This window comes from Sodalis sp. RH24, assembly GCF_047324145.1.
In the GTDB taxonomy this organism is placed as follows: Bacteria; Pseudomonadota; Gammaproteobacteria; order Enterobacterales; family Enterobacteriaceae; genus Acerihabitans.
This window is the reverse complement of the sequence record NZ_CP178729.1, coordinates 573,854-1,035,226: the sequence shown is the minus strand read 5'-3', so window position 1 is coordinate 1,035,226 and position 461,373 is coordinate 573,854. Positions and strand designations below refer to the sequence as shown.

The following is a 461,373-nucleotide window of genomic DNA, read 5'->3' as shown; positions in this document are numbered from 1 at the left end:
CCTTGCTGCTGCGCGCCTTGTTTAACGGGCTGCTGCAGGCGCATCTGGCCAATCGCGCCCATCGCCTGCCGGAGCTTACCACCCTGTTGAAACAGGTGAACCAACTGCTGCGCAAGGCCAACCTGGACGGACAGTTTCCCCTGCTGGTGGGGTACTACCACCGCGGCCTGAATAACCTGATTTTGGTATCGGCGGGGTTGAACGCCACGCTCAGCGCCAATGAGCAGCAAATCCAGCTCAATAGCGGCGTGCCGCTGGGCACGATGAGCGGCGCCTATTTAAACCAGGTGAGCCAGCATTGCGACGCCTGGCAGTGCCAGGTCTGGGGCGCGGGCGGCAGATTACGGTTAATGCTGTCCACGGAATAATCGCATCCTGCGGCATGCGTTGCAGGTTGCCGTTTATTTGACCAGCCAAGTTATTAATTTATAACCCGTTCTAAAATGGGTAATTGTCCTAATTTCTTCACAAACCCCTCCTTTCATCAGGCACCTTCTTCGTAAACTGATATACTTGATAGGTTTAAAATTAGATAAAAAAATTTATTATCTTGATGATAAGAGAGAGGTGGTTGATGTCTGCAATTAATACCAAAGTAAGAAAAGCGGTGATTCCTGTGGCCGGTTTGGGAACGCGTATGTTGCCGGCGACCAAGGCTATACCGAAAGAAATGCTACCTTTAGTCGATAAGCCCCTGATTCAATATGTTGTCAACGAATGTATCGCTGCCGGCATTAACGAAATTATCCTGGTCACCCATTCTTCTAAAAATTCCATCGAAAACCATTTTGATACCAGCTTTGAGCTGGAAGCCATGCTGGAAAAACGCGTTAAGCGCCAGCTGCTGGCTGAAATCCAGGCCATCTGCCCGCCCCACGTCACCATCATGCAAGTGCGCCAGGGCCTGGCGAAAGGGCTGGGACATGCGGTTATGTGCGCCCATCCGCTGGTGGGCGACGAACCGGTGGCGGTTATCCTGCCGGACGTCATTATCGACGAATACGAATCCAACCTGAAAACCGAAAATCTCAGCGAAATGCTGGCGCGCTTCGCCGAAACGGGCCGCAGCCAGATCATGGTTGAACCGGTGGAAGACGTAACCAACTACGGCGTGGTGGATATCCAGGGCAAAGAATTGAAACCCGGCGAAAGCGCGCCGATGGTCAACGTGGTGGAAAAACCCGCCGCCGAGGACGCGCCGTCCAACCTGTCGGTGGTGGGCCGTTATGTATTGTCCGCCGATATCTGGCCGCTGCTGGCTAAAACGCCTCCGGGAGCCGGCAATGAAATCCAGCTCACCGACGCCATCGCCATGCTGATGGAAAAAGAAACGGTGGAAGCCTATCACCTGAAGGGGCTGAGCCACGACTGCGGCAATAAACTGGGTTACATGGAAGCCTTCGTCGAATATGGCATTCGTCATGAAAGCCTGGGCAAAGAATTTACCCAATGGCTAAAAGAAACCATCGTGGATTGATTTTTTTTTGAGCGCATTTTTTTACCAGGAATTTCAACATGAAAGTGACTGTGTTTGGTATCGGTTATGTTGGTTTGGTGCAAGCGGCGGTACTGGCTGAAGTGGGTCACGACGTGCTTTGCGTCGATGTCGACGCGCGTAGAGTCGAGAATCTGAAAAACGGCAACATCCCCATCTATGAACCAGGGCTGACCCCGCTGGTGCAGCAGAACTACGAATCAGGCCGGCTGCAGTTCACCACCGACGCCAAGGCCGGCGTTAGCCACGGCATCATGCAGTTTATCGCGGTGGGCACCCCTCCCGACGAGGACGGCTCGGCGGATCTGCAATACGTCACCGCGGTGGCCCGGACCATTGCCCAGTATATGGACGATCATAAAGTGGTGCTGGACAAGTCCACCGTACCTGTCGGCACGGCGGATAAAGTTCGCGCCGTTATGCAGGAAACCCTACAGGCGCGCGGCAGCAAGCTGACTTTCGACGTGGTCTCCAATCCCGAGTTCCTTAAGGAAGGCGCCGCGGTGGCCGACTGTATGCGTCCCGAGCGTATCGTGGTCGGTACCGATAACGATGACGTGGTTGAACTGCTGCGTGAACTTTACGAACCGTTCAACCGCAATCATGACCGTATGATCCTGATGGATATCCGCAGTGCGGAATTAACCAAATATGCGGCTAACTGCATGCTGGCCACCAAGATCAGCTTTATGAACGAGATCTCCAACCTGGCGGAGCTGCTGGGCGCGGATATCGAGAAAGTGCGCCAGGGCATTGGCTCGGATCCGCGTATCGGCTATCACTTTATCTACCCTGGGTGCGGCTACGGCGGTTCGTGCTTCCCTAAAGACGTGCAGGCGCTGATCCGCACCGCCGAGCATATCGGCTACCAGCCCAAACTGCTGCAGGCGGTGGAAGACGTTAACTACCAGCAAAAGGATAAGCTGCCGCAGTTTATCAAGCGTCATTTCGGCGACAATCTCGCGGGCAAAACGTTTGCCTTGTGGGGCCTCTCCTTCAAGCCCAACACCGACGATATGCGCGAAGCCTCCAGCCGGGTATTAATGGAAGCGCTATGGCAGGCCGGGGCGCAGGTACAGGCTTTTGACCCGGAAGCGATGGACGAAACCCAGCGCATCTACGGCCACCGTGCCGACCTGAAGCTAATGGGCACCAAGGAAGCCGCGCTGCAGGGAGCTGATGCCCTGGTTATCTGTACCGAATGGCAAAATTTCCGCGCGCCTGACTTTGATATGCTGAAATCGGCGTTAAAGCAGCCGGTCATTTTCGATGGACGCAACCTGTACGATCCGGAACGCCTGGCCAGCCGTGGTTTCACGTATTACGCCATAGGTCGTGGGGCTTCGCTCGCGTCTTATAAGTAAGAGGGGCCCCATGAAATTTTTGGTCACCGGCGCCGCGGGTTTTATTGGTTATCACGTCAGCAGGCGCCTGCTTGCTGACGGCCATCAGGTCATCGGCATTGATAACCTGAACGACTATTACGACGTCCGCCTTAAGCAATCGCGGCTGCTGCAATTGCAGGGCGACACCGCCTTTACCTTTCATCGGCTGGATTTAGCCGACCGCCAGGGAATGGCGTCCCTATTCGCCGGGGAAGGGTTCGAACGCGTGATCCATTTGGGCGCGCAGGCGGGAGTGCGTTATTCGCTGGAAAACCCCCTGGCGTACGCGGACTCCAACCTTATCGGCCATCTGAATATACTGGAAGGGTGCCGTCACAATGGCGTCGGGCATTTGCTTTATGCCTCATCCAGCTCGGTATATGGCCTCAATCGTAAAATGCCGTTTTCCACCGACGATACGGTGGATCATCCGGTGTCATTGTACGCGGCGACGAAAAAAGCCAATGAGTTAATGTCTCATACTTATTCACATCTTTATCAACTGCCAACCACGGGTCTGCGTTTTTTTACCGTATACGGCCCCTGGGGCCGGCCGGATATGGCATTGTTTAAATTTACCGAAGCCATGCTTGCCGGCAGACCTATCGATGTGTATAACCGCGGCGAGATGCGGCGTGATTTCACTTATATAGACGATATCGCGGAAGCCATTATCCGTTTGCAGGATGTCATTCCCACGGCGGACAGCCAATGGACGGTGGAAACCGGGTCTCCCGCCACCAGTTCCGCGCCGTATCGCGTATATAATATCGGCAATAGTCAACCGGTCCAATTGATGGAATACATCAAGGCGCTGGAAAATGCGCTGGGCATTAAGGCCGAGATGAATTTATTGCCGATGCAGCCCGGCGATGTGCTTGAAACCAGCGCGGATACCGCGGCGTTGTACGCAGCCATTGGTTTTAAACCGCAGACGGAGGTAGCGGAAGGAATACAACATTTTGTCAATTGGTATCGTGATTATTATCACCAATGACTTTAGGGGGATGTTGCGATTAATGTCAAAAAGGCGACCTTCAGGTCGCCTTTTTGTGAGCGCTGCCCGCTAACGGTTAATCACTCCACCGGCGGCGGCAGTAAAGGACAAATTGCCTGGCACCCGGATCGAACGCCAAATGTTTCTTATGCTAATAATGCTGCTCATAATTTATGCACATTATGAGCTGAGGTTTGCTTACCGGTAAAAAAAACACCCGCTGAGTATTCAAACGGGTATTTATAATAGCGGTAATTTGGATTAAAGCAGGAAATCGTCCAGCGTCTTGCCTTCATCTTCAATAGACTTCTTGATGACGGCAGGCGTACGGCCTTGGCCGGTCCAGGTTTTGATTTCACCGTTTTCATCGGTGTACTGATATTTAGCCGGACGTGCCGCACGCTTGGTTTTACCCGTTGCTTTAGAAGCGCTCATGGTTTGCAGCAATTCATTCGGATCGATACCGTCGGCAATCAGCATTTCACGATATTGCTGTAATTTGCGGGTGCGTTCTTCGATTTCAGCCTGTGCTTGGCTGTCTTCCTCACGGCGTTCGTTGACAACGACCTCAAGTTTCTCCAGCATTTCTTCCAGAGTCTCCAGGGTACATTCTCTCGCTTGCGCACGCAGAGTTCGGATGTTGTTAAGAATTTTAAGTGCTTCGCTCATTGTCCTAATCTCGAATAATATAAATGGGGCGTCGGGGTAATAATAGAGCGGTAGTTTCTTTTCTGCAATAGCTAGTTTGTAAGTAAAGTAAAAAATAATCTTTTTTTTAAACCACCGCAGCCAAACGACAGTAAATATAAGGCTTGGGGCGAGTAACGACAAATTGATTCGCCATGTTGCGTTTTTCCCCTACTGCACTTTATGGAGCGCATATTGCACAAGACGTTTCATTATGAGCCATGTTTATATCAGGGGGAAATAGCAGGGTTATAAGCCCCCCATTAACCTCCGCCGGTTAATGAAGGTCCGACCTGGCGCCGGGGTAAGCGCGCCTGGCAAATGACCGGAGGGTGAATGGTAAAGTAGCCTGTAAATGATTCAATAAAATTACACTATTTTTATTCATTGCGGCGGGGGCGCCTTATTAGACCCGGCCCGGCCAACCGCCGCGCAGGGCGGGGGGAGTGAATCCGACGCGGGGCGGGGTGGGCCTTTGTGTTAAAGAATATGATACACTTATGGTCATATTAATTATGTCATGATTTTTCACCGGGGTATGGGGCTGATGGCTCAACTATATTTTTATTATTCTGCGATGAATGCGGGTAAATCGACGGCGCTGCTGCAATCTTCCTATAATTATCAGGAACGGGGCATGCGTACGCTGGTATTTACCGCGGAAATAGATAATCGCTTCGCGCGCGGGCAGGTCCGTTCCCGTATCGGCCTTTCCTCGCCGGCCGAGCTATACCGCCCCGATACCGATTTACTGGCCGTCATCACGCAGGCGCATCAGCTTGAGCCGTTGCACTGCGTGTTAGTCGACGAAAGCCAGTTTTTAACCCGGGAACAGGTTAACGGGTTGTCCGATGTCGTGGACCAGCTCGATATTCCGGTGCTCTGCTACGGCTTAAGAACGGATTTTCGCGCGGAATTGTTTCCCGGCAGTCAATATCTTCTTGCCTGGGCGGATAAATTGATTGAACTGAAAACTATCTGTTATTGCGGTCGCAAGGCGAACCGGGTATTGCGGCTAAATGACGAGGGCAAGCCCGTGCATGATGGGCAACAAGTGGTTATCGGCGGGGATGAGCGTTATGTCTCCGTTTGCCGCAAACATTACAAACAGGCGCTGGAACAGGATGTGTCCGTGCCAGGTTACACGCGCCTGACGCCGTCGGCTTAGGTTCGCGCCGGTCCCGACCGGCGGCGAATCCGCCAGGCAGGCAGCCCGCGCGCTTAAACCGCCCAGGCGGCGCGCAGCGGCTGCCAATGACCGGGCCTGGGCGTCGGCCGCGCCCAGGCCCGGGAATCCCGTGTCGGGGCCTTTAGGGGCCTTCAGCGGTCTTTGTCTACGAGTGGCGGCGTTGCCGGCGAAAGCCGGGAACGGTATTGAGGACTGGGCGGTGGGACGCGCCGGGGACGGCTAAAGGCAGGCAAGGGCACCCGGAGTTATGAATACCCCGTACGGCGCTGGCGTTGCGATAGCGCGTTAAACGGCCCAGGCGGGCCGTAGCGCGCATCCCCAGGCGGGGGCGTAGTGATAGCGCTGCGGACACAAAAAAGCCCCTTACGGGGCTTTTTGGCGTTTCCCCCGCCGGAACGGGGGACTAACAGGCATCAGCAGTATCAGCTGGTGACTTTCTTGCCTTTCTTCTCGGATTTCACGACGTCATTTATCGTCGCTTTGATATTACCGACAGGGGCGGGCGCATTGGCCGCCGCGACGGCGTTTTCAAAGGGTTCGACGAATTTACGGCCATAGTAGGTATCCATCAGGATTTGCTTAAGTTCGGCAATCAGCGGATAACGCGGGTTGGCGCCGGTACATTGGTCATCGAACGCATCTTCCGACAGCTTGTCGACTTTTGCCAGGAAGTCTGCTTCCAGCACGCCGGCTTCGCGAATAGAGGTCGGGATGCCCAGGTCTGCCTTGATTTCGTCAAGCCAGGCGAGCAGATTCTCGATCTTCTGCGCGGTACGGTCGCCCGGTTTGCTCAGGCCCAGATGGTCCGCCACTTCGGCGTAGCGACGGCGTGCCTGCGGACGGTCGTACTGACTGAACGCGGCCTGCTTGGTCGGGTTGTCGTTGGCGTTGTAGCGGATCACGTTGGAGATCAGCATAGCATTGGCCAGGCCATGGGGAATGTGGAATTCCGACCCCAGTTTATGGGCCATGGAGTGACATACGCCGAGGAAGGCGTTGGCAAACGCAATACCGGCGATGGTGGCGGCGTTATGCACGCGTTCACGGGCCACCGGGTTCTTGGCGCCTTCATGATAGCTGGCCGGCAGGTATTCTTTAAGCAGCTTAATGGCCTGCAGCGCCTGGCCATCGGAAAACTCGGTGGCCATAATGGACACATAGGCTTCCAGCGCATGGGTTACCGCATCCAGGCCGCCGAAGGCGCACAGGGATTTAGGCATGTTCATCACCAGGTTGGCGTCGACAATCGCCATATCCGGCACCAGGGCATAATCCGCCAGCGGGTATTTCTGGCCGGTGGCGTCATCGGTGACCACGGCGAACGGTGTAACTTCCGAACCGGTGCCCGAGGTGGTGGTAACCGCAATCATCCTGGCTTTTACGCCCATTTTCGGGAACTTGTAGATACGTTTACGGATATCCATAAAGCGCAGCGCCAGCTCTTCGAACGGGGTGCCCGGATGTTCGTACATCACCCACATGATCTTGGCGGCATCCATCGGCGAGCCGCCGCCGAGGGCAATGATGACATCGGGTTTAAACGACATCATCTGCTCGGCGCCCTTGCGCACGATGCTCAGGGTCGGATCGGCCTCAACCTCGAAGAACACTTCGGTTTCAATGCCGTGGTTTTTCAGCACCGAGGTAATCTGGTCGGCATAGCCGTTGTTGAACAGATAGCGGTCGGTGACGATAAAGGCGCGTTTTGCGCCGTCGCTGGCCACTTCGTCCAGGGCGATCGGCAATGAACCACGACGGAAATAGATGGATTTAGGAAGCTTATGCCACATCATATTTTCAGCTCGCTTGGCCACGGTTTTCTTGTTGATGAGATGCTTGACCCCGACGTTCTCGGAGATCGAGTTCCCGCCCCAGGAACCACAACCCAGCGTCAGGGACGGCGCCAGCTTGAAGTTATAGAGGTCGCCGATACCCCCTTGGGAGGCCGGGGTGTTGATCAGGATACGCGCGGTCTTCATCTTGTCGCCGAAAAAATTCACGCGTTCAGGCTGGTTATCCTGGTCGGTGTACAGACAAGAGGTATGGCCGATGCCGCCCATCTCCACCAATTTTTCCGCTTTGATCACGGCGTCTTCGAAATTCTTGGCGCGGTACATGGCCAGCATCGGCGACAGTTTTTCATGGGCGAAGGGTTCTGAGTCGTCCACGACGGTCACTTCACCGATCAGCACCTTGGTGTTGCCCGGCACTTTGATGCCGGCCATATCGGCAATCTTCGATGCCGCCTGGCCGACAATGGCCGCGTTAAGCGCGCCGTTTTTCAGGATGATGCCCTGAACGGCTTTCAGTTCCTCGCCGCGCAGCATATAGCCGCCATGGCTGGCGAAACGTTCGCGTACGGCGTCATAGATTTCGTCGACCACGATAACCGACTGTTCGGAGGCGCAGATGACGCCGTTATCGAAGGTCTTCGACATCAGGATGGAGGCTACCACGCGTTTGATGTCCGCGGTTTCATCCACCACGACCGGGGTGTTGCCGGCGCCGACGCCGATGGCAGGCTTGCCGGAGCTGTAGGCGGCCTTGACCATGCCCGGACCACCGGTGGCGAGGATCAGGTTGACCAGCGGATGATGCATAAGCTGGTTGGATAATTCCACGGTCGGCTCGTCTATCCAGCCGATGATGTCTTTCGGCGCACCGGCGGCGACAGCGGCCTTAAGCACGATTTCCGCCGCGCGGTTGGTGGCGTTCTTGGCGCGCGGATGCGGCGAGAAAATGATGCCGTTGCGGGTCTTCAGACAGATTAACGCCTTGAAGATAGCCGTCGATGTCGGGTTGGTGGTAGGCACGATACCGCAGATGATACCGATGGGTTCGGCGATGGTGATAGTGCCGAACGTATCGTCCTGGGCCAGGATGCCGCAGGTTTTTTCATCTTTATAGGCGTTGTAAATATATTCGGAGGCAAAATGGTTTTTAATCACTTTATCTTCGACGATGCCCATACCGGATTCGGCTACGGCCATCTTGGCGAGGGGGATGCGCGCATCGGCGGCGGCCAGGGCGGCGGCGCGGAAAATTTTATCCACCTGCTCCTGGGTAAAATTGGCATATTCGCGCTGGGCTTTTTTGACGCGTTCTACCAGCGTATTAAGTTCAGCGACATTAGTAACAGCCATAATGCTCTCCTAATAAATGTTAAAATTTTGGGTTAGATTGTTAAACTCTTTAAGTAAAAAGCCTGCCCGCCTCGCCCACAAAGATATATATGACTAATATTATATCAGTTAGTCTATCTGCCCAATCAGGGATATGCATTGGCACAATGAGCTTTTTACTTAATGAGTTTCTTCAATCACCTACTTTAACAAAAAATTCAGTTAAATTGCCGCTTTTTTATGCTTACCCGGCTTTGCGTTAAAGGGATCTTAAAGAGTATTACCGCAGTTATATGTGATACATATCACAAATTATGCATGCTGACTCCATTCAGCAGGGAGGGGTAGCCGCAAAAGTTACACAGGTGCCTTAATTACGTTAACCGATGAAATGTCGGGATAAATACGATTACAATTAATTAACAAACTGGCTGCAAAATTCGCCCCAAATAGCGATTTACCGCCGGGGGAGAAAGCAAAACGGCAGGCCGCCAGAAAAATCCACCTTAACATTGCCTGCCTAACCCCGCGCAGCGATGCTCATAACGGTCAGCATCAAAATAGGACAAAACATGCACGGAATTGGCCAAAATGCACCATAAAGCATCAGCGTATATTAACTGCGCAATGGGATTTTGTCGGCATAATGGGAAATTAATCGTGCTTTATTTCAAAACGATAGCGGGTTTTATCGGAATTTTCCGGATTTTTTTTCAGCCTAAGCGGCAAAGGGTCTTGTCACAATGCTACTCAGATGTTATTAGTGTTTATTCACGCATCATTAGGCGTTTATTCTCTTTACAGGCCATAAATTGACCTTATGTGTTTTTATGTAACAAATGATTAAATAATAATTATTTTTCCATGTAAGGCTGATATTTTTTGATGCCATGATAACTGTAAATAACTTCTTGCCAGGCCTGTGTCCCACCCGATTGCTGTTTTTGCCGGCGCCGCGCCGGCTTGTTTCCTTTATAGCCTTCACCAATAAGGAATACCGCTTCTTTGCCTTGTGGTTTCGTTCACCATAATTGGCGTGGGAGTTGTCATACCCGTTTAACGGGAACCTGCGTGCCGCAAAGCCGGGGCCACGCAATAATAAAAAACTGGAGTGCACTGATAATGACCAACATCACGAAAAAGACACTGCTGGCGGCGGGCATCATTGCCGCACTGGGCGTCGTGTCGGTAGGATCCTCTTTCGCCGCGGACGTTCCCGCCGGCGTGCAGCTTAGCGACAAACAGGAATTGGTGCGCGGCAACGGCGCCGAAATACAGTCCCTCGATCCCCATAAGATAGAAGGGGTGCCGGAATCCAATATCAACCGCGATGTGCTGGAAGGGCTGACCATTAACGACCTGTATGGCCATACGCAGCCGGGCGCCGCCGAAAGCTGGGAGACCAAGGACTCGAAAGTCTGGATCTTCCATCTGCGCAAAGACGCCAAATGGTCCAACGGCGATCCGGTGACGGCGCAGGATTTTGTCTATAGCTGGCGTCGCCTGGCCGACCCGCAGACCGCGTCGCCGTATGAAAGCTATCCGCAGTACGCCCATATCGTGAATATCGATGAAATCATTGCCGGCAAAATGAAACCCGATACCCTGGGCGTTAAGGCCGTGGACGATAAGACGCTGGAAGTGACCCTGAGCCAGCCGGTGCCTTATTTTCCTAAATTACTGAGCAACCCCGCCATGTCGCCGGTGCCGCAAAAGGTGGTGGAGCAGTTTGGTGAAAAATGGACCCAGCCCGCCAATTGGGTCGGCAACGGCGCGTATAAAGTAAAGGATTGGGTCGTCAACGAGCGTCTGGTGCTGGAGCGTAGCCCGTCCTATTGGAATAATGCCAAGACGGTGATCAACCAGGTGACCTACCTGCCGATTTCCTCGGAAGTAACCGACGTGAACCGCTATCGCGCCGGCGAATCCGATATGACCTATAACAATCTGCCGATCGAATTATTCCAGAAGCTGAAACGCGAAATCCCGAAAGAAGTGCATGTCGATCCGTATCTGTGTACCTATTATTATGAAATCAATAACCAAAAGGCGCCCTTTACCGATGTGCGCGTGCGCACTGCGCTGAAACTGGCGCTGGATCGCGATATTATCGTTAACAAGGTCAAGGCCCAGGGCGACTTGCCCGCCTTTGGTTTTACGCCTCCGTATACCGACGGCGCCAAGCTGACCCCGCCGGAGTGGTTTGGCTGGAGCCAGGACAAACGTAATGCCGAAGCGCGTAAGCTGCTGGAGCAGGCCGGCTACACCAAGGATAAGCCGCTGACCTTCGATTTATTGTACAATACCTCCGATCTGCATAAGAAACTGGCGATTGCCGTTGCGTCGATATGGAAAAAGAACCTGGGCGTGGAAGTCAAGTTGGTAAACCAGGAATGGAAAACCTTCCTCGATACCCGTCACCAGGGGACCTTTGATGTATCCCGCGCCGGCTGGTGTGCCGATTACAACGAACCCACCACCTTCCTGAACATTATGCTGACCAATGGTTCGAGCAATACCGCCCATTACTCCAGCCCGGCCTTTGATAAACTGATTGCCGACGCCGTCGACGCCAAGAGCGATGATGCGCGCACAACCTTGTATCAGCAGGCTGAACAGCAACTGGATAAGGATTCCGCCATCGTTCCGGTGTATTACTATGTGAACGCCCGGCTGGTGAAACCTTATGTTGGTGGATATACCGGTAAAGATCCGCTGGATAATGTGTATGTAAAAGACCTTTACATCATCAAACATTAACCAGGCGTAATGGATGACAACAGGGCAGGGTCTTCACGGGCCGTGCCCTGTTTTTCCTGTTCAAGTGAACGATTTGAATAAATGCACGTTATAGGTATTGGGCATGTTAAAGTTTATTATCCGCCGGTTGCTTGAAGCGATTCCGACGCTATTCATATTGATCACCATTTCATTTTTCATGATGCGGCTGGCGCCCGGGAGTCCGTTTACCGGCGAGCGCGGCCTGCCGCCGGAAGTGATGGCCAACATCGAAGCCAGGTACCATCTCAACGATCCGATGATAAAGCAGTACGGCGCGTATCTGGTCCAACTGGCGCACGGTGATTTCGGCCCGTCGTTCAAATATAAAGACTATTCGGTTAACGATTTGGTGGCCAATTCTTTTCCCGTCTCGGCCAAGCTAGGCCTGGCGGCGTTTATACTGGCGATGGTGGTGGGGGTATTCGCCGGCGTCATGGCGGCGCTGCGGCAAAATACCAAATGGGATTACCTGGCCATGGGTTTTGCCATGACCGGCGTCGTCATACCCAGCTTTGTGGTGGCGCCGCTGCTGGTGCTTATCTTCGCCATTACGCTTAAATGGCTGCCGGGCGGCGGCTGGAACGGCGGCGCGCCCAGGTTTGTGCTGCTGCCGATGATTGCCCTGTCGCTGGCCTATATCGCCAGCATCGCCCGTATCACCCGTGGCTCGATGATTGAGGTGCTGCACTCCAACTTTATCCGCACCGCCCGGGCCAAGGGACTGCCCATGCGGCGCATTATTTTCAGCCACGCCCTCAAACCCGCGCTGCTGCCGGTCATTTCTTATATGGGACCGGCGTTTGTCGGCATCATTACCGGCTCCATGGTAATAGAAACCATCTTCGGACTGCCGGGGATCGGCCAGCTGTTTGTCAACGGCGCGCTGAACCGTGATTATTCGCTGGTGTTAAGCCTGACCATCCTGGTCGGGGCGCTGACGATTTTATTTAATGCGATTGTCGATGTGCTGTACGCGGTTATCGACCCGAAAATACGTTATTAAGCTGGAGCACGCACATGATGATTGGTAACAAAAATAGCGAGGCTCTGGAGAAACTCAGCGAAACGCTGCAAGTGGAAGGCCGTAGCCTTTGGCAGGACGCCCGCCGGCGTTTTATCCATAACAAGGCCGCGCTAACCAGCCTTATCGTTCTGGCGCTGATCGTGGTGTTTGTCGCCCTGGCGCCTTCCCTGGCGCAATTCAGTTACGACGATACCGACTTTGCCATGATGTCGGCCGCGCCGAGTATGGAATCCGCGCATTATTTCGGCACCGATTCCTCCGGCCGCGATCTGCTGGTGCGCGTGGCCATCGGCGGACGGATTTCCTTGATGGTCGGCGTCGCCGCCGCGCTGGTGGCGGTGATCCTGGGCACGCTTTACGGTGCGCTGTCCGGCTATCTCGGCGGTAAAACCGACTCGGTGATGATGCGCCTGCTGGAAATCCTCAACTCTTTTCCGTTTATGTTTTTCGTTATCCTGCTGGTGACTTTTTTCGGTCGCAATATCTTTTTGATCTTTATCGCCATCGGCATGGTGTCCTGGCTGGATATGGCGCGTATCGTGCGCGGCCAGACCCTGGGGCTGAAACGCAAGGAGTTTATCGAGGCCGCGGTGGTCAGCGGGGTGCGTACCCGCAATATTATCCTGCGCCATATCGTCCCCAACGTGCTGGGCGTGGTGGTGGTTTATGCGTCCCTGCTGGTGCCGAGCATGATCCTGTTCGAGTCGTTCCTCAGTTTCCTGGGGCTGGGCACGCAGGAGCCGCTGAGCAGCTGGGGCGCCTTGTTAAGCGACGGCGCCAATTCCATGGAAGTGTCGCCCTGGCTGCTGATGTTTCCCGCCTTTTTCCTGGTGGTGACGCTGTTTTGTTTTAATTTTATCGGCGATGGCCTGCGTGATGCCCTCGACCCGAAAGATCGTTAAGGAGTGCCGTGATGAGCATAATCGACCCAAAAACGCCGACGCCCTCCCTGGCGTCGGCAGCGTCCGCGCCGGCATTGCTGACCGTTAAGGATTTGCGCGTGACCTTCGCCACCGCCGACGGCGATGTGACCGCGGTTAACGACCTGAACTTTACCCTGCGGGCCGGGGAAACGCTGGGTATTGTCGGCGAGTCCGGCTCGGGTAAGTCTCAGACCGCGTTTGCCCTGATGGGACTGCTGGCCGCCAACGGGCGTATTGAGGGCTCCGCCGCCTTTAATGGCCGTGAAATTCTCAACCTGCCGGAGAAGCAGCTGAACAAACTACGCGCCTCGGAAATCTCGATGATTTTCCAGGATCCGATGACGTCGCTTAATCCTTATATGCGGGTGGGCGAACAGCTGATTGAAGTACTGTTGATGCATAAAAAAATCAGCAAGCATGAGGCGTTTGAAGAGTCGGTGCGTATGCTCGACGCGGTAAAAATGCCCGAGGCGCGCAAGCGGATGCGGATGTATCCCCATGAGTTTTCCGGCGGCATGCGTCAGCGGGTGATGATCGCCATGGCGCTGCTGTGCCGGCCGAAACTGCTGATAGCCGATGAGCCCACCACCGCGCTGGATGTCACCGTCCAGGCGCAGATCATGACCTTGCTAAACGATCTGAAACGCGAGTTTAACACCGCCATCATTATGATTACCCACGATTTGGGTGTGGTGGCCGGCATCTGCGATCGCGTGCTGGTGATGTACGCGGGCCGTACCATGGAATACGGTACGGCGCGCGATATTTTTTACCAGCCCAGCCATCCTTATTCCATCGGCCTGCTGTCGGCGGTGCCACGGCTGGATGCCGACGGTTCCACCATGATGGTGACCATTCCCGGCAATCCGCCCAATCTGCTGCGTTTGCCGGAGGGCTGTCCGTTCCAGCCGCGCTGTCCTTACGCCATGGATATCTGCGTCAACATGCCGCCCCTCGAGCGGTTCGCCACGGAGCGTCTGCGCGCCTGCTATAAGCCCCTGGAGGAATTGGTATGAATGCCATGGACGAACATAAAAAGGTGCTGCTGGATGTCGAAAACCTGAAAGTGTATTTCGAGGTGAAAGGCGATAAACAGTGGTTCTGGCAACCGGCCAAGAGCCTAAAGGCGGTCGACGGCGTGTCCCTGCGGCTGTACGAGGGAGAAACGCTGGGGGTGGTGGGCGAGTCGGGCTGTGGCAAATCGACCTTTGCCCGGGCGCTGATTGGCCTGGTGAAATCCACCAGCGGGCGTATCGCCTGGCTGGGCAAGGAATTGCAGGGGATGAGCAGCGATGAGTGGCGCGAGACGCGTAACGATATCCAGATGATTTTCCAGGACCCGCTGGCCTCGCTTAATCCGCGCATGACCATCGGCGATATCATCGCCGAGCCGTTGCATACCTATCATCCGAAGATGCCGCGCCAGTTGGTGAAAGACAAGGTGCGCAACATGATGCTGAAGGTGGGGCTGTTGCCGAATCTTATCAATCGGTATCCGCATGAGTTTTCCGGCGGGCAGTGTCAGCGTATCGGCATCGCCCGCGCGCTGATACTTGAACCCAAGCTGGTGATTTGCGACGAGCCGGTGTCGGCGCTGGACGTGTCGATCCAGGCGCAGGTGGTGAATTTATTGCAGCAGCTGCAGCGTGAGATGGGGCTGTCGCTGATCTTTATCGCCCACGATCTGGCGGTGGTGAAGCATATTTCCGATCGGGTGCTGGTGATGTACCTGGGCCACGCGGTGGAGTTGGGTACGTATGATCAGGTGTATCATAATCCTCAGCATCCCTACACCAAGGCGTTGATGTCGGCGGTGCCGATACCGGATCCGGATAAGGAACGTAATAAGGCCATTCAACTGCTGGAAGGGGATTTGCCGTCGCCGATCAATCCGCCGTCGGGGTGTGTGTTCCGTACCCGGTGCCCGATTGCCGGCGAGGCGTGCGCGGTGACGCGGCCGATACTGCAGGGCAGTTTTCGGCATGCGTGCTCCTGCATTAAGGTGGATGTGAGCCAACTGGCGCAATAATCGGGAATAAAACCCACTTTTCGCCAGCAGGGTGCCAGCGGGCGTACCAATGATATGGTCTGGTGATTTTGGAGCGCCGGATGGATGTCGCCACGTTTATGTCGCCGCGGAGAGGATTTCGCTGGTGGTTTGCGTCGCCTTGGCGGAGGTTTTGCTGGCGTTTGTGGGAGAGACTTATGCCGCTGCGGCGAGGGTTTCGCTTGCCGTGCGTTAGGTTGTTTTATGTCTTGCCCGGTGCCGGCAAGCGACAAGAAGGGTGGTTCGCGCCACCCTTCTTGACTTCCGCGCGTCCGGCAGACCGTGCGCCGCTGCGCGGTTCCCGGCATCACCCATCCCGTCTTTTGGACCGCACGGGACGCGCTCCCGGCGCGCCCTTTGCTTTCGCCGCTCCCGGCGGCTCATCCAGCCGCGATGCGCGCCGCCGGCGCACTCTATGCCGGCACCACGTCAACACCATCGTCTGTGAGTAAATTAATGTTTTAGGGTTCTCAGCGGTATGCGTTTACCGGGAAAAATATCAGCATCCAATTTGGGCTAAAGTCTACAATCTAATGGCTAATGGCTAATGGCTAATGGCTAATGGCTAATGGCTAATGGCTAATGCTTACTATTAAAACTTAAAACTTAAAACTTAAAACTGAATGATGAATGCCTTACTGCCTTATTACATGACGGCTCTAACGCCTTACTGCATGACTCCATGTCTGTATGACCTGCTTTTCGCTGTGCCAGCTGCTTTTTTCCATACGCGTTGCATCCCATAACCGTCAATCCTATCCCGACGCCAAACTCTATCCAAGCAAAAGCGCCGCTATCGCTTCAGAAAATACATTGCCAACAGCGACATATGTCCCGGCATAAAGCGTGCTGACGGCGCCAGTGCCCCCGGCATGAGCCGCCGGGAGCGGCGAAAGGCCCGGTGGCGCCGGGAGCGCTAACCGGGCCGGTGCATCACGGGGGCATGGGCGGCGGAAGGCATCGCGCAGCGACGCGCGACCTGCCGGGCGCGCGGAGGTCAAGGAGGCCGTCGCGGTACGGCCTCTTTGTCGCTTGCCGGCACCCGGCACTGCATATAACCACCGAACGCACGGCAAGCGAAACCTCCGCCACGGCAACATAAACCTTATCGCAGCGGCATAACCTCCGCCACGGCAACATAAACCTTATCGCAGCGGCATAACCTCCGCCACGGCAACATAAACCCTATCGCGGCGGCATAACCTCCGCCACGGCAACATAAACCCTATCGCAGCGGCATAACCTCCGCCACGGCAACATAAACCCTATCGCGGCGGCATAACCTCCGCCACGGCAACATAAACCCTATCGCAGCGGCATAACCCCCGCCACGGCAACAGAAATCCCCCAGCCTAGAACGGGCCTGGCATGTCATGCGGCACTTGTGAAGTTATTCTTTCCAGAGGATATGGCAGATTTTTTCCGCTTTATCGCGGCAGATCAGCATGCGCGCAAAAACGTCGTTGACCTCCTGTCCGTCTTCATCCGCCAGGCCGATAACCACTTCAGCGAAAAAATCCGGATTGAGGTCAAAATCCACCTGCTCGTGCCATTCTTCCGACGGGTCAAACAGCTCAGCCGCGCCGCGTTGTTCAAACTGCAGATTAAAAAGAATCAGATCGGCCTGATCAAGGTTATCCGGCGCCAGTTCAAGAAAAATATCATAAGCCTGCTCCAGCGTTTCATCATCTGTCAGGCGATTGTCCAAATCCATAACCGGGGTCCTGTGTGGGTATCACGGAGGCATCAAGGGCGTTGCATGGCGCTATTACATCATGGCCTTCGCTAAATTTACAGCAATGGACTGAAAAAGTAGAACAGGCGCTCGACAATGCGTTGCCAGTAGGGGCGTTTGGCCCAGACCTGCGGGTCGATAAGCCGGGAGCGGGCGATATAATCCTCCTGGACCCGCGCCAGGTCGCTGCCGAAGTCATCATCGTCAATCACCAGGGTAATTTCAAAATTGAGCCACAGGCTGCGCATGTCGAGATTGACGGTGCCGACCAGGCTGAGCTGGCCGTCCACCAGTACGCTTTTGGTATGCAGCAGGCCACCCTCGAACTGATGGATATTGACGCCCGCTTCCAGCAGTTCGGCGAAAAAGGCCCGGCTGGCCCAGCCGACCAGCAGGGAGTCGTTATCGCGCGGCACCACGATATGCACGTCCACGCCGCGCTGGGCCGCGGTGCAAATGGCGTGCAGCAGATCGTCGCTCGGCACCAGATAGGGCGTGGTCATGATTAACTGCTGCCGCGAGGAATAAATTGAGGTCAGCAGGGCCTGGTGGATCATGCCTTCCGGGAAACCGGGGCCGGAGGCAATGACCTGGATAGTATGTCCCGTCGCCTGTTCAAACGGCATGATATTGACATCGGGCGGCGGTGGGAGCACCCGCTCACCGGTCTCGATTTCCCAGTCGCAGGAATAGATAATGCCCATGGCGGTCGTCACCGGGCCTTCCATCCTGGCCATCAGGTCGATCCATTGCCCGACGCCGGCATCCTGCTTGAAATAGCGCGGATCGACCATGTTCATGCTGCCGGTGTACGAAATATAATTATCAATCAGCACCATCTTGCGGTGTTGACGCAAATCCATGCGCCGCAGAAAGACACGCAGCAGGCTGACGTGCAGCGTTTCCACCACCTCGACGCCGGCGTTACGCATCATGGCCGGGTAGGGGGTGCGGAAAAACGCGACGCTGCCGGCGGAATCGAGCATCACACGGCAGCGCACGCCGCGCCTGGCGGCCGCCATCAGCGCCTCCGCCACCTGGTCCACCTGGCCGCCGGCCTGCCAGATATAAAACACCATCTCGATATTAGTCTGCGCCAGTCCGATATCCCTGATCAAGGCTTTAAGGGTGGCGTCGGTACCGGTAAGCAGCTGCAGCTGGTTGCCTTTCAGTCCGCCCATACCCTGGCGTAACTCGCACAGCTTGAACAGGGAGCGGGCGACTTCGCTGTTTTCGGTGGCGAAAATCCGCGTGCACTGCTTGAGGTCATGCATCCACTTGGCCGTGGACGGCCACATGGCCTTGGCCCGTTCCGCGCGGCGCTTGCCCAGGTTGAGTTCACCGAACAGCAGGTAGGTGATGATGCCCACCAAGGGAAGGATATAGATAACCAATAACCAGGCCATTGCGGAGGGGACCGCGCGCCGCTTCATTAACACCCGCAGGGTGACACCTGCGATCAGCAACCAATAGCCGAATACTATTAGCCAGTTGATTACAGTATAAAAAGTTGTCATAGAGGCGAAAAATCCTGTTCGCAAGGCGTTAAGCATGAGTGTACGCATACGGGGCGAAAAGAGGAAATTTTTTCGCCCCGCGCGCGCCCTTTACCAGTCCGCCGCGCCGGCGTTACAGCCTTGGCAGTCCGGGAAAATGGTTTATAATGGCGCCCTTATTATCCGGTAAGAGTCCGTTCGTGCCATGAAAAGAAGCAGAAATGAAGTCAGCCGCTGGCGCATGTTAAGGCAGGCGCAGCGCCGGCGTAGCCAGTGGGTGGAAGCACAGTCCCGCACCTATCGGCATCTGACGCGTTTGCGGCATCTTCAGTTGAAACAGCAGCGCCGTTCGTTGCTCTTTTCCGTAACGTCTTATGGTCTGTGATCCGCGCTAAATAACAGCGATAAAAAAACCGGCTTTTGGCCGGTTTACCGTATTTGAGTTCCTTATTACGGTTTTAATCAGGATTATCCCTTTCCTTATGATGTCTCTGTCACTGTGTGGCGGTGGTCGTTGATGTCGACGTCGACGTAGACGTCCCAGTGCCTTCCGGGTCGCTGGCGGATGCCATGGCGGCCACCGAGCCGGAAACCAATCCCGGATCGGTGACCGTCGCGGCACCGGAAGCGCTTTGCGTAGCCGCTTCCGTGGTTCCCGCGGCGCCGGCTGCAAAAGCAGTACCGGTGCCGGCGGCGGACATAACAAGTAGTGCCATAAAGATTTTCTTCAACATACTTACCTCCGGTTGTTAACTTCTTAACGGGGAGTACAGCAATTCCAAAGTATTAGAAATTGCCGGCGCCTACAAACCGGATATTGGCGCCCTGGCGCGTATTAACTGAATATTTATGCTGTCTTGGCCGGTAAGAGTCTGATTAAATGTTGGTTATTTTTTATACTAAGATAATTCCTAAATGATAATGATATGCCGGGACGATCACGGTAATTTCTATCAATTTTAAGGGGTTAATAGCCGTTACGCTCATTAATTGCCGTTAAGTATTAGTTGGCGTTAAGTAACAAGCGAAATAATAAAGAGGCGACCAAAATAGGCGGCAGAAAAAAAATAGCATTAAGGGAAAAGCAAATTCACCGACGGCAGGGGTTGGCACGCATTATATATAGCCCCGGCGATATCCAGGTCTGGCCAACAGAGAAAATAATGGCGTTGTTTGCCGGTAAATCCGTTGGCGCAGCCTCCTTAATAGAGAGGATAAATGATAAGCATGGATAATGATTGATGGGTTTTGCCGCCGGGTAAATTAACCTAGCGGGCAATCAGCGTTATTTCACGCCCGGGCCGCGTGGCGGCGCCGGGATGCAATAGGGTAATAATCAGAAGGTTTTACGGTAGGGTTTAACCTGCACCTGCTTATAAACACCCGCGGCGACATACGGGTCGGCATCCGCCCATGCCTGCGCCGCTTCGAGGGAATCGAATTCAGCAATAATGGTGGAGCCGCTGAATCCCGCCGCCCCGGGTTCGTTACTGTCTATCGCCGGCAGCGCGCCCGCCGTCAGTAAACGACCCTCATCGCGTAGCAGTTGCAGCCGGGCGACATGAGTGGCGCGTACGGATTGGCGTTTTTCCAGGGATCCGGGCACGTCTTCAGCATAGATAACATAGAGCAAGGGCATTACTCCCAAAGGAATGGATTCATTTCAAGTAATTTACGTTAAGACATTGAACCCCGCGGCGCAATGAAAAAATTTTCCTGGCCGCTGACGGTTGTTCAGACAGGGATAATTGCCGGTTTATCCTGTTAACCTGGCAAGAGTTTGTTTTGAGTTATTGAATATGATTGCTATTTGCATTTAAACTTCACCTTTACTGAAACTTTTGTTGATATGGCGTTGATAATTTTGAAACCGACCCGTCGATTTTCGTGGCCGTTTGTCTTGTCCGCAGGGCTGCATACCTCGCTGGTGGCGGGATTGCTGTATACGTCGGTAAACCAGATAACCGCGCCGACCGCGGTTGAGCAGCCGATGAGCGTTACGCTGGTGGCGCCGGAGCCTGAGCCGGTGGCCGCGCCGCCGCAGCCGCCGGTGGAACCGCCCGAGGTTGAGCCGACGGCTGCGCCCGAACCCGCCCCGGAGCCTGTGCGCGAACCGGATCCCATCCCCGCGCCTGAGCCTCCCGCGCCGGTACAGCAGCCGAAACCCCTGCCCAAGCCCAAGCCGGTGCATAAAGAAGCGGCTAAACCCAGGCCCAAGGTGACCGAGCCGCGCGCCGAACCGACACCGCTCGCCGCTCCACCCCGTGAGGCGCCCGTACGTGCCGCTCCGGCGCCCGCGCCGGCGCCGTCCGCACCGGTGGCCGATACCGGCCCGAAAGCCATCAGCCGCCCGGAACCGGGCTACCCTGAGCGCGCCAGGGCATTGGGCATCGAGGGAACGGTGAAGATCCAGTTTGATGTCGATGATAGCGGCCAGGTGGAAAACCTGCGTATCATTTCCGCCACGCCGCGCAATATGTTCGAGCGCGAAATTCGCCAGGTGATCCGGCGCTGGCGCTACCAGAGCGGCAAACCGGGCAAAAACCAGACCACGACCATCGAGTTTAAGCTGTCGGGCGTCAGCAGCAGCTAGGCCGGGCCGCGGTGTACGCGCAAGGCCCAGCACGGGCCGCCGCCTGGGGCAAAACGGGCGGCTAAGCGCCGCCGGGGGCGAAGTGGCGCTTGCCGTCGGGCAGGGGACGCGCCTTGCCTTCGTCGTCCACCGCGACATAGGTGAAAGCCGCTTCGGTGGCGCGGTAGCGCTGGCCGATGGGGGCGGAAGAGACTTTTTTGATCCAGACTTCCACGTTAATGCTCAGCGAACTGTTGCCCGTGCCGGTACAGCGGGCGTAACAACAGACCACGTCCCCCACCGCCACCGGTTTCAAAAACGTCATGCCGTCGACGCGCACCGTGACCACTCGGCCCTCGGCTATTTCCTTGGCGAGGATAGCGCCGCCCATATCCATTTGCGACATCAGCCAGCCGCCAAAAATATCACCGTTGGCATTGGTGTCGGCGGGCATGGCCAGCGTGCGCAGCACCAGCTCGCCGGAAGGTAAAAAAGGATTGTCGCTCATCAGGGGTTCCGCTTGGTTTGACATCGGTCCGCCCCGCGGCGGACCGGGGGATCAACGGGAGTTTTTCTGGTCTTCCGTCATATGACGATAGACATACACTCCGCTTAACAGGGTGAATACCAGCGTCAGGCCGGTCAGGCCGAACACCTTGAAATTCACCCAAACGTTTTGCGGCAGCCAGAAGGCGATATAGATATTCGCCGCGCCGCAGCCCAGGAAAAACAGCGCCCAGGCAATATTAAGATTGTTCCAGACGCGCTCGGGCAGGGTCAGTTCCTTGCCAAGCATGCGCTGAATCAGCGGCTTGCCGAGCATAAACTGGCTGACCAGCAGCGCAATGGCGAACAGGCCGTAAATGACCGTGACCTTCCATTTGATGAATTCGGCGTTATGGTAATACATCGTCAGTGAGCCGAAGATGGCAACCATGATAAACGTCAGCAAGGTGACTTTTTCCACTTTCCGGTAGCGGATCCAGGTATAAATCAGCACCAGCGCCGACGCGGCAATCAGCGCGCCGGAGGCAATATAAATGTCGTACAGCTTATAAAAGACAAAGAACACCACTAACGGCAGAAAATCCAGAAACTGCTTCATAAAAAAATCCGTGGTTGGTTAAGTGACGCCGGCTTGGTTTCAGGCCTGGCGCAGCAACATATACAGGCGATACAGGTAAATCAGCAACAGTGCGGAAATAATATTACTTAAGCCGTTAAGCAGCACCGCGGCCACCAGCGACGACACCTGGGTAAACTGTGCCGCCAGCAATAATACCGCCGCCTTGGCCAGCAGCCATACCAGCACCGCCGGGGCAACCAGCCGTACATTGGCGAAAGCCAGTTTACTACTCAGGCGCATCGACTTGAATACGCCCAGATTGTCGCTGGCGGCAATCACCGGCGCCATGCTGAACGCTATGGCAATCAGGATCCCCGGTATCACAATCAATAATAGCCCGAGTTGCACCAGCAGCGTGGTAATAAATACCAATAACAGCAGGCGGGGCAGGATGGGCGCGGACAGCCCGATGGCGCGCAGCACGCTGACCGGCTGCCGGTCGGATACCAGGCGAATCATGGTCAACAGCGCCCCGGCCAGGATGACGTTGCCCACCAGACCGGCGAAAGTGCCCGCCGCAGAGGCTTTCAGCAGCACTTTTTGCTGTTCAGGCGTCATTTGCTGCACCAGTTCCTGCAGGCTGAGGCTGGATGAGTCGGCCATGTCGGGACCGTCGGCGCTCAGGATGACCAGCTGATCGCTACTGGGCGATAAGGCATGGCCGAGCACCACGCTAATCAGCGCCGCCAGCAGGGCCAGCAGGATGATGCTGGTAAACTGGTTACGGGTAAAATTCAACATGTCGCGATACAGGGTACTTGCCATAATTGGCATGTAGAGCTCCTTGGCAGAACGTTCTAAATTATCAGCCCGGTATTCTACCCTGTTAATGCCCCGGAGGGCACCCCGCGACATGATGATGCTGATTTTCCACCCTAATAAGCGTCTGCGCGGGCGCTGCGAGCGGCGGCAGGCCGTAATGCGCCCTGGCGCGATCGCAGGCGTCGTTGGGCCGCCCGCCGTCGCCGGCCATGGCAAACTCCCGGCAGGGCGAGGGACGACCGGCATAAATGGTGCAACGGACCGCTTTACCCACCTCGCCCGCCAGGGCATGGCAACGCGGCGTCCGCTCGTTGGTGCCGCGCATGCAACGTAAGAAAGGGGTAAGGGGTTCAGTTAAGGCATGGGGCACCGGGCCGCCGCCGTCATCGCCCTCGGCCCAATAAAAGGATACGCGGAACCACGCGCAACACGCGCCGCAGCTCATGCAGGGATTACTGTTATCGCTCATCGTGTCACCCGCCGACTCCACGGCGCCGAATCAGATTTGCCTGTCTGTTAACTTACGCCCGGTGCGCGGGAAAGCAACTGCCCGGGCCAAAGTATTTTTTTTGTCCTGTTTCGGTCCTGGTTGATTTGGATCAATCTCAATCAAGTCAATCCCTTGGTATAAAACATGATAAACAAGGTTCAGCTCAAATTTACCCTACGATGTGCCAAAGTAACATTTGTGAACTGAATCAACTTTGCGTGGCAAAGGCATTATCTCAACAAGGAGCGGGACATGAACAAGTGTGTTATGGGCTTGGCGGCGGCCGCGCTGCTGTCGGCAACGGCGCAGGCGCATCAGGCGGGTGATATTATTGTTCGCGCGGGCAGCGCCACGGTACGGCCGAGTGAAAGTTCGGATAACGTGCTGGGGATGGGCGAGTTTAACGTGGATAACAACACCCAGCTCGGCCTGACGTTCAGTTATCTGGTCACCGACAATATCGGCGTGGAGCTGCTGGCGGCAACGCCCTTCAAGCACCATGTCGGGCTGAAAAGCACCGGCGACATCGCCTCGGTTAAACAACTGCCGCCAAGCCTGATGGCGCAGTATTATTTTGGCGACGCCCCGGATAAACTGCGGCCATACCTCGGGGTGGGCATCAACTATACTACCTTCTACGACGCGCACTTTAACCAAACCGGGCAGGACGCCGGACTGAGCGATTTAAGCGTCAAGCACTCCTGGGGCATCGCCGGCCAGGCGGGGCTGGATTATAACGTCAATGAAAACTGGCTGGTGAATATGTCGGTATGGTATATGGATATCGACACCGACGTGCGTTTCAAGGCCGGCGGCCAGCAGCAATCAGTGCATACGCAAATCGATCCCTGGGTATTTATGTTCGGCGTCGGCTATCGCTTCTAAAACGAGGGTGCGGATCTGAAACCGTGCCGGCGACGCGTGCGCGCCGCCGGCAACGGGATTATTTGATACTGATGTCGTTTTCCACCGAACGCACGCCCTTGACGCCGCGGGTAATGGTCACGGCGCGGTTGGCGTCGGCCATCGAGCTGGCGAAACCGCTTAACTGCACCCGGCCCTTAAAGGTTTCGACGTTGATTTCGGTGCCCTTTAAATGGTCATCGGCAAGCAACTGCGTTTTCACTTTGGTCGTGATCACGGTGTCGTCAATATACCCGCCGGTGCCTTCGGTCTTGGCGGTCGGCGCGCAGCCGGCCAGCACGGCCGCGACGATTGCGGTTGCTGCAAGTGTCGTAAGGGATTTCCAGTTTTTCATTTTTTCTCCTTGGATTTGAATTATTTATTATAATATATCACCCGCATCTTACAGGATGGCGGCGTAATTGATACGCCGCCATTAGAGTGTTGTGGATAAAATGATTTTTTTCAAATCAACCGCGCGTGGCGGCCTTCATTTTACTGACGAAGGTGCTTAACTGCGTCAGCATGGCCGCCGGGTCTTCCAGGTTGCGCTCGATAATCTTGACGATGGCCGAGCCGGAAATGGCCCCGGCCGCGCCCGCCGCCAGCGCGTCGCGCACCTGCGACGGCTCGGAAATACCGAAACCCTGCAGCGCGGGCGCGGCATGGAACTCGGTAAGCGTCGTCACCAGATGGGCCAGCGGCACATGGCCCTGGTTTTCACTGCCGGTTACGCCTGCGCGGGATAATAAATAGGTGTAAGCACGGCCGTGGGAGGCGATTTCACGCAGCAGGTCTTTATCGGCGTTGGGCGGGCAGATAAAGATAGGCGCCACGCCGTGGCGCATGGCGGCGGTACGAAACGGCAGGCTCTCTTCCAGCGGCACGTCGGCCACCAGCACCGAATCCACGCCAACCTCGGCGCAGCGGGCATAAAACGCATCGATACCTTTGTTAAACACCAGGTTGGCGTACATCAGCAGGCCGATGGGTATGGCGGGGTATTTCTGCCGGACAGTGGCCAGCAGTTCGAAACACTGATCCGGCGTCACCCCGGCGGCAAATGCCCGCAGGGTGGCGTTCTGGATGGTCGGGCCGTCCGCCAGCGGGTCGGAAAACGGGATGCCCAGTTCCAGGGCGTCGGCCCCGGCCTCGATTAAGGTATCGATAATTTTCAGCGACAGGCCGGGATTAGGATCGCCCAGCGTGACGAAGGGCACGAAGGCGCCTTCTTTACGGCTGTGCAGCGTGGTAAACAGTTGCTGATAGCGTTCCATTACATTTCTCCTCGCGCTTTTAATATATCGTACACGGTAAAAATATCCTTATCGCCGCGGCCCGAGAGATTGACCACCAGGATCTGCTCCTTGTCCGGCTCCGCCTTGATCATTTTCAGCGCGTGCGCCAGCGCGTGCGAGGATTCCAGCGCCGGGATGATGCCTTCATGGCGCGACAGGGCCTTGAACGCATCCAGGGCCTCCTCATCGGTCGCCGAGACGTATTCCGCGCGGCCGATACTGTCCAGATAGGCATGCTGCGGACCCACGGAAGGGAAATCCAGGCCGGCGGAAATGGAATAGGATTCCTCTATCTGCCCGTCGGAGGATTGCATCATCGGCGACTTCATGCCGAAATAGATGCCGATGCGGCCGTGTTTGAGCGACGCGCCGTGCTGGCCGGTCTCGATGCCCAGGCCGCCCGGCTCGACGCCGATCAGACGTACCGACGGCTCATCGATAAAATCGGCGAACATGCCGATGGCGTTGGACCCGCCGCCGACGCAGGCCAGCACCGCGTCAGGCAGGCAATGCTCCCGTTCCTGCATCTGCGCCTTGGTTTCCTCGCCAATCATGCGCTGGAATTCGCGCACGATGGTGGGGAACGGATGCGGACCGGCGGCGGTGCCCAGCATATAGTGGGCGCGCTCATAGCTGCCGGACCAGTCGCGCAGCGCTTCGTTGCAGGCGTCCTTTAGCGTCGAGGAGCCGCTGTGCACCGGGATCACTTCCGCGCCCATCAGACGCATGCGGAACACGTTGGGCTCCTGGCGCTGAATATCCTTGGCGCCCATATAAATGCGGCATTTCAGCCCCAGCAGCGCGGAGGCCAGCGCCGAAGCCACGCCATGCTGACCGGCGCCGGTTTCGGCGATGATTTCGGTTTTTCCCATGCGCTTGGCAAGCAGGGCCTGGCCGAGCACCTGGTTGGTTTTGTGCGCGCCGCCGTGCAGCAGATCCTCGCGCTTAAGATACAGTTTGGTCTTGGTGCCCGCGGTCAGGTTACGGCACAGGGTCAACGGCGTGGGGCGGCCGGCATAATTGGTTAACAAATCGCTGAATTCCGCCTGGAATGCCGGGTCGCTTTGCGCGCTGACAAAGGCGTCCTCCAGTTGCAGCAGCGCCGGTACCAGGATCTGCGGCACATACATGCCGCCGAATTCGCCGAAATAGGGATTTAATAGTGTCATGCGTTCCTGTCTCTTGTTGATCTGGGCAATCGATTAATAGGCGCGCAGCGTCTGAAATACCGTAGCCAGTTTATGGTGATCTTTAATACCCGGGGCGCTTTCAACGCCGGAGTTGAAGTCCAGCCCAACGCAGCCTAATTGCGCGGCGGCCACGCAGTTATCCGCCGCCAGCCCGCCGGCGAGCATGACGTTATCCAGACGCAGTCCGTCCAGCAGCGACCAGTCAAAGGGTTTACCGCTGCCGCCGCCATTATCGAACAGATAACGATCCACCGCGCTAAAATCCCGCGCCGGCGCATGGGTCCGCATATCCAGGGCTTTCCAGATACGGCAGGCGGAAGGCAGCGCCAGACGCAGGGCGCTTATATAGGCCTGGTCCTCGTCGCCGTGCAGCTGTACGGCATGCAGCGCCAGCGCGGCGGCGCTGCCTGCCACCTCCTCGATGGCGGCGTCGCGGAATACGCCGACGTAGCGCAGCGGCGCGCCGGCCATCACCGCGCGGGCGCGCGGGATATCCACACGCCTTGGCGACGAGGCGGCAAAAATCAGGCCGCCATAGAGCGCGCCGGCGTCATATGCCGCCCTGGCATCCTCGGGACGCGTCAGTCCGCAGACCTTATTCTCGCCGAGCAATACCCGGCGCACCGCGCCGTCCAGATCCGGTTCCGCCATCAACGCGCTGCCGATCAGGAAGCCGTTGGCGAAATGGCTCAGTTCCCTGACGTGGCGATAGGCGGTAATGCCGGATTCGCTTATCACCGTCACTCCCGGCAGCAGGGGCGCCAGGCGGCGGGTACGGTTTAAATCGATGGATAAATCGCGCAGATCGCGATTGTTAATGCCCACCACCCGGGCGCCGAGCGCCTGGGCGCGCCGGCACTCCTCTTCGGTTATCGCCTCGGTGAGCACGCCCATTTCCAGGCTGTGCGCCAGGGCGGCCAACTGACGGTAGGTGTCGTCGTCCAGCACCGACAGCATCAGCAGAATAGCGTCCGCCTGATGATGACGCGCCAGGTAAACCTGGTAGGGATCGATGATGAAATCCTTGCACAGCACCGGCTGGGGTACTACTTGGCTAATCTGGCGCAGGAAATCAAAGCTGCCCTGGAAGTATTTTTCGTCGGTCAGGCACGAGATGGCGGCGGCGTAGTGTTTGTACACGCCGGCGATGGCGGCCGGGTCAAAATCCTCGCGGATCAGGCCCTTGGACGGCGATGCTTTTTTGCACTCGAGGATAAACACGGTGCGCGAACCCTGGAGGGCATGATAGAAGCTGCGCGTGCTGGGGCGCACGTCGTCGATGAACCCGTCCAGCGGCTGGCGTTGCTTACGCTCGGCCAGCCATACTTTTTTATCAGCGACAATGTTTGTCAGTACCGTATCCTGCATGTCTTATCCTCTGGCCGCCAACGCGACAACACGTTCATAGGCGCCGCCGCCGCGGATGGCCGCCAGCGCCTGTTGGGTATTTTCGCGCAGATTCTCCTGGCCGAATAGTTTTAATAACAAGGCGACATTGGCGGCAACGGCGAATTCATGGGCATGTTCGCCTTTACCTTGTAACAACCGCGCCAAAATGTCACGATTTTCTTCCGGCGAGCCGCCCAGCAGGGCGTCCATTGACTGTTCCCGCAGGCCGAAATCCTCCGGCGTCAATTGATAGCTGTCGATCTCGCCCTCATTGAGTTCGGCCACCTGCGTCGGCGCGTGCAGCGCCACTTCATCCATGCCGCCGCCATGGACTACCGCTGCGCGCTGATAGCCCAGCACCCGCAGCGTTTGGGCGATGGGCAGCACCAGCTCCGGGCTGTAGACCCCGATCAGCGCCAGCGGGGGACGGGCGGGGTTAATCAACGGCCCGAGCACGTTAAACAGCGTGCGGGTTTTCAACTGCTGGCGCACCGGCATGGCATGGCGAAAACCGGTGTGGTACTGGGGCGCGTACAAAAAGCATACTCCCAGCTCGTCAAGCGCCTGGCGCGACGCTTGCGCCGGCATATCCAGCCGGATGCCGAAGGCCGCCAGCAGGTCCGAGGAACCCGAACGGCTGGACACGCTGCGGTTGCCGTGCTTGGCCACCCGTGCGCCGCAAGCGGCGGCGACAAAGGCGCTGGCGGTGGAAATATTGATGCTGTTGCTGCCGTCGCCGCCGGTGCCGACGATATCGGCAAAAGGATAATCAGGGCGCGGGAACGGCAGGGCGTCCGCCAGCAGGGCGGTGGCCGCGCCGGCAATTTCATCCGGATGCTCGCCGCGGATTTTCATGCTGATCAGCGCCGCCGCCAGCTGCGACGGTTCCAGCCCGCCCTGGATAATCTGGCTAAAAAGCTGTTCACTTTCCTGGCGGCTGATGCGCTCGGCGCGGTAAAGTTTTTCCAATATCTGTTGCATGATCAGGTTCCTATCGTTCAGGCCAGCGCCCAGTCCAGGGTTTGGTTAAGCAACCGCGCGCCCTGGGTGGTCAGGATGGATTCGGGATGAAATTGAAAACCGCAGACGCGATCGGCGTCATGACGCACCGCCATCACCATCTCGTTAAAGTGCGCATTGACCGTCAGTCCCGCCGGGATTTCGCTGCCCACCAGCGAGTGGTAGCGCGCCACCGGCAGCGGGTTCGGCATGCCGGCGAACATGCCGGCGCCATCATGGGTGATAAGGGACGCCTTGCCGTGCAGGATTTCCCCGGCCTGGCCGACGTAGCCGCCGTAGGCTTCCACAATCGCTTGGTGGCCGAGGCAGATGCCGATAATCGGCATCTGCCCGCGCAGCCGCGTAAGCAACTGCGGCATGCAGCCGGCGGCGGCGGGGGTGCCGGGACCGGGGGAAAGCATCAGTATGGGATTATCCATGGCCATCAGATGGCCGATGATGGTCTGCGCCGGCAGTTGGTTGCGGTACACCATCACCCGGTGGCCGGTGGCGCGCAGCTGATCCACCAGGTTGTAGGTAAAGGAGTCGATATTATCGAGTAACAGGATATCAGCCATCAGAACACCTCCCTGGCATGATGTGCGGTGGCGATGGCGCGCAGCACCGCGCGCGCTTTATTGCGGCTTTCGTCGGCTTCCGCCTGCGGCACCGAGTCCAGCACCACGCCGGCGCCGGCCTGTACGGTGGCGATGCCGTCCTCGACATAGGCCGAACGGATAACGATACAGGTATCCAGCAGGCCGCTGCCGGTAAAATAGCCGATGGCGCCGCCGTAGCTGCCGCGCCGCGTGCCTTCGGCCTTGGCAATCAACTGCATGGCGCGCACTTTGGGCGCGCCGCTCAGCGTGCCCATGTTCATACAGGCGCGGTAGGCGTGCAGCGCGTCAAGATCGGCGCGCAGGGTGCCGACCACCCGCGAAACCAGGTGCATGATAAAGGAGTAGCGATCGACCTTGGTCAAATCGGCGACATAGCGGCTGCCGGGTTCGCAGATGCGCGCCAGATCATTGCGCGCCAGGTCGACCAGCATCAGGTGTTCGGCCAGTTCTTTATGATCGGTGCGCATTTCAAGCTCGATACGGCTGTCCAGATCGCGATCCAGCGTGCCGTCCGGCCTGCGCCCGCGCGGACGGGAACCTGCAATGGGATAAATTTCTATCTGCCGGTTGGCGGCATCGTATTTCAGCGAACTTTCCGGCGAGGCGCCGAACAGGGTAAAATCGTTATCCTGCATAAAGAACATATAGGGACTGGGATTGCTCTCTTTCAGAGTATGGTAGGCGGCCAGCGGCGACGGGCAGGGCAGCGAAAAACGCCGTGAAGGCACCACCTGGAAGATTTCCCCCGCGCGGATCGCCTGCTGCATGCTGGTCACGATGCGGCCGAACTCCTCGTCGCTGCGATCGGTTTCCAGGGTCATGCTGTCGATCACCTGGTGGGGGATCGGCCCCGGCGTCTGCTGCAACTGATGCTGCAACTGCTCGATGCGCGCCTGTAGACGGCGTTTTTCGCCGGCCAGAGGAGTGAACAGGCTGCCCTGCAGCCGGCAGGTGCGCTGCTGATGATCAAGTACCAGCAGGGTTTCCGCCAGGTAGAAGCAAAAATCCGGACAGCGCTGCCCCTGGCTGAGCGCGGGCAGCGTTTCAAAACCCGCCACCAGGTCATAGGCGAACAGGCCGCCGAGGAACAGGGCATCCGGCTGATCCGCCGGCGCCGGCACCAGGGTCAGCAGCAGGCGCAGGCAATCGAATACCGACAGGCCGCGCAGCCGCGCATCCTCATCCATGTCGTTGCCGACGGACGGAAACACCAGCTCGCGGCCGCTGGGATGGGCGTTCACCTCAACCCCGGCCGGCAGCGCGGCGTCCAGCAGCGGCAGCAGCGCCGCGCCGTTGGCGGTCAGCGCCTGCAGCGTAACCCGCTGGCCGAGGGCGGTAATGCGCATGGCGCTGTCAAGCACCATCAGGCTTTGCAGGTTTTGCTTATTATCGATTTCGGCCGATTCCAGCAGCAAGGTGGCCGGTCGGGCGCCGCAAAGCTGGTTGAACATCGCGGTAGGATCGTCGCGATAAGTGGCGGTGGCCTGCAGCAGTTCTAATTGAGGTTGTGTGGCTTGCATAGTGTGTTCCCTGATTATCGCCCATAAAAAAACCCGCTTGAAAGGCGGGTTAGTAGGGATCTTGCTCTGTCCGACGACAGCGACGCATGATAACACCACCCGCTAAAGGGAAGTGCGCCACCAGCGAAGCGTTACCACGGTTAAGGTTATCATCGTCAGATTCTCATTGGTTGTCTTAATGTGTACTAGTAAACTAGTTCAGCAATGAAATGTCAACAGTCACCGCTTAAAAACAGTTAAATATTTAACAGGTTCGATTCACGGGCATTTGACGTTATGATAGGAACATTCATTTTGGAAGGTAGCCTATCGTTGACTGAGATCTACGTTAAATCATCGTTGCTGACCCTATACGATCTGCACAGCCATACCACCGCCTCCGACGGCCAGCTTTCGCCGGCGGATCTGGTGGCGCGCGCCGTGGCCATGGGCGTCGACGTGCTGGCCGTGACCGATCACGATACCGTGGCCGGCCTCGCCGGGGCGCGGCAGGCGATCGACGACGGCGCGCTGCCCCTCACGCTGGTGGCCGGAGTGGAAGTCTCCACCCAGTGGCAAAACCATGAGATCCATATTGTCGGCCTCGGTATCGATGACGCGCATCCGGCCATGGACGGGCTGCTGCGCGCCCAGCGGGAAAGGCGCCTGGCCCGGGCCCATGCCATCGCCGAGCGGCTGGAACGCGCCGGTATTCACGACGCCTGGCTGGGCGCCAGCCGTTTGGCCCAGGATGAACTGGTCACGCGCGGCCATTTCGCCCGTTACCTGGTCAGCATCGGCGCCGCCGATAACGTGACCAAGGTATTCAAAAAATACCTGTCCAAGGGTAAAACCGGCTATGTGCCGCCGCAGTGGTGTACAATCGAGGAAGCGGTCGGCGCCATCCACCAGGCGGGCGGACAGGCGGTGCTGGCCCATCCCGGCCGCTACCAGCTGTCGACCAAATGGCTTAAACGCCTGCTGGACCATGTTACCGACGCGGGCGGCGACGGTATCGAAGTGGCCATGTGCCAGCAGTCGCCGCAGGAAAAAACCGCGCTGGCGGGGTATGCGCGCGAGCGCGGGCTGCTGGCCTCCCAGGGATCCGATTTTCACCAGCCCTGCGCCTGGATCGAGCTTGGCCGTAAACTTTGGCTGCCGGGCGGCGTGGAGCCGATATGGCGCGATTGGCCGGTCGGCCGGTCGGCCGGTCGGCGGTAGCAGAAGGCTTGTCAGAAGGATAATCGCGGTATGCCGGGGGTGTTCTCCCGCCAGACTATATAAGGAGTCACAATGAGTCAGTTTTTTACCATTCATCCGGAAAACCCGCAGCCGCGGTTAATTAACCAAACCGTCGATCTGCTGCGCAAGGGCGCGGTTATTGTCTACCCCACCGATTCCGGCTACGCCCTCGGCTGCCGTCTGGAGGATAAAACCGCCATGGAGCGCATCTGCCGCATCCGGCAGCTGGACGGCAACCATAATTTTACCCTGGTCTGCCGCGACCTGTCCGAACTGTCCACCTATGCCCATGTGGATAACCAGGCGTTCCGTCTGATGAAAAACAATACGCCGGGCAAATATACCTTTATTCTCAAAGCCACCAAGGAAGTCCCCCGGCGGCTGATGAACGACAAGCGCAAGACCATCGGTCTGCGCGTGCCGAGCAACCCCATTGCCCTGGCGTTGCTCGAAACCATGGACGAGCCGATGATGTCCACCACCCTGATGCTGCCCGGCAACGATTTTGCGGAATCGGACCCGGAAATGATCAAGGATCATCTGGGCAAACAGGTGGATCTGGTGATTCACGGCGGTTTTCTCGGCCAGCAGCCGACGACGGTAATCGATTTGACCGACGACACGCCGGTGGTGGTGCGCGAAGGCGTCGGGGATGTTTCCCCCTTCCTTTAACGGCCGGCCGGCGGCGTTTTTACACCGCCGCCCCCGTCACCGTAAACTATGGATTGTGATCCGCGGGACCATAGTGTAAAATAGCCCCCTATCTTTCAGTTAAGTTACTGATAAGCTTACTAAATTATGGCGAAAGCCACCATTCGACGCCTGTGAAGGCGACAGCCGAGGTTGCTCAATGAGCGAAAAGCTGCAAAAAGTCCTGGCCCGCGCCGGGCATGGTTCCCGCCGTGAAGTTGAATCCCTGATTGAACAAGGCCGCGTCAGCGTTGACGGCAAAATCGCCACGCTGGGCGATCGGGTCGACGCCGTGAGTTCCATGAAAATCCGCGTCGATGGCCGGGTGGTTTCCATCACCGCGTCAGAAGAGGCGGTGTGCCGGATTCTGGCCTATTACAAACCCGAAGGCGAACTTTGCACCCGGCGGGATCCCGACGGCCGGCCGACGGTATTCGACCGTTTGCCTAAACTCAACGGCTCGCGCTGGATAGCGGTTGGGCGTCTGGATATCAATACTTCCGGCCTGCTGTTATTCACCACCGACGGGGAGCTGGCCAATCGCCTGATGCACCCGAGCCGGGAAGTGGAGCGCGAATACGCGGTACGGGTCTTCGGCCAGGTGGACGACGAAAAACTGCGGCTGCTGACCAAAGGCGTCACCCTGGAAGACGGCACGGGCGCGTTCCGTACCCTGAGCTTCCAGGGCGGGGAAGGGCTGAACCAGTGGTACAACGTGACCCTGATCGAAGGGCGCAACCGCGAAGTGCGGCGTTTATGGGAAGCGGTGGGCGTGCAGGTCAGCCGGCTGATTCGCACCCGCTACGGCGCCATTCCCCTGCCCAAAGGCTTGCCGCGCGGCGGCTGGACTGAACTGCCGCTGGGTGAAATCAACTATCTGCGCGAACTGGTGGAACTGGCGCCGGAAACCGTCACCAAAGTGCCGGTGGAGAAAGAGCGACGCCGTATGAAGGCCAACCAAATCCGCCGGGCGGTGAAACGCCACAGCACGGTCACGCCTACCCGGCGCGGCGGCCAAAGCAGCAAGCGCAACTCCGGCACCAAATAAGCCCGTCCAGGCGCCCGCGCCAAACGCCGGCTTGGCCGGCCGCGGCGCGCAATGCGTCTTCCCGGTCGCCATCCCGCCGCGGCCTGGCCCCGTCTGATTGACCGGGCCAGTCCCGCAGCCGCCTCACCAGTCCACGCCCTGTTGCGCCTTGATGCCCGCGTCGAACGCATGTTTCACCGGGCGCAGCTCGCTGACTGTATCCGCCAGCTCCAGCAGTTCGCGGTGGCAGGCGCGGCCGGTGATGATCACCGTCTGCCGCGGCGGGCGATGGTTCAGCGCCGCTATCACTTCGGGTAAATCCACATAATCGTACGTGATCATATAGGTCAGCTCGTCGAGCAGCACCAGATCCAGGCTGTCGTCCGCCAGCATGCGCAGGCCGTGGCGCCAGACGTCTTGGGCCGCGGCCCGATCGGTGACCCGGTTCTGGGTATTCCAGGTAAAACCGGTGGCCATTACCTGGAATTCAACCCCATGCTGCTCCAGCAGGTTTCTTTCGCCGTTCGGCCATTGCCCCTTGATAAACTGGATCACGCCGGCGCGCATGCCGTGGCCTATCGCCCGGGTCACGGTGCCGAAGCCGGCGGTGGTCTTGCCTTTGCCGTTGCCGGTAAACACAATGACGATGCCGCGCTGCTCCGTGGCCGCGGCAATACGGGCATCCACCTGTTCTTTTAAACGCTGCTGGCGCTGCTGGTGCCTATCTTCACTCATTCGCTGGTCCTGTATGATTACGCCGGGCCCGGTGTACGGTCCGGCTGGGCATCGAAACTGATCCCGGTTTTGCGGCGGCTGTCATCCCCCATTAAATAAAGGTAGATGGGCATAATCTCGGCGGGGGTCTTGAGGCGATCGGCATTTTCATCCGGAAAGGCGCTGGCGCGCATACCGGTACGGGTGCCGCCGGGGTTGATGCAGTTAACCCGCAGGGTAGCCGCGGGATATTCGTCCGCCAGCACCTGCATCATGCCTTCGGTGGCGAATTTGGAGACAGCGTACGCTCCCCAGTTGGCCCGTCCCTGGCGCCCGACGCTGGAACTGCTGAATATCAGGGAAGGCCGGGACGCCTGCAATAACAGCGGCAGCATCGCCTGGGTCAGCATAAAGGCGGCGTTCACGTTGACCGCCATCACCTGCTGCCAGCTGGCGGGGGACTGCTGCGCCATCGGCACGATTTCGCCTAACAGGCCGGCATTGTTCAGCAGGCCGTCCAGGCGCGGAAAGTCGGCCGCGAGCCGCTGGCCCAGCAAGGCGTAATCCTCCGCTCCGGCCACCGCCAGGTCAAAGGGGATAACCCGCGCCGGCTGGCCGCCTTCACCGGCAATCAATCCCGCCACCGCCGCCAGCTTGGCTTCGGTGCGCCCCAGCAGCAATAGCCTGGCGCCGTGGCGGGCGTAAGTCAGCGCCGCCTCGCGGCCGATGCCGTCGCCGGCCCCGGTCACCATAATGATGCGGCCGGCCAATAAGTCATGTTTGGGCTGGTAGTACAAGGGACGCTCCTTTGCTAACCCGTCACCCTGGAGGTGATATTAGCGCTCTTTTTACCCGACGGTCTCTCATTTTATGCCTGAAACCTGACCTCATTTCAATCGTTAACGGTTTACCGACTTAATATACGTAAACCTACGTAATATTCTGATTTTCCCGGCGACGTATACCCGCGCCTTAGCTAGAATAGACCGCAACGGAAAACACATTCAGCAAGGCGACAGCGTGGAATTTATTACTCTTTATGGACTCTTCCTGGCAAAAACCATCACCGTGGTGCTGGCCTTCGGCGCGATTTTGCTGCTGGTCATGGGATTGCGTCAGCGGCAGCGCCGGCGCAAGGGCGAAATCCAGATAACGGATCTGGGTAAACAGTATCGTGAGATGCAGCGCGAAATGCAGCTGGCGCGCATGGGCGAGGCCGAACAGCGTATCTGGCACAAGCGGCATAAGAAGCAGGAAAAAGGCGAGGCGAAACTGGCGCGCGCGCGCGCAAAGCATGGCGAAAAAACGCCGCAGAAATCCTGTTTGTACGTACTGGATTTCAAAGGCAGCATGGATGCCGGCGAGGTCGCTTCGCTGCGCGAGGAAGTGTCCGCGGTGCTGGCGGTGGCGAAACCGGAAGATGAGGTGCTGCTGCGCCTCGAAAGCCCCGGCGGGGTGGTGCATGGCTACGGCCTGGCCGCCTCGCAGCTGCAGCGCCTGCGCGATCGCGGCATCCGCCTGACGGTAGCGGTGGATAAGGTGGCCGCCAGCGGCGGTTATATGATGGCCTGCGTCGCCGATCGCATTATCGCCGCGCCTTTCGCCATTGTCGGTTCCATCGGCGTCGTGGCCCAGATTCCTAACTTCAACCGGCTGCTCAAGCGCAATGATATCGACATGGAACTGCACACCGCCGGAGCCTATAAGCGGACCCTGACCCTGTTTGGTGAAAACTCGCCGGAAGGACGGGAAAAGTTCCAGCAGGATCTGAACGAAACGCATCAGCTCTTCAAGCAGTTTGTCCATGACATGCGCCCCACGCTTGATATTGAAGCGGTGGCGACCGGCGAGCACTGGTACGGCACCCAGGCGCGGGAAAATGGTCTGGTTGACGGCATCGGCACCAGCGATGATCTGCTGATTGCCGAAATGGCCAACCATGAGGTCATTAGCGTGCGTTTCACGCGGCGTAAACGTTTGCTTGCGCGTTTTACCGACAGTGCGGCGTTAAGTATCGAGCAGCGCCTGTTGCATTTATGGCAACGGGGCCAAAAACCCCTGCTGTGACGGCTCCCCGCCCCGAGGGCGGGCATGTCCGGCGGTTTGCGCCCGCCCGGGAACGGGAAACCGGCCCGGGCGAGGGTCATTTATTCCTCCAGGTGATACTTTTCTGACAACACCACGGCGAGATGTTTAAACATATTGAACACTGCCGTGGTTTTACGGGTGGGTAATCCATCCTGATCGAAAAAGAATTCACCGCGGAAAATCAGCACGCCGCCTTTCTGTTCTACCTCGGTGGCCTCCATGCCGTGCATATATTCATCATGCGCGCGAATAATCCGGTTAGCCTCAATAAGCAGGCTGTTGCGATCAATGGGGGTGGTGTTAGCGTACATACCTATTACTCCTTAGATGTCTTCCGGCCTATTGTAATCCCCGGTTGTGTTTGGCTGCAAACAGACTAAGGTTTATTCGTCGAACGGGCTTTTTAAACGCTTTTGCCGCCCGGGAAATTTTTTGCGCCGCTAATAAGTTGCACCAACTTTTTTATCATGTAGAGTGTGGGCCTTCATCAACTGGCGGGGATAACCGCATCCCAATCAATAGTTGATTTATCAATATTCAATGAAAGTATTGATAAATTAATTTTATTTTTCAATAGGTTAATCTCATGGCAAAGGCGAAAAAGCAGACTGGCTGAACAGAGGTTGATTTTTGACGGCGCTGCCGCAATATAAAATTAGTAAATGCCCAGCCAGGGTCTGGCGCACAAAATGCTTCTTAATTACAGAAGAAATCATTCAGGTAAAGGTAAACATGGGTAAAGCTCTCGTTATCGTTGAATCACCGGCTAAAGCCAAAACGATTAATAAATATTTAGGCAATGACTACGTCGTTAAATCGAGCGTCGGTCACATCCGTGATTTGCCCACCAGCGGTTCCGCCACTAAAAAAAGCGCCGACGCCACCAAAACGAAAAAAGTGAAAAGCGACGCGCAAACCGCACTGGTCAATCGCATGGGCATTGATCCTTACCACGGCTGGAAAGCGCATTACGAGATCCTCCCCGGCAAAGAAAAAGTGGTCAACGAGCTCAAAGCGCTGGCGCAAAACGCCGACCATATCTATCTCGCAACCGACCTTGACCGCGAAGGGGAAGCCATCGCCTGGCACCTGCGGGAAGTGATCGGCGGCGATGACAAGCGTTTTAGCCGGGTGGTATTTAATGAAATCACCCGCAATGCCATTACGGCGGCGTTTAAAAAACCAGGCGAGCTGAATATCGACCGGGTCAACGCCCAGCAGGCCAGGCGTTTTATGGACCGCGTGGTGGGCTACATGGTCTCGCCGCTGCTGTGGAAAAAACTGGCCCGCGGCCTGTCCGCCGGACGCGTGCAGTCGGTCGCGGTACGCCTGGTGGTCGAACGCGAACGCGAGATAAAAGCCTTCGTGCCGGAAGAGTATTGGGAACTGCACGCCGACCTCAAGGTGTCGGACAAGGCGCAACTGCAGATGCAGGTCACCCATCATGGCGACAAGCCCTTTAAGCCGGTCAACCAGGCGCAGACCCAAGCCGCCGTCAAGCAGTTGGAAAACGCGCAGTATGTTATCGCCGACCGTGAGGACAAGCCCACCAGCAGCAAGGCCGGCGCGCCCTTTACCACCTCGACATTGCAACAAGCCGCCAGCACCCGCCTGGGTTACGGCGTCAAAAAAACCATGATGCTGGCCCAGCGCCTGTACGAAGCGGGGCATATTACCTATATGCGTACCGACTCCACCAACCTGAGCCAGGACGCGCTGGCCATGGCGCGCGATTACATCGGCGCACAGTTCGGCGCCAAATATCTGCCTAAGCAGGCCAATGAATACGCCAGCAAGGAAAATTCCCAGGAAGCGCATGAAGCGATCCGTCCTTCCGATGTCAATAATCTGGCCGAACAGCTAAAAGATATGGAAGTGGACGCGCAAAAGCTGTATCAGCTGATCTGGCGCCAATTTGTCGCCTGCCAGATGATGCCGGCGCAGTACGATTCCACCACCCTGACGGTCAAAGCGGCGGATTACCAACTGCGCGCCAAGGGCCGCATCCTGCGCTTCGACGGCTGGACCAAGGTCATGCCCGCGCTGCGCAAAGGGGATGAAGATCGCACCCTGCCGCCGGTTAGCGTGGGCCAGACGCTCGGGCTGGAAAAATTACTGCCCAGCCAGCACTTCACCAAGCCGCCCGCGCGCTACAGCGAAGCGTCCCTGGTCAAGGAACTGGAAAAACGCGGCATCGGCCGGCCGTCGACCTATGTGTCCATCATCTCCACCATCCAGGATCGCGGGTATGTACAGGTAGAAAACCGCCGTTTCTACGCCGAAAAAATGGGCGAAATCGTCACCGACCGCCTGGAAGAAAATTTCCGGGAACTGATGAACTACGACTTTACCGCCCGCATGGAAGACAAGCTCGACCAGGTGGCCAATAACGAAGCCGAGTGGAAAGCCGTGCTGGACTCATTCTTCAGGGAGTTCAGCGAACAGCTCGAAAAGGCGGAAAAAGATCCGGAAGAGGGCGGCATGCGCCTCAACCAAATGGTGATGACCAGCATCGATTGTCCCACCTGCGGGCGCAAAATGGGCATCCGCACCGCCAGTACCGGCGTGTTCTTGGGATGTTCGGGGTATTCACTGCCGCCGAAAGAACGCTGCAAGACTACCATTAATCTGATCCCGGAATCGGAAACCCTCAATCTGCTGGAAGGCGAGGATGCCGAAACCAATGCTCTGCGCGCCCGTCGCCGCTGCCCTAAATGCGGCATGGCCATGGACAGCTACCTGATTGACAACGGCCGCAAGCTGCACGTCTGCGGCAACAATCCGCTTTGCGACGGCTATGAAATCGAGCAAGGCGAATTCAGGATCAAGGGCTACGACGGCCCGGTGGTCGAGTGTGAAAAATGCGGCTCCGATATGCATTTAAAACTGGGACGCTTCGGCAAATACATGGCCTGTACCAACGAGGAATGCAAAAACACCCGCAAAATCCTGCGCAACGGCGATGTTGCGCCGCCAAAAGAAGATCCGGTGCCGCTGCCTGAGCTGCAGTGTGAAAAATCGGACGCTTATTTTGTCCTGCGTGACGGCGCGGCTGGCGTATTCCTTGCGGCCAACACGTTCCCGAAATCACGTGAAACCCGGGCACCGCTGGTGGAGGAACTGGCGCGCTTCAAAGATCGCCTGCCGGAAAAACTGCGCTACCTGGCCGACGCGCCGGCAAAAGACCCCGAGGGCAACAAAGCCATGGTGCGCTTTAGCCGCAAGACCAAACAACAGTACGTTTCTTCCGAAAAAGACGGCAAGGCCACCGGCTGGACGGCGTTCTACATCGACGGCAAATGGCAGGTCACCAAAAAGTAGCCATGCGCCAGGCCCGCCAACACCGGGCTTAAAGCAGATGTGTTCAAGGCAGACCTAGCCAATGGGGTCGAATCGGGCGTGGTGTCCCCGCCAAACCGAGCCCCATGGCGCGGTAGGCCCGCCAACACTGCGCTTAATGCAGACGTGTTCAAGGGAGACCGTGCCAGTGGGGCCGAATCGGGCGTGGTGTTCCCGCCAAACCGAGCCCCATGGCGCGGTAGGCCCGCCAACACTGCGCTTAATGCAGGCGTGTTCAAGGGAGAGCGTGCCAATGGGGTCGAATCGGGCGTGGTGTTCCCGCCCGACCGAGCGCCCCATGGCGCGGTAGGCCCGCCAACACTGCGCTTAATACAGACGTGTTCAAGGGAGAGCGTGCCGATTGGGTCGAATCGGGCGTGGTGTTCCCGCCCGACCGAGCGCCCCGCGGCGCGCCAGGCCCGCCAACACAGAGCTTAATGCAGACGTGTTCAAGGGAGACCGTGCCAGTGGGGCCGAATCGGGCGTGGTGTTCCCGCCCGACCGAGCGCCCCATGGCGCGGTAGGCCCGCCAACACTGCGCTTAAAGCAGACGTGTTCAAGGGAGACCGTGCCAATGGGGTCGAATCGGGCGTGGTGTTCCCGCCCGACCGAGCGCCCCATGGCGCGGTAGGCCCGCCAACACTGCGCTTAAAGCAGACGTGTTCAAGGGAGACCGTGCCAATGGGGCCGAATCGGGCGTGGTGTTCCCGCCCGACCGAGCGCCCCATGGCGCGGTAGGCCCGCCAACACTGCGCTTAATGCAGGCGTGTTCAAGGGAGAGCGTGCCAGTGGGGCCGAATCGGGCCGGCAATCATCAACCAACCTACGGGTTGGTTTTTTTATGTCTTATAAATAAGTTATATATAGCGATTTTTTATGATTAAATAGTATTAATTGCAAGATTAGCTTTCCCGCTGACGCCGGGGAAAAAAAACGCCCCCAGGCCGCGCCGCTGACAAGTAACTCTTGCGCCAAATTTATGCCAGGATGACAAAAATGAAATTGCAGCAACTTCGCTATATTGTTGAAGTCGTGAACCACAACCTTAATGTCTCCTCCACCGCCGAGGGGCTGTACACCTCCCAGCCCGGCATCAGCAAACAGGTACGGATGCTGGAAGACGAACTCGGGGTACAGATCTTCGCCCGCAGCGGCAAACACCTCACCCAGGTTACGCCGGCCGGACAGGAAATCATCCGCATTGCCCGCGAAGTCCTCTCCAAGGTCGACGCCATCAAGGCGGTGGCGGGCGAACATACGTATCCGGATAAAGGCTCGCTCTATGTCGCCACCACCCACACGCAGGCGCGCTACGCGCTTCCGGATGTGATCAAAGGGTTCATCGAACGCTACCCCCGCGTTTCCCTGCACATGCATCAAGGCTCGCCGACGCAAATCGCCGAAGCGGTCTCCAAAGGCATCGCGGATTTCGCCATCGCCACCGAAGCGCTCCACCTCTACGACGACCTGGTCATGCTGCCTTGCTACCACTGGAACCGCGCCATCGTGGTACTGCCCACCCATCCGCTGGCGGGCAAAGACCAGATCACCATTGAAGAACTGGCCGCGTTCCCCCTGGTCACCTACACCTTTGGGTTTACCGGCCGCTCGGAACTGGATACCGCCTTCAACCGCGCCGGGCTCACGCCGCGCATCGTCTTTACCGCCACCGATGCCGACGTGATTAAAACCTACGTCCGCATGGGCCTGGGCGTCGGCGTCATCGCCAACATGGCGGTCAGCAGCGAGGCCGACCCCGATCTGGTAAAAATCAACGCCGACGCCATGTTTGCCCTCAGCACCACCAAAATCGGCTTTCGCCGCAGCACCTTCCTGCGCAGCTACATGTATGATTTTATCCAGCGCTTCGCGCCGCATCTCACCCGAGACGTCGTGGATACGGCGGTGGCCCTGCGCTCCAATGAAGAAATCGAAGCGATGTTCAAGGATATTAAATTACCGGTAAAGTGACGCGCCGGTGCCGGCACCGGCATGACCGCATCGGTGAACACACTTTATGTTATGAAAAAGTTGCGTAATTCTTGTAAATTGTTTACTGCAATGCCTCAACCTGGATAGGGTTATGACTATAATGAAGTAAAAGTCTGGAGGAGAGCTATGTCGACAACGATTCGAGAAGCCAGTAAGGATCAACTGGTCATACGTGATAAAACCTACCGCTATTACAGCCTGCCGCGCGCCGCCCAACAGCTGGGCAACCTCGACCGGCTGCCCAAATCCATGAAGGTCCTGCTGGAAAACCTGCTGCGCAACCAGGATGACGACATCGTCACCGAAGCGGATCTGCGCGCCCTGGCGGGCTGGCTTGAGCACGCGCACGCGGACGGTGAAATCGCCTACCGTCCGGCGCGGGTGCTGATGCAGGATTTTACCGGCGTTCCGGCGGTGGTAGACCTCGCGGCGATGCGCGAAGCGGTAAAGCGCCTTGGCGGCGACGTCGATAAGGTCAATCCGCTCTCGCCGGTGGATCTGGTTATCGACCACTCGGTCACCGTCGACAGCTATGGCGACGATCGCGCTTTTGCCGAAAATAACCAATTGGAAATGGAACGCAACCTCGAGCGCTATAAATTCCTGCGCTGGGGACAACAGGCGTTCAGCCGTTTTCGCGTGGTGCCGCCTGAAAACGGCATCTGCCACCAGGTCAACCTGGAATATTTGGCGCTCACCGTCTGGCATGAAGAGCAGGATGGCGAGGCGGTGGCGTTTCCCGACACCCTGGTCGGCACCGACTCGCACACCACCATGGTCAACGGCCTGGGCGTGCTGGGCTGGGGCGTAGGCGGCATTGAGGCGGAGGCGGCCATGCTGGGCCAGCCGGTCTCGATGCTGATCCCCGATGTGGTCGGGTTTAAACTTATCGGCAAACTCAATGAAGGCATTACCGCCACCGACCTGGTGCTTACCGTCACCCAAATGCTGCGCAAACACGGCGTGGTGGGCAAATTCGTTGAATTCTACGGCGACGGGCTGGACGTACTGCCGCTGGCGGACCGGGCCACCATCGCCAATATGGCGCCGGAATACGGCGCCACCTGCGGTTTCTTCCCGGTGGATGCCATTACCCTGGATTACCTGCGCCTGACCGGCCGCTCCGAGGAGCAAATCGCCCTGGTGGAAGCCTACAGCAAGCAGCAGGGATTATGGCGCCACCACGGCGACGAACCCCGCTTTACCAGCACCCTGACGCTTGATATGGGAAGCGTAGTGGCAAGCCTTGCCGGACCGAAGCGTCCGCAGGACCGGGTGGCGCTGCCGGGCGTGCCCGCCGCGTTTCGCGCCAGCGACGAACTGGATTTCACCCGGCGCACCCACCATCCTGATTTCCAGACCTTTGAACTGGATGGACAACAGCATGAACTGCACCAGGGCGCGGTGGTGATTGCCGCCATTACCTCCTGTACCAATACGTCCAACGCTAATATCCTGATGGCCGCCGGCCTGCTGGCCCGCAACGCGGTCAACAAGGGATTGCGGACCAAGCCCTGGGTCAAGACGTCCCTGGCCCCCGGTTCCAAAGTGGTGACCGATTACCTCGCCGCCGCCGGCCTGACGCCTTATCTGGATCGCCTGGGCTTCAACCTGGTGGGCTACGGGTGCACCACCTGTATCGGCAATTCCGGCCCGTTAAAGGAATCCATCGAGGCGGCGATTAAATCCGGCGACCTGACGGTGGGAGCGGTGCTTTCCGGCAACCGCAACTTCGAGGGGCGCATCCATCCGCTGGTGAAAACCAACTGGCTGGCTTCACCGCCGCTGGTGGTGGCCTATGCCCTGGCCGGCAACATGCAGGTGAACCTGAGCGAAGATCCGCTCGGCACCGACCCGCAGGGACAACCGGTATATCTCAAGGATATCTGGCCCAGCTCGGCGGAAATCGCCGATGCGGTGGCGCTGGTCAACAGCGCCATGTTCCACAAGGAATACAGCGCGGTCTTTAACGGCAACGCGCAATGGCAAAATATCGAGGTCAACCGCACGCCGACCTACGACTGGCAACCGGATTCCACCTATATCCGCCTGACGCCGTTTTTTGACGATATGCAGCATCAGCCGAAGCCCGTGGAAAATATCACCCATGCCAGAATCTTGGCCATGCTGGGCGATTCCGTGACCACCGATCATATATCGCCCGCGGGCAATATCAAGGTGGACAGCCCGGCCGGCCTGTACCTGCGCGAGAACGGCGTCGAAGCCGGTAACTTTAATTCCTACGGCTCCCGGCGTGGTAATTACGAAGTGATGGCGCGCGGCACCTTCGCCAATATCCGCATCCGCAATGAGATGGTGCCGGGCGTAGAAGGGGGGATTACCCGCCATATCCCGTCAGGCGAGGAGCTGGCGATTTACGATGCCGCCATGCGTTACCAGCAGGAACAGGTGCCGCTGGCGATTATCGCCGGGAAAGAGTACGGCTCCGGCTCCAGCCGCGACTGGGCCGCCAAGGGGCCCCGGCTGCTGGGTATACGGGTGGTGCTTGCCGAGTCGTTCGAGCGAATCCACCGCTCCAACCTGATCGGCATGGGCATTTTGCCGCTTGAATTCCCGGCGGGGGTCACCCGGAAAACGCTGGGCCTGACCGGCGACGAAAGCATCAGCATCAGCGGACTGGACGAACTCGCGCCGGGCCAAACGGTACCGGTGCGCATTACCTATGCCGACGGGCGTATTGACGTGGTGCCGGCACGTTGCCGCATCGATACCGGCAATGAGCTGACCTACTTCCGCCATGACGGCATTTTAAACTACGTGATCCGCAAAATGTTGTAATCTCCGGCGCGTCCCGCCGCCCGCCAGGGCGGCGGAACAGGACGGGATGCGAATAAACGACAGAATCTGCGTGACATTGGCGATGCCGGGTATATTATTTCCCCGGCATATTTATTTTTATCGCCAGACTTAATTATTTTATTTATTGGCCTGACAAGGTTATTCTGTTATTATGTTGGCATATAAAGTATCAAATTAGCACCCTTACAGCGCACCGGTGATAAAGTATTAATATTGACATTTTAATTTAAATACCGTTTTTTTATCCTCTCAATTAATACCTGCAATTTTGTGATCCCTACAGGGTTATTATTAATTCCATTTGATATAGAATGCCGCCACTGAAAGATAGCGCCTGCGGATGAAAATAAAAATCTATTTTCATGAGTGGTTATTTTTAACCTTAGCGCAATATCTTTAACATATTCGCGGCATTTTTATTTCATCGTTCCCTGAGGAGAACACTATAATGAATAGCATCACGGAAAGCGCATCGGTGCTGGAGGCGTCCTCCGCCTCCAGCTGGCGCAGAAGCGACACCATGTGGATGTTGGGCCTGTACGGCACGGCCATCGGCGCGGGCGTGCTGTTTTTACCTATTAATGCGGGCATCGGCGGGCTGTTGCCGCTCATTATTATGGCGATTCTCGCCTTTCCCATGACCTTTTATGCCCATCGCGGATTATGCCGCTTTGTATTATCAGGTAAAAATGGCGGCGAGGATATAACTGAAGTTGTTGAAGAACATTTTGGCGTGGGTGCGGGTAAATTAATCACCTTGCTGTATTTTTTTGCAATATATCCTATTTGTCTGGTGTATGGCGTCGCCATCACCAATACCGTTAACAGCTTTATTACCCACCAGCTCCATTTGGTGGCGCCGCCGCGGGCGATATTATCGCTGATATTAATTGTCGGGCTGATGACCATTGTGCGCTTCGGCAAAGACATGATTGTCAAAGCGATGAGTATCCTGGTTTTCCCTTTTGTCGCGGCATTGATGTTGCTGGCGCTTTATCTTATTCCCAACTGGAGCGCCGCCATATTCGATAACGCGTTCGTTGCCGGCGCCGCCACCGGCCATGGTCTGATGACCACGCTATGGCTGGCGATCCCGGTCATGGTCTTCTCGTTTAACCATTCGCCGATTATCTCCTCGTTTGCGGTAGCCAAGCGTCAGGAATATGGCGTGGGCGCGGAGAAAAAATGTTCCCGCATCCTGGCCTGCAGCCATGTGATGATGGTAGTAACGGTGATGTTTTTTGTGTTTAGCTGCGCGCTCAGCCTGTCCACCGCCGATCTGATGGAAGCCAAGGCGCAGAATATTTCCATCCTGTCCTACCTGGCCAATCATTTTAACAACCCGCTGATTGCATGGATGGCGCCGATTATCGCCACGGTCGCTATCAGCAAATCCTTTCTTGGCCACTACCTCGGCGCCCGCGAAGGCTTCAACGGCATGATGATCAAAGCATTACGCAGCCGTGGCAAAACCGCCTCCGAAGAAAAGCTTAACCGCATCACCGGCATCTTTATGCTGCTGACCACCTGGCTGGTGGCGACGCTTAACCCCAGCATCCTCGGCATGATTGAAACCCTTGGCGGTCCGGTTATCGCCATGCTGTTGTTCTTGATGCCGATGTACGCCATCCAGAAAGTACCGGCGATGAAAAAATACAGCGGCCACTTCAGCAACGTATTTGTGGTGTTTATGGGCCTGATCGCCATGTCGGCGATTATCTACAGCCTGATGGGCTGATGGCCAAGCCGGGTCCTTCGGGCCCGGTCCGCTTTTCGCGCCGAGGATGTCGATGGAAAACCTTCGGCGCCGCATAATAAGGACAGGGTTATGGTTAGCATTTTTGATATTTTCAAGATAGGCATCGGTCCTTCCAGTTCGCACACCGTCGGCCCGATGAAAGCCGGGAAAATGTTTACCGATGATTTGCAGGCGCAGGGGCTGCTTTCCTCGATCGACCGCCTCGGCGCGGACGTCTATGGTTCCCTGTCATTAACCGGCCGGGGACATCATACTGATATCGCCATCATCATGGGCCTGGCCGGCAAGGCGCCCGATACGGTTGACGTGGATGCCATCCCGCAGTTTATCCAGCAAGTGCGGCAGCGTGGGCGGCTGCCCCTGGCGGACGGCCACGAAGTGGATTTTGCCGTGGCCTCGGCCATTGTGTTTCGCGATGAGAACCTGCCGTTGCATGAAAACGGCATGATGTTCAATGCCTACCGGCAAAATGCGCTGGTTTACAGCAAAACCTATTATTCCATCGGCGGCGGGTTTGTGGTCGATCGGGAAAACTTCGGCAAAAAGATCCCATCCGAGCAGGCGGTGCCGTTTCCTTTCTTTTCGGCGCAGAACCTGTTGCGCCACTGTCGCGATAATTGCCTGTCGCTCTCGGCGGTGGTGATGAAGAACGAACTGGCCCTGCATACCCGGGAGGAGATCGAACACTATTTCGGCGCGGTATGGCTCACCATGCAAAACGCCATGCAGCGCGGCATGAATACCGAGGGCGTGCTGCCGGGGCCGATCCGGGTGCCGCGCCGCGCCTCCAGCCTGCACCGGCTGCTGTTTACCAATGATCGTTTCTCCAGCGATCCGATGAACGCCATGGACTGGGTCAATATGTTCGCCATGGCGGTGGCCGAGGAAAACGCCGCCGGCGGGCGGGTGGTTACCGCGCCGACCAATGGCGCCTGCGGCATTATCCCGGCGGTGCTGGCCTATTATGATCATTTTATCCAGCCGGTGACCCCGGAGGCGTACCTGCGCTATTTCCTGGCCTCCGGCGTGGTCGGCGCGCTGTATAAAATGAACGCGTCCATTTCCGGCGCCGAAGTAGGGTGCCAGGGTGAAATCGGGGTGGCCTGCTCGATGGCGGCGGCGGGGCTGGCGGAGCTGCTGGGCGGCAGTCCGGAACAGGTGTGCATCGCGGCGGAAATCGGCATGGAGCATAACCTCGGCCTGACGTGCGATCCGGTGGCGGGCCAGGTGCAGGTACCCTGTATCGAGCGTAACGCCATTGTGGCGATGAAGGCGATTAACGCCGCGCGCATGGCGGTGCGGCGCACCACGGAACCGCGCGTGTCGCTGGATAAGGTTATCGAGACCATGTATGAAACCGGCAAGGACATGAACGCCAAATACCGCGAAACATCGCGCGGCGGACTGGCGATCAAGGTTGTGTTATGTGAATAGCGCGGGGCATGAAATCAGCTGAACCCGGCGGCAAGGATGGCCGCGTCCGGGTCCGCCACGGGCATTGCGGCCTCAGGGCCGGGGAAGGCGGCGATGACCGCCGCGATAGGTGCTCCCGCCGCCGGGAGGGCCGGGGTTCACCACAGGATATTGTTTTCGGCGGCGGAGATATACCAGTCGACGGCAGAGGCATCCGCGCTTTTTTCCACCAGGGGTTTGTCCGCTTCATCCACGGTTGCGGCTTTTTTGCGGATCCGCAGCGGCGTGTTCGCTTTTTCGCCGCTGACCTGGGCGTTAAAGGCGCGCACTTCGGTGTCGAACAGCACCCCTTCCAGCTGATGCAGGCGATTGAGGCCGCGCAGAATGCAGATAAGCGTGCTGAGCGTGACCGAACCGCCCATTTCGGCGCGTTTGATGGTGGCGATGCCCAACCCGGAACGCTCCGCCAGATCAATTTGCGACAGGCGCTGCTCAATGCGCGCATCCTTAATCCGGCAGCAGAGATCGGCAATGATTTCGCTGTCGTTCATGGTACTGAACTTCATGGTTTATAACCCTGTATTTAAAGAGAGTAATATACCTTAATCATGGGCCCGGATTCGGGTGGCCGATCTCATAATCAGGCTCCAGGGGCGCGCCGGATGGCGCGGCCCCATCATCCGCGGGGCGTTATTTAATATCCAGCAAATGGCCCATTTTGGTCGCTTTGGTGTTCAGGTAGCGTTCATTTTCCGGGTTGCGCCCGACGATAAGCGGCACGCGCTCGGTAATGTTAATGCCCGCCTCCGTAAGGATTTCCACCTTTTGCGGATTGTTGGTCAGCAAACGTACCGATTCCACGCCCAGCAGTTTGAACATATCGGCGCACAGGGTGAAATCCCGCTCGTCGGCGGCAAAGCCCAACTGGTGATTGGCCTCAACGGTATCGGCGCCTTTATCCTGGAGCGCATAGGCGCGTATTTTATTCAGTAAGCCGATGTTACGGCCTTCCTGGCGGTGATAGAGCAAAATGCCGCGGCCTTCCTCGGCAATGTGGGTTAACGCGGCCTCGAGCTGAAAGCCGCAGTCGCAGCGCAGGCTAAACAAGGCGTCGCCGGTGAGGCACTCGGAGTGCACCCGCGCCAGCACCGGTTCCACGCCGGTAATATCACCGAAAACCAATGCCAGGTGATCGTGTCCGGTCGCTAATTCCTCGAATCCCACCATCAGGAAATCGCCCCAGGGTGTCGGCAGTTTGGCTTCTGCCACACGTTTAAGCTGCATGTTGCTCTCCAAAACTTCTTTATCGTCGCTCATCTCACTCTCGATGATGCCGTCTGACCAAGCATGGTGCGGTCGAGTGCGCGAAGATTCATTAATAGTGCATTTTGCCATAAATTTACCGAAAACTGACGGTTGAAAATCCTGTTTGCTGGCAAAATAGTCATTAGATTGTCACAATTGCTTACCGACCGATCGTTCTTATTAGGAAAATTGCCGCCGCCCTGACGTTAAACTGTTCAGCGGTAAGACATTTAACGGAAAATTATCTTTATGTTTGAAACAGCGAAACGCACCGGCCTGGGCGCGGTAATACTTATGATAATACCACTTTTGGTCTGGGTCAGTGGCTGGCAGTGGCATCCCGGCAATGAGGCCGGCTGGTGGCGGGGTATGTTCTGGATAACCCAAACCGTCAGCGCGCCGTGGGGCATGGTTACCAGCGCGCTGCTGCTGGGCTGGTTTCTCTGGTGCCTGCGCTTTCGCTTAAAGCCCGCCCTCGCACTGGCCTGTATCCTGGGCGTGACGATTTTAGCGGGCCAGGGCCTGAAAACGGTTATCAAGGAGCGGGTGCAGGAGCCGCGGCCCTATGTGCTGTGGCTGGAGAACGCCTTCGCCATCGACGATCGGGCGTTTTATTCGCTCCCGCCTAAAGCGCGCGCGCAATGGGTGAAAAAGGAGCTGCAGAACGAGGAGCAGATCCCGCCGTGGCTGCGTAAGCACTGGCAGCATGATACCGGTTTTGCCTTCCCTTCCGGGCATACGATTTTCGCCGCCAGCTGGGCGCTGCTGGCGCTGGGGCTGCTGTGGCCGCGCCGGCATTTCGCCTCGGTGGCGATTATCATGATCTGGGCGGTGGCGGTCATGTGCAGCCGGCTGATCCTGGGGATGCATTGGCCGCGGGATTTGGTCATGGGAACCGTGCTGAGCTGGCTGATGATAACGCTAGCCTGCTGGCTGGTGCAGCGCTGGATTGGCCCGCTGACGCCGAAAATCGACGAGGCGCGGGATATTAAATCCCGCGCCTAGCCGGCTGCCGCCCCAGCGGCGCGTTCTCGCAAACGCACCCTTGCCGGGAAAAACATAAGCCTCATCGCATGCCGTCCCGTGCCGGCCAGCCTGGCGCGCCACGAGGTCGCGGGCGGGCGGGGGAACCACGCCCGATTCGACCCCAGCGGCATGTTTTCATTTCCCCGCATCCGATGTAATCATCTTGTTGCTTTTTGTGACAGCACTCGCTATTCCCAACAATCGTAATGGACATTATCGCGGGGACTTGCCACACTCCAGTTGAATATAAAATCAAAAGTGAATATATATTCACGTGTATTCATCCAGGAGAACAACAATGAACACCTTCCTACTGAAACCCTGCGTTGCCGCCGTCCTCTTGTCATTATCCATGGCGTCCTTCGCCGCGGATAAAGGCCTGATTGCCATCATTACCCCGTCCCATGATAACCCGTTCTTCAAGGCGGAAGCCGATGCCGCCTCGGCCAAGGCCACCGAGCTGGGATATACCACGCTGGTGGCGTCCCATGACGATGACGTCAGCAAGCAGAACCAGCTGATTGAAACCGCCATCGCCCGTAAGGCCAAGGCAATCGTGCTGGATAACGCCGGGTCAGACGCCACTATCGGGCCGTTGAAAAAGGCCAAGGCGGCCGGTATTCCCGCCTTCCTGATCGATCGTGAAATCAATGCCACCGGCGTGGCGGTGGCGCAGATCGTGTCCAATAACTACCAGGGCGCGCAGCTGGGCGCGGAGAAGTTCGTCAAGCTGATGAACGGCAAAGGCAAGTATGTGGAACTGCTGGGCAAGGAATCCGATACCAATGCCCACGTGCGTTCGCAGGGCTACCACGATGTGATTGACGAATATACCGGGCTGAAGATGGTGGCGCAGCAAACCGCCAACTGGAGCCAGACCGAGGCTTTCAGCCGGATGGAATCCATTTTGCAGGCCAATCCGGATATTACCGGCGTGATCTCCGGCAACGATACCATGGCATTGGGCGCCGAAGCCGCGCTGAAGGCCGCCGGGCGCAAGGACGTGATCCTGGTGGGTTTTGACGGCAGCGATTATGTACGCGACTCGATAATCGCCAAGGGCAATATCAAGGCCACGGTGCTGCAGCCGGCCGCGGCGCAGGCCGAAATGGCGGTGGAACAGGCGGATGTGTACCTGAAGACCGGCAAAGCCGGTAAAGAAGAGAAGCAACTGATGGATTGCGTGCTGATCGACGAGACCAACGCCAAAAACCTGAAGACCTTTAGCCTGAAAAACTAATCACCTGTGGCAAGGGGCCGGACGGCCCCTTGATTGGGAGACGACATGCAGCTCAACGCATTACGCAAGACGGGAATAGGATGTGTGATCCTGCTGCTGCTGACGGCCTGTGACGTGGTCGGTCTGGACAGTAACGGCAAACCTGTTATCCCCGCCGATCCGTCGGCCGGGCCGGATTATTCCAACCAGACGCCGGCGCAAATCGCGCAGGCCTTCTGGGCGCCGAAGGTGCTGCCGGCCGCGCACGCCCAGGCGCTTGACTGGACGGCGCTCAAGCAGGCCCAGGGGCAGGTGAAGGGCGTCGACGGCAAGAGCGTCTATACCCGGTTCAGCGGCAAGGTGACCGCGGTGGATGCCGACGGCCTGGAACGCAAGCTGACGCTTAGCGTTAACAACGAGCCGGTTACCCTGCAGTTGGGACCGATTATCAGGGGCAACGCCGTACGCGATGCCGCCGGTTTTCTTCGTTTTGAGGATTTTAAAAACCAGGTGCAGTTTGCCCAGGTGGCCAAGGCGCTCAATAAGCAGGCGTTAAGCGGCCTGCCGGCGGTGGATGGCGGCTGGGTCGGGCAGCAGGTGGACGTGCTGGCGGCGGTGACACTGCGCGCGGACAGTATTGATGACGCCGTGGCGCTGGAGCTTAAACGGGGGACGGCACAATGAGCGAGACACCGGACATTATCCTGCGCGCCAAGGGCATCACCATGCTTTATCCCGGCACGCTGGCGCTGGATAACGTGGACTACAACGTCTATCGCGGCAAGGTGAATGTGATTATCGGCGAAAACGGCGCCGGTAAATCAACCCTGATGAACGTACTGGCCGGCGTGCAGCAGCCTACCTCCGGCCAGATGCTGCTTAACGGCGAGCCGGTAAGCTTCGGTAATACCCGGGACGCGGCGGCCAAGGGGATCGGCATGGTGCATCAGGAGCTGAACCTCTCGGAAAACCTGAACGTGGCGGAGAATATTTTTCTCGGACGCGAGCATCAGAAGGGATTATGGCCGATCGATCAGGCCGGGCAGGAACGCATTGCCGCTGAGCTGATGAATCGGCTGGATCAACCTATCTCGCCGCGCGAACTGGTGGCCAACCTGAAGGTCGGCCAGCAGCAAATGGTGGAGATCGCCAAGGCGCTGGCGGAACAGGCGGATATTCTGATCCTTGACGAACCCACTTCGGCGTTAAGCAAAACCGAAGTCAACGTGCTGTTCCGGGTGATCCGCGAGCTGACGCGCCAGGGAGTGACGATTATCTATATCTCCCACCGCCTGGAAGAGCTGATGACCATCGGCGATTACATCACCATTCTGCGCGACGGGCGTTTCCAGGCCGAGGCGCGGGTCAGCGAAATCGACGTGCCCTGGATCGTGCGGGAAATGCTGGGAGGTGACCCTGTCACAACATTTCTCAAGCCGGGCCGCACTTTTGGCCTGCCGGTGTTGCAGGTCGATCATATTACCAGCGTTAACGATGCCGGGCATCCCGTGGTCAACGACGTGTCCTTTAGCGTGCGCGCCGGCGAAATCGTCGGCATTTACGGTCTGATGGGCGCCGGCCGCACCGAGCTGTTTGAATGCCTGCTCGGCACGGAAAAAAACTATCTGGGCAAAATCTGGCTGGGGGATTTGCCGGTGTCGACGCGTATGCCCACCGCCAACCGTATCAAGCTCGGCATGAGCCTGGTGCCGGAAGATCGCAAAAAAACCGGTATTTTCCCGGCCTCGAGCGTCGCGGTCAACCTGACCATTGCCAGCCTGTGGCGCCGCTTGCAGCACGGTTTCAGCATCATGCGCCAGCAGGAGCAGCAGGCGGTGGCCACCACCATCGGCAATCTGTCGATCAAGGTCTCGTCGCCGGATGTGGAGATCCAGGCGCTGAGCGGCGGCAATCAGCAAAAGGTGGTGATCGGACGCTCGCTTTTGACCAACCCGAAACTGCTGCTGCTGGACGAACCCACCCGCGGCATCGACGTGGGCGCCAAGGCGGATGTGTTCGAGATGATGGTGGCGTTGTCGGAGAAGGGCATCGGCATTTTGTTCTCCACCTCGGATTTGAAAGAAATCATGGCGGTCTCCGACCGTATTCTGGTGATGTCGAACGGTAAATTGACGGCCAATGTCGAGCGTCAATCGGCCCAGGAATCGGCATTGGTCTCGGCGAGTGCAAAAGGGTTTTGATATGAAAGCAACCAACACCGCGACATTAGCGCCCCTGACGGGCACCCGGCGTTTTCGCTCGCGCGAAAATATGCTGCTGCTGCTGCTTAAATTGCGCACTTTTATCGCGTTATTCCTGATCCTGGGGTTTTTTACCACCACGGTGCCCGGATTTCTCGAGACCGGCAGCATCATCATCATGATGAAACACATCTCGATTAACGCCTTTTTGGCGCTCGGCATCACGTTTGTCATCATCACCGCCGGCATTGATCTGTCCATCGGCGCTACCCTCGGCCTGTGCGGCATGTTCGCCGGCTGGATGCTGACCCAGGGCATCGTATTGCCGATGTTCGGCATCGCCATATTTCCCAGCGTCTGGGTGATCGTCCCGGCGGTACTGCTCCTGGGGGGCCTTATCGGCGCCATTAACGGCTGGATTATCACCCGCTATAACGTCGCGCCCTTTATCTGCACCCTGGGCACCATGTACATCGTGCGCGGCGCGGCGATGCTGCTCTCCAACGGCGAAACCTTTCCGGGACTTGACGGCAACCCGCGCCTGGGCAACACCGGATTTGATCTTATCGGCGCGGGAACGCTGTTCGGCGTGCCCTACAGCATCTGGATGATGTTTGTGCTGGCGCTGGCGATTGCCTATATCGCCCGCCGCCTGCCGTTCGGCCGCCATGTGTACGCCATCGGCGATAACGAGCGCGCCGCCGAGCTGTCCGGCATCAAGGTCAAGCAGGTCAAGGTCTGGGTGTACACCATCTCGGGGCTGTGCGCCGCCGTGGCGGGGATCGTGGTGTCCTCGCAGCTGGTGGCCAGCCATCCCGCCACCGGCACCGCGTTTGAAATGAACGCCATCGCGGCGGTGGTCCTGGGCGGCACATCCCTGGCCGGCGGGCGCGGCACCATCGTGGGCACCCTGATCGGCGCCTTTGTCATCGGCATCCTGGCGGACGGCCTGGTGATGATGGGCGTCAGTGAATTCTGGCAAATGGTCATCAAGGGCATGGTCATTATCGTGGCGGTGATTATCGATCAGATGCAAAACCGCATGCAGCGCAAGGCGGCCATTGTCTCGCAAAAAATCATTAAAGAGGGCGCGCCTGAATAACGCTACGCCCGCATCGCGGCGGGTAGCGTTTTTTTTGGCTTATTCGAATAAATATTCTTTTATGCGTAAAAATTCGCTTCAAGCGAAAGAGAGGTAACGTGATGAACCCCTATTCATTATCAGTCGATGAACTGGTCAAGAAGGCGCGTCAGATTCGCCGCCGCATCGTAGCGTTGAACGCCGGAAGCCCGGCCGGCGGCCATACCGGCGCCGACCTCTCCGAGGTGGAAATCCTGACGGCGCTTTATTTCCGCGTGCTGAACTGCGCGCCCGACAGGCTAGACGATCCCGCGCGGGATATCTATATCCAGTCAAAGGGCCACGGCGTCGGCGGTTATTACTGCACGTTGGCCGAAGCCGGCTATTTCCCCATCGATTGGCTGCCGACCTACCAGCATGCCAATTCCCATTTGCCCGGCCACCCGGTGCGCCATAAGACGCCCGGCATCGAACTCAATACCGGCGCGCTCGGCCACGGCCTGCCGGTGGCCGTGGGCATCGCCCTGGCGGCCAAACGCGACCATAGCGCCAGGAAAGTGTTCGCGCTGACCGGCGACGGCGAACTGGCCGAGGGCAGCAACTGGGAAGCGGCGCTGGTGGCCGCCCATTACGGCCTGGATAACCTGGTCATTATCAACGATAAAAACAAACTGCAGCTGGCGGGCCTGACGTGCTCGATCATGAATACCGATCCCCTGGCCGACAAGTGGCTGGCCTTCGGCCTGAACGTGACCGAATGCGCCGGCAACGATATGCAATCAGTCGTGGATACGCTGGAAAACCTGCCGGCCAACGGCAAGCCTAACGTGGTGATCGCCAATACCGAAAAGGGCGCGGGTATCTCTTTTACGCAGGGACGGGCCGAATGGCATCACCGCGTATTCAAAGGGGATGAAATCACTCAGGCGTTGGAGGAATTAAAAGATGAGTAATGCAGAACATTTGGCAAGCGTGATGGTGGAGCAGCTAATCAAGGCGGTAGACAATGGCATGGACGTGGTGCCGGTGCTGGCGGATTCCACCTCCACGGCCAAGATCGGCCCGTTTATCGCGCGGTTCCCGGATCGCATCGTCAACGTCGGCATCGCCGAGCAAACCATGGTGGGCACCGCAGTGGGGCTGTCCATCGGCGGCAAGATTGCCGTGACCTGCAACGCCGCGCCGTTCCTGATTTCCCGCGCCAACGAGCAGGTCAAAATCGATGTCTGTTATAACAACTGCAACGTCAAGCTGTTCGGGCTTAACGCCGGCGCCAGCTATGGGCCGCTGGCCAGCACCCATCATAGTATCGATGATATCGCGGTGCTGCGCGGTTTCGGCAATATCCAGATCTTTGCGCCGTCGTCCCCTGAGGAATGCCGCCAGATTATCGATTATGCCCTGTCTTACGTCGGGCCGGTCTATATCCGTCTTGACGGCAAAGCGCTGCCCGCGCTGCACGATGCCGGTTACCGTTTTAAACCGGGACAAATCGACATGCTGCAACACGGCGGCGACGTGGCGCTGGTGGCCATGGGCTCGACGGTGCACGAGGCGGTGGAGGCCGCCGGTCTGCTGGCGGAGCAGGGCATTTCTGCCGCGGTCGTCAACGTATCCTCTATTCGCCCGTGCGATACTCGCCAACTCCTGGCGCTGTTAAAAGAGAGTCAACGGGTGATTACGCTTGAAGAGCACAATATCAACGGCGGCCTCGGCAGCCTGGTGGCAGAGGTGCTGGCCGAGGCGGGCTGCGCCATTCCGCTGGTGCGCCTGGGCATTGGCGACGGCGAGTACGCCATCGCGGCGGACCGGGCGGCGATGCGCGCCCATCACGGTTTTGACGCCGCGGGCGTGGTGCGCACCGCCCTGCGCGTGTGCCGGGGGGCCTGACGATGACGACGCCCATCATCCTCGCCATTGACGAGGGCACCACCAACGCCAAGGCGATTGCCGTCGATCGCGCGGGGGCGATCCTCGCTAAGGCGGCGGTTCCCCTGGTTCTTTACCATCCCCGGCCGGGCTGGGCCGAACAGGATCCCATTGCCATCTGGCAGGCGGTCTGCCAGGCGGTGGCCGCTTGCCTGGCGCAGGTCCCCGACGCGCTGGTAAGCGCGGTGGCCGTCAGCAATCAGCGCGAGTCGGTGATGATTTGGGAACGGGCTTCCGGCACGCCCCTGACGCCGGTCGTCAGCTGGCAGTGCCGGCGCTCGCAGGATTTTTGCCGCGAGCTGGCCGCAAGCGAACACGCATCGCTGATTTACCAGCTCACCGGGTTGCCCATCGACCCGCTGTTCCCCGCCGCGAAAATCCGCGGCATGCTGGCCGCGCTGCCGCAAGGCGTGGAACGCGCCGCCCGCGGAGAACTGTGCGTCGGCACGGTGGATGCCTGGCTGAACTGGCAACTGACCGGCGGCCTGGCGTTCAGCACTGATTACGCCAACGCTTCCCGCACCCAATTATTCAATATCCACGAGCGCCGCTGGGATGAAAGGCTGCTGGCGATTTTTTCGATACCCGCCGCCTGCCTGCCGGCGGTTAAACCTTCGGCGGCGGTGCACGGCCATACCCGCGCCGGACAGGTACCCGGACTGGCGCAAGGCATTCCCGTCGCTGCCCTGATCGGCGATTCCCACGCCGCGCTCTATGGCCAGGGCGGCAACCAGGCCGGCGACGTCAAGGCCACCTATGGCACCGGCTCATCCCTGATGCTGGCGGTGGACGCCGTCGGCGCCGGTGGGGAAGGGTTAAGCGCCACCGTGGCCTGGCATGACGGCGAAATCCGGTATGCGCTCGAAGGCAATATTACCCACACCGGCGCCGGGCTTTCCTGGGTGGCGCAACTGCTCGGCGTGACGTCGCTGACGCGGCTGTCCGAGATGGCCTTAAGCCCGGCGGGCAACCAGGGCGTGTTTTTTGTCCCGGCGCTGTCCGGCCTGGGCGCGCCCTACTGGGACAGCCGGGCGCGCGGCCTGATCTGCGGGCTGACCGATGCCGCCACGCCGGACGTCCTGGCGCGGGCCGGGCTGGAATCCATCGCCTATCAGGTCGCCGATGTGTTTTTTGCCATGGAACGGGCCGCCGGAAGACGGCTGCCGGCCTTGCGGGTGGACGGCGGCGCCACGCAAAACCGCTGGCTGATGCAGTTCCAGGCCGATTTATTGCAGCGCCGGCTGATCCGCAATCTGAACGCCGAGGTATCGGCGCTGGGCGCCGCCTACCTGGCGGGCAGGACGCTGGGCTGGTGGCCTGATAACCAACATATCGCGGCGTTGCCCCGAGAAGTGGAATACATCGAACCGCGCGCCGAGACCGCGGAGATGCGCGAGAACTATATCCTCTGGCAAACGGCCGTCGCGCGCGCCCGTTATCAGCCGGACTAACCCTATCTGGAGTAAAGCAATGTCGACAAAAATAATTGAAAATCTGACCCTGGCCGTGATCGTCGGCAATCGGGGATTTTTTCCCAGCTATCTGGTGACGGAGGCGCGTCGCGACGCGGCGGCGGTATTCGAGCGCTTGGGCATCAATATCGTCTGGCTGGACGAAACCCAAAGCAAACTGGGCGGGGTGGAAACCTGGCAGGACGCCAAGGCCTGCGCGCAGCTGTTTCGCCAGCGACGCGACGACATTCACGGCGTGGTGGTGCTGTTGCCCAACTTTGGCGACGAAAAAGCGGTGGCGGACGCGATTCGCCTGTCGGGGCTGACCGTGCCGGTGCTGATCCAGGCCGAGCAGGACAGTCTGGATAAAATGGGGCTGGCAACCCGGCGCGACAGTTTCTGCGGCAAGATTTCGCTGTGCAACAATCTGCGCCAGTGCGGCATTCCGTTTACCCTGACCCAACGCCATGTCTGTACCGTGGCGGGCGACGCGTTTGCCCAGGACCTGCGTCAGTTTACCCAGCTTTGCCGGCTGGTACACGCCATGAAAGGCGTGCGTATCGGCGCCATCGGCGCGCGTCCCGCCGCCTTCAACACCGTGCGCTACAGTGAAAAATTGCTGGAGCGCATGAACGTCTCGGTGGAAACGCTGGATTTATCCGAAATTTTTACCCGCGTCGGCAACCTGGCCGATAACGACCTGCGGGTGGGAGAAAAGCTGGCGCTGTTAAAAGACAACGCGGATACCGGCGCCATTCCCCCGGAAAAACTGCATACCATGGCGAAGCTGTTCGTGGTGATAAGCGAATGGGTGCAGGCGAATGATATCGACACCACCGCCATCCAGTGCTGGACGTCGTTGCAGGAAAATCTCGGCATCAACGTGTGCTCCATCATGAGCGTCATGTCGGGGCAGTTGATGCCCAGCGCCTGCGAAGTGGACGTGATGGGGGCGCTGTCGATGTACGCGCTGGCCAGCTGTTCGCTGTCGCCCGCCTCCATCGCCGACTGGAATAATAACTTCGGCGATGAGCAGGACAAATGCGTGCTGTTCCACTGCGGCAACTTCCCCAGTGAAAGCCTGGAAAACCCGGCCATGGGCACGGCGGACATTATCGGCACCACCGTCGGCTGCGAAAATACCTGCGGCGCGGTGCATGGGCGCATGAAGGCCGGCCCCTTGACCTACTTCCGTCTGTCGTCGGATGATTTTACCGGTAAGGTCCGGGCTTACGTCGGTGAAGGCTCGGTGGTGAACGATCCGCTTGATACCGTCGGCTGTCGCGCGGTGGTACAAATTCCGGCCATGGAACCGTTGCTGCGCCATATTTGCGAGCAGGGCTTCGAGCACCATGTGGCCATGAACCATTCGGCCACCGCGGCGGTGCTGCATGAAGCCTTTACCAAGTATTTGGGCATAGAGTGTTACTGGCATGCCAGACCCTAACTCACCACCGGCTGGGCAGGGAGGCCCGGCGATGGCCGGACGTTAGGAAAGGGTAATAAAATAATCAGAATTCACGACCTCGATCGTGTTCCGGGGCGCCCTGATACCGAACTTCATAATATAACTGCGGCACAATTCATCACCGCAGGGTCATTAATGATGTTCATCAGAGGGTTTCTTTTATTGTCTGCTTTGCTGTTGTGTATACAGGTGCAAGCAGCCCCGGGCTTTCGTCAGCTACCGTTGTCGGACCAGAAGGGGGACGCGCTGAATGTGGCGGTGTGGTATCCGGTTTCTTCCGCGGGAATAACGGAATCGGCCGGGGATAATCCCGCTTTCATCGGCGTTGCCGTCATCCGCAATGCGCCGCCCGCGCCAGGCGCACACCCTCTCCTGGTTATTTCACACGGTTACAATGGCAACTGGCGGAATTTGTCCTGGATTGCCGCGGCCATGGCGGCGCAGGGATATATTGTCGCCGCCCCGGATCATCCGGGGACCACCACCTTTAATCAAAATCCTGCAGACGCTAAACAGCTGTGGCGGCGTCCGCGCGATCTTAGTGCGGTTATCGACCTAGTCATTCACTCTCCCGGACTGTTCGGGGCAACGGACAAAGACCGGATTGCCGCGTTGGGGCATTCCCTGGGAGGATGGACCGTCATGTCGCTGGCGGGGGCACGCTTTGACCCTGCCCGGTTTTTGCACGACTGCCGGCAACACCCACAACGGGGCGACTGCCGGTTAACGGACAAGCTGGGCATCGATGAAGCGTTGTCGCAGGAAAAATTATCTGCAGATCACCGGGATGCAAGAATCAGAGCCGTCGTGTCTCTCGATCTCGGGCTGGCCCCCGGGTTTACCCCCCGCAGTCTGCATGATATTAGCCTGCCTGTCCTGATCCTCGCGGCCCGGATGGACCAGCTGGCGGCGTTGCCAGCCGAAGAGGAATCAGGGTACCTTGCCGCCGCAATGCGTCCGCAATGGAGACAATTCGACATCATTGATGGGGCTACCCATTTCAGTTTTATGTCGTTGTGCAAGCCCGGCGCTGAAACGCTTATCAATGAAGAATCCCCTGGCGATGGCATCGTCTGCCGGGACGGTAGCGGAGCAAGCAGGTCTGGTATTCATCAGGCGCTGGTGGGTAAGATCAGTGCATTTCTCAATGCGTCGCTTGATTATCATGCGCCCGCTGGCGAAACACCGTAGGAGACACGCCGGAAACCCGCTGAAATTCGCGGTTAAAATTAGATTTAGTCATAAATCCTGACTCCAGCATGATATCCGTAACGGGCATCGGGGTGCTTAGCAGCAGTTCCTTTGCCCGTTCAACCCTGAAACCGTTGATCCACTGCGATACGTTGCACTGACTTATCGCATTTACCGCACCTGAAAGTTGCCGCGCGGGCACACCTGTTTTCCTGGCCAGAAGACTGAGTGTGAGATCGGGATTGAGGTAGATTTGCGATTCACGCACCTGTTTCTCCAGCAGGCGATATAGTCCCGCCAGTTCTCCCGCGGGTAACACGGCGCGTGCAGGTGGCGTTGCTTCCCGGGCAGCCGATCCGGATAGCGCCGCCGTACTTCTTGCACTGACAATGGCAGCCCCGATAAGCGGCAGCAGCATGACCTGAAAAATAACAACCATAACAGGAGCCTGTTTGCCGCCGGTGATGCTGAAGTCAAATGACACCGCAAGATCTGTCAGCGCGGATAAGCACAGGAAGCAGCCGGCGAAAAAAGCCATCCTTGTGGTATGCGATGACTCGCCCAGTCGGCTCAGCGTGAAGTTATGCTCTCCCTGCCATGCCATACGCAACAAGCTGCATCCGTAGCCGGCAAATAGCATAAACAAGATAAAATCTGTCGCAGCCGGCCAGAATATCCTGATAAAAAAGGCGAGGGTTGCAGGGACGAACAGCAGTAGCCAATGACGTTGCCTGTTGATTTCAGTCATTGAGATGAAGCTGTGCCAGGCGACAGGCGGCAAAAGCAGCGCCAGCCCCGACTGGATATTCCTCAGCATGGCGGAATGATATTCCCAGCGCAGCGTACTTACAGACAGGAGGACTATGCAGGCAACCAGGAAACGTAGCGTACCGCCGTGGCGTTGTTTTTTAGGAAACAGCGCCAGTGCCAGTAAGAAAAGCAGCGCGGATACAGTAATAACGGGAAAGGGAACAGAAAGCATGGCAGCGGCACCACAACAGAAAGTTACCGGGAATATTTACACACATCGGGCCACGGGGCAATGACGCGCCCGCGGGCTATACCAGCTGTTCCGCCACCAGGCGATCCGTTATCAGCACATCAATATACCGTCCTTCCAGCGCGCCCTTAATCGCGGCGACCTTTTCCTGTCCGCCGGCCAGCGCCACCACCCGCGAGCATTGCCGCACCTGCGGCAGCGGCATGCCGATGACAGGATCCTCGTCGTCCTCGAGCACCGCCTCGCCCCGGGCGTTGAAATAATGCAGGCAGATATCGCCCACCGCGCCGCGCTCCGCCAGCAGGCGCAGCATCTTTTCGTGATAGTAGTTGCCGGAATTCATCAACAGCTGCGACGGCTCCAGGGCGCCGATGCCGACCAGCGCCACGTCCACCTCGCCGAACTTGGCCACCACATCCGCCACCTCGCTACTGTTGACCAGCCGCATACGGTCCTCCACCGAACGCTCGATACTTTGCGCCGGCAAAAGATAGGCCTTGCAGTTGAGCTGATCGGCCAACAGCTGGGTGAGCAGGGTGGCCTGAACGTTGCCGTTGGGGCCGACACCGCCCAACAGTTGGATAACGCCGCTCGCCTTGACCGCCAGAGGATGAAGGTTGTCCACCATTTCCCGCAGCGTGCTGCTCCACGACGAAATGCCCACCAGGTCGTCCGGCCGGATGCTGGTCTGCATATAATGCGCCGCGGCGGAACCGATGGCCTGCTTGATTTGCTGCGCCCCGGCGTTATCGGGCACATCCACCACGATGGCCTGGTCGATGCCGTAGCGCTGCTGGATGGCCGACTCCAGGCCCATAAACATATTCGGCGGTTGCACCACGCTGATTTTCACCACGCCGTCCTTGATGCAGCGGGTGATGGCGCGGGAAACGAAGGATTGCGACAAATGCAGGGCGGCGGCGATATCCGCCTGTTTTTTATTTTCCGTGTAATATAACGTCGCAATTTTAACCAATAAACGCTGTTCGTCTTGTCTGGACATGCGGCGTTCTCCAACGGGTCCCTTTCATGCTTACATTTTTATGCATAACTGAATAAATAACAAGCTGTGCATGATCTTGCGGTTGGGTTTTCTGCTGGCGGCACCTATAGTTTTAAGACCGGCTTCATGAATCGGGCAGGCGCAGACGGTTTCCAGGAAGGTCGGCAACAGATAATGCCGTTATGTTGTCTACAGCATTTCCTTCGTAACGCGGGAAATGCTAATTTATACCATCTTGGCGCCGGTTTATGGACGCGGCCCATCCGAATAACGTGGTTTGCGGGAAAAAATGTGAAATATGCTCTGATATTTTTGCTGGTTCTGGTGATTTTTATTATTTCTTTCACCTTTGGAGCCCATAACGATCAGGTCGTTACCTTTAATTATTTACTGGCCCAGGGGCAATACCGGGTATCTACGTTGCTGACGGTCCTGTTTGCGATGGGATTTATCCTCGGCTGGGTGATCTGCGGCCTGTTTTACCTGCGCGTGCGTCTGGCCTTGTTGCGCGCCGATCGCAAAATCAAGCGTCTGGAGCAGCGGCCGGCGGCCGGCGCCGACATCGCCACGACCGTACCCACAGCCGCGAAGGAATAACCGGTTATGCTAGAGCTGCTGTTTCTGTTGTTGCCCGTGGCGGCCGCATACGGCTGGTACATGGGGCGCAGGAGCGCGCAGCAGGATAAACAACAGGATGCCAACCGCCTGTCGCGCGAATATGTCGCCGGGGTCAATTTCCTGCTGTCCAACCAGCAGGATAAGGCGGTGGACCTGTTCCTGGATATGCTCAAGGAAGACAGTAACGCCGTGGAGGCCCATCTGACGCTGGGCAATCTCTTCCGCTCGCGCGGCGAAGTGGATCGCGCCATCCGTATTCACCAGGCGTTGATGGAAAGCACCGCCCTGAGTTTTGAACAGCGCCTGCTGGCCATCCAGCAACTGGGCCGGGATTACATGGCGGCGGGTTTTTACGATCGCGCCGAGGAAATGTTCAACCAGCTTATCGAGGAAGAAGATTTCCGCACCGGCGCCTTGCAGCAACTACTGCAAATCTACCAGGCCACCAGCGAATGGACCAAAGCCATAGAAACGGCCGAAAAGCTGGTCAAGCTGGGTAAGGATCACCGGCGCATCGAAGTTGCCCATTTTTATTGCGAACTGGCCCTGCAGGCCATGGGCAGCGACGATCTGGATAAAGCCATGGCGTTGCTGAAAAAAGGCGCGGCGGCCGATAAAAACTGCGCGCGGGTGTCCATCATGATGGCGCGTATTTTTATGGCGCGGGAGGATTACCCGGCGGCGGTGGCCGTATTGCAACGGGTGCTGGATCAGGATAAAGAGATGGTCAGCGAAACCCTGCCGATCCTCCAGACCTGCTACCAGCATCTGGATCAGCCGCAGGCCTGGGCCGATTACCTGCGGCGCTGCGTCGAGCTCAATACCGGCGCGGCGGCTGAGCTGCTGCTGGCCGACGTCATTGAGCAAAACGATGGCACCGAGGTCACCCAGATCTATATCAACCAACAGCTGCGCCAGCATCCCACCATGCGCATGTTCCACCGCTTGATGGATTTCCATCTTAACGAGGCGGAAGACGGCCGGGCCAAGGAGAGCCTGCAGGTGCTGCGCGATATGGTCGGCGAGCAAATCCGCACCAAACCCCGCTATCGCTGCATAAAATGCGGTTTTACCTCCCACAGCCTTTACTGGCATTGCCCTTCCTGTAAATCCTGGGCCTCCATCAAGCCGATTCGCGGCCTCGACGAGCAATAAGCCGGCCTTGACGGCTAGGCATTTGCCCCGGCGGCAGGTAACATATCGCCATAAATCAAGGCTGCCCCGCTAAGGCATTACATTATTAAAGGTTCTCGTCATGACAAGCGATCTTATATCAACCCCCTCGCCGGTGATCGTCGCCCTGGATTATGCCGACCGCGGGCAGGCGCTCTCCTTTGCCGACCAGGTTTCCCCCCGCGAGTGCCGCCTGAAAATCGGCAAGGAAATGTTTACCCGGTTTGGCCCCGAGCTGGTGCGCGAACTGCGGCGCCGGGGATTTGATGTTTTTCTCGACCTGAAATTCCATGACATCCCCAATACCGTGGCCAAGGCAGTGGCGGCGGCGGCGGAGCTCGGCGTGTGGATGGTAAATGTCCATGCCTGCGGCGGCGAGCGTATGATGAGCGCGGCCAAAGAGGCGCTTGCGCCCTATGGCGACCAGGCGCCGCTGCTTATCGCCGTCACCGTGCTGACCAGCATGGCCGATGCGGATCTGGCCGGCCTGGGCATTCCTTATACCGCCGCCGACTATGCCGGGCGCCTGGCCGAGCTGACGCAACGCTGCCATCTGGACGGCGTGGTCTGTTCGGCCATGGAGGCGGCGGCGTTTAAAGCCCGTTTCGGCCGCGATTTTCGCCTGGTGACGCCGGGCATACGCCCGCAGGGCAGCGACGCCTCCGATCAGCGGCGCATCATGACGCCACTGCAGGCCCGGCGCGCCGGGGTGGATTATATGGTCATCGGCCGCCCCATAACCCAAGCCGCCGATCCGGCCGCCGCGCTGCAGGCCATTTTACGCCAATTGCAAACGGGAGAAGCCTGATGGACGACAACAGCCGGTTGGTTTATTCCACCGACCGCGGGCGCATCGACGACCCGCCACAGACCGCTCCGCGCCCCGCCGGGGACGGTATCGTACGTATCCAGCGCCAGACCAGCGGCAGGAAAGGCAAGGGGGTATGCCTGATCACCGGGCTTGCGGGGGACGATAACGCCCTGGCCCTGCTTGCCGCCGAGCTGAAGAAAAAATGCGGCTGCGGCGGCGCGGTTAAACAAGGGGTTATCGAAATCCAGGGCGATAAACGGGAGTTATTAAAACAATTGCTGGAAGCGAAGGGACTGAAGGTAAAACTGGCCGGAGGCTAGCATCGGCGGATGACGGTGATGCGCGGCGGCAGGCTATGCCGGCGGCTGGCGAGGATTACGCCAAAAACGCGCGCCTGACTACGGCGGTCATACCGGCGCCGACGGCGCCGGGAACGCGTCCCTCAATGGGGGATGAAGCTTTACTCGTCCGTGAGGGTATTAATGAACCTGATGGCCGATAATACCGCCGACCGCGGCGCCGCCTACCGTGCCCAGTCCGCTGCCATTGGTGAGCACCGCGCCGCCCAGGGCGCCGGCGCCCGCGCCGATGGCGGTGTTACGGTCACGTTTTGACCAGTTTGAGCAGGAACTTAGCGACAAGGCGAGGGTGACCGCTAACACTGCGGCGGCAATACGTTTTGTTGAATTATTCGTCATCGTCAACTTCTCCATAGGTGTCAATAATAAGTATTTATTATAGTACCGACTCGGTTGTTTAGCTTGTATTGCTATAAATAAAGTCATTCGCTATGACGGGGCCGAAAGCGGACCGGTCAGGGCACGCTAAAACAGGGCAATAGCAGAAGACAACCGGATCTTCAGCCGTTTTGACCATACCGGTGGCGTCCGGCTGCCGGGACAATGTCCTCATGGCGTTTCTGAGGACAACACAATGCTTAACGAATTAAAAGAACAGGTTCTGGCGGCCAATCTGGCTTTGCCGCGCCATCATCTGGTGACCTTCACCTGGGGCAATGTCAGCGCGGTCGATCGCGGGCAGGGGCTAATGGTGATCAAACCCTCCGGCGTCGGTTATGAAGCCATGACCCGCGACGATATGGTGGTGGTGGAGCTGGAGACCGGGCGCGTGGTCGAAGGCGGCAAAAAGCCGTCATCGGACACCGATACCCACCGGGTGCTTTATCTTGAGTTCGCCGGCATCGGCGGCATTGTCCATACCCACTCCCGCCATGCCACCATCTGGGCCCAGTCCGGCCTGGATATCCCCGCCTGGGGCACCACCCATGCGGATTATTTTTATGGCGCCATCCCCTGCACCCGTTTGATGACGGAGGCGGAAATCCAGGGACGTTATGAATGGGAAACCGGCCGCGTGATTGTCGAAACGTTTAAAACGCGCGCCATCGAACCCACCGCCATCCCGGCCGTGCTGGTCAACTCCCACGGTCCGTTCGCCTGGGGCAAAGATGCTGATACGGCGGTGCATAACGCCGTGGTGTTGGAGGAGGTGGCCTATATGGGTATTTTCTCGCGTCAGTTGACGCCGCAACTGCCGGCCATGCAGCCGGAATTACTGGATAAGCATTATCTGCGTAAACATGGCAAGAATGCCTATTACGGTCAATAGCCCTGCTTTACGACACCCGCTTGGTCCCTGGTGATTAATTAACCATTGGCGGAGTGGGTGTTATCATTATTGTATTTAAATTAATTAATATAATAATTATTGTTTTATATACGTATATAATCCGCATTATTTTTCACTTCGGCTAAATACTCTCCTCAGGCTTTTTGTCAAGCGCCATGCTTTCCCCTCCCTGGTGTTATTGATGCGCAGCGCCGCGCCGCGCCGTTGTCTACACTTAGCCCGGAAAACCCGCGCCAGCCGGCGCGACGCCTTGCCGCGCCGGCTGGCAGATAGTTATCTTTACCAGAACGATGGCGGAAACGTGATCTTCATCTCATTTTGAAACCTTATATCCATTCAATTAAAATGATCTTCTTTTAAAAAAGAAACATTGTTTCATTTTATGCTCCAGATCACTGTATTACAGGATGTAACCGGTTACTTTAACGCTCAACTGACCCCGTCAATGAATGGGGCATGGCCACGGAACGGCGCCCTACGACTCATGGGAATACTTCGAACTTAGGTGGAATCACGATGCAAATCAAACGTGCAATTGACAAAATCCCTGGTGGTATGATGCTCGTGCCGTTATTTATCGGCGCGTTATGTCATACTTTTGCCCCGGACGCGGGTAAATATTTCGGATCATTTACCAACGGCCTGATCTCCGGCACCGTGCCTATTCTGGCGGTGTGGTTTTTCTGCATGGGAGCGTCAATTAAACTCAGCGCCACCGGCACCGTTTTGCGTAAATCCGGTACGCTGGTGGTAACCAAAATCGCCGTTGCCTGGGTGGTCGCCGCGGTAGCGTCACGTTTACTGCCGGCCAACGGCGTGGAAATCGGCTTCTTTGCCGGCTTATCCACCCTGGCGCTGGTCGCCTCCATGGATATGACCAATGGCGGGCTGTACGCCTCCATAATGCAGCAATACGGCACTAAGGAAGAGTCGGGGGCATTTGTCCTGATGTCGCTGGAATCCGGCCCGTTGATGACCATGATTATTTTGGGCACCGCCGGTATCGCTTCTTTCGAGCCGCATGTGTTCGTCGGCGCGGTGCTGCCGTTCCTGATTGGGTTTGCCCTGGGCAACCTGGACCCGGAGCTGCGGGATTTCTTCAGCAAAGCGGTGCAGACGCTGATCCCGTTCTTCGCCTTCGCACTCGGCAATACCATTAACCTGAACGTCATCGCGCAAACCGGCCTGCTGGGCGTGCTGCTGGGCGTTTCGGTGATTATCATCACCGGTATTCCGCTGATCCTGGCCGATAAGTTTATCGGCGGCGGCGACGGTACCGCGGGTATTGCCGCCTCCAGTTCCGCCGGGGCCGCGGTGGCCACGCCGGTGCTGATTGCCGAAATGGTGCCGGCCTTTAAGCCGATGGCGCCGGCGGCAACCGCGCTGGTGGCCACCTCGGTGATTGTTACCTCAATACTCGTGCCGATTATCACCGCGCTGTATTCCAAACGCGTGAGAAAAGGCCATGTCAGCCTGATGGATGAAGAACTGGCCGCGCAGGCCGCGCTGAAATCCAATGCCGCCGAAAGATAACGCTGACGATGAGCAGTAGCAAATAAAAATCCCCGCAGGTGAAGTGAACCCCGAAAGTTGGACACCCAACGAGTAGGGGTTTTTGCTTATGGGGCAAAATAAAATGCCGGAGATACGACAACGTTTTTTTTCGGTGTTAGCCGTATACAGGCGCAGGCGAGTCGCCCACATTCCGTTTAGCCGGGTGGTGCGAGTGTCGGTTTGAGAATAAAACCCAGGTACTTAAATCCACCTTGTTTATATTATATTGAAATATTCGTGATGGATTTTGTTATTATCTGCCGGATTTTAAATCTACTGCGCAAGTATAGTAAGAGTAACATTATTTATTACCTGCATTCTTTTATCATAAACAGAAAGCCGATTTTTAATGGACTTTTTTCTTTTTATTTTTTTATGGATAAAAAAGTTGATTACCTTATCATATATCTCCAATGAATTATTTCCATTACGGCATGAAAGCACTGATTTTGGCGAGAAGGGCGATTATTATCAGGCACTGAACCTGTGGAAAAGTGAAGCCCGGAACGGCTTTGGGGAACGTCGCGATATAGCGGCTGACATAATAAAAAACTGCATCGAGACGGGCAGCGTGACGTTGAATTTAAGCGGTCTTAATTTAACCAGTCTGCCGGTTTTACCACCGCATATCGAAGAGCTCAATGTTGGTAATAATGTACTGAAAACATTGCCTTCTTTTCCAGATACATTGAAGATACTTAAAGCCAGCCAAAACAGGCTTATGACGTTTCCCGCAATTGCGTCGGGATCATCATTGGAAGAGTTATATTTAGCGGATAACTTCATTAAAATAAAACCACAATCCGCAGGTTCGCTGCAACATCTTGACCTTAGTAACAATCCACTCTGTTTTGTTATCCCAAAAATTATCCATCATATTTGGTTGGGTGACGCACCTTTTCCTTATGAAGCGATGATAAATCTTGTACGAAATGTAGACTTAAATCCTGATTATGTCATTAAGCTATGGGTTGATAATCCTAAGCGCACGCACTCGGAACTGATGACCGTCGGATTAACATCAGCGATCTTTGCTCGTGTTGAGATTTTGAGGTACTCGGCACCCTATGAACTTGAAGCTATAATTTTAAGAGAATGCGCGGATACCCCCTATAAGAATTACGCAGCGGCGTCTGATGTTTTGCGCTTGTCCGTACTCAGGGATTTTGGCGGTATCTATATGGATGTTGACATTGCTTTGAGCGAATCTTTGGGCGACATATTAATTGATAATCAGTTTGGGCAACCTGCGGTAGATTCACTCTTCAAATATGATAGTGTGACTACGTCTGATGACGATTTTAAGGTGGGTGTAATCAACGGTGTTATTGCTGCCCTTAAAGACGCCAAGGATATCAATTTTCTCTTGGAAGCAATAAAAGCTGTTTACACAGGCAAAGAGTTTACATTGGGACCTAATAAAACAAAATTCATGGATTTTTTTAAGCATTTTTGGAGTGGTTATTCTGGCGACAACAGTCTAACCGCACAAATAAAAGTTAGGGAAATTTTACGTACGCAAGAAAAATTGAATGGATCAGCCAAGTTAGAAGCATTAAATCTGTTAGATGAAACAGAGAAAAATAAACGACTGGAAGCATTGAGTAATTATAATAGAAATTTATTCAGCGATGATGCCGATTTTGCGAATATCACATGGGGCCTTAAGCGGGAACGAGCGCTGGTGAGATATACAGGTACTTTAATTTTTACGGGACCCCTATTACTTTTCTTATATCTGAACAATGAAAAACCGGGTGATCTTATACCTGCTAATTTACAGCAAGACCCCAAAAATGGTTTTCACAGTGTTAGGAAATTCATTAAGACTGATATTTTTGGGAAAATAGAGGACCCGTTTGGTAAATGGATTGCAGATGAAAATGGTAAGGGTGGCCGCGTGGAACATCCTATGGGTAGATGGACGCAAAAAAATAATGACACGGGTGACTGGATCGCTCCCGCCATGCATGGCTGGATCACTGACATCTAACGGCAAATACTGCCCGTCCCATCTGTTTATCAAACCAACCGGGGAGGCGTAAGCCTCCCTGAATTATTACGCCATCAAACTGGGCGGGCTATCACCGAACGGGTTTCCTGGCGCACTTCCGCCACGGTCACCTCAATGGTGTCTCCCTGGCGGTAGCGCTCCTCGCCCTTCACCTGCACGGTGCCGGTTTCCTGGCTGCACACCAGTTCATCGCGCACGCTGTGGATAAAGGGCGCCGGGATAAACGCCACCGCGCCGTTCTCAATAAGCCGCACGCGCATGCCGCCGCGCGAGACATCGATGATTTCAGCGCTATAGCGGGTATCGCTGCCGGCTTTACCTGCCAGGTAACGGGCATAGAGCCAGTCGCCCACATCACGTTCCGCCATGCGGTTTAGGCGGCGGCGTTCGGACATCTGCACGGTAATCTCTTCCGACGGCCGCACGGCGCTGCCCTGGCTTATCAACGCCTTTAGCAGGCGGTGGTTGATCATATCGCCGTATTTACGGATAGGCGATGTCCAGGTGGCATAGGCGTCCAGCCCCAGGCCGAAATGCGGGCCGGGTTCGGTGCTGATTTCCGCGTAGGTCTGGAAACGACGCACGCGGCTGTCAAGGTAGGAGGTCGGCATGGCGTCCAGCCGGCGGCGCAGGGCGCAAAAGCCCGGCAGCGTCAGCAGGGTGGCGGCGTCGGCCTCGACATCATTGGCGGCGAGGATCGCCACCGCCTGATCCACCAGGGTCTCGTCAAAGCCGTTATGCACGTTGTACACGCCATACCCCAGGCCGTCGCGCAGCACGCGCGCGGCGCAGACGTTGGCCGCGATCATCGCTTCCTCGACCATGCGGTTGGCGATGCGCCGCGGTTCAATCTGTATGGACAAGACGTCGCCTTTATCATCGAGGACAAAACGATAGTCGGGACGATCCTTGAAGACCAGTGCATGAGCCTGACGCCAGGCGGCGCGGGCCAGACAGGCGCGCTGCAGCAACCGAATCTGTCCGGCGATGGCCGGATTGCCGGGCTGCCATGCGCTGTTGCCTTCCGCTTCCAGCCAGTCGGAGACATCGTCATAGGCCAGCTTGGCCTTGGATTCGATCCAGGCGGCAAAAAAGTGCGGTTCGTCGCCAAGCGAGCCATCGCCGTTAATGACCACGCGGCAGGCCAGCGCGGGACGGCGTTCGTTGGGACGCAGCGAACAGACATTATCGGACAGATCGCGCGGCAGCATCGGGATATTGAATCCCGGCAGATAATTGGTGAACGCGCGTTCCCGGGCAATCAGGTCAAGCTTGCTATCGGCCTTGACATAGGCCGTCGGATCGGCGATGGCGATAGTCATCACCAGCGCGTCGCCTTCGCCCGCCTCGACGTACAGCGCGTCATCCATATCTTCGGTGCTGGCGCTGTCGATGGTGATAAAATCCAGCGCGGTTAAATCTTCGCGCGGCAGGTTGTCGTCGTCCAGCACCAGCCCTGCGGGCATCGGCGGCGCCTCGCGCTCCAGGTTATGCCGGGCGAGGGTGACCCACCAGGGGGCGAAATGGTCGTCGCCGACGGTCACCAGTTGGGTGATCTCGGCATAAAATTGCCGGTCGCCCTTAAGCGGGTGGCGGCGCATTTCCGCCACCGCCCAATCGCCGGTCTGGAACGCATGCTCCACGCCGCGCACCGGTCGGCAGGGGATGACTTCACGGATCAGCGGATGGTTCGGCACGATGGACAGGCGGTCGTCCTTGAGCTGGACGCGGCCGACAAAGCGCGACAGGAACGGCTCCACCAGTTCTTCCGGCTCGACAATTTCCCGGTCTTTTTCAGAGCGCACAGTGGCGGTGATCCGATCGCCGTGCATGACTTTTTTCATGAACGGCGGCGGAATGAAATAGCTTTTTTGAGCATCGACTTCAAGGAAGCCAAACCCTTTCTCAGTGCCTTTGACCACGCCTTCGACACGCGGCGTCTGAGAGTGAAGTTGCTGTTTTAGCTGTGCGAGCAGCGGGTTATCTTGAAACATAATGTCCAGAAATAAGAAGGTAAAAAGGCTTCAATAACGGCAGACAGTTTTACGCGAATCGGCCGGCGGCGGCAAGTATAACCACCCGCTTGCCGATGAAAAAAGCCGCCCGCGCGGACGGCGGGCGGGTTGAGCGGCGAAAACGGGATTAAATAATGCGCGCGTCGGCGGCCACCGGGCTGCGTACCAAACGCACCGGCACCGATTTGGAGGTCGGGGTATGGGTGTCGTCGCCAAAGCTTGACAGCGGCACCAGCGGATTGGTTTCGGGATAATAGGCGGCGAGGTTGCCGCGCGGGATATCGTAGCTTATCGCCTTGAATCCGCAGACTTTACGGTCGACGCCGTCGTGCCATAGCGTTTCGATATCCACCCGGTCGCCGTCGGCCAGTCCCAGCGTCGCCAGATCCTCCGGATTGACAAACACCACGTCCCGCTGGCCGTAAACGCCGCGATAACGATCATCCATACCGTAAATGGTGGTGTTGTACTGGTCGTGCGAACGCAGGGTCTGTAAGGTAAAAGGCGCCGTCCGTGCGCCGATTTGCGGGAACAGCGTGTCCGGCAGTGCGGCGGCGCTGAAATGCGCCTTGCCGTCGGGAGTGTTGAAACGCAGTTCGGCGGCGGCGTTGCCCAGGTAAAAGCCCCCCGGTTGTTCGCAGCGGCGGTTAAAATCGGCAAACCCGGGCAGGGTGGCCTCGATATGATCGCGGATCAGATTATAATCGCCCGCCAGCCGCGGCCAGTCGACTTTTTCGCCGCCGAGTACCGCGTGGGCGATGCCGGCGACAATGGCGGTTTCCGAGCGCTGCAGCCCGGAGATCGGCGGGTTTACCCCTTCCGAGGCATGCACCATGCTAAAGGAATCTTCCACCGTGACGTACTGGCTGCCGGTGGCCTGCATATCCCGTTCGGTACGGCCCAGGGTCGGCAGGATCAGCGCGTCGGCGCCGGTAATCAAATGGCTGCGGTTGAGTTTGGTGGCGATATGCACCGTCAGGGTGCAGCGCCGGATCGCCTGCTCGGTGCGCGCGCTATCGGGCGCCGCCGCCGCCAGGTTGCCGCCGAGCGCAATCAGCACCCTAATTTCGCCGCGCAGCATGGCTTCCAGCGCCTCGACGGTGCTGTGGCCGGGCGCGCGCGGCGGCGTGAAGTCAAAATGCGCCGCCAGGCTGTCGAGCATGGCGGCGGAGGGCTTTTCATCAATGCCCATGGTGCGGTTGCCCTGCACATTGCTGTGGCCGCGTACCGGGCACAGGCCGGCACCCGGCTTGCCCAACTGGCCGAACAACAGCTGCAGGTTGACGATTTCCCGTACCGTGGCCACCGAATGTTTATGCTGGGTCACGCCCATCGCCCAGGTGCAGATCACCCGTTCGGCCCGGCGGTAGATGTCCGCCGCTTCCCGCAACTGCTGTTCACTCAGGCCGGACTGGCGGGTAATGTGCTCCCACGTGGTGGCGTCCACCGCCGCCAGGTAGGCTTCTACACCCTGGGTATGCGCCTGGATAAAGTCAGCGGCAAACAGCCCCGGCTGGTTGTCCGCCAGGCGCCGGCGATGGGTTTCCAGCAATGCCTTGACCATGCCGCGCACCGCCGCCATATCACCGCCCAGGTTGGGCTGGAAATAGCGCGAGCTGATGCGTCCTGATTTGGGCGTCAGCAGTTCCAACGGGTTTTGCGGGTCGGCAAAGCGTTCCAGGCCGCGTTCGCGCAGGGTATTGAACGTGACGATACTGGCGCCGCGGTCGGCGGCGTGGCGCAGGCTGTGCAGCATGCGCGGATGGTTGGTGCCCGGATTCTGGCCAAAGACAAAAATGGCGTCCGCCTGCTCGAAGTCATTGAGGTGGATGGTGCCCTTGCCGACGCCGATACTGTGTTTCAGGCCGGTGCCGCTGGCCTCGTGGCACATATTGGAGCAGTCGGGAAAATTGTTGGTGCCGAACATGCGGCCGAACAGCTGGTAAAGATAGGAGGCTTCATTACTGGCGCGCCCGGAGGTGTAAAGCTCCAGCTGATTGGGATGGTCCAGTGCGCGCAGATGCTGCGCTATCAGGGCAAACGCGTCTTCCCAGCTTACCGGCGCGTAACGATCGGTCTGGGCATCGTAACGCAGCGGCTGGGTCAGCCGGCCCTGGTATTCGAGGAAATAATCGCTTTGCCGATACAGGGCGCTGACACTGTGTTGGGCAAAAAAAGCCGCGTCCAGCCCTTTGCGCGTGGCTTCCCAACTGACCGCCTTGGCGCCGTTTTCACAAAAACTGAAGGTACTGGTATTGTCGTCGCCCCAGGCGCAGCCGGGACAGTCGAACCCTTTGGATTTATTGACCCGCAACAGGTTACGGATATTTTTAAAGGCTTGTTTACTGTCGAAGACATAACGGGTGGTGGCTTCCAGGGAGCCCCAGCCGCCCGCGGCGCCGGTATAGGGTTTTATCGCAGGTTTAAATTTCATTATGGGTATTCGCAGGTGAATGATACGGGCTGAATGTTAAATAATCTTTAACGCCTTGCTCTTATGAAGTTAAGTTTAAGCGGTTCGGTATGTTGCGTCTAATCGAATGCGGTTATCGCAGCATAGAGCGGAACTATGGCGATCGCGGGGGCGGTCAGGGGGTGGTTATTTGTGATCCCGCTCTAAATTCCGCTCATCGGGCCGCGTTGCGGGCTGACGGCGGCGCAGGTTGACGCATAATTAACCTCTTGATGACACAACGAGATTACCCCGTATGAAAGACCTAGCCAGCCAAATCCACGGATTTGGCAAAGCGTTAATGATGCCGATTTCGGTTATCGCCGCCGCCGGTATTTTCCTCGGGCTGGCGGCGGCATTGCAGAATCCGGCGGTTACCGGCGAGGCGTTCGCCAATCTGCATTATCCGCAACTGGTTATCGGGTTTATCCGCCAGGTGGCGGGCGCCGTGTTCGCCAATCTGCCGCTGTTTTTCGCCGTGGCCAGCGCCATTGGCCTTGCCAAGGCGGAAAAACCCACCGCGGCTTTCGCCGCCGTGATCGGGTTTATCGCCATGCATGTCGGCGTCAGCGCCAGCCTGGCGGCGCAGGGCCTGACCGCCGCCACCACAACGGTGCCGGCCTTGACCGCGCACGGCATGGCCCAGAATGCGGCGTTGGTCTATTCCGCCGAATTTATTCCGATGCTGGGTATTTTTACCTATAACATGAGCGTGTTGGGCGGGGTGATCGCCGGGCTTATCACCGTGGCGCTGCATAATCGTTTTTATACCCAGGTATTGCCGACGGCGATCGGTTTTTTCGGCGGCCGACGGTTTGTACCTATCGTGACGGTGGTGGTGTTGCCGCTGGTGGGGCTCGGCCTGTCGTTTATCTGGCCCACCGTAGGCGCGGGCATTGCCTGGGTCGGCCAGCTGATTGGCAAAAGCGGCCAGTACGGTATGTTTTTATATGGCTTCGGCGAACGCCTGCTGATCCCGACCGGCCTGCATCATATTCTTAACGAGACCGTGCGTTTTACCCCCATCGGCGGCATGACGACGGTGGATAACCAGACCATCGTCGGCGCGCTGAATATCTTTAATACCGCGCTGACCCATCCCGGGCTGCTGAGCGATCAGGTGGTGCGCGACGCCACCCGTTTCCTGGCGCAGGGCAAGATCCCGGTAATGATGTTCGGCCTGCCCGGCGCGGCCCTGGCGATGTATCACTGCGCACGTCCCGAACATAAAAAACGCGTCAAGGCGCTGATGATGGCGGGCATGCTGGCGTCGTTCACCACCGGCATTACCGAACCGCTGGAGTTTTGCTTTATCTTCGTGTCGCCGGTGCTGTACTTGCTGCACGCCGCACTGAGCGGCCTGTCGTTTATGCTGATGGATATACTGCAGGTGATGATCGGCAACGTGCAGGGCGGCGCCATCGATCTGGTGGTTTTCGGCATTCTGGGCGGGGCGAAAACCCACTGGTGGTATCCGGTGATGCTGGGGGTAATCTACTTTCCTCTTTATTATTATATTTTCCGGCTGGTCATCATCCGCATGCGGGTGGAAACGCCGGGACGCGAGGCCGAGGAAGTGGAGGAACCGGCGCGTAAGGCGGTGAGCGCCGATGAGCGCGCCGGGAATATTATCACCGGTTTGGGCGGCCAGCCGAATATCGCTGACGTCGATTGTTGTTTTACCCGTCTGCGGGTGCGGGTGAAGGATATGCGCCTGGTGATCGACCGCACGCTGATGCTGACCGGCGCCAGCGGCGTGAAGCGCGTCAGCGCTAACGATGTCCAGGTTATTTATGGGCCGCAGGTGGAAAAAATCGCCCAGGACGTCAAGAGCTCGCTGGGCGTGAATACCTGAGGGCCCTCCGGTGCTATTGCCGGAGGCGGGCCGCCGGCGTGGCCTGTTCCGGCATGGCATCGGGCGCGATGATGTTATACTGTTTTCCTGCGCCCCCGCCAGTCAGAATCTATGGATATTAAACAGCTTATCTATTTATGTAACCTTGAGCGTGAACGCCATTTCGGCCGCGCCGCCGAGGCCAGTTTTGTCAGCCAGCCCACGCTGTCCGCCCGTCTGAAAAATCTGGAGCGTGAATTGGGCGTGGCCCTGATCCACCGCGGCAACAGTTTTCAGGGCTTTACCGCCGAGGGGGAGCGGGTGCTGACATGGGCGCGGGAAATCGTGTCGGTGTACCAGGGGCTGAAGCTGGACGTGGAGTCTCTTAAGCAGGGGCTGGAGGGGACGTTGCGTATCGGTATCGTGCCGCAGTGCGGTATTCCGCTGGCGCAGCTGCTGTATGATGCGCGTCTGAAGTATCCCGCGCTGGAGTTCCAGGTGACGGTGCTGAGCGCCGATCCGTTGCTGGAGGCGCTGACCAATCATAGCGTGGATATTGGGATTGGATTTTTTGAACTGGGGCTGCTGGCCGAGCTGCATTATCAGGTGGCCGCCATTGCCGATCGCGGCGTTGAGCTGGTATTCCATCCACGGCATTTTCCGCAGTTGGCCGAGGGGCGTACCCTGACCCTTGCGGAGGTGGCGGCGTTGCCATTGTGTTTGGCCGAGCCGAGTCGTTATTTCCGGCGTTATCTTGACGAGCATTTTCGCGCCGGCGGGCTGCGTCCGCATATCCGGCTGGAGAGCGCGTCGATTTTCCAGTTGTTGCAGGGGGTGTTCGCCGGCTTGGGCTGCGGGATGATGCCGCGCGGGCATTTGTTGCCGGGGATGACGCCTGAGTTGCGTTCGGCCCTGATAAGCCTGCCGGCGATGAAGCGCCAGAGCGCGATTGTGATTACGGAGGCCGGGCGGGCGACGCCGCTGGCGAGGACGTTGTTTGAATTTGCGCGGGAGTGGCTGGCGCAACGCAATTAGGGCACGGTGGTGGGGGTGTCGCTGGCGGCTTGCGGCCGGGCTTTATGGTAGTCAGGTGAGGATTTCGCTTGCCATGCGTTCGGTTGATCTATATATCGCCGGGTGCCGGCAAGCGACAAAAAGGGTGGTGCGCGCCACCCTTTTTGATTTCCCCGCGTCCGGCAGATCGTGCGCCGCTGCGCGGTCCCCGGCAGCGCCGTATCCCGGCTATTGGACCGCCTGGTAGCGCTCCCGGCGCAACCGGGCTTTCGCCGCTCCCGGCGGCTTATCCAGCCGAGATGTGCGCTGCCGGCGCACTCTATGCCGGCACAACGTCAACACCATCGCCTGTTGGCAAAATAGCGCTTTGAGGTTATATGGGGTATGCACCTACCGGGAAAAAACAGTTCTGATTTTACCCAATCGCCAGGGGCAGGATATTAATTCCCAACGGCTAAATGCCAATATCCAATAGCTAAGAACTAAGAACTAAGAACTAAGAACTAAGAACTAAGAACTAAGGACTAAGAACTAAGAGGTGGGTGCTGAGTGCTAAGAGGTGAATATTTATGTCTCACTTGTGGGCCTGATATTTCGCTATGCTAATGGCCTTTCATAATAGTTAACCGTATCTTGACGCCCGATCCGATCCTAAGCAACAGCGCTGCTATCGCTTCTTAATGTGCATTGCCAACAGCGACGCAGGTCCCGGCATAAAGCGCGCTGACGTTGCCTGTGACCCCGGCATGAGCCGCCGGGAGCGGCGAAAGGCCCGGTTGCGCTGGGAGCGCAAACCGGGCCGGTGCATAACGGGGGCATGGGTGACGGAAGGCATCGCGCAGCGACGCGCGACCTGCCGGGCGCGCGGAGGTCAAGGAGGCCGTCGCGAAACGGCCGCCTTGTCGCTTGCCGGCACCCGGCGTTACATATACAGCTCAACGCATGGCAAGCGAAACCCTCGCCGGGGCGACATAAACCTTACAAGCACGCCGCCAGCGACCCCTCGCACGAGGCGACACAAACCTTACGGCATGCCATGCCATAGAATGGGCCTGGTTTTATTCGGCGTCGAGTTCGCCCATGGCGGCGATGCTGAAACCGCCGTCCACGTGGATCACTTCACCGGTGATGCCTGAGGAGAGATCGGAGCACAGGAACGCGGCGGTATTGCCCACGTCCTCAATGGTGACCACGCGGCGGATCGGCGTGACCGATTCGCAGTGGGCCAGCATTTTCTTGAAGTTTTTAATGCCGGATGCCGCGAGGGTGCGGATGGGGCCGGCGGATATGGCGTTGACGCGGATGCCCTGCGGGCCCATGGCATTGGCCATATAACGGGTGTTGGCTTCCAGGGATGCCTTGGCCAGTCCCATGACGTTGTAGTTGGGAATGGCGCGTTCGGCACCCAGGTAGGTGAGGGTCACCAGCGCGGAATTCGGGTTCAGCATAGGGCGGCAGGCTTTCGCCATGGCGACAAAGCTGTAGGAACTGATATCGTGGGCGATGGCGAAGCCTTCGCGGGTGACGGCGTTGACATAGTCGCCGTCCAGCTGGTCGCCGGGGGCAAAGGCGATGGCGTGCACAAAACCGTCAAAATTTGGCCATACGTTGGCCAGCTCGGCAAACAGCGCCTCGATGCTGGCGTCTTCGGCCACGTCGCAGGGCAGTACGATGCTGGAGCCGAGTTCGGCGGCAAAACCTTCCACCCGCGACTTCAGCTTGTCGTTCTGGTAAGTGAACGCCAGTTCGGCGCCTTCACGGTGCATCGCCTGAGCGATACCGAATGCGATAGAACGGGTGCTGGCCACGCCAGTGACCAGAATGCGCTTACCGGTAAGAAAACCCATAGCATTAATCCTTGTGATCATTATTACATGCGCGCGCCGCGTCTTTATGGCATGACGCCGGCGACGCTGCGTTTCGACGTTGATAAACCGGCGAAGTGTAACATATATCGCCGGGGGAGGTGTAGACCCCGCCGGTGCCAGCGTGACGTGACGCGCCCCGGCGTGCGCAGGCCAGGTGCGCGATCAGGCGATAACCCCGTCGCGCCGCCAGGCGTCGGCGGTCAGCGCTTCGCCGAAATGGCTGGTTATCAGGCGTTTGGTCAGGTCATGGAGCGGCGCGGCCAAAACATCGGCGGTATTGCCGCGTTCCACCACCTCGCCGTTTTGCATCACCATAATCTGGTCGCTGATATGCTTCATCATACCCAGATGCTGGGTAACATAAATATAGGCGATGCCGTGTTTGGCCTGCAGTTCCAGCATCAGGTTGATGATTTGCGAGCGCATCGACATATCAAGCGAAGCCAGGGCCTCGTCCGCCACGATAACCTTAGGCTGCAGGATCAGCGCCCGCGCCAGGCCAACGCGCTGTTTTTGCCCCGGCGCCAGCATATGCGGGTAATAAAACGCGTGATCGGGACGCAGACCAACCTGGCGCAGGGTTTTGTCTATGGCGCGCTCGCGCTCGGACGCGGGAAGATCGGTATTCAGCCGCAGCGGCACGTCAAGCAGTTGCCCGATACGCTGCCGGGGATTGAGGGCGTTGCTGGCGTCCTGGAAAATCATACGGATGCGTTGGCTGCGGTAGCGGTAATCGCCGAAGGTCAGGGGGTGATCGTCGATAAACAGCTCGCCAGCGGTGGGCGCCAGCGTGCCGGCCAGCATTTTGGCAAGCGTCGATTTTCCGGAGCCGTTTTCGCCGATAATCGCCAGCGTCTGGCCCTCGCGCAGGATAAAGCTGATGGGTTTAACCGCCTCGACCTGATGGCGGGTAAAGAGTCCGGTGCGATAGCGGAAGGTTTTAGTCAGGTTGCGCGCTTCCAGCAGGGTTTCCATGCTTATTGCCCCTCCATGTTGAGCGGAAAATGGCAGGCGAACCAATGGTTTTTCACCGGCACCAGGGGCGGCATTTGGATACAGGTTTTCTGGGCGTAGGGACAGCGCGGCCCCAGGCGGCAGCCGATGGGCAGGTTTTCCAGGGACGGTATGCCGCCGGGCAGGGTGTTCAGCCGGCTTTTAGGCGGCATGGAGCGGCCGAAATCGGGGATGGCGCGCATCAGCGCCTGGGTATAGGGATGATGCGGCGCGGCGATCAGCTCCTCGCAGGTGGCGCTTTCCACCGTCTGGCCGCAGTACAGCACGTTGATCCGGTTGGCCCATTTGCTCATCATCTGAATATCATGGCTTATCAGCAGGATGGTGGTGTTGTTATTCTGGTTCAGCCCCGCCAGCAGGCGGAATATCTGCGCCTGGGTGGTGGGCTCCATGGCGTTGGTCGGCTCGTCGGCAATCAGCAGCCTGGGCTGGTTGGCCAGGGCGATGGCGATCATGACCTTCTGGCATTCCCCCTCCGTCAGCTCGTAGGGGTAGCTGCCCATGATATCCTTGTGATCCTTGATGCCGACCCGGTGCAGCAGCTCGATGGCGCGGCGTTTGCGCCAGCCGGGCCGTCGCCACCAGGTGCCTTTATAGGTCCAGCCCGGTACGGCCTGGCTCAGCTGGCGGCCAATGGTTTCCGAGGGGTCGAGGCAGGACTGCGGCTCCTGGAAAATCATCGAGACGTTATGTCCGACCAGCCGCCGGCGCTGGCGCGGCGTCAACTGCAACAGGTCGATATCGTCAAAACGGAACCGGTCCGCCGTGACGCGCCAGTTATCCTTGGTGACGCCGCAGATGGCTTTGGCAATCAGGCTCTTGCCGGAGCCGGACTCGCCCACCAGGCCGCGCACCTCGCCCTCCGTCAGGGTAAAACTCACCCGGTCGACGGCTTTGACAGGCCCTTCGGCGGTCATGAATTCAATGGTTAAATTACGGATATCCAGTAACGGCATTATTCCACCCCCGAGATCATGGCGCGGCGCAGACCGTCGCCCACGATATTGACGATCAGCACGCTGGCCATGATGGCGCCGCCCGGCAGCATCACCGTCCAGGGGGCGACATAGACCAGTTCCAGGGTATCGCCCATCATCGCGCCCCATTCCGGGGAGGGCAGTTGGGCGCCGAGGTCGAGAAATCCCAGCGCGGCGATATCGAGTATCGCCATCGACAGGCAGCGGGTAAATTCAGATACCAGGACGCTGGCGATATTCGGCAGCACCGCGTAGCGCAGGATATGCATCATCGACGCGCCGTCGATGCGCACCGCCAGCACGTACTCCTTGTCCAGTTCGTCATGCACCGCGTCATAGACCGTGCGCACGACGCGCGGCAACAGGGCCAGCCATACCGCCAGCATCGCATGCTCCAGCCTGGGGCCGAGAAACGCCACCACCACGATGGCCAGCAGCAGCGAAGGAATCGACAGCAAGGTGTCCAGCACATGATTGAGCACCGCCGAGCGCAGGCCGCGGGTGATGCCCGCCAGCACGCCGAGCGTGACGCCAAATACCGAGGCGGCGATGGTCACCACCAGCGCCGAGCCGAAGGTGGGCGCGGTGCCGGTCAGCAGACGGCTTAACACGTCGCGCCCCAGGTCATCGGTGCCGAGGAAAAACGACACATCGCCATAACGCGACCAGGACGGCGGCAGCAGTTGGTAGCCGAGAAACTGCTGATCGAGCGCGTAGGGCGCCGCCACCGTACCAAACAGGCATAATAACAGCAGGGCGAGAAACCCATAGAAGCCGATCATCGACAGGGCGTCATGATAAAATATGCGCCAGATATGGCGCAGCGGGCTGGGCATGCGTTTTTCGCGGTAAATATTATCTGAGAGCATACCATTCCTTATGGCGCAGCGGGTTCGCCAGCGCGCCTACCACGTCGGCCAGCACATTGACGCAGATAACCAGCGTCCCCACCACCATCACCCCGGCCGAGATGGCGGCGTAATCCTGCTGGCGGATGGCGTTGACCAGCCAGCGCCCAAGACCCGGCCAGCTGAATACCACCTCGGTTATCATCGCCAGGGTCAGCATGGTGGAAAACTGCAGGCCCAGCTTGGGAATAATCGGCGGCAGCGCGTTATGCAGGACGTGGCGGCGAATAATGGTGAACAGGGTCAGCCCGCGGGTCGCCGCCGCTTTGACATAATTGCTGCCGAACACGTCGGCGGTGCTGACCCGCATCAGCCGGATGACCTCGGTGGTGGGCGCCACCGCCAGGGCGGTGATAGGCAAGACCATGTGCCGCAGGGCGCTGGTCAGCATTTCATGGCGGTAGGGGGAATCGGACAGCCACGCGTCGAGCAGGGCGAAACCGGTGACCGGCCTGACCTGGTAAAGCAGGTCGTAACGCCCGGAAACCGGCAGCCAGCCAAGGTGCAGGGCAAAAAACAGCGTCAGCAGCAGGGCCAGCCAGAACACCGGCATCGACAGACCCAGGAGCGCGAAAACGCTGATGCCCGCATCCTGCCATTTATTACGCGTTACGCCGGCGATAATGCCGAGCGGAATACCCACCATCAGCGCCAGGATAAACGCCAGGATGCACAGCTCAAGCGTCGCCGGGAACACGTCGCGCAGCTGTTCGCCGATGGGCTGGCCGTTAATGCTCGACACGCCGAAATTCCCGTGCAGCAGGCTGTTGAAATAATAGAGATAGGCGTCGGTCAGCGCCGCGCCGCCAAGCGGCGCGTGCGGGGTAAAATAGCTCAGGCTGAAGGCGACCAGCGTCAGCAGGATCAGGGTGATCAGCAGCAGCACCAGCCGGCGCAGGGTAAAGATAATCATGGTTTCTTTTCCTCGTTATCTTCCCGGTATACCCCGGCAAAGGAAGCGTTGCCGAAGGGGCTGAGCACCAGTCCCTTGATATCATAGCGATAAGCCTGCAGGCGCAGTGAAGACGCCAGCGGCAGCACCGGCAGCTCCTGCTCCAGCATTTTCTGCACGTTGCGATAGGTGTCCATCCGTCCCGACAGTTGCTGCGACAGCAGCGCCGCGCGCAGCAAATTATCAAACTGCGGCTGGCACCAGTGCGCGTAGTTGGTTTGGGAGCGAATGGCGGCGCAACTGAGCAGCGGCCGGAAGAAACTGTCCGGATCGTTACTGTCGGTAGACCAGCCGGCCAGGGTCAGGTCATGATTGTTGGCCATCAGCCGCGCTTCCTGGAACCGGCCCTCCACCGGCACGATGGTAAGCGTAATGCCTACCTGCGCCAAATCGGCCTGGATCAGCTCGGCGGTTTTCAGCGGACTGGGGTTATAGGACTGCGAGGCGGTCGGCACCCATAAACTCATCTCCAGGCGCTCTTTGCCCAGGGAGTGCAGGATCGCGCGCGCCTTATCCGGGTCATATTCAGTCACCTTGGCATCGTTGTCGTAAGCCCAGGAGGCGCGGGGCAAAATCGAGGCCGCGGTCTCCGCGGTGCCGTAATAAATCGATTGCATCAGGCGCTGGTTGTTGATGGACAGCGCGATGGCATGGCGCACCCGCGCATCGTCCAGCGGCGGTTTGGCGGTGTTGAACGCCAGGTAGGCGATATTCATCCCCGGGCGCAGCGTCAGGCGCAGGCGCGGATCGTCGCGCAGGATGGTCAGCTGGCTGGCGGCCGGATACGCCAGCACGTCGCATTCGCCGGTTAACAGTTTAGACAACCGGCCGATGCCGCCGGCCCCCAGGTCGATGACCACCTGCGCCATGCGCGGCAGGCCTTTCCAGTAATGGTCGTTGCGTACCAGGCGGATATACTGGCCCGCCCGGTATTCGTTCAGCATAAAAGGACCGGTGCCCACCGGCTGGCGGTCGATTTGCTCCTGGCGGCCGGCTTTGCTCAGCTGTTCGGCGTACTCCTGTGACAGCACCGGGGCGTAGTGGGTGGCGATATGCCACAGGAACGAGGCGTCCGGCGCGTTCAGGCGGAACTCCACCGTATCGTTATCCAGCTTCACCACGCTGTGCACCGAGTCGGGGAACTGCAGGCTGTCGAAGTAGGGATAAGCGCCGCCGTTGATGTCATGATAAGGATGGCGCTGGTCGAACATGCGCGCAAAGCTGAATACCACGTCGTCGGCGTTCAGCACGCGGGTCGGGGTAAACCAGGCGGTATGCTGGAAGGGCACGTTTTTGCGCAGGTGGAAGCGATAGGTGGCGCCGTTATCCAGCACTTCCCAGCTTTGCGCCAGCTCCGGTATCAGCCGGTAGGTGTAGGGGTCCACGGCCAGCAGGCGATCGTAGAGCTGGGCGGAAAGGGTATCCACCGTTAATCCGCTGCTGGCCATCTGGGGATTAAAGGTGTTCAGCAGTCCGTTGACGCAATAAACAAAACCGCTCTGACGTATATCCGGCGGCGCCGCCGCGGCGAACTGGCCGCCCAGCGTCAATAAGAGCGCCCACGGCAGTAACCGCAGGGACACCCTATGCCGGCGCCACGCGCGCCGCCATGCCGGCACAAAACACGCCTGCCAGGAAAACCATTTAATTCGCATATACGACTTACATCTCATGGGGCAATGATCCCAGTTTACCTTACTCTGCCTTGACACCCAATTCATGGCGCGAATATAGCTGACGCAACGGGTTAAAAAGCGCCAAGGCGGCGAAAAGAACCCCAATAATAGTATGGTAATGAGAATAATTATCAACAAAATGCTTTACAGACGATAGTGATAACTATTATCATCGTTTTGCTGTCAACCGACAGGCCTCGTTTGCCGGTTGTCAGCACGACATTGCTCACATTGCTTCCAGTATTATTTTAGCCAGCTTGGGTGCTGGCTTTTTTTTTGCCTGATCGTTACTCCCCGCCGCCCACCCTGATGCCGTGTTTTTTCATCATGCCGCGCAGCTGGTGATAGGTCAGCGCCAGCAGGTCCGCTGCCTGGCGCTGGTTATAACGGGCTTGCGCCAGGGCGCGCTCCACCCATAGTCGCTCCTGCTGATCCAGGGTGCGCTTCAAATCCAGCGGCAGGGACGCCGGTTCGTCCGCCGCCGGGACGGCCGTCTCCGCCGGCGGCGTTACCGACGCAAACGGATCCAGCAGGATGGCGTCCAGCGGCCGTTCGGTGGTGTCATGGCGGTAAATAGATCGCTCGACGACGTTTTTCAGTTCGCGCACATTGCCCGGCCAGCCATAATCCAGCAGGGTGCGGCGCGCACGGGCGGTAAAGCCGGGGAACAGGGGCAGCCCTATTTCCCGGCACATCTGGATGGCGAAATGCTCGGCCATCACCATGATATCCTGCGGCCGTTCGCGCAGCGGGGGCAGCGCCACCACGTCGAACGCCAGCCTGTCCAGCAGATCGGCGCGAAAGCCGCCCGTTTTCGCCAGGCGGGGCAGGTCGGCGTTGGTGGCGCAGACCAGCCGCACATCCACCTGCAGCGGCCGGCTGCCGCCGACGCGTTCCAGCTCGCCGTATTCAATCACCCGCAGCAATTTTTCCTGCACCATCATGGGCGCGGTGGCCAGTTCATCAAGAAACAGGGTACCGCCGTCGGCGCGTTCAAAACGCCCCTGGTGACGTTTTTGCGCGCCGGTAAACGCCCCGGCTTCATGGCCGAATAATTCCGAATCCAGCAGGTTTTCATTGAGCGCGGCGCAGTTCAGGGAGATAAACGGGCCTTGCCAGCGCGGCGACAGGTAGTGCAGCCGCCGGGCAATCAGCTCTTTGCCGGTGCCCCGTTCGCCTATCACCAGCACCGGCTTGGTCAGGCGCGCCAAGCGGGACACCTGCTCCAGCACCTCGAGGAAATTATTGGATTGCCCCAGCAGATTATCATGGGTCTCGGTCATGGTTAATTTCGCCAATAATTGGTAATAATATTCACTATAACTGACGCATCGGCGCCGTCAATTTTAAAAGTTATTTTAAATCAATAAATTAAATTATCAGCGCTCTTGGCACGGTAATTGTAATGATAGGGTGGTGAAGGATGACGACATCTTTCGGCCATGACTGTTTATAGAGGATCAAGCTATGGGTATTTTTTCTCGTTTTACCGATATTGTGAATGCCAACATCAACGCACTGTTGGATAAAGCGGAAGATCCGGAAAAACTGGTGCGCCTGATGATCCAGGAAATGGAAGACACCCTGGTCGAGGTACGCACCACTTCCGCTCAGGCGCTGGCGGAAAAGAAACAATTGCTGCGGCGCATCGACCAGGCTGAAACCCAGCAGGCCGACTGGCAGGGCAAAGCCGAGCTTGCGCTGGCCAAAGACAAAGAAGATCTGGCGCGCGCCGCGCTGATGGAAAAACAGCGCCTGACGACCATTATCGCCACCCTGCGCCAGGATGTTGCGGTTATCGAGGAAACCCTCGATCGCATGAAACGCGAAATCGGCGAGCTGGAAAATAAGCTCGCGGAAACCCGCGCCCGCCAGAAAACCCTGACACTGCGCCACCAGGCCGCGGCCTCGTCGCGCGATATCCGCCGCCAGCTGGACAGCGGCAAGATTGATGAGGCCATGGCCCGCTTCGAGCAGTTTGAGCGGCGCATCGATCATATGGAAGCGGAAGCGGAAAGCGTCGGTTTCGGCAAGCAGAAATCGCTGGACCAGCAGTTCGCCGAATTACGGGCGGATGATGAAATCAGCGCCCAGCTGGCGGCGCTGAAGGCCAAAATGAACCAAAGCGAATAATAAAAGCCACTTAAAGGAGCCATCATGGAAGCCGTGTCGATTGTGCTTGCCATTCCGCTGACCATTTTCATCCTGTTCGTGGCGCCGATATGGCTGTGGCTGCATTACAACAGCCGCCGCAGGCAGGGTTCGGCATTGCAGGCGCAGGACAGCCGCCGCCTGGCCGAACTCAACGCACAGGCGGCGCGCATGCAGGCGCGCATCCGGGCGCTGGAAGATATACTGGATGCCGAACACCCCAACTGGAGGCAATGATATGGCTCAACCTTTTAAACAGCCGCTTTACCTCAGGCCGGAAGAAGGCATGTTCAAAGGCGTCTGCGCCGGGGTGGCGCATTATCTGGACGTACCGGTGAAACTGGTGCGCATTATCGTGGTGCTGTCGATGTTCTTCGGCCTGTTTTTGCTGACCCTCGCCGCCTATGCCATCCTGGCCTACTGGCTCGAGCCGGCGCCGGCTGACGAAGCGCCGGCCGGCCGCTCGCGCATGCCGCCGGCCCAGCAGATCGAACTGCTGGAATTGCAGTTGCAGGACAGCGAGCAGCAACTGCGCGAGGTAGAGCGTTACGTCACCTCCGACACCTTCGGCGTGCGCAATCGCTTTCGCCAGCTGTAACGCCTTGCCGGCACTGCATGTCATGCCAAGGCGCGAAAGGGATGGCGTGCCGGGGGATACCGCGATCCTGTTACTCTTTATACTAGGATAAAGCCACTACTTTTATCGCCCGGACTTTAGGAGAATACTTGCTGCACGACCACACAGGAGGTATTTCATGCGCGTATTTCTCACTGGCGCGACCGGCTTTATCGGCGCGCGCATTGTACCCGAACTGCTGGCGGCCGGACATCATGTCCTCGGCTTGACAAGATCCGACGCCGGCGCCCAAGCCCTGGAGGCGGCCGGCGCGCAAGCCCATCGCGGCGCCCTGGAAGATCTCGACAGCCTGCGCGCCGGGGCAGCCGCGGCCGACGCCGTTATCCATACCGCATTCGATCATGATTTCGCCCACTTCGCGGCGAACTGCGAAAAGGACCGGCGTGCCATCGCCGCCTTGGGCTGCGCGCTTAAAGGCACCGATCGCCCCCTTATCATTACCTCCGGTACCGGCATGGGCGATGCCGGCCACGGCCAGCCCGCGACGGAGGATGTCTTTAACGCCAACCATCCCAATCCGCGCGTGGCGTCCGAGCTGGCGGGCCATGCGCTGCTCGAGGATGGGATAGACGTGCGCGTGGTGCGGCTTCCTCAGGTCCACGACACCGTTAAACAGGGGCTGATTACGCCCTTTATCGCCATCTCGCGTGAAAAGGGCGTGGCGGCCTATGTCGGCGACGGCGCCAACTGCTGGCCGGCGGCCCATGTGCTTGATGTGGCGAAGCTCTATGTGCTCGCCCTGGACAAGGGCAGCAGGGGCGCGCGCTATCATGCCGTGGCCGAAGAAGGGATACCGGCGCGCGACATCGCGCAATGGGTCGGCGCGGGACTTGGCGTGCCCGTGGTTTCGCTGTCGGGCGGGGACGCGGCACCGCATTTCGGCTGGTTCGCCATGTTCGCCGGCATGGATCTGCGGGCTTCAGGCGTTTGGACGCGCCGGCAGCTCGGGTGGGAGCCGACCGGCCCGTCGCTTATGGCGGATTTGCAGCACATGGACTACTCGGTTGGCGCGGCGCCGGCCCGGAGGTGAGCTCGCCCGTCCGGCATCGGCGGCGGAAATTTGTTTGTTAGGCCATTGGGCGACATAATAGACTTCTTTCAACCAGGAGGAATATATGTTCGCTCAGGCCACGGTGCGGTTTTTTTGCTTTTTTTATGCCCCTTACCCATTGAAAGCGTTATGAGCCGGCTGCAAAATGATCTCGGCGCGTTGCTGAACCGCGGCCTGGACCGCCATTTGCGCCTGGCGGTTACCGGACTGAGCCGCAGCGGCAAAACCGCGTTTATCACCTCCTTTGTCAATCAATTGCTGATGGTCAATAACGGCGCGCGCCTGCCGATGTTTTCGGCCGTGCGCGACGGCCGTTTGCTCGGGGCCAAGCGGGTGCCCCAGCGCCATCTGGGCATTTCGCGCTTTGTCTATGACGAGGGCATCGCCGCGTTGTACGGCACGCCGCCCGCCTGGCCGGTGCCGACGCGCGGCGTAAGCGAAATGCGCCTGGCGCTGCGCTATCGTTCACGCGACTCCCTCTGGCGCCATATCAAGGATACCGGCACGCTGTATCTGGAAATTGTCGATTACCCCGGCGAATGGCTGCTGGATTTGCCGATGCTGGAGCAGGACTTCCTGTCCTGGTCGCGGCAGATGCACGGCCTGCTGCAGGGCGATAGGGCGCAATGGGCGGCGCCGTGGCTGGCGAAGTGCGCCGCGCTTGACCCACTGGCGCCGGCCGATGAGCGCGCGCTGGCGGATATCGCCGGCGCCTATACCGATTACCTGCTGCACTGCAAGCGCCAGGGCCTGCACTTTATCCAGCCCGGGCGTTTTGTCCTGCCGGGCGATATGGCCGGCGCGCCGGCGCTGCAGTTTTTCCCCTGGCCCGATGTGACGGACGACGGCGAGGCACGGCTGGCACAGGCGGCAAAAACGTCCAATCTCGGCATGCTGCGCGCGCGATATCACTATTACTGCCAGGAAGTGGTCAAGGGCTTTTATAAGCAGCACTTTACCGGGTTCGATCGGCAAATCGTGCTGGTCGACTGCCTGCAGCCGCTAAACAGCGGCCCCCATGCCTTTAACGATATGCGCCTGGCCCTGACCCAATTGATGAGAAGCTTTCATTACGGCAAGCGCAGCCTGTACCGCCGTCTGTTTTCGCCTTGTATCGACAGGCTGATGTTTGCCGCCAGCAAGGCCGATCACGTCACCACCGATCAGCAGGCCAACCTGGTGTCGCTATTGCAGCAACTGGTACAGGACGCCTGGCAAAATGCCGCGTTCGAAGGCATCACCATGGACTGTGCGGGACTGGCCTCGGTGCAGGCCACGCAAAACGGCCTGGTCGATCATCAGGGCGGCGCCATTCCCGCCCTGAACGGACATCGTCTGGAAGACAACCAGCCGCTGACCTTTTATCCGGGCGACGTGCCGGCCCGTTTGCCGGGCGCCGCCTTCTGGCGCGAACAGGGATTCGCCTTCGAAAATTTCCGTCCGCGCGCCATGGACCCCGACCGGCCGCTGCCGCACATCCGCCTGGATGCGGTGATGGAGTTTTTATTGGGAGATAAACTACGATGAACGATCCCGTAAAGCCCCGTATCGATTTTCCACCACAGCCGGACAAGCCGCTGGCGCCGCCGGCGGAGCCCGCGCTGCGCGCCAAGCTCACCTTTGAGCAGTTACAGGATGCGCAGTTTCATCCGCTGACGCCGCCGGAGCAGGAGCAGGATGAGGAAGGGCGGGCGGAGCAACTGCTGGTCAACGCCCTGCGGCCGAAACGCAGTATCTGGCGCCGCATGGTCATTGCCGGCACCGGGCTGCTGGTCGTCAGCGCGGGGGCGCAGGGGGCGCTGTGGGCCGCGCGCGCCTGGCAGCAGCACGACTGGCTGGCGCTGGGCGGGCTGGGCGCCGGCGCCCTGTTTGTCCTGGCGGGCGCCGGGTCGCTGGCCACCGAATGGCGGCGGTTATATCGCCTGCGCCAACGGGCCGGGGAACGCGACCGGGCCGGGGAGCTGCTGCGCAGCCACGCGCTGGGCCAGGGTCGCGCGTTCTGCCTGCGCCTGGCCAGCCAGGCCGGAATTGACGATGCCCATCCTGCATTGCGGCGCTGGCAGGCGATGCTGCACGATACCCACAGCAATCGTGAAGTGGTTATGCTGTACGCCAAAATAGTGCAGCCGGTCATCGATGGCCGGGTGCGGGCGGAAATCAGCCGTTCCGCGGCCGAGTCCGCGCTGATGATCGCGGTCAGTCCGCTGGCCATCGTAGACATGGGGTTTATCGCCTGGCGCAATCTGCGGCTTATCAACCGGGTGGCGGCGCTGTATGGCATTGAAGTGGGGTATTTCAGCCGCATCCGGTTATTCCGGCTGGTATTGCTGAACATCGCCTTTGCCGGCGTCAGCGAATGGGTGCGCGAAGTGGGACTGGACTGGATGTCGCAGGACCTGACCGCGCGCCTCTCCGCCCGTGTTGCCCAGGGCATGGGCGCGGGCCTGCTGACCGCGCGCCTGGGCATCAAGGCCATGGAACTGTGTCGTCCGCTGCCCTGGATAGAGGGCGACAAACCGCGCCTGGGGGACTATAGGCGGGAAATTATCGGCCAGTTGAAAAGCCTGATGGAGCGTAAACCCGCCCCCTGATGCTCACGTCCGCTGCGCCGTGGCCCGCGCCGGGCGGAAAATTTTCCATCCTGGCAACTTTTTGTGACAGATGACTTCATCCCGGACGCGTCGCCACGTATTATGTAGCCAATATTGTCATCACGGGTAAGAGGCGTACATGCGTTTGGAAGTTATTTGTCAGGACCGCCTCGGTCTGGCCAGGGAATTGCTGGATTTACTGGTAGCGCGCGGTATCGATTTGCGCGGTATTGAAATCGACCCCAGCGGGCGGATCCATCTTAATCTGACTACGCTTGAAATCGACACCTTTCGGGCGCTGATGGCGGAAATCCGCCGCATCCCCGGCGTCTGCGACGTGCATACCGTCGCGTTTATGCCCTCCGAGCGCGAGCACCGCGCGCTGGAAGCCATCCTGGCCGCCATGCCGGAGCCGGTGCTGTCCATCGATCTTAAGGGCCGGGTGGAACTGGCTAACCCGGCCACGCTGGCCCTGTTCGGCCAACGCGCCGATCAACTGCACCAACAGCCGGTAAACCAGCTGATCGGCGGTTTTAACGTCGTGCGCTGGCTTGAGAGCGGCCGGCAGGCCGCCGAAAGCCTGCGGGTGGTGATCCAGGGCCAGGACTATCTGCTGGAAATCACCCCCGTTCAGCTGACCGGCGAAGACGGACAGCCCGCCACGGTGGGCGGGGTGATATTGCTGAAATCCGCCGTGCGCATGGGACGTCAGCTGCAGGAACACGCGCCGAACGATGATAGCGAATTCAGCCATATCATCGCCGTCAGCCAGGCCATGCGCCAAACCCTCGATCGCGCCAGACGGCTGGCGATGCTGGATGCGCCGCTGTTGATTACCGGCGAGACCGGCACCGGCAAGGATTTGCTGGCCCATGCCTGCCACCTGCGCAGCCGGCGCGGCAAACACCCGTTCCTGGCGCTGAACTGCGCCGCGTTGCCGGATGATGTGGCGGAGAGCGAATTGTTCGGCCACGCCGCCGGCGCCTATCCCAACGCCCTTGAGGGCAAAAAAGGCTTTTTTGAACAGGCCGGCGGCGGCTCGGTCTTGCTCGACGAAATTGGCGAGATGTCGCCGAGCATGCAAAACAAACTGCTGCGCTTTCTTAATGACGGCACGTTCCGCCGCGTGGGCGAGGATCGTGAAATGCACGTGGATGTGCGCGTCTACTGCGCCACCCAGAAAAACCTGCTGGAACTGGTCCATAAAGGACAGTTTCGCGAAGATCTTTATTATCGCCTGAACGTGCTGACGCTCAGCCTGCCGCCGCTGCGCGACCGGCCGGACGATATCATGCCGCTGGCCGCGCTGTTTATCGCCCAGTTCTGCGATGAGCAGGGCATCCCCCGCCCGCGGGTCGCGCCCGACCTGGCCGCTATGCTTAACCGCTACGCCTGGCCGGGCAATGTACGCCAGCTGAAAAATGTTTTAACCCGCGCCATGGCCCAGCTGGACGGGGACGAACTGCGCGTCGCCGATATTGATCTGCCGGATTTCGACCTGACGCAGCCCATGGCGGAGGAAATCCTCGACGGGTCCCTGGATGAGATCAGCAAACGCTTCGAACGTTCCGTGCTGACCCGCCTTTACCGAACCTATCCCAGCACGCGCAAACTGGCCAAACGCCTGGGCGTTTCCCATACCGCCATTGCCAATAAGCTGCGCGAATACGGCCTTAGCGCCAAAAAATCCGGCGAAGAGGGCGAAAGCTGACGCCCGCGCCGCGCCGCGTAAATATCTTCATGACCTTGTGTTTGCCGGCAGGGTTGTTTAGTTTTGATTTATTATTGCTTATCTAAGGGGTCACAATGAGAGTAATGCGTTTCTATCCGGAGGCATGGCCGCTGCATACGCCGTTTGTTATTGCGCGCGGCAGCCGTACCGAAGCCCGGGTAGTGGTGGTGGAGATAGAACAGGACGGCGTCCGGGGCATTGGCGAATGCACGCCTTATCCCCGCTATGGCGAAACTGAGCAGTCGGTCATGGAACAGCTCGCCGCCGTGGTTCATCCGGTGGAACAGGATATCACCCGCGACGTATTACAGCAGCTGTTACCGGCCGGCGCGGCGCGCAACGCCGTCGATTGCGCGCTCTGGGACCTGGAACGCCAGCTGGCCGGCCAAACCCTGGCGCAAAGGGCGGGCGTGGCGCTGCCGGCAACCATCGCCATGGCGCAAACGCTGAGCATCAACGATCCGGAGCGCATGGCCGAGGCGGCGCTGGGTTACTGGCAGGCGGGGGCGCGGCTGCTGAAAATCAAACTTGATGACCGGCTTATCACCGAGCGCATGGTGGCCATCCGCGCCGCTGTGCCGGACGCCACGCTGATTGTCGACGCCAACGAAGCCTGGCAACCGGAAGGGCTGGCGTCCCGCTGCCAGCTGCTGGCGGATTTGGGCGTGGCCATGCTTGAACAGCCGCTGCCCGCAGAGCAGGATGCCGCGCTGCAGCATTTTATCCATCCGCTGCCCATCTGCGCCGACGAAAGCTGCCACACCCGCCAGCAGTTGCCCGCATTACGGGATAATTATGAGATGATCAATATCAAGCTGGATAAAACCGGCGGCCTTACCGAAGCCCTGCTGCTGGCGCAACAGGCGCGGGAACAGGGTTTCGGCATTATGCTCGGCTGCATGCTGTGCACCTCGCGCGCTATCGCCGCCGCGTTGCCGCTGACGCCCGGGGCGCGGTTTATCGATCTCGACGGTCCGACCTGGCTGGCGCTGGATGCCGAACCGCACCTCAATTTCGGCTGCGGCTCCATCACCCTGGGCTAAAATGGCTTCGTCTGCCGTCCGCCGCTCTTTTCGCCAAAATTTGTAAGTGACCTCGCCAATCGTGGCGGGGGCGCTGGCGGCTGGCGGGGAGGCTTATTTAGTCGCGGCGGGGGCGCATTTGCGGATGGCAAAATGGCTTATGTGGCCGCGGCGGGGGTTTCATTTGCGGATGGCAAAATGGCCTATGTTGCCGCGGTGGGGGTTTCATATGCGGATGGCAAAACGGCTTATGTGGCCGCGGCAGGGGTTTCATTTGCGGATGGCAAAATGGCTTATGTTGCCGCGGCGGGGGGTCATTTGCGGAAGGCAAAATGGCCTATGTGGCCGCGGTGGGGGTTTCATTTGCGGAAGGCAAAATGGCTTATGTTGCACCAGTGGGGGTTTCGCTTGCCGTGCGTGAGGTGTTCATATGTATTGCCGGGCGCCGGCAAGCGACAAAGAGGCCGTACCGCGACGGCCTCCTTGACCTCCGCGCGTCCGGCAGATCGTGCGCCGCTGCGCGGTGCCCGGCATCACCCATCCCGGCTTGTGGACCGCCCGGTATGCGCTCCCGGCGCAAACCGGACTTTCGCCGCTCCCGGCGGCTCATCCAGCCGTGATGCGCGCTGCCGGCGCACTCTATGCCGGCACCACGTCAACACCATCGCCTGTGAGTAAAACCGCGTTTTGGGGTTCTTAGCGGTATGTGCTTACCGGGAAAGGTCTCAGTATTCATTTTGCGCTAAAGTGTACAGCCTGATGGTTAATGGCTAATGGCTAATGGTTGAAAGCGTAATGCTTACTGTTAAAACTTAAGCTTAAAGTTGAATGATGACTGCAAGACTGCAAGACTGCAAGACTGCAAGACTGCAAGACTGCAAGACTGCAAGACTGCAAGACTGCAAGACTGCAAGACTGCAAGACTGCATGTCCAACATTTCGTTGTGTCAGCTGCATTCCACAGCAATTGCATCCCATGATGGTCAATCCTATCCCGACGCCAGTCCCTATCCTAAGCAACAGCGCCGCAGTCACTTCATAAAACGCATGGCCAACAGCGACATGTGGACCGGCATAAAGCGCGCTGACGGCGCCTGTGACCCCGGCATGAGCCGCCGGGAGCGGCGAAAGGCCCGGTTGCGCCGGGAGCGCTAACCGGGCCGGTGCATAACGGGGGAACTGGCGGCGGAAGGCATCGCGTAGCGACGCGCGATCTGCCGGGCGCGCGGAGGTCAAGGAGGCCGTCGCGGTACGGCCTCTTTGTCGCTTGCCGGCGCCCGGCACTACATATGAACACCTCACGCACGGCAAGCGAAACTTTCGCCAAGGCGACATATGCCCTGGCGCACCCTGACGCTGGCACCCTCACGCACGGCAAGCGAAACCTTCGCCAAGGCGACATATGCCCTGGCGCACCCTGACGCTGGCACCCTCACGCACGGCAAGCGAAACCTTCGCCAAGGCGACATATGCCCTGGCGCGCCCTAACGCTGGCACCCTCACGCACGGCAAGCGAAACCTTCGCCAAGGCGACATATGCCCTGGCGCGCCCTAACGCTGGCACCCTCACGCACGGCAAGCGAAACCTTCGCCAAAGCGACATATGCCCTGGCGCACCCTAACGCATGGCACCCTCACGCACGGCAAGCGAAACCTTCGCCAAGGCGACATATGCCCTGGCGCGCCCTAACGCATGGCACCCTCACGCACGGCAAGCGAAACCTTCGCCAAAGCGACATATGCCCTGGCGCGCCCTAACGCTGGCACCCTCACGCACGGCAAGCGAAACCTTCGCCAAAGCGACATATGCCCTGGCGCGCCCTAACGCTGGCACCCTCACGCACGGCAAGCGAAACCTTCGCCAAAGCGACATATGCCCTGGCGCGCCCTAACGCTGGCACCCTCACGCACGGCAAGCGAAACCCCCGCCGCAGCGACATCACCATGGCGACATTCATCTTCATGTAAGCCCAATATTACCAGGACGGCGATCGCCAAACCTACACAAGACGTGTTAAAGGGACACCGTGCCGATGGGGTCGAATCGGGCGTGGTTTTCCCATCCGCCCGAACGCCCATGGCAGGGTATGGCCGCCGATACCACCGGACTTAAAACCGGCTGGTTAAAGTATGAGCGTCTCTCACCCGGCATTCCCATCGTAGATCAGCAGCTCAACCAGCGCCGCCAGGTAACGATCGGTGGCGGCGTCGGCCGACACGGCGGGAAGCTCGGCGGTAATACAGGACAGACCACGATCTGAGCACCAACTCCCGAACGAACCCGGCGTCTCGTAGCCCACGCTTGTCACCAAGGGCAGCGCCAGCCGCGCCGCCAGCCAGGCGCCCAAAGGCGATGGCACGGCCTCTTCCACGCAGGCCAGCGGCTCATGAAAAGACGCCACCCAGGCGGGGGCGAGTCGCGCCACCAATCGGCATAACGCCGCCGTTTCCGGCTCCGAGCCCGGTCCGGCGCCGGTGGACAGCAAGACATCCCGCTCCGCCGCGCTGCTGGTCCAACGGTACACCGTCTCCTCCGGTCGCCAGTTGGCGGCGGGAAAATTGCGGTTCAGGTCCACGCCGTTAGCATTAGCCCGCAATCCCAATTGGCAGCCGTCCGGATTTACCGCCAGGATCACATGATGACGCGCAGGATGGCCAAGCGTGCGCAGCGCGCACGACAGCGCCACCACGCTTGCGGTTTCGTCGCCATGGGTACCGGCGATAATCAACCCGGTATCCGGGGCCGGGGCGGCGGCCGGGAAAAAAAGCAACGGCGCGCCCAGCACCGACCGGCCGTAGGGCTCGCCCAGGGAAGGCAGCTTTCCCCGCCGCGCGCGTGGTTGAAATAACTCCATACTGTTTCCTGACCGAAAATAATACGTTACATTGATTCATCTACTTTAGCGCAAAACGTCCGGCGTTATTATCCCTGGCAGGAAAAACACCGGGAAAGCGCCGGGCCGCTCTGCACCGGTTACGATAACAAGGATAATGCCATGCCGCGTTTCAACCCTACCTTATGTGCGTCGTTTATTATCGCCCTGAGCGGCAATCTCTGGGCCGCCACGGTACCCGAAGGCACGCAGCTGGCCGAACAGCAGCACATCGTGCGCCATATCAAAGATGAACCGGCTTCCCTCGATCCGATCAAAGTGGTCGGCCTGCCCGAAGCCCAAGTGGTGCGCGATCTGTTTGAAGGACTGGTCAATGAGGACGCCAAGGGCAATCTTATCCCGGGGGTGGCGACCCGCTGGCAAACCAACGATAACCGCACCTTTATTTTCCAGCTGCGCCACGACGCGCGCTGGTCAAACGGTGACCCTGTCACGGCAAATGATTTTGTCTACAGCTGGCGGCGTCTCGCCGACCCGAAAAACCTGTCCTCCTTCGCCTGGTTCGCCGAACTGGCCGGCCTGGAAAACGCAGCAGACATCACCGCCGGGAAACTTCCCGCAGAACGGCTTGGGGTCAGCGCGCCGGATGATTACACCCTGAAGGTGCAACTCAGCAAACCGGTGCCGTATTTTGCCAGCCTGACTGCCAATTTCAGCCTGTTCCCGGTGCATCGCGCCACGGTGGAAAAATACGGCAACGACTGGACCAAGGTCGGCAACCTGGTGGGCAACGGCGCCTTCGCCCTGCACGAGAGGGTCGTAAATGAAAAAATCGTCCTCACGCCCAATGAACATTACTGGGATCATCAGCATACGGTATTAACCCAGGTAACCTTTATTCCGCTCAATCAGGAATCGTCCGCCCTGAATCGCTACCTGGCCAACGATATTGATATCACCGAATCCTTCCCCAAAAACCGCTACCAGCAGTTGCTAAAGGATATTCCCGGCCAGGTTTATACCCCGGACCAGTTGGGCACCTACTATTACGCGTTCAACACCCGGCGCGCGCCCACCGACGATGTGCGGGTGCGCAAGGCGCTGTCCTATGCCATTGATCGTAAAATTATCGCCGAAAAAGTGGTCGGCACCGGCGAAAAACCCGCCTGGCATTTTACCCCGGATGTCACCGCGGGCTTCACGCCGCAGCAGAATTTCCTGCAGCGGCATTCCCAGGAAGAGCTGGACGCCGAGGCAAAAGTGCTGATGAAAGCGGCGGGCTACGGCCCGGAGAAACCGCTGACCCTGAGCCTGCTGTATAACACGTCGGAAAGTCACGAAAAAATCGCTATCGCCGTGGCCTCGATGTGGAAGAAAAAGCTGGGGGTAAACGTCAAGCTGGAGAACCAGGAATGGAAAACCTATATCGACAGCCGCAATACCGGTAACTTTGACGTGGTGCGCGCTTCCTGGGTAGGGGATTACAACGAGCCTTCCACCTTCCTGTCATTATTGACCGCCACCCATAGCGGCAATATCGCCAAGTTTAATGATCCCGCCTATGATCGCCTGCTCGCCGAGGCCAGCCGGCAAACCAATCCGCAGCGCCTCAGCGCGGATTACAATAAAGCGGAAGATATGATAGCCGAGCAAGCGCCGATTGCGCCTATTTACCAATATACCAACGGCCGTTTGATCAAACCCTGGGTGCAGGGATATCCGATAACCAATCCGGAAGATGTGGCTTATAGCCAGACGATGTATATCCTCAAGCACTAAGTCCGCGCCGTTGCTTTATCACTGTCCGCCGCTTGGCGCATAGCCCTGTTAACCCGCTGAAGTTCTGCGGGTTATTGCTCTTCGTCGCGCTATATTATTTTGCTGGACGGCATCTGCCGTCGCCGTCAACGCCTTTTTGGGGCAAAGACGCGGATGGTATTTCTGACGGATTTTGCGGACTCCGCTTGTCGCGCATGGCCTGGAAATTCCGCGGTCTATTCCTCCGGCTTGTCCGGGTGGGGTTATTAATTGCAAATTACATTAATTAGTTTAATACTTAACTGAAATTCCCTGCCTCCTGCGCATAACAGTACGCCGTCGCAGCTGATGTAAAACCTGTAAAATCAAGGAATAGATGGATTATTCGCCGAATGGTGCCTTACGCTTGCTGCATAAGGTCGTCAATCATGCTTCGCTGCTGATCCATGCCGCTATTTTTATTGTGGTGGTGGCCTGCGCCATTATTTTCCTTGATACCTGGCAAATCTGGAATGCGCATGGGCGCGATCTGGTGAATGCCGAACAAGATTCCGCCAATCTGTCGCGCGCCCTTTCCCAGCATGCGGAAGACACCTTTTTGCAGGTGGATATTACGCTGCAGGATTTGATGGAACGCCTGGACACGGACGGCCTGTCGCAGGCGCGGCTGCCGCGCCTGCAAAAAGTCATGAGTGAGCAGCTTAAACTCCTGCCGCAGCTGCACGGCGGGTTTATTTATGACGCCCAGGGGCACTGGCTGGTGACGGCTTCGGGTATTATTCCGCCTCATGCCAATAATGCGGATCGCGAATATTTCAAATATCACCAAGCTCATAATGACAATAGCTTATATATAGGCAAGGTGATCCGCAGCCGGTCCACCGGGGATCTGGTCATTCCGGTGTCGCACCGGATAAATAACCAGGATGGCAGCTTCGGCGGCGTGGCGCTGGCGACGGTCTATGTCAGCTATTTCCAAGAGTATTACAATCATTTCGCCATCGACAATGACACCGCCCTGGTATTAATGCTGGCCGATGGCACCATTTTATATCGCCGGCCCTATGAGGAAAGCGCCATCGGCCGGAGCATGGCCAAAAGCCCGTTGTTTACCGATGTGCTGCCGCGGGCCAAATCCGGCAATGCGACGCTTATTTCTTATTACGATAAGGTGGAACGCATCTTCGGCTATTCCAAGCTGGATCAGTATCCGCTGGTCATCGCGGCGGGTTTGTCTAAAAATGAAGTTTTGCGCGGCTGGCGTACCGACAGTATTATTTTTGCGGCGGGCGGGGCGGGGATCCTGATCATTTTAACCCTGCTGGCATGGGCGCTGCTGCGGCAAATTAACTTCAGCCTGCGCTCGGAAAAAGACCTGCTTATCGCCCGGGACTTATTGACGGAATTAAATCAAAAGCTGGCTGTTCAGGCCCTGCATGACGGTCTTACCGGCCTCGCCAATAGGCGCCAGTTTGATATCGTGCTGCAAAATGAGATGCAGCGCGCCTGTCGCGACCTGACGCCGTTGGGGCTGATCCTGCTCGATATCGACTTATTTAAAAAATATAACGATATCTACGGCCATGTCTCGGGGGATGAATGTTTGCAGCGGGTAGGACAAACGCTGCTGGCGCTGCCGCGCCGGGTGAACGATCTGGTGGCGCGTTACGGCGGGGAAGAGTTCGCCGTTATTCTGCCCGGCACGGATCTCGCCGGCGCGCGTACGTTTGCCGAGACGGTGGTCAGGGCGGTGCATGAATTGCAAATCCCCCATGACGCCAGCCCCTTTGGCGTGGTGACAATCAGCGCCGGCGCCCACGCCGCCATGCCGGTGAGACCGGAAGATACGCCCGCCGCATTTATCCGCAGCGCCGATGCCGCGCTGTACGCGGCCAAAAGCCGGGGCAAAAACCGCGTTTGCGACGTCAATCCGCGCGCATAGCGGGTGTGCCGGCATCACGTGCCGTAACCTCGATGTTTTATAATTCTTTATATCTTCTCGTTTGGCGCTAGACTTGACATCAAGCCGTGCCGAATCGTGCCGAATAAGGAAAAAAAGTTGGAAGTACTCGATCGTGAAGCCTTGCATATCAACGGCGTAGTCTACGCCGGACAATTAGACGGCCAGGGCGGCATTACGCCTATCGAGGCCTCGGACATTGCGCATTGCCTCCATCCCTGCTGGCTGCACCTGGATACGGAACACCAGGCCAGCATGGAATGGCTGGCCACGTCGCCGCTGATACCCGATCCGGTGCGCGAATCGCTGGCCGGCAACAGCACGCGGCCGCGGGTTAACCGCATACCCGAAGGCGCGCTGATAATTTTGCGCAGCATTAACTTCAATACCGAGGAATACCCGGAAGAGCTGATTGTCCTGCGTATCTATATCACGGAAAAACTGATCGTCACCACCCGTAACCAGCCGATCCAGGCGGTGGAGGAGATGCTTGACGAATTGCAGAAAAAACAGGGGCCGGTGGACAGCGGCAACTGGCTGGTGGATATGTGCGATACCCTGACCGATCACACCAGCGAGTTTATTGAAGATATGCATGACCGCATCATCGTATTGGAAAACGATCTGCTGGACCAGCAGATCCCGCCGCGCGGCCAGCTGTCGAAACTGCGCAAGCAGCTGATTGTCCTGCGGCGCTATATGGCGCCGCAGCGCGATGTCTTCGCCCGCCTGGCCAGCGAGCATTTGCCCTGGATGGGGGATGACGACCGCAGGCGCATGCAGGATATCGCCGATCGCCTGGGGCGCGGCATCGACGATATCGACGGCGGCATTGCCCGCACGGCGGTGATTGCCGATGAAATTAACTGGATTACCGCCGAGTCGATAAACCGCCGCGGTTATACCATGTCGCTGATGGCCATGGTTTTCCTGCCGACCACCTTTCTTACCGGTTTGTTTGGCGTCAACCTGGGCGGCATCCCCGGCGGCAATATGCGTTATGGTTTCAGTATCTTCTGCCTGGCGTTAATTATCTTGGTGCTCTGTGTGGCGCTATGGTTAAAACGGCGTAAATGGTTATAGCCATATGCATAGCGTGGCGGCGATGCGCGGCAAAATTTACGCAAAAAACGCAAAAAAGCCGGCTAATATTGAGCAATATCAAAAAGCAGGGGCGCGGGATGGGGCACTATCGATCCCGCAGGTGAATGCAACGTCAAGCGATGGGCGTTGCGCTCCATATTGTCTTACTTCCTTTTTTGAATTATTGCATAGCATATTTAATTCATACGATGCCGGGTTTATTAACCTGGCATTTTTTTTGGTTTTTCCCCGGCGGGCATATTAACCGGGCGGCAGGGCGGGGATTTGTCCTTACCCCAATTGCCCACTATCCTTAAAGTGAGTCGGCAGCAAACGCGCTGCTTTGATAAGACCCTTTAAAGAGGTGGACAGTATGCCTATGACTATGACACCCCGGGTGCGCCAGGCACCGGTTCCGTATCGAATGAGCATTCCAGGCGATCCGATACCGGAAGAACCCATCCCGACCGATCCGCCGCCGATCCCGAACCCACTGCCGGATCCGCCCCTGGAGCCGCCCTATAATCCCGACCCCAAGCCGATACAGGACCCGCCGCCGCATATGTGGTAGCCGCGCTATTTTATTTCCACGACGTCGAGGCGCGCGCCGACAGGCGGCAGGGCATCAACGTCATCATCCGCCAGCCAGCCCGCGGGCTGCGCCGGCAGTTCCAGCGGGTCAAACGCCATATCGCCGCCGTCGATGATGTCGCCGCCGGCATGCAATTGCCTGAAATCAAACAACCTGCCGTCGGCGAGATGGGACGGCACCACGTTTTGCATCGCGCGGAACATGGTCTCCAGGCGCCCCGGGTAGTGTTTATCCCAGTCCCTGAGCATATTGCCTATCACCTGCCGCTGCAGGTTGGGCTGCGAACCGCACAGGTTGCAGGGGATAATAGGAAAGGCGCGCGCCTCGGCAAAGCGCTCGATATCCTTTTCGCGGCAATAGGCCAGCGGGCGGATGACGATATGTTTACCGTCGTCGCTCATCAATTTCGGCGGCATGCCTTTTAACTTGCCGCCGTAGAACATATTCAGGAAGAGTGTCTGCAGGATATCGTCGCGATGATGCCCCAGGGCAATTTTATTGGCGCCAAGCTCGGTGGCGGTACGGTATAAAATGCCGCGCCGCAGGCGCGAGCACAGGGAGCAGGTGGTTTTACCCTCGGGGATCTTATCTTTGACGATACCGTAGGTATTTTCCTCGACGATTTTATACTCGGCGCCCAAGGCATCGAGATAGGCGGGCAGGATATCGGCGGGAAAGCCCGGCTGCTTTTGATCCAGGTTGACCGCCACCAGCGAGAAGCTGATCGGCGCGCTTTGCTGTAGATTGCGCAGGATTTCCAGCATGGTGTAGCTGTCCTTGCCGCCGGAGAGGCATACCATGATGCGATCGCCGTCTTCGATCATATTAAAATCGGCAATGGCCTGCCCGACGTTGCGGCGCAGGCGTTTTTGTAACTTGTTCAGGTTGTACTGCTCTTTTTGGTCGACCACGGTGGTTATGCCTTTGACTGTTACCGGCGCGCCGCCAAGCCCGCGGCGCCGCGATGTTAGGACTCTTGTCGGGGATTGTACGCGATTATGGCGGCGACGTTGAACACTTTCAGTTGGGGAAATCCTGCATCAGCTTTTGGTTGATGACCGCCGCCGCCTGGTTGCCGCGCTTGATGTGGGTTACCAGGATTTCGTTCGATTGGGTAAAGCGGTGGCCGACGCGGACCCGGTACGACTTGGTCAGCCAGCTGAAAAACCCGGTGTCAAACGTGGCCTCGTCAATATCGCGCCATTTGACGCCGCCGACGCCTTTTTTCCACGGCAATAGGCCGCGGAACACCCAGACGCCGTCATCATCATAATAAAATACGAAACGCCTGCGCCAGGCAAAATCGTAGATTACCTTGATAATAGCCACAAACAGGATGCCGTAGCCCACCAGGATGTAATTGGCGTCGCGCGCAGACTGCGACACGATAAGGCCGATGGCGCCCATTACCAGAAACAGCACCACGGGGCGAATATAGGCCACCCATGAGAGATAAAAAACGTCCTGCGCCGGCTGCTGCACCGCGAAGGTCACGTCGCCCTGATCCATTGCGTACCTGAATAATCGCTAAATTATGCTTAATAATAACCCCTGTGGCGGCGACTGGAAAGTCCATGCCGCTCATGGCGTCGATATTCGCCGCCTGCCGGCCCGCAGCGTTGATAACGTAACGCCGGCGGTCGGCTATTCCGCCGCGTCGGTTTTACCCGCCATGCGGGCCAGGAAGTCATATTTCGCCTTCAGGTCTTTTTCCGCCGCCTGGTATAGGGCCGCGGCCACCTCCGGCTGCTGGGTATTCAGCCGCCGGAAGCGCTGCTCGTTAAGCAGTGTGGTGCTCAAATCGCTGCTGGGCGGGCGCGAGTCCAGCGCCAGCGGCAATTTGCCTTCGTCGCCGCGGCGGGGGTCGAACCGGTACAGCGGCCAAAAGCCCGTGGCGGTGAGCTGGCGCATCTGATCGTGGCTTAGCGCCAGATCATACCCATGCTCCTCGCACGGGCTATAGGCGATGATCAGCGACGGGCCCGGATAGGCTTCCGCTTCCTGGATGGCTTTCACCGTCTGGTTAAGCTGGGCGCCGAGTGAAATCTGCGCCACGTAGACATGGCCGTACATCATCATGCTGACGCCCAGATCCTTGCGGGTTTTGCGTTTGCCCTGTTCACCGAATTTGGTCACCGCGCCCAGCGGCGTGGCCTTCGACTGCTGGCCGCCGGTATTGGAATAACATTGGGTATCCAGCACCAGTATATTGACGTTTTCCGTCAGGCTCATAACGTGATCCAGCCCGCCAAAACCAATATCATAGGCCCAGCCGTCGCCGCCGATAAGCCAGATGGATTTATCCACCAGGTAATCGGCGTCTTGCGCCAGCTGGAGCAAGCCGGCGTCGACGCTCTGCGTTTGCAGCAGCGGGCGCAGTTCGGCGCGAAGCCGCGTTATCTGCCCGCGCCGCGTTTCCACCGCCACGCCGTCCGCCCGCAGTTCGCCGACCAGATCCGCCGGCAACAGCGACGCGTGCTCTTCAAGCAAACGCAGCACGCGCCGGCGATGGTGATCCACCGTCAGGCGAAAGCCCAGGCCGAACTCGGCGTTATCCTCGAATAACGAATTGGCCCACGCCGGACCGCGGCCTTCCGCATTGGTGGTGTAGGGGGTGGACGGCAGGTTGCCGCCGTAAATGGAGGAACAGCCGGTGGCGTTGGCGATTAACAGCCGGTCGCCGTACAGTTGGGTCAGCAGCTTGATATAGGGGGTTTCGCCGCATCCGGAACAGGCGCCGGAGTATTCGAACAGCGGTGTAATCAGCTGCGAGGTGCGGATATCGATGCGTTCCAGCTGGGACACGGCCATCTCGGGCAGATCCAGGAAAAAGTCATAATGGATTTTTTCCTCCTCCACATGCTCCAGCCGCGAGGCCATGTTAATGGCCTTGATGGCGGGATCCTGCCGATCCTTGGCCGGGCACACCTCGACGCACAGGTTACAGCCGGTACAGTCCTCGGGCGCCACCTGCAGCACATATTTCTGGCCGCGCATATCACGGGATTTCACGTCCAGCGAAGCCAGGCCGGCGGGGGCGGCGGCCATGGCCTGCGGCGCCACGACCTTGGCGCGGATGGCGGCATGGGGACAGGCGGCGACGCAATGGTTGCACTGGGTACACAAATCCGGCTTCCAGAGCGGGATTTGTTCGGCGATATTGCGTTTCTCCCAGCGGGTGGTGCCGACCGGCCAGGTGCCGTCGGGCGGCAGCGCGGAGACCGGCAAGGCGTCCCCCAGGCCCGCCAGCATGGCGGCGGTCACGGTTTTGACAAAGTCCGGCGCGGCGTCGGAGACCACCGGCGGACGCATGGGGCTGCGATCGTTAACGTCTTCCAGCGGCACGGCGAACAGGGCTTCGCGCGTGGCGGCCAGCGCCTGCCAGTTACGCTCCACCAGTTCCTGGCCTTTGCTGCGGTAGCTGCGGGCAATGGCCGACTGCAGCTCCGCCAGCGCGCTGTCCGCAGGTAGAATCGCGGCCAGCTGGAAGAACGCCATTTGCATTACGGTATTGATGCGCGCGCCCAGTTGGCATTCGCGGGCAATCTGCGCCGCGTTGATGATATAAAACCGCGCCTGGCGCGCCTTCAGCAGCGCCTGCACTTCTTGCGGCAGGCGCGCCCAGATCTCATCGGCGCCATAGGGGGTATTCAGCAGGAAGATACCGCCGGGGCGCAGCCGCTCCACCATCTGGTATTTATCGATAAACTGCGACTGGTGGCAGCCGATAAAGTCGGCGTGGCTGATAAGGTAGGCGGAGTTAATCGGTTTTTCGCTGACCCGCAGGTGGGAAACCGTCAGGCCGCCCGCTTTTTTCGAGTCATACACAAAATAGCCCTGGGCGAACAGCGGGGTGCTGTTGCCGATAATTTTAATATTATTTTTGGTGGCGGACACCGTGCCGTCGCTGCCGAGTCCGTAGAACAGCGCTTCCAGCTTTGCCAGGCGCGGCAAATCCGCTTGCGGCAGGGGGAGGGACAGGTTGGTGACGTCGTCATAGATGCCCACGGTAAAGCGCGGCTTGGGCCGCGGCAGGGACAGCTCGTTGAAAATCGCCAGCACGCAGGCCGGATCGAACTCTTTCGACGACAGGCCGTAGCGACCGCCTATGGTACGCGGCAGGCTATCCCGCTGTCCCTGGCTGTAGGCTTCCGCCAGCGCGGTCATCACGTCCAGGTAAAGCGGTTCGGCCAGCGCCCCCGGTTCCTTGGTGCGGTCGAGTACCGCGACGGCCTTGACGCCTGGCGGGATCTCGGCCAGCAACGCATCGGCGCGAAACGGGCGATAGAGCCGCACCTTGACGATGCCGACCTTTTCACCCCGGGCGAGCAGGGTATCAATAACTTCTTCACAGGTGCCGATGGCCGACCCCATCAGGATAATCACGCGCTCGGCCTCGGGATGGCCGTAATATTCAAAAGGACGATACTGGCGGCCGGTGGCGCCGGCGAAGGCGTCCATGGCCTGGCGCACATGGTCGTAAGCCTGGTGGTACCAGGGGTTGGTGGCTTCGCGCGACTGGAAATAGGTATCCGGATTGGCCGAAGTACCGCGAATCACCGGGCGATCCGGCGTCAGCGCGCGGGCGCGATGGGCGTCGATGGCCTCCTGCGGCAGCAGGCTTTTCAGCGTGGCGTCCGCCAGCGGCGCGATTTTATTGATTTCATGCGAGGTGCGGAAACCGTCGAAGAAATGGATAAACGGCAGCCGGCTATTGAGACTGGCGATCTGTGATATCAGGGCGAAATCCTGCGCTTCCTGTACGCTGGCGGCGCACAGCATCGCGCAGCCGGTCTGGCGTACCGCCATCACGTCCGAATGGTCGCCGAAAATCGACAGCGCGTGGGTGGCCACGGTACGGGCCGCCACATGCAGGACAAACGGCGTCAGCTGCCCCGCCAGTTTATACAGCGTCGGGATCATCAGCAGCAAACCCTGCGACGAGGTAAAGGACGTGGATAATGCGCCGGTCTGCAGCGCGCCGTGCACCGTGGCGATGGCGCCACCTTCGGACTGCATCTCCACGACGCGGGGAACATCGCCCCAGATATTGGCGGTGCCCGCCTCGGACCAGGCGTCGGCCTGCTCCGCCATGGTGGAACTGGGCGTAATCGGATAAATGGCGATAACTTCATTAATGCGATAGGCCACCGAAGCGACTGCGTTATTCCCGTCTGTGGTGATCATGCTGTACCTTTTCTGTTCACGGTTGATAACCCATAAATCATTGGGTTACCCCTTATGGGCGCCAGTATATCAGTAGCAACCCTAGGGGATTTTTGCTTTTGTGCGATGAAGCGCGCGGATAATTGTAAAACCGGCCCCGCAAGACTCGACGTCAAGACGCTGTGCGACTAGAATGCAAGCTTCAGACTATTCCTAGTACAATTATTACGGAGCTGATTAATGACGTTTTCACGGTGGTTGATGGCAACATCCGCGCTATTATTAGTCGCCTGCAGCAGTTCCAATAATGACGAGCCCGAGCAGATGGGCCAGCAGGCTACCACCGCCAGCCTGCCGCAGCGCGTGGACGTGCCCAATACCCCCCGCTGCATGAACGCGGGCGGCACCATGACCCTGGCGCGCCAGCTTGACGGCACCACGGTGGGCATGTGCCAACTGGCCAACGGCAAGCGTTTTTAAGCATCCCGCTCCCATCCCCAGCCAGGCAATACGTTCTTGCCTGAACCCTCGGGCAACGCCGGTCCGATAGCGTTACGGGGAGCCCCCTGATGGCATAACATCGTGGTCCTGCTGGCAACTGCCGTTGACAGGGGCCAGGATCGCTACCCGTCCATCAAGGATAAAACGCTATTATGAACCCATTTCTGAATAAACTCTCCCCTCCCGCCATGCCTGATGCCGCCGGTTTATCCCCGGCGGGAGATGATGCTGCCCGGCGGCGGGCGCCTTGGCCGCGGGCCGTCAGCCACGCGCCCGCCGACATCAGCCTCGCGCCTGCCGGCATCGGCCGGCAGCGCAAGCGCGACACCGCTGTCGCCGGGCAAGACGCCGGCGCTGTCGTGCCGGTAAAGATCAGGTGCTGCGAACCGGGCGCCGCCTTGGCTGCCGGGAGCTCATGGTCTGCCAGCCATTTTCTTGCCGCATGCGGCGCGTTTGGCGAAAGTATCGAGGCGCTATGCCGGGATGTGCAGGCCCTGCTACAGGATATCAATGCCGGCGCGAGGGAGGATGGGGGCGCGACACAGATCAACTGCCCGAGGCAGTTCGACCGTCTGATGGACGTAATGGACCGATATGTGCAATGGCTGCGGGAACTGAATAATGACGCTTATCCGCTGGAGGCAATAAGAGCCGAGGTACAGGAGAATTTGACCCGGCTGGGTCCTTATATCGATAAAATGAGCCTGCTAATCGAGAGAATGGGCTTAATCACTGACGCCAGGTAACCCCCAGCCGCGTTTAGGCCGGCCCCGCGTATCATCAGGCGGGGCCGGCCGGGTATCAGGCGGTAACCAGGTTCGGGCAGTGCTCGCCCTGGCTTAGCTGGCGCAGGTTTTCCAGCGTAACCTCGCCGATGCTGGTCAGCGCTTCTTCGGTCAGGAACGCCTGGTGGCCGGTGAACAGCACGTTGTGACAGGCGGAGAGGCGGCGGAACACATCATCCTGGATTACGTCGTTGGAGTTATCTTCAAAAAACAGATCGCGCTCATTTTCATAGACATCCATGCCCAGCGCGCCGATTTTCTGCAGCTTCAGCGCTTCTATGGCCGCCTGCGAATCGATCAGGCCGCCGCGGCTGGTGTTGATAATCATCACGCCGTCCTTCATTTGCGCGAAAGCCGCCCGATCAAGCAGATGGTGATTTTCCGGCGTCAGCGGGCAGTGCAGGGTAATCACATCCGATTGCGCGAACAGGGTCTTTAAATCCACATATTCGGCGCCCAGCGCCAGGGCCTGGGCGCTGGGGTAGGGATCAAACGCCAGCAGGCGCATGCCGAAGCCTTTCAGGATGCGCATGGTGGCGACACCGATTTTACCGGTGCCGATCACCCCGGCGGTGCGGTTGTGCATATTAAAGCCGATTAAGCCCTCAAGGGAAAAATTGGCGTCGCGGGTGCGCTGGTAGGCGCGGTGAATGCGCCGGTTCAGGCACATCATCAGGCCGATGGCATGTTCCGCCACCGCTTCGGGCGAATAGGCGGGTACCCGCGCCACCTGAATGCCAAGCTCTTTGGCCGCCGCCAGATCGACATTGTCGAAGCCGGCGCAGCGCAGCGCCAGCAGCTTTACGCCCATTTCGGCCAAGGCCTCCAGTACGTCGCGCCCGCCGTCGTCATTGACAAAAATACACACCGCATCGCAGCCTTCAGCGGTCTTGGCCGTACGCGGCGTCAATTGAAATTCGAAAAATTCTATTTCAAAGCCAACATGTTCATTTACCTGTGACAAAAATTTATGATCATAATTTTTAGTGCTGTAGACGGCTAGTTTCATCAGTCCTACTCCATAAGATCGGCCGGCAGGTGGCGCGGTATCATTCAATGTATCCTTCTCAGACGGATAAAAGTACGCGTTTGTGCCGTATCACCTAAAATGTTGCGTGGAATATAATTATGGTATCTTGCAGGCTTAGGGACAATAAGGAATGTCATGACCGACGCATCAGGCGCATACAGGCGCGCAGGCCTTTTTCTACGCCGTTCCGGAGCGGTTGCCCTGTTGCTGCTGGCGCTTCTTGGGCTGACGGTGGCAGTGGGGTGGTTTTTTTTACCGCTCTGGCTGCCGGTGGCGGCGCGGTTGGTGCTGCCCGCCGATGTCGATATTACCCTGACCGGCCGGCCGCGCTGGCATCAGGGGACGGTGATCCTGCCCGGCTTTGCGTTAAACCGTCCGTCCTGCGTCTGGATAACCGGCCAGAATATCAGCGCCCGGCGCCAGGACGGCGCATGGCGCATCCTCGCCGGGCAGGTAACGGTGGACAGCACCTGTAATGCGCCCCGCGCGCGTGAAGAAAGCGGCGAGCCGCTGACCTGGGCGGCCGTCGAGCAGGTTCTGCCGCGCTTTACGCTCGGCATCGGCCGCCTGACGGTGGCGCCCTGGCAGGCCTATGCCGGCGGACTGGAACTGGAGCATCTTGCCGCCGGCACCCGGGCATATTACCACAATGAACATCTGCGCCTGGCCTTGTCGTTGCGCGATCGTCAACTGTCGATAAGCGACTTGACGTTTACCGGCGCGCAGCCGCAGCCCCCGCGGGCCTTACCGGCGCTGCCGGTCTTCAATGCGCCCTTCGGCTTACAGAACCCCGCGCCGGCGTCGTTAGCCGCGCCGCCCCAGCCGGCGCCGCTATTTCCCGCGCGACCGGCGGTATTATCCGGGGCGCTGCGCATCGGGTTAACCGGGGATATGACGTTGTCGCCCCAGGTGATGATGCCGCCGGAACAGGGCGAACTGACCGCCGGCCTGGTTTTGCCCGACGGCAGGCCGGTGAACGCCGATATCATCTGGCGGCAGCGGCAGGGGGCGTTATTGGTGACCGACGGTCAAACCGATATCAGGCTGGCGCGCTTGCCCTGGCGCATCGCCGGCGATGACCTGCAGATTACCGACGGCGAGTGGCGCTGGCCCTATGCCACCCAGCCCCTGTCGGGCAATATCGCCCTGACCCTGGCGCATTGGCTGGACGGTCCCGACGCGCTGGGATTAACGGCGCGCATGAATATGCTGACCCAGGGCCTGCGCGGCAAGGCCAATGCCGTATTGACCGTCGGCCCCGGCCCGCTGCGCCTGAGTGACAATGCGCTGGATTTCCGTTTTACCGGCACGGCTAACCAGGGGGGACTCTCGTTAAGCGCGTCGATTCCCGGCCAGTTGCGCGGATTGCTGACCGATCCGACCCTGGCGCTGCTGCCCGGGGCGTTATTGCGCGTCACCGGACTGATTTCCGAGGCGCTGAGCATTAACAGCGCGCGCCTGCCCCTGGCCGGCGTGCAGGTGTCATCCCGGGGCCTCAGCGGGCGATTGCAGGCCATCTTACAGGCTAACGTGCCGGATTACGGGCACTTCACCCTGCATATGGACGGCCGCGCGCTGGATTTCCTGCCCGATAAGGGCGAGTGGCGCTGGCGTTATTGGGGCGGGGGCAACCTGACGCCGTTCGAGGCGCGGTGGGATATCGCGGGACGCGGATCCTGGCTGGCGGACCAGATTGAACTGACGGAGTTGTCCAGCGGCCTCGATCAAATCCACTACGGTCTGGTCAGCGTTGCCGTCCCGCGCCTGGCGCTTACGGCGCCGCTGCGCTGGCGCCGTGGGGAGCATAATCCGGCCTTCAGCGGCGCGCTGCGGGTCAATGCCCGCCGGATCGATATTGCCCGCGGCGGCTATTTGCCCCGGCCGGTGATGACGCTGCGTTTCACCGGCACCACGCCGCAGGATTTTCTGTGGCAAGGCCAGCTTCAGGCCGGCGTTACCGGGCCGGTGCGCCTGAACGGCCGCTGGGACGGCAACCGACTGCGCGGGCAGGCCTGGTGGCCGAAACAGCCGCTGAAGGTCTTTCAGACCTTACTGGCGCCGGATTTGCGCATTACCCTGCGCGACGGGCAATTCAACGCGCAAAGCGCGTTTTCCGCCGCTATCGGCCAAGGCTTCCTGGCCGGCGGACATGCCACCGTCGGCCAGGGAGAGGTGTGGGTGGGCGAAAATCATCTGTCGGGCGTTGCGCTCGGGCTTTCTTATCGTTTGCAGGACCAGCGCTGGCAACTGGGCGTAAAACAGCCGGTCAGCCTGCGTGTCGCGACGATTATCACCCCGGTGACGCTGAATAACCTGGCGATAGGACTACAGGGGTATTACCCTTATGATGAACGTCGTCCGCTGACGCTCACCGGCGTGGATGTGGACGCGCTGGGCGGCAAGATCCACCTTACGCCGCTAAGCCTGCCTCAGCGCGACGCCGCGGTGCTCAGCGTCAAATCCATTGAGATGAGCGAGCTGATCACCGCGCTTAAACCTAAACAGTTTGCCCTCTCCGGCCGTGTCAGCGGCGAGCTGCCGCTGCATTTTAGCGATCGGGCGGGGTATATCCGCCGCGGCTGGGTCGCCGGCGACAACCGGATGGCTTTGCGACTGGATAAACAATTCGCCGACGCCATCGGCAGCCGCAACCTGGCCACAGGCGCGGCCATCAACTGGCTGCGTTATATGGAAATCAGCCGTCTGCGGGCGGATGTCAACGTGAACCGCGACGGCGAGCTGGATTTACTGGCGCATTTTATCGGCACCAATCCGCAAATCAATGCCCAGCGCGAGGTCAGGTTGAATTACCATCATCAGGAAAATATTTTCATGCTGTGGCGCAGCCTGCGCTTTGGCACCAACGTGGAGCAGGCCCTGGAAAAACAGGCCGGCACCGTCCCCGCCGGGGCAGCAAGGAGAGAGAGATGAACACAGGATATAAGCTGGCCGGCCTGCTGTTGACGCTGGGCGCCGCCGCCTGCGTGCCGCGCATTGAGCTGGCGATGCCAAGCGAACCAATTACCATTAACATGAACGTGAAAATCGAACACGACATTACCATCAAGGCGGACAAACAGAGCGTGGCGCTGCTGCAGCCGACGCTGTGTCAGGACTCGCAGACGCAGCCTTGCGTGCCGGCCAAATAAAAAAGCGCATCCGGGATGCGCTTTTACAATCTATCTATCAGCGTGCAGCGGCACTGATGGCCAACGAGCCGCGCGCGCGGAAATATTTCAGGTACGGCGGGATGCAGGGTGTCTTGAAGACCTTACCCATCATGGCCGCCGTCACGGCATCAGGCGGCGATAAACTGGCTGATGGCGGCTTTAGCGTCTTCCTGGGCTTTGCCCGCCACTTCCGGACCGTAGGCCACGCCTTCGGCAAACACGAATTCCACGTCGGTGATGCCGAGGAAGCCCAGCATCAGGCGCAGATAGGACGTCACCAGATCGCTGGGGGTGTCTTTATGGATGCCGCCGCGGGTGGTCAGCACCACCGCTTTTTTGTTTTTTACCAGGCCTTCAGGGCCTTGTTCGCTATAGCGAAAGGTCACGCCGGCGCGCGCAATCAGGTCAATATAATTTTTTAACTGGGTAGGAATGTTAAAGTTGTACATCGGCGCGGCAATGACAATCACGTCGTTGGCCTGCAGCTCATTGATCAATTCATCGGATAAGTCCAACGCTTCCTGCTGGCGGGGCGTCAGGGTCGCGTCGGCCGGGCGCAGGGCGCCGACCAGCTCGCCGTCCAGCACCGGTACCGGCTGCGCGGCCAGGTCGCGTACCGTAATCTCGTCGCCGCTGTGGTTTTTTTGCCATTGTTCGATAAAGAAGTCGGCCAGCTGGTTGGACTGGGAAAACGTGGCAAGAATACTCGATTTAAGAATTAATACTTTGCTCATCAGATGTTCCTTATAATTCAATAGGTCATTAACCCTTAGGCGTTGAGAAACACTCTATTGATTATCCTCCCGCAGTGATAGCGCAATATTTCGAGCTGTTTGTTCGAATTTCCTGAACGATGGGAAAGGCGGCTAAAGCCGGCGCCGGGGATATGGTAAACTAACGGCATAAGCACATTCTATTCGGGCCGGAACAGCGCCTGTATCCGGTCGCAGTATAAGGAAAGGTATCGTGAAGTCATCGCTGGCGGCACTGTCCGCTTCGCTGGAGTCGGTTATGCTCCGCGATAAAACAGTTTTACGTCGCCGTCTGCAGGGGGCGCAAAAAGTCACCCGGCCCGAGGCGCAGACCGCTATCGCCGAGCAAATCGCCGCCGATATCCAGGCGTCCGCGCAACGCGCGGCAAACCGCCTGGCCGCCCGCCCGGCCATAACCTATCCGGAAAATCTGCCGGTCAGCCAGAAACGCCAGGATATTCTCCAGGCCATCCGCGATAACCAGGTGGTGATTGTCGCCGGTGAAACCGGCTCCGGCAAGACCACCCAGATCCCCAAGATCTGCCTGGAGCTGGGGCGCGGCATCACCGGTCTCATCGGCCATACCCAGCCCCGGCGCCTGGCGGCGCGCAGCGTGGCCGATCGCATCGCCCAGGAGCTGGCGGTGCCGTTGGGCGGGGCGGTGGGGTATAAGGTGCGTTTTAACGATCAGATAAGCGACAACACGCTGGTCAAGCTGATGACCGACGGTATCCTGCTGGCGGAAATACAGCAGGATCGGCAACTGCTGCAGTACGACACCCTGATTATCGACGAAGCGCATGAACGCAGCCTGAATATCGATTTTATCCTCGGGTATCTGCATCAGCTATTGCCGAAACGTCCGGACTTAAAGGTGATTATCACATCCGCGACCATCGACCCGCAGCGCTTTTCGCGCCATTTTAACAACGCGCCGATTATCGAGGTTTCCGGACGCACTTATCCGGTGGAGGTGCGCTACCGTCCGGTGGTGGAGAGCGAGGAGGACGGCGACCGTGATGTGTCCCAGGCCATTTTCGACGCGGTGGATGAACTCAGCCACGAGGCGCCGGGGGATATTCTGATCTTTATGAGCGGCGAGCGTGAAATCCGCGATACCGCCGATGGCCTGAACAAGCTCAACCTGCCCCATACCGAGGTGCTGCCGCTGTACGCCCGCCTGTCCAATAGCGAACAGAACCGGGTATTCCAGTCCCACAGCGGCCGGCGTATCGTGCTGGCGACCAATGTGGCGGAAACCTCGTTGACCGTGCCCGGCATTAAATATGTTATCGACCCCGGCACCGCGCGCATCAGCCGCTACAGTTTCCGCACCAAGGTGCAACGGCTGCCCATCGAGGCGGTGTCGCAGGCCTCCGCCAACCAGCGCAAAGGGCGCTGCGGCCGCATATCCGACGGTATCTGCATCCGGTTGTATTCAGAACAGGATTTTCTCTCCCGGCCGGAATTTACCGATCCTGAAATCCTGCGCACCCATCTGGCCTCGGTCATCCTGCAGATGACCGCGCTCGGCCTTGGCGATATCGCCGCCTTCCCGTTTGTGGAAGCGCCGGACAAGCGGCAAATCCAGGACGGCGTGCGGTTATTGGAGGAGCTGGGGGCGCTGGAGGCAGAATCCGCGCGCGGCTACCGGCTTAGCCCGCTGGGCCGCCAGCTGGCGCAGCTGCCGCTCGACCCCAGACTGGCCAGGATGGTGCTTGAAGCGCGTAATAATGCCTGCGTGCGCGAGGTGATGGTGATCGCCGCCGCGTTGTCCATCCAGGATCCGCGCGAGCGGCCGATGGATAAAAAACAGGCCGCCGACGAAAAACACCGCCGTTTCGCCGATAAAGAATCGGATTTTATCGCCTTCGTCAAATTGTGGGATTATGTGCAGGAACAGCAGAAGACGCTGTCCTCCAGCCAGTTCCGCCGTCAGTGCCGGGTCGATTTCCTCAGCTACCTGCGGGTACGCGAATGGCAGGATGTCTATACCCAGCTGCGACAGACGGTAAAAACCCTCGGGCTGCCGGTCAATACCCAGCCCGCGGATTATCGCGGCCTGCACTGCGCCCTGTTGTCGGGCCTGCTGTCCCATATCGGGCAAAAGGACGCTGAAAAACAAGAATACACCGGCGCGCGCAACGCCCGTTTTGCCATTTACCCCGGTTCGGGGCTGTTTAAAAAACCGCCTAAATGGACCATGGTGGCCGAACTGGTGGAGACCACCCGGCTGTGGGGGCGCATTGCCGCGCGCATCGATCCGGAATGGATAGAGCCGCTGGCCCCGCATCTGGTTAAAAGCAGCTACAGCGAGCCGCATTGGGAAAAGGCGGCCGGATCGGTGATGGCGGTGGAGAAAGTCACCTTGCTGGGGCTGCCCATCGTGGCCGGCCGCAAGGTCAATTACAGCGCTATCGATCCGGCGCTGTGCCGTGAACTGTTTATTCGTTTCGCGCTGGTGGCCGGCGAGTGGCAGACCCGGCACGCGTTTTTCCATGCCAACCGCAAGCTGTTGACGGAGGTGGAGGAGCTGGAGCATAAATCACGCCGCCGCGATATCCTGGTGGATGACGAGACGCTGTTTGCCTTTTACGATCGGCGCATCGGCGCGGAGGTGGTCTCGGCGCGGCATTTTGACAGCTGGTGGCGAGACGCGGCCAAACAGGACCCTGATCTGCTTAACTTTGAAAAAAGCATGCTGATCAATCCGGGCGCGGATGCGATAAGCGCCCTGGATTACCCCAACGTTTGGCACCAGGGCAATCTGAAATTAAAACTCAGCTATCAGTTCGAACCCGGCGCGGACGCGGACGGCGTCACGGTGCATATCCCGCTGCCGGTACTTAACCAGGTCACCGCCGCCGGTTTTGACTGGCAGATCCCGGGCGTGCGGCGGGAGCTTATCATTGCGCTGATTAAATCGCTGCCTAAGCCGTTACGGCGTAACTTTGTGCCGGCGCCCAATTACGCCGAAGCCTTTCTCGGCAGGGCCACGCCCGCCGACGGGCCGCTGCTCGATACGCTGGAGCGCGAGCTCAAGCGCATGACCGGGGTGGGCATCGACCGCGACGCCTGGCAGTGGGATCAGGTGCCGGATCATCTGAAAATCTCGTTCCGGGTGGTGGATGATAAACATAAGACGCTGGCAGAAAGCCGGGATCTCGACGCGCTGAAGCTGCAGCTAAAAGACAATGTGCAGCAAACCCTTTCCGCCGTGGCCGACGACGGCCTGGAGCAGCGTGATTTACATCTGTGGAGCTTTGGCGATTTACCCGAGCGCTATGAGCAAAAAAGAGGCGGCTATTCGCTCAAGGCTTATCCGGCGCTGGTGGATGAAAAAGACAGCGTGGCTATCCGCCTGTTTGAAACCGAGCACGATCAGCGCCGGGCGATGTGGCAGGGCATCCGGCGCCTGTTGCTGATCAATATCCCCTCGCCGATAAAATACCTGCATGAAAAATTGCCTAACAAAGCCAAGCTGGGGCTGTATTTCAATCCATTCGGCAAGGTGATGGAGCTGATTGACGACTGCATTACCTGCGGCGTCGACAAGCTTATCGAGCAGCGCGGCGGCCTGGTCTGGCGCGAGGAGCAGTTTGCCGAACTGCAGGAATACGTGCGCGCCAACCTGAACCCGACGGTGGTGGAGATTGCCGGGCAGGTGGAGCAAATCCTGACGGCGGTGTTCGCCATCAATAAACGCCTGAAAGGACGGGTGGATATCAGCCTGGCCCTGGCGCTGTCGGACATCAAGGCGCAGCTGGGCGGCCTGGTTTATCGCGGTTTCGTGGCCGGCAACGGCTGGCGACGGCTGCCCGATACGCTGCGTTATCTGCAGGCCCTGGAACGCCGCCTGGAAAAAATGCCCAACGATGTGCATCGCGATCGCGCCCAGATGTTGAAAGTCGAGCAGGTGCAGCAAGCCTGGCGCCAGTGGCTGGACAAGCTGCCGCCGCTGCGGCGCGAAGATGAGGATGTCAGGGAAATCCGCTGGATGATTGAGGAACTGCGGGTCAGCTATTTTGCCCAGCAGCTCGGCACGCCTTATCCCGTCTCGGAAAAACGCATCTTGCAGGCGATGGAACAGATAGCGGGTTAATCGGGAAATGTAACGGGCTACGCTGAAAATCCTTCACTTCGCCAAGGCTTTCCCCGGTTTGTCGGCCAATGCCGACAGGCCATCCTGAATGGCGGTCACCGCCAGCGCGCGGTTATCCGCCCGATAACGGTCCTTGCCCAGCGGGGCGGAACTCTGGATTGCGATTAAACGCCAGCCGGTAAGGGTATACAGCATTAACGGCGAACCGCTGTCGCCCGGCAGGGTGTTGCAGCGATGGGATAACACCTCCGACTGCGCCCAGCCGGTCACCAGGCAATCCTGATGACGATAGAGCGTATCCAGGTGATCCTCGGGATATCCGGCCTGGGTGACCTGGTGATTGGCCTGCTTTAGCTGCAGGGTCAGTTCCTGATGGTCGCCCTGCCACAGCGGCAGTGGTTTGATTTTTTTAAATGTTTTGGTCAGGCGGATAAGGGCGAAATCCAATGCGGCCGCATCGGGCGGCACGATCCAGCCGTCGCCGGAGGGTTTCAGGCGTTGACCCAGCTGTTTGTCGACCAATGTATCAATGGCGCTGGTCTGATAACGCCAGAGCTGGTTTTCCGCCACGAAACGCAACATCACCGCTTTATCAATAACGCCGCCCGCGGTCAGCACGCAATGACCGGCTGTCAGCGCCAGGTGCGGAGAAATCAGAGTGGCGGTGCAGAGATTGCCGCTGGCGGTCTCCACCTGCCCGATGGCCTGCCACGGCCATTCATCCGGCTGGGTGATGGCCTGGCGGTGGTCATGGCCGAAAAACAGCGCCTTCTGTTCTTTACTCAGTCCGGCCGATGCGGCGTTAAAGGTAGCGAGAGGCAACAAACACCACAGCAACAGCGGAACAATACGCATATACAAGCTTGCCTTATGATAAGTGCTGATATCATCCATGAAAAAACATTATCTCAATATAGCTTATAAATAGGGGAATACAGAGAAAAATCGTTGTGTTTCAGCACGCTAAAACAGATCGCCGTTAAGGCGGAAAATACGCAGGCGCTGGGCAAGGGAAGGGACTTAAATAAAAAAGAAGGTGCTGACAACGGCGCAAATAATCAGGCAACCCAGGATGATTTCATACCTATATCGGCGCAGCATAGACGAAGCCTTAAGAAACCGACACCCGGCGAACCGGGTGTCGGTGAGTCAATAATAATGCGCTAAAATGACTATTTCATCAGCTCTGACAGCCATGATATTCCGACTCCGGCCTGAACGGCGTTAAACCAGGTTCAGGCGCGGCGCATCTTATGATGCAGGGGTCGTGGTGGCAGCGGCAGCGGCCGGAGCGGCTTTCTTATGCTGCACTTTTTTCACGTGTTTTTTAGCGGCCTGGGCAGTCTGCGCCGGAGCGGCTTTCTTCACTTTCTTCACGTGTTTTTTAGCGGCCTGGGCAGTTTGCGCAGGGGCTGCTTTTTTCACTTTCTTCACGTGTTTCTTGTGAGTAGTCGTGGTGGTTTTAGCCGGTGCAGCGGTAGTCGTGGTGGTGGTCGTCGCGGCAGGAGCGGTAGTCGTAGTGGTATCGGCGGCAAACGCAGCGGTGGACAATCCCATGGCGGCAGCAATAACCAGTGCAAGTACTTTCTTCATTGTCAAATCCTCAGAATTGCGGTTTCTATTTACAACCCCGATTCGGGGCCGGTGAAGACACAATAAGGATTTAACGCCGCGTTGTCCGTGAGTGTTTGGTTTCGGCGTGTAACCGAATGTACAGGCGGAGAAACAAAGAGGTACCACCCTCGCTGTTGTATTTTAGTTACAACATACAATTACGTGTATCCATCCACCACCTCGACCACGGATATCTTCTGACATCCCGCGGCCACGCAGGTTACAGCGGGCTTTTCAGCGCCAGCGGGTCGCGCGCGCCCTGGTTTACCGGCCAGCGGTATAAAAAGCTGGCCCCGCCGAGCGGGCTCTCGTTCACCGCCACCTGGCCTTCATGCGCCAGGGCGATGGAGCGTACGATCGCCAGACCCAGCCCGCAGCCGCCGGTGCTGCGGTCGCGGCTGGGGTCGAGACGGACGAAAGGCTCGAACACGCGCAGGCGCTCATCCTGGGGAATGCCCGGCCCGTCGTCGTCAACCTGCAGGAAGCCGTAACCTCGCTCGATGCCGAGCCGGACCATAACGGCTTCCCGACTGTAGCGCAGCGCATTATTCACCAGATTATCCAGCACCCGTTCCATTAGCCGCGCATCGACCTGGCCGAAATCGCCGGAGGCAGTGATTTCCTGGCCGATAATACGTTCCGGATGCAATAACCTGATGTCCTTGAGTTTTTCCGTAAGCCAGGTGGGCAGGTCCATGGGCGCCAGGTTAAGCGTGACCTGGGGCCGGTCGAGCCGGGCGAAGGTTAACAGCTCATCAATCAAGCCTTCCAGCTGGCTGACATCATGATTCAGCCGTTCCTGCTCCGCGGTGGACAGCCCTTCGCTCATGGCCAATCGATAGCGTAGCCGCACCAGCGGAGTGCGCAACTCGTGGGCGATATTATCGATAAGCTGTTTTTTACTGGCGATCAGGGTATTAACATTATCCGCCATCTGGTTGAAGGCTACGCCGAGACGCAGCAGGCTTGATGCGCTGTCGAAATGGATGCGTTCTTCCAGGAACCCTGCGCCCAGGCGCTGCGCCGCCGTTTCCAACCGCAGCATGTCCTGCCAGTGCGGCCGCATCCAGATAAATACCGGAAACGCCAGGGAGAGTCCGATAAAGACCAGCAGCGCCAAATCCAGTAACCGCATTTCATGAATAAAAAACAGATAGGGTATGGGGCCGACCGCCAGCACATAATTACTGCGCGGTATGCGCTGGATAAAAGTGTATTCATCGTCTAGGGCGACGATTTCGCCACGTCTAAGGCGCAGATCGTCATGGGGATTCAACTGGTACTTTTTCAGCGGTTCAATATGCAATTGAAACGACAGGTTAAGATCCAGCTTATTGATGGTTTTATTCCAATCGCGCGGCGGCGTGGCGCGCAGCTCGTTGCGCAGCAGATAAATCGAGCTTTTCATCAGGTCGTCCATTGATTTCCTGCCGGCGCGTTCGGCCGTCACCTTATACACCAGCCCGACCAGTAAGGTCATGACCAGAAAACAGACGAACAGCAGCAGATAAAATTGAATGAACAGTTTCCTCATGACCCGGCGTTCTCCCACGCATTCGGTGCGAACAGGTAGCCTTTATTACGCACGGTTTTAATCCGGAACGGCTCCAGCGCGTTGTCATGAAGTTTTTTCCGCAATCGGGAAATAGCCACGTCGATGCTGCGGTCCAAACCGTCATAGCTGACGCCGCGCAGGTTTTTGAGCAAAGCCTCGCGGTCCATAATATGGCCGGCGTGGGTGGCCAACTCCCATAGCAACTCGAAATCCGAGGTCGAGAGCAGGATGGTTTCGGTCCCTAAAATCACCTCGCGATTAATCAGATCGATGCTCAACTGGCCGAAGTGCAGCACGCTGCCGGTCGTGGCCGGCGTCTGCGCGGCGGGGCGCGGGATAAGCGTATTCTGCCGCAGGTGCAGGCGCAGGCGCGCCAGCAGTACCGCCGGCGGCGTCGTTTTAAGGATATAGTCGTTGGCGCCCATCTCCAGCGCCAGAATATGATTCATATCGCTGTCCAGGGAGGTCAGCAGCACGATCGGACCTTCGTATACCGGGCGTAGATCGCGGCAGATGGTCATGCCGTCCTTGCCCGGCAACAGGATATCCAGTAGCACCAGGTCGGGGTTAAGCCGGGTTATCACCTCCTGCGCCCGGTCGCCGCGGGGTTCTATGGTTACCTCGAAGTCATGTTTGCCTAGCCACGCGGCAATCAGGTTGCCGACCTCGGTATCATCTTCAACAAAAACGATCGTGTTCATAACGCCAGTAATCTGCTTAAAATAGGTGAAGGTTATCGGTAGCCGCCATGAGCATACCGCCTGTATTGATGTTGCGCCATCGGATAAGCGTTAATGGTTTTTACCGGTGCGATTTACCGGCGGCCGAACCGCGGCGGCGATAAGGGAGGACCGGCGGCACAAAATTTTACCATTAAGTGATGGGCGCATCTGGCGCTGATTCGCCTATTATTGATCGCGATATGCTATAATAATCGCCACTTTTTCGAACACGGGCATTCAACTTCGGTTGGTCACGAGAGGAACGGGCTAGATGGCTAATCATCTGCGTGCGACGGCCGGTCAAGGCGAAAAACTCTGCTTTGATTATACGAATTATCTTTCGGCTAGTTGCAAAAAACGCTGGAGTTTCATCGACGCGATTTATGGCGTAATGCCCATCTTCGGCATTGTCACTAAAACCCCGCAGAAACATGTCCAAACCCGGCAGGAGCAGTTGAAGGCCCTGGCGCTGCAAGTCCTGTCCACCCAGGTCAATGATGAAACCAATGTCATCAGGCTGATTGCCCTGGCGCAGCAGCAGGGTATCGGACGCTTTGATATCAAGCTGCCGTATTCCTTGGATCGCGCGCAGCTCGGCGCAATCCAGCAGGAATTTGGCGAGCAGCTGTTGCTTAACCAGCATGACGAGCGATTGTCCGTGGTGCTGCCGCTGGTAAGCGAAAATCCCGCCGCCTGACGGCAGCCAATAAAAATGGGCAAGTTCCCTTGCCCATCGCGCTGCGCGTCATTCTCATTGTCCTGCATTACGGCCTGCCAACGACATGCCGCAAGCAGATTCGCTATTTAAACAAATCGGCGCTGACGGTCAGGTTGCCGCCGCTCTGGTTTTGTTCCCATTGCCGGGTAATATGATAATATTTGGCGCCTTTTTTCGCGCCGAGCCGGGCGACTTCATGCGCCACGTCGGTTGAACTGTTGTAATGGCCGGTGAAGGTCACGGAATCGAAAGGCACCATCTGCGCCGCGGTGATTTTATTGACTTCCTGCACTTTGGTGCCGTCGGGTAGCGTTACAGTGTAACGACCGCCGGTGGTGGATTGCGTTTCATAGAACCGGCCGACGGTACGGCTCGGTGACTCGGAGGAAGCCACCCCGGGAATTTCGACCTTGGCGGCGGCGGCGCCGCCGGCGGCCAGCGCGGCTTTACCCGCCTGCGAATCGGCGGGGATGGCGTCCGGGCTTTGCACTACGCGCTTGGCGGCGTCGGCTTTGTACACGTAGGCGGTAACAAACTGATTGCCGCCTTCGTTGGCGTCAATTTGGCGCACGATAAAGAATGAGGCCGCGCCCTTGGCCTGGGCGGCTTTGGAAATGGCGTCGTTGATATCAGGCTGGCTATGGAAAAAGCCTTTTACGCTGACGGTGTCATACGGTTCCAGCAGGTTGGCTTCCTGGCGCGGCAGTTCTTTTACGCCGTTAAAATAGCGGTATTGGGTTTCCTGCGAGGCGGCGGGGGCGTCCTTATGATATAGGTCCGCGGTGACGCGCCAGTTGCCGCTGTTGTTGGCGTCGTTAATGCCCTGGATATAATAGGCGTAGGCGCCTTTGGCATCGGCGCGGCGCGAAATCTCATCGTTGGCGTCGCCAATGGCGTTAAACCGCCCGGTAATCGTAATCCGGTCAAACGGCTGCAGACTGGCGGCTTTTTCCGGCGTCAGCTCTTGGGCTGCCTGCGCGGATAACGCCGTCAAAGTGAGTAACGCAGAGACCAAAAATGTGTTCTTCAGCTTCATAAAAAATCCTTTCGACAAACGCTTTCAGGCTAAACATGCTGAACTGTTGATGTATAACAGATTAGCTGGCGATTATGGCATGTAATAATGGTGAGTGTCTCAGCAATTTATGTCACTGTGAATAACAATTGCTTGAGCAGGGGCAAACAGTACGCCAATTTTAGGGGAAAATGCTGTTTGTCCGCACAAAATATAGACCGCTGAAACTATTTTCAGTAGGTTATTGTGTGGCTCTTGTAGGGTGATCCCAGGGTCTACCGTATGACACATTTGACTTTTGGGTCAGGATGACGGTTATCTTCAAAAAAAACGGTTAAAAAAGGGAAAGCTATGCGTATTGGTGTACCAAAAGAACGCCTGGCCAATGAGGCCCGCGTTGCCGCAACGCCCAAAACGGTAGAGCAGTTGCTCAAACTCGGCTTTACCGTGGCGATTGAAAGCGGCGCAGGCAAACTGGCCAGTTTTGAAGACGCGGCCTTTCTGGCGGCCGGCGCCTCTGTTACAGATACCGCCGATGTCTGGCAATCCGATATCATCCTCAAGGTCAATGCGCCGCTGGATGATGAAATCCCGCTCATCAAACCGGGCAGCACACTGGTCAGTTTTATCTGGCCGGCGCAGAATCCTGCGCTGCTGGAAAAACTCAGCGCCAGCAAGATCACCGCAATGGCGATGGATTCGGTGCCGCGCATTTCCCGCGCGCAGTCCCTGGACGCCCTGAGCTCCATGGCCAATATCGCCGGTTACCGCGCCATAGTGGAAGCCGCCCATGAATTCGGCCGTTTTTTCACCGGCCAGATTACGGCGGCGGGTAAAGTACCGCCGGCCAAAGTGATGATTATCGGCGCGGGCGTCGCCGGGCTTGCCGCCATCGGCGCGGCGGGCAGCATGGGCGCCATAGTGCGCGCCTTCGATACCCGTCCCGAAGTCAAGGAGCAGGTCCAGAGCATGGGCGCGGAATTCCTTGAGCTGGATTTTGAAGAAGAGGCGGGCAGCGGCGACGGTTATGCCAAAGTGATGTCTGAGGCGTTTATCAAGGCCGAAATGGCGTTGTTCGCCGCCCAGGCGCAGGATGTGGATATCATTGTCACCACCGCGCTGATCCCCGGCCGGCCGGCGCCGAAGCTTATCACCAAAGAGATGGTCGCCTCGATGAAACCGGGCAGCGTGATTGTCGACCTGGCCGCGCAAACCGGCGGCAACTGCGAGCTGACCGTGGCCGATACCATCACCGTTACCGATAACGGCGTGCGGATTATCGGTTATACCGATCTGCCGAGCCGTTTGCCTACCCAGTCCTCCCAGCTCTACGGCACCAACCTGGTCAACCTGCTGAAACTGCTGTGCAAAGAAAAAAACGGCGAGATCCTGGTGGACTTCGACGATACGGTCATTCGCGGCGTCACGGTAGTCAAAGACGGCGAACTGACCTGGCCGGCTCCACCGATCCAGGTTTCCGCCCAGCCGCAGAAGCCGACCGCCGCTCCGCTGCCGAAACCGGTTGCCAAACCCAGTTCGCCGGCCCTGAAATATGGCCTGATTGCGCTGGCGATTATTTTATTCGGCTGGCTGGCCAACGTGGCGCCGCGTGATTTCCTGTCGCATTTCACCGTGTTTGCCCTGGCCTGTATCGTGGGTTATTACGTTGTTTGGAACGTGAGTCACGCGTTGCACACGCCGCTGATGTCGGTAACCAACGCTATTTCCGGGATAATTGTTGTTGGTGCGCTGCTGCAAATCGGCCATGGCGGATGGGTGTCTTTCCTTTCATTTATCGCCGTGCTGATTGCCAGTATCAATATTTTCGGTGGCTTCACCGTGACTCAGCGCATGCTGAAAATGTTCCGTAAAAATTAAGGGGTAAACCCATGTCTGAAGGATTAGTGACGGCGGCGTATATAGTTGCCGCTATTTTATTTATTTTCAGCCTGGCGGGGTTGTCCAAACACGAAAGCTCACGGCAGGGCAATCTGTTTGGTGTCAGCGGGATGGCGATTGCGCTTATCGCCACCATTTTTGGCCCCCATGCCGGCAATGTCGGCTGGATCATCGTCGCCATGGTGATAGGCGGCAGCATCGGGGTTTACCTGGCGCGTAAGGTCGAAATGACCGAAATGCCCGAACTGGTGGCCATCCTCCACAGCTTTGTCGGCCTGGCCGCCGTCCTGGTGGGCTTTAACAGCTATCTCGATCATGGCGATATCATCAATGCGGTGATGGAAAATATCCATCTGACCGAAGTGTTTTTAGGCATCTTTATCGGTGCGGTCACCTTTACCGGTTCGATTGTGGCGTTTGGCAAACTGCGCGGTAAAATTTCCTCGCGCCCGCTGATGTTGCCGTACCGCCATCATATGAACCTGGCGGCATTGGTCGTGTCGTTCCTGCTGCTGGTGCTGTTTGTCAGGACCGAAAGCGTCGCCCTGCAATCCATCGCGCTGCTGCTGATGACCATTATCGCGCTGGTGTTCGGCTGGCACCTGGTGGCTTCCATCGGCGGGGCCGATATGCCGGTGGTCGTGTCGATGCTGAACTCCTATTCGGGGTGGGCGGCGGCGGCGGCGGGTTTTATGCTCAGCAACGACTTGCTGATCGTGACCGGCGCCCTGGTAGGGTCATCGGGGGCGATCCTGTCCTATATCATGTGTAAAGCCATGAACCGCTCGTTCCTGAGCGTGATTGCCGGCGGGTTCGGCACCGACGGCTCCGGCGGCGGCGAAGAAACCGAGATGGGCGAATATCGCGAAACCACGGCGGAAGAAGTGGCCGAGTTGTTAAAAGGCTCGAGTACCGTCATTATCACCCCCGGCTACGGCATGGCGGTAGCGCAGGCCCAGTATCCGGTGCATGATATCACCGCCAAGCTGATTGCCCGCGGCATCAAGGTCCGCTTCGGCATCCATCCGGTGGCGGGGCGTTTGCCCGGGCATATGAATGTGCTGCTGGCGGAAGCCAAGGTGCCTTACGATGTGGTGCTGGAAATGGATGAGATCAACGAGGATTTCAGCAGCACCGACACCGTGCTGGTGATCGGCGCCAACGATACCGTTAACCCGGCGGCGCAGGAAGATCCGCGCAGTCCGATTGCGGGGATGCCGGTACTGGAAGTGTGGAAAGCGCAGAATGTGATCGTGTTTAAGCGCTCCATGAACACCGGCTACGCCGGGGTGCAGAATCCGCTGTTCTTCAAAGAAAACACCCAGATGCTGTTTGGCGATGCCAAGGCCAGCGTCGAGGCGATCTTGCGCGCGTTATGATGTGATGGGATAGTGCCGCGAAGGTTTCGCTTGCTCGGTGTTTTATGGTGCGCCAGTGAAGGTTTCGCTTGCCATCCGTTGGGTGACTATATGCTTAGCCGGGCGCAGGCAAGCGATAAGGAGGGCCATACGCCTGGCCCTCCTTAACCTCCGTGCGTCCGGCAGATCGCGCGCCGCTGCGCGGTCCCTGGCTTCACTGCATCACAGCTTTGGACCGTACGGGATGCGCTCCAGGCGCAGCCCGTCCTTTCGCCGCTCCCGGCGGCTCATCCAGCCGTGATTTGCAAAGCCAGCGCACTCTATGCCGGATCAACGTCAACACCATAGTCTGCATGACATGGTGTTTTTTATTTATGGAAGCAGGCATGTTTCGGGGAAACTATCGACTGTCGGTATCTTGATGCAACGTCCCGTCCACCAAGGCAACAGCAACGCAATTTCTGCATAAATGCAATGCGTAAAGCGACATTTAACCCGGCATAAAGCGCGCTGACGGCGCCAATGACCCCGGCACGAGCCGCCGGGAGCGGATCGAGGCCCGGTTGCGCCTGGAGCGCATAACCGGGCCGGTGCATAACGGGAGCATTGGCGGCATAAGCCAATAACCCACGCCGATCTTTATTCGTACTTATCGCCGCCTTCCAGCGTCACCGGCGAGACATAGTCGTCCGGCTTGATAGCCAGCAAATCGCATTTCAGATGATCGATCACCAATTCGGTGGTATTGCCGATGAACGCGGCGGAAAACCCGGTGCGGCCGATGCTGCCCAGCACCACCACACCGGCATCCAGATGCTCGGCCAGATCGGGAATGACTTCCTCCGGCAGGCCTTTTTCCACATGGGTGAATTTTTCATCCAGCTGGAATTTCTGGCGCAGGCTTTTCATCGCGATCAAATGCTGGCCGCGAATGGCGTCGTTATAGACGCTGGGATCAAAATCCGGCAGTTCAATGGCGATATTAATGGGCGTGACCGGGTAGGCGCCCACCAAATGAACCTCGGTCTGGTTCACCTGTTTCGCCAGGGCCAGGGTTTCGGTGACCAGCTTGATGTTCAGGGGATCGTGATACGGCTCCTCGCCGGAGAGATTGACCGCCACCAGCGCCTTGCCGCCTTCCGGCCACGGCTGATCCTTCACCATCCAGACCGGGCAGGGGCATTTGCGCAGCAAATGCCAGTCTGTCGGGGTAAATATCACTGATTCAAACCTGTCGTGCTGATGGGCCATTTTCAGCACCAGGTCGTGTTTATGGGCGATGACTTCCTGGATAATGGCTTCGAACGGACGGTTATGCCACACCACCTTGATTTCGATGGGCACGCCGCTGCTCAAGTAGTGCTGGCACTGCTCCTCTATCCAGGCGGTACGCTGGCTGATGACGCCCTGGCGCATCGCGGTGCGTTCGTCGGGGGAGAGCAGCGTGGTCATTTCGTAGGAAAAATCATAGATGGGCAGGAAGGCTTTGATGGAACCGCCCAATTGATGCACCAGATACACGGCCCGGCGCAGGGCGGGCTGATCATCCTGGTTAGGATCGATTGCGACTAATAAATTGCGATACTTGGCCATTAAGAGACTCCTTCATTTCTGTAATGCCACAGAATGTTAAAATAAGAGTAACTCATTGGAACAATCACGGACAGAAGAGAAGTGAAGCCGGATCAATAAAATAGAAAATTATGTCCCCGGCCGGAGGCTAAATGCTTGTTATCAACTTACCTTTTGCGGCGTGCCGGCCAGCTCCGACAACGCTTCGCCGTCTTCAATGGTGATGTATTTACCTTTCACCGCCAGCATGCCGCTTTTCTGGAACCGGCCCAGCAGGCGGCTGATGGTCTCGACGGTCAGGCCGAGATAGTTGCCGATATCGCCCCGGGTCATGGTCAGGCGAAATTCACGGGGTGAGAAGCCGCGCTGGGCAAAACGCCGCGACAGATTATAGACAAAAGCCGCCAGCCGTTCCTCGGCGTTCTTTTTAGACAGCAGCAGGATCATATCCTGATCGCCCTTAATTTCGCCGCTCATGAGCCGCATCATCTGCTGGCGCAGGTTGGGCATCTTGCCGGACAGGTCGTCGAGGGTTTCAAAGGGGATCTCGCATACCATCGAGGTTTCCAGCGCCTGGGCGAAGCTGGGATGCTGGCCGGCGCCGATGGCGTCGAAGCCCACCAGATCGCCCGCCAGATGAAAGCCGGTAATCTGCTCGTCGCCCTGCTCGGTGATGGTGTAGCTTTTGATGGTGCCGGAACGGATGGCGTAGAGCGATTTAAGCTCGTCGCCGGCCTTGAACAGCGCCTGGCCCTTCTGAATGGGTTTTTTGCGCTCGATGATATTGTCGAGCTGGTCCAGCTCGTGCTCATTGAGGGTAAAAGGAATACATAATTGGCTGATACTACAATCCTGACAGTGGATCGCACAACCGCCAGACTGGATTCGTCTGATAATACGCTTTTCCTGGATGATCATATCTCGCCGCTCATGCATTACTTGATTTGGGTCAATTTTACCATCAATTGGTGTCGATGATAAAGTGTCCAGCGACCCTGGTGCACATTTAGCTAAAATATCCCGGGCGCGGGGGACATTTTGCCGGTGGGTTTTGCGTTTTAAAAGGTGTAAGGTAAAAAAAACACGGGGATGAAACACCTTTAACATCAGGGGATAACAGCTATGGGGCGGACAGTAGGCATTATCGGCGCGGGCCATGTGGGGGCCGATACGGCATTTTCCCTGGTGACCCAGGGACTGTGCGACGAAATCGTCTTAATCGACACTAATGAGGCCAAGGCGCGCAGCCAGGGGCTGGAACTGCGCGATATGGCGTCCCTGGTCGCGTCCAGGGTGCATATCGTCGTTAATGATTATGCCGCGCTGCAGCGGGCGCGGGTGGTGGTCATGGCGATCGGGCCGACGACCCTTTTGCGTGAAGACCGGATGGAAGAGCTGGTGGAAACCAGCGCCACGGTCTCGCAGGTGGTGCCGCGCATCATGGCGAGCGGTTTTAGCGGCGTCATTATCAGTATCACCAATCCCTGCGACGTGATTGCCGCCGTCATCCAGCGGGAAAGCGGCCTGCCGGCATCACGGGTGTTCGGCACCGGCACGTCGCTGGATACCGCGCGTATGAAAAGGGTGGTCGGCGAGTTTTTCGCGGTGGATCCCAAAAGCGTCAGCGGCTACGTGATGGGCGAACACGGCGAATCCCAATTTGTCGCCTGGAGCACCGTGCGCATCGGCGGGCTGCCGGTCAGCGAATGGGCCGGCGATAAACAGCCCGATCTGGCGGCAATGAAAGATCAGGTGCGCGCAGGGGGCTGGGAAATTCTGCAGGGCAAGGGCTGGACCAGTTTCGGCATCGGCACCGCCACGGCGCGGCTGGTGGACGCGGTGCTGTCCGACGGGCAGACCGTATTCCCGGTGTCGGCGTGGGATGAGCGGGAAGGTGTGTATATCGGCCAACCGGCCATCGTCGGGGCCGGGGGCATTGAGCGCACGCTGCCGGTGACGCTGGCGCCTGAGGAACAGCGGGCCTACGCCGCGTCGGCCAGGATGATCGGCCGCGCCTTCGCGTCTCTCTGAGCGGCCGCCGCCGTCGGGGAGGAAAATAGACCGGCCGTGAAATTACGCCGCCGCCGGTCTATAGTAAACCGGTACTGCAAGTGATGTGTGACTGATTAACACCAGGGCGAAACCGGTCGCCCCGGTAAGCGCGAGTGACAACAATGACCTGTAATGATGAAGATCTGTTTAAAGAGGCCATGGACGATGTCAAACCGCTAAAGGATCCGGCCAACGTGGTTTTCCTGCGGCATAAACCCCCGGTGGCGAGGCGCCGGCCAGACGACGCTGTCGATAATTTCCTTGTCACCGCCCTGCATGACGTCATCCCGCTCGATCTTCCCCTGAGTTATAAGCGGGACGGCATTCAGCAAGGTGTGCTTGATAAGCTGCGCGGCGGCCGCTATCCCATCGAGGCCACCCTGAACCTGACCCGCGCGCCCGTGGAGACCTGCCGGCTGAATCTGTTTGCCTTTATGCTGCGCCTGCAACGCGCGGGCGTGCGCACGGTATTGATTATTCACGGGAAAGGGCGTAATCACGACAGTCATGCCAATATTGTGCGCAGCTTCGTGGCGCGCTGGCTGGCGCAGTTTGACCAAGTACAGGCGTTTTGCAGCGCGCAGGCCTGCCACGGCGGCGCCGGCGCCTGCTACGTAGCGCTGAAAAAATCCGACATTGCCCGTAGCGAGAACCGTGAGCGTTTTGCCCGCCGGGGGCGTTAATTGATGAGGACCGCGCCATGACAGATTGGAATCCCACCCTTTACCGACAATTCGAGGCGGAGAGAACCCGCCCGGCGCTTGAACTGCTGTCGCGCATTCCGCTGACGTCGCCTGCGCGGATAACGGATCTCGGCTGCGGCCCCGGCAACTCCACCCAGGGGCTGCATGAGCGCTTTCCGCAGGCGGTGATAACCGGTATCGACAGTTCGGCCGCCATGCTGGGCAACGCGCGCGCACGCCTGCCGCAGTGCCGGTTCAGCCAGGAGGATATCACCGCCTGGCGGCCGGACGCCGCTCAGGACATTATTTACGCCAACGCTTCGCTGCAATGGGTGCCGGACCATGAGACCCTGTTTCCCCGGCTGTTTTCCCTGACGGCACCGGGCGGCTGCCTGGCGGTGCAAATGCCGGATAACCGTGAGGAGCCCAGTCACAGCGAAATGCGGCGTATCGCTCAGGAAGCGCCCTGGCGGCAGCATATCGGCGATGCGGCGGGTATCCGGGTAAAGATAGTAAGCGCGCGGGATTATTATGATCTGCTGGCGCCCGATGCGCTATCGGTGGATATCTGGCGCACCACCTATTTCCATGTCATGCCGTCGGCGGGGGCGATCGTGGAATGGCTGCGCGCCACCGGCCTGCGCCCGTTCTTGGAGCGGCTGGACGATGCGCTGCAGGCGTCGTTTATCGCACGCTATCAACAGGCGCTGGTTAACGCTTATCCGGCGCGCGCCGACGGCAAGGTATTGCTGGCGTTCCCGCGCCTGTTTATCGTCGCCATGAAGCGGGTTTAAGCCCCTGCAAACCGGACGTGCGGCGGCCCTTCCCGCGCCGCAACATGGCCGTTGCCGTTGCCGGCGGCATTCCCGCTCCTGGTATCCGTCTCTTCCTCCTATTCCGCAGCGCCTATTTATTGTCTGTTATATGCGCATCGAGACCAATAAATACAGAAATTAGCAAAAAATTGAGATATTGATCAAATTATTTCATTAGCACTTGCCAGTGCTAACGCTGATAATTACCGGCGCGAATTCTGGCGCAGTCAATATGCAGTTTCCTTGCGCTAATAATAGAGTCGGTTAATAATAATCTCTAACATAGGGAGGGTTATGAAATATGTAGATAATACATATCCTTGTTATAAGGATAATGTGGATGATATATCTGAATCATTTGCCATAAAATTCTGCCTGTCTAAAAATTCTACGTTGCGGCGTAATTTTCAAACCGCGAGAAATGACGGTGAAAAATTATCATTGCAATATGCATCGATTCCTGATGCTTTAAATGCCGTAAGCGGAACAAAGGAGAACGATCCCCCCTTAGCGACATTTATGCTACGTCGTACGGAAGCGTTACCTGATATAAACAGTGAGTCTGATCTTGTGCTTATAAAAAGCACGTTGCGTTATGATCTCGCCGGCGCGGATTATGCGCTTGATGCCGCCCAGTATGTTTATAGCGGTTCCCTGCGCGATGGTTTCTTTTTGCAGCAAGGCATAACCCTTGACCAGGAAGGGAGGATAGTACTGGTAAAAGGCAAGCAAAAGGATTTTTTCAAAGGCGCCTGGCAGAAGGTCAAGGGGACGAAAAAATTTTATATTGCCACGGTTGATTTTAAAGACCATGACGACCTGCGCTTTGATCGATTAATCGTCAATGATAAGGGCAGCCTGATAGGGAAAAAAAAAGGCGCGGCCGATTATTATAAATTAACGCTGAGTACTGACAGCACCACGACTACCCTCGACGTCAATGCCGGATTCGATGCCTGTTTCAATATCAGCATTTTACTGAAAAAATTGCCGCAAGCGGGACGGATGCCGGATGATCTATGCTTACACAGCCATGATCGGAAGACGGTTGAATTGGTCTTTAAAGAGGGCAGCCTTTTTCTGGCGATCCCGGCACAGGGTTACGATCACACCCGGGGCCGCCGGGAGATAAAACTCCGGTTACCCCTATCCGGGGCAGTTAACATTTTATCCGCTTGCCAAATACTCAATAGGGTTAAGCTAACGGTGAATCACAACGGGAAATTAAACGTTTTTTACCTGGATGCCGACCATGTGGATGCCGTGAAGGCCACTATCAGGCATTTAAGCCAAAAACCGCCGCAGAATTTTTCGTCAGGCTCCGGAAACAACCCCTATGATAAGGTATTTTCAGGCCAGCCTTTTACCAACTACCGCTGGGGAAAATTCAGCAGCCGGCGGATCCCGTTATTGGCTAAAACCATTGATAATTTCAGGGTGAGACTAAAGCGCGCCAGAGCATTGAACTACCGTGGCGATCGCAGACGTGCCGGTATCGCACTGGCGCAAGCGGTGGACCCCGGGGTACGATGCCTGGCGCAAACCCTGACCAGAAAAATCGCCCAGCCCCCACGCGTCGCCGCGCCACAAACCGGGACTCATGCCTTCACCCGTGAGTTCGGCGAAATAAATAAGTTCGTAAATAATAAAGGAATGAACAAATTATTTGCTTCTGCTTCCTCTTATCTCAGCGCTAAGGAGGATATCACCGACAAAATAAGATACACCTTATCCTTGCTGGGAAAAAATGAATCGATTTCCCTGAACAAATTGTTCGATGCTTCTTTTTTTCTCGGTATCGCCGCGGCCGGACTGCCTTTTATGCCCGGCTGGTTTACCGGCGCCATGGTCCGGTATAGCCGGGGGCAATCGTTAACGTTGACCAAAAATGACAACGGAAGTATCAAATTAAATTATAACAAAATTAATTATAAGACATTAATTGCTATTCTAGGAACCGGCCAAGGTTTAGAAGAGAATGGTAAATTATTAAATTATAATAATATTGATTTCTCTACGGTATTGCCCTTAGAAGCTAATGCCATACTGGTGGCTAACAAAAACGCGCAATTCAATTTTAGTATCGATGTCTGCGAACAGGAAATCGGCCTGCTGCTTGACGCTATTTTTATTCCGCAAAGCGCAGCCCTGCATCGCGAAGAGCATCTCGCACCTTATTTCGCGAAATTGATCCGGCAAGCGATAACCAAAACCTGCCGCGGCCAGGGGGCAACCCTGCTGCTGGAAGCCAAAAGCGAGCTGCGGGCACAGGTGGGTTTTATGGCCGATCCAAACACCTTTATGGTGCTGCCGCGCACCGCCTTAGGGGCAGGCGGCGCGGTAAATATTTTTGATATCAATAAGCAAACGAATGAGGTCACCACGTATTTTTCCGGGCAACCCGTCAACGACAGGCAGGTTAACCTGCAGCAAAAATACCTCGGCTTCTCCTTATTTTCTTATCAGGAGAGCAAAATTATGCCCATTGCCATGACACCGGCACCGGGTAATACCCTGCTGTGTTTTCCCTTGCCGTTAACCGAGGAGCTCAAGCAGACGCTGCCCGTCACCCGCAATGCCGCGGCCAGACATTATCGCCTGGACGGGGCGACGTTGAAAATTGAGTCGTCCCCCCTGATTACATTGCCCGCAGGCAACGCTGAAACAGGGCGGGAGCAGGAAGCGGAGCCGGCGTTTAACCTGATAGCCAACGAGCTTAACTACGTGATTGCCGGCTTTTTGAAACGATTGCCGAAACACGTCGGCGACCAAGTGGAATCGCTAAGCAAAATCCTCAAGAATGCCGTCGATCGCTTCCACGGTTATCAAAGGATAAAAGCGGGGGAGGAGATCAGTACGTTTATTGTATCCCCGGGGGACTATAAACAGAATCTGCGGTTATTTAATCAGCAAAAAACCGCGGAAGTTATTATCTATCCCCCTGCGCAAAAGCCCTTTTACCTGCGGCTGAAAAAGTCCTTGCGACCCTGGACCATGAATACCACGCTTGGCGAATATTTGCTCGTTAAAAAGAAAGACCCGGGCTGCAATGCGGGCCAAGGGCAGGGACAACAACTCCATCTATACGATATTATTCACGCCGTCGAGGACTATGCCGCCCGAAGCAACATCGACAGTTTAGATAAACGTTCCGCGGTGAGGGCAATCGCGACTTATACAATCCAAAAGAAGGTGCTCCGGCAGATTTATGATGAATTTATCATTGCGCTCAATCAGATGATGTCGGCGCTGGCGGCCGATAAAAGCTACGATCCGGCCCTCAAGCGGCTGGAGCATCTTGCCGATAGCTGCAGCCTGCAGAACGCGGGGACCAATCCGCTCTTCCAGCTTAATGATATCCAATTGGTCAGGCAGAATACGCTGGCATCGCGTGTCGGCACCGTGCCTTGTACCTTACTGAATGTGGCCGCCAGAAATGAATTAACCTATACCGCCTCGCTTGGCACCATCAGGTTTATGTACCGCGATAAAGAGGTATTTCCTCATAGCTTAACCCTATCGCTGGATATCCTGCCCGATCTGTGGTTTCAGTGCCCGTCATAGTCTTTAGGTAGACTAATATTGATAATTGGTCCATAATAATACCAAGACGACAGCGGAGGGCTCAGTAATGGTATTGCCGCACAAATTACCGTTTAACGACGAGAAACGGCATGTCGCCGCCGTTGGGCTTAAAACGGTGATGGCTATCCTTGATAAATGGGGGTGCACCCCTGAGCAGGCGCAGGCCATTTTGCAGATCTCAAAAGCGTCCTTTTATAAATTCAGGAAAGATCCGGCCGCAGCCCAGCTGACCAACGATCAATTGGAGCGTTTGAGCTACCTGCTCAATATCCACGCCTCGCTGCGCACGTTATTCGAAAACCCCGAAAACGTGTATGGTTTTATGGCGCTGAACAACCATAATCCTTATTTTAGCGGGCGCAGGCCGCTGGATATGCTCAGCACCGGCCATTTCGGCACGTTATACGAAGTCCATAAACAGCTGGACGCGCTGCGGGGGGGGCAATGGTAGTCACGGCCCCACCCAGACTGCCCGCCCTGGAGATCGCGCAACAGCGCGGCTACCGGCTGATTACTTCTAAATATCCGCCGATCGCGTTATTTGAGGATGTGGCCGACGAGGCAGAGTTCGACATCCTTTATGCGCTACAGGCATTGACCAACCCCAGGCTGCAAAATGAAACCGGCGACCTGGCGTTTTTGGCCGCCGGGGAAATTCCGTTCGGCATTGCGGGCTGTTCCTACGCGGTAGCGCCGTTTACCCATGTTAATCCGCTGGGCAGCCGTTTTTCCGACGGCACGTTCGGCATGTTGTATCTTGCCGATGAGATGGCCACCGCCCTGGCGGAGGTGGCCTATCACCAGGAGCGCTACTGGCAGTTTATCGATGGACTGAAATATGATCGCCTGGTGATGCGCGGCCTGGTGTTTATTTTCGATCCGGCGCCGGCTTACGACGCGCTGGTGCTGCCGCTTGCCAACGTGGTCTATGATCCGCTTAGCTATACCGCCGCCAGGGAGCTGGGGCGCTCTTTGAAAGCCAATGGATGTGCTGCGCTGCGCTATCGTTCGGTCCGCCGGCCGGGCGCGGTCTGCTGGGGACTGTTTACCCCGAAAGGAGTGAAAAGCGTCCAGCAAAGCGCGCATTATGAGTTTATCTGGGACGGTAAACGGATCGCTAAAATAGATCGCATTGTGTCCACCCAGGCGCTGAGGTAACGGCGTGGGTGTAAAGGCATCGTTGGCGGGTAACATTAATCCGCGCCGCAGGCGTCAGATGGCCACGAATAAACCTGTTCCGGCGTAAAACAGTTAAGCGGTTCCGATGCTACGCTTAATATATTGTCAAAACCTACGGCAAAAATATAAAAATCATGGCGTGTGTTCGGGGAAAGATAACAAATTGACACGGATGTCTCATCGCCGCGGGTTTGTGCTATCCAACCCCCGGGAAACCCCGCGTGCAATGCGCGGTAATAGGCGGTGGGCGCGCCGCCCTGGCCAGCGTCCCAGGTTAAAATAGCGGTGGTCGCGGTAAGTATGGCGAGATTCAGGTTTACGGGAACCGCCGGGCGCAAAAATACAGGGGCATTGCGGTCCAGGGAAAATTGATTTTGCATTATAATACCCTCAATGTTCACTATTTAAATGTTGGCTTATCATTATGATTATAGCTAAAATGCTGGATTGAGTTTTTCCCCCTGTCATCAATTTCAATTAATGATCTTTATTTATTGATAAAGTATAAAATTAATAAAACAAACCCATTATTGGTTTGCCTGTTTTTGCTGCCCGTTAAACGGGCAGCTGGAAGGGTGTTATTGAGTAGTAAATTAATATCGTTGATGTTCACCAGACGGACGCGGCGGATAATAAGGCGGGCGCGGCGGCTCGCAAGGCTGATGCGGCGGATAATAAGGCGGGCGCGGCGGCTCGCAGGGCTGATGCGGCGGATAATAGGGCGGGCGCGGCGGCTCGCAAGGCTGATGCGGCGGATAATAAGGCGGGCGCGGCGGCTTGCAATGCTGATGCGGCGGATAATAAGGCGGACGCGGCGGCTCGCAATGCTGATGCGGCGGATAATAAGGCGGACGCGGCGGCTCGCAGTGCTGATGCGGCGGATAATAAGGCGGGCGCGGCGGCTCGCAATGCTGATGCGGCGGATAATAAGGCGGGCGCGGCGGCTGGCAATGCTGATGCGGCGGATAATAGGGCGGGCGCGGCGGCTGGCAATGCTGATGCGGCGGATAATAGGGCGGGCGCGGCGGCTTGCAAGGCTGATACTGTGGATAATAGGGCGGGCGCGGCGGCTCGCAATGCTGATGCGGCGGATAATAGGGCGGGCGCGGCGGCTCGCAATGCTGATGCGGCGGATAATAAGGCGGACGCGGCGGCTCGCAGTGCTGATGCGGCGGATTATAGGGCGGGCGCGGCGGCTGGCAATGTCGGTGCGGGTCGCATCCCGGGCGCGACGAACCCGGTAACGCATTCGTGAAAAAGTGAAAAGGCCGGTTGAGCCTGCTCGGTGTGCCGTCGTAGCCTATGCCAACAATAAATATAGTATAGAAGGTATAGGGGTATAAATCGGTAAGAAAAAGTCTATGGGGAAATCCCGGAATGTATTTTATGACCACATTTCTCTCACTGTCGAAAATCTGCCAATATTGAACTGGCGCGCCTTCGCTAATATCCCAGAGTATCGTGACGGTGGTTGACGTAACGTTTTCTAAATGTATATTTACCGCTGTTGATGGGGGGGCTAGAGTGGGTTGATTGCAATTACTTACAAATGAATTTTTCATGTATAATTCCTCGTTATAATATGTGCGATTTCATAAAATATGAGTATTTTTCAATTAATATCTCGTCGTTGTTGAAATGGATGGGATAATCAATTTATCAATATAAAAATTGCGATAGTAAAAAAACCTGAAAAAAAATTTATTTCACTGGCGTCGCCTCCAGGGATGCTGCCCGGTGTCCCTGTCATATTCTGGCTTATTAACTGCAACGGGAATAATCACTTCCTTATATTGCTATCTCAAAATTATATTTGAATCTTATAAATGAGGGCGATGACCTTATATCTTTCAAAAAATATCGGCAGGTCAGCCCTTCGTTATAGGTTGAAAAATAAAATTAATAAACATTTTATCAAAGCCAGTAAAATATAATCACATAGGAAGTAATACTAAGTATATTGCCTGGTATGAAGTAGTCAATTGCCTAATAGGGCATGTTGTTTTTTGATAGGGCTAACGCACGCCGCCCGCTACCAGGCGCGTAATATGCTGGCGGGTGTAGTGGCGCAGGAGGCCGGTTTCCGCCAGGGCGGCCATAAGCCTGTCGGTGTCATGTGTCCTCGCATTGAGCAGCAGGCCCACCACGGTGCCGCTGTGGGCGACGTTCAGGCCGTAGAGATCCTGCTGTTCCACAAAGCGCAGCAGCGTCTCGAACCCGGGTTTCGGCAACAGCGCATTACGCGCCCGGGCGCTGAGGGTGGCGGCGGCGCCCAGCTGGCCGGGAGACTGCGCGACGCAGCTTTGCTGGAACAATAGCCAGGCATTTTGCAGCGGCTGCGCCTGCGCGCGAAGCTGATCATCGTGAATTTGCTGATGTGACGCGGCGGTGGTAAGCGTATGCGGGCTTTCCAGGATAAGGATATCGAGCTGGGGCAACCAGTGATGGGAAATATGGCAGGTGCCCCGGCGGTGGTCAAACAGCGTCAGCGCTTTAAATACCGTGCTGTCTGTGGGCTCTAGCCGCAGGCAAAGCCGCGCCAGGGTCATTTCATCAAGCTCCCGCCCAAGCCAGCGCGCGGTGGCCACTGCCGTGGCGGCAATATCGGCGGTGCTGCTCGCCAGCCCCTTGGCGATGGGAATGGTGGACCGGCGCTCGATGCGCAGCGGCGGCACGTCACCGGGATTGACACCAAAATGCTTGATAACCTGATCGAGCATGCGCCGGCTGAGCGGGCGTTCATCCGCCATAGGCGGCCCCGCGCGCACTTCCACCTCGCTAAACCAGTCGATAGGGCAGGACACCAGCTTTTCGCCGCCGTTAATCCAGCCCTGCAGCAGCTCGCCGCAGGAAGCGGGGCAGCGTGCCTCAGCCATGGGTATACCACGGGCCGCTGGAATGACAGCATTGTTTAATCATGGGCAAACACCTTGCGCAAGGCGTCGAGCAGGCGGCGGTTATCCGCCTTATCCTTGATCGCCACACGATAATACTCGCCGGACAGGCCGGCATAGTTGGCGCAACTGCGGATAAGCAAGCCCTGTCGCAGCAGCAGACCCTGTAAATCGAGGCCGGGGCGCAGGCAGCGAAAAAAGATAAAATTGGCCGCCGGCCGCCAGACCTTGAGCGCTGGCAGGGCGTTAAGTCCTGTAAACAGGTATGCCTGTTGCTCTTGCAGCCATTGCCTTGAATCACGCTGATAATCCGCATCGTCCAGTACCACTTCACCGGCCAGCGCGGCGTAGGCGTTTATGGTCCAGGGAGGGCGGCGTTCGCGCAACCGCGCCACCGCCTGCCCGTCGCTGCTGACCATATAGCCCAGCCGCAGGCCGGGGATGGCGTAAAATTTAGTCAGCGAACGCAGAACAAATACCGCAGGCAAACCGGACAGGCTATCAATCATACTGACGCCGCCGGGGATGAAATCCATAAAAGCCTCATCCACCACCAGCGTAATCGCCAGTTCGCGGCAGCGCAGGGTGATGGCCTGCATAAGATCAGGTTCAATCAGCTGGCCGGTGGGATTATTGGGCGTGCAGAGAAACAGGCAGTCGATGCCGGGGCCGAGCGCCGCCAACAGGCGAGGGTCGGGGCGAAAATGATCTTGCTCCGCCAGCCGATATTCCCTGATGCGGCAGTCCATGCCCTCCAGGGCGAGCCGATATTCGGCGAAACCCGGGCTTAACAGCAGCACGGTTTTGCCGCGCAGCAGGAACGCGAGATCATAAATCAGCTCGGTGGCGCCGTTGCCCGCCAGGATCCAGGATGCCGGGCAGCCATGGTGCGCGGCAAGCCTGGCGTGCAGCCGGCGATAGAGCGGATCGGGATAGCGCTCCGCCAGCGCCCACGTTTCGGCCAGCGCCCGCCTGAGGCTAGGCGGCATGCCGAGCGGATTGATATTGGCGCTGAAATCCACGATCGAGGCTTCATCCACCCCCGAGGCTAACGCCATGTCCAGTACGTTGCCGCCGTGCTGATTGGCTTGCGCCATAAATAACTCCCTGCAGATCTATCGGGTTGCCGGCAAGGCCATGGACGCCGCGCAGCCAATGATATCGCCAATATTATATAACAGGCGGCCGCGCCGCCGTCATCATAACGATTGCAGCAAGGTCAGCGCGGCCACGTCGCCGATGACAATCAGCGACGGCGCCGCCATTCCCGCCCGCGCGCTTTCTTGCGCAAGCGTGCCGAGGGTGGCCAGCACGGTGCGCTGTTCCGGATGGCTGGCGTTCATTACCACCGCCGCAGGCGTATCCGCGTCCCGGCCATGGAGGATAAGCTGCCGGCAGATATCCGCCAGCCGCGACATGCCCATCAGGATAATCAGCGTGCCGTCCAGCTGCGCCAGCACCCGCCAGTTATGCGGATCCTTGCCGTCGCGCAGGTGCCCGGTAATAACATGAAACGAGGAGGCGAAGTCACGATGGGTTACCGGGATGCCGGCGCGCGCCAGGCCGCCGATGGCCGAGGTAATACCCGGCACCACCTCGCAGGTAACGCCGGCGCGCACCAGCGCCTCGGCCTCTTCGCCGCCGCGGCCAAAGACAAAAGGATCGCCGCCTTTCAGCCGCACCACCTCGCGGCCCATATTCGCCTGTTCGATCAGAATGGCGTTAATCCGATCCTGCGGGATCGGGTGGTGATCGGCGCGTTTGCCCACGTCGATCAGCACGCAGTGCGCGGCGGCTTCTTTCAGCAGCAGTGGATTGACCAGGCGATCGTAGACCACCGCGTCGGCGCGCTTCAGGCAGTCCAGCCCCATCACGGTTATCAGCCCGGGATCGCCCGGACCGGCGCCCACCAGCCATACCTTACCCGACATGTTGCACCTCTTTTGGTTGCGCCAGACCGACACGCATGACATCGCGGGCGATCATCAGTTCTTCATTGGTGGGGATCACCGCGACGATAACCGGCGCGCCGTCCTGCTGGATAAACGTGGCGTGACGCTCGTTTTTGTTTTCGTCCACGCGGATGCCCAGAAATGCGAGATTGCGGCAGATTTGCCAGCGGATGCCGGCGGCGTTCTCGCCGATGCCGGCGGTAAAAATCACCACATCCACGCCGTCCATTTCGGTTGCGTACGCGCCGATAGCGCTGCGGATGCGATCGGTGAACATGGCCAGCGCCAGCGCCGCGCGGTGATTGCCCGACTCGGCGGCGCTTACGATATCACGACAGTCATTGGAGATCCCAGAGACGCCCAGCAGCCCGGACGCGTTATTCATGATCTCAAGCAATTGTTGTGCAGATTTATTTTCGCGCAAGGCGATAAACGGCACTATCGACGGATCGATATCGCCGCAGCGCGTGCCCATCATCAGTCCGGCCAGCGGCGTAAATCCCATGGAGGTGGCGACCGACCGGCCGCCGTTAATGGCGCAGATGCTGGCCCCGTTGCCCAGATGGCAGGAGATGATGCGCAGGTCCCTCCGCCCCAGCAGACCGGCGCAGGTTTCGGCGATGTATTTATGGCTGGTGCCGTGAAAACCGTAGCGGCGGATGCCGTAATCACGGTAATAACGGTAGGGCAGCGGATAAAGATAGCCGGCCTCGCTGATGGTCTGGTGAAAAGAGGTATCGAACACCCCCACGCAGACCGCGTGCGGCAGACGCCGCTGGAACGCGCGGATACCCTTGGCGTTAACCGGGTTATGGATCGGCGCCAGGGCGCCGAGTGCGTCGATTTCCTCCAGCGCGGCGGCGTCGATAGGTGCGGAATCCTTGAAATATTCGCCGCCGTGGGCCACCCGGTGGCCGACGCCGTCGATATGCGCCAGGGAGTCGACGATGCCGCGTTGCAGCAGGGTATCCAGTAAATACTCCGCCGCCTGCTGGTGATCGTTAAGCGCTACGTCGGCCTGATGTGTGCCCCCGTCCGCGCGCAGGGTAAAGCGCGCGCTGCCGCTGCCCAGCCTTTCAAACAGCCCCTTGGCCAGGGTGATTTCCTCCGGCATGGCAAATAATTCGAACTTAAGGGACGAGCTGCCGGCATTCACCGCCATAATTAGGTGTGTCATCTGTTACTCCGAAACTGTTATTCCAGATACGTCAGCAGTGGCGCAATACCTTCCCGCCGGGTGGCCGATACCAGAAACAGCGGATCCGCGCCGGCCTGCTTTAATTGATGAATAACGAAGGCTTTTTGTCTTTCATCGACCGCAATGTCGCCCTTGGTGATAATGCCGATAACCGGTTTATTAAACAGGGTGGCGAACATGGGTGAAAAATAGCTGTTTTCACTGTCGAGGCTTTGTACCAAAGCAACGATATCCGCTTCATAGGAACTTGAGAGCAGCGCGCTGTAAAAATGGCGGTTCTCGATATATTCCCCCGGGCTGTCAATGGCGTCGGCCAGGTAAACCATGGACTGCGTTTTGCGGTAGACCAGCGGATCGCCCCGCAGGCATTGCAACAGCGTGGTTTTCCCCGACTGACTGGGTCCGAGCAGCATCAACCGTTTCATGGCTCAGGTCCGGGTCAGCGCGCAGGGGGTGAATTTCATCATCTCACCCAGGGTATACAGCACCTGTTTCAGGGCATATTCCACCGAGGACACATCGCCGCAAATAATTACCGCGCCGGTAAAACGGTCGATAAAGCCAATCTTTATCGCGCCGGATTTCGTGGCGATATCGCTGGCGATAATCGAGGCTTCGCTGGGCGTGATGGTGAGAATGCCGATAGCATTGTCATCCTCATTCAGCCCCAGTTTTTTATAAATATCCTTATTGGGATTGGCAATTAAATGCGCCAGCGTAATTTGTTTGCCGGGAACATATTCCTGAATGACCCGCTCGGTTTTTATCTCGCTATTCATAATGTCCTGTTTTTCGCTATATCACGGCGCCGATAATCGCCCCGATATCGTTATCCGACGCCGGGCGCGGATTGGTGGTTAACGTGGCGTCGCTTAACGCCGCCCGGATCATAGGGGGCGTGGCGAGGCGTATTTTTTCCGCGCCAAGGCCAAGCGCGCCCAGGCCGGCGGGGATGCCGATGGCGCGTTTTAACTGGCTGATATGGTTGAGCAACTGATTTAGCCCGGCCCGATCGTCGTTTTGCCGGGCGGCCAGGCCACAGAGCCTTGCCAGGCGGGCATATTTTTTCGTCGCCCGCGCGTCCGCGCTGTTAAAGCGGATCACTTCGGTGAGCAGCAGCGCGTTGGCCAGACCGTGCGCCACATGCAGTTGCCCGCCGAACTGATGGGCGATGGCGTGGTTTAAACCCAGCCCTGCCTGGCTGAAGGCCATGCCGGCCAGGGTCGCGGCGTTGTGCATTTTTTCCCGCGTGCGCAGGCAGTCTCCCGTGGCATACGCGGCCGGCAGGTAGCGGAACACCAGCTGCGCGGCCTTCTCCGCCAGCGCGTCGCTGAAATCGCTGGCGCCGGTGGACACATACGCCTCAATGGCATGGGTCAATACGTCCATCCCGGTATTGGCCGTGACCGCCGGCGGCACCGATACCACCAGTTGCGGATCGAGCAGGGCGATATCGGGATAAATGGCATCGTCGAACAGGGGATATTTGATGCCCTGCGCCGGATCGCTTATCACGCTGGCGCTGGTCACTTCCGAGCCGGTGCCGCTGGTGGTGGGAATGGCGATAAAGGTGTCGATGGCGATGCCCACCCGGCGGCCGAAAAACACCATGGCCTTGGCGGCGTCGATGGCGGACCCGCCGCCGAACCCTATTACCACGTCCGGCCTGACCGATTGCAGCTGCGCGATACCGGCCACCACGGTGGCGATGGGCGGATCCGGCATGATCTCGCTGAACAGGCTGACCCGGTCGGCGTCCAGATGCGCCAGCAGGCGCGCGATGGCGCCGCCCTTGGCCAGGAAGCCGTCGCAGACCACCCAGATTTTCTTGCCGCGGTAGCGCTCCAGGCGCTCCAGGCTGTCGATGCCGCTGTAGACGCGGGTCGGGATGACAAAACGTTTCATCGTCTTTCCTTTACCTCAACGCAATTTGTTCAACGGATGGAGAACGCATTCGTCAACACACAGCGACGATGGCGGGCGAAGGTGCGCGCCGACGTGGTGCCTTCGCCGGTGGGGGTGGCGATGGTGAAGGTGGCAAACCCTTCGGCGCCCACGCCGATCCCGGCATAGGACGGGCCGTTTTTGACAAAAATGGAGGTTTGCAGCAGCCTGGCCGCCTTATTGAGCCGCGAGACATTTTGCGAATGCATGGTGGCGGTGTGGTGCAGGCCGCCTTCGACCTTGAGCGCCAGCTGCAGGCCGCTGTCGAAATCACGTACGCGCACCACCGGGAGGATTGGCATCAGCTGTTCCACCGAGACAAACAGGTCGCCGGCGCCGACCTCGACCAGCAGCAGGCGCGGCGCCTTGTCGGGCCGCTGCAGGCCGGCGGCCTGCAGCAGCGCCAGCGGGCTTTTGCCCACCAGCGCCTTATTGGCGTGGCCGTCGATAATGGCGACGTTGCGCAGCTTGTCGATATCGCCGCCGGCGACCATCAGCGCGCCGCATTTTTGCATTTCGGACAGCAGGGCGTCGGCCACGCTTTCCACCACGATCAGGCTTTTTTCGGCGGTGCAGGGCAGGTTGTAGTCAAAGGAGGCGCCGCTGACGATATCCTGCGCCGCTTTATCCAGCACGGCGGTTTCATCCACCAGGCTCGGCGGGTTGCCGGCGCCAGCGCCGATGGTTTTTTTGCCGCTTTTCAGCGCCATGTTGACAATGCCGGGACCGCCGGTGATGGCCAACAGGGCAATGAGGGGGTGTTTCATCATCTGTTGGGTGGACTCGAAGCTTGGCTCGCGCAGGCAGGTCACCAGGTTATGGATGCCGCAGGCGGTGAAAATAATGGCTTCGATCTGCTCGATAAGCCACAGCGACACATTTTTGGCCCCGGGATGCGGGCTAAAGAAGATGGCGTTGCCGGCGGCCAGCATGCTGATACAGTTATTGATAATGGTCTCGGTGGGATTGGTGCTGGGCGCCACCGATCCGATCACGCCGAACGGCGAGTACTCGAACAAGACCATGCCTTCGTCGCCGGTGATGGCCTCGGTGACCAGGTCTTCCACGCCGGGCGTTTTTTCCAGCGCCACGCGGTTTTTCAGCAGCTTATCCTCTACCCGCCCCATGCCGGTTTCCTCGGCGCCGCGTTCGGCCAGCACCTGCAGATGCGGCACCAGGTCATGGCGAATGGCGGCGATCACGGCGTTGCGCGTTTTCAGCGGGCACTGTTGATAGGCCAGGAACGCCGCGTGCGCCGCCTCGATCGCCTCATCGACGTGGTCGAACAGGGCCGAGGTGGTTTTTTCCCGCCGCGCCGGCTCGAGTTTTTCGCGCACTATGGTGCGGATCAGCGTTTCCAGTTCATTTGTATTCATGACTCTTTCCCCACATGACATTGAGTGATAGCCCATTGGGCGATGTGCCGGTCCTGGTCGACGGTGCCGCCGCTGATGCCCAGCCCGCCGATAAGAAGGCCCGCGCGGTAAAGCGGATATCCGCCGCCAAAGGTGACAATCCTGCCGCCTGATGAGGCTTCCAATTGATACAGTGCGGCGCCGGGCTGGATGTCCGGGCCAAGTTCATGGGTGGCGGTTTTCAGCGCCACGGCGGACCAGGCCTTTTTCGGCGCCAGATCGATGGCGGCCAGCAGCGCGCCGCTCATGCGATAGGTGATGACCGGATTGCCGTGCCGATCCACAACGGCCATCACCACCGCCACCGCCAGTTCGCCGGCCGCCGCCATCGCCGCGCGCAACAGGCCATGGACCAGCATAAAGTCCAGTTCCTCCGGCTCGCCGGACGTTTCGCCGTCAGGCGGGGCGGGGTCCGTACCGGCCTGGCCGGCGGTGGACGCCGCGCTTGCCTGATAGCGCCGTAGCACCTCGCCGACCACGGCGTCGGTTTCGGCACAGCGATCCTCAAAGCGGGCCAGCGCATACAGGCAGTCCGATAACCGATTGATAAAACCGAGCACCTCGCCGCGCACCGGCGTCTCGTCCGCCAACTGCACCAGCAGCCGCTCGGCGCGCCTGGCCACGGTGCGCGCCAAATGCAGTTGACTGCCGGCCGGGCTGTCGCCGGGCAGTACAAAGCCCGTGACCGGCGGCAGCGCCGCCATGCAGCGATCGATGGCCTGCTCCAGCTGCGTTATCTGTTCGGCGCCCAGGCGCTGGACGCTATCGGATCGCAGGCCGGGCCGTTCGTCGGCCAATTCCGCGCCCAGCCAGAACAACTGCTGTTGGATGGCGCGCAGCAGACGTCGGTTTTGCGCGTCGCGCACCTGATGGGCGGCCACCGCCAGGCAGGCGTTCAGTTCATCCACCGTGCCGTAGGCGTCGACGCGCGGGTGGTATTTTTTAATGCGTTGGCCGCCGATAAGCGAGGTGGTGCCTTTATCGCCGGTTTTGGTATAGATGCTCATAACCCGCTCCCGATCCGGCCTCTGTTAAGGAACAATGGTGTCGACGATGCCGACAATCGCCAGGTCGATGGCCTGGTTGGGCTCGGCGAATACCCAGCGCGCCGACGCCCCCCGCGCCAGCAGCACGATTTCGCCTTCGCCCGCGCCGACGGAATCCACCGCCACCTCCTGCTGCGTGAAGCCGCTGGGGGCCGAACCGTCGACATTGACCGGTTCCACCACCATCAATTTTTTACCCAGCAGCGAAGGCGCTTTCTGCGTCGACACCACCGAACCGATTACGCGAGCCAGTTGCATGTTCTAGTCCTGCCTGTAAAGTTGAAGACGACGTTTAACAATTTCATCCCTGGCCAATGCGGTCAGCAGGACATGGCGCGCCACGACGAGATATCCCGGCGGCAGCGGTCGGACATCGGCGTAGCCCGCCACCCGGCGCGCCAGCAGGTGAACCGGCCTGCCGTCCGGCGCGCAAAAACGCAGCGGCAGCCGTAGCAGCCCGGCGACCGGCAGCAGGCCGAAGCAGGCGTTATCGATTTCAAGCCATACCTGCATGCCGTCGCGCCAGGCCCGCCTCAGCGCGTCAAACGCCGCATCTTCGTCCCCGCCGCCGGCCAGCCGTTGCCAAAAAGCCGGCGTGGTGTGCGTCACCCGCAGACGCGCATGGTTCAGCGCGGCGTTCGCGGGCCAGTCGCGGGTTAAGCGCGGCAGCGGCAGCACCAGCTCAGCCCGCTGGCGCTGTTGTAGCCGCTGCAGTACCCGGACGACGCATTCCGCCAGCCATTGTTCGCGCCCGCCTTCCCAAACCATCCTCAGCGCCCCAGCAAAACCGCGGTGGCGCCTTTGTCACCGGCGTCGGCCGCGTTGGCCTCGTCGGTATCAATATGCATTTCCAGGCGCATATGCTCGCCCACCCGGATCACCACATCGTCAAAGATCAGCCGGCGGCCGGTGCCGTTCAGGGCTACGCGCACCACATCGCCCGGCTTAACGCCGAACAGCAACGCATCAAGGGGCGACATATGGATATGCCGTTGCGCCACGATCACGCCATGGGGTAATTCCAGCTCGCCGCTGGCGCTGACCAGCCGGATGCCCGGCGTGGCGTCCAGGTTGCCCGACAGGCGCAGCGGCGCGGCAATGCCCAGCAGCCGGGCGTCGGTCCGGGAAATTTCCACCTGGGACCGGCCGCGCAGCGGGCCGAGGATGCGCACGTTTTTCAGCGTGCCTTTCGGACCGACGAGGTTGACCACCTGCTCGGAGGCGAACTGTCCGGGCTGATACAAATCCTTTTTGAAGATCAGCGGCCGGCCGGGAAACAGATGTTCATAATCCTCAAGGGACAGATGCAAATGCCGGTTCGATACGCCAAGCGGCACGGGGCGCCGCCGCATATCGAGCAGTACGTTTTCCACCAGGGACTGCAACTCCAATGTTTCCATCTGACTTAGCCTCTTTCTCCGTCATGAATACATGTCGCGCGGGGGTCGCCTTTGCGGCGCGGACATGCCGGGTCGTGACATAAATTACATTCGCCCGGCACCCGCCCAGGCAGGTCCGGCAACATTGCCGGTTCGCCGCGTACTTCCGCCGCCGGTTTTACCGGCGGGGCGGTGAGGATCGCCGCCGGCGGTGCGGCGAGTTCCTCTCCCGCCGCGATCGCGCCGGCCGGGGCGATATCCGCCGCTGCCGGGATACTGGCCGCGGGTGGCGCCGCGCGGCTTGCGAGCGCAACCGCGCCTGATTCCGCCGGCGCGCCGGACGCGATATCGTCATGCCGGTCCAGGGCATTGTTGCCGCCGTCGGCGGGCCGGGTTTTTATCGCGCCGTCCAGCCAGCCGTCCAGACCGTCCGCGGGACGGGCGATAACCCGTTGCGCCACCCAGCCGTTTTCCCGGCGCGCCAGCGCCGCGCCGTTGGCAATGGCCGAATTGACCGCCGCCACGTCACCGGTAATGGTGATCAGCATCCAGCCCGAGCCGTTGGTCCTTTCGATGCCGGTCAGGGCAACGTTCGCCGCCTTGGCCATGGTGTCGGCCGCCTTGACGGCCAGCGCCAGACCGGCGACTTCAAGCAAACCCAGTGAGGTTTTCACGCGGTCACCTTCAGGTTATTCACCCAGTACCGGGGTGGCGGTGGGCAAAAAGCCCTCGACATCCGAATGCGGACGGGGAATAACGTGCGTGGAGACCACGTTGCCGATGCCCTGGGCCGCCGCCGCGCCGGCATCCACCGCCGCCTTGACCGCCCCGACGTCGCCGCGCACCATGACCGTTACCAGACCCGAGCCTATTTTTTCATAGCCCACCAGTTGGACGTTGGCCGATTTGACCATGGCGTCCGCGGCGATAATGGCGCCGACCAGCCCTTTAGTTTCAATTAATCCCAATGCGTTGTTCATGCTTTCTCTCCTGTTGTGGGCGACGTGATGTGGTTGATTGCCCGGCATTATTTAAACGGTAACCCTTTCACCAGCCGTGCCGCGTTGCAGCCCAGCCGGCGGATTTCTTGCGCCGGCAGCCGCGTATAGTCCCTGAGGACAAACAGCGGGCGGTCGGCGGGTAAATGCGGATCGTGCACCGCGATATCCTGCGCGCCGACCGCCACGCCCACCGCCAGCGGCGATGCGTTCGAGGCCTGGTGCGCCAGGAGGGCCAGCGGGGTGGCGTCATCGCCGGCGTCATGCAGCGCATACGGGATGCCTTCCTCTTCCATGCCCAGCAGCAGCTGTTGCCAGCCGGGACGCCCGCCGCCGCACAGGCTGACGATGATGGCCGGATGGCTGATATCAGGCAGGCTCATGCGCCGCCTCCCCGGTCCATGACAGCACCAGTCCCGTGGCAACGGCGTTGCGCGGGCCTTCGCAGCCGCGCACGTTGCCCTGGCCGGCCACCAGGTGGAAATGGGCTAGCGCGTCCGTCACCAGCTGCGGTATTTCAAAGTCCAGCGCGGAGCCGCCCACCAGCACGACGAAGGGAATATCGCGAATGCTGCCGGTCGGGCTGACCTGGGCCAGCGCGCGCAGGGCATTGGCGACAAACACCCGTTGCTTGGCGCTGCGCCGCACCACGCGCACTTTTTCCAGCGCCAGATCGGCCGGCAGGGGCACCATGCCGTCCTCCTTGACCACCACCACCCGGGCAAACACGTCGGCCGGCAGGGGGTGGTCGAAAAACTGCACGCTGCCGTCCTCATGGCGGATATGGAACAGGCTCTCCACCTTGGCCAGGGGATACTTTTTGATGTCCTCCGCCAGTTGGCGCTGTTCAAGCCCCAGTTCGGAATTGATCAGCAGCGTCACCATATCGCCGGCGCCCGCCAGGTGCGTGGCGACGATGCGGCCGTTGCCGTCGATGATCGAGGCGTCGGTGGAGCCGGCGCCCAGATCGAGGATCGCCAGCGGCCGCTGCGTGCCCGGCGTGGTCAGCGCGCCGAGGATGGCGGCCTCCGCCTCGGCGCCGCCGATGGCGACCCTGACCCCGGTCTGCTGTTGCAGCGCGTCGGCGATGTCCATCATCTGCAGCCGATCGGATTTCACCATCGCGGCGATGCCCACCGCCTGTTCCATAAAGAATTCCCCGGCCAGGCCGCCTTTAACGTTTACCGGCACGAAGGTATCCACCGCCAGCAGATCCTGGATGGCGATGGCGGACGGATCCTTATTGGTCAGTTCCGCCATGGTCTGGCGCACCTGCTCCAGCATGCCGCCGATATGGGTGCCGGATTCGCCGCCGGCGTTGTCGAGCCGGCCGAGGGCGGACACCGCCGCCATGATTTTTTCCGCTCCCTGGTGCACATCGATGCGCGTTACCCGGTTACCGGCATACAGCTCCAGATGTCCGGCCGGGATGGTGCGCGCCTTGACGTCGCCTTTGGGCGTTTTCACCACCACCGCGGAGCGGGTGCCGATAAGCGAACGGGCCACCGGCACGATGGCGCGGGTTTCGTCGGCGTTCAGCTTGAACACGGTGGCGATGCCGTAAGGATTGGCCAACTGGGTAATCACCTTGCCGGGGGCGGCCACTTCCACCGCCGCGGGCATGCCGAGCGGGATGCGCTCGATATGACGCACCTCGTCGACGATGGGGATGGGCTGGTCCAGCCGGTTGCTGACCAGCACGCCGTCGTCGCGCTGCAAAATAGCCGCCGTAATACGAAAACCGGCCTTGACCGCCGCGTTGATCATCGCGGCGATATCGGCAAAATCGAGCGCGGCGGGGGCTATGACGATATAGGGCTCCTCCACGGAGCGCGTCAGCAGTTCGTCGAAGCCGATGGTAATACCGGCTCCCAGCCCCAGACCGCCCGGCGTTTTGGGGTTATGGCCGATCATGGTGGACTCGGTAATCACGGTTTCGGTGATGGTTTCCATCGCCACGTCGCCGATGACCGGCGTTGCTTCGTTGAGCCGTATCAGCGTCAGGTCGGCAATGCTGATGCCGGCCCGCGCCACCACCGCGTTCAGGGCCTGCATAATCCCGAACACGTTGCGTTTGGTGCCTTTGATACCGGTGGTTTCCGCCAGCGAACTGGCGATAAATGTCAATGCCCCGCTGGCGGAGGCCTGCGCCAGCGCCGCCTCGGTGGAGGCATTACCGATATCCACCCCTACGATATAACCCATCTGTTGCTCCCGCCCGCCGGTTCCCCGGTGTTAATCATCGCCCTTGAGCTTTTTACGCTGCAGGTAATACCCCGCGGCCTCGCGGACAAAACCGGCGCAAATCGTCGCGTTGTAGCGCGACTCAAGCTCACCGGCTATCGCCAGTAATTCTTCCTGGCTTGAGCGGAACGGACGCAGGGCGTTATAGATTTCCAGGACCCGCTCATCCGGCACCGCCGTCAGCTCGGCGGCGCGCTCGAAGTTCATCGCCAGCAGGGAACGTCCGGCGGAGCGGGCGATATCCGCCTGGATGCGCAGGATTTCCGGAGTGATCCGCACGTCCTGGGCGGTGACGCGGCCGTTAAGCACGTTGGCCAGCGTCAGGTCGTCCAGGGTTTTGCCGGTGGCGGTCTTGACCCAGTCCGGGTGCTTATTGGTCAGCGGATAATCCGCCACGCCGGCCGTGAAGGCCTTGGGCGCGCTGGACGCCGGGGCCGGCGTTTGCACCGCGTCCGGATTGTTCATGCGTGCCAGCACGTCACGCACCATGGTTTCAATTGCTTCAGCATTCATCGTCGTTACCTTAATTCGCGCATCGCCCGCGGCGGGCGCGTAGAGGTTAAAGTCGTGGCGTTCAGAGGGCGACGCTCAGTTCCTGCGGCTGCTTGCCGGTCACCACATACTTGGTTTCCTTGATATGCAGCACCGCGGATTTGGCCTGGTATTTTGGCCGGGCCATCTGATCGTTGAGCGTCGGCACCGGATCCGGCGATTCGCCCTTGGCGTAGCGCGCGGCGTTTTTACCGATATGCCGGTAGGTCTCCAGCGTCAGCAGCGGCGCCTGGGGGAACAGCTCCAGGTTGGACAGCGGCGGCAGGCCGCGCTGGTGGATAACCGTCGTCCCTTTGGACTGGATGCCGATGGAAATGCCCGACCCGCTCAGCCGGTTGCCTTCCACCGCCACAAACGCCACGTCGGAGGATTTAAAGCAGCGGATCACCCGGGCGCGCACGCCTTCCTCCTCGATGCCGGCAATCAGTTCGCGCAGGATCTGCTTATGGGGCAGGCCGATGATATTGACGGTCTGCGACAGGCCGAACGCGGGGCCGACCGCGATAATCACCTCGTCTTTATGGGTGCCGGGCCGGGCGTCGCCCACCACCTTGAGAAAATCGCAGGTCTTGCCGTCGCCGGTGGGCGCCGCCGCCGCCGCGGGTTTGGCCGCCGGCGCGGGGGCGAAGGAGACCTGGTTATCCAGCGGCTGCATCTGGCTGAGCACGTCGCCGATGATTTGCCGTAATAGTGTTTCGTTAATTTCCATCATGGCCGCCTTGGTTAACCCAACTCACTGGGATCGAGCGCGTTGGGAATGTTTTTGATTTCTTCCCAGCGTGCGCCCTGCAAACGGTATCCGGTGGCCGGACCCGCGTAATCATTCACGTCGTTCACCGCCGACAGGACCTGGCCGTTGCCAACGATAATGGCCGAGGTATGCAGGTAATCGCCGGCAATCTTGGCTTTCTGGATATCCAGCACGCTTTGCGCCACGTCCGTGAAACCGCCTTCGGCCAATGCCTTGACCACTTCCAGGCCGGTACGGTTCTTCTCGATAATCTCCTGGGCGAACTTCATGTCCTCCACCTTATTGCGCGCCGGCATATCCTTCGAACCGTGGGCATAGGTGGCGGCGATGACCTCCTCGTCGCTAATGGGCGGCAGGCCCATGCCGGCGAACGTGGCCTGCAGCGCGCGCGCCGCTTTATTGCGAATGGCCACCACCTGTTCCTCGCGCACCGGACGCAGCCCGCCGTCCACTTTCAGATCCCGCTGCAGGATGTTGTAGTCGTCGAAGTCCTCGGCGTCTTCATTGGAGCCGGCGAACATATTGTCGTAGTTCGGCACCGCCGAATAACCGGAGGAGATAAAGTCGGTGCCGGGCAGGAATTGCATCAGCAAACGCGCGGTACGGCGCATATCGGAATGGGTGAAGGTCTGGTCGTTGCTGGAGGCGCACTCCAGATCCAGTGACGAGCAGATCAGGTTTTCCGCCAGCACCGCGCGGATGCCCGAGGGAACCGCCGACGGAATGCCGATACAGCTTACCGACCCGTTTTGCAGCCCCTGCACCCCGGCGGCGCGGGTAATAAAAATACAGCGGGCTTCCAGGTACAGCATGGATTTGCCTTCGGCGTAGCCCATCTGCACTTCCGAGCCGGAACCGGAGGTAAAGCGCATCTTCAGGCCGCGCGAGGCGTAGGAGGAGGCGAGAAATCCTTTCGACCAGGGCGTATCGTCGCCGTCGGTAAACACCGGTTCCGTGCCGTAAACCGAAATGGTTTCGGCATAGCAGGTATGGCCCAGCATGCCGAGCTTCAGTTCGGTGGCTTCCTCCAGCGAGCATTGCGTCAGCACGCCCGGCCGGCCGACCTGCGAGCCGATAAGCAACGCGATGGCGTTAAACGGCGCGTAGCGCGCCACCGCCACGGTGGTTTCCTGTTCGTCAAAGCCGCGGAAGGCGCCTTCGGCGGCGTCGGCGGCAATCTGCACCGGATTGTCCTGGATATTGGTGACGTGCGCCTGCTGCGAGGGAGTGCGCCGGGCGCGCATCTTCTGCATCGACATCATCATTTCCACCACGTTCATCTGCGACATCACTTCGACGATTTTCGCCGGCGTCATGGCGGTGGTCAGCGGGATGATATCGGCGCGCGACACGTTGGGGTCGCACAGCATTTTTGCCAGTTGTACCGAATCCATCGCCATGACTTCTTCCGACCGCGCCAGGTTAATGCCGTAGTTGGCGATAAAGTGATCGATCAGATCGAAGTCGGCGCGGGCCTTGCCGTCGAGTTCGGTAACCTTGCCGTCGACAATTTTGATCGACGGCTTGGGGTCGTTGGGACTTTCCATGGCTATAAAGCCTTCCTCGACCCACTCTTTGACGAAACCGTCCTGGTTAACCGGCCGTTTCGCCAGCGCTTCAAATCGCTTGGATTTCATGCCATCCCCCACAAGGAGTTAAATATAAGACGGACGATCGTTATGCGGCACCGCGCCGAGCGTGCCGAGCAGGGTCTTGCCGATTTCACGGGCGGAGGTCACCGCCTGGCGCACCGCGCCGGAATCGCCGGAGACCACCAGGATCACTTCGTTGCTAAAGCTGGTGCCGTTGGACGGGGAGCTGTAGGAAACCACATCGACGTTGGCGGATTTCACCGCCGTATCGGCCATCACCACGCCGATGGCGGCGGGGGCGCCGACTATCACGCCGCAGGCTTTGCCGATCGGCGCGCCGAAGGCTTTTTCCAGCGCATAGCTGGCGCGAGCGCTATACTGCAGTTCGATATGGCCCGCCTCATTGCTGTAGACGTCGCCGAACGTCCGGTCCAGTTCCTTGAGCGCCACTTCCACCGCCCGTTTCACATCGGACACGTCCTCGCCGCCGAAAATGATCAGCGAGCCGTGTCCCGCGCCGCCTTTAGTGTCGCGGGGTAATTCGATGCTGACCACTTCGGTATTGGTCGCCTTGACCGCCTCGTCCGCCGCCATAATGTGCGGACCCGCGCCGATGCGCGTGCCGAGAATACCGATCGAGCGGTAGCGTTTTTCCAGTTTCATCGCCGTCAGCACTGCGCTGTCGACATTGGCGATCACCAAACCGATGGTGTCGCCCATGGCCGTGCCGACGAATTCCGTCAGGTTACAGGTGTTTTCCGACATATCCGGACCTCGTTCCAATGGGGAGAGAGAAGGGGGCGCCGCGGGGGCGTCGTCACCGATTTTCGCCATCACCTGGGCCAGGATCGCCTCGATGACCTTATCGGTGTTCATTCGCGGGTACCTTTAGGCAAAAATTTCTCCACATCCGCGTGGGGACGTGGGATGACATGGGTGGCGATCACTTCACCGACGTTGGCCGCCGCCATGGCGCCGGCATCGGTGGCGGCTTTCACCGCGCCGACGTCGCCGCGCACGATAACCGTCACCAGACCGGAACCGATTTTTTCATAACCGACCAATAACACATTGGCCGATTTCACCATGGTATCGGCCGCCTCAATCGCGGCGGTCAGACCTTTGGTTTCCACCATGCCCAGGGCTTCTTGTTGCATTTTTATTACCTCGACCAATCATTAAAATTCTGAGGATGTCCGAGGTAAAATATACGCATAAGCGATAAAAAATAGTGGCTTGATTAGGGTGAAAATATAAGAAATGATTGGCGGTGGCATAGCAAAAAATTGTCATTTCAACTTGCAAATGCGGCACCCTGGCTGGATTTTATCGACTTGTGCAATAACACCAATTAATTTTTTACCTTCCATAATTCAATAATAGATCTTGAAATTCAGGGTTGGCTGTGATTTTGCCGGCGACCCGTTAACGGTAAAAAATAATCTCATAGCAATAATGTAGTATGGCGAAAAAACGGCAATGCCTTGCGCGGCAAGGCTTGCAGCGCCTATGACCCATAAAAATTATCGACTGTGGCGATTATTTTATATTTTAAAAAACGAAATTTTATGTCTTGTTTTTGTTACGTAAAAAGATAATTGCAGGCGAGATCTCATTTGATTGATAAATAACTTTGCTAAACGCCATGGGGGCATATAGCGTAGTGCCTTGAAGGTCTTATGTTCATTAAAAACATTTTTTAAAAATAGACAAAATGTCAGTCGGAAGCAATGCGATTTCACGCTAATAATTATTTCATTTCGACCTCATACAGGAAAATTACGATGAGCGACACTCTACGAACGGTAAAAGGGCAATGTGTTGCCGAATTGCTGGGTACCGGGCTGTTTATGTTTTTCGGCACCAGCGTGCTGTGCGCGGCCAAGCTTGCCGGCGCCAGCTTCGGCCTGTGGGAGATTTGCGTGGTGTGGGGGCTGGGCATTGCGCTGGCGGTGTATCTGACCGCGGGTATTTCCGGCGCCCATCTGAATCCGGCGATAACCATTGCCCTGTGGCTGCTGGCTAATTTCGAGGGCAGGAAAGTGCTGCCTTATATCCTGGCCCAGGTGGCGGGGGCCTTCTTTGGCGCGGCGCTGACCTATCTGCTGTACCATAATATGTTCGGCCTCTACGAGCAGGCCCACCAAATGGTGCGCGGCAGCCAGGAGAGCCTGTTCCTGGCCAGCATCTTTTCCACTTATCCGGCAAGCGCCATCAGCGTCGGGCTGGCCGCGCTGGTGGAAACCGTCATCACCTCCATCCTGATGGGGCTTATCATGGCGCTGACCGATGATGGCAACGGCGTGCCCAAAGGTCCGCTGGCGCCGTTGCTGATCGGTATCCTGGTGGCGGTGATCGGTGCGTCCACCGCGCCATTGACCGGTTTCGCCATGAATCCGGCGCGTGACTTCGGCCCCAAGCTGTTCACCTTTTTTGCCGGCTGGGGCGAGGTGGCGATGACCGGAGGCCGCGAGATTCCCTACTTTATCGTGCCCATCGCCGCCCCCATCGTCGGAGCGATCCTGGGCGCCGCAGTATACCGCTTCCTGATAGCGCCCCATTTGCCCGGCAATATTAAACAGGACGCGGCGGGACAACCGCCGCTGCAATCTTAAACCCCGGGCAACCCGGCCGGCACCCGGCTTCAGGACCGGGTGCCGGCGCAATCCTATAATTGTGTGATAGAGCACGGTTTTGAATAAGGAAAAAATGATTAAATCCCAAACGGCTTTAAGATATTGCGTCGTAATCGCTGCATCTTTCATTAAAACGTAACAATCAGGCGAAATATATCTTTTTTGTTACTGGTTTATTAAAAATAAGTAAAGCGCGAGAGGGCATAATATGAATTCCGGTAGTTTTATGGATTCAGAACTGATAAATAAAATCGCGCATGATTTCGCTAATGCCACCAATTTGGCTGTAGTGGTAGTCAATATCCACGGCGAGGAAGTTTCGGATTTATATCATTTCACCCCGTTTTGCCAATCATTGCGCCAGGATCCGGAAATGGGCCGCCGCTGCCGCATGAGCGACCGCTGCGGCGGACTTGAAGCCTCTAAATCCAATCAGCCCTGTATCTACCGCTGTCACGCCGGGTTGACCGATTTTTCCATTCCCCTGGTCATCGGCGGCCATTTGGTGGGATTTGTGCTGTGCGGCCAGGTGCGCATCAATGATACCGTCAAGCTGCCCGAAGTGCAGGAGAGCAGTTCCTTCACCTGGCGCCAGAACGGCGTGCTGGCCGAGCATTTCGAGAACATTCCGGTTATCGATTACGACCGGCTGCTGTCTTCCGCCGATTTGCTGAAAATCATCGTTGATAATTACCTTAAGCAACAGCTTGATTTCGTGGTGATTAAGGAACACGCGCCGGCGAGCGCCGGGCACCGGGCGGCGATCCCAAGCGCGCATGACGGCAAAATGAAAAAGGTGCTGCGTTATATCGACAGTCATTACTCCGAGGACCTGCGTCTTGAGGACGTGGCGGCGATGGTCTATCTCAGCCCTTATTATTTCAGCAAATTATTCAAAAAATACCAAGGCGTGGGTTTTAACGCCTACGTGAACCAGCAGCGTATGGAAAGCGCGCGCCAGATGCTGGAGCAAAGCGACTGGTCCATCGCCGTCATTGCGCGCAACCTCGGTTTTTCCCAGGCCAGCTATTTTTGCAAAGTATTTCGCCAGGCCTATCGCATTACCCCCCAGGCGTATCGTGAGCAGCGTTTATCCGCGCTGAATAACAGCCCGGCGAAAAATATCGCCATGCCGCGTAATTAATCCTTTTTCCCTTTTGTCGCTTTAATTATTGTGACGTTATTATTTCCAGCCGATCGTGATCTCATTTTTTAAATTTAACCAACGCTATTTAATGCTATGGCTTTCGCCGCTGAAAATGGCCGCTCATCGCGCCATGCCGTGGCATGGCTAATTGCCGATAGCTAAAAAGTGTTATCCCCAGACAATAAATTTTAATCAAATCACCGCCGGCGAACATTTTTTTTGATCCAATCCGGGGTATATTTTCCCCAGATACTTTAGATTAACGATGACAGGGGCGCCGCCGGCAACGATTTGCCATTTCCGCGCGGCGCCAATGCCAATGTTACCAGGTTGCACGCGCCGCAAGGCCGTCAGGGAAGGAGGTGTGAATCCTCCGCAGCCCCCGCTGCTGTAATGCCGACGAATCCGGCGTCACCACTGATCGAAAATGATTGGGAAGGGCCGGAGGAGGATGACGCAAAGCCAGAAGACCTGCCTGATAACAAGAGCCGTACCGGCTCGGTAACAACTCCTTCGGTGGGAAGCGGGTTGTCCTAACGACTGCGTCGGGATAGCGCCTTTCCGCCGCCGTTGCTTACGACAATCCCGTTCGGCCCGCCCTGGCATTACGGGATACGGATGAAAGCGATACTGATTGGCGGCGCGCAAAGCGGGACCGGGAAAACATTGCTGACGCTCGGCCTGCTGCGGGTGCTGGCCAGGCGCGGCCTCAGGGCGCAGCCGTTCAAGTGCGGGCCGGATTATATCGATACCGGCTGGCATGAGGCGGTCAGCGGCATCGCCTCGCATAACCTGGACGCCTATATGCTGGGGGCTGACACGCTTAACGGCCTGTTTAACCGGCATATGCAAACTGCCGACGTGGGCGTTATCGAAGGCGTCATGGGACTCTACGACGGCCTGGGCAGCGACGGCGGCGACTGCAGCAGCGCCGCGCTGGCCAAGCAGCTGGGCGTGCCGGTGGTGCTTATTATCGACGGCAAGGCGGTATCCACCTCGGCCGCCGCCACCGTACTGGGCTTTCAACTGTTTGATCCCGCCGTCAACATCGCCGGCATTATCGTAAACCGGGTATCCTCCGCCAATCATTTCAACCTGATTAAAACCGCCATTACCCGCTACTGCGATCTGCCGGTGCTGGGGTATCTGCCGCCGCTCAGCGACTGGGCATTGCCCTCCCGGCATCTGGGCCTGGTGCCGGCGCAGGAAAACCGGCGCCTGGAGGCGCAATGGGACCAACTGGCGGATGCGGTGGAACAGCATATCGATATCGATTGTCTTCTGCGTCTTGCCGACTGCCAGCCCGCGGCGGGCCGCCTGCCCGCGCCGCCCGCCGCGCCGCGTTATGCGCAGCTGACGCTGGCGCTGGCCGAGGACGAGGCGTTTCATTTCTATTATCCGGATAATCTGCAGCTCCTGCGCGATATCGGCGTGCGTATCGTGCCGTTCAGCCCGCTAAACGATCGGGAACTGCCGGCGTGCCAGATGATTTACCTCGGCGGCGGTTTTCCGGAACTCTTCGCCGACCGGCTGACGGCCAACGGCGCGATGCGGGCAGCGCTGCTGCGGGCCGGTCTGCAGGGCACGGCCATCTACGCCGAATGCGGGGGGCTGATGTACCTGGGGACTTCCCTGGAGGATCAGCAGGGCCGCGTCTTCCCCATGGTCGGCCTGTTGCGCGGCGTCAGCCGCATGAGCGAGGGACTCAAGCGTTTCGGCTATTGCGAGGGGCGGGCGCTGGCCGATAATCTGCTGACCGCCAGGGGAGAAACGTTACGCGGTCACGAATTTCACCATTCCGAATTTATCACCGATGAGCCGCCGCTGTTTACCCTTACCAAACGCGCCGCCGGCGGCGAGGTAAAACAGTGGCCGGGCGGTTATGGCGACGCCACGCTTCTCGCCAGCTACCTGCATGTGCATTTTTACCAGCGCCCGGCCTTGCTGCGGCGCTGGCTGGATAAAGGATGCGAGCTGCTATGACCTTGAGCGCCTACCTCGCCGGCTACCTGCTGGATCTGTGGCTTGGGGATCCGCCGCACTGGCCGCATCCGGTGCGCTGGATAGGCCATGCCGTCACGGGCCTGCAACGCGTTATCCGCCGTTGCTGCCGTAGCCGCCGGGCGCTGTATATCGGCGGCGGCGCGCTGTGGCTGCTGGTGGTGGGCGGCAGTGGGGGATTGACCTGGGCCTTGCTGCGCCTGCTGTCCTTTTCGCCCGCGCTGGAGTGGCTGGCCACCGCCTGGCTCACCTACACCCTGCTGGCGACCCGCTGCCTGCGCGATGCCGCCATGGCGGTTTATTACGTGCTGCGCGCGGACGACCTGGCGGCGTCGCGCCGGCAGCTGTCCTACATTGTCGGCCGCGATACCCAGCACCTGACGCGGCCGCAAATGATGCGCGCGGTGGTGGAAACGGTGGCGGAAAACAGCGTTGACGGCGTAATAGCGCCGCTGTTCTGGCTGTTTATCGGCGGCGTGCCGCTGGCGATGGCCTATAAGGCGGTCAATACCCTGGATTCCATGGTGGGGTACCGCACGCCGCAGTACGAAGCCATCGGCTGCGTATCGGCGCGAATGGACGACGCGGCCAACTGGCTGCCGGCGCGATTGGGCTGGCTGCTGCTGGCGCTGGCCGCCGGCCTGTTGCGTCTGGACGGGCGCGGCGCCTGGCGCATTGGCTGGCGCGATCGCTATCAGCATAAAAGCCCGAACTGCGCCTGGTCGGAGGCGACGGTGGCGGGCGCGCTGGGGGTGCGGCTGGGCGGACCCAATGATTATTTCAGCATCCGGGTGGAAAAACCCTGGATTGGCGAGGCGCGGCGCGAGATTGCCCTTGGCGACATCATCCACAGTATCCGCTTGATGTATGTCGCCTCCGCGCTGATGCTGGCGACGATGTGCCTGCTCCGCGCCGGCGGCGCGGGATTAGGGTGGTGGTGAGACTTAACAGGGCTGTATAACAGGGCGCAGGCCCGGAGCTGTAACGCGAATGAGTTATATCAAACAACCGCAACAAATCGAGCGCACCAGTTTTGCCATTATCCGGGAGATCATTGCCCGCGAGCGTCCCGATTTCCGTTTCCAGGATATCTGGCAGGAAAAAATCATCCTGCGCGCCATCCACACCAGCGCCGATTTCGACTGGCTGGATATTCTGCATTTCTCGGCCGGCGCGGCTGAACGCATGGCCGACGCCCTGAGCCGGGGCTGCACGATATATACCGATACCACCATGGCGCTGTCCGGCATCAATAAGACCGCGCTGGCGCAGCTGGGCGGTAAAGCGGCTTGTTATATCGGCGATGCCGGTATTGCCGAGCAGGCGCGGGCGCAGGGCATGACGCGCTCAATGGCGGCGGTGGACTATGTGGTGGCGCGCGCCGGCCGGGAGCCGGACAACAGCCTGTTTGTGTTCGGCAACGCGCCCACCGCGCTGTTTCGCCTGCTGGAGCATGTCGGTCGGTCGGATTACCGGCCGCAGGGGGTGATAGGCGTGCCGGTGGGGTTTGTCGGCGCCAGCGAATCCAAGCAGGCGCTGGCCGACAGCCCGTTGACCTGCATCGCCGCGCTGGGCCGCAAAGGCGGCAGCAATATCGCCGCGGCCATCGTCAACGCCCTCCTTTATCAGCTGCGGGAGGCATGATGGACGACGTGGTCTGGCACAATGGCCGGGCGCTGCGCAAGGGGTATACCACCGGATCCTGCGCCACCGCGGCGGCTAAAGTCGCCGCCGAGATGCTTTTGCGCCAGCAGGTGATAGATACCGTTTCCATCGTGACGCCGTCCGGCGTCACGCTGTGCCTGAACGTCGAGCTGCCGTTGATAAGCCCCGGCGAGGCCACCGCCGCCATTCGCAAGGACGGCGGCGATGACGTGGACGCCACCGACGGCATGCTGATTTTTGCCCGCTTAAGACTGCGCGCCGATGCCGCCATTATCATTGAGGGCGGCGCCGGCGTGGGCCGGGTAACCCGCAACGGCATCGGCCTGGCTATCGGCCAGGCGGCGATTAACAACACTCCCCGTCATACCATCGAGACGGCGGTGCGCGAGGTCATCGGGCCGGATCGCGGCGCGGATGTGGAGATTTTCGCCCCGGAAGGGGAAGCGCGGGCGCGGAAAACCTATAACGCGCGCCTGGGCATCCTGGGCGGTATTTCCATTATCGGCACCAGCGGCATCGTGACGCCGATGTCGGAGGAAAGCTGGAAGAAATCCCTGTCGCTTGAGCTGGGCATGAAGCGCGCCGACGGCATGGACCGGGTGATCCTGGTGCCGGGCAACCACGGCGAGCGTTTCGTCGGCGAACGGCTGGGCATCGATAAACGTTACGTTGTCACTATGAGCAATTTTGTCGGCTATATGCTTAAGGAGGCGGAGCGCCTGGGGTTTCGCCAGATCCTGATGGTCGGCCATTTCGGCAAACTGGTGAAGGTGGCGGCGGGGATCTTCCATACCCATAGCCATATCGCCGACGGACGCATGGAAACGCTGATTGCCTGGCTGGCCTTGTGCGACGCCCCCCACGCGCTAATGCATCAGGTGGCGGCGTGCGTGACCACCGAGGAGGCGATGGCGTTAATCGACGCCGCCGGCTGGCAGCGGGTATACCCGGCCATTGCCGCGCGCGTCGCCGCCCGCATGGCCGAGCTGTTGCGTTTTTCCTCTACGCCGCCCCGCTGCGATGCGCTGCTGTTCTCCTTCGATCAGCAGATCCTCGGCAGCAGCCGGCCGGCGGCGCAACTGAGAGAGGCCTTCCGATGAACAGGAGGGTTGACGATAACGGCCACCGGCACGCGCCCCGGTTAAGCGTGGTCGGGCTGGGGCCGGGGGATGGCCGCTACCTGACGCCCGGCGCCCGGCGGCTGATCGAGCAGTGTTCGGTGCTGATCGGCAGCCCGCGCCAGCTGGCGTGTTTTCCTGGGTTCCAGGGCGAAAAGCGGCCGTTCGGCCCGTCCCTGGCGGCGCTTGCGGCCTGGCTGGACGCCCATCCCGACGTGGACACGGTGGTGCTGGCTTCCGGCGACCCGCTATTGTACGGCATCGGCGATTACCTGAGCCGGCGCATGGGGGCGGAAAACCTGCATATCGAGCCGGGGATCAGCGCGGTGCAATACCTGTTTTCACGCCTGCGCATGGCGATGAACGATGTCTATCTCACCAGCAGCCATGGCCGCGCGCCTGATTTTGATTTTTTGCTGCTGCACCCCAGGGTGGCGATGGTCACCGACGAACGCATCGGTCCTTATGAAATCGCCCGCGAGATCCTGGCGCGCGAGCGGCCGCGGGTCATGATTATCGGCGAAAACCTGTCCTACCCCGATGAACGTATCCACCGGCTGCCGCCCGCGCAGGTGGCGCGGCATTATGCAATGAACGTGGTGGTGATCCTCGATGAGAGATGAAGAATTTATCCGCGGCCCGGTGCCGATGACCAAACGCGAAATCCGGCTGGCGTCGGTGGACCGGCTGGAGCTGGCGCAGGCTCGGCTGCTGATTGACGTCGGCGCCGGTACCGGCAGCGTCGGCATCGAGGCGGCCAGCCGCTACCCCCAGCTGCGGGTGATGGCGGTGGAGCGCAATCCCGACGCGCTGGCGCTGATTCGCGCCAACAGCGCCAAATTCGCCCTGGACGAGCGTATGGACATCGTGGCCGGCGACGCGCCGCTGCCGCTGGCGGTAAGCGCCGATGCTGTTTTTATCGGCGGCAGCGGCGGCAACCTGGCGGCGATTATCGGCTGGGCCGGTGAACTGCTGGTGCCGGGCGGACGCCTGGTGATTAACCTGATTTTGCAGGAGAACCTCGGCGAGGCGCTGGGCGCGCTGCGCCAGGCGCCCTTCGTTCGCGCGGACTGCGTCCAGATGCAGGTTGCCAGCCTGGCCCCGCTGGGCAGCGGACACTTTTTTAAACCGAACAATCCCGCTTTTATTATTTCCTGTCTCAAGGAGAACACTCATGACAGAGCCCTTTGACCGCCGGCTGATCTGGTTTGTCGGCGCAGGACCGGGCGACCGGGAACTGATCACCCTGAAAGGCTACCGGCTGTTATGCGCGGCGGACGTGGTGATCTACGCCGGATCGCTGATTAATCCCGCGCTGCTGGACTATTGCAAGCCGGGCGCGGCCTGCTATGACAGCGCCGGTCTCAACCTGCGGCAGATTATCGGCCATATGAGCGAGGGTATCGCCGCCGGCAAGCTGGTGGTGCGCCTGCAAACCGGCGATTTATCCCTGTACGGCTCGATCCGCGAACAGATTGAAGAACTGGCGTTGCTGAATATCGGTTTTAGCACCGTGCCCGGCGTCAGCGCGTTTCTCGGCGCCGCGGCGCAGCTTGGCGTGGAGTATACCGTGCCGGAAGTGGCGCAAAGCCTGATTATCACCCGTATGGAGGGGCGCACGCCGACGCCGGCGCTGGAAGCGCTGGAAGCGTTTGCCGCGCACCGCACGTCGATGGCCATTTTCCTGTCGGTACAGGCTATAGAGCGCGTGGCGCAGCGGCTGGTGGACGGCGGTTATCCCAGCGACACGCCGGCGGCGGTGATTTTCAAGGCCACCTGGCCGGAGGAAAAAACCGTACGCGGCACGCTGGCGGATATCGCCGGCAAGGTCCGCGCGGCAGGCATCGGCAAGACGGCGCTTATCCTGGTGGGCGCCTTCCTGGGCGACGAATACCACTACTCCAAACTGTATCACGCGGAATTCACCCATGAATATCGTCAAGCCTGAGTCGGTCGCCCTGTTTTGCCTGACCCCCGGCGGCGTTCAGTTGGCCAAACGGCTGTCGGCGCTGATCCCGATGACCTGTTTTACCAGCCAGAGTTTGCTGGAGCCGGGATTTGATGCGTTTCACGGCACGCTGTCCCATACGGTGGCGGAAGTGTTCAATACGTATTCGGCGCTGATATTTATCTGCGCCACCGGTCTGACGGTGCGGGTTATCGCGCCGCTGATTAAAGATAAGTTCAGCGATCCGGCGGTGGTGGTGATCGACGATCGCGGCCACCATGCCATCAGCCTGCTGTCCGGTCATATGGGGGGCGCCAACGCGCTGACCGGCTATATCGCCGGGCTGATCGGCGCCACGCCCGTGGTCACCACCGCAACCGATGTCAACCAGCTGGCCGCGGTGGATATCCTGGCGCAGCAGTTGAACGCCACCATGACGGATTTTCGCCAGACGGTGAAAAAGCTTAACCAGTTGCTGGTGTGCGGCGGGCGCGTCGGGCTGTATTGGGACCAGACGTCGCTGGCGACGATAAAAATGCGCTGGCCGGAAGAGTATTGCGATACCCGCGGCCTGGTGCTGGTCACCGATCTGGACGATTTGCCCGAACTGGACGCGCTGCTGTACGTCAGTTTGCACGACAGCGTGCCGGAGGTGCCGGTGCCGGTGTACAAACTGGTGCCGCGCTGTGTGGTGGCGGGTATCGGCTGCCGGCGCGACACGCCGCCGTCCACCGTGGCGAACCTGCTGGCGCGGCAACTGGCGGGACTGCATATCGACCCGCTGGCGCTGCGCGCCATCGGCAGCGTGGCGATTAAACGCGACGAACCCGCGCTGCGCCATCTGGCCAATCAATGCTGCGTGCCGTTCGAGATTTTTTCCGTCGATGCCCTGAAACCGGCCGCCGCCCGATTTCCCGGCTCGGACTTCGTGAAGCGCGTGGTGGGCATCGGCAGCGTCTCCCAACCCGTCGCCTGGCTGATGAGCAACGGCCGCCTGGTGGGCGATACGCTGCGTACCCAGGGCGTGACCATAACCTTAGGAGTTTCCTGCTGATGCTGTATGTGATTGGTATCGGCCCGGGCAGCCAGGCCGCGATGACCCTGGAGGCGCTTGACGCCATCCGCGACGCCGACATTATCGTCGGCTACAAAACCTATACCCACCTGGTCAAGCACCTGACCGGCGACAAACAGGTGATCAAGACCGGCATGTGCAAGGAAATCGAACGCTGCCAGGCCGCGCTCGATCTGGCGGTCACCGGCCAAAAGGTGGCGCTGATCAGTAGCGGGGACGCCGGCATCTACGGCATGGCGGGCCTGATCCTGGAACTGGTGACGGCGCAGGGGCTGGACGTGCAACTGAAGCTTATCCCCGGCGTCACGTCCAGCACCGCCGCCGCCTCACTGCTGGGCGCGCCGCTGATGCATGATTTTTGCCATATCAGCCTGAGCGATCTGATGACCCCCTGGCCGGTGATTGAACGGCGCATCCTGTGCGCGGCGCAGGCGGATTTCGTGATCTGCTTTTACAATCCGCGCAGCCACGGCCGGCCGGATCACCTGGCCAACGCCTTTGCCCTGATGGGCCGTTATAAATCGGCGCACACGCCGGTGGGCGTGGTACGTGCCGCCGGGCGTAAAAAACAGGAAAAATGGCTGACGACGCTCGGGGATATGGACTTCGCGCCGGTGGACATGACCTGCCTGGTGATTGTCGGCAACCAGGCGACCTACTGCCGTGATGGCCTGATGATCACGCCGCGCGGCTATCAAATCCAGGCGGACGCGCAGTGACGGCGGGCCGGATATGCCCACCTGCTGCGGCCCGGGAGCCGGTTGACGGCGGCGGGGGGAGGGGCTGCGCGCAGGATGCCGTCCGCGCGCCGGCGCCCCAGGTGCATATCCTCGGCGGCACGTCCGACGCGCTGGCGTTATGCCGGGTGATGGCCCGGCGCGGGGTGTCCTATAGCCTGTCGGTGGCCACCGCCACCGGCGAGGCGCTGGCGGCGGGCGTGGGCGGCGCCAGGCAGGTGGGCCGTATGGACGCCGCCGGCATGGCCGGGTGGCTTTCGGGGGCGCGCTGGGTTATCGACGCGTCCCATCCCTATGCCGAGCTGGCGTCGCAACATCTGGCGGCGGCGTGTCGGGCGCTGGCGCTGCCGTTGACGCGTTATGAACGTCCCAGCGATATCGACGCCATCACGCATCCCCGTTTATTACCGGTGGATTCGATAGAGCAGGCGTGCCGGACGGCGGCGGCGCTGGGACAGCGCATCCTGCTGACCACCGGCAGCAAACAGCTGGCTGATTACGTCAGGCTGCTGCCGGGCAAAACCCTCATAGCCCGCGTGCTGCCCACCGCCGCGATCCTGGCCCAGTGCGCGGAGCTGGGCCTGGGCGTCAGCCAGGTGATCGCCATGACCGGTCCCTTCAGCCGCGAGCTGAACCTGGCCCTGTACCGCCAGTACCGGCCAGAGGTCATGATCACCAAGGAATCCGGCCGGGAAGGAGGCTACGCCGAAAAGGTATTGCCTTGCCTGGCGCTGAATATCCCCTGCGTGGTCATCCGCCGGCCGCTGATGCGGTGGGATGACGTGATAAGCACGCCGGACGCGTTTGAACACCGGCTGGACCAGTGGCTGAACGCCGCCGGCACGGCGAATAAGGAATCATCATGAAAAAAGCGCTGTTGACCATCAGTTTCGGCACCACCTACACCGAGGCGCGCGAGCGCAATATCGACGCCTGCGAACGGCGGCTGGCCGCCGCATTCGCCGATCGCGTCCCGTTTCGCGCCTTCACCTCCGGCATGGTCATGCGCAAGCTGGCGCAGCGGGACGGCCTGTTTATCGATTCGCCGCAGCAGGCGCTGGAAAAACTCTGGCAACAGGGCTATCGGGATGTGGCGATCCAGTCGCTGCATATCATCAACGGCGATGAGTACGAAAAAATCCTGCATCACGCCGCGGCCTGGCGCGGACGTTTCGACCGGCTGCATATCGGCGCGCCATTGCTTAACGACGAGCGCGATTACGGGCGGCTGATGGCGGCGCTACAGGCGCAAATGCCCGCGCTGGCCGACGACGAGCGGGTGGTGTTTATGGGGCACGGCACCCGCCATCATGCGTTCGCCGCCTACGCATGCCTGGATCATATGCTGGCCGCGCGCGGTATCCCCGCGCTTATCGGCGCGGTGGAAAGTTATCCCGATCTGCAACTGGTCATCGCGCGGCTGAACGCCCAGAAGGTACGCAAGGTGCATTTAATGCCGCTGATGCTGGTGGCGGGCGATCACGCCATCAACGATATGGCGTCCGGGGAGCCCGATTCCTGGAAAAGCCAACTACAGCGTGCCGGCTACGCATGCCGGTGCTGGGTACAGGGGTTGGGGGAAAACCCGCTGGTCCAGCAGCTGTTTGTCGATCATCTCCTGGATCGCGTCACCGAAGAGGTGATGCCATGACCGGCCGGCTGTATGCCATCGGCACCGGGCCGGGCGCCGCCGATTTGATTACGGTGCGCGGCGCCCGCGTGCTCGGCCAACTGGATGTGCTGTACGCGCCGGCGGGACGCAAGGGCGGCGACAGCCTGTCGCTGAGTATTGTGCGCGAATATCTCGCCGCGCGGGTCGATATCAGGACGCGCCATTTTCCCATGAGCCTGGACGCCGGGGAAAAGGATGCCGTGTGGGACGCGGTGGCCCGCGAAATGGCCGCTGATGTGGAGCAGGGGCTGCAGGTGGGTTTTATTACCCTGGGAGACGCCATGCTGTACAGCACCTGGGTATTTTTACTGGCGCGGCTGCAGGGGCGCATACCCATCGACATTATTCCCGGCGTCACCTCGTTCGCCTGCATCGCCGCCCGGGCGCAAATGCCGCTGGCGATGGAAAGCCAGTCGCTGGCGGTGATGGCCTGCACCGATGATGAAAGCGCGCTGGAACAGGCGCTGCTGTCCCATGACTGCGTGGTGCTGATGAAGGTGTATGGACGTTTTGCCCGCATCCAGGCGCTGCTGGGCCGCCTTGGCCTGCTGGAACACGCCCTGCTGATGGCGGACGCATCGTTGCCGCAGGAGAGGTGCTTCCGCGCGCTGGGCGACCTGCCGCCAGATCAGGCGTTACCTTATTTTTCCACGGTGGTGGTCAATAAAGGCTGGCCCGCCGCCGCAACAGCGCATTTTAATGGATAACCGAGGAGTTAACCGATGAACCTACAGATTGGCAAGGGGATGTCCGCGTTCGGCGCCGGCATGACGCTGTTATTGCTGGTGGTGCCGCAGGATGCGTACGCCATGCATATCATGGAGGGTTTCCTGCCGCCGATGTGGGCGCTGGCCTGGTGGCTGCTGTTTTTACCCTGTCTGGCGATCGGACTGACGCGCATGCGGCGGATTGTGGCCGAGGACAGCAACCGCAAGGTGCTGCTGGCGCTGTGCGGCGCGTTTATCTTTGTGCTGTCGGCGCTGAAAATCCCGTCGGTGACCGGCAGCTGTTCCCATCCCACCGGGGTGGGCCTGGCGGTGATTATGTTCGGGCCGTGGGTGCTGTCGGTGCTGGGGGCGGTGGTGCTGCTGTTCCAGGCGCTGCTGCTGGCCCACGGCGGCCTGACCACCCTGGGCGCCAATGCCATTTCCATGGCGGTGGTCGGCCCGATGGTGGGGTATGTGGTCTGGCGGCTGTCGCTGCGCTTAGGCCTGCGGCGCGATGTGGCGGTGTTCCTGTGCGCCATGCTCGCCGATCTGTCCACCTATATGGTGACGTCGCTGCAACTGGGACTGGCGTTCCCCGATCCGGTGTTTGGCTTTACCGGCTCGGCGCTGAAATTTATGGGCGTGTTCTGCCTGACGCAAATCCCCATCGCCATCGCGGAAGGACTGTTAACCGTTATGATTTACGACCAACTGACCAAACGGCAGTTGTTAACCGTCGGGAGTCATTAAAATGAAAAAAATGCTGATATTGCTTTCCCTGGTGGTGGCGCTGATGGTGATGCCGTTTTTTATCAACCATGGCGGCAGCTACGGCGGATCGGACAACGAGGCGGAAGGTCTGATAGGCACCCTGGCGCCCAATTATAAACCCTGGTTTTCGTCGCTCTATGAACCCGCCAGCAGTGAAATCGAAAGCCTGCTGTTTACCCTGCAAGGCTCGATCGGCACCGGGGTGGTATTTTATATTCTCGGTTTTTATCGCGGCAGGGAAAGCCGCGGCAAAAACAAGCGCGGTGGGGAAGGCTACGGCGACGGCCGTCAGTCCGAAGATGAAGATGACGCCGGCCGGGACGGACGTCATGCTTGAAATCGATCGCCTGTCCTGGCAAAACCGCTGGCAGGCGCGGGATCCGATGCGCAAGTTCGTTCTCTATGCGGCCTTGCTGGGCATTGCGCTGCTGACATCGCCGCTGTATCAATGCGCCACCCTGCTGCTGCTGATCCCCTTGACCTGCTATGTGGCGCGTGTGAACCTGGCGCGCTATCTGCGCTGGCTCAGCGTGCCGCTGGGATTTCTGGCGGTCAGCCTGCTGAGCATCGCGGTATCTTTTGCCTGGTCCGGCGGTAGTATGATCTACAGCGTGCGGTTGGGAAGCCTGTACCTGGGGCTGGATAAACAGGGCCTGGCGTTGGCCAATCTGGCCATGTGGCGCAGCATGACCGCCCTGGCGGCCACCTATTTATTCGTGCTGACCACGCCTTTTACCCAGATTATCCAGATCCTCAAACGCTGCCGCCTGCCGCGGCTCTTGATCGAGCATACCCTGCTAAGCTATCGCTTTATTTTTATCTTTCTTGACGAGGCCAACGCCATCCGCCAGGCGCAGTCGCTGCGCTTCGGTTACTGTTCGCTGCGTACCGGCTATCATTCGCTGGCGATGCTGGTGGGCATGCTGATGCTGCGGGTCATCACCCGCTACCGGGAAATGTCCGTCGCGCTGGAGGTGAAATTGTACCAGGGCGAATTCCATTTATAAGGATCGACGATGTTAGCGACCGAAGCACTCTGTTTTTCCTGGCAACAGGATCAGCCGGCGCTGTGCGATTTAACGCTGGATTTCAGCCGCGGCCGGGTCACCGGCTTGATTGGCGCCAACGGCTGCGGCAAGTCCACGCTGTTCATGAACCTGCTGGGTTTGCAAAAGCCGCAAAGCGGCAGGGTGCTGTGGCGGGGCAAGCCGCTGGACTATGATAAACGCAGCCTGCTGGCGCTGCGCCAGCAGGTGGTCATGGTGTTCCAGGAACCGGATCACCAACTGTTCTATACCGATATCGACAGCGATATCGCGTTTGCCCTGCGCAACCTCGGCGTGGATGAAGCGGTCATCCAGGCGCGCCTGGCGCAGGCGTTGACGCTGGTGGGGGCCAACGGCTTTCGCCACCGGCCGATCCAGTACCTCAGCCATGGCCAGAAAAAACGCGTGGCCATCGCCGGGGCGCTGGTGATGCAATCGGATTACCTGTTGCTGGACGAACCCACCGCCGGGCTGGATCCGCAGGGCCGTGAGGCGATGATCGGCATTATCCAGCGCATCGCGGCCCAGGGCCGGCACGTCATCATCGCCAGCCATGATATCGACCTGATTTATCATATCTGCGATTACATCTATGTCATGGCGCAGGGACGCCTGCTGGCCGAGGGCAGCGAGCGGGAGGTGTTCCAGCAAGCGGCGATGCTGGCGCGCGCGGGGCTGAGCCAGCCTTGGCTCATCAAGGCGCATACCCGGCTCGGCATGCCGCTGGTGAAGACGGAAGATGAACTGTTCGCTTTTTACGAACAATCCCGGGAGGCAAAAGTATGACGATGTCAATCATGGTGCAGGGCACCGCGTCCGACGTGGGTAAAAGCGTCCTGGTAGCCGGTCTGTGCCGTATTTTTGCCCAGGACGGCCACCGCGCGGCGCCGTTTAAGGCGCAGAATATGGCGCTGAATTCCTGGATCACCCGCGATGGCGCTGAAATGGGCCGGGCGCAGGTGTTCCAGGCCGAGGCGGCGGGCATTGAGCCGGACGTGCGCATGAACCCGGTCTTGCTCAAGCCGACCAGCGATCGGAAATCGCAGGTGATCGTCATGGGCGAGGCGCTATGCCACATGGACGCCATGGATTACCATCGCTACAAGCCGCAGCTGCGCGCGCGGGTCGGCGAAGTATTCCGCAGCCTGGCGGCGGATTTCGACATTATCGTGCTCGAGGGCGCCGGCAGTCCGGCGGAGATCAACCTGCGCGATCGCGATATCGTCAATATGGGCATGGCGCAACAGGCGAACGCGCCGGTGCTGCTGGTGGCCGATATCGACAAGGGCGGGGTGTTCGCCGCCATTTACGGCACCCTGGCGCTGCTGCGCCCGGATGAAAAAGCGCGGGTCAAGGGGGTGATTATCAATAAATTCCGCGGCGACCTGGCGCTGCTCAAGCCCGGGATCGCGCAAATCGAGGCGCTGACCGGCGTGCCGGTGGTGGGCGTGATGCCATGGTTCGACGAGCCGCTGGAAGATGAGGACGGCGTCGCCCTGCAAGGGGATAAATACCGCCTGGGCGGCGCCCGTGAACTGGATATCGCCGTGGTGCAGTTGCCGCATATCGCCAACTTTTCCGATTTTAACGCGCTGGCGGTGCAGCCGGATGTACGGCTGCGTTATGTAAAGCGCGGCGAAGCGCTGGGCGTGCCGGATCTGCTGATTATTCCCGGCAGTAAAAACACCTTGGGCGATCTTGCCTACCTGCGGGAAAACGGCATCGATGCCGCTATCCATCGCGCCCATGGACAGAGCGTGCCGGTTCTGGGCATCTGCGGCGGTTTCCAGATGCTGGGCAGGCGGGTCACCGACGGCATCGAGTCGGGCATCGCCGAAACCGACGGCCTGGGGCTGCTTGATTGCGACACCCGCTTCGAGCCGCGTAAAATCACCACCCAGGTGGAGGCCGGCGTACAGGCCTTGCCGGCGGGCATCTTCGCCGCCGCGGGCGGCCTGGCGCTGAGCGGCTATGAAATCCATATGGGCCAGACCACGCTTGGCGCCGGCGCGCGTCCCTTCGCCACGTTATTACGGCAAAACGGCCGCCCCTGCCGGCAGGACGACGGCGCGGTTAACGCCGCGGGCGACGTGGCCGGCAGCTATATTCACGGGCTGTTCGACAGCCCGTTGTTTACCCGGGCGCTGCTTGACGCGCTGCGCGAGCGGCGCGGCCTTGATGCGCTGGATACGCCGGTGACCGGCTGGCGCGAGCGCAAGGAGCTGTCGTTTGATGCGCTGGCAGGCCAGATGCGCGCCCATATCGATATCCCGCTGCTGTACCGTATTATGCGTGAGCAGGCGGCGACGGGAGAACCGGCATGATACTGGTGACCGGCGGCGCGCGCAGCGGCAAAAGCCGCCTGGCCGAAAGCCTTGCCGCCCGCGACGGCGGCGCGGTGCTGTATATCGCCACCTCGGTGGTGACCGACGAAGAAATGGCGCAGCGGGTGGAAAAACATCGCCGCGATCGTCCCGCGCACTGGCTGACCTGGGAAGGCCATCGCGATCTTGACCGGGTGATCCGCGCCCATGCCGGCCGGGTCGAGGCGGTACTGCTGGAGTGCGTCACCACGCTTATCACCAACCTGCTGTTTGACCAGGCGGGCGCCACGCCGCCCGATGCGATGGATTTCGACGCCATCGAGCGCCATATCGCCGGGCACATCGACGCGCTGATCGCCGCCTGCGCCGACGCGCGCTGCCGGGTGGTGCTGGTCACCAACGAACTTGGCATGGGCATCGTACCGGAAAATCTGCTGGCCCGGCGGTTTCGCGATATCGCGGGCAGGGTCAACCAGCGGCTGGCCGCCGCCGCTACCGACGTCTGGCTGGTGATATCCGGCATTCCGGTGCCGATCAAAGGCGGCGACCAGAGGGACCAGCCTGCCGGCAATCCCTGCGTAAATACTCACCATCGCCGCGGCGGGGCAACACAATGACGTCTTTTCTGGCCACCCTGCAATTTATGACCCGCCTGCCTGTGCCCGCGCGCTGGACGCGGGATTTGCCGCTGGACGCCTATGCGCGCGGCGTGATCTGGATGCCGGTGGTGGGATTGGTGGTGGGCGGGTGCTGCGCGCTGGTCTTCGCCCTGGCGCAGCCGGCGTTCGGCACGCCGCTGGCCGCCTTGCTGGCGGTGCTGGCCAATGCCATGGTCACCGGGGCCTTTCATCTCGACGGGTTGGCGGATACCTGCGACGGTATTTTCTCGGCGCGCAAGCGCGAGCAGATGCTGGAGATCATGCGCGACAGCCGCATCGGCACCAACGGCGCGCTGGCCATGGTATTCGCCATCGGCCTGCGGCTGGCGGCCATGGCGGCGCTAAGCCTGCATCCCGGCGGCGCGCTGCCCTATATCATCGCCGCTCCGGTGGTCAGCCGCGCCCTGATAAGCATTCTGATGTATCACCAGCGCTATGCCCGCGAAACGGGGCTCGGCAACGTCTATATCGGCAAAATCAGCGGTCATCATTTTGCCGTGACGCTGCTCGCCGGCATGCTGCTGACCCTGGCGATTGCCGGCCTGCGCGGCCTTGCTGCGGCGCTTATCGTCCTGGCGCTGGCCTACGGCTACCGCGCCAGGATTAACGCGGTGCTGGGCGGCCAGACCGGCGATACCCTGGGCTGCGGCGTGGAGGTATTCGAATGGCTGTTTTTGCTCGCGGCCCTGGCCGTTCCGCTATGAGACTCTATTTAGTGCGTCACGGCGAAACCCAGGCCAACCGCGACGGCGTTTACTGCGGCGTCAGCGATGTGGTCCTGACGCCGAAGGGACGCTTCCAGGCGCACCGGGTGGCCTGGCAACTGGCGGAGATTCCCTTCGGGCGGGTCCTGACCTCCAGGCTCAGGCGCAGCCGGGAGACGGCCGATATCATCCGTCCCGGCATGCCGCCTGAGGCCTGGCAGGAATGGGACGAAATGAATTTCGGCGCCTGGGAACTACGCCATCATCGCGATCTCGCTACGCAGGATCCGCAGCGTTATGCGGCCTGGTGCGACGATTGGCAGCATGTGGCCCCGCCCGGCGGCGAAGGGTTCCAGGCGTTTGCGCAGCGGGTGGGGCTTGCGGCCGCGCGCCTGCGCGAACAGGACGGCGCGGACGCTATCCTGCTGGTGGCCCATCAGGGCGTGCTCGGCGTACTGCTGGCCACGCTGCTGGGAATGCCGCCCGCCGCCATGTGGCATTTTCCCTTCCGCCAGGACGCCTTTACCCAGGTCACGCTTAACGACGGATTTTGTGTACTCAACCAGTTAAACGACAGCGGCCGGGCCATGATGCCCGCACGCTGAAACCGTAACCCATTTTCCAGGAGAAGGTAATGAAAACACTGCAACAGGTCATCGACGCCATCCGGCCTTTGGACGAGAAGGCCATGGCGCGGGCGGAACAACGTCTCGACGGCTTGCTTAAGCCGCCGGGAAGTCTTGGCCGCCTGGAGACGCTTGCCGTCCAGCTGTCGGGCATTATGGGCGACCGGCCGCTGGCGTTTGCGGGTAAAGAGATGATGGTGATGGTGGCCGATCACGGGGTATACGAAGAAGGGGTGGCGGTATCGCCGCGCATCGTTACCGCCATCCAGGCGGCGAATATGGTCAAGGGCACCACCGGGATCTGCGTGCTGGCGGCCAACGCCGGCGCGGCCGTCACCGTGGTGGATCTGGGCATTGACTGCGAGCAGCCTTTGCCCGGACTGCTGGACCGGCGCATGGGCCGCGGCTGCGGCAATATCGCCACCGGTCCGGCGATGACCGCCGGCCAGGCGCGCACCGTACTTGAAACCGGCGCGGCGCTGGTCGCCGACGCGGTTGGCCGGGGCATCACCTTATTCGGCGTCGGCGAGCTGGGCATGGCGAACACCACGCCCGCCGCCGCGCTGGTGAGCGTGTTAACCGGCGCGCCGGCGCAGGACGTCGTCGGCCGCGGCGCCAACCTGCCGCAGTCCATGCTGGCGCATAAAATCGAGGTGGTGGAGCGCGCCATCGCCGTAAACCGCCCGGATGCGCGGGATGGCCTCGACGTGCTGGCGAAAGTGGGCGGTTATGATCTCGGCGGCATGGCCGGCGTCATGCTGGGCGCCGCCGCCGAGGGGGTCCCGGTGATACTGGACGGTTTCCTGTCCTACGCCGCCGCGCTGGTCGCCTGCCGCATCGCCCCGCAGGCGCGGCCTTATTTCATCCCCTCGCACCTTTCCGCGGAAAAAGGGGCGAAGATCGCCCTGGACCATCTGGATCTGCGGCCTTATTTTGATCTGGAAATGCGCCTGGGCGAGGGCAGCGGCGCCGCGCTTGCCATGAATCTGGTGGACGCCGCCTGCGCCGTTTATAACGACATGGGCACGCTGGCGGACAGCGCTATCGTCCTGCCCGCCCATTAAACGCCACCGCGTGCGGCAACGTGCCTATCCGGCGGTTGCCGCCCGCCCCGGCGGCCATTAACCCGCGCTGACCCGCGCCAGCGGCAATATCGTGCCTTTTGCCGCCGCCCTCTATTGACCCTCCCGCGCTTACCCTGCATGCTCTGCAATACGACCGGTCGTATTATTTTTTTCTCTTTTATCGTCTTTTATCTTTTCAGGCAGAGGATGTTCCATGAGCACACCCAAGTACGGCGCGCGCCTTGCGCCGCTATTATTGCTGCCGGCGCTGGCTGCCCTGATGGCCGCCGGCTGTAAGCCCGCCGCCCCGGCGCAGCAAACACAGCAGGCGATCCCGGTGGCGGTGACCACCGTGATGTTCCAGCCGGTACGCCAATGGGACGATTTTACCGGCCGGCTGGAAGCCATCCAAAGCGTGGACGTCAGGCCGCGGGTCGGGGGTTTTATCGATGCTATCGCGTTTGACGACGGCGCGCGTGTCCATAAGGGCCAGGTGCTGTACCAAATTGATCCCAGGCCCTATCAGGCGGAGGTGGACCGGCTGGAGGCCGGGCTCCAGCAGGCGGTGGCTAACGCGGCGCTCGCCAGGACCAACCGCGAGCGCAGCCGGCGGCTGATCGTGGTGAACGCGATTTCCAGCAGCGAGCTGGATGCCCAGGAGGCCAACGCCAAAGTCACGGTGGCCAATGTGGCCGCCGCGCAGGCGGCGCTGGCCACGGCGCGGCTTAACCTGTCGTTTACCCAGGTGAGCGCGCCCATCGACGGGCGCATTTCCAAGGCGCTGATCACCCGGGGCAATCTGGTGACCACCGACAGCCTGCTGACCACCATTGTCTCCGATAGCCCGATATACGCGGCGTTCAATGTGGACGAGCAGGCCTACCTGAAATATGCCGCCGCCCAGCGCGGCAAGGATAACGCGGTCTTTATCGGCCTGATGGGCGAAAACGGTTTTCCCCACCGCGCGCGCCTGCGTTTCCTGGATAACGTGGTGGATCCCCGCAGCGGCACCCTGGCGGCCAGGGCGGTCTTGGATAATGCCGACGGCAGCCTGACGCCGGGCCTGTTCAGCCGGGTGCGCCTGGTGTCCTCCGAGGTGCAGCGGGTCGCCCTGCTGCCGGAACAGGCGCTGGGCACCGATCTGGGCAAACGTTATGTGCTGGTGCTGGATAAGGACCGGCGGGTGCAATATCGGGCCATTACCCTGGGACAGGCGGTGGGCGAGTGGCGCATCGTGAAAAGCGGGCTGAACGAGGGCGAACAGGTGGTGGTGGACGGGCTGCAAAAAGTGCGGCCGGGAGACGTGGTGGCGCCGCACGCCGCCACTGCGGATACGTCGCCGGCCGCGCTGGCCGCCTTGCTTCCCCATGATTAGCGGTGACCTGATGAAAGGCATCCGCGGCAGCGGCGCCATGGCCTGTTACCTATCTATGAGATTATTATGAATATTTCACGGTTTTTTGTCAGCCGGCCCCGGTTCGCGGTGGTGCTGTCGCTGGTGATTTTCGCCGCCGGCTTAGTGGCGCTGCCGCTGTTGCCCATTGCCGAATATCCGGAAGTGGTGCCGACCACCATTGTGGTCAATACCACCTTTGCCGGGGCGGATCCGTCCGTTATCGCCGAAACGGTGGCCTCGCCTATCGAACAGGCGATTAACGGCGTCGAGGGCATGCTGTATCAATCCTCGCAGGCCACCAGCGACGGCGCCCTGACCGTGACGGTCACCTTTGCGCTGGGCACCGACGGCGACAAGGCCCAGGTGCTGGTGCAAAACCGCGTGGCGCAGGTGCTGTCGAGGTTGCCGCCCGAAGTGCAGCGGGTCGGCGTGACCACCAATAAATCCTCGCCCACGCTGATTGAAGTGGTGCACCTGACCTCGGACGATAACCGTTATGACATGCTTTACCTGGCAAGCTATGCGCAACTGCATGTCAAGGATGCGCTGGTGCGCGCGTATGGCGTGGGTGATGTCAGCGTCTTCGGCCTCGGGCCCTATTCCATGCGCGTCTGGCTCGATCCGGAACAACTGGCGGCGCGCTCCCTTACCGCCGGCGACGTGGTGGCGGCGCTGCGCGAGCAAAATATCCAGGTGGCGGCGGGGCAGGTAGGCGGGTCGCCCGCCGCCAGCCAGGCGCAGTTCCAGATTTCCGTGGTGACCCAGGGACGGCTGGAAACCGAAGAGCAGTTCGGCGATATCATCCTGCGCGCCGACGGGCAGGGCAAGATTATCCACTTGCGCGATGTGGCGCGCCTGGAACTGGGCTCGGACAACTATTCGTTGCGTACCCTGCTCGACAACCAGCCCGCGGTGGCGCTGGGCGTTTTCCAGCGTCCCGGCACCAACGCCCTGCAGATGGCGGATAACGTCCAGTCCACCATGGACCGGCTGGCGAAGGATTTCCCCCAGGGCGTTAAATACCATATCGTCTACAACACCACCGGCTTTGTGCATCAGTCCATCAATGAAGTCGTGCATACCCTGTTCGAGGCCGTCATCCTGGTGGTGCTGGTGGTGATTTTATTCCTGCAAAGCTGGCGCGCCTCGATTATTCCGCTGGTCGCCGTGCCGGTAAGCCTGGTGGGCACATTTGCGGTCATGCTGCTGATGGGCTTTGGCCTGAATGCCCTGACCATGTTCGGCCTGGTGCTGGCCATCGGCATCGTGGTCGACGACGCCATCGTGGTGGTGGAGAACGTCGAGCGCAATATCGCCCTGGGATTAGCGCCGGTGCAGGCCACCCATAAGGCGATGAGCGAGGTCAGCGGCCCCATTATCTCCACCGCGCTGGTGCTGTGTTCGGTCTTTATCCCCACCGCCTTCCTCAGCGGTCTGACCGGCGAATTTTATCGCCAGTTTGCCCTGACCATTGCCATTTCCACGGTGATCTCCGCCTTCAATTCCCTGACGCTGTCGCCGGCGCTGGCGGCGCTGCTGCTGCGCCCGCATCACGCCGCCCGGGATAACTTCCAGCGCTTTATCGACCGGGTGTTCGGCTGGCTGTTCCGGCCGTTCAACCTGGGGTTTGTGCGCTTGTCCCATGGCTATGTCGGGGTGGTGTCGCGCGTACTGCACCGGTCATCGGTGGCGCTGCTGATCTACGGCGGGCTGCTGGCGCTGACCGTCCTGCTGTTTATGCGCACGCCTGGCGGATTTGTGCCCCAGCAGGACAAGCTTTACCTGGTGTCGGTGATCCAATTGCCGGACGCCGCCACGCTCGATCGTACCGAGGCGGTGGTGCGCCAGGTCAGCGATATTGCGCTGCATACGCCGGGCGTCAGCCACGCGGTCGCGTTTCCCGGTCTGTCGATTAACGGATTTGTGCGCAGCACCAATTCGGCGGTGGTCTTTTTGCCGCTGGATGATTTTAGCGCCCGCCGCGACCCGTCGCTTTCGGCCGGGGCCATCGCCATGACGCTTAACCAAAAGCTTTCCGGCATAACCGAAGCCAATGTGGCGGTGTTCCCGCCGCCGCCGATCCTGGGGTTGGGCTCGCTCGGCGGTTTTCGCCTGCAAATCGAGGATCAGGCCGATCGGGGGCCGGACGCCTTGTTCCAGGCAACGCAACGGCTCATCGCCGCCGCCGCCAAAGATCCCGCGCTGACCGGATTGTTCACGTCCTATCAGATTGGCGTGCCGAAAATCCATGCCGACGTCGATCGGGAAAAGGCCAAGGCGCAAGGGGTCTCGCTTACCGATCTGTTTGAGACCATGCAGGTGTATCTCGGCTCGGTCTATGTCAATGATTTCAACCGCTTCGGCCGCACTTACCAGGTGAATGTGCAGGCGGACCAGCGTTTTCGCATGCATGCCGAGGATATTGGCCATTTGCAGACCCGTAACGCCGCCGGGCAGATGATTCCCATCGGCGCGTTTGTCACCACCTACGACACCACGGGTCCGGATCGCATCAGCCACTATAACGGCAGCCTGACGGCGGAAATCAACGGCGCGCCGGCGCCGGGCTTCAGTTCGGACCAGGCCCAGGCCAGGCTTGAGGCCCTGGCGCAACAGGAATTACCTCATGGGATGAGTTTTGAATGGACGGAACTGACCTATCAGCAAATCCTGGCCGGCAATACCGCCATTTATGTCTTTCCCATCTGCGTGCTGCTGGCGTTTCTGGTGCTGGTGGCCCAATACGAAAGCTGGACGCTGCCGCTGGTGGTGATCCTGACCGTGCCCATGTGCCTGCTGTGCGCGCTGATCGGCGTACAGTTGACCCATGGCGACAACAACGTCTTTACCCAGATTGGCCTGGTGGTGCTGGTGGGGCTGGCATGCAAGAACGCCATCTTAATCGTCGAATTCGCCCGCGACCGCGAGCTGGAAAACGACAGCCTGCTGCAGGCGGTGCTGAGCGCCTGCCGGCTGCGGCTGCGGCCGATCCTGATGACGTCGCTGGCGTTTATCATGGGGGTGGCCCCGCTGGCGGTGTCGGTGGGCGCGGGGGCGGAGATGCGCAATGCCATCGGCATCGCGGTATTCGCCGGCATGCTGGGCGTGACGTTGTTCGGTTTTATCCTTACCCCGGTCTTCTACTGGACGGTTCGCCGCATCACCGGCGGCACGCTCAAGGGCGGACGGGACGCGCCTGGGACTGACGCGACCGCCGCCCGGGCCATCGCACCAACGGGCAAAGATGGCTGACAGAATAGGCTATGATGACAGGAGCGCTTTTCACCGGGTGAAAAGCGCGCCGCGCCGTGGGCCGTCCTGGCGGTAACGGGCGGTGCGCCCGGGACGCTTCGCTTGCAAAATACGACCGGTCGTCTATATAATCATGCGGTATTCGTTATCTGGAGGCTCTGTTTTTTATGGCAAAACCAAGCGTACGCGATAAAATTGTCGACGCCGCGCTGGAACGTTTTCATACGCTCGGTTTCAGCGCGTGCAGCGTGCAGGATATTGTGGATACCGCCGGCGTGCCGAAAGGGTCTTTTTATAACTATTTCAAAGCTAAAGAATTACTGGCGCTGGAAGTGCTCTCCATTTACGGCCAGGACTCGAACCGTGAAATCCTTGAAGACGCCAGCCTGCCGCCCATTGAGCGTCTGCGCGCGCATTTCGAGTACATGGCCGCCTATTACGCCGACTTCGGTTATGAAAAAGGGTGCCTGATCGGCAACCTGGCCGCCGAGATGACGGATAACACGCCGCTGCTGCGTCAGGCCATTTGCCAGTCGCTGGAAAAATGGACCGCCGCCGTGACCGCGACCCTGCGCGAAGGGCAAAAGGACGGCACCATTATCGCCAGCCTGGATGCGGAAAAAGTGGCCCGTTTTGTTATCAATAGCTGGGAAGGCGCGGTTGTGCGCATGAAAATAGCCCGTTGTCGGCAGCCGCTGGATGATTTTTTCGCCGTGGCCTTTCCGTTATTAAACCGTCCGACGCCGGAATAATCGCCACCGCTGTTTGCCTGACGCCCGTTTCTTTTCCTGACTGCGAGCCTATCATGACCGGAAGGACCTTGACCCTCGGACGCCGGGCCAGTTTTTGGGTGGCCGCCGCCGTTGTCGGCCATACTATCTGGACCAGCGCCGCGCCCGCCATGACCTATCCGCTGTATGCCTCGGAATGGGGCCTGACCACCACCCAAACGTCGACTATCTTTGCCATCTATCCTATCGTGGTGGTGGCCATCCTGGTGTGTTTCGGCGATATTTCCGATTATATCGGGCGGCGCACCACCATGTTGTTGGGATTGGCGGCGTCGCTTATCGGGGTATTGCTGTTCGCCGTCGCGCCTGGTTTGTGGTGGATTTATCTCGGGCGGGTCTTCATGGGCATCGGGGTGGGGTTGTCGGCGGGGCCGTCCACCGCCGCCATGATTGAGTTTAGCGCCGAGGGCCAGGCCAAAAAAGCCAGCGCCATTACCACGGTGTCGCAGGCGGTGGGCCTGGCGCTGGCGACGTTGGTGGGCGGCGCGCTGATAGAGTACGCGCCTTTTCCCACGCGGCTGAACTTCTGGCTGCTGCTGGTTATCATCCTGGCTATTTTTGCCGCCGCCTGGTTTTTGCCGCGCCATAGCGCGGTGCCGGGGCAGGGACGCTGGCGTCCGCGAACGCCGTCGGTTCCCTCGGGCCTGGGCGGCGTGGTGCTGACGGCGGTGGCGGCGGTGGCATGCGCCTATTCTATCGGCACCGTGGGGTTATCGCTGGGCGCCAAGATAGCGCGGGATCTGATCGGTTCCGCCAACGTGCTGCTTAACGGCGCCACCATGTCGGTGTTCGCCATCGTGCTTGGCGTGGTGGGACTGGCCTGCAAAAGTATGCCGTCGCGTACCGCGATTGCCCTGGGCGGTCTGTGCACGGTGGCGGGCATGGCATGCCTGGTGATGTCGGTATCCTGGCATTCGCTGCTGCTGTTCCTGGCCTTTTTAATCGCCGCCGGGTGCGGTTATAGCCTGTTGTTTATGGGCGGGCTGGGGCTTATCAATATGTATGCGCCCGCCCGTCTTCGCGGCGGCACGCTGTCCGCGCTGTATTTGGTGGCCTACCTGATCCAGGGGGCGTTTGCGCTGCTGCTGGGCGCCAGCGCCAGTCGTTGGGGGCTGGGCTTCGCCATCGACCAGGGCGCGGTGGTGATTGCCTCGCTGTGTCTTATCACCGGCGCGATTGCCGTCTTTATGACCGTACCGAAAGCCGCCCACCTCGCGGTACGGTGCGTGGAAAAAAATCAGTGACAACGTCACAATAATCCATCCCCGGCTGTTAACACGCCTGCCGCGCTGGCAGGCGGCAAACCCCGTCCTATCGGCACTTTCTCCCGCGCCCGCCTGTCATTGACGTGCCGCCGGCAAACGGCTTATGATAAAATTATCGTTCGTTAATAAAAAGAGGTTGACTAAAAATACGACCGGTCATATTGTAAGTGCAAGGTTATCAATTACGGGGAATGTCTATATGAATCAGAAGGTCATTATTCAGGATTTGATGGAATGGTTGGAAAACAATCTGGATAAGTCATTGTCTCTGGATCACGTAGCCGCCAAATCCGGGTATTCAAAATGGCATTTACAGCGGATGTTCCGCAATGTGACCGGCGATGCGCTGGGCACCTATATTCGCACCCGCCGGCTGTCACGCGCCGCGTCGGAACTGTGTCTTAAGGACCAAAGCATCCTTGATATCGCCCTGCAAAGCGGCTTCGATTCGCAACAGTCCTTCAGCCGGGCGTTCAAGCGCCAGTTCAGCCAGACGCCCGGGGCCTATCGTTCGCGGATGGCTTATCCTTACCATCCGGAAGAGTCCATGGAGGATAAGTATATCCCGGCTAAGCGCGCGGCTCATGCGTCGCAGCCGGTATTTTAAGTAAGCAGATTTGACAGTCCGGCGACGACGCGGCTAGCCGCCCGGAAATACCAACCCGGCCGCCGGCGGCCGACATTGCCTCCGGCAAGCCGGTAGCGGCTCTAGGCTTCGGCCGCTGTGATCAGGTTGATGATGGCGCCCAGGCGCTGGCGCTGTTCAAGGCTGATTTCCGCTCCACCCGCATATCCCGCATTTTGCCGTATCAGTATATTCAGGCCCACCAGCCAGTCGTAGACATAGAAGGCGGTATTGTTCACCGGGGCGGCATTAAGCCGGGTCAAACGGTGGGACGCGTCGATGTCGTGCCCGGGCGCCGCCGGGCGCGTAAAAATTTTATGGCCGGGATTGATGCGGCTGTCGGGCCGTTGCGCGTCGCTTAGCCGCGTAAACCCCAGCCAGGCGACGAAATCACCCAATACGGCCAAGGCCCGCGCCACCTGCCGATCGGCCTTGCTCTCAGGCGGCAGGCCCGCCGGCGCCATATCCATCAGCATGTGCTCAAGCGACCCCAGGATATCGAGCCGGATGGCGGCGGTAATCAATTCCGCCATCAACATGGCCATGGTCGGCCTGGCGATACCGAGCAAGGCCAGCAGCGGCGCGTTTTCCGGCAGGTTGCGCAAATGATTTATCCAATAGCGTTGCACATTGCGGGCAAACATTTTGTCGTCCGTCGCGCCGGTGAAGTCTGCGGTGTTGATGACCTGGCCGGTCGGCGCCTCGGGCGCGCTGAGCAGATCGAAGGCGATGCCGACGCCAAAGGGGCCGGCGCCGTCCGCGGCCGGTTCGGTATGGCCGGCGGCGTCCGGTGGTAGCTGCAGGTAGAGGCGGCGCATTTCGTCACGCGTGGGCAGCAGGTGCTCGAGCAGTTCTCCGTGCATGCCGGCGCGCGCCTGCAGCGCTTTAAGCAGTGTGTGCGCGACGTGTTGTTTGGGTAATGTCTCCGCGTCCTGCGCCGCGGCCTGCTGCCATTCGCCGAGCAGGTTTTCGGCCAGTTCCGCCTGCAGCGCCTTCGTCTGTTCGCCCAGGCGCTCCAGGCCCGCCTCGCGCTGCGCCGCAGGGGCGAGGTAGGCCGCCAGGGCGTTGACGCCCCGCGAATCCATCGCCAGCAACGTGCCCCAGGTATCGCCCGGATTGCCAACATAGCGCTGCACGGCGGCATCGTAATTAGTGCCGTGGACCACACGTTGATCGAAGCGGGTCAGCGCCCAGATCAGGGCGGGTTTGCGCCGGCCGCGCACCCCGGCGTTTTCTCCCTGGCTGCGCCTGACCCAATAATCCAGCAGCCTGCCGACTTCGGCGACCGCCGCGCGGTCCTGCGCCGCGGTACAGACCATCAGCACATTCACCGTCTGGGCATCGGTATAACGTTCGGGCAGATAAGCACAGCGGGCGCGCAGCAGGGCCGGCGCCAGCGGGTAGGCGGGCTCGCCGCCCGCGCCGGTGGCCGCCGTGGTTTCAAGGCTGCCGTCGATACCGGCGAAATCGATAAAATCCACCTGCGCGCCGCCGCTTCCGCTCACGCCGGCATCCAGCGGCATCAACAGTTCAACGGCCAGCATCGCCAGCTCGGCCATCGTCAGTTCAACCGGCTTTCCCGCGCGGCCGTTCAGCATGGGGATCACCTGCAGCAGCGGGTCGGCGGCGCTATGCAGGCGCGACAGCGACGCGATATCCAGGATGCCGTCCGCCTGGCGCATCGTATCGTCCACCAGCGCGCCAAGCGGCGCCAGCACGTGCTGCGCGCCGCCCAGATGCTGCGCGATAGCGGCAAAATGGCGGTAGGCGTCGCTCAAATCCGCGCGCCCTCGCCACAGCACCGAGAACAGCTCGGCGCGATCCTCGACGCTCAGGCAGGGCGCCAGCTCGACCGCCGCCGGCCAGAACCGCGTCTCCAGCTGTTTCTGCCGCCGCCGATCGTGGCGGGAAACATAATCCCAAATCGCCACCACGGCATCCCCGCTCATGCCGGCGACCGGTTCCACCTGCCGCCGCGCGAGCAGCCGGTCCAGGCGGTCATCCAGCGCGCGATCGTCCAGGTCCCGGGCGGTGTTTTCGCCCCCGGCTTCACGCAGGGAGAGGGTAAACAGCAGCATGGCGATATCCGCTTCACTGAGCAGCGACAGCTGGACCGGATAGGCGGCGTTTTCCGCCTGTACGCGCTGGGCGAAACGCAGCACCAGGCCTGACGCCCGGCTCTGCGGCTCGATAAGGGACAGGACATCCAGCCGTTTGCCGCCAAGCGTGGTGGACAGCCGGTCGTCCTGCCCCACGGTCAGCGCCGTGATCAGATGCAGTTTTCCCCGCGCCGATTGCCCAAAAAAACCAATGGCGCCGGCGGTGTGCGACGCGTTATACAAATGGCTGGCCTGCAGGCGGCAGCGGCGCAGTTTTATGCCCAGCCGGCCGGCTTCCATATCCAGGCGCGGCGCATGCCGGCGCGTGGCCGCAATCCAGTCGATCGCCTGGTCGATGCCTTGCAGTACCTGGCGCAGCTGGTTATGCAACTGGTTTTGCAATTGGGGAGCCAGCGGGTTGGCAACCGGGTTTAATTTACGCCGCGCCGGTATCGGGGAAGAGATTAATTGACTCATTTTTTCACTATGCTCCCGCTATCGATCCAATATTCGGTCGCGCCTGAACCACTGTCGGCCAGGGTATTTAACGTCAGGCGCACATGGTGCCGCGGCACGGGCGTACCGTCTTCCAGCACCGCCTCCGCTATCTCGAAACGCTCAGGTCCCGCCCGGGAAGTGTCCTGCGCCACCGCCAGCCTGATGCGCAGTTCGCTTTCCCCGGCCACGCGCCGGGCGAGCGCAGGATCGGCTATCGACAGCGTATACAGCGCGGAGGCCGGCCAGCGTTCATTATCCAGTTGGCGAAAGCCCAGGCATAACGCGCCGCGCATGCGAAAGCTGGCGGTGGCGTCCAGCGCGCAATCCGGCGCGTCAAGATCGATATCGCGGTAAAAAACATTCTCATCGGCCAGGATGTGGTTGCCGTCCAGCATGCCCAGATAGCGCAGGGTGGAGTAGGGCTGGAAGTCACCGGCTTTGAAATAGAACCCCGGCAAACGCAGGCTAAGCGCCAGCAGGCACAGCATCGCGCCAACCGCCGCGGTGGATTTGGGATTATCGATGCGTCCCCGCTGGTTAAAGGGATACCACGCGCTGGTATGGTAGCCGTCCAGCGACAAAATCCGGTTATTGGGCAGCGGCTGCAGGTGGCGGAACAAGGCCTGGATGCCAGGGAAACGCGCCGGCCGCCCGGTAAGCAGCAGCACGTCGCAATCGTGGAGCGAGACGACTTCAGACAACGAGCGCAGGTGTTGGGTAATCGTCATGCGGTTGGCCAGGAACTCATCATGCAGTTTGCCCAGCCTTATCTGGAGCGGGACGCGTAGAATATCGAACGGCGAGGCATCCGCCGGCAGGCCGCGCTGCACCTCGCCATGGATATACGCCAACACGCCAGGCGTGGGCTGCTGGGTCAGCAACTCGCCGAAGACGGCATCGATTTCCGTGCGGTTTTCCAGGGGATCGAATCGTTCATAGGCCGCCAGGATCGCGCGGCCGACGGGCATAAACAGCTGCAGCGTCGTCTGCTGACGCAGCGTGCTGTGCCCGTCCATGCGCCCGTCGCCGCCAAACAGCCGGGCGAGCAGCATGCCGGGGTTGTCCAGGCCGGCGCTGAGCAGCGCCGCCTCCAGGGCGGGCAAGACAAACAGCTGGATCACCTCCAGCAGGATATCGTCGCCCGCGACTTTAAAACCTTCGCGGAACAGCAGCCGCGGGGTGATTTTGACATCTTTGCCGCTGCCGTCGTCCAGGCTGTACTGGGTGATGGCTAAATCGGTGGTGCCTCCGCCGATATCAATGGAGGCGATGCGTAGGGTCTTGCCGGCGCTGCCGGCGGCGGATGCCTTATCCGGCCGCGCCATGGCGCCAAAAAATGCGTTGGTATGACCGGCGAAGTTAACCTGGGTTTCGTTATACAGATAGACCATCTGGCCGCAGGTGGCCTCGTCCCAGTCCATCCGCACTTCGGGCGCCGGTACCCGGCTGCCGGCCCGGTCGCTGGGGGAGGAGAAGGGTTCGTCCGCGCGATGCCAGCCCATCGTTTTCCATACCAGGCCAATCGCTTCGTTCATCCGCCTGAGGAAGATTTCCCGCTCCGGTTTCGGCATCGCCGAGGGCAGGGTCAGGACGATGGTGCGCAGTTGACGCGGCGCCACGTCGTGGCCCATCTTCAGCCGCTGCGCCACGCTGTTGATTTGCATTATCGCCTGCGCCAGCAGTTCCGACAGCATCAGCGTCATCAGCGAGCTGCGGCTGTAATGCGGCGAAAAGACCGGCAGGCGGTCGTCCAGCGCCAGCAGGTACAGCGGCTGGCCCTCGTCATTGATCAGGTGGGTAAACGGCGCTTGCACCGCCGGCGGTTCAAGCGCCGGTCCGCCAGCACCCTGGCTGAACCGCCAGCCGGGAGCATAACTTTCCTCATCCCACAAATAGCGCCGCGGACTGGAAAGACCGGTGGATCCGTCGACGCCCCGGCGCTGCAGCGCCAGGCGCGCCGCCTCCCGGCCGACGCGGGTAATAGCGGGCCAGAGAAAGGCGTCGTCGCGCCCGCTTTCGAGCGAGAAACCGGGTTTGCCGAAAGGCGCCTGGGCAAACTCGACACGGCTTTCAAACAGTTCGTTATATAAAAACTGCGGCTCGCCCAGATCGCGGATCAGCAATTCATAGGCAAGCTTGAGGCCGTTGGGCTCATCGGCATGTTCTTCCACCAGGACGCCGCAGGTATGCGAATTGCCGACATCCAGGATCAAATCCACTTTTACCACCGGCTCCTGAAGCGTGCCGGCGCTGATTTTTATTTCCGGCATAGGCAGCTGTTCACCCAGCAGCGCCAGCAAATTGAGATAATGGGCCTGATATTCAAAGGAACGGAACGCCACCTCCATCTCCCGGGCGCTGCGATCGTCCTGGCGCGATGCCTGCTGGGTAAACACCTCGCGCAGCCAGCCGTCGACCCAGGTAAGATCGAGAAATTCGCCCAGCTCGTCGCTGCGGTGCGCCAGAGTAAAGCCGATGCCGTTATGGATATCGTTTTCGTTGGGGGCTACCGGGGCGTCGGCATGGCCGGCCGGATACACCCGGGTGTCAAAGGCGACGCTGACCCGGTGGGTAAAGCCGTGCCGGTCCGGCGCATCCAGGGCGCAAATGCGCACCCGCGCCCAATTATCCGGTCCTCCCAGCAGGGTGCGCGGGGGCATAAAGCGGAACACGGGCAGCGGCAGCCAGAGCTTGTCCAGCAATGCCAGGGATTGCTCAAGGCTGAAACTGAACTCGGGCTTTACCACCTCCGGCGGCGCGCCCGCCGGTACCGGAACGGAATATTTGCCGGTCTGCGCGTGGTAATCCAGGCGCAGCAAGGGTCCGTTGGCGGTCTGGCGGACAAACTTGCCGGGCAGTTCGGCGTTATAGCCGGGCGTCAGGGCGAAATCCAGAAACTGGATACCGCTGTCGCGAATCAGCGTGATGTTTTTTGGGTAATCCGTAATCGTCGCCAGCATTTATTATTCACTCTCGCGCTTCATCGTTATCGGAAAAGCCGTATTGGCGTCATAACGGCCTTTGCACTCGGCGACGCCCTTCGCGCCTTGTCTGCAGACGATTTCCGGCATTTGATAGCGGGTGCCGTCGCTGCAGCGGGCCTTGGCCCGGCTGTTGATGATCAGATTGCCCGATTTCATCAGCCCGGCGTCAACCGCCGTGCGGCAGGTCACCCCGTCGCCATGGGTGATTTTCACCGTGCCTTTGCCATGGTTAAGCTGGTATTTAAGGCTCGGTGGCTTACCGGTCAGTGGTTCCTTGATATCCACCGTGGCGCGCCAGCCGCCGTTAAGAAAATCCGTCGAGCCTATTTTTACCGTCTCGGGCGGCAGAACCAGCGCGTTCTTGCTGATGGCGGCCGGCGCGACGGCCGGGACCAGCGCCTCCGGCGCCGCGGCGGCGGGGAGCGGCGCGGCTTGCACATCCGGCAATGGCGCTATGGCGGGGGCGGACGCCCTGATCCGGCCATCGCCCGCGGCGGCGGGGCCGTTTGCCAGCGCCGCCGCGCCGTCGGCGGGCTTTGGCTGCGCCGCGGCGGCATCTAAGGATAGCGCCTTATCGGCGGGATTGGCCGCGTCTGACGCCCTCAGCCCGCCGTTCGTGGCGCTGGAAAGCTGTTTTTCCAGCGGCGGCCGGGGGGCGTCGGTCAGGGGACTGGCGGCGGGCAGGGCGCGTTTTTCCGCCTCAAGGGCGGTCAGCGCCGAGGCGGACAGGACAGGCGGCGGGCGGGAGACGCAGCCGCGGATTTGCAGCGCCAATATGGCCAGCAGGGCAAGCGCCGGCGGGATCCACCACATGCGCCGCCACGATAGCGCCGGTGCCGCCGCAGCCGCAGCCGGCGCGTTTTCCACGGGGGCGGTGGCCGCGATGCGTGGTGAAGCGCGGTCAACATCCCGCGCCAGGTCGGTAACCAATGCCGGGTCCAGGACGGTGTTATCGACGGGTGGGCGCAGGCTGGCAAAAGCATCGGCGTCGGTTTTTTTATCCGTGCCGACAAAACCCCAGAACGTCAATACCGGTTTGCCGCCCACCAGATAGACATAATGCTGATCGGGAAAACGCATGGCTTTCGACAGCAGCGCGCCAAACAGCCTGAGTGAGGGTTTTTCCGCCGCGGCGGCGCGCTGGCAAAGGCCCGCTGCGGCGGCCTGGCAGCCTTCCAATTCCGCAAGGGCGGACGCGCGTTCGGCATCGCTGGCGCCGGCCCAGGAGGACACCTTGCCCGCGCGCGGCGAATACCAGTCGATCCGATCGCCATCCTCGTTGGGCTGGGGGATCGCCAGACAGTCGGCGATCCGCGGCCGTTGCCGCAGACGCAACGTTTCCCTTATTTCCAACGCCGATGCATACACCGGCCGGCCCTGTTCGCCCAACGCATAAATATCAAGCAAACCGCCGCTACGTAAAAATGTTTTTGCCACGCAAAAGGGACCTATGAAAAGTAACACCCGACGGGGAATAAAAATTTTTTTCTATCAGCTGATACTGTAAATCGAACGCAGGCAAATCAAACGCCCGAATAGGCGGCAAAAAAGACAAATATTCGGGGTATCGAAAGAAGAGAGTCCCGGCCCGGCGGCCGGGAAAGGGCTTTATTGCGGGGTAGTATCCATACCGAACCATTTCATGGTCAGCGTTTTCAGCGTGCCGTCCTGCTTGGCGCTGGCAATGGCCTCGTCAAACATCTTTTTCAGTTCCGGATCGGTTTTGCGGATGCCCACCGCCGATCCGCTGCCCAGGATACCGCCGATAAACTGCGGGCCGGCCAGGACGATATCCTGGTTGCCGGGCTTGGTCTTGGCGCCGTTCAGATAGGTGACCGAGGCGAAGACCATATCCACCCGGCCGGATTTAAGATCAAGATCGTGCTCTTCGGTGGTTTTATATTCGCGCACCGTCACCACGCCTTTTAAATATTTTTCCAGGAACTGCTGGCCGATGGAGGAGCCTTGCACGCCGATGATTTTGCCTTTAAGCAGCGGGGTCAGTTTGTCCAGTTCGGCTTTTGCGCCCGCTTCATCGCTGGTAAGCGAAAACCGGGTTCCCAGGTCCGGCAAGGCGGCCAGCGGACTGTTTTTCAGCACCGCGAAGGTTTGTCCCGCATTACTGTAGGAGGCAGAGAAATCAATGATTTTTTTACGCGCCTCGGTGGCGGACAGACCGTCCATGATGGCATCGAATTTTCCGGCGTTCAGCGCCGGGATGACGCCGGCAAAGGGCTGTACGATAATCTGGCATTCCACTTTCATTTTTGCGCACAGCACTTTGTAGAGATCGATTTCAAATCCATCCAGGGTACCGTCGGGTTTGGTAAAGTTATATGGCCGGAACGCCCCTTCGGTGGCGATTTTCACCACCGTCCATTTTTTCCCCTCTTCGGCATGACCGCCGAAGCTGGTCGCCAGAGTGGTGGTAATGCACAACGCGCGTACCAGGTTTACCAATTTCATTGTTTAACTCCTGTATCAATGGGGAAAAATTCGCCTTGCGGCGCAAAAAAGGTTCGGGATGACTCAATGCGCATTCTCCAGCGGCTTTTTATCGACCGTGGCGACGCGCGCGCGCAGATGCGGGGTCAGTCGGTATTCCAGCCACATCACCAGCCGGGTAATGATCAGATTGATCAGCAGGTAAATCAGCCCCGCCACCAGGAAGACCTCCAGCGCCCGGTAGGTATTGGAAATGATTTGCGCGGCGATGCCGGTAATGTCCATCAGGGTGATGATCGAGGCGAGGGAGGTGGATTGCACCATCGAAATCAGTTCGTTGCCGTAGGCCGGCAGCGCCTGGCGGATCGCCATTGGAAACAGAATGCGCCGTACCACCAGCAGGCGGCTCATGCCGCAGGCGCGCGCGGCCTCCAACGCGCCATGGGGCACCGAAAGCAGGCCGCCGCGCAGGATCTCGCTGCCGTAGGCGGCGGTACACAGCGACAGCGACAGCAGCGCGCAGCCATAAGGTTCGCGCAGGACGGGCCACAGCACGCTATTGCGCACCGCCTCAAACTGGCTCATGCCGTAATAAATTAAAAACAGCTGCACCAGCAGCGGCGTTCCCCGCAGGCAAAAAACATAAAACCGCGCCGGCGCGCTGAGCCAGATAAAGGGCGAGAGCCGGGCCAGCGCCAGCGGGAAAGCCAGGCAAAAGCCCATGGCCACCGAGTAAAAAGCCAATTTCAGCGTCAGCGGGATGCCGGGGATCAGCTGCAAAAAGGTCTCCCAAAGAAATGCCACGTCCATCAGCGTCTTACCCCGCGCGAGTAGTAGGTTTCAGCTTTACCTAGTGACCAGCCCGAACAGGCGGAAATCACCAGATACAGCAGCGCCGCGGCACAGTAGAAATCAAAGGGCTTGCCGGTGGAGCCGGCGCCGGTTTGCGCTTTGTTCATCAGTTCGGCCAGGCCGGTCACCGACACCAGCGCCGCGGCCTTGAGCACCAGTTGCCAGACGTTGCCCATGCCCGGCAGGGCGTGGCGCAGCAGCAGCGGGATAATAATGCGGCGCATGCGCACGGACGCGGTCATGCCCAATGACGTGGCCGCCTCCAGCTCGCCAGGCGCAATGGTCAGGAACGCGCCGCGAAAGACCTCGGTCTGCTGTGCGCCGGCGGCGATGCCTACCGCCAGCATGCCCGCCAGAAAGCCGGGGAAACTGATAAACTGCCCATCGCCGAACAGCCTGCCCAGCGATGTCAGCGCCTGGCTGCCGCCAAAATACAGCAGATAGATTATCAGCAGGTCCGGGATGCCGCGGATAACGGTGGTATAGATATCGGCGACACAGCGCACCGGCCGGTTGCCGCTAATCTTTGCCCAGGCGAACAGCGCGCCGATAACGCCCGCCAGCAAAAAACCCGACACCGCCAGGGCTACCGTCATCAGCGCGCCGGACAACAGCATCGGCCCCCATCCCTCAGGGCCAAAACTCAGGGTCTGGAAAAAACCTAGCTCCGCCATGCTATCTCCTTAGCGTTTAATCGGCAGCCGGCCACAATGGCGCTCATCAGTGGCTGCCGGGAAAGGGAGGCATGACATCGTCGGGGATCGGATTGATAAACGGCGTACCGTTCAACTGGCGCAGATGCTCTTGTTTCGCCGCCGCGATAAGCGCCGGCTGCTTTATGAGGCTGATGGCCGTGCTGGCCATGATTTTGGCCGCATGGGTCAGGCCTTTGTGGGCCAGCGTGGATTTGCCCTGCGCCACCAACTGCCACGAGTGCCCGGGGGTGCCGATGGTATAGGTGGCGCTTTGCGCCTGCACGGTCGGGACCACCCAACTGACCGAACCCACGTCGGTGGAGCCGATCATGGTGCTGGCCGGCCGATCCAGGGGCAGCACATAATCGCACAGCGTTTCCCCAGGCGCCATGGCCTTGCCCGCGCGGTGAAACGCGCTGTGGATTTCCTCGGCGGACATGGTTTGCTGAAACCGGGCCGCATAGGCGTAATCGGCCTCATCAAAGCCCGGTCCGCCGAGCAGTTCAAGGTGCGACTGCATCAGTTCTTCCAGCACCGGGTTCGCCACCAGATTGGCATCGCCGCTGAGGATATTGCGTTTCATGGTGGTTTCGGTCATCAGCGCCGCGCCCGCGGCCACTTTGTCGACCCGCGCCAGGAGTTCCAGCAGTTCGGGCAGGGTACGGGTACGCACCAGATAACGCACGGTCGCCTTCGCCTGCACCACGTTCGGCGAAAAGCCGCCTGAATCGGTAATGGCATAATGGATGCGCGCGCTGTTCGGCATATGTTCGCGCAGGTAGTTGACGCCCACGTTCATCAGCTCAACCGCGTCCAGGGCGCTGCGGCCCAGGTGGGGCGTGGCCGAGGCGTGGGAGGCGCGGCCGTGAAAATGGTAGTTGATTTCATTGCAGGCCAGGGAATTGGGCTCCTTGACGCAGTTAAACGCGCCGGGATGCCAGCAGATGGCGATATCCACGTCATCAAACAGGCCGGCGCGCACCATAAAACCCTTGCCCGCGCCGCCTTCCTCCGCCGGACATCCGTAAAAGCGCACCCGGCCGGCGATGCCCTCGGCGGCCAGGTAATCCTTGACCGCCGTCGCCGCCAGCAGCGCGGCGGAACCCAGCATATTATGACCGCAGCCGTGGCCGTTGCCGCCTTCTTCCAGCGGCAGCGGCTGGGTGGCATCCGCCTGCTGGCTCAGGCCGGGCAGGGCATCGTATTCGCCGAGAATGGCAATGACCGGGCCGCCCGCGCCCGCTTCGCCCATCATGGCGGTCGGCAGGCCGGCGACCCCCTCGGTCACGCGAAATCCCTGCGCTTTCAGGATCTCCAGATGCGCCCGCGAGGATTTTATTTCGGTGTAGTTCACCTCGGGCGTGGCCCATATCCGATCGCTGAGATCGCAAAATATCGTCTTTTTCTCATCAATTAACGACCAGATCTGATGCAACAACGCGTTGTCGACGGTCCCTTTCTCTTCATTGATAGTGCGCAACGGCATGACAGCGATCCTTAAACGGCAGTGAATGAAGTTATCTATACATGTACAACTGCAAAGCAAGATCGAGGCCAGTTATGTTCGCCGCGCGCAGGGCGCCGCCGCTGCGCAAGCGGCCCGGGGTGGCATTAAGGGAAAGGGGTGTGTACTAAAATGAGGCAGGCGGGCGGGCGGTGCGCGATAAGGGTGCAACGGCGCGCGACAATGCGGGATAAGCGTGCAACGCCGCGGATCCCGCATTAACCGACATCCGCCGCATTCTGCGCCGGCGCTGATAAATGCTCGCGCTGCTCCGCCCAGGTCAGCAGCGCGTCAAGGGCGGGACACAGCGCCTGTCCCCATGCCGACAGGCGGTATTCCACCTTCGGGGGTACCTGGGGATAGACGTGGCGCAGCACGATGCCGTCGCCTTCCAGCTGACGCAACTGCTGGGCCAGCATTTTCTGCGATATGGTCGGGATCAGTTTCTCCAGATCGGAATAGCGTCGTACCTGTCCGCCGAACAAATGAAACAGGATCACCAGCTTCCAGCGGCCTTCCAGCAGCCGCAGTACGTTTTCCACGCCGACGGCGGCGGTCAGGGGCGTATAGGTGTGCTTTACCATTTGGTTAGTCACTTACTTTTTCGTGCGTTCTTGCGGTAAGGAAAGTATATGGCGATACTCGCGCTACGGCAACGTGATGTGCGGTCACGATGAAAACAGCTCGTTTCGTCGCGCAGGCACGCTTAATACACCGGAGAGCAACTTATGGATTTAGCACTGAAAGACCAGCGCGTGCTGGTTACCGGCGGCACCAAGGGTATCGGCGCCGCCGTGGTCGCGCTGTTCCGCCAAAGCGGCGCTAACGTGATAACCACGGCGCGTACCCGCCCGCCGTCGCTGCCCGACGGGATGTTCGTCGCCGCCGACGTGACGACGCCCGCGGGCTGCGGCGCCGTCGCCGCCGCCGTTAACGACAGGCTGGGCGGGGTGGATATTATCGTTCATGTCCTGGGGGGGTCGACGGCCCCGGGCGGCGGCTTTGCCGCGCTGGGAGATGATGAATGGCATCAGGCGCTTGATCTCAATCTTTTCCCGGCGGTACGGCTCGATCGCGCCCTGCTGCCCGGTATGCTGGCCCAGGGCCGCGGGGTGATTATCCACGTCACGTCTATCCAGCGCCAGCTGCCGCTGCCCGAGTCCACCACCGCCTACGCGGCGGCGAAGGCGGCGCTGTCCACCTACAGCAAGAGTCTCTCGAAGGAAGTCAGCCCCCATGGCGTACGCGTGCTGCGGGTTTCCCCCGGCTGGGTCGAAACCGAGGCCGCGGTGGCGATGGCGCAAAGGCTCGCCGCACAGGCGGGAACCGATTATGACGGCGGTAAGCAGATTATCATGAAGTCGCTCGGCGGCATCCCGTTGGGCCGCCCGGCGCAGCCCGGGGAAGTGGCCGATCTGATCGCGTTCCTGGCTTCCGCGCGGGCGGCGTCGATTACCGGCGCGGAGTATGTTATCGACGGCGGGACGGTGCCCACCGCCTGATGACCATCGGGTACGCGGCGCCGGGCCATTTTGCTTATTTCGCGCTACAGTTATCACCATCAACCACGTTATAGCAGGCATGAGGTGATCATGTTCACACTGTATGGCGCGCCGGGCGCGGGATCGGCAATTGTTGAAATCATGTTCGCCCTGGCGGGCGAGCCTTATCAATGGGTAAATGTCGACGGCTATGATCGGCCGGGCGCGGCCCGGGATAGCCTGGCCGCGCTCAATCCTTTATGCCAGGTGCCGACGCTGGTGCTGGACGACGGCGGCATCATGACCGAAAGCGCCGCCATCGCGCTGCTGCTGCTCGATAGCCACCCCCATCTGGCGCCGGCGGCCGGCACCGCGGATCGCCGGCAATTCTACCGGTTGCTTGTTTGGCTGGTGGCGAATGTCTATCCCACCTTTACCTATGGCGATTATCCGGAACGCTGGGCGCCAGGGCAGCCCGGCGAACTGGTCGCCAGCACCGACCGCTACCGCGAACGTCTTTACCTGTGGCTGGAAACGCAGCTGGGGGCGGGGCCGTATTTATTCGGTGACGTTGTAACATTAATTGACGCTTACTGGCCGGTGCTTGTCCATTGGGGGCCGAGGAAACCCTGGTTTAAACAGCATGCGCCGCGGCTGTTCGCCATGGCCGAACACGTAGGCCGGTTACCCGAATTACAACCCATCCTGAAAGCCAATACCCTGGTGTAGGCGGGGCCGGCGCCGGCTGTTCAGCCTGTTGCGCCGGCGGCGCGGCGCTTAATGGCCGCCCGGTAAATCGGCCGTCATCAAAAATTCATCTTAACCCTGAATAATGACCCGACACGCTCAACATGTCGTTGACAGGCATCCAGCACGAGAATGTGAGACAGGGGATTATTATGAGTGATAATAGCGCTGCCCGATCCAGCCTTTCCTTTGACAGCGGCAAACCCAAAATTTACCAGAAAAACAGCCGATCGTCCGTGGTGTTATTCGTCTTGCTGCTGGTGCTGGGCATCGCCTTTGCCGGCGTCAATCTGTTTAACGATGTTTCCGATGCCGGCGCCACTTATACCAGCTATGTGCCGTTCTTATTGCTGGGGCTGGCGCTGTTAATCGCCCTGGGCTTCGAGTTCGTCAATGGCTTCCATGACACGGCCAACGCCGTGGCAACCGTGATTTATACCCATTCGCTCTCGCCCATGGTCGCCGTGATCTGGTCCGGGTGTTTCAACTTCCTCGGAGTGTTGCTGTCCAGCGGCGTGGTCGCCTTCGGCATCATTTCCTTGCTGCCGGTGGAATTAATCCTGCAGGCGGGAACCGGCAGCGGCTTCGCCATGGTCTATGCCCTGTTGTTCTCGGCCATTATCTGGAATCTCGGCACCTGGTGGCTGGGCCTGCCGGCGTCCTCGTCCCATACGCTGATTGGCTCCATTATCGGGGTGGGGGTCGCCAATGCGCTGATCCACGGCCGTACCGGGACCAGCGGCGTGGATTGGTCGCAGGCCATAAATATCGGCTATTCCCTGCTCTTATCGCCGGTCATCGGTTTTGTCTTTGCCGCGCTGCTGCTGCTGGTAATGAAAGTGCTGGTTAAAAATCGCGCGCTGTATACCGCGCCGCAGGGGAATTCGCCGCCGCCGTTATGGATACGCGGCCTGCTGATTTTAACCTGCACCGGGGTGTCGTTTGCCCACGGCTCCAACGACGGCCAGAAAGGGATGGGGCTGATTATGCTGATCCTGGTCGGCACCGTGCCGATTGCCTACGCGTTAAACCGCTCGATGCCGCCGGAACAAATACCGCGCGTAGCCGCGCTGGCGACGGCCACGCAGCACGAACTGCTGCGCCAATTCCCCGCCGGCGGCCCCCAACCGGCGGCCCGCGCCGTCCTGACCGGCTATGCCCGCACCAACACCCTGACGCCGGCCGTCATTCCCGCGCTCGCCGGGCTGGCCGGGGCCATTGGCGCCGAACTGAAACAATATGGTTCGGTAAACGAGATACCGGCCCGGTCGGTATCCAATACCCGTAAGGATATGTACCTGGCTTCGGAAACCATTAAGCGCCTGAAATCGGAAAAACAGCTCAATCTCTCCCCTGGCTCCAGACAAAACCTGGACGCCTTAAAACACGAGCTGGACGGCGCAACGCGTTATATCCCGTTCTGGGTCAAGGTGGTGGTGGCCATTGCCCTGGGTCTGGGCACCCTGGTGGGATGGCGGCGTATCGTCGTCACGGTGGGAGAAAAAATCGGCAAGACGCACCTTACTTACGCCCAGGGCGCCAGCGCCGAACTGGTGGCCATGACCACCATCGGCGCGGCGGATGCCTTCGGGCTGCCGGTGTCCACCACGCATGTTCTGTCATCCGGGGTCGCCGGGACCATGGCGGCCAACAAATCCGGCCTGCAGATGGGCACCCTGCGCAACCTGCTGATGGCCTGGGTATTGACCCTGCCGGCGTCAATCCTGCTTTCGGCCGGGCTGTACTGGATTTTTAATCACTTCTGAGGCGCCTTGCCGCCGGGAAAACACCCACCGTAATTATCCTCTCGCCCCGGTTGCCGAAAACATCTCGCTGCCGGGGCCATCCTGTCCGCCCCGCTGATGCGTATATTTTGTACACGCGCGCATAAGCGCTTATATTATTCCTGACATGCCCCTTATTACCCCTAACCGGGGGTCGGCCGGCTGACAAAGGATATATGGGCTCTCTAAAACTACTCAGTATTGGGTTTCTCTGTGTGTTATTACTGTCTTTCGGGCAGAGTCTGGCCAAGGCAGCGCTGGCGGGCGACGTTTTTTCCGGCAGCGATTGGCGGACGGCCCGGCGCGATTCCACCGGGATGGCGCCGGATCCGGTACAGCTGCGCGACACCGCCATCGTGCAAATCTATGCCGCGCCCACTTTTGGCTGGCGTGGACTCGTGGCCGTCCATCCCTGGATTATTTTCAAGCCGGCGGGGGCCAGCCAATACAGCCGCTACGAGGTCATCGGCTGGGGCGGGATTGACGCGGTGCGCCGTAATTACACCCTTCCCGACGGATACTGGTTCGGCGCGCGTCCGACGCTGCTGGTGGATCATCGCGGCGCCCATGCCGAGGCCATGATCCCGCGTATTGAAGCGGCTATCAAACGCTATCCCTATGGCCGCACCTACCGCAGCTGGCCCGGCCCAAACAGCAACACCTTCCTGGCCCATATCGGCCGGGAAGTGCCGGAGCTCAAGCTGGACCTGCCGGCCAATGCCATCGGCAAGGATTTCCGTTCCTTGACCCATCCTGTCGGGTTGCCTCCTTCCGGCAAAGGCCTGCAGGTATCGTTGCTGGGCGTGCTGGGCTTTACCCTGGGCGTGGAAGAGGGCGTCGAAGTCAATATCCTGGGATTAAACCTGGGGGTGGATATTCTGACGCCGGCGCTGCGGCTGCCGTTTATCGGCCGGCTTGGCCTGGGCAAACAGGAAAAGGATGACAGCTGACAACGGCAAGGGATGATGCGGGCGTGCCGGATGGCACCGAGGGGGCGGGCAGGGTGACCATGATATGAATGGCGATCCGATCGCTGACCATGGGAATAAAGCGCGTCATGGCAAAGGCCGACCGCGCAATGGCGGTGTCGGCATAAAAGGTCAAATGGCGTTCGCCGGACCGGGGGTCGTTAAGGGAGACCAATTTTGCCGCCAGGATAACCGGGTGGCTAATGGTCTTGATTTGCAAGGTGCCGAACACCTTATACTGGTCTTTGCCATCCGCCACCACCCGGCTGCTGGTAAACGTCGCGTTGGGGTAGCGGGCCTGATCGAAAAATAGCGGACTTTTAAGCTCAGCGGACAGTATCCCGTTATGGGCATCAATATTGCCCACGGGGATAGTCACTTCCACCCGGGCATTGCCGTCCTGCCGGGGATTAAGGTCCAGCCGTCCGGTTATGCCGGTAATATCCGCATGGGAATTGCCCGCGCCCAGGACTTTCCACGATAAGACCACGGCGGTGGGTACGGTATTGATGTCGTAGTGCAGCGGGGCCGCCGCGGCGGCGGCGCAGACTAACAATAACGGTAATAGCGATAGAAAGCGCGGCATGGGTAAATCCTCAACGAGGGCAACTGGGGAGTTAACACCTCAGGCGGCGCTTTTATTCATTTTACCCACTCAATGCCGTCCCGCCCTGGCGTTCAGGCCGCCGCGGCCAGGGGAACGGCGCCCTGGCGTGGTTAATTTTTCGCCAAATACAGCGTTTTTTTACCTTTAATCAAGCTTGCGCCCGCTTTTTATCTGCATAGTGTCGTCTGTAAAAATCATTTAAGGATACGGAATAAAGCATGAAAGTATTAACGTTGGGAGAAATGATGTTGCGATTGAAGCCGGTCGGCAACAATCGCATTATGCAATCAGATGTTCTGGAAGCAACCTATGGCGGCGCCGAGGCCAACGTGGCCGTGTCCTTAGCCCTGTTAGGCGACGAGGTGGCCTACTTAACCAAATTACCGGCTAATTTGCTGGGGGAAACCGCGCTGTCGACATTGCGCAAATACGGTGTCGATACCACGAAAGTCCTGCGCGGCGGCAATCGTTTAGGCATTTATTTCCTGGAAAAAGGCGCCAGCGTGCGGTCCACCAATGTGGTCTATGACCGGGCGGGCAGTGCTTTCGCCGAGGTCACACAGGCGGAATTCGACTGGGACGCGATTTTCAGCGATATCGATTATTTTTATTTTTCCGGCATCACCCCGGCCATTTCAGCCGAATTAGAGCGGATTGTCACCGCCGCCTGTGAGTATTGCCAGGCCCATGATATCCCGGTTATTTGCGATATGAATTACCGCGGTAAAATGTGGTCGCCTGAAAAAGCCCAGCGCGTCATGTCGACGCTGATGCCCTATGTCGCGATTTGCATCGCCAATGATGAAGATTTCGCCGCAACGCTCGGGATTGATGCTTTTGACGGCGATATGTCGCGTGGCATCGATCAAAAAGAGTCCTTCAAAGAGGGCATGCTGGCGGTAACGCAAAAATACCCGGACTGTAAAATCGTGGCCAGCGTCTTGCGCAACATTCATTCCGTGGAAGACAGTCAATGGATGGGCCTGTTGCTGAAAGACGGCGCGTTTTACGAGTCCACCGCCTATAAGATGCATGTCATGGAAGGCGTCGCGGCGGGCGATGCGTTTGGCGCCGGCTTAATGCATAGCCTGCTGCATAACTTCGCCGCCCAGGAATGGATTGATTTTGCGATTGCCGCCAGCGTCTTAAAACTGACCGTCAGCGGCGATTTAAATCTGGTGCACGAATCTGAAATCCGCGCGGTAATGAAAAAAGGCGGCGGGGCGAGCCTCAATCGCTAACCGACGGTCTGGCTTGATTCACCCTCTCCTTGACCTTCTCCTGCGGGGGACGGCGGGGAGAGGGCGAAAATCAGTACGCCGCCACTTTATCCAGCACCCGCACCAACTGGGTGACGAAGCCGTACTCATTATCGTACCAGGCGACGGTTTTCACCAACTGCACATCGCCCGCCTCGCTGATTTCCGTTTGGGTCGCGTCGAATACCGAGCCGAAGTGGGTGCCGACGATATCGGAAGACACAATCTCCTCGTCGGTATAACCGAAAGATTCATTCCCCTCGGCCGCTTTTTTCATGGCGTCATTGACTTGCTCGACGGTGACTTTTTTCTCCAGCACCGAAACCAGTTCCGTAACCGAGCCGGTAATGGTCGGCACCCGCTGGGCATGGCCTTTGAGTTTGCCCTTTAATTCCGGGATCACCAGGCCAATCGCCTTCGCCGCCCCGGTGGTATGCGGGATAATATTTTGCGCCGCCGCGCGCGAGGCGCGCAGGTCTTTACCGCGCGGGCCGTCGACCAACGACTGGGTGCCGGTATACGCGTGGATGGTGGTCATGGTGCCCACTTTGATGCCGAAACTGTCGCTCAGGACTTTAGCCATCGGCGCCAGGCAGTTGGTGGTGCAGGACGCGACGGAAAGAATCCGGTCTTCCGCCGTGATGGTGTCGCAGTTGACATTAAAAACAATGGTTTTCATATCTCCGGCCGGCGCGGAAATCAGTACTTTTTTCGCTCCCGCGTCCAGGTGGGCCTGCGACTTTTCGGCGGAGGCATAAAACCCGGTGGATTCCACCACGATTTCCACGCCAAGGGTGCCCCAAGGGATATTCTTGGCGTCTTTTTCGGCATACACGATGATTTTTTTATCGTTAACGATAATCGCGTCGTCGGTATAATCCACCGTACCGTCAAAATGGCGATAGCTGGAATCATGCTTTAACAGATAGGCCAGGACCTTAGGCGAGGTAAGATCGTTGATGGCGACGATCTCTACTTCGCTGCGGGTTTCCAGGATGCGCCGCAACACCAAACGTCCTATACGGCCAAAACCATTAATACCAATCTTTTTCATCTCATAATCCTCATATAAATATGTCGGCTATCTAGCAAAAGATCAAAACTGGCACCTGCCTCCTGTGGAGTCAAGATGGATAAATTCTGAAAGCCAGGCCGTTATCCGGCGGCGCTGCGGATCCTGCGCACGGCCCGCCGCCGGTCGCCGGACGGCGGGTTTATGCTGTGGCGGCTGCTTGAGACGGCATCCCCGTTGCCTTCAGGCCAGGGCGGGGTAATCGGTATATCCGGTGCCGCCTTCGGCATAGATCGTCTGCGGGTTAAGCGGGTTAAGGGCGGCGTTTTGCTTAAAGCGCCGCACCAAGTCGGGATTGGCGATATACAGGCCGCCAAACGCCGCCGCGTCGGCCTCGCCCTGGCTTATCAACGCTTCGGCGGACGCTTTGGTTAAGCCTTCATTGGCAATCCAGGCACCGGAAAAAGTTTTCCTTAAGTCCGGTCCGAAACGGTCCGGAAAAGTCAATGACTCACGGGCGAAGATAAACGCCAGCCGCCGTTTATTCAGTTCCTCGACCACATAGCTGAACATGGCTTTGGGATTGGAATCATGCATTGAGTAAGAGCTGGACATTAAATTAAGATGCACGCCAAACCGTTCCGCCGGCCAGACCGACAATAAGGCATCGACGGTTTCCAACAGAAAACGCGCCCGGTTGGCGATGGTGCCGCCGTATTGATCGGTGCGTTTATTCGAACCGTCATGCAGGAACTGATCAAACAGATAACCGTTTGCCGCATGGATTTCAATGCCGTCAAAGCCGGCGCGCCGGGCATTTTCGGCCCCACGGCGGAAATCCGCCACGATGCCGGCTATTTCTGCGGTTTCCAGTGCGCGGGGGACCTCGTAGGGTTTTTGCGGCCGCAGCACGGAAACATAGCCTTCCGGCGCGATGGCGCTTGGCGCCACCGGCAATTCTCCGTTCAGATACACCGGATCGGATATCCGTCCCACATGCCATAACTGAATGACAATTTTGCCCCCGGCCTGGTGCACCGCGTCGGTCACCTCGCGCCAGGCGGCCACCTGTTTTTCCGACCAGATTCCCGGCGTATTGGGATAACCCACGCCCTGGGGCGATACCGACGTGGCTTCAGTCAGGATAAGACCGGCACTGGCGCGCTGGACATAGTACTCTTTGGTGATGGCGCCGGGGCTGCGCTCGTCGACGGCGCGCATGCGGGTAAGCGGGGCCATGACGATACGATTGCTCAGTTCAATGGCGCCGATATTAATGGGGTCATACAAGGTTGGCATAGGTTTTCCTGTCGCTATATCAGTCATTTATTGGTTTCATTCTAAACCCTAAATGATGAGCAGGGTGTTACTGCATGTGCGGTACGCCATCCCCATTCGGCCGGGCAATTACCCGTCATCGCGGGCATAAAACCATAAGCAGATTTCTCCTAGTTCACAGGCCGGCGCATTCATCTCAATATCGATTTCTGTTATATTGGCGATCTAGATCACAAAAAGCACTAAAGGATGATACCGCGCTATGATCAACCGTTTCACCCTCGCCGCCATTGCGGCTGCTTTTGCGCTGACCGGCTGCGTAAAACACTCATTTGACGAACCCGCGGCTGACAAACCTGCGGCAGACTTTACCACTGGCCCGACGCTTGTCACCGTGACGCATGTGCCCGCCCGCACCGCGGATGGCGCGACCATCTATGTTACCGTCGACGGTAGCGACGCCGGCGCTCTGGCCACTGGCGAAAGCGTAGCCCTGCATGTACCCGCGGGCAAGCATCAGATCGGCGGTTACGCCCGGTCGCTGGTTGGCCATGTCACCATTCCGCCGGTGCAGATCACCACCACGACCACCAGTGCGAAACACATCGCTTATACCGTAGTAAAGAGCAAACCGGTGTTTACCGAACTGAAAGACGATCCGGTCCCGCAGACGGCGGCGGCGCAGGCTAGCGCAACGCCACAGACGGCAGCGACGCCGCAGACAGCAGCGACGCCGCAGACAGCGGAAACATCGCAGGCTACCACAACGCCGCAGACGACAGCGACGCCGCAGGCAACGGAAACATCGCAGGCAACCGCGACGCCGCAGACGACAGCGACGCCGCAAACAACGGAAACATCGCAGGCTAGCGCGACGCCACAGACGGCAGCGACGCCGCAGGCAGCGGAAACATCGCAGGCTACCGCGACGCCGCAGACGACAGCAACGCCGCAGACAACGGAAACATCGCAGGCTACCGCGACGCCGCAGACGACAGCAACGCCGCAAACAACGGAAACACCGCAGGCTACCGCGACGTCGCAGGCAACGGAAACATCGCAGGCTGCCGCGACGCCGCAGACGTCCGAGACATCACAGCAATAACGCAATGCCGGCGGCACCGGCCCCGGGTTATCACCTCAATTCAGGCTACGATAAACGAGGGCCGGCGCTGGAGAAGACGGCGTGATAGCGATGGCGTTGACTCACCAGGGGACGGTTCTTCCCAGATAGTCCAGATAATGTAATCCCGTGCGCCCGGCATAGGCCTCAATGGTGTTAAGCAGGGCCGGGATGCTTTCTTCGATAGTCAGCCGCGCTTCCGGCCCCCCCATATCCGTGCGCACCCATCCCGGCGCCATCAGCAAAAACGTTCTGGGATCGCCCTCGTGCCGCGCAGCAAAGCTGCGCATAAACATATTCAGCGCCGCTTTGCTGCCCCGGTACACATCGTAATGACCATTGGTGTTATTGGCGAGGCTACCCTGGCCGGAAGACATGACGCCGAGGGTACCCGTCGGCGGAACAAGGTCCTCAAACGCCTCGATAACCCGCATCGGGCTCAGCGCGTTCGTTACCATCACGCGAATAAACTCATCGGTCGACACGTCCGCTATCGTTTCCCGATCGCTATTTTTGACGCCGGCATTGACAAAAAGCAGGTCAATGCGCCGATCGCTGAGCCGCTCATGTAACGCATCAATCTGCTGGGGCAGCGTAATATCCACGGTCTCTACTTCAAGTGAATCAGGAAAGCGTTCAGCCAGATGAAAAAGACGGTCAGCAGACGAGGCTCGCCCGGTGGCTATTACTCTACAGCCGCGTTTCAGCGACTCTTCCGCCATCGCAAAGCCCAGGCCGCGGGAGGCGCCGATAAGAAGGACCGTCTTTTGGGAAGGTGGTGTTGGCATGCTTTATTTCCTCTGCGTGTGCGCTGCCTGGCGATAAGCTATCCATCAATGCAGCTATTGACGTTGGATGCAGTCACTATATCCCTGCGCAATACAGGGCGGAAGACGCAGCATTTGCACTGATAACATGCATCCAACGCCTTCCCTCATTTTTCCGGCCGGGATACAATGCTTCATGACTGAACCCGACCTCAATTTACTTATTGCGCTGGATGCGCTGCTGGCCGAGACCAGTGTGGCCGGCGCCGCGCGCCGGCTTGGATTAAGCGCCTCGGCCATGAGCCGCACGCTTGGCCGCCTGCGCGCGGCCACCGGCGATCCTTTACTGGTCAGGGCAGGGCGCGGCATGGTATTGACGCCCTATGCCGGGGAAATACGGGCGCGTACGCAACGGACGGTAGCGGAGGCGCGCGCCGTACTGCGGCCTGCGGCGTCGGAACTGAATTTAGCCTCGCTTGACCGCACCTTTACCCTGCGCGCCAACGATGGTTTTGTCGAGGCGTTTGGCGCATTGCTTATCGCCGCGGCGGCGACGGCGCCCCACGTGCGGCTGCGTTTTGCGCCCAAGCCGGAAAAGAGTCCACGCTATTTGCGGGAAGGACTGGCCGATCTTGAGATAGGCGTAGCCGAGGCCATGGGCCCGGAAATACGGTTGCAGACGTTATTCAGGGACCGGTTCGTAGGTGTGGTGAGAAAAAACCACCCGCTGGCGCTGGAGCCTGAGGTCACCGCCAGCCTGTATGCGTCTTTCGGGCACGTGGTCGCCTCCCGCCGGGGGCGGATTGCCGGACCGGTAGACGAAGCGCTGGCCGAATTAGGCCTAACGCGCAAGATCGCGGCCGTGGTGCCGAGCTTTCCCGCCGCGCTGGCCGTGGCCCAGGCGTCCGACCTGGTGGCGCTGCTGCCCGCGTCATTTCTCATCAATCAACCGGTTATCACTATCACGGACGAGCAGGGCTCGCTCTGTCTTTTTGAACTTCCTGTAAAAACCCCGGGCATTACGGTATCGCAGATGTGGCATCCGCGTTCAGAGGTCGATCCGGCCCATCGCTGGCTAAGGCAAATGGTGCTGAGGGTCTGTCGCCAGCAGTTGCCGGAGTGAAACCGCGCGGCACGGCAATCAATCCCTTTACGGTGGGTAACCCTACTTGGCATGGCCGCCGTAACCCCAAACCCTTGGCGCCCGCGTTTTCCTAACCGACTGTACTGTTTTATTTCAATACCATCTGTATGTATAAATGAAGTTGTTTTGCAGGTACTTTAATTTAATGGGTAAATGATGCAAATTGCATAATCAGCTTAAATATCATTAATATTGAAGGAACCGGGGATGTCTGTAAAAGATACGCTGTTGGCACTGTTGGTGGTCATAATCTGGGGCGTTAATTTTGTCATTATCAAAGTCGGCCTGCACGGAATGCCGCCTTTCCTGTTGGGCGGCCTGCGGTTTCTGCTGGTGGCCATTCCGGCTATTTTTTTTATCCCCGTGCCTAAAATCCCCCTGAAATGGCTGGCGCTTTATGCGTTGACCATCAGTTTCCTGCAGTTCGCCTTCCTGTTTTGCGCCATTAATATCGGCATGCCCACCGGCATTGCTTCGCTTATCCTTCAGTCACAGGTATTTTTCACCATCATCCTGGGGACGATTTTCCTGGGGGAAAAAATCAAGGCCATGCAAATCCTGGGTACGCTCATTGCCGCGGCGGGCATGGCGGTGCTGGTGGAAGGCGGCATGAGCAACGCGTTGTCCGCCATTCCTCCGCTCGGTATGTTATTGACGCTGACCGCCGGCCTGTGCTGGGCGCTGGGCAATATCACCAATAAAAACATCATGACCGCCGCGCCCAACACGCCGATTCTGTCGCTGGTTGTCTGGAGCGCCTTGATTCCCGTTATTCCTTTTTTAGTATGCTCGTGGATCTTCGAAGGCCGGCAGACCATCGTCGACAGTCTCGTGGATATTAAGGCGCCCACGGTATTTTCACTGATTTATCTGGCCTTTATTTCCACTATTATCGGCTATGGATTGTGGGGCGCGCTGCTCTCCCGCTATGAAACCTGGCGCGTCACCCCTTTCGCGCTGCTGGTGCCGGTGGTGGGATTAACCAGCGCCGCCCTGATATTGGGGGAGTTGCTCAATATCCTGCAAATCATCGGCGTTGCCGTTATTATGCTGGGCCTGTTGATCAATGTTTTCGGTTCCCGCCTGATAAACCGATGGCTGGCGCCCCAGGTCTAAGGGCGCCTTACCCTTAACGCGCCCACAGCCGGCGTCGCGCCATAACCGCTGCCTGTCGCAGCGGCACATCACTTCCTGCATAATCGTCTATGATTGTTCTACGTGAAACTCGCATCACCGGCATAAGACGGGGCGGTATCGTCCATTGCTTACTTCCGGGTTAAACGAGGCAATTGAATGAAATCCAAATCATTTACCAAAAGCTGGGGCGCCGAATACGTCGCCGCCGGCGTCGTTCGCTTTCGTCTCTGGGCGACCGGACAGGACAAGGTGACGCTCAGGCTTTCCGGCGAAGACAGGGCGATGAACCCGAGCGGCGACGGCTGGTTTGAGCTGGTGGTCACCGGGGTTTCTCCCGGCGCGGAGTATCATTATATCCTTGCCGACGGCACGGCCGTGCCGGACCCCGCCTCCCGCGCCCAGAAGGCGGATGTCGACGGTCCTTCCCTCGTCATCGACCCGGCGCGTTACCGCTGGCGGAATACGCAATGGCGCGGCCGCCCGTGGGAAGAATCGGTCGTCTACGAGATGCATATCGGCACGTTCACGCCGGAAGGGACGTTCCAGGCCGCGATCGATAAGCTGCCTTACCTGGTCGAAACCGGCATCACCATGATCGAGGTCATGCCCGTCGCGCAATTCGGCGGCAGCCGCGGCTGGGGCTATGACGGCGTGCTGCTCTACGCGCCGCATTCCGTCTATGGCGCGCCGGAGGATTTCAAGGCCTTTATCGATGCCGCCCATGGCCATGGTCTCTCGGTGGTGCTGGATATCGTCCTTAATCATTTCGGGCCACAGGGCAATTATCTGCCGCTGTTGGCGCCGGATTTTTTCCACAAGGAGCGCAAGACGCCCTGGGGCGCCGGCATCGCCTATGACGTTGCCGCGGCCCGCCGTTATATCGTGGAAGCGCCGCTCTACTGGCTGGACGAATTTAACCTTGACGGCCTTCGCTTCGACGCCATAGACCAGATCGAGGACAGTTCCGCCAAGCACGTACTGATCGAGATAGCCGAGCGTATCCGCGCCGGCATTACCGACCGGCCGATCCATTTGACGACCGAGGACAGCCGCAACGTCATTTTCCTGCATCCGCGCGGGGAGGACGGCTCCGTACCGCTCTTCACCGGCGAGTGGAACGACGACTTCCACAATGCCGTCCACGTCTTCGCCACCGGCGAGACGCATGCGTACTACCAGGACTTTGCCAGGGAGCCGGAAAAGCTGGTCGCCCGCGTTTTGGCGGAAGGTTTCGCTTATCAGGGCGAGGTCTCTGCGCAGACCGGCAAGCCGCGCGGCGTGAAAAGCACGGGACAGCCGCCGGCGGCCTTCGTCGATTTCATCCAGAACCACGACCAGGTGGGCAACCGCGCCCAGGGCGAAAGACTGATTGCGCTGGCCGGCGCCGACCGTACCCGGGTTCTGCTCGCCGCGCTGCTTTTCTCGCCGCATATCCCGCTGCTTTTTATGGGCGAGGAATATGGCGAGACGAATCCCTTTTTGTTCTTCACCGATTTTCATGGCTCCCTCGCCAGGGCCGTGCGCGAGGGCCGCGCGCGTGAGTTCGCGGGCCATGCCGGCCACGAGGGCGAAAGCGTGCCCGATCCGAACGCGCAGACCACCTTCGACATGTCGAAACTTGACTGGAAAAAGCGCGATAGCGGGGCGGGCAAAAGCTGGCTGGCGCTGACCAAAGAATTATTGGCGCTGCGCCAGAAACAGGTGGTGCCGTTGCTCAGCACCGCCCGCGGCGATGCCGGCCACGTGGTGCAGACCGCGCCGGGTTTCCTTGCCGTCACCTGGACCTACCCGAAAGGCACGCTGTCCATCGCGCTCAATATCGGCAAAACACCCCAGCCGCTTCCCGACCAGCCGGGCGAGACGATATTCGCCTGGCCGAAAGCGGCAAATGACCTGCCGCAAAACGCCATTATTGTCCGTGTTGCCCCGGGAGACGCAAAGTGAAGATTCCAACCGCTACCTACCGTATTCAGTTCCGCAACGGCATGACCTTCGACCGCGCCGCCGGCCTGGTGCCTTATCTTAAGCGGCTCGGCATCAGTCATCTCTATGCCTCGCCGGTCTTTACCGCCACGTCCGGCTCGACCCACGGCTATGACGTCACCGACGCCAACGAGATCGATCCTTCGATCGGCGGCCGGGCAGGTTTCGATCGCATGGTAAAGACATTGCAGGGCGCGGGGCTTGGCCTGATCCTTGATATCGTGCCGAACCACATGGCCGCTTCGCTGGAAAATCCGTGGTGGCGCGATGTGGTAGAGAAGGGCAAAAACAGCCGCTACGCCCGGCATTTCGACATCGACTGGTCCGAGCGCCTGACCTTGCCTTTCCTCGGCGATACGTTCGAACGCGCCCTGGAAAACGACGAGATTGCCGTAAAGCCCGACCCGAAAACCGGCAGGCCCGCTTTCGCCTATTACGACACCTTCTACCCGCTTGCCGCCGAAACCTGGCAGGGCCGCGAGGCCGAGGTGCTGAATCTCACCGACAAAGGGGCGATTGCCCGGCTCCACGGGCGCCAGCCCTATCGGCTGATGTCCTGGCGCGATGCGCCGCGCGATCTGTCCTACCGGCGTTTTTTCGAGATAACCGGCCTCGTGGGCGTGCGGGTTGAGGACAAGGCCGTGTTTGACGATACGCACCGGCTCATCCTCGAGCTGGTCCAAACCGGCGCGGTCGACGGGCTGCGGGTGGATCATGTGGACGGGCTTGCCGATCCGAAAGCCTATCTTGAGCGCCTGCGGCAGGAAGCCGGGCCGGACTGCTATATAACGGTGGAAAAAATTCTCGGCAAGGGCGAGCAGATCCCGCCGGACTGGCCGATTTCCGGCACCACTGGTTACGAATTCATCGCCGCGCTCTCCGATGTGTTGGTGGACGATGAGAAGATAGACCTGCTGCGGCAGGCCTATGACGATGTCGTGGGCAGGCCTGTGGATATGAAAGCCGAACTGCGGGCGGCCAAGCTGCTGATGGTGGACAGGAATTTCGCGGGTGAATTTACCACGCTCCTCAAGCTGGTTATGGCGATCGCCGGGATGGAAAGGGTGGCGCTGGATGAAAACGCCGCCCGATCGGCTCTGCGCGAGCTGTTGGTCGCCTTCCCGGTCTACCGCACCTATGGCACGGCGCAAGGGCTGCCACCGGCGGGCGATGAGATGCTGCGCAAGGTGACTGGAAAGGTGAAAGCCAGCGTGAACGCTCCCGACCCCGGGGCGCTCGATTTCCTGACCCGCCTGCTCGCGGGCGAGGTCTCGGATATCGCTTCCGGCGAAGCCGCCACTTTCCGCACCCGCTTCCAACAGTTGACGGGCCCGCTGATGGCGAAATCGGTGGAGGACACGCTATTCTTCCGGCAGAACATGGAGCTGGCCCTGAACGAAGTGGGCGCCGAACCGATGCCGCGCGCCTTCTCGCTCGACCGCTTCCACGCGGAAATGCAAACGCGGCTCGAACGGCAGCCGGATGCGCTGTCAGGCACCTCGACCCATGATACCAAACGCGGCGAGGATGCCCGCGCACGGCTATATACGCTCACCGAAGCGCCGGAGCGCTGGGCGGAATGCGTTGCCCGCTGGCGCCGGATGAACCAGGCCAGCGTCGCCGTGCTTGACGACGGCGCGGCGCCAAAACCGGCGGTCGAATGGATGATCTTCCAGGCGCTGGCCGGTGTCTGGCCGGTGACGCTCGACCCGCAAGACGGGAAGGGCCTGCAGGCGCTCGAAGAGCGGTTTCTGGCCTTTGTGGAGAAGGCGCTGCGGGAAGCAAAACTGCGCACTGACTGGAATGACAGCAACGACGCCTATGAAAAAGCCGTGCTCGACTATGTCCGCCATCTGCTCTCGCCGGCCAACCAAACATTTTTACAGGATTTCACCGGCGCGCTGCAGCCCTTTATCCGCGCCGGCCTGGTCAATAGCCTTACCCAGACGGTCATCAAGCTGACGGCGCCGGGCGTGCCGGATATCTACCAGGGTAGCGAAGCGCTGAATTTCAGCCTCGTCGATCCCGACAACCGGCGAGAACCGGATTTTACCGCCCTTGAACGTCTGCTTGCCGGGAGCGAAAAACCTGTCGTCGCCACGGAGGAGGGCTGGCTTAGCGGCCAATTGAAGCAGCATATCATCGCCAGGATCCTGCCTTTGCGCCGGCAGAAGACGGCGCTGTTTCGCCGCGGCGACTATTTGCCGCTCACCGCCACCGGCAAACAGGCAGAAAACGTCATTGCCTTCGCCCGGGCGGAAAGCGACGATGCGCTGATCGTTATCGCGCCTCGCCTTGTCTTCGGTATGCTGTACGACAATCCAGCTCAACTGCATCAGCAACGCTTGACCCAGGCGGAAATCGCTTTGCCCGGGCGGCTCGCCAATAGCCGCTACCGCGATATTCTCAGCGGAAAAGAGATCTTCCTGACCGATAGGATAGACTTGGAATCCGTTGACTGCCGTTCGGCGGTGATATTGTTAAAAATTTGATTTTATAGATATAACATCGTGGCACGCCAAGCCTTCGGCTATCACTGCGGGGGGCTCGGGTATAAGGTGGCGCCCTATGCCGGGCAACCGGTGAATGGCGCACCTGCCGTGATTCAGCTATGATCCAGGCGCTCACGCAGGCACTGCGCCAGTTGGTCAACCGTTTTCACGCCGGTCGCCGCGTCGACCGTTAGGTTCTCCAGCGTATCAACGGTCAGTCAGCGCCTGGACAGTATGTGCGTGACGTTGCATGAGGGCGTCGAATTCGGCATCCAGTTTGGCATTTTGATAAGCGTCGAATTCTGCTTTGCTGATCAGTATGGCGGCACTGCCGTCCCGGCGGGTGATTTCAACGGGTTCGCCCTTTAACGCAGTATCCAGTACGGTGGAAATTTTGGCCCTGGCCTGGGTCGAGGTATAGGTTTGCATGGATTGTTCTCTTAAAATGTACATGTCTGGCGTACATTCAAACTGTACATGTTTTCATGGGTAAACGCGTAGGGGTATTATAGGCGTAGTGATGTGAAAGGGCTGGTTACGAACGTAGCGCGCGTATATCGTTGAGACTCATCCCTCTTATTTAACATAATATACATTATGCGCACCAAGATGACTTCATGTGGATGCTGGATTTCGCCTTGCCTCATCAGGCTAAGGCGTGTTTGCCGGCATCCAGTCTTACTATGGATGTCCGCTCTCAATATCCACTCCAATCGATTTCACCATCTCAGCAATATTCTGCGGGTAAACGGCTTCGTTCATTGCGCTCAATTCTTCGGCATGCCACCAGTAGCGCCCGCTGATAACACTCTTTTCATTACTGCTCCAATTCACAATGCTTATGTCATGGTCAGTCACTCGCACCAGGTAAAACTTTTCCTGGGCTGCAACCATTTCACCGCTCGGTAACTTCATTACAAAATTTCTTTCTGCCACACACCGGCCAACGTCGCTGCGTATGATACCGGTTTCTTCCCATAATTCCCTGACGGCTGCTTGCTCATATGTCTCACCTTGTTCAACGCCACCGCCTGGCGTTGCCCAGTATGAGGTTCCTGCCAGCGCATCCGTGCGGTGCATAAACCTAAACAGTAAAATGCGTCCGCAAGGATCGATAATCAGCAATCTGGATGCTGGCCGTGATGTCATCTTTTCTCCTGCATGCCGTGCTCATAAAAGCCGTAATTTTGATCGCGCTACGTGAAATCTGAGAAACCCTGGCTACGGTTATACAGCAAATATAGCGCAGCGACAGGGTTCGACAAATGACCCAGGACGCCGCAACAGCAGTTCACGCACGCTTTTATTCCCTGTATCTCAGGCCGGACAAATCGACGGCCCCGCAGCCCGCAGCCCGGAGCTTGGGCGGCCATGGCCATATCATTGGCCATCATTTAACATAATGTTGAGGTCTGATCGCGTTTGTCGCTTTACCGCCAGGCAGTTTGCACATTAAATGAGGTTTTTACTGAGACGGAGCCAACTTTCCTTTACAATGGTAGTCCTTTCCCTTTTCAGGCCGACATTTATGCTCATTCCCAAGCTGACGCAGCAAGACATGACGGAAAGCGAACAACGCCAACTTAAAACCCTGCTCGACCAGGCTAAAAAAGCCAAAGGACTACCTCTCTCCAATTCAGAAACCAACCATGTCAAGGACGATTACATCGCCCAGCTGATGGCTGAACGTGAGATCATTGCCAAACAGGTTCGGGTAGTGAAACGTCAGAAGAAGCTAAAGCCTGACATTTCAGCCACTTATGAATGGACTGCCAATATGCATTCGCGTGGTAAACGTTAACGTCGTGTTTAAGGTCTAAATCAATCACTCAGGGCGAGGACCTTCCCCGCCCCTGGCACTGCTTTACTCCTGTAAACCACGATTAACCAGCATGGGCGTTATATCGGGTTCCTTGCCACGCCAATCCTTATACACCTTGGCCAGGTCCTGGCTATTGCCTTTTGACAGCACCTCATCACGAAAACGCTGCCCGTTGCGCGCCGTTAAACCCCCCTGCTCCGTAAAGCCCGCAAAAGCGTCATCCGCCAACATTTGCGTCCACAAATAAGCATAATAGCCGGCCGCATAACCGCCGCCCCAGATATGCTGGAAATAACTGGAGCGATAACGCGGCGGGACATAAGGCAGGTTGACGTGGAACTCAGCCAGGGCGGCGGCTTCAAACTCGGCTACCTGTTGCTCCGGCAAGCCGGCGCTCAACGTATGCCAGCGCATGTCCAGGAGCGCGGCCGCCAGCAGTTCGGTCATTTCATACCCTTTATTGAAACGCGACGCCTTTTCAATTTTTGCCAGCAACTCGTCGGGCATTGGCGCGCCGGTCTGATAATGCCTGGCATAATTAGCGAAGACCCGGGGTTCGTCGGCCCAGTGTTCATTGAATTGGGAGGGGAACTCGACAAAGTCCCGCGGTGTCGACGTACCGGAAAGACCCGGATATTCCTGGCTGGCAAACAGGCCGTGCAGGGTATGGCCAAATTCGTGAAACAAGGTGACGACGTCATCCCAGGATAACAGGGCGGGTTGCCCCTCGGCGGGCTTGGCGAAATTGGCCACATTATAGATAACCGGCCGGGTACCCAGAAGCAGGGATTGGTCGACAAAATTGCCCATCCACGCCCCGCCGCCCTTATTGTCGCGCTGAAAATAATCCGTATAAAACAGCGCCATGGACGCCCCGTCCTGGTCGAAGACTTCATAGACCCGGACATCGGGATGGTAAACCGGGAGATCGGCGCGCGCCTTGAGGTCAATACCGTACAGCAGACGGGCGGCGTAAAATACGCCCTGTTCCAGCACCCGGTCCAGCTCAAAATAAGGTCTGATCTGCGCGTCGTTAAGGTCATATTTCATTTTGCGCACGCGATCGGCGTAAAACTGCCAATCCCACGCCGCCAGGGTAAATTTATCCTGGCCGCTGTCGATCAGCGCCTGGATATCGGCGGCTTCCCGCCCGGCCCGCGCCGTGGCGGCGGGCACTATGCGGGTCATAAACTCCAGCGCCGCGGCCGGCGTCTTCGCCATCTGATCCTGCAGCGTCCAGGTGGCATAGTCGGGAAAACCCAACAGGCCGGCCTGCTCGGCGCGCACCTGCGCCAGCCGGAGAAGAATGGCCCGCGTGTCGTTGCCGTCGCTCTTTTCCGCCCGTGAAATGGAGGCGCTGAACAGCGCCTGGCGAGTGGCGCGCCGTTCCAGGGTTTGCAACTGCGGTTGCTGGGTGGTGTTTTGCAGCGCCAGGAGCCAGCGTTCGCCAAGATTGCGCTCATTCGCCGCCTGCCGCGCCGCCGCAATCTCCTGCGCCGACAGCCCGTCGAGTTGGCTGATATCGTCAACCAGCAATGCGCCCTGTTTGGTGGCATCCAGCAGCCGATGAGAAAACTGCGTGCTTAAGGTCGCCGCTTCCTGATTGAGTGTGGAAAGCTGTTGTTTTTGCGCCGCGGATAATTGCGCCCCGGCCAGGACAAAGCGCTGATAAGTGACGTCGATAAGCCGGCGCGATTCGGCGGAAATCGCCAGGGAATCCCGCTGGTCGTACACAGTTTTCAGGCGGCTGAACAGCCTGGCGTTAAATTTTATCGCATCGTTCATCGCGGCCAGTTTCGGCGATTGTTCCTCATCAATGCGCTGTAGCGAATCGCTGGTATTCGCGGAGGTCATGGCGCCGAATACGCTCATGACCCGCTTTAATAACGCGCCGGAGCGCTCCAGCGCGGCATAGGTATTATCGAAGGTCGGCTCGTCGCGCCGTGCGGCAATATCATCAATCTCCGCGAGATAGGCGCGCATGCCCTCCTCGATTGCCGGTGAATAGTCGCTTTCCCGGATCAGGTCGAAAGGGGGCGCCTGAAAAGGCAGTTGGCTGGGCTGGTAAAACGGATTTTGCTGCTGAAGGTGATTGTCGCGCATGATCTGCTCCTGCCGAATCGGTCGGTAAACTCTGATCCCATGCTAGCACGCCCCAGGTGAAAAGACAGTCTTGCCCCCACCCTGAAGAATATGGGCAAAAAAAATGCGCCGAAGCGCATTTATACATGTGGGCATCAACAGCCGTTACAGGGAGGCCATATCGATGACGAAACGATAACGCACATCGCTTTTTACCACCCGCTCATAAGCATCATTGATTTGCTGGATATTAATCTTTTCAATATCGGAAACGATATTGTGCTCGCCGCAAAAATCAAGCATCTCCTGGGTTTCCTTAATCGAACCGATGCCGGAACCCGCGAGACTGCGGCGCCCGCCGATCAGGGCCGCGGCGTGCAGCGGCACCTTCTTTTCCGGCAGGCCGACCAGGACCATGGTGCCGTCGATTTTTAACAGCGACAGATAGGCGCCCCAGTCGATTTCCGTTCCGACGGTGCAGATTATCAGATCAAAGGTGCTTTTTAACTTCTCGAAGGTGGCCGGATCCTGCGTGGCGTAATAATGTTGGGCGCCCAGACGCAGACCGTCCTCTTTCTTAGACAGGGTCTGGCTGAGCACGGTCATTTCCGCGCCCATGGCTTTGCCCAGCTTCACACCCATATGGCCTAAGCCGCCAAGACCGATAATAGCCACTTTTTTACCCGGCCCGGCCTGCCAGTGACGCAATGGCGAGTAGAGGGTAATGCCGGCGCAGAGCAAGGGAGCCGCCGCGTCCAAGGGTAAATTATCGGGAACCGACAGCACATAACCCTGCTTGACCACGATATGGTCGGAATAGCCGCCCATGGTTGGCGTTTTGCCGTCGCGCTCCACGCTGTTATAGGTTAATACCAACCCTTCCTTGTATTGCTCTAAATCCACATCGCGCTCGGCGCAATGGGTGCAGGAATCCACAAAGCAACCGACGCCGACCCGATCGCCTACGTTAAACTTTGTCACGCCGTCGCCTGCGGCGACCACCTCACCCACAATTTCATGGCCGGGCACCATGGGGAATATAGCCCCGCCCCACTCGTCCCTGGCCTGGTGAATATCCGAATGGCAAACGCCGCAGTAGGCGATTTTGATCACGACATCATCGGGGCCGGGGGCGCGTCGCTCAAAAGAGTAAGGCGTAAGAGGCGCCTTGGCGCTGAGCGCGGCATAACCTTTAGCTTTAGACATATGACAAACTCCGGGTTGCTTGATAAAGGAGATGGCGCAGGTTCGCCATGCATCCACTGTTGCCCTATTCTGCCAGCAATCATCCCGGATAAGGTAGACGATTATTCTTGCGTTATTGCCTGATCCTGCAATCAGGGCCATAAATCGCATTGAAAAGTAAACGCGCACAAAATAATTACTGTTTGGATTATTATTGCTTTGGTTAATATGTCAATTGTTAATCAAAAAGGTTAAAAAACAACGGCCGCCGTAATGAAGGTAAAACCTTCCCTAAACAATAGTTTATTTTAAGCTGTATTTGTTTTTTGTCTGGCTAGAATAGCTTCCCGTTATCTCACCTCGCTATGGGTAACAATCAATAAACTTATCGATAGTATTTTTGAGTAATTTTTAAATAAAATCTAAATAAATAGGCGATCATGAAAAAAACAAGAAAGACCTTTATCGGCATCCTGACGGTAGTCGGTGGCATAACGCAGGCTTATAGTGCCAGTGATAGTGAGAGCAAAGTCAATGAAAGTGATTTACACGGTTCTCCGCCCACTGCCAGTACTAATATAAAGCCATTTTCGAATATCATAAAAATAAAACCTTCTAAAAGTACATTTGAAAATCCAAATTCAGATTCATCGAAAATCCATAGTTTTGATATAAGATCATTAGGTTACAACTCGGGAAACGACAGTACGTACCATATTGTGGATTTGTATAGCAAAAAGGGGGAAACCAAGAAAGTCGATAAAAAAATGTTGACTAAAGGCAGACCCAATGATTTAAAAACCGTCGTGTTTTTTAGAGGCGGGGGGGAGTTTGTCATTAAAGAAGGCATACCGGAAAATCTCAACATTGAAGCGATTATGGTAGACAACTCAACGCTGCTGCTGCAAAATTCTCCGCAAATTTTCGCAAAAGAGATCTGTGCTTCCAAAAACGCCACAATCCAGGGCAATGGCATAATACAATCAAATGTCATCAACGAAGGTACCCTTTCAGTTGATCCTGAAACTAAAAAGCCGAGCAAGTTCAATAGTATTGGTGATTTCTTCAGCAAAAAACCTTTACATGCAGAGAAGGGAATTACCCCTGGTCAAAGCCTTCCGCACACCACGCTTACCATTGATGGCGATTATATCTCAAGAGATAACGGGATCATTGTTCTGAGGGTAAATAAAAAAAATGATAATCCTGATAATATTCAATTGGAGATTAGAGGCAACGCTCCAAATAAAAGCAATATTTTTGTAAAAGGTAATATTTTGAATAGTAATCCAGAAAATATAGCCTCTATTAAGTTAAATGGCAATGTTTCTGAAGATGCCTTCATGTTTCTAAATACACCCGCCTCAAGCGAAAATGAAGCCAAAGTAAGAAAAGAAAATAACCGGCTTGTGGCATTCATTGCCGAAAAAAAGGATGGGGTAAATAAACCATCTTCTGATCAAATCCATCTGCAAAAAAAGATACCTGCCGCAGATGCGCAGGATAACACGGCGAACCATTACAGAAGCGGGCCTGCTAAGCCGCCGCGTACTTTCCAGCATAAAAATAATAACATGACCATTCAGCCGAAACCAACGGATCGGACTGTTCTCCCAGACCGAATAGAAAAACCACCATACCCCAAGGTCCAGTTTAATATAATAAGCAGTACGAGTGACCTTGTTGGCAGTTATGATCACGACTGGACTCAAAGCAATGCCTCTATAAATGACGCGATTGATAAAATTTACGGTGACTTGGGACCCGTGCCTGAAAGGGATGGGAATAACGCTAATGCGCTCGTTTATACGCTCACACACATAAAAGCAGACCTGAGCGAGGGTAAAAATTTCAAAGGTCTGATTAACAATACTGCCAATACCGTGCCGCAAGATGCAAACATAGCCCCCTACAGCCAACTTGGCAGGTTCGATAAATATTTACATGGCGAGGGCTTTGAAGAGAATGACTACGAGCGGGATTATCCCGCCCATGGCTGCGGCGATGATGATGGGATGGATAACGGTTCCGCTGCTCGGTTTGATGAACAAAGAGCTGCGTCCCAGCCGCTTGATACAAATGCAGACTCTACCCGCGGCGATAAGGAGGAGGAGGATTTCGGCCTCGCTGCCTTGTTCAACGAACAAAGCGACGCTTCTCGGCCGCCTGTGCAAAATGCGCACGCCGTTGCCGGCGGCGGCGATGAGGAGGAGGATTTCGGCCTCGCTGCCTTGTTCAATGAACAAACGGACGCGTCCAAGCCGCTTGATAAAAATGCGGACTCCGCAGTCCGTGGTGATGATGAGGAGGAGGATTTCGGCCTCGCGGCCTTGTTCAATGAACAAACGGACGTGTCTAAGCCGCTTGATAAAAACGCGGACTCCGCTGCCGGCGGCGACGATGAGGAGGAGGATTTCGGCCTCGTGGCCTTGTTCAATGAACAAACGGACGCGTCCAAGCCGATTGATAAAAATGCGGACTCCGGTGTCCGTGACGATGATGAGGAGGAGGATTACGGCCTCGTTCTCTTATTCACTGAAGAAATGGACTCTCCAGAGTCGCTCGATGAAAACCTTGATGCTACCGCGCCGCCCGATGATGATTTGGTTGATGATGGACTCTTAGCCTTGTTCAATAGTAATCAGGACAATCAGGGGGTTGATGCGGGCAATGGCTTGCTGGCCCGCAGCAGTTTGCAGCCGGCGGCGGGTATCTATGCCGCCAATATGGCAACCGCCAATACCCTGTTTGCGACCCGCATGCACGATCGGGTCGGCGCCACGGAATTCCCGTCCGCCTTTAACGGCGCCGATGGCGCAGGTCAATCTTCTTTCTGGCTGCGTATCGCCGGCGGTCAAACCGGGGCGCGTATGCGCGACGGCGCGTTATCTGCCAGCACCAATACCCAAAAGGTGCAATTGGGCGGGGAAATCGTTAGCGGCAGCCGCGACGGTATCGACGGACTGCATTTCGGCGTGATGCTCGGCGCGGGTAAAAGCCGCAGCCATAGCCATGCCATTAACGGTAAAAGCGCCCAAGGCGGACTTGAGGGATATGGCGCCGGTATATACGGTACCTGGTATCGCAACGACGGCAATCACGAAGGCCCCTATCTTGATGGCTCGCTAAACTATAACTGGTTCGGCAATCATGTTAAAAACGGATCGTCGGCAAATAAATCCGCCGATACGGCAACCTACCGTTCCGCTGGATTTGTCGGCACAGTAGAAGCCGGTCATAGCTGGCGACTGTTCTCCGCTGCCGCCTTTGACACCTATTTACAACCGCAAATACAGGTCGCCTGGATGGGCGTCGGCGCACGGGATCAGAAAGACCCGAACGGCGAACGCATCACCATGCTGGGCCATGATAATATCCAGACCCGCCTGGGCGCACGGCTGTATATGCGCGGTTATGCCAGCATGGATGAAGGCAGGCAGCGCATGTTCCAGCCCTATGTCGAAACAAACTGGATCCATAATACCCACGACTTCGGCGTTTGCCTGGGTAAGGATGCCTACTCCCAGGAGGGCGCCAGGGATATCGGCGAGATTAAAATGGGTAATGAGGGACAAATTAATGAGCATCTGGCGCTATGGGGCAGCATCGGCCAGCAAGTCGGCGGCAAGGGATACCACGACACCACCGGTACGTTAGGCGTGAAAGTGAATTTCTAAGCGGCGCGGCGCGCCGTCAGCTCAGGGCCGGCTCGGCCGGCCCTGTTTTGGAGCCGTGCGTACGCTGGCGTGAGAGGACGGCGGGTGCCATCCCGCCGCCTTATATATCATGATATTTCGCCGCTGCTATTTGCCTGCCGGTTATAGCAACCAATCACCTCGCCCGCTATCGACACCGCGATTTCCGCCGGCATTTTTCCTTTCACCGTCTCCAAACCGATGGGACAGCGCAGTTGCGCCAATGCCTCGGCACCCATGCCGCGCTCGCCAAGGCGATAAAGAAAGCGCCGGCGTTTGGTGATAGACCCAATAAGCCCGCAATACCGATGGCCGCCGCGTTTAAGTACCTGCTCAACCAGCATAAAATCAAGCTGATGATCGTGGGTCATCACGATAAAATAGCTGTCGGCCGGCATGGCGTCCAGGGCATCGAGCGGATCGTCGATAATCACCTTGACGCGTTGATCGCATGCCGGTGGAAACTGGTCGGCACGGCTGTCCACCCAACTGATATCACAGGGCAGCTCCGCCAGGATCCTGACCAGCGCCTTGCCTACGTGCCCGGCGCCGAATACCGCGATATGAGGCCGCGCCATAATCACCGGTTCGAATAGCACTGATGTCATGCCGCCGCAGCATTGCCCCAGGCGCGCGCCAAGGGAAAAACGCTCCGTGCGGCAGGCCGGGCGAGGCTCGCCCAGCAGTTCCCTGGCTATCCGCGTGCATTGAAATTCCAAATGACCGCCGCCGACCGTGCAAAATTGCCGGCTGCTGGTCACCACCATTTTGGTGCCGCTGTCGCGTGGCGTCGAGCCCTGTTCATCAATAATCGTGACCAATACGGCCGGGGTGCCTTCCGCCTGCAGTTGCGCCAGCGCTGAGATCCAATTATCAGTCATAGGGAGATTCCTTTCCCTGGCGCGCAGGCGTTTGACCGCCGGCCAGCATCGTTTGGGCCGATGCTGCCGGGGCGGGGTTAATAGCACTTTTAGTGACATTGTCACCTAATGTCGGGGCCAGCAGCGCATCCACGGCCGCCAGGACCCGCTCCGGCGTGGCCGGGGCATCGATATCGGGCAGACGGCGATAATCGGCCAGACTGGCCACCGCGTCCCGGATGGCGCACCATACTGAAATGGCCAGCATAAACGGCGGCTCGCCCACCGCTTTGGAATGGAATACCGTCTGCTTGGGATTGGCGCGGTTTTGCAGCAAATGTACGTTCAGCTGCGCCGGGGTATCGCCGATAGTGGGAATTTTATAGGTGGCCGGGCCGTCGGTCAGCAGGCGGCCCCGCGCGTCCCAGATCAGTTCCTCGCTGGTCAGCCAGCCCATACCCTGGATAAATCCCCCCTCCACCTGGCCGATATCGATGGCCGGATTAAGCGAATCGCCTACGTCATGCAGGATATCGGCGCGCAATAACCGGTACTCGCCGGTTAAGGTATCCACCACCACTTCGGAACAGGCCACGCCGTAGGCAAAATAGTAAAATGGCCGGCCGGCGGCTTGCTGGCGATCATAATAAAGGGACGGCGTGGCGTAATAGCCCTGGCTTGCCAGCGATACCTGCTGGAGATGAGCCAGCTCGGCGACTTCGCCCAGGGTAAAGATCCGGCCCGCAACGTCGACCATGCCGTTGCGAAAATTAATTTGCTCCGGTTCGGCGTGATGGACCCGGCATAACATCGTCACCAGGCGCTGTTTCAGCGTTTCGGCGGCGGACTGGGCGGCTTTGCCGTTCAAATCGGCCCCCGAAGACGCGGCGGTGGGCGACGTGTTGGGAATTTTACCGGTATCGGTGGCGGTAATCCTGATCTTCGCGGGATTGACGCCCAGCACCTGCGCCACGACCTGTATGACTTTGGTATGCAGGCCCTGCCCCATTTCCGTACCGCCGTGATTGAGCTGCAGCGTACCGTCGGTATACATCAGCAGCATGGCCCCCGCCTGGTTAAGAAAACCGGCGGTAAACGAGATACCGAACTTGACCGGCGTCAGCGCCAGCCCGCGTTTTAATATCGGGCTGGCGGCGTTATAGGCGATAATCTCCCGGCGTCGTTGCCGGTAACCGGCGCTGGTTTCCAGGGCGTCGGTGAGTTCGTCGAGCAGATTATCTTCCACCGGCTGTTGGTAATGAGTGATATTGCGCGTTGTTTTGCCGTAATAATTCAGCCGTCGCACCGACAGCGGATCCAGACCGGTCTCGCGGGCGATATGTTCAATAATATGCTCGATGGCCAGCATGCCCTGTGGGCCGCCGAAGCCGCGGAACGCGGTATTGGAAGCGGTATTGGTCCGGCAGCGGTAGCCGGTTATCAGCACATCGGCGAGATAATAGGCGTTGTCGGCATGGAACATGGCGCGGTCGACGATGGAGGGAGATAAATCGGCCGAATAACCGCAGTTGGCCGCCAATTCCAGCTTCAGGCCGAGGAGATGCCCGCGCGCGTTAAAACCCACGTCGTAGCGTACCAGGAACGGGTGGCGTTTGCCTGTCATCAGCATATCGTCGCGGCGGCTCAGACGCATTTTAGCCGGTTTGCCCGTGAGCCGGGCCGCCAGGGCGCATAAGCAGGCGGGACCCGCCGCCTGAGTCTCCTTACCGCCAAAACCGCCGCCCATCCTGCGCATATCGACGGTAATATCCTTCATATCCACGCCCAGCACCGACGCCACCAGTTTCTGTACCTCGGTCGGGTGCTGGGTCGATGAAAAAACCTGCATGGCGCCATCCTCGCCCGGGATCACCGACGCCACCTGGGATTCCAGATAAAAATGCTCTTGCCCGCCCATCCGCAGGCTGCCCTGGAGACGACGCGGCGCGGCGGCCAGCGCCGCGTCCGGGTCGCCGCGCCGATGGCAATGCGGCGCGTCGACATAAAGCGCTTTTTCCAGCGCCTCCTCGATGTCCAGCACCGCCGGCAAAGGCTGGTATTCGATAACGGCCGCCGCCGCCGCGCGCCGGGCTATGACCGGGTCCCGCGCCGCCACCACCAGGATCACCTGGCCGGCATAGTCAACCCGATCTTTGGCCAGCAGCGGATCGCCCGCGACCACCGGGCCGATATCCAGCTCGCCGGGCACATCCCGCCAGGTCATAACCCGCTCGACGCCCGGCATCAGATAACAGGGGGACGTATCAACACGGGTAATCAGCGCGTGGGCATGTTCGCTTAACCGCGGCGCCAGATGCAGCTGGTGTGGCAATTCAGGCCGATCGTCAATATATATCGCATCGCCGCTGACGTGTTTGGCCGCGCTTTCATGGGGCTGCGGCTGGCCTACGCCGCCTGTGGCCGGCTGGCGGTAGCGCTGCTGGCGCTGCGCGGCGGAAAATCGTTTTGCCTGCTCAGACATAATGGTCGACCTCCAGGCGATGACGTGGCAACGAGGCGGACAGATAAAACCGCCGCAGTAAATTTTGCGCCACGCGCAGCCGGTAGGCGCCGCCGGCGCGCAGGTCGCTTAACGGGGTAAAGTCGTCCGCAAGTCGCAGACAGGCGAGCTCGACCGTTTTTCGCTCCCAGGGTTGGCCCAGCAATGCGCCCTCAGCGCCGGTGGCCCGGCGGGGTATCTCCGCCATGCCGCCGTAGGCCAGACGGGCCGAACGGATGACGCCTCCCTCGATTTCGCAGCAAAAGGCGGCAAACACTGCCGATATATCATCTTCACGCCGTTTGGCGACCTTATAAAATTGACATTTATGTGACGCCGTCACTCTTGGTACGATAATGCGTTCGATAAATTCGCCCGCCGCCAGCGCGGTATGGCGGTACGAGAGGAAAAACTGCGCCAGCGGCAACTCCCGGGCGTCGCCGCCGCGGCGTAGTACCAGACGCGCGTCCAGCGCCAGAAGCATCGGCGCCCCATCCCCCACGGGCGAAGCGTTGGCCAGGTTGCCGCCGAGCGTGGCCTGGTTGCGCACCTGCCGCGAGGCGAAGCGCGTCAGCGCGGCGCGAAATTCCGGCAAATGCCGCGCTAAAAACGGTTCGCAGGCGCTGAGCGAGGCGGCGGCGCCGATTTCCAACTGCTTTTCGGTCGCGGATAAAATTTTCAGCTCGGGAATATGGTTAATATCAATCAGTAACGGCAGCGTCTCACGGCGCAAGGTAATCGCCAGCGCCAGATCGGTGCCGCCGGCCAGCAGTCTGGCGTCGGGATGGCGTAGAAAGGTGGCGCCCAGCTGCGCCAGGGTGCGGGGACGCAAGCTGACAGGTCTGGCCGGGACACCGGCACCGTCGACAGGCCCCGATAGCGGCGCGGAGACAGACTGATCGTCCTGCTGTTGTAGTTGGGCCAACTGCGCCAGCGTCTGGTTTTCCTGATCGGAAAAGCGGTCGTCCACTGCCCGGCAGATCTGCCGGGCGGCGTCCATAATCGGACGGTAGCCGGTGCAGCGGCAGAGATTACCGCCCAGCGCCTGCGTGATGGCGTCATCGGTGTCCCCGGCGGCGGATTTTTGCAGGGCGAACAGCGACATAACAATACCCGGCGTGCAAAAACCGCACTGCGAGGCGTGGTTATCCACCATGGCCTGCTGCACCCCATGCAATTGTCCCTGATGGGATAAATCCTCCACCGTCAGCAATTGCTTACCGTGCAGCGCGCCGATAAGGGTAATGCAGGCGTTGATGCTGTCATAGCGCAATTTGCCCCCGGCGGCCTGTACCAGAACCACAGTGCAGGCGCCGCAGTCGCCGGACGCGCAGCCCTCCTTGGCGCCCATGCGCCCCTGGCGGCGGCGCAGATAGTCTAATACCGAGGTGTTGGCGTCCAGGCCGGTTTCGCTGACCAACGTTTGGTTAAGTAAAAAACGGATCATGCCGCCCCCTGTTTTATCGTATCCGCATCGCGCCGATAAACCGGTTCGCCCTGGATCCAGGTTTGAAAAATAGTGCGGTCGTCGCCGAGTATCATCATCAGGAACAAGCGTTCCCGCAGCGTCTTGCTGTTGGTTTGCCGCAATCGCTGCAACGGCGTCGCCCTCGGGTCGAGCACGACGAAGTCAGCCTCCTTGCCGGGCATGAAATTGCCCAATACCCCGTCCAGGGATAAGGCTTGGGCGGCGCCAAGGGTGGCATGGTACAGGGCTTCGTGGATCGACAGATGGTAGCCCTGCAGCTGGCCGATCTTATAGGCCTCCGCCAGGGTTTGCAGCAGGTTAAAGGTGGTGCCCGCCCCTACATCGGTGCCGATGCCCAGCGGTATGCCCAAATCCCATGTTTTTCGCAGGTTAAACAACCCGCTGCCGAGAAACAGGTTAGACGTGGGACAAAACGCAATGGCGGAATGTGAGTGCGCCAGATCGCGCCATTCCTGCTCTTCCAGATGCAGGCAATGGGCGAATATGCTTTTACGGCCCGCCAGGCCATAATGCCGGTAGACATCAAAATAGCTTGCGCGCTCGGGGAACAGTTCTTTGACCCAGGCGACCTCCCGCGTATTCTCGCTCAGGTGGGTTTGCAGATACAGGTCGGGAAACTCCCGCCGCAGCCGCCCCGCCAGTCTTAGCAGTTCGGGAGACGAGGTCGGCGCAAAACGCGGCGTCAGGGCATAACCCAGCCGTCCTTTATTGTGCCAGCGCCTAATCAGCCCGCGGGTGGCTTCTTCGCTTTGTGCCGGGGTTTCCAGCAGCGCGTCCGGCGCGTGGCGGTCCATCATCACTTTACCGGCGATAAGGCGCATCCGGCGTTCGAAGGCGGCGGCAAACAACGCGTCGACGGACTGGACGTGAACCGTGCCGTAGACCATGGCCGTGGTGGTGCCGTTACGCAACAGCTGGTCCAGAAAAAACGCCGCCATGCCGGCGGAGCGGTCCGGGCAATGGTATTGGCTTTCGGTGGGAAACGTATAATGGTTCAGCCAGTCCAGTAACTGAGCGCCGTCGGCGCCGATCATTTCCGTCTGCGGGTAATGGATATGGGTGTCGATAAAACCCGGCATGATAATATTATCCGCCAGATGTATGATCTCCTGCCGGGGGTGCAACTGGTCTCGTCCCTCGGGCCAGGACTGCAGGGAAATAATGGTTCCGTCCTCGATTAATAACAGGCCGTCCTCGATAAAACGGGCGGATTCTTCCAGTTCTTCCGGAGCCGATACGCCTGCCCTAAAATCAAAAAAACTGCTGCGAATAGCGGTAATATTACTCATGACAGCGGCCTCGGTAATGGCCCTCGGATATTATGCCAAGTATAAGGATGCTGTTCCGTATACCCATGCGCATCGAGGGACGATAAAATGCAATGCGTCGTTACCTAGATACTGGCAATATTTGTGCCAATATCTGCCCAGCGACTTTTTATTGAATATACCTATATATCAATTGGTTAATAATATTTTACCGTCGGGCCGCACGCATATCGACTGATTAAGCCTGCGAACGGTAAAGGCAAACGTTTGCTTCAAATGACAACCGTTTGCTTATACTCTGTACGGCTGGATAATCATCATTTCTTCAGCTTCGGACCGGGGTAATAAATAATAAATCGTCCATAAATGTTAACAGAAAGCACAATCGCAATACTTATGCACCAGAATGTGGCAACGCTGCCAGACAACAGACTGTTGATGGCAAGGACATTAGTCTATGCTCTAGGTCTGTAGGCTCGATTGCGGGCGCTTGATATATCCGACATGTACTACTGCGAGGAGAATTCTTATGGAATATCGTCTATTGGGCCGTTCCGGCTTGAAAGTATCGGTATTGAGTCTCGGCACAATGACCTTCGGCGGCAAAGGGAAATTTGCCAAAGTGGGCGATACCGGCGTGGCGGAAGCGCGCCGCCAGTTGGCCCTTTGTATCGACGCCGGCATCAACCTGTTTGATACCGCCGATGTGTATTCCCAGGGGGTTTCGGAAGAAATTTTGGGCGAAGTGCTGAAGGAAAAGCGCGACAGCGTCCTGATTGCTTCCAAAGCCCGTTTCCCCATGGGCAATGGACCCAACGATCGCGGGTCATCGCGTCACCACCTGATCCGCGCCTGTGAAGCCAGTTTAAAACGGTTAAATACTGACCATATCGATTTATATCAGCTGCATGAATGGGACGGCCAGACCCCGCTGGAAGAAACCTTATATGCCCTGGAACACCTGGTGAGCAGCGGTAAGGTGCGCTACGTGGGGATTTCCAATTTCTCGGGATGGCATATCATGAAAACACTGGGCGTTTGCGAACGACTCAACCTTATCCGCCCGGTAAGCCAGCAAATCCATTACTCCCTGCAAAGTCGCGAGGCTGAGTATGAATTGTTGCCGATCACCCAGGATCAAGGATTAGGCGTGTTGGTCTGGAGTCCGCTGGCCGGGGGACTGCTATCCGGAAAATATCGCCGGGACCGCCAGCCCGAAGGCAGCACCCGCCATCTTGAAGAGTGGAATGAACCGCCTATCTATAATCAAGATGCCTTATATAACATCATCGACGTCCTGGTTGAAATCGCCGAAGAGAGGAACGTCTCCGCCGCCCAGGTGGCCCTGGCCTGGCTTATCAGCCGCCCCGCCGTCACCTCCGTTATTATCGGCGCGCGTACCGAGGAACAGTTAAAGGATAACCTGCGCGCGGCGGATCTGGTCCTGAACGCCAATGAGATTTCCCGCCTGTCCGACGTCAGCCGCCCGCCGCTGATTTATCCCTACTGGCACCAGGCGCAGACCGCCTCCGACCGGCTGTCTCCGGCCGACCTTTCGCTTATTGCGCCTTACCTGCGCAAACCCTGAGGCGCAGGCTCAGGCTAATTGATAATGCTGTCATTATTCAGAAATAAAAGGACCCGCTGCATGATTATCTTTATTACCGGCGCCACCGCCGGATTCGGCGAAACCATCGCCCGTAAATTCCTCAAGCAGGGACATAAGGTGATTGCCACCGGTCGCCGCCAGGAACGACTTGATCAATTGCAAGCCGAACTGGGCGATAACCTTTATCCCCTGCGCCTGGACGTGCGCGATCGTGAAGGCATTACCCGCGCCGTTGCCTCCCTGCCCCCGGCCTGGCGCGAAGTGGATGTGCTGGTCAACAACGCCGGCCTGGCATTGGGCATGGAACCGGCGCATAAAGCCAATCTTGATGATTGGGAAACCATGATCGATACCAACAATAAGGGATTGGTTTATATGACCCGCGCCCTGTTGCCCGGCATGGTGGAGCGGCGGCGCGGCCATGTGGTTAATCTCGGCTCGACCGCCGGCCGCTGGCCTTATGCGGGCGGCAACGTCTACGGCGCCACCAAGGCTTTTACCCGGCAGTTCAGCCTTAACCTGCGTACCGATCTGGTGGGTACCAAGGTGCGCGTGACGGATATCGAGCCGGGCCTGGTGGGCGGCACCGAATTTTCGGCGGTGCGTTTTAAGGGCGACGACAGTAAGGTGGAAAATACCTATAAAAACGCCGATCCGCTGATGCCCGAAGATATAGCCGAAGCGATCTATTGGGTCACCACCCTGCCGGCCCATGTGAATATCAATGTGCTGGAAATGATGCCGGTAAACCAGTCGTTCGGCGGGCTTAGCGTCCATCGCGACGAGTAATCTCCCCCTGCCCGCGGGTGGTCAGCCTCTGCCCGCGGCGCAATTCCCCGGTAAAATCCTATTATTCCGCTAACCCTTTCTACGCCAAGCCAGGATATTTTTTTTGAAACGGAATAACAGAATTTGGCATTTGTATTTAACATAACAGTTCCTGGATTTTTGTTAAGAATTTATATTATTTTTATTTTTTTTATGATAAACCTCTAGCGAAACATACTAAATCTATTTTCTAGAGAAATCCACCATGAAATTTTATAATAACTATTTTTATTCTCTAAACGCTATAATTAAAGTTATGAGCTTAATAAAAAATAACATCTATTATTTATTGTTTTTTTTATTAGCGTTTCCATTTTTTTCATCGGCAATAACCTTATCGCCAAACCAAGTACCCAATGGACAACTGCCTTCGGGATTCAGGAATATAAATTTCCATACCGCAAATGGAAATTGGGCGGCAGAAATACATTTGCCACAACAGCCTTTAAACGATGATCGCGTATCAATTCTATCCCGCGCAACGCTGCAATCACGTATTATGCCGCAGAGACAGCTTTTCGCCAGCACAACGACATTACTGACAAATGATAATTATATTTTCATATTCCGGACCGATCTTAACCGCTGGGTTATCACCAGTTCCCCGCCGAGGGATATATCGGTACAAACGATAATCAATAATGGTCACACCATACCCCGACCTACTTCCCCTCTAACGAGGGTTAATTTCAATACTAATACAGTTTTGCCTTTGATTAGGTTGCCGCTAAGCGCCAACAATCGTGATTTGATCAGAGTTCATAATGGTTCCACCCCCAGGCTGGGCATCGACAATGTCAACTTGAATTTCAATGCCCCGGTGTATGCATCGACCGGGCAGCAATATGCTTTCCGTTATATAGCTGAAAACCCGTCCGGACGTCGCTGGCAAATTGTTACCGATCCCCTGCCGACGTTGCAGGCCTCAAGCCTGACGAACGGCGTGATACCAGCGTTACAGTCGCCTCGTGCAAGGATCCAGGTCAGCAATGACAATTATCAACAAAGGCTAACTTTACCCAACAATCAGGCACCGGGGTATCGTTTGATCGTTGAAACCCGCGCAGCGTTATCTTTCAATGTTATCGCTGGCAATCGGTCTTTTCCCATATACGATGGCGAGACGGTTTCTTTTGTTACTGACAATAATCGGCAATGGCAGCGAGAAACAGTAACCATTGACATGTTGATTATTTATAGCCAAACCGCGGTAGCGCGTATCGGTGCCGCCGCAGTGCGGACCCGGAATATTGAATCATTTAACCTTATCAATGAGGCATTGGAAAACTCTGGCGCTAACTTTCGAGTGCGCCTGGTCGGCATGCGGCAATTCAATGAACCAGCCAACTGGAATAATGCCGACGCCATATTAAGTTCTTTGAATGTCAACACGCAAATACAATCCTGGCGCCGGGAGTTAAGGGCGGATGCGGTATATTATACTAGCATATGGGGGCCGCAATGCGGCTTAGCCTTTTTAAATGGCCAAGCGCACAGGGACGCGATGTTTGGCTATGAGAATTTACTGTCATCTTGCAATCGCCTTACTATTATGAGACATGAGTTCGGGCACAATATGGGAGTATTTCATGGAGGAGTAACTAATGCTACCCCACCTTTCGCCGTGGGAAATTCTTTGGCAAGAACCATAATGGGTGGAAATGCCATCCCATTTTTTTCGACACCGCTACGATTTACCGATGATTTAGGACTGCCATTGGGAACGCCAAATCTGATAGATGCGGTCAGGACTATGAATAATTTATCTCAGCGTGTATCTAATTTTTATTGAATAAGGTTATATTATGAAAATTATATTATCATTCCTGGGCGCGTTATTTTTTTCGATTATATTAAGCATCGACATTTTACCTTCTGCTTCCGCCCTGGATAAAGCCGGGACGACAGTAGCGGCAAAAATAGCGCCTGGAGTTGCAGTGGACTCCGGCGTTACAACGCTTAACACTCCGCCTTCACTTTTAGTCAGGGAGTTTGCCGGCGACAGGCGGCGGCTCCAATCCCTCGATCTGGCGATGGATCCAGCGATGCTGGCTAAAGGGCGTTATGTTTATTTTGATCTTCCGGCAGCCCGCAGTTTAAAAGTGGGTGATACTTTCAACATTGTGTTGGCCACGCACGGCCATCCATACCTGGCTACAGTTCGCAATGCAGCGCGGCAGGAAGGTATTGTCATACTAAGCGGCGAGCTCGCGGGTAATGAACAAGAGTTGCCTGGTGAGTTTAGCTTAAGCGTAGACCCGGACGGCGGCTATGCTGCCGGGAATTTTTCCACGCCTGCGACCAACTTTTCACTTCAGGCCCGTCATGATATTGCCTGGATTATCGACAATAATGCGATTGATCATCGTGAGGGCATCTGTTTTACGCGGTCGAAAAGCGAGTTGTACTGCGAATGATCACGGATTTCTGGACCATCCGGACAGCATAATCATCACTCCGGCGCAGATCACCGCTGCGCCCAGCCAGTCCTGCGGCGATAATTTTACGCCGTCGATGAACCGAAGCCATAGCAGCGCGGTCAATATATATATCCCGCCGTAGGAGGCATACACGCGCCCGCTGGCGGCGGGATGCAGCATTAACAGCGCGACAAAAGCGATAAGGCTTGCCGCCGCCGGTATCAGCAGCACTATGCCGCCCTGTTGTTTAACCCACAGATAAGGCAGGTAGCACCCCAGAATTTCCGCCACGGCGGTGGCCATAAACAGCAACATTGTCTTGAACATACCGGAGGCTGTTCCTTCATTTTCGTTAACGATGACGAATGGTTTTTAACCATAAGGCAATGTTATTATGCCTGCGCGCGCAATGTTGATTTTACCTGCGTTATTATCCACGTAAAGATTAAAAGGAAGACGTTATGAAAACCACCTCTTATTCACGACTGCTCGGCGGGATGCTCGCGGTCGCTTTGATGGCCTTCTCCGCCGCCGGTGCCGCCGCCACCAACACGCAACGTCTGATCATCGATTCCGGTGATAACGCCCAATCCCGCGAAGAGGCGCGCCAAAGCCAGGAGCAGTGGAACGCCACCCATAATCTGCGCAACAAGCAGATTACGCGCGATGAAAAGGACTTTGATAAATATGACAAAACCATTGATTTAAAGGAAAAATGCAATAGCAGTGAGAACGTAAACGCCTACTGGGAGGACACTACGGCCCGCTGTCTTGATCGCCGTACCGGCCGTACGTTAATGGCTCCCTGATAGGCGGTTATTATCCGTTTCCGGCAGCGCTGCTATCATTGTAACGGGTACTTCATTCTCTGATAAGGACGGTAATATGAGCAATCAAGGCAAGATGAAGGGGCTAAGCCATCAACTGAGCGGAAAAACAGGGAAACGCTTTTTTATCCTGGGCGCGGCGGTTGCCATGATGCTGCCGCTGGCGGCGCAGGCGTCGTGTGAAAGTGTCAAAGCGGATATCACCCAAAAAATCATCGCCAACGGGGTGCCGGAATCCGGCTTCCGCCTGGATATCGTGCCGAACGATAGCGCCGACCAGGCGGGCGGCCAGGTGGTCGGCCACTGTGAAAACGATACGCAGAAGATTGTCTATATCCGATCGGCCGAAGGCGCCGACAGCGCCGCGGCCGCAAGCGACGCGCCAAGCCCGTAAAACAACCGGGGCGGGAGATTTACCCTTCCGCCCGGGAATCACATCTGCTGCGCGGTAATAACCTCCGGTAGCGTTATATTGCTCAAATCTATATATCCCGAAAGATCGCGCTGCTCCGGCCTGGGTAAATAAGGCAATTCACCCAGCTGCGGTGCCGGGATTTTATTACGCAAGATATCCATTATTTCCGCATAATGCGCCAGCCCGGGATTAATGCGATTAGCAACCCACCCTAATAAGGGCAAGCCATCGTTAATAATGGCTTGCGCGGTTAATAACGCATGGTTAATACAGCCAAGCTTGATGCCGATAACCAGGACTACCGGCAATTGTTCCTGCACCACCCAATCGGAATACGGCCGATAGTCGCTCATGATGGTACGCCAGCCGCCGCTGCCCTCCACCACCACCATGTCGGCCAGGCCGGACAGATGCTTCAGTCCCCGGGACATCAAGCCGTAATCGATGTCATCGCCGGAATAGGCGCTGATTTCCTCCTCGCGCAGGGTGATGGGATTGATCTGCTCATAAGGAAGCTGCAGCGTGGAGGAAGCGCATAACACCAGGGCATCTTTATTGCGCAGCCCTTCCGCCGTTTCCTGGCTGCCCCGGGCGATAGGCTTGTACCCGGTAACGCTGAGCCGGCGCGCCGCCAGATATTGCAAAATGGCGCGCGAGACAATGGTCTTGCCGACAGCGGTATCCGTACCGGCTACAAAAATACGTTTTAACATGACGACTCCAGCCTGGCGTTAATCCATTGGACATGTTTGGATAAGGTGGTTGATTAACGTAAAATGTAACCGATATAGCCTTGCCACGGCTTGCGTTAGCTCAATATTTATAGCCTTACCCCTGGACCAGCTTCAATAACAATGAGCCGTCGTACAGCGCATCCTTAACCAGCGCGGCGCCCGGCATGGTGCCTTGGTTTTTAAATCGCGTCGCCTGCACGGTGATGTCCTTACTGTAATCAGGCAGCGACTGTTGACGTATATTGGAGAGAATTACCGGGAATAAAATATCCGATGCCTCATTTAATGGCGAGCCGACCAGGATTTTTTCCGGATTGAATAAATTGACCATGATGGCCAGTATGCGTCCCACGCTGTTACCAATGCCGACGATGATGTCCCGCGCCAGGGTATCGCCCGCCATGGCCGCCTGGCACAGCGATTCAACGCTTATCGCGGCGTCATTCATGATGGAATGGCTGTTCAGCGCCAGGCGTTGGCGCGTCAGTTCCAGTATGCTTTCAATCCCCGCCACCGTTTCCAGGCAGCCGCGGTTACCGCAATAGCAACGTTTGCCATACGGCTCCACCTGGGTATGCCCAATCTCCACCAAGCTGCGGCTGCCGCCGTGCAATAGCGTGCCGCCGGTGATCACGCCGGCGCCCACATTATGATCGATAACGATCTGGATAACGTCATTGCATCCGCGCGCCGCGCCGTAAAGCGCTTCCGCCATGGTCCAGGCGCAGATATCGTGCTGCAGGTAGGCCGGCACGCCGATATGTTCGCTCAGCGCCGGTCCCAGCGCCATGTTGTTGACGTCATACCACGGCATACGGTGCACCATACCCGCCGCGGCGTCGATAATGCCCGGCAGCGTCACCGCCACCGCGGTAAGACGTTCCAACTGATGCTGATGACGGATAAAAAACTGATCGATGGTTTGGATCAGGCGAACCAACAGCGGTTCCGGCGCCGTGGCCGGCAGCGGCACGGTATCTTCGACAATCAGCTTGCTGCTGAGCTCGCGCAGCGCCAGGGTCATGGTGCCGTGCCCGATGCGTACCGAAAGAAAATGCCAGGCCTGGGTATCAACCACCAGTCCGATGGCCGGCCGGCCGCGCAGGCCATTTTCCTGATACTCGGTTTCGGTGACCAAATGAGCCTCGACCAGTTCGCGCACGATTTTAGTGATGCTGGCGGGTGCGAGTCTGGCGAGTTTTGACAAGGCGATACGCGAAATAGGGCCGAATGAATCAATCAGGCGATACACGACTCCCGCGTTAGTCTGCTTGATTTGATCGATATGTCCTGGTTGACCATGGCCAATCACTCACCTTGCTCCTGATATTTTCACGCTATAAAATAATATATTGGGGCTATGGTGGGACTTTTAAAATTAGCCGTCAAATATTTGATTAGTTATGTGATTTACCGCACACAACAACCATACTAGCATTATTGCTTTAACATTAAATTGATCAGCATCCGGGCGGCGGCAGAAAGCTCCTTTTGTCGAAGGGTCACCAGCCATACCTCGGTTTTTGCCTGTGGTTCCTCCAGTGACAGATAGCGCACGCTATCGACTTTGATACGCGCAAAGGACGCCGGCAGGATAGAGACGCCCAGCCCCGCGGAAACCAGGCCGATAATCGTCATTGCCTCGCCGACTTCCTGGGTAATGTAAGGCGTAATGCCGAACCCTTTTAATAACAGCAACGTTTCGTCATACAGCGCCGTACCCACCTTGCGATCAAAGAAAACAAAGGGTTCCCTGGCCAGCTGCAGCACGCTGATCCGGCCGCCGGCGGCGCCTGCTAATGGATGATCCTGATGCACTACCGCCACCAGGGATTCCCGCAGCAGCAATTGATAACCCAATGCCTCCGGCAATGGCGTATTGCGCATGACCCCCATATCGAACTTACCGTTCATCAGGGGCTCGATCTGTTGCTTCGTATTGGTTTCGACCATCTGGATATGCACGGCGGGATGCTGTTGGCGAAAAGCCAGCAGACTTGCCGAGATACGTTGATTAAACGGCGTTGACGACGTGAAGCCGATAGTGATTTCGCCGGATTCGCCGCGATGGATCCTGGCGGCCCGCTCCGCCGCCTGGTTAACCTGTTCAATAATCGACCAGGCCTGTTCCAGAAATTGTTTTCCCGCGGGCGTCAGCCTGACGTTGCGGTTATTGCGTTCCAGCAATCTGGCGCCGATCTGTTGCTCAAGGATTTGGATTTGCTGGCTAAGCGGAGGCTGAGAAATATGAAGTTTCTCCGCCGCTCTGCCAAAATGGAGCGTTTCCGCCACGGCGATAAAATAACGCAAATGACGCAATTCGATATTCATACTTTAAACATATTAAATGAGAGTATTAATATATTAGACAACAAATTGCTTTGTTCCTATCATTTTCAAATTATTACCGCAGACAGATCCCCGTCTGTGGATTTTTTCGCTTTCCCGAGGAGTTATTGTGAACACCCTATCGCGTACCGGCGCGCCCGCCCGTGAGACGCCCGCAGTTAAAGCACCCGACTACTTCGTCCCCGTCAAGCAACCTTTTATCAAACGTGGCACCCCGCAGTTTATCCGCGTCACCCTGGCCTTGTTTTCCGCCGGATTGGCGACCTTTGCCCTGCTCTACTGCGTCCAGCCGATACTGCCGGTATTATCGCATGATTTCGGCGTATCGCCGGCGACCAGCAGCCTATCCCTTTCGGCCGCCACCGGCCTGATGGCCGTAGGACTGCTGTTTACCGGTCCGCTGTCCGATGCCGTGGGGCGCAAGGCGGTGATGGTGGTGTCATTGCTGCTGGCGGCGTCATTTACCCTCGTCAGCGCATTTATGACCGACTGGCAGGGTATTTTGATCGTCCGCGCGCTGGTCGGCCTGTCGTTAAGCGGAGTAGCCGCCGTGGCGATGACCTATCTCAGCGAGGAAATCCACCCGAGCGTGGTGGCGTTTTCCATGGGGCTTTATATCAGCGGCAATTCGATTGGCGGTATGAGCGGCAGGCTGATAAGCGGGGTGCTGACGGATTTTTTTAACTGGCGTATCGCCGTCGGCGCCATCGGCGTGGTGGCGTTAGGCGCGGCGCTGATGTTCTGGCGCATCTTGCCCGCGTCGCGCCACTTCCGCGCCGGGTCGCTCAAACCGCGGACGCTGGCGATAAATTTCCGCCTGCATTTCCGCGATGCCGGTCTGCCGTTGCTGTTTATCGAAGGTTTTTTACTGATGGGGTCGTTTATTACCCTGTTTAACTATATTGGTTATCGTCTGCTCGCCGGACCCTGGTACTTAAGCCAGGCCACGGTCGGCTTGCTGTCTGTCGTGTACCTGACAGGCACCTTTAGCTCGCCCAAGGCCGGCAGCCTGGCCGGGCGCTATGGCCGCGGACCGGTGCTGATGGTCTCGATGACGATTATGCTGGCCGGGCTTTTGCTGACCTGGTTCTCGTCACTGATAGCCATCCTGGGTGGTATGATGCTGTTTACCGCCGGTTTTTTCGCCTCGCACTCCACCGCCAGCGCCTGGATTGGCCGCCGCGCCCGGCGCGCCAAAGGCCAGGCGTCTTCGCTTTATCTGTTCTGCTATTATGTCGGGTCAAGCGTTGCCGGCACCGTCGGCGGCTTTTTCTGGCATGGATTCGCCTGGAGCGGCGTAGTGGTATTTATCGCCGTTATGCTGCTGCTGGGAATATATGTGGCCCAGCGCTTGCGCATGTTGCCTGAACTGCGCGCCCTCTCATAGCCGATGAGCCAAAACAACGCCTGCGATAATAATACCCAGGGCGCGACGTTTCTGCTGTTAAGCGAAAACAACGGCATTGGTGAAGTGACGACTAGGAGGTATACTTTAATGTATGTTGTAACTAAATGGTCACCTTAATATGCCCGCGCTAGACTTGATCGACCGACTTAATCAACATTTTAACCAGCTACAGGCCCACTTAACCGAGTGGCAGGGGATGATGGGCGGATTTCGCTTGCTTGCCGGGCGGGTCTTTGAGTTGCCAGAGGTTCCAAAAGGCAAAGAGCATGAGGATACGGCGCAGATAAAGGTTACCCAGCACGTGGGCGCCCAGGCTGGCACCCTGGGGCTGGCGCACTTCCAGCGCATGTTTATCTATCATCAAAAACAGGACACCAGCGCCAAGTCGGCCATTCGCCTGCCGGGCGCGCTCTGCTTTTCCGTCGACGACGCGCAGTATCATGCGGCGCAGGCGCTCACCGCCGCGATAAACCAGCTAAAAGCCGAACTGGCGCATCTGATCACGGTAGAGTCGCAACTGCCGCCCGAACTGCGCTTTGAATTTGTCCATACCCACCTGCGTGGTTTAAAAACCCTCAGCGCCTACCGCGCGCTGCAAACAGTGACCGACCCGGCAAGCGTTCGCTTCGGCTGGGCCAATAAACAGATTATCAAGAACCTGACGCGCCAGGAGGTGCTGGCCATGCTGCAAAAAAGCCTGGAAGCCGGGCGGGCGGTACCGCCTTATGATAAAACGCAATGGGCCGAACGCATCCGGCAGGAAATCGACGCGGTCAGTAAATTGCCTCCCGACATTGCGCTCAAGATAAAAAGACCGGTCAAGGTTCAGCCTATTGCCAGGGTTTGGTATCAGGACAGCCAGCGGCAGGTGCAGTACGCCTGCCCTTCCCCGCTGATAGTGTTATGCCGGCAGTCGTCAGGCGCGCCGGTGCCGAAGCTGGGTGGCTTGCTGGATTACAACCGCGAGGGGGTACGCCATAAGCACAAGCCGCCGGGGCTGCCCGCGCGTCTGCTCATTAAACGATTGCACCTGTACGTGGCGTCCTGATGCCCATCGGGCAATAGGCAACGACATGAAGGGAAACAGGGCGCGCTGACGGCGTCGAGTCGATAAGCAAAGCGCCGCCCAAAAGCGGCGCTCGACAGGACGCGGGCGCAGTAATTATCGCCGCGCCGCGTTACGCGGTGGAGAAACCGCAGCGGCCCAGGCCCATCAGCTTTTCAGCGACCCCACCATATCTTCCGGTCGCACCCATTGATCAAACTCATCGGCGCTCAAATAGCCCAGCTTAAGCGCCGACGCTTTCAGCGTCAGTCCTTCTTTATGGGCTTTTTTAGCAATTTCCGCCGCTTTGTCATAACCGATATGGGTATTCAGCGCGGTCACCAGCATCAGCGATTCGTTTAGCAACTGGTCAATACGCTCCCGGTTGGGCTCGATGCCCACGGCGCAATGATGGTTGAAACTGTCCATGCCGTCGGCCAGCAGGCGTACCGATTGCAGAAAATTATGGATAATCATCGGCCGGTAAACATTCAGCTCAAAATTGCCGGACGCGCCGCCGATATTGATTGCCGCGTCATTGCCCAATACCTGGCAACACAGCATGGTCATGGCTTCGCATTGGGTCGGGTTGACCTTGCCCGGCATAATGGAACTGCCCGGCTCGTTTTCGGGGATGCTGATTTCGCCGATGCCGCAGCGCGGGCCGGACGCCAGCCAGCGGACATCGTTGGCGATTTTCATCAGCGACGCGGCCAGCCCTTTCAGCGCGCCGTGGCTATGGACCAGCGCGTCGCAGGTGGCCAGCGCTTCGAATTTATTCGGCGCGGTCACAAAAGGCTGCTGGGTCAACTCCGCCAGCGCCTTGGCGACACGCACCGCATATTCGGGATGGGTGTTCAGCCCGGTGCCCACCGCGGTGCCGCCCAGCGCCAGTTCGGCCAGATGGGGCACGCTGTGTTCGATATGGGTGAGATTATGATCGAGCATGGCGACCCAGCCGGAAATTTCCTGTCCCAGCGTCAGGGGGGTGGCATCCTGCAAATGGGTACGGCCGATTTTCACGATAGTGGCGAAGGCGGCTGATTTTTGCGCGAGCGTCGCGCGCAACGTCTTCAGCTGCGGGATTAAATGTTCGCGCAGCGCCACAACGGCGGCCACGTGCATGGCGGTGGGAAACACGTCATTGGAGCTTTGGCTCTTATTGACATCGTCATTGGGATGCACCAGGCGGCCTTCGCCGCGCTCTCCGCCCAGCAGCTCGCTGGCGCGGTTCGCCAGCACCTCGTTCATATTCATATTGCTTTGCGTGCCGGAACCGGTTTGCCAGATGGCCAGGGGAAACTCCAGCGGGTGGCTGCCGGCCAAGACCTCATCCGCCGCGCGGATAATGGCGTCGGCGCGCTCAGCGGGCAGTAAACCTAAATCTTTATTCACCGCTGCGGCGGCGCGCTTGGTTTGCGCCAGCGCAGCGATAAGCGCGGGCGGCATTTTTTCACTGGAAATGCGGAAATGTTCAAGGGAACGCTGCGTTTGCGCCCCCCATAAGCGCTCCGACGGCACCTCGATCGGGCCCATGGAATCTTTTTCTATGCGGGTTGCTGCCATTTTTCCTCCTGGTATTCTTCCTAAAGATCAATATCCTGCCCGTGCGCGATGCCACAAGGACGGGACATCGATAGTCTGTCTTTGCTAGACTGACATTGATAGTATAGCGCCGAAGAAAAGCTTACCATTATGCGACCGCCTCGCGTTATCACATTTAGGCTTCACCAAGGGCAGTAAATCCATGAAAAAAATGATCAACTCGGTACAGCATTATGCCTGGGGCAGTAAAGACGCCCTCACCCGCCTGTATGGCATCGCCAACCCGGGCCAGCAGCCGATGGCCGAGCTGTGGATGGGCGCGCACCCCAAAAGCAGTTCGCGTATCAGCGACGATCGGGGCAACGAGATTTCCTTACGGGACTACATAGCGCAACAGCCCGAGGCGACGCTCGGCGCGGCGGTTGCCCGGCGTTTTGGCGAGCTGCCGTTCCTGTTCAAGGTCCTGTGCGCGCGGGAACCGTTGTCCATTCAGGTTCATCCCAGCAAATCCGCGGCTGAACGCGGTTTTGCCCTGGAGAACGATCGTGGCGTCCCTCTTGACGCCGGCAATCGTAATTACAAGGATCCCAACCATAAACCGGAACTGGTCTTTGCACTGACGCCGTTCCAGGCGATGAACGGATTTCGCGAGATGACCGCCATCGTCTCCCTGCTGCAGCCGGTGGCGGGCGCTCATCCCGCCATTGCGCATTTTTTGCAACATCCCGATGAAACACATCTGGCGCAGCTGTTCGGCGATTTGCTCAGCATGGCCGGCGAGGAAAAATCCCTGGCCCTCGATGTGTTGAAAAGCACCCTTGGCCATCAGCACGGCGAACCCTGGGCGACCATCGGCAACATAGCGGCAGAGTATCCTGAGGACTGCGGCTTATTTTCGCCGCTGCTGTTAAATGTCATCACCCTGCAACCGGGCCAGGCTATGTTTCTTTATGCCGAAACGCCCCACGCCTATCTGCGCGGCGAAGCGCTGGAGGTGATGGCCAATTCCGACAATGTTCTGCGCGCCGGCCTTACCCCTAAGTATATCGACGTGCCTGAACTGCTGGCCAACGTACAGTTTATCGCCAAGCCCGAGAACCAACTGCTGGCCCGGCCGGTGGCGGAAAACGGCGCCCTGCGTTTCCCAATCCCGGTGGAAGATTTCGCCTTTGCGCTGCACAACCTGTCTTCCAAGGCCCAGGCACTGGCCCAGGACAGCGCCGCCATCGTCTTCTGCGTCGACGGGCAGGCGGTGCTGGAAAAAGACGGCCGGCAACTGACGCTGAAACCGGGTGAATCCGCGTTTCTGGCAGCCGGCGATTCACCGGTCAATGCCAGCGGCAATGGCCGTCTTGCCCGGGTTTACAACGAACTGTGACAACACAGCCCACGCATTGGCCGGCAGTTGCTATTATTAGAACCATATACACGTGGCGGCAACAGAGTATTTTGCCTGCGCCCCGGGGCGGTCAGTCAATCTGGAACAGGAAATTATAATAAGGATGAACCAAGCATGAAAAAAACACTTATAGCGGTTGGCGTGATTATTGTCCTCGGCGCGGCCTGGACCGCAAGCGCATGGTATACCGGCAAACAGTTCGAGCAGCGCCTGCCTACGGTGGTCGCCGACGCCAATGCCCGTATCAAGGCGGCGTTCCCCGAAGCCGGCGTCAACCTGGTTATCGAAGACTACCAGCGCCGTCTGTTCTCCAGCCACGTTAACCTGGTGCTGGTATCCGACGGCACCACCGGCGAAAACAAACCCCTGAAACCCGGCGATCGCCTGGTGGTCAACGAAGCCATCGACCATGGCCCGTTCCCGTTCGCCGAGTTAAAAAAAGGCGTGCTGATCCCCAGTATGGCCTCGGTACGCAGCCAGTTGGCCGCGACGCCGCTGGTTAAACCGCTGCTTGACGCCAGCAAGGGACAGTCACCGGTCACCGCCCTGACCCGGGTGGCGTATAACGGCGATACGGTATCGGTTATCGATGTGATGGCCCTGGATTTTAACAGCCCCGCCACCGTATTCCGCACCAGCGGCGGGACGTTTAACGCCGCGATAGACCATGACATGGACAAGATGTCGGTCGACGGCAGTATCGCCAGCCTGTTGATCGGCGGCCTGAACCAGTGGCAACAGCATGAGCAGGTTACCGTGCAGGAGTTCAGCCTCGACAGCAGCACCCATAAAGGCAAGCTGGATTACAGCGTCGGCGACAATACCATGAAGGCCAAGACGCTGGTGTACAATGTCGATGGCAAGGATATGCTCAGCGTCGATAACCTGTCGCAGGTGACCAGCGTTAACGAGGAGGCGGATAAGCTCAATGCGCAGGTGGCCTATAATCTGGATGCGCTGCATGTGCAGGGGCAGAATTTCGGCGCCGGCAAGCTGGTGATCAAGCTGTCGAATCTTGATCCGAAAGCGATCGCCGATTTCAGCGAAAAATATCATGCCCAGGCGCAGCAGATCATGCAACAAACCGGCCAGGCCGATCCGGCGACTCAGCAGCAGTTAATAAGCCAGGCGCTGTTCCAGAACCTGCCGCTGGCGCTGAAAGGCAGCCCGTACCTGACCATTGCGCCGTTCAGCTGGAAAAACAGCAAAGGAGAAAGCGCGTTTAACCTGACGCTCAATCTTAACGACCCGTCCCAGGCTCCCGCCACGCCGGCGACGCCGGATCAGCTGTGGGCGCGGTTTGTCAACAAGCTGGATGCCAAGCTGACCGTGCCGCTGGACATGGCCACCGAAACCACCACCCAGTTCGCCAGACTCCAGGGCTATAACGACGAGGATGCCCAAAAACTGGCTAAACAGCAGGTACAAGGACTGGCGGCCATGGGCCAGATGTTTAAACTGACCACCGTCAGCGATAATACCCTGACCAGCAGCTTTCAATATGCCGATAACCAGGTCAACCTGAACGGACAGAAGATGTCGCTGCAAAGCTTTATGGGCCTGTTCGGCCTGTTCGGTTTGCCGGAAGGCGAGACACCACCGGTCCAGCCGCAGGCGATACCGCAACCTTAAACCTTTCAGCCTGATGACCGCCCCGGCGCCGGGGCGGTCTGTTTAATCCAGACGTTACCCTCCCTATCCGCCGCGCCGCGGGCGCGATCCTATTTGGAGGCCTTCCTGGCCTGCCGCGACGGTATCACCGCGCTGGATCTGGCCGGCGATGAACTGGGGTTTCCCGGCAGCCTGTTCCTGAGCCATTTCACCCGCGCCCGCGACGCCGGGTTGCACATTACCGTGCACGCCGGAGAGGCCGCGGGTCCCGAGAGCATCTGGCAGGCCATTCATGAACTGGGGGCGGAGCGTATCGGCCACCGTGTAAAGGCCATTGAAGATCCGGCGCTGATGGATTTTCTGGCGCAACATCGCATCGGTATAGAAAGCTGCCTGACGTCCAATGTGCAGACCAGTACCGTGCGCTCGCTTGAAGAGCACCCGTTAAAGCAGTTTCTTGAACATGGCATTCTCGCCACCATCAATTCGGACGATCCGGCGGTACAGGGTATTGATATCGATTATGAGTATCGAGTGGCCGCGCCGCGGGCCGGCCTTAACCCACAGCAGATCCAGACCGCCCGGCGCAACGGTTTGGTTATTGCTTTTTTAAACACAGCCGAAAAACAAGCGATTTTAAACCGTAACGGGTAAACCATAGCTTGACCACCCGACCATAAGCAACTTGCCTGCAGGTGCTTATGGTAATATCTGAATGATTGATATCTATAATTGAATAATCGAGCATTATATCCATGACGGTGACACTTAATTACTTATAAGTTGTTATGTGTTATTTAGCGGTATTAATCAATAACATCTGAAATTCTCACTAAACAATGATATATATCGATTATGAGTATCGAGTGGCCGCGCCGCGGGCCGGCCTTAACCCACAGCAGATCCAGACCGCCCGGCGCAACGGTTTGGTTATTGCTTTTTTAAACACAGCCGAAAAACAAGCGATTTTAAACCGCAACGGGTAAACCATAGCTTGACCACCCGACCATAAGCAACCTGCCTGCAGGTGCTTATGGTAATATCTGAATGATTGATATCTATAATTGAATAATCGAGCATTATATCCATGACGGTGACACTTAATTACTTATAAGTTGTTATGTGTTATTTAGCGGTATTAATCAATAACATCTGAAATTCTCACTAAACAATGATATGTTTCACTAATGTTTTTTAGACGCTCGTGATTATGCTTTATTATGGGATTCTCGTCCATAACGTTACCGCCAGCTGCGGTTGCCAGCCGATATTGGAAACATGGCGTGACCTGCAGACATAGTTTAATCCCAAATGGCTGACCCTGTCGCCCACTTCATATTGTACCCCTACCCGCCACAAGGGATATTGCGGCGGCGGCGGGCCGGCGATTTCATCCACCCGCGCCAGCGCGGCGGCGACGTTCGGCCGTACGCCGATATCTTGTCCATTCGCCTCCCGACCGCCGGTCTGGGTAATAATCTCGAATATTTGCCGCGCATTAAACGTAAGGTGGTGCCTGGCGCGCGCATAGCCCAGCACCAACGCCAAAGCGCCCGTCACCAGGGGCGTCGCGCTGGAAGTGCCGTTAAATGCAGAGGTGTAAAGCCGGTTAGGCGGGTCAAAATTCTGCAGATCCCCCCATCCTAGTGTAGTGACATTCCACCCCCAGGAGTTAAGGGTGGAGTAAAGATTATAATTCGAAAAAGAAGTCCTCCGGCCGGTCTCTGGGTAGCTGGCGCCAATCATAAACCCGCCGCTATCGCCAAAATCATTAAACAAAGGATGGTTCCTGACGCTTACCCCTCCGTTACCGGCGGCAAAAGCCACCGTCGCGCCGGCGCGCACGCACCAGTTTATCCGGTCCCACCATTCGATGACTAATACCATAGGGAATGGAATTGAATCACCCACCGAAAGATTGATGCCGATCACATCACCCGGTGATAAATCCCCCATGATCCGGTCCAGGCTGTGAATATCGTTATAATGGAAAAAGAATCGGCAACCGAAGGCAATGCCCGTCACGCCAAAACCGTTATTGGCGGCGACGATACATCCGGCCCCCGCGGTACCATGCTCCCTATTACCCTCCGGACGATTGGAATTTACGGTGATATTACCGATTAAATCTTCATGCTGGGGATTGACGCCAGAACCCATATACCTGACGGTGGCGCCATTGCCGGTGGCTCCCCTGGCCCAGGCATTCCTGACATTCATGCCGTTCCCAGGATTCAGGTAGCCTTGCAGCGGCGTGAAATCGGGCGTCGGACCATTCAAGGGAGTATCAAATGACGGGTCCTTGTCGCCGTACCAAGGTGCCGGCAGATGGGGCGAGGCATGGCGCGCTTCGTCATAAGGGCGCGGACCGTCGTCGTCGGGCCGCGGCGCAAATTTATTTTTACTTGCAAGCGCGCAATATTCCACATAGTCCAGGCATTCAAGCTCCTGCGCCAACGCCAGTAGTTCGTCATTGCAGAGTTCGCTATCAATCCGGTAGAAATTTCGCAATTCATTATAGATTGGCGATAATTTTCTTTTTTTATTTATCATCTCCCGGTCAAAACAGGGCAGGAAATGAATACATTTCCGATATTTATAAAATAATACGGCATTATGTTTTTTTTCCTCGAAAAGCTGTTTTTTTCCTTTATCATAAAACTTAATTTCTATATAGTTATCCACACCCTCGATAATTTTCAGCTTGCCTTTCGGGTTGTTGATTTCCCGTTTTTGCGGCTGAGGTTGCCAGTGGCACTCCGGGACAATAATAGGGTCTGTCCATAATACACCGCACTTATCGTACCCCGATAAGACTTCAGCGGAAATCCTGTATTCCGACGGAAAAGGGATGCTGAAGCCGACCAGTTCATCGCCTTCGGCCTCCTTGTTATCTATCATGCCATCCAGCCCATATAGGGTAAATTTCACTTTACATTCGGGCGCCGCACCTTCACAGCGAATATAGAGAGGGCCTTCAGGGGAATAAGCCCTGTAGTATTCGATAGTCAAACCCATGATTGTCACCTACATAAATTTATTGGATCTTAATCGGTTTTGGGCGTAAACACGGCATTTCCTCCCGGCCAGCACCGACATTTGGATATAAACACATTTCATTTGTCATGATTCTGATCTATTTAAGTCCAAGATCAATTTCCTACATTCACTAATATTTTTTAGACGTTCGTGATTGTGTTTTATTATGGGATTCTCGTCCATAACGTTACCGCCAGCTGCGGTTGCCACCCGATATTGGAAACATGGCGTGACCTGCAGACATAGTTTAATCCCAAATGACTGACCCTGTCGCCCACTTCATATTGTACACCTACCCGCCACGGGGGATATTCAGGCTCTGGGGGCGGCGTTCCGCCACCGGCCATTTCATCTACCAACTCCAGGGCGGCGGTGACGTTAGGCCGGACACCAATACCTTGTCCTTCCCCCTCCCGTCCGCCGGTAAGGGTGACGATTCTGAACATTTCAGCGGCGTTTAATGGACGATAAAGCCGGCGTATGGCATAACCTTGAACTACCGTTAAAGCTCCGCACACTAAAGGCGTGGCGCTGGAAGTGGCGCTAAAGGTAGCGGTATAAGTGCGGTTCGGCGGATCGAAATTTTGTAAGTCACCCCATCCGATCGTAACAACACTATCACCCCAGGAATTTAGCATTGAATAAAGATTGAAATTACTGCTATGTCTAATCAGACCAGAGTGTGAGTCAGCACTGCAAATCATAATACCGCCACTGTCGCCAAAATTATTAAATTGAGGAAATTGACGGAGATTGAGCCCGCCGTTACCCGCGGCAAATACCACCACCGCCCCGGCCCGGGTACATAAATCTATCCGATCCCACCAAGATGCCAGATGTACCATGGGCAACAAGAAACCATTGATGTTAAATTGATTATTTATAATGATCAAATCACCCGCCGATAATTCCACTAAAATGCGGTCCAGATTTTCTATACCGGTATCATGAAAAATCAATTTGCAGCCATAGGCTATACCTGTTATGCCAAAACCATTGTTGATACCCCTAACGGCGCCTACTCCCGCAGACCCATGATTCCGGGCACCTGGACGATTGGAATTTACAGTGATATTACCTATTAAATCTTCGTGCTCTTGATAAACACCAAACCCCATATATCGTACTGTCGCGCCAACGCCGAATGCCCCCCGGCTCCAGGCATTTCTGACATTCATACCCAACCCAGGATCCAAATACCTTTGCAATGGCGTAAAATCAGGCGTCTGTCCAATAAAGGGCGCTTGCGGTTCATAGCATTGGTGTTCAATATTATCAGGCGGTGGCGGGTATTTGTTTTTACTTAACAAACAGCAATATTCAACATAATCCAGGCTCTCCAACTCCTGGGCTAATGCCAGTAGTTGGTAATTATCGAGATTAATCTTTAGTCGGTAAAAATTACGCAGCTCATTATAAATAGGTAACAAACAACATTTTTTATCGATTTGATTTTTATCAAAACAGGGTATGAAATCCAGATGCCGTCTATATCTATAAAAAAGCGGTATCTTATACGATCTTTCCTCAAATATCTGTATTATTCCGCCATCATAAAATTTAACCTCAATGTAATTATCCTCTCCTGGAAAAATATCAAGATTACCTTTCAGACTTTTAATATCCAGTGTTTTTTCACATTGCCGCTCGCGGAAATCGGGAATATCGATAGGGTTAGTCCACAATAAGCAGCACGCATCGTCTCCCTGGCTAATTTCAGCGGAAATTTTATACCATGAGGGAAACGGCACGGTAAAACGCGCCTGTTCATCTCCGTTGGCCTCTTTTTTACAAATAATATTGTCCTGCTCATACAGGCTAAATACCACCTTAGCCCCCGATTCAGCACCTTTACATCGAATAGAAATAGTTCTTTCAGGAAGATCTTCAGTTGAATAATTGAGCATTATATTCATGACGGTGCCCCTTAATCACTTATAAGTTGTTATGTATTATTTGGAAAGATTAATCAGTAATATCTGAAATTCTCACCAAATAATGATATGTTTTACTAATCTTTTTTAGACGTTCGTGATTATGTTTTATTATGGGATTCTCGTCCATAATGTTACCGCCAGCTGCGGTTGCCAGCCGACGTTGGAAACATGGCGTGACCTGCAGATATAGTTCAACCCCAAATGACTGACCCTGTCACCCACTTCATATTGTACACCTACCCGCCACAAGGGATATTCTGGCGGCGGTGGCGTCGGCTCGCCCGGTCCTAACAGGTAGTCCACATATTCCAGTGCGGCATGCACATTAGGTCTGGGACCAATTAAATCAGCTTCGCCTTCACGATGGCCCGTCACGCGGATAATCTGATACAGTTGGTCGCCACTAAAAATCACATGATAAGCCGATTTTGCATAGGATTGGATAAGGGCCAGAACGCCCGCGATTTGGGGGGCCGAGGCGGAGGTGCCGCCATAATTGGCGGTATAAGTCCGGTTGGGATGACCCAGGTTGAGCAAATCGCCCTCGCCGGTGGTAGCGACATCCATTCCCCAGGCGGCAATCATCCGGGTGAAATTGTAATTTGAGAACTCCAGCCGCCTCCTGTTGTCTGGATGACTGGCGGTGGCGAGGATAACGCCGCTATCGCCAAAATTATTAAATTCGACCGATTGGCTCAGATCTAATCCTCCATTGCCGGAGAGTAGCACCACCACTACACCGCTGCTTACCAGCAAACGATACATACTCCACCAGGCTTGATGGTGCACCAACGGTAAAGCTGAATAATCCCAGCCTAAAGAGGCAGTAACAATATCCCCCGGAAGGGCATCACGTACAATCTTTTCAAAATCGGTGAATGTATTTATGTAGGCAAACAAGCGACAGTCGTAAGCGATCCCCATCATGCCGATCCCGTTATTGCTGGCGGCGATAACGCCGGCCGACCATGTGCCGTGATCTCTATTCTCATATGAATTGTTAACGACGGTAATATTACCGATCAAATCTTCATGGTCCGGCCATACGCCGGTATCCTGCATATGTACCGACACGCCACGTCCGGTAACATTCCTGGCCCATGCCGCCCTGACGCTCATGCCTCTTGTCGTATTGTCAAGATACCCCTGGTGCTGGGTCAAATTCGGCGTCACATTAGCAATATCAACTTCCTGCGGGTATGTCTCCCATTCAGAGGGTAACGATTCCGACGTCGGATCGCCCGATAAGCTGCAGTATTCCACATAATCCAGCCGTTCAATTTCTTGCGCCAACTGCAGTAAATCATCATTTACCAGGTTTTGCCGCACCCGATAAAGTTCACGCAATTTTTTGCTCAACGGGAATTTTTTTATGATACCGCTTAGCGTTTTTTTATCAAAACAAGGCGCGAAATCAATATAACGCCTGGCTTTGAAAAACAAAGGAACGTTATGCCTGGCTTCACACTGAAGTTTTTTATATCCACCTGGATAAAATTGTATTATAAAATCCTGTCTACCCTCTGAGGTTATTTTCAGCTTGCCTTTTATGTCTGTCATATCTTCAATTTTGCAATTTGTCGGCGGTAGAAAATTCGAGGAGGGCAATGTGGAGATTATGTCAGAACATAGCTCAACATCCTGTCCATTAGACAATTTTAATTGAGCATGTAAATAATAGTCGCAACCTGATGTAAGCTTAAAAGTCACCAACTCATCGCCATAAGCTTTCTTTTTTATAGAAAAATGCTCTTTTTCTTTTCCTTCGAATAAGGTGTAGATTATATCAAAATCAGACTCTTCACCAATGCATCGCGCATAAATATTGCCATCTGAAGCATTGTTTCTAAAGTAATCTAATTTTATATTCATAACAACCCTCTACGGTTTCTCACAGGATTATGTTATTTAAAATAGACGATATAGCGAAATGCCAGTGTAAAATGACATACAAAATGTAATAGACATCACCGATTAATTTATAATAGCCACCATTTTCCATACAGGCAATTGCCTATTTTAACTGGTATCATCCTATGTCTTGATACGGTTTATCTCATTAATACACTGAGTTAATGGAATGACATCCAGTTTTGACAAAGCTTGCCCCCTCTACTTTGCTAAAAATTGGCAATCTTGACCACAGAGTAAAGGCAGCATCCAACCTATATCGGTGGTTATTATAAAAACTTAGAAAAAATAACGGCATTTAGATCCTGCGACTCAGCAGCAGTTGATAAGCCAGGCGCTGTTCCAGAACCTGCCGCTGGCGCTGAAAGGCAGCCCGTACCTGACCATTGCGCCGTTCAGCTGGAAAAACAGCAAAGGAGAAAGCGCGTTTAACCTGACGCTCAATCTTAACGACCCGTCCCAGGCTCCCGCCACGCCGGCGACGCCGGATCAGCTGTGGGCGCGGTTTGTCAACAAGCTGGATGCCAAGCTGACCGTGCCGCTGGACATGGCCACCGAAACCACCACCCAGTTCGCCAGACTCCAGGGCTATAACGACGAGGATGCCCAAAAACTGGCTAAACAGCAGGTACAAGAACTGGCGGCCATGGGCCAGATGTTTAAACTGACCACCGTCAGCGATAATACCCTGACCAGCAGCTTTCAATATGCCGATAACCAGGTCAACCTGAACGGCCAAAAAATGTCGCTGCAAAGCTTTATGGGCCTGTTCGGCCTGTTCGGTTTACCGGAAGGCGAAACCCCACCAGTCCAGCCGCAGGCGATACCGCAACCTTAAACCTTTCAGCCTGATGACCGCCCCGGCGCCGGGGCGGTCTGTTTAAGACGTTACCCTCCCTATCCGCCGCGCCGCGGGCGCGATCCTATTCTTTTGCGCACGCTGCATTCCTCAATGTCTCCGTTTGTTCCTGAAGCGTAATCCCACCCAGGCCGGCTAACCAATCTCTGCTAACTCTTCGCAAACACGTTATAATCAGGCTATATTTCACCAGAATAAGACTGTTGCCGATGATTGATAAACACCTTCCCCTGACCGATCTCCATCGCCACCTTGACGGCAATATCCGTGCGCAAACCATCCTCGATCTGGGCCGCCAATTCGGCATGGCGTTGCCGGCCGATAATCTAGAGGATCTGCGGGCGCATGTGCAGGTCACCCAAACCGAGCCGGATCTGGTCAGTTTCCTGCAAAAGCTGGACTGGGGCGTGGCGGTGCTGGGTTCGCTGGAGGCTTGCCGCCGCGTGGCCTATGAAAACGTCGAGGATGCCGTCCGGGTGGGGCTGGATTATACCGAATTGCGCTTCTCACCTTATTATATGGCGATGAAACACCAGTTGCCGTTGCAAGGGGTGGTTGAAGCGGTTATCGCGGGAGTCAGCGACGGCTGCCGTGATTTTGGCACCCAAGCCAGGCTGATTGGCATCATGAGCCGCACCTTTGGCGAAGACGCCTGTTTGCAAGAACTGGAGGCCCTTCTCGCCTGCCGCGACGGTATCACGGCGCTGGATCTGGCCGGCGATGAGCTGGGTTTCCCCGGCAGCCTGTTCCTGAGCCATTTCACCCGCGCCCGCGACGCCGGGCTGCGCATTACCGTGCACGCCGGCGAGGCCGCGGGTCCCGAGAGCATTTGGCAGGCCATTCATGAACTGGGCGCGGAGCGTATCGGCCACGGCGTAAAGGCCATTGAGGATCCGGCGCTGATGGATTTTCTTGCGCTGCATCGCATCGGTATAGAGAGCTGCCTGACGTCCAATGTGCAGACCAGCACCGTGCGCGCGCTGGGAGAACACCCGTTAAAGCAATTCCTTGAGCACGGGATCCTCGCCACCATTAACTCGGACGATCCGGCGGTCCAGGGTATCGATATTGATTATGAATACCGGGTGGCGGCGCCGCAGGCCGGGCTGACCCCAAGCCAAATACAGACCGCCCGGCGCAACGGTCTGGAGATTGCTTTTTTAAACGCGACGGAAAAAAAGTTGCTCCTTGACAAGGTACGTTGAAACTACAGCCCTAGCCCTAGCCTTGGCATTGGCATGGTTTCTCCCCCTTAGCGCCTGTTTCCAGGAGGTGCTAAGGGGGTTCTGCCATAATTCATATCCCTAAAGATTAAAGCCCCAATCCGCAATTTCGTTAGATTATCAATTGCCATAATGAAACGGCTACCCCAGGCTCCCAGCTGATAATCGAACGATGGGCTTGTCTACACCGATAAACGCTCCAAAAATAGGACACCCGATCGTTTACCGCGTATTGCGTATTGGGAGCCCAGGCGGGATAAGGCAGCACCGGAGGGGGCGGCGGTGACGGCAGTGGCGGCGGCACAATGCCGCCGCTGACCAATTCATCCACCCGCGCCAGGGCAGCGGCAAGATTCGGTCGGAAGCCTATTCCCTGCCCCGCGGCTTCGCGCCCGCCGGTTTGGCTAAGGATATCGAAGATAAAATCCCGGTTAAAAATAATATGATACTGATTACGGGCATAGGCTTGAACGACCGCCAGGCATCCACCCACCATTGGGGTAGCACTGGAGGTCCCGCTAAATGTCCGGGTATAAGTGCGATTAGGTGGATTTAAATTTTGCAAGCCTCCGTAGCCGGTAGTAGTGACGCTATCGCTCCAGGCGTTTAACGTTGGATGATTTAAATTAAAATTGGTTCTGGTCCCCCGGAGGCCGCTAAAAGAATCACAACCGCCAATCATAATGCCATTACTATCGCCAAAATCATTGAACCGGGGAAACTGGCTCAGGTTAACCGAGCCATTGCCGCCGGCGAATATCACCACCGCGCCGGCCTGCGCGCACCAGCGGATCCTGTCCCACCAAATAACGTTATGGACAATTGGCAATACTATTGAAAGATCATTTTCAAGCATGGTTTGTGTATTAAGCACGACGATATCACCAGGAATTAACTCCATCATAATTCGGTTCATATCTGAAATGAGCGATTCATAGACAAATAGCCGGCTTTGATAGGCAATTCCAGTAACGCCAAAACCGTTGTTAACTCCCCGGATAATGCCCGCCGCCGCGGTACCATGGTCGCCGCCTCCGGGTCGATTGGTCCGTACGGTGATATTACCCCATAAATCTTCATGATTAGGATGTACCCCATAGTCCAATAAGCGAACGCCCGCACCATTGCCTGCGGCACCCCGACTCCATGCGCTCCTGGCATTCACCCCTAAACCGGCGTTTAGATATCCTTGCAAGCCAGTGAAATCTGGCGTTTGATTATTCAATGACGCCCCGTCATCCTGATGAATGCCGTCGTGCTCAGTTAGCGACGGCGGCGGTGGTTCAACCAGTGTGTTCGATAACCCGCAGTATTCAACATAGTCAAGCGCTTCCAGTTCTTGCGCTAATGCTAGTATTTCTTGATTATCAACATCAATGTTGAGGGTATAAAAATTTTTAAGCTCCTGATAGACCGATGAAATTTCGCATTTTTTTTCCACCCCTTGAGGATCAAAGCAAGGCGTCAATAAAATGTGCCGTCGGTATTTTTGAAATAAAGGCACTGTACACACCTCTTCATTGTACAGTTTATCAATACCTCTAGGATAAAACTTTACCTCAATATAATTCCCAGGAGCATTAATATACGCTAATTTACCTTTTAACCATGGTCTTGATGATTTTCTATCCTCCGCCTTCAAACTGAATTCCGACATAACAATATAGTCCGTCCAAAGCACATGACATTGACCTTGTGCCGAAGAGATTTCTGCTGCTATTCTATATACTGAGGGATAAGGTACGGAAAAAATTACCAGCTCATTTTCCTCAGCATACTTATGTTGAATGATATTATCCTGCGCATACAGCGAAAAATTAACGTTGCATCCACGTAAATCGCCTTCACATTTTATAAAAATGAGGCCGTCAGAACAATATTTACTAAAATAATCGAGAGTTATATTCACAATCATTATCCTTATGTCGTTAGCTGCTAATAATCACTCTATCAACACATTCCGTTTCACTTATTGCAATAAAAATTTTGAGTGATGTAATTTTCTTGCAAAAATAATCACTATTATTGTATCTGTCGCCATAATGTCGGAGCCAAGTTTGGCTGCCAGCCGATATTGGCAACATGCCTCGTTGTAGATACGTAAAACAATTCTAAATGAGTGACCCGATCGCCTACTTCATATTGCCGTCCGACCCTCCAGAAAGGATATCTCGGTGGTATTTGTGGGGGAAGAGGAGAGAGAGGCGGTGGCAGCAATCCTTGACTCAACAGGTTGTCAACATAGTTTATCGCAGCCTCTGCATTTGGCCTGGGGCCGATTAAATCAATTTCACCTTCGCGATGGCCCGTATCCAGGATGATCCGATACAATTGATCGGCGTTAAATATAATGTGGTAAACAGATCTGGCATAGGATTGTATCAAGGCCAGCACGCTTGCCACTTGAGGCGCCGCGGCAGAAGTGCCGCTATAATTGTCACGATAGGTTCGATTTGGCGATCCCAAATTGAGTAAATTACCACCTCCGGTGGTGGCGACATTTTCTCCCCAGGCGGCAACCACCCGGTGAAAATTAAAATTTGAAAATGGTAATCTTCTGCCCGTGGCGCGATGACTGGAGGTCGCCAGAATAACGCCGCTATCACCGAAGTCATTTATTCCAGATCGGAACAAATTTAACCCTCCGTTTGAGGCGGATATCACTACCACACCGCCGCTTTGAATCAATAGTTGGAAAAGACTCCAGCGATGTGGGTCATCTATCAGCGGGAAGTTTCCAGTACTTAAGGAAATTGTGACTATCTCCCCCGGTAAGGCGTCACGGATCATTCTTTCAAATTCATTCAGTTGACCAGCATAGGCGAACAAACGGCAGTCATAAGCGATGCCCGTCATACCAAAGCCATTATTAAGCGCAGCAATAATCCCGGCGGTTGAGGTTCCGTGTGTTCTATTGCCCGTTGAATTGGATACTACAGTTATATTTGTAACGAGATCCTCATGAGTATTATAAACACCAGTATCCTGCATGCGGACCCCCACGCCCCTGCCGGTGATATTTCTTGCCCAAACCGCCCTGACGCTCATGCCCCAGGGCGAGTTATCCAAATAACCCTGGTGTTGGGTTAAATTTGGCGTCACGTTGGCCGGCTCAATTTCCTCTCGCCAACTATCCTCATCATAGGAGGAAGCGTCTTCCTTCGCCTCGCCAGATAAACTACAGTATTCCACATAGTCCAGTTGCTCAAGTTCTTGCGCCAACAGCAATAATTCATTATTGTTGAGGTTTTGCTCCACCCGATAAAGTCCACGCAGTTTCTCAAACTGCGGCAATATTTTTATCTTTGCACGTATATCTTCTTCATCAAAACAGGGGATAAAACGAACAATCTCACTGAGTCCGTAAAAGAAAGGAACATTATTATCTTCCTCGCGCTGTAACTGTTCGAAACCGCAGGGATAGAATTGTATTCTAAAATTTTGTTTTTCATTTGTGGTTATGTTTAGCCTGCCTTTTAAATTATTTATATTTGTTATCCCACATCTTTGCTGGCTTGTAAATTCCGGCGTGTAAACGGTTGAGAATATATCCGACAATAATTCTTCAGTCCCATGCCCCTCCCCTTTTACCAACGCACGCAGCTGATAAAGCGTACCTGAGCACAGCTTGAATATTACCAGCTCATCACCCCATGCGCTTTGCTCAGCAGCAAGCTTGCCAGGTTCGCCACAGTCATAGAGGCTATATTCAATGAAAAAATGTTGCTCCCCACCAAGGCACCGAGCATACAAATTCCCGTCGGGCTTATAATCTCTATAATATTCAAGCTCAATATTCATATTATATATCTCCAAAATTCCTATTTTATTGAGAGGTCCGACTATAAATCGCTTGCACGCGGACGCTTAAGGTAATGCCTGATACATTAAGAGAGATGGGGTCGACACACGAAGTCTATTTAAAATAATCGATTTCTAAATTCATGCACGACGCCCAAGGTAAAACCCATGGCAAAATAGTGAGTTACCCTTGATATAACCCTCCGCAGGATGGCATATAATCATTCAATCAGACGATAGAGCGAAATACCTGTCTAAAATGACATACAAAATGTAATAGGCATCGCGGATTAATTTATACTAGCCAACATGTCCCATACAGGCAATTGCCTATTCTGATTAACCTCACCCTATGCCTATATACGGTTTATCTCATTAATACATTGAGTTAATGGAATGACATCCAGTTTTGACAATACTTGCCTCGCTAATTTGCTTAAAATTGGCAATCTTTACCACCGTGTAAAGGCAGCCTCCAACCTATATCGGGGGCTTATTATATAAACCTAGGAAAAATAACGGCATTTAATTTGAAAATGCCTGTTTCTGTATGGTTACAGCTTATGCCCACCAGACGGCATCATCGGCCCGGACAATGTATTGTCAAAGCCAATGAATGCTCATTACTAGTGTTATTTATTAACGGCGGGATTGGAAGGAATGTTTTTCATCTGCTGTGCCTGCCGGCGGGCATATCGCGCCGCCAGCACCGCGCACACCATCAGCTGCACCTGGTGGAAGATCATCAGCGGCAGCACCATGGTGCCCACCATGGCGGCGGGAAACAGCACGTTGGCCATAGGGATTCCGTTGGCCAGGCTTTTCTTGGAGCCGCAAAAGACGATGGTCACCTCGTCGGCGGTGTTGAATCCCAGCAAACGCGCGGTCCAGGTATTGACCACCAGGACGATGGCCAGCAGCACCAGTGAGAACACCAGGATGGAGACCAGCGACCAGCCGGTGATCTGATGCCAGATCCCCCCCACTACCGCCTCGCTGAAGGCGGTATACACCACCAGCAATATTGATGACCGGTCTGTAATATTCACCAGCTTTTTATGCCGCGCCACCCATTTGCCAATCAGCGGCCGCGACAAATGGCCCAGGACAAAAGGCACCATCAGTTGCAGGATAATGGAACCTATGGCATGCAGCGTATTGGTCGCGCCGCCCTCCTGGGTATGCATCAGCAGGCCCACCAGCACCGGCGACAAAAATACGCCCAGGATGCTGGAGGCCGACGCGCTGCAGATGGCGGCGGCCACGTTGCCGCCGGCCACCGAGGTAAACGCGATGGCCGACTGCACGGTGGCCGGCAGCGCGCACAGATACAGAAATCCCATATACACCGGCGAGGATAACAATGAAGGCACAAACACCTTCATGGCGATGCCCAGCAGCGGAAATAACGCAAAGGTACTGAGGAACACCACCAGATGCAGCCGCCAGTGGCTCATACCGCCTACGATCGCTTCACGCGACAGCTTGGCGCCGTGCATAAAAAACAGCAGCGCAATCGCCGCGGTGGTGAGATATTCAAAAAAGACCTTGATCAAACCCCGGCACGGAAAGAGTGACGCCAGAATCACCACGGTGACTAAAACCAGCAAAAACTTATCAATCTTTAAACGCTGAAACCACGCCATGTCACTGCCCTTACCACTGTAAAAACCAAAGGCGCCGCCGGGCGCCCGTAAAAATCCACCTTGGCATTAACCGTTCTTCACCGCCAATGTTTTTTTCTGTGCCGACGACAGCACGCCCAGCTCGATCAGCTCCATTACCTGGATGGCCGAGGCCGCGGTAACCGGGTTTTCGCCCACGCCGAGGATGGCGTCGCGAATGCCGGCATAATACGCGGGATAATTGCCCGGCTGGGTGCGCACCTGATGTTCGGTCAACGCATCGCCGTCGGCCAGCGTCAGCATACCGTCCTGGGCATCGACGCCCCATTTCGGCTGCGGCGGATAAACGCCCGCTTTCAGTTGCGCTTCCTGGGGGTCCAGCCCGAACTTGACGAAGCTGCCCTTGGTGCCGTGCACGGTAAAACGCGGTGTCGCCGCCGCCGCCAGCATGCCGCCGTGCAACACCACGCGCCGCTGCGGGTAGATAAGCGTGGCATGGAAGTAATCATCGGTCAGCGCGCCGGGGCGCAACAGGGCCAGGTCAACGTTAACCGCCACCGGCATGCCGAACAGCTGGATGACCTGATCGACCAAATGCGGCGCCAAATCATACCAGATGCCGCTGCCGGCCCCCGGCTGTTCACGCCAGCGCGGCATCACCTGCGGCCGGAAACGGTCGTACTGCGAGGACAAATAGACCACGTCGCCGAGAACGCCGTCTTTAATCAGCTGCCGCACGGTGAGGAAATCGCTGTCCCAGCGCCGGTTGTGGAACACCGACAGCAGCACCCGCTGGTTTTCGGCCAGTTGTTTAAGCTCATAAGCCTGCGACAGCGTCACGGTAAAGGGTTTATCGACGACCACATGCTTGCCGGCCGCAAGCGCCTGTTTGGCGAGGGGAAAGTGGGTTTCGTTCGGCGTGGGGATAATCACGAGATCAACCGCGGGATCGTTAATCACAGCACCCGGATCGGCGGCGACCTTCATGCCCGGAAAGTCAGCCAGCACCTTGCCGGCGTCGCTCGATGAGACGGCTGCCAGGGTCAGTCCAGGCGTGGCGTTAACCAACGGCGCGTGCAATGTTTTGCCGGCAAAGCCGTAACCAATAAGTCCGATACCGATATTTTCAGCCATTGTCGTTCCTCTTTTTTGGCTAACACAGCAATGTCCCCACTGCCTTATATTAGCGCTGGGGACATTATTATCGGACTCACATTAACAATAAATTATCAGCCTCCGATAGCCTTTTCGCTTTGCAACTGCCAATTATGAGACGCCTGGATACTGCGGCCGGGATAATTAATCTCGCTGCTGCGGCGGCGGAAGTCGCTGGGGCTGACCCCGACGCGTTTACGGAATACCCGCGAAAAATAGAGCTGGTCGTCATACCCCACCACGCGGCCGATGGTGGCGATGGATTCCTGCGTGGTCTGCAGCAGCAGTTTGGCGCGGATTACCCGCTGGTCCTCGCGCCAGCGCAGGATATTGATGCCAACCTGCTCGCGAAAGAGATGCGCCAGCCTGGAGGGGGATAAACAGACATGCCGCGCCACCTCGTCGATGCGCAGTTCGCCGGAGAGATTGCCGGTGATAAACTGGCAGGCCTCGATAATACGCGGATCCATGATTTTGCTTGGGCTTTGCGGGTCCTCCTCCATGGCGCGCAGCAGCATGCGTTCAAGCAGGTTCATGCCCAGTTCTTCCGAGAAACGGCGTCCGGAACGTTGGGTTTGCTCGATATTGGCCAGCAACCGGTCGAATTCGGTCAGCAGATTATCATTGCCGAGCCGCAGGCGGCCGACGTCATGGATTTTGCTGTGCCATTCCAGCCAGTCGGCCCAGTACGCACGCGGGCGAAAATACACCCAACGATGATACCAGCAGTCGCTGTCCGGGGAGCGGCCGTAATAATGGGCGGATTTGGGTGGAAACAGCAGCAGGTCGCCCGGATTACAGACGAAGGAACGCTCGCCTTCAAAAATCTTACCCTGCCCCTTGATGGTCAGGTTAAGAATATATCCCTTCATGCCGTCGGGCCGGTCGATGAAGAAGTCCAGCGGCCCGCCCGCTATAATCGGCGTCAGGCCGGCAACCAGATAGGCATTGAACATATAGCCCGGTAATAAGGGATTGGATTGCGTCTCGTGAGTCATTCGATGATACATCTCACCTCCGGACAGGTTGTCGTCTGATTGAGAATATCCTAAAGCGCGGACAATAGCGTGCCAGGGTCGTAAAACTGTGAGCGGGCCGGCCGCGATGCGACCGGTCCGCGTCGGTTTATACCGTACGTTTGGCTTTTTGTTTGTAGCGGTCGAAAATCACCGCCGCCAGCAGGATGACCCCACGCACCACGTATTGCGAGAACGGCGAAATATTCAGCAGATTCATGGCGTTTTCCACGGTGCCGAGGATCAGCACCCCGGCCACCACATAGGAAATCTTGCCAATGCCGCCTTTCATCGATACCCCGCCCAGCACGCAGGCGGAGATGACGATCAGCTCATAACCCAATGAGGTCATGGGCTGGCCGCTGGTCATACGCGAGGCGAGGATAATACCGGCCACCGCCGACACCAGTCCGGACAGGATAAAAATAATGATCTTGGTGCGCACCACCGGCACCCCCGCCAGCCGGGCGGCTTCTTCATTACCGCCAATGGCCAGCGTGTTGCGCCCGAAGGTGGTTCTGTTGAGCAGGAAACCAAAGATGGCCATGCACAGCGCCATGATCCAGATGGGCGCGGGCAGGCCCAGCCAGTTGGCGTAGCCCAGCACGAAAAAGCGTTCATCTTCGATGCCCACCGCTTTACCATCAGAAATAATATACGCCAGACCGCGCACGATTTGCATGGTGGCCAGGGTGGTTATCAGGGCATTGATTTTCAGCTTGGCGATAACAAAACCGTTGACCAGGCCGCACAGTACGCCAAGCACCAGTCCCGCCGCCACGCCGAGCCACAGGCTTTCGGTTGAGTTGATGACCACGGCGGTGGTGACGCCGGCACAGGCGATAACCGAGGCGACCGACAAATCGAAATCGCCGGAAGCCAGGCAAAACAGCATGCCGCAGGCGACGATACCGGACATGGAAATAGCCAGGCCGAGGCCCTTCATATTGATAAAACTGGCAAAGTTCGGCACAAAAAACGAGCAGGCGATAAACAGCACCACGAACACCACCAGCATGCCAAAATTATCCCAGACGCGGCCAAAGCCCAGCGTTTTTTTCGCTTTCGGGGAGGGGGTAGTAACAGTCGACATCTTAGACTCCTTCACAATCAGGCAACCGCGTCAGCGGGGCTGGTATCGGTTGTGTGCAACATTGCCAGACTTAACGCTTTCTGTTCAGTGGCATCGGTGTGGGTGAGCTCGCCGGAAATGGCGCCTTCGCGCATCACCACGATCCTGTCGGCCAGCCCCAGGACTTCAGGCAGATCGCTTGAGGCGAACAGCACGGCGATACCGCGTTTGGCCAGCTCATATATCACGTGGTAAATTTCGTGCTTGGCGCCGACATCGATTCCTCGCGTCGGTTCGTCGAGCATGATGACTTTCATATCCTCCGACAGCCAGCGGCCGAGAATGGCTTTTTGCTGGTTGCCGCCGGACAGGTTCATGATCAGTTGCTCGGCGGAGGGCGTCTTGATATTCAGGGAGCGGATATGTTCCTCGGCGTTTTCCTTTTCCCAGCGGTCGTTAATCAGGAAACCGGCCTTGATGGTCTTGCGCCGGGCGCTGATATTGATATTTTCCCTTACCGAATGCACCGGTATCAGGCCGTCGGCTTTGCGATCTTCCGGACACAGCAGCAACCCTTCGCGGATGGCGTCGATGGGCGAGCGGATATTAAGCGGCTTGCCGTCCAGCAGCAACTGCCCGCCGGTAATCAGCGTACCGCCGAACAGCCCCTTCATCAGTTCGCTGCGTCCCGCGCCCACCAGGCCGAACAGGCCGACGATTTCACCGGCGTGCACCGACAGCGTAATCGGCGTTTTCACGCCAGCGGCCTTGATGCTGTCCAGCTGCAGCCGTACCGCGCCATGATCGCGCGGCTGGTAACCGTAGATATCACCGAGATTGCGTCCCACCATGGCCTGCACCAGCTTGGTGTGATCGACCTGGGTCATATCGTCGAACGTGCGGACGTACTTGCCGTCCTTGAATACCGTGATGGCATCGCCGAGGGTAAAAATCTCCTCCATGCGGTGCGACACGTAGAGTATTACCCTGCCCTCGGCCCGCAGTTCGCGGATCACCCGGAAAAGCTGTTCGATTTCACGCGCCGACAGCGAACTGGTCGGCTCGTCAAAGGCAATAATTTTAGCATTGCGGGTCAGCGCCTTGGCGATTTCCACCATCTGCCACTGGGCGATGGACAAATATTTGAGCGGTGTGTCCGGCGCGATATCCAGCCCCAGGTGTTCCAACTGCAGTTTGGTTTCATAATGCAGGATGGCGCGGTTAACCATGCCGTATTTATTGGGCAACTGGCCGAGGTAGATATTTTCCGCCACGGTCATTTCCGGCACCAGGTGCAACTCCTGGTAGATAATGGCGACGCCGGCATCCAGCGCATCGGCGGTGGAATTAAAATGGACCGGCTGGCCTTTGATAAGGATTTCACCCTGGGTCGGCGTATAGCTGCCGCTGAGAATTTTCAGCAACGTGGATTTGCCGGCGCCGTTCTCGCCCATCAGGGCGTGGATCTGGCCCGGATAGCAGTCAAAACTGATATCATCCAGCGCCTTTACGCCGGGAAACGTTTTTCCGATGCCGCGAAACGACAGATAGGGTGTCTGAATTGTCATGAACACATCCTCGCGTTAACTGATACGAACGGTGCGCCGGCAATCCCACGGCTGTAACCATCAGGGGTCTTGGCTGACACGTGCACATCCTCTTGATGAATGACATCGTCATGGACAGGGACGGCGCATAGCCGTCCCGGGAAACAGGCGCCGCGGTTATTTACCGCCCAGCCCTTTCTTCGCCAATTCTTCTTTAAAGTTGTCGCGGGTAATGACCACCACATCGGTCACTTCGGTGAATTTGGGCGGTTCAACGCCTTTGGTTACCCAATCGTTAAGCATCTGGATGCTCTTGTAGCCGTGAACGTCCGGACTTGGCAGCAGAGACCCGTAGAAGCCGGTCGCATTGGCTTTGGAGAGTTCGCTTACCGCATCCACGCCGTTGATGCCGATGCCGATAACGTTGGGCGCCTTGAAGCCCTGGCCTTCGGTGGCGCGCACGCCGCCGAGCACGGTATTGTCGTTCATGCCGATGATCAGCCAGTTTTTCACGCCGGAATGCTGTACCAGCAGTGAGTTGGCGGCGTCAAAGGCGCCAGGGATATCGTTGGATTTCGTCGGGACGGTATAGATTTGTTTTGCCGGGAAACCGGCGGCTTTTAATGCGTCCATCGAACCGGTAGTGCGGCGGCGGGCGGTATCGAGCTCATCGGCGGTAATAGCCATGACGCCGGTGTCAGCCACGTTCCAGCCGCGCTTGTTCATTTCTTTCCACAGTTCCTGGCCCTGGCGTTCGCCAATCTTGGTGGCCGCCATCATGACCAGGGGAACGGTGTCCATCGGTTTGCCTTTGGCGGTGACGAACTGATCGTCAACGGCAATGACCTTCATATCATAGCTGCGGGCCTTGGCGACAATGGCCGAGCCCAGTTTTGGATCCGGGGTACAGATAACAAAACCCTTGGCGCCGCTTGCCGCCAGGCTGTCGATAGCGTTAAGGGTTTTCTCGCCATCGGGCACGGCGATTTTAATCACATCAAATCCCAGGTCCTTGCCGGCTTTATCGGCAAAACGCCATTCGGTCTGGAACCAGGGTTCTTCCGGCTGTTTAACCAGAAAACCCAGTTTCAGATTTTCCGCCATAGCCGATTGAGACATAACGGCAGCCAATCCGATTGCCGCCAGTGCCTTAGTGAATTTATGCATGTAACTCTCCGGTATTTTTTATCGCCTCGCTTCAAAATGCTGAAGCGTGTAAGCGTTATCAGTCGGGAAGATGAATCCGCTTGGAACGTCTAAGCGGCGGATTTATCGCCGTTAGTCCGACCAGGCCCTTTAGACGGGAGTAGTTTTAGCCTTAATGTGTTACTAAAATGTAGAGCGTTATCACAGTTCTCAATAACAGCTGATTTGTGCATAGATACAGCAAATTCCACCTCCCCGCGCGTTTTTGAACACCATCACATTTCAGCCATCAGCGACAGGAATGTGCATACTTCCAGCCAACCGCTCCTCACGGCCGGCTCAAAACCCCCTTATGGTTGTGCACATCATCCGTTTTCGGGTAAACAGGAGAGAACAGCATGAATGAAGAGGCCATCAGCCTCGGGCTTGATTTCGGCAGCGACTCGGTACGCGCCCTGGCGGTAGGATGCCAAAGCGGTAAAGAGCTGGCGACCGAAGTGGTCTGGTACCCGCGATGGCGCGAGGGCCAGTATTGCAAACCCGCGCACAATCAATTCCGCCATCATCCCAATGATTATCTTGAATCCATGGAACAGGCGATCCGCGCTGTGGTAAACGCCCTCACCCCGGCCCAGCGCCTGCGCGTCGCCGGCATCGGCGTCGATACCACCGGCAGTACCCCCGCCCCTATTGATGAGGAGGGCCGGATACTGGCATTGCGCCCGGAATTCGCCGACAACCCGAACGCCATGTTTATCCTGTGGAAGGATCATACCGCCATAGAAGAAGCCGAGGCGATAAACCGGCTGTGCCACGACGGCGCGCATCCGGATTACACGCGCTACATCGGCGGCGTGTACTCCTCTGAATGGTTCTGGGCCAAAATCCTGCATATTACCCGCCAGGACGCCCAGGTACGCCGGCAGGCGGTATCTTGGATTGAGCTTTGCGACTGGATACCGGCCGTGCTGTCCGGGACCACGCGGCCGCAGGACATCAAGCGCGGCCGCTGCGCCGCCGGACATAAATCCCTTTGGCATCCCGACTGGGGCGGCGTGCCGCCGCGAGACTTCCTTGAGGCGCTCGATCCGGTTCTGACCGAACGGCTGCAATATCCGCTCTTCACCGATACCTATACCGCGGAAGCGCCGGTCGGGCGCATCACCGCCGCATGGGCGCAGAAGCTTGGCTTGCCGGAGACCGTTACCATTGCCGGCGGCGCCTTCGACTGCCATATCGGCGCGGTGGGCGCCGGCGCGCAGCCCTATACCCTGGTTAAAGTCATCGGCACATCGACCTGCGATATCCTTATCGCCGACGAACAGCGTGTGGGCGATCGCACTATCGCCGGCATCTGCGGCCAGGTCGACGGCAGCGTGGTACCGGGATTTATCGGTCTCGAAGCCGGTCAGTCGGCCTTTGGCGACATTTATGCCTGGTTCGGACGTTTGCTGGGCTGGCCGCTGAAACAGGCGGTGCAACACAACCCGGCCCTGAAACCCGCTCTCGACGGTATCCAGGAACAGATGCTGAACGCGCTGGCGCAGGCCTGGGCCAGCGAACCGTCCCTTGAGCATCTGCCGGTGGTGCTGGACTGGTTCAACGGCCGGCGCACGCCTTACGCCAACCAGCGCCTGCAGGGCGTGATCACCGGCCTCAATCTGGGCACTGATGCGCCGGCGCTGTTCGGCGGACTGATTGCCGCCACCGCCTTCGGCGCCCGCGCCATCATGGAATGCTTTGAAACCCAGGGCATCCCGGTGGAAAACGTGCTGGTGATGGGCGGCATTGCCCGCAAATCGCCGATTATCATGCAGGTATGCGCGGATGTGATGAATCGTCCGCTGCAACTGGTGGCCTCCGATCAATGCTGCGCCCTCGGCGCGGCTATCTTCGGCGCGGTGGCGGCCGGCGTTTATCCGGATATCGCGGTGGCGCAGCAGGCCATGGCCAGTCGGATTGAACGCACCCTGCAGCCGGACCCGGCCAGGGTCGCGCAATTCGAGCGGCTCTACCAGCGCTATTTGGAATGGAGCGAGCTTGCGGAACCGGCTTACGCGGCGGCGGCGCACAGCGATCGCTGATTAATAATTTACCGGGCGGCACGCTACGCGCCCGCCCGGCCCCTCCCTTAAACGGAGACGCACAGGAGTCATCATGGATAATTTTAAGCAGCACGAAGTCTGGTTCGTCATCGGCAGTCAACATCTTTATGGCCCGGAAACCCTGCGCCAGGTCGCCGACCATGCACAAACGGTGGTCCAGGGTCTTAATAACGAGGCCGGCCTGCCGGTCAAGCTGGTCTTGAAACCTTTGGTCAAATCGCCCGATGAGATTCTCGCGCTGTGTCGTGAAGCCAATTACGATACCCACTGTATCGGCCTGCTCACCTGGCTGCATACGTTTTCACCCGCCAAGATGTGGATCGGCGGCCTGAGCATCCTCAACAAGCCCCTGCTGCAGTTCCATACCCAATATAACGCGCAGATCCCCTGGGAAACCATGGATATGGACTTTATGAACCTTAACCAGACCGCCCATGGCGGCCGCGAGTTCGGGTTTATCGGCGCACGCATGCACCTTAATCACCAGGTGGTGGTCGGCCACTGGCAGGATAAGCAGGCGCATCTGACCATCGCCAAATGGATGCGCGCCGCCGCCGCCAAACAGGAAAGCCAGCAGCTGATCGTCGCCCGTTTTGGCGACAATATGCGTGAAGTGGCGGTCACCGAAGGCAACAAGGTCGGCGCGCAGATCCAGTTCGGCTACTCGGTGACCGCGTACGGCCTGGGCGACCTGGTCAGCGTGGTGAACGAAGTGTCCAAGGGGGATATCGATACCCTGGTGGCGGAGTACGAAGCGTCCTATATCCTTACCGATAAAATCAAGGTCAACGGCGAAAAACGTGAAAACCTGCTGGACGCCGCACGTATTGAACTGGGGCTGAAACGTTTCCTGGAACAGGTGGGCGCCAAAGCCTTTACCTCCAACTTTGAAAACCTGCACGGGCTGAAGCAGTTGCCTGGCCTGGCGGTACAGCGCCTGATGCAGCAGGGATATGGCTTCGGCGGCGAAGGCGACTGGAAAACCGCCGCGCTGCTGCGCATCCTGAAGGTGATGGCCAGCGGCCTGCCGGGCGGCACCTCCTTTATGGAGGATTACACTTATCACTTCCAGCCGGGTAATAACCTCGCCCTCGGATCGCACATGCTGGAAGTGTGCCCAAGCATCGCCAAGGAAGAAAAACCCACGCTGGACGTGCAGTTCCTCGGCATCGGCGGCAAAGCCGATCCGGCGCGGCTGCTGTTCTCCACCCCGGCCGGCCAGGCGGTCAACGCCTCGGTAATCGATATGGGCGATCGTTTTCGCATGCTGGTAAGCGTCGTGGATGCCATCGAACAGCCGCATCCGCTGCCTAAGCTGCCGGTCGCCCGGGCGGTATGGAAAGCGCAGCCGTCGCTGGAAGTGGCGGCCGAAGCCTGGATCCTGGCCGGCGGCGCGCACCACACGGTATTCAGCCAGGCGCTCGATCTCGACCATATGCGCTTATACGCGGAAATGAATAATATCGAGCTGCTGGTGATCGACAACGACACGCGCATCCCGGCGTTCAAGGACGCATTGCGCTGGAATGAGCTTTACTACAAGCTCTGCGCTAAATAGCGACGACGTCAGTCCTGCCGCGGCTCGCTCGCGGCAGGGTTTATATCGCCTCTGCGACGGTTTCGTCGGCGGGGTTGCGCCTGCCTGTTGTGTTATTATAGCGACTGCCTGGACGTGCCTTTTGACTTACAACTGCTGAGTGACTGAACTCCCCTTTTCAGTGAAAAGGACCGTGGCACTTGCGCCGTTGACCAGAGAAATTTGAGGCGGAATATGGCCTATATCCACGTCATACAGCACAGGAACGGCAAGGTCCCCAAGGGCGGCATGTAGGGCATCCAAATAATTTTGTTGTGTTGGGTCGTTCACGGCCGGCGCCGCACTTCTGCCTATAAGCACACCCTTTAAGTCACTGAACCAGCCATGCAAGCGTAAACTAAATAATGCCCGCGTTAACTCGCAGGGGCCCATTTCCACATTTTCAAAATACAGGATCACCCCTTCGTTACTATTTTGTGCCTGGAACAAGGGTAGATTACCGAAGGAGGTACCTGCTAACCTCGATATGATTTCCAGACATCCGCCAATCAGACGGCCTTGAAAACGGGCGGAAGAAGTGACGCCATCAAGGCGCTGCCACTGTGTTTTTTGTGTCAGATGAAAACCAGCATCTGATGCCGGGCCCCATTGATTTTCGTTCATTTGAAATGCTGCTGACGCGTGCTGTTCACATACAGCCCCCCGGTCACTCTCCAGAATGCTCCATATCGCTTGCGTGGTCGAATCTAACTCTTTCGCACCAAGATCCATCAGGTTTGGTCCATGCACTGTTGCCCAGCCAGAAAGCGTTGTCAGCGGGAAATGAAATGTACATAAATCTGAAAAACCGACAAACCATTTGGGTTCAGTCCGGGCTAACCGTTCGAAATCAAGTAACTCGAGTAATTCGATTGCCAGATCGCCTCCCCATGGGGGCATAACCGCCTTTACCTCAGGATGGGTTAGATAAAACATCAGTTCTTCCGCCCGCGAAATTTTGCAGGCGCTTTTATTTTTATACTGCGACCGTAAGCAATCGCCTTCAACTACCCTAAATCCTTTTTTTATAAGGTTATTTATGGCGAGGTCCAACCGAGGATGCAAATGCTGCGGCACCCCAGATGATGGGGCGGTTATAGCAATCAAATCCCCTGGAACCAGTTTGGGCGGAAAGCGAATCTTCATGTATTGATCCTTATTTGCAAAGTAAATCCATCGTCCACAGTTCGAGATTAAATGCCAAGCCTGGCTGGCTGGCAAAGTTCACATACTCATACAAGAAAGACGGGAGATTGCCAGCAGTCCCAGGCGTTGCCTATGCGCTTGCCGCCGCGTTTTTTCATATTTAACCCAGGAATATCTAGACACCCCGACAGCAGTGAATATACTACTTTGCTATTATTCCCTTCCCTGAACACCAAATCATGACTGCGTACGACTATTTATTAACATTCCGCCGTGTCAGCACGCCGGAAAGCCTGGAAAAACTATTCGATCATCTCAATTATTCGCTGGTTGACGATGCGGAAATCATCAATATGTACCGCGCGGCGGATCACCGCCGGGCCGAACTGGTCTCCGGCGGCCGTTTATTCGATTTGGGCCAGGTGCCGAAGTCGGTCTGGCGGTACGTCGTTTGAGCGCGATCAACACCGCGCCGCGTATCGGCGGCTGGTTATGGCTGCCGGCCGCCTACCTGCTGATGGCCCTGCTCAGCGCCAGCATAATGCTGGTGATTTTCCTGCTGGCCCTGCTGCAACGCCCGACGGCGGACAGCACCACCATCGCGGCGGTCTTTACCCTGCAGTGGTATGCGTCCATGGCCACCACGCTGGTCATGTGGGGGTTCACCTTTTGGACCCTGCGCCTGTTGTTTCGCCGTTCGACCCGCTTTCCCAAAATTTTTATCCTCTGGCTGCTGGCGGGCGTGCTGCTGGCGCTCAAGGCTTTCGCCTTTTCCCCGGTCACGGATGAACTGGCGCTGCGCATTTTATTCTGGCCGCTGCTGGCCGCGGCGACCATGGTGCCCTATATTAAACGTTCGCGCCGGGTTAAAAACACCTTTATCCACGCCTCATAGCACCGCCGTTGTCCTTATCGGTCTCCCGATAATAACCCTACAATTACTATGTTGTTGAAATGGACTTGATGCCGGATAATACGTCGCTTCTTTTTAATTAGGTACGGCAATGAATGGTTACCTGTTACTGTTTATCGGCACCATGCTGGTAAATAATTTCGTTCTGGTTAAATTTCTTGGGCTTTGCCCCTTCATGGGTGTGTCCAAAAAACTGGAAACGGCAATGGGTATGGGCATGGCCACCACCTTCGTCATGACGCTCGCCTCGATTTTTTCCTGGCTGATTAACAGTTTTATCCTGCTGCCCCTCGACATCACCTATTTGCGCACCCTCTCGTTTATTTTCATTATCGCGGTGGTGGTGCAGTTCACCGAACTGGTGGTGCGCAAAACCAGCCCGTCGCTGTATCGCCTGCTGGGCATTTTCCTGCCGCTTATCACCACCAACTGCGCGGTGCTTGGCGTGGCCCTGCTCAATGTTAACCTCAATCATAATTTTCTGCAGTCCGCCGTCTACGGATTCAGCGCGGCGGCGGGCTTTTCGCTGGTCATGGTGCTGTTCGCCGCCATTCGCGAACGCCTGGCGGTGGCCGATGTGCCGGCGCCGTTCAAGGGCTCATCCATCGCCCTGGTCACCGCCGGTCTGATGTCGCTGGCGTTTATGGGCTTTACCGGTCTGGTGAAATTCTGATGCTGTCGCTATGGTGGGCTATTGGATCGCTAAGCGTTCTGGCATTGGTGGCGGGCGCCCTGCTGGGCTACGCCGCCCGCCGCTTCAGGGTGGAGGGCGACCCGCTGGCCGGGCAGATTGATGCGCTGCTGCCGCAAAGCCAATGCGCCCAGTGCGGTTATCCCGGGTGCCGTCCCTATGCCGAGGCGGTGGCGGGCCAGGGTGAAAAAATCAATAAATGCGCGCCCGGCGGCGAACAGACGATGCTCAAGATTGCCGGACTGATGAACATCGAACCGCAATACCTGGACGACGAAACATCGGCAGGCCAGCCGGCGGCGACGGTGGCCTGGATCGATGAGGGCAATTGTATCGGTTGCACCAAATGTATCCAGGCCTGCCCGGTAGACGCCATTATCGGCGCTACCCGGGCGGTGCATACCGTGGTCAGCGACCTGTGCACCGGCTGCGATCTCTGTGTCGCCCCCTGCCCGACCAATTGTATCGAAATGCGGCCGGTGGCGGTTTCCACCGACAACTGGAAATGGGATCTGAACACCATACCGGTCCGCCTCATCCCCATGGAACAGCATGTTTAAGCTCTTTGCCGCGTTGCGTAAGGATCGCCTCTGGGATTTTCCCGGCGGCATCTATCCGCCGGAAATGAAAACCCAGTCAAGCGGCGTGCCGCTGCGCCGTCCGCCCCTGCCGGCCAAATGCATTATTCCCCTTAAGCAGCACCTGGGGCCGGAGGGTGAACTGTGCGTAACCGCGGGTGACCGCGTGCTGCGCGGACAGCCCCTGACCGAGGGGCGGGGTCGCACCCTGCCTATCCATGCGCCCACCTCGGGAACGATTGAGGCCATTACGCCCCATACCACCGCCCATCCGTCGGCGCTGGCGGAACTCAGCGTTATCCTCACCCCCGATGGCGAAGATCGCTGGTGCGAACGCCGGCCCGTGGCGGATTACCGTCAGCGGGACGCCGGCTATTTGCTTGAACGCATCCATCAGGCCGGCATCGCCGGCCTGGGCGGCGCGGGCTTTCCCACCGCGGCCAAGCTACAGGGCGGATTGGGCGCGGTAAATACCCTGATTATCAACGCCGCGGAATGCGAACCTTATATTACCGCCGACGATCGGCTGATGCAGGAGCACGCGCTTGAGATAGTCGGCGGCATCGATGTGCTGGTCCATATTCTGCGGCCGGCGCGGGTTATCATCGGCATTGAGGACAATAAACCGGCCGCCGCCGCCGCGATGGCCGCGGCCATTGCTGATGGCGCCGGCTACCTGCTGCGCGTCATCCCGACCAAATATCCGTCCGGCGGCGCCAAGCAGCTCACGAAGATCCTCACCGGCCGGGAAGTGCCGTTCGGCAGCCATTCAGCCGCCATCGGTGTTGTCATGCTGAATGTCGGCACCGTCTTCGCCATTAAACGGGCCATTATCGATGGCGAAGCCCTGACCGAACGGGTGGTGACGCTGACCGGCGACGCGCTTAAGCGTCCGGGCAACGTCTGGGGACGTCTGGGCACGCCGGTCGGTCATCTGCTGCGCGACGCCGGCTTTACACCGCAGCCGGGCCAGCTGGTGATCATGGGCGGACCGCTGATGGGTTTTACGCTGCCGGTGCTGGATGTGCCCATCGTCAAGATCAGCAACTGCATCATGGCCCCCGCGGCCAGCGAAATGGCCCCGCCGGAGCCGGAACAAGCCTGTATCCGCTGCGGCCTGTGCGCGCAGGCCTGTCCCGCCGGTTTGCTTCCCCAACAGCTCTATTGGTTCAGCCGTGGCCAGGAGCACGAAAAAGCCCGCGGCCATCATCTGGCGGACTGCATCGAATGCGGCGCCTGCGCCTATGTCTGCCCCAGCAATATTCCCCTGGTGCGCTATTACCGGCAGGAAAAGGCGGAAATACGCGCCTTGGATCTGGAAGCGCAGCGCGCGCGGGCGGCCAAGGCGCGCTTTGAAGCCAAGCTGGCGCGGCGCGAGCGGGAAAAACAGGCGCGTGAAGCGCGCCACCGGCAGGCCGCTGTCAAGCTTGACGCGCGGGACGAACCGATGATAGAAGCGGCGCTAAACGCCTTGCCCGACGCCGGCCATGACGCGGCGGCGGTAGCAGAGCCGTCGGGGCCGCCTGCGGCGACCGTCATGCCGGCTTGCGCCGAAGAGGCTACGCCGGATCTGCGCAAAGCGGCGGTAGCGGCGGCCATCGCGCGCGTGAAAACGCGCAAAGCCGTGTCCGGCGCGCAGCCAATAAGTGACAACGTAGCGAAAAATGCCGCAAGCGACAGTACCGGCGCAACCGCCCGTCCGGCGCAGGCCGGCGCAGACAACAGTACGGCGACGTCGCATCCCGCGACCGCCGATGCCGCCGATGCGCGCAAAGCCGCGGTGGCGGCGGCCATCGCCAGGGTCAAGGCCCGCAAGGCCGCAGCAGAGGCAACCATAGGGTCCCACGAGGAATAAATGGCTTTCAGGATCGCAAGTTCCCCCTTTACCCACAACCGGCAAAGCACCCGGCGCATCATGCTGCAGGTCATGGCGGCCTGCCTGCCGGGTCTGCTGGCCCTGAGCTATTTTTTCGGCTACGGCACCCTGGTGCAAATCCTGCTGGCCGCGTTGGCCGCCTGCCTGGCCGAAGCCGCAATGGTGGCGCTGCGCCGCCAGCCGGTCGGTCCGCGGCTTGCCGACGGCTCCGCGCTGCTGACCGCGGTGCTGCTGGGGCTGAGCCTGCCGCCGCTGGCGCCCTGGTGGATGATCGTGCTGGCTACGGCGTTTGCCATCATCATCGCCAAGCAGCTTTACGGCGGCCTGGGACAAAATCCGTTTAACCCGGCCATGGTCGGGTATGTGGTGCTGCTGATCTCGTTCCCGGTGCAAATGACCAGTTGGCTGCCGGAATCGGGGCTGCGGCTGCATACCGCTTCGCTTGCGGACACCTTATGGCTGATCTTCGCCGGCCACACGCCGGGCGGCCTGGATGTGCAGCAGCTGCGCGCCGGGTTCGACGGCATGACCCAGGCGACGCCGCTGGATAATTTTAAAACCGGTCTGCGCGGCGGGAAGGATGCGCTGGCGATGCTCGGGCAACCGCTTTACAGCGGCCTGATGGGCGGATTGGGGTGGCAATGGGTCAATATCGGCTTCCTGGCGGGGGGCCTTTATCTGCTCTGGCGCAAGGTGATCAACTGGCAGATTCCGGTCAGCTTCCTGGCGGTGCTGATGATTTGCGCCAGCCTGGGCTGGTGGTGCGATGCGCGCGCCAGCGCCCCGCCGCTGCTGCATCTGTTCTCCGGGGCCACCATGCTGGGCGCTTTTTTTATCGCCACCGATCCGATCACCGCCTCGACGACAGATAAAGGACGGTTGATTTTCGGCGCCCTGGCGGGTCTTCTGACCTGGCTCATCCGCACCTATGGCGGTTATCCTGAGGGCGTGGCCTTTGCGGTGCTGCTGGCCAATATCTGTGTGCCGCTGATTGATTATTTTACGCAACCCCGCGTATACGGCCATCGCTAAGGAGCGCCGATGTTCAGGATGATGCGCAAACACGGTATTACCCTGGCGCTGTTCGCCGCGCTCACCACCGGCCTGACGGCCCTGGTGCATGGGCTGACCGAACCCGGCATCGCCCGCCAGGCCGTATTGCAGCAACAGCAGCTATTGGATCAGGTTGTGCCGCCGGCGCTGCATGATAATGATATGCTGGCTGAATGCTATCTGGTGGTCGACGATGCCCTGGGCAACGCGCAACAGCACCGGGTCTATCTGGCGCGCAAAAACGGCAGGCCGGCGGCGGCGGCCATCGAATCCACCGCCCCGGACGGCTATTCCGGCGCCATCCAGCTCTTGGTCGGGGCCGACTTTGCCGGCAACGTGCTGGGCACTCGGGTTACCGAACACCATGAAACGCCGGGACTGGGCGATAAAATCGAGCTGCGCGTTTCCGATTGGATCACCCATTTCAGCGGGAAAAAGGTCGGCGCGGCGCAGGACAGGAACTGGGCGGTAAAGAAAGACGGCGGGCAGTTCGATCAGTTCACCGGCGCCACCATTACCCCGCGCGCCGTGGTAAACGCGGTTAAACGCACCGCTGACTATTTACAGAGTATGCCGGGCGACATCGACCAGTTGCCCCGCTGTGGAGAAAACGCCGATGAGTGAAGCCGGACGCCTGATGCGCCAGGGGCTGTGGACCAATAACTCCGCCCTGGTGCAATTATTGGGATTATGCCCCCTGCTGGCGGTGTCCAATACCGTCACCAACGCGCTGGGGCTGGGGCTGGCCACCACGCTGGTGCTGGCTTGTACCAACGGCTGGATTTCCGCTTTCCGCCGCTGGGTGCCCGCCGAGATCCGGATTCCTGTTTATGTGATGATCATTGCCGCCGTGGTGTCCATCGTGCAGATGCTGATGAATGCCTACGCCTTCGGCCTATATCAGTCTCTGGGGATATTTATTCCGTTGATCGTCACCAATTGCATCGTGGTGGGACGGGCGGAAGCCTACGCCTCCCACAATCCGGTGGCCCTGTCGCTGCTTGACGGGGCGGCCATGGGCCTGGGCGCGACCTGCGCCCTGCTGGTGCTGGGCGCCATGCGCGAGGTGCTTGGCAACGGCACGCTGTTCGACGGCGCCGACCTTCTGCTGGGCAGCTGGGCCAAAGGGCTGCGGGTGCAAGTGTTCCATTTGGACAGTCCCTTTTTGCTGGCCATGCTGCCGCCGGGCGCGTTTATCGGCCTGGGATTCATGCTGGCCGCCAAATACCTGATAGACCAGCGGATGAAGGCCCGCCAGCGGCGCGCGGCGGCGGAGCGCGTGCCAAACGCCGGACAGGCGCGGGCATAATCTGATGAATAAACTCAAACGACTGGCTATCCTGAGCCGCCTGCGCGCCAACGATCCCAACCCGACCACCGAGCTGAATTATACCTCGCCGTTCGAACTGCTGATCGCGGTGCTGTTATCGGCGCAGGCCACCGACGTCAGTGTTAATAAGGCCACCGCCAAACTGTTCCCGGTGGCCAATACTCCCGAGGCCATGCTGGCGTTGGGGGTGGACGGCATCAAGTCCTACATCAAATCCATCGGCCTGTTTAACAGTAAAGCGGAAAATATCATCAAGACCTGCCGGATGCTGATTGAGCTCCACCAGGGCCAGGTGCCGCAGGATCGGGCGGCGCTGGAAGCCTTGCCCGGCGTTGGCCGCAAAACCGCCAACGTCGTGCTCAACACCGCCTTCGGCTGGCCGACTATTGCGGTGGATACGCATATTTTCCGGGTGTGCAACCGGACGCGGTTCGCTCCCGGCAAGAACGTCGAGGAGGTAGAGCAGGCTTTACTGCGGGTGGTACCGGCGGAATTTGTCGTTAACTGCCACCATTGGCTGATCCTGCACGGCCGGTACACCTGCGTCGCCCGCAAGCCGCGCTGCGGCGCCTGCCTGATAGAAGACCTGTGCGAATACAAAGACAAGGTCTATGGCGACACCGCGTAAATATCCCGCCATCGGCCCAGGCCGGTGCCCTTAACCCGGTACACGCAGGCGCCTGTCTTCAGCACGATAAACCACTGCCTTCCCGTGGCGTTTCATGATGAAACGCCATTGCCAGGCCGCGTTCACCCGGCATCGTGCTTTTTTATTTAATTGTAACAGGATATTATTCAAGCCTTGCCTATTGAGCTGAAACCCGGAAGATCCCCCCTCAGACTAATCTTATAACAATGCAGACGGGGCGCGGGCAACGGCGTCACCCCTGCTTATTTTTGCCGCTAACGCGGTGAAAACGGCAACGAGGTATTTGTGTCTACGGCAAACCACACCGCACCACCGGAAAAAATCAGTGTCAACGCATTTAAACAGCCCAAATCGTTTTATCTTATTTTCTCCATTGAGTTATGGGAGCGCTTTGGCTATTACGGCTTACAGGTCATCCTGGCCGTCTACCTGGTCAAGATGCTCGGCATGTCCGAAGGACAGTCCATCACGCTGTTCGCCTCGTTCAGCGCGCTCGTGTACGGTTTTGTCGCCATCGGCGGCTGGCTGGGCGACAAGGTTCTGGGGACCAAGCGCGTGATCGTCATCGGCGCGCTGGTGCTGGCGGTGGGCTATACCATGGTCGCCTATTCCAGCCATGCCGTCGCCTGGGTGTACCTGGGCATGGCGACCATCGCGGTCGGCAGCGGGTTGTTCAAGGCGAATCCGTCTTCGCTGCTCTCGACCTGCTACCGTAAAGACGATCCGCGCCTGGACGGCGCCTTCACCATGTATTATATGGCGATCAATATCGGCTCGTTTGTCTCCACCCTGGCGACGCCGTGGCTGGCGGTCCGTTTTGGCTGGGGGGTCGCGTTTTCGCTCAGCGTGGTGGGGATGTTGATCACGCTGGTGAATTTCCTCGTCTGCCGCAGCTGGGTGCGTGATTACGGCTCCAAGCCGGATTTCGCCCCGCTGCAATGGGGACGGCTGGCGGCCGTTATCGCCGGCATCGCCGCCGCCATCGCCCTGTCGAGCTGGCTGCTGCATCACCAGACCATCGCCCGCTGGGTACTGGGCCTGATTTCCGTGGGGATCATCCTGGTGTTCGCCAGGGAGACCTTCGCCCTGCATGGCGCGGCGCGCCGGCGGATGCTGGTGGCCTTTTTAATGATGATGGAAGCAGTGGTGTTTTTTGTGCTTTACAGCCAGATGCCGACGTCGCTGAATTTTTTCGCCATCCACAATGTGGGGCACAGCCTGTTCGGCTGGTCGTTCCAGCCGGAACAGTTCCAGGCCCTGAATCCGTTCTGGATCATGCTGGCCAGTCCGCTGTTGGCGGCATTGTACAACGCCATGGGTGATCGTTTGCCGATGCCGTTTAAATTCGCCGCCGGCATGGTGCTGTGCTCGCTGGCCTTTTTTGTCCTGCCGCTGGGCGCTCGTTTTGCCAATGACGCCGGTATCGTCTCCATGAACTGGCTCATTCTCAGTTATGCCCTGCAAAGCATCGGCGAGCTGATGATTTCCGGCCTGGGCCTGGCCATGGTGGCGCAGTTGGTGCCGCAACGGCTGATGGGTTTCATCATGGGCGCCTGGTTCCTGACCACCGCCGCCGCCGCGCTTATCGCCGGCTACGTCGCCAACCTGATGGCCGTGCCCGCCGACGTGACCGACGCCCGGCTTTCGCTGGCGGTGTATGGCCACGTGTTTATGCAAATCGGTATCGTCACCGCCGTGATCGCGCTGCTGATGCTGGTATTCGCCCCACGGCTTAACCACATGTCGCGCCCGGACGACGTTCCCGCCGCCGCCCCGCCCCACGGCCCACTGACGGACGATACCCCCGCCATCGTTGGCTAATCCCTATCGTATTATCGTTATCATCATGTTCCGCCATAGGGCGAAACATGATGATATTTTTTTGTCCCATCCCTGCCAAGACGCTATCTTGCCGCCATGGTTAAACGTATCCTGTCATGATGAAATATCCTGCGATATCACACCGCGCCCATCCCGTTAAGGAGTGCCCCATGAAACTTTTTTATAAGCCCGGCGCCAGCTCGCTGACCGTGCATATCGCCCTGCGTGAGGCGGGAGTGGACTTTACGATAGAAAAAGTGGATTTGGCCAATCTCAAAACCGAACACGGCGAAGATTACCGGGCGATAAATCCCAAGGGACAAGTGCCGGCCCTGCTGCTCGATGACGGCACCGTGCTCACTGAAGTGGTGGCCATCGTCCAATATCTGGCGGATTTGGTGCCGGATCGCCATTTGATCCCGCGGGCGGGCACCCTGTCCCGCTATCAGGCGATGGAATGGCTCAATTACGTGGCCAGTGAAATGCATAAAAGCCTTGGCCCGTTGCTGCAGCCCGATATGCCAGAGGATTACAAAAGCCTGCTGCGCCAGCAGCTGGACGCCAAATTGCTTTATCTGGATCGGGAGTTGGCCGATGGCGATTACCTGCTCGGCACCCGCTTCACGGTGGCCGACGCCTATCTGTTCACCATGCTGACCTGGGCGCAGGCCCTGAAGTTTGATTTACCGGCGACGCCGGCGGTGGCGCGGTATTTTAAACGGGTGGCGGCGCGTCCCACGGTGGACGCGGCGCTGGCGGCGGAAGGGCTGAAATAGCGTTCACGGCGGCATGACGCCGCCGGTAAAGATGACTAACCCTATTTGATCTCTTTGGCGGGAAAGTGATGCTGCGGCAAGGCTATCTGATCCTGCGCCGCCACCACCTGCAGCTCATACTCATTCATCTCTTTGGTCAGTTTCATGACCTCGTACACCGCGGCGGTAACATGCTCCAGCGCCTTGACGGGCGACAGCCCCTTCAGCAGGTTGACCAGCAGCAGGCCGCTGGTTAAATCACCGACGCCCACCGGCTGGCGATCGCCAAAATCCACCAGCGGACGGCTGGTATGCCAGGCATGCTCCTTGCTCACCAGCAGCATTTCAAAATTGTTTTTATCATAGCCGGCATAGCTGAGGTATTTTACCAGCACCAGCTTCGGTCCTTGGGCGCACAGTTCGCGGGCGGTGGCGATGGCTTCATCGATATTATTGACCGCATGGCCGCTGAGCTGCTCCAGCTCAAGCAAATTGGGCGCGATGATATCGGCGTTCGGCAGGCCGCGCTTGCAATGAAATTCCGCCACCCCGGGAGCCACGATACACCCTTTTTCCGGATGGCCCATTACCGGGTCAAGGAAATACCAGGCGTCGGGATTGGCTGCTTTTACCTGGCGCACAATCTCCAGGATATGTTCGCCCTGCTCGGGCGCCCCGATATAACCGCTCAGCACCGCGTCGCAGTTTTTCAACTGGTCCACGGCGGCAATACCTTTCACGATTTCGGTTAAGTGCGCGGCGGGCATCACGCAACCGGTCCAGTGACCATACTGGGTATGATTGGAAAACTGGACGGTATTAAGCGGCCAAACATTGACCCCCATGCGGCGCATGGGAAACACCGACGCGCTATTACCCGCATGCCCGAACACCACATGGGACTGGATAGACAGAATATTCTTCATTACGTTGCCTTAAAGCCCTTGGCCTGGCGGCCGCATCGACACAAAGCAGGAGGCCGGCGGCCTCCTGTAGCAGTTATAAAAATCATTCCCAGCGGATCAGGCAGTAGTTTTTCTTGCCGCGGCGCAGCAAGGTATAACGCCCATACAAGCGATCGGCGGCGCTGAAGACATACTCCGCCGAAGATTGTTTTTCGCCATTCACCGCGATGGCATTAGAGCCGATCAGGGTTCTGGCCTGGCCCCGGGACGGCACCAGTCCCGCATCCACCAGCGCCTGCTGCAGATCCGCGCCGTCGCTCAGGGCGATGGTGGGCATGCCGTCCTGCGCCAGTTGCGCCAGATCGTTGGCCGTCAGGGCCTGCAGTGAGCCGGAAAACAGGCTGTCGGTAATCCGCACCGCCGCCGCCAGCCCGGCTTCGCCGTGCACCATCCGGGTCACCGCCTGCGCCAAGACATACTGCGCGCGCGGCGCGCCGTCGGTGTTACGGTCTTCCTCTTCCAGGGCGTTAATCTCTTCCATGGGCATAAAGGTGAAGAACTTCAGGAAGCGGTAGACATCCGCGTCGGCGGTGTTAATCCAGAACTGATAGAATTTATACGGGCTGGTCTTGGCGGGATCCAGCCATATCGCCCCGCCTTCGGTCTTGCCGAATTTGGTGCCGTCCGCTTTGGTGATAAGCGGCACGGTCAAGCCGTAAACCTGCTTCTGGTTCATGCGCCGGGTCAGGTCGATGCCGGAGGTAATATTACCCCACTGATCCGACCCGCCGATCTGCAGCTCGACGCCGTATTGCTTGTTCAGCGACGTGAAGTCATACCCCTGCAGCAGGTTGTAGGAGAATTCGGTAAAGGAGATGCCGCTGTCGTCGCGGTTAAGCCGCTGCTTGACCGCTTCCTTGTTGATCATCTGGTTAACCGAGAAATGCTTGCCGATGTCACGCAGGAAGGTCAACACATTCATGCTGCCGAACCAGTCGTAGTTGTTGGCGGCCACGGCGCTGTTTTCGCCGCAGTCAAAATCCAGAAACGGTGACACCTGGCGCTTGATTTTATCCACCCATTCCTGCACCGTTTCGGCGGTATTTAATTTACGTTCGACGGCCTTGAAACTCGGATCGCCGATAAGTCCCGTGGCGCCGCCCACCAGCGCCACGGGACGGTGGCCGGCCAGTTGAAAACGCTTCAGGCACAATAGTGGCACCAGATGTCCCAAGTGCAAGCTATCGGCGGTCGGATCGAAACCGCAATACAGCGACAGCGGCCCCTGAGCCAGGCGCTCGGACAGCGCGGCCTCATCCGTGACCTGGGCAATCAGGCCCCGCTCTTGCAATTGTTGTATCAGGTTGCTGCTTGCCATCAAAAAACTCCATTATTGCTGTAAGTATCGGTGCCCAGGCACCCTAAAGTCATGTGCCGGCGGCGTCAGGGCGCCAGACGGTCTATCGCCCATCCCTCGTCCCGGCGCTGGTAGATAAACCGGTCATGGAGCCGGTGCTCGCCACCCTGCCAGAATTCCATTGTATCAATATTCACCCGGTATCCCCCCCAAAAACTGGGCAACGGCACTTCACCCTGCTGAAATTTCTGCTTTAACTCGAGAAATTTGCTTTCCAACACCCCGCGCGCGGATATCCGGCTGGATTGACGGGAAACCCAGGCACCGATTTGGCTGTCTTTGGGCCGGCTGTGAAAATATTTCATCACTTCCACCAGCGACAATCGCTCGGCGCGTCCCAGCACCATGACCTGGCGTTCGAGCGCATGCCAGGGAAAATGCAGGCTGATGCGGGAGTTATGCGCCAGGTGCCCGGCCTTGCGGCTGCCGAGGTTGGTGTAAAACACCATGCCGCGGCTGTCGAAATGCTTGAGCAGCACCATGCGCTGATAGGGCTGGCCGTGTTCATCCACCGTCGCCGCGCACATCGCGGTGGGGTCGGGAAGCTGCGCCTCGCAGGCCTGTTGCAGCCAGCGCTCAAACAGAGTCAGCGGTTCAGACGTCAGATCCGCGCGCCGCAAGCCCCCGCGGGTATATTCGCGGCGCAAAGCGGCGATATCGATTTTTTGTTCAGTCATAGTGATATTCTGCGTCGGGCCAGGGCGTTATTGTGCGCCGCGTGGCTAAAAATCTCAATCATTTAGCACCGTTCAACCGGCGATAATACAGTCGTTTATGATGACTTTACCTTCGCGTTCGACAAACGCGTTCGGGCCTTTCGACCAGAACGTATAGTGCCCATCGCTATAGCGCGTCCCGGAGGCGGACATCACCTGCGGCAGGTTAAGCTGTTTGCCGTCGAGAATAAAACTGACCTGCGCCGGTTCCGTGCGTTGGCGTACCGTCAGCGGCGTGGTGCCGCATTGATAACGCAGCGTTTGCTCGCCCGGGCCGCGATTGAACTGGCTACAGGCGGTAACGGTAATCACACAGGCAAATATAATAAGCCGATTAATCATAGTTTCCCCTTGGTTTACGCCGCCGTCATGCGGCGGGATAGGTCGTCCGGGCCGCGCGTCGTGCCGCGGCTCCTGGCCACCTTAATCAACCCGGCCGCGCCGCTGAAGCGGACCTGTCTGAAAAGCGCGGCGGCGGGGACGCAAACCTTTATACCGGATAAATGGCCCCCAGCAGCGTTTCCCTGCTGGCGCCGGTAACCGACGGCAGATTGCCCGGCAAACCCGATAAAGTGCGAAAGGCCAGCCAGGCAAAGGCCAGGGCTTCCATATCATCGCCGCTCACGCCGTATTTATCGGTGGAACTGACCTCCATACCGGGCAACAGCGCGGACAGCCGGGCCATCAGCAGCGGATTGCGCGCCCCGCCGCCGCAGACCAGAAGACGTTCGCAGCCGCCCGATAGCAGCACTTGTTCCGCAATGCTCATGGCCGTTAATTCCAGCAGCGTCGCCTGCACATCCCGGGGCGGTATCGGCACGAAATGGGTGAGCTGATACGTCAGCCAGCCAAGGTTAAAATATTCCCTGCCGGTGCTTTTCGGCGCCGGCTGGGCAAAATAACCGTCCGCCAGCAACTGCTGCAGCAGCCCCTGGTGCACCTTGCCCCCCAGGGCCCAGACCGCATCCTTATCGTAAGGAACGGCCTGGTGGCGCCAGGCCCAGGCATCCATCAGGATATTGCCGGGACCGGTGTCGTAGCCGCGGATCGGTTGGCCGGGCAGCAATAACGACAGATTGGCAATGCCGCCGATATTGAGCACCATGCGCCGCTCGCCGGGATGCGCCAGCAACGCGTGGTGGAAACCGGGCACCAACGGCGCGCCCTGGCCGCCGAAGGCCATATCGCGGCGGCGGAAATCCCCCACGGTGGTAATGCCGGTCAGGGCGGCGATGCGATTATTGTCGCCGATTTGCATCGTGCAGGGCGCCTCGGCGTCCGGCTGATGCCAGACGGTTTGTCCATGGTTGCCGATGGCGGTGATCTCGTGCGCCGCCACGCCGGCGCTCTCTAGCATGGCCAGCACCGCCTCGCTGAAAAGTATGCCCAGGCGGGTATCCAATTGCCCCACCTGTGACAAGGTCACGGATTGTCCCTGGCATATGGCCAGAATTTGGTGTTTGAGCTCCTGTGGTATGGGATGCCCGTAACTGTATTGCTGCGCCACGGTATGCTCGTCGATGGCGGCAAGCACCACATCCACGCCGTCAAGGCTGGTTCCGGACATTACGCCTACATAGCGACCTGTTCTCATTGGCCTGCCCTTTTCCTTCGCAAAAATTTCATTTATCGATTCCGGATGTCTACGTTAAACAGGTTTGATGAATCAGGCTATGAAAAGCCGTCAAATTTTGGAAGTTGTTACAATAAAATAACCTGGCGGGCAAAAGCTTAGCGTTAAAATCATTGCTATAATTAAGAAAAGAGGTCTGTTGATTCATTGTTTATGAATTCTACAATATTATCGACTACAGTAGGCTATCGAAGTAGCGCCTGGAAACAGATACTATTGACGATTGCAACAACATTGGCATTTGTTCTGTCTCGGTTTGCCTTGACGAACGGCGTATAACAGGAGTTTTTCAATGATGAAACGTTTGCTCGTGGTCACCCTGGCTGGATTGACGCTGGCGGGCTGTGCCAGCAACAACAGTCTTTCCGGTGATGTCTATTCCGCCAATGAGGCTAAACAGGTACAAAGCGTGACGTACGGTACGCTGGTAGGCGTAAGGCCGGTACAAATCCAGGGCGGAGAGGATTCAAACGTTATCGGCGCCATCGGCGGCGCGGTCTTGGGCGGGTTCCTCGGCAATACCCTCGGCGGCGGCACCGGCCGCAACCTGGCTACGGCCGCCGGCGCGGTGGCGGGCGGCGTGGCGGGCCAGGGCGTCACCAGCGCCGCCAGCCGTTCGCAGGGCGTGGAACTTGAAGTGCGCAAAGACGACGGCAATACTATCATGGTGGTGCAAAAACAAGGAAATACGCGGTTCAGCGTAGGACAACGCGTGGCTATCGCCAGCAACGGGCGCAACGTGACGGTTTCTCCGCGTTAATTACCGCCCCGCCGCCGCATAACGCAGCGGCGCAGGCGAAAGACCTTGGCATAAAAAAACCGGCGCTATTTGCCGGTTTTTTATAGAGAACATGTCGTTGAACCACGCTATGTCAGGACTTATTATAAAGCTCGAGGATATTCTTCTCCAGCCGTGCAATCATATTACTCAGAAAATGAATCTCCTGCTCTGAAATACCCGTCAGGATTTCATCCCGGGTACTATTGATGACATGGTTCACTTCTTTGATGATGGGCTCTGCGGACTCCGTCAATTTAATACGTTTCGCCCGCCGATCGTTCGCACAGGTATGGCGAGTGATCAGCTTTTTCTCTTCAAGCTGATCAAGCGTTCGAACCAATGAGGGCTGCTCAATGCCGATAGCCTTTGCCAACTGAATTTGCGACTGCTCCGGCGGAAGCTGGCAGATATTATGCAACGTGATCCAATGCGTTTGTGTCAGTTCTAGCGGTTTTAAGCGATGGTCAATCAAAGCGCGCCAAACACGAACAAGTCGCGCCAAATCAGATCCTAATGGCGATTCCAATTCTCTCTCCTTATAATTAAGCTGATTAAGCTTGTTCCCTGGATTCCCATCCATTCTAATGGGTGGAATGGCAAATTACAAATATATATATATATGAATAAGGTTGAAGTTAAGTTGAGCTAGATGTAATACCCATGTTGTTCCTTTGAAATATGGGACAGCACCGCTGAGCGCATTACTCCTTGCCGGTCGTCAGCCTTGACGAGGGTTGCGGCCCTTCATTGCGTAAAACTTTCCGCTTAGTATAGGGTAAGCGTTGGAAACCTCATATAATCCGTCCCTGGCACTGGTTGCCCAGGCATTCTCACATCAACGCCTATAGTATGCCAAGCGGATTATTCATGACTGTATCACTATTATTGTCATTCATCGTGATTTATTGTTAATTTAAGTTAAATGAAGACATAACAAATATCATTATGTCATGTATTCGGTCTAATAATGTAATAACAATATATAAATAACAAGTTATTAGCGTGCATATTAATAATTAACTATGAGTGCCGGGGTTGTGATAATCGCCATCCCGACGTTCAAGATACTCAGTGGAATAAGGTTGCACGCCTGCGGGGTGTTAAAAAAGCGAGGGCTGTTCCGGACCTGCGGGTTCTGCGGGCGTGCTCTTGCCGGCCCGCAGCTGGCGCAGGTAGCGTTGATGACATAGCCGCAGCACTTCGCGCTTTTGGCCGTCGTTCATCGTGATCCAGTCGAAACGTTCCTGGCGGGAGCGCAGGCAGCCACGGCAAAAGCCACGGTCATCGGATTGGCAGACGCCGCGGCAAGGACTGGTTATGATGAAAAACTCAAGCTGTTCCGGCACGTGCCCTCCTGTTTAACTTTTATTGAAGACGTTATTTCACCGGCTGGCAAGCTTATGACGGCAAAAATCGCTTGCCCGGGGGAAATCGCGCGGTTCTCCGGCCGCCAGGGCAAGCAAGGCAGGAGTATTTCTCCTCCACCGCGCCGAAGGTCTGGGATATACTGTTAAACCACGATCTCACCAAAGGCGATGGATAAACCGTCGTCATTGTCTATAGAGGATATCATGCGCCTGCTTCATACCATGCTCCGCGTTACCGATTTACAGCAATCAATTGATTTTTATACAAAAATACTGGGAATGCGCCTACTGCGCACCAGCGAAAATACGGAGTACAAATACACCCTGGCCTTTGTCGGCTACACCGAGGAGACGGAAGGCGCGGTGATTGAATTGACCTATAACTGGGGCGTCGATAGCTACGAGCTGGGCACCGCCTATGGCCATATCGCGCTCGGGGTTGACGATGTGGCCGCTACCTGCGACCGCATTCGCCAGGCCGGCGGCAAGGTGACCCGCGAAGCGGGACCGGTCAAGGGCGGCACGACGGTTATCGCTTTTATCGAAGATCCCGATGGTTATAAAATCGAGCTGATTGAACAAAAACATGCCGGCAAGGGCCTGGGCAAATAAAGTACCAGCCCGGCCCCGCCAAATCCGCTATCCTGGGGAGAAGGGAGCGGATTCGCCATGCATCCGGCGCTAAAATTTGCCATAATGCGGGCTGTTTTCCTTAAAAATTAAGAACAGGCATGGCTGAACTTGATGATGTAAATACCCTTCGCGGCCGTTTTCGCGGCTTTTATCCAGTGGTAATCGATATTGAATCCGCGGGCTTTAACGCCGCAACCGACGCCTTGCTCGAAATCGCCGCCGTCACCCTCAACATGGACGATGAAGGCTGGCTGGTCACCGACCAATGCCTGCATTTCCATGTCGAGCCTTTTCCCGGCGCGCAACTGCAGCCGGAAGCCCTGGCCTTTAACGGTATCGACCCGACCAACCCGCTGCGCGGCGCGGTGAGCGAGTACGAGGCGCTGCATGAAATTTTCAAAATGGTGCGCAAAGGCATTAAGGATCGGGGCTGCAACCGCGCGATTATCGTCGCGCACAATGCCGGGTTCGACCACGGATTTCTTATGGCGGCGGCCGGACGGGCGGCATTAAAGCGTAATCCTTTCCATCCGTTTGCCACCTTCGACACCGCTGCTCTCAGCGGGCTGGTGCTGGGCCAGACGGTGTTGGCCAAAGCCTGCGCGGCCGGAGGCATCGAATTTGACGCCGGCCAGGCGCATTCCGCGCTCTATGACACCGAACGCACCGCTGAATTATTTTGTGAGCTGGTTAATCGCTGGAAACGTCTCGGCGGCTGGCCTGTTCCCCCCGTCGGCGAGCCTGCCGCCGGCGAGCACGCCTAGCCGATGCTTGCGTCCGGCGGTTAAAAACCCCCGCCGCAAGGGGCGGGGGTTATCCGCAGGCGTCCCGGAGAACTCAGGAAGGGGTCTGGTTTTCCTGGGAGTTGTATTTTACCGCGGTCTCTTTGATCAACGGTTGCAACTCGCCGTGCTGATACATTTCGATAATGATATCGCAGCCGCCGACCAGTTCGCCGTCCACCCACAGCTGTGGGAAGGTCGGCCAGTTGGCGAATTTCGGCAACTCGGCGCGAATATCGGGATTTTGCAGGACATCCACATACGCGAAACGCTCACCACAGGCGGAAAGCGCCTGTACTGCCTGTGCGGAAAAACCGCAGCCGGGCAATTTTGGCGAGCCTTTCATATAAAGAAGAATCGGGTTCTCAGCTATCTGCTGCTGAATTTTTTCAATCGTCGTCATTGTCTCGCTTCCTCAAGCCAGCATCTGGCCTTATCTGCACTGTGCGGGATTACACGCAGTCTCTTCATTTTAGCCACTACCGGCTAAACAAATAAACGTTTTTTTGCCGGCCCGCGCGGTAAAGGCGCGTCAATTCACTCCCGGCCCGCCCACGTAGGACAGGCAATACTATCACTGTAGCGGCTTTTACCCCCTGCCGCCGAACAAAACGGGCTGAAACATTCGGTGCACACCCTCAAAATATGTTGAATAAAGCGCCGCTGAACGCTGTTAAATGCAGCAAAATCGAACTTATTCACGTTTATACACAATAAGTAGTGAATTGATGATGCAATGACGAGGTAAATAGCTTAAATTCCTGTGAGGTGTTGATAACCCCCTATTTTGGGCCACATAAGGATAGCGTTTATCATGCGTTTATGCTTTACGCTTTTTGTGTTGCTTTTTACCCAGTTGTTTTTGAACCTGGCACATGCCGCGCCGAGCGCCGGCGTCAATGCCGATCAGCGCAAATTCCAGGCAGCGGCGGCAAAAACCGGTGACCGGCGCAAACGCAAACCGGTAAAAATAGCCAAGAAAAGCAAACCTGTCGCCAGCGCGCCCGCCGTCAGTGAAAAAGCCAGCATTAAAAAATCGCCGGAACCGGCGCATGAAAAAGCCGGCGTGAAACGGCCTTTGGAACCCGCGGTGGTGAAAACCGGCGCGAAGAAAAGCAAAACCTCCCCTCTTGCCAAGGCATCAAAAACCACGGCGACGAAAAAAATAGCCTCCTTCACTCCGCCGAAAAAAGGCTATAAAAAAGGTTACGGCCGGCACCGGATGATAAAAGATCAGGCGGCGGTAGAACTGGTGGCCAACGATCAGCCGATAAAGATGAGCGAGAGCCATAAGAAACGCTACCAGACCGCCAAGCTTACCGCCATGAATAAACTCCTCTCCCAAATGGGCAAGCCTTACCGTTGGGGCGGCATGTCGCCTAATACCGGCTTTGACTGCAGCGGCCTGATTTATTATGCCTACAAGGATGTGGTACGCATCCATATGCCGCGCACCGCCAACGAAATGTACCACCTGCGCGACGCAGCGCCGGTTAAGAAAGACGAGTTGGAAAGCGGCGACCTGGTCTTTTTCCATATTTCCAATCGCGGCGCGGCGGATCACGTCGGCGTCTATCTTGGCAATGGTCGCTTTATCCAGTCGCCCCGCACCGGCAGCGATATCCGTATCAGCTATCTGAGTGAGGATTATTGGCAGGATCATTACGTGGGCGCCCGCCGGGTGGTCACGCCGAAAAATATCCGCTGAAGGCGCGCCGGAAAAAAAAGAGGAGCCAAGGCTCCTCTTTTTTATATCTGAACCGAGAGGGTGTCAGTTCATGACGGCGGTAAAGCTGAAGACAATAATCACCAGCAGCGAGAACACCGTGGTCAGTAACGACATTTTTAAATCGCTGTCCATTCTATCTCCTTAACGTAAACCAGGGCGCCGGCCTTATCCACCGGCCCGCAGAGCAGTTATCGTCAGTTTGCCATAACAGCGATGAAAAAGCTTGCTCCCAACCTGTAGCCGCCACATTTAACACTTTCACTTTGGCGCGGGATGAACGAAAATTAACGGTTAATTCCACAGCGTCGGAAAGTGCTTGCGCCTTCGACAGACATTATTCCAGCCAGGGCGTACGGGAGTATCAAAGGCATGGCAACCATTAAAGATGTGGCAAAACGCGCTAATGTATCGACAACCACCGTTTCGCATGTGATCAATAAAACCCGTTTTGTTGCGCAAGACACTCAAATTGCCGTGCTGGACGCCATTAAACAACTGCATTATTCACCCAGCGCCGTGGCGCGCAGCCTGAAGGTCAATCGCACCAAGTCCATCGGCCTGCTCGCCAGCACCAGCGAGGCGCCCTATTTCGCCGAAATTATCGAGGCGATTGAGCACCATTGCTTTGCTCGCGGTTATACCCTGATATTGTGCAATTCGCACAATGATCTCGAAAAACAGCGCGCCTATCTGGCGATGCTGGCGCAAAAGCGCGTCGACGGCCTGCTGGTGATGTGCGCCGAGTATCCCGAAACGCTGCTGGATATGCTTGAGGAATATCAGCATATCCCCATGGTGGTCATGGATTGGGGTGAGGCCCGCCGTGATTTTACCGACACCATTATCGATAACGCCTTTGCCGGCGGTTATATGGCGACGCAATATTTGCTTAAACGCGGCCATCGCGCCATCGGCGCCATTCCCGGACAGCTGGCGCGCAACACCGGCGGCGGCCGCCACCGCGGCTATCTGCATGCCATGGCGGAGGCCGGCATCCCGTTAAACGACCGCTGGATTGTGCAAGGCAATTTCGAGCCTGAATCCGGCTACCTGGCGATGAAACAAATCCTGGCGCAAACGCCGCGTCCCACCGCGGTCTTCTGCGGCGGCGACATTATGGCCATGGGCGCACTGTGCGCCATTAATGAAATGGGCCTGAGCGTACCCGAGGATATTTCTATCATCGGCTACGACAACGTGCGCAATTCGTGCTTTTTCAGCCCGGCGCTGACCACCATCCATCAGCCTAAAGAGGATTTGGGCGAGGCGGCGCTTACCATGCTGCTCGATAGGATTACCAGCAAACGCGAGAACGCCAAAACCATCGAAGTCCATCCGTCGCTGATTGAACGCCGTTCGGTCGCAGACGGTCCCTTCCCCGCTTAAGGCCACGCGCCAGGCCCGGGCAACGGGCTGGCGCCTCCAGGGTCTGTTGCTATGTAAAGCGCCGTCCGCCTCGGACACAAGATTTTTCATATAATGATCTCTGTGCAAAGAGTTATTGTTTCAGCGAGAAATCATTAAGTTATAATGGGAAATACATTAGCGCGTTAGCTATTGTCTAAATTAAAATGCAGGCTTATACTCAATATCGTTAACAATTATAACGAGTTGTCTAATAAATTTGTATAAAAGTATGTCGTGTTTTCCAACATGACATCACCCTTTTATAAAGCGCCCGGCTAAGTCGCAGTCTAAGGTTTACTTTATATTCCTCTGTTGATGGTGATACTTCAGACACCACGGATAACCGTGGATTCTTATAAAGCCCGCAGGCATGGTGAGTGCTTTTCCTGACGGGGCACTGCAGAAGAAAGGTGATGGAGAAGCTATGAGTTCCTCGTGCGTTGAAGACCTGAGCTTTCATGATAATGATTGGTACCGTATCGTCCATGAATTGCTCTCTGAAGCCGGTATTGAACTCAATGGTTCAAGACCATTTGATATCCGAATCAAGAATCCGGGATTTTTTAAGCGCGTATTGCAGGATGGATCTTTGGGATTGGGCGAGAGTTACATGGATGGCTGGTGGGAGTGTGAGCGGCTGGACATTTTTTTCCAGCGTGTTCTCAGGGCGGGTCTGGAGAATAAACTTCCGCATCATTTAAAAGATACCTTACGCATTGCCGCCGCCCGGCTGATGAACCTCCAGTCGCGAAAGCGGGCCTGGATCGTGGGCAAAGAACATTACGATTTGGGTAACGATCTGTTTGAAAAGATGCTCGATCCCTATATGCAATATTCCTGCGGCTACTGGAAACAGGCGACCACCCTCGAGGAAGCCCAGCAGGATAAGCTGAAGATGATTTGCGAAAAACTGCAGCTGCGACCCGGCCTGACGCTGCTGGACGTGGGCTGCGGCTGGGGCGGGCTTGCCGCCTACGCGGCCAGGAATTATGGCGTATCGGTACAGGGCGTCACTATCTCTGCCGAGCAGCAAAAGCTGGCGCAAACGCGCTGCGAGGGACTGGATGTCACCATTTTGCTGCAGGACTATCGCGATCTGGATATGCAATTTGACCGTATTGTTTCAGTCGGCATGTTCGAACACGTAGGCCCCAAGAATTACGCCACCTATTTCGACGTTATCGATCGCAACCTGAAACGCGACGGTCTGTTCCTGCTGCACACCATCGGCTCGAATATCACCGATATGAATGTCGACCCGTGGATAAATAAGTATATTTTTCCTAACGGCTGCCTGCCGTCGGTACAGCAGATTGCCCATGCCAGCGAAAAGCATTTTGTTATGGAAGACTGGCATAACTTCGGCTCTGATTACGACAAAACGCTCATGGCCTGGTATGAACGTTTTGTCGCCGCCTGGCCGGCGCTGTCCAACAAATACTCCGACCGTTTTTACCGTATGTTCAGTTATTACCTGAATGCCTGCGCGGGGGCATTCCGCGCGCGCAATATCCATTTATGGCAGGTATTATTCAGCCCGGAAGGCGTGGATGGCGGTATTCGCGTACCCCGTTAATACCATGGCACGCCAGGCCCTTTAACACCGCACTCAAGACAGGCGTGGTAAAGGGAGAGCGCGCCGATGGGGGCGATGCGGCCATCTCCTGGCCGCCAGAGTGGCCCATGGCACGCCAGGCCCTTTAACACCGCACTCAAGACAGGCGTGTTAAAGGGAGAGCGCGCCGATGGGGTCGAAGCGGCCATCTCCTGGCCGCCAGAGTGCCCCATGGCACGCTAGGCCCGCCAACACCGCACTCAAGACAAGCGTGTTAAAGGGTATTTAACGTCGCGGCAATCGCCGCTTCCCGCTGCGCCAGCACACGCTCCACCGTATCCACCACCGCCTGGGTCTGGGGATCGATTTCAATATTGATCCGCTGCCCCAGCCTTTTTTTACCCAACGTGGTGCGCATCAGGGTTTCCGGTATTAAATGCACGCAAAATTTATCGGCCGCCACCTCGCCGATAGTCAGGCTGATGCCGTCGATGCCGATATATCCTTTATACAGGACATATTTCATCAGCGCTTTGTCCGGCATTCTGAACCAAATCTGCCGATTATTTTCCGACGTCACGATTTTCACAATCTCGGCAGTGCACATGATATGCCCGGACATCACATGTCCGCCGATCTCGGCGTTAAAGGTGGCGGCGCGTTCTACGTTCACCTCATCCCCCACCTGCAGATCGCCCAGATTGGTCACCCGCAGCGTCTCTTTCATCAAATCAAACGCCACCACGTCGCCGTTAATGCCGCTCACCGTCAGGCAACAGCCGTTGTGCGCCACGGAGGCGCCCTCCTCCAGACCGGACAACATCGCCGCCGGCAGGGAAACGAAATGCGTGCGAAAATTCGCTTTTTCTTCAATTGCCACAATGGGCGCGGTGCCCTGAACAATACCCGTAAACATAACCTTGGCCTCTGTAAACCACCGCTGGAATCAGTCAGGCTAGTGTGCACGATTTCCCCAGGAAATCCAAATCCGCCGCCGCACGGATTTGTGTCGTCCCGCACTGGTATAACCGGACAAATGCTTTACACTATGCCGCAGATTTTTAACCTTTATGTTAACTTTCGCCTGCTTATTCCATACACATAAAACCATAGGTGCCTACGTGCAGAAGTACTTCCTGGAAGCGCGTACATTAATGTCCCTGGCCATACCGGTTATTTTCGCGCAAATAGCCCAAACGTCGATGGGCGTGGTCGATACCATCATGTCCGGCTCCGTCAGCGCGACGGATATGGCGGCGGTTGCCGTCGGCACGTCCATCTGGCTGCCCACCATCCTGTTCGGCCACGGTCTGATCCTGGCCCTCACGCCGGTTATCGCGCAGTTGAACGGGTCCGGGCGGCGCGAACGTATCGCCCATCAGGTACGCCAGGGATTCTGGCTGGCGGCGGCCGCGGCGATTTTGGTTATGGCGGTGCTGTATAACTGCCGCCTGGTCATCGAGAGAATGCGCCATGTCGATCCCGTGCTGGCGCAAAAAGCTGTCGCCTACCTGCATTACCTGCTGTGGGGCGCGCCCGGCTATTTGTTTTTCCAGGTGCTGCGTTGCCAATGCGACGGTCTGTCCAAAACCAAGCCCGGTATGGCGATCGGTTTTCTCGGCCTGCTTGCCAACGTGCCCATCAATTACATTTTCATCTACGGCAAATTCGGCATCCCGGCCATGGGCGGCGTGGGGTGCGGCATCGCCACCGCGTCCGTCTACTGGCTCATGTATGTGGTGATGTGGCTTTATATGCGCCGGGCCGGCAGCTTTCAGGATCTTCATCTGCCGGGCGGGTTTTCCCGGCCCGACTGGACGGCGTTGCGTCGGCTGGCAGGCCTGGGTCTACCCGTCGCCCTGTCGCTGTTCTTTGAAGTGACCCTGTTCGCCGTGGTTGCCCTGCTGGTGACGCCGCTTGGCATCGTCGCGGTGGCGGGACATCAAATAGCCTTGAACTTCAGCTCCCTGATGTTCGTGCTGCCGCTGTCGATGGGCGTCGCCGCCACGATCCGCGTCGGATTCCGCCTGGGGCAAAACGATGTGGAACAAGCGCGGGTCGCCGCCTGGACCAGCCTGGGCATGGGCGTTATGCTGGCCTGCGTGACCGCGGTATGCACTTTCCTGTACCGGGTGGAAATCGCCCGGCTGTATAACGATACGCCGGCGGTGGTGGCGATGGCCTCCCATCTGATGGCGCTGGCGGCCATCTACCAGATCTCCGATTCGATCCAGGTGATTGGCAACGGCGTGCTGCGCGGATACAAAGACACCCGTTCGATTTTTTTCATTACGTTTACCGCCTACTGGTTGCTGGGCCTGCCGTGCGGATATGTGCTGGCGCTGACGGATTATGTCGTGCCGGCCATGGGGCCGAGCGGTTTCTGGACAGGCTTTATCATCGGCCTGACGTCGGCGGCACTGCTGATGACGCTGCGTATGCTTTGGCTGCAGCGCCAGCCCTCACGGCTGATTCTCAATCGGGCGGCGCGCTGACGGCGCCCTGGCGGTTAAAAAACCGGCACGCTGTGTATTAGATGGGCAGTTGTCGGTCGCGGGCGGTAAAAAACGCTTTTTCCTCTTGCATGCGGTGATATTGCCCGTTAATATTCGTCCCGCTGTCAGGCAGATGGCGATGTGTAAAATGCGTTCTTAGCTCAGCTGGTTAGAGCACCACCTTGACATGGTGGGGGTCGATGGTTCGAGTCCATTAGAACGCACCACTTCTTGTGCGTCCGTAGCTCAGCTGGTTAGAGCACCACCTTGACATGGTGGGGGTCGGTGGTTCGAGTCCACTCGGACGCACCATATTATTTTTCTCCCTGGTCTGTACCCCGCTGGTGAACGCAGTTACCTGCATTTTCTTCTTTTTTTCTCTCCGTTACGTCAACCTAAAAGCGGCCGGCAAAACAAACATCCGAGATCCCGTGGTGTTAATCCCTCATGGCGTTATTGTTATCTGTTGCTGGTATTTACGTCCATTGTTGCGCACCGGTTACCGATTTTATTGTGCATCTGCGCAACACTTGATACTAAAAATTTGCATATTTACCACAAATGCACTCTTTTTCACGGCTTACGCATTATTTGTGCTGTTTTTATCTTGTTTCCGCCGGCCCAATAACTATAATACAAAACGTTATTTCAATTGAATGGCTTAAGCCCCGTTGATTTGCCAAATACTAATTAAAACAGACTTATCCACTACCGCTTGCCGGCACGTTCGGCCAGATAATTTAGCTATATTTTCATCATTTTCTCACTTTTGTCTCCTATCCTTGAACATGGGGAACAGGCTCGCAAGGCTGCACAATTTTTCGTCGTCGATATTCACCGGCGATATATCAGATTTATCATCCAACACAACTTGCAGATATCATTGTTATGAAAAAGACAAAAATCGTTTGTACCATCGGTCCAAAAACTGAATCGAAAGAAATGCTGTCAAAGCTGCTGAACGCGGGCATGAACGTCATGCGCCTTAATTTCTCCCACGGCGACTTTGAAGAACACGGCAACCGCATTACCAACCTGCGCGCCATCCTGCAGGAAACCGGCAAGAAAGCCGCCATCCTGCTCGATACCAAAGGGCCGGAAATCCGTACCATGAAACTGGAAAACGGCAACGATGTTTCCCTTACCGCCGGCCAGACCTTTACGTTCACCACCGACCAGACGGTAGTCGGCACCAAAGAACGCGTCGCGGTCACCTACCCGGGCTTTGCCAAGGACCTGTCGGTCGGCAATACCGTGCTGGTGGATGACGGCCTGCTGGGCATGGAAGTTATCGACGTTACCGATACCACCGTGGTCTGCAAGGTGTTAAACAACGGCGACCTGGGCGAAAACAAAGGCGTTAACCTGCCGGGCGTTTCCATCGCCCTGCCGGCGCTGGCGGAGAAAGACAAAGGCGATTTAATCTTCGGCTGCGAACAGGGCGTGGACTTCATCGCCGCCTCGTTCATCCGTAAACGCTCCGATGTCCTGGAAATTCGTGAACACCTGAAACAGCATGGCGGCGAACATATCCAGATCATCTCCAAGATTGAAAATCAGGAAGGCCTGAACAATTTTGACGAGATTCTGGAAGCCTCCGACGGCATCATGGTTGCCCGTGGCGACCTGGGTGTGGAAATACCGGTGGAAGAAGTGATCTTTGCCCAGAAGATGATGATCGAAAAATGTAACCGCGCACGTAAAGTGGTCATTACCGCCACCCAAATGCTCGATTCCATGATCAAGAATCCCCGCCCGACCCGCGCTGAAGCCGGCGACGTGGCCAACGCCATCATCGACGGCACCGATGCCGTAATGCTGTCCGGTGAAAGCGCCAAGGGGAAATATCCGTTGGAAGCCGTGACCATCATGGCCACCATCTGCGATCGTACCGACCGCGTCATGCCCAGCCGCATCGACAGCATTAACGACAGCCGCAAACTGCGTATCACCGAAGCCGTATGTCGCGGCGCGGTGGAAACAGCCGAAAAGCTGGAAGCCCCGCTGATTGTCGTGGCGACCGAAGGCGGCAAATCCGCCAAAGCGGTGCGTAAATACTTCCCTAAGGCGGAAATCCTGGCGCTGACCACCAATGCCATTACCGCGCGCCAGCTGCTGCTGTCCAAAGGCGTAACCTGCCAATTGGTGGATGAAATCGCCTCTACCGATGATTTCTACCGCATCGGCAAAGCCATGGCCATCGAAACCGGCTTGGCTAAAAAAGGCGAGATCATCGTCATGGTGTCCGGTGCCCTGGTACCGAGCGGCACGACCAATACTGCGTCCGTTCATCTGCTGTAAATCCGGGTTTACCCACCTGCGCCTCCGGCTTGCCGGAGGCTTTTTTTTGCCCGCAGAGAATGCCGCGCCCGGTAATTCTGTTGTACCGCTCCGACGGCGTGCAATAATTCTATCGCAATAGCACAAAAAGGGCCTGGTTTTTACCCCGACTTAATCGGAGTTTTCTTATGGAAGGTGATGGTTTATCCTTTTTTTTTAACCTCCCTGTAAAACAAGGTGTTTCTTTGAGCATTCAATCGAATTTAATCGCTTTATTGCTAAAAATTGTTCTCCTTAGAAAATACTTTGTGTAATACTTGTAATGCTACATGGAGATTAACTCAATCTAGAGGGTATTAATAATGAATCGTACTAAACTGGTACTGGGCGCGACACTTCTTGTTTTATCTATGGGTATGACTGCCTGTTCAAGCAACGCTAAAATCGATCAGCTGTCCTCTGACGTTCAAACCCTGAACGCGAAAGTTGACCAGCTCAGCAACGATGTTACCGCTATTCGTTCTGACGTTCAGGCCGCTAAAGACGACGCTGCCCGTGCTAACCAACGTTTAGATAACCAAGCTCACTCTTATCGTAAATAAGAGTCATAGACTTGTTTAGAAAATGGCGCACTCACGTGCGCCATTTTTTTTGCCTGAGAAACTGTACGCACAGCCCCCGTATCTTCCCCTCGCCGCCTTCCGCCAGCCATGCCACCCGTTTCTTGGCGCCCGGCGCTACCTTTCCGGTTCTGCGTCATCCTGGGGATTCACTTGGCGCGGCGCACAGGCCGGTTTTCACCGCACTCCAGGTGTACGGCGTCGGTCCCCCGCCCATACCCGCTGAAATCATCTCTGTGCCGCCGGCGACGGGCCGTTAATGCCGCCGGTGGACTCGGAGGCCTTATTGTGTCGACAGCGCGCTGTCGCCCGCACCAGGGCCATTTTGAGTGATGCTGGCGACAGGCGCGGCCTTAACCGGTGCTTTAGCGCTTTGCACCGCCGGCGCGTCGGATGGCAGGCTGGTTTGCGCCTCACCGCTGGAAATCAGCACCGGCATGCCGGAACGGCGCGCGATGGCCTCGTCGGCCACGGCGCGGTCGGTAGCGCCATCGGCGAGGAATTTCTTCACCTTGGCGCTGTAGGCGATGCGCATCGTCTGCGGATCGTCGCGATCGTTGCGCGACAGCGGCTGATGGACCTCAATATACCGTTTGCCATCCGGTTCCTGGGCCACCTTGATCGCATCGTTGACCACCTGTACCCGGGTTCCCACCGGCACTGTGTCGAATAAGGCCTGGATATCATCGGGCCGCAGCCGCATGCACCCCGAGCTGACGCGCATGCCGATACCAAAATTGGCATTGGTGCCATGGATGAGATAGACCCCTTTGCCGGCCGCCAGGCGCAGGGCGAACAGCCCCATGGGATTGTCCGGCCCCGCCGGCACGACGGCCGGCAGGGTGATGCCCTGCTCTTCCAGGTAATGCTTGCGGATATTGGGCGTCGGCGTCCAGGTAGGATTGGCGATTTTCTGGGTAATGGTGGTGGTCATCACCGGCGTGGTGCGTCCCAACTGGCCGATGCCAATCGGATAAACGATCACCTTGTTTTCGTCTTTTGGATAATAATAAAGCCGCAGCTCGGCCAGGTTGATGACAATGCCTTTGCGCGGGGTGTCCGGCAGCAGCATTTGCGTCGGTATGGTCAGGACCGACCCGGCCTGGGGCAGATAAGGGTCCGTGCCCGGATTGGCCTCCAGCATGGCAAGCAGGCCGATTTTGTGCGCCGCGGCGATGGCTTCCAGCGAACCGCCGTCATTGGCGACGGTGGCGGTAATATTTTCCCCGATTAAACGGCTGTTTTCCGCCGGCAGGGCATATTCGGTGGCGCCGGCGGAGGAGCTCCCCAGCAGAAGTCCCCCGGCGAGGCTGGTAACGAAAGCGAAGCATTTAAGGGTCCGCGCATAGTTCATATTGATTTCCCGCATTGTTTTTATCGTAAGCCGAAGACCCTGTTCCGTTGTCGCGGCGGCGACAGTCCGGGGTCCGGCTCCACGTTTAACAGCCAAACCTCGCGCTCGCTATCAGATAACGCTGATAATGTGAGTTTAGCAAAGGAACAAAATGATGGCGGGTTAAGCGCAGCGGCAAGCACACCTTGCGCCCGGGTGTTATCTGGGCGGCAGGCAATGCGGTGTTGCGGGCGGGGATGGGCGTGATCGCGAAGAAGGCGCCCCCTCAGGCGCGCGATTCTGGCTCACAAGAAGACGGCGGCAATGGGTATTACAGGTTAGCAGCCTTGGCCCTGATGCTGCGCACCATGGCTTCCAGGCCCTGCGAGCGGGACGGCGTCAAATGCTGGCCGAGCGCCAGTTCGTTAAAAAATGGCCGCACGTCCAGCGCCACGACCTGCTGCGGCGTCAATCCCTGGTAAAGAATAAACACCGTGGCGATCAGGCCTTTGACAATGGCCGCGTCGCTGTCGCCCAGCAGCCGGACATTGCCCCGGTCGTCGGTGGCGATAACAATCCATACCTGGCTCTGGCAGCCGGCGATAAGGTTTGCGGCGCTGCGCGCGCCCTCGGGGAGCGGCGGCAACTGAGCGCCCAGCTCGATGATATACATGTACTTCTCTTCCCAGTTGCCGCAGCGGGAAAAGTTACGCAGCAGTTTCTCTTTGTCCGGCAAATTTGCCATCAACGGTTCTCCCTGGCTATCAGTATTAACCCAGCAATTGACGCACGCGGATCAAACCGGCCACCAGCCTGTCGATATCTTCCCGGGTGGTATAGAGCGCCAGCGAGGCGCGGCACATGCTAGGCACCTGATAATACGCCATCAGCGGCATTGCGCAATGGTGCCCGGTACGGATGGCGATCCCATACTGATCGAGGAAACTGCCCACGTCGTAGGCATGATGCTTGCCCAGATTAAAGGCGATCACCCCGGCCCGGTCGGCGGGACCGTACAGGATCAGATCCGGCACCTGCGTCAGCGCCTCAAGCGCGTAGCGCATCAGTTCCCGCTCGTAGACGTGGATATTCTCGATGCCCAGGCTCTCCACATAGCTCAGCGCCGCGCCCAGCCCCATCATCCCGCCGGTATTGGGGGAGCCCGCCTCAAAGCGCCACGGCGCTTCCAGAAAGGTGGTGCCTTCGCTCAGGCTGACGGTGCGAATCATCGAACCGCCCCCTTCCCATGGCGGCATCAGGTCCAGCAGCTGTTTTTTGCCATACAGTATGCCGATGCCGGTGGGACCGTAGATCTTATGGCCGGAAAAGACGTAGAAATCGCAGCCCAGCGCCTGCACATCCACTTTCTGGTGCATAATGCCCTGGGCGCCGTCCACCAGCACCACCAGATCGGCGGCGGCGGCCCGCGCCCGGGCGATCAGGCGCTCAAGCGGGTTCACCGTGCCCAACACGTTGGAAACCTGGGTGATCGCCAGCAGCCGGGTACGGTCGTCCACCAGCGCATCCAGGCGCGATTCGTCCAGCGTGCCGTCGGGCAGCAGCGGCAATACCCGGATTTCCACCTGTTTTTCCCCGGCGATAATCTGCCAGGGAACGATATTGGAGTGATGCTCCATCTCGGTGATGACGAGGTTGTCGCCGGGCTTGAAAAAATGGCGTCCGTAGCTGTTGGCCACCAGGTTGATGCCTTCGGTGGTGCCTTTGACAAAAATGATTTCATCCGTCGAGGCCGCGTTGATAAAACGCGCGGCCTGGGCGCGGACATCTTCCATCCGGCCGGTGGCTTCGGCGCTCAGGGTGTGGATGCCGCGATGCACGGCGGCGTATCCCTGGCGGTAATAGTCACTTTCGGCATCGATGACGACACTGGGTTTCTGGGCGCTGGCGGCGCTGTCGAGATAGGTTAGCGGTTGTCCGTTAACCTGCCGCGCCAAAATCGGGAAATCCGACCGTACACGTTCAATGGGATACGACATTTATTCCCCCCTGCAATGAATCGGCAATACGCGTCAAGACCGTTTCCCGCACCGTCTGGTTATCAATCGCCTCGGTAATGGCGGCGGCGAAGGCATGGATAATCATTTTTTCAGCATCCTCCCGTTTAATGCCCCGGGATCGCAGGTAGAACATCTGCTCTTCGTCGATGCGCCCCACGGTGGCGCCGTGGCTGCATTTCACGTCGTCGGCATAAATTTCCAGCTGCGGTTTGGTATCCACCTCGGCGAGGCGATCCATCAGCAGATTGTTATTGGTCATCTGGCCGTCGGTCTTGATGGCGTGTTTGGCCACTTTGATCAGGCCGTTAAAGACCCCTTTGCCACGCTCGCGCGCGATGATCTTATGGAGCTGGCGGCTCAGGCAATAGCCTTTATTATGTTCAAGATAGGTACGGGTATCCGCCACGTCGTTGCCCGACGGCAACAGCAGGCTGTTGATAGCCAGATCGGCGCCTTCGCCGTCGAGGCGGGCGCTGGTCTGGTGGCGGGCCAACCCCGCCCCCAGCAGGAAGCTGCTGCTGCGCACCACCGCGTCGCGGCCGATATGGATATCGTTATGGGCGAAGTGGTAGCTCACACGGTTTTCAAACGCCAGCTTGATATGCGCCAACCGGGCATTATCGCCTACCGCCAGCGTCAACCGCGACCCGGTGAAATGGGCCAGGGTTTCGTCGACGCTTGCGAAATGCTCGATAATCTGTCCCTGCGCGCCGCCGCCCACATCGATATGGTGGCGATAGTGCAGCGTATTCAATTCTTCCGGGTTCGACCCGCCACTGCTCAGGTGCAGCAGATACAGCGGTTTTTCGGCCGTTTTACCCGCCGGAAGGCGAATGCGCGTGGTTTCGCAACTCAGGCTCTCGGTCAGGTGCAGGAAGATTTCCGGCTGGATGGGCGCCGGCAACGGCAGGCGTTCGGCGCCCTGCTCGACTGTCACCTGCCAGAAGCCGGTGTCGCTATCGCTCAGATGCGGCGCAAAACGGCCGTTGACGAACACCAGGCGCACGGCATCCAGATCCAGACTCAGCCGGTCGCGCTCATCCAGGCTAAGGCGTTTGCCCGCCGCAAAGGCGAATCGGTGCGCTAACAGGCCGTCCAGCGGCGTGTATTTCCAGTGTTCGTGTTTACGCGTCGGCAGGCCGAGGCGCTCGACGCTTTGCCAGTGTTCATAAGCCTGGGCGGAGCGGCTCAGGCTCTGCCCTTCGAACAGATGGTGCCATTGTTGCAACGCCTGGGCATTATTGTTGTTCGGTAAGCCAGCCATAGCCTTGCTCCTCAAGCTGTTTCACCAGGGAAAAATCGCCGGATTTTACGATGCGGCCCTGGTAAAGCACGTGCACGTGATCCGGTTTTATATAATCCAGAATACGTTGGTAATGGGTGACGATAATAAAAGAGCGCTGTTCATTGCGCAGCGTATTGACGCCGTGCGCCACCACTTTCAGCGCATCGATATCCAGCCCGGAATCGGTCTCGTCCAGGATGCACAGGTCCGGCTCCAGCGCCGCCATTTGCAGAATATCGTTACGTTTTTTTTCACCGCCGGAAAAGCCGACGTTTACCGATCGGGTCAGCAGATCGGGGGGCATTTTCAACAAGGCGATTTTTTCTTCGATAAAATCGGCAAAATCAAAGCGGTCCAGGGGTTCTTGCTGCCGGTATTTACGCACCGCGTTCACCGCGGTCTGCAAAAAGAACTGATTGCTGACGCCGGGAATCTCCACCGGATACTGGAAGGCCATGAAAATACCTTCGCCCGCCCGCTCTTCCGGCTCCAGCGCCAGCAGATCCTTGCCTTTGAACAGCACTTCGCCGTCGGTGACCTGATAGTCATCCCGCCCGGCAAGCGTGGCCGACAAGGTACTTTTGCCGGACCCGTTAGGTCCCATGATCGCATGCACCTCGCCGGGCCTGACTTCCAGGTTCACTCCCTTGAGGATGACGTTATCTTCCACACTGACGTTTAAATTGCGAACTGTTAACATATTTTTTCCTTTACCCGACTTTCGGTGCGCCCGTACGGGCAGCACATGCTGGTGCGCAGTCGGCAACTAAAAAGCGGGATTAGCCCACGCTGTGTTCCAGGCTGATAGCCAAAAGTTTTTGCGCCTCGACGGCGAATTCCAGCGGCAGTTCCGAGAACACATCCTTACAGAACCCGTTTACGATCATCGAGATGGCGTCATCCTCGCTGATCCCGCGCTGGCGGCAATAAAACAGCTGATCTTCACCGATGCGCGAGGTCGTCGCCTCATGTTCCAACTGGGCGGTATTGTTGCGCACTTCCACATAAGGGAAGGTGTGCGCACCGCAGTCCGCGCCGATCAGCATCGAGTCGCATTGCGTGAAATTACGCGCATTGGTGGCGCTGGGCATGATTTTCACCAGCCCGCGGTAAGTGTTCTCGCTTTTCCCCGCCGAGATACCCTTGGAAATAATGGTCGAACGGGTGTTCTTGCCGATATGGATCATCTTGGTGCCGGTATCGGCCTGCTGGCGTCCATTGGTCAGGGCCACCGAGAAGAACTCGCCCACCGAATTGTCGCCGCGCAGAATAACGCTGGGGTACTTCCAGGTAATGGCCGAACCGGTTTCCGACTGCGTCCATGACATCTTGGAGTTTTCGCCGGCGCACAGCGCCCGCTTGGTAACGAAGTTCAGGATGCCGCCTTCGGATTCGCTGCCGGCGAACCAGTTCTGCACCGTGGAATATTTCACCTCGGCGTTTTTGTGGGCGATAACTTCCACCACCGCGGCGTGCAGCTGATAGCTGTCGCGCACCGGCGCCGAGCAGCCTTCGATATAACTGACGTAACTGTCTTCGTCGGCAATCAGGATGGTGCGCTCGAACTGCCCGGTTTTCGCGGCGTTAATGCGAAAGTAGGTGGACAGCTCCATCGGGCAACGCACGCCTTTGGGGATGTAGACAAAGGTGCCGTCGGAAGCCACGGCGGAATTCAGGGCCGCGAAAAAGTTATCGTTGGGCGGCACCACGCTGCCCAGGTACTGCCGCACCAGATCCGGATGTTCATGGATGGCTTCGCCAAACGAACAGAAGATAATGCCTTCCTTCGCCAGCTTGTCGCGATACGTGGTCGATACCGACACCGAGTCGAAAATGGCGTCGACCGCTACCTCGGCGCCTTCACGCACCGGTACGCCCAGTTGGTTGAACGCTTTTTCCACTTCATCGGTCAGGTAATTCTTGGCCGCGTCCTGGCCTGGCTGCTGCATGGCGCCGGGCTGGGAACCGCAGTTGTCGTCGCAGCTGCCGCAGGAAGGGGCGGAATAATAGCTGTAATCGTTATAATCCAGTTTTTTATAATGCGCTTTCAACCAGTGCGGCTCTTCCATTTCCAGCCAGGCGCGGTAGGCATTAAGGCGAAACTCCAGCATCCATTCCGGTTCATTACGTTTAGCCGAGATTGCCCGCACCACGTCTTCACTGATGCCATGTGCCAGCTCGTCGGTGACCAGTTGGGTAAAAAAGCCTTCTTTATAACGTTCGCTTTTTATCCAGGGCTGCGCGGCGTCAATCGCCTCGGGAGTTTCAATAGTGCTTCGTGCCATAATGGTTCATCGCTCAAAGGCCAAAACTTTCGCCACACCCGCAGGCATGTTGAGCTTTGGGATTGTTGAATTTAAATACGTGATTCAGGCCTTCCTGCACGAAGTCCACTTCCGTGCCGTCGATAAAAGGCATGGCTTTCAGCGGGACAAAAAGCCGCGCGCCGTCACGCTCATAAACCAGTTCGCTTTCTTCGGCCGCAGCGGTCGCCACGTCCATCACATAACCGAAACCGGCGCAGCCGGATTGTTTCACGCCAAGCCGTAACCCTTGCATGGCGGAATTTTGTTCCATCAGATGACGGATTTGCCTGGCGGCGCTGGCGCTGAGGGTCAGGCCTTGCCAGATGTTTTCTTCCAGTGAAAACGTTTCAACCGTGTCCATTTGCATAAAACTTACCTCTCAATGTTTCAAGACGATAAACAGCAATCTCTCTATGTTAGTGATATGAATATTCACTGCAACCTTGCACTTTGCATGGGAATAGCTAAAAACGGCGGTTAAAACAGGCATTAAGTTAATTATAGTCGCTATATTACTGCCCGGCCCGCCGCACCCTCGGCAGGCTGTTTTTATAATCCACTGAAATAAAAGGCATTTTATCTCGAATACCCCTATTAAAAATACCAGAACTTTTCGGCGCGCGAATATAAAAATAATCATCGAAAAAAACTATTTTTACGAGAGGTTTAAACAAAAATATCATTACCGCGTCAGGTTAGCGCAATTGTTACCCATTTTTTAATACCCCGGCGCCGGTTGCCGCGCCTCTATTTGCTGAAAACAGCGCCGCCCCAATTGATAATGATAACCATCTCGATTTTAATTAGCATTAATTGCGCATAGGTATTCATAATAATGCAATTTTGACGCCTAAAAAGGCCGGCCCCGCGCAACGATAATCGGGTTTACCATACCCCTGCGCAAGGGTAGCGGCACAAGCAATACGTGCGGTACGTCACACGCGGCAGCATCGTTCCATTCACATTTATTATACAATTATATCACAGTTAGAACCAGATATCGCCGGCGCTGTCGATCCGACGCAGGCGGGTCAACCCGCGATATTTTTTTACATCATTTCGCGCGCCTCCCGGCATGGCGGGCGGTATGCTAAGGCTCACGTTTTTTTCCGGAATAGTCCTTTATGCCCTCCCCAGCCGTTTCTCCCCCGGTCCTGTCCTCGCCGCAGCTGAACCGGCGGATATTTCCCATTATCTTTTTCACCTTTATCTGCTACCTGACCATCGGCATACCGCTGGCGATCATTCCCGGATTTACCCATAACACCCTGGGCTACAATCAGGTGATCGCGGGTTTTGCCATCAGCATCCAATATGCGGCGACCCTGCTCAGCCGCCCTTACGCCGGGCGTTACGCCGACCTGCTGGGGCCAAAAAAAGGGGTGCTGCTCGGACTGGGATGTTGCAGCCTGAGCGGGGTGTTTTGCCTGCTGGCCAGTGGGTCCGAGAGCCTGCCGTGGGCCAGCCTCGGCCTGCTGTTCGCCGGGCGCCTGATATTGGGCGTGGGCGAAAGTTTCGCCAGTACCGGCGCCATCTTATGGGGTATTGCCAGCGTCGGGCAGCGCCATACCGCCCGGGTGATATCCTGGAACGGCGTCGCCACCTATGGCGCCATCGCCATTGGCGCGCCGCTGGGCGTATGGCTAAACGCCATCGGCGGCCTGGGCGTCATCGGCGCGTTTATTCTGGTCGCCGCCCTGCTCGCCTGGGTGCTGGCGCTGCGTAAAACCCCGGTGGCGATTGTTCCCGGTAAACGCATCGCCTTTGGCATCGTGGTCGGCAAGATCTGGCTTTATGGCGTGGGACTGGGATTGGGTACCCTGGGGTTTGGCGTCATCGTCAGTTTTATCACGCTTTATTACGCCGAATATGCCTGGGACGGCGCCGCCTTTGCGCTGACCCTGATGAGCGGCGCTTTTGTCGGCGTGCGCCTGGTGCTCGGCAACGCCATCTATAAGTACGGCGGGCTGAACGTCGCACTGGCGTCGTTTACCGCCGAGGCGCTGGGACTCTTGTTGATATGGGCGGCCCCCGGCCCGGTGCTGGCGGGTCTGGGCGCCCTGCTGACCGGCGCCGGCTTTTCGCTGGTCTTCCCGGCCCTGGGCGTAGAAGCGGTCAAACAGGTCGCGCCGCAAAACCAGGGCACCGCCCTCGGCACCTTCTCGGCCTTTCTGGACCTTGGGCTCAGCCTGGCCGGACCGGCGGCGGGACTGGTGATGTCGCACCTGGGCATGTCGAGCATTTATCTGTGCGCAGCGGCGATGGCCGCCCTGGCCGCGGTATTGATGCTCAGGCTGAAAGCGCGGGTTAGCCCCGGGCAACCGGGTTAGGCAACTCTTCCCCGGCCCTGAGCACCACCGTGGTCAGGCGGGAAATACAGTTAAGCCTGCCGCGGCCATCGGATATCAGGATCTCCCATACCTGATGCGTTTTCCCCAGATGAATGGCCCGGCACACGGCGCGCACCTGGCCGTCGGTAACCGGGCGCAGGTGGTTGGCGTTGATATCCAGGCCCACCACGATGTCCTCGCCCTGCGTGCACAGATAGCCGGCCACCGATCCCAGGGTTTCGGCTAACGCCACCGAGGCGCCGCCGTGCAGCAGGCCGTACGGCTGGCGGGTGCGCTCGTCCACCGGCATCACCGCCTCCAGTTCATCCGCGCCAATACGGGTGAAGACGATGCCCAGATGCGCGGCCAGGGTGCCCGCGCTTTTCTGGTTAAGCGCGTCCAGGGACGCGGGACGTTTCCAAATCATCAGATAATCTCCAGCAAGGCTTGCAGGGGGTGGCGGATGCCTTCCCCTTCGATACGTTTCACCTGGCTGCGACACGAATAGCCGGTCGCCAGGCAGCGGGCGCGCGGCAAGCGCTGCAAGGCCTGCTGCCAGGACAGGGCGTAGATGCCCAGTGAATTATCCAGGTTGGCGCTTTCATGGCCATAGGTGCCGGCCATGCCGCAGCATCCGACGCCGACGGTTTCAAGACTGGCGCCGTAACGGGCAAAAATAGCGGACCACTGCTGACCGCTGACCGGCAGCTCGGTGGATTCGGTGCAATGGCCGAATAAATACCACCCCTGCGGGGGCTGAGTAACCGGCTGCGCGCCGCCGGCATCAGGTAGGCCAGCGGGTACCGGTAACCCGGCGGTATCTTGTGACGTTGTCACTGATACCGGCGGCGGCAGCGTCATCAGCCATTCATGTACCAGCTGTACCTGGAAGTCTCCGCGCCGGTCGCCGAGGATCTCGCGATACTCATCCCGGTAACACAGCACCAGCGCGGGATCCACGCCCACCATGGGCAGCCCCAGGCGCGCGGTGCGGTTAAGGAAATCGGCGGTTCTGGCGGCGGTTTTGGCGAAGCGCTGTAAAAAACCCTTGATATGCTGGGCCTTGCCGTTGGGTGAGAACGGCAGCAATACCGGAATCCCGCCCAGTTTTTCCACCAGACGGACAAAATCCGCCACCACGGCGGCATCGTAATAGCTGGTAAAGGGATCCTGTACAATCAGGACATGGCCCCGGCGCTGCGCGGCCGTCATCGCCTCCAGCTGTTCCAGGGTGATGCCGGCGGCGCGATGCCCCATAAGACGTGTGCGCAGCGAGGGCGTCGACAGCAGGGGTAAATCCACCATGCCGATGCGCGTCCGGCTCAGTTCGCGCAGCCAGGGCTGCTGCAGGAAAAAGTTAAACAGCCTGGGCGCGCGTGCCATCAGCGGCGCGTAGCTTTCGACGCCGGCCACCAGGTGATCGCGCGCCGGACGGAGATAACGGCTGTGATACAGCTGGAGAAAACGGGAACGGAAACCCGGCACATCGATTTTAATCGGGCATTGCGTCGAGCAGGCTTTGCAGGCCAGGCAACCGGCCATCGCCGCCTTGACCTCATGGGAAAAATCATACTCGCCCTGTTTCGCCCGCCGGCTGTTGCGCACCCTGCCGGCCAAATCGCGCAGCGTGGCGATACCGCTGGGCAGGTTTTTTTCCAGCAGCAGCGGGTCGACCCCCTGCACGGCCAGCAGCCTGAGCCATTCCCTGACCAGCGTGGCGCGGCCTTTTGGCGAGTGGATACGGTCGCCGGTGATTTTCATGGACGGGCACATCGGGCTGCGCGCGTCGAAATTGAAACACAGGCCATTGCCGTTGCATTCCAGCGCGCCGCGAAATGACCCGCGCACCGCCACCGGGATCTGCCGGTCGTAGGTGCCGCGTTTGACGGCGTCGATGTGTTTCATCGGCGCGTCGCTGTCCACCGGCGCGCATATCTTGCCGGGATTGAGGCGGTTGCCGGGGTCGAAAGCCGATTTTATACACCGTAGCTCATGATAGAGCGTCGCGCCGAAAAACGCCGGGCTGTATTCTGCGCGAAACCCCTTGCCATGCTCCCCCCACAGCAGGCCGCCATATTTTGCCGTCAGTTGTACTATGCGATCCGACAACTGTTTCATTAATATTTCCTGGGCGGGATCGCACATATCCAGCGCCGGACGAACGTGCAACACGCCGGCATCCACATGGCCGAACATGCCGTAGCTGAGGTGATGTTCGTCCAGCAGTTGGCGGAACTCGGCGATATAATCGGCCAGATGCTCGGGCGGAACGCAGGTATCCTCGGCGAAAGGTATGGGTTTGGCCGCGCCCTTGCTATTGCCCAGCAGGCCCACCGCCTTTTTGCGCATGGCGTAGATGCGTTCGATGTCGGCCAGCCGATCGCAGATCTGGTAGCCGATGACACCGCCGCCGCCTTCAGCCATCAGCCGATCAAGGCCCTGGCATAACGCCGCCACCCTGGCGGCGACAAGGGACGCGTCGTCTCCGGCGAACTCAACGATATTCAGTCCCAGCATCTCCCGCGCTGGCACATCCCGGATCAGCTCGCGGACTGAATGCCAGACAATATCCTCGCGGGCCAGGTTCAGTACCGTCGAGTCCACCGTTTCCACCGACAACGCATGGGCCTGCAGCATAAACGGCGCGTTGCGCAAGGCGGAGTTGAATGAATCATATTTTACATTCACCAAGCGGCGCACCTTCGGCAAAGGCGTAATATCCAGCCGCGCTTCGGTGATGAAGGCGAGCGTTCCCTCCGAACCGGTCAGGATGCGCGTCAGGTCAAACGTTTGCAGGTCGTCGCTGTAGACATGGCGCAAATCGTAACCCGTCAGGAAGCGATTTAACTTGGGAAATGAGTCCAGGATCAGCTGGCGCCGCTCGCGGCAGCGATCCAGCACCGTGCGGTAAATCCGCCCTGCCGCGCCCGCTTCCCCGGCTATCTTTTCCGCCTGCGCGGTAGGCATGGCGCAGGTATCCAGCACTTCGCCCGCCATCAGCACCGCGCGCAGGCCCAGGACATGATCGGACGTTTTGCCGTACACCAGCGACCCCTGGCCCGACGCGTCGGTATTGATCATGCCGCCAAGCGTGGCGCGATTACTGGTGGACAGCTCGGGGGCAAAAAAATAGCCCAGCGGGCGCAGATATTCATTGAGCTGATCCTTGATGACGCCCGCCTCGACCCTGACCCATCCCTGTTCGGGATTAACTTCGAGGATATGGTTCATATGTCGCGACATATCCACCACTACGCCGCTATTAAGCGCCTGGCCATTGGTGCCGGTGCCGCCGCCGCGCGGGGTAAAGGCCAACGAGGCAAAACGCGGCTCCCGCGCCAGCCGGCTGATTAACAGCACATCATCGGTTGAACGCGGAAACAGCACGGCGTCGGGCAACAACTGGTAAATACTGTTATCGGTCGCCATGGTCAGGCGATCGGCGTAGGACGTGGCGCTGTCGCCGGTAAAGCCGCTGCGTTGCAATTGGGCAATAAACTCGAGAACCGGTTGGGCAATTCCCGGCGCCTGGGAGATCTGTGGGATCATTAACTCTGAGCCTGCTTTTCAAGTGTAAAGGGGGCCGGCATAAGGATTTTTATGAAGGTCCGACCCGATTGTTTTATCATATTTTTTTTGGACGCGCGCGTGGACGGAGAAATTTTTTGCCCCAGGCGATGATACCCCGGCGCTGCCGGCAACGCCGGTTGGCCCTGGCGGGCGTTAAAATTGTTGTTATGGCCTGTTAAAAAACGGGGAAATAACGCATCATTAAGACTATTGCTGAACAACGGATCCCCTTTCTCCGATCGTTGCCTTACCCTATTTACCCGCTGTTTATTGAGGTGAAAACTTTTTCATGGATTACCCGCGTCAACTGCTTGATCTGCCAAGGATGCTCTTTAGCGTAACTTTTATCGCGCTGATGACATTAGCCTGTTTCTGGGTGGTGCAGCCTTTTATCCTGGGTTTTGCCTGGGCCAGCATGGTGGTCATCGCCACCTGGCCGCTACTGATCAAAATCCAGGCGTTATTATGGGGACGCCGTTCGCTGGCGGTGCTCGTCATGACCCTGTTGCTGGTATTGTTGTTCGTCCTGCCGCTGTCCGTGCTTATCAGCAGCGTCATTGACAACAGCGCGCCGCTGGTGGCGTGGGCGACCGAGCCAAACCGGCTCACCCTGCCGGCGCTGCACTGGCTGCGCGATGTGCCGCTGGTCGGCCATAAGCTTTATTCCGGCTGGCAGGCGACGATTTCCGGTGGCGGCGGCCCGCTGGTGGCCAAGATACAGCCTTACATCGGCCAGTCGGCGACCTGGCTGTTGTCGCAGGTGGCGCAGGTGGGCAGTTTTCTTATCCATTGCGCCCTGATGCTGCTGTTCAGCGTACTGCTGTATATCCGTGGTGAACGGGTGGCTCTGGCGGTGCGCCATTTTGCCATCCGCCTGGGCGCCGAACGCGGCGACGCCTCGGTCCTGCTGGCTGCGCAAGCCATCCGGGCGGTGGCGCTGGGCGTGGTATTGACCGCCATCGTGCAAGCGGTATTGGGCGGCATCGGGCTGGCGGTATCCGGCATCCCCTTCGCCACCATTCTGACCATCATCATGTTTATCACCTGCATAGCCCAGTTGGGTCCGCTGCCCATCCTAATCCCAGCCATGATCTGGCTGTACTGGAGCGGCGATACCACCTGGGGCACGGTGCTGCTGGTATGGAGCTGCGTGGTCGCCACGCTCGACAATATTCTCCGGCCGATCTTTATCCGCATGGGCGCGGATTTACCGATCCTGCTGGTGCTGTGCGGCGTTATCGGCGGCCTGCTGGCGTTCGGGATGATTGGCCTATTTATCGGGCCGGTGGTGCTGGCGGTATCTTACCGGCTGATCTTTGCCTGGGTGCACGAGGCGCCTTCGCCGAGTGAAATGCACGACCCCGAGAAACACCTCAGTGATTTGTCGGAATTCTAAGCTTAAATTTAATTCGCCAATATAATTTTTCCAGATGAGATAAAACTCATCTGGAAATTAATATACCAACATCATTAATTGTTAGCTTCTTTAACTTTTAATTTACTTATTCGGAGAATTCTTAATGACTCCGCCTCATGTAATTAATATTATTAGCACATCAATTAACTCAACTCACTGATTTTACATCAAGGTTTCCCCTGAGTTAAACGAATTGCTGTGTGTAGTCTTTGCCCGTCTCATAGGATGGGCTTTTTTTTCGCCTTTTTCCCGCGCAGATAAATCATTGCCTTGGATATTGTTGCCATAAAAGGTGAGCTATAAATCTTTGGCTAAAACAAAAAAGCCGGGGGCGTCCCCGGCTTTTTTTTTCGGTGTTTTTCAGCAAACGGAATATCAGAGTTCGGCCAGGCTTAGCCAGGTCTTTACCACGGTATCCGGATTCAGGGACAAGCTGTCGATACCCTGCTCCATCAGCCAGGCGGCGAAATCTTCATGATCCGAGGGACCCTGCCCGCAGATACCGACGTATTTACCTTGCCCCTTGGCCGCTTTGATAGCCATCGACAGCAGGGCTTTTACCGCCTCGTCCCGCTCGTCGAACAATTCGGAGACTAATCCTGAGTCGCGGTCCAGGCCCAGCGCCAACTGCGTCATATCATTCGACCCGATGGAAAATCCGTCAAAGTGTTGCAGGAACTGATCCGCCAGCAGGGCGTTGGAGGGAATTTCGCACATCATGATGATTTTCAGCCCCTGCTCGCCGCGTTTCAATCCCTGGCGCGCCAGCTCATCCACCACCGCCTTGCCCTGGGCGACGGTACGCACGAACGGCACCATGATTTCCACGTTGGTCAGTCCCATGTCGTTGCGCACGCGTTTAATGGCGTCGCACTCCAGCGCAAAACAGGCTTTGAAATTCTCGGAAACGTAACGGCCCGCGCCGCGAAAGCCCAACATCGGGTTTTCCTCGTCGGGTTCGTAGCGCTCGCCCCCCACCAGGTTGGCGTATTCATTGGATTTGAAGTCGGACAGGCGCACGATCACCCGTTTCGGCCAGAATGCCGCGGCAAGCGTGGAAACGCCTTCGGTAAGGCGGGCAATGTAGTATTCCTTCGGGCTGTCATAGCCCTGGATCAAATCGTTGATTTCCTGTTTCAGCTTCGGCGTCTGATCATCGAACTCCAGCAGCGCGCGGGGATGGACCCCAATCATACGATTGATGATAAACTCCAGTCGCGCAAGGCCCACACCGTCGTTGGGCAGCCCGGCAAAATCAAATGCCCGGTCGGGATTGCCGACGTTCATCATGATCTTCAGCGGCAGCGCCGGCATCTTATCGATGGCGGAACTGTTAACGGCGAAATCCAGCCGTTCCTGGTAGACGTAACCGGTATCGCCCTCGGCGCAGGAGACGGTAACCTCCAGGCCCTCGGCAAGGCGCTCGGTGGCGTCGCCGCAGCCCACCACCGCCGGGATGCCCAGTTCACGGGCGATGATCGCCGCATGGCACGTGCGCCCGCCGCGATTGGTCACGATGGCGGAGGCTTTTTTCATGATCGGTTCCCAATCCGGGTCGGTCATGTCGGTGACCAGCACATCCCCGGCCGCGACCCGATCCATTTCGCTGATATCATGAATCACCTTAACCGGACCGGCGCCGATGCGATGACCGATGGCCCGCCCTTCAATCAGCACCTCGCCGCGGGATTTAAGCTGGTAGCGCTCCATCACCTGGCCGCGCGAGCGTACGGTTTCAGGCCGCGCCTGGACAATAAACAACTGGCCGGTATGGCCGTCCTTGGCCCATTCGATATCCATCGGCCGCTGGTAATGCTGTTCGATTTGCAGCGCCTGACGCGCCAGATCCTGCACTTCCTCATCGGTAAGGGCGAAACGGCGACGCTCGCGTTCGGGAACATCCTCGATGCGCACCTGTTTACTGTGTTCCTGGCTATCGGCATACACCATGCGGATTTTTTTCGAGCCGATATTGCGCCGGACAATCGCCGGTTTGCCCGCCGCCAGCGTGGGTTTATGCACATAGAATTCATCGGGATTGACCGCGCCCTGCACCACCATTTCACCCAGGCCGTAGGCGGCGGTAATAAACACCACCTGGTCAAAACCGGATTCGGTATCGATGGTAAACATCACGCCGGCCGCCGCCAGATCGGAGCGGACCATGCGCTGTACCCCGGCAGAAAGCGCCACGCCGCGGTGGTCGTAGCCCTGGTGTACCCGGTAGGAAATGGCGCGATCGTTGAACAGCGAGGCGTAGACGTGCTTGATGGCCGTCATGACGGCATCAATGCCCTGGACATTGAGAAAGGTTTCCTGCTGGCCGGCGAACGAGGCGTCGGGCATATCCTCGGCGGTGGCGGAGGAACGCACCGCAAACGACGCCTCGTCGTCATCCGCCGACAGCTGCCCGTACGCGGCGCTGATGGCGTTTGCGAGTTCCGGCTGGAAAGGGGTATCGATAATCCATTGCCGAATCTGCTTCCCGGCCTGGGACAATGCGCCGATATCGTCGATATCAGTATGATCCAACAGATCATAGATACGCTGGTTGATGCCGCTCTGATTGAGAAAATCATTAAACGCTTTGGCCGTGGTGGCGAAACCGTTCGGCACGGAAACCCCCAGGGCGGATAAATGGGTAATCATTTCCCCCAGAGAAGCATTCTTACCACCAACGCGGTCTACGTCATGCATTCCGAGCTGGTTGTACCATAATACGCTATCTGAATCATTGTCAGTCTGAGACATCTGATCATCCTTTTATAACTTATAATGAAATAGGGTATTGCTAGTGATAATGCCGGGTGTTAACGATTATTTGACAGAGCGTAGCATAAACTTTATTGCATCTGCCTAGGATGAATCGTGCCAGCGCCAAAAATCAGAGTTTGCCGCAATGGATTTATCGATAAAAACACCCTTAAAGCAACATGCGTACAACATCAGGAGAACATCATGGAACGCAGCGTATTCTTTATTTCCGACGGCACGGCCATTACCGCTGAAGTGGTCGGCCACGCGGTGCTGTCCCAATTTCCCGTCTCCACCACCAGCTATACCCTGCCGTTTGTGGAAACCGAGACCCGGGCCATGGCGGTGAGCGAGCAGATCAATGCGCTCTATAAACAGAGCGGCGTGCGTCCCCTGGTGTTTTATTCCATCGTATCGCCGGTTATCCGCACCATTGTGGAAAACAGCGCCGGATTTTGCCAGGACGTGGTCCAGGCGCTGGTGGCGCCGCTACAGCAGGAACTGGGATTGGCACCGGATCCGGTGGCGCATCGCACCCATGGGCTGACCGCCACCAACCTGACCAAATACGATGCCCGCATCGCCGCCATCGATTACACCTTGGCCCATGATGACGGCATCTCGCTGCGCAACCTGGATCAGGCGCAGATTATCCTGCTGGGCGTGTCGCGCTGCGGCAAAACCCCCACCAGCATTTACCTCGCCATGCAGTACGGTATCCGCGCCGCCAATTATCCCTTTATCGCCGACGACATGGATAACCTGCGCCTGCCGGCGGCGCTGAAACCCTACCATGATAAACTGTTCGGCCTGACCATCGATCCGGAGCGTCTGGCGGCCATTCGCGATGAACGCATGAACAACAGCCAGTACGCCTCGCTGCGCCAGTGCCGGCTGGAAGTTAACGAAGTCCAGTCGCTGTTTCGCAACCATCAGATCCCTTTTCTCAACTCCACCAATCATTCAGTAGAGGAAATGGCGACCAAAATAATGGATTTACTGGGCTTGAACCGGCGCATGTACTAATGCAAATTGCATTATTTTTTTTGAATTCATCTGCTTTTGGTTTATTGTGATCGGCATCACTTCCCGGTATTTCCACCGTTGCGAAGAAGCCATTTTAGAGATTGTCCATGTTTAACACAGATGAATTGCGCACCAGGCGCATTGGTCGTCTTATTGAGCCGGCGAAGCTTGCCGAACTTTTGCCTCTCACCCCGCAGATAACGGATCATGTCAACGGCGCACGCCGGCGCATTGAAAATATCCTTCACGGCAACGATCCGCGCCTGCTGGTGGTGGTGGGCCCCTGCTCCATCCATGATACCGACGCCGCCATCGATTATGCGCGCCAGTTGAATACCCTGCGCGTTCGCTACCAGGATCGCCTGGAGATCGTTATGCGCGCCTATTTTGAAAAACCGCGCACAGTGGTCGGATGGAAAGGCATGATTTCCGATCCTGGCCTGGACGGCAGCTATCGTGTCAATGACGGGCTGGCAGCCGCGCGCCGCCTGCTGCTGGCGCTGAATGAAATGGGGATGCCCACCGCCACGGAATTTCTTGATATGGTGATCGGCCAGTATATTGCCGATTTAATCAGCTGGGGCGCCATCGGCGCCCGCACCACTGAAAGCCAGATCCACCGGGAAATGGCGTCGGCGCTGTCATGCCCGGTCGGGTTTAAAAACGGTACCGACGGCAACACACAAATCGCCGTTGACGCCATTCGCGCCGCCCGCGCTTCCCATATGTTCCTGTCGCCGGATAAGCAGGGCCAAATGACCATTTACCAAACGTCCGGCAATCCCTACGGCCATATCATCATGCGCGGCGGGCGCACGCCTAATTACCACGCCGCGGATGTGCAGCAGGCCTGCGCCCATTTGCAGGAGTTCGGGCTACCGCCGCATTTGCTGGTGGATTTCAGCCATGGCAACAGCCAGAAGCAGTATCGCCGCCAGCTGGACGTGGCCGAATCGGTATGCGCGCAGATACGCGGCGGCTCACGGCGGGTGGCGGGCGTGATGGCCGAAAGTTTCCTGGTGGAAGGCAGCCAGGCCCTGCTACCCGGCCAGGCGTTGACCTATGGCCAATCCATTACCGACGGCTGCCTGGGCTGGGAAGATACCGAAAGACTGCTGGCCATGCTGGCCAACGCGGTGGATACCCGCTTTTGAGCGCATGGACCCCGTCAAAATAGCGCCGAGCTTAGTTAACGCGCCAAGGCCGCCTGAAGGCGGCTTTTTAGATAATAATCCCCACAAAAAACGACGGCAATAAAATCTCATTTTTTGTTAAACCGCCACAAAGTATTAAGTTTTGATTCACCCGCGCAGTGATATGATAAACCCATGCTGGCAAATATTAACATCATTGCACCCGCACGATATATCATTCACCGATCACGACCATAATCTTGCCCGCATAATAACCCCATTAATCATTGTCAATCATAATGAATAAGGAAGAATTCATGCCTAACATGACAAATGCAATAGATATTAACTCTCATGGCAATATGCGGTGCATCGATCAAAAATTGATGACACATAGTTCAAGACATCCTTATACCGAAGCGGTTATGAATGTCAAAAATATTTACTTAGAAGATAAAATCAATAAAACTGAAATAAATGGACACAGCACTGCCCGATATGGTGATGCACAAGTAGAAAAGAACCATGAGAAAAATATCGACTATTTATTTTGTTGTGTCAATGAACTCCGAAATAACCTGGATTGTTTATTGCGCCCCGGCAATACAAAATATATCGCAATTGAATTAATGGGGAACAAAAAATCCATACCCGCAAAAAACATCTCATTGCCCAGCGGCAGGTCAATTTATGCTGGGTATGTTGAGGAAAGATTAATTGTTTCGGACGGCCGCAATTATCATATCGAACACTCCTGGCACACACCATTAACCTGGAAAGCAACTTTTGCCAATTTGCTTGCTCACCTTACCTACGCAAGCGGTTGGTCGAACGCAAAGGACCGGCCCGGCTGGATGCATAAAGCGTTTAACTGGCTTGGCAGCATGGGCGACCCGTTAATTTTCCCACAGGCCGACGGCAAGCCGTTAGTCCCTACCAATTTCACTTCCGGTAATGTTATTTACGCCGCTCAGGCTGATTTTTCGGCGCAGTTAGGCCCGGCAGACACGATTTCACGCGAGGAAAAAGACATTGAGACCACCACCTTATCACCGCCGGTCAAGCAGGCCTTGTCTTCTTCATCTGGGACCGATAAGGCAGTGAAGACCGCCGTTATTCCCAGTCAGTTAATATTTATTATCGATAGCCATGAGTTCAAAATTGCACCCGCGAATCTGGAAGCCGAGGCTCAGCTGCAAAGCCTTATACATTATTTTTTTCAGCAAAACGCAGCGCAGGTGGCCAATCCCCTGACCATGCTACTTGAATTTGACGCGTATATCGGCCGCGAAATGGCGATTATGTTTCATCAGGGTTTATATCTTAAAGAAAAAAACAACTCGCTTAATATTATTATTTTCAAGATGATTTCCGAAAACATTATTTCCACCATGAACATATTGGCGTTAAAAGGCTCATCCACTGCCGATGACATCGCCAAATATTCTGAAGATCAAATAAGAATTGGCGATTACATTACTGATTTAGAACAAAGAGTGCTGGATGCCACTCGGCGTGTTGATACTAAAATCATCAAAGAGTTGGTGTCGCACATAAGAAATAAAGACTTCCCCACAGCCAAAAAGGAAATAATCGATAATATTAAGCAATCTACATTTGAGATGCGTGTTTATTACAAAAGATTGCTGCATTATTTCATATTATTCACTCAGGCCCTTGATGAATACCGACACCAAATGACCCTGGACGATTTCCCTTCATTGGAAAAAGCTTTGTACATTAATTCCCAAGATATTTACAGTGCGTTGATTAGCGGCAACTCTGAACATTTGACAAACAGTTTAATAAAGCTAAAATTCCTTTATATCTTCGAATATACACGTTCCAATGGCATCAGTATATTTACATCAAATTTTATCGTACCGGGAGAAATATCAAACCTGTGGCATATTTTTGTTGAAGATGAAATTGAATTCGACAAAGAGGGGATGAATAAATTATTTGCCGAGGAACTAATAAGTTTCATTTATCAACACAAAACGTCGCACCTGCATTTCGATCAAGCTTTGGATTTAATCGAAATTTCCCGCCTAGATGAAATAAACACAAACGATAAAGGCAATTGGATGGAAAATAACATAAGCTATTTTTATCGTGCACAGGAAATATTATCAAATATTATCGAAGCTAACCAATTTGAAAAAGAAAAATTCCTTGAGAATATTTTTTGGTATAATGACTTCGTCAGCAGGCTTCACAATGACAAAACGCTATTCATTATGATGACATATTTAATTAATTTGCAAAAGTTATTTATTAATGAAGTGGTTAATTTTCGAAGCAATAAAAGACATATAGTTGCAACAACTCAGGAACAACGTATCGCAGCTGCAAAAATTGAAGCGGCACGAAATATATCCCTAAAGGAAACGCAAGAAAAAGATGATTATAGCTTAATACTGGAATATAATAATCTCGAATCAAACGGTCACTTAGAAGTTCTAACCAAGGCCGCGGTTGCCTGGTATATGTCACAACAAAATAATATCGATGATGGTTTTTTAAGCGCTATCAATGTACTCTATATACTCAAACACTTTATCTCGGCTCAACAGAAAATCTCACATGAGCATCACATTCGGCAGCAACAACCTTTCACCAGTGTTTTCCAGCTCAAACCTTCATCACAGATAGATTCGGCTGATGGATATTATAATCAATTCAGATACTACAAAATTCATGATTCTTTTTCTGAAGCACAAAAACTCACCATGATTGCCTTAAATAACTCAACTTTGAATTATTTAGATGTTATTTATCCACCAAAAGACATTATCTGCTTCAAGATATTTTCCCGCAATTACGTTACTAACCATTTATCCCCCTTTACAACGGTATATCTCCCTGCGGAAAATCTTGGCTATCTATCCATTGCAACATTACATAGCAACCGGCAGGTATTATTATCCACATTGAATGGTTTCCCATTCATCGCCGATATCGACACACCGGAAAAAACCGACATTATCCTTCAAATGAAATCATATTGGGCTAATTGCGATAGTATTTTTTCGTTACGCAATCGGCCTCAGTTTCCTATTAATGAAACGACACTTGCGTCGCTATTCCCCAAAATCGACGCCAATAGTAATAGACTAACGTCCATGGTTGAAATACTGCTGCGTCCTCCCGAGGAGGAATCAATCGACATCGCCGCGCCGGCATATGGGTTGGTTGCCGTAAAAGATAATGATATAAATTTAATCATCACACCTTATACACCTCAGCAACAGAATACATTCCAACCCTTAAGCATCAACCACTCTTTACTAACAAATTTTGACTATATGAATCAGGCAACATTGATATCCATTGCTGATGAGTTGAAAGAAAAGTTATATGAAGCCACTTGGTTGGAATACATTGCCGCTTTTATCCCATTTTTCACCACGCTTTGCCGTCACTGGCATGATGAAGAGCATGAAATAAAATTTGAAGACGTTATTTTTGATATTTATGATCTAATGTTGACATTAGCTTCTTTTACCGGGCAGTTTAAAAAAATATCTGAAAACACATTAAAACATGCCTTACATAAGGCCATCGAGCAGAAAATACGGCATGATCTTTTTAAAAAATTTGTCATCAACGAGTTAATCAACGCATCCCCGGAAATAGGGATAAAGTTTACCAAAACCGCTCTAAATGAATTTTTTTCTTACTTTAACGTTATCCATCCTTCAGGTAAGGCTTTATCGGTCTTTGTAGATAATATACAAGTTAACATTCTAGATTCAATAGCGATCGCTAATCGCGCCTTAAAATCCGATAGTGCGTTTAAAAAAAAACTCCGCCAACCTTGGAGAGCAAATGTAAGTGATAAGATATTAGAAACATTAAACACAGGAGTTGCCACAACAAATTCAACATCGGCTGAATTATTTTACGTCATCAATAATAATGACTACTTCCCGGTATTTTGGGATAAATATAACGGTGAATGGAGAATCATCAATTCACATGGCCCCAATTATAAAAACTTTGCTATTCCCGTTGCCCGCACCCATTCTGGCAACTGGGTTGCGAGCGCGGGGCAATTAGTGGACTTGAAATTTTCATCCTTCAGCATAAGTCCAATGAATCACAAGAAATTTGATAATAAAATAATCTTCATGGAGCCTATAAAAACAAGTAGTTATCAAAACATTTCAGATAATTATCTAATTGATTTCCATAAAAAAATATTACATTTTTATCTACAAAGGCATTATTACTCACAAAGGATAATTGGCGCCGAGATAGACATTAATGTTTTTCTGGATCACTCTTTTCATTTTTTTTCCATCAAGCAAGAAATACTGGCTTTACAAGAATTCAATGGATTTACTTATGATATAAAATCAAGCGAACTTGTGATAAAAACGTTAAGTGGCATTGATGATAGCAAAGTGCAATTCCGAGCAGTATGCGGCTGGCGCAGCAAGAACGACATGATGGCAGAAACATATTTCGCCTTGGCCATTAAGATAGGAGAGATGAAATACATCCTTGATTTAAATGAAATCCGTTCTATTTTTGGCTTCAATGACACAAGAGATGTTTTCACAGAAAACGAATGGGTCATGATGATGAATAACTCACCGTCTCCCTTTGAACTGATAAAATTTAAAGATTTTGAATTTATTGGTGATGCCAAATATTTTAATTATCGTGAGGCGACAGCACCGCACACTTATATAAAAAATGGGTTTTTACTAAAAGAGCCCTCTTGGTATAGATCATTAACTATAAAAACAAATACCAGTTTAAAGAACCTCAATGTTTTTCAAGAAACCATTGTTAATCCTGAAATTCATTTAGTAGCAAGAGTATTGCGAAATCATTTCGAAAGTTATAATTTTAATGAAGAATTTATTTTATATGTGTTACTAAAATCTGCAATAATTGATAATGCGGGCGCCGCCAAGATTATTAAATTTAATCACCCAGGCCAAATCCAACAGGGTGATGAGTCTAGCCATTTTAAGTAATCAGCAAATAATACCCTCTACCTCCGCCTTATTAAAAATCAATAAAGGTAAACTGATTGCTGTTTTTAATTATCTCGATCAGCTTGAGCATTTATTGCTATGTTTGGGTAATGGACGTTTCATAGGTTTGGGCAATGATTTTTTTGGTTTTGCACCCCAGGCAAGAGCCACGTTAATTATCGCCGAGCAGATGGGTACCTTCATCCATGGTCTGTTAAAACCTCATCATGTGGAACAAACTTTTACAGTATTCGCCGGTGATGCGTTCGGCGCGAAAGACGATGCCCCGTTAATGCTGGACGATGTTCCCAGAGAGAAAATCCCTGAATATTTTATCGATGGTCGCATAAAAAAATATCGGGAACAACATATTCCCCGGGAACAGGTACTGTTGGGTAAAGATTGCCATATATCCCGCATTAACGGAGCCACGCCGCGTTTATCTATAAAATTGCGTGGCACACCTTTTATGGTTAATCATATGGACGTTGTCGAGTTTTCCGACATCCTTAAAGGACTGAAATATTTAGATGGTGAGAAATTTGATTTGCGTAGTATTAACAGCATCGAGTTGACATCCTGCTTCAGTGGCTATGGAAGCCGCTATTCTACCGCGCAGGCCCTGGCTAATGAACTGGGGATTAGGGTTTATACTGTACCACCTTATATCAGTGATACTGTAAGGTTAAGAAGGCCTGAATGGTTTCATGACTATTATCCCGAAGAAGTTAGTATGAGCACGAAGGGCACTCCCAGCGAACTGCCGCATTGGACTCACCACCAGGAATATATCAAAGTGCAAAATATGCAGCGCGCAATGCACGAAATTTTGTATGCCATGCGCGACGTTATTCGCCGATTGGAATTCATACAACGCGGGCAAAACATTACAGACAGTCCCTTTCATGGTGTGTCCCAACACGTTCCTTTTATTTACATCGACATATTGCGGTTATTCTACCCACCTAACCCTCACCACCCTCTTATTGTAGGGGATATAATATTGCGTCCCGATTCTCTTAAATTGCTTAAAGAAATTATCGCGGATTATACTATTGTCGCCGGCAACGAGGTTTTCATTATCGAACAAGCCTTTATGGATATTATCCTATCAATTGATGAGTATAAATATTTATCCAATCAATTTAATACTACCTCTCTTCAAGACTAAGCGCACGAGCACACTGTCTTAGCTCAAGCACAGAATCACTCAATGCCGGTCTCAGTCAGGCGGCGGCGCGGGAAAGTCGTTAAACGCCGGTCCGTCGTCAAACGGACGGCGCGGAGTCTGGTGTGGCCCGGCCAAATGTGGCGTTGTTTTGTTCGGCCCAGCTGATTATTTGCTGGGCCAGAGAGTGGCGCAGGATAAGGTGGCGATTTTAAGAGGTCACGCCCATGTCGTGCCGCTACCCAATAAATGCAGCGTCTCAAACGCCTGAAACCCGCGCCCTACGCAGCGGGGGGCTGCCATGGAGAAAGGAGAACCCTGTAATACCGGTGTCTGTGCCACGGCGCTAAGACGTTCAAGTGTCGAAAGACTGGCGGCATTTTTTTTCTGGCGACGACGTCAAATCAACAGGCTAAATACGCCGCGCCCGCCTATCGGCTTTATGCCAGTTGACATTGCATATGTCGTCATAGCTGTCCGATGCATGGATAAGCATAGGCGAAAGACTATTTACCAAACGACGGGTAACCGTAGCGGCCATATCATTATACGCGGTGGCTACCTGGGCTGACAGTGAATAGCCACCTGAGCGGCTGGCCGGTGCGGTTGATTTGCGCAGCCGACGGCAAAAAGCAAGTTAAGCCAGCCTTTATGGGCCGGCATCAAAGGTTGCCCTTCCCTGCGGCTTTTTTATGGCGGATTATCACCGCGTGTCCCCGACTTAACCTCTCAATCAATTAAACAAAATCTTATTAAAGCTTAATTAAGCTACTCGTTTATATTATGGTAGGTCACTAACTCCTTGCATAACCAATAATACCAGCCGGAAATAGGTCGTACACCCTTTATCATTGACGTTATCTGGCCCGTGCTCATTTCGCCCTCAACCTCGTGAGCATAAGCACAACTTAAGGAAATATATGGTTAATTTAATCAATTACGGCACATCCAATGCCCCATCGGCGTCATCTTTTTATTTGAAACCAATAAATAGTTTGCATTCATTTTCAAAAGTCATCATTAAAGCTAGAAATATTAATCACCCAAAAGAGCCAGATATTCGCCATCAAGGAAACCAGACGGGTATTGCCGGCGACAAACAGCGGTCCACGCCGGGCTCAGATGATAGAATTAATTATTTATATCAATGTGCAAATGAATTGATTCGCAACAAAGACTGCTTACTCACGGCCGGCGGCGTTCGTTATATTAATATCACGCTAATGGATACAACAATTAATCTCCCCGTCAGGCATATTACTTTGCCGAGCGGCCGGGCTATTCTAGCGGGATATTTGGACAGCCGGTTGGTTGTGGTCCACGAAAATAATTATTATATTGAAGATCTGCTGCAGGCGCCCCTCACTGTCACCTCGGCGCTGGGCCAATTGCTGGCGCACCTGGCTCAGGGATATAACACGGGGTATATCCTGGCGCGCCCGGCTTGGCTGGATACGGCTTTAAACTGGTTCGCCAACGCGCGGGATCCGCTGATATTCCCCCAGACGAGCGGCCTGCAGCTCCATGAGCCCGCAGGGCGCCAAACCCTTTATTCAGCCGCTGCCGAGATATCAGCGCATCCGGCCCCCGCGGGCGATAGCCCACGCCCATTAGAAGTCAAGCCGGCTCCGGCGCTTCCAACAGACGCCGTGATGCCCCATCCGCTCGGTGCGCGCGCTGATGGCTCGCCTGAGCTTGGCCGCTTTTTCATTGATGACCAGGAATTCAACCTTACACCCGCCAATCCCGCCGGCCGGGCGGTGTTACATGAGCTGGGGCGGGAATTGCAGGCGACGGGCGTTAACCTTGCCAACGGCAATCGCGAGACGTTAATAGAGTTAGACAAGCTTATCGCCGCCAAGGCTGAAGATATATTTTATTATGGGCTTTATTTTAAAGACAAAGCGTATGTACTGCACGTACTGATCCTTAAAACGTTAACCGAAAAACTCTTGACGTCGTTGCTGGGTTTAAGCGCAACAGACACCGACGGTCATCGCCTGATCAAACAGCATATGGCTGATTATAAAACTCTGCACGACTATATTCCGGATATAGAAGGAAAGCTTGTCGAGGCTTATGAAGATATCAATATCGATATCATTAGTCATACTGTAGCTTTGCTGAAAAACAGGGATTTCGCCTCAGTCGTAAATGAACAGATATTAAAAATAAAAAATACCTCATTTTATGATCATGCCTTTCATGTCGAAATATACAACACGCTCAAAGTCATGAAAATAGCTCATGATGAATATACCGCACAGCTTTTCCAAGCCGACCATACCACTTTGGAACGGGTCACTTACACGACCAATCAGGACATTTACACCGCTCTGATTGATAACAATAAAAAAGCCTTAACCGAGAGCCTGCTGAAATTAAGGTTTTATTATATATTTGAGTATACCCGTTTTAATGAAATAAGCGTTCATACTAATAACTTTTTATTGCCAGGAGAAATGACCAATCTTGGATACCCTTTCGTCGCTGATGAAACTATAATTGATATTGCGGATATGGAAAGACTCTTTATAAATGAGGCGGAAAATTACATCCATTTTAGACATAATAATCATACCCATCTAAATTTTATACTTAAAATGGTAGAGTTATCTCGGCTGAACGAAGTTCAACCTGAAGACGAGGCATCCTGGCAAGAAAAAAACATTGCACCCTGGGACCAGGCATATGCTATTTTATCGGAAATACTGATTGCAAATCACCAAGAGCAAGAAAAATTCCACACAGAGCAGAAATGGTATAACGACTTAAAAATAAACTCACATGCATATAAGTCAACGCTTATATTACTTGCTTATTTCAAGAATTTGCAAAGAATATTTATAAACATCATTGATTATTTTAGGGGCAAAAATATAACCCTTGTGGCGGATAATGCTGAACAATATATTGCTGCGGCAAAAATTGAGGCGATGAGAACCGAAACTAAAAAAACGCAAGGCCACCATACAGATTATCAGATGCTTTTGTCATATCAGCGACGGGTTTTGGAAGGTGATGTTGAACTTATGATGAAAGCCTCCGTATTTTGGTATCTAAGCACAAAAAACAATTTTGATGAAGACCTATTGTCTTCATTACAAGCATTGTATATTCTAAGAAGTTTTGTCAGCGAACAACAGCATTTTTTCATTGAGTATAAAACGCGCGAACAAGTGGGCCATTTAAGCATTTATCAATTGTCACCTTCAGATAAAAAAGATTCTTTAGAAGATTATTATAAACAATTTTATGATTATAAGCATTTTTACGCCGGTCATGAAGCCCGTAAAAGCAGCCTGGCGGCGATTAACTTGTCCGCAATTGATTATGTCGACGCCATATACCCGCCAAAAGAAATATTTTGCTTTGAAGTTCTCTCGCGAAACTATGTTTCTAACAGCCTATCCCCGTTTAATTATGTTTATTTCCCCCATAAAAATATTGGCTACCTCTCACTTTTGCGATTACAAAGCGGCAAGCTTTTTCTTTTATCAACCCTTAGCGGTTATGTCTTTATCCATGACATTGATAAATTTGATAACCAGCCTTTTGTGCAACAGATGATGGCTTACTGGCGCGGCTATAACGCGAATAAGCAATCGGGGCGCCCAGAGCCGCTGGGGTGCGGGGCTGATTTCCTGGCGGGACTGTTTCCTAATATCGACGCTAACAGCGGCGATCTTACCACCATGATCGACCTGGTGCTTTCTCCTCCGGAAGACGAGCCCATGGGTATGCATGCGGCGCCCTTTACGCTGGTTGCAGTCAATAGTAGCGATATCATATCATTGATCAAACCCTATATTTCACAACCGATTGACTCGTCACCGCCGGTAAGTCTTGATACGCCGCTGATTAACAATATTGATTATTTGTCTCATGCGACACTGCTTACCATTGCCGATCGATTGAAAGAAACGCTGCGTAACCATAGTTGGCCTGAATATATAGCCTCGTTTATTCCTTTTTTCGATACGCTTTGCAAACACTGGTATGATAAAGAGAAGATGAAATAAAATTCAATGAAATCATGTTCGATCTATTGATTTCATCACCACGATTGTATTTATGGGGGGGCAATTTAAAAAAATCCCTGAAAACACATTAAAACATGCATTATACAAAGCCATAAAAAACAATACACCGCGAGAGATGCTACAACGATTTATTCTTAATGAATTAGTGCTATCCGCACCTGAAGTGGGAAAAAAACTCGCCGCGGCGTCGGTTAAGGAATTTGCTTCTTTCCTTTTTCCGCTACAGCCTTACGGCAGCTTACTGTTTTTTCTTACCTTGAACATTAAAAATAAAATCATCGAAATTGTTTCAATCGTCAACGAAGCTATCAGAGCAGAATCACGGCGCAAGAAAAATTTGCGGCAGGCATGGAAAACAGATATTGATGCCCGTCTACTGGAAATAAAATCAACGGGTGTTTTGGTTGATAAAATCACGCAAAACAAATTATATTATGTTGTAAATGATAATGACTATTTCAAGGTTTTCTGGGATAAACATTATGGAGGATGGAGGATTATCAATAAAAAAATGACTAATGAAAAAGATTTTGCTGTGCCGGTAGTACGCAGCAGCACCGGCAATTGGATAGCCAGTGTCGGTAGTCGTTCCAGTCATTTCATTGCCTCCTACGATTTTTATGAAGTAGCAAAAAAAAACCGCAATCATATTGAGATAATACAATGTGAAGCTGCGCCCACCTTGTCAAAAAAACCGGATATCGATAACAGCACCATAGATTTCTATAAGCGCGTGATACGATTTTATCTTTATAAAAATGATTATGTGCGTGATATCATTAATCAAAACATACAGCATGAAAATTTTATTGGCAGATTTCATCGCAGCTTTTTCTTTCGCCAGGAGATTATTGATTCTTTAAAGTTTAACGGTTATAGCCAGGATGAAGAATTTCTGGTTTCCGCTATACGGGCCTTGACTGAAAAACAAGAAGGGATTATGCGTTTCCGTGCTATTTGCGGCTGGAAAAACAAGCATTCAACAGTACCTGAAACCTATTTTGCATTAACACTTGATATTGAAAATTATAAATTTATTATTGATCTTAAAGAAATGCGTGGTTCATTCATTTTACTGGATACCATGGATGTTTTCACCGAAAATGAATGGTTGAGCATGTATAATAAATCGCCATTAGAATTCGAACTCATTAAATATAAAGATATCGACTCATTAGAGGATGTTAATTATCTGACATACCGGGAGGCTACGTCGCCGTCCAGTATTCTTAAAAACGGTTTCTTGCTTAAAGAACCAACATGGTATTTTCCTTTGATTATCAGAAGCAATAATGCTCCTGGCAAACTAAAATATTCAACCGGTTATATGCAATCATCCGATTTTCGTCTGGCCGCACGGGCATTACGCCATTCAACTTATACCTATACGTTTAAAGAAGAATTCCCCCTGCATGTTTTATACAAAACCAAAAAATTGGATAATGAAAGCGCAATAAAACTGACCCGAATGATAAACCAGGCAAAAATAGATAATTTTAATAGCCACGCCATTCTTTCCGACAAATTCAGGATAACATCCATAGAGAACATGCTCAAAATTAACGAAGGCAACCTTTTGGCGCTCTACAGCACGGCCAATTTACTTGAGCATCTATTGCTTTGTCAGGGCCACGGTCGATTTATCGGCATAGAAAATCACTTTTTTGATCCCGACCTGCCGGCAAGGGTTTCCATCGTTATCGCCGAACAAATGGGCACGTTCGGGCAAGGGCTGCTGACGCTGCGCCACAACGGCAAAAACCTCTTCGTCATGGCGGGCAAGGCCTTTGGCTCGAAGATTGAGATCCCCACATTAATGGATGAACTTCCTCGTGAAAAAGTGCCTATTTATCTGAGTGACGGCCAGCAAAGAGGCTACAGGGAGCAGCAGGTTTCGCGCGAAAAAATCCTGTTGGGAAAAGATTGTCATATCGACCTGATCAGTGATGCCAAGACGCGCTTAAGGATAAAACTGCATGGCGCGCCCTTTAATGTGAATAACATGGATGCCATTGAGTTTTCAGACATTGTCCGCGGGCTTTCGTATCTGGATAATGCCAAATTCAGGTTTCAGGATTTGGAAAGCATTGAACTTTTTTCCTGCTACAGCGGCTATGGCCACCGCTTTTCGACGGGGCAAATCCTTGCCAATGAGCTAGGTCTGCCTATTAAGGCTTACCCGTATAAAATCAGCGACGATATCCGCCAGCGCAGGCCTGAATGGTTTACCTGGTTTCGACCGGGTAAGCAGCATATGAGCCCGGCCCGCGGCAGCGTCGATTCCTCTCATGGTTCCGAGGATGGAAGCTTCAGCCAAAGCCAGAGGATACATCGCCGGTTGCATGATTTGATAAGCTTCGTACTGAATATGCATAAAAGAATTTTAGTCCAGCGCAACAAGCGCGATCGTGCGGCGGCGCCAAATAACACCACGGCGACGGGCCCTATCCCGGCATCAGCCCCAAATGCTGGTCAAATGCCGTTAATCTATCTGGATATTTTGCAGCAATTATATGGCTATGCCCCGCCCAACGCGGATATTCCCCGTCATATACAATCCCTTAGTCCGCAGTCCTTACATATACTGGATGCCATTATCGCCGAATATCACTTAACCGGCGAGGAGGATCGCTTTATTGTCGAGCAGGCTTTTCTGGATGTCATACTCTCGCTGGACGAATACCGTTATCTGTCCGATTGGTTTGCGAATGAAATCTGTCCGGGCGATCGGCACTGATGGCATAACCGGACGGATGACGGATAAAGGGCGCGCGCGCAGGCAATCATCTCAACTTGAACAGGATATCTCCAAATGCCTGCCCCACTCCGGCGGCGGCGCTGCCAGGTCGTTAAACGCCGCATCGCCATCAAACGGACGGCGCAGGGCCTGGTGAAGCCTGGCTAAAAAAGCGGTGTCGTTTTGTTCAGCGCCGTCGATAGCCTGCTGGGCCAGATAGTTGCGCAGGATGATGTTGGGGTTTTTAGCCAGCATGGCCTGCCTGCGCCGATCGTTATCGACGTCTTCCTGCAGTAGCCGGCGGCGGTAAGACTGATACCAGCTGTCAAAACCCGCCAGGTCTTTCATTTCATCGCGTAGCGGCGAGCGCGGATTGCGAGCCTCGCTTTCACTTAACAAGCGAAACACCTGAGTGTAGTCGCTGCCTTCACGCGCCATGAGTCCAAGCAGGCCGGTGAGAATATCATTATCTTGTCGATCGCGCGTGGTAAAGCCCAGTTTGGCGCGCATCTCCTCGCCATAAGCGTCCATCAGCGCCGGTTCATAGCAAGCCAGCGCCCGCTCAAGAGAGTCGACCGGCATCAGGCCGGATAACGCCTGCGCCAGTCGATGCAAATTCCATAAACCCACCGCCGGCTGGTTGTCAAACGCATAGCGGCCCTGATGGTCGGTATGGTTGCAGATATAATCCGGCTGGTACGCATCGAGAAAACCAAAGGGGCCATAATCTATGGTAATGCCCAAAATCGACATGTTGTCGGTATTCATCACGCCGTGGGCAAATCCCACCGCCTGCCACTGGGCAATCATGCGCGCCGTCCTTTCCACCACATCCGTCAGCCATAAACGATAGCGATCTTCCAGGCCCAGCCATTGCGGCCAGTGGCGGCCGATAACATAATCCGCCAACTGGCGTACCTTATCGGGTTCGCGCCGGTAGTAGAAATGCTCGAAATGCCCAAAGCGCACATGGCTTGGCGCCACCCGCAGCAGCATGGCGCCCGGCTCCGCTTTTTCGCGCCATACCGGCTCGTCGCTGGTGACGATGGTCAGTGCCCGCGTCGTGCCGATGCCAAGATAATGCAGCGCTTCGGACGCCAGAAACTCGCGTACCACGGAACGCAGCACCGCGCGGCCGTCCCCCATGCGCGAATAGGGCGTGAGGCCGGCGCCTTTCAGATGCCAGTCCATCGACCTTCCGTCCGCCAGCTGCTGTTCGCCGAGCAGTATGCCGCGCCCGTCGCCCAGTTGGCCCGCCCAGGCGCCGAACTGATGGCCACTGTAAACCTGCGCCAGCGGCTGCATGCCGGGCAGCAGCTGTTCGCCGGACCATATCGCCGCATGCCGCTCGTCGAACAGTTCATCGGCAAGAGCCAGCTCGCCGGCCAATGCCGCGCTATGGTAAAGCAATCGTGCGCCGCGCAGCGGGGTGGGCGCAAGAGCGGTATAAAAACCGGGCAACTGGTGGAAATAGCTATTCTTGAATATCGGGGTCTGTGCCATGGTGCCTCCTTACTCAAGTGTAGAACGTCCGGCGACATACCTGTAGTGCGACCACCGGTCTCCCCGTCACCGCTTGCCGCCGCATGAGCCATGGCCGGCCATGCCGCCGGGAAAAATTCCTTTTAGCGCACGGCGTCGCTCAACCACGCGCTGACGTCTTCCAGCGCGTCGCGGTCCTGCGCAAAATCGGCCATTATCCGCCGGCAAGCCAATGCCATATCGGCGGGACGATAGGTTACGCCGGGCAATGCCCTGGCCAATGCCTCCAGGGGACTGGGATTCAAACTGTCGGTAAAGAGTTGGCAGCGGGTTATCACGCCGTGTTCCATGTCCATATGCAGTTCCACCCCGCCCCAGGCAAAACGCGCATCCAGCGTATGGCTGAAGGCCGGCGCCTGGCCAAAATTCCATTCCCAACTGCTTTGTTTGGCAAATTGCGCGGCAAACCCGGGCAGGTCCGGCACCTTGTCCGGCGAAATGATTTCGGGCATCACCGGTTCGCCATACCATTGGCTGAACGCGTCGCTCAGGTAGCGGCATAACAGGTGATGCTCGATAGCGGGCAGCACCTCGACAAGATTGGCCACCCTGGCGCGCACCGAGGAAATGCCCTTTGCCTGTAATTTTTTCACATCGGGATTAAGGTATAGCGCCAGTCGGTCCAGATCGGCGTTGAGCAGCAGGGTGCCGTGGTGAAATCCCCGATCCGCCGTTTCGCGATAGGCTGAGCCGGAGATTTTACGCTCGCCGTCGGGGGTGCCCAACACCAGGTCGTTACGCCCCGACGCGGTCGCCGCGATGCCCATATCGCGCAGGCCATTGAGGATAATTTGGGTGGAAATGGATTTATCATAGCCCGGCTTGCCGGCCATAAAAGTGAAGCACGTATTACCCAGATCGTGAAATACCGCGCCACCTCCGCTGCTACGCCGGGCCAGTTTGATATGGTCCTGCGCCATGCGCCGGGTATTGCATTCTTTCCAGGGATTCTGCGCGCGGCCAATCACCACCGTATCCGCATTGCGCCATAAAAACAGCACGCGTTGGGTGGCCGGCATCTGGCGGAAAATACACTCTTCCACCGCCAGGTTAAACCAGGGATCGTAGGAATCGGACAAAAATAGCCGCAGGGATGACATACTTTCTCCCGTCGTGACGACGTTAAATCAGCCGGTTAAATACGCCGCGCCTGCCAATAGGCTTTGCGCCAGTAAACATTGTCCAGCGATGAGCGTATGACGCCGCGGCTGGTCGAGGCATGGATAAACAGATCGTCGGTATCATAGATACCCACATGCAGTCCGTTGGCGCCGCTGCCCGTTTTGAAAAACACCAGATCCCCCGGCAATAGATCGTCACGGGAGATGCGCGTGCCGACTTTAGTCTGCGCCTCTGTGGAGCGCGGTAATATGATGTCAAACCGGTCCCTGAAGGTGCGATAGACAAAACCGGAGCAGTCCACCCCGTCCTGGTTCAGGCCGCCATAGCGGTAGGGCGTGCCGTGCCATTGGCGCAGCTGCGCATGGAGACGGGATTGCACCACGCTGGCGTTGGCCAGCCGCGGGTCGGGACTGGGCGCATGGTGGCTACAGCCGGTAATCAATAACGTTACTGCCAACAGCCAAAAGGACATCCGTCTCATTTTCTACTTATGACTCTTTATATTGACCATGCTGATTAAGAAGCGCCCGAAATCATCCGCTGCGACGGTAAAGACGGGCCCGATGCCACCAGCCAGGGGCGCTCGCCGGCCTGGAGCAGGGTAAAATCCACGCCGAACACCGGCGAAAGGATCTCGGGACGCATAACCTGCCCCGCGCTGCCCTGCGCCGCCAGGGCGCCGGAAGACATAAGCCACACCCGGCCGGCATGATGCAGGGTATGGTTAAGATCATGGGCGCAGATCAGCACGCCGAGCCCCGCGGCCGCGACTTCCGCCAGCAGCGCATCCAGGGCCACGCGCTGGGCGATATCCAGGCTGGCGGCGGGTTCGTCGAGCAGCAGTAGCCGGCCAAGGGGGTTCACGTCCGGCCAGATCTGCAGAAATACCGCCGCTAGCCTTACCCGTTGCCATTCGCCGCCGGATAGCTGGCTTAACGGGCGGTCGAGTTTATCCGCCAGCGACAAGGCCGCGGCCAGATATGCCACGGTCCGATCAATCGCGGCCTCGTCGGCGTTGCGCGGCTGATGCAGCATCAGATACTGGAATACCGGCATGGCGGTGGAGGGCAGCGCCTGCTGGCATAAATAGCCCCGGCGCAGGGCCAGGTCGGCGCCATGCCACTGTCCCACCGGCCGGCCGAGCAGGCTGACGTCGCCCGCCGACGCCATCAGGCCGGCGATACAGGCCAGCAGCGTGCTTTTCCCCGCGCCGTTAGGTCCGATGATATGGATCAGGCTGCCGGTCGGTACTTGGACCGATATCTTCGCCAGGCGCCGCGGCACCGATACGCGCCGCAGATCCAGTAATAACGGCGGCTGCATTGCCGGTGCGCCGTTTATTGCGCCAGGGCCCGTTTGACGGCATCGAGGAGAATGGGATCCTGAGGCGTCATATCCGGGGCAAAGCGTTCGAGGACGGTACCGTCGCGCCCTACCAGGAATTTTTCAAAATTCCATAAAATATCCTGCGGCTGCTTAGGCGCGCGCCCTTTTCCCGCCAGACGCTCATAAAATGCGCTGCCCTGCGGTTTTATCGCCGTGGGTTTCGCGGCGATCAGCGTCCGGTAAAGCGGGTGGCGCTGCTCGCCGTTGACTTCAATTTTACTGAACATGGGAAATTCGACGCCGAATGTCCCGCGACAAAAGGCCAGTATCTCTTCATCGCTGCCGGGTTCCTGGCCGGCAAACTCATTGGAGGGAAAGCCTAAAACCTCCAGCCCCTGGGCATGCCAGGTTTTATAAAGCGCTTCCAGTCCTTCGTATTGATCGGTCAGACCGCATTTCGAGGCGACGTTGACAATCAGCAGTACCGAGCCCCGGTAATTTTCCAGGGTGGTAACTTCCCCGGTAATGGTCTTCAGCGGCAGGGTATAAAGGGTATCACTCATCTGAATCTCCTACGGGTTACAGTTAAAATCAGCAGCTTAACGCCATACACCAGCTTATCCTCTTATCCGGATTAATAGCCAGATAAATATCGGCGAGCCAAGGGTGGCGGTTACCACGCCTATCGGCAGTTCCGCGGCATACAGCGCGATGCGGGCAATCACATCCGCCAGCAGCAGTATGCCCGCGCCGGCCAGGGCGCAGCCGGGAAGCAGCCGTCGGTGATCGGTTAATCCCCATAAACGCAAGATATGCGGGACCACCAGGCCGATAAAGCCAATCACGCCGGCCAGGGCTACGCTGATGCCCACCATCCAGCCGAAGGCCAGTACAAACACATTGCGCCAGACAAACACCGGTAAGCCCAATTGCATCGCCTGCTGTTCGCCCAAGGCCTGCAGGTTCATCACCCGGCCCTGCAGGCACAGCCAGAGAATAAAGGGCAGCAGGGACAATACCAGCCATTTGTCGCGCCAGTCCACGCCGCCAAAGCCCCCCATCATCCAATATAATAATTGGCGCAGATCCAGGCTGGTACTGAAATAGACCGCCCAGGTCATCACGGCGCTGCAAACAATGCCAAGCGCGACCCCGACCAGCAGTAGCCGGGCGTTGGAGGCGCGGCGTCTGGCAAACCACAGCAGCAGCAGCGTAATCGCCAGCGCGCCGGCCACCGCGCACAGACCCAGGCCCCACACCGGTATCGTCCCCCGGCCAAGCAGTACGCCGAGGGTAAGCGCTACGCCTGCGCCGTTGGCCACGCCCAGCAATCCTGGCTCGGCCAGCGGATTTTCAAAAATATTCTGCATCGCGGCGCCGGCCAGCGCCAGCGCCGCGCCGACGGCCATCACCGCCAGGGCGCGGGGCAGCCTCAGTTGCCAGATGAACATGCGGGGCGTGTCGTCAAGCCATTGGGTCGGCCAGTACCAGACATCGCCGGCGCACAGGCTCACCAGCAGGGCAATAAACACAAACAACGCCAAAACGCGGACGCGCGCGGCATCGCGACGGGATTGCCGATATTTCAGATCGCTGAAAAGTGGACTGTTTGACGGCATCATCACTTAAGGTCCGGTAATACAAGGTTATCTGGGCACGGAAAACGGGCTTTTATCCTACCGGGATTAACGGCAAAGCGGTAGCGCCAATGGCGGGAAAATGAAGGTTGTGATATCGACGGGATAAACAGCGTTTTACCGGCGGGGCGGGAGGTGCTGAAAGAAAAAAAACCGGCGCCATAAGTGGGGAATCAGATGGCGCCGGGTAAGGTGACCCATAGGGTCAATATTAACTCTGTTGTTATTGTTGCGGCGGTTTTATCGGTTCACCTCCGCTTCCCTGGTGTTGGTTTTCCTGACTTTTGCTCTCATGGCCGCTCTGTGCCTGTCCCTGCTTGCCGTTATCACCATTGGGCTGGGCGTGGGTATTATGATCGCCGCCGGTATTGCGGGACGTTGTTTTATGCGCCACCGGCTGCTGGCGCGCCTTGGCGGTTTTACCTTGTCCCGCGGGCGGCTTGGGCGACCAGCGGCCGCCATCCCAATATTCGCCGCGGGTGTTGCGTTCGCCTACATGCTTGCCCTTGTGTCCACGCCACCAGGTCGGAGTACGCCAGTCATAGCCATCCCAGTAATAGCCCCGATCGTTACGCGCGCCGATTTGCACCGAGACGCCCTGGGCAGAGGTATGGACCAGCATGCCCGCCATGGCGCCCGTGGGGATGACGCAAGGCGTTGCCAAAAGAGCCATGGCCAAAAATACTGCTTTTTGTTTCATATTCTGTGTCCCTGAATCCATTTGCAGTGGTTATAACAGCCGCGGCAAAATGCCACTATCAGACAAGCACGGATTTGCATTACTCTTACGCTAACCTGACGAAATACTCACACTGAGCCCCGATGCTTTACGGCGAACTGCCGCCCACTGCCCCGCATCCCTAAACGGGCTTTGGCCGGGTTTAATGCGGCTTCGGCCTGATTATTTCATTGCCGCCCTGGTGCGGCTGACCGCCGCCGTTCTGCTGCGGCCGGTTATCATTGCCGCCCTGGTGCGGCTGCCCGCCGCCGTTCTGCTGCGGCCGGTTGTCATTGCCGCCCTGGTGCGGCTGCCCGCCGCCGTTCTGCTGCGGCCGGTTATCATTGCCGCCCTGGTGCGGCTGACCGCCGCCGTTCTGCTGCGGCCGGTTGTCATTGCCGCCCTGGTGCGGCTGCCCACCGCCGTTCTGCTGCGGCCGGTTATCATTGCCGCCCTGATGCCACTGTCCGCCGCCGTTCTGCTGCGGCCGGTTGTCATTGCCGCCCTGGTGCGGCTGACCGCCGCCGTTCTGCTGCGGCCGGTTATCATTGCCGCCCTGGTGCGGCTGACCGCCGCCGTTCTGCTGCGGCCGGTTATCATTGCCGCCCTGGTGCGGCTGACCGCCGCCGTTCTGCTGCGGCCGGTTGTCATTGCCGCCCTGGTGCGGCTGACCGCCGCCGTTCTGCTGCGGCCGGTTGTCATTGCCGCCCTGATGCCACTGTCCGCCGCCGTTTTGCTGCGGCCGGCTATCGTGCCTGTCGTTATGATCCCAGGTGGAAAATTCCTGCCGCCGGCTCGGTTCATGATAGTTGCGCCCGCGCCGGCCATAGCCTGGCGGCGGCGCTATGGTCCAGATACCGTTATACCAATACTGGCCCCGGTCGTTGCGCATGCCGTCAGGCATTTCCTCTATCCAGCGCCCGCCGTCCCAGTACCAGCCGAAATCATTACGATCGCCGATATCATCATCCTCATGTTCGTACCACCACTGTGGCGTACGCCATTGGTAACCATCCCAAAACCACCCGCGCTCGTTGCGTTCGCCGACATGCCGGCCGCGGTGATCGTACCACCAGTGCGGCGGACGCCACTCGTCGCCATCCCAGAAATAACCGCGCTGATCCTGGCTGCCCAGGTTAATTACCATGCCGGGATTATTGGTGCTGATAAATACATCCGCCAGCGCGCCGCAGGGCATCAGCAGCGCCAGCGCACATAATAAGGTGGTCTTTCTCATGATATCTACCTGTGATACAGATACGATTTGCCGCCGTTATAGCAGCGGCCAACGGCCGCCACTATCAGACAATGTCGCCTTTACGATAAACAGGCGATCCCCTTACCAAAACCTGACAATCCGCCATCCCGCGGGGCGCCGGTACGGATTTCCCCCGGGTGCTAAAAGAAGCGGGCATGATGATAATGCCCTGACGGGTAACGCATGCCGCCCCTTTCCCGCCGGCACCCGCCATGTTGACGAAAAAAAAGGCCGCACGGGGCGGCCTTTTCAGAGAGAGGACAATACATCACTCTTTAGGTGAGGCATTCTCGACACGGCTTTTCAACTTTTGCCCCGGACGAAACGTCACCACCCGCCGGGCAGTGATAGGAATATCTTCACCGGTTTTCGGATTACGCCCTGGACGTTGATTTTTGTCGCGCAGATCAAAATTACCAAAACCGGATAATTTTACCTGCTCGCCATTTTCCAGCGCTCGCCGGACTTCCTCAAAAAACAGTTCCACTATTTCTTTGGCATCCCGTTTGCTCAGCCCGAGCTTTTCAAACAGGTATTCTGACATTTCAGCTTTAGTAAGCGCCATAGGTTCAATCCCTCAAGGATGCTTGGAATCGCTGTTTTAGTGCCGCCACACATTTTGCTACGGTCGCGGCAATAGCCTCTTCTTCCAGTGTACGAGCGGTATCCTGTAGTATCAGGCTGATAGCCAGGCTCTTAAAACCTTCCGCTACGCCCTTCCCCCGGTACACATCAAACAAGTTTACGCCAACTACCTGATTTGCGCCAACTTTCTTACACTCTGCCATAATATCTGCTGCAGGGACACTTTCAGCCACCACAATAGCGATGTCGCGGCGGTTGGCCGGGAAGCGTGAAATGTCACTGGCTTCAGGAACTTTACGCGCTGCAACCTTATCCCAGCGTAGTTCAAAGACCAGGGTACGGCCATTTAAATCCAGCTTTGCTTCAAGTTCAGGGTGTATAACGCCAATAAATCCAATATGTTCCCCTGCTAAATACAATGCCGCGCTCTGGCCCGGGTGTAAAGCGGGATTATGCTCAGGTTTGAATTCAATATCAGCAAGTTTGCCGGTAAGTTCAAGTAATGATTCAAGATCGCCTTTCAAATCGTAAAAATCCACCGGCTGGCGCGCAAGATCCCAATGTTCGTCAAAACGCGGACCGGTAATGACCCCCGCCAGCATAAGATCCTGACGAATGCCGAGGTCCGCTGTTTTATCAGGAACAAAGCGCAGTCCACTTTCGAATAAACGAATCCGGTTTTGCTGGCGGTTCTGGTTATAAACCACCGCGCCCAAAAGTCCACTCCACAGGGACAACCGCATGGCGGACATTTCCACCGAGATGGGGCTGGGCAGCAGCAGCGGCTCCTGGTCAGGATGCAGCAGTGATTGTATCTTCGGATCGACAAAGCTGTAAGTGATCGCTTCCTGATAACCCCGATCCACCAGCAGCGTTTTTACGCGATTAAGCGGCAATGCCGCCTCCTGGTGCCGGGTCATTTCCAGATTGGCGCGCACGGGCACATTCGGAATGTTGTTGTAGCCAAACACCCGGGCCACTTCTTCCACCAAATCTTCTTCGATCTCCATATCAAAACGCCAGGTCGGCGCCACCGCTTGCCAGTTGTCTTGCCCGGCGGTCACGGTACATCCCAGCCGTGACAGGATATCACCGACATCGGCATCGGGAACGCGGTGGCCTATCAGGCGATCGAGTTTTTCGCGGCGCAGGGTGATGGTGGCCTGGCGCGGCAGCGCGGACGGTGCGCTCACGTCCACAACCGGCCCAGGCCGGCCGCCGCAGATAGCCAGCAGCAGGCCGGTGGCGCGCTCCATGGCCCGGTGCTGCAACGCGGGATCCACGCCGCGCTCATAGCGATGCGATGCGTCGGTGTGCAGGCCGTAGCGGCGCGCGCGGCCGGCGATAGCCAAGGGGCTGAAAAAAGCGCACTCCAATACCACATCCTGGGTGTCGGCGCTGATGCCGGAGAATTCGCCGCCGAAAATACCGCCCAGCGCCAATGCCTTTTCCCGATCGGCAATGACCAGCGTATCGGCCCGCAGGCGGGTTTGCGTCCCGTCCAGCAGCGTCAGGCTTTCGCCTTCTTCCGCCATGCGCACCACGATGCCGCCGTCAATGCGTTGCAGATCAAACGCATGCATCGGCTGCCCTAGTTCCAGCAGGACAAAATTGGTAATGTCCACCACCGCGTCCACTGAACGCAGGCCGCAGCGGCGCAGCTTTTCCTTCATCCACAACGGCGTGGGCGCGGCGACGTTTATCCCCTTGATCACGCGGCCAAGATAGCGCGGACAGGCGTCGGGGGCATCGACGCGGATCGGCAACCGGTCCTCGATAACCGGCGCCACGACCTCGATGGCCGGTATGTTCAGCGGCAGGCGGTTGATTAACGCCACGTCGCGGGCTATGCCGATAAGTCCCAGACAATCGGCCCGGTTAGGCGTAACGCTGATATCGATAATACGATCGTCAAGCTGCAAATAATCGCGGATATCGACGCCCAGCGGGGCATCCGCGGGCAGTTCGATAATGCCGCTATGGTCGTCCGCCAGGCCCAGCTCGGTAAAGGAGCACAGCATGCCTTCGGACGGCTCGCCGCGCAGTTTAGCGGCTTTGATCTTAACATCACCCGGCAGCACGGCGCCGATGGTCGCCACCGCCACCGTCAAGCCTTCGCGGCAATTGGGCGCACCGCAGACGATATCCAGCAGCGCGTCGCCGCCGATATCGATTTTGGTCACCCGCAGTTTATCGGCGTTGGGATGCTGGCGGCATTGCGCTACCCGGCCCACCACCACGCCGGTGAAGGCGGGGGCGGCCTCGGCGACGCCGTCGACTTCCAGGCCGGCCATGGTGATCTGTTCCGCCAGCTCATCGCTGGTGATAGCGGGATTCACCCATTCACGCAGCCAAAGTTCACTGAATTTCATGTGCTCGTCCCGCCCTATTTAAACTGTTTAAGAAAACGCAGATCGTTTTCGAAGAATGCGCGCAAATCTGTGACACCGTAACGTAACATCGTCAAGCGTTCCATGCCCATGCCGAACGCAAAACCGGAGTAGACTTCGGGGTCAATACCGACATTGCGTAATACGTTCGGATGCACCATGCCGCAGCCCAACACTTCGAGCCATTTGCCATTTTTACCCATCACATCGACTTCGGCGGAGGGTTCGGTAAAAGGGAAATAAGACGGGCGGAACCGTACCTGCAGGTCTTCTTCAAAGAAATTGCGCAGGAAATCGTGCAAGGTTCCCTTCAGGTTGGTAAAACTGATATTGGTATCAATGATCAGCCCTTCCATCTGGTGAAACATCGGGGTATGGGTCTGATCGTAGTCGTTACGATAAACGCGTCCCGGGGCAATGATGCGGATCGGCGGCTGTTGATTTTTCATGGTGCGGATCTGCACGCCGGAGGTCTGGGTGCGCAACAACCGCGTGGCGTCGAACCAAAAGGTATCATGATCCGCCCTGGCCGGATGGTGGGCAGGGATATTCAGGGCGTCGAAGTTATGATAATCATCTTCAATCTCCGGGCCGGTGGCCACAGAAAAACCCAGTTCGCCGAAGAAGTGCTCAATGCGGGAAATAGTGCGGGTCACCGGATGCAGCCCGCCATTCTCCATACGTCTGCCGGGTAACGATACATCCAGGGTCTCCTGCGCCAGGCGGGCATTGAGCGCCTGCGACTCCAGGCTTTCCTTACGTTCATTCAGCGCCTGCTGCACCTCCAGCTTAACCTGGTTGATCACCGCGCCCGCCGCCGGCCGCTCTTCCGCCGGCAAATCGCGTAAGGTGGTCATTTGCAGGGTTAAATGCCCTTTTTTGCCAAGATATTCGACGCGCACGTTATCGAGCGCCGCGCTGTCCTGGGCTTGTGCGATGGCTGCTTTGGCTTGCACAACCAAATCTCTCAGATGTGGCATTGCTTTCCTCTTTTTCCGGCCTTAATGGCTTAATCGTTAATGGCGAGCAAAAAAAAACCTCCACACCGGGAGGCTTTAGCGCTATTTTTCGTTTCTTTTCTTACGCGCAAGCCCCCGGGATCAGGTGCTAAAGTAAAAAAAGAAGCGGAAAATGGCAGCATTCATGCTTGCATTACCTTAAACGTTGTCGGGGAAGTATCCGTTAGGTGATTGATACTAGCGTAATAAATAAATCCAAAAAATAAAAGAGGGAGTTAAACTCCCTCTCTCATTCATATCACGCCAGCGCGCCTTTCGCTTTTTCGGCAAGGGCGGTAAACGCCACTTTGTCGAATACAGCGATGTCTGCCAGGATTTTACGGTCAATTTCAATAGAGGCTTTTTTCAGGCCGTTAATGAAACGACTGTATGATATGCCGTTCTGGCGGGCAGCGGCGTTAATACGCGCGATCCACAGTTGACGGAACTGACGTTTCTTCTGACGGCGGTCACGGTAGGCATATTGGCCTGCTTTGATAACCGCCTGAAAGGCAACACGGTAGACGCGTGAACGGGCGCCATAATAACCTTTCGCTTTTTTCAGAATCTTTTTGTGACGTGCACGAGCTGTCACACCACGTTTTACGCGAGCCATATGCTCTCTCCTAAAGTCTTATTCGAACCAGTTAAAATGACGCTTATGCGTACGGCAGACATGCGATGACCAAACCCAGATCGCCTTTGGAGACCATGGATTTAGGACGCAGGTGACGTTTACGCTTAGTGGCTTTTTTGGTCAGAATATGACGCAGGTTAGCATGCTTGCGCTTGAAGCCGCCGGAAGCGGTTTTCTTAAAGCGCTTGGCAGCACCGCGTACTGTCTTGATTTTTGGCATTGTCTATTTCTCTACTGCGCATTGTTGATAAAATGAAGCAATGAGGCGAAGGCAACTTACCGCCGTTTGGCGCCAGGCTGCCCTACTTGTCAGGCCTTATTGTTTCTTCTTGGGTGCGAGCACCATGATCATCTGGCGTCCTTCGATTTTACTCGGGAAAGACTCAACTACCGCCAGTTCACTCAAATCGTCACGAACGCGGTTAAGCACTTCGATACCGATCTGCTGATGCGCCATTTCACGTCCACGAAACCGCAGGGTGATTTTGGCTTTATCGCCGTCTTCCAGAAAACGAATCAGGTTGCGTAGTTTTACCTGATAGTCGCCTTCGTCGGTACCAGGCCGGAATTTGATTTCCTTAACCTGAATAACTTTTTGTTTCTTTTTCTGCTCTTTGGTGGACTTGCTCTTCTCATAGAGGAACTTGCCGTAATCCATGATTCGGCAAACCGGCGGCTCGGCATTAGGGCTGATTTCAACTAAATCAACACCCGACTCCTCGGCTTTCTCAAGCGCTTCGTTGAGGCTGACTATGCCGATTTGCTCGCCGTCGATTCCCGTCAGACGAACCTCTGCCGCGCGAATTTCTCGGTTGATACGATTCGGACGCGCCGGTTGAACTCGTTTTCCGCCTTTAATACTTTATACCTCCAGTTGATGAAGATTACGGCTGCGTATCTCTTGCTGCAGCTTTTCAATAATCTCGTTAACGTCGATGCTGCCCAAATCGATGCCGCGGCGTGTACGCACGGCAACTTTGCCCGCTTCGGTTTCTTTATCACCGCAGACCAGCATATAGGGCACCCGACGCAAAGTATGCTCGCGGATTTTAAAGCCTATTTTCTCATTTCTCAAGTCCGCTTTTACACGAATGCCGGCTGCGGACAATCTTTCTGTCACTTTTGCGACGTAATCAGACTGATTGTCGGTGATATTCATCACCACAACCTGGGTCGGCGCCAGCCAGGTAGGATAAAAACCCGCATATTCTTCGGTCAGGATACCGATAAACCGCTCCATCGAACCCAATATGGCGCGATGGATCATTACCGGTACCAAACGCTCGTTGTTCTCGCCTATATAAGAGGCGCTCAGGCGACCCGGCAAGGAAAAGTCCAACTGTACCGTGCCGCACTGCCAGGCGCGATCCAGGCAATCAAGCAGGGTAAATTCAATCTTAGGACCGTAAAACGCCCCTTCACCCGGCTGATATTCAAACGCGATGCCGTTTTCAGTCAACGCGGCGGCCAGGTCTTTTTCCGCCCGATCCCAGGTATCGTCGGTACCGATACGCTTAGCCGGCCGGGTGGAAAGTTTAACCAGGATATTATCGAAGCCAAACGTGCTGTAAATATCATACACCATTTTGATGCAATTGTTTACTTCATCCCGCACCTGGTCCTCGGTACAAAAGATATGGGCGTCATCCTGGGTAAACCCCCGCACGCGCATCAGGCCGTGCAGCGAGCCGGACGGTTCGTTGCGATGGCAACTGCCGAACTCGGCCATGCGCAGCGGCAGGTCGCGGTAGGATTTCAATCCCTGGTTGAAAATCTGCACATGGCCGGGGCAGTTCATCGGCTTAATGCAGTATTCGCGGTTTTCCGAGGACGTGGTGAACATATGCTCGGCATAGTTTTCCCAATGGCCCGTTTTTTCCCACAGGACACGGTCCATCATAAAGGGACCCTTTACTTCCTGATAGTGGTACGCCTTGAGCTTCATGCGCACAAAGGCTTCCAGCTCGCGAAAAATGGTCCAGCCGTCATTGTGCCAGAACACCATGCCCGGCGCTTCTTCCTGCATATGGTACAAATCGAGCTGCTTGCCTATTTTGCGGTGGTCGCGCTTGGCGGCCTCTTCCAGGTGCTGCAGATAGGTGTTGAGCTGTTTTTTATCGCCCCAGGCGGTGCCGTAGATGCGCTGCAGCATTTTATTTTTGCTGTCGCCGCGCCAATAGGCGCCGGACGTCTTCTGCAGCTTGAAATGATGGCAAAAGCGCATATTGGGCACGTGCGGACCGCGGCACATATCAACATATTCTTCATGGTGATACAGGCCTGGCCGGTCGTCATGGCTGATATTTTCATCCAGGATCGCCACCTTATACTGCTCGCCGCGGGCGACAAACGTATCGCGCGCCTGCTGCCAGCTCACTTTTTCCTTAATGACGTCATAGTCTTTATCGGCCAGCTCGTGCATACGCTTTTCCAGCAGGTCGAGATCTTCCTGGGTCAGCGTCCGCTCCAGATCCACGTCGTAATAAAAACCTTTGTCGATTACCGGGCCGATGGCCATCTTGGTGTCGGGCCACAGCTGCTTGATGGCGTGTCCCAGCAAATGCGCGCAGGAGTGGCGGATGATCTCCAGCCCGGCTTCGTCTTTAGCGGTGATAATGGCCAGTTGGGCATCATCGGTAATCAAATCGACGGCGTCGACCAGTTCGCCGTTCACGCGTCCGGCAATACAGGCTTTCGCCAGGCCGGGACCGATATCGCGGGCCACATCAAGGGGTGATACGGGATGATCGAACTGACGCTGGCTTCCATCAGGAAGAGTAATAACAGGCATGGTGGTTTCCTTAATTTGCAGTGGTGATCCATACGCAAGACCACATACAAATTTAATTTATATAGTAAAATCAGAAGGTTGATTGTGCTATCTCGTTATACCTTACGAAATATGGACACAAAGGCGCGCACAATTTCTGTTAGCGCCACTGTATGACACCGCAACCAGGGCCTGATAGTAACACCATGAACTTATTGGCATCTACAAAAATTTCCCTTGTTCCGCGCCCCCGTCCCCAGGCTCCCCTATTGCCTTAAGCGCCGGGATACGCCGCCGGGCCCGGCGGCGTGCGAAAATCCAGCGCCTGCCGTGATAGGCGTAAACAAAAGGGTGATAAGCGCTAAAAATCCATAACAATTGTGTCCCTTTGTATCGTCCGTGGTGCTAAGCTCCCGCGCGGCGACGTTTGTTCTTCAACATGCTCCGTTTCGTTGGAAATGATTCATGAAAATATCACTGGTTGTCCCTGTTTATAATGAAGCTGAAGCCATACCGCTGTTTTATAAAGCGGTGCGGGAATTTGAGCCCCTGCGGCAATTTGAAGTGGAAATAGTGTTTATCAACGACGGCAGCCGGGACAATACCGCTGAGATCATCGACGCGCTGGCATTGGCCGACAGCCTGGTGAAAAAGGTGGACTTTACCCGCAATTTCGGCAAGGAACCCGCCCTGTTCGCCGGGCTGCGTTATGCCGGCGGCGAGGCGGTCATTCCCATCGATGTCGATTTACAAGACCCGATCGACGTCATCCCCCGGCTAATCGATAAATGGCGCGACGGCGCGGATATCGTCCTGGCAAAACGCTCGGACCGCATGACCGACAGCCGGATGAAACGCACAACCGCCGAATGGTTCTATAAACTGCATAATAAAATCAGTTCGCCCAAAATCGAGGAAAACGTCGGTGATTTCCGCTTAATGTCCCGCGAGGTGGTGGATAATATTCTCACCTTGCCCGAGCGGAACCTGTTTATGAAGGGAATTCTTTCCTGGGTGGGCGGGCGCACCGCGGTAGTGGAATACTCCCGCGCCAGCCGCGTGGCCGGCGAATCCAAATTCAACGGCTGGAAATTATGGAACCTCGCTATCGAGGGCATCACCAGTTTTTCCACTTTCCCCCTGCGCATGTGGTCCTACATCGGACTGAGCGTCGCCCTGTCCTCTTTTTTCTACGCTATCTGGATGGTCATCGACAAATTGGTCTGGGGCAATAACGTGCCCGGTTATCCATCCCTGATGACGGCCATTCTGTTTTTAGGCGGTGTGCAGCTGATCGGCATAGGTGTATTGGGTGAATATATCGGCCGTATCTATATGGAAACTAAAAACCGGCCAAGGTATATAATAAAGAAATAAGCACAGCCCGATAGATGCCGGCAATCATGCCGGCGCTACGCCAGAAACGGAGGGCTATCTGGTGAAAACGGCGGGCGGCGTTTTTGCTACAGAATGCAAACATCTTTATAATCGGGGCTCAACAGAACATTATCATGGCGTATAAAGTGTCAAGTAAAAAAAATGGTTTTGCACCAAAAAGCAGCAAACCCGCCGAAGCGGGTTTGTTTGAATCAGCATGTCATCATGAGGTAAATTATACCAAAGCAGTAACGACAGCGACCCAAAAAGCCATGCATATCAATACTATGCTGGGCAACGTTAAACGATAGAACTGATCCATAACCACCTCACATTTACCTGACATCTTTTAAGAATAATCCTACGCCAATTCTTGTATAAAAAACAGGATCTGGATCATTCTTTAATACATTTAATCTATCAAAAACGCTTACTGGATCACGTAACGGACACCCTTTTCCCTCTTTTCAGCATGCCTTGCGGGTCGCTGGGCGTCAGTGCGTTACATCTGGCCGTTAACCTGCATCAAGACGCCTGACAATCCGGCTAAAACGACCAGTAAAAGCAGGCTAATCCACTTCCAACGTTGTTCTGATTTGCTATTCATCGCGTTCCCCCTCAATCGTCTATGCCTATATCGTCCGGCGGGGCAGAAACTTGAGCGAAAAAATAAAAATAATGACAGCGCCGCTTTTTACGCGCCTGGGACGGGTGGCGATTGGTGCTATGCTGGGAGCCATTTCATTATAAGGAGATTGTTATGACCCAAATAACGACCCTGACCCTGGCGCCTTCGCTGGATAGCGCCACCACCACCGACCGCATGTATGCCGAAGGCAAGCTGCGCTGCTCCGCGCCCCAGTTCGAGCCGGGCGGCGGCGGCATCAATGTGGCGCGGGCCATCGTGCATCTGGGGGGACGGGCCACGGCGCTTTTTCCCGTCGGCGGCCCTACGGGACGGCACCTGGCCGATCTGTTGACCGCGGAGGGCGTCACCGCCGTCGCGCTGGAAACCCAGGACTGGACGCGGCAGAACCTGCATGTCCACGTGGCGAGCACCGGCGAGCAGTATCGCTTTGTCATGCCCGGCGCACGATTGACGGCGGATGAATTCCAGCGGTTCGAAGGCCATCTGTCGGGACTGCCGCAAGGCTCGCTGCTGGTGATAAGCGGTAGCCTGCCGCCGGGTGTGAGCGTGGAAAACCTGCAGCATCTGTTGCGCGAGGCGCAACGCCTGGGACTGCAGTGTATCGTCGACAGCTCGGGTCCGGCGCTGAAAGCCTGCCTGGATGTCGGCAGCCTGGCGCTGGTCAAGCCGAATCAAAAAGAACTGGCCGAACTGGTCAACCGTGAACTGAACGATCCCGACGCGGTAAGGCAGGCGGCCCTGGAAATCATCAGACAGGGCAAAACCCAGCGGGTGGTGGTGTCGCTCGGTCCCCAGGGCGCGCTGGCGGTGGATAAGGATAATGTGTTCCAGGTGGTGCCGCCGCCGGTTAAAAAAATGAGCACCGTCGGCGCCGGCGACAGCATGGTGGGCGCCATGACGCTGAAACTGGCCGACGGCGCGGATTTGCTGGATATGGTGCGCTACGGCGTCGCGGCAGGCAGCGCGGCCACGCTGCATAAAGGCACCCGCTTATGTACCCTGGAAGATACCGGACGTATCTATGATTACCTGCGTCGGGAAAGTATGATCTAAGACCCTAAGCCCACGCCGCCGGATATCGGTTGCAGAATTAGCGGTTGACATCGGCGGCGTTCGCAACAACACTCTCTCAACGCTTGACGGAACGGCGCCCTGCGCTAGCCGCTCGTCCGGCTTTTTAGATTAAGCCCTTTCTTTTGAACCCGGTACGCGCCGTTTCAGGCCGTGCAGTTGCCGGTTCGCTCCAAGGCTCATCGTCGCCGCATCGCCGGCGGTTGCGCCGCGCTGCTTGTTTTTGCGAAGTTGTCACCGAGTTGTCATCAAAAAATTCATACCTTATCGGCAAAACGACTGTAGGGGGATATGACGATGTGGCACGCCATTAGCACCATGTTGGCAGAAAAATTTAACAGGGATGAAATCAGCGAACGGCGGGAACTGCCCGGCGGGGAGTTACACGCCGCCTGGTATCTCCGTTACGGCGAACACGCGGTGTTTGTAAAGTCCGATACGCGCGAGCTGCTGCAAAAATTCACCAACGAGGCCGATCAGCTGGCGATGCTGGCCCGTAGCCATACGGTGCGGGTACCGGAGGTGTACGGCGTCGGCAGCGCCAAGGATGAAAGCTTTTTGCTGCTCGAATTCCTGGTGGAGCGCCCTTTTGACGCCCACGGGGCCTATTGCCTCGGCCAGCAGCTTGCCCGGCTGCATCAATGGAGCGAGCAGCCGCAGTTCGGCCTGGATTTTGACAATGACCTCTCCACCGTAACGCAGCCCAACGCCTGGCAGCGCCGCTGGTCGGTGTTCTACGCCGAACAGCGTATAGGCTGGCAACTGCAGTTGGCGGCGGAAAAAGGGCTCTATTTTGGCGATATTGATAAGATTATCGCCCAGGTCGCGGACCGCCTGCACGATCGCCAGCCCCAGCCTTCACTGCTGCACGGCGATCTGTGGCCGGATAATTGCGCCAACAGCGCTCAGGGTGGTTTTTTATACGATCCGGCGTGTTATTGGGGCGATCGCGAATGTGATTTGGCCATGCTGCCGCTCTATGATCGGCTGCTGCCGCAAATTTACGACGGTTATCAGAGCGTGTGGCCGCTGGATAAGGGGTTTATCGAACGACAGCCGCTTTACCAGCTCTATTACCTGTTGAACCGGGCCAACCTGTTTGGCGGCGAGCATATCGCCATCGCCAACGAAGCTCTGGATAAAATACTGAGCAGTGATTAAGCGGAGCCATGCGGGCGGCCCTGCGGCTGCCCGCGCGTCTTCAGAGCATGCCGAGCAGCTTGAGGACAAAATAGCCCACCACCGCCAGGATAATGGGCAGGATGTATAAAGGAAAAAATTGCAGCAAAATCGTATGACGCGGCATCACGATCTTTTCTTCCAGCTGGGTACGACTCAGTCCCTGGCTGCCGCGGGCCTGCTCCAGCACCATCTGATCCTCGACCCCTTCGCGCACGTGCCTGACCTGGCGCGACATGCGCGCGCCGGAAGCCTGCAGGGCCAGGCCGACAAAAATCAGGAAATAAATCAGCCAGAACATCAGGTTAGCGCTAAACCCCTGGCCATCGAACACCGGTTGCGGCGAGTTGTACCAGAAAACATTCAGAAATGAGGTGTTAAAACGCAGCATATCTATCATGACATGGAAAAAATCAGCCATGACCGCATTGATTCCCTTATTTTGCTCACTATGCTGATAGAGAAATTTCAGGATAGAAATCACGGTAGAAAGTAAAGCCGGTATAAAAATAATCCATCCCGCGAGGCGTTTGATCACGGCCAGGCGGCCAGCTTGTTGATACGTCATGCGTTCCCCTTGTTAAACGACGCCAACCATAGCCCTTAAGTTTATCTATAATTTACCTTTTCTGCTGTGTTTTATTGGTGCTACCCTCTTTCCTCGCCCTTTTTTTGCAAACAGGAGCCCAAGGTATGGCGTTAACCCTACCCAAGGAAGCTGTAATATTTGATATGGATGGACTGATTATCGACTCCGAGCCCTTATGGCATCAGGCTGAGCTGGATGTCTTCGCCGCCATGGGCATGGACGTGTCGGTGCATGACGCGATTCCGGATACATTGGGTATGCGCATCGATCAGGTGGTGAAGGCCTGGTATCAGTTAAGTCCGTGGCAGGGGGCTTCTCTGGAGGAAGTCAGCAACAGCATCATTCAGCGCGCGTTGGCGTTGGTGGATGAACGCCGTCCGCTGCTGCCCGGGGTCGCCCATGCGCTGGAGACCGCCAGGGATTGCGGCATGAAGATTGGCATGGCCTCGGCGTCACCGCTGTTTATGCTGGAACATGTGCTGGAGATGTTTGACCTGCGCCATTATTTCGACCATCTGGCATCGGCGCAGAACCTGCCTTACAGCAAACCGCATCCTGAAGTCTATATCCAGGCGGCGTTAAGCCTGGGCGTCGCGCCTGAGCGCTGTACCACCCTGGAAGATTCCTTCAATGGCATGATTGCCACCAAAGCGGCGCGGATGCGCTCGATAGTCGTGCCCGACATCGCCTTTCGCGCCGATCCCCGCTGGGTGCTGGCGGACGTCAGGCTGGCGTCGCTGGCGGAAATAACGCCCGATCATTTGCGTTAACCCCGGCGCCGGCATCGCCGTCACTTCCGCCGCGCAGGGAGCCACCTGAAAACTCACGTGCGGGCGCCACGCGGCGGGCTGGCGTGATTCAGAGAAAATCGTCGCGCTTGGGCGTAAAGGTATCAATCAGCACGCTATTATCCTCCAGCGCCACCACGCCGTGCATCTCATGCTTTACCGCGCGGTAGGCATCGCCGGTTTTCAGTATCCGCTCCTGGCCTTCGATGGTCACCTTGAAGCTGCCGGCGGCGACGTAGGCAATCTGATCGTGGATGTCATGCTGATGCGGCGTGCCGATAGCGCCCTTGGCAAAATGCACGCAGACCATCATCAGGTCGTCGCTCCAGGTCATGATTTTGCGTTTAACGCCCTCGCCCACGGCTTCCCACGGCGTTTCTTCGTCAATATAAAAAGTCTTCATGCTTTGTTCTCCATTAACCAACCCATTCCGGCGCGATCCTGACGAAGGACGCGACGGGATACGACGTATTTCCACCGCTTTATTTTAAGGTCCGGCTTCTGGAATGAAACCGAAAAACATCAAAAGCATGACGCTCCTCATAAAATAAATAAAACAATATTTCATTTTTATTGAATTCACATCCCGGTAGCACTATCATTTCAGCAATAAAAGGGCAACGCTTTCCCCCGGGTCAAAGCCATACCACGTACATATTCTGAAAGAGAGGCATTACGACTATGCAAGTTCGCCAAAGCATTCACAGCGATCACGCTAAACAACTGGATACCGAAGGCCTGCGCAGCCAGTTCATGATCGAAAAGATCTTCGAAGAAGATGCCTACACCATGACCTATAGCCATATCGATCGCATTATCGTCGGCGGCATCAAGCCGGTCACCAAAGCGGTGACCATCGGAGGCGAAGTCGGTAAACAGCTGGGCGTGAGTTATTTCCTGGAACGCCGCGAGCTGGGTGTCATTAATATCGGCGGCCCCGGGGTGATTGTCGTCGACGGCAAAACCTACGAGATCGGCCACCAGGAAGCCCTGTATGTGGGCATGGGCGCCAAAGACGTGCAGTTCACCAGCGTCGACGCCGCTAAACCCGCGAAGTTTTACTATAACAGCGCCCCGGCCCATATGACTTACCCCAGCCGTAAAATCACGCTGGCCGAAGCCTCGCCGCAGACCATCGGCGACAACGCCACCAGCAATCTGCGCACCATCAATAAATTTATTGTTCCCGACGTATTGCCGACCTGCCAGCTAACCATGGGTTTGACCAAGCTGGCTGAAGGCAACTTGTGGAACACCATGCCGTGCCATACCCATGAACGCCGCATGGAAGTCTATTTCTATTTTGATATGGATGAAGAAACCGCGGTATTCCATATGATGGGCCAACCGCAGCAAACACGTCACCTGCTGGTGCATAACGAACAGGCGGTGATTTCACCGAGCTGGTCGATCCATGCCGGCGTGGGCACGAAAAACTATACCTTTATCTGGGGCATGGTCGGCGAAAATCAGGTTTTCGACGATATGGACCACGTAAAAGTCAGCGAAATCCGCTAATTATCCCCGGCCGGCGTGTTCCGGCCCTTTAAACACACTACGCTGGCGATGTCCTACCGCCGCCAGCAATGAGGTTCTGGTATGATTTTAGATTCATTCAATTTGCAGGGTAAAGTGGCGCTGATTACCGGTTGCGACACCGGCCTGGGTCAGGGCATGGCTATCGGCCTGGCGGAAGCCGGCTGTGATATCGTTGGCGTCAACATCGTCGACCCTGAAGAAACCATCGCCAAAGTGACCGCCCTTGGCCGTCGTTTCCTGAGCCTGACCGCTGATTTAACCAAAATCGACGATATCCCGGGCATCATTGAGAAATCAGTGGCTGAATACGGCCATATCGATATCCTGGTCAACAACGCGGGCATTATCCGTCGCGAAGACGCCATCGAGTTCAGCGAAAAGAACTGGGACGACGTCATGAACATCAATATCAAAACCGTGTTCTTTATGTCGCAGGCGGTTGCGCGCCAGTTTATCAAGCAGGGCAAAGGGGGCAAGATCATCAATATCGCCTCCATGCTGTCCTTCCAGGGCGGGATCCGCGTGCCTTCCTACACCGCGTCGAAAAGCGCCGTCATGGGTGTTACCCGCCTGCTGGCCAACGAATGGGCTAAGCATAACATCAATGTCAATGCCATCGCGCCAGGTTACATGGCTACGAATAATACCCAGCAACTGCGTGCCGACGAAGGCCGCAGCAAAGAAATCCTGGAACGCATCCCCGCCGGTCGCTGGGGTTTGCCGGACGATCTGAAAGGACCGGCCATTTTCCTGGCCTCCACCGCGTCCGATTATATCAACGGCTATACCATCGCCGTGGATGGCGGCTGGCTGGCGCGCTAAGCCCGCGCCCACCCGCCCCCAAGGCGTGGTAAAGGGAAGGCGCGCCTTAGGGCGTGTTTTTCCCGTCCGCCCGGGTCACAGTATTGCGGTAGCTTGCGGTAGCTTGCGGTAGCTTGCGGTAGCTTGCGGTAGCTTGCGGTAGCTTGCGGTAGCTTGCGGTAGCTTGCGGTAGCTTGCGGTAGCTTGCGGTAGCTTGCGGTAGCTTGCGGTAGCTTGCGGTAGCTTGCGGTAGCTTGCGGTAGGGCATATGTCATCTCGGGAAGGTTTCGCTTGCCGTGCGTGAGGGTGTTTTATGTCCTGCCCGGTACCGGCAAGCGACAAAGAGGCCGTACCGTGACGGCCTCCTTGACCTCCACGCGTCCGGCAGTGCGTGCGCCGCTGCGCGGTTCCCGGCATCGCCCATCACGGCTTGTGGACCGCACGGGACGCGCTCCCGGCGCGGCCCTTAGCTTTCGCCGCTCCCGGCGGCTCATCCAGCCGCGATGCGCGCTGCCGGCGCACTCTATGCCGGCACCACGTCAACACCATCGTCTGTGAGTAAAATGGCGTTTTGGGTTCCTTAGTGGTATGTATTTACCGGGAAATCATAACGGTTACATACCCGACACCAGACACTATCCCAAGCAACAGCGCCGCTGTCGTTTCATAAAACGCATTGCCAACAGCGACATGTGGACCGGCATAAAGCGCGCTGACGGCGTCTGTGACCCCGGCATGAGCCGCCGGGAGCGGCGAAAGGCCCGGTTGCGCCGGGAGCGCATACCGGGCCGGTGCATCACGGGGGCATGGGCGACGGAAGGCATCGCACAGCGACGCGCGACCTGCCGGGCGCGCGGAGGTCAAGGAGGCCGTCGCGGTACGGCCTCTTTGTCGCTTGCCGGCACCCGGCATTCCATATAACCGCCAAACGCACGGCAAGCGAAACCCTCACCGCGGCGACATAGATCACCCAGCGAACTGCCAGCGAAACTCACGCTGCGGCCCCATAATCACCCTGAAAACCGCCAGCAAAACCCTCACCGCGGCGACATAGATCACCCAGCGAACTGCCAGCGAAACCCTCACTGCGGCCACCGACATCACCCTGAAAACCGCCAGCAAAACCCTCACTGCGACCACAGACATCACCCTGAAAACCGCCAGCGAAACCCTCACCGCGGCGACAGCCATCTGCACGGCTGTCCAATATCACCAGACCCTATCGGCCGCATAACACCCCAGGGCGGCGATCGCCAAATCGACACACAGCGGATGAAACGGAATCTGTCCCTATGGCGTTTTATCGGGTGGGGTTTCCCCGCCCGAACGAGGCACCATGGCGCAAAAGGCCCGCTATCACCCGCACTGGATAAACCCGGTGGCAAGACCCCGCGCCGCGGGGTTTTTTATTTGTTACAAGGTAACCTATTCCCGCCGCCGACGGATTCCTTTATACTGGACAAATGACCAGTTTAACCGATCGCATCCGCTATGACCGCTGAAGGGCATCTTATCTTCGCTCTGGCGAGCACCATTTTAGCCAAAAAAATGGAGCTCTCGCCCGCGCTTGCCCACGGCGACTGGTGGCATATCGTGGCCGGCGGCCTGGTAACCTGCCTGCTGCCCGACATCGATCATCCCCGCTCCTTCCTCGGCCAACGCCTGCAGTGGATCTCGCTGCCCATCGCCCGCGTCTTCGGTCATCGCGGTTTTACCCATAGCCTGCTGGCCATCATCGCCGGCATCGTGCTCTTTACCCTGAAACTCGACCCGGGAATGCTTATCCCGCTGGACGCGTTCCACGGCATGATCATTGGTTATCTCAGCCATATTCTCGCCGATATGCTGACGCCGGCCGGCGTTCCGCTGCTCTGGCCCTGCCGCTGGCGGTTCCGCCTGCCGGTATTGTATCCGCAAAAAGGCAACCAGCTTGAGCGGGTGCTGTGCGTGGCGGTGCTGATTTTCGCCGTGCAGCATCCGCAGGGCGCGCCGCTGGGCACCCGCATGCCCATCCCGGATTCCGTTGCGGCGTTATGGTCCAAGGTGCGCGGTAATTTCTAATAGCCGTTTTGCAGACAATATCATCTTTTCAGAAAATACCGGGCAATTGCGCGCTGCGCGCCGGTTCCCCGAAAAAACTGTTCTATAGTTGATCTACCGCTCAGATAACCATAACCGCGGACCAGCCACTGTTTGCCATTACACTGGTAAGAGGAGCAATCGACTATGTCAAAACCCACCGATCCTTCACAAGGCAAAACCCCCCTAACCCATCAGGCCCCCGCCCCCGACGGCAGTTCGGCGCAGCCCGGGCTGGGCCATCTCGCGCCGGACGACAACAGCCATCTGGCGCAGCCCGGCACATCGGAGCCGGGTAAACAACCCACCGTATCGGGCTCGGTTAAAAGCCCGCAAAACAGCAATGCCAAGCTTGACGCGCTACAGCCGCATCGTAAATCAGGGTATCAGCAACCCCTGACCACCGATCAGGGCGTAAAAATATCCGACGACCAGAATTCGCTGCGCGCCGGCAAGCGCGGACCGACCCTGCTGGAAGATTTTATCCTGCGCGAAAAAATCACCCATTTTGACCATGAGCGCATCCCCGAACGTATCGTCCACGCCCGCGGCTCCGCCGCACACGGCGTGTTTGAGGTCTACCGTCCGCTGACCGAGATCACCAAGGCCGGATTTCTCAGCGATCCGGCGGTAAAAACGCCGGTATACGTACGTTTTTCCACGGTACAGGGTTCCCGCGGGTCGGCGGACACCGTGCGCGATATCCGCGGTTTCGCCACTAAATTTTATACTCAGGAAGGCAACTTCGATCTGGTGGGCAATAATACGCCGGTATTTTTTATCCAGGACGCGGTTAAATTCCCGGATTTCGTGCATGCGGTCAAACCCGAGCCGCATAACGAAATGCCCCAGGGCGGTTCCGCGCATGACACATTCTGGGATTACGTCTCCCTTCAGCCGGAAACCCTGCACAATGTCTTCTGGGCCATGTCCGACCGCGGCATTCCACGCAGCTACCGCACCATGGAAGGATTCGGCATCCACACCTTCCGCCTGATCAATGCCCAGGGCAAAGCCACCTTTGTGCGTTTCCATTGGAAACCCCTGGCGGGTAAAGCATCGCTGGTCTGGGATGAAGCGCAAAAACTGGCCGGTAAGGATGCTGATTTCCACCGGCGCGACCTGTGGGACGCCATCGAGGCCGGCGACTATCCGGAATACGAACTGGGCCTGCAGCTGATACCGGAAGCAGACGAGCATAAGTTCGACTTCGATCTGCTCGATCCCACCAAGCTGATCCCCGAGGCGCTGGTGCCGGTGGAAATCGTGGGTAAAATGACGCTGAACCGCAATCCGGATAACTTTTTTGCGGAAACCGAACAGGTGGCGTTTCACCCCGGCCACATCGTGCCCGGCATTGATTTTACCAACGATCCGCTGCTGCAGGGCCGGTTATTCTCTTATACCGATACGCAAATCAGCCGGCTCGGCGGGCCGAACTTCCATGAAATCCCGATAAACCGTCCGGTCTGTCCTTATCATAATTTCCAGCGCGACGGTATGCACCGCCAGGATATAGACACCAATCCCGCCGCCCATGGACCCAACTCCATCAATGATAACTGGCCGCGGGAAACCGCGCCGGCGGCGGAAAACGGCGGTTTCGCGTCTTATCAGGAACGGGTGGACGGCCATAAAATTCGCGAGCGCAGCGACTCGTTCCTGGAATACTTCTCGCATCCCCGCCTGTTCTGGCTCAGCCAGACCCCGGCCGAGCAGCAGCATATCGTCGATGCCTTCAGCTTTGAGCTGGGCAAGGTCGGCCGCGCCTATATTCGCGAGCGAGTCGTGGATTTGCTGACCCGCGTCGACGTGGAGCTGGCCAAACAGGTCGCCGCCAAACTCGGCATCCGGCTTTCCGACGATGCGCTTAACACGCCGCCGCCCAAACCGGTCAATGGCGTAGCGCAAGATCCGACCCTTAGCCTGTATGCCACCGGCAGCGGCGCGCTGAAAGGCCGCCAGGTGGCGCTGCTGGTCAGCGACGGCGTCGACGCCGCCGACGTGCTGGAGGCATTGCAGGCACTGAAGGCGGAAGGCGTGCATGCCAAAATACTGGCCTCGCACGGCGGCAACGTGGTGGCGAACGACGGCTCTACGCTGCCTATCGACGCCACCTTTGACGGATCGCCCTCGATTACGGTCGACGGGGTTATCGTGCCGGACGGCAACCTGGACGCCTTGCTGCTCAGCGGCGCCGCGCGGCATTATATTCTGGAAGCCTACAAGCATCTGAAAGTCATCGGCCTTAGCGGTGACGCCAATCGGTTTAAACAGCCCCTGGGGCTGACCGATCTGCCGGAGGACGGCATTTGTGAAGGCGCCGCCACACAAGGCCGGCTGATGCAGGATTTTCTGGATCAGCTGAAGCTGCACCGGGTATGGTCGCGGATTAGCAAAATTGACGGCGTGCCGGCTTAGCGGGCGCGGTCACCGCCAGGCGTCCGTCGCGCGCGCCTGGCGGTGAAAAACGAAATGGGCGATAAGTGAAAAAATTCACTTATCGCCCATCACTTTTCCTACCCGGCGATCATTACAGCATTATTTTTGCGGGTTGGTATCGTATTCCTGGCAGCTCTGGAAGCCCTTATTCAGGACAATATTATTTTGGTCGTAGCTGACGAAATAGTTAATCGGCTTGCCGTCGCGTGTGCCCAGGACATAGGAGTCGCAGGTACCACGGGCGTTAATCATGGTGGCGGAGGTGGACGGAATGCCCCCGATAGCACGGGCCTGCTGTTTAGTCATGCCTTTTTTGACATCACTCACTACAGGTTTTTTCATATAACTGTCGGCACGATCGTAAACGGTACAACCGGAAAGAATGGTAAGCGCGGTAGCGGCGGTAAAGGCAATAACAATTTTCTTATTCATAAGTGTCACCTCATTTTGATATGTATGGATAAGTGTAGAAGACAAAAGGCTTTTTTACAAATCTAAGCGCAACGGTAAGTCACCTTTTTTTTCGTTCGCCCACGGCGGGGCCGTTAACCGTTTTTAGCCATGCTGATGCTTTCGCTAAATTCCAATTCGTTTTACAATCAGGAAATTAATCTTTTTTTTTGCGTCGAACTCGTTGCGACGCCTGCGAGGGAAATAGACACATGACTCGGCAACAAGACATTATTGCAGCGCTAGGGGCAAAACCCGTTATCGATCCGGCCGCGGAATTTCGCGTCAGCGTCGATTTCCTGAAACGTTATCTGCAGCGCTATACCTTTATCCACACGCTGGTGCTGGGCATCAGCGGCGGGCAGGATTCGACGCTTACCGGTAAGGTTTGCCAGGCCGCCATCAGCGAACTGCGCGGGGAAACGGGCGATGAGCGCTACCAATTCATCGCCGTGCGCCTGCCCTACGGCGCGCAGCAGGATGAGGCGGATTGCCGGGATGCCATCGCCTTTATCCAACCCGATCGCGTATTGACGGTAAATATCAAAAATGCCGTCCTGGCCAGCGAGGCCGCGCTGCTGGAGGCTGGCATCACCCTGAGCGATTTTATCAAGGGCAATGAAAAGGCCCGCGAACGCATGAAAGCGCAGTACAGCATCGCCGGCATGAACGCGGGTATCGTGGTCGGCACCGATCATGCGGCCGAGGCGGTAACCGGCTTTTTTACCAAATATGGCGACGGCGGCACGGATATCAATCCCATCTATCGCCTGAACAAACGCCAGGGCCGGGCCATATTGGCCTATCTGGGCTGTCCGCAGCATCTGTATCTTAAAGCCCCGACCGCCGATCTGGAGGAGGATCGCCCGGCGCTGCCGGATGAATCGGCGCTCGGCGTCACCTATGAAATGATTGATGATTACCTGGAAGGGAAAACCGTCGCGCCCGAGGCGGCGAAGATCATTGAAGGCTGGTATGCCCGCACCGAGCATAAACGGCATCCGCCAATCACGGTATTTGATGATTTCTGGCGATAAAAAAAAAGCGGCCCGCGGGCCGCTTTTTTAACGATGATTTCTGGCTATCTTTTATTTAGTCGCGTCACGCTGCTGCATTTTTTGCGCGCGTTCCTGGAATTTTTTATTGAATTCCGCTTTTTGTTCCGGCGTTAACACATTATACATCTTGTTTTGCATTTCCAGATTGGCGAGCATTCTTTGGTTTTGTTCCTGCGCCATGCTATTTACCAGGGCCTGGGCCTTGGCGGAATCAAAACTGTCGGCGGCGATCACGTCATGCATCTGCTGATGCTCGGCGGCCGATGGCTTTTTCATATCTTTCATGGAATCGCGCGCAATGTCATGCATTTTCTGGCGCTGTTGTTCCGTGAGTTTAAGATCCTTAAACATATGGTCCATCATAGGGCCGCGCTGATGTTGCATACCGCCTTTATGATGCATTTCGCCTTGCGCGGTATCGCCGGCTGGCGCCGCGGTAGCGCTGCTGTCCGCGGCGACGGCTAACTGAGCTGAACCTAACACCAGGGTAGTAGCCATAAATAAAGCAGTTAATTTGCGCATAATTTCCTCATATCTGATTATTGTCTGCCGCAAAATAATTTCGCCGGCAGGGTTCGTTACAGATATAAGTGTACTCGCGTTATCTTCAAGTAATGCGAGTAAAAGTAAATAACTTAAAGCCTGAAACTCACTTTTAAGGCAATCATGGAGAAAATATGGATTTTATGTGTGGAAAGCGTTATTTTCCGTGGCAATAAAATGAGGTTTTAGCCACGTCAATATGATAACTCTTACTTTACTCACCGCCAACGAATATTCAGTAATTTCTCTAGCCGCCGCGCCGCAATGATTATTTTCTGTATTTACCGATGGCGCATATTATAAATCAAGCCCGCCGGTTGCGGGCCCGGGCAAGGCGGCCTAGGCAAGCGCGCCCCATGGCGCGGTTCCCTGAGCCATGGATTTATTGCTGGAATGGATAAATCGCGCCCAGGTCCAGCAACTGCGTCAGTTCGTCCAGCGCGGTGCGAACCTCGTTAAGCAGCGAGGGATCCGCCAGATCGTCCTGATTCAGCCGGTCGCGGTAATGCTTGTCGACCCAGAGGTTAAGGCGGTCAAACAGCGCCGGCGTCATCAGCGTGGCGGGATTCACCGCGCCCTGCTCCTGCGCAGTAAGGATCACGCGCAAACGCAGGCACGCCGGACCGCCGCCGTTACGCATGCTCTCGCGCAAATCGACGACGCTCACCCGGTCTATCGCCCGGCCTTCGGCCGCCAGCTCATTAAGATATGCCCAGACGCCATCATGCTCGCGGCACTCCTGCGGCACCACAATAGTCATCTTGCCGTCCCGGCGGCTTAATAACTGGCTGTTGAATAAATAGGTCGCCACCGCGTCGGCCACGGATACGCGCCGCGCCGGCACTTCGAGCGCCGTCAATTCCTGGCCGAGCTGCGCCAGCGCGCGGCTTAGCCGCTCACGGACCCCCTCTCCCCCGGCGAACGCCTGTTGATGATAAAACAACACCTGTTCATTGCTGACGGAAATCACGTCATTATGGAATACGCCCTGGTCGATGACGGCGGGATCCTGCTGGACCATCAGACAACGTTCCGGCGCCAGCAGGTGCAGGCGCGCCACGGCTTCGCTGGCCTCACGCGTCTGCCTGGCGGGATAACGCCCCGGTTCGCTGCCCGCCTCCAGGCCGCTTTTGCCATACACGAACATTTGTACCCCCGGGGAATCATAACGTCCCAGGCGATTATGGTTTGCCGCGCCCTCGTCGCCGAACAGCGCGGACTGGGGCAACGCCTCATGGTGGCGGAAAAAGCGCGCGTCGCGAAACACCGCCCGCAGGATAGCCCCTGTGGTTTCGGCCTCTATGGCGCGATGGAATTTATTATGCAGGTTGGCGGGGGTAAAGTGCACCCGGCCGTCGGCGCTGTCCGCCGACGGGCTGACGGTGGCCGCGTTGGCGACCCACATTGCCGACGCGGAACTGAGTATCGACAACAATTGCCGGTGGTCGCGCGCCACCTGCGCCAGGATCTGCGCGTCGTTGCCGGTGAAGCCCAGACGCCGCAAATACGCTAAATGCGGCCGCTCATGGGGCGGCAATACCCCCTGCATAAATCCCGCGTCGGACAACGCTTTCATTTTGGCCAGCCCTTGCCGGGCGGCCAGTCGCGGATTGGCATCTTCGCGCCGGTGGCGCGTCGAGGCTTCGTTGCCGAAGGAGAGGCCCGCATAATGATGGGTGGGGCCGACCAGGCCGTCGAAGTTCGCTTCAACACAATGCTGCATGGGCACATCCTGTTTGCTGTGGTGAGGTTGAGCCCGCGCGCGTGCGGCCGTCCGCATATAGCGTCGCCGCCCGCAGCGCTTGCCCCGGCGCCAGGCCGAGCGCGGCGGCCGTGGCAAGGTCAATTTCCAGTGATTCGCGGCCGATTTCACACCGGCAGGCCACGGCGCGAAAACCCTGGTAGTCCTCATTGGCCAACAGGCACCAGGCGGCGTCTTGATTGTGGCGCCCGGCGTCGTCATCTGCCATGATTTGCGCCGTCACCCTGCGGCTGTCGCGCACCGTGCGAATCTGATCAATTTCGGCCTCGAGCGTCGGGCCGCCGTCGAAAATATCGATATATCCCTGGTAACGCAGCCCCTCGGATTCCAGCAGCGCCCTGGCCGGCTCGGTCTGCGGGTGTACCCGGCCGATGACTGCGCGGGCCTCCGGCGCCAGGAAATCCACGTACAGCGGATGCTTGGGCATCAGTTCGGCAATAAACGCCTTGTTGCCGGTACCGCTTAAATAATCGGCGCGGGCAAAGTCAATGGAAAAAAACCGCTGGCCCAGATTGGCCCAGAAAGGAGAATAGCCCTGTTCATCGCAATAGCCGCGCATTTCGGCGAGTACGCGCTGGCCGAAATAATCGCGGAAGGCCGCCATAAACATCAGCCGCGCCTTGACCAGCAACTGGCCGTTGGCGCCATGGCGATAGTCGGGATCGAGAAATAACGTACAGAGTTCGCTCAGGCCGGTATGATCGTTGCTCAGGTAAAGGGTCGGCACGGCGTTATAAACATTTAACGCCGTGGAGGCATGCACCAGGGTGCCGACGCGGAAATTATACCAGGGTTCCTTGAGGCCCACCGCCACCTCGATGGCGCTGACCCCGACCACCTTGCCCCGGTCGCTGTCTTCCAGCGCGAACAGATATCCCTGCTCGCCGCGCGCGAGGCCGCCCTGCCAGGTGCGCACCGATCGATCGATGCGGGCCGCCAAAACCTCCTCATTCGCCGGCAGGGAGGTCAGTCCCGCGCCGGCCTTGCCCGCCAGCGTCAGGATATCCAGCAGGTCACGGTGTTCTACCGGTCGGATGATCATCATAATTACTACTCCTCGCCACGCCATGGGGCATAAAACGGTTTTCAACCGATCGCACGATAAACGGGCACCTAAAAGGGCGCCGGGTTGCCAATAACGTGCCGGGCCTTTCCCTGCCTGCAAGTCACGGGCAAACACGCCAGCTGATAATGAGTATAGATTGCACACAACGTGCCAGCTATAGCCAGATAAATGAATAAAATTTATTGGTGTCTTTAAAAACAATAAGTTACACGACATCATTATTCATTTTTAATGAATAAAAAATGAATATTATGCATTGCCGGCGGGGTTGCGCGCTTAAAGGGAATAATTTATGCACCCCGTCGCAGCGGGTGACAGTGGGGCCGGAGAGACGGATTAAAAGTGCGAAACGCCGGCGCGGCATCGCCCTCTTGGCGCCAGCGCTTTAAAAAAGTGCAGTAACGCACCATAGCAGGGCGCCGGCCCTGTGTTCCAGGCGCGCAATAATGCGCGGGCGGTAAGCCAGGCCCGGCTAATCGAAGACCGCGCCGGCGGTTCCGAGCGCTAACGGCGGGTCGACTTTCAGCACAATCCAGTTCGAGGTGACGCGCTGCTGTTTTTCATCCTCCACCGTCAGCGAGAGATGATATTCGTTGCTGGCTCCCGCCTCGTCATGCCATTGCGGCATGATAATCGTCCAGCCGTCGGGCTGATTGCTGCGGGGGGGCGGCGTCAGGCTCAGGGCGTGGGTATCGCCTTGCCAACTGACGGCGGTAATGGTATTGCGGGCGACGACCTCGGGTTTAAGCTCAAGGGATTCACCGCTGTGTAATGACCAGGGCGGGGTGGCGAGAAAAACCGACAGCGTTTTTCGTTGCCGGAACGCCAGCACCGGGGCATTGTTGCGCGCCACCAAATCATAGCGGCTGCCGCGCAGCGTGTGCGCCTGGGCAACGTTGCGTGATGAAAGCTGTTGTTCCAGGGGCACGCCCAGGCGGTAATTGACCGTCAGGGCATAGTTATCCTGCGATTCGCCGCTGTCGCCCTGCGTATGGCTGGCCGTCAGGGTCATCAGCGGCACCGGGGTATAATTAACGCCAAATGCAAACGCCGCGGGGTCGTTACGATAATTGCCGCTATCAAACAAATCCACATTATCGCCGTAGTAGCGCTCATATTTGACCGAGGCGCCCAGCTGCCGGTAAAAGGGCAGGTAACCGCGCGTCGTCAGGTCATAGCCGCCGGCCGTTTGGCGCAGGAACCTGGCGGAATTTTGTTCGGCTTTCATGGCGGACAACGGATAATAGAAATTAGTGGACAGGCTGAGATAATCGCCGCTGGCCTCGGCGCCGACGGCGCCGCGCCGCAGGGAGTCATGGGCGAGAAACTGGTCGTAAAACAGGTTATAGCCCACCTGCCAGCGGCCGGCGTTCCAGCGCTGCCCGAGGCCGATATTCGCCACCGCGCCCTGCGCCGACCCCTGCACGCCGACCTGGCTGAACGTCAGCGCCCGGTTGGGATTATCCCACAGCGGCAACAGCAGTTGTCCTGAACTGCCGGCCAGATCGCCCTGGGGCGAGACATCGAGCGAGATGCTGGAATACCCCAGCGGCTGCAGCATGCTTTCGCTTTGCTGCTGCAGTTGCGTCAACACTTTTTCTTTTGCCTGTTCGACCAGATAAGAACGCCACGACCGATAGCTGGCGTCATTGTTCGCCTCGGCCAGCTGTTTTGCCAAAGTGGCGAGTTTCTTTTCCGTTTCACTTTCGTTTAAATTCCCGCCGCCTAAATCGGGTAGGCTCTGGTGTTCGGAATTTATTGCAACGGAATTATTCTGTGAGCTGGACGAATCCGTAGTCAATGCCGCTGCGCTTAAAGAGAGCCACCCCAGGCATCCAACCACCAGAGGCAGAAAATAAGCGCATACCTGATCCAGACGCACATAGGGCATAAGGACAATATCCCTCTCAGTTCACACCCGGTAAACAAGGCATGGTGCTTTGATGACCGGCTCAATGCCGGACTGCTCATAAAGTAACCCGAGAAAGGCACTATACCATAAACCCGTGACGGTCATGAACCTCCTATCCAGCTCAGTATTTTAAACTACAATTATTAAGCTGCTATGCTTTAATCGGCACCTGCCCGCCACAAAAAAAGTCATATAAGACTAAGGCCCGGAGATAACGATATGAAACCCTTAGAAAAGGAACGATTCAATGGCTTAGAATGGCTGCGCTTTTTGCTCGGTTGTTATGTCATGCTTTACCATACCGCCCATACCTATCCCCAGCTACAAAGCATCAGGGGAATAGGCGAACTGACCAGCATGGGATTTTTCGCCACCAGTTCTTTTTTTGTCTTGTCCGGTTTCCTGCTGGCGCATGTCTACGTCCGCGGCAATCAGCTGCGCGAGCCGGCCACCACGTTCTGGGCCAAACGTTTTTTTAACCTTTACCCGATTCATATCGTGGCGCTGGTGTCCTCCATCCTGGTCATCGCCCTGATGCAATGGCTGGCGATCCCGCCGGACGGGCCCGGCGCCAGCGTGCGCTTCGTGGTCTACGATACCAATGACATACTCGGGCAAACCAATCCGGAGCTGTTCCGCCATTATATGGATAACGCTCAACTGGCGTTCAACAGCGTTTTACAATTGCTGATGCTCCAGGCCTGGAACCCCTACTTCCTGACCTTTAACGCGCCGCTGTGGTCGCTTTCCACGCTGTTTTTCTTTTATATCCTTTTCCCCTGGTTTGCGCCGCGGCTGATGAACGCGCGCAGGACCTGGCTCTGGCTGGCGGTGATCTGGGCGCTCTACCTGCTGCCGCCGGCCTGGGTGGTATGGCAACATTTATACGGCATTCCTTATACCGGGCTGCTGCAGCGGGTGCCGATTTTTCGCGTGCCGGAGTTTTTTGGCGGGATACTCGGTTATGCCTTGTTCCGCCGCGCCCGGTTAAAAGAACAGGTTCTCAGCCGCTGGCAGCGTCGCGCCATGGCCTGTTTCATCCTGGTCTGCTTCCTGGTTGCCGCCGCGCTGTTTACCCATGGCCCCAAGTACTGGTATTTCCTGCTGCATAACGGCCTGCTGCTGCCGTCGCAAATCGCGCTGATTTATCTTTGCGCCCTGGCGCGCACGCCTGACAGCGAATGGCTGCGGCATTGGTCTACACGCCTGGGAGCGGCGTCGCTGTCCATGTTTGCGCTGCATGTGCCGCTGTTCAATCTCGCGCGCACCCTGGAACAATTTTTTCGCGGCGATCCCAAAGCCTGTTTCAGCGATTGGCCCGGGTGCATCGCGGCGGCCGGCGACGTACAGCCCTCCCTGGGCGGCTACCTTATTTATATGCTGACGACTATCGCGCTATGCGTGCTGTTCCAGGAACAGTTTGTGGCGCGCATGCGTAAACGCCTGGTGGCACGCTACCTGACCAAGGAGGCGCGGGTCGGGCGTATCGGCGCCCCCGACCGGTCCCATTCCTGAGCACGGCGAAGCCCTCCCGGTCAATGCCGGCCGGGAAAAGGTAAGCCGGACGTCGTCAAGGTAAGCCCTCGCAGCCGGGAGTCGCGGTTTTCAATATGAAGCGGTTGCTGAACAACCGGCGCCCCGTACCGGGGGCCGGTGATGTCACAGCGCCAGCGGGGAGCCGTCAAAGGGATGACGGTTTATAGCGGAGCGCGCCTGCAGCAGTTGGCGGACGTGTTTTACTAATTCAACCATACATTCATCATGCATCCCGTGGTTATTCAGCTCTTGTTCCAGCGCAAACAAATACTGCGCATTGGTCCCGAGCGGACCGCTGGCACAGGCAATTAGCGGGGCGATAATCTGCGAACGGGTATCCGCTTCAAAAAAAGGATGCTTTGGATCCATCACAAACGCCAGCGCCGTGACTTTTTCATCCCCTTCAAGTTGAAGCTCCGTCCAGGTGGGAATATAACAGCCGGTAAGCATTTCCCGCTTCCATAACAGTTCGAGTTCCTCATGCAGTTTGGCTTCCGGCAACCTGAAGGCCAGGCCGGTGGTCTGGCCGCCTTCTTTGAGCGCCAGCATCCTGCCGGGCTGAGTGGCGGTGCCGCGCCCGGCGGTAAGGCGCAGGCAAAAGGCGCGATGCCACCCCATCAGCGTAGCGGGACTGACTTTATCGGCTTCAAATATCGGGTTCCACATTAAAGAGCCGTAACCAAAGATCCACACCGGGCTATTATCCGGCCTGCGGGAAAGCGTACATTGCAATGAGGCATGACGTTGTTCAGGGGACAGTAACAGCGCCTCGTCTATAATGCCGAAGGCGGTTTTACAATCGGCTTTCTGTAAAAAGTCACGTGTTAACACTCGTTTTTCTTCTCCCGGCTGACGATCGCCACACACTAAGGTAAAGCCGTTCACCCGACACTAACAATAAGAATTATGTAAGAGTCAATTATTTTATTGTGAACATTATGACATTATTCGTTTATCGGGACGCTGGCAAGTTTGATCTTTATCACGTTAAAAAAGCAGCGGCCCTGCCCGGCGCTAAAATCCGGCGATGGACGTCCGCTGCTGTCAGGAAGGAAAGGTGGCGGGAATGGATGGCGGTCGTCAGGTCCGGTTATTTCTTGGGATGCCATCGATCGTCATCGCCTTTCTGGTAACCGTGCTTTACCGCCGCCCAGGCGACCTTGTGCGCGGTTTCCTCGCGGGATTCATCCCCGCGCCGCTCCGACTTATCGGCATATTGATCCCAGGCGTGGTTGAACGCCTCGCGATAAATATCCTGGGCATGCTTGGGTAAAACGTTGGTCACGCTGTCCGGTAAGTCTGAATTGCTTTTATAGGGCATGGTGCGTCTCCTTGGCGAACATGGCTAAGTGTCACTTAAGTATAGAAACTTTGCGGGCACGCGCCAGGCCGGCCGGGGGAAAACGGGACACATAAATTTATTTATAGATATCTGATAGGCACACTGCCACGAAACAGGCGGATAAAGACGATTAGATGAATAACATAAGATGATTAAAGGGGATATTTTTTGTATTTTACTAGCTTATAATGTGACTTGCCCGATAAAAATCATCTTATAGCCTGTTTTTCCCATCGCTTCCGGATTATTTTCTTCAAGACGGATATTTATACATAACTTGACATTTTATACAGCCGTTTTCTGGTAGGCTTATTCCATAAATTTTATCGTTGGCGCCTGGTTATAATGATAACCGGTAGCAAGCCTGACTCTTTGCAAGGAGATTACCTATCATGAAATCCGCCGATCAGGGGATCAAAACGCGTCACAAGGAATATACCCTGCTGTTTCCCATTGCAGCGCTGGCGGTATTGATAGTATGGGGCGCCACGCCCACTTTCGCCGTGACGGTCATCATCAATCTTATCGCCCTCATCGCCATCCTTGTCAGCGCGTTTAACGTCGTGCGCCATGCCGACGTGCTGGCGCACCGGCTGGGAGAACCCTTTGGTTCGCTGATCCTCAGCCTGTCGGTGGTGATCCTCGAGGTGAGCCTGATTTCGGCGCTGATGGCCACCGGCAATGCCTCGCCCGGCCTGATGCGCGATACCCTGTTTTCGGTCATCATGATTGTCACTACCGGCTTGGTCGGTTTTTCCCTGCTGCTGGGCGGGCGTAAATTCGCCACCCAGTCGGTGAACCTGGCCGGCATCAAGCAATACCTGATGGCCATCATCCCGCTGGTGGTGATTGTGCTGGTGCTGCCCACGGCCCTGCCGGATGGCAATTTCAGCATCGCCCAGGCACTGTTTGCCGCCGCTATCTCCGCCGCCATGTACGGCGTATTCCTGTTGATACAGACTAAAACGCACCAACGCTATTTTATCTACGAGCATGAAGACGGCGACGACGATGATTCCCACGGCAAACCCTCCGCACACAGCTCCAAATGGCACGGCATTTGGCTACTGTTGCATCTGCTGGCGGTGGTAACCGTGACCAAGTTCAACGCCGGTCCGCTGGAACAACTGCTCGGTGATTTGCATGCGCCCCAACAATTCACCGGCTTCCTGGTCGCGCTGCTGATCCTGTCGCCCGAGGGCCTGGGCGCCATCAGGGCGGTGCTTAAAAACCAGGTGCAACGCGCCATGAATTTGTTTTTCGGTTCAGTGCTCGCCACCATTTCCCTCACGGTGCCCACCGTCACCATCATCGCCATCCTGACAGGCCATCCGCTGGCGTTCGGCCTGGGCATGCCGCAAGTGGTGGTGTTGTTAACCGCCATGATCCTGTGCCAAATCTCCTTTTCAACCGGCCGTACCAATGTATTGAACGGAACCGCGCATCTGGCGCTTTTCGGTGCTTATGTGATGACCCTCATGCTGTAGGGCCGACGGCATTTCCTCCCTCATATTGAAGGGGTTAGCGGGCGTCCGCCGTTCCAGGGCCCCGTACTCGTCTACCGGCGAGATAAAAAAATCGAACCGGTATTTCCCTTACCCGGCGCGATAAAACCCTTTCTTCCGCTGATAAGAAAGAATTTTAAGCAAAATATCCGCCATATCGGTTCTTTTTCACCTATTTGATGATGTAGCGCTGGTGTTCCGTTCATCATAACTGGTATTTTAGTGTTTCTTTACGACGGACCGCACGGCCCGCCCTGCTCACGTTTTGGCTCGTTGTTTTAATGAAAAATCATCTCTTCACCGGTCTTCGCCCGTTCAGCGCGCTTATTGACGCCTGCTGGAAAGAACCTTACACCACCCAGCGCTTTATCAAAGACATCATCGCCGGTATTACCGTCGGCATCATCGCCATTCCCCTGGCCATGGCGCTGGCCATTGGCAGCGGCGTGGCGCCCCAGTACGGCCTGTATACCTCCGCCGTGGCGGGTATTGTCATCGCCCTGTGCGGGGGTTCCAGGTTTAGCGTGTCGGGTCCGACCGCGGCCTTTGTGGTCATACTTTATCCGGTGTCGCAACAGTTCGGGCTTGCCGGTTTGCTGATTGCCACCCTGCTTTCCGGCGTGATCCTGGTGATTATGGGTTTTGCCCGGCTGGGCAAGCTTATCGAGTTTATTCCGCTCTCGGTCACACTGGGCTTTACCTCGGGCATTGCCATCACCATCGCCACCATGCAAATCAAAGACTTTTTTGGTCTTACCCTGCCCGTGGTGCCGGAGGAGTATGTCGGCAAGGTAGCGGCGCTTTTCGCGGCGTTGCCGACGTTCAATCCCGGAGATACGCTGATTGGCATAGGCACCATGGCGGTGCTGGTCTATTGGCCACGCCTGGGCATCCGTTTCCCGGCGCACCTGCCGGCGCTGATAGCCGGCTCCGGCATCATGGCGGTGCTGTGGCTATTTGATATGCCGGTGGCGACCATCGGCACTCGTTTCGGTTATATCCTGGCGGACGGCACCCATGGGCAGGGTATTCCCCCGATCCTGCCGCAGTGGCTGCTGCCGTGGACGCTGCCCGATGTGCACGGCGTGCCGATGGGCTTAAACTGGCATACCGTTTCCGCCCTGCTGCCCGCCGCATTCTCGATGGCGATGCTCGGCGCGATTGAGTCGTTGCTGTGCGCCGTGGTGCTTGACGGCATGACCGGCAAAAAGCATCAGTCTAATAATGAACTTATCGGACAGGGAGTGGGCAATATCATCGCGCCGTTCTTCGGCGGCATTACCGCCACCGCCGCCATTGCGCGTTCGGCGGCCAACGTGCGCGCCGGCGCCACCTCGCCGGTGTCGTCGCTGGTACATTCCCTGCTGGTGCTGCTGGCGCTGCTGGTGCTGGCGCCGTCCCTGTCCTATCTGCCCCTGTCGGCCATGGCCGCGCTGCTGTTGCTGGTAGCCTGGAACATGAGCGAGGCGCGCAAGGTCATTTACCTGCTGCGCCGGGCGCCCAGGGACGATATCGTGGTCATGCTGCTGTGCATGTCGCTGACGGTATTGTTCGATATGGTGATCGCCATTACGGTGGGCATCGTCCTGGCCTCGCTGCTGTTTATGCGCCGTATCGCCGCCATGACCCGTATCAGCGAATTGCCGCAAAGCACCAGCGGCAAGCTCAGGGCGCTGCGGGTCAACGGTCCGCTGTTCTTTGCCGCCGCCGAACGCATTTTTGAGGAAATCGCCGTGCTGACGGCGCAGGATGACGTGATTATTCTGCAATGGGATGCGGTGCCGGTACTGGATGCCGGCGGCCTGCAGGCGTTTGTGCACTTCAGCGAAAACCTGGCGGCGGGCAAACGCCTGGTGATAACCGATATCCCCTTCCAGCCGCTGAAAACGCTGGCGCGGGCCAATATCCATCCCATCCCCGGCCGGCTGGCATTCTACAGCACGTTGGAACAGGCGCTGGCGGAGGAAGCCAAATAAGCCAACACCGGGCTTAATGCCGCCGTGTTAAAGGGAACCCGTGCCGATGGGGTCGAATCGGGCGTGGTGTTCCGCCCGACCGAGCGCCCCATGGCACGCTAGGCCCGCCAACACCGGGCTTAAAGCAGCCGTGTTCAAGGGAGAGCGTGCCTATGGGGTCGCATCGGGCGTGGTGTTCCCGCCCGACCGGGCGCCCCATGGCACGCTAGGCCCGCCAACACCGGGCTTAAAGCAGCCGTGTTCAAGGGAGAGCGTGCCTATGGGGTCGAATCGGGCGTGGTGTTCCCGCCCGACCGAGGCCCCATGGCGCGGTATGCCCGCCAACACTGAACTCAACGCAGACGTGTTCAAGGGAGAGCGTGCCAATGGGGTCGAATCGGGCGTGGTGTTCCCGCCCGACCGGGCGCCCCATGGCACGGCAGGCCCGCCAACACCGGGCTTAAAGCAGCCGTGTTCAAGGGAGAGCGTGCCTATGGGGTCGAATCGGGCGTGGTGTTCCCGCCCGACCGAGCGCCCCATGGCACGCTAGGCCCGCCAACACCGGGCTTAAAGCAGCCGTGTTCAAGGGAGAGCGTGCCTATGGGGTCGAATCGGGCGTGGTGTTCCCGCCCGACCGAGCGCCCCATGGCACGCTAGGCCCGCCAACACCGGACTTAAAGCAGCCGTGTTCAAGGGAGACCGTGCCGATGGGGGTCGATGCAGACAGGACGTTAACTGCCCGTATCCAGCGCCGGAAAGCTTTTCACCAAATCGTCAATGGCTTTCATCTGCACCAGAAACGGCTCGAGCTTATCCAGCGGCAGCGCCGACGGGCCATCGCATTTGGCATGATCGGGATCGGGATGGGCCTCGATAAACAGCCCGGCAATACCCACCGCCATACCGGCGCGGGCCAGCTCGCCCACCTGCGCGCGACGACCGCCCGAGGCGGCGCCGAACGGATCTCGCGTCTGCAGCGCATGGGTCACGTCAAAAATCACCGGACAACCGCCGGAAACGCGGTTCATCACGTTAAATCCCAATATATCCACCACCAGGTTATCGTAGCCGAAATTACTGCCGCGATCGCACAGGATAACCTGCTCATTACCGGCTTCACGGAATTTATCAACGATATTGCCCACCTGCGACGGGCTGATAAACTGCGGTTTTTTAACGTTTATCACCGCACCCGTGCGGGCCATGGCCTCCACCAGATCGGTCTGGCGCGCCAGGAATGCCGGCAACTGTATCACGTCCACCACCCCGGCCACCGTCTGCGCCTGAGCCGCCTCATGCACGTCGGTAATGACCTTCACGCCAAACTGCGCTTTCAGCTCCTGAAAGATCTTCATGCCCTCTTCCAGGCCCGGACCGCGATAAGAGTGAATAGATGAACGGTTGGCTTTATCAAACGAAGCTTTGAACACATACGGAATACCCAGTTTTTGGGTCACGGTCACGTAATGCTCACAAATGCGCATGGCCAGATCGCGCGATTCAAGCACATTCATGCCGCCGAACAGCACAAAAGGACGATCGTTCGCCACCGGGATATCGCCGATATTCACCACAAGTTGTTTCATACCTGTACCTTATACTTTTTATCGACCTGCCGGCCGGGGTAATACCGTCCGGCATCGGGTTAATGTAGGGTCACCGACTTCTGCTCGATGGAATGTATCTGAACCTTGATCATTTCACTGATGGGATCTTCCGGACACTGCTCGACAAAATAATTCAGGTCCGAAAGCGCCACGTGATCACACTCCAGCTGGGCATAAATCAAACCGCGATCGCGGATTTCATAAGGATCGTCGGGATCAAATTCCAGCATCGCCTCGCTGGCGCCCAGGGCCAGCTCCATCTGTTTTTCGTCCATCAGCGCCGATTTTAAGGTGTCGAGCAATTTACGCACCACGGTATTGTTATCCGCTTCTTCCAGATCTTCATCCGCCAGCTCGATACCGGTGCCGATATTGCCGCGCAGCCAAATATCCAGCGTATGCTCATCAAGGGTATCGCCGTTAATCGGGTTGATAAGCCACATCTCGCCGTCAAGCCAGCCCGCGCGCAGTATCATCTGGGTAGGGAAAATCACCGGCAGCAGGGGAATGCCCATGGACTGCGCCACATGCAGCAGGATAATGCCCAACGACGCAGGCAGACCCTGGCGGCGCTCCAGCACATTATCAAGCCACAGGGCGTCCGACAGGCGATACACGCCGCCGACGCCGCCAAATCCCCAGGTACGATAAAACAGCTTGAGCAAAAGCCCCAGCTGTTCGTCCTGGTTCAGCTCCACCGAGATCTGCTCCCGCGCGTCCTCGGCCAGCAAACGCAACTGCTGGCGAACGCTATCGGCGGGAAAATCCTCCCGGATGGCGAGGGAAATACGTATGACACCCTCGCTAAGCGGTGAAAGATTATATTCAAAATCCGCAATATTACTCATAGAAATCCTGTCAGCAGGGGAAGCTTACTGCTAGCCAGCCGGTAAATAGTGTACAGACACGCCAGCCCGCAGATAAATGCCAGCCAGCGGATTTTTTCACGCCGCGTATTGTTGCCCAGCGCAACAGAGCCGAGCAGGATATAAATAACGACCAACACCAGTTTATCCAGCAGCCAGCGGCCGTCGGCGGTGAAGGGAGAAATGCCCGAGAGGATAATCAGCGTGACGCCGGATATCAATAACAGGGTATCGTTGATATGCGGGACAATGCGCACCCACCCTTTGCTCAGCAGGGTGGAACCGCGCCAGCGCCAATAAAAACGGATGATAAACAGCGTAATGGTGATCCATACCGTTGTTAAATGTAAGTACTTGATGGTCATGTAAGCACTCATCACTGCTCCAGCATCCTATAACCGGCGGGTCTTAACCCGGCCATTGTCCCATTGTTACGCGTTCATTGCCGCCATAATCCCGCCGGGAACCCACCAGGACGAAACCGGCGCGCGCCAACAGGCCGCGCACCGCCTCGCCCTGATGCCAGCCATGCTCCAGCGCCACCCAGCCACCGGGATGCAGGTGGTCGGCGGCGCCCACGACGATGGCCGTCAAATCGGCCAGTCCGTTATCGTCCGCCACCAGCGCGCTTTGCGGCTCGAAACGCACGTCTCCCTGATGCAGATGCGGGTCGTCCACGGCGATATAGGGCGGATTACTCACAATAAGGGTATAGCGCATTCCCTGCAATGATTTAAACCAACTTCCCGTCGCGAAGCGCGCATTGGCGATACCCAGCTGCAGGGCGTTCTCACGCGCCAATGCCACCGCCTCGGGCCGCAAGTCCACGCCGGTCACCCGCCATGACGGCCTTTCGCTGGCCAATGCCAGGGCAATGGCGCCGGTGCCGGTGCCCAGATCCAGCACCTGCGCCGGCTGGTCGGGCAGCAGCGCCAGCGCCTGCTCCACCAAACATTCGGTGTCGGGACGCGGGATAAGCGTGGCGGACGAAACCTTAAGCTTCAGGGACCAAAATTCACGCTCGCCGGTCAGGTAGGCTATCGGTTCCCCCGCCGCGCGCCGCAGCAGCAGGGCGTCGAGCCGCGCAAGCTCCTCCGGCGTCAGGGGTGTTTCGCCAAAGGCCAGCAGCCAGGTACGCGCACGTCCGGTGACAAAACCGAGCAGGATTTCGGCATCCCGTCTGGGGCTGTCGCCGCCGGCGAGCCGGCGCGCGGCGCCATCAAGCCACTGGCCGCACTGCATCAGGATTGCTCTGCCAGCGCCGCCAGCTGATCCGCCTGGTACTCCTGCATGATCGGCTGGATCAGCATATCCAGTTTGCCTTCAATCACTTCATCCAGGCGATAAAGCGTCAGGCCGATACGGTGATCGGTCACGCGCCCCTGGGGGAAATTATAGGTCCGGATACGATCGGAGCGATCGCCGCTGCCCAGCAGGTTGCGGCGGGTCGACGCCTCCTCCAGCTGGCGCCGGCGCACCTCGGCCGCGCGCAGCCTGGCGCCCAGCACCGCCAGCGCCTTGGCTTTGTTCTTGTGCTGCGACCGTTCGTCCTGGCATTCAACCACCAGGCCGGTTGGAAGATGGGTAATGCGGATGGCGGAATCGGTGGTATTGACGTGCTGGCCGCCCGCGCCGGAGGACCGAAAGGTATCGATACGCAAATCCCCGGCATTGATCACCGGCAATTCCTCTTCCGGGATTGCGGGCATGACCGCCACCGTGCAGGCGGAAGTGTGAATGCGGCCCTGGGATTCGGTTTCCGGCACCCGCTGCACGCGATGGCCGCCGGACTCGAACTTCAGCTGGCCATAGGCGCCGTCGTTGTCTATTTTAGCGATCACTTCCTTGTAGCCGCCGTGCTCGCCGTCGCTGGCGCTGACGATCTCTACCCGCCAGCGCCGGGTTTCGGCAAAGCGGCTGTACATCCTGAACAGATCGCCGGCAAAGATGGCGGCTTCGTCGCCGCCGGTGCCGGCGCGCACTTCCAGGAAACAGCCGCGTTCATCATCCGGGTCTTGCGGCAGCAGCAGCAACTGCAACTGCTGCTCCAGCTCTTCCTGCAATGCTTTTAACTCTTTCAGTTCTTCTTGCGCCATATCGCGCATTTCCGGGTCGTCGAGCATCGTTTCCGCGGTGTGGATATCCTCCTGTACCTGCTGCCAGCGCTTAAAGGACGCGGTAACATCGGTCAGCTGCGCATATTCTTTCGACAGCGCGCGAAATCTATCCTGATCGTTAATGATGCCGGCGTCGCCAAGCAACACCTCGACTTCTTCTTGGCGCTCTTGCAACGCTTCCAGTTTGGCAACGATAGAAGGCTTCATAGGTGATGGTTTTACCTTATTAGTATAATGAGCTAGTCCAGTCCCAGACTGTCCCGCAGGATTTGCAGCCGTTCGACATCACCGTCACGGGCGGCCTGTTGCAGTGATTTGGTTGGAGCGTGGATAAGACGATTGGTCAGGCGGTGGGCCATGTCGCGGATCACCGCCTCGGGGTCGGCGCCGAGCCTGATGGCCGCCACGGCGCGCTCCTCTATTTCCGCACGCAGGCTATCGGCCTGGGAACGGAAATCGCGAATGGTTTCCACCGCGCTTTGCGCGCGCAGCCAGCCCATGAAATCCAGACATTCCTGCGCGACGATGGTTTCGGCCTGGACGGCCGCCGACTGTCGCTGGGCGAGGTTTTTTTCAATAATGGCCTGTAAATCATCCACCGTATAAAGATAGGCGTTGGGGACCTTGCCCACGTCCGGCTCGATATCGCGCGGCACCGCGATATCCACCAGCAACATCGGCTGGTTGCGGCGCTGCTTCATAGCCCGCTCGACCATGCCCTTGCCGATAATGGGAAGCGTGCTGGCGGTGGAACTGATAATGATATCGGCACTGGCCAGGCGGTCGTCGAGCCCGGCCAGGTCGATGACCTGCGCCCCGACCTCGTCGGCCAGCAGTTGCGCGCGCTCGCGGGTGCGGTTGGCGATGATCAGCTGCTTGACATGGTGCTCACGCAGATGACGCGCCACCAGTTCGATGGTTTCGCCGGCGCCGACCAGCAGCACCGTGACATCGGCCAGGGATTCAAAAATCTGCCGCGCCAGGGTACAGGCGGCAAACGCCACCGATACCGCGTTGGACCCGATTTCGGTTTCAGTGCGCACCCGCTTGGCGACGGAAAAGGATTTCTGGAATAAGCGTTCCAGCTCGCCGGAAACGGTATGCCCGCGTTGGGAATCCGCAAAGGCTTTTTTTACCTGCCCGAGGATCTGCGGCTCGCCCAGCACCATGGAATCCAGCCCGCTGGCGACCCGCATCAAGTGGCTGACCGCGCCGTCGTCCAGATGCCAGTAGAGGCTTTGGCGCACCTCGTCCGGCTGCAAATGATGATAATCGCATAACCAGCCCACCAGCGATTCCTTGAAATTTTCCTGCTGCGCCACGCTTAGGTATAATTCGGTCCGGTTGCATGTAGACAGCACGACGCCGCCCCGCACCAGCGGTTGCTGGAGCAGGCTGACCAGCGCCTGGTCAAGGGTTTCGGGCGAAAACGCTATCCGCTCGCGTAACGCAACCGGCGCCGTTTTATGATTAATACCTAATGCGAGCAGGGTCATGGAATACGGCTATTAAATAATACGAGTGTTAGTATGGTTATGGTTTGAGTGCATTCTACTTGATGCGCGTGATCAAGAAAAGTCACACCGCATTTTCGACCTATCAGGGCATGGCGCCGGTAATGAAATAAATGCCGCTTAGCGTGAAAATTGACGCTATCATGGTGTTAATCACCGGACAAAACGCCTTACCCACGAGAAAATTAAGGAAGCAGTTCCCTATGCCGAAGCGTATTCCCGCCTACTACCGCGTATTGCCGCTGGCCGGCCTGCTATTGGCCGCCTGTAGCGTCCACACGCCCTCAGGCCCCGCTAAAAGCCAAACCTCACCCGAGTGGCAACAGCATCAACGCTCGGTGTCGCAGCTGTCCAGCTACCAGACGCGCGGCTCTTTCGCCTATATTTCCGGCCAGCAAAAAGTTTATGCCCGCTTTAACTGGCAGCAAACCGGCGCCGATCGCTACCGCCTGCTGCTGACCAATCCGCTCGGCAGCACCGAAATGGATTTGAACGTGCAGCCCGGCGTGGCCCAGATTACCAATAACCAGGGTAAGAAGTATGTCAGCAACGATCCGCAGCAGATGATCCAAAAGCTGACCGGCATGAATATTCCCCTCGACAACCTGCGTAAATGGATGCTGGGGCTGCCGGGCGACGCCACCGATTTCACCCTCGATTCGCGCGGCTTGCTCAAACAGGTCAACTACAGCCAGGACGGCCAGCAATGGACGGTGGTTTACCTGGGCTACCATGACGACAGCCGGCCGGTGCTGCCGGCCAATCTGGAACTGCGCCAGGGCGAGCAGCGTATTAAACTCAAAATGGACAGCTGGACCCTGCAATGATTCATCAATGGCCGGCGCCGGCTAAACTCAATTTATTTTTATATATTACCGGCCGGCGGCCCGACGGCTACCATCAGTTGCAAACGCTGTTCCAGTTTCTTGACTACGGCGATACGCTGACCATCGAGCCGGTCGCAGGCGGGGATATCCGGCTGCTGACGCCCCTTGCCGGCGTACGCGACGATGATAACCTTATCGTCCGGGCGGCGCGGTTGCTGCAGCGTCGCCGGTGGGGGGCTAAAAATAATTCCGCCCTGCCCGGCGCCGATATTCGCCTGGTTAAACGCCTGCCGATGGGCGGCGGGCTCGGCGGGGGATCCTCCGACGCCGCCACGGTGCTGGTGGCCCTTAATCATCTGTGGCGCTGCGGCCTTGAGCAGGAAGCGCTGGCCCGTCTGGGCCTCGAACTTGGCGCCGACGTACCGGTGTTCGTGCGGGGCCACGCGGCCTTTGCCGAGGGAATCGGCGAAATATTGACCCCGGCCGATCCGCCGGAAAAATGGTACCTGGTCACCCTCCCCGGCGTAAGCATATCGACGCCGGCGATATTCGCCGATCCGGCGTTAAAAAGAGACTCGCCGGTACGCGCGCTGGAGGCGTTATTAGCGCAGCCTTTTCATAATGATTGTGAGCCAATCGCAAGAAAACATTTTTACGAGGTTGAACAGCATCTTTCATGGCTGTTAGAATACGCGCCGTCGCGACTGACTGGCACCGGCGCTTGTGTATTTGCCGAATTCGATACCGAGTCCGCCGCCCGTCAGGTGCTGGAGCATGCCCCGGCGTGGATGCGTGGTTTTGTGGCGCGAGGCGTTAACGTTTCGCCGCTGCACCGCGTGTTGACCGGGGCGCATTAAGGTAACCGGACCGTTATGCCGCCGCTAGGTGACGGTTCCGCCAGGTTATCTCGATTTATCTTTACCCGTGTGGCATTGCCCTGTATGGCGCTCCGGTCCCGAGTGTTATGCTGTGCAATACCTTCTCTGGACGCAAGCCTGAGGTTCTTCTCGTGCCTGATATGAAGCTTTTTGCTGGTAACGCCACCCCGGAACTAGCACAACGTATTGCCAACCGTTTATATACCAGTCTTGGTGACGCCGCTGTAGGTCGCTTTAGCGACGGCGAAGTCAGCGTGCAAATCAATGAAAATGTACGCGGTGGTGATATTTTCATCATCCAGTCCACCTGTGCGCCAACCAATGACAACCTGATGGAACTGGTGGTCATGGTCGACGCGTTACGCCGCGCATCCGCCGGTCGTATCACCGCCGTTATCCCCTATTTTGGTTATGCCCGCCAGGATCGGCGCGTGCGTTCCGCACGTGTGCCCATCACCGCGAAAGTGGTGGCGGACTTCTTATCCAGCGTAGGGGTTGACCGTGTCCTGACGGTGGACCTGCACGCGGAACAGATCCAAGGCTTCTTTGATGTTCCGGTCGACAACGTTTTCGGCAGCCCGATTCTGCTGGAGGATATGCTGCAGCAGGATTTGGAAAATCCGATCGTGGTATCGCCGGATATCGGCGGCGTGGTACGCGCCCGCGCCATCGCCAAATTACTGAACGATACCGATATGGCCATCATCGATAAACGCCGTCCGCGCGCAAACGTTTCCCAGGTGATGCACATCATCGGTGACGTGGCGGGCCGTGACTGTGTGTTGGTAGACGATATGATCGATACCGGCGGCACCCTGTGCAAAGCGGCGGAGGCGCTGAAGGATCGGGGCGCAAAACGTGTTTTTGCCTATGCCACCCATCCGATTTTTTCCGGTAATGCGTTCGACAACATCAAGAATTCGGTTATCGATGAGGTCATTGTTTGCGATACCATTCCGTTGGATCCCAAGATTAAAGCACTGCCCAACGTCCGTACCCTGACCCTGTCGGGCATGTTGGCCGAGGCCATTCGTCGCATCAGCAACGAAGAATCCATCTCCGCCATGTTCGAGCATTAATAGCCGCCGGCGTCGCCGCCCCGGCGGCGCGCCTTGCTCATTCCACGCCACGGCGATCGGCCGGCGTGTGGTTTAGCCCCCGGATACGGGCCGCCCGGCCCGCCCGTATTACTGTTTCCCGCTTTTTATGCAAAAAAAATCCCGAACCCGTAAGCAGGTTCAGGACAGGAAATAAAACCAGTCATCGTTGATATTAATCTATGTCGTTGTTTTTTCAATTGTTATCGCCCGCGTTAACGGACAGTGAGAGACACAAGCCGCTGTTTCGACGGCGGCGTTAAATGACCGGTTGCCAACCAGCGGCGCCAATAAAGACCTCCGCCGGATCAGTGCATTTGTCAAAAACCTGGCTCAAGGTGCCGGCGCTTAATGATGTCCGGTACGACGGCAGCGGGAATCAAACCTGCGATGCCACCAGTAACGATCGCTGATGCGTTCGTGCCCGCCCATGCGCGCCCCTGCAACCCATAACAAGGCGCCGATAAAAATACCCATGATGGCGCTATGCGCGACCAATGGCGTAAAGTGCAATTGCGGAAGCTGATTTAATACTGAACAGGCAAGCCCTGCGAGCATCATTATCATACCTACGCCCATCAGGCTGTTGCCACATAAGAGTGCTGATTTGCGTTTCATCGTTCACCTCCGGGTTACTCAATGAAATCGTGAATTGTTCATTCGTCGTCCTTATCAATCTGTGTAAAGTATAGTCAATATCTTGCTAAAGGCATCGTGCCCGCGATCACAGAGTTGACAATAAGTCACACAAATCATAATTCCCTGTCATTCTGTTTTTAAAAGAAATTGATCTCGATCAATGAGGCGCGCAATAGCGTGCCGGCACGCGGGATTGCAGCTTTTTTGAACGGCCGGTCACAGCCTGGCGCCAGGGATTACCTCATGATCGGATCAGACGAGAGGAGGTGACTATGTACACTGACGACCTGGAAGTGATAACCAGCCTCGGGCTTGCACTGACGATTATCATTCTGTTTTGCGCGTTGCTGTAACGGACGGGGTTACAACGCGAGGCTCATGTCGACGCAAGACAGATAGCGTTGCGCCGAGGCGGAATAATATTGCCCCTCGCCCAGGATGCTGAAACCGCGGCGACGATAAAATTGCACGGCGTTCGGCGTCGAGGCCAAGGTTAAACGGGTTAACCCCCGGGTTTTCGCCTCGCTGATAATCCGCGCCAGGATACGCGCGGCATATCCCCTGCCCTGGTACGCCGGCAGGGTAAAGATGGCCTCCACCGACGCCCTTTTGACATCCAGGAACCCCGTTGCCACAGGCCCGCCGGCGGCTGTCGCGGCAATGACGAAAAAAAGATTTTGCGTGATGCAGGCAACAAAGCCCGCCGGCATGATGTCCGGCGTAAAAGCCATGATGGTGTCGGCATCATAGACGCCCACACAGCCCGCCCGGACGGCCTGATTGCGGATTAGCCATAATGCCTGCGCCTCCTGGGCGCGCGCCAGCCGCAGTTCCATAATGCCCCCATGACGTTTTCATGCGTTACACATCATCCCCATTATTGCCATCAATCCGCCGGCAACGAAAGCGTGTTTTCGCGCGCCAGGGCACCCGCAATGCCATGAGGCTTGCCCGACGGGGTGATGACACTTCGCTAAGCCGCTGCGGCGCAAATCTGTTAACATGACCGCGGGATCACCGGCGCAGGACCACGGCCGCCTGATTTCCCGTTGTGCGTTGGTCTGTTTAATCGAGAGCAATAGTTGAGAATGAAACCGTAATGACTATCAAGTTGATTGTTGGCCTGGCGAATCCGGGCGCGGAATATGCCGCCACCCGCCATAACGCGGGCGCCTGGTATGTGGATCTGCTGGCGGAACAGTTTCGCCAGTCCCTCAGGGAAGAGAGCAAATTCTACGGGTATACCGCCCGCCTGGCGATTGCCGGACAGGACGTCAGGCTGCTGGTCCCGACCACATTTATGAATCTGAGCGGCAAGGCGGTCGCCTCTGTTGCCACGTTTTACCGTATCCTGCCGGAAGAAATCCTGGTGGCGCACGATGAGCTGGATCTGTTGCCGGGCAACGCCCGCTTGAAGCTGGGCGGCGGCCATGGCGGCCATAACGGCCTGAAGGATATCATCAGCCGGTTGGGCAATAATCCCAACTTCCATCGTCTGCGCATCGGCATCGGCCATCCGGGCGACAAAAGCAAAGTGGTGGGTTTTGTTCTGGGCAAGCCGCCGGCCAGCGAGCTGACCTTAATCGATCAAGCCGTGGCCGAGGCGGTTAAATGCACCGAGATCTTAATCCAGGAAGGCCCGGTAAAAGCGATGAATCGCCTGCACGCCTTCAAAGCCGCCTGATGGCTCTCCGACCCGGAGCAAAAGCGACCTGCCGCCGCGTGCGGACCTATACCAGGCGATGAGCCCAGTCGCCCCGGCGCCAATCGAGTTATGCGCGGTTTATGTGTATAATGGGGCATTAACGTATTGATGGTACGGTAAGACTAAATTAACCATCTGATAATAAAGCTATTTAAGGTGATATAACCATGGGTTTCAAATGCGGTATTGTGGGTCTGCCGAACGTGGGTAAGTCCACGCTATTCAATGCATTGACCAAAGCGGGAATTGAAGCGGCCAATTTTCCGTTCTGTACGATTGAACCGAATACCGGCGTGGTGCCGATGCCCGATCCGCGCCTGGACCAGCTGGCGGCCATCGTCAAGCCGCAGCGTATCGTGCCGACCACCATGGAATTCGTTGATATCGCCGGCCTGGTCAAAGGCGCGTCGAAGGGCGAAGGACTGGGCAACCAGTTCCTGACCAATATCCGCGAAACCGAGGCCATCGGCCATGTGGTGCGCTGCTTCGAGAACGATAATATCATCCACGTTGCCGGCAAAGTCGACCCGGTGGATGATATCGACGTGATTAATACCGAGCTGGCGCTGTCCGATCTGGAAGCCTGCGAGCGCGCTATCTTCCGGGTGCAAAAACGCGCCAAGGGCGGCGATAAGGATGCCAAGATCGAGCTGTCCGCGCTGGAAAAATGCCTGCCGCACCTGGGCAACGCCGGCATGCTGCGCACGCTCGATCTCAATGAGGAAGAAAAAGCGGCTATCCGTTATCTCAGCTTCCTGACGCTTAAGCCGACCATGTATATCGCCAACGTCAATGAAGACGGCTACGAAAACAACCCCTACCTGGATAAAGTCCGGGCTATCGCCGCCGGGGAAGGCTCGGTTGTGGTGGCGGTTTGCGCCGCGGTGGAATCCGATATCGCCGAACTGGAAGAAGAGGAGCGCGCGGAATTCATGGCGGAACTGGGGCTGGAAGAACCGGGCCTGAACCGGGTGATCCGCGCCGGCTACGAGTTGCTGAACCTGCAGACCTACTTTACCGCCGGGGTCAAGGAAGTGCGCGCCTGGACCATCCCGGTCGGCGCCACCGCCCCGCAGGCGGCCGGTAAAATCCATACTGATTTCGAAAAAGGTTTTATCCGCGCCCAGACCATCGCGTTTGAAGATTTTATTGCCTATAAAGGCGAGCAAGGCGCCAAGGAAGCCGGCAAGATGCGCTCCGAAGGCAAGGAATATATCGTCAAGGATGGCGATGTGATGAACTTCTTGTTTAACGTCTAATAGCGATTGTCGCATCATGAGATATCAGTGAATCTCACGAAGACCGATTAACCTGATTAAAACCCACGCCATGGCGTGGGTTTTTCTTTTCATGGTGTCTCACGTCATCTCATAAAAGCGCAGCCAGCATTCACCCAGACCGATAGCAGTTGCGAACGGTTCGATAAAACGCTATGGCACACTTCTCTTAGATAATGTAAAAAGCCGTAGGGCGATCTTGATACATTACCATCAGCTCTTGATGAGGCGCAGGCTCACTATACTAAGCAGCATAGCGTTGAGGCGCCGTTATATGAACTTGACGAGATCCTTGAAGATCAGTTTACCCCAGGTATTGCCCCTGGCCTGGACGAGCAGGCCGCCATCCTTGAGCGGTCCTAGCGCAATCGGCGCGAAACCGAGCTGTTCGGCGAGAACCGCGACCGGCGCCAGCGCATTTTCGTCATCGCTCGACAAAAACACGACGCGGCTGCCGCCATTCACGCTCGGATCAGCGGCCAGAACGCCGGCGGCCAGATGGTTAAAACCCTTTACGAACCCGGCGTCGGTAAAGGCTTTGGCGACAACCGCGGACGACGGCTGATCTTGCAAGTCTTCAACGGCAACGCCGAAAGCATTGGTCATGTCGATGACGGTCTTGCCGCGCCAGGTGGTTTTCTGTTTCGCGACGTCCCGATGTTCCCAAAACGGCACCGCCAAGAAGATGATGTCGGACGCGATGGCATCCTGCAGCGTCCTGGGGACAACGGTGGGGCCGATCGCTTGTGCCCGCTGCATCAACGCTTCGGGAGGGCGACGGCTAGCGACGCTCACATTGATGTTCTTTCTTGCAAACGCCCGGGCGAGCGCCTGGCCTACCGCGCCAAAGCCAATAATCGAATAACTCATGCAAACTCTCCCTTCAGTAGAGGTGACCGGCAGCGTAAGCAGACATGGCAATACCCGCTGGACAATCACCGAAATCAGTCCCGTTAATGGAACGGGATGCGCCATTTATCGACATAACCCGGATCATCTTCGCCACGTTAGCGGGCCGCCACCCGCTTTCCAGCGCGATGTCAGATGGCCGAGGTGCCGCCGTCGACATACAATTCCACCCCATTCACGAAGCTCGAATCGTCTGACGCAAGAAACAGCGCCACCGCCGCGATTTCCTCAGGCCCCCCCATCTTTCCCCGCGGCACCAGGGATTCGAAATACCGCTTCGTCTCTTCGTCGAAGAGTTGCTCTTGAATGGGGGTGGCGATCTGCCCGGGGCTCAGCACGTTCACCCGGATTTTGCGGCCCTTCAGTTCGTTGAGCCACCCGCGGGCGAATGCAAGCAACGTCGCCTTGCTCGCCGCATAGACGCTGAAACCAGGAAAACCTTTGATTGACGCAATTGACCCGGTCATAAAGATCGATCCGCCATCGTTAAACAGCGGCAACGCCTTCTGAACCGTAAACAGCGTGCCGCGCGTATTCAGGCCGAAGGTCGCATCGAAATGCTGCTCGGTAATCTCGCCGAGCGGGACGGCTTCGCCGGTGCCAGCGCTCGCGTACAAAACATCGATCTTGCCCTTTTCCCGTTTGACCGTCGCGAACAGGCGGTCGAGGTCGTCGAGGTTGGACGCGTCGCCGCGCACGCCGGTCACGTTGCGCCCGATGAGCTTAACGGCCTCGTCCAACGTCTCTTGCCTGCGGCCCGTGATAAAAACATAGGCGCCTTCTTCTACGAACCGCTTGGCGCTCGCCAGCGCCATGCCGCTTGAGCCACCCGTGATAACTGCGACCTTACCTTCCAGCTTTCCCATGACGTTTCCCCTTTCATCGTGTCGGACAGCGTCTGTATTGCCATTGGTATCAGGACGCTGTATCTTGTGGATCACCGGTCCAGATCATCAAGCCAGTATCTGGACCACTGATCCAAATATACGGATCACTGATCCATTTGTCAAGGTACCCTATGCGAGCCGACGCCAGAAAAAATTACAGCCATCTCCTTACCGTCGCGCGTGAGGTCGTCACCGAGCAGGGCGCCGATGCGTCCATGCGCGAGATCGCACGCCGGGCCGGCGTCGGGCTGGCCACACTGCTCCGGCATTTCCCGACGCGCGAAGCCTTGTTCGAAGCGTTGCTGCGCACGAATCTGGAGGCTCTGACGAAAAAGGCAGGCGAAGTTGAGACGTCGAAGCCACCTGACGAGGCGCTCGTGTCCTGGTTTCACGCCGGGGTGGCGTTCGTTGATAGCTACAGCGGCGTAGTCGCCTTGATGGCCAGCGCCCACGCAGACCCGGAGTCCGCGCTTTACGCGCCATGCATCGCGGTGCGCTCGGCGGGCGCGCGACTGCTGCGCCGTGCCCAGGCCGAGGGAACGGCGCGCGCAGATATGGATGCGGACGACCTGTTCGCCCTGATGTCGGCGCTCGGCTGGCTCGTCGCCCAGCCCGGATTCGCGCCGCGGCGGGATCATCTCTTTCATCTTATTACGAGCGCCATCCTGACAAATCAGCCGGGCAACGCCATTAACAAGGCAACGTAGCAGAGCGCAACGCATGGCTGTTCGCATTGCGTGAGATTGTCCGTTGGCTGGGCGTGGCGGACTATTGTGGCGCGTCAGTCTGATAGCCTGCCACGCCACCCCGCCATGGGTCGTCAGCCGATAAGGATGGCGCCGGCGGCGATCACCGCGCACGCCAGCATCTTGCGCACCGTCAGCGCCTCGCCCAGGAAAAAATACCCCATCGCCGCCGCGAACAGGATGCTGGTTTCGCGCAATGCCGATACCGCCCCCATCGGAGCGCTCGCCATGGCGTAAATGACGATGCCATAGGCCAGCAGAGACACCAGCCCGCCGATAAAAGCCGTGATGAACCCGGGCCGGGGGGTCAATAAACTTGTTACGCCGCGCAGGCCGATGTATACCGCCGGCATCAAGATGCCCCACAAGGCGCACATCCATGCCGTGTATGCCATCGGCGCGCCGGACAAGCGCACGCCGATGCCGTCCGTTACGCTGTAAGCGGCAATGAAACATCCGGTTCCCAGGGAATACGACAGGTTTGCCGGCGCCAGCCGGCGCCCGGTGAAGGTCAGGGAAATAATACCGCCCGATATCAGGGCAATGCCGAGCAGAGCGCCCATCCCTATCCGCTCGCCGTCGAACACCGATGCCGCGACGGTGATTAACAAAGGCGAGGAACCGCGTGAAACCGGATAGGTTTGCCCGAGGTCTCCAGCCTGATAGCTCCTGACGAGAAACAGGTTATAACCCACATGCAGCCCCGCTGAAAACAGCGCATACATCCAGCTGGCTTTGGCTGGAGGCGCAAGGCACAAGGCGATGGCGGCGCTGGCAACCGCTACCGCCAGGCACATGACCGTCATCGACCACAGCCTGTCGGCTCCGCCGCGCAAAAGCGTATTCCAGCCGGCATGCAAGAGCGCGGCGCACAGTATCAGTAAAATAATATGAAAGGGCATGCGCCATAGTAAGCAGCCCCGCTCTTTGATGAAAGCAAAGTCTCCTCATTGCTGCATGAAGATATCCTCATGTATCGGTATCAGAGATAGCCTTGTTGGGCCTGGGCTGATTGCGCCATGAGCCAGTGGCGAAAGCTGACGATATGAGGCTGCGATTCGACAGCTTTTGGACAGACAAAATAATAAGCGACCGGCGAAGGGAACGGTATGTCGAACAGCCGGACCAGGCTGCCGTCGCGTAGTTCAGTTTCGACATGTCCGCTGCGGGCCAGGGCGATACCCTGGCCCAGCAGCGCCGCCTGGACCGTCATATTCGTGTCGGCGAACCTGACGCTTTCCCTGAGCGCGGAAACGCCGACCCCCGCCTGTTGCAGCCACAGCGCCCATTTCGGCACCAGATCCGCGCCGTCTCTTGTCAGCAGCGGGTAGCGCAATAATTCGGCAGGCTCATGGGGCGCGCCAAATCGATGCAAAAGATCGGGACTGGCAACCGGAAAGATCTGCTCCCTGAACATGAATTCCGAGTACAGGCCTGGATAATTGCCGGTGCCGAAACGGATGGCCACGTCCGACTCGGCGCTGGAAAAATTGATGGCTTTGTCCGTGGTTTCCAGCGTGACCAGAATTTCCGGATGCCGCTGGGACAAATCCGGCAATCTTGGCAGCAGCCATTTCAGGGCGAAGGAGTAGGTGGTACTAAGCCTGAGCCGGACCCTGCCCTTTTGCTCTCTCAGATCGCTGAGCGTCGCCTCCAGGTGCATAAAGAATTCACGCACGATGGGCGCCAGCGCTGCGCCTGCAGGCGTCAGGCTCAATGATTTGCCACGCTGAAATAGCGACAAGCCCCAGATCTCTTCGAGATGTTTAAGCTGATGGCTTACCGCGCTTTGGGTAATATGCAATTCGTCCGCAGCGGCGGTGAACGTTGCATGCCGCGTCGCCACCTCAAAGGCGCGCAGCGTGGCGGTGGGAGGCAGATCCCTCATCATGTTGTTTCCTCGGTGAACACACGCCATAGCGGCTTATATGAACAGAAGCTCATGGTAATATATTCTATGCCCCGGCTGAAAAATAGATGCCGGGGTCTTGCGGTGCTGAATTCATCGAAAATCTACCCCAGGGACGGACCGGGACGTTCAGGCGCCGCCCGTACGCGGCCAAGTCCCCGAAAATTTATATGCCTACAGCATTTGTATTTGATTTCCGTGCCCATCATGCGGCATGCTTTTTTTTAACATTCGCAAAACGCAGTATATCTATGACCCTATTTTGCTTCCCTCGACGCTGGTTCGCATGACCGCTTTTGCCTTTAGCGTAGTGCTGTTTGCCGCTGTGTTGCACGCCACCTGGAATGCCGTGGTCAAAGGCGGCGCCGATAAACTACTAACGACCATACTGGTCACCGCGTGCGCCGCGCTGATCGCCGCCCTGGCGCTGCCGTTTTTGCCCGCCCCCGCCAGGGAAAGCTGGCCTTTTATCGGCGCGTCGGCCCTGCTGCAAGTTCTGTATTTTTGCCTGGTGGCGAGAACCTATCGCATCGCCGATATGAGTCAGACCTATCCTTTAATGCGCGGCAGCGCCCCGCTTATCGTCGCGGCCATGGGCGCGCTATTTTTTGGCGTGCTATTAACGCCGACCGCCTGGCTGGGAATTGCCATAATTTGCGCAGGCATAATAAGCATGGCCATATTTGCGCACGGGCAAGACAAAAAAGGGGTGGTGTTGGCGTTGCTCAATGCCGCTGTTATCGCCGGTTACACCCTTATTGACGGGCAAGGCGTGCGGTTATCCCGCGCCCCCGCCGCGTATACGTTGTTGATTTTCCTGTTTACCGGCGTGCCCCTGCTTGCCTGGGCCATGTGCAGGCGACGCGCTGCGGTAAAAGGCTATTTCGCCGCCAATTGGCATCTGGGCATGGCGGGCGGATTTGGCACCGTCGCCTCCTATGGGCTGGCGCTGTGGGCCATGACGGTTGCGCCGGTCGCCGTGGTTGCCGCGCTGCGGGAAACCTCGATATTATTTGGGCTTATTCTCTCGGGCCTGGTCCTGCGCGAACGCATAAGTCCATCACGGGTCGTGGCGGCCTGCATCATAGCGATAGGCGCGGGAGTGTTGCGGTTGGCTTAAAATCCCGGCGCTAAAATTTCCCCCAGCCGTTAAGCAATTAATCTGGTTTACATCGCGTAGTACCGAAGGCGATCGCCAGCGCCGGCATTAGAAAGAGACAGCGACGAAAGGCCGTGCCGCAATGCCGTGATGACCACTACAGATTCATTGTTCCCTTATCGTAATCCATCTGGGCTTGCAGAACCTGGGCTGAATGAGTAACCGTCCAGTCAAATAATGCCCGAAACGGCACCTCCAGCGTGCGCCCCAGCGGCGTGACGCTGTACTCCACCGCGACCTGGGAAGCAGGAATAACCCGGCGGGCAAGGATGCCGCTGCGCTCGAGGCGCCTTAGGCTAAGGGTCAGTGATTTTTGGGAAATGCCGTCCAGGCAACGCCTGATTTCATTGAAGCGCAAGGGCTTATGGCACAGCGCCGCCAGGATCAGCACCGACCATTTATCCGTGATCTGATCCAGCAGTAAACGGCTTGAACCGCCGGCTCCCCCTGCCTCTATGGCCGGTTCGTCTTGAGCCGCCGTTTGCCCAGCCTGATTCAACATGCGGTTTCCTCCGGGATACCTGATGACATATTAGTGCCTAATTGACACCTAGTATACGTCATATACCATATGGATTCATAACCCACAAGGAGTTACCCATGTCATCTTTATATCCTGAGCAAACCGCCGATACGCTCGCCGTGGTCGAGGCGTTGTACCGGTTCGCCGCGGGCATCGATCTGCGCGATACCGACCTGCTCGCCTCAGCGCTGGCGGAAGATGCGGTGTCCGATTTCCGGCCCGCCGCGGCAAAAGCCGGATTTGAATACCCGGTGCTGGAAGGCCGGGACACTATTGTCACGGCCCTGTCGAACGCACTTAGCCAGCTCGACACGACACATTCCGTGAGCAATCCGCGGGTCTGCATTAACGGCGATAAGGCGCATCTGGAGGCGTTGGTGGAGGCGCAGCACGTAGCGCGCAATGATAACTCGCGCCACTACCTGATGAAAAACCGCTATAACGTCGAGCTGGTAAGGCGTGACCAGGTATGGCTTATTCAGCGCAACACGGTCGACAACGTCTGGCGGACGGGGGATCCAACGGTGCTCGCGGGTGCTTAGATCCCTTAACGTCCCGCGGCGCGCAGGAAGTCCGTCACCCTCTGCGTGAACTCTTCGGGGCGTTACAGCATCGCCAGGTGTCCGCCGTCCAGTTCGGCATAGCGGGCGCCGGCTATTTGCGCGGCCAGCGCCCGCCCTTGGGCGGGCGGCACCATATAGTCATGAGTGCAGCCTATGACCAGCGCGGGTTGGGTAATGCGCCCGACCCGATCGCTTACGACCAGAACCAGGTCCAGTTCCACCTGGCGCCCAGTTACTTTCCCCGCCACCGCCGGTGCCATGTACCAATACCAGACCAGGACCCTCGCCATCAACCCGATAGGACACTGTCGTACCCTCGATTTTAACCATTGGCATGATATAAACTCTCACCGTAATCAAAGGAGGCTTTAGGCTAAACTCTGACCGTGCTGTCAAGGTCAAGAGAAAATTCAGGGGTAGCCTGGACGGCTTGCCGTGGTGGAGCGTTGCCGGACGTCATAAAAGCCCTGTTACGTTTTATAAGAACGCGCGCGATCGGTGCGCATTCAAAATATTCTCTTACGTCTTAATAAGAACGCGATCGATCAGTCCCCACTCAAGCGCTTCCTCCGCCGTCATAAAACGGTCGCGATCGAGCGTGCGCTCAACCTCTTCATAGCTGTGCCCGCAATGCTCGGCATATAAATGCGTAATCCGGCGTTTCGTTTGCCGCATTTCTTCGGCGTGGATAAAGATGTCCGATGCCTGTCCCTGATAACCGCCCAAAGGTTGATGCACGTGCAAACTGGCGTTGGGCAGCGCCACCCGCTGGCCGGGCGCGCCCGCCATCAACAGAAATGATCCCATCGAGCGCGCGGTTCCCATGCAAAGGGTATAGACCGGCGCCTGAATAAACTGCATGGTGTCATATATGGCGAAACCGCTGGTAACGACGCCGCCGGGCGAATTGATATACAGATGGATGGGCTTTTCCGGATTCTCGGCTTCCAGGAAAAGAAGCTGCGCGCAGACCAATGCCGACATCGTATCGTCGACTTCACCATTGAGGAAGATAATGCGTTCGCGCAACAGCCGTGAATAAATATCGAAAGATCGTTCACCCCGGCTGGATTGCTCGACCACCATCGGGATGAGTTGCAGCGCTTCGCGCATGGGCGACTCCTTATGGTTATGGCAAAAATACGCTGTGGCCCGCCAGGCGGATCAGGCGGCAAGCATCAGAGAAGACGTGTCGTCGTTGGCCGCAGGGGGCACCGGGCTGCCCAGCCGCGCATCTGCCAGCCGGTGGATAATAGTCAGAATGGTCCCGCCCGCGTCATTCGGCCTGATATGCAACGTGACATGGCTTGCAAGGAAAGGCGGTTCTGCTTCCCGCAGGCGATAACGTATTTCGCCTTCCCGGGTTGATGAGAGGGGTGCGCATTGCCCCAGGGCCACGCCGGGTAGCCATTTCTCACGCAGCGCGGGAATACTGATGGCCCGCCAGACCTTTTCCGCAGGCGCATCAAGTTCATATTCGAATCGCAGCTCGTTGACGCGATCCCCGGTTTTAGGGTTTGTCATTGATCCATATCCTTCAGCAAAACCTTCAAATCATCCACCCGCGCGGGCCAGTAGGCCCGATACTTCGCCAGCCAGCGGGCGATAAGCGCCAAACCCTGCGGATTAATGTCGTAGTTGACAAAACGGCCCCGCCGCTCTTCGCGCACCAGCCCGGCGTTGCGCAGTACCGCCAGGTGCTGCGACATGGCGGATTGGCTAATTTCGATGCCCACGCGCAGCGCGCTGGCGTTCATACTGCCGTCCGCCAGTTTTTCGAAGATGGCGCGTCGCGTCGGATCGGCTAACGCCTTAAAGATGTCGTTTTCTATCATAGCAAACACATTAGCACTTACTTATGTGTCGTGCAAGCTTCCACGCTATTTAAGCGCCCTGAACGCGTGATGGTGCGCGAAAAAGCATGGCGCTATACTGTTTATGTCGCACCGGTTCAAGGCGGTCTGTGACAAACCGGCCCGATATGGCGATAATACGGCAAAGCACCCTTGGGGAAAGGCAACGGCATGACGACAGCGCAGGATGACAATCTGCTGGGAAACTATCTCAGGTATCGCCGCACCAGGCTCGACGCGGCAAGCCTGGGCTATTCCATGACCCGCAGGCGTACGCCCGGCCTGCGCCGCGAGGAGGTGGCGCTGCTCGCCAACGTCAGTACCACATGGTATACCTGGCTTGAGCAGGGCCGCGGCGGCGCGCCGTCGGCCGACGTGCTCGACCGCCTCGCCCGCGCGCTTGCCCTGACGGATGTCGAGCGCGAGCATTTATTCCTGCTGGCCCAGAACCGGCCGCCGGAGGTGGCTTATGCCAAGCGCCGCGGCGTGACGCCGCAGTTGCAACGTATGCTTGACTCGCTGGAATATTGTCCCGCGTATGTCAAAACCGCCGAATGGGACATTATTGCCTGGAATCGCGCCGCCACGGTGGTGCTGGCCAATTATCCGGCGCTGCCCGAATCCCGGCGCAATATTTTGCGCATCATTTTCTGCGACCCCGGCATCAGGACAAAAATACCCAATTGGGAAAGCGTGGCGCGTTTCGTGGTCACCACCTTTCGCACCGAAACGGCCAGGACCGGCGTAGGCGCGCATGCCAGGGCGCTGGTAGAGGAATTAAGCCTGGCCAGCCCAGAGTTCGCGGCCCTGTGGCGTGACCATGACGTCGGCATTTACGGTGAGGGAACCAAGTACATCCGGCATTCGACCCTGGGACTGATCACGCTCGAATATTCGGCGTTCTCCGTCGACGGCAAGCCGGATCTGGGCCTGGTTATCTATAATCCGGCAACGCCCGGCGATCGGGCCGGCATCCGGGCGCTGTTGGCGGCAACCCAGGCGCCTGCGCCGCTACCGCCGGCGATGCCGGAGTAGACGCCCAGGCCAGGGCGGCGGCGCATTGGCCCCCTGCTACGCTTTTAGCCCCAGGCTTTGCTTGAGGGATTTAAGGTAGCGCCGGCTGACCGGCACCGTCTGGCCGTTGCTCAGTACAATCTCCGCCTGGCCGGAGTCTTCCAGGCGAATTTCGCGCAAATGCGCCAGATTGACCAGGAACTGCCGGTGACACCGCACCAGCGGGGTACGGCTTTCCAGCAGTTTCAGCGTCAGCTCGGTGAAACATTCCCCGCCCTCGATACCTGTGACATACACCCCGCTCAGCCTGGAGTTGGCGAACAGCACGTCCTCGGTTTTCAAGAGATAGATGCGGCTGTGGCCGGTGCAGGGAATGTATTTCAGGGCGCTTTCCTGAACCGCCAGCAGGCCGATATCCTGCTCCGGGCGTTCATTGTGCAGACGGCCAAGCGTCTTGGCCAGGCGCCGCGACTCGATAGGTTTTAGCAGATAATCAAAGGCGTGTTCCTCGAACGCGCGGACGGCGTACTCATCAAAGGCGGTCAGGAAGACGATATACGGCATGCAGGCCGGATCGATCATGCCGACCATTTCCAGCCCGCTGATGCGCGGCATCTGGATATCCAGAAAGATGACGTCCGGATGCAGCCGGTGCACCGCCCCTATCGCTTCCAGGGCATTGGCGCTCTCGCCGACGATGGCAATTTGCGGATCCTGCTGGAGCAGGCAGCGCAGGTTTTCCCGCGCCAGCGGTTCGTCATCGACAATCAGCACGCTCAGCATGGGACCTCTTCCTCCAGCGGCAGGCTCAGGATAATACGGGTAAACAGCTCGGGACGGGATTCGACGCTGATGCCGTACTCCTCGCCATAGCGCACCCGTACGCGCTTATCCACCAGATTCATGCCAAGCCCGGTATTGCCGGCGACCAACCGATACAGACCGGCATTGTCCTCGATGCACAACAGCAGGCGGTGGTCATGCTGCCGCGCGCTCAGGGTTACGATGCCCTGACCCAGCAGTTGCGAGGTGCCGTGCTTAATGGCGTTTTCCACCAGGGGCTGCAGGGAGAAGGCCGGCAGATGCATGCCGAGCAATGCCTCGGGCAGATCAAAGCGGATTTGCAGACGGTCCTGAAAACGCGCCTTTTCAATTTGCAGGTAGGCATTGACATGCTCGATTTCGTCGGCGAGCGTGACCACTTCCTCCGAGCGTTTCAGATTCTTGCGAAAAAACGTCGAGAGATTCTGCACCAGTTGGCTGGCCTGATCGCTGTCGCGGCGGATCACCGCCACCAGCGTATTCAGGGCGTTAAATAAAAAATGCGGATTGACCTGGGCATGCAGCAGCTTGATTTCCGACTGCGTCAGCAACAGTTTATGCCGTTCGTACTGCCCGGCCAGGATCTGCGCGGACAGCAGGCTGGCGATGCCTTCGCCCAGGGTACGGTTGATGGAGCTGAACAGCCGGTTTTTGGCCTCGTACAGCTTGATTGTGCCAATCACCTCACCGTTTTCGCCTTGCAGCGGGATGACCAGCGCCGACCCCAGCTTGCAGTGACGTTGTAACGAACACTGGTACGGCGTCTCGTTGCCGTCGGCATAGAACACTTCATTATTATCAATGGCCCGGCGCGAATGCGCGGAGGAAATCGGCGTGCCGGGTACGTGGTGATCGTCGCCGATGCCGATAAACGCCAGCAGCTTTTCCCGGTCGGTAATGGCGACGGCGCCGATATCCAGCTCCTGGTAGATGACCTCCGCCACCTTCATGCTGTTTTCCTGGTTAAAACCCTGGCGCAGAAAACCTTCGGTACAAACGGCGATTTTCAGTGCGCGGGCGGAAAAGGCCGAGGTATATTTCTCGAACATCGCCCGCCGGTCCAGCAGGATGCGCATAAACATCGCCGCCCCGACGCTGTTGGTGACGATCATCGGCAAGGCGATGCTCCTGACCAGCCGCAGCGCCTCTTCATAAGGACGGGCCACCGCCAGGATAATCATCATCTGCAGCATTTCCGCCAGCAGCGTGACGCCGGCGGCGGTAAACGGATTAAACAGGCGATCGATACGCCCGCGCCTGATCAGCAGCCGGTGCGCCAGACCGCCGAGCAGGCCTTCCACCACCGTGGAAATCATGCAGCTGACAGCGGTCATGCCGCCCAGGGAATAACGGTGCAGCCCCCCGGTCAAACCGACCAGCACGCCGACCACCGGCCCGCCCAGCAGGCCGCCCAGCACCGCGCCGATGGCGCGGGTATTGGCGATGGAATCCTGAATATGCAGGCCGAAATAGGTGCCCATAATGCAAAACATGGAAAACATGACATAGCACAAGAGCTTATGGGGCAGTCGGACGGTAACTTGCATCAGCGGGATAAACAGCGGCGTTTTACTCAGCAGGTACGCAATAACCAAATAGACGCACATCTGCTGTAACAACAGTAAAACCAAATTGAACTCATGCATAAACAACGGCTCGTAAAATAACGCCCGTCATGCGCGGCGCGCGCGGGACTCAGTGGCGCTAACTTACCGAAAAACGCCGGCGTTGTCTTTGATGGTACTCACTAATTTGTATGCTGATTACATTAAAAGCGCTGTAAACGGCGGCGGTAGGTTTTGACCCCGCCGCCGCCGTTCTGTTACGCAGGCGCTAAGGCGTAAGCCCGGCCGGCGGCAATACCGTACGCGCGGCTATCAGTCCTTAGGATCAGAACCCTTCCAGCACTAACTTGCCCCGGGATTTGCCGCTTTCCAGCAGCGCGTGCGCTTTGCGCAGATTGGCGGCGTTGATGGCGCCGAAATGCTGGGCGAACGTGGTCTGGAGCACGCCCTGGTCGATAAGCGCGGCAATGCGTTCAAGCAGGTGGTGCTGGTTAATCATATCCGCAGTTTCAAACCGGGAACGGGTGAACATCAATTCCCAGTGCAGGGACAGGGACTTGGCCTTAAGCGGCAATGCGTCGAGCGCGGCCGGATCGTCAATCAGGGCCAGGCGTCCCTGTGGCGCCAGAGCCTCGATCAGCTGCGGATAATAGCTGTCGGTATGCGTCAGGCTCGCCACGTGGGTGACATTGGCGATACCCAACTGCGTTAACTGATCCAGCAGGGGACGGGAATGATCGATCACATGGTGCGCGCCCAGTTTCAGCACCCAGTCGCGGGTTTCCTGACGCGAGGCGGTGCCGACCACCGTCATTCGGGTCAGCCTTCGCGCCAGTTGGGTGAGTATCGACCCCACCCCGCCGCCGGCGCCGATAATCAGCAGCACGTCGCCTTCGCCGCCGTTTTCGGCCACGCCCAGCCGGTCAAACAACAATTCCCAAGCGGTGACCGAGGTCAGCGGCAGCGCGGCGGCATGGGCGAAGTCCAGCGAGGCTGGTTTGTGCCCGGCGATGCGCTCATCCACCAGGTGAAATTCGCTGTTGCAACCCGGCCGTGTAATGGAACCGGCATAAAAAACCTCATCGCCGGGTTTAAACAGCGTGACGTCCGCGCCCACCGCCTCGACAACGCCGGCGACATCCCAGCCCAGCACGCGCGGTGCGCTGACCTCCGCTTTGGCGCGCACCTTGGTGTCGACCGGATTGACGGAAATCGCCTTGACCGCCACCAGCAAATCGCGCGCTCCCGGTGTCGGTTTGGGCAGGTCGATATCCACCAGCGCCTGGGGATCCTCAATAGGCAGTCCATGGCGGGTATAGGCAATCGCTTTCATCAGTTTTTCTCCCGTAGATCGTCTTAATAAAATGCGGCCCGGGCCATCTGGCGTTCAAGCGTGGCGCAACGCCGGCGCCGGGCGCAATGCGGATTCATCAACATTCTGAAAGTCTAGACTTTTTTTTTACCGCCACCTACCCATAAAATGCACTAACACCTACTCTGTAGAAGTGTAAATCAGCGGCGGCGGAAAGCGCATGGCTATTCTGACGCATCATGTTGTATATTTGATGCACTGTGTTTATTTGCCGCCGCGGCGGCCTTCAGGCGGGAAAAGCGGTGAGTTATCAACCAGGCCCAATAGAACACTCTTACCTCGGTTCCAGCGTATACGCCAATCTGCGCCAGGCATTGATTACCGGCCAGCTGAAACCTAACGATCGATTACGCATCCGCGAACTGGCGGCGCAGGTCGGCACCAGCGTAACCCCGGTCAGGGACGCGGTATTGCAGTTGGCCAAAGAACAGGCGCTGGAGATGCGCACGCCCAAAGACATTCGCGTGCCGTCCCTTAACCAAGAACAATACCTGGAGCTGAAAACCCTGCGCCTGGAGCTGGAAGGCATGGGCGCGCAGCGCGCGGCCATGCGCGTCACCCCCGCCGCCGTCCAGCTGTTGACCGTCAATATCCGGCGCAATATTCGCGCCATTACCGAAGAGGATTGGGTGTCCGCGCTCAGGCTTAACAGCGAATTTCATTTACTGGTGGCGCAAAGCGCCATGATGCCGGTGCTGAGCAGCTTTATCGACCGGTTGTGGATGCGCACCGGGCCGCTGATTGCCCAAGCCTACGCCCAGCTCACCCAACAGATGACCATCGGCCATCACCAGACGCTGCTGGCCGCGTTGCGCCAGCGGGACGGTGACGCGGCCGCCAACGCCATGCGCCAGGATATCCTGGACAGCGATGCGATGCTGGCCCGATTTACCGCCGCCAGCCAGACGGCGCCGCCGGGGTAAACCGGTAAACCCGCTCCCGGTCAGACGTGCTGCCCGCCGTTAACCGGAATTTCCGCGCCGTTGACATAGGCGGCGCCGTTGGTGGAAAGAAAATAAATCAGCGAGGCCACTTCCTCCGGCCGGCCCAGGCGCTGCAAGGGTACCTGCCGTTCGATAATATCCTGGGTGCCGGGTGAGAGGATGGCGGTATCGATTTCTCCCGGCGCAATGGCATTGACGCGGATGCCGAAACGGCCGAAATCATAGGCCATTTCGCGGGTCAGCGCGGACAGCGCCGCCTTGGAGGTGGCATAGGCGACGCCGGCGAAAGGATGCACCCGGGTGCCGGCAATGGAGGTCACGTTGATGATCCCGCCCTGGGCCTGCCGCAGCTCCGCAAACAGGCCGTTGGCCAGCAGCGCGGTGGAGAACAGGTTGACATTGAACACCCGCATCCAGGTGGCGTAATCGGTTTCGCGCACCCCCAGCCTGCCGCCGTCGGCGGCCTTGGGCGAGATGCCGGCGTTATTGACCAGCGCGTCCAGCCGCCCGCCCAGTTTTTCTTTGATAAGCGTCAGCGCGGACTCGACGCCCGCGATATCTTCCAGATCCAGATGGATGTGATTGAGCATTTTTTCGGCCCAGGGACATTCTTCCACCCAGCTTTGGCGCGAGGCGGTAAAAATCCGCCAGCCGGCCGCATGGAAATGCTTGACGGTGGCATGGCCGATCCCGCGGCTGGCGCCGGTCAGCAATAAGGTTTTCTGCTCCAAGGCGTTCACTCCCCTGTGATGCGTGATGCAACAAAATCTACCTGAAAACCCTTGCCGGGGCATCCGCTTTTTTCCGCTTGGCGCCGCCCCCCTTATCTCCGTTGCGCCATCTTATCTCCCGCGCCCTTCCGATCCGCGGATGCGTGCGGAACGGCGGCGGAGCATTTCCATCACCAATAATAATATCAGCGAGGCGCCCACCATCAGCGAGGCGGCGGCGGCAATGGTCGGATCCAGGTTTTCGCGGATGCCGGCGAACATTTGGATTGGCAGGGTACGCTGTCCGGGACTGGCCAGGAACAAAGTGACCACCACCTCGTCGAATGAGGCGGCAAAGGCAAACAAGGCGCCGGAAAACACGCCGGGGGCAATCAGCGGTAGCGTTACCCTGGCAAACACCAGCCACGGCGGCGCGCCAAGGCTGGCGGCGGCGCGGGACAGGTTGCGATCGTAGTTTTTCAGCACCGCGGTGACGGTGATGACCACAAAAGGCACGCCCAGCATGGCGTGCGCCAGCACCAGGCCGAGATAGCTGTTCAACAGCGATATGCGGGCGAAAAAGAAAAACAGGCCCACCGCCACGATCACCACCGGCGCTATCATCGGCGAGACGATAATCGCCATCACCAGGGTCTTGCCGCGGAACTCGCCGCGCACCAGGCCCACCGAGGCCAGGACGCCGAGAATGGTGGCCAGCAGCGTGGCCAGCGGCGCTATCAGCAAACTATTGCCCAGCGCCCCCAGCCACTCGCGGGAATGAAAAAACGCCTGATACCAGCGCAGTGAAAATCCGTTTAGCGGATAGCTGAGAAACGAGCCGGAGTTAAACGACAGCGGCACGATGATCAGCACCGGCACCACCAAAAACAGCAGTATCGCCGCGCCGTAAAAATTAAAGGCGGTATGCCACAACCGCATCAGGAACAGGCCTTCCTGTCTTATCATCATCATTCTCCCGGTTAATGCGCGGCCAGCTCCGCCTGCGTCCGGGTAACCCGGATGTAGACGATATAGAGCAGGATCACGATGATGAGCAATTGGCTGCCGAGAGCCGCCGCCATGCCCCAATTCATCGTGGTATTGGTGAAGAACGCCACAAAATAGCTCAGCATCTGGTCGCCGGGGCCACCGAGCAGCGCGGGCGTGATGTAATAACCGATGGCCATGATAAACACCAGCAGTCCCCCCGCCGCAATGCCGGCATAGGTTTGCGGCACATACACCCGCCAGAAGGCGGTAAAGGGATGCGCGCCCAGCGAAATGGCGGCGCGCATATAGTTAGGCGAGATACCTTTCATCACGGCATACAGCGGCAGGACGATAAAGGGCAGCAAAATATGGGTCATGGCGATATACACGCCGACGCGGTTAAACACCAGCACCAGGGGCTTGTCGATAATGCCGGCATACAACAGGGCGCCGTTGATCAAGCCGCCCGATTGCAACAGCACAATCCAACTGGCGGTACGAACAATTAACGAAGTCCAGAAGGGCAGCAGCACCATGATCAGCAGCAGGTTGGCGCGGCCGGCCGGCTGTTTCGACAGCCAGTAAGCCAGCGGGTAGCCCAGCGCCAGGCAGATAAGCGTCACCACCGCCGCCATCAGCAGCGTACGCAGCAGCACCCCGATATACAGCGCCTGCCCCTCGGGCAAACGGGTTATCTCCCCGGTCTGGATATCCACCTTGCGATCAAACACCGCCAGGACATAATAACCGGTAAAAGGCCGGCTGGCCCGCTGCACCGAGCGCCAGACGGTAATATCGCCCCATTGCGGTAAGGCCTGGATCAGCGCGGCGCGGGTCATGCCCGGCGCGTCAGGCGCGGCGCGCAGCGTACGCATAATCAGCCCGCGGTAAGCGGGGCTTTCGTAGCTCAGGCGTTTTGCCACCGTGGCAATCTGCCCGTCGGCGCGCGCCCGGCGCAGATCGCTGACCAGCGCCTGGAAAACGGCCTCATCCGGCAGCGCGGTGCCGTCCCACCGGGACAGCGCCGCCGTCACGTTGGGCAGCCCGTCGCGAACCTCGGGGTTCGCCACGCTTTTTATCAGGATAGAGGCGATGGGCACCACAAAACTTATCAGGATAAACAGCAACAGCGGAGCCACCAGCAGCCAGGTGCGGCGCTTGTAAATCCTTTGCGACTGAGACAACTGCTGCTTCAGCGTGGCGGTATTTAACGTGCCGTCGTCGGCATCCCGCGCCGGCATGGCTCTACTTGATGTCATTGTTTCGTCTCCGGAATGCGTGGCGATCCCATGCCGCCAACCCTTACTGGGCGGCCCAGGCGTTAAAGCGCTGCTCAAGATCTTCGCCATGCTCGATCCAGAACTGCGTATCCACCGCCAGGGCATTGGCCAGGTTATCCGGCGACGTCGGCAGGTTGGCGGCAATCGCCGGCGCGATCAGGCCGATGGCGTTTTTATTGGTTGGCCCGTAGGGAATATTTTCCGCAAAGACCTTTTGGTTTTCCGGCTGGTTGGCGAAGGCGATAAACTGTTCCGCCAGGGCCTTATGCTTGGATCCTTTGACGATGGCCCAGCTATCCAGATCGTAGAGGCTGTTGTCCCATACCATTTTGAAATCATGCCCTTCGGTGGCGGCGGCGGCCACACGGCCGTTATAGGCGGAGCTCATGACCACATCGCCGGAAACCAGCCACTGCAGCGGCTGCGCGCCGGATTCCCACCATTGAATATTCGATTTGATTTCATCAAGTTTGCGAAAGGCCCGGTCAACCCCCACCGGCGTCGCCAGCTGCGAATAGACATCCTCGCGCCTTACGCCATCCGCCAGCAGGGCGATTTCGAGGGTAAACTTGGCGCTCTTGCGCAGCGCGCGCTTGCCGGGGAAATCCTTCACATTCCAGAAGTCGGCCCAGCTGGTCGGCGCTTTTTTCAGTTTCTGCGCATCATAGGTCAGCACGGTGGACCACAGGAAAATACCGGCGCCGCACTCGGTGGCCGAACCCGGCACATACTCGCTTTTATCGCCCAGCTTGGACCAGTCCAGGGTTTCAAACAGGCCTTCGTCGCAGCCGCGACGCAGTTCCGGGCCTTCCACCTCCACCAGATCCCAGCCTACCTGGCCGGTTTCCACCATGGAGCGGATCTTGGCCATTTCGCCGTTGTATTCCCCAGCCTCGATGTCGCCTTTGCCCGATGCTTTAAACGGCTGGTAAAAGGCTTTTTCCTGCGCCACTTTGTTCTGGCCGCCGAAGGAAATCACGGTCAGTGTTTCCGCCTGGGCCTGGAAGGCCAGCCCGACCAGCAATGTGGATACCGCTAATTGTTTCAACATATCCTGTCCCCTAAAAAATGCGCCAACGAAAAGTTAAATGATGCATCATACATCAAGCATCTTTCGTGCCACTCTGGCATTTTTTCTTCAGGGAGTCCGCACGCGGTGAATACGGGGGTCTGGCGTGGAAGGGATGCCGGGTTGCACCCGGGTTATGCGTTAAAGCCGTGCAAAGTTGCAACAGGTTGCACCCTGGCGATGCAGCCGCGTTTGCTTCCCCGGCCTGTATCGGCGACAGGCCGGGAAAAGCGGATTATCACGCTGAGGCGATAGCCACGCACAGGTATTTCATTTCCAGGTATTCGTCGATGCCGAAGCGCGATCCTTCACGACCGAGCCCCGACTGCTTAACGCCGCCGAACGGCGCCACTTCATTGGAGATAAGGCCGGTGTTCACGCCTACCATGCCGTACTCCAGCGCTTCGGGCACGCGCCATTGCCGGGCGGCGTCGCCGGTAAACACATAGGCGGCAAGCCCGAATTCAGTGGCGTTGGCCAAAGCCACGGCCTCTTCTTCGTCGCTGAAGGGGAACAGCGGCGCCACGGGGCCAAAAGTCTCCTCGCGGGCAAAACGCATCTTGCCGGTGACGTCGCCTATCAGGGTCGGTTCAAAAAAGGTGCCGCCCAGGGCGTGGGGCTTACCGCCGGCCAGCAGCGTGGCGCCCTGGGACAACGCGTCGTCGATATGCGCGCGCACTTTGTCGACGGCATCCGCATCGATGAGCGGCCCCTGCGTGGTGCCTTCCGCCATGCCGTCGCCCACCTTAAGCCGCGCCACTTCAGCTACCAGCCGGGCGACCAGGGCGGGATAAATGCCCCGCTGCACATAGATACGGTTGGCGCAAACGCAGGTCTGGCCGCTGTTGCGGAATTTCGAGGCCATGATGCCGGCCACGGCGCTGTCCAGATCCGCGTCGTCAAACACGAGTACCGGCGCGTTGCCGCCCAGTTCCAGGGAAAGTTTTTTAATGGTTGGCGCGCATTGCGCCATCAGCAGACGCCCCACCTCGGTCGAGCCGGTGAAGCTCAGCTTGCGCACCACGGGACTGGCGCACAGCACCTGTCCCACATCGGCGGCGGGGCCGGTGACCACCTGCAAAACGCCGCGCGGAATACCCGCCTGTACCGCCAGCTCGGCCAGGGCCAGGGCGGTAAGCGGCGTTTGTTCCGCGGGTTTGACAATCATGGTGCAACCTGCCGCCAACGCCGGGGCCACTTTGCGCGTAATCATCGCCGCCGGAAAATTCCAGGGCGTGATCGCCGCGGTCACGCCGATGGGCTGCTTCAGCACCAGCAGCCGCTGCCGGGCCTGGGGCGACTGCAGCACGCTGCCCTCCACCCGTTTTCCCTCTTCGGCAAACCATTCGATAAAGCTATTGGCATAGGCGATTTCGCCGCGCGCCTCGGCCAGCGATTTACCCTGTTCGGCGGTCAACAGCCGCGCCAAATCCTCCTGGTGCGCGACAATCAACATAGCCCATTTTTGCAGCAGCACGGCGCGTTGTTTACCGGTCAGCGCCCGCCAGGACACCAGCGCCAGCGCTGCGGCATCGATGGCGCGCGCCGTTTGGGCGGCGCTCACCTGCGCCACCTCGGCCAGTATTTCCCCGGTCGCCGGATTGGTGACGGCTTCGCGCGCGCCGCTGTCGCCGTCGCACCATTCACCGTCGATCAACGCCTGGTGATGGAGCAATTGCGGGTTATTAAGCTGCATCATCTTTCTATCCTTACGTATTTATGACTTGAGCAACCGGCTCAGCAGGTCCAGCGCCGCGGTGAACTGATCATCGGGGATGGTGAGCGGGTACAGAAAACGAATCACATTGCCGTGCACGCCACAGGTCAACAGCAATAATCCCTGTGCCAGCGCCTGTTTTTGGATACTCTTGGCGTACTGCGCGTCAGGCTTGCCGGTAGCCGGGTCGGCAAATTCGACCGCCACCATGGACCCCAGCCCGCGCACGGCGGAAATGGACGGACACGTCTGCCGGGCCTGTTGCAGCACTTCCACCAAATGGCCGCCAAGGCGCTGGGCGCGCTGGCAAAGCTGTTCTTCATCAATTACATCAAGCACCGCCAGCGCGGACGCCACGGCCAGCGGGTTGCCGGCGTAGGTACCGCCCAGCCCGCCCGGCGCCGGAGCGTCCATCACCTCGGCGCGGCCGGCGACGGCGGAAATGGGGATGCCGCCGCCCAGGCTTTTCGCCATGGTAATCAGATCCACTTTCACCTGCGGGCAGTGATCCATGGCGAACAGCCTGCCGGTACGGGCAAAGCCGCTTTGCACTTCGTCGGCAATCAATAAAATGCCGTGCTGGTCGCACAGTTGGCGCAGGCCGACGATAAACTCGGGCGGCGCGACGTTAAAGCCGCCTTCCCCCTGCACAGGTTCGAACAAAATGGCCGCCACCTGATCAGGACTGATATCGGTATGGAACAGGCTGTCGATGCTGGCCAGGGCCTGGTCGACCGACACGCCGTGCAGCGCATTGGGATAAGCTGCATGGAAAACCTGTCCGGGCAGCGGCCCGAATCCCAGTTTATAGGGCGCGACTTTACCGGTCAGCGCCAGCGTCAGCAGCGTACGGCCATGGAACGCGCCGCCGAAAGTAATGACGCCGGGGCGTCGGGTATAGGCGCGGGCTATTTTCACCGCGTTTTCCACCGCTTCCGCGCCGGTGCTGAACAGCGTGGTTTTCGCCGGGCCGGCCACCGGCACCCGGGCGTTGAGCTTTTCAGCCAGTTCGACATAATTGCCGTAAGGCACTATCTGATAGGCGGTATGGGTAAACAGCTCCAACTGCCCTTTGATCGCCGCGACGATTTTCGGATGGCGATGGCCGGTGTTTAATACCGCGATGCCGGCGGCGAAGTCGGTATACTCGCGACCCTCGACGTCCCACAGCGTGGCGTTTTCCGCCCGCGCGGCATAAAAATCACACATTACGCCGACGCCGCGCGGCGTGGCGGCCAGACGACGTTGGTTCAGTTCGCTGTTGTTCATGGTGCTGCTTCTCCCAAAATGGTGCGGCTAAACGTGCGCTATTACAGATCCCAGCCTAACTCCCGATTCTATTTATCCGCTTTGTGGCTCTATAATCCAGTGCCAGTTTTAATTTTTTGCAGGTGCCAATTGCGTTCGTTATTAACCGATATGCTGCTGCAGCATCTCTCCGCCCGCACCGGGGGGCCGCTGCACCGGCGTTTATATGACTGCATCCGCCTGGCGATCCTCGACGGCGGTATTCGCGCGGGCAGCCGCCTGCCGCCGACGCGCGACCTGGCGAAAGAACTGGCGCTGTCGCGCAATACCGTCAGCGCCGCCTACGAACAGCTGCTGGCCGAGGGCTATATATTTACCCGCGCCGGCAGCGGCACCTTTGTGACCGATCATATGCCCGACGGGGCCATGGCGCCGGTGAACGAGCAGCAGCCCGTCTGCGAGCGCCCGGCCGGGGAAGAATTTTCGGCGCGCGGCGCTAATTTGCTGGCCCGGTCGGGCGCCTCGCCCCATCAATGGGGGGCGTTTATGCCGGGGGTGCCTGATGTGTCCGGCTTTCCGCACGGTCTGTGGCGCCGTATCCATTCCCGGCTTATCCGGCGCATCAAGCCCGATTACCTCACCTATTCGCGCATGGGCGGCAGCCCGGAACTGCAGCAGGCGCTGGTGGATTATCTGCGGGTGGCGCGTTCGGTGAACTGTAGCGCGCAACAGATTATTATTACCGAGGGCACTCACCAGGCCGTCGATCTGCTGGCCAAAATGCTGTGCAATCCCGGCGATCGCGCCTGGATTGAGGAACCCAGCTACTGGGGCATGCGCAATGTGTTGACCATCAACGGCGTCGACGTACAGCCGGTGCCGGTGGATGATCAGGGTTTAAACCCGCCGGACACGGCCGTTGCGGCGTCGCCGCGGCTGATTTGCGTGACGCCGTCACATCAGTACCCCACCGGCGCGGTAATGAGCCTGCAGCGGCGCCAGCGCCTGCTGGCGCTGGCCCAGGAACATAACGCCTGGGTGATTGAGGATGATTACGATAGCGAGTTCCGTTTTTCGGGCAACCCTATTCCCGCGTTGCAAAGTCTGGCGCCGCAGGCGCCGGTTATCTATATCGGCACCTTCAGCAAGACGCTGTATCCGGGCCTGCGCATCAGCTATATGGTGCTGCCGCCGGCGCTGGCGCAGGAGATGCGCGTGGCCCACGCCGAACTGTATCGCGGCGGTCACTGGATAACGCAACTGGCCCTGGCGCAGTTTATCGCCGAGGGACATTACGCCTCCCATATCCGCCGCATGCGCCTGCTGTACGGTAAGCGCCGCGCCGTCCTGAGCCGCTTGATCCTTCAGCATCTGGGTGCGGACGCGCTGCGCGACGACAGCAATGCCGGCCTGCATCTGGTGATGTCGCTGCCGGACGATGTCGATGATATCAAGCTGTCGCAGGCGGCGGGACGGCAAGGCGTTTATGTCAGACCCCTGTCGACCTATTACCTCGGCCCGTCGCGCAAAAAAGGATTATTGCTGGGATATGCCTGCGTGGATGAAGAGCGGATAGAAAGCGCCTTTATGACCCTGCTGGGCTGCATGGGACAACCGGCGCCCGTTGCGCCGCCGCGTTGATACGGCGCAGATAGTGGCGAAGCCGCCCGCGCGGCGCCTGAACGGTAAGGGTTGTAGTATAAACGGATTGCCGCTTTGTGGTGCGGTATGCCGGCGACATCAGCGCGGCAATCGTCAAGGCGCCCGACCTGCTGGGGGAACGGCAAAGAACGCCGGCGCGGTCTCTTGTTTACGGATAAAAAGCGCAGAAATTCATGAGCTTGCTTACCTTAAGCCTGCCCAGGATATTTGCCTTTTCAGCGTGGAAATCGCTTGTGGCGGTGCGGGCGCGATGGTAAATATACTCACCGTAAGCACAAAAACATGCCGCCCGCCTTAGGATAAGCATATTTCGTGCCATAACCTCGTCGGCAAACCGCTGCGCCTGCTTAACTCCCATTAACAGACGTCGTTTCCGAACCGGTCTAGTTACGAGGTTGGATTTTCTTATGCAAAATTACGTGAGTTTTAAAAATATTCAAAAGACCTACGACGGCGACAAGCTGGTGGTGAAAAATCTCAACCTGGATATTGGCGAAGGCGAATTTCTGACGCTGCTCGGCCCGTCGGGTTCCGGTAAAACCACCAGCCTGATGATGCTGGCGGGGTTTGAAACGCCCACCCAGGGCGAAATTTACCTGCGCGGCCAGCCGCTGCACCATCTTCCACCGCACCGGCGCGATATCGGCATGGTGTTCCAGAATTACGCGCTTTTTCCTCATATGACGGTGGCGCAGAACCTGGCCTTTCCGTTGTCGATTCGCCGCATGAATAAAGCCGATATCCAGGAAAAAGTGGATAAAGTATTGGATCGGGTGAAGCTGACCGCCCTCGCCGACCGCTATCCCGCCCAGATGTCCGGCGGCCAGCAGCAGCGCGTGGCGCTGGCGCGGGCGCTGGTGTTTGAACCCAAGCTGGTATTAATGGATGAACCGCTGGGGGCGCTGGATAAACAGCTGCGCGAGCATATGCAGATGGAAATCAAGGCGCTGCACCAGGCGCTGGAGTTGACCATCGTCTATGTCACCCACGATCAAAGCGAAGCGATGACCATGTCGGATCGGGTGGCGGTGTTCAACGACGGCATTATCCAGCAGATCAACAGCCCCAGCACGCTGTATGAGGAACCGCAGAACAGCTTCGTGGCCCAGTTTATCGGCGAGAACAACGGCCTGCTGGCTACCCAGGCAGGCAGCGAGGATGAATTTTATCGCGCCGTCCTGGATGACGGCACCTCGCTGCGCGCGCTGAAGGTACGTCCCAGCTCGCCGGGGCGCAAGATCATGCTGTGCATCCGGCCGGAGCGCGTCAGAATCAATGTGCCGGCCGGCCAGCTGCCGGCGGGGTCGCAGCAAATTAGCGCCAGGATTACGCAGTTTATCTATTTGGGCGATCATGTGCGCATGATAACCGAGGTGGCGGGACAACCCGATTTTATGGTCAAACTCAGCGCCGCCGATTTGGACCCCGCCTGGGTGCCGGGCGGCGCGGTGACCCTGTCCTGGCAGGAGCGGCATCTGCGGGCGCTGGACGCCGTGACCCTGCAATAAACAAAGGCTGGCAATGCCAGCCTTTATTACTTTGGATATGCGCCAGGCGCCGGCCTACATTTTACATGCCGCTTCCCTGTACCTGGCGCCATCGGTGCGGCCCACCACTTGGTCTCCATTAAACAAGCTCACGACCGGGCGCCCGTTATAACTTCCATCCTTAGTCCAAAAACCCTCTGAATTCGCTTCCGTTACTGCTTCACCCGGCCAGCCGCCGGGACGCGCGCCCCATTCCCCAAACATACTGCCCACCGCCCGCTGATTGACGCCGGAGGTCAGATCTGCCGCCGCCAGCATTGATTTACCATTGGAGGCACACAATGTTTGAGTATCATCCCACGAATACCTGTTGGTGGAATTAGGTCGATAATAGGTAAGCCATTTTCTTACAGTAAATTTATAAGTGTAATAATACTGATCACCACGCGCCATCAGGGTGACCTCACTGCTGGGGCGGGCATTAAGGGTAACAATACCGTTCTCATCTATTGGCGCGTTTACCGCATTCGAACTGCTCCAGGTCAAACTGCCATTGTCGCCGATGTTGCCCATAGGGTTGATCTGGAACCTTGGCTTGCTGCTGCCGGCATACGGCCCCGCATCAAAACCCACGTTGGGGAAACCCGAGTTTGGCCCAAAGCTGTGAGGATTAGCGACGGGCGAAACGGAATTGATCGCCCGGGGAGACAGGAAGATTGTATCTTGCGTGACGTCCACGCCGTCTACCTGAGCCGTCACGGTGGCGGTACCGCCACGAGTGTTGGTGAAGGTAACCTTGGCTTTTCCATCCGCGCCGGTGACGGCATTTGCCGGCGACGTCAGGCTCGCGCCATTGTTCACCGAGAAAACGACGCTCTTGCCCTCCATCCCGGCGCCCATGCCATTCTCCACCAACAGCTGTACTTCATTATATTCCGCGCCGTTGTCCAGCGACCGGTTACGCAATACATCAAGCGTCAGGATGGCCGGTGAGACAATAAAACTCAATGGCGCGCTGGCTTTGGTGAAACCCGCCACCGCGGCGTTAACCACGACCAGACCAGCCTGGTCGCTGGTGACGTCGACGGCCAGCGTACCGTCGGCGGCAGTGTCGCCGCCCTGCCGGGAAAAGGTGACGCCGGGGCTGGCGGAGGCAAAGGTGACCGCCTGCCCGGCAACCGGGTTATCGTGGGCGTCGCGCACCCGGACCTTGACCTGATGGGCCTCAAGGCCGGCCTCTTTATCGCCGGTGGTGATGACCTCTATCAAGGTGGTATTTTCCGCCGCCGCGCCGGCGACAAAAGTCATGCCGTCGCTGGCTAACGTAAAGCCCGCCACCGTGGCGAAGACCGTTACCGCGCCCGCGCGGGTACTGGTGACACCCACGTCGATAGTGCCGTCGGCCGCTGTCGTGCCGCCGGGATTGGACAGCGCGGCGCCAGGGGTGACGGTGGCAAAGCTGACCGCCTGCCCCGCAATGGGATTGCTGTTGGCGTCGCGCACCTGGACCTTCACCCGATGGCCGTCGCTGTCGCCGGCCACCTTATCACCGGTGGTCAATACCTCTATGGTGGAGCGGCTCTCCGACGCGGGGCCGGCGACAAACTGCATGCCGTCGCTGGACTTGGTAAAGCCCGCCACCGTAGCGCTAACCACTACCGTGCCCGCCAGGGTATTGGTGACGCCGACCTCGAGGGTGCCGTCGGCCGCCGTATCGCCGCCGGGGCTGGAAAGCATGGCGCCGGGACTGGTGGTGGCGAAGGTGACCGCCTGCCCCCTGATGAGATTATCATTGGCGTCGCGCACCGTGATTTTCACCCGATGGCCGTCGCTGTCGCCGGCCACCTTATCGCCGGTGGTGACCACCTCGACGGCGGTGCGGGTTTCCGCTGCGGCGCCGGCGACAAAACCCATGCCGTCGCTGTCCCTGGTAAAGCCCGCCACCGTGGCGCTGACCACTACCGTGCCCGCCTGGTTACTGGTGACACCGACCTCGAGGGTGCCATCGGCCGCCGTATCGCCGCCGGGGCTGGAAAGTGTGGCGCCGGGGCTTGCGGTGGCGAAGGTCACTGCCTGTCCGCCAACCGGATTGTCATTGGCATCGCGCACCGTAACCTTCACCCGATGGCCGTCGCTGTCGCCGGCGATCTTGTCGCCGCGGGTGATAACCTCGACGACGGTGCGGGTTTCCGCTGCGGCGCCGGCGACAAAACGCATGCCATCACTGGCTTTGATAAAGCCCGGCAACGCGGCGGAGACAATGACCACCGCCGCCCGGTTGCTGGTCACATCCACCGTCAGCGTGCCATCCTCACCGGTTTCGCCGCCGGGGATGGACAGATGCGCGTCATCGCCCGCCGCCACCCATTTCACCACCGCGCCGGCGACCGGGTTGTCCTGGGCGTCGCGCGCGGTTACCCGCACCTGATGCGCTTGTGAACCCGCAATCTTATCTCCCTGGGTCAGCACCTGGATAAGGGTATTAGCCTCGGAAGCTTTGCCGGCAATAAACGTCATCTCAACGCCGCGGGTGGTAAAATCGCCCACCGTGGCGGTAACCGTTTGCAGCCCCGCCCGGGAGGACACTACGGTCGCCATCAGGGTGCCGTCGTCACCGGTAACATCGCCCTCCAGGGGGGTTACCTGCGCGTCGTTGTCGGCGCCAAAGCTCACCGCCTGGCCGCCGATGGGATTATTAAGGGCATCGCGCACCGTCAGCCTGACCCGATGCGCGTCAATGCCATCCGCCGCCTTATTTCCCGTGGTCAGGACTTCAAGCTGTGTCTGGGTTTGGTCGGCGCCGCCGGCCACAAAGGCGACGGCGGCCTGCTGCGACGAGCCGTCCAGGCTAGCCCGCGCCATAACGGGACCGACGGTGCGGGAGGTAATACCGGTTTCGGTAAAGCCGTCGTCATCGCTCACCGCCGTGGGGGATAATACCGTGGCGCTGTTATCGGCGCTGAAAGCGACCGTCTCGCCGGGCACAGGGTTGCCGTTGCCATCGATAACCCTGGCCCGGACGCGAATGGCGGTGTGGCCATCGGCGACCGCGTTGTTGTTCTCTACCGCCAGGCTTGCCAGGGTAACGATTTCCGGTGCGGTCACATTCACCGAAGTCACCGCCCGGTTGGAGAGATTACCCCGGTTATCATGGGCTATCGCATTGATGCGATAGGTATTATCCGCCCCCGGGGTACCCTGGTAGGCCGGCATGACAACGGTTATCGCCTGCGGAGAAACCTGGGTGATACGCCCGCCGCTCGCCAGCAGCGGCGCGCTGTCCCAATCAATGCGATCCAACCCGTGTTCGGCGGTGATGTCGGCGGTTAAGGTAACCGACGTGCCCGCCGCACCGGTGATTTGCGCCGGTAGCGCCAGACGGATCAGATCCCGACGCTGATAATCGAGCACGATATTATAGTTGCGGTCGACCAGATCGTAGCGGCTGCCGGCCAGCGTTCTGGACGGTCCGACTTTAGAGGAATCGAGATGTGACTGCCAGGATTCGCCCAGCCGGTAATTCAGCTGGAAATTCAGGCTGCTGTCGTTCGCGCCGCCTTTGCCGGTCCGGTGCTGCGCGCCGACGGTGAACAAGGGGATGGGCGTATAGTTAATGCCGGCGGTCAGGGCATAAGGATCTTTTTGCCGACTATCCTTACCGAACAACGCCACCTCATCGCCGCGGTATTGCTCAAACATCAGCGAACCGCCCAGCTGTGGGTAAGATGGCAGCCAGGCTTGGGCGCGCAGATCGAACCCGTTGGCCGGCCGTTCGTTATAGTCGGCGAAATCCCGCGACGGGTGCCAATCCGTCAGGCCGAAATAACTATTGGCCGACAGCCGCAAATAATCCGTCCAGGCTTCGGCCCCGACGCCGAGCCGGCGATTGTTGCCGGTAATATCGTTATCATAAAAAGTATTGGCGCCGTACAACCAGCCGTCCTTTTCGGTGCGCACGCCCAGGCCGAGATTCACCGTATTGCGCTGGTCGCTGTTACGCACCCCTAATTGCGAAAATACCGTCGAGCGTTCGGTATCCCGCAGGGGAACCAGCAAATCCACCGCGCTGTCGGTAAATCTGAAATCCCGGTCGGCGTTGAGCTGGACGCGGGCGGTGCCGAACTGGTTCAGCCATTGCTCGCCCGCCTGCCCGGCGCCGCCCACCACGCTTGAACGCGCCAAATCGGCGGCGGCGCCGCCGGTGTTGCCGCCCGAGAACAGGGAGCCGGCCGTCTGTGCGCCGCGCGCCAGCTTATCCTCTGCCTGCGAAGATGACTGGACCGGGATGGCTGAGTTAAACAAAGACGTGTGGCTGCGGGGAACGTCGATCTCGTCGCCGGTGCCCAGCGCGGAAAACGATTTGGCGAAATTGCGCAGTCCATTGAGCGTTTTTAGCTCTTCCAGCGTCAGGTTATAGCGTGTCGCCACCGACAATGTCGTCTCGCCCGGCCCCAAAACATAAGGAACCGTGGCGATGGCCATTAAGGGCGCCGCCGTGGACGGCAACGCTGCGGGCGCGGCTTTCGCCATGGCCGGCGTAAAAGACAGGCTAAGCGGAAAGACTATCTGGAAAGCGATATTCAGCCACGCCACCGCACGCCAACGTTGATGAATTACCGGCGGCGGCGTAGATTGGATTTTTTTCATTTGATAATAGCTAAAGAGATTCTTAAAAAGCATCAATTTATCCCACTGGTCAATAACTTCAATTCCCGGCCATATTAATCCGCCGTCGGCAAAGATTATCCGGCGTAACAAGACCCCATTTAAATAGTGTTACAGGCCAGCATAACTGGCAGCAATATCGAAGAAAATAGCTTTAGTCGATAATATTGCAGACCATACCAGAAATGAAATTAAAAATATTCACCTGAACCATTAAATAGATAAAAAATTACAAATCCTTTAAATTCATTGAATTGCATTAACTTGGTCACTATTTAATTTTTTTAATTAATCTTTAATTTCCTATAAACTCAATAAACATAACTCATAATATTTTATGGCCGATATACCGGAATATGGCCTGTATTAATGCTACTACGTGCATTAATTGGCAATCTGCATTCATCGTGGGATAACGGCGCTTAAAGGGATAATATTCATGAAGAAGATGACGTATCCTTGCTGGGACCTCTGGTTTATCCGGGTTAACAGGGGCCATTAAGGCAGCTTCATTTATTTAATAAATAATATGAATGAATCAGGAAAGCAGCAGGCGTGAAGGGGGAGAGAAGCGGGTATTCCCTGCCGACTGAGGCAGGCAAAGGGAATACCCTGATTATTGATTACGGCGTATGAGCGGTCATAACGCCGGTTATCTGCGTACCAACCGGTAAATCCACAGCACCACGATAGCGCCGATCACCGCCACGACAAAACTGCCGAAGTTAAAGCCGTCGACGCGTCCATAACCAAAGAACGTGCTGATATAACCGCCGACCACGGCGCCGATGATACCGAGAATGATGGTAATGATAAATCCGCCGCCGTCCCTGCCCGGCATGATGAATTTAGCGATAATGCCGGCGATAAGTCCAAAAATAATCCAAGATAAAATTCCCATAACAACACTCCTTTATAGCGATTGCCTGTACTTAAAAATCCGTGATGGATACCTAGCCTGAAAGAGCAGTACCAGAAACCTGTTTTATTATAGTCAATGCTCATGATTATGCTGGAAATAATACAGAGAACATCGAGTACCGGAATAGCAAACACCGGGCGCGATGTCCAGGCCTAAAACGGCAGGCTGGTGATGTCAACCAAGGTTAACGTCCCGCCGAAGACCGCGCCGGTATCAATATAGAACTGATTATAAAAATGCCTGACGCGTTCGAGCGGCGTATGGCCGAAAAAGAAGTGCGTCGCGCCGCTGATGGGCGCCCCGCGCCCGCGCTGGTTGCGGTTGATGCGCTGCCGGCTCCACACCACCAGCTCGGGGTCGACGGTCTGCTGGTAGCGATAATTGTCCAGGGGATAATCCGCGTGCGCGATCACAATATGACGCTGCGCCATTTCAAGGTCGATAATCAGCGGCAGATAAGCGCAGCGCTCAATCAATGCCGCCGCCCGCCGCCGCTGTTCCTCATCCAGGCGCCAAAACCATTGGCCGCCGTTGGCCAGCCACAGGTTCTCTTCGCCGCGGGAAAGGGCGTCGATGGCCATTTGCTCATGGTTGCCGCGAACCGCGCAGAACCAGGGTTGTTCAAGCAGTTCCAGGCATTGCAGGTTTTGCGCGCCGCGATCGATCAGATCACCGACCGAGATCAGCAAATCGCGCGCGCGATCAAACCGCTGGCGCGCCAGTTTCGCCAGCAGCAAATCGTAACAGCCATGCACATCCCCGACCACGAAGATACGCCGCCAGTCGTCTGGGTTGATTTTGCGGTATATCTGTTCCGGCATCATCTGATTCATCATCCCCCCCGATAAGCTCAAGGCCATCATTATCAGCATAGCAGGCTGGGACACGCGGACATCAATAATCTCGCCATGGGGGAAATCGATGATAAAACGTCATTAAAAGCTGTTAAAACAGCCTGATAACGGGCAGCATGAAGGTCTGCACCTTTGTCCGGTATGCTGTATGAATAAACGCCACGCCCTGGTTTCGCTGAATATCGCGGCCTTCTTTTTTGGCCTTTCAGGCATTTTAGGTAAAGTCATTACCACCTCGCCCGCCGCCATAGTATTTGGCCGCGCGCTGTTCGCGGTGCTGGCGTTATCGCTGCTGATGCTCGGCGTACGCGGCTTTCGCTGGCAACGCATCAGCGGCGGCAGCGCTCTGGTGGTCATTGGCGCCAGCGCTATCCTGGCCGGGCACTGGCTCACCTTCTTCATTTCGGTCAAAGCCTCGGGCGTGGCGATTGCCACGCTTGGATTCGCCAGTTTCCCGGCCTTTACCACCCTGTTTGAAAGCATCGGTTTCCGGGAGCGCATTTCGCTTAACGAGATCCTGCTGATCGTCCTGATTTGCCTTGGCCTGATGATGGTCTGCCCGTCGTTTGATATCAGCAGCGGCAGTACGCGCGGGTTTTTATGGGGAATTTTATCCGGCGCGCTGCTGGCGTTGCTTATTATCTGCAACCGCATTACCGCCATCAGTATCCGGCCGGTACAGGCGGCGTTATGTCAAAACGCCGTTATCTGCCTGCTGATGCTGCCCTTCGCTTTCCACGCGTTGCCGCAAGCCTCCGCCGGCGACTGGTTTTACCTGGTGCTGCTGGGGGTATTCTGTACCGGCGTGGCGCACAGCCTGATGGTCACCAGTTTACGTTTCGTCAAGGCGCGCGCCGCGGCGGTGTTTTTCGCCCTGGAGCCGGTCTACGCCATTCTTTTTGCCTGGGCATTGTTCGGCGAACGGCCGACCCCCGGCATGTTTGCCGGCGCCGCGGTGATTATTCTTTCAGTAACGGCGTTTTCACGTCACGATAAAAAAGCGCCGTCTGAGCGGCAAGCCTGACGGGCGAAGGCGCGGGGGAAAGCGCGGGGATTGCCGGCGAGGGACGGGGTTCCCCGCCGGTGGTTGCCGTGCCAGGCGGTTAGCGGATCATCGGCAGCTTAAGGCCGTATTTTCCCGCGCAGGCGATGGCCTCGGGGTAACCGGCATCGGCATGGCGCATCACGCCGGTGGCCGGGTCGTTCCATAATACCCGCGCCAGGCGCTCATCGGCCTTCTCGCTGCCGTCGCAGACGATAACCATGCCCGCGTGCTGGGAGAACCCCATACCCACGCCGCCGCCGTGATGCAGACTGACCCAGGTGGCGCCCCCGGCGGTGCTGAGCAGGGCGTTCAGCAACGGCCAGTCGGAGACGGCGTCCGAGCCGTCTTTCATCGCTTCGGTTTCACGGTTGGGCGAGGCGACCGACCCGCAGTCGAGATGATCACGGCCGATAACAATCGGCGCTTTCAGCTCGCCGGTGCGCACCATCTCGTTAAACGCCAGCCCGGCGAGGTGACGTTCGCCCAGCCCCAGCCAGCAGATGCGCGCCGGCAGGCCCTGGAAGGCGATGCGCTCCTGCGCCATATCCAGCCAGTTATGCAGCAGCCGGTTGTCCGGAAACAGCTCCTTGAGCTTGGCATCGGTCTTATAGATATCTTCCGCATCCCCCGACAACGCCACCCAGCGGAACGGCCCCTTACCTTCGCAAAACAGCGGACGGATATAGGCGGGTACAAAACCGGGGAAATCGAAGGCGTTCGCCACCCCCTCCTCCAGCGCCACCTGGCGGATATTGTTGCCGTAATCCACCGTCGGCACGCCCATTTCATGGAACGCCAGCATCGCCTTGACGTGTTCGGCCATCGACGCCCTGGCCGCGCTGATAACGCTTTGCGGATCGTCTTTTTTGGCCTGGTTCCATTGTTCCAGGCTCCAGCCGGCCGGCAGGTAGCCGTTGAGCGGGTCATGGGCGGAAGTCTGGTCGGTAACGATATGCGGACGGGCGCCGCCGCCGGCGGCGCGTTTGGCCAGCTCCGGCATGATCTGCGCCGCATTGCCCAGTAGCCCGACGGAAATCGCCTCGCCTTTGGCGCAGGCGTCTTCAATTAGCGCCAGCGCTTCGTCGATGGTAAACGCCTTGCGGTCGAGGTAGCGGGTGCGCAGGCGAAAATCTATGCGCGACTCCTGGCATTCAATGGCCAGCACGCAGGCGCCGGCCAGCACGCCGGCCAGCGGCTGGGCGCCGCCCATGCCGCCCAGGCCGGCGGTAAGGATCCATTTCCCCTTGAGATCGTTATCGTAATGCTGGCGGCCCGCTTCGGCAAAGGTTTCGAAGGTGCCCTGCACGATGCCTTGGGCGCCGATATAAATCCAGGAGCCGGCGGTCATTTGCCCGTACATCATCAGCCCGGCCCGGTCCAGTTCATGGAAATGTTCCCAGGTGGCCCAATGCGGCACCAGGTTGGAATTGGCAATCATCACGCGCGGCGCGTCCACATGGGTGCGGAACACGCCGACCGGTTTACCGGATTGCACCAGCAGGGTCTCGTCTTCCTCCAGGTCGCGCAGGCTTTGCAATATGGTTTCGAAACAGGGCCAGTTACGCGCCGCCTTGCCGATGCCGCCGTAGACCACCAAATCGTCGGGACGCTCGGCGACATCCGGATCGAGGTTGTTCTGGATCATGCGGTACGGCGCTTCAATCAGCCAGTTTTTGCAGGTCAGCGTGGTGCCGCGCGGCGCGCTGACGGGACGTGAAACGGCATTGCTAAAATCGTTTTTCATCAGGGGTTCCTTTATCTTTAGCGCGTTGACGCATAGCTGGGTAACAAGGATTGTACTTCCGCGGGCAGGGTGAATTCAGCGACCCAAAGACGCATCGCTTCGATATCCGGCGCCAGGAGCCGATCGCTTGCCAGGAAGGCGACACGGTTACGGATAGCCACAAGCTGTTGTTCGAGCGCCGCCGAGCTGTTCAGCGGCCGGTTAAAATCAATGCCCTGGGCGGCGGCCATGGCTTCGATGCCCACCACCACCGAGGTGTTGAAACACATATCCCCCAGCCGGCGGGCGGCAAAGGTGGCCATCGACACATGGTCCTCCTGGTTGGCGGATGTCGGCAGGCTGTCAACGCTGGCCGGGTGCGCCAGGGACTTGTTTTCCGAGGCCAGCGCCGCGGCGGTGACCTGGGCTATCATAAAGCCCGAGTTCACGCCGCCTTCATTGATCAGGAACGGCGGCAGGCCCGACAGGCCGGTATCGAGCAGCAGCGCCAGTCGGCGTTCTGAAATGGCGCCGATTTCGGCTATCGCCAGCGCGAGGATATCGGCGGCGAACGCCACCGGCTCGGCGTGGAAATTGCCGCCGGAAATCACTTCGCCGCTATCGGTAAACACCAGCGGGTTATCGGACGCGGCGTTGGCCTCGATTTGCAGGATGCGCGCCGCATAGGTCAGGTTATCCAGGCAGGCGCCCATCACCTGCGGCACGCAGCGGATGGAATAGGGATCTTGTACCCGGCCGCAGTCGGCATGGGATACCACGATTTCGCTGCCGTCAAGCAGCGTAGATACCGCCCGCGCCACCGCTATCTGGCCAGCCTGGCCGCGCGCCTGGTGGATACGCGCGTCGAAAGGCTTGACCGAGCCTTTGATGGCCTCAAGCGTCAGGGCGCCCGCCACCAGCCCGGCGGCAAAGGATCGTTCCGCTTCAAACAGGCCGACCAGCGCCAGCGAGGTGGAAACCTGGGTGCCGTTCAGCAATGCCAGCCCTTCTTTCGGCGCCAGCACGATGGGACGCAAGCCGGCCAGCGCCAGCCCTTCCACCGCGCTTATCAGCGCTCCCTTGACCCGCACCTGCCCCTCGCCGATAAGCATCAGGGACAAATGCGCCAGCGGGGCCAGGTCGCCCGAGGCGCCCACCGAGCCTTTGGCCGGGATACAGGGCATGACGCCGGCGTTATACAAGGACAGCAGGGCCTCCACCACCGATAACCGGATGCCGGAATGGCCGCGCGCCAGGCTTATCACTTTGCAGGCCATGATAAGCCGCGTCACATTGTCTTCGAGCAACGCGCCGGTGCCGACGCTGTGCGACAGCACCAGGTTACGCTGCAGTTCCGCCAGCCGTTCGGCGGGAATGCGGGTTTGCGCCAGTTTGCCGAAACCGGTGTTGATGCCGTAGACCACGTCGCCGGTGGCCAGGATCTCCTCCACCGTTTGCTGCGCGGCGTTGATGGCGGTGAAGGCGGCGGGATCAAGCGACAGTTCCAGCTCGCCATGATAGATGGCACGCAGCGTCGCCAGGTCTACCTCGCCCGGCACCAGACGGCATGGGCGTAAAGATGTTACAGAAGATGACATAATCTATTCCTGTCTATACAAGTAAAACCGGCACTTGGGCGCATTACTGGGTTGCGCCCGGGTGCCGCAGTTGCGGCCCGTTGTTGTGCCCTGCTCCGCGAAACCTGGCGAACCATTGCGGTCCGGATTGCAAAGTCAAAGCGCCATGCTTTGCAGCGTTTCGCTGCGTATTTCCTCGGTAACGCGCGCCTTGAGCGCCATAAATTCCGCCGTGGTCTTTAAAGTGTAGTCACGGGGATGGGGGAAGTTTATCGCCACCTCGGTTTTAATCCGTCCCGGCCTGGCGCTGAAGATGGCGACTTTATTGGCCATAAAAATGGCCTCGTCGATATCATGCGTGACAAACAGCACCGTCTTGCGTGACGACTCCCATATTTTCAACAATAATTCCTGCATCAGCACCCGCGTTTGATTGTCCAGCGCGCCGAAGGGTTCATCCATCAGCAGGACTTTCGGATCGTTGGCCAGCGCGCGGGCGATGGCGGTGCGCTGCTGCATGCCGCCGGACAGCTGGCGCGGGAAATGCTGCTCAAACCCGCGCAGGCCGACCTGATCGACAAAATAATCGCAGCGCTCGCGCTGCACGCCCGGGCTCAGGCCCCGTTCCCGCAGCCCAAAACAGATGTTCTGCGCCACCGTCAGCCACGGAAACAACGTATAGCTCTGGAAGACCATGCCCCGATCGGCGCCCGGGCCGTCAATCAGTCCCCCGTCCAGCCACACTTCCCCGGTGGTGGGCCGATCGAGACCGGCGACAATCCGCAGCAGGGTGGATTTACCGCAGCCCGACGGGCCGAGGATGGTAATAAAATCGTTTTCCTCCACCCGGTAGTCGATGGGCAGCAACGCCTGGGTCTGCTGGCCCTTGGGGCCGTTAAAGACGCGCGACACCTGGCGGATGGCGAGTTTTCCGGGGGTCATGAGGAAATGCTCCAGGCAAACAGGCGGCGGTTCACCGCCTTGAACAGGAAATCGGAAATCAGGCCGATACAGCCGATAACGATAATGCCGAAAATAATCTGCCCGGTATTGAGCAGCGCCTGGCTGTCGACAATCATATGGCCGATACCGCTGGACGAGCCGATTAGCTCAGCCACGATCACATAGGTCCAGGCCCAGCCCAGCACCAGGCGCAGCAATTCGGCAATCTCGGGCGCGGCGCCTGGGATCAGCACCCGGCGCACGATACTGCGGTTCGAGGCGCCCAGGGTATAGGCGGCTTCCACCAGATCGCGCCGCGCCGCGCCCACGGTGACCGCGATCATCAGCACAATCTGAAAAAACGAGCCGATAAAAATCACCAGAATTTTTTGCATTTCGCCAATGCCGGCCCACAGGATCAGCAGGGGAATAAACGCCGACGCGGGCAGGTAGCGGCAAAACGAGACAAAAGGTTCAAGAAACGCCTCCACCAGTTTATACGACCCCATCATGATGCCGAGCGGCACCGCCAGTACCGCCGCCAGGATAAATCCGCCCAGCACGCGCATCACCGTCATGCCGATATCCAGCGAAAAATTGTACTCGGTAAACAGCAGGTAGCCTTCGTGCACCATGGTCAGCGGGTCGGCCAAAAAGGTCGGCGACACCCAGCCGGCGAACGTGGCCCAGGCCCAAAAGCCGAAAAACAGGATAAAAAAACCCAGCCCGAGAAACCAGCGCTGCCCGGTTGAAACCGCGCGCAGCGGCACCATCAGCGGGTTGTGCCGTACTTTCTTCGCCGCCGGCAACGGCGCCGGTTGCCCGGCGGCCGGCGAGGCCTTGTCAACGGACATTGCGCGCCCCTTATTGATTAACGTAGCTGGCGTCATACAGTGTCTTGATATCGGGGATCTTGCGGATCACCTTCATTTGCAGCAGCAGTTGCGCCGCCTCCCGGCTGAAGCTGTCGATTTCGCCGTTAAAGAACTGGCGGTTCTGCGCCCGGTCCTGCCAGCGCAGGTAGCTGGCCGACTCGGCAAATTCCTTGCCCGATTCCTTAACCGCCGCGCCCATGATTTCATTGGCTTTATCCGGCTGAGCCTTGATCATATCCAGCGCGTCGAAATAGCTGGCGACCAGCGCCTTGGCGGCCTGGGGATTTTGCTTGAGGAAGGCGGGCGTACAGCCCAGCGTATCCATAACCATCGGATAATCGAGGGTGGTGGCCAGGATCTTGCCTTTATCCGGGCTTTGCCGCACCGAGGAAAGATAAGGCTCGTAGGTCATGGCGGCATCGTTGCTGCCGGCGATAAACGAATGGGCGGCGGCTTCGGGCGAGAGCGTGGTGGTCTTGACGTCTTTAAGGCTCATGCCGTTTTTATCCAACATCCAGGCCAAGGCGAAATACGGCGAGGTGCCCGGTGCGTCGACGCTGATGGTTTTGCCCTTCAGCGCCTTGATGCTGTCGATGCCGTTGCGCACCACCAGGCCGTCGGCGCCGTAGGATTTATCCAGCTGGACAATCTGGGTGATGGGCACGCCGTTGGCGTTCCAGGAAATATAGGTTTCCACCGTGGTGGCGGCGCACTGCACGTCGCCGGAGGCAATAGCCAGGTGGCGGTCTTTTTGCGGGATCATTTTGACGGTGACATCCAGGCCGTGGCGTTTAAATATCCCCGCCTTGTCCGCCAAGGTCAGCGGCGCAAACCCGGTCCAGCCGGAAATACCGATGGCCAGCGGCGTGTCGGCCGCCATCGCCGGCAGGGCGCCGGCCAGGCCGAGCGCCAGAATAAGGGCGGTCTTCAGCGGTTGAACGCGGCGTTGCAATGACGTACTGGCACAGGCGATGCTCATATCCCACTCCTGAAATAACGCCGGCTAAATTAACCGGCAAAAATGTGTTCGCGGCCGGCTAAGGCGCCTGCCGCCCTGGCTAACAACTGTATAAGCTTGTCTATACAAGACTCTTTACCTAGGCAGGAACTAAGCAAAGCTTGTGCCATCTTGCCCGTGACCGGTTATTTGACGATAAGCGTCGCCCTGAACGGGCGAGTCCCGCAATCACGGACGCGCCGCGTTGGCAGCGCGCACCCCGTGGCGCGGCCGATGAATCATTATGGCGCGCCATGCACCAAAACCATGCAGGCGATGCTTCTATCGGCCATAAGAGCCGCCTGGCGCGGCTAGCGACGGGAGATATCCGCCCATAGCGCCACGCCATCGCCGTCGGCGGGCCACAGGCGCAGCGGCGCGCCGAGTTGTCGCCACCAGATGCCCTCCCGTTGCGTCAGCGGCGTCTCGCCCTCAAGGTGCCAGCGGCCCGCCAGTACATAGATTACGCCGTCGCCGCCCGCGGGCAGGCGCTGCTCGCCGGTCAGGCGCTCTACCCGCGCCCGCCGGTCCTGGCGGCGGGTCATGATATTGAAATCCCGGCTCGGGCCGCCCGCCAGCCGCGCGCTGATGGCGTCCTCGCCGGCAAAGGCATGCGGCACGCCGGGCCGGGTCAGGGCATGGGATCCGCCGGCGGCGTTATGCAGCGTCACGCCGTCGCCCTCCAGCAGGGCGATAATCCGATCCACGCCGGGGAAGGAGGAAAAGGCCCCGTCGCGGTCGATGGTGGCGATGCTGGCGCGCCAGGCAAACGCCGCCGGGTCGCCGCCCGCCGGCAACGCAGCGGGCGCATCAGGCGGGCAGCTGATAATTTCGCGCGTTTCGCCACCGCCGTTGCGCCAGGGGGACACCGGCAGGCCGGTGAACGAAAACCTGACCGGCCGGCTCACAGCGCCTCCCGGCGCAGGTCGCGCAGCACGCGGGCGAAAGACTGGGCGCTTTCCCGTTCCAGGGCATGGTGCCCGTCGCTGATTACCCGGCGGCCGGCGACGAACACATCGCGGATTTGGCCGGGGCCGCCGGCAAACAGCCAGCGATTGAGCAGGTCGCCGTCGTCGGCCGAGGCGATATAGGGATCTTCGCCGTCCAGCACCAGCCAGTCGGCGCGCATACCGACCGCCAGCGCGCCCAGCGGTACGCCGCAGGCCTGCGCCCCGCCCCGCAGCGCCGCGCCGTAAAGATTATCGCCGAGCGTGGGGTGCAGCGCGTCGGCCAGACGGTTGCGCCGCCGGTCACGCAGGCGCTGTCCGTATTCCAGCCAGCGCAGCTCTTCCACCACGTTGAGCGAAACATGGCTGTCGGAGCCGATGCCCCAGCGCCCGCCCTGCCGAACATAGCCGTCAGCCGGGAAGATACCGTCGCCCAGGTTGGCCTCGGTGGTGGGACACAGCCCCGCTACCGCGCCGCTGCGCGCCAGGCGGGCCAGTTCTTCCTCATCGAGATGGGTGGCATGGATCAGGCACCAGCGTTCATCCACCTTAACCTGATCCATCAGCCAGCGAACCGGACGGGTTCCCGACCAGGCCAGGCAATCCTCCACCTCTTTTGTCTGCTCGGCCACGTGGATATGTACCGGCAATTCCGCCGCCGAGGCCTGCAGGACCTCGTGGATTTGCCGCGCGCTGACGGCGCGCAGGGAATGGAAACACAGGCCCAGGCGCTGGTGCGGCTGCGTGGCCAGATGGGCTTGCAGCGCCTGCTGCTGGCGCAGGTAGCTGCCGGTATCCTGGATAAAACGCCGCTGCCCGGGGGCCGCCGCCTGTTCGCCGAAACCGCCGTAGGAGTACAGCACCGGCAGCAGCGTCAGGCCGATACCGCTCTCGGCCGCCGCCTGGCTGACGCGTAGCGCCATTTCCGCCGGATCGGCGTACGCATGGCCCTGGGGATCGTGATGCAGGTAATGGAATTCCGCCACCTGGCTGTAGCCGCCCTTTAGCATCTCGATATACAGCTGGCGGGCGATAATGCCCACCTGCTCCGGCGACAGCCGTTGCACCATGCGGTACATCACATCGCGCCAGGTCCAGAAGCTGTCCTTCGGATCGCCGAAGACTTCCGTCAGTCCGGCCATGGCGCGCTGAAAGGCGTGGGAATGCAAATTGGCCATGGCGGGCAATACCGGCCCGGCGAGAGACTCGGCGTCCTGTGCGCCGGCATCTGATTCAATAGCGACGATCGTTCCCTGGGCGTCGATCTGCAGTCGGACATTGTGGGTCCATCCCTGCGCCAGCAGCGCACGGGGGGCAAAATAAACGGGCATGGCGGTTTCCGGTTAAAGTGAGAGTGATATGAGTGTCTATCCAGACGAAATGCTTATCCACTTGTCTATACATATACATACGCTGAATTGAACAGTAAACTGTTTTGTTATTATCCCTGTCATCAGAGGTCGGAAACGTGTCTGAACTACTGTCAGCGGCGCAACTGTCCGCCATCATGAGCGATACGCCGGCGCCCATCTATCAACGGGTTAAACAGGCGATCGTGCAGCAGATACGTTCCGGGGCCTGGGAGCCTCATCGGCGCATCCCGTCGGAAAGCGAACTGGTGGCGGAGCTGGGGGTCAGCAGGATGACCATTAACCGGGCGCTGCGCGAGCTGACCGGCGAAGGTTATCTGCTGCGGATGCAGGGCGTCGGTACCTTTGTCGCCGAGCTCAAGCCCCAGACCGCCATGCTGGAAGTGCGCAATATCGCCGATGAAATCGCCGCGCGCGGCCATCGCCACAGCAGCACCCTGCTGACCCTGGAAGCGCGCCAGGCGACCGGCGAGGAAGCGTTATCGCTGGGCATCCAGCCGGGTGAGCAGCTGTTCCATTCGCTGATCGTGCATTACGAAAACGATATTGCCGTACAGCTGGAAGACCGCTGCGTCAATCCCTTGACCGCGCCCGATTATCTGCGGCAGGATTTCAACCTGATTACGCCCTATTTCTACCTGACGCAGGCCGCGCCGCTTACCGCCGGCGAGCATCGGGTCGAGGCGGTAAACGCCAGCAGCCGCGAACGCGAGCTGCTCCAGCTGGCGGATAACGAACCCTGTTTGCTGATTCACCGGCGCACCTGGTTCGGCAAACTGGTGGTGACCTCCGCGCGCCTGCTGTATCCCGGCACGCGTTATCAGCTGTTTGGCAGCTTTATCGCCTAGCGCGGGGCGCGCCGCGGTCCAGGGCGGCGCGTTGCCTGAACGGCTGTGGGGTTTCAATAGACTTTTTTATCAACCTAGCGGGAGATCAATCCATGCCGGTAATGGAACATTTTGACGCCGTCTGGTCGGGGGCCGACGTGGCGACCCTGCGCAACGGCCGCTATGACATCATCAGGGACGGCGCGATTGCCGTCAGGGGCGAACGCATCGCCTGGGTCGGACCCAGGGACGAGCTGCCGGCGGCGGACGTGGCGGCCCGGCATGATTTCGGCGGCGGCATCGTCACCCCCGGCTTTATCGACTGTCATACCCACCTGGTATTCGGCGGCAATCGCAGCCATGAATTCGAACAGCGGCTTAACGGCGTCAGCTATGCGGACATAGCGGCCGCCGGCGGCGGCATTCTGTCCACGGTCAACGCCACCCGCGGCGCGTCCGAGGATGAACTGATGGCCGCGGCCGTTCCCCGGCTGGCGATGCTGATGGCCGACGGCGTCACCTGTATCGAGATAAAATCCGGCTACGGACTGACGCTTGAGAGCGAAATAAAAATGCTGCGCGTCGCCCGGCGCATCGCGCAGGCCTATCCGGTCCAGGTCAGGACCACGCTGCTGGCGGCCCACGCGCTGCCGCCGGAATACCGGGGGCGCGCCGACGAGTATATTACGCTTATCTGTGAACACTGGATTCCCGAGGTGGCGGCGCTGGGACTGGCCGACGCGGTAGACGGTTTTTGTGAACACCTGGCCTTCTCGCCCGCGCAGATAGCCCGGGTATTTACTGCCGCCCGGCAGGCGGGCCTGCCGGTCAAACTCCATGCCGAACAGCTCTCATCCCTGGGCGGCAGCAGCCTGGCCGCGCGTTACGGCGCGCTGTCGGCGGATCATCTGGAATATGCCACCGACGACGACGCCCGCGCCATGGCGCAGTCCGGCACCGTGGCGGTCCTGCTGCCGGGCGCCTGTTATATGCTGCGGGAAACCCAGCTGCCGCCGGTGGCGCTGTTTCGCCGGCATGGCACGCCGATGGCGCTGGCCAGCGATATCAATCCAGGCACCTCGCCCGCCTGTTCCCTGCGTCTGATGTTGAACATGGGCTGCACCCTGTTTCGCATGACGCCGGAGGAGGCGTTGGCCGGCGTGACGATTAACGCGGCGCGGGCGCTGGGACTGGCGGAATCGCAGGGCACCCTTGAAGCCGGCAAGCTGGCCGATTTTGTTCACTGGCCGGTGGCGCATCCGGCGGAATTAGCTTACTGGCTGGGCGGGCAACTGGCCGGCAGCGTTATTTACCGCGGCGTACGCCGCGCGTAATCCTTCTTTTCAACAGGGTTTTCCAGGAGGGCATCCGCGATGAGCATTACCGAACCCTATACTTTTGAAGCTGGCACCATTCCGTTGTTATTGAGCATCCCCCATGCCGGCACGCGGCTGACGCCCGCGGTGGCGGACGGACTGAGCGACGCCGCCCGGCCGCTGCCGGATACCGATTGGCATATCCCCAGGCTGTACGATTTCGCCCGCGCCCTCGGCGCGCATATCCTCATCGGCACCTACTCGCGGATGGTTATCGATCTTAACCGGCCCGCCGACGATAAGCCCCTGTACACCACCGCCACCACCGGCCTGTATCCCGAAACGCTGTTTGACGGCACGCCGGTGTTTAAACCGGGCGCCACGCCCGATAAGGCGGAACGCCGGCGTTACCTTGATGAAATCTGGCATCCGTACCATCGCAAACTGCAGGATTGCCTGAGCGACATCAAAGCGCAGCATGAATATGCGCTGTTGCTGGACGCCCATTCCATCGCCTCGGTTATCCCGCGGCTGTTCGAAGGCACCCTGCCCGATTTGAATTTCGGCACCAACGACGGCATGAGCTGCGCGCCGTCGCTGGGCGAGGCGCTGGCCGCGTTTTGCCGGCAACAGCCGTTTACCCATGTGATTAACGGCCGTTTCAAGGGGGGATATATTACCCGCGCCTACGGTCAGCCCCACGCCCGCCAGCATGCGGTGCAACTGGAACTGGCGCAGTGCAATTATATGCGCGAGGAACAGCCGTTCGACTACCTGCCGGAGCGCGCCGGCCAGCTACAGCAGGCGCTGCGCTCGCTGGTTGCCACGCTGCTGAGCTGGGGCCAGCAACCGCGCTAGCGTCGTTGACGCGCCGGTTACCGAGGCGCGCGCACGGCGTGGTACGGCGCGGCCCTTTGCTGAGCGGACGGCGGGCCGTCGCCCGCTCAGTCTTCGGGGGCGAAACAGAGGGTATATTCGCAGCAACCGTCGCAGCTTGGCGATCGGCAGGTCAACTCGCCGGTCTGCGCCAGGCAAACCTGGCGATAAAAAAACTTCTTCCAGCGCATATTGCGATCGTTCATCGCCACCAGCGCCGGAAAGCAGGCCTGCATCAGTTCCCGCAGTTCGTCGCGCGAGGCCAGGCCCAAATCCTGCCACAAATGGTTAAATCCCAGCGCGGCGACGGCAAGCAGCCGGTTCAGCGGTTCGGCGCCGGCGCACATATATTGCGCCAGCCAATCGCCGAGCGCCTGGCATTCCTGCTGGCGGGTGCGCGCGAGCAGGGCGAGCAGCGCATCCTGTTGCTGCAATACCGCGCCGCGGGAACCGGGATCCAGCCGTACGCGCCGCGCCAGTGCCTGGTATTGTTCGGGGGACAGTCCCATGGCGGCGGGAAAACGCGCGCTTCCCGCCAGATGGTTGGCCAGCAGCCGGTGCAGCCAAATGTCCGGCGGCGCGCTAAGCGGTTGCGCGGGACAGGCGACCATCAGGCGACCCCCTTGACGGCGGCGGCGGTCTTTTGGCCGCGCTGTCGCCACCATTGGCCGAGCGTGGCGGCGACCGGCTGCCAGGCGCCGCCGACACAAGGCTCGATGCCGGCCTGTTCCAGGCGCTCCCAGGGTCCCATGCCGATACGGGCGCAGAACACCGCCGCCATGTCCGCCAGCAAATCCACCACGGCGTCCAGGCGCAGCTCCGGCTGGAGCGCCTCGTCGTCGCAATCGGTTTTACCGCTGCAAAACGGCGGGGTAAAACGTTCGCCGATGGGGATCACGCCGGCGGCGGATACGCTGTAAATCTGGAAGCGCCGCGCATGGCCGAAATGCTCGTCGATGGCGGTTCCATGGGCGGTCGCCACCGCCACCAGGCAGGCGCCGGCGGACTCAGACTCGCCCTGCGAGGCGATGCCGGCCTGGATTTGCGCGCGCTGGCGCATCACCGGCAGGTAGGATCCGGCGTTCTGTGGTATCGCCGACAGCGGGAAGCTCTGGCTGCGATCCTCCCCGAGCATGCCGATGGCATCGGCGCGGCACTGCTGGCAATGCGCCATTTGCGGCATGGATCCGCCGCATAAACCGCGCACCGCCTCGACTTCCCCGGCGGTAGGTTCCGGCTGGCCGCGCAGGCCGTATACCGTGCCATGCTCCGGACGGGAAATCAGCGGCATGACATTATGCAAAAACGCGCCCCACTCCCGCGCTTTTTCGCTGACCGCCGGCAAATGCCGGTCGTTAATGCCGGGGATAAGCACCGAATTGATTTTCACCAGCACGCCGCGCGCGGTGAGACGGCGGATGCCTTCCTGCTGGCGGTCCAGCAGCAGGGCCGCCGCCTCCCGGCCCTCCAGGCGCTCGCCGTCAAACCAGAGCCAGGGATAGATCCGCGCCGCGATATCCGCATCCAGCGCATTCACCGTCACGGTAACGTGATCGACACCGATATCCACCAGCCGGTCGACCACGTCCGGCAGCGCCAGTCCATTGGTGGACAGGCACAGTTTCATATCCGGCAGCGCCAGCCGCAGTCCTTCCAGGGTTTTAAAGGTGCGGGCAATATTCGCCAGCGGATCGCCGGGACCGGCGATGCCAATCACCGATAGCTGCGGCAACGCCGCCGCCACATGGCGCGCCTTGGCGATGGCCTCGGCGGGAGTCAGGACCTCCGATACCACGCCGGGGCGGGATTCGTTGCTGCAGTCGTATTTGCGATTGCAGTAATGGCATTGCAGATTGCAAGCCGGCGCCACCGCCAGGTGCATGCGGGCGTAGCGGTGATGGGCAAAGCGCGAATAGCACGGATGCTGCGCCGCCTTATCCGCCTGAAGCGGAGTCAGGGAAGCGCCGGGGCCGGAAGAGCCGCAGCCGCTGGATGAGGACTGACAAGATGCCATGTGAACCGCCTTATGCAAAACGACATGACAGGAGTGCTGCAATCGCCATGCCCAGACAAAAGCAGAATAAAATTCTTTTTTTACAAGCCATTACGCCTCTGCAGCATTTACCGTCCCCGGCGTATGACAACACGGCGTGCCGACATTGTCTTAAACCCGACAACACGCCAAAGGCGCCGGGCTTAGCGTTGGTCCGTCATCCGTTCGTCCTGGCTGGCCAGGCGGTAAAGGGTAAAGCTATTGTCGTCGGCCGGCCGGCCGCCGCGCCATAACGGTAACCACCGGGGTCCTGGTTTTTTCTCCGGGCGGGTCAGGCTGTCCTGCACCAGCAGGAGCGTGCAGAGTCGGACGGCCGAATTTTTTGTGACACCGTCACCCTGACCGGAATGACCCGCATAAAGGCGCCGGCCCGCCATACCGGTGACATAATGCAGCATACCCAGTTCCGACTCGCCCATGCCATCGGTGGCCAGGCAACCGGCATCACCCACCCAATTGGCCAGGGGCGAGAAGGCTTCTTTATAGCTGCGCGCCGCGTCAAACCAGGGCATCAGCAGAACAAAGGCCACCCCCCACAGGGTCGACAGACCGGAAGTCCACGCCAGGAGCAAGCCGGCACCGCGGCGGGCGCGCAATATCAGCCACCATAGCGACACCAGCCCACAGGCGGCCATCGCCGCCAGCGGATCGGGGCGCAGCGTAAAAGGCAACGGGAAAACGTGATCCACCCCGGGCCATATGACGCGCAGCAACGCCGGTTCGATGCCGTTGGCCAGCGCAGACCAGGTGGCGACGACCACCATCAGCGCCATGCCGAACAGAGCGTCCAATGCCCGCCGCGCGACGGCCCATCCCTTGCCGTCCCGGCACGCCAGCCCGGCTGCCGCCGGCAGGGCCAGCAACGCCAGGGCGGGATAAACCGGCAACAAATAGATATCGCGCGCCGATCCCGAGGCGCACAGCACCGCCACGCCTACGGCGGAAAAGAGCGCCGTCACGCCATAAGCCGGCCGGTGCGCCAGCCAGGCCGATAGTCCAATCCGCCCCGCCGGCGGCACGGCGTTCACGGCGCGGGCCGGGCGCATCTCCGGCCCGGCCGCCTTGTGCCATAAGCGTCCCGTCGCCAGCCGGCCTAGCCCTGCGCGTGCGGCCCGCATCAAGCCGGCAAACACGCCCGCCAGTACGATGACGGAGGCGGGGGCGCCGCCGATCAGCACCGCCCTGATCCTGTCCTGGAATGGATTATCATGCCCGCCAAGCAGGGTGTTCCCGGTGAAACGGCCGATATTATTCACCCAGAACCACTCGGCGAATAAATCCGGGTCCGCGCGATACAATGCCCATGGCCATGGCAGCGCGAAAGGCAGCGCCGCCGCCGCCGCGCCAAGCCAAAACCGCCGCCCCGCGCGCTGATAGAAGCCGGGTATCAGCGCCAGGCACAGCATCAGCGTCACGCCGGCAATACCCGGCACCAGCAGCCCTTTGCTCAAAAAGGCCACGCCGGCGCCCAGCCCGAACAGCAGGCCATAACGACCGCCCTTTCCCGGCGATGCGGCATACCCCGCCGGGCCGGAGATACCTGGCCGCGCACCCGCCAACGCCAACCCGGCCAGCGCCAGCGCCGCGCCCGCCATCTGTCCCAGGTCGGCGGTAAATTTATGCCCGTGTTCGGTAAGCCCGGCGGTGCCCGCCAGCAGACAAACCGCCGTCAGACGCCAGTCTTGCCGTGTGATAACGCCCTCTTCCCGCCGCGTATCATGCCTCTCGTCATATAAACGCCGCGCCACCCGGCAGCAGGCCCAGAACGTCGCGACAAGGCATACCGGCACCGCCAGCCGGGAGGACTCATGGGGCGGCAGCCAGGGAATCAGCCTGGCGCACAGCGCCCCAAGCCAGAACATCAGCGGCGGTTTTTCCAGAAAGGGATCCCCGCCCACATGCGGCACCAGCCAATGCCCGTGGGTCAGCATATTCCAGACAATGCTAAACGAATACGGCTCATCCGCCTTCCAGGGGAAACGACCGAAGGTACCCAGCAAAAAATAGGCGGCAAACAGCAGGTAGGCGCCCCGGCGCAGCAGGATCCGGCCGTGCGCGCCGTCGCCGGTGGCGTCAGCCCGGGAAAAACGGCATTTTATAGTCTTTAACAACATTTAATCTTCTATCCCTAACAATTACGGCGTGCATTCGTTTACATATAAATATATGAATACACACACTTTTATTCGCCTGAGGCCGCCCATCATCCCTTTTTCCGGCCGCGATGCCAAGCCTGTCCCACCACAATTTTCCCGCGGGGCGCCGCCGGCGGAGGCAACGCTGGCCCCGGGCCGGCGAAGGCGCCTGGCGGCCTTTTAGCCCGCTATGTGTTATCTTAAGCGCCGGAAAAGCCCGTCAGAACATGACGGCTTATGGATGGATCACTACGTGGTGGAATTTATGATGGAAAAAAAGAAGACCTTCCCGCAGCAGAAAAATCACCTGCATCCGCGCAACCGTCACCGTTCACGCTATGATTTCACCGCGTTGATAGCCAGCCTTCCGGCGCTGGAACCCTTTGTCAAACCCAACGCCTGGGACGATATTTCAGTGGATTTCGCCGATCCCAATGCGGTAAAAATGCTTAATCGCGCGCTGCTTAAGCATTATTACGGCATCGAGCATTGGGATATTCCCGCCAATTATCTCTGTCCGCCGATCCCGGGGCGCGCCGACTATCTGCATTATCTCGCGGATCTGCTGGCGGAAAGCAACGGCGGGGAGATTCCCACCGGCAAAGGTGTGGCCGTGCTGGACATCGGCATCGGCGCCAACTGCATTTATCCCATTATCGGCCAGCGCGAATACGGCTGGCGCTTTACCGGCACGGAAAACGATCCGCTGTCGCTGAACGCGGCGAAAATGATCGTCAGCATGAACCCGACGCTTAAAAACAGCGTGCGGCTGCGCCAGCAAAAAGACAGTAACGCCATCCTTGACGGCATGATCGGTATTGCCGAGCGTTTTGACGTCACCCTGTGCAACCCGCCGTTTCATGCCTCGGAGGAAGAAGCGATCGCCAGCACGCGGCGTAAATTGCATAAGCTGGGCAAAGGCGAGGTGGCCGCCAAGCCGGTGCAGAACTTTGGCGGCAAAAGCAGCGAACTCTGGTGCGAAGGCGGTGAACTGGCGTTTGTCGGCAAAATGGTGGCGGAGAGCGTGGGCAAAAGCAAAAATTGCCTGTGGTTTACCTCGCTGATTTCCAAGCACACGACGCTGCCGCCGCTCTATGAGGCCCTAAAGCAGGCCGGGGCCGCCGACGTGCGCACCGTGGAAATGGCCCAGGGCCAGAAAATCAGCCGCTTTATCGCCTGGACCTTCCATGACGCGCAACAGCGCGCGCAATGGGCCGCCGAACGCTGGCACTGATGCCGTCGTCGTACCGGCCTGCGGGCAAACGGCCCGCCCTGGCCCGTGAGCATCCCCTTTGTGCCCGCCGACACGTCGCCGTACCGCTTACAAACGGTGCATATTGATATTGAGGATCTGGATGCGATAGGCGACCTGGCGCGGAGTCATGCCCAGCAACCGCGCCGCCTTGGCCTGCACCCAGCCTGATTTTTCCAGCGCCGCGATAAGCTTTTGCCGATCGTCCATATCGCTATCCCCCGGCGCCTCCGCATGCGGCGCGGGCGCCATGCCGCGTGGTATCGCCGCCGGCGCCATGGCGGACGCCTCGCTGTGGTTGAACAGGATCACGTCGCGATCGATAAGCCCTTCTTCCGACATTACCGACGCCCGCTCCAGACAGTTTTCCAGTTCACGCACATTGCCCGGCCAGCCATACCCCATCAGCAGGCGCAGCGCGCCGTCGCTGATGCGCAGGTCCCGTCCCTGCTTTGCCGCCAGCTTGGCGATCAGGAACTGGGCCAGACCGACGATATCGTCCTGGCGCTCGCGCAGGGGCGGCAGGTTGATCGGCATTACGTTAAGCCGATAGTACAGATCCTCGCGAAAGCGCCCCGCGCGCACCTCTTCCTCCAGGTTGCGGTTGGTGGCGGCGATGATACGCACGTTGACTTTAATGGTGGTATCGCCGCCCACGCGCTCCATTTCGCCTTCCTGCAAAATGCGCAGCAGCTTGGCCTGGAACGACGCGCTGCTCTCGCCGATTTCATCCAGGAACAGCGTGCCGCCGTCGGCCAGCTCGAACCGACCTTTGCGCTGGCGCACCGCGCCGGTAAAGGCGCCCTTTTCATGGCCGAACAGTTCGCTTTCCAGCAGGTTGTCCGGCAGCGCCGCGCAGTTGAACTTCACGAACGGCTCAAGGGTGCGCGGCGAGTTGTAATGAATGGCGTTGGCAATCAGCTCTTTGCCGGTGCCGCTTTCGCCGCGCACCAGCACGGTGGTATCCCATTTCGCCACCTGGCGGATCACGTCGAAAATCTGGCGCATCGGCTGGCTGTTGCCTACCATGTTGTCAAAGCCGTACTGATGCTTGACCTTGCGGCGCAGGGTGTCGCGTTCCTGGCGCAAGGCCTCGGTCTCGACGCTCATATGGCCGACCAGGCGCACGGTCTGGCAAATCAGATTGGCCACCATTTCCAGAAAGCGGGTGCTGGCCGGCAGCCGATCCTCATGCAGTTCCATCGGCTGCGCCGCCAGCACGCCCAGCGGTACCCCGTCCGGTCCCGGTATCGGCACGCAAATAAACGGCAGCCCGTAATCATACAGGTTCAGCCGGTCGAGAAAGCGCGGGTCGTCGGACACGCGCGGCAGCACCAGCGAACGCTGCTGGCTCATCACCGTGCCCAGAATGCCTTCGCCGATGCGATAGCGGACATTCTTGCATCCTTTCACCACCTCGGTATCGGCGCCATACAGCGCTTCGATAAACAGGGCGCTGCGGGATTTGTCAAACAGGCACACCATGCCGTACTGCATATAGGCGTGTTCATACAAGGCCTGGATCATGGCCTCCAGGGTCTGTCCCAGGTCAAGTGAACGGCTGAGCGCCACGCTTATTTTATGCAGCGCGGTAAACTGCTGGGAAAGATCAAAACGCCGTGAAGCCTGCGTGGGAGTGGGGAATTGGCTCATTTTGATTCTCCTGTCATCACCGGACGCCGGAATGGCATAGCGGGCAGCGGCAGGCGCAGGGTCAATAAGGTCCCGCCCTCCGCGTGGATATGAAGATCGATCATGCCCTGATGGTTGCCGATCAGGGTTTGTATCAGCCGCAGCTCCATACCGTGCCCCGGCAGGGTAAAGGTTTGCGCCGGCACGGCGTTTTGCACCGGATGCAGGGACAGATTGTCCTGAAGCGCAAAAAAGAACGCATTATCCTGCGTGTAGGCATGCAGGGTCAGGAGCAGCGGCGAGGCCGGACGTTCACCGGCGAGGATCAGGCAGCGGTCTAGCCACAGGCTTAACGACGCCAGAATCTGGTGGCGCTGTCCGTAGCCCAGCAGCACTTCCGGTTCGCACCGCCATTGCAGTTCGCCCAGTGAGCGGATGCGCGGCAGGTACAGATCGGTCAAATCCTGCAGCAGATCGCCTATCGACCAGAAATCGCTTTCTTCTTGTTCCAGGGACGGCCGGCAAGCCTGCAGCCGCGCCAGCGCCTGCTGCCCTTCCTGCCAGGCGGCGTCCAGCCCGGGATGCACCAGGCCGGCGGGGCTCAGGCGGCGCGCGGCGGCCAGCATATTCAGCGGACCGCTTAACTGTACCATCGCCGCGTCCAGTGATTCGCGGATTGCCGCCAGCAGTTTGCCGGAGACCAATTTCTGCTTAAGCTGGTCCAGCCGTTGCTGCGCGCGCTGTCGCTGCCGTTCGCTGTCATCAATTAGGGTCACCAGGGTACGCGGCGGCGCGATATCGGAAAAATAACGGCTGACCTCTTCATTGACTTCCGACAGCGGCCAGATACTCAGCCCGAATACCCGCGGCACGCCGCCGATATGCACGGTAACGCGCTCGCCGGACGCCAGCCGCGCTTTATTTTCCGGATACCCCATTTCCGCCAGCAGTTCCCGGCCGCCGTAGTCGGCGCACAGTGTTTTATAGGCCAGGTTGTCCATCACGATGGCGTCATGTTCGTCCAGCACCACCACCGGCGCCGGCACGTTGTTCAATACCGCGGCGATCAGGGACATCTGGTTGCGCAGGCGCTGCATCAGGGCGTAGCTGTCGGAGATGTCCTTATGCATGCCGAGGAAATGCTCGATCTGGCCGTCGGGGCTGAAAATGGGCGATATGCTGACCTCGGCCAGGTACAGGCTGCCGTTCTTGCGCTGGTTAATCAGCTGCCCGACCCAGGGCAATCCCTGGATGAGGGTGCTCCACATTTCCTGGTAATGTTTTTTCGGCGTCTGGCGGCTGGCCAATATATTGTGGTTCACCCCGGTCAGCTCAGGTTCGTCATAACCGGTCAATTGCCGGAACGCCAGATTGGTATAAACGATGCGCGCGTTGGGATCGGTTATCGAAATCGCCACCGACGACTGTTCCACCGCCGTATAAAACAGCCCGGGACGCAATGTTGACAACGCCGGGGCACAAACGGGGGTAGCTATCAACGATGCATCATCAAATAAAGGAATACGCATAACCTCTCCTGCGGGTCGGGATAAAAACAGGCTGTGCGATTCACGACAATTTGTCTGATCTTCCGACAGGATGATGTGAACCGCAGTAACCCGATAAATTGTGCAAGATTAATACCGCATGTTGAAAAACCGGCGAAAACCTTGATCTGAACAGGGGTTTTGCGGCCAAAAAAGGCCGCCGGCGCCCATCATCATCCCCCTGCCGCGCCCCGGCCGGCGGCGGCGCGCGCCGTTATGATCCCTTTACTGCACCGTATTTGCCCATTTTTTGCCCAGCCCACATTGGCACAGCTTTCGCAATACCCCCTATGAACAGGTATCGCGTCGTCGGGGATCCGAATGAAAGAAATATTGCTGATAGTGCTGGCCAACGGCCTGGTGAACAACATCGTGCTCGCGCGCTTTCTCGGCCTGTGCTCCTTTATGGGCGTCACCAATAAAGTGGATTCGGCATTGGGCATGTCGATGGCCACCACCTTTGTCATCACCCTGTCCGCCGGCCTGGGGTGGGTTATCTATCACTGGATCCTGGTGCCGCTGGGCATGGAATATTTGCGCCTGCTGTCGCTGATTATGGTGATTGCCTCGCTGGTACAGCTGCTGGAGCTGTTTATCGCCAAACAAAGCCCGGCGCTGTACCGCACGCTGGGCATTTTCCTGCCGCTTATCACCACCAACTGCGCGGTGCTGGGCGTGGCGCTGCTGGTGCTGGACGACAATCTGAGTTTCCTGCACAGCGTGGTCTTCGGCTTCAGTTCGTCGCTGGGGTATTCGCTGGTGATGGTGATTTTCTCCGGCCTGCGCGAGCGCCAGGGCAACGCGTCGCCGCCGCTGGTGTTTCGCGGCGCGCCGATTAACTTTATTACCGCCGGCATACTGGCGCTGGCGTTTACCGGCTTCGCCGGGCTGGCCGGATAAGGAGAACAGCGTGGAGAGTATCTTACCGGTGCTGGCGGTTCCCGCCATCGGCACCCTGATCGGTTACCTGCTGGGATATGCCGCCATCTATTTTAAGGTGGAAAAAGATCCGCGCATCGAAGCGGTCATCGCCCTGCTGCCCAACGGCCAGTGCGGCCAGTGCGGTTTTCCCGGCTGCGCCCAGGCCGCCGGCGCCATGGTGCGCGGCGAAGCGCCGGTCGGCGCCTGTACCCCGGGCGGGGCGGCGCTGGCGAAACGCATCGCCTTGCTGTTGGATCGGCCGGCGGACGACGGCGCCGAAAGCGCGCCGCAGGTGGCGGTGATCGACGCCCAGTCCTGCGACGGCTGCGGCCGCTGCCAGAAAAAGTGTAATTTCGACGCTATTATCGGCGCGGCGCGGCAACAGCACGGCATCCTGGGCGATGATTGCACCGGCTGCGCCGCCTGTCTCGCCGTTTGCCCGCGGCAGGCCATCGCGCTGCGGGCCGACCCGCAGCTCACCCCATCGGCTGCAAAACCCCGTTTTGACGTCCGGGAGTCATCCTATGTTTAGCGCCCGCTTAAAACCCCACGGCGGCATCCGCCCCTATAGCCATAAATCCCTGACCCGCGATATCACCATTCGCCCGCTGGTCATGCCGCGCCAGCTGATTATCCCGCTGCGCCAGCATACCGGGCCGGCGGCGGTGCCGCTGGTCGCCTTGGGTGACAGTGTCACCGCAGGCCAGCGGATCGCCGAGGCGCGCGAAAGAATGTCCGCGCCGGTGCACACCGCGCTGGCCGGCGTGGTCACCCGCATCGTTGAAGGCGAACAAGGCGCGGTTACCGTCAACGTGTCCGCCGACCAGCCGGCGGCGCCCCGCCTGCTGGCCGCCGCCGGCCTGGACGAAGCGCAGGCCATGCTGTCGCTGATTGAACAGGCCGGCATTGTCGGCATGGGGGGCGCCATGTTCCCGGCCGCCGATAAAATACGCATGAGCCTGCGTTATCCCATTGAAACCCTTATCGTCAACGGCGGCGAATGCGAGCCTTATCTCACCACCGACGATCGTTTAATGCGTGAGCAGGCGGAATTTATCATCGGCGGCATCCGCTACCTGCAGGCCATAACCCACGCCAGGCAGGTTTATATCGGCATCGAGGATAATAAAACCGAGGCCATCGCCCGACTGGACGCGCTGTGCCGGCAGGAAGAGCATATCGAGGTGGTGATCCTACCCTCGCTCTATCCCATCGGTTCGGCCAAACAAATGATAGAAGCGGTGACCGGGCGCCAGATTCCGCAAAACCGCCGTTCCACCGAAATGGGCGTGCTGGTGCAAAATGTCGGCACCTGTATCGCCATCTTCCACGCCATCCGTTTCGGCAAACCGGTTACCCACCGGGTCATTACCGTCAGCGGCCGCGCCATTGAACAGCCGGCCAATCTGCTGGTGCCCATCGGCACGACGATTAAGGATATCATCAGCCAGTGCGGCGGCCTGAAATCCCAGCCGGCGCGCATGGTGCTCGGCGGACCGATGATGGGCCGGGCGGTGGAATCGCTGGATACGCCCATCACCAAAGGCACCAGCGGGCTGCTGCTGCTTAACGGCGACGAATTGCCGCAAACCCGCCCCAGCGCCTGCCTGCGCTGCGGCCGTTGCCTGGATGCCTGCCCGATGAGCCTGGCGCCGCAGGCCATGTTTGCCGAACTGAAAAACGACGGTTTCGCCAAGGCCCGGCAGCAAGGACTGGATGCCTGCCTGTTGTGCGGATCCTGCGCGTATGTCTGCCCGGCGGCGCTGCCGTTGACGCAGTTTTTCGACTGGGGTCAGCAGCAGTTGCGTCTTATCAAGCGCCAGGAAGACAAGCTGGAGCGCACCCGGCACAACAGCGCCAAACGTCAGGAACGCCTGGCGCGGGAAGCCGCCGATAAAGCGGCCGCCCAGGCGGCGAAACCCGCCAGGCGCGCCAGGCGCGCCGCACCGCCCTCGGAGGAAACACCATGTTAACCGCGCCACATGCCCATCAGGGACTCAGCGTCGACCGGCTGATGTACCGGGTCAATATTTCCCTGTTCCCGGTCGTGATCCTGGCCTTTTTGCAATTTGGCGCCCAGTCGGTCCTGCTGATTTTTTGCTGCCTGCTGACCGCGCTTATCTGTGAGGCCCTGTGCCTGAAACTCAATCCGGCGGCCCAGGGTCATACCTTCGACGGCGCCGCCATTCTCACGGCGCTTATCCTGGCGCTGAGCCTGCCGCCCCATGCGCCGCTGTGGCTGGGCGCTTTCGGCAGCGCGGTGGCGATTATCTTCGGCAAACATATCTACGGCGGCCTGGGGCAAAACCTGTTTAACCCCGCCATGCTGGCGCGTGTGGTATTGCTGATCGCCTTCCCGGTGGAGATGACCCGTTGGGTCAGTCCCGCCGCCTTTTACAACGGCGCCTTTTACCACCTGGGCGTGGACGGCATGACCGGCGCCACCCTGCTGGGCGGCTTCAAGGAAAGCGGCCGCGCCCATCTGGAGCTGCTGTCCAACCTGCTGGGCAACCGCAGCGGCAGCCTGGGCGAAACCTCGTCGCTGCTGCTGCTGCTCGGCGGGCTGTGGCTTATTCAGCAGCGGGTATTCAGCTGGCATATCCCGGTGGCGACCCTGCTGGGATGCCTGGTCCCCGGCCTTATCCACTGGCTGATCGCGCCGGCGGGCATCGTGCCGCCCCTGGCCCAGCTCACCAGCGGCGGGCTGCTGCTCGGGGCGTTTTATATCCTTACCGATCCGGTCACCGGTCCGGGCAGCGTGCGCGGCCGGCTGATCTACGGCCTGCTGGCGGGGTTTATCACCTATTGCATCCGCGCCTTCGGCAATTTCCCCGAGGGTATGGCTTTCGCCGTGCTGCTGGTGAATGCGGTCACGCCCCTGATTGACAACTATACCCAGCCGAAGGCCTACGGCTACGTGGGCGGCAAGGAGAAATCATCATGAGCAATCTGCTTGGCCGCGCGGCGGCGCACTACCTGCCGGCGCGGGAAAGCCCGTTTACCCAGGGGTTTTTACTCGGATCCTTTACCCTGATCGTTTGTCTGCTGGTGGCCGGCTGCTGGTGGCTGACCCACGAACAGATCGTGCAGCGCGAAAAGGAGGATACCCAGGCCATGCTGTCGCAGGTGTTCCCCGCCAGTCATTATGACAACGCATTGGCGGACGCGCAGCGAAGCCTGGTTATCGACGGCCGGACGGTGAGCTTTTTCCGCGCCAGCCTCAATGGGCAACCCAGCGGCATCGTCATGACCAGCGAAACCCAGGGCTACGGCGGCCCGATCCAGCTGCTGACCGGCATTGACGCCAAGGGCGCCATCACCGGCGTCAGGGTGATTAGCCATAAGGAAACCCCGGGCCTGGGCGACGCCATCGAGCTCGGCCATAGCCCGTGGATCCGCAGCTTTGACGGCAAGTCGCTGACTAATCTTACCGAGCAGCAGTGGCATGTCAAAAAAGACGGCGGTCAGTTTGACGCCTTTACCGGCGCCACCATCACGCCGCGCGCCGTGGTCAAGGGCGTGCATGAAAACCTGGTGCTGTATCGTGAAAAACAGGCGGAATTCTTGGGCGGCCAAGGCGCGCCGGAAAACGGGGAGAACGAATGATGAGTGAAAACAGCCAGCCGCAGCTGCGGGATATTTTGACCTCCGGCATATGGACCAATAACGTCACCTTTGTGCAAATCCTCGGGCTGTGCCCGCTGATGGCCATCACCACCACCGCCACCAACGGGCTGGGCCTGGGCCTGATGACCGCCATGGTATTGGCCTGCTCCAATTTTATCGTCTCGGCGCTGCGCAAGGTCACGCCCAACCAGATCCGTATTCCGGTCTACATTTCCATTATCGCGTCGCTGGTGACCATTCTCGATCTGACCATGAATGCCTGGATGCACGATTTGCATAAGGTCATGGGTCTGTTTATTCCGCTGATCGTCGCCAACTGCGCTCTGCTGGGGCGGGCGGAAGCATTTGCCGCCCACCATAAAATTATACCGGCGGCGCTGGACGGCCTGGCCACCGGACTGGGGTTTACCCTGGGCCTGACCAGCGTCGGCGCGGTACGTGAGATTCTCGGCAGCGGCACGCTGTTCAGCGGCGCCGCCCTGCTGCTCGGTCCCCATTTTCATTTTCTCGAACTGCATCTGCTGCCCGGCTACCGCGGCTTTTTGCTGATGCTGCTGCCGCCCGGCGGGTTTGTGGTGATGGGCATGCTGCTCAGCGGCATCCGTCTGGTAAAGCGCCTGACCAGCCGGGAAAGCGCATCGCTTAAGCTTGCCCGTCAACCCACCGGAGGTTGTCACTGATGAAATTTTCCGTGGCTCACGTCAACGGCGCGCAGGGCCGCTGTATTGAAATGAAACTCGATGCGCCGGTCACGGTGCGCCAGGCCATTCTGGCCTCGCCGCTGCCGCAGCTGTTTCCTTATCTTGACCCGGATACGCACCGCATCGGCATCTACGGCCGGCTGTGCCCGCCGGATACGCAGGTCGGCGAAGGCGATCGGGTGGAGATTTATTTACCGGCGACGCGCCGCGCCGAAGATGATGAAGATGAGCAGGATTAACGCCGGCCGGGATCATCCTCTGGTGCAAGGCACGTTATCCGCCCGGCGCCCGCTCCCGGCGGGGTGCGTCGGGGCGCGGGTTATCCGGCCAGGGTTTTTTTTGACAAAGTTAACAATTGGGGAACATTCTTATGGCTAAGATCGGCATTTTTTTTGGTACCGACACCGGCAAAACCCGCAAGATCGCCAAGCTGATCCATCAGCAGTTTGACGGCGAGGCGGACGAACCGAAAAACATCAACCGCGCCACCCTTGAGGATCTGCTCGCCTACCCGGTACTGATCCTCGGCACGCCGACGCTGGCCGACGGCCAGTTGCCGGGCCTGGACGCGGAATGCCAGAGCGAATCCTGGGCGGAATTCGCCGATACCCTGGCGCAGGCGGATTTAAGCGGCAAAACCGTGGCGCTGTTCGGCCTGGGCGACCAGGAAGCCTATCCGGATAATTTCGTCAGCGCCATGGGTGAACTTTACGATATCGTCTCGGACGCGGGCGCCAACGTCGTCGGCGCCTGGCCCCGGGAAGGCTATGTCTTCAGCGCGTCGGCGGCGCTGGAAGGCAACGAATTCGTCGGACTGGCGCTGGACCAGGATAACCAGGCCGACCTGAGCGCCGATCGGGTGGCAACCTGGGTCAGCCTGGTGAAAGCCGCGCTCTAGACCGCCAGGATCCCGGCTACGCCGGGGTCGACTCGTCCAGCATCACCAGGGCGTCGTGCAGGATTTTCTCCACGTCCATCATGCCGTAGTCAATGCTGCGGATAATGGCGACGGGCTTGGACGGCGAGTTGTAGATGCCGACGATTTCATTCAGTTTGTACTGAATATGCGGCCCCAGCAGCAGGCAGTCGTAGTCGGCGCAGGTATCGCCGATATGCTCCAGATCGACAAAGCTGACCTGGACAGCAAGGCCCTTGGCCGCGGCCAGCGCCTGCATCCTGCGGGCCAGCACCGACGAGGAGGTGCCGGAAACGCAGCATAAGAGGATTTTTTTCATGCTTAACCCTTGTCTTTATGAGGTTAAGCCTAGTATGCACCGGCGACCGGGAAAAATTGTGCCTCATATCCCGAATTACACTTCGGGTTAATCCCGGATCAACGCCCGCCGGGCGGCGTGTCGGCCGCTACGTCCCGTGTGCGGCTGATTCAGTAAAGCGTCTTTTTCAGCCGGTCCGGCAAGGCCTGGTCGTAGGCGTCGCCATCAATGCCGGCGTTGGAAATCGCTTTCAGCACCGCCCCCGCGCTGGGCAGCCTGTCGCGCGCGATTTGCGTGGCGGGATCCCACAGGCGCGCGCGGATAACGGCGCGGCTGCATTGGAAGAACACGCTTTGCACCCTGATGCGCAGCACCGTGCGCGGCGGGTTGCCCGCCATGGCGAAACGCGCCAGCAGCGCCGGTTCAACGCTGATGTCGGCCGTGCCGTTGACCCGCAGCGTTTCGCCGATGCCCGGGATCAGGAATAATAACGCGACGCGCGGGTCCTCGACGATGTTCCTGAGGCTATCGATGCGGTTATTGCCGCGCCGGTCGGGCAAGAGCAGCGTGCGGCTGTCCTCGATATGAACAAATCCGGCCGGATCGCCGCGCGGCGACGCATCCAGGCCGCTGCCGCCCGCCGTTGCCAGCACCGCGAACGGCGCGGCTTCGATAAACGGCCGGTAGGCCGGATGAAGATAATCCGTTTCCTTGACAATCGAGGGGGGCGCTACCGCGCCGTATATCGCCTCCAGCTGTGCAGCCGTGGTGAGGCGAAAGTCATCTTGTGGCATAGGTTTCTCCTGCGGGATGCGGGCGCAGCGGTAAAAGCGTCATCCATACCTGGCCCGGGACCCTGACGGCTTAATTGACGATGGAGAGGGAAAACCCGTCCCATCCTTTGCATCCCACGGTTTGCAGGGCTGTCGACGTCAGCTTGATATTAGCAGACAAGGCGGCAAAAAAGCGCCGCACGCCGATCACGCTCGCATCCTGGCTGGCGTTGTCCAGTATGGCGCCGCCGCGGATCACATTATCGGCGATAATGACCGTGCCGGGATGGGACAGACGCAGCGACCAATCCAGGTAAGCCGTATTATTCACCTTATCGGCGTCGATAAAAATCAGGTCGAAAGGGGCCATGTCATCCCAGGCCGCAAGCGTCGCCAGCGCCGGCCCCACCCGCAGGCTGACCCGTGCGCCAAGGCCGGCGCGCTTGAGATTGTCGCGCGCGACGGCCGCATGTTTTTCCTGGCATTCCAGCGTTATCAGCTCGCCGTCCTCAGGCAGCGCCCTTGCCAGCCAAAGGGTGCTGTACCCGCCCAGCGTGCCGATTTCAAGAATCCGCCGCGCCCTGACCATGCGGGCAAATATAAACAGCAGTTTGCCCTGGTTAGGGGCGACATCATGGGGCGGCAGGCCCGCCCGGCGGTTTGCCGCCGCGACCCGCCGCAGGATCGGATCTTCCGGGACCAGCAGGCGGTTAAGATAATCATCCACTGCCTGGCACATTTGTTGTTGCATACGGCCTCCTGTTGTCATTGCACCTTTCTTTTGCATACCACCCTACTTCCTGATTAGATGGCTGTTAATCGACTTTTGCTGACAAGCTAAGTGAGAAAAAATCACCATGAGACGCCGCATCCCCTCACTGAACGCGCTCAAGGCCTTTGAAGCGGCCGGGCGGCTGGGCCTGATGAAATTGGCGGCTGAGGAGCTGTGCGTCACGCACGGCGCCGTCAGCAGGCAGGTTAAACAGCTGGAAAACTGGCTTGGCGTCGCCCTGTTCGCCGGCCCGAAACATGCGCCGACGCTGACGGAGGCGGGATACCGGCTGTTGCCGGCCTTGACCTGCGCCTTTGATCAGGTGGATTTGGCCGTGCAGCAGATTGCGGATACCGATGAGGGCACGCTTGACGTTTCATGTCCCGGCACCTTTACCATGCGCTGGCTGATACCGCGCCTGCATCACTTTAACGCGCATCATCCCCGGGTCGAGGTACGCCTGAACTCGGCGGGCACCTCGGCGGATCCCATCCGGGATAATGTCGACGTGGCGATCAGGGTGGGCCGCGGGCCCTGGCCGCCGGGCGTCGACGTCATCCCTTTGTTCAGCGAGAAATTCGGCCCGGTCCATGCGCCGTCAATCCGGCTTGCCGCCGGAAAGCCATGGCCGGCGGCGCTGTTGCACACGGTTTCCCGGCGCAACGCCTGGTCTGACTGGAGCGCGCGCTCGGGCATCGCCGCAGCCGGTGAAGGCGCGGCCGAGTTCGAGCATTTTTATTTTATGCTGGAAGCGGCTATCGCGGGGCTGGGCGTATCGATATCCCCCTGGCCGCTGGTGGCGGAAGATGTGGCGGCGGGACGACTGATCGCCCCCTTCGGCTTTATCGACAGCGGTCTTGGCTACGTGGCCCTGCGTCGCCAAAAGCAAAACAGCAAGGCCGACATTTTTTGCCGGTGGCTGGAAACCGCAGCGCGGGAGTATGTCGCAGGCGCGCGATCCAGACCGCCGGAGGCGACACAGCCATAACGCCGTGCCGCGCATACTGCCTTGTCGGCGATGCTCTGGTTGCCCGCCAGCGGCGGCCCGCCTGCCGGCTTAGCGCGCCGCCGCCGGCGGCTGGCCGTCCCGCGCCAGCGTTTCCAGCCACTGGCGCTGGTAAGCCTGACGCGCTTTGGCGCGGAGCCGGGTTTCAACGGCATTCATGGCCTCGTCCTGCGGTATCGGCGCGGCCGGGCGGATATCCCGGCAGTAAAGGATATGCAGCCCCATGGGGCTTGTGACAACGTCACTGATATGCCGCGCCGGCAGGGCAAACAGGGTTTCATCAAGGGAAGCATACAACAGGCCGCGGCTGACCCAGCCCAGGTTGCCGCCGTCAAGGGCGGTGGGACATTGCGAATGACGCTGCGCCAGCACGGCGAAGTCGCGCGCGTCGCGGCGCAGGCGCCGGTGCAGGATGGCGATGCGCCGCGCCGCCTGGTCCGGCTGGCAACCCGGCTGCTCTTCATCCACCGTCAGCAGTATATGACTGCATGCGCGCTGCTCCGGACGCATAAAGTTGTCCCGATGGGCGGCGTACCACTGCGCCACGTCCGCCGCCGAAGGCGCCGGGGCCTGTTGCGCCACGTGTTCAAGGACCTTGTCCAGCAGGACTTCATGGGTCATGGCCTCATAGAGGCCCCTGGCGTCCAGCCCTATGGCCGCCAATTGCCGCGGCTGCAGCGCGGCATCGGCCAGGCGCTGATCGAGCTCGGCCACCGCCGCGCGGATATCGTTTTCCGTGGCGCGCAGCCCAAGCGCCCCGGCCAGGTCCACCACCCGGCTTTCAAGCCGCAGCTGGCGGACATAACGCGGCTCGAACTCCGTCAGCCGATCGGCGGTTAATAGCCACGGCGGCGTTTGATACAATGCCAGCGCCAGCTTTAAGCGGGAAAATACCTGCCATGTTTCCATTAGGGTTTCCTGTGGGTTGATGCGTTTGCCCGCGGCGTGTCCTGTGCCGCCGTGGCGCCGTGGCGCCGCCAGGAGCCTGGCTCAGCTTTCGCAGACCCGGGGGGTCAGCGCCACCTCCGGCACCCGGAACAACCTGCCTTCGAACAGCACCACATAGGCCATGGGCTGGACATCGCGGATTTCATCCATAATCTGGCCCACCTGGCCCTCCGTCACCACCGGATCGCCGTTAATCGCCAGCGGCAGCGCGGCGCTCACCCAGTCGCCGAACTGGAATTGCCCGGCAATCCAGGGGGCCGAGCCTGAAATCAGCTCATGCTCGCGACAGCCCACGATGCAGTCCTCCGCGACGAAATGCACCTGATAGATAATCTCATCCTGTAAAAACGTGCCCCATTCCCGCACGTAGCCGATACTGCCCTTGCGGACCAGCTTTTCGCCCCGGGCCTTGCCGGGAAAGGTGCCGTCATTGCGCAGCGATCGGATAACCCGTACCCGATCGCCAAAATCATAGGTCGGTTTCAAGGATGCACCTCCATTAATCCGCTCCAGGGGATAAAACAGCGTTTGTGGCGTTGATACACCGATAGCCCCGACTGCGCCGCCACCTCGCCTTGCAGAAAGTGCCGGTAGCTGTCGTTCAGCAGGCTCCTGGCCAGCGACCAGTACGCCTTGTTTCTGCGCAGTTCACCGGCGTCGCCCGGCGGCAGATCGGCCAGCGGCAGGCTTATCACCCCCGCCAGGCGCTGGTGGAAATCATGCATGATATGCAGGCGTTTCGCGCGGATCACCGCCGGGTCGCAGGGCAGCTCGAAATAAGCGAAAAACGCCTCGGCGGATTCCAGCTCATCAACGCCGGGTAATGTGCTAAACCACTCCATTCTAGCCTCCCGCGCAACGGGCCAAACCGAAGTTCGGTCCGGGCAAAGCGAATAATTCGCTGTAAAGATCGCGCAGCCGCTCGTCGCTTGGAATCTGCTTCCACTCCTCGGCGCGCGCGCGCAAAGCGTGCAGCAGTTGCTCCACCTGGCCGCCGGTAAGCCGGTATCCCAGCTCGCCGTAGATACGCTCGACCGCGTGCCGCCCTGAATGCTTGCCCAGCACCAGGCGGTGGCCGCGCCCCAGCCGGGCCGGATCGATGCTTTGATAGCAGGCGGGATTTTTCAGCAACCCGGCCACGTGGATACCCGATTCATGGGTAAACACCTGTTCCCCCACCAGCGGTTGCTGGGGGTCGATCGGGCGCCGCGCCGCCTGCGCCACCTGCGCGCATAAGCCGGGCAGATGGTCGAGCCGGATACCGGTGTCGACCTGCAGGCAGGCCTCCAGCGCCATCGCCACGCTTTCAAGCGCGGCGTTGCCCGCGCGCTCGCCCAGCCCTGAGACCGTGGTATTGACATGGGTCGCCCCGGCCCGCACCGCCGCCAGGGTGTTGGCGGTCGCCAGCCCCAGGTCGTTATGGGCATGCATTTCGGTTTCGCCGTGCCAGTGACAGCGTAACGCTGTGATGCGTTCAAAGGTCACGAAGGGATCGAGCACGCCCAGCGTGTCGGCAAAGCGCAGCCGCAGCGCGCCGGCGTCGCCGGCCACCAGGGCTATCTGACGCAGTTCCTCGTCGCTGGCGCGCGAGGCGTCCTCGCAGCCGACGCTGACCCGCAGCCCCAAAGTTCGCGCGTAGGCAATATGGCCGGACAGCTCCCGCGCCAGCTGCGGCCAGCCCATATGCAGCTTGTAAGCACGCATCGGCCCGGACGCCGGCAGCGATATATCCACCCAGTCCAGCCCCAGGTCCGCCGACAGCCGGATATCATGGCGGTTCAACCGGCACCAGGACATCAAGGTCTGCCGCGGCAGCGCCCGGCGCACCAGCGCGATGCGCCGGCATTCTTCATCGCCCATCGCCGGCGTGCCGACCTCCAGCTCGCCCGCCCCGGCCCCGGCCAGGGCGCGGGCGATGGCGACCTTTTCCCCGGCGCTGAACGCCACGCCGGGGCTTTGTTCGCCGTCGCGCAGCGTAGTGTCGTTAATCACGATAGCGGTCATCGGCCTGGCTCCCCCGGGTTAACCATAGGTCGGCGCAAAGGCGGCGTTTTCCACCGCCAGCGGACGATCGCCCTGCCAGTACGGTGATAAGGCGCGCAATTGGGCTATGATCGGCGGCAATTGCTCAATGACATACTCAATCTCTTTTTCGCGGGTATAGCGGGATAGCGAAAAACGGATGGTGCCGTGGGCGGCGGTATACGGAATGCCCATGGCGCGCATCACATGGGACGGCTCCAGGGAACCGGACGTACAGGCGCTGCCGCTGGAGGCGGCGATGCCGACATGGTTTAGCAACAGCAGGATGGCCTCGCCCTCGATATATTCGAAGGCGATATTGACCGTGTTCGGCGTGCGCGGCTGCCCGCCGCCCATCACCAGGGTATGGCCGACGGCGCCGAGAATGCCGTCTTGCAGACGATCGCGCATGCGGGCAATCTCGCTGTCCATCATCGGCAAATGGATATCCGCCAGCGCCGCCGCCGCGCCCATGCCGACAATGCCGGCAATGTTCTCGGTGCCGGCGCGCCGCCCGCGCTCCTGGTGGCCGCCGCGCAGCAACGGCCGGAACCGGGTGCCGCGGCGCAGATAGAGGCAGCCGATCCCCTTGGGACCATGAAATTTATGGCCGGAGCAGGACAGCATATCAATGGCGCTCGCGCCGACGGCCACCGGCAATTTACCCACCGCCTGCACCGCGTCGCAATGGAACAGTATTCCTTGTTCATGGGCAAGCTCGGCCATGGCCGCCACCGGATACACCACGCCGGTTTCGTTATTGGCCCACATCAGGGTAACCAGCGCCACGCGGTCGCTGAGCGCCGCCCGGTAGGCGGCCATATCCAGCGCGCCCTCGCCGTCCACCGGCAGGCGGTGGATCAGGTAGCCCTGCCGTTCCAGGTATTCGCATACCGCAAGCGTCGCGGGATGTTCCACAATGCTGGTAATGATTTCCCGCCGTTCAGGGTAGGCCGCCACCGCCGACAGGATGGCGGTGGACGTGGCCTCGGTGGCGCAGGAGGTAAAAATGATTTCACTGTCGTGGCGCGCGCCCAAAAGGCTCGCCACCTGTTCCCGCGCCTTGGCCAGCGCAATGCCCGCGGGCTGGCCGAAATCATGAATCGACGATGGATTGCCGTAGTGTTCGCTGAGAAACGGCATCATCGCTTCCAGGACCATCGGGTCCAGACGTGTCGTGGCGTTATTATCCAGATAAACAGCTTTCATCGGCTTACCTCATTCAACTTCGCTGGTGGAGACCGTGGCCGGGTCGGCCACCACGTGCATAAACCGGCCCAGGCGTTCGATAAGCTTCTGCTGCAGCCAGGCCAGGGTCATATCGGTCATCATGCAACCGCTGCAACTGCCGGACAGCGAGACGGTCACCTGTTTATCGTTCACGCTCAGCAGGCGCATATCGCCGCCGTCGGCCTGGATGTGCGGACGCAGGCCGGCGATGACCTCTTCCACCGCCAGCCAGTTTTCATCGCGGGGCTGCGGCTGCGGCGCGGGCTTGCCTACGGCCTGCGCCACTGCCGGCCTGGCGCTCAATATCTGCTCGAGGGTCTGCTCGATTTTTTCATGGCAGGAGGTACAGCCGCCGCCGGCCTTGGTGTAGTTGATCACATCCTCAAGGGTGGTGAGGCCGTTTTCCAGCACCGCGCGACGGATATGGCCTTCGTCGACGCCGAAACACTTGCAGATAAGCGCGCCTTCTTCGTGATCGGCGTCCGGCGCCTCGCCCCTGAACTGGGCGATGGCGGCGCGCAGCGCTTCCTGCCCCATCACCGAGCAGTGCATTTTTTCCGGCGGCAGGCCGTCGAGGTAATCGGCAATCTGCTTATTGGTCAGCTGCGCCGCGTCCGTCAGGGTGCGGCCGATAATCAGTTCGGTCAGGGCCGAGGAAGAGGCGATGGCGCTGCCGCAGCCGAAGGTCTGGAAACCCGCCTCCTCGATAATTTCCGTCTCGGGGTCGACGCGAAGCATCAGGCGCAGGGCGTCGCCGCAGCTCAGCGAACCGACGTCGCCTATGGCGTTCGCCTGCTCGACGACTTTGGCATTGCGCGGATGAAAAAAATGATCTTTAACTTTTTCTGAATAATTCCACATACATTTTTCTCCAGTTCACGGGGCGATGCTTGGCGATACCCCGGGTGAATGCCTTAGCTGAATGCCGGTTATGATGCGCAGGTCTGGTGGTCGCACTGGCAGGCCGACGCCTGAAGATCTATCCAGAGTCCCGGCTCGCCGTCCCGGGCGCCCGCCGCGAGCGTCGCGCCCTGCAGATAGGGCCAGTGCGTAACGGCCGCCAGCAGCACCAATCCCTGATACTCGACGCGATACTCCTCCTCCCGCTGCGCCGCGCTCCACTCCAGGGAAACCCGCCAGCCCTGGCAGGCATCGCCCTCAAGCCAAAGGCGCAGGCCGGCACAGGGCGCGGTCAATTGCCGGCGCAATAAAAGCAGCTGTTGCAGGGCTTCCGCTTCAATCTGAATCATGATGTCGCTCCGCGTGGGGGGTACTTAATCATGAGCAAATGTGATGCCAGTCACATCTTTATCGTTATTTCAATAAGATAGCGCCGCGCGGCGCACTAAAAACCCCGAACATGTCGGGGTTGGTTGTCGGTTTTGTCAGGGAATTGACACAAATCAGCGCTGTTCCCGCGCTACTCTTCCTCCCAGCGGCTCTCCTGCCGGAAACGCTCGAAGCGCCTGGGATCGCGTTTTTCCTGATGGCGCTGTACCGTCGGCGCATCCCAGTTTTGCTGGATTTCCGTCAGCAGATGGACGATGGAGGTGGCGGCGGGCACGCTCACCGCCCGTACCCCGACGCGCAGCAGCTGCCGGAACACGCTTTCGCCCACCGCCACGCAGTACAGCGAGAGGCAACCCTCCAGCGCCGCGATACGACAGCCCAGCTTATCCAGGTCATGTCCGGGCTGGACGATAAAATCCGTGACCTGCAGCAGCGTCACCCGATCGGGTTTGACGCCGTAAATCGCCAGCCGGGGCGTCGAGCCGAAATGCTGGTTGACCTGGTGCAGGTCGGTGCTGGCGAACGCGACCCGCAGCGCCCAGTCGGAGGCGGTGGTCACCGTAAGATTGCGCTGGAAGTTGTTCATACGCCGGCGTCCTGTGCAAGTGAGACGGCAGGAAATTGCTGTTTCAGCGGCGAGTGGTACACCGGCTGATGATGATGGCGATGGCGCATCAGGTTGCCCAGTTCGAACAGGGTGTCGCGGATGCCGGCATACCCCTGCCGGGTGCGGCGAAATTCGCCCAGGCGGTCGTAGAGGGGGAAACCGGTGCGCACCAGCGGCATGTCCAGGCGCTCAGCCAGGGAGGCTGCGTGGGAGTTGGCAAAAATCATGTCGGCGGGGGTCTCGGCCAGCAGATCCGCCAAATCCTCCAGATCGCCGATGATGACTTTTTCCACCGGCAGCGCGGCCAGCCCGGGCTGGTTGACCGGCGCCACCGCGTTCACCACGCTCATGCCCTGGCTGACGGCGAAATCGCACCAGCCGCGCAGCAAATCCGCCTCGGCGGCCACCGCCATGCGCCCGCCCTGCAGCTCGCCGTGGCAATCGATCATCGCGTCCAGCATCTGCCCGCGCTGCCGCTCTATCCAGGCCGGCACCTCGCGACCGGAAATCTGGTGCAGTTGTCCGATAAACGCATCCATATGCGCAAGCGTCATCAGATGCGGCAAACGCACGCAGATGCCGCGTCCGCGCGGCTCAATCAGCGCGGCCACGCGGGTGAGCGAAACGCCGATCACAAAGGTGGCGACGCTTTGTCCCAACTGTTCCATCAGGCGCAGCGGCGTGCCGCCCTGGGTCAGCGAGCTGTAATCGCCCGCCGCCAGATGTCCGTCCATGGACTGCGTCAGGTCGGGCAGGATCACCGGCTGCAGGCCGAAAGCCTCGACATAGCTGCGGATCAGTTCCTGATCGCCCGGGGTAAACATATGGCTCAGAAAAATATTCACCCGTTTACCGCGGATTCCGGCCGCGGGTTCAGCGGGCACCCACTGCTGCACCACGCTTTCCAGCAGCGCGGCATAGCCGTTTTCCATCGAGCCGTAAAAATCCGGCGTGCTGACGGTCAGGATGCCGACCTGCCGGTGCTTGGGATGGCTTGCGCGAAACAGCGCCACCGCCCGCCCCAAATCGCTGCCCTGCGCTTCCGACAGGCCGGTGCTGAGCAGGACGATAATGCGCGGCGCATTGCGCTCGCACAAGGTCTCCAGTGCGGTAAAAATATTGTCGTCGGCGCCCATGATGGTGGTGATCGGCTCCATGGCGGTGGATTGCAGCGGCACCGGCTCGTGGAAATGCTGGATAAAAAACACTTTGGCGAAAGCGCTGCAGCCCTGGGCGCCGTGCACCAGCGGGATACAGCTTTCCAGCCCCATGGCGGCCAGGATGGCGCCCAGCGGCTGACCGCTCTTGATCGGGCTGGTGGCCAGCGGTTTTACCGAACGGACAACGTGCGTCATGATCTTCTCCTCAGGCTTTTATCTGCCAGGGCGCCGGCTGGTTAACCTGCGTCCAGACCGGGCTTTCCAGCGTGCGGCACACCGCCTCGGCCAGGTTAACCATGCCGCCGTAGCCGGCGAAGGCCTCTTCGCGCTCCTGGTTGATATCCAGGAACGGCAGCCGGGCTTTATAGGCGGTATACATATTCCTGCCGCCGGCGATCATCATGTCGGCGCGGAAACGATAGGCGGTATCCAGCAGCAGGCGCGGGTTGCCCTCGTCAAGCATCAGCGCGTCCTCCCCCATCAGGGCGCGGATGCGCGCCTTGTCCTCCTCGGTGGATTTGCGCGTGCCGGTGGCCACCACGTCCAGCCCCAGGTCCTGCAGCGCCGAGACCACCGACCAGGACTTCACGCCGCCCGTGTACAGCAACACCCGCTTGCCGCGCAGCCGGTCGCGCCAGGGCTCAAGGCGCAGCTGGGTCGCCGCCTCCTCGCGCGCGATTAGCAGCTCGGTGCGCGCGGTGAGATCCGGATCGTCGAGCAGCTGCGCCAGTTGGCGCAGCGAGGCCGACATTTCACGCATGCCGTAAAAGCTGCCCTCGAACCAGGGCGTGTCGTACCGCTCCTCCAGCCTGCGCGCAACGTTAATCAGGGCGCGGGAGCAGACCAGCATATTGGCCTCGGCGCGGTGCATGGTCTGGATTTCAGCGAAACGCGCGTCGCCGGAAAGCGTGCACAGGACGCGCACGCCCAGCTCATCAAGCAGCGGCAGCACCTGCCAGAACTCGCCGGCGATATTGTATTCGCCGATAAGGCAGATGTTATGGCCGCGCGCCGCGGGCACCGGATAATCCGCCGGCCAGGGCGCGGGCTCGCGTTGCCCTACGACCTGGCGCAGCATCACATCGCCCGCGATGCGGTTGCCCAGGTTTTTGCTGCCGTAAAAACCGGCGGCGTCGACGGCCACGACCGGAATGCCGGCCGCCGCCGAGGCCGAGCGGCACACCGCCTCGATATCGTCGCCCTCCATGGCCGGCACGCAGGTGTTATAGATAAAGACCGCCGCGGGGTGGTAGCGCTCGGCGATATGCTTCACGGCGTGGAACAGCCGGCGCTCGCCGCGTCCCATGATCACATCCTGCTCGCTTAAATCGGTGGTAAAACCCAGCCGGTTAAGGGCCGGTCCCGAGCTGCGGCTGCCCCGGTTATCCCAGGAACTGCCGGCGCAGCCAATCGGCCCGTGCACCAGATGCGCCACGTCCGCCACCGGCAGCAGGGTAATCTGCGCGCCGTCAAAGGCGCAGCCGCCCGCGGTGGATCCCGGCTTGGGCGGTTTGCACCCGGTTTTATGCTTGCCGTTATGCTCGCAGGCAGGCTCCACGAACAGGGCGGCGATATCAGTATTTTTCATCAGGTTCTCTCCGTAACCGGCAATAGTCTTGCTAAGACTTTGGTTTGCAAATCACGGGCCAGCGGCTACCCGCTGTTTTGAAAAGAATTTTTATTGTCGTGAACGCGACAAAACAGACAACCGGCCTGACAGGGGAATACCTGCCCGGCGACATAAGCTGCCCTCAGTAGCCCCTGGCGTTCCAGAATGCACAGCGATGCCTGAGGGCGAAGTCCTCCACAAAACCGGTATGCTGTACGGCAAGCGCATAGGGCCGCGCGCCGTCGAACACCGGCCAGGCCGGCATAGCCGCGGGCTGGCCGGTATGGGCGAAGGTCCCCCACGCCTGCTGAATACGCGCGGCCAGGTCCTGCTGCCGGGCATCGAAGTCACGCGGATCGGCCAGCGCCCAGGGCCGCTGGAAAACATAGGCGATTTCCGCGGCATGATAGGCTCCCATGGCCGGGGTAAACGGCGCGCGCGGCAATGACATCGGCGCGTGGGGATCGTCGAACTCGTAGGCGTAGAAGGCCGCCCGTCCGCCCAGCAGCCGGTGCATCGTCAGGATCGGACAGGCGAAGTGCGAGTCCGTGACAATATCGGCGAAAGCCTGATAGTACGACCGGGCGGCGACGTCCGCATACGTCTTCAGCACGGGGGCGATATCGCCGGGCAAAGCGCGCGCGACGGCGTCTTCATACCCCCGGCGGTGACTCATGGCAAAGGTAAACGCCTTGAAATTGGCGAACAGCCGCCCTTCGTCGCGGTTGCTGCCCATCAGCACCGGCACCGGTGCGCCCTTGCCCGCCGCAAACGCCTGGTAGGGCGGCTCAGGCAGCACATCCCCTCCCGTCATCGGCGCCCAGCCGTCCCTGCCGCTATTGCCGCGCCGATGGCTGGTCGCCTGGTAAAGCTTTTTCGCCGGCACGCGACGCAAACACGCCAGCGCGGTCCGCTCATCGCCGCAGCCCAGATCGCGCGCCATTACCAGCCCGCCGGCTTCCGCCTCCGCGCGCGGTAATGACGTGTCCGGCTGCGCGCAGCTGTCGCTTTGCAGGATCGCCCGCTGGAACAGCCCCCGCGATCCGGGCGACAGGAGATGAACGCAGGTGCTGAGCGCCCCGGCGGATTCACCGAACAGAGTGACGTTGTCCGCATCGCCGCCGAACGCGGCGATATTACGCTTTACCCAGCGCAGCGCGGCCTGCTGATCCAGCACGCCATAATTTCCCTCCCCCGGGCCCCGCAACGCCGGATGCGCCAGGAAGCCCAGCGCGCCGGTGCGATAGTTGGGCGCGACGACGATCACGCCCTGCCGTTCCGCCAGTACGCTGGGGTCATATTGCCCGTTGGAGCCCAGTTCGAGCGCGCCGCCATAAATCCATACCATCACCGGGAAAACCCCGCCCTTGCCGGCATTATGCGGCGCGTAGATATTCAGCGTCAGGCAATCCTCGGCGCTATTGCCGGCCACCGGCAAGGCGGGCTGCGGACACGCCGGCCCGATGCGATCGGCGCTTCGCACCCCGCGCCAGGGGATCGCCGGCGCCGGCGGTGCGAAGCGCAGTTCCCCCACGGGCGGCGCCGCGAACGGAACCCCCAGGAAGGCTTGCCCGCGCGCAGAGACGACACCCCGCACCGGGCCGTCCGCGGTAGCAACAATCCTTGCGGATGCGGCGTGATCGTTGACGATTTGGGGCACTTTCCCCGGCATGTCCATGCAGCCGCACAGCATCCCCCCTAACAACGCCAGCCAGACGCGCCGCCAGATAAACGCGCCGTTACTTTTTTTACCGACCATCCCTTAGCCTCTTAATCGCCAGATACCATGAACAACAGCCCATCACCGTCGTCAGCGCTGAATCGCCCATCCCCTGACTATATTAGCCGCGGCGTTAAAGGATGGCCGCTTTTCACCCTACTTTCGTCAGGATAAAAAAAAACGGCGCCCACAGGGGCGCCTAAACGGACTGACGACGGGATTGGCCAGGGCGGCGGCGAGCCCGCCGCGCCCCGCGCGCCCCTGTTATACCCCCGGGGCAAGCCCGCGGGACGTCACAGCGAAAACTGGTGCTGCGCAAGAGGGTGGGTTTTTCCCAGGCGTTTCGCCAGCCAGGGCGGGATACGCCCCGCCAGCATGGCGCGCAACGCCTGTAATTGCTGTTCAATGGTCATCGGCGGCTTAATCTTGATGGGATGGATATTATTGCGGATCACGCGAGCGGCGGCCGGGCCGCCTATCGCCTCGCAAAACAGCAGATGACAATCGCTTAACATGCGCGCCCGCGCTTCGTTGCCTTCCTCCAGCGCGTCGGGATCGTCGCGATAACGCCTGACCTGTTGCAGGTAAGGCCCCCGATCGTCAAAAGCATAGATAAAAAACAGCTTGGCCTGGCCGAAATGGCCGTCGATCGCCAGACCGTCGCCGGAGGCGAAGGCGGCGCGTAATTGCAACGGCTCCGCCCTCTCCGGCTGGGTAGTCAGATGCTGCGGCAGTTCCCCGGCCAGGCAGGACATCACCTGTTGCCACAGCGCCACCGTCGGCTGGCCGGCGCCGGCGGGAAACCCCCGCGCCAGTTGATCAAGGCTCAGCCGGGCCAACCGCGCCGGCGTCAACGGCTGGCCGGACGCCTTCTCCAGCCAGAGGATCATCTCCCGTGGGGGCAACTGCGGCAGGGTCTGCGCCAGGGCGAACAGACGCCAGAATAAAGGATCGTCGGTTGCGACATTCATCGGTAGGCTCCTGTGGCCATGGGGTTATCCGGCATTTTTACTGGCGCGTAAACGCACCGGGAACGGCGGTTTCCCCGGCTGTGGAAAGATGTAATACGACTTGCCGCCCTCCAGCTCGAACATGCCGCCCCAGCAGGCGGCATCGTCAAATTCAATGCGCACGACCCGCGCCTCCAAATCCTGTTTGGCGATATAGCAGTACAGGTCGGCGCCTTTTTCACTGAATAACACACTCGGCATAGCGGCTTTCTCCCGTAGGGCGGCCCAGGACGCGCCTGGGCCGGTCGGTCAGCGGATCAGGTCGAAGTTATAATCGGTCTTGCCGATTTTCATGGTGTCGCGGTCCAGTTTTTCCAGGGTGGCGTTGACCAGGGTGGTCAATACCGTCATGGCGCCCTCGTAGCCCCAGGTGGCGATACGATGCAGATGATGCCGGTCGAAAATCGGGAAGCCGATGCGGATCAACGGCACTTCAAACTGCTCGCCCAAGGCCAGGGTATCGCGCTGGATAAACTTGCCGTAGGAATTGCCAATCATAAAATCCGGTTTGCGGGTAAACATCAGCGAACGGAAATGCCACAGATCGCAGTTGATATACACCTCGCTTTCCTGGCCGTAAGGCGACGCGGCCAGCACCTTCTTCAGCTCTTTCTGCCAGCGTTTATTGGCGTTATGGCACAGGATCACCGTCGGTTCGCAGCCCAGTTCCAGCAGGAACTTGGTCATGCCCATGACAAAATCCGGATCACCGTACAGGCCGTAGCTTTTACCGTGGATCCAGGTATGGGAATCGAGCATCATATCCACCAGCCGGCCGCGCTCAAGCGTCAGGGCGTCCGGAATCGGCTTGCCGGTCAGCTGGCTTACGGTCATCAGCAGCCGGTCGGTGGCTTCAAGTCCCAGCGGCACATCCACCGGCGTGGCCGGCTGCTGCCAGTTCTCCTGCACCATTTTTTTGGTTTTCAGCAGGTGCCAGGGTTGCAGCAGCAGGGTATCGATGGCGTTCGGCGCGTCGCGCATTTCGTCCTGGGTAGTGCCGCCGGCATACATGCGGTATTCACCGTCCGCCGGGGTGTCCAGCACTTCGGAGGGATCGGACAGCAGGCTGTAGCCAACGCCCATCTGCTCCATCATGCGTTTCAGCACCCGGAAATTGCCGAGATAGGTTTCAAAACCGGTCACCAGGTTGATTTTGCCGTTACGGCCGGGCTGGTAATCCCGGGCGTCGGTTTTATCGGTATATTCGCGGGCAAACCCCTCGAACATATTATCCCAGCCGGTGATATGGCTGCCGATAAAGCTCGGGGTATGGGCATAAGGCACCGGCACCGCGGGGTCGATAAAACCGTCTTTCTTGGCATTGGCGATAAAGGCGCTCAGGTCGTCGCCGATCACCTCCGCCATGCAGGTGGTGGAGACGGCGATAGCCTGCGGCTTATACAGCGCATGGGCGTTCTGCAGGCCGTTGTTCAGGTTGTTATTGCCGCCGAACACCGCCGCGTCCTCGGTCATCGAATCCGACACGCAGGCCACGGGTTCCTTAAAATGGCGGTTGAAATAGGTACGGAAATACGCCACGCAGCCTTGCGAGCCGTGCACATAGGGCAGCGTATTGGCGAAACCGAGCGAACAAAGCACCGCGCCCAGCGGCTGGCAGGCCTTGGCGGGGTCGATGGTCAGCGCCTCGCGCTTAAAATTCAGCTCCTGGTATTCCCGGGTGGTGGTCCACTCGAAGACTTCCTTGACCCGGGCTGCGCCGTGGGCCTCTTCCAGCTCGCGTTTGCTGGTAAACAGCGCCTGGTATTCCGCTTGCTCGAACAGCGGATAGCAGGCCTTGGTTTTTTCTACACTCTGACTCATGATTCTCTCCTCCCGCGCCACAAATCTGTGAACTGACGGGTTCAGGCTTCAGGCAAACAATCTCAGGCGGTTTTCAGCCAGGGCGCGGTCAACTGGGTCCAGCTCGGGTTATTCAGGGTCATGTCCATATCGCGGGCGAAGACGGCGAAACCGTCGTAACCGTGATAAGGGCCGGAATAATCCCAGGAATGCATCTGGCGGAACGGGAAACCCATTTTCTGGAAGATGTATTTTTCCTTGATGCCGGAGCCGATAAGATCCGGTTTCAGCGCCTTGATGATTTCCTCCAGCTCGTAACTGCTGGCATCATCGAACAACAGCGTCCCTTTTTTCAGGTCCGGCAACGTGCGGTCATAGTCATCGTTATGGGCGAATTCATAGCCGCTGCCGATGATTTCCATCCCCAAATCCTCATACGCGCCGATCACATGGCGCGGGCGCAGGCCGCCGAGATACAGCAGCACGCGCTTGCCCGTAAGCCTGGGGCGGAATTTAGCGATAATGGCGTCGGTCTGGGCCTGGTATTTGGCGATCACCGCCTCGGTATTGGCCTGAATGGTCTCGTCGAACAGCGCGGCGATTTTGCGCAGGGACTCGGCAATCTTTGTCGGGCCGAAGAAGTTATATTCCATCCAGGGAATGCCGTATTTTTCTTCCATATGGCGCGAGATGTAGTTCATGGAGCGATAGCAGTGCACCAGGTTTAGCTTCACCTTGGGGGTATTTTCCATTTCCACCAGGGTGCCGTCGCCGGACCATTGCGCCACCACGCGCAGGCCGATTTCTTCCAGCAGGATCCTGGAGGCCCAGGCGTCGCCGCCGATATTGTAGTCGCCGATAATGGCGATATCGTAAGGGGTGGTTTCAAACGCTTCGTCATCGCGGTTGGATAAAATCCAGTCGCGCACCACGTCGTTGGCGATATGATGACCCAGCGACTGGGATACCCCGCGGAACCCTTCGCACCGCACCGGCACGATCGGTTTATCGAGTTTTTTCTGCATTTCCCGCGCCACCGCCTCGATATCGTCGCCGATAAGGCCCACCGGGCACTCGGACTGGATGGAGATGCCTTTGGTCAACGGGAACAGGGTTTCCATTTCTTCAATCAGTTTGGTCAGCTTTTTGTCGCCGCCGAACACAATGTCCTTTTCCTGAAAATCCGAGGTAAAGTTCAGGGTGCCGAAGGCGTTGACGCCGCTGACGCCGGTATAGTAGTTGCGACGGCCGGCGCGGGAATACTGGCCGCAGCCGATGGGGCCATGGGAGATATGGGCCATGTCCTTGATAGGTCCGAACACCACCCCTTTCGAGCCGGCGTAGGCGCAGCCGCGCACCGTCATCACGCCGGGCTGGGATTTACGGTTGGAAGTAATGCATTTGCCAACGCTTTCCATTTCCGGATCGCTCAGCATATAGTGCTTGGCACGCTCTTTGCGGGCTTTTTCAGGAAAGACTTCCAGAACTTCCTGAATCAGCGCCAGCGTTTGTTCGCCGGTTATATCGGTCATGGCGATGTCCTTACATAATAAATGGGATAGTGACCTAAGCCAGCCGTTGCCGGCTCAGGGCCCCGCGCGGCCGGATCAGGCTGACTGCGCTTCTTCCGCCGCGGTTTTGCCGATGATGGTTTCGTCTTCCACATCCATGATGCCAAATTCCATCAACAGTGCTTCCAGCTCGTCCATGGTGACCGGGGTGGGCACTATCATTTTTTTGTTGTCGACGATTTTGCGGGCAAGCGTGCGGTACTCTTCGGCCTGGCCGCAGGTTGGATCGTATTCGATGACCGTCATACGGCGGATTTCAGCCCGCTGCACGATGTTATGGCGCGGCACGAAGTGGATCATTTGCGTACCGAGCTTGTCCGCCAGCGCCATGATCAGCTCGTCTTCGCGATCGGTCTGGCGCGAGTTGCAGATCAGGCCGCCGAGGCGCACCTTGCCGGACTTGGCGTATTTGACGATGCCTTTGCAGATATTGTTGGCGGCGTACATCGCCATCATTTCGCCGGAGCAGACGATATAGATTTCCTGCGCCTTGTTTTCGCGGATCGGCATGGCGAACCCGCCGCAGACCACGTCGCCCAGCACATCGTAAAACACAAAATCCAGATCTTCCTCGTACGCGCCCTCTTCCTCCAGGAAGTTAATGGCGGTGATAACGCCGCGGCCGGCGCAGCCGACGCCCGGCTCAGGGCCGCCTGATTCGGCGCAGCGCACGCCGCGATAACCGATTTGCAAAACGTCTTCCAGCTCCAGATCTTCTACCGAGCCGACTTCGGCGGCCAGTTCCATAATGGTGTTCTGTGCTTTGGCATGCAGGATCAGACGGGTGGAATCCGCTTTGGGATCGCAGCCGATAATCATCACCTTTTTGCCAATCTCGGCCAGAGCGGCAACGAGATTTTGTGTCGTAGTGGATTTACCTATGCCACCTTTGCCATAAATGGCGCATTGACGGATAGCCATGTGCATTCTCCTGTTAGTCGGTTGACCCTTTCTATTAAGCAGGGAACGTACCAGAAGCCGTCATATTTCAACTCCATGAAATTGCAGAATATTTTTTTAATGAGAAGATTTATCGCCACCGGGTTATGAACAAAGTTCAAACCTTTTGTCATAAAGCAGACACAGCCGGTGCGCACAACGGCCGGCCGCGCGCCAGGTTGGCTTCGCCATTTCGTCATTAAAGGGAACAAACACGCCCCGCCTCTTGCCGCCCACGCGATAAACGAGCGGATAAGCTGCCGCGAATCAGCGAAAATTGTGCGGATTATCAGCAAACTGGCGATCTCCTGGCCATCCGGAGGGAAATGCTGAAAAGAACTTTGACAAAACGGGCCGGCGCCTTTAGTATTCGCCCCGTTCTCGCGATTCCTCTGTAGTTCAGTCGGTAGAACGGCGGACTGTTAATCCGTATGTCACTGGTTCGAGTCCAGTCAGAGGAGCCAAGATTTTAGAAAAGCCCGCTTCAGGGAACTGAAGCGGGCTTTTTGTTTTTCATGCAATGGCGCGAATCCCTATATAATTTTGAGGCGATAGGTTAACGTGAAAAATCTTCCCGGTGCATTTTCAGTTTTCCCTCTGCATCGGGAGAATTTAGTGGTCAGATTTGGGGTCATGTTGGTTCGATGACGGAGTGACCCCCAAATGTCTCTCAACGACTCGAAAATCCGCAGTCTCAAGCCCTCTGATAAACCTTTCAAAATCTCCGATTCACACGGTTTGTATCTTTTGATCAATCCAGGCGGTTCACGTCTCTGGTATCTCAAGTACCGTATCAACGGTAAAGAATCCCGCCTTGGTTTAGGTGCTTATCCCGATGTATCTCTGTCTGGCGCACGGCAGCAACGCGACGGTATCCGCAAGTTGCTGGCGCAAAACATTAACCCCGCTCAGCAACGTATCGCCGAAAGGGCCGCCCGCTCGCCGGAAAAAGTCTTTGAGACCGCGGCACTGGGCTGGCATAAAAATAATAAGAAGTGGTCGCAGAATACCGCAGA

Annotated in this window: 393 protein-coding genes, 3 tRNA genes, 1 other RNA gene, 10 pseudogenes, 1 riboswitch and 2 other annotated features (2 of these 410 only partly in view); of the genes and pseudogenes, 196 read left to right on the top strand and 211 right to left on the bottom strand. The window is 58.0% G+C overall.

The window, feature by feature from the left end:
• The 4 genes from rssB to ACL2XG_RS04585 form a co-directional block, all read left to right on the top strand.
• Positions 1 to 368 carry the end of a two-component system response regulator RssB gene (gene rssB, locus ACL2XG_RS04600; RefSeq protein WP_410015254.1) on the top strand. The gene continues 646 nt to the left of window position 1, outside the view, so the window shows 368 of its 1,014 coding nt (coding positions 647-1,014); its start codon lies off the left edge, out of view; it ends in the stop codon at positions 366 to 368.
• A gap of 206 nt (positions 369 to 574) precedes the next feature.
• Complete coding sequence (gene galU / locus ACL2XG_RS04595; protein WP_410015253.1) at positions 575 to 1,477, top strand: UTP--glucose-1-phosphate uridylyltransferase GalU; 903 nt, start codon at positions 575 to 577, stop codon at positions 1,475 to 1,477.
• 38 nt (positions 1,478 to 1,515) lie between these two features.
• On the top strand, positions 1,516 to 2,859 hold the full coding sequence (locus ACL2XG_RS04590; protein WP_413722779.1) for a UDP-glucose dehydrogenase family protein: 1,344 nt from the start codon (positions 1,516 to 1,518) through the stop codon (positions 2,857 to 2,859).
• A gap of 10 nt (positions 2,860 to 2,869) precedes the next feature.
• The gene (locus ACL2XG_RS04585) at positions 2,870 to 3,877 is read left to right on the top strand and encodes an NAD-dependent epimerase (protein WP_410015251.1); all 1,008 of its coding nucleotides are present in this window, start codon (positions 2,870 to 2,872) and stop codon (positions 3,875 to 3,877) included.
• A 261-nt stretch (positions 3,878 to 4,138) separates the two neighbouring features.
• Here the strand turns inward: ACL2XG_RS04585 and hns are convergent, their stop codons facing one another.
• Entirely contained in the window at positions 4,139 to 4,546 is a 408-nt protein-coding gene (gene hns / locus ACL2XG_RS04580; RefSeq protein WP_410015250.1) for a histone-like nucleoid-structuring protein H-NS, read from the bottom strand.
• A 565-nt stretch (positions 4,547 to 5,111) separates the two neighbouring features.
• On the opposite strand from hns, the gene ACL2XG_RS04575 reads away from it, so the two are divergent.
• Positions 5,112 to 5,732 (top strand): thymidine kinase, encoded by a 621-nt coding sequence (locus tag ACL2XG_RS04575; RefSeq protein ID WP_410015249.1) that lies wholly within the window; start codon positions 5,112 to 5,114, stop codon positions 5,730 to 5,732.
• A 443-nt stretch (positions 5,733 to 6,175) separates the two neighbouring features.
• Here ACL2XG_RS04575 and adhE read toward each other — a convergent pair whose 3' ends face one another.
• Positions 6,176 to 8,896, bottom strand: coding sequence for a bifunctional acetaldehyde-CoA/alcohol dehydrogenase (gene adhE / locus ACL2XG_RS04570; RefSeq protein WP_410015248.1), 2,721 nt, complete (start codon positions 8,894 to 8,896; stop codon positions 6,176 to 6,178).
• A gap of 1,101 nt (positions 8,897 to 9,997) precedes the next feature.
• On the opposite strand from adhE, the gene oppA reads away from it, so the two are divergent.
• The 5 genes from oppA (at position 9,998) to oppF (ending at position 15,632) form a co-directional block, all read left to right on the top strand.
• Positions 9,998 to 11,635, top strand: a complete 1,638-nt coding sequence (gene oppA / locus ACL2XG_RS04565) for an oligopeptide ABC transporter substrate-binding protein OppA (RefSeq protein WP_410015247.1) — start codon at positions 9,998 to 10,000, stop codon at positions 11,633 to 11,635.
• Positions 11,636 to 11,738: 103 nt separating this feature from the next.
• Positions 11,739 to 12,659, top strand: a complete 921-nt coding sequence (gene oppB, locus ACL2XG_RS04560; RefSeq protein WP_410015246.1) for an oligopeptide ABC transporter permease OppB — start codon at positions 11,739 to 11,741, stop codon at positions 12,657 to 12,659.
• Positions 12,660 to 12,673: 14 nt separating this feature from the next.
• Entirely contained in the window at positions 12,674 to 13,582 is a 909-nt protein-coding gene (gene oppC / locus ACL2XG_RS04555; protein WP_410015245.1) for an oligopeptide ABC transporter permease OppC, read from the top strand.
• 11 nt (positions 13,583 to 13,593) lie between these two features.
• Positions 13,594 to 14,619 (top strand): ABC transporter ATP-binding protein, encoded by a 1,026-nt coding sequence (locus ACL2XG_RS04550; RefSeq protein WP_410015244.1) that lies wholly within the window; start codon positions 13,594 to 13,596, stop codon positions 14,617 to 14,619.
• Entirely contained in the window at positions 14,616 to 15,632 is a 1,017-nt protein-coding gene (gene oppF / locus ACL2XG_RS04545) for a murein tripeptide/oligopeptide ABC transporter ATP binding protein OppF (RefSeq protein ID WP_410015243.1), read from the top strand. Before ACL2XG_RS04550 ends, oppF begins: the two co-directional genes overlap by 4 nt.
• 1,408 nt (positions 15,633 to 17,040) lie before the next feature.
• Here oppF and ACL2XG_RS04540 read toward each other — a convergent pair.
• Together ACL2XG_RS04540 and cls are read right to left on the bottom strand one after the other, a co-directional pair.
• Positions 17,041 to 17,364: an HI1450 family dsDNA-mimic protein gene (locus ACL2XG_RS04540; protein ID WP_410015242.1), complete on the bottom strand. Its 324-nt coding sequence runs from the start codon at positions 17,362 to 17,364 to the stop codon at positions 17,041 to 17,043.
• A 77-nt stretch (positions 17,365 to 17,441) separates the two neighbouring features.
• Positions 17,442 to 18,902 carry a cardiolipin synthase gene (cls, locus tag ACL2XG_RS04535; protein ID WP_410015241.1) on the bottom strand — a complete coding sequence of 487 codons (1,461 nt, stop codon included), beginning with the start codon at positions 18,900 to 18,902 and terminating at the stop codon, positions 17,442 to 17,444.
• Positions 18,903 to 19,086: 184 nt separating this feature from the next.
• On the opposite strand from cls, the gene ACL2XG_RS04530 reads away from it, so the two are divergent.
• Positions 19,087 to 19,266, top strand: a complete 180-nt coding sequence (locus tag ACL2XG_RS04530; RefSeq protein WP_410015240.1) for a YciY family protein — start codon at positions 19,087 to 19,089, stop codon at positions 19,264 to 19,266.
• Between the two features lie 109 nt (positions 19,267 to 19,375).
• Here ACL2XG_RS04530 and ACL2XG_RS04525 read toward each other — a convergent pair whose 3' ends face one another.
• Positions 19,376 to 19,597 carry a hypothetical protein gene (locus ACL2XG_RS04525; RefSeq protein ID WP_410015239.1) on the bottom strand — a complete coding sequence of 74 codons (222 nt, stop codon included), beginning with the start codon at positions 19,595 to 19,597 and terminating at the stop codon, positions 19,376 to 19,378.
• A 620-nt stretch (positions 19,598 to 20,217) separates the two neighbouring features.
• Entirely contained in the window at positions 20,218 to 20,514 is a 297-nt protein-coding gene (locus tag ACL2XG_RS04520; protein ID WP_410016555.1) for a YciI family protein, read from the bottom strand.
• A gap of 216 nt (positions 20,515 to 20,730) precedes the next feature.
• Between ACL2XG_RS04520 and ACL2XG_RS04515 the strand changes: the two genes are divergently transcribed.
• On the top strand, positions 20,731 to 21,474 hold the full coding sequence (locus tag ACL2XG_RS04515; RefSeq protein WP_413722780.1) for an energy transducer TonB: 744 nt from the start codon (positions 20,731 to 20,733) through the stop codon (positions 21,472 to 21,474).
• A 61-nt stretch (positions 21,475 to 21,535) separates the two neighbouring features.
• Here ACL2XG_RS04515 and yciA read toward each other — a convergent pair whose 3' ends face one another.
• From yciA to ACL2XG_RS04495, 4 genes are read right to left on the bottom strand one after another with little or no spacing between them, the layout of a single operon-like run.
• Positions 21,536 to 21,961: an acyl-CoA thioester hydrolase YciA gene (gene yciA / locus ACL2XG_RS04510; RefSeq protein WP_413722781.1), complete on the bottom strand. Its 426-nt coding sequence runs from the start codon at positions 21,959 to 21,961 to the stop codon at positions 21,536 to 21,538.
• A gap of 51 nt (positions 21,962 to 22,012) precedes the next feature.
• Positions 22,013 to 22,558: a septation protein A gene (locus tag ACL2XG_RS04505; protein ID WP_410015236.1), complete on the bottom strand. Its 546-nt coding sequence runs from the start codon at positions 22,556 to 22,558 to the stop codon at positions 22,013 to 22,015.
• A gap of 39 nt (positions 22,559 to 22,597) precedes the next feature.
• Positions 22,598 to 23,353 carry a YciC family protein gene (locus ACL2XG_RS04500; RefSeq protein ID WP_410015235.1) on the bottom strand — a complete coding sequence of 252 codons (756 nt, stop codon included), beginning with the start codon at positions 23,351 to 23,353 and terminating at the stop codon, positions 22,598 to 22,600.
• A 52-nt stretch (positions 23,354 to 23,405) separates the two neighbouring features.
• Positions 23,406 to 23,810 (bottom strand): YkgJ family cysteine cluster protein, encoded by a 405-nt coding sequence (locus ACL2XG_RS04495; RefSeq protein ID WP_410015234.1) that lies wholly within the window; start codon positions 23,808 to 23,810, stop codon positions 23,406 to 23,408.
• A 273-nt stretch (positions 23,811 to 24,083) separates the two neighbouring features.
• Here ACL2XG_RS04495 and ompW point away from each other — a divergent pair, with 273 nt between their 5' ends.
• Positions 24,084 to 24,716, top strand: a complete 633-nt coding sequence (gene ompW, locus ACL2XG_RS04490) for an outer membrane protein OmpW (RefSeq protein ID WP_413722782.1) — start codon at positions 24,084 to 24,086, stop codon at positions 24,714 to 24,716.
• 58 nt (positions 24,717 to 24,774) lie between these two features.
• On the opposite strand, the gene ACL2XG_RS04485 is transcribed toward ompW, so the two are convergent.
• The 6 genes and pseudogenes from ACL2XG_RS04485 to ACL2XG_RS04460 form a co-directional block, all read right to left on the bottom strand.
• Positions 24,775 to 25,089: a BON domain-containing protein gene (locus tag ACL2XG_RS04485; RefSeq protein ID WP_410015232.1), complete on the bottom strand. Its 315-nt coding sequence runs from the start codon at positions 25,087 to 25,089 to the stop codon at positions 24,775 to 24,777.
• 115 nt (positions 25,090 to 25,204) lie between these two features.
• Entirely contained in the window at positions 25,205 to 26,011 is an 807-nt protein-coding gene (gene trpA / locus ACL2XG_RS04480; protein ID WP_413722783.1) for a tryptophan synthase subunit alpha, read from the bottom strand.
• A complete protein-coding gene (gene trpB / locus ACL2XG_RS04475; protein ID WP_410015230.1) occupies positions 26,011 to 27,201 on the bottom strand; it encodes a tryptophan synthase subunit beta in 1,191 nt (396 codons plus the stop codon). Before trpB ends, trpA begins: the two co-directional genes overlap by 1 nt.
• A gap of 33 nt (positions 27,202 to 27,234) precedes the next feature.
• Positions 27,235 to 28,590, bottom strand: coding sequence for a bifunctional indole-3-glycerol-phosphate synthase TrpC/phosphoribosylanthranilate isomerase TrpF (trpCF, locus tag ACL2XG_RS04470; RefSeq protein WP_413722784.1), 1,356 nt, complete (start codon positions 28,588 to 28,590; stop codon positions 27,235 to 27,237).
• A 3-nt stretch (positions 28,591 to 28,593) separates the two neighbouring features.
• Positions 28,594 to 30,188, bottom strand: a pseudogene (trpD, locus tag ACL2XG_RS04465) (bifunctional anthranilate synthase glutamate amidotransferase component TrpG/anthranilate phosphoribosyltransferase TrpD).
• Entirely contained in the window at positions 30,188 to 31,750 is a 1,563-nt protein-coding gene (locus tag ACL2XG_RS04460) for an anthranilate synthase component 1 (protein ID WP_413722785.1), read from the bottom strand. The pseudogene trpD and the gene ACL2XG_RS04460 overlap by 1 nt, the downstream one beginning before the upstream one ends.
• Before the next feature lie 23 nt (positions 31,751 to 31,773).
• Positions 31,774 to 31,879, bottom strand: a sequence feature (Trp leader region).
• A 147-nt stretch (positions 31,880 to 32,026) separates the two neighbouring features.
• On the opposite strand from ACL2XG_RS04460, the gene rnm reads away from it, so the two are divergent.
• The 3 genes from rnm to rluB all read left to right on the top strand — a co-directional run bounded on the left by rnm (position 32,027) and on the right by rluB (position 34,709).
• Positions 32,027 to 32,950, top strand: coding sequence for an RNase RNM (gene rnm, locus ACL2XG_RS04455; RefSeq protein WP_413722786.1), 924 nt, complete (start codon positions 32,027 to 32,029; stop codon positions 32,948 to 32,950).
• 72 nt (positions 32,951 to 33,022) lie between these two features.
• Positions 33,023 to 33,643 (top strand): L-threonylcarbamoyladenylate synthase, encoded by a 621-nt coding sequence (locus tag ACL2XG_RS04450; RefSeq protein WP_410015226.1) that lies wholly within the window; start codon positions 33,023 to 33,025, stop codon positions 33,641 to 33,643.
• 178 nt (positions 33,644 to 33,821) lie between these two features.
• The gene (gene rluB / locus ACL2XG_RS04445; protein ID WP_413722787.1) at positions 33,822 to 34,709 is read left to right on the top strand and encodes a 23S rRNA pseudouridine(2605) synthase RluB; all 888 of its coding nucleotides are present in this window, start codon (positions 33,822 to 33,824) and stop codon (positions 34,707 to 34,709) included.
• 123 nt (positions 34,710 to 34,832) lie between these two features.
• Here the strand turns inward: rluB and cobO are convergent, their stop codons facing one another.
• Together cobO and ACL2XG_RS04435 are read right to left on the bottom strand one after the other, a co-directional pair.
• Positions 34,833 to 35,423: a cob(I)yrinic acid a,c-diamide adenosyltransferase gene (gene cobO / locus ACL2XG_RS04440; RefSeq protein ID WP_413722788.1), complete on the bottom strand. Its 591-nt coding sequence runs from the start codon at positions 35,421 to 35,423 to the stop codon at positions 34,833 to 34,835.
• Between the two features lie 17 nt (positions 35,424 to 35,440).
• A complete protein-coding gene (locus ACL2XG_RS04435) occupies positions 35,441 to 36,199 on the bottom strand; it encodes a YciK family oxidoreductase (RefSeq protein WP_413722789.1) in 759 nt (252 codons plus the stop codon).
• A 223-nt stretch (positions 36,200 to 36,422) separates the two neighbouring features.
• Between ACL2XG_RS04435 and sohB the strand changes: the two genes are divergently transcribed.
• The gene (sohB, locus tag ACL2XG_RS04430; protein WP_413722790.1) at positions 36,423 to 37,469 is read left to right on the top strand and encodes a protease SohB; all 1,047 of its coding nucleotides are present in this window, start codon (positions 36,423 to 36,425) and stop codon (positions 37,467 to 37,469) included.
• 80 nt (positions 37,470 to 37,549) lie between these two features.
• Here the strand turns inward: sohB and ACL2XG_RS04425 are convergent, their stop codons facing one another.
• A complete protein-coding gene (locus ACL2XG_RS04425; RefSeq protein ID WP_410015221.1) occupies positions 37,550 to 37,801 on the bottom strand; it encodes a YciN family protein in 252 nt (83 codons plus the stop codon).
• Between the two features lie 421 nt (positions 37,802 to 38,222).
• Between ACL2XG_RS04425 and topA the strand changes: the two genes are divergently transcribed.
• The 5 genes from topA (at position 38,223) to ACL2XG_RS04400 (ending at position 48,834) form a co-directional block, all read left to right on the top strand.
• Positions 38,223 to 40,811, top strand: coding sequence for a type I DNA topoisomerase (topA, locus tag ACL2XG_RS04420; RefSeq protein ID WP_410015220.1), 2,589 nt, complete (start codon positions 38,223 to 38,225; stop codon positions 40,809 to 40,811).
• A gap of 1,014 nt (positions 40,812 to 41,825) precedes the next feature.
• Entirely contained in the window at positions 41,826 to 42,800 is a 975-nt protein-coding gene (gene cysB / locus ACL2XG_RS04415) for an HTH-type transcriptional regulator CysB (RefSeq protein ID WP_410015219.1), read from the top strand.
• 147 nt (positions 42,801 to 42,947) lie between these two features.
• A complete protein-coding gene (acnA, locus tag ACL2XG_RS04410; protein ID WP_413722791.1) occupies positions 42,948 to 45,620 on the top strand; it encodes an aconitate hydratase AcnA in 2,673 nt (890 codons plus the stop codon).
• Positions 45,621 to 46,089: 469 nt separating this feature from the next.
• A complete protein-coding gene (locus ACL2XG_RS04405; protein ID WP_410015217.1) occupies positions 46,090 to 47,379 on the top strand; it encodes an HAAAP family serine/threonine permease in 1,290 nt (429 codons plus the stop codon).
• 90 nt (positions 47,380 to 47,469) lie between these two features.
• Complete coding sequence (locus ACL2XG_RS04400) at positions 47,470 to 48,834, top strand: L-serine ammonia-lyase (protein WP_410015216.1); 1,365 nt, start codon at positions 47,470 to 47,472, stop codon at positions 48,832 to 48,834.
• 137 nt (positions 48,835 to 48,971) lie between these two features.
• Here the strand turns inward: ACL2XG_RS04400 and ACL2XG_RS04395 are convergent, their stop codons facing one another.
• Together ACL2XG_RS04395 and ribA are read right to left on the bottom strand one after the other, a co-directional pair.
• Positions 48,972 to 49,379 carry a helix-turn-helix domain-containing protein gene (locus ACL2XG_RS04395; RefSeq protein ID WP_410015215.1) on the bottom strand — a complete coding sequence of 136 codons (408 nt, stop codon included), beginning with the start codon at positions 49,377 to 49,379 and terminating at the stop codon, positions 48,972 to 48,974.
• A 124-nt stretch (positions 49,380 to 49,503) separates the two neighbouring features.
• On the bottom strand, positions 49,504 to 50,097 hold the full coding sequence (ribA, locus tag ACL2XG_RS04390) for a GTP cyclohydrolase II (RefSeq protein WP_410015214.1): 594 nt from the start codon (positions 50,095 to 50,097) through the stop codon (positions 49,504 to 49,506).
• A 270-nt stretch (positions 50,098 to 50,367) separates the two neighbouring features.
• On the opposite strand from ribA, the gene pgpB reads away from it, so the two are divergent.
• The 10 genes from pgpB (at position 50,368) to ACL2XG_RS04340 (ending at position 61,684) form a co-directional block, all read left to right on the top strand.
• Positions 50,368 to 51,123: a phosphatidylglycerophosphatase B gene (pgpB, locus tag ACL2XG_RS04385; RefSeq protein ID WP_413722792.1), complete on the top strand. Its 756-nt coding sequence runs from the start codon at positions 50,368 to 50,370 to the stop codon at positions 51,121 to 51,123.
• A 319-nt stretch (positions 51,124 to 51,442) separates the two neighbouring features.
• Positions 51,443 to 52,384 carry a D-ribose ABC transporter substrate-binding protein gene (locus ACL2XG_RS04380; RefSeq protein ID WP_410015212.1) on the top strand — a complete coding sequence of 314 codons (942 nt, stop codon included), beginning with the start codon at positions 51,443 to 51,445 and terminating at the stop codon, positions 52,382 to 52,384.
• 45 nt (positions 52,385 to 52,429) lie between these two features.
• On the top strand, positions 52,430 to 53,047 hold the full coding sequence (locus ACL2XG_RS04375; protein ID WP_410015211.1) for a DUF2291 family protein: 618 nt from the start codon (positions 52,430 to 52,432) through the stop codon (positions 53,045 to 53,047).
• The gene (locus ACL2XG_RS04370) at positions 53,044 to 54,564 is read left to right on the top strand and encodes a sugar ABC transporter ATP-binding protein (RefSeq protein ID WP_413722793.1); all 1,521 of its coding nucleotides are present in this window, start codon (positions 53,044 to 53,046) and stop codon (positions 54,562 to 54,564) included. Before ACL2XG_RS04375 ends, ACL2XG_RS04370 begins: the two co-directional genes overlap by 4 nt.
• A 1-nt stretch (position 54,565) precedes the next feature.
• Entirely contained in the window at positions 54,566 to 55,666 is a 1,101-nt protein-coding gene (locus ACL2XG_RS04365; RefSeq protein WP_410015209.1) for an ABC transporter permease, read from the top strand.
• A 101-nt stretch (positions 55,667 to 55,767) separates the two neighbouring features.
• Complete coding sequence (locus ACL2XG_RS04360; RefSeq protein WP_410015208.1) at positions 55,768 to 56,598, top strand: transketolase; 831 nt, start codon at positions 55,768 to 55,770, stop codon at positions 56,596 to 56,598.
• Positions 56,591 to 57,535, top strand: a complete 945-nt coding sequence (locus ACL2XG_RS04355; RefSeq protein ID WP_410015207.1) for a transketolase family protein — start codon at positions 56,591 to 56,593, stop codon at positions 57,533 to 57,535. The genes ACL2XG_RS04360 and ACL2XG_RS04355 overlap by 8 nt, the downstream gene beginning before the upstream one ends.
• 2 nt (positions 57,536 to 57,537) lie before the next feature.
• Positions 57,538 to 59,025, top strand: a complete 1,488-nt coding sequence (locus ACL2XG_RS04350; protein ID WP_413722794.1) for an FGGY family carbohydrate kinase — start codon at positions 57,538 to 57,540, stop codon at positions 59,023 to 59,025.
• Positions 59,026 to 59,044: 19 nt separating this feature from the next.
• Complete coding sequence (locus ACL2XG_RS04345; protein WP_410015205.1) at positions 59,045 to 60,472, top strand: L-fucose/L-arabinose isomerase family protein; 1,428 nt, start codon at positions 59,045 to 59,047, stop codon at positions 60,470 to 60,472.
• Positions 60,473 to 60,628: 156 nt separating this feature from the next.
• On the top strand, positions 60,629 to 61,684 hold the full coding sequence (locus ACL2XG_RS04340) for an alpha/beta hydrolase family protein (protein WP_413722795.1): 1,056 nt from the start codon (positions 60,629 to 60,631) through the stop codon (positions 61,682 to 61,684).
• On the opposite strand, the gene ACL2XG_RS04335 is transcribed toward ACL2XG_RS04340, so the two are convergent.
• On the bottom strand, positions 61,638 to 62,666 hold the full coding sequence (locus ACL2XG_RS04335; protein WP_413722796.1) for a helix-turn-helix domain-containing protein: 1,029 nt from the start codon (positions 62,664 to 62,666) through the stop codon (positions 61,638 to 61,640). The genes ACL2XG_RS04340 and ACL2XG_RS04335 overlap by 47 nt on opposite strands.
• Before the next feature lie 76 nt (positions 62,667 to 62,742).
• Positions 62,743 to 63,687, bottom strand: coding sequence for a sugar-binding transcriptional regulator (locus ACL2XG_RS04330; RefSeq protein ID WP_410015203.1), 945 nt, complete (start codon positions 63,685 to 63,687; stop codon positions 62,743 to 62,745).
• 291 nt (positions 63,688 to 63,978) lie between these two features.
• Between ACL2XG_RS04330 and ACL2XG_RS04325 the strand changes: the two genes are divergently transcribed.
• From ACL2XG_RS04325 to yciH, 4 genes are all read left to right on the top strand, one after another.
• Entirely contained in the window at positions 63,979 to 64,284 is a 306-nt protein-coding gene (locus ACL2XG_RS04325; protein WP_410015202.1) for a LapA family protein, read from the top strand.
• A gap of 6 nt (positions 64,285 to 64,290) precedes the next feature.
• Positions 64,291 to 65,460: a lipopolysaccharide assembly protein LapB gene (gene lapB, locus ACL2XG_RS04320; RefSeq protein ID WP_410015201.1), complete on the top strand. Its 1,170-nt coding sequence runs from the start codon at positions 64,291 to 64,293 to the stop codon at positions 65,458 to 65,460.
• 100 nt (positions 65,461 to 65,560) lie between these two features.
• Positions 65,561 to 66,286 (top strand): orotidine-5'-phosphate decarboxylase, encoded by a 726-nt coding sequence (gene pyrF, locus ACL2XG_RS04315; RefSeq protein ID WP_410015200.1) that lies wholly within the window; start codon positions 65,561 to 65,563, stop codon positions 66,284 to 66,286.
• Positions 66,283 to 66,609 (top strand): stress response translation initiation inhibitor YciH, encoded by a 327-nt coding sequence (gene yciH, locus ACL2XG_RS04310; RefSeq protein ID WP_410016553.1) that lies wholly within the window; start codon positions 66,283 to 66,285, stop codon positions 66,607 to 66,609. The genes pyrF and yciH overlap by 4 nt, the downstream gene beginning before the upstream one ends.
• A 159-nt stretch (positions 66,610 to 66,768) precedes the next feature.
• Here the strand turns inward: yciH and osmB are convergent, their stop codons facing one another.
• Positions 66,769 to 66,987 carry an osmotically-inducible lipoprotein OsmB gene (gene osmB / locus ACL2XG_RS04305; RefSeq protein WP_410015199.1) on the bottom strand — a complete coding sequence of 73 codons (219 nt, stop codon included), beginning with the start codon at positions 66,985 to 66,987 and terminating at the stop codon, positions 66,769 to 66,771.
• A gap of 235 nt (positions 66,988 to 67,222) precedes the next feature.
• Here osmB and araD point away from each other — a divergent pair, with 235 nt between their 5' ends.
• From araD to ACL2XG_RS04290, 3 genes are all read left to right on the top strand, one after another.
• On the top strand, positions 67,223 to 67,918 hold the full coding sequence (gene araD / locus ACL2XG_RS04300) for an L-ribulose-5-phosphate 4-epimerase (RefSeq protein WP_410015198.1): 696 nt from the start codon (positions 67,223 to 67,225) through the stop codon (positions 67,916 to 67,918).
• Between the two features lie 537 nt (positions 67,919 to 68,455).
• Entirely contained in the window at positions 68,456 to 69,472 is a 1,017-nt protein-coding gene (gene kdgT / locus ACL2XG_RS04295) for a 2-keto-3-deoxygluconate transporter (protein WP_410015197.1), read from the top strand.
• A gap of 370 nt (positions 69,473 to 69,842) precedes the next feature.
• Complete coding sequence (locus ACL2XG_RS04290; RefSeq protein WP_413722797.1) at positions 69,843 to 71,486, top strand: TcdA/TcdB catalytic glycosyltransferase domain-containing protein; 1,644 nt, start codon at positions 69,843 to 69,845, stop codon at positions 71,484 to 71,486.
• Positions 71,487 to 71,560: 74 nt separating this feature from the next.
• Here ACL2XG_RS04290 and ACL2XG_RS04285 read toward each other — a convergent pair whose 3' ends face one another.
• Complete coding sequence (locus tag ACL2XG_RS04285; protein ID WP_413722798.1) at positions 71,561 to 73,501, bottom strand: exoribonuclease II; 1,941 nt, start codon at positions 73,499 to 73,501, stop codon at positions 71,561 to 71,563.
• A 148-nt stretch (positions 73,502 to 73,649) separates the two neighbouring features.
• Positions 73,650 to 75,956: an FdhF/YdeP family oxidoreductase gene (locus ACL2XG_RS04280; protein ID WP_413722799.1), complete on the bottom strand. Its 2,307-nt coding sequence runs from the start codon at positions 75,954 to 75,956 to the stop codon at positions 73,650 to 73,652.
• A 274-nt stretch (positions 75,957 to 76,230) separates the two neighbouring features.
• On the opposite strand from ACL2XG_RS04280, the gene ACL2XG_RS04275 reads away from it, so the two are divergent.
• Both ACL2XG_RS04275 and ACL2XG_RS04270 read left to right on the top strand, forming a co-directional pair.
• The gene (locus ACL2XG_RS04275; protein ID WP_413722800.1) at positions 76,231 to 77,829 is read left to right on the top strand and encodes a PTS transporter subunit EIIC; all 1,599 of its coding nucleotides are present in this window, start codon (positions 76,231 to 76,233) and stop codon (positions 77,827 to 77,829) included.
• Between the two features lie 111 nt (positions 77,830 to 77,940).
• On the top strand, positions 77,941 to 78,843 hold the full coding sequence (locus tag ACL2XG_RS04270; protein WP_410015192.1) for a LysR family transcriptional regulator: 903 nt from the start codon (positions 77,941 to 77,943) through the stop codon (positions 78,841 to 78,843).
• A 1,037-nt stretch (positions 78,844 to 79,880) separates the two neighbouring features.
• Here the strand turns inward: ACL2XG_RS04270 and fabI are convergent.
• The 7 genes from fabI to pspF all read right to left on the bottom strand — a co-directional run bounded on the left by fabI (position 79,881) and on the right by pspF (position 87,500).
• A complete protein-coding gene (fabI, locus tag ACL2XG_RS04265; RefSeq protein WP_410015191.1) occupies positions 79,881 to 80,669 on the bottom strand; it encodes an enoyl-ACP reductase FabI in 789 nt (262 codons plus the stop codon).
• Between the two features lie 183 nt (positions 80,670 to 80,852).
• Entirely contained in the window at positions 80,853 to 81,665 is an 813-nt protein-coding gene (sapF, locus tag ACL2XG_RS04260) for a putrescine export ABC transporter ATP-binding protein SapF (RefSeq protein WP_410015190.1), read from the bottom strand.
• Between the two features lie 2 nt (positions 81,666 to 81,667).
• Entirely contained in the window at positions 81,668 to 82,660 is a 993-nt protein-coding gene (sapD, locus tag ACL2XG_RS04255) for a putrescine export ABC transporter ATP-binding protein SapD (RefSeq protein WP_410015189.1), read from the bottom strand.
• Positions 82,660 to 83,550 (bottom strand): putrescine export ABC transporter permease SapC, encoded by an 891-nt coding sequence (gene sapC, locus ACL2XG_RS04250; RefSeq protein WP_410015188.1) that lies wholly within the window; start codon positions 83,548 to 83,550, stop codon positions 82,660 to 82,662. Before sapC ends, sapD begins: the two co-directional genes overlap by 1 nt.
• A complete protein-coding gene (gene sapB / locus ACL2XG_RS04245) occupies positions 83,537 to 84,502 on the bottom strand; it encodes a putrescine export ABC transporter permease SapB (protein WP_410015187.1) in 966 nt (321 codons plus the stop codon). The genes sapC and sapB overlap by 14 nt, the downstream gene beginning before the upstream one ends.
• Positions 84,499 to 86,118 (bottom strand): ABC transporter substrate-binding protein SapA, encoded by a 1,620-nt coding sequence (gene sapA, locus ACL2XG_RS04240; RefSeq protein ID WP_413723439.1) that lies wholly within the window; start codon positions 86,116 to 86,118, stop codon positions 84,499 to 84,501. The genes sapB and sapA overlap by 4 nt, the downstream gene beginning before the upstream one ends.
• Positions 86,119 to 86,504: 386 nt before the next feature.
• Positions 86,505 to 87,500: a phage shock protein operon transcriptional activator gene (gene pspF, locus ACL2XG_RS04235; RefSeq protein ID WP_410015186.1), complete on the bottom strand. Its 996-nt coding sequence runs from the start codon at positions 87,498 to 87,500 to the stop codon at positions 86,505 to 86,507.
• Between the two features lie 184 nt (positions 87,501 to 87,684).
• Here pspF and pspA point away from each other — a divergent pair, with 184 nt between their 5' ends.
• The 8 genes from pspA (at position 87,685) to ycjG (ending at position 95,422) form a co-directional block, all read left to right on the top strand.
• Positions 87,685 to 88,350: a phage shock protein PspA gene (pspA, locus tag ACL2XG_RS04230; protein WP_413722801.1), complete on the top strand. Its 666-nt coding sequence runs from the start codon at positions 87,685 to 87,687 to the stop codon at positions 88,348 to 88,350.
• Positions 88,351 to 88,383: 33 nt separating this feature from the next.
• Positions 88,384 to 88,605 carry an envelope stress response membrane protein PspB gene (gene pspB, locus ACL2XG_RS04225; protein ID WP_410016551.1) on the top strand — a complete coding sequence of 74 codons (222 nt, stop codon included), beginning with the start codon at positions 88,384 to 88,386 and terminating at the stop codon, positions 88,603 to 88,605.
• 1 nt (position 88,606) lies between these two features.
• On the top strand, positions 88,607 to 88,966 hold the full coding sequence (pspC, locus tag ACL2XG_RS04220; protein ID WP_410015184.1) for an envelope stress response membrane protein PspC: 360 nt from the start codon (positions 88,607 to 88,609) through the stop codon (positions 88,964 to 88,966).
• A 157-nt stretch (positions 88,967 to 89,123) separates the two neighbouring features.
• Positions 89,124 to 90,035, top strand: coding sequence for an SDR family oxidoreductase (locus ACL2XG_RS04215; RefSeq protein WP_413722802.1), 912 nt, complete (start codon positions 89,124 to 89,126; stop codon positions 90,033 to 90,035).
• 150 nt (positions 90,036 to 90,185) lie between these two features.
• The gene (locus ACL2XG_RS04210) at positions 90,186 to 91,583 is read left to right on the top strand and encodes a YcjX family protein (RefSeq protein WP_413722803.1); all 1,398 of its coding nucleotides are present in this window, start codon (positions 90,186 to 90,188) and stop codon (positions 91,581 to 91,583) included.
• Positions 91,580 to 92,647 carry a YcjF family protein gene (locus tag ACL2XG_RS04205; RefSeq protein WP_413722804.1) on the top strand — a complete coding sequence of 356 codons (1,068 nt, stop codon included), beginning with the start codon at positions 91,580 to 91,582 and terminating at the stop codon, positions 92,645 to 92,647. Before ACL2XG_RS04210 ends, ACL2XG_RS04205 begins: the two co-directional genes overlap by 4 nt.
• A 139-nt stretch (positions 92,648 to 92,786) precedes the next feature.
• Positions 92,787 to 94,358: a transcriptional regulator TyrR gene (gene tyrR, locus ACL2XG_RS04200; protein ID WP_413722805.1), complete on the top strand. Its 1,572-nt coding sequence runs from the start codon at positions 92,787 to 92,789 to the stop codon at positions 94,356 to 94,358.
• Positions 94,359 to 94,453: 95 nt separating this feature from the next.
• Positions 94,454 to 95,422 (top strand): L-Ala-D/L-Glu epimerase, encoded by a 969-nt coding sequence (gene ycjG / locus ACL2XG_RS04195; RefSeq protein WP_413722806.1) that lies wholly within the window; start codon positions 94,454 to 94,456, stop codon positions 95,420 to 95,422.
• A gap of 2,120 nt (positions 95,423 to 97,542) precedes the next feature.
• Here the strand turns inward: ycjG and mpaA are convergent.
• The gene (gene mpaA / locus ACL2XG_RS04190; protein WP_410015178.1) at positions 97,543 to 98,256 is read right to left on the bottom strand and encodes a murein tripeptide amidase MpaA; all 714 of its coding nucleotides are present in this window, start codon (positions 98,254 to 98,256) and stop codon (positions 97,543 to 97,545) included.
• Between the two features lie 141 nt (positions 98,257 to 98,397).
• Between mpaA and ACL2XG_RS04185 the strand changes: the two genes are divergently transcribed.
• The 5 genes from ACL2XG_RS04185 to ACL2XG_RS04165 all read left to right on the top strand — a co-directional run bounded on the left by ACL2XG_RS04185 (position 98,398) and on the right by ACL2XG_RS04165 (position 103,607).
• Positions 98,398 to 100,014 (top strand): peptide ABC transporter substrate-binding protein, encoded by a 1,617-nt coding sequence (locus ACL2XG_RS04185; RefSeq protein ID WP_413722807.1) that lies wholly within the window; start codon positions 98,398 to 98,400, stop codon positions 100,012 to 100,014.
• A gap of 355 nt (positions 100,015 to 100,369) precedes the next feature.
• A complete protein-coding gene (locus ACL2XG_RS04180) occupies positions 100,370 to 101,935 on the top strand; it encodes a diguanylate cyclase (RefSeq protein WP_413722808.1) in 1,566 nt (521 codons plus the stop codon).
• A 117-nt stretch (positions 101,936 to 102,052) separates the two neighbouring features.
• The gene (gene zntB, locus ACL2XG_RS04175) at positions 102,053 to 103,036 is read left to right on the top strand and encodes a zinc transporter ZntB (protein ID WP_410015175.1); all 984 of its coding nucleotides are present in this window, start codon (positions 102,053 to 102,055) and stop codon (positions 103,034 to 103,036) included.
• A 4-nt stretch (positions 103,037 to 103,040) separates the two neighbouring features.
• On the top strand, positions 103,041 to 103,301 hold the full coding sequence (locus ACL2XG_RS04170) for a hypothetical protein (protein WP_413722809.1): 261 nt from the start codon (positions 103,041 to 103,043) through the stop codon (positions 103,299 to 103,301).
• A 159-nt stretch (positions 103,302 to 103,460) separates the two neighbouring features.
• Entirely contained in the window at positions 103,461 to 103,607 is a 147-nt protein-coding gene (locus ACL2XG_RS04165) for a hypothetical protein (RefSeq protein WP_413722810.1), read from the top strand.
• Between the two features lie 5 nt (positions 103,608 to 103,612).
• On the opposite strand, the gene ttcA is transcribed toward ACL2XG_RS04165, so the two are convergent.
• The 3 genes from ttcA to nifJ all read right to left on the bottom strand — a co-directional run bounded on the left by ttcA (position 103,613) and on the right by nifJ (position 108,815).
• The gene (ttcA, locus tag ACL2XG_RS04160; RefSeq protein WP_413723592.1) at positions 103,613 to 104,548 is read right to left on the bottom strand and encodes a tRNA 2-thiocytidine(32) synthetase TtcA; all 936 of its coding nucleotides are present in this window, start codon (positions 104,546 to 104,548) and stop codon (positions 103,613 to 103,615) included.
• Between the two features lie 100 nt (positions 104,549 to 104,648).
• Entirely contained in the window at positions 104,649 to 105,137 is a 489-nt protein-coding gene (locus ACL2XG_RS04155; protein ID WP_410015172.1) for a hypothetical protein, read from the bottom strand.
• A 135-nt stretch (positions 105,138 to 105,272) separates the two neighbouring features.
• Positions 105,273 to 108,815, bottom strand: coding sequence for a pyruvate:ferredoxin (flavodoxin) oxidoreductase (gene nifJ, locus ACL2XG_RS04150; protein WP_413722812.1), 3,543 nt, complete (start codon positions 108,813 to 108,815; stop codon positions 105,273 to 105,275).
• A 240-nt stretch (positions 108,816 to 109,055) separates the two neighbouring features.
• Here nifJ and ACL2XG_RS04145 point away from each other — a divergent pair, with 240 nt between their 5' ends.
• Positions 109,056 to 109,274: a DUF333 domain-containing protein gene (locus ACL2XG_RS04145; RefSeq protein WP_410015170.1), complete on the top strand. Its 219-nt coding sequence runs from the start codon at positions 109,056 to 109,058 to the stop codon at positions 109,272 to 109,274.
• Positions 109,275 to 109,447: 173 nt separating this feature from the next.
• The gene (locus tag ACL2XG_RS04140) at positions 109,448 to 110,041 is read left to right on the top strand and encodes a hypothetical protein (RefSeq protein WP_413722813.1); all 594 of its coding nucleotides are present in this window, start codon (positions 109,448 to 109,450) and stop codon (positions 110,039 to 110,041) included.
• Positions 110,042 to 110,096: 55 nt separating this feature from the next.
• Here the strand turns inward: ACL2XG_RS04140 and ACL2XG_RS04135 are convergent, their stop codons facing one another.
• Positions 110,097 to 111,089, bottom strand: a complete 993-nt coding sequence (locus ACL2XG_RS04135; protein ID WP_413722814.1) for a 2-hydroxyacid dehydrogenase — start codon at positions 111,087 to 111,089, stop codon at positions 110,097 to 110,099.
• Between the two features lie 156 nt (positions 111,090 to 111,245).
• Here ACL2XG_RS04135 and ACL2XG_RS04130 point away from each other — a divergent pair, with 156 nt between their 5' ends.
• Both ACL2XG_RS04130 and ACL2XG_RS04125 read left to right on the top strand, forming a co-directional pair.
• Positions 111,246 to 114,041, top strand: a complete 2,796-nt coding sequence (locus tag ACL2XG_RS04130; protein ID WP_413722815.1) for a YdbH family protein — start codon at positions 111,246 to 111,248, stop codon at positions 114,039 to 114,041.
• A complete protein-coding gene (locus ACL2XG_RS04125; protein ID WP_410015166.1) occupies positions 114,038 to 114,259 on the top strand; it encodes a YnbE family lipoprotein in 222 nt (73 codons plus the stop codon). Before ACL2XG_RS04130 ends, ACL2XG_RS04125 begins: the two co-directional genes overlap by 4 nt.
• A 149-nt stretch (positions 114,260 to 114,408) precedes the next feature.
• Here the strand turns inward: ACL2XG_RS04125 and ACL2XG_RS04120 are convergent, their stop codons facing one another.
• Positions 114,409 to 115,014, bottom strand: coding sequence for an FMN-dependent NADH-azoreductase (locus tag ACL2XG_RS04120; RefSeq protein ID WP_410015165.1), 606 nt, complete (start codon positions 115,012 to 115,014; stop codon positions 114,409 to 114,411).
• 232 nt (positions 115,015 to 115,246) lie between these two features.
• On the opposite strand from ACL2XG_RS04120, the gene hrpA reads away from it, so the two are divergent.
• Positions 115,247 to 119,134: an ATP-dependent RNA helicase HrpA gene (hrpA, locus tag ACL2XG_RS04115; RefSeq protein WP_413722816.1), complete on the top strand. Its 3,888-nt coding sequence runs from the start codon at positions 115,247 to 115,249 to the stop codon at positions 119,132 to 119,134.
• 33 nt (positions 119,135 to 119,167) lie between these two features.
• On the opposite strand, the gene ACL2XG_RS04110 is transcribed toward hrpA, so the two are convergent.
• The 4 genes from ACL2XG_RS04110 to rstA form a co-directional block, all read right to left on the bottom strand.
• Positions 119,168 to 119,989 carry a trypsin-like serine peptidase gene (locus ACL2XG_RS04110; protein ID WP_410015163.1) on the bottom strand — a complete coding sequence of 274 codons (822 nt, stop codon included), beginning with the start codon at positions 119,987 to 119,989 and terminating at the stop codon, positions 119,168 to 119,170.
• A 396-nt stretch (positions 119,990 to 120,385) separates the two neighbouring features.
• Entirely contained in the window at positions 120,386 to 120,727 is a 342-nt protein-coding gene (gene asr, locus ACL2XG_RS04105) for an acid resistance repetitive basic protein Asr (protein WP_413722817.1), read from the bottom strand.
• A gap of 241 nt (positions 120,728 to 120,968) precedes the next feature.
• A complete protein-coding gene (gene rstB / locus ACL2XG_RS04100; protein ID WP_413722818.1) occupies positions 120,969 to 122,282 on the bottom strand; it encodes a two-component system sensor histidine kinase RstB in 1,314 nt (437 codons plus the stop codon).
• Complete coding sequence (gene rstA / locus ACL2XG_RS04095; protein WP_410015160.1) at positions 122,279 to 123,004, bottom strand: two-component system response regulator RstA; 726 nt, start codon at positions 123,002 to 123,004, stop codon at positions 122,279 to 122,281. Before rstA ends, rstB begins: the two co-directional genes overlap by 4 nt.
• 292 nt (positions 123,005 to 123,296) lie before the next feature.
• Here rstA and ACL2XG_RS04090 point away from each other — a divergent pair, with 292 nt between their 5' ends.
• A complete protein-coding gene (locus ACL2XG_RS04090) occupies positions 123,297 to 123,722 on the top strand; it encodes a hypothetical protein (RefSeq protein ID WP_410015159.1) in 426 nt (141 codons plus the stop codon).
• Positions 123,723 to 123,825: 103 nt separating this feature from the next.
• Here the strand turns inward: ACL2XG_RS04090 and ydgH are convergent, their stop codons facing one another.
• Positions 123,826 to 124,779 (bottom strand): DUF1471 family protein YdgH, encoded by a 954-nt coding sequence (ydgH, locus tag ACL2XG_RS04085; protein WP_410015158.1) that lies wholly within the window; start codon positions 124,777 to 124,779, stop codon positions 123,826 to 123,828.
• Between the two features lie 330 nt (positions 124,780 to 125,109).
• On the opposite strand from ydgH, the gene pntA reads away from it, so the two are divergent.
• On the top strand, positions 125,110 to 126,636 hold the full coding sequence (gene pntA / locus ACL2XG_RS04080) for a Re/Si-specific NAD(P)(+) transhydrogenase subunit alpha (RefSeq protein WP_410015157.1): 1,527 nt from the start codon (positions 125,110 to 125,112) through the stop codon (positions 126,634 to 126,636).
• 11 nt (positions 126,637 to 126,647) lie between these two features.
• The gene (gene pntB, locus ACL2XG_RS04075; protein WP_410015156.1) at positions 126,648 to 128,036 is read left to right on the top strand and encodes a Re/Si-specific NAD(P)(+) transhydrogenase subunit beta; all 1,389 of its coding nucleotides are present in this window, start codon (positions 126,648 to 126,650) and stop codon (positions 128,034 to 128,036) included.
• 618 nt (positions 128,037 to 128,654) lie between these two features.
• Here pntB and uspE read toward each other — a convergent pair.
• Together uspE and fnr are read right to left on the bottom strand one after the other, a co-directional pair.
• Entirely contained in the window at positions 128,655 to 129,608 is a 954-nt protein-coding gene (gene uspE / locus ACL2XG_RS04070; protein WP_410015155.1) for a universal stress protein UspE, read from the bottom strand.
• Positions 129,609 to 129,749: 141 nt separating this feature from the next.
• A complete protein-coding gene (gene fnr, locus ACL2XG_RS04065; protein ID WP_331119250.1) occupies positions 129,750 to 130,502 on the bottom strand; it encodes a fumarate/nitrate reduction transcriptional regulator Fnr in 753 nt (250 codons plus the stop codon).
• Positions 130,503 to 130,709: 207 nt separating this feature from the next.
• Here fnr and ACL2XG_RS04060 point away from each other — a divergent pair, with 207 nt between their 5' ends.
• The 7 genes from ACL2XG_RS04060 (at position 130,710) to ACL2XG_RS04030 (ending at position 139,145) form a co-directional block, all read left to right on the top strand.
• Positions 130,710 to 131,618: an L-lactate dehydrogenase gene (locus tag ACL2XG_RS04060; RefSeq protein ID WP_413722819.1), complete on the top strand. Its 909-nt coding sequence runs from the start codon at positions 130,710 to 130,712 to the stop codon at positions 131,616 to 131,618.
• Positions 131,619 to 131,761: 143 nt separating this feature from the next.
• Positions 131,762 to 132,322 (top strand): DNA endonuclease SmrA, encoded by a 561-nt coding sequence (gene smrA, locus ACL2XG_RS04055; protein WP_410015153.1) that lies wholly within the window; start codon positions 131,762 to 131,764, stop codon positions 132,320 to 132,322.
• Between the two features lie 17 nt (positions 132,323 to 132,339).
• Positions 132,340 to 133,116 (top strand): trans-aconitate 2-methyltransferase, encoded by a 777-nt coding sequence (gene tam / locus ACL2XG_RS04050; protein WP_410015152.1) that lies wholly within the window; start codon positions 132,340 to 132,342, stop codon positions 133,114 to 133,116.
• Between the two features lie 315 nt (positions 133,117 to 133,431).
• On the top strand, positions 133,432 to 136,701 hold the full coding sequence (locus ACL2XG_RS04045) for a hypothetical protein (protein WP_413722820.1): 3,270 nt from the start codon (positions 133,432 to 133,434) through the stop codon (positions 136,699 to 136,701).
• Positions 136,702 to 136,768: 67 nt separating this feature from the next.
• A complete protein-coding gene (locus tag ACL2XG_RS04040) occupies positions 136,769 to 137,173 on the top strand; it encodes an antitoxin Xre-like helix-turn-helix domain-containing protein (protein WP_410015150.1) in 405 nt (134 codons plus the stop codon).
• Positions 137,167 to 137,880, top strand: a complete 714-nt coding sequence (locus ACL2XG_RS04035; protein WP_413722821.1) for an RES family NAD+ phosphorylase — start codon at positions 137,167 to 137,169, stop codon at positions 137,878 to 137,880. The genes ACL2XG_RS04040 and ACL2XG_RS04035 overlap by 7 nt, the downstream gene beginning before the upstream one ends.
• A gap of 602 nt (positions 137,881 to 138,482) precedes the next feature.
• Positions 138,483 to 139,145, top strand: coding sequence for a hypothetical protein (locus ACL2XG_RS04030; protein WP_413722822.1), 663 nt, complete (start codon positions 138,483 to 138,485; stop codon positions 139,143 to 139,145).
• A gap of 771 nt (positions 139,146 to 139,916) precedes the next feature.
• Here the strand turns inward: ACL2XG_RS04030 and ACL2XG_RS04025 are convergent.
• From ACL2XG_RS04025 to pduA, 21 genes and pseudogenes are all read right to left on the bottom strand, one after another.
• A complete protein-coding gene (locus ACL2XG_RS04025) occupies positions 139,917 to 140,777 on the bottom strand; it encodes a GHMP kinase (protein ID WP_413722823.1) in 861 nt (286 codons plus the stop codon).
• Positions 140,778 to 140,812: 35 nt separating this feature from the next.
• Entirely contained in the window at positions 140,813 to 141,892 is a 1,080-nt protein-coding gene (gene cobD, locus ACL2XG_RS04020) for a threonine-phosphate decarboxylase CobD (protein ID WP_413722824.1), read from the bottom strand.
• 102 nt (positions 141,893 to 141,994) lie between these two features.
• Positions 141,995 to 142,726 (bottom strand): uroporphyrinogen-III C-methyltransferase, encoded by a 732-nt coding sequence (cobA, locus tag ACL2XG_RS04015; protein WP_413722825.1) that lies wholly within the window; start codon positions 142,724 to 142,726, stop codon positions 141,995 to 141,997.
• Positions 142,716 to 143,924, bottom strand: a complete 1,209-nt coding sequence (locus tag ACL2XG_RS04010; protein ID WP_413722826.1) for an acetate/propionate family kinase — start codon at positions 143,922 to 143,924, stop codon at positions 142,716 to 142,718. Before ACL2XG_RS04010 ends, cobA begins: the two co-directional genes overlap by 11 nt.
• A 17-nt stretch (positions 143,925 to 143,941) precedes the next feature.
• Positions 143,942 to 144,370, bottom strand: a complete 429-nt coding sequence (locus ACL2XG_RS04005) for a EutP/PduV family microcompartment system protein (protein WP_413722827.1) — start codon at positions 144,368 to 144,370, stop codon at positions 143,942 to 143,944.
• Between the two features lie 3 nt (positions 144,371 to 144,373).
• Complete coding sequence (locus tag ACL2XG_RS04000) at positions 144,374 to 144,724, bottom strand: BMC domain-containing protein (protein WP_331119159.1); 351 nt, start codon at positions 144,722 to 144,724, stop codon at positions 144,374 to 144,376.
• A 16-nt stretch (positions 144,725 to 144,740) separates the two neighbouring features.
• Complete coding sequence (locus ACL2XG_RS03995; protein WP_413722828.1) at positions 144,741 to 145,850, bottom strand: 1-propanol dehydrogenase PduQ; 1,110 nt, start codon at positions 145,848 to 145,850, stop codon at positions 144,741 to 144,743.
• A gap of 29 nt (positions 145,851 to 145,879) precedes the next feature.
• Positions 145,880 to 147,265, bottom strand: a complete 1,386-nt coding sequence (locus ACL2XG_RS03990) for an aldehyde dehydrogenase family protein (protein ID WP_413722829.1) — start codon at positions 147,263 to 147,265, stop codon at positions 145,880 to 145,882.
• Positions 147,262 to 148,311 (bottom strand): cob(I)yrinic acid a,c-diamide adenosyltransferase, encoded by a 1,050-nt coding sequence (locus ACL2XG_RS03985; protein ID WP_413722830.1) that lies wholly within the window; start codon positions 148,309 to 148,311, stop codon positions 147,262 to 147,264. Before ACL2XG_RS03985 ends, ACL2XG_RS03990 begins: the two co-directional genes overlap by 4 nt.
• Before the next feature lie 24 nt (positions 148,312 to 148,335).
• On the bottom strand, positions 148,336 to 148,608 hold the full coding sequence (locus ACL2XG_RS03980; RefSeq protein WP_410015139.1) for a EutN/CcmL family microcompartment protein: 273 nt from the start codon (positions 148,606 to 148,608) through the stop codon (positions 148,336 to 148,338).
• 3 nt (positions 148,609 to 148,611) lie between these two features.
• Positions 148,612 to 149,118: a PduM family microcompartment protein gene (pduM, locus tag ACL2XG_RS03975; protein ID WP_413722831.1), complete on the bottom strand. Its 507-nt coding sequence runs from the start codon at positions 149,116 to 149,118 to the stop codon at positions 148,612 to 148,614.
• Between the two features lie 2 nt (positions 149,119 to 149,120).
• Positions 149,121 to 149,750, bottom strand: a complete 630-nt coding sequence (locus tag ACL2XG_RS03970) for a phosphate propanoyltransferase (RefSeq protein ID WP_410015137.1) — start codon at positions 149,748 to 149,750, stop codon at positions 149,121 to 149,123.
• 401 nt (positions 149,751 to 150,151) lie between these two features.
• Positions 150,152 to 150,403: pseudogene (locus tag ACL2XG_RS03965) on the bottom strand (BMC domain-containing protein); the annotation flags it as partial.
• A 15-nt stretch (positions 150,404 to 150,418) separates the two neighbouring features.
• A complete protein-coding gene (locus ACL2XG_RS03960) occupies positions 150,419 to 150,709 on the bottom strand; it encodes a BMC domain-containing protein (RefSeq protein WP_331119175.1) in 291 nt (96 codons plus the stop codon).
• 47 nt (positions 150,710 to 150,756) lie between these two features.
• A complete protein-coding gene (locus ACL2XG_RS03955) occupies positions 150,757 to 151,110 on the bottom strand; it encodes a glycerol dehydratase reactivase beta/small subunit family protein (RefSeq protein WP_410015136.1) in 354 nt (117 codons plus the stop codon).
• The gene (locus ACL2XG_RS03950) at positions 151,097 to 152,932 is read right to left on the bottom strand and encodes a diol dehydratase reactivase subunit alpha (RefSeq protein WP_410015135.1); all 1,836 of its coding nucleotides are present in this window, start codon (positions 152,930 to 152,932) and stop codon (positions 151,097 to 151,099) included. Before ACL2XG_RS03950 ends, ACL2XG_RS03955 begins: the two co-directional genes overlap by 14 nt.
• 30 nt (positions 152,933 to 152,962) lie before the next feature.
• Positions 152,963 to 153,484: a propanediol dehydratase small subunit PduE gene (gene pduE, locus ACL2XG_RS03945; protein WP_410015134.1), complete on the bottom strand. Its 522-nt coding sequence runs from the start codon at positions 153,482 to 153,484 to the stop codon at positions 152,963 to 152,965.
• A 61-nt stretch (positions 153,485 to 153,545) separates the two neighbouring features.
• A complete protein-coding gene (locus ACL2XG_RS03940) occupies positions 153,546 to 154,232 on the bottom strand; it encodes a propanediol/glycerol family dehydratase medium subunit (RefSeq protein ID WP_413723440.1) in 687 nt (228 codons plus the stop codon).
• Between the two features lie 14 nt (positions 154,233 to 154,246).
• On the bottom strand, positions 154,247 to 155,911 hold the full coding sequence (gene pduC / locus ACL2XG_RS03935) for a propanediol dehydratase large subunit PduC (RefSeq protein WP_413722832.1): 1,665 nt from the start codon (positions 155,909 to 155,911) through the stop codon (positions 154,247 to 154,249).
• A gap of 18 nt (positions 155,912 to 155,929) precedes the next feature.
• Positions 155,930 to 156,742: a propanediol utilization microcompartment protein PduB gene (gene pduB / locus ACL2XG_RS03930; RefSeq protein WP_410015132.1), complete on the bottom strand. Its 813-nt coding sequence runs from the start codon at positions 156,740 to 156,742 to the stop codon at positions 155,930 to 155,932.
• Complete coding sequence (gene pduA / locus ACL2XG_RS03925) at positions 156,739 to 157,023, bottom strand: propanediol utilization microcompartment protein PduA (protein ID WP_331119187.1); 285 nt, start codon at positions 157,021 to 157,023, stop codon at positions 156,739 to 156,741. Before pduA ends, pduB begins: the two co-directional genes overlap by 4 nt.
• Before the next feature lie 627 nt (positions 157,024 to 157,650).
• On the opposite strand from pduA, the gene ACL2XG_RS03920 reads away from it, so the two are divergent.
• The 28 genes and pseudogenes from ACL2XG_RS03920 to ACL2XG_RS03785 all read left to right on the top strand — a co-directional run.
• A complete protein-coding gene (locus tag ACL2XG_RS03920; protein ID WP_413722833.1) occupies positions 157,651 to 158,481 on the top strand; it encodes an MIP/aquaporin family protein in 831 nt (276 codons plus the stop codon).
• 229 nt (positions 158,482 to 158,710) lie between these two features.
• Positions 158,711 to 159,646: a transcriptional regulator PocR gene (gene pocR / locus ACL2XG_RS03915; protein ID WP_410015130.1), complete on the top strand. Its 936-nt coding sequence runs from the start codon at positions 158,711 to 158,713 to the stop codon at positions 159,644 to 159,646.
• A 313-nt stretch (positions 159,647 to 159,959) separates the two neighbouring features.
• Positions 159,960 to 160,143: riboswitch (cobalamin riboswitch) on the top strand.
• A 124-nt stretch (positions 160,144 to 160,267) separates the two neighbouring features.
• The gene (locus tag ACL2XG_RS03910; RefSeq protein WP_413722834.1) at positions 160,268 to 161,632 is read left to right on the top strand and encodes a cobyrinate a,c-diamide synthase; all 1,365 of its coding nucleotides are present in this window, start codon (positions 160,268 to 160,270) and stop codon (positions 161,630 to 161,632) included.
• Positions 161,629 to 162,591, top strand: coding sequence for an adenosylcobinamide-phosphate synthase CbiB (gene cbiB / locus ACL2XG_RS03905; RefSeq protein ID WP_413722835.1), 963 nt, complete (start codon positions 161,629 to 161,631; stop codon positions 162,589 to 162,591). Before ACL2XG_RS03910 ends, cbiB begins: the two co-directional genes overlap by 4 nt.
• 49 nt (positions 162,592 to 162,640) lie before the next feature.
• Complete coding sequence (locus tag ACL2XG_RS03900; protein ID WP_413722836.1) at positions 162,641 to 163,294, top strand: cobalt-precorrin-8 methylmutase; 654 nt, start codon at positions 162,641 to 162,643, stop codon at positions 163,292 to 163,294.
• The gene (gene cbiD, locus ACL2XG_RS03895) at positions 163,291 to 164,415 is read left to right on the top strand and encodes a cobalt-precorrin-5B (C(1))-methyltransferase CbiD (RefSeq protein ID WP_413722837.1); all 1,125 of its coding nucleotides are present in this window, start codon (positions 163,291 to 163,293) and stop codon (positions 164,413 to 164,415) included. Before ACL2XG_RS03900 ends, cbiD begins: the two co-directional genes overlap by 4 nt.
• A complete protein-coding gene (locus tag ACL2XG_RS03890; protein WP_413722838.1) occupies positions 164,412 to 165,056 on the top strand; it encodes a cobalt-precorrin-7 (C(5))-methyltransferase in 645 nt (214 codons plus the stop codon). Before cbiD ends, ACL2XG_RS03890 begins: the two co-directional genes overlap by 4 nt.
• Entirely contained in the window at positions 165,046 to 165,624 is a 579-nt protein-coding gene (locus ACL2XG_RS03885; protein ID WP_410015124.1) for a decarboxylating cobalt-precorrin-6B (C(15))-methyltransferase, read from the top strand. Before ACL2XG_RS03890 ends, ACL2XG_RS03885 begins: the two co-directional genes overlap by 11 nt.
• Entirely contained in the window at positions 165,608 to 166,381 is a 774-nt protein-coding gene (locus ACL2XG_RS03880) for a cobalt-precorrin-4 methyltransferase (RefSeq protein ID WP_410015123.1), read from the top strand. The genes ACL2XG_RS03885 and ACL2XG_RS03880 overlap by 17 nt, the downstream gene beginning before the upstream one ends.
• A complete protein-coding gene (gene cbiG / locus ACL2XG_RS03875) occupies positions 166,362 to 167,435 on the top strand; it encodes a cobalt-precorrin 5A hydrolase (RefSeq protein WP_410015122.1) in 1,074 nt (357 codons plus the stop codon). The genes ACL2XG_RS03880 and cbiG overlap by 20 nt, the downstream gene beginning before the upstream one ends.
• Positions 167,435 to 168,175, top strand: coding sequence for a precorrin-3B C(17)-methyltransferase (locus ACL2XG_RS03870; RefSeq protein WP_413722839.1), 741 nt, complete (start codon positions 167,435 to 167,437; stop codon positions 168,173 to 168,175). Before cbiG ends, ACL2XG_RS03870 begins: the two co-directional genes overlap by 1 nt.
• Positions 168,176 to 168,276: 101 nt before the next feature.
• Positions 168,277 to 169,059, top strand: coding sequence for a precorrin-6A reductase (gene cobK / locus ACL2XG_RS03865; RefSeq protein WP_413722840.1), 783 nt, complete (start codon positions 168,277 to 168,279; stop codon positions 169,057 to 169,059).
• Positions 169,056 to 169,844 carry a sirohydrochlorin cobaltochelatase gene (gene cbiK / locus ACL2XG_RS03860; RefSeq protein ID WP_410015119.1) on the top strand — a complete coding sequence of 263 codons (789 nt, stop codon included), beginning with the start codon at positions 169,056 to 169,058 and terminating at the stop codon, positions 169,842 to 169,844. Before cobK ends, cbiK begins: the two co-directional genes overlap by 4 nt.
• Positions 169,841 to 170,572: a cobalt-factor II C(20)-methyltransferase gene (locus ACL2XG_RS03855; RefSeq protein ID WP_413722841.1), complete on the top strand. Its 732-nt coding sequence runs from the start codon at positions 169,841 to 169,843 to the stop codon at positions 170,570 to 170,572. Before cbiK ends, ACL2XG_RS03855 begins: the two co-directional genes overlap by 4 nt.
• Before the next feature lie 15 nt (positions 170,573 to 170,587).
• Positions 170,588 to 171,322, top strand: coding sequence for a cobalt ECF transporter S component CbiM (gene cbiM, locus ACL2XG_RS03850; protein ID WP_413722842.1), 735 nt, complete (start codon positions 170,588 to 170,590; stop codon positions 171,320 to 171,322).
• A 1-nt stretch (position 171,323) separates the two neighbouring features.
• Positions 171,324 to 171,590: pseudogene (locus tag ACL2XG_RS03845) on the top strand (energy-coupling factor ABC transporter substrate-binding protein); the annotation flags it as partial.
• An 82-nt stretch (positions 171,591 to 171,672) separates the two neighbouring features.
• On the top strand, positions 171,673 to 172,350 hold the full coding sequence (locus tag ACL2XG_RS03840; RefSeq protein ID WP_413722843.1) for an energy-coupling factor ABC transporter transmembrane protein: 678 nt from the start codon (positions 171,673 to 171,675) through the stop codon (positions 172,348 to 172,350).
• A gap of 9 nt (positions 172,351 to 172,359) precedes the next feature.
• Entirely contained in the window at positions 172,360 to 173,175 is an 816-nt protein-coding gene (locus ACL2XG_RS03835; RefSeq protein ID WP_413722844.1) for an ATP-binding cassette domain-containing protein, read from the top strand.
• The gene (locus ACL2XG_RS03830) at positions 173,172 to 174,713 is read left to right on the top strand and encodes a cobyric acid synthase (RefSeq protein ID WP_413722845.1); all 1,542 of its coding nucleotides are present in this window, start codon (positions 173,172 to 173,174) and stop codon (positions 174,711 to 174,713) included. Before ACL2XG_RS03835 ends, ACL2XG_RS03830 begins: the two co-directional genes overlap by 4 nt.
• Positions 174,710 to 175,252 (top strand): annotated as a pseudogene (gene cobU, locus ACL2XG_RS03825) (bifunctional adenosylcobinamide kinase/adenosylcobinamide-phosphate guanylyltransferase); the annotation flags it as partial. The gene ACL2XG_RS03830 and the pseudogene cobU, both read left to right, overlap by 4 nt.
• 74 nt (positions 175,253 to 175,326) lie before the next feature.
• Positions 175,327 to 176,076 carry an adenosylcobinamide-GDP ribazoletransferase gene (gene cobS, locus ACL2XG_RS03820; RefSeq protein ID WP_410015112.1) on the top strand — a complete coding sequence of 250 codons (750 nt, stop codon included), beginning with the start codon at positions 175,327 to 175,329 and terminating at the stop codon, positions 176,074 to 176,076.
• A complete protein-coding gene (locus tag ACL2XG_RS03815) occupies positions 176,073 to 176,681 on the top strand; it encodes an adenosylcobalamin/alpha-ribazole phosphatase (RefSeq protein ID WP_413722846.1) in 609 nt (202 codons plus the stop codon). Before cobS ends, ACL2XG_RS03815 begins: the two co-directional genes overlap by 4 nt.
• A gap of 29 nt (positions 176,682 to 176,710) precedes the next feature.
• Positions 176,711 to 177,766 (top strand): nicotinate-nucleotide--dimethylbenzimidazole phosphoribosyltransferase, encoded by a 1,056-nt coding sequence (gene cobT, locus ACL2XG_RS03810; protein ID WP_413722847.1) that lies wholly within the window; start codon positions 176,711 to 176,713, stop codon positions 177,764 to 177,766.
• Between the two features lie 214 nt (positions 177,767 to 177,980).
• On the top strand, positions 177,981 to 179,141 hold the full coding sequence (locus tag ACL2XG_RS03805) for an efflux RND transporter periplasmic adaptor subunit (RefSeq protein WP_413722848.1): 1,161 nt from the start codon (positions 177,981 to 177,983) through the stop codon (positions 179,139 to 179,141).
• Positions 179,142 to 179,207: 66 nt separating this feature from the next.
• Positions 179,208 to 182,414, top strand: coding sequence for an efflux RND transporter permease subunit (locus ACL2XG_RS03800; protein WP_413722849.1), 3,207 nt, complete (start codon positions 179,208 to 179,210; stop codon positions 182,412 to 182,414).
• A gap of 167 nt (positions 182,415 to 182,581) precedes the next feature.
• On the top strand, positions 182,582 to 183,166 hold the full coding sequence (locus tag ACL2XG_RS03795) for a TetR family transcriptional regulator C-terminal domain-containing protein (RefSeq protein WP_410015107.1): 585 nt from the start codon (positions 182,582 to 182,584) through the stop codon (positions 183,164 to 183,166).
• A gap of 53 nt (positions 183,167 to 183,219) precedes the next feature.
• Complete coding sequence (locus ACL2XG_RS03790; RefSeq protein WP_413722850.1) at positions 183,220 to 184,449, top strand: MFS transporter; 1,230 nt, start codon at positions 183,220 to 183,222, stop codon at positions 184,447 to 184,449.
• Between the two features lie 220 nt (positions 184,450 to 184,669).
• Positions 184,670 to 184,981: pseudogene (locus ACL2XG_RS03785) on the top strand (helix-turn-helix domain-containing protein); the annotation flags it as partial.
• A gap of 197 nt (positions 184,982 to 185,178) precedes the next feature.
• Here ACL2XG_RS03785 and ACL2XG_RS03780 read toward each other — a convergent pair.
• From ACL2XG_RS03780 to ACL2XG_RS03745, 8 genes are all read right to left on the bottom strand, one after another.
• Positions 185,179 to 187,671, bottom strand: coding sequence for a virulence factor SrfC family protein (locus ACL2XG_RS03780; RefSeq protein WP_413722851.1), 2,493 nt, complete (start codon positions 187,669 to 187,671; stop codon positions 185,179 to 185,181).
• Positions 187,668 to 190,652: a virulence factor SrfB gene (locus tag ACL2XG_RS03775; RefSeq protein WP_413722852.1), complete on the bottom strand. Its 2,985-nt coding sequence runs from the start codon at positions 190,650 to 190,652 to the stop codon at positions 187,668 to 187,670. The genes ACL2XG_RS03780 and ACL2XG_RS03775 overlap by 4 nt, the downstream gene beginning before the upstream one ends.
• 3 nt (positions 190,653 to 190,655) lie before the next feature.
• Positions 190,656 to 192,113 carry an SrfA family protein gene (locus tag ACL2XG_RS03770; protein WP_413722853.1) on the bottom strand — a complete coding sequence of 486 codons (1,458 nt, stop codon included), beginning with the start codon at positions 192,111 to 192,113 and terminating at the stop codon, positions 190,656 to 190,658.
• A 171-nt stretch (positions 192,114 to 192,284) separates the two neighbouring features.
• Entirely contained in the window at positions 192,285 to 193,142 is an 858-nt protein-coding gene (locus tag ACL2XG_RS03765; RefSeq protein WP_410015102.1) for a transporter substrate-binding domain-containing protein, read from the bottom strand.
• A 63-nt stretch (positions 193,143 to 193,205) separates the two neighbouring features.
• On the bottom strand, positions 193,206 to 193,931 hold the full coding sequence (locus ACL2XG_RS03760; protein ID WP_410015101.1) for an ABC transporter permease: 726 nt from the start codon (positions 193,929 to 193,931) through the stop codon (positions 193,206 to 193,208).
• Entirely contained in the window at positions 193,931 to 194,647 is a 717-nt protein-coding gene (locus tag ACL2XG_RS03755) for an ABC transporter permease (protein ID WP_410015100.1), read from the bottom strand. Before ACL2XG_RS03755 ends, ACL2XG_RS03760 begins: the two co-directional genes overlap by 1 nt.
• A gap of 46 nt (positions 194,648 to 194,693) precedes the next feature.
• On the bottom strand, positions 194,694 to 196,154 hold the full coding sequence (locus ACL2XG_RS03750; protein ID WP_410015099.1) for a M20 family metallopeptidase: 1,461 nt from the start codon (positions 196,152 to 196,154) through the stop codon (positions 194,694 to 194,696).
• 236 nt (positions 196,155 to 196,390) lie between these two features.
• Entirely contained in the window at positions 196,391 to 196,756 is a 366-nt protein-coding gene (locus tag ACL2XG_RS03745; protein WP_410016548.1) for a winged helix-turn-helix transcriptional regulator, read from the bottom strand.
• A gap of 144 nt (positions 196,757 to 196,900) precedes the next feature.
• Between ACL2XG_RS03745 and ACL2XG_RS03740 the strand changes: the two genes are divergently transcribed.
• The 4 genes from ACL2XG_RS03740 (at position 196,901) to ACL2XG_RS03725 (ending at position 201,134) form a co-directional block, all read left to right on the top strand.
• Complete coding sequence (locus ACL2XG_RS03740; RefSeq protein ID WP_413722854.1) at positions 196,901 to 197,674, top strand: SDR family oxidoreductase; 774 nt, start codon at positions 196,901 to 196,903, stop codon at positions 197,672 to 197,674.
• A gap of 90 nt (positions 197,675 to 197,764) precedes the next feature.
• Positions 197,765 to 198,382: a glutathione S-transferase family protein gene (locus ACL2XG_RS03735; RefSeq protein WP_413722855.1), complete on the top strand. Its 618-nt coding sequence runs from the start codon at positions 197,765 to 197,767 to the stop codon at positions 198,380 to 198,382.
• A 170-nt stretch (positions 198,383 to 198,552) separates the two neighbouring features.
• Positions 198,553 to 200,166 (top strand): inorganic phosphate transporter, encoded by a 1,614-nt coding sequence (locus ACL2XG_RS03730; RefSeq protein ID WP_413722856.1) that lies wholly within the window; start codon positions 198,553 to 198,555, stop codon positions 200,164 to 200,166.
• Between the two features lie 194 nt (positions 200,167 to 200,360).
• Positions 200,361 to 201,134, top strand: coding sequence for a DUF3750 domain-containing protein (locus ACL2XG_RS03725; protein ID WP_413722857.1), 774 nt, complete (start codon positions 200,361 to 200,363; stop codon positions 201,132 to 201,134).
• Here ACL2XG_RS03725 and ACL2XG_RS03720 read toward each other — a convergent pair.
• Positions 201,088 to 201,738, bottom strand: coding sequence for a YceI family protein (locus tag ACL2XG_RS03720; protein WP_413722858.1), 651 nt, complete (start codon positions 201,736 to 201,738; stop codon positions 201,088 to 201,090). The two genes, ACL2XG_RS03725 and ACL2XG_RS03720, sit on opposite strands and share 47 nt — an antisense overlap.
• A gap of 239 nt (positions 201,739 to 201,977) precedes the next feature.
• Here ACL2XG_RS03720 and ACL2XG_RS03715 point away from each other — a divergent pair, with 239 nt between their 5' ends.
• Positions 201,978 to 203,000, top strand: coding sequence for a PfkB family carbohydrate kinase (locus ACL2XG_RS03715; RefSeq protein WP_410015093.1), 1,023 nt, complete (start codon positions 201,978 to 201,980; stop codon positions 202,998 to 203,000).
• Positions 203,001 to 203,070: 70 nt separating this feature from the next.
• On the opposite strand, the gene gap is transcribed toward ACL2XG_RS03715, so the two are convergent.
• Positions 203,071 to 204,072: a type I glyceraldehyde-3-phosphate dehydrogenase gene (gene gap, locus ACL2XG_RS03710; protein ID WP_413722859.1), complete on the bottom strand. Its 1,002-nt coding sequence runs from the start codon at positions 204,070 to 204,072 to the stop codon at positions 203,071 to 203,073.
• A gap of 201 nt (positions 204,073 to 204,273) precedes the next feature.
• Positions 204,274 to 205,329, bottom strand: coding sequence for an alkene reductase (locus ACL2XG_RS03705; protein WP_413722860.1), 1,056 nt, complete (start codon positions 205,327 to 205,329; stop codon positions 204,274 to 204,276).
• A gap of 241 nt (positions 205,330 to 205,570) precedes the next feature.
• On the opposite strand from ACL2XG_RS03705, the gene ACL2XG_RS03700 reads away from it, so the two are divergent.
• Positions 205,571 to 206,413: a hypothetical protein gene (locus ACL2XG_RS03700; RefSeq protein WP_413722861.1), complete on the top strand. Its 843-nt coding sequence runs from the start codon at positions 205,571 to 205,573 to the stop codon at positions 206,411 to 206,413.
• Positions 206,414 to 206,514: 101 nt separating this feature from the next.
• Here ACL2XG_RS03700 and ACL2XG_RS03695 read toward each other — a convergent pair whose 3' ends face one another.
• On the bottom strand, positions 206,515 to 207,219 hold the full coding sequence (locus tag ACL2XG_RS03695; RefSeq protein WP_413722862.1) for an SDR family NAD(P)-dependent oxidoreductase: 705 nt from the start codon (positions 207,217 to 207,219) through the stop codon (positions 206,515 to 206,517).
• 175 nt (positions 207,220 to 207,394) lie between these two features.
• Here ACL2XG_RS03695 and ACL2XG_RS03690 point away from each other — a divergent pair, with 175 nt between their 5' ends.
• The 4 genes from ACL2XG_RS03690 to treY all read left to right on the top strand — a co-directional run bounded on the left by ACL2XG_RS03690 (position 207,395) and on the right by treY (position 213,954).
• A complete protein-coding gene (locus ACL2XG_RS03690) occupies positions 207,395 to 208,321 on the top strand; it encodes a LysR family transcriptional regulator (protein WP_413722863.1) in 927 nt (308 codons plus the stop codon).
• A 228-nt stretch (positions 208,322 to 208,549) separates the two neighbouring features.
• Positions 208,550 to 209,458, top strand: a complete 909-nt coding sequence (locus ACL2XG_RS03685; RefSeq protein WP_413722864.1) for an EamA family transporter — start codon at positions 208,550 to 208,552, stop codon at positions 209,456 to 209,458.
• 177 nt (positions 209,459 to 209,635) lie between these two features.
• Positions 209,636 to 211,423, top strand: a complete 1,788-nt coding sequence (treZ, locus tag ACL2XG_RS03680; RefSeq protein WP_413722865.1) for a malto-oligosyltrehalose trehalohydrolase — start codon at positions 209,636 to 209,638, stop codon at positions 211,421 to 211,423.
• Positions 211,420 to 213,954, top strand: coding sequence for a malto-oligosyltrehalose synthase (gene treY / locus ACL2XG_RS03675; RefSeq protein WP_413722866.1), 2,535 nt, complete (start codon positions 211,420 to 211,422; stop codon positions 213,952 to 213,954). The genes treZ and treY overlap by 4 nt, the downstream gene beginning before the upstream one ends.
• A 113-nt stretch (positions 213,955 to 214,067) precedes the next feature.
• On the opposite strand, the pseudogene ACL2XG_RS03670 reads toward treY, so the two are convergent.
• The 3 genes and pseudogenes from ACL2XG_RS03670 to ACL2XG_RS03660 form a co-directional block, all read right to left on the bottom strand.
• A pseudogene (locus ACL2XG_RS03670) lies at positions 214,068 to 214,163 on the bottom strand (type II toxin-antitoxin system death-on-curing family toxin); the annotation flags it as partial.
• Positions 214,162 to 214,383, bottom strand: a complete 222-nt coding sequence (locus ACL2XG_RS03665; protein ID WP_410015084.1) for a type II toxin-antitoxin system Phd/YefM family antitoxin — start codon at positions 214,381 to 214,383, stop codon at positions 214,162 to 214,164. The pseudogene ACL2XG_RS03670 and the gene ACL2XG_RS03665, both read right to left, overlap by 2 nt.
• A gap of 252 nt (positions 214,384 to 214,635) precedes the next feature.
• Positions 214,636 to 215,103, bottom strand: coding sequence for an NUDIX hydrolase (locus tag ACL2XG_RS03660; protein WP_410015083.1), 468 nt, complete (start codon positions 215,101 to 215,103; stop codon positions 214,636 to 214,638).
• 379 nt (positions 215,104 to 215,482) lie between these two features.
• On the opposite strand from ACL2XG_RS03660, the gene ACL2XG_RS03655 reads away from it, so the two are divergent.
• Entirely contained in the window at positions 215,483 to 215,755 is a 273-nt protein-coding gene (locus tag ACL2XG_RS03655) for a DUF3811 domain-containing protein (protein WP_410015082.1), read from the top strand.
• Positions 215,756 to 215,818: 63 nt separating this feature from the next.
• Here ACL2XG_RS03655 and dcp read toward each other — a convergent pair whose 3' ends face one another.
• Together dcp and ACL2XG_RS03645 are read right to left on the bottom strand one after the other, a co-directional pair.
• Positions 215,819 to 217,879 carry a peptidyl-dipeptidase Dcp gene (dcp, locus tag ACL2XG_RS03650; RefSeq protein WP_413722867.1) on the bottom strand — a complete coding sequence of 687 codons (2,061 nt, stop codon included), beginning with the start codon at positions 217,877 to 217,879 and terminating at the stop codon, positions 215,819 to 215,821.
• A 144-nt stretch (positions 217,880 to 218,023) separates the two neighbouring features.
• Positions 218,024 to 219,064, bottom strand: coding sequence for an NAD(P)-dependent alcohol dehydrogenase (locus ACL2XG_RS03645; protein ID WP_413722868.1), 1,041 nt, complete (start codon positions 219,062 to 219,064; stop codon positions 218,024 to 218,026).
• 419 nt (positions 219,065 to 219,483) lie between these two features.
• Here ACL2XG_RS03645 and ACL2XG_RS03640 point away from each other — a divergent pair, with 419 nt between their 5' ends.
• The gene (locus ACL2XG_RS03640) at positions 219,484 to 222,720 is read left to right on the top strand and encodes an autotransporter outer membrane beta-barrel domain-containing protein (protein WP_413722869.1); all 3,237 of its coding nucleotides are present in this window, start codon (positions 219,484 to 219,486) and stop codon (positions 222,718 to 222,720) included.
• Positions 222,721 to 222,827: 107 nt separating this feature from the next.
• On the opposite strand, the gene xdhC is transcribed toward ACL2XG_RS03640, so the two are convergent.
• The 4 genes from xdhC to guaD are packed head-to-tail and all read right to left on the bottom strand — an operon-like array spanning position 222,828 to position 228,876.
• Positions 222,828 to 223,619 (bottom strand): xanthine dehydrogenase accessory protein XdhC, encoded by a 792-nt coding sequence (gene xdhC / locus ACL2XG_RS03635; protein WP_413722870.1) that lies wholly within the window; start codon positions 223,617 to 223,619, stop codon positions 222,828 to 222,830.
• Complete coding sequence (gene xdhB / locus ACL2XG_RS03630; RefSeq protein ID WP_413722871.1) at positions 223,612 to 226,080, bottom strand: xanthine dehydrogenase molybdopterin binding subunit; 2,469 nt, start codon at positions 226,078 to 226,080, stop codon at positions 223,612 to 223,614. The genes xdhC and xdhB overlap by 8 nt, the downstream gene beginning before the upstream one ends.
• Positions 226,073 to 227,545 (bottom strand): xanthine dehydrogenase small subunit, encoded by a 1,473-nt coding sequence (gene xdhA / locus ACL2XG_RS03625; protein ID WP_413722872.1) that lies wholly within the window; start codon positions 227,543 to 227,545, stop codon positions 226,073 to 226,075. Before xdhA ends, xdhB begins: the two co-directional genes overlap by 8 nt.
• The gene (guaD, locus tag ACL2XG_RS03620; RefSeq protein WP_410015075.1) at positions 227,542 to 228,876 is read right to left on the bottom strand and encodes a guanine deaminase; all 1,335 of its coding nucleotides are present in this window, start codon (positions 228,874 to 228,876) and stop codon (positions 227,542 to 227,544) included. The genes xdhA and guaD overlap by 4 nt, the downstream gene beginning before the upstream one ends.
• Positions 228,877 to 229,384: 508 nt before the next feature.
• Here guaD and ACL2XG_RS03615 point away from each other — a divergent pair.
• From ACL2XG_RS03615 to ACL2XG_RS03600, 4 genes are all read left to right on the top strand, one after another.
• The gene (locus tag ACL2XG_RS03615; RefSeq protein ID WP_410015074.1) at positions 229,385 to 230,443 is read left to right on the top strand and encodes an aldo/keto reductase; all 1,059 of its coding nucleotides are present in this window, start codon (positions 229,385 to 229,387) and stop codon (positions 230,441 to 230,443) included.
• A 60-nt stretch (positions 230,444 to 230,503) separates the two neighbouring features.
• A complete protein-coding gene (gene ydfG / locus ACL2XG_RS03610) occupies positions 230,504 to 231,253 on the top strand; it encodes a bifunctional NADP-dependent 3-hydroxy acid dehydrogenase/3-hydroxypropionate dehydrogenase YdfG (RefSeq protein ID WP_410015073.1) in 750 nt (249 codons plus the stop codon).
• A gap of 244 nt (positions 231,254 to 231,497) precedes the next feature.
• Positions 231,498 to 233,084 carry a M12 family metallo-peptidase gene (locus tag ACL2XG_RS03605; RefSeq protein ID WP_413722873.1) on the top strand — a complete coding sequence of 529 codons (1,587 nt, stop codon included), beginning with the start codon at positions 231,498 to 231,500 and terminating at the stop codon, positions 233,082 to 233,084.
• Positions 233,085 to 233,097: 13 nt separating this feature from the next.
• Entirely contained in the window at positions 233,098 to 233,709 is a 612-nt protein-coding gene (locus ACL2XG_RS03600; protein WP_413722874.1) for a hypothetical protein, read from the top strand.
• On the opposite strand, the gene ACL2XG_RS03595 is transcribed toward ACL2XG_RS03600, so the two are convergent.
• Positions 233,710 to 234,039, bottom strand: coding sequence for a YnfA family protein (locus ACL2XG_RS03595; protein WP_410015070.1), 330 nt, complete (start codon positions 234,037 to 234,039; stop codon positions 233,710 to 233,712).
• Between the two features lie 134 nt (positions 234,040 to 234,173).
• Here ACL2XG_RS03595 and ACL2XG_RS03590 point away from each other — a divergent pair, with 134 nt between their 5' ends.
• Both ACL2XG_RS03590 and ACL2XG_RS03585 read left to right on the top strand, forming a co-directional pair.
• Positions 234,174 to 234,521: a DUF1283 family protein gene (locus ACL2XG_RS03590; RefSeq protein WP_413722875.1), complete on the top strand. Its 348-nt coding sequence runs from the start codon at positions 234,174 to 234,176 to the stop codon at positions 234,519 to 234,521.
• Between the two features lie 76 nt (positions 234,522 to 234,597).
• On the top strand, positions 234,598 to 234,933 hold the full coding sequence (locus tag ACL2XG_RS03585; RefSeq protein WP_413722876.1) for a DUF1161 domain-containing protein: 336 nt from the start codon (positions 234,598 to 234,600) through the stop codon (positions 234,931 to 234,933).
• Positions 234,934 to 234,971: 38 nt separating this feature from the next.
• On the opposite strand, the gene bioD is transcribed toward ACL2XG_RS03585, so the two are convergent.
• The 3 genes from bioD to ACL2XG_RS03570 all read right to left on the bottom strand — a co-directional run bounded on the left by bioD (position 234,972) and on the right by ACL2XG_RS03570 (position 238,019).
• The gene (gene bioD / locus ACL2XG_RS03580; RefSeq protein ID WP_410015067.1) at positions 234,972 to 235,667 is read right to left on the bottom strand and encodes a dethiobiotin synthase; all 696 of its coding nucleotides are present in this window, start codon (positions 235,665 to 235,667) and stop codon (positions 234,972 to 234,974) included.
• A gap of 115 nt (positions 235,668 to 235,782) precedes the next feature.
• A complete protein-coding gene (locus ACL2XG_RS03575) occupies positions 235,783 to 237,000 on the bottom strand; it encodes an ROK family protein (protein ID WP_410015066.1) in 1,218 nt (405 codons plus the stop codon).
• Between the two features lie 125 nt (positions 237,001 to 237,125).
• Positions 237,126 to 238,019: a LysR family transcriptional regulator gene (locus tag ACL2XG_RS03570; protein WP_413722877.1), complete on the bottom strand. Its 894-nt coding sequence runs from the start codon at positions 238,017 to 238,019 to the stop codon at positions 237,126 to 237,128.
• 127 nt (positions 238,020 to 238,146) lie between these two features.
• Here ACL2XG_RS03570 and ACL2XG_RS03565 point away from each other — a divergent pair, with 127 nt between their 5' ends.
• Entirely contained in the window at positions 238,147 to 239,424 is a 1,278-nt protein-coding gene (locus ACL2XG_RS03565) for an MFS transporter (RefSeq protein WP_410015064.1), read from the top strand.
• Between the two features lie 139 nt (positions 239,425 to 239,563).
• Positions 239,564 to 240,493: a DNA replication terminus site-binding protein gene (gene tus / locus ACL2XG_RS03560; protein WP_413722878.1), complete on the top strand. Its 930-nt coding sequence runs from the start codon at positions 239,564 to 239,566 to the stop codon at positions 240,491 to 240,493.
• Between the two features lie 165 nt (positions 240,494 to 240,658).
• Here the strand turns inward: tus and fumC are convergent, their stop codons facing one another.
• Positions 240,659 to 242,056, bottom strand: a complete 1,398-nt coding sequence (gene fumC, locus ACL2XG_RS03555; RefSeq protein WP_413722879.1) for a class II fumarate hydratase — start codon at positions 242,054 to 242,056, stop codon at positions 240,659 to 240,661.
• 181 nt (positions 242,057 to 242,237) lie between these two features.
• On the opposite strand from fumC, the gene manA reads away from it, so the two are divergent.
• The 3 genes and pseudogenes from manA to ACL2XG_RS03540 all read left to right on the top strand — a co-directional run.
• Entirely contained in the window at positions 242,238 to 243,413 is a 1,176-nt protein-coding gene (gene manA, locus ACL2XG_RS03550; RefSeq protein ID WP_410015061.1) for a mannose-6-phosphate isomerase, read from the top strand.
• Between the two features lie 135 nt (positions 243,414 to 243,548).
• Positions 243,549 to 245,066, top strand: a complete 1,518-nt coding sequence (locus tag ACL2XG_RS03545; protein WP_413722880.1) for a YdgA family protein — start codon at positions 243,549 to 243,551, stop codon at positions 245,064 to 245,066.
• A gap of 93 nt (positions 245,067 to 245,159) precedes the next feature.
• Positions 245,160 to 245,699: pseudogene (locus ACL2XG_RS03540) on the top strand (adenosine deaminase family protein); the annotation flags it as partial.
• A gap of 564 nt (positions 245,700 to 246,263) precedes the next feature.
• Here ACL2XG_RS03540 and ACL2XG_RS03535 read toward each other — a convergent pair.
• The 3 genes from ACL2XG_RS03535 to ACL2XG_RS03525 all read right to left on the bottom strand — a co-directional run bounded on the left by ACL2XG_RS03535 (position 246,264) and on the right by ACL2XG_RS03525 (position 251,893).
• Complete coding sequence (locus tag ACL2XG_RS03535) at positions 246,264 to 247,946, bottom strand: S8 family serine peptidase (protein ID WP_410015059.1); 1,683 nt, start codon at positions 247,944 to 247,946, stop codon at positions 246,264 to 246,266.
• A 302-nt stretch (positions 247,947 to 248,248) separates the two neighbouring features.
• Positions 248,249 to 250,000, bottom strand: a complete 1,752-nt coding sequence (locus ACL2XG_RS03530; RefSeq protein ID WP_413722881.1) for a S8 family serine peptidase — start codon at positions 249,998 to 250,000, stop codon at positions 248,249 to 248,251.
• A 129-nt stretch (positions 250,001 to 250,129) separates the two neighbouring features.
• The gene (locus ACL2XG_RS03525) at positions 250,130 to 251,893 is read right to left on the bottom strand and encodes a S8 family serine peptidase (protein ID WP_413722882.1); all 1,764 of its coding nucleotides are present in this window, start codon (positions 251,891 to 251,893) and stop codon (positions 250,130 to 250,132) included.
• Positions 251,894 to 252,230: 337 nt separating this feature from the next.
• On the opposite strand from ACL2XG_RS03525, the pseudogene ACL2XG_RS03520 reads away from it, so the two are divergent.
• Positions 252,231 to 252,770, top strand: a pseudogene (locus ACL2XG_RS03520) (YdgA family protein); the annotation flags it as partial.
• Between the two features lie 230 nt (positions 252,771 to 253,000).
• Entirely contained in the window at positions 253,001 to 253,996 is a 996-nt protein-coding gene (gene add, locus ACL2XG_RS03515; RefSeq protein WP_413722883.1) for an adenosine deaminase, read from the top strand.
• A 130-nt stretch (positions 253,997 to 254,126) separates the two neighbouring features.
• Here the strand turns inward: add and ACL2XG_RS03510 are convergent, their stop codons facing one another.
• From ACL2XG_RS03510 to ACL2XG_RS03475, 8 genes are all read right to left on the bottom strand, one after another.
• Entirely contained in the window at positions 254,127 to 255,923 is a 1,797-nt protein-coding gene (locus ACL2XG_RS03510) for a S8 family serine peptidase (RefSeq protein ID WP_413722884.1), read from the bottom strand.
• Positions 255,924 to 256,036: 113 nt separating this feature from the next.
• Positions 256,037 to 257,815 carry a S8 family serine peptidase gene (locus ACL2XG_RS03505; RefSeq protein ID WP_413722885.1) on the bottom strand — a complete coding sequence of 593 codons (1,779 nt, stop codon included), beginning with the start codon at positions 257,813 to 257,815 and terminating at the stop codon, positions 256,037 to 256,039.
• 632 nt (positions 257,816 to 258,447) lie between these two features.
• Positions 258,448 to 259,461: a bile acid:sodium symporter family protein gene (locus tag ACL2XG_RS03500; protein WP_413722886.1), complete on the bottom strand. Its 1,014-nt coding sequence runs from the start codon at positions 259,459 to 259,461 to the stop codon at positions 258,448 to 258,450.
• Positions 259,462 to 259,527: 66 nt separating this feature from the next.
• Entirely contained in the window at positions 259,528 to 260,574 is a 1,047-nt protein-coding gene (locus ACL2XG_RS03495; protein WP_410015051.1) for an oxidoreductase, read from the bottom strand.
• Between the two features lie 95 nt (positions 260,575 to 260,669).
• Positions 260,670 to 261,605 carry an arabinose operon transcriptional regulator AraC gene (gene araC, locus ACL2XG_RS03490; protein WP_410015050.1) on the bottom strand — a complete coding sequence of 312 codons (936 nt, stop codon included), beginning with the start codon at positions 261,603 to 261,605 and terminating at the stop codon, positions 260,670 to 260,672.
• A 115-nt stretch (positions 261,606 to 261,720) separates the two neighbouring features.
• Entirely contained in the window at positions 261,721 to 262,704 is a 984-nt protein-coding gene (araH, locus tag ACL2XG_RS03485; RefSeq protein ID WP_410015049.1) for an L-arabinose ABC transporter permease AraH, read from the bottom strand.
• Between the two features lie 17 nt (positions 262,705 to 262,721).
• Positions 262,722 to 264,251 carry an L-arabinose ABC transporter ATP-binding protein AraG gene (gene araG, locus ACL2XG_RS03480; RefSeq protein ID WP_410015048.1) on the bottom strand — a complete coding sequence of 510 codons (1,530 nt, stop codon included), beginning with the start codon at positions 264,249 to 264,251 and terminating at the stop codon, positions 262,722 to 262,724.
• Positions 264,252 to 264,407: 156 nt separating this feature from the next.
• Complete coding sequence (locus tag ACL2XG_RS03475) at positions 264,408 to 265,397, bottom strand: arabinose ABC transporter substrate-binding protein (RefSeq protein ID WP_413722887.1); 990 nt, start codon at positions 265,395 to 265,397, stop codon at positions 264,408 to 264,410.
• Positions 265,398 to 265,774: 377 nt separating this feature from the next.
• On the opposite strand from ACL2XG_RS03475, the gene ACL2XG_RS03470 reads away from it, so the two are divergent.
• Together ACL2XG_RS03470 and araA are read left to right on the top strand one after the other, a co-directional pair.
• Positions 265,775 to 267,460: a ribulokinase gene (locus ACL2XG_RS03470; protein WP_410015046.1), complete on the top strand. Its 1,686-nt coding sequence runs from the start codon at positions 265,775 to 265,777 to the stop codon at positions 267,458 to 267,460.
• Positions 267,461 to 267,533: 73 nt separating this feature from the next.
• The gene (araA, locus tag ACL2XG_RS03465) at positions 267,534 to 269,039 is read left to right on the top strand and encodes an L-arabinose isomerase (RefSeq protein ID WP_410015045.1); all 1,506 of its coding nucleotides are present in this window, start codon (positions 267,534 to 267,536) and stop codon (positions 269,037 to 269,039) included.
• A 126-nt stretch (positions 269,040 to 269,165) separates the two neighbouring features.
• On the opposite strand, the gene ACL2XG_RS03460 is transcribed toward araA, so the two are convergent.
• Positions 269,166 to 270,203, bottom strand: a complete 1,038-nt coding sequence (locus ACL2XG_RS03460; protein ID WP_413722888.1) for a S66 peptidase family protein — start codon at positions 270,201 to 270,203, stop codon at positions 269,166 to 269,168.
• Between the two features lie 239 nt (positions 270,204 to 270,442).
• Between ACL2XG_RS03460 and ydgT the strand changes: the two genes are divergently transcribed.
• The 11 genes and pseudogenes from ydgT to gstA all read left to right on the top strand — a co-directional run bounded on the left by ydgT (position 270,443) and on the right by gstA (position 279,890).
• Positions 270,443 to 270,658, top strand: a complete 216-nt coding sequence (gene ydgT / locus ACL2XG_RS03455; RefSeq protein ID WP_331120310.1) for a transcription modulator YdgT — start codon at positions 270,443 to 270,445, stop codon at positions 270,656 to 270,658.
• On the top strand, positions 270,655 to 271,098 hold the full coding sequence (locus ACL2XG_RS03450; protein WP_413722889.1) for a DUF2569 domain-containing protein: 444 nt from the start codon (positions 270,655 to 270,657) through the stop codon (positions 271,096 to 271,098). Before ydgT ends, ACL2XG_RS03450 begins: the two co-directional genes overlap by 4 nt.
• Positions 271,099 to 271,207: 109 nt before the next feature.
• Positions 271,208 to 271,789, top strand: a complete 582-nt coding sequence (gene rsxA, locus ACL2XG_RS03445) for an electron transport complex subunit RsxA (RefSeq protein ID WP_410015042.1) — start codon at positions 271,208 to 271,210, stop codon at positions 271,787 to 271,789.
• A complete protein-coding gene (rsxB, locus tag ACL2XG_RS03440) occupies positions 271,789 to 272,367 on the top strand; it encodes an electron transport complex subunit RsxB (RefSeq protein ID WP_410015041.1) in 579 nt (192 codons plus the stop codon). Before rsxA (ACL2XG_RS03445) ends, rsxB begins: the two co-directional genes overlap by 1 nt.
• Positions 272,360 to 274,216, top strand: a pseudogene (rsxC, locus tag ACL2XG_RS03435) (electron transport complex subunit RsxC); the annotation flags it as partial. The gene rsxB and the pseudogene rsxC (ACL2XG_RS03435), both read left to right, overlap by 8 nt.
• 24 nt (positions 274,217 to 274,240) lie before the next feature.
• Entirely contained in the window at positions 274,241 to 275,293 is a 1,053-nt protein-coding gene (gene rsxD, locus ACL2XG_RS03430; RefSeq protein ID WP_413722890.1) for an electron transport complex subunit RsxD, read from the top strand.
• 9 nt (positions 275,294 to 275,302) lie between these two features.
• Entirely contained in the window at positions 275,303 to 275,938 is a 636-nt protein-coding gene (gene rsxG / locus ACL2XG_RS03425) for an electron transport complex subunit RsxG (RefSeq protein ID WP_413722891.1), read from the top strand.
• On the top strand, positions 275,931 to 276,623 hold the full coding sequence (locus ACL2XG_RS03420) for an electron transport complex subunit E (protein ID WP_410015038.1): 693 nt from the start codon (positions 275,931 to 275,933) through the stop codon (positions 276,621 to 276,623). Before rsxG (ACL2XG_RS03425) ends, ACL2XG_RS03420 begins: the two co-directional genes overlap by 8 nt.
• 4 nt (positions 276,624 to 276,627) lie before the next feature.
• Positions 276,628 to 277,272, top strand: coding sequence for an endonuclease III (gene nth, locus ACL2XG_RS03415; RefSeq protein ID WP_413722892.1), 645 nt, complete (start codon positions 276,628 to 276,630; stop codon positions 277,270 to 277,272).
• 306 nt (positions 277,273 to 277,578) lie between these two features.
• Complete coding sequence (gene dtpA, locus ACL2XG_RS03410) at positions 277,579 to 279,114, top strand: dipeptide/tripeptide permease DtpA (protein ID WP_413722893.1); 1,536 nt, start codon at positions 277,579 to 277,581, stop codon at positions 279,112 to 279,114.
• A gap of 170 nt (positions 279,115 to 279,284) precedes the next feature.
• Positions 279,285 to 279,890: a glutathione transferase GstA gene (gene gstA, locus ACL2XG_RS03405; protein ID WP_410015035.1), complete on the top strand. Its 606-nt coding sequence runs from the start codon at positions 279,285 to 279,287 to the stop codon at positions 279,888 to 279,890.
• Positions 279,891 to 279,931: 41 nt separating this feature from the next.
• Here the strand turns inward: gstA and pdxY are convergent, their stop codons facing one another.
• The 5 genes from pdxY to anmK form a co-directional block, all read right to left on the bottom strand.
• Positions 279,932 to 280,795 carry a pyridoxal kinase PdxY gene (gene pdxY, locus ACL2XG_RS03400; protein ID WP_410015034.1) on the bottom strand — a complete coding sequence of 288 codons (864 nt, stop codon included), beginning with the start codon at positions 280,793 to 280,795 and terminating at the stop codon, positions 279,932 to 279,934.
• 82 nt (positions 280,796 to 280,877) lie between these two features.
• A complete protein-coding gene (gene tyrS, locus ACL2XG_RS03395; RefSeq protein ID WP_410015033.1) occupies positions 280,878 to 282,152 on the bottom strand; it encodes a tyrosine--tRNA ligase in 1,275 nt (424 codons plus the stop codon).
• Between the two features lie 65 nt (positions 282,153 to 282,217).
• A complete protein-coding gene (gene pdxH, locus ACL2XG_RS03390) occupies positions 282,218 to 282,868 on the bottom strand; it encodes a pyridoxamine 5'-phosphate oxidase (protein ID WP_413722894.1) in 651 nt (216 codons plus the stop codon).
• A gap of 72 nt (positions 282,869 to 282,940) precedes the next feature.
• Entirely contained in the window at positions 282,941 to 283,249 is a 309-nt protein-coding gene (locus tag ACL2XG_RS03385) for an MliC family protein (protein WP_410015031.1), read from the bottom strand.
• A 148-nt stretch (positions 283,250 to 283,397) separates the two neighbouring features.
• A complete protein-coding gene (anmK, locus tag ACL2XG_RS03380) occupies positions 283,398 to 284,501 on the bottom strand; it encodes an anhydro-N-acetylmuramic acid kinase (RefSeq protein ID WP_410015030.1) in 1,104 nt (367 codons plus the stop codon).
• Between the two features lie 331 nt (positions 284,502 to 284,832).
• Here anmK and slyB point away from each other — a divergent pair, with 331 nt between their 5' ends.
• Complete coding sequence (gene slyB / locus ACL2XG_RS03375; RefSeq protein WP_410015029.1) at positions 284,833 to 285,300, top strand: outer membrane lipoprotein SlyB; 468 nt, start codon at positions 284,833 to 284,835, stop codon at positions 285,298 to 285,300.
• Positions 285,301 to 285,412: 112 nt separating this feature from the next.
• Here slyB and slyA read toward each other — a convergent pair whose 3' ends face one another.
• On the bottom strand, positions 285,413 to 285,847 hold the full coding sequence (gene slyA, locus ACL2XG_RS03370; protein WP_162365814.1) for a transcriptional regulator SlyA: 435 nt from the start codon (positions 285,845 to 285,847) through the stop codon (positions 285,413 to 285,415).
• A gap of 574 nt (positions 285,848 to 286,421) precedes the next feature.
• Complete coding sequence (locus ACL2XG_RS03365) at positions 286,422 to 286,667, bottom strand: DUF1289 domain-containing protein (protein WP_410015028.1); 246 nt, start codon at positions 286,665 to 286,667, stop codon at positions 286,422 to 286,424.
• Positions 286,668 to 286,892: 225 nt separating this feature from the next.
• On the opposite strand from ACL2XG_RS03365, the gene gloA reads away from it, so the two are divergent.
• Both gloA and rnt read left to right on the top strand, forming a co-directional pair.
• On the top strand, positions 286,893 to 287,300 hold the full coding sequence (gene gloA / locus ACL2XG_RS03360) for a lactoylglutathione lyase (protein WP_413722895.1): 408 nt from the start codon (positions 286,893 to 286,895) through the stop codon (positions 287,298 to 287,300).
• 119 nt (positions 287,301 to 287,419) lie between these two features.
• Positions 287,420 to 288,085, top strand: a complete 666-nt coding sequence (gene rnt / locus ACL2XG_RS03355; protein WP_410015026.1) for a ribonuclease T — start codon at positions 287,420 to 287,422, stop codon at positions 288,083 to 288,085.
• 73 nt (positions 288,086 to 288,158) lie between these two features.
• Here rnt and ACL2XG_RS03350 read toward each other — a convergent pair whose 3' ends face one another.
• Positions 288,159 to 288,506, bottom strand: a complete 348-nt coding sequence (locus ACL2XG_RS03350) for a Grx4 family monothiol glutaredoxin (protein ID WP_410015025.1) — start codon at positions 288,504 to 288,506, stop codon at positions 288,159 to 288,161.
• 411 nt (positions 288,507 to 288,917) lie between these two features.
• On the opposite strand from ACL2XG_RS03350, the gene ACL2XG_RS03345 reads away from it, so the two are divergent.
• Positions 288,918 to 289,811 (top strand): NlpC/P60 family protein, encoded by an 894-nt coding sequence (locus ACL2XG_RS03345; protein ID WP_413722896.1) that lies wholly within the window; start codon positions 288,918 to 288,920, stop codon positions 289,809 to 289,811.
• 63 nt (positions 289,812 to 289,874) lie between these two features.
• Here the strand turns inward: ACL2XG_RS03345 and ACL2XG_RS03340 are convergent, their stop codons facing one another.
• Entirely contained in the window at positions 289,875 to 289,964 is a 90-nt protein-coding gene (locus ACL2XG_RS03340; RefSeq protein WP_162365808.1) for a YnhF family membrane protein, read from the bottom strand.
• A 237-nt stretch (positions 289,965 to 290,201) separates the two neighbouring features.
• Here ACL2XG_RS03340 and purR point away from each other — a divergent pair, with 237 nt between their 5' ends.
• Positions 290,202 to 291,218 (top strand): HTH-type transcriptional repressor PurR, encoded by a 1,017-nt coding sequence (gene purR / locus ACL2XG_RS03335; protein WP_410015023.1) that lies wholly within the window; start codon positions 290,202 to 290,204, stop codon positions 291,216 to 291,218.
• 445 nt (positions 291,219 to 291,663) lie between these two features.
• The gene (gene cfa, locus ACL2XG_RS03330) at positions 291,664 to 292,815 is read left to right on the top strand and encodes a cyclopropane fatty acyl phospholipid synthase (protein WP_413722897.1); all 1,152 of its coding nucleotides are present in this window, start codon (positions 291,664 to 291,666) and stop codon (positions 292,813 to 292,815) included.
• A gap of 253 nt (positions 292,816 to 293,068) precedes the next feature.
• Here cfa and ACL2XG_RS03325 read toward each other — a convergent pair whose 3' ends face one another.
• Complete coding sequence (locus ACL2XG_RS03325; RefSeq protein ID WP_410015021.1) at positions 293,069 to 293,710, bottom strand: riboflavin synthase subunit alpha; 642 nt, start codon at positions 293,708 to 293,710, stop codon at positions 293,069 to 293,071.
• 205 nt (positions 293,711 to 293,915) lie between these two features.
• Here ACL2XG_RS03325 and ACL2XG_RS03320 point away from each other — a divergent pair, with 205 nt between their 5' ends.
• From ACL2XG_RS03320 to ACL2XG_RS03300, 5 genes are all read left to right on the top strand, one after another.
• Positions 293,916 to 295,289 (top strand): MATE family efflux transporter, encoded by a 1,374-nt coding sequence (locus ACL2XG_RS03320; protein WP_410015020.1) that lies wholly within the window; start codon positions 293,916 to 293,918, stop codon positions 295,287 to 295,289.
• Positions 295,290 to 295,439: 150 nt separating this feature from the next.
• A tRNA-Val gene (locus tag ACL2XG_RS03315) sits at positions 295,440 to 295,516 on the top strand.
• An 8-nt stretch (positions 295,517 to 295,524) separates the two neighbouring features.
• Positions 295,525 to 295,601 (top strand) — tRNA-Val (locus ACL2XG_RS03310).
• A gap of 576 nt (positions 295,602 to 296,177) precedes the next feature.
• Complete coding sequence (gene pykF, locus ACL2XG_RS03305) at positions 296,178 to 297,590, top strand: pyruvate kinase PykF (protein WP_410015019.1); 1,413 nt, start codon at positions 296,178 to 296,180, stop codon at positions 297,588 to 297,590.
• Between the two features lie 341 nt (positions 297,591 to 297,931).
• Positions 297,932 to 298,171 (top strand): major outer membrane lipoprotein, encoded by a 240-nt coding sequence (locus ACL2XG_RS03300; RefSeq protein ID WP_410015018.1) that lies wholly within the window; start codon positions 297,932 to 297,934, stop codon positions 298,169 to 298,171.
• Between the two features lie 301 nt (positions 298,172 to 298,472).
• Here ACL2XG_RS03300 and ACL2XG_RS03295 read toward each other — a convergent pair whose 3' ends face one another.
• From ACL2XG_RS03295 to sufA, 7 genes are all read right to left on the bottom strand, one after another.
• On the bottom strand, positions 298,473 to 299,543 hold the full coding sequence (locus ACL2XG_RS03295) for a L,D-transpeptidase family protein (protein WP_410015017.1): 1,071 nt from the start codon (positions 299,541 to 299,543) through the stop codon (positions 298,473 to 298,475).
• Positions 299,544 to 299,853: 310 nt separating this feature from the next.
• Positions 299,854 to 300,267 (bottom strand): cysteine desulfuration protein SufE, encoded by a 414-nt coding sequence (sufE, locus tag ACL2XG_RS03290; RefSeq protein ID WP_410015016.1) that lies wholly within the window; start codon positions 300,265 to 300,267, stop codon positions 299,854 to 299,856.
• A gap of 25 nt (positions 300,268 to 300,292) precedes the next feature.
• A complete protein-coding gene (gene sufS, locus ACL2XG_RS03285) occupies positions 300,293 to 301,519 on the bottom strand; it encodes a cysteine desulfurase SufS (RefSeq protein ID WP_413722898.1) in 1,227 nt (408 codons plus the stop codon).
• The gene (sufD, locus tag ACL2XG_RS03280) at positions 301,503 to 302,804 is read right to left on the bottom strand and encodes a Fe-S cluster assembly protein SufD (RefSeq protein WP_413722899.1); all 1,302 of its coding nucleotides are present in this window, start codon (positions 302,802 to 302,804) and stop codon (positions 301,503 to 301,505) included. The genes sufS and sufD overlap by 17 nt, the downstream gene beginning before the upstream one ends.
• A complete protein-coding gene (gene sufC / locus ACL2XG_RS03275; protein WP_410015013.1) occupies positions 302,779 to 303,525 on the bottom strand; it encodes a Fe-S cluster assembly ATPase SufC in 747 nt (248 codons plus the stop codon). Before sufC ends, sufD begins: the two co-directional genes overlap by 26 nt.
• Before the next feature lie 79 nt (positions 303,526 to 303,604).
• Positions 303,605 to 305,110 carry a Fe-S cluster assembly protein SufB gene (gene sufB, locus ACL2XG_RS03270; RefSeq protein ID WP_410015012.1) on the bottom strand — a complete coding sequence of 502 codons (1,506 nt, stop codon included), beginning with the start codon at positions 305,108 to 305,110 and terminating at the stop codon, positions 303,605 to 303,607.
• A 13-nt stretch (positions 305,111 to 305,123) separates the two neighbouring features.
• Positions 305,124 to 305,498 (bottom strand): Fe-S cluster assembly scaffold SufA, encoded by a 375-nt coding sequence (gene sufA, locus ACL2XG_RS03265; RefSeq protein WP_410015011.1) that lies wholly within the window; start codon positions 305,496 to 305,498, stop codon positions 305,124 to 305,126.
• Positions 305,499 to 306,255: 757 nt separating this feature from the next.
• On the opposite strand from sufA, the gene ACL2XG_RS03260 reads away from it, so the two are divergent.
• Entirely contained in the window at positions 306,256 to 307,461 is a 1,206-nt protein-coding gene (locus ACL2XG_RS03260) for an MFS transporter (protein ID WP_413722900.1), read from the top strand.
• Here ACL2XG_RS03260 and ACL2XG_RS03255 read toward each other — a convergent pair.
• Positions 307,439 to 307,888 (bottom strand): hotdog fold thioesterase, encoded by a 450-nt coding sequence (locus ACL2XG_RS03255; protein WP_413722901.1) that lies wholly within the window; start codon positions 307,886 to 307,888, stop codon positions 307,439 to 307,441. The two genes, ACL2XG_RS03260 and ACL2XG_RS03255, sit on opposite strands and share 23 nt — an antisense overlap.
• Positions 307,888 to 311,010 (bottom strand): FAD-binding and (Fe-S)-binding domain-containing protein, encoded by a 3,123-nt coding sequence (locus tag ACL2XG_RS03250; RefSeq protein ID WP_413722902.1) that lies wholly within the window; start codon positions 311,008 to 311,010, stop codon positions 307,888 to 307,890. Before ACL2XG_RS03250 ends, ACL2XG_RS03255 begins: the two co-directional genes overlap by 1 nt.
• Positions 311,011 to 311,320: 310 nt before the next feature.
• Here ACL2XG_RS03250 and ydiK point away from each other — a divergent pair, with 310 nt between their 5' ends.
• Together ydiK and rprA are read left to right on the top strand one after the other, a co-directional pair.
• A complete protein-coding gene (gene ydiK, locus ACL2XG_RS03245; RefSeq protein WP_410015007.1) occupies positions 311,321 to 312,427 on the top strand; it encodes an AI-2E family transporter YdiK in 1,107 nt (368 codons plus the stop codon).
• Between the two features lie 157 nt (positions 312,428 to 312,584).
• Positions 312,585 to 312,689: antisense sRNA RprA (gene rprA / locus ACL2XG_RS03240), an RNA gene on the top strand.
• Positions 312,690 to 312,823: 134 nt separating this feature from the next.
• Here the strand turns inward: rprA and ppsA are convergent.
• A complete protein-coding gene (gene ppsA / locus ACL2XG_RS03235) occupies positions 312,824 to 315,199 on the bottom strand; it encodes a phosphoenolpyruvate synthase (protein ID WP_410015006.1) in 2,376 nt (791 codons plus the stop codon).
• Positions 315,200 to 315,406: 207 nt separating this feature from the next.
• Here ppsA and ACL2XG_RS03230 point away from each other — a divergent pair, with 207 nt between their 5' ends.
• The 6 genes from ACL2XG_RS03230 to ACL2XG_RS03205 all read left to right on the top strand — a co-directional run bounded on the left by ACL2XG_RS03230 (position 315,407) and on the right by ACL2XG_RS03205 (position 330,300).
• The gene (locus ACL2XG_RS03230) at positions 315,407 to 316,228 is read left to right on the top strand and encodes a pyruvate, water dikinase regulatory protein (RefSeq protein ID WP_410015005.1); all 822 of its coding nucleotides are present in this window, start codon (positions 315,407 to 315,409) and stop codon (positions 316,226 to 316,228) included.
• A 107-nt stretch (positions 316,229 to 316,335) separates the two neighbouring features.
• A complete protein-coding gene (locus ACL2XG_RS03225) occupies positions 316,336 to 317,382 on the top strand; it encodes a 3-deoxy-7-phosphoheptulonate synthase (RefSeq protein ID WP_410015004.1) in 1,047 nt (348 codons plus the stop codon).
• 296 nt (positions 317,383 to 317,678) lie between these two features.
• Complete coding sequence (locus tag ACL2XG_RS03220) at positions 317,679 to 322,352, top strand: hypothetical protein (protein ID WP_413723583.1); 4,674 nt, start codon at positions 317,679 to 317,681, stop codon at positions 322,350 to 322,352.
• Complete coding sequence (locus ACL2XG_RS03215; RefSeq protein ID WP_413723582.1) at positions 322,330 to 323,523, top strand: hypothetical protein; 1,194 nt, start codon at positions 322,330 to 322,332, stop codon at positions 323,521 to 323,523. Before ACL2XG_RS03220 ends, ACL2XG_RS03215 begins: the two co-directional genes overlap by 23 nt.
• Before the next feature lie 917 nt (positions 323,524 to 324,440).
• The gene (locus ACL2XG_RS03210; RefSeq protein WP_413723581.1) at positions 324,441 to 327,542 is read left to right on the top strand and encodes a hypothetical protein; all 3,102 of its coding nucleotides are present in this window, start codon (positions 324,441 to 324,443) and stop codon (positions 327,540 to 327,542) included.
• A 52-nt stretch (positions 327,543 to 327,594) separates the two neighbouring features.
• Positions 327,595 to 330,300, top strand: coding sequence for a hypothetical protein (locus ACL2XG_RS03205; RefSeq protein WP_413723580.1), 2,706 nt, complete (start codon positions 327,595 to 327,597; stop codon positions 330,298 to 330,300).
• A 51-nt stretch (positions 330,301 to 330,351) separates the two neighbouring features.
• Here ACL2XG_RS03205 and ACL2XG_RS03200 read toward each other — a convergent pair whose 3' ends face one another.
• From ACL2XG_RS03200 to thrS, 16 genes are all read right to left on the bottom strand, one after another.
• Positions 330,352 to 331,803 carry a protein adenylyltransferase SelO gene (locus tag ACL2XG_RS03200; RefSeq protein WP_413722905.1) on the bottom strand — a complete coding sequence of 484 codons (1,452 nt, stop codon included), beginning with the start codon at positions 331,801 to 331,803 and terminating at the stop codon, positions 330,352 to 330,354.
• A gap of 122 nt (positions 331,804 to 331,925) precedes the next feature.
• Positions 331,926 to 332,942: a lipoate--protein ligase A gene (locus ACL2XG_RS03195; protein WP_413722906.1), complete on the bottom strand. Its 1,017-nt coding sequence runs from the start codon at positions 332,940 to 332,942 to the stop codon at positions 331,926 to 331,928.
• Positions 332,943 to 332,977: 35 nt separating this feature from the next.
• Positions 332,978 to 333,436, bottom strand: a complete 459-nt coding sequence (locus ACL2XG_RS03190; RefSeq protein ID WP_410014999.1) for a C40 family peptidase — start codon at positions 333,434 to 333,436, stop codon at positions 332,978 to 332,980.
• A 44-nt stretch (positions 333,437 to 333,480) separates the two neighbouring features.
• Positions 333,481 to 334,287, bottom strand: coding sequence for a vitamin B12 ABC transporter ATP-binding protein BtuD (btuD, locus tag ACL2XG_RS03185; protein WP_413722907.1), 807 nt, complete (start codon positions 334,285 to 334,287; stop codon positions 333,481 to 333,483).
• A gap of 14 nt (positions 334,288 to 334,301) precedes the next feature.
• Positions 334,302 to 334,853, bottom strand: coding sequence for a glutathione peroxidase (locus ACL2XG_RS03180; protein ID WP_410014997.1), 552 nt, complete (start codon positions 334,851 to 334,853; stop codon positions 334,302 to 334,304).
• A 54-nt stretch (positions 334,854 to 334,907) separates the two neighbouring features.
• Positions 334,908 to 335,909 (bottom strand): vitamin B12 ABC transporter permease BtuC, encoded by a 1,002-nt coding sequence (gene btuC, locus ACL2XG_RS03175; RefSeq protein ID WP_410016822.1) that lies wholly within the window; start codon positions 335,907 to 335,909, stop codon positions 334,908 to 334,910.
• Between the two features lie 241 nt (positions 335,910 to 336,150).
• A complete protein-coding gene (locus ACL2XG_RS03170) occupies positions 336,151 to 336,627 on the bottom strand; it encodes a DUF2502 domain-containing protein (protein WP_410014996.1) in 477 nt (158 codons plus the stop codon).
• 181 nt (positions 336,628 to 336,808) lie between these two features.
• Positions 336,809 to 337,882 (bottom strand): DUF2502 domain-containing protein, encoded by a 1,074-nt coding sequence (locus ACL2XG_RS03165; protein ID WP_413722908.1) that lies wholly within the window; start codon positions 337,880 to 337,882, stop codon positions 336,809 to 336,811.
• A gap of 289 nt (positions 337,883 to 338,171) precedes the next feature.
• Positions 338,172 to 338,468, bottom strand: a complete 297-nt coding sequence (gene ihfA, locus ACL2XG_RS03160; RefSeq protein ID WP_011411244.1) for an integration host factor subunit alpha — start codon at positions 338,466 to 338,468, stop codon at positions 338,172 to 338,174.
• A gap of 4 nt (positions 338,469 to 338,472) precedes the next feature.
• Positions 338,473 to 340,860, bottom strand: coding sequence for a phenylalanine--tRNA ligase subunit beta (gene pheT, locus ACL2XG_RS03155; RefSeq protein WP_413722909.1), 2,388 nt, complete (start codon positions 340,858 to 340,860; stop codon positions 338,473 to 338,475).
• A gap of 14 nt (positions 340,861 to 340,874) precedes the next feature.
• Positions 340,875 to 341,858 (bottom strand): phenylalanine--tRNA ligase subunit alpha, encoded by a 984-nt coding sequence (pheS, locus tag ACL2XG_RS03150; RefSeq protein ID WP_410014993.1) that lies wholly within the window; start codon positions 341,856 to 341,858, stop codon positions 340,875 to 340,877.
• A gap of 47 nt (positions 341,859 to 341,905) precedes the next feature.
• Positions 341,906 to 342,028: a sequence feature (Phe leader region), on the bottom strand.
• Positions 341,979 to 342,023 carry a pheST operon leader peptide PheM gene (pheM, locus tag ACL2XG_RS03145; protein ID WP_001386830.1) on the bottom strand — a complete coding sequence of 15 codons (45 nt, stop codon included), beginning with the start codon at positions 342,021 to 342,023 and terminating at the stop codon, positions 341,979 to 341,981. Its footprint overlaps the feature before it by 45 nt.
• 107 nt (positions 342,029 to 342,135) lie before the next feature.
• On the bottom strand, positions 342,136 to 342,492 hold the full coding sequence (gene rplT / locus ACL2XG_RS03140; protein WP_162365778.1) for a 50S ribosomal protein L20: 357 nt from the start codon (positions 342,490 to 342,492) through the stop codon (positions 342,136 to 342,138).
• A 43-nt stretch (positions 342,493 to 342,535) separates the two neighbouring features.
• Positions 342,536 to 342,733, bottom strand: a complete 198-nt coding sequence (gene rpmI, locus ACL2XG_RS03135) for a 50S ribosomal protein L35 (RefSeq protein WP_162365777.1) — start codon at positions 342,731 to 342,733, stop codon at positions 342,536 to 342,538.
• 96 nt (positions 342,734 to 342,829) lie between these two features.
• Positions 342,830 to 343,372 (bottom strand): translation initiation factor IF-3, encoded by a 543-nt coding sequence (gene infC, locus ACL2XG_RS03130; protein ID WP_162365931.1) that lies wholly within the window; start codon positions 343,370 to 343,372, stop codon positions 342,830 to 342,832.
• Positions 343,373 to 343,375: 3 nt separating this feature from the next.
• A complete protein-coding gene (thrS, locus tag ACL2XG_RS03125) occupies positions 343,376 to 345,304 on the bottom strand; it encodes a threonine--tRNA ligase (protein WP_410014992.1) in 1,929 nt (642 codons plus the stop codon).
• Positions 345,305 to 345,748: 444 nt separating this feature from the next.
• Here thrS and ACL2XG_RS03120 point away from each other — a divergent pair, with 444 nt between their 5' ends.
• The 4 genes from ACL2XG_RS03120 (at position 345,749) to ACL2XG_RS03105 (ending at position 349,541) form a co-directional block, all read left to right on the top strand.
• Entirely contained in the window at positions 345,749 to 346,660 is a 912-nt protein-coding gene (locus ACL2XG_RS03120; RefSeq protein WP_413722910.1) for a glycosyltransferase family 2 protein, read from the top strand.
• Positions 346,661 to 346,794: 134 nt separating this feature from the next.
• Entirely contained in the window at positions 346,795 to 346,971 is a 177-nt protein-coding gene (locus tag ACL2XG_RS03115; protein WP_410014990.1) for a hypothetical protein, read from the top strand.
• A 449-nt stretch (positions 346,972 to 347,420) separates the two neighbouring features.
• Positions 347,421 to 348,362 carry a 6-phosphofructokinase II gene (pfkB, locus tag ACL2XG_RS03110; protein WP_410014989.1) on the top strand — a complete coding sequence of 314 codons (942 nt, stop codon included), beginning with the start codon at positions 347,421 to 347,423 and terminating at the stop codon, positions 348,360 to 348,362.
• 315 nt (positions 348,363 to 348,677) lie between these two features.
• A complete protein-coding gene (locus ACL2XG_RS03105) occupies positions 348,678 to 349,541 on the top strand; it encodes a fructosamine kinase family protein (RefSeq protein WP_410014988.1) in 864 nt (287 codons plus the stop codon).
• 40 nt (positions 349,542 to 349,581) lie between these two features.
• Here the strand turns inward: ACL2XG_RS03105 and ACL2XG_RS03100 are convergent, their stop codons facing one another.
• Positions 349,582 to 350,127, bottom strand: a complete 546-nt coding sequence (locus ACL2XG_RS03100) for a YniB family protein (RefSeq protein ID WP_410014987.1) — start codon at positions 350,125 to 350,127, stop codon at positions 349,582 to 349,584.
• A gap of 125 nt (positions 350,128 to 350,252) precedes the next feature.
• On the opposite strand from ACL2XG_RS03100, the gene hxpB reads away from it, so the two are divergent.
• Positions 350,253 to 350,918, top strand: a complete 666-nt coding sequence (gene hxpB / locus ACL2XG_RS03095; RefSeq protein WP_413722911.1) for a hexitol phosphatase HxpB — start codon at positions 350,253 to 350,255, stop codon at positions 350,916 to 350,918.
• An 88-nt stretch (positions 350,919 to 351,006) separates the two neighbouring features.
• Here the strand turns inward: hxpB and ACL2XG_RS03090 are convergent, their stop codons facing one another.
• Positions 351,007 to 351,339: a cupin domain-containing protein gene (locus tag ACL2XG_RS03090; RefSeq protein ID WP_410014985.1), complete on the bottom strand. Its 333-nt coding sequence runs from the start codon at positions 351,337 to 351,339 to the stop codon at positions 351,007 to 351,009.
• Between the two features lie 278 nt (positions 351,340 to 351,617).
• Between ACL2XG_RS03090 and kduI the strand changes: the two genes are divergently transcribed.
• Both kduI and kduD read left to right on the top strand, forming a co-directional pair.
• Entirely contained in the window at positions 351,618 to 352,454 is an 837-nt protein-coding gene (kduI, locus tag ACL2XG_RS03085; RefSeq protein ID WP_410014984.1) for a 5-dehydro-4-deoxy-D-glucuronate isomerase, read from the top strand.
• Between the two features lie 81 nt (positions 352,455 to 352,535).
• Positions 352,536 to 353,297, top strand: coding sequence for a 2-dehydro-3-deoxy-D-gluconate 5-dehydrogenase KduD (kduD, locus tag ACL2XG_RS03080; protein WP_410014983.1), 762 nt, complete (start codon positions 352,536 to 352,538; stop codon positions 353,295 to 353,297).
• Between the two features lie 945 nt (positions 353,298 to 354,242).
• Here the strand turns inward: kduD and ACL2XG_RS03075 are convergent.
• A complete protein-coding gene (locus ACL2XG_RS03075; protein ID WP_413722912.1) occupies positions 354,243 to 354,467 on the bottom strand; it encodes a hypothetical protein in 225 nt (74 codons plus the stop codon).
• A 300-nt stretch (positions 354,468 to 354,767) separates the two neighbouring features.
• On the opposite strand from ACL2XG_RS03075, the gene ACL2XG_RS03070 reads away from it, so the two are divergent.
• Positions 354,768 to 355,337, top strand: coding sequence for a metal-dependent hydrolase (locus tag ACL2XG_RS03070; RefSeq protein WP_413722913.1), 570 nt, complete (start codon positions 354,768 to 354,770; stop codon positions 355,335 to 355,337).
• Positions 355,338 to 355,502: 165 nt separating this feature from the next.
• Positions 355,503 to 357,776, top strand: a complete 2,274-nt coding sequence (gene katE, locus ACL2XG_RS03065; RefSeq protein WP_413722914.1) for a catalase HPII — start codon at positions 355,503 to 355,505, stop codon at positions 357,774 to 357,776.
• Between the two features lie 120 nt (positions 357,777 to 357,896).
• Here the strand turns inward: katE and osmE are convergent, their stop codons facing one another.
• On the bottom strand, positions 357,897 to 358,229 hold the full coding sequence (gene osmE / locus ACL2XG_RS03060; RefSeq protein WP_410014980.1) for an osmotically-inducible lipoprotein OsmE: 333 nt from the start codon (positions 358,227 to 358,229) through the stop codon (positions 357,897 to 357,899).
• A 230-nt stretch (positions 358,230 to 358,459) separates the two neighbouring features.
• On the opposite strand from osmE, the gene nadE reads away from it, so the two are divergent.
• Positions 358,460 to 359,284: an ammonia-dependent NAD(+) synthetase gene (gene nadE / locus ACL2XG_RS03055; protein WP_410014979.1), complete on the top strand. Its 825-nt coding sequence runs from the start codon at positions 358,460 to 358,462 to the stop codon at positions 359,282 to 359,284.
• A 51-nt stretch (positions 359,285 to 359,335) separates the two neighbouring features.
• Here the strand turns inward: nadE and spy are convergent, their stop codons facing one another.
• From spy to ACL2XG_RS03035, 4 genes are all read right to left on the bottom strand, one after another.
• Complete coding sequence (spy, locus tag ACL2XG_RS03050) at positions 359,336 to 359,827, bottom strand: ATP-independent periplasmic protein-refolding chaperone Spy (RefSeq protein WP_410014978.1); 492 nt, start codon at positions 359,825 to 359,827, stop codon at positions 359,336 to 359,338.
• Between the two features lie 403 nt (positions 359,828 to 360,230).
• Complete coding sequence (astB, locus tag ACL2XG_RS03045; protein WP_410014977.1) at positions 360,231 to 361,571, bottom strand: N-succinylarginine dihydrolase; 1,341 nt, start codon at positions 361,569 to 361,571, stop codon at positions 360,231 to 360,233.
• Positions 361,555 to 362,655 carry an arginine N-succinyltransferase gene (gene astA, locus ACL2XG_RS03040; protein WP_413722915.1) on the bottom strand — a complete coding sequence of 367 codons (1,101 nt, stop codon included), beginning with the start codon at positions 362,653 to 362,655 and terminating at the stop codon, positions 361,555 to 361,557. The genes astB and astA overlap by 17 nt, the downstream gene beginning before the upstream one ends.
• 493 nt (positions 362,656 to 363,148) lie before the next feature.
• Positions 363,149 to 364,567 (bottom strand): YchO/YchP family invasin, encoded by a 1,419-nt coding sequence (locus ACL2XG_RS03035; RefSeq protein ID WP_413722916.1) that lies wholly within the window; start codon positions 364,565 to 364,567, stop codon positions 363,149 to 363,151.
• A gap of 240 nt (positions 364,568 to 364,807) precedes the next feature.
• Between ACL2XG_RS03035 and ACL2XG_RS03030 the strand changes: the two genes are divergently transcribed.
• Positions 364,808 to 366,103 (top strand): acyltransferase family protein, encoded by a 1,296-nt coding sequence (locus ACL2XG_RS03030; RefSeq protein WP_410014974.1) that lies wholly within the window; start codon positions 364,808 to 364,810, stop codon positions 366,101 to 366,103.
• Between the two features lie 144 nt (positions 366,104 to 366,247).
• Here ACL2XG_RS03030 and ACL2XG_RS03025 read toward each other — a convergent pair whose 3' ends face one another.
• A complete protein-coding gene (locus tag ACL2XG_RS03025; RefSeq protein ID WP_410014973.1) occupies positions 366,248 to 366,955 on the bottom strand; it encodes a gamma-glutamylcyclotransferase in 708 nt (235 codons plus the stop codon).
• Between the two features lie 259 nt (positions 366,956 to 367,214).
• Complete coding sequence (chaB, locus tag ACL2XG_RS03020; protein WP_413722917.1) at positions 367,215 to 367,445, bottom strand: putative cation transport regulator ChaB; 231 nt, start codon at positions 367,443 to 367,445, stop codon at positions 367,215 to 367,217.
• A gap of 413 nt (positions 367,446 to 367,858) precedes the next feature.
• Here chaB and chaA point away from each other — a divergent pair, with 413 nt between their 5' ends.
• Positions 367,859 to 368,953, top strand: a complete 1,095-nt coding sequence (chaA, locus tag ACL2XG_RS03015) for a sodium-potassium/proton antiporter ChaA (RefSeq protein WP_410014971.1) — start codon at positions 367,859 to 367,861, stop codon at positions 368,951 to 368,953.
• A gap of 299 nt (positions 368,954 to 369,252) precedes the next feature.
• Complete coding sequence (gene dauA, locus ACL2XG_RS03010) at positions 369,253 to 370,947, top strand: C4-dicarboxylic acid transporter DauA (protein ID WP_413722918.1); 1,695 nt, start codon at positions 369,253 to 369,255, stop codon at positions 370,945 to 370,947.
• A gap of 710 nt (positions 370,948 to 371,657) precedes the next feature.
• Here dauA and kdsA read toward each other — a convergent pair.
• From kdsA to hemA, 6 genes are read right to left on the bottom strand one after another with little or no spacing between them, the layout of a single operon-like run.
• Positions 371,658 to 372,512, bottom strand: coding sequence for a 3-deoxy-8-phosphooctulonate synthase (gene kdsA / locus ACL2XG_RS03005; protein ID WP_410014969.1), 855 nt, complete (start codon positions 372,510 to 372,512; stop codon positions 371,658 to 371,660).
• A 59-nt stretch (positions 372,513 to 372,571) separates the two neighbouring features.
• Positions 372,572 to 373,381, bottom strand: coding sequence for an invasion regulator SirB1 (sirB1, locus tag ACL2XG_RS03000; protein WP_410014968.1), 810 nt, complete (start codon positions 373,379 to 373,381; stop codon positions 372,572 to 372,574).
• Positions 373,378 to 373,776 (bottom strand): SirB2 family protein, encoded by a 399-nt coding sequence (locus tag ACL2XG_RS02995; protein ID WP_410014967.1) that lies wholly within the window; start codon positions 373,774 to 373,776, stop codon positions 373,378 to 373,380. The genes sirB1 and ACL2XG_RS02995 overlap by 4 nt, the downstream gene beginning before the upstream one ends.
• Before the next feature lie 31 nt (positions 373,777 to 373,807).
• Positions 373,808 to 374,641 (bottom strand): peptide chain release factor N(5)-glutamine methyltransferase, encoded by an 834-nt coding sequence (gene prmC / locus ACL2XG_RS02990; protein WP_410014966.1) that lies wholly within the window; start codon positions 374,639 to 374,641, stop codon positions 373,808 to 373,810.
• A complete protein-coding gene (gene prfA, locus ACL2XG_RS02985) occupies positions 374,641 to 375,723 on the bottom strand; it encodes a peptide chain release factor 1 (protein ID WP_410014965.1) in 1,083 nt (360 codons plus the stop codon). Before prfA ends, prmC begins: the two co-directional genes overlap by 1 nt.
• A gap of 32 nt (positions 375,724 to 375,755) precedes the next feature.
• Entirely contained in the window at positions 375,756 to 377,012 is a 1,257-nt protein-coding gene (gene hemA, locus ACL2XG_RS02980) for a glutamyl-tRNA reductase (RefSeq protein WP_410014964.1), read from the bottom strand.
• A 221-nt stretch (positions 377,013 to 377,233) separates the two neighbouring features.
• Between hemA and lolB the strand changes: the two genes are divergently transcribed.
• From lolB to prs, 3 genes are all read left to right on the top strand, one after another.
• Complete coding sequence (lolB, locus tag ACL2XG_RS02975) at positions 377,234 to 377,857, top strand: lipoprotein insertase outer membrane protein LolB (RefSeq protein ID WP_410014963.1); 624 nt, start codon at positions 377,234 to 377,236, stop codon at positions 377,855 to 377,857.
• Entirely contained in the window at positions 377,854 to 378,714 is an 861-nt protein-coding gene (gene ispE, locus ACL2XG_RS02970) for a 4-(cytidine 5'-diphospho)-2-C-methyl-D-erythritol kinase (protein WP_410014962.1), read from the top strand. Before lolB ends, ispE begins: the two co-directional genes overlap by 4 nt.
• 152 nt (positions 378,715 to 378,866) lie before the next feature.
• Entirely contained in the window at positions 378,867 to 379,814 is a 948-nt protein-coding gene (prs, locus tag ACL2XG_RS02965) for a ribose-phosphate diphosphokinase (RefSeq protein WP_331122568.1), read from the top strand.
• 366 nt (positions 379,815 to 380,180) lie between these two features.
• Here prs and ychH read toward each other — a convergent pair whose 3' ends face one another.
• Both ychH and ACL2XG_RS02955 read right to left on the bottom strand, forming a co-directional pair.
• A complete protein-coding gene (ychH, locus tag ACL2XG_RS02960; protein WP_410014961.1) occupies positions 380,181 to 380,450 on the bottom strand; it encodes a stress-induced protein YchH in 270 nt (89 codons plus the stop codon).
• Positions 380,451 to 380,833: 383 nt separating this feature from the next.
• Positions 380,834 to 381,307, bottom strand: coding sequence for a GNAT family N-acetyltransferase (locus tag ACL2XG_RS02955; protein WP_413722919.1), 474 nt, complete (start codon positions 381,305 to 381,307; stop codon positions 380,834 to 380,836).
• A gap of 263 nt (positions 381,308 to 381,570) precedes the next feature.
• Here ACL2XG_RS02955 and pth point away from each other — a divergent pair, with 263 nt between their 5' ends.
• Entirely contained in the window at positions 381,571 to 382,155 is a 585-nt protein-coding gene (pth, locus tag ACL2XG_RS02950; RefSeq protein ID WP_413722920.1) for an aminoacyl-tRNA hydrolase, read from the top strand.
• A 188-nt stretch (positions 382,156 to 382,343) separates the two neighbouring features.
• On the top strand, positions 382,344 to 383,435 hold the full coding sequence (ychF, locus tag ACL2XG_RS02945; RefSeq protein WP_410014958.1) for a redox-regulated ATPase YchF: 1,092 nt from the start codon (positions 382,344 to 382,346) through the stop codon (positions 383,433 to 383,435).
• 288 nt (positions 383,436 to 383,723) lie between these two features.
• Here the strand turns inward: ychF and ACL2XG_RS02940 are convergent, their stop codons facing one another.
• On the bottom strand, positions 383,724 to 384,323 hold the full coding sequence (locus tag ACL2XG_RS02940) for an NADPH-dependent F420 reductase (protein WP_413722921.1): 600 nt from the start codon (positions 384,321 to 384,323) through the stop codon (positions 383,724 to 383,726).
• Between the two features lie 170 nt (positions 384,324 to 384,493).
• Positions 384,494 to 385,228: an SDR family NAD(P)-dependent oxidoreductase gene (locus ACL2XG_RS02935; protein ID WP_413722922.1), complete on the bottom strand. Its 735-nt coding sequence runs from the start codon at positions 385,226 to 385,228 to the stop codon at positions 384,494 to 384,496.
• Positions 385,229 to 385,380: 152 nt separating this feature from the next.
• Between ACL2XG_RS02935 and ACL2XG_RS02930 the strand changes: the two genes are divergently transcribed.
• The gene (locus tag ACL2XG_RS02930) at positions 385,381 to 385,956 is read left to right on the top strand and encodes a TetR/AcrR family transcriptional regulator (RefSeq protein ID WP_413722923.1); all 576 of its coding nucleotides are present in this window, start codon (positions 385,381 to 385,383) and stop codon (positions 385,954 to 385,956) included.
• Between the two features lie 113 nt (positions 385,957 to 386,069).
• Here ACL2XG_RS02930 and ACL2XG_RS02925 read toward each other — a convergent pair whose 3' ends face one another.
• Positions 386,070 to 386,897 carry an EamA family transporter gene (locus ACL2XG_RS02925; RefSeq protein WP_413722924.1) on the bottom strand — a complete coding sequence of 276 codons (828 nt, stop codon included), beginning with the start codon at positions 386,895 to 386,897 and terminating at the stop codon, positions 386,070 to 386,072.
• 80 nt (positions 386,898 to 386,977) lie between these two features.
• Positions 386,978 to 387,883 (bottom strand): transcriptional regulator GcvA, encoded by a 906-nt coding sequence (gene gcvA, locus ACL2XG_RS02920; RefSeq protein ID WP_410016821.1) that lies wholly within the window; start codon positions 387,881 to 387,883, stop codon positions 386,978 to 386,980.
• A gap of 307 nt (positions 387,884 to 388,190) precedes the next feature.
• Between gcvA and ACL2XG_RS02915 the strand changes: the two genes are divergently transcribed.
• Complete coding sequence (locus ACL2XG_RS02915) at positions 388,191 to 389,024, top strand: EamA family transporter (protein WP_413723441.1); 834 nt, start codon at positions 388,191 to 388,193, stop codon at positions 389,022 to 389,024.
• Positions 389,025 to 389,160: 136 nt separating this feature from the next.
• Here the strand turns inward: ACL2XG_RS02915 and ACL2XG_RS02910 are convergent, their stop codons facing one another.
• Complete coding sequence (locus ACL2XG_RS02910) at positions 389,161 to 389,565, bottom strand: winged helix-turn-helix transcriptional regulator (RefSeq protein ID WP_410014953.1); 405 nt, start codon at positions 389,563 to 389,565, stop codon at positions 389,161 to 389,163.
• Between the two features lie 98 nt (positions 389,566 to 389,663).
• On the opposite strand from ACL2XG_RS02910, the gene ACL2XG_RS02905 reads away from it, so the two are divergent.
• Positions 389,664 to 390,128: a nuclear transport factor 2 family protein gene (locus ACL2XG_RS02905; protein WP_410014952.1), complete on the top strand. Its 465-nt coding sequence runs from the start codon at positions 389,664 to 389,666 to the stop codon at positions 390,126 to 390,128.
• 62 nt (positions 390,129 to 390,190) lie between these two features.
• Here ACL2XG_RS02905 and ACL2XG_RS02900 read toward each other — a convergent pair whose 3' ends face one another.
• From ACL2XG_RS02900 to ACL2XG_RS02885, 4 genes are all read right to left on the bottom strand, one after another.
• Positions 390,191 to 390,409 (bottom strand): alpha/beta fold hydrolase, encoded by a 219-nt coding sequence (locus ACL2XG_RS02900; protein WP_413722925.1) that lies wholly within the window; start codon positions 390,407 to 390,409, stop codon positions 390,191 to 390,193.
• A gap of 259 nt (positions 390,410 to 390,668) precedes the next feature.
• Entirely contained in the window at positions 390,669 to 391,262 is a 594-nt protein-coding gene (locus tag ACL2XG_RS02895) for an ATP-dependent Clp protease proteolytic subunit (RefSeq protein WP_413722926.1), read from the bottom strand.
• Between the two features lie 51 nt (positions 391,263 to 391,313).
• On the bottom strand, positions 391,314 to 391,673 hold the full coding sequence (locus ACL2XG_RS02890) for an SRPBCC domain-containing protein (RefSeq protein ID WP_410014949.1): 360 nt from the start codon (positions 391,671 to 391,673) through the stop codon (positions 391,314 to 391,316).
• On the bottom strand, positions 391,670 to 391,984 hold the full coding sequence (locus ACL2XG_RS02885) for an ArsR/SmtB family transcription factor (RefSeq protein ID WP_410014948.1): 315 nt from the start codon (positions 391,982 to 391,984) through the stop codon (positions 391,670 to 391,672). Before ACL2XG_RS02885 ends, ACL2XG_RS02890 begins: the two co-directional genes overlap by 4 nt.
• Before the next feature lie 189 nt (positions 391,985 to 392,173).
• Between ACL2XG_RS02885 and ACL2XG_RS02880 the strand changes: the two genes are divergently transcribed.
• Entirely contained in the window at positions 392,174 to 393,037 is an 864-nt protein-coding gene (locus tag ACL2XG_RS02880; protein WP_410014947.1) for a helix-turn-helix transcriptional regulator, read from the top strand.
• Between the two features lie 36 nt (positions 393,038 to 393,073).
• Here the strand turns inward: ACL2XG_RS02880 and btsR are convergent, their stop codons facing one another.
• The 3 genes from btsR to ACL2XG_RS02865 form a co-directional block, all read right to left on the bottom strand.
• Positions 393,074 to 393,799, bottom strand: a complete 726-nt coding sequence (btsR, locus tag ACL2XG_RS02875) for a two-component system response regulator BtsR (RefSeq protein ID WP_413722927.1) — start codon at positions 393,797 to 393,799, stop codon at positions 393,074 to 393,076.
• A complete protein-coding gene (locus tag ACL2XG_RS02870; RefSeq protein ID WP_410014945.1) occupies positions 393,793 to 395,484 on the bottom strand; it encodes a LytS/YhcK type 5TM receptor domain-containing protein in 1,692 nt (563 codons plus the stop codon). Before ACL2XG_RS02870 ends, btsR begins: the two co-directional genes overlap by 7 nt.
• A gap of 244 nt (positions 395,485 to 395,728) precedes the next feature.
• A complete protein-coding gene (locus tag ACL2XG_RS02865) occupies positions 395,729 to 396,736 on the bottom strand; it encodes a zinc-binding alcohol dehydrogenase family protein (RefSeq protein ID WP_410014944.1) in 1,008 nt (335 codons plus the stop codon).
• A 281-nt stretch (positions 396,737 to 397,017) separates the two neighbouring features.
• On the opposite strand from ACL2XG_RS02865, the gene ACL2XG_RS02860 reads away from it, so the two are divergent.
• Positions 397,018 to 397,698 carry a GntR family transcriptional regulator gene (locus tag ACL2XG_RS02860; protein WP_410014943.1) on the top strand — a complete coding sequence of 227 codons (681 nt, stop codon included), beginning with the start codon at positions 397,018 to 397,020 and terminating at the stop codon, positions 397,696 to 397,698.
• 20 nt (positions 397,699 to 397,718) lie between these two features.
• Here ACL2XG_RS02860 and ACL2XG_RS02855 read toward each other — a convergent pair whose 3' ends face one another.
• From ACL2XG_RS02855 to ACL2XG_RS02830, 6 genes are all read right to left on the bottom strand, one after another.
• Complete coding sequence (locus tag ACL2XG_RS02855; protein WP_413722928.1) at positions 397,719 to 398,450, bottom strand: SDR family NAD(P)-dependent oxidoreductase; 732 nt, start codon at positions 398,448 to 398,450, stop codon at positions 397,719 to 397,721.
• A gap of 111 nt (positions 398,451 to 398,561) precedes the next feature.
• On the bottom strand, positions 398,562 to 399,401 hold the full coding sequence (locus ACL2XG_RS02850; RefSeq protein ID WP_410014941.1) for an ABC transporter permease: 840 nt from the start codon (positions 399,399 to 399,401) through the stop codon (positions 398,562 to 398,564).
• 8 nt (positions 399,402 to 399,409) lie between these two features.
• A complete protein-coding gene (locus ACL2XG_RS02845) occupies positions 399,410 to 400,678 on the bottom strand; it encodes an ABC transporter permease (RefSeq protein WP_410014940.1) in 1,269 nt (422 codons plus the stop codon).
• Between the two features lie 43 nt (positions 400,679 to 400,721).
• Positions 400,722 to 401,750, bottom strand: coding sequence for an ABC transporter substrate-binding protein (locus ACL2XG_RS02840; RefSeq protein WP_410014939.1), 1,029 nt, complete (start codon positions 401,748 to 401,750; stop codon positions 400,722 to 400,724).
• Between the two features lie 256 nt (positions 401,751 to 402,006).
• Positions 402,007 to 403,464, bottom strand: coding sequence for an NAD-dependent succinate-semialdehyde dehydrogenase (locus ACL2XG_RS02835; protein WP_413723442.1), 1,458 nt, complete (start codon positions 403,462 to 403,464; stop codon positions 402,007 to 402,009).
• A gap of 21 nt (positions 403,465 to 403,485) precedes the next feature.
• Complete coding sequence (locus ACL2XG_RS02830) at positions 403,486 to 404,754, bottom strand: 4-aminobutyrate--2-oxoglutarate transaminase (RefSeq protein ID WP_410014938.1); 1,269 nt, start codon at positions 404,752 to 404,754, stop codon at positions 403,486 to 403,488.
• Positions 404,755 to 404,883: 129 nt separating this feature from the next.
• On the opposite strand from ACL2XG_RS02830, the gene ACL2XG_RS02825 reads away from it, so the two are divergent.
• Together ACL2XG_RS02825 and ACL2XG_RS02820 are read left to right on the top strand one after the other, a co-directional pair.
• Entirely contained in the window at positions 404,884 to 406,374 is a 1,491-nt protein-coding gene (locus ACL2XG_RS02825) for a PLP-dependent aminotransferase family protein (RefSeq protein WP_413722929.1), read from the top strand.
• Between the two features lie 428 nt (positions 406,375 to 406,802).
• Entirely contained in the window at positions 406,803 to 407,903 is a 1,101-nt protein-coding gene (locus ACL2XG_RS02820) for an ABC transporter ATP-binding protein (protein WP_410014936.1), read from the top strand.
• 54 nt (positions 407,904 to 407,957) lie between these two features.
• Here ACL2XG_RS02820 and ACL2XG_RS02815 read toward each other — a convergent pair whose 3' ends face one another.
• From ACL2XG_RS02815 to ACL2XG_RS02805, 3 genes are all read right to left on the bottom strand, one after another.
• A complete protein-coding gene (locus ACL2XG_RS02815) occupies positions 407,958 to 412,562 on the bottom strand; it encodes an Ig-like domain-containing protein (RefSeq protein ID WP_413723579.1) in 4,605 nt (1,534 codons plus the stop codon).
• Positions 412,563 to 413,199: 637 nt separating this feature from the next.
• Positions 413,200 to 413,448, bottom strand: coding sequence for a GlsB/YeaQ/YmgE family stress response membrane protein (locus ACL2XG_RS02810; RefSeq protein ID WP_410014934.1), 249 nt, complete (start codon positions 413,446 to 413,448; stop codon positions 413,200 to 413,202).
• A 173-nt stretch (positions 413,449 to 413,621) separates the two neighbouring features.
• Entirely contained in the window at positions 413,622 to 414,302 is a 681-nt protein-coding gene (locus tag ACL2XG_RS02805; protein ID WP_410016818.1) for a metallophosphoesterase, read from the bottom strand.
• Between the two features lie 169 nt (positions 414,303 to 414,471).
• On the opposite strand from ACL2XG_RS02805, the gene ACL2XG_RS02800 reads away from it, so the two are divergent.
• Positions 414,472 to 415,347, top strand: a complete 876-nt coding sequence (locus ACL2XG_RS02800; protein ID WP_410014933.1) for a DMT family transporter — start codon at positions 414,472 to 414,474, stop codon at positions 415,345 to 415,347.
• Positions 415,348 to 415,426: 79 nt separating this feature from the next.
• On the opposite strand, the gene hutU is transcribed toward ACL2XG_RS02800, so the two are convergent.
• The 7 genes from hutU to ACL2XG_RS02765 form a co-directional block, all read right to left on the bottom strand.
• Complete coding sequence (gene hutU / locus ACL2XG_RS02795) at positions 415,427 to 417,112, bottom strand: urocanate hydratase (protein ID WP_413722931.1); 1,686 nt, start codon at positions 417,110 to 417,112, stop codon at positions 415,427 to 415,429.
• Positions 417,113 to 417,129: 17 nt separating this feature from the next.
• Positions 417,130 to 418,689 (bottom strand): histidine ammonia-lyase, encoded by a 1,560-nt coding sequence (hutH, locus tag ACL2XG_RS02790; protein WP_410014931.1) that lies wholly within the window; start codon positions 418,687 to 418,689, stop codon positions 417,130 to 417,132.
• A gap of 135 nt (positions 418,690 to 418,824) precedes the next feature.
• The gene (locus tag ACL2XG_RS02785; protein WP_410014930.1) at positions 418,825 to 419,610 is read right to left on the bottom strand and encodes an ABC transporter ATP-binding protein; all 786 of its coding nucleotides are present in this window, start codon (positions 419,608 to 419,610) and stop codon (positions 418,825 to 418,827) included.
• Positions 419,607 to 420,383, bottom strand: a complete 777-nt coding sequence (locus ACL2XG_RS02780; protein WP_413723443.1) for an ABC transporter permease — start codon at positions 420,381 to 420,383, stop codon at positions 419,607 to 419,609. The genes ACL2XG_RS02785 and ACL2XG_RS02780 overlap by 4 nt, the downstream gene beginning before the upstream one ends.
• A gap of 91 nt (positions 420,384 to 420,474) precedes the next feature.
• The gene (locus ACL2XG_RS02775) at positions 420,475 to 421,365 is read right to left on the bottom strand and encodes an ABC transporter substrate-binding protein (RefSeq protein ID WP_410016816.1); all 891 of its coding nucleotides are present in this window, start codon (positions 421,363 to 421,365) and stop codon (positions 420,475 to 420,477) included.
• 428 nt (positions 421,366 to 421,793) lie between these two features.
• Positions 421,794 to 422,390 (bottom strand): HutD family protein, encoded by a 597-nt coding sequence (locus ACL2XG_RS02770; RefSeq protein ID WP_413722932.1) that lies wholly within the window; start codon positions 422,388 to 422,390, stop codon positions 421,794 to 421,796.
• Positions 422,387 to 423,760 (bottom strand): formimidoylglutamate deiminase, encoded by a 1,374-nt coding sequence (locus tag ACL2XG_RS02765; protein ID WP_410014928.1) that lies wholly within the window; start codon positions 423,758 to 423,760, stop codon positions 422,387 to 422,389. Before ACL2XG_RS02765 ends, ACL2XG_RS02770 begins: the two co-directional genes overlap by 4 nt.
• 176 nt (positions 423,761 to 423,936) lie before the next feature.
• On the opposite strand from ACL2XG_RS02765, the gene hutC reads away from it, so the two are divergent.
• The 3 genes from hutC (at position 423,937) to hutG (ending at position 426,800) form a co-directional block, all read left to right on the top strand.
• A complete protein-coding gene (gene hutC / locus ACL2XG_RS02760) occupies positions 423,937 to 424,647 on the top strand; it encodes a histidine utilization repressor (protein ID WP_413723444.1) in 711 nt (236 codons plus the stop codon).
• A 92-nt stretch (positions 424,648 to 424,739) separates the two neighbouring features.
• On the top strand, positions 424,740 to 425,960 hold the full coding sequence (gene hutI, locus ACL2XG_RS02755; protein WP_413722933.1) for an imidazolonepropionase: 1,221 nt from the start codon (positions 424,740 to 424,742) through the stop codon (positions 425,958 to 425,960).
• Between the two features lie 39 nt (positions 425,961 to 425,999).
• Positions 426,000 to 426,800, top strand: a complete 801-nt coding sequence (hutG, locus tag ACL2XG_RS02750; RefSeq protein WP_413722934.1) for an N-formylglutamate deformylase — start codon at positions 426,000 to 426,002, stop codon at positions 426,798 to 426,800.
• Positions 426,801 to 426,886: 86 nt separating this feature from the next.
• On the opposite strand, the gene ACL2XG_RS02745 is transcribed toward hutG, so the two are convergent.
• The 3 genes from ACL2XG_RS02745 to ACL2XG_RS02735 form a co-directional block, all read right to left on the bottom strand.
• Complete coding sequence (locus ACL2XG_RS02745; protein ID WP_413722935.1) at positions 426,887 to 427,429, bottom strand: nitrogen fixation protein NifQ; 543 nt, start codon at positions 427,427 to 427,429, stop codon at positions 426,887 to 426,889.
• Complete coding sequence (gene nifB, locus ACL2XG_RS02740; RefSeq protein ID WP_413722936.1) at positions 427,429 to 428,832, bottom strand: nitrogenase cofactor biosynthesis protein NifB; 1,404 nt, start codon at positions 428,830 to 428,832, stop codon at positions 427,429 to 427,431. The genes ACL2XG_RS02745 and nifB overlap by 1 nt, the downstream gene beginning before the upstream one ends.
• A 182-nt stretch (positions 428,833 to 429,014) precedes the next feature.
• Positions 429,015 to 430,985: an ArnT family glycosyltransferase gene (locus tag ACL2XG_RS02735; RefSeq protein ID WP_413722937.1), complete on the bottom strand. Its 1,971-nt coding sequence runs from the start codon at positions 430,983 to 430,985 to the stop codon at positions 429,015 to 429,017.
• A gap of 289 nt (positions 430,986 to 431,274) precedes the next feature.
• On the opposite strand from ACL2XG_RS02735, the gene rlmF reads away from it, so the two are divergent.
• On the top strand, positions 431,275 to 432,240 hold the full coding sequence (rlmF, locus tag ACL2XG_RS02730) for a 23S rRNA (adenine(1618)-N(6))-methyltransferase RlmF (protein WP_410016814.1): 966 nt from the start codon (positions 431,275 to 431,277) through the stop codon (positions 432,238 to 432,240).
• A gap of 87 nt (positions 432,241 to 432,327) precedes the next feature.
• Here rlmF and nifA read toward each other — a convergent pair whose 3' ends face one another.
• Positions 432,328 to 433,911 carry a nif-specific transcriptional activator NifA gene (nifA, locus tag ACL2XG_RS02725; protein WP_410014922.1) on the bottom strand — a complete coding sequence of 528 codons (1,584 nt, stop codon included), beginning with the start codon at positions 433,909 to 433,911 and terminating at the stop codon, positions 432,328 to 432,330.
• Complete coding sequence (locus ACL2XG_RS02720; protein ID WP_410014921.1) at positions 433,908 to 435,419, bottom strand: PAS domain S-box protein; 1,512 nt, start codon at positions 435,417 to 435,419, stop codon at positions 433,908 to 433,910. The genes nifA and ACL2XG_RS02720 overlap by 4 nt, the downstream gene beginning before the upstream one ends.
• Before the next feature lie 339 nt (positions 435,420 to 435,758).
• On the opposite strand from ACL2XG_RS02720, the gene rsxA (ACL2XG_RS02715) reads away from it, so the two are divergent.
• The 8 genes from rsxA (ACL2XG_RS02715) to ACL2XG_RS02680 all read left to right on the top strand — a co-directional run bounded on the left by rsxA (ACL2XG_RS02715) (position 435,759) and on the right by ACL2XG_RS02680 (position 441,584).
• Positions 435,759 to 436,337 (top strand): electron transport complex subunit RsxA, encoded by a 579-nt coding sequence (rsxA, locus tag ACL2XG_RS02715; protein ID WP_162365699.1) that lies wholly within the window; start codon positions 435,759 to 435,761, stop codon positions 436,335 to 436,337.
• A 10-nt stretch (positions 436,338 to 436,347) separates the two neighbouring features.
• A complete protein-coding gene (locus ACL2XG_RS02710) occupies positions 436,348 to 436,890 on the top strand; it encodes an RnfABCDGE type electron transport complex subunit B (RefSeq protein WP_413722938.1) in 543 nt (180 codons plus the stop codon).
• Complete coding sequence (rsxC, locus tag ACL2XG_RS02705; RefSeq protein WP_413722939.1) at positions 436,883 to 438,331, top strand: electron transport complex subunit RsxC; 1,449 nt, start codon at positions 436,883 to 436,885, stop codon at positions 438,329 to 438,331. The genes ACL2XG_RS02710 and rsxC (ACL2XG_RS02705) overlap by 8 nt, the downstream gene beginning before the upstream one ends.
• Positions 438,325 to 439,302, top strand: coding sequence for an RnfABCDGE type electron transport complex subunit D (locus ACL2XG_RS02700; protein WP_410014918.1), 978 nt, complete (start codon positions 438,325 to 438,327; stop codon positions 439,300 to 439,302). Before rsxC (ACL2XG_RS02705) ends, ACL2XG_RS02700 begins: the two co-directional genes overlap by 7 nt.
• Positions 439,299 to 439,964 (top strand): electron transport complex subunit RsxG, encoded by a 666-nt coding sequence (gene rsxG, locus ACL2XG_RS02695; RefSeq protein ID WP_413722940.1) that lies wholly within the window; start codon positions 439,299 to 439,301, stop codon positions 439,962 to 439,964. The genes ACL2XG_RS02700 and rsxG (ACL2XG_RS02695) overlap by 4 nt, the downstream gene beginning before the upstream one ends.
• Positions 439,961 to 440,665, top strand: a complete 705-nt coding sequence (locus ACL2XG_RS02690) for an electron transport complex subunit E (protein WP_413722941.1) — start codon at positions 439,961 to 439,963, stop codon at positions 440,663 to 440,665. The genes rsxG (ACL2XG_RS02695) and ACL2XG_RS02690 overlap by 4 nt, the downstream gene beginning before the upstream one ends.
• Positions 440,665 to 440,925 carry an RnfH family protein gene (locus ACL2XG_RS02685; protein ID WP_410014915.1) on the top strand — a complete coding sequence of 87 codons (261 nt, stop codon included), beginning with the start codon at positions 440,665 to 440,667 and terminating at the stop codon, positions 440,923 to 440,925. The genes ACL2XG_RS02690 and ACL2XG_RS02685 overlap by 1 nt, the downstream gene beginning before the upstream one ends.
• Before the next feature lie 131 nt (positions 440,926 to 441,056).
• Entirely contained in the window at positions 441,057 to 441,584 is a 528-nt protein-coding gene (locus ACL2XG_RS02680; protein ID WP_413722942.1) for a flavodoxin, read from the top strand.
• A 16-nt stretch (positions 441,585 to 441,600) separates the two neighbouring features.
• Here ACL2XG_RS02680 and ACL2XG_RS02675 read toward each other — a convergent pair whose 3' ends face one another.
• The 3 genes from ACL2XG_RS02675 to ACL2XG_RS02665 all read right to left on the bottom strand — a co-directional run bounded on the left by ACL2XG_RS02675 (position 441,601) and on the right by ACL2XG_RS02665 (position 443,424).
• Entirely contained in the window at positions 441,601 to 441,921 is a 321-nt protein-coding gene (locus tag ACL2XG_RS02675; RefSeq protein ID WP_413722943.1) for a PTS sugar transporter subunit IIB, read from the bottom strand.
• Between the two features lie 149 nt (positions 441,922 to 442,070).
• Complete coding sequence (locus tag ACL2XG_RS02670; protein WP_410014912.1) at positions 442,071 to 442,694, bottom strand: pyridoxamine 5'-phosphate oxidase family protein; 624 nt, start codon at positions 442,692 to 442,694, stop codon at positions 442,071 to 442,073.
• A 70-nt stretch (positions 442,695 to 442,764) separates the two neighbouring features.
• The gene (locus ACL2XG_RS02665) at positions 442,765 to 443,424 is read right to left on the bottom strand and encodes an O-methyltransferase (RefSeq protein ID WP_413722944.1); all 660 of its coding nucleotides are present in this window, start codon (positions 443,422 to 443,424) and stop codon (positions 442,765 to 442,767) included.
• Positions 443,425 to 443,530: 106 nt separating this feature from the next.
• Between ACL2XG_RS02665 and ACL2XG_RS02660 the strand changes: the two genes are divergently transcribed.
• A complete protein-coding gene (locus ACL2XG_RS02660) occupies positions 443,531 to 444,433 on the top strand; it encodes a LysR substrate-binding domain-containing protein (protein WP_413722945.1) in 903 nt (300 codons plus the stop codon).
• A gap of 69 nt (positions 444,434 to 444,502) precedes the next feature.
• Here the strand turns inward: ACL2XG_RS02660 and nifM are convergent, their stop codons facing one another.
• The 16 genes from nifM to nifH all read right to left on the bottom strand — a co-directional run bounded on the left by nifM (position 444,503) and on the right by nifH (position 460,339).
• Positions 444,503 to 445,360, bottom strand: a complete 858-nt coding sequence (gene nifM / locus ACL2XG_RS02655; protein ID WP_413722946.1) for a nitrogen fixation protein NifM — start codon at positions 445,358 to 445,360, stop codon at positions 444,503 to 444,505.
• 81 nt (positions 445,361 to 445,441) lie between these two features.
• Positions 445,442 to 445,885 carry a nitrogen fixation protein NifZ gene (locus ACL2XG_RS02650; protein WP_410014907.1) on the bottom strand — a complete coding sequence of 148 codons (444 nt, stop codon included), beginning with the start codon at positions 445,883 to 445,885 and terminating at the stop codon, positions 445,442 to 445,444.
• A complete protein-coding gene (locus ACL2XG_RS02645; protein ID WP_410014906.1) occupies positions 445,882 to 446,241 on the bottom strand; it encodes a nitrogenase-stabilizing/protective protein NifW in 360 nt (119 codons plus the stop codon). The genes ACL2XG_RS02650 and ACL2XG_RS02645 overlap by 4 nt, the downstream gene beginning before the upstream one ends.
• A gap of 1 nt (position 446,242) precedes the next feature.
• Positions 446,243 to 447,403: a homocitrate synthase gene (gene nifV / locus ACL2XG_RS02640; protein ID WP_413722947.1), complete on the bottom strand. Its 1,161-nt coding sequence runs from the start codon at positions 447,401 to 447,403 to the stop codon at positions 446,243 to 446,245.
• Between the two features lie 18 nt (positions 447,404 to 447,421).
• Positions 447,422 to 448,630, bottom strand: a complete 1,209-nt coding sequence (nifS, locus tag ACL2XG_RS02635) for a cysteine desulfurase NifS (RefSeq protein WP_410014904.1) — start codon at positions 448,628 to 448,630, stop codon at positions 447,422 to 447,424.
• A 9-nt stretch (positions 448,631 to 448,639) separates the two neighbouring features.
• Positions 448,640 to 449,512, bottom strand: a complete 873-nt coding sequence (nifU, locus tag ACL2XG_RS02630) for a Fe-S cluster assembly protein NifU (protein ID WP_410014903.1) — start codon at positions 449,510 to 449,512, stop codon at positions 448,640 to 448,642.
• A gap of 68 nt (positions 449,513 to 449,580) precedes the next feature.
• Positions 449,581 to 449,901: a hypothetical protein gene (locus ACL2XG_RS02625; RefSeq protein WP_413722948.1), complete on the bottom strand. Its 321-nt coding sequence runs from the start codon at positions 449,899 to 449,901 to the stop codon at positions 449,581 to 449,583.
• A 170-nt stretch (positions 449,902 to 450,071) separates the two neighbouring features.
• On the bottom strand, positions 450,072 to 450,527 hold the full coding sequence (locus ACL2XG_RS02620; protein ID WP_410014901.1) for a NifB/NifX family molybdenum-iron cluster-binding protein: 456 nt from the start codon (positions 450,525 to 450,527) through the stop codon (positions 450,072 to 450,074).
• Entirely contained in the window at positions 450,524 to 451,903 is a 1,380-nt protein-coding gene (gene nifN / locus ACL2XG_RS02615) for a nitrogenase iron-molybdenum cofactor biosynthesis protein NifN (RefSeq protein WP_413722949.1), read from the bottom strand. The genes ACL2XG_RS02620 and nifN overlap by 4 nt, the downstream gene beginning before the upstream one ends.
• A gap of 10 nt (positions 451,904 to 451,913) precedes the next feature.
• Complete coding sequence (gene nifE / locus ACL2XG_RS02610; RefSeq protein WP_413722950.1) at positions 451,914 to 453,296, bottom strand: nitrogenase iron-molybdenum cofactor biosynthesis protein NifE; 1,383 nt, start codon at positions 453,294 to 453,296, stop codon at positions 451,914 to 451,916.
• Positions 453,297 to 453,459: 163 nt separating this feature from the next.
• Positions 453,460 to 455,076 (bottom strand): carboxylesterase/lipase family protein, encoded by a 1,617-nt coding sequence (locus ACL2XG_RS02605; protein WP_413722951.1) that lies wholly within the window; start codon positions 455,074 to 455,076, stop codon positions 453,460 to 453,462.
• A gap of 254 nt (positions 455,077 to 455,330) precedes the next feature.
• Positions 455,331 to 456,008 (bottom strand): NifB/NifX family molybdenum-iron cluster-binding protein, encoded by a 678-nt coding sequence (locus ACL2XG_RS02600; RefSeq protein ID WP_413722952.1) that lies wholly within the window; start codon positions 456,006 to 456,008, stop codon positions 455,331 to 455,333.
• 24 nt (positions 456,009 to 456,032) lie between these two features.
• Entirely contained in the window at positions 456,033 to 456,248 is a 216-nt protein-coding gene (gene nifT / locus ACL2XG_RS02595) for a putative nitrogen fixation protein NifT (RefSeq protein ID WP_410014896.1), read from the bottom strand.
• A gap of 48 nt (positions 456,249 to 456,296) precedes the next feature.
• Positions 456,297 to 457,868: a nitrogenase molybdenum-iron protein subunit beta gene (gene nifK / locus ACL2XG_RS02590; RefSeq protein ID WP_410014895.1), complete on the bottom strand. Its 1,572-nt coding sequence runs from the start codon at positions 457,866 to 457,868 to the stop codon at positions 456,297 to 456,299.
• A gap of 62 nt (positions 457,869 to 457,930) precedes the next feature.
• Entirely contained in the window at positions 457,931 to 459,379 is a 1,449-nt protein-coding gene (gene nifD / locus ACL2XG_RS02585) for a nitrogenase molybdenum-iron protein alpha chain (protein WP_410014894.1), read from the bottom strand.
• Between the two features lie 75 nt (positions 459,380 to 459,454).
• Positions 459,455 to 460,339: a nitrogenase iron protein gene (gene nifH / locus ACL2XG_RS02580; protein WP_410014893.1), complete on the bottom strand. Its 885-nt coding sequence runs from the start codon at positions 460,337 to 460,339 to the stop codon at positions 459,455 to 459,457.
• Positions 460,340 to 460,745: 406 nt separating this feature from the next.
• Between nifH and ACL2XG_RS02575 the strand changes: the two genes are divergently transcribed.
• Positions 460,746 to 460,821 (top strand) — tRNA-Asn (locus ACL2XG_RS02575).
• Positions 460,822 to 461,020: 199 nt separating this feature from the next.
• A pseudogene (locus ACL2XG_RS02570) lies at positions 461,021 to 461,373 on the top strand (tyrosine-type recombinase/integrase) (its annotated part continues 445 nt past the right edge of the window); the annotation flags it as partial.

Coding starts and splice junctions, on each gene's coding strand:
- galU (WP_410015253.1), top strand. CDS start 575: ATGTCTGCAATTAATACCAAAGTAAGAAAAGCGGTGATTCCTGTGGCC.
- ACL2XG_RS04590 (WP_413722779.1), top strand. CDS start 1,516: ATGAAAGTGACTGTGTTTGGTATCGGTTATGTTGGTTTGGTGCAAGCG.
- ACL2XG_RS04585 (WP_410015251.1), top strand. CDS start 2,870: ATGAAATTTTTGGTCACCGGCGCCGCGGGTTTTATTGGTTATCACGTC.
- hns (WP_410015250.1), bottom strand. CDS start 4,546: ATGAGCGAAGCACTTAAAATTCTTAACAACATCCGAACTCTGCGTGCG.
- ACL2XG_RS04575 (WP_410015249.1), top strand. CDS start 5,112: ATGGCTCAACTATATTTTTATTATTCTGCGATGAATGCGGGTAAATCG.
- adhE (WP_410015248.1), bottom strand. CDS start 8,896: ATGGCTGTTACTAATGTCGCTGAACTTAATACGCTGGTAGAACGCGTC.
- oppA (WP_410015247.1), top strand. CDS start 9,998: ATGACCAACATCACGAAAAAGACACTGCTGGCGGCGGGCATCATTGCC.
- oppB (WP_410015246.1), top strand. CDS start 11,739: ATGTTAAAGTTTATTATCCGCCGGTTGCTTGAAGCGATTCCGACGCTA.
- oppC (WP_410015245.1), top strand. CDS start 12,674: ATGATGATTGGTAACAAAAATAGCGAGGCTCTGGAGAAACTCAGCGAA.
- ACL2XG_RS04550 (WP_410015244.1), top strand. CDS start 13,594: ATGAGCATAATCGACCCAAAAACGCCGACGCCCTCCCTGGCGTCGGCA.
- oppF (WP_410015243.1), top strand. CDS start 14,616: ATGAATGCCATGGACGAACATAAAAAGGTGCTGCTGGATGTCGAAAAC.
- ACL2XG_RS04540 (WP_410015242.1), bottom strand. CDS start 17,364: ATGGATTTGGACAATCGCCTGACAGATGATGAAACGCTGGAGCAGGCT.
- cls (WP_410015241.1), bottom strand. CDS start 18,902: ATGACAACTTTTTATACTGTAATCAACTGGCTAATAGTATTCGGCTAT.
- ACL2XG_RS04530 (WP_410015240.1), top strand. CDS start 19,087: ATGAAAAGAAGCAGAAATGAAGTCAGCCGCTGGCGCATGTTAAGGCAG.
- ACL2XG_RS04525 (WP_410015239.1), bottom strand. CDS start 19,597: ATGGCACTACTTGTTATGTCCGCCGCCGGCACCGGTACTGCTTTTGCA.
- ACL2XG_RS04515 (WP_413722780.1), top strand. CDS start 20,731: ATGGCGTTGATAATTTTGAAACCGACCCGTCGATTTTCGTGGCCGTTT.
- yciA (WP_413722781.1), bottom strand. CDS start 21,961: ATGAGCGACAATCCTTTTTTACCTTCCGGCGAGCTGGTGCTGCGCACG.
- ACL2XG_RS04505 (WP_410015236.1), bottom strand. CDS start 22,558: ATGAAGCAGTTTCTGGATTTTCTGCCGTTAGTGGTGTTCTTTGTCTTT.
- ACL2XG_RS04500 (WP_410015235.1), bottom strand. CDS start 23,353: ATGCCAATTATGGCAAGTACCCTGTATCGCGACATGTTGAATTTTACC.
- ACL2XG_RS04495 (WP_410015234.1), bottom strand. CDS start 23,810: ATGAGCGATAACAGTAATCCCTGCATGAGCTGCGGCGCGTGTTGCGCG.
- ompW (WP_413722782.1), top strand. CDS start 24,084: ATGAACAAGTGTGTTATGGGCTTGGCGGCGGCCGCGCTGCTGTCGGCA.
- ACL2XG_RS04485 (WP_410015232.1), bottom strand. CDS start 25,089: ATGAAAAACTGGAAATCCCTTACGACACTTGCAGCAACCGCAATCGTC.
- trpA (WP_413722783.1), bottom strand. CDS start 26,011: ATGGAACGCTATCAGCAACTGTTTACCACGCTGCACAGCCGTAAAGAA.
- trpB (WP_410015230.1), bottom strand. CDS start 27,201: ATGACACTATTAAATCCCTATTTCGGCGAATTCGGCGGCATGTATGTG.
- trpCF (WP_413722784.1), bottom strand. CDS start 28,590: ATGCAGGATACGGTACTGACAAACATTGTCGCTGATAAAAAAGTATGG.
- ACL2XG_RS04460 (WP_413722785.1), bottom strand. CDS start 31,750: ATGCAAGCCACACAACCTCAATTAGAACTGCTGCAGGCCACCGCCACT.
- rnm (WP_413722786.1), top strand. CDS start 32,027: ATGATAGGAACATTCATTTTGGAAGGTAGCCTATCGTTGACTGAGATC.
- ACL2XG_RS04450 (WP_410015226.1), top strand. CDS start 33,023: ATGAGTCAGTTTTTTACCATTCATCCGGAAAACCCGCAGCCGCGGTTA.
- rluB (WP_413722787.1), top strand. CDS start 33,822: ATGAGCGAAAAGCTGCAAAAAGTCCTGGCCCGCGCCGGGCATGGTTCC.
- cobO (WP_413722788.1), bottom strand. CDS start 35,423: ATGAGTGAAGATAGGCACCAGCAGCGCCAGCAGCGTTTAAAAGAACAG.
- ACL2XG_RS04425 (WP_410015221.1), bottom strand. CDS start 37,801: ATGTACGCTAACACCACCCCCATTGATCGCAACAGCCTGCTTATTGAG.
- topA (WP_410015220.1), top strand. CDS start 38,223: ATGGGTAAAGCTCTCGTTATCGTTGAATCACCGGCTAAAGCCAAAACG.
- cysB (WP_410015219.1), top strand. CDS start 41,826: ATGAAATTGCAGCAACTTCGCTATATTGTTGAAGTCGTGAACCACAAC.
- acnA (WP_413722791.1), top strand. CDS start 42,948: ATGTCGACAACGATTCGAGAAGCCAGTAAGGATCAACTGGTCATACGT.
- ACL2XG_RS04405 (WP_410015217.1), top strand. CDS start 46,090: ATGAATAGCATCACGGAAAGCGCATCGGTGCTGGAGGCGTCCTCCGCC.
- ACL2XG_RS04400 (WP_410015216.1), top strand. CDS start 47,470: ATGGTTAGCATTTTTGATATTTTCAAGATAGGCATCGGTCCTTCCAGT.
- ACL2XG_RS04395 (WP_410015215.1), bottom strand. CDS start 49,379: ATGAAGTTCAGTACCATGAACGACAGCGAAATCATTGCCGATCTCTGC.
- ribA (WP_410015214.1), bottom strand. CDS start 50,097: ATGCAGCTTAAACGTGTGGCAGAAGCCAAACTGCCGACACCCTGGGGC.
- pgpB (WP_413722792.1), top strand. CDS start 50,368: ATGTTTGAAACAGCGAAACGCACCGGCCTGGGCGCGGTAATACTTATG.
- ACL2XG_RS04380 (WP_410015212.1), top strand. CDS start 51,443: ATGAACACCTTCCTACTGAAACCCTGCGTTGCCGCCGTCCTCTTGTCA.
- ACL2XG_RS04375 (WP_410015211.1), top strand. CDS start 52,430: ATGCAGCTCAACGCATTACGCAAGACGGGAATAGGATGTGTGATCCTG.
- ACL2XG_RS04370 (WP_413722793.1), top strand. CDS start 53,044: ATGAGCGAGACACCGGACATTATCCTGCGCGCCAAGGGCATCACCATG.
- ACL2XG_RS04365 (WP_410015209.1), top strand. CDS start 54,566: ATGAAAGCAACCAACACCGCGACATTAGCGCCCCTGACGGGCACCCGG.
- ACL2XG_RS04360 (WP_410015208.1), top strand. CDS start 55,768: ATGAACCCCTATTCATTATCAGTCGATGAACTGGTCAAGAAGGCGCGT.
- ACL2XG_RS04355 (WP_410015207.1), top strand. CDS start 56,591: ATGAGTAATGCAGAACATTTGGCAAGCGTGATGGTGGAGCAGCTAATC.
- ACL2XG_RS04350 (WP_413722794.1), top strand. CDS start 57,538: ATGACGACGCCCATCATCCTCGCCATTGACGAGGGCACCACCAACGCC.
- ACL2XG_RS04345 (WP_410015205.1), top strand. CDS start 59,045: ATGTCGACAAAAATAATTGAAAATCTGACCCTGGCCGTGATCGTCGGC.
- ACL2XG_RS04340 (WP_413722795.1), top strand. CDS start 60,629: ATGATGTTCATCAGAGGGTTTCTTTTATTGTCTGCTTTGCTGTTGTGT.
- ACL2XG_RS04335 (WP_413722796.1), bottom strand. CDS start 62,666: ATGCTTTCTGTTCCCTTTCCCGTTATTACTGTATCCGCGCTGCTTTTC.
- ACL2XG_RS04330 (WP_410015203.1), bottom strand. CDS start 63,687: ATGTCCAGACAAGACGAACAGCGTTTATTGGTTAAAATTGCGACGTTA.
- lapB (WP_410015201.1), top strand. CDS start 64,291: ATGCTAGAGCTGCTGTTTCTGTTGTTGCCCGTGGCGGCCGCATACGGC.
- pyrF (WP_410015200.1), top strand. CDS start 65,561: ATGACAAGCGATCTTATATCAACCCCCTCGCCGGTGATCGTCGCCCTG.
- osmB (WP_410015199.1), bottom strand. CDS start 66,987: ATGACGAATAATTCAACAAAACGTATTGCCGCCGCAGTGTTAGCGGTC.
- araD (WP_410015198.1), top strand. CDS start 67,223: ATGCTTAACGAATTAAAAGAACAGGTTCTGGCGGCCAATCTGGCTTTG.
- kdgT (WP_410015197.1), top strand. CDS start 68,456: ATGCAAATCAAACGTGCAATTGACAAAATCCCTGGTGGTATGATGCTC.
- ACL2XG_RS04290 (WP_413722797.1), top strand. CDS start 69,843: ATGGACTTTTTTCTTTTTATTTTTTTATGGATAAAAAAGTTGATTACC.
- ACL2XG_RS04285 (WP_413722798.1), bottom strand. CDS start 73,501: ATGTTTCAAGATAACCCGCTGCTCGCACAGCTAAAACAGCAACTTCAC.
- ACL2XG_RS04280 (WP_413722799.1), bottom strand. CDS start 75,956: ATGAAATTTAAACCTGCGATAAAACCCTATACCGGCGCCGCGGGCGGC.
- ACL2XG_RS04275 (WP_413722800.1), top strand. CDS start 76,231: ATGAAAGACCTAGCCAGCCAAATCCACGGATTTGGCAAAGCGTTAATG.
- ACL2XG_RS04270 (WP_410015192.1), top strand. CDS start 77,941: ATGGATATTAAACAGCTTATCTATTTATGTAACCTTGAGCGTGAACGC.
- fabI (WP_410015191.1), bottom strand. CDS start 80,669: ATGGGTTTTCTTACCGGTAAGCGCATTCTGGTCACTGGCGTGGCCAGC.
- sapF (WP_410015190.1), bottom strand. CDS start 81,665: ATGGAAACCCTGCTGGAAGCGCGCAACCTGACTAAAACCTTCCGCTAT.
- sapD (WP_410015189.1), bottom strand. CDS start 82,660: ATGCCGTTACTGGATATCCGTAATTTAACCATTGAATTCATGACCGCC.
- sapC (WP_410015188.1), bottom strand. CDS start 83,550: ATGCTCTCAGATAATATTTACCGCGAAAAACGCATGCCCAGCCCGCTG.
- sapB (WP_410015187.1), bottom strand. CDS start 84,502: ATGATTATCTTTACCCTGCGCCGGCTGGTGCTGCTGCTGATCACCCTG.
- pspF (WP_410015186.1), bottom strand. CDS start 87,500: ATGACCGAGACCCATGATAATCTGCTGGGGCAATCCAATAATTTCCTC.
- pspA (WP_413722801.1), top strand. CDS start 87,685: ATGGGTATTTTTTCTCGTTTTACCGATATTGTGAATGCCAACATCAAC.
- pspC (WP_410015184.1), top strand. CDS start 88,607: ATGGCTCAACCTTTTAAACAGCCGCTTTACCTCAGGCCGGAAGAAGGC.
- ACL2XG_RS04215 (WP_413722802.1), top strand. CDS start 89,124: ATGCGCGTATTTCTCACTGGCGCGACCGGCTTTATCGGCGCGCGCATT.
- ACL2XG_RS04210 (WP_413722803.1), top strand. CDS start 90,186: ATGAGCCGGCTGCAAAATGATCTCGGCGCGTTGCTGAACCGCGGCCTG.
- ACL2XG_RS04205 (WP_413722804.1), top strand. CDS start 91,580: ATGAACGATCCCGTAAAGCCCCGTATCGATTTTCCACCACAGCCGGAC.
- tyrR (WP_413722805.1), top strand. CDS start 92,787: ATGCGTTTGGAAGTTATTTGTCAGGACCGCCTCGGTCTGGCCAGGGAA.
- ycjG (WP_413722806.1), top strand. CDS start 94,454: ATGAGAGTAATGCGTTTCTATCCGGAGGCATGGCCGCTGCATACGCCG.
- mpaA (WP_410015178.1), bottom strand. CDS start 98,256: ATGGAGTTATTTCAACCACGCGCGCGGCGGGGAAAGCTGCCTTCCCTG.
- ACL2XG_RS04185 (WP_413722807.1), top strand. CDS start 98,398: ATGCCGCGTTTCAACCCTACCTTATGTGCGTCGTTTATTATCGCCCTG.
- ACL2XG_RS04180 (WP_413722808.1), top strand. CDS start 100,370: ATGGATTATTCGCCGAATGGTGCCTTACGCTTGCTGCATAAGGTCGTC.
- ACL2XG_RS04170 (WP_413722809.1), top strand. CDS start 103,041: ATGCATAGCGTGGCGGCGATGCGCGGCAAAATTTACGCAAAAAACGCA.
- ACL2XG_RS04165 (WP_413722810.1), top strand. CDS start 103,461: ATGAGCATTCCAGGCGATCCGATACCGGAAGAACCCATCCCGACCGAT.
- ACL2XG_RS04155 (WP_410015172.1), bottom strand. CDS start 105,137: ATGGATCAGGGCGACGTGACCTTCGCGGTGCAGCAGCCGGCGCAGGAC.
- nifJ (WP_413722812.1), bottom strand. CDS start 108,815: ATGATCACCACAGACGGGAATAACGCAGTCGCTTCGGTGGCCTATCGC.
- ACL2XG_RS04145 (WP_410015170.1), top strand. CDS start 109,056: ATGGCAACATCCGCGCTATTATTAGTCGCCTGCAGCAGTTCCAATAAT.
- ACL2XG_RS04140 (WP_413722813.1), top strand. CDS start 109,448: ATGAACCCATTTCTGAATAAACTCTCCCCTCCCGCCATGCCTGATGCC.
- ACL2XG_RS04135 (WP_413722814.1), bottom strand. CDS start 111,089: ATGAAACTAGCCGTCTACAGCACTAAAAATTATGATCATAAATTTTTG.
- ACL2XG_RS04130 (WP_413722815.1), top strand. CDS start 111,246: ATGACCGACGCATCAGGCGCATACAGGCGCGCAGGCCTTTTTCTACGC.
- ACL2XG_RS04125 (WP_410015166.1), top strand. CDS start 114,038: ATGAACACAGGATATAAGCTGGCCGGCCTGCTGTTGACGCTGGGCGCC.
- ACL2XG_RS04120 (WP_410015165.1), bottom strand. CDS start 115,014: ATGAGCAAAGTATTAATTCTTAAATCGAGTATTCTTGCCACGTTTTCC.
- ACL2XG_RS04110 (WP_410015163.1), bottom strand. CDS start 119,989: ATGCGTATTGTTCCGCTGTTGCTGTGGTGTTTGTTGCCTCTCGCTACC.
- asr (WP_413722817.1), bottom strand. CDS start 120,727: ATGAAGAAAGTACTTGCACTGGTTATTGCTGCCGCCATGGGATTGTCC.
- rstB (WP_413722818.1), bottom strand. CDS start 122,282: ATGAGGAAACTGTTCATTCAATTTTATCTGCTGCTGTTCGTCTGTTTT.
- rstA (WP_410015160.1), bottom strand. CDS start 123,004: ATGAACACGATCGTTTTTGTTGAAGATGATACCGAGGTCGGCAACCTG.
- ACL2XG_RS04090 (WP_410015159.1), top strand. CDS start 123,297: ATGGCTAATCATCTGCGTGCGACGGCCGGTCAAGGCGAAAAACTCTGC.
- ydgH (WP_410015158.1), bottom strand. CDS start 124,779: ATGAAGCTGAAGAACACATTTTTGGTCTCTGCGTTACTCACTTTGACG.
- pntA (WP_410015157.1), top strand. CDS start 125,110: ATGCGTATTGGTGTACCAAAAGAACGCCTGGCCAATGAGGCCCGCGTT.
- pntB (WP_410015156.1), top strand. CDS start 126,648: ATGTCTGAAGGATTAGTGACGGCGGCGTATATAGTTGCCGCTATTTTA.
- uspE (WP_410015155.1), bottom strand. CDS start 129,608: ATGGCCAAGTATCGCAATTTATTAGTCGCAATCGATCCTAACCAGGAT.
- ACL2XG_RS04060 (WP_413722819.1), top strand. CDS start 130,710: ATGGGGCGGACAGTAGGCATTATCGGCGCGGGCCATGTGGGGGCCGAT.
- smrA (WP_410015153.1), top strand. CDS start 131,762: ATGACCTGTAATGATGAAGATCTGTTTAAAGAGGCCATGGACGATGTC.
- tam (WP_410015152.1), top strand. CDS start 132,340: ATGACAGATTGGAATCCCACCCTTTACCGACAATTCGAGGCGGAGAGA.
- ACL2XG_RS04045 (WP_413722820.1), top strand. CDS start 133,432: ATGAAATATGTAGATAATACATATCCTTGTTATAAGGATAATGTGGAT.
- ACL2XG_RS04040 (WP_410015150.1), top strand. CDS start 136,769: ATGGTATTGCCGCACAAATTACCGTTTAACGACGAGAAACGGCATGTC.
- ACL2XG_RS04035 (WP_413722821.1), top strand. CDS start 137,167: ATGGTAGTCACGGCCCCACCCAGACTGCCCGCCCTGGAGATCGCGCAA.
- ACL2XG_RS04025 (WP_413722823.1), bottom strand. CDS start 140,777: ATGGCTGAGGCACGCTGCCCCGCTTCCTGCGGCGAGCTGCTGCAGGGC.
- cobD (WP_413722824.1), bottom strand. CDS start 141,892: ATGGCGCAAGCCAATCAGCACGGCGGCAACGTACTGGACATGGCGTTA.
- cobA (WP_413722825.1), bottom strand. CDS start 142,726: ATGTCGGGTAAGGTATGGCTGGTGGGCGCCGGTCCGGGCGATCCCGGG.
- ACL2XG_RS04010 (WP_413722826.1), bottom strand. CDS start 143,924: ATGACACACCTAATTATGGCGGTGAATGCCGGCAGCTCGTCCCTTAAG.
- ACL2XG_RS04005 (WP_413722827.1), bottom strand. CDS start 144,370: ATGAAACGGTTGATGCTGCTCGGACCCAGTCAGTCGGGGAAAACCACG.
- ACL2XG_RS04000 (WP_331119159.1), bottom strand. CDS start 144,724: ATGAATAGCGAGATAAAAACCGAGCGGGTCATTCAGGAATATGTTCCC.
- ACL2XG_RS03995 (WP_413722828.1), bottom strand. CDS start 145,850: ATGAAACGTTTTGTCATCCCGACCCGCGTCTACAGCGGCATCGACAGC.
- ACL2XG_RS03990 (WP_413722829.1), bottom strand. CDS start 147,265: ATGAATACAAATGAACTGGAAACGCTGATCCGCACCATAGTGCGCGAA.
- ACL2XG_RS03985 (WP_413722830.1), bottom strand. CDS start 148,311: ATGAGCATCTATACCAAAACCGGCGATAAAGGCACCACCTCGCTTATC.
- ACL2XG_RS03980 (WP_410015139.1), bottom strand. CDS start 148,608: ATGCAACTGGCTCGCGTAATCGGTTCGGTGGTGTCGACGCAGAAAGCG.
- pduM (WP_413722831.1), bottom strand. CDS start 149,118: ATGGTTTGGGAAGGCGGGCGCGAACAATGGCTGGCGGAATGCGTCGTC.
- ACL2XG_RS03970 (WP_410015137.1), bottom strand. CDS start 149,750: ATGGAAACATTGGAGTTGCAGTCCCTGGTGGAAAACGTACTGCTCGAT.
- ACL2XG_RS03960 (WP_331119175.1), bottom strand. CDS start 150,709: ATGAACAACGCATTGGGATTAATTGAAACTAAAGGGCTGGTCGGCGCC.
- ACL2XG_RS03955 (WP_410015136.1), bottom strand. CDS start 151,110: ATGAGCCTGCCTGATATCAGCCATCCGGCCATCATCGTCAGCCTGTGC.
- ACL2XG_RS03950 (WP_410015135.1), bottom strand. CDS start 152,932: ATGGGTTATATCGTAGGGGTGGATATCGGTAATGCCTCCACCGAGGCG.
- pduE (WP_410015134.1), bottom strand. CDS start 153,484: ATGAATGCTGAAGCAATTGAAACCATGGTGCGTGACGTGCTGGCACGC.
- ACL2XG_RS03940 (WP_413723440.1), bottom strand. CDS start 154,232: ATGGAAATTAACGAAACACTATTACGGCAAATCATCGGCGACGTGCTC.
- pduC (WP_413722832.1), bottom strand. CDS start 155,911: ATGAAATCCAAGCGATTTGAAGCGCTGGCGAAACGGCCGGTTAACCAG.
- pduB (WP_410015132.1), bottom strand. CDS start 156,742: ATGAACACCGATAAGGTCATCGAGGCGATCCTGGCCCAGGTGATGGCG.
- pduA (WP_331119187.1), bottom strand. CDS start 157,023: ATGCAACAAGAAGCCCTGGGCATGGTGGAAACCAAAGGTCTGACCGCC.
- ACL2XG_RS03920 (WP_413722833.1), top strand. CDS start 157,651: ATGAGCGACACTCTACGAACGGTAAAAGGGCAATGTGTTGCCGAATTG.
- pocR (WP_410015130.1), top strand. CDS start 158,711: ATGAATTCCGGTAGTTTTATGGATTCAGAACTGATAAATAAAATCGCG.
- ACL2XG_RS03910 (WP_413722834.1), top strand. CDS start 160,268: ATGAAAGCGATACTGATTGGCGGCGCGCAAAGCGGGACCGGGAAAACA.
- cbiB (WP_413722835.1), top strand. CDS start 161,629: ATGACCTTGAGCGCCTACCTCGCCGGCTACCTGCTGGATCTGTGGCTT.
- ACL2XG_RS03900 (WP_413722836.1), top strand. CDS start 162,641: ATGAGTTATATCAAACAACCGCAACAAATCGAGCGCACCAGTTTTGCC.
- cbiD (WP_413722837.1), top strand. CDS start 163,291: ATGATGGACGACGTGGTCTGGCACAATGGCCGGGCGCTGCGCAAGGGG.
- ACL2XG_RS03890 (WP_413722838.1), top strand. CDS start 164,412: ATGAACAGGAGGGTTGACGATAACGGCCACCGGCACGCGCCCCGGTTA.
- ACL2XG_RS03885 (WP_410015124.1), top strand. CDS start 165,046: ATGAGAGATGAAGAATTTATCCGCGGCCCGGTGCCGATGACCAAACGC.
- ACL2XG_RS03880 (WP_410015123.1), top strand. CDS start 165,608: ATGACAGAGCCCTTTGACCGCCGGCTGATCTGGTTTGTCGGCGCAGGA.
- cbiG (WP_410015122.1), top strand. CDS start 166,362: ATGAATATCGTCAAGCCTGAGTCGGTCGCCCTGTTTTGCCTGACCCCC.
- ACL2XG_RS03870 (WP_413722839.1), top strand. CDS start 167,435: ATGCTGTATGTGATTGGTATCGGCCCGGGCAGCCAGGCCGCGATGACC.
- cbiK (WP_410015119.1), top strand. CDS start 169,056: ATGAAAAAAGCGCTGTTGACCATCAGTTTCGGCACCACCTACACCGAG.
- ACL2XG_RS03855 (WP_413722841.1), top strand. CDS start 169,841: ATGACCGGCCGGCTGTATGCCATCGGCACCGGGCCGGGCGCCGCCGAT.
- cbiM (WP_413722842.1), top strand. CDS start 170,588: ATGAACCTACAGATTGGCAAGGGGATGTCCGCGTTCGGCGCCGGCATG.
- ACL2XG_RS03840 (WP_413722843.1), top strand. CDS start 171,673: ATGCTTGAAATCGATCGCCTGTCCTGGCAAAACCGCTGGCAGGCGCGG.
- ACL2XG_RS03835 (WP_413722844.1), top strand. CDS start 172,360: ATGTTAGCGACCGAAGCACTCTGTTTTTCCTGGCAACAGGATCAGCCG.
- ACL2XG_RS03830 (WP_413722845.1), top strand. CDS start 173,172: ATGACGATGTCAATCATGGTGCAGGGCACCGCGTCCGACGTGGGTAAA.
- cobS (WP_410015112.1), top strand. CDS start 175,327: ATGACGTCTTTTCTGGCCACCCTGCAATTTATGACCCGCCTGCCTGTG.
- ACL2XG_RS03815 (WP_413722846.1), top strand. CDS start 176,073: ATGAGACTCTATTTAGTGCGTCACGGCGAAACCCAGGCCAACCGCGAC.
- cobT (WP_413722847.1), top strand. CDS start 176,711: ATGAAAACACTGCAACAGGTCATCGACGCCATCCGGCCTTTGGACGAG.
- ACL2XG_RS03805 (WP_413722848.1), top strand. CDS start 177,981: ATGAGCACACCCAAGTACGGCGCGCGCCTTGCGCCGCTATTATTGCTG.
- ACL2XG_RS03800 (WP_413722849.1), top strand. CDS start 179,208: ATGAATATTTCACGGTTTTTTGTCAGCCGGCCCCGGTTCGCGGTGGTG.
- ACL2XG_RS03795 (WP_410015107.1), top strand. CDS start 182,582: ATGGCAAAACCAAGCGTACGCGATAAAATTGTCGACGCCGCGCTGGAA.
- ACL2XG_RS03790 (WP_413722850.1), top strand. CDS start 183,220: ATGACCGGAAGGACCTTGACCCTCGGACGCCGGGCCAGTTTTTGGGTG.
- ACL2XG_RS03780 (WP_413722851.1), bottom strand. CDS start 187,671: ATGAGTCAATTAATCTCTTCCCCGATACCGGCGCGGCGTAAATTAAAC.
- ACL2XG_RS03775 (WP_413722852.1), bottom strand. CDS start 190,652: ATGCTGGCGACGATTACGGATTACCCAAAAAACATCACGCTGATTCGC.
- ACL2XG_RS03765 (WP_410015102.1), bottom strand. CDS start 193,142: ATGAAATTGGTAAACCTGGTACGCGCGTTGTGCATTACCACCACTCTG.
- ACL2XG_RS03760 (WP_410015101.1), bottom strand. CDS start 193,931: ATGGACGTGGCATTTCTTTGGGAGACCTTTTTGCAGCTGATCCCCGGC.
- ACL2XG_RS03755 (WP_410015100.1), bottom strand. CDS start 194,647: ATGGCGGAGCTAGGTTTTTTCCAGACCCTGAGTTTTGGCCCTGAGGGA.
- ACL2XG_RS03750 (WP_410015099.1), bottom strand. CDS start 196,154: ATGCCGTTGCGCACTATCAATGAAGAGAAAGGGACCGTCGACAACGCG.
- ACL2XG_RS03745 (WP_410016548.1), bottom strand. CDS start 196,756: ATGGTAAAGCACACCTATACGCCCCTGACCGCCGCCGTCGGCGTGGAA.
- ACL2XG_RS03740 (WP_413722854.1), top strand. CDS start 196,901: ATGGATTTAGCACTGAAAGACCAGCGCGTGCTGGTTACCGGCGGCACC.
- ACL2XG_RS03735 (WP_413722855.1), top strand. CDS start 197,765: ATGTTCACACTGTATGGCGCGCCGGGCGCGGGATCGGCAATTGTTGAA.
- ACL2XG_RS03730 (WP_413722856.1), top strand. CDS start 198,553: ATGAGTGATAATAGCGCTGCCCGATCCAGCCTTTCCTTTGACAGCGGC.
- ACL2XG_RS03725 (WP_413722857.1), top strand. CDS start 200,361: ATGGGCTCTCTAAAACTACTCAGTATTGGGTTTCTCTGTGTGTTATTA.
- ACL2XG_RS03720 (WP_413722858.1), bottom strand. CDS start 201,738: ATGCCGCGCTTTCTATCGCTATTACCGTTATTGTTAGTCTGCGCCGCC.
- ACL2XG_RS03715 (WP_410015093.1), top strand. CDS start 201,978: ATGAAAGTATTAACGTTGGGAGAAATGATGTTGCGATTGAAGCCGGTC.
- gap (WP_413722859.1), bottom strand. CDS start 204,072: ATGAAAAAGATTGGTATTAATGGTTTTGGCCGTATAGGACGTTTGGTG.
- ACL2XG_RS03705 (WP_413722860.1), bottom strand. CDS start 205,329: ATGCCAACCTTGTATGACCCCATTAATATCGGCGCCATTGAACTGAGC.
- ACL2XG_RS03700 (WP_413722861.1), top strand. CDS start 205,571: ATGATCAACCGTTTCACCCTCGCCGCCATTGCGGCTGCTTTTGCGCTG.
- ACL2XG_RS03695 (WP_413722862.1), bottom strand. CDS start 207,219: ATGCCAACACCACCTTCCCAAAAGACGGTCCTTCTTATCGGCGCCTCC.
- ACL2XG_RS03690 (WP_413722863.1), top strand. CDS start 207,395: ATGACTGAACCCGACCTCAATTTACTTATTGCGCTGGATGCGCTGCTG.
- ACL2XG_RS03685 (WP_413722864.1), top strand. CDS start 208,550: ATGTCTGTAAAAGATACGCTGTTGGCACTGTTGGTGGTCATAATCTGG.
- treZ (WP_413722865.1), top strand. CDS start 209,636: ATGAAATCCAAATCATTTACCAAAAGCTGGGGCGCCGAATACGTCGCC.
- ACL2XG_RS03665 (WP_410015084.1), bottom strand. CDS start 214,383: ATGCAAACCTATACCTCGACCCAGGCCAGGGCCAAAATTTCCACCGTA.
- ACL2XG_RS03660 (WP_410015083.1), bottom strand. CDS start 215,103: ATGACATCACGGCCAGCATCCAGATTGCTGATTATCGATCCTTGCGGA.
- ACL2XG_RS03655 (WP_410015082.1), top strand. CDS start 215,483: ATGCTCATTCCCAAGCTGACGCAGCAAGACATGACGGAAAGCGAACAA.
- dcp (WP_413722867.1), bottom strand. CDS start 217,879: ATGCGCGACAATCACCTTCAGCAGCAAAATCCGTTTTACCAGCCCAGC.
- ACL2XG_RS03645 (WP_413722868.1), bottom strand. CDS start 219,064: ATGTCTAAAGCTAAAGGTTATGCCGCGCTCAGCGCCAAGGCGCCTCTT.
- ACL2XG_RS03640 (WP_413722869.1), top strand. CDS start 219,484: ATGAAAAAAACAAGAAAGACCTTTATCGGCATCCTGACGGTAGTCGGT.
- xdhC (WP_413722870.1), bottom strand. CDS start 223,619: ATGACTGATAATTGGATCTCAGCGCTGGCGCAACTGCAGGCGGAAGGC.
- xdhB (WP_413722871.1), bottom strand. CDS start 226,080: ATGTCTGAGCAGGCAAAACGATTTTCCGCCGCGCAGCGCCAGCAGCGC.
- xdhA (WP_413722872.1), bottom strand. CDS start 227,545: ATGATCCGTTTTTTACTTAACCAAACGTTGGTCAGCGAAACCGGCCTG.
- guaD (WP_410015075.1), bottom strand. CDS start 228,876: ATGAGTAATATTACCGCTATTCGCAGCAGTTTTTTTGATTTTAGGGCA.
- ACL2XG_RS03615 (WP_410015074.1), top strand. CDS start 229,385: ATGGAATATCGTCTATTGGGCCGTTCCGGCTTGAAAGTATCGGTATTG.
- ydfG (WP_410015073.1), top strand. CDS start 230,504: ATGATTATCTTTATTACCGGCGCCACCGCCGGATTCGGCGAAACCATC.
- ACL2XG_RS03605 (WP_413722873.1), top strand. CDS start 231,498: ATGAAATTTTATAATAACTATTTTTATTCTCTAAACGCTATAATTAAA.
- ACL2XG_RS03600 (WP_413722874.1), top strand. CDS start 233,098: ATGAAAATTATATTATCATTCCTGGGCGCGTTATTTTTTTCGATTATA.
- ACL2XG_RS03595 (WP_410015070.1), bottom strand. CDS start 234,039: ATGTTCAAGACAATGTTGCTGTTTATGGCCACCGCCGTGGCGGAAATT.
- ACL2XG_RS03590 (WP_413722875.1), top strand. CDS start 234,174: ATGAAAACCACCTCTTATTCACGACTGCTCGGCGGGATGCTCGCGGTC.
- ACL2XG_RS03585 (WP_413722876.1), top strand. CDS start 234,598: ATGAGCAATCAAGGCAAGATGAAGGGGCTAAGCCATCAACTGAGCGGA.
- bioD (WP_410015067.1), bottom strand. CDS start 235,667: ATGTTAAAACGTATTTTTGTAGCCGGTACGGATACCGCTGTCGGCAAG.
- ACL2XG_RS03570 (WP_413722877.1), bottom strand. CDS start 238,019: ATGAATATCGAATTGCGTCATTTGCGTTATTTTATCGCCGTGGCGGAA.
- tus (WP_413722878.1), top strand. CDS start 239,564: ATGCCCGCGCTAGACTTGATCGACCGACTTAATCAACATTTTAACCAG.
- fumC (WP_413722879.1), bottom strand. CDS start 242,056: ATGGCAGCAACCCGCATAGAAAAAGATTCCATGGGCCCGATCGAGGTG.
- manA (WP_410015061.1), top strand. CDS start 242,238: ATGAAAAAAATGATCAACTCGGTACAGCATTATGCCTGGGGCAGTAAA.
- ACL2XG_RS03545 (WP_413722880.1), top strand. CDS start 243,549: ATGAAAAAAACACTTATAGCGGTTGGCGTGATTATTGTCCTCGGCGCG.
- ACL2XG_RS03535 (WP_410015059.1), bottom strand. CDS start 247,946: ATGATAGATAACAAGGAGGCCGAAGGCGATGAACTGGTCGGCTTCAGC.
- ACL2XG_RS03530 (WP_413722881.1), bottom strand. CDS start 250,000: ATGAATATAATGCTCAATTATTCAACTGAAGATCTTCCTGAAAGAACT.
- ACL2XG_RS03525 (WP_413722882.1), bottom strand. CDS start 251,893: ATGAATATAAAATTAGATTACTTTAGAAACAATGCTTCAGATGGCAAT.
- add (WP_413722883.1), top strand. CDS start 253,001: ATGATTGATAAACACCTTCCCCTGACCGATCTCCATCGCCACCTTGAC.
- ACL2XG_RS03505 (WP_413722885.1), bottom strand. CDS start 257,815: ATGAATATTGAGCTTGAATATTATAGAGATTATAAGCCCGACGGGAAT.
- ACL2XG_RS03500 (WP_413722886.1), bottom strand. CDS start 259,461: ATGGCGTGGTTTCAGCGTTTAAAGATTGATAAGTTTTTGCTGGTTTTA.
- ACL2XG_RS03495 (WP_410015051.1), bottom strand. CDS start 260,574: ATGGCTGAAAATATCGGTATCGGACTTATTGGTTACGGCTTTGCCGGC.
- araC (WP_410015050.1), bottom strand. CDS start 261,605: ATGTATCATCGAATGACTCACGAGACGCAATCCAATCCCTTATTACCG.
- araH (WP_410015049.1), bottom strand. CDS start 262,704: ATGTCGACTGTTACTACCCCCTCCCCGAAAGCGAAAAAAACGCTGGGC.
- araG (WP_410015048.1), bottom strand. CDS start 264,251: ATGACAATTCAGACACCCTATCTGTCGTTTCGCGGCATCGGAAAAACG.
- ACL2XG_RS03475 (WP_413722887.1), bottom strand. CDS start 265,397: ATGCATAAATTCACTAAGGCACTGGCGGCAATCGGATTGGCTGCCGTT.
- ACL2XG_RS03470 (WP_410015046.1), top strand. CDS start 265,775: ATGAATGAAGAGGCCATCAGCCTCGGGCTTGATTTCGGCAGCGACTCG.
- araA (WP_410015045.1), top strand. CDS start 267,534: ATGGATAATTTTAAGCAGCACGAAGTCTGGTTCGTCATCGGCAGTCAA.
- ACL2XG_RS03460 (WP_413722888.1), bottom strand. CDS start 270,203: ATGAAGATTCGCTTTCCGCCCAAACTGGTTCCAGGGGATTTGATTGCT.
- ydgT (WP_331120310.1), top strand. CDS start 270,443: ATGACTGCGTACGACTATTTATTAACATTCCGCCGTGTCAGCACGCCG.
- rsxA (WP_410015042.1), top strand. CDS start 271,208: ATGAATGGTTACCTGTTACTGTTTATCGGCACCATGCTGGTAAATAAT.
- rsxB (WP_410015041.1), top strand. CDS start 271,789: ATGCTGTCGCTATGGTGGGCTATTGGATCGCTAAGCGTTCTGGCATTG.
- rsxD (WP_413722890.1), top strand. CDS start 274,241: ATGGCTTTCAGGATCGCAAGTTCCCCCTTTACCCACAACCGGCAAAGC.
- rsxG (WP_413722891.1), top strand. CDS start 275,303: ATGTTCAGGATGATGCGCAAACACGGTATTACCCTGGCGCTGTTCGCC.
- ACL2XG_RS03420 (WP_410015038.1), top strand. CDS start 275,931: ATGAGTGAAGCCGGACGCCTGATGCGCCAGGGGCTGTGGACCAATAAC.
- nth (WP_413722892.1), top strand. CDS start 276,628: ATGAATAAACTCAAACGACTGGCTATCCTGAGCCGCCTGCGCGCCAAC.
- gstA (WP_410015035.1), top strand. CDS start 279,285: ATGAAACTTTTTTATAAGCCCGGCGCCAGCTCGCTGACCGTGCATATC.
- pdxY (WP_410015034.1), bottom strand. CDS start 280,795: ATGAAGAATATTCTGTCTATCCAGTCCCATGTGGTGTTCGGGCATGCG.
- tyrS (WP_410015033.1), bottom strand. CDS start 282,152: ATGGCAAGCAGCAACCTGATACAACAATTGCAAGAGCGGGGCCTGATT.
- pdxH (WP_413722894.1), bottom strand. CDS start 282,868: ATGACTGAACAAAAAATCGATATCGCCGCTTTGCGCCGCGAATATACC.
- ACL2XG_RS03385 (WP_410015031.1), bottom strand. CDS start 283,249: ATGATTAATCGGCTTATTATATTTGCCTGTGTGATTACCGTTACCGCC.
- anmK (WP_410015030.1), bottom strand. CDS start 284,501: ATGAGAACAGGTCGCTATGTAGGCGTAATGTCCGGAACCAGCCTTGAC.
- slyB (WP_410015029.1), top strand. CDS start 284,833: ATGATGAAACGTTTGCTCGTGGTCACCCTGGCTGGATTGACGCTGGCG.
- gloA (WP_413722895.1), top strand. CDS start 286,893: ATGCGCCTGCTTCATACCATGCTCCGCGTTACCGATTTACAGCAATCA.
- rnt (WP_410015026.1), top strand. CDS start 287,420: ATGGCTGAACTTGATGATGTAAATACCCTTCGCGGCCGTTTTCGCGGC.
- ACL2XG_RS03350 (WP_410015025.1), bottom strand. CDS start 288,506: ATGACGACGATTGAAAAAATTCAGCAGCAGATAGCTGAGAACCCGATT.
- ACL2XG_RS03345 (WP_413722896.1), top strand. CDS start 288,918: ATGCGTTTATGCTTTACGCTTTTTGTGTTGCTTTTTACCCAGTTGTTT.
- ACL2XG_RS03340 (WP_162365808.1), bottom strand. CDS start 289,964: ATGGACAGCGATTTAAAAATGTCGTTACTGACCACGGTGTTCTCGCTG.
- purR (WP_410015023.1), top strand. CDS start 290,202: ATGGCAACCATTAAAGATGTGGCAAAACGCGCTAATGTATCGACAACC.
- cfa (WP_413722897.1), top strand. CDS start 291,664: ATGAGTTCCTCGTGCGTTGAAGACCTGAGCTTTCATGATAATGATTGG.
- ACL2XG_RS03325 (WP_410015021.1), bottom strand. CDS start 293,710: ATGTTTACGGGTATTGTTCAGGGCACCGCGCCCATTGTGGCAATTGAA.
- pykF (WP_410015019.1), top strand. CDS start 296,178: ATGAAAAAGACAAAAATCGTTTGTACCATCGGTCCAAAAACTGAATCG.
- ACL2XG_RS03300 (WP_410015018.1), top strand. CDS start 297,932: ATGAATCGTACTAAACTGGTACTGGGCGCGACACTTCTTGTTTTATCT.
- ACL2XG_RS03295 (WP_410015017.1), bottom strand. CDS start 299,543: ATGAACTATGCGCGGACCCTTAAATGCTTCGCTTTCGTTACCAGCCTC.
- sufE (WP_410015016.1), bottom strand. CDS start 300,267: ATGGCAAATTTGCCGGACAAAGAGAAACTGCTGCGTAACTTTTCCCGC.
- sufS (WP_413722898.1), bottom strand. CDS start 301,519: ATGTCGTATCCCATTGAACGTGTACGGTCGGATTTCCCGATTTTGGCG.
- sufD (WP_413722899.1), bottom strand. CDS start 302,804: ATGGCTGGCTTACCGAACAACAATAATGCCCAGGCGTTGCAACAATGG.
- sufC (WP_410015013.1), bottom strand. CDS start 303,525: ATGTTAACAGTTCGCAATTTAAACGTCAGTGTGGAAGATAACGTCATC.
- sufB (WP_410015012.1), bottom strand. CDS start 305,110: ATGGCACGAAGCACTATTGAAACTCCCGAGGCGATTGACGCCGCGCAG.
- sufA (WP_410015011.1), bottom strand. CDS start 305,498: ATGCAAATGGACACGGTTGAAACGTTTTCACTGGAAGAAAACATCTGG.
- ACL2XG_RS03260 (WP_413722900.1), top strand. CDS start 306,256: ATGCCCTCCCCAGCCGTTTCTCCCCCGGTCCTGTCCTCGCCGCAGCTG.
- ACL2XG_RS03255 (WP_413722901.1), bottom strand. CDS start 307,888: ATGATTTGGAAACGTCCCGCGTCCCTGGACGCGCTTAACCAGAAAAGC.
- ACL2XG_RS03250 (WP_413722902.1), bottom strand. CDS start 311,010: ATGATCCCACAGATCTCCCAGGCGCCGGGAATTGCCCAACCGGTTCTC.
- ydiK (WP_410015007.1), top strand. CDS start 311,321: ATGGATTACCCGCGTCAACTGCTTGATCTGCCAAGGATGCTCTTTAGC.
- ppsA (WP_410015006.1), bottom strand. CDS start 315,199: ATGTCTCAGACTGACAATGATTCAGATAGCGTATTATGGTACAACCAG.
- ACL2XG_RS03230 (WP_410015005.1), top strand. CDS start 315,407: ATGGAACGCAGCGTATTCTTTATTTCCGACGGCACGGCCATTACCGCT.
- ACL2XG_RS03225 (WP_410015004.1), top strand. CDS start 316,336: ATGTTTAACACAGATGAATTGCGCACCAGGCGCATTGGTCGTCTTATT.
- ACL2XG_RS03220 (WP_413723583.1), top strand. CDS start 317,679: ATGCCTAACATGACAAATGCAATAGATATTAACTCTCATGGCAATATG.
- ACL2XG_RS03215 (WP_413723582.1), top strand. CDS start 322,330: ATGAGTCTAGCCATTTTAAGTAATCAGCAAATAATACCCTCTACCTCC.
- ACL2XG_RS03210 (WP_413723581.1), top strand. CDS start 324,441: ATGGTTAATTTAATCAATTACGGCACATCCAATGCCCCATCGGCGTCA.
- ACL2XG_RS03205 (WP_413723580.1), top strand. CDS start 327,595: ATGGGGGGGCAATTTAAAAAAATCCCTGAAAACACATTAAAACATGCA.
- ACL2XG_RS03200 (WP_413722905.1), bottom strand. CDS start 331,803: ATGGCACAGACCCCGATATTCAAGAATAGCTATTTCCACCAGTTGCCC.
- ACL2XG_RS03195 (WP_413722906.1), bottom strand. CDS start 332,942: ATGTCATCCCTGCGGCTATTTTTGTCCGATTCCTACGATCCCTGGTTT.
- ACL2XG_RS03190 (WP_410014999.1), bottom strand. CDS start 333,436: ATGTCCTTTTGGCTGTTGGCAGTAACGTTATTGATTACCGGCTGTAGC.
- btuD (WP_413722907.1), bottom strand. CDS start 334,287: ATGCAGCCGCCGTTATTACTGGATCTGCGGCGCGTATCGGTGCCGCGG.
- ACL2XG_RS03180 (WP_410014997.1), bottom strand. CDS start 334,853: ATGAGTGATACCCTTTATACCCTGCCGCTGAAGACCATTACCGGGGAA.
- btuC (WP_410016822.1), bottom strand. CDS start 335,909: ATGCCGTCAAACAGTCCACTTTTCAGCGATCTGAAATATCGGCAATCC.
- ACL2XG_RS03170 (WP_410014996.1), bottom strand. CDS start 336,627: ATGAAACAAAAAGCAGTATTTTTGGCCATGGCTCTTTTGGCAACGCCT.
- ACL2XG_RS03165 (WP_413722908.1), bottom strand. CDS start 337,882: ATGAGAAAGACCACCTTATTATGTGCGCTGGCGCTGCTGATGCCCTGC.
- ihfA (WP_011411244.1), bottom strand. CDS start 338,468: ATGGCGCTTACTAAAGCTGAAATGTCAGAATACCTGTTTGAAAAGCTC.
- pheT (WP_413722909.1), bottom strand. CDS start 340,860: ATGAAATTCAGTGAACTTTGGCTGCGTGAATGGGTGAATCCCGCTATC.
- pheS (WP_410014993.1), bottom strand. CDS start 341,858: ATGCCACATCTGAGAGATTTGGTTGTGCAAGCCAAAGCAGCCATCGCA.
- rplT (WP_162365778.1), bottom strand. CDS start 342,492: ATGGCTCGCGTAAAACGTGGTGTGACAGCTCGTGCACGTCACAAAAAG.
- rpmI (WP_162365777.1), bottom strand. CDS start 342,733: ATGCCAAAAATCAAGACAGTACGCGGTGCTGCCAAGCGCTTTAAGAAA.
- thrS (WP_410014992.1), bottom strand. CDS start 345,304: ATGCCTGTTATTACTCTTCCTGATGGAAGCCAGCGTCAGTTCGATCAT.
- ACL2XG_RS03120 (WP_413722910.1), top strand. CDS start 345,749: ATGAAAATATCACTGGTTGTCCCTGTTTATAATGAAGCTGAAGCCATA.
- ACL2XG_RS03115 (WP_410014990.1), top strand. CDS start 346,795: ATGGCGTATAAAGTGTCAAGTAAAAAAAATGGTTTTGCACCAAAAAGC.
- pfkB (WP_410014989.1), top strand. CDS start 347,421: ATGACCCAAATAACGACCCTGACCCTGGCGCCTTCGCTGGATAGCGCC.
- ACL2XG_RS03105 (WP_410014988.1), top strand. CDS start 348,678: ATGTGGCACGCCATTAGCACCATGTTGGCAGAAAAATTTAACAGGGAT.
- ACL2XG_RS03100 (WP_410014987.1), bottom strand. CDS start 350,127: ATGACGTATCAACAAGCTGGCCGCCTGGCCGTGATCAAACGCCTCGCG.
- hxpB (WP_413722911.1), top strand. CDS start 350,253: ATGGCGTTAACCCTACCCAAGGAAGCTGTAATATTTGATATGGATGGA.
- ACL2XG_RS03090 (WP_410014985.1), bottom strand. CDS start 351,339: ATGAAGACTTTTTATATTGACGAAGAAACGCCGTGGGAAGCCGTGGGC.
- kduI (WP_410014984.1), top strand. CDS start 351,618: ATGCAAGTTCGCCAAAGCATTCACAGCGATCACGCTAAACAACTGGAT.
- kduD (WP_410014983.1), top strand. CDS start 352,536: ATGATTTTAGATTCATTCAATTTGCAGGGTAAAGTGGCGCTGATTACC.
- ACL2XG_RS03075 (WP_413722912.1), bottom strand. CDS start 354,467: ATGGCTGTCGCCGCGGTGAGGGTTTCGCTGGCGGTTTTCAGGGTGATG.
- ACL2XG_RS03070 (WP_413722913.1), top strand. CDS start 354,768: ATGACCGCTGAAGGGCATCTTATCTTCGCTCTGGCGAGCACCATTTTA.
- katE (WP_413722914.1), top strand. CDS start 355,503: ATGTCAAAACCCACCGATCCTTCACAAGGCAAAACCCCCCTAACCCAT.
- osmE (WP_410014980.1), bottom strand. CDS start 358,229: ATGAATAAGAAAATTGTTATTGCCTTTACCGCCGCTACCGCGCTTACC.
- nadE (WP_410014979.1), top strand. CDS start 358,460: ATGACTCGGCAACAAGACATTATTGCAGCGCTAGGGGCAAAACCCGTT.
- spy (WP_410014978.1), bottom strand. CDS start 359,827: ATGCGCAAATTAACTGCTTTATTTATGGCTACTACCCTGGTGTTAGGT.
- astB (WP_410014977.1), bottom strand. CDS start 361,571: ATGCAGCATTGTGTTGAAGCGAACTTCGACGGCCTGGTCGGCCCCACC.
- astA (WP_413722915.1), bottom strand. CDS start 362,655: ATGATGATCATCCGACCGGTAGAACACCGTGACCTGCTGGATATCCTG.
- ACL2XG_RS03035 (WP_413722916.1), bottom strand. CDS start 364,567: ATGCCCTATGTGCGTCTGGATCAGGTATGCGCTTATTTTCTGCCTCTG.
- ACL2XG_RS03030 (WP_410014974.1), top strand. CDS start 364,808: ATGAAACCCTTAGAAAAGGAACGATTCAATGGCTTAGAATGGCTGCGC.
- chaB (WP_413722917.1), bottom strand. CDS start 367,445: ATGCCCTATAAAAGCAATTCAGACTTACCGGACAGCGTGACCAACGTT.
- chaA (WP_410014971.1), top strand. CDS start 367,859: ATGAAATCCGCCGATCAGGGGATCAAAACGCGTCACAAGGAATATACC.
- dauA (WP_413722918.1), top strand. CDS start 369,253: ATGAAAAATCATCTCTTCACCGGTCTTCGCCCGTTCAGCGCGCTTATT.
- kdsA (WP_410014969.1), bottom strand. CDS start 372,512: ATGAAACAACTTGTGGTGAATATCGGCGATATCCCGGTGGCGAACGAT.
- sirB1 (WP_410014968.1), bottom strand. CDS start 373,381: ATGAGTAATATTGCGGATTTTGAATATAATCTTTCACCGCTTAGCGAG.
- ACL2XG_RS02995 (WP_410014967.1), bottom strand. CDS start 373,776: ATGAGTGCTTACATGACCATCAAGTACTTACATTTAACAACGGTATGG.
- prmC (WP_410014966.1), bottom strand. CDS start 374,641: ATGCAGTGCGGCCAGTGGCTTGATGGCGCCGCGCGCCGGCTCGCCGGC.
- prfA (WP_410014965.1), bottom strand. CDS start 375,723: ATGAAGCCTTCTATCGTTGCCAAACTGGAAGCGTTGCAAGAGCGCCAA.
- hemA (WP_410014964.1), bottom strand. CDS start 377,012: ATGACCCTGCTCGCATTAGGTATTAATCATAAAACGGCGCCGGTTGCG.
- lolB (WP_410014963.1), top strand. CDS start 377,234: ATGCCGAAGCGTATTCCCGCCTACTACCGCGTATTGCCGCTGGCCGGC.
- ispE (WP_410014962.1), top strand. CDS start 377,854: ATGATTCATCAATGGCCGGCGCCGGCTAAACTCAATTTATTTTTATAT.
- ychH (WP_410014961.1), bottom strand. CDS start 380,450: ATGAAACGCAAATCAGCACTCTTATGTGGCAACAGCCTGATGGGCGTA.
- ACL2XG_RS02955 (WP_413722919.1), bottom strand. CDS start 381,307: ATGGAACTGCGGCTGGCGCGCGCCCAGGAGGCGCAGGCATTATGGCTA.
- pth (WP_413722920.1), top strand. CDS start 381,571: ATGACTATCAAGTTGATTGTTGGCCTGGCGAATCCGGGCGCGGAATAT.
- ychF (WP_410014958.1), top strand. CDS start 382,344: ATGGGTTTCAAATGCGGTATTGTGGGTCTGCCGAACGTGGGTAAGTCC.
- ACL2XG_RS02940 (WP_413722921.1), bottom strand. CDS start 384,323: ATGAGTTATTCGATTATTGGCTTTGGCGCGGTAGGCCAGGCGCTCGCC.
- ACL2XG_RS02935 (WP_413722922.1), bottom strand. CDS start 385,228: ATGGGAAAGCTGGAAGGTAAGGTCGCAGTTATCACGGGTGGCTCAAGC.
- ACL2XG_RS02930 (WP_413722923.1), top strand. CDS start 385,381: ATGCGAGCCGACGCCAGAAAAAATTACAGCCATCTCCTTACCGTCGCG.
- ACL2XG_RS02925 (WP_413722924.1), bottom strand. CDS start 386,897: ATGCCCTTTCATATTATTTTACTGATACTGTGCGCCGCGCTCTTGCAT.
- gcvA (WP_410016821.1), bottom strand. CDS start 387,883: ATGAGGGATCTGCCTCCCACCGCCACGCTGCGCGCCTTTGAGGTGGCG.
- ACL2XG_RS02915 (WP_413723441.1), top strand. CDS start 388,191: ATGACCGCTTTTGCCTTTAGCGTAGTGCTGTTTGCCGCTGTGTTGCAC.
- ACL2XG_RS02910 (WP_410014953.1), bottom strand. CDS start 389,565: ATGTTGAATCAGGCTGGGCAAACGGCGGCTCAAGACGAACCGGCCATA.
- ACL2XG_RS02905 (WP_410014952.1), top strand. CDS start 389,664: ATGTCATCTTTATATCCTGAGCAAACCGCCGATACGCTCGCCGTGGTC.
- ACL2XG_RS02900 (WP_413722925.1), bottom strand. CDS start 390,409: ATGGCACCGGCGGTGGCGGGGAAAGTAACTGGGCGCCAGGTGGAACTG.
- ACL2XG_RS02895 (WP_413722926.1), bottom strand. CDS start 391,262: ATGCGCGAAGCGCTGCAACTCATCCCGATGGTGGTCGAGCAATCCAGC.
- ACL2XG_RS02890 (WP_410014949.1), bottom strand. CDS start 391,673: ATGACAAACCCTAAAACCGGGGATCGCGTCAACGAGCTGCGATTCGAA.
- ACL2XG_RS02885 (WP_410014948.1), bottom strand. CDS start 391,984: ATGATAGAAAACGACATCTTTAAGGCGTTAGCCGATCCGACGCGACGC.
- ACL2XG_RS02880 (WP_410014947.1), top strand. CDS start 392,174: ATGACGACAGCGCAGGATGACAATCTGCTGGGAAACTATCTCAGGTAT.
- btsR (WP_413722927.1), bottom strand. CDS start 393,799: ATGCTGAGCGTGCTGATTGTCGATGACGAACCGCTGGCGCGGGAAAAC.
- ACL2XG_RS02870 (WP_410014945.1), bottom strand. CDS start 395,484: ATGCATGAGTTCAATTTGGTTTTACTGTTGTTACAGCAGATGTGCGTC.
- ACL2XG_RS02865 (WP_410014944.1), bottom strand. CDS start 396,736: ATGAAAGCGATTGCCTATACCCGCCATGGACTGCCTATTGAGGATCCC.
- ACL2XG_RS02850 (WP_410014941.1), bottom strand. CDS start 399,401: ATGATGATGATAAGACAGGAAGGCCTGTTCCTGATGCGGTTGTGGCAT.
- ACL2XG_RS02845 (WP_410014940.1), bottom strand. CDS start 400,678: ATGACATCAAGTAGAGCCATGCCGGCGCGGGATGCCGACGACGGCACG.
- ACL2XG_RS02840 (WP_410014939.1), bottom strand. CDS start 401,750: ATGTTGAAACAATTAGCGGTATCCACATTGCTGGTCGGGCTGGCCTTC.
- ACL2XG_RS02835 (WP_413723442.1), bottom strand. CDS start 403,464: ATGCAGCTTAATAACCCGCAATTGCTCCATCACCAGGCGTTGATCGAC.
- ACL2XG_RS02830 (WP_410014938.1), bottom strand. CDS start 404,754: ATGAACAACAGCGAACTGAACCAACGTCGTCTGGCCGCCACGCCGCGC.
- ACL2XG_RS02820 (WP_410014936.1), top strand. CDS start 406,803: ATGCAAAATTACGTGAGTTTTAAAAATATTCAAAAGACCTACGACGGC.
- ACL2XG_RS02815 (WP_413723579.1), bottom strand. CDS start 412,562: ATGCTTTTTAAGAATCTCTTTAGCTATTATCAAATGAAAAAAATCCAA.
- ACL2XG_RS02810 (WP_410014934.1), bottom strand. CDS start 413,448: ATGGGAATTTTATCTTGGATTATTTTTGGACTTATCGCCGGCATTATC.
- ACL2XG_RS02805 (WP_410016818.1), bottom strand. CDS start 414,302: ATGAATCAGATGATGCCGGAACAGATATACCGCAAAATCAACCCAGAC.
- ACL2XG_RS02800 (WP_410014933.1), top strand. CDS start 414,472: ATGAATAAACGCCACGCCCTGGTTTCGCTGAATATCGCGGCCTTCTTT.
- hutU (WP_413722931.1), bottom strand. CDS start 417,112: ATGAAAAACGATTTTAGCAATGCCGTTTCACGTCCCGTCAGCGCGCCG.
- hutH (WP_410014931.1), bottom strand. CDS start 418,689: ATGTCATCTTCTGTAACATCTTTACGCCCATGCCGTCTGGTGCCGGGC.
- ACL2XG_RS02785 (WP_410014930.1), bottom strand. CDS start 419,610: ATGACCCCCGGAAAACTCGCCATCCGCCAGGTGTCGCGCGTCTTTAAC.
- ACL2XG_RS02780 (WP_413723443.1), bottom strand. CDS start 420,383: ATGGTGCCGCTGCGCGCGGTTTCAACCGGGCAGCGCTGGTTTCTCGGG.
- ACL2XG_RS02775 (WP_410016816.1), bottom strand. CDS start 421,365: ATGGCGGCCGACACGCCGCTGGCCATCGGTATTTCCGGCTGGACCGGG.
- ACL2XG_RS02765 (WP_410014928.1), bottom strand. CDS start 423,760: ATGCCCGTTTATTTTGCCCCCCGTGCGCTGCTGGCGCAGGGATGGACC.
- hutC (WP_413723444.1), top strand. CDS start 423,937: ATGAGCGATACGCCGGCGCCCATCTATCAACGGGTTAAACAGGCGATC.
- hutI (WP_413722933.1), top strand. CDS start 424,740: ATGCCGGTAATGGAACATTTTGACGCCGTCTGGTCGGGGGCCGACGTG.
- hutG (WP_413722934.1), top strand. CDS start 426,000: ATGAGCATTACCGAACCCTATACTTTTGAAGCTGGCACCATTCCGTTG.
- ACL2XG_RS02745 (WP_413722935.1), bottom strand. CDS start 427,429: ATGGTCGCCTGTCCCGCGCAACCGCTTAGCGCGCCGCCGGACATTTGG.
- nifB (WP_413722936.1), bottom strand. CDS start 428,832: ATGGCATCTTGTCAGTCCTCATCCAGCGGCTGCGGCTCTTCCGGCCCC.
- ACL2XG_RS02735 (WP_413722937.1), bottom strand. CDS start 430,985: ATGTTGTTAAAGACTATAAAATGCCGTTTTTCCCGGGCTGACGCCACC.
- rlmF (WP_410016814.1), top strand. CDS start 431,275: ATGGAAAAAAAGAAGACCTTCCCGCAGCAGAAAAATCACCTGCATCCG.
- nifA (WP_410014922.1), bottom strand. CDS start 433,911: ATGAGCCAATTCCCCACTCCCACGCAGGCTTCACGGCGTTTTGATCTT.
- ACL2XG_RS02720 (WP_410014921.1), bottom strand. CDS start 435,419: ATGCGTATTCCTTTATTTGATGATGCATCGTTGATAGCTACCCCCGTT.
- rsxA (WP_162365699.1), top strand. CDS start 435,759: ATGAAAGAAATATTGCTGATAGTGCTGGCCAACGGCCTGGTGAACAAC.
- rsxC (WP_413722939.1), top strand. CDS start 436,883: ATGTTTAGCGCCCGCTTAAAACCCCACGGCGGCATCCGCCCCTATAGC.
- ACL2XG_RS02700 (WP_410014918.1), top strand. CDS start 438,325: ATGTTAACCGCGCCACATGCCCATCAGGGACTCAGCGTCGACCGGCTG.
- rsxG (WP_413722940.1), top strand. CDS start 439,299: ATGAGCAATCTGCTTGGCCGCGCGGCGGCGCACTACCTGCCGGCGCGG.
- ACL2XG_RS02690 (WP_413722941.1), top strand. CDS start 439,961: ATGATGAGTGAAAACAGCCAGCCGCAGCTGCGGGATATTTTGACCTCC.
- ACL2XG_RS02685 (WP_410014915.1), top strand. CDS start 440,665: ATGAAATTTTCCGTGGCTCACGTCAACGGCGCGCAGGGCCGCTGTATT.
- ACL2XG_RS02680 (WP_413722942.1), top strand. CDS start 441,057: ATGGCTAAGATCGGCATTTTTTTTGGTACCGACACCGGCAAAACCCGC.
- ACL2XG_RS02675 (WP_413722943.1), bottom strand. CDS start 441,921: ATGAAAAAAATCCTCTTATGCTGCGTTTCCGGCACCTCCTCGTCGGTG.
- ACL2XG_RS02670 (WP_410014912.1), bottom strand. CDS start 442,694: ATGCCACAAGATGACTTTCGCCTCACCACGGCTGCACAGCTGGAGGCG.
- ACL2XG_RS02665 (WP_413722944.1), bottom strand. CDS start 443,424: ATGCAACAACAAATGTGCCAGGCAGTGGATGATTATCTTAACCGCCTG.
- ACL2XG_RS02660 (WP_413722945.1), top strand. CDS start 443,531: ATGAGACGCCGCATCCCCTCACTGAACGCGCTCAAGGCCTTTGAAGCG.
- nifM (WP_413722946.1), bottom strand. CDS start 445,360: ATGGAAACATGGCAGGTATTTTCCCGCTTAAAGCTGGCGCTGGCATTG.
- ACL2XG_RS02645 (WP_410014906.1), bottom strand. CDS start 446,241: ATGGAGTGGTTTAGCACATTACCCGGCGTTGATGAGCTGGAATCCGCC.
- nifV (WP_413722947.1), bottom strand. CDS start 447,403: ATGACCGCTATCGTGATTAACGACACTACGCTGCGCGACGGCGAACAA.
- nifS (WP_410014904.1), bottom strand. CDS start 448,630: ATGAAAGCTGTTTATCTGGATAATAACGCCACGACACGTCTGGACCCG.
- nifU (WP_410014903.1), bottom strand. CDS start 449,512: ATGTGGAATTATTCAGAAAAAGTTAAAGATCATTTTTTTCATCCGCGC.
- ACL2XG_RS02625 (WP_413722948.1), bottom strand. CDS start 449,901: ATGATTCAGATTGAAGCGGAAGCCCTGCAACAGCTGCTTTTATTGCGC.
- ACL2XG_RS02620 (WP_410014901.1), bottom strand. CDS start 450,527: ATGAACAACTTCCAGCGCAATCTTACGGTGACCACCGCCTCCGACTGG.
- nifN (WP_413722949.1), bottom strand. CDS start 451,903: ATGACGCACGTTGTCCGTTCGGTAAAACCGCTGGCCACCAGCCCGATC.
- nifE (WP_413722950.1), bottom strand. CDS start 453,296: ATGAAAAATACTGATATCGCCGCCCTGTTCGTGGAGCCTGCCTGCGAG.
- ACL2XG_RS02605 (WP_413722951.1), bottom strand. CDS start 455,076: ATGGTCGGTAAAAAAAGTAACGGCGCGTTTATCTGGCGGCGCGTCTGG.
- ACL2XG_RS02600 (WP_413722952.1), bottom strand. CDS start 456,008: ATGAATGTCGCAACCGACGATCCTTTATTCTGGCGTCTGTTCGCCCTG.
- nifT (WP_410014896.1), bottom strand. CDS start 456,248: ATGCCGAGTGTGTTATTCAGTGAAAAAGGCGCCGACCTGTACTGCTAT.
- nifK (WP_410014895.1), bottom strand. CDS start 457,868: ATGAGTCAGAGTGTAGAAAAAACCAAGGCCTGCTATCCGCTGTTCGAG.
- nifD (WP_410014894.1), bottom strand. CDS start 459,379: ATGACCGATATAACCGGCGAACAAACGCTGGCGCTGATTCAGGAAGTT.
- nifH (WP_410014893.1), bottom strand. CDS start 460,339: ATGGCTATCCGTCAATGCGCCATTTATGGCAAAGGTGGCATAGGTAAA.